This is a genomic window from Hymenobacter norwichensis DSM 15439 (assembly GCF_000420705.1).
GTDB lineage: Bacteria > Bacteroidota > Bacteroidia > Cytophagales > Hymenobacteraceae > Hymenobacter > Hymenobacter norwichensis.
The window spans coordinates 1-461373 of record NZ_ATVL01000009.1 but is presented as its reverse complement, the minus strand read 5'-3'; the positions used below and the strand labels follow the sequence as shown (position 1 = coordinate 461373).

The 461373-nt window shown below is 57.1% G+C and carries 329 protein-coding genes, 4 tRNA genes, 1 pseudogene and 2 riboswitches (1 of these 336 only partly in view); of the genes and pseudogenes, 166 read left to right on the top strand and 168 right to left on the bottom strand.

What is annotated here, in order from left to right:
- Together G536_RS28460 and G536_RS0116820 are read right to left on the bottom strand one after the other, a co-directional pair.
- Positions 1 to 649, bottom strand: partial view of a DEAD/DEAH box helicase gene (locus tag G536_RS28460; protein ID WP_022824770.1) — the start only. The gene continues 1283 nt to the left of window position 1, outside the view; the window shows 649 of its 1932 coding nt (coding positions 1-649); its start codon is at positions 647 to 649; its stop codon lies off the left edge, out of view.
- A 376-nt stretch (positions 650 to 1025) separates the two neighbouring features.
- Positions 1026 to 1217, bottom strand: coding sequence for a cold-shock protein (locus tag G536_RS0116820; protein WP_022824769.1), 192 nt, complete (start codon positions 1215 to 1217; stop codon positions 1026 to 1028).
- A gap of 244 nt (positions 1218 to 1461) precedes the next feature.
- Between G536_RS0116820 and G536_RS0116815 the strand changes: the two genes are divergently transcribed.
- Positions 1462 to 1872: an acyl-CoA thioesterase gene (locus G536_RS0116815; protein WP_022824768.1), complete on the top strand. Its 411-nt coding sequence runs from the start codon at positions 1462 to 1464 to the stop codon at positions 1870 to 1872.
- A gap of 855 nt (positions 1873 to 2727) precedes the next feature.
- A complete protein-coding gene (locus G536_RS30830; protein WP_022824767.1) occupies positions 2728 to 6348 on the top strand; it encodes a UvrD-helicase domain-containing protein in 3621 nt (1206 codons plus the stop codon).
- A gap of 144 nt (positions 6349 to 6492) precedes the next feature.
- Here G536_RS30830 and G536_RS30825 read toward each other — a convergent pair whose 3' ends face one another.
- Complete coding sequence (locus G536_RS30825) at positions 6493 to 7176, bottom strand: zinc ribbon domain-containing protein (protein ID WP_157530703.1); 684 nt, start codon at positions 7174 to 7176, stop codon at positions 6493 to 6495.
- Between the two features lie 170 nt (positions 7177 to 7346).
- Between G536_RS30825 and G536_RS0116800 the strand changes: the two genes are divergently transcribed.
- The 3 genes from G536_RS0116800 to G536_RS0116790 all read left to right on the top strand — a co-directional run bounded on the left by G536_RS0116800 (position 7347) and on the right by G536_RS0116790 (position 11592).
- Positions 7347 to 8603 (top strand): TCR/Tet family MFS transporter, encoded by a 1257-nt coding sequence (locus G536_RS0116800; protein ID WP_022824765.1) that lies wholly within the window; start codon positions 7347 to 7349, stop codon positions 8601 to 8603.
- A gap of 195 nt (positions 8604 to 8798) precedes the next feature.
- A complete protein-coding gene (locus G536_RS0116795) occupies positions 8799 to 9266 on the top strand; it encodes a (2Fe-2S)-binding protein (protein WP_022824764.1) in 468 nt (155 codons plus the stop codon).
- A 115-nt stretch (positions 9267 to 9381) separates the two neighbouring features.
- The gene (locus G536_RS0116790) at positions 9382 to 11592 is read left to right on the top strand and encodes a xanthine dehydrogenase family protein molybdopterin-binding subunit (RefSeq protein ID WP_022824763.1); all 2211 of its coding nucleotides are present in this window, start codon (positions 9382 to 9384) and stop codon (positions 11590 to 11592) included.
- Positions 11593 to 11664: 72 nt separating this feature from the next.
- Here G536_RS0116790 and G536_RS0116785 read toward each other — a convergent pair whose 3' ends face one another.
- From G536_RS0116785 to G536_RS0116770, 4 genes are all read right to left on the bottom strand, one after another.
- Complete coding sequence (locus G536_RS0116785) at positions 11665 to 12168, bottom strand: vitamin K epoxide reductase family protein (protein WP_022824762.1); 504 nt, start codon at positions 12166 to 12168, stop codon at positions 11665 to 11667.
- A gap of 88 nt (positions 12169 to 12256) precedes the next feature.
- On the bottom strand, positions 12257 to 13015 hold the full coding sequence (locus G536_RS0116780; protein ID WP_022824761.1) for a YwqG family protein: 759 nt from the start codon (positions 13013 to 13015) through the stop codon (positions 12257 to 12259).
- A 41-nt stretch (positions 13016 to 13056) separates the two neighbouring features.
- A complete protein-coding gene (locus G536_RS0116775; RefSeq protein ID WP_169515120.1) occupies positions 13057 to 13404 on the bottom strand; it encodes a hypothetical protein in 348 nt (115 codons plus the stop codon).
- A 52-nt stretch (positions 13405 to 13456) separates the two neighbouring features.
- On the bottom strand, positions 13457 to 14299 hold the full coding sequence (locus tag G536_RS0116770) for a hypothetical protein (protein ID WP_022824759.1): 843 nt from the start codon (positions 14297 to 14299) through the stop codon (positions 13457 to 13459).
- A 69-nt stretch (positions 14300 to 14368) separates the two neighbouring features.
- Here G536_RS0116770 and G536_RS28445 point away from each other — a divergent pair, with 69 nt between their 5' ends.
- The 6 genes from G536_RS28445 to G536_RS0116740 all read left to right on the top strand — a co-directional run bounded on the left by G536_RS28445 (position 14369) and on the right by G536_RS0116740 (position 21630).
- Positions 14369 to 17410, top strand: coding sequence for a PD-(D/E)XK nuclease family protein (locus tag G536_RS28445; RefSeq protein WP_022824758.1), 3042 nt, complete (start codon positions 14369 to 14371; stop codon positions 17408 to 17410).
- Between the two features lie 106 nt (positions 17411 to 17516).
- Positions 17517 to 17951 (top strand): nucleoside deaminase, encoded by a 435-nt coding sequence (locus G536_RS0116760; protein WP_022824757.1) that lies wholly within the window; start codon positions 17517 to 17519, stop codon positions 17949 to 17951.
- 96 nt (positions 17952 to 18047) lie between these two features.
- A complete protein-coding gene (locus G536_RS28440; RefSeq protein WP_022824756.1) occupies positions 18048 to 18353 on the top strand; it encodes a hypothetical protein in 306 nt (101 codons plus the stop codon).
- The gene (locus G536_RS0116750; protein WP_022824755.1) at positions 18350 to 18730 is read left to right on the top strand and encodes a hypothetical protein; all 381 of its coding nucleotides are present in this window, start codon (positions 18350 to 18352) and stop codon (positions 18728 to 18730) included. The genes G536_RS28440 and G536_RS0116750 overlap by 4 nt, the downstream gene beginning before the upstream one ends.
- Positions 18731 to 18843: 113 nt before the next feature.
- Positions 18844 to 19671: a mechanosensitive ion channel family protein gene (locus G536_RS28435; RefSeq protein ID WP_022824754.1), complete on the top strand. Its 828-nt coding sequence runs from the start codon at positions 18844 to 18846 to the stop codon at positions 19669 to 19671.
- Positions 19672 to 19851: 180 nt separating this feature from the next.
- Positions 19852 to 21630, top strand: coding sequence for a chloride channel protein (locus G536_RS0116740; protein ID WP_022824753.1), 1779 nt, complete (start codon positions 19852 to 19854; stop codon positions 21628 to 21630).
- Between the two features lie 88 nt (positions 21631 to 21718).
- On the opposite strand, the gene G536_RS0116735 is transcribed toward G536_RS0116740, so the two are convergent.
- Positions 21719 to 22909 carry a cation:proton antiporter gene (locus G536_RS0116735; RefSeq protein ID WP_026880298.1) on the bottom strand — a complete coding sequence of 397 codons (1191 nt, stop codon included), beginning with the start codon at positions 22907 to 22909 and terminating at the stop codon, positions 21719 to 21721.
- A gap of 190 nt (positions 22910 to 23099) precedes the next feature.
- Here G536_RS0116735 and G536_RS0116730 point away from each other — a divergent pair, with 190 nt between their 5' ends.
- Positions 23100 to 24323 (top strand): TIGR03862 family flavoprotein, encoded by a 1224-nt coding sequence (locus tag G536_RS0116730; protein WP_022824751.1) that lies wholly within the window; start codon positions 23100 to 23102, stop codon positions 24321 to 24323.
- 176 nt (positions 24324 to 24499) lie between these two features.
- A complete protein-coding gene (locus G536_RS0116725) occupies positions 24500 to 25534 on the top strand; it encodes a LacI family DNA-binding transcriptional regulator (RefSeq protein ID WP_022824750.1) in 1035 nt (344 codons plus the stop codon).
- Between the two features lie 112 nt (positions 25535 to 25646).
- Here the strand turns inward: G536_RS0116725 and G536_RS0116720 are convergent, their stop codons facing one another.
- Positions 25647 to 25904: a hypothetical protein gene (locus G536_RS0116720; RefSeq protein ID WP_157530699.1), complete on the bottom strand. Its 258-nt coding sequence runs from the start codon at positions 25902 to 25904 to the stop codon at positions 25647 to 25649.
- A 228-nt stretch (positions 25905 to 26132) separates the two neighbouring features.
- Here G536_RS0116720 and G536_RS30820 point away from each other — a divergent pair, with 228 nt between their 5' ends.
- Both G536_RS30820 and G536_RS0116710 read left to right on the top strand, forming a co-directional pair.
- Positions 26133 to 27584, top strand: a complete 1452-nt coding sequence (locus G536_RS30820) for a DNA integrity scanning protein DisA nucleotide-binding domain protein (RefSeq protein ID WP_022824748.1) — start codon at positions 26133 to 26135, stop codon at positions 27582 to 27584.
- 124 nt (positions 27585 to 27708) lie between these two features.
- Positions 27709 to 28194 carry a DUF4112 domain-containing protein gene (locus G536_RS0116710; RefSeq protein ID WP_026880297.1) on the top strand — a complete coding sequence of 162 codons (486 nt, stop codon included), beginning with the start codon at positions 27709 to 27711 and terminating at the stop codon, positions 28192 to 28194.
- A 90-nt stretch (positions 28195 to 28284) separates the two neighbouring features.
- Here the strand turns inward: G536_RS0116710 and G536_RS33100 are convergent, their stop codons facing one another.
- From G536_RS33100 to G536_RS0116675, 8 genes and pseudogenes are all read right to left on the bottom strand, one after another.
- Positions 28285 to 29061, bottom strand: coding sequence for a glycoside hydrolase family 16 protein (locus G536_RS33100; RefSeq protein WP_245575850.1), 777 nt, complete (start codon positions 29059 to 29061; stop codon positions 28285 to 28287).
- 414 nt (positions 29062 to 29475) lie between these two features.
- Positions 29476 to 30408, bottom strand: a pseudogene (locus G536_RS33095) (BNR repeat-containing protein); the annotation flags it as partial.
- 97 nt (positions 30409 to 30505) lie between these two features.
- Entirely contained in the window at positions 30506 to 31642 is a 1137-nt protein-coding gene (locus tag G536_RS0116700) for an acyltransferase family protein (protein ID WP_022824745.1), read from the bottom strand.
- 6 nt (positions 31643 to 31648) lie between these two features.
- Positions 31649 to 32092 carry a hypothetical protein gene (locus G536_RS32245; RefSeq protein WP_169515119.1) on the bottom strand — a complete coding sequence of 148 codons (444 nt, stop codon included), beginning with the start codon at positions 32090 to 32092 and terminating at the stop codon, positions 31649 to 31651.
- A gap of 270 nt (positions 32093 to 32362) precedes the next feature.
- Positions 32363 to 35518 carry a beta-galactosidase, LacZ type gene (gene lacZ, locus G536_RS0116690; protein WP_022824743.1) on the bottom strand — a complete coding sequence of 1052 codons (3156 nt, stop codon included), beginning with the start codon at positions 35516 to 35518 and terminating at the stop codon, positions 32363 to 32365.
- A 244-nt stretch (positions 35519 to 35762) separates the two neighbouring features.
- Positions 35763 to 36671, bottom strand: coding sequence for a glycoside hydrolase family 43 protein (locus G536_RS0116685; protein WP_245575847.1), 909 nt, complete (start codon positions 36669 to 36671; stop codon positions 35763 to 35765).
- A 271-nt stretch (positions 36672 to 36942) separates the two neighbouring features.
- Positions 36943 to 38193: a DUF2264 domain-containing protein gene (locus G536_RS0116680; RefSeq protein ID WP_022824741.1), complete on the bottom strand. Its 1251-nt coding sequence runs from the start codon at positions 38191 to 38193 to the stop codon at positions 36943 to 36945.
- A gap of 29 nt (positions 38194 to 38222) precedes the next feature.
- Positions 38223 to 39341 carry a glycoside hydrolase family 88/105 protein gene (locus G536_RS0116675; protein WP_022824740.1) on the bottom strand — a complete coding sequence of 373 codons (1119 nt, stop codon included), beginning with the start codon at positions 39339 to 39341 and terminating at the stop codon, positions 38223 to 38225.
- A gap of 311 nt (positions 39342 to 39652) precedes the next feature.
- On the opposite strand from G536_RS0116675, the gene G536_RS0116670 reads away from it, so the two are divergent.
- The 4 genes from G536_RS0116670 (at position 39653) to G536_RS0116655 (ending at position 42298) form a co-directional block, all read left to right on the top strand.
- Positions 39653 to 40072 (top strand): hypothetical protein, encoded by a 420-nt coding sequence (locus G536_RS0116670; RefSeq protein ID WP_022824739.1) that lies wholly within the window; start codon positions 39653 to 39655, stop codon positions 40070 to 40072.
- A 4-nt stretch (positions 40073 to 40076) separates the two neighbouring features.
- Complete coding sequence (locus tag G536_RS28420; RefSeq protein WP_022824738.1) at positions 40077 to 40760, top strand: SCO family protein; 684 nt, start codon at positions 40077 to 40079, stop codon at positions 40758 to 40760.
- Positions 40757 to 41194 carry a c-type cytochrome gene (locus G536_RS0116660; RefSeq protein WP_022824737.1) on the top strand — a complete coding sequence of 146 codons (438 nt, stop codon included), beginning with the start codon at positions 40757 to 40759 and terminating at the stop codon, positions 41192 to 41194. Before G536_RS28420 ends, G536_RS0116660 begins: the two co-directional genes overlap by 4 nt.
- A gap of 135 nt (positions 41195 to 41329) precedes the next feature.
- Positions 41330 to 42298 (top strand): enhanced serine sensitivity protein SseB C-terminal domain-containing protein, encoded by a 969-nt coding sequence (locus G536_RS0116655; protein ID WP_022824736.1) that lies wholly within the window; start codon positions 41330 to 41332, stop codon positions 42296 to 42298.
- A 131-nt stretch (positions 42299 to 42429) separates the two neighbouring features.
- Here G536_RS0116655 and G536_RS28415 read toward each other — a convergent pair whose 3' ends face one another.
- A complete protein-coding gene (locus tag G536_RS28415; RefSeq protein ID WP_022824735.1) occupies positions 42430 to 42960 on the bottom strand; it encodes a DUF2062 domain-containing protein in 531 nt (176 codons plus the stop codon).
- A 162-nt stretch (positions 42961 to 43122) separates the two neighbouring features.
- Between G536_RS28415 and G536_RS0116645 the strand changes: the two genes are divergently transcribed.
- Positions 43123 to 44043: a YihY/virulence factor BrkB family protein gene (locus G536_RS0116645; RefSeq protein ID WP_022824734.1), complete on the top strand. Its 921-nt coding sequence runs from the start codon at positions 43123 to 43125 to the stop codon at positions 44041 to 44043.
- 81 nt (positions 44044 to 44124) lie between these two features.
- On the opposite strand, the gene G536_RS0116640 is transcribed toward G536_RS0116645, so the two are convergent.
- Complete coding sequence (locus G536_RS0116640; protein WP_022824733.1) at positions 44125 to 44475, bottom strand: four-helix bundle copper-binding protein; 351 nt, start codon at positions 44473 to 44475, stop codon at positions 44125 to 44127.
- Positions 44476 to 44632: 157 nt separating this feature from the next.
- Here G536_RS0116640 and recQ point away from each other — a divergent pair, with 157 nt between their 5' ends.
- The 4 genes from recQ (at position 44633) to G536_RS28410 (ending at position 49487) form a co-directional block, all read left to right on the top strand.
- Positions 44633 to 46879 (top strand): DNA helicase RecQ, encoded by a 2247-nt coding sequence (gene recQ / locus G536_RS0116635; protein WP_022824732.1) that lies wholly within the window; start codon positions 44633 to 44635, stop codon positions 46877 to 46879.
- A 167-nt stretch (positions 46880 to 47046) separates the two neighbouring features.
- Positions 47047 to 47850, top strand: a complete 804-nt coding sequence (locus G536_RS0116630) for a LexA family transcriptional regulator (protein WP_022824731.1) — start codon at positions 47047 to 47049, stop codon at positions 47848 to 47850.
- Between the two features lie 188 nt (positions 47851 to 48038).
- Positions 48039 to 48758 carry a pirin family protein gene (locus G536_RS0116625; protein ID WP_022824730.1) on the top strand — a complete coding sequence of 240 codons (720 nt, stop codon included), beginning with the start codon at positions 48039 to 48041 and terminating at the stop codon, positions 48756 to 48758.
- 15 nt (positions 48759 to 48773) lie between these two features.
- A complete protein-coding gene (locus tag G536_RS28410) occupies positions 48774 to 49487 on the top strand; it encodes a GAF domain-containing protein (RefSeq protein ID WP_022824729.1) in 714 nt (237 codons plus the stop codon).
- A 413-nt stretch (positions 49488 to 49900) separates the two neighbouring features.
- On the opposite strand, the gene G536_RS0116615 is transcribed toward G536_RS28410, so the two are convergent.
- The 4 genes from G536_RS0116615 to G536_RS0116595 all read right to left on the bottom strand — a co-directional run bounded on the left by G536_RS0116615 (position 49901) and on the right by G536_RS0116595 (position 54893).
- Positions 49901 to 51754 carry a M2 family metallopeptidase gene (locus tag G536_RS0116615; RefSeq protein WP_022824728.1) on the bottom strand — a complete coding sequence of 618 codons (1854 nt, stop codon included), beginning with the start codon at positions 51752 to 51754 and terminating at the stop codon, positions 49901 to 49903.
- Between the two features lie 623 nt (positions 51755 to 52377).
- On the bottom strand, positions 52378 to 53316 hold the full coding sequence (locus G536_RS0116605) for a M90 family metallopeptidase (protein ID WP_022824726.1): 939 nt from the start codon (positions 53314 to 53316) through the stop codon (positions 52378 to 52380).
- A gap of 56 nt (positions 53317 to 53372) precedes the next feature.
- Positions 53373 to 53723 carry a low molecular weight protein tyrosine phosphatase family protein gene (locus G536_RS0116600; protein WP_022824725.1) on the bottom strand — a complete coding sequence of 117 codons (351 nt, stop codon included), beginning with the start codon at positions 53721 to 53723 and terminating at the stop codon, positions 53373 to 53375.
- A gap of 228 nt (positions 53724 to 53951) precedes the next feature.
- Positions 53952 to 54893, bottom strand: coding sequence for a sugar phosphate isomerase/epimerase family protein (locus G536_RS0116595; RefSeq protein WP_026880292.1), 942 nt, complete (start codon positions 54891 to 54893; stop codon positions 53952 to 53954).
- A gap of 311 nt (positions 54894 to 55204) precedes the next feature.
- On the opposite strand from G536_RS0116595, the gene G536_RS0116590 reads away from it, so the two are divergent.
- Together G536_RS0116590 and G536_RS0116585 are read left to right on the top strand one after the other, a co-directional pair.
- Complete coding sequence (locus G536_RS0116590; RefSeq protein WP_022824723.1) at positions 55205 to 56521, top strand: gluconate:H+ symporter; 1317 nt, start codon at positions 55205 to 55207, stop codon at positions 56519 to 56521.
- 101 nt (positions 56522 to 56622) lie between these two features.
- Positions 56623 to 57135 carry a gluconokinase gene (locus G536_RS0116585; protein ID WP_022824722.1) on the top strand — a complete coding sequence of 171 codons (513 nt, stop codon included), beginning with the start codon at positions 56623 to 56625 and terminating at the stop codon, positions 57133 to 57135.
- Positions 57136 to 57142: 7 nt separating this feature from the next.
- Here the strand turns inward: G536_RS0116585 and G536_RS28405 are convergent, their stop codons facing one another.
- A complete protein-coding gene (locus G536_RS28405; protein WP_022824721.1) occupies positions 57143 to 57673 on the bottom strand; it encodes a CAP domain-containing protein in 531 nt (176 codons plus the stop codon).
- Between the two features lie 249 nt (positions 57674 to 57922).
- Between G536_RS28405 and G536_RS0116575 the strand changes: the two genes are divergently transcribed.
- The 4 genes from G536_RS0116575 to G536_RS0116560 all read left to right on the top strand — a co-directional run bounded on the left by G536_RS0116575 (position 57923) and on the right by G536_RS0116560 (position 60719).
- On the top strand, positions 57923 to 58543 hold the full coding sequence (locus G536_RS0116575) for a TetR/AcrR family transcriptional regulator (RefSeq protein WP_022824720.1): 621 nt from the start codon (positions 57923 to 57925) through the stop codon (positions 58541 to 58543).
- Between the two features lie 199 nt (positions 58544 to 58742).
- Positions 58743 to 59783 carry an LLM class flavin-dependent oxidoreductase gene (locus tag G536_RS0116570; RefSeq protein ID WP_022824719.1) on the top strand — a complete coding sequence of 347 codons (1041 nt, stop codon included), beginning with the start codon at positions 58743 to 58745 and terminating at the stop codon, positions 59781 to 59783.
- Positions 59784 to 59969: 186 nt separating this feature from the next.
- Positions 59970 to 60248, top strand: coding sequence for a phosphopantetheine-binding protein (locus G536_RS0116565; RefSeq protein WP_022824718.1), 279 nt, complete (start codon positions 59970 to 59972; stop codon positions 60246 to 60248).
- 42 nt (positions 60249 to 60290) lie between these two features.
- Positions 60291 to 60719 (top strand): biotin/lipoyl attachment domain-containing protein, encoded by a 429-nt coding sequence (locus G536_RS0116560; RefSeq protein ID WP_157530695.1) that lies wholly within the window; start codon positions 60291 to 60293, stop codon positions 60717 to 60719.
- Between the two features lie 175 nt (positions 60720 to 60894).
- Here G536_RS0116560 and G536_RS0116555 read toward each other — a convergent pair whose 3' ends face one another.
- Positions 60895 to 62277, bottom strand: a complete 1383-nt coding sequence (locus G536_RS0116555; protein ID WP_022824716.1) for a DEAD/DEAH box helicase — start codon at positions 62275 to 62277, stop codon at positions 60895 to 60897.
- 312 nt (positions 62278 to 62589) lie between these two features.
- Here G536_RS0116555 and G536_RS0116550 point away from each other — a divergent pair, with 312 nt between their 5' ends.
- Positions 62590 to 63084 carry a hypothetical protein gene (locus tag G536_RS0116550; RefSeq protein ID WP_022824715.1) on the top strand — a complete coding sequence of 165 codons (495 nt, stop codon included), beginning with the start codon at positions 62590 to 62592 and terminating at the stop codon, positions 63082 to 63084.
- A gap of 19 nt (positions 63085 to 63103) precedes the next feature.
- Here G536_RS0116550 and G536_RS0116545 read toward each other — a convergent pair whose 3' ends face one another.
- Positions 63104 to 64288, bottom strand: coding sequence for a THUMP domain-containing class I SAM-dependent RNA methyltransferase (locus G536_RS0116545; RefSeq protein WP_022824714.1), 1185 nt, complete (start codon positions 64286 to 64288; stop codon positions 63104 to 63106).
- Positions 64289 to 64458: 170 nt separating this feature from the next.
- On the opposite strand from G536_RS0116545, the gene G536_RS0116540 reads away from it, so the two are divergent.
- The 4 genes from G536_RS0116540 (at position 64459) to murB (ending at position 70137) form a co-directional block, all read left to right on the top strand.
- A complete protein-coding gene (locus tag G536_RS0116540) occupies positions 64459 to 65484 on the top strand; it encodes a hypothetical protein (RefSeq protein ID WP_157530693.1) in 1026 nt (341 codons plus the stop codon).
- Between the two features lie 399 nt (positions 65485 to 65883).
- Complete coding sequence (locus tag G536_RS0116535) at positions 65884 to 67287, top strand: thrombospondin type-1 domain-containing protein (protein WP_022824712.1); 1404 nt, start codon at positions 65884 to 65886, stop codon at positions 67285 to 67287.
- 294 nt (positions 67288 to 67581) lie between these two features.
- Positions 67582 to 69003: a sugar MFS transporter gene (locus G536_RS0116530; protein ID WP_026880288.1), complete on the top strand. Its 1422-nt coding sequence runs from the start codon at positions 67582 to 67584 to the stop codon at positions 69001 to 69003.
- A gap of 120 nt (positions 69004 to 69123) precedes the next feature.
- A complete protein-coding gene (murB, locus tag G536_RS0116525) occupies positions 69124 to 70137 on the top strand; it encodes a UDP-N-acetylmuramate dehydrogenase (RefSeq protein WP_033370372.1) in 1014 nt (337 codons plus the stop codon).
- 170 nt (positions 70138 to 70307) lie between these two features.
- On the opposite strand, the gene G536_RS0116520 is transcribed toward murB, so the two are convergent.
- The 6 genes from G536_RS0116520 to G536_RS32900 all read right to left on the bottom strand — a co-directional run bounded on the left by G536_RS0116520 (position 70308) and on the right by G536_RS32900 (position 77104).
- Complete coding sequence (locus G536_RS0116520; RefSeq protein WP_022824711.1) at positions 70308 to 70697, bottom strand: hypothetical protein; 390 nt, start codon at positions 70695 to 70697, stop codon at positions 70308 to 70310.
- Between the two features lie 204 nt (positions 70698 to 70901).
- Positions 70902 to 71858 carry a 23S rRNA (adenine(1618)-N(6))-methyltransferase RlmF gene (gene rlmF, locus G536_RS28400; protein WP_022824710.1) on the bottom strand — a complete coding sequence of 319 codons (957 nt, stop codon included), beginning with the start codon at positions 71856 to 71858 and terminating at the stop codon, positions 70902 to 70904.
- A gap of 41 nt (positions 71859 to 71899) precedes the next feature.
- Positions 71900 to 72544, bottom strand: coding sequence for a Pr6Pr family membrane protein (locus G536_RS28395; RefSeq protein WP_071837742.1), 645 nt, complete (start codon positions 72542 to 72544; stop codon positions 71900 to 71902).
- A 142-nt stretch (positions 72545 to 72686) separates the two neighbouring features.
- Positions 72687 to 75104 (bottom strand): endonuclease MutS2, encoded by a 2418-nt coding sequence (locus G536_RS0116505; protein WP_022824708.1) that lies wholly within the window; start codon positions 75102 to 75104, stop codon positions 72687 to 72689.
- A gap of 136 nt (positions 75105 to 75240) precedes the next feature.
- Positions 75241 to 75999, bottom strand: a complete 759-nt coding sequence (locus tag G536_RS0116500) for a TIGR02757 family protein (RefSeq protein WP_022824707.1) — start codon at positions 75997 to 75999, stop codon at positions 75241 to 75243.
- A 127-nt stretch (positions 76000 to 76126) separates the two neighbouring features.
- A complete protein-coding gene (locus G536_RS32900) occupies positions 76127 to 77104 on the bottom strand; it encodes a LysM peptidoglycan-binding domain-containing protein (RefSeq protein ID WP_022824706.1) in 978 nt (325 codons plus the stop codon).
- Between the two features lie 211 nt (positions 77105 to 77315).
- On the opposite strand from G536_RS32900, the gene kdsB reads away from it, so the two are divergent.
- Positions 77316 to 78065, top strand: a complete 750-nt coding sequence (gene kdsB / locus G536_RS0116490) for a 3-deoxy-manno-octulosonate cytidylyltransferase (protein ID WP_022824705.1) — start codon at positions 77316 to 77318, stop codon at positions 78063 to 78065.
- A gap of 2 nt (positions 78066 to 78067) precedes the next feature.
- Here kdsB and G536_RS0116485 read toward each other — a convergent pair whose 3' ends face one another.
- Positions 78068 to 78412 carry a translation initiation factor gene (locus G536_RS0116485; RefSeq protein ID WP_022824704.1) on the bottom strand — a complete coding sequence of 115 codons (345 nt, stop codon included), beginning with the start codon at positions 78410 to 78412 and terminating at the stop codon, positions 78068 to 78070.
- 117 nt (positions 78413 to 78529) lie between these two features.
- Positions 78530 to 79486, bottom strand: a complete 957-nt coding sequence (locus G536_RS28385; protein WP_084708664.1) for a diacylglycerol/lipid kinase family protein — start codon at positions 79484 to 79486, stop codon at positions 78530 to 78532.
- Positions 79487 to 79664: 178 nt separating this feature from the next.
- Here G536_RS28385 and G536_RS0116475 point away from each other — a divergent pair, with 178 nt between their 5' ends.
- The gene (locus G536_RS0116475; RefSeq protein ID WP_022824703.1) at positions 79665 to 80285 is read left to right on the top strand and encodes a thiamine phosphate synthase; all 621 of its coding nucleotides are present in this window, start codon (positions 79665 to 79667) and stop codon (positions 80283 to 80285) included.
- Here the strand turns inward: G536_RS0116475 and moeB are convergent.
- From moeB to gap, 8 genes are all read right to left on the bottom strand, one after another.
- Positions 80271 to 81326, bottom strand: coding sequence for a molybdopterin-synthase adenylyltransferase MoeB (moeB, locus tag G536_RS0116470; RefSeq protein WP_022824702.1), 1056 nt, complete (start codon positions 81324 to 81326; stop codon positions 80271 to 80273). The genes G536_RS0116475 and moeB overlap by 15 nt on opposite strands.
- Before the next feature lie 96 nt (positions 81327 to 81422).
- Entirely contained in the window at positions 81423 to 82541 is a 1119-nt protein-coding gene (gene thiH, locus G536_RS0116465; protein WP_022824701.1) for a 2-iminoacetate synthase ThiH, read from the bottom strand.
- Between the two features lies 1 nt (position 82542).
- Positions 82543 to 83316, bottom strand: coding sequence for a thiazole synthase (locus G536_RS0116460; protein ID WP_022824700.1), 774 nt, complete (start codon positions 83314 to 83316; stop codon positions 82543 to 82545).
- Complete coding sequence (locus tag G536_RS0116455; protein WP_033370370.1) at positions 83313 to 83933, bottom strand: thiamine phosphate synthase; 621 nt, start codon at positions 83931 to 83933, stop codon at positions 83313 to 83315. The genes G536_RS0116460 and G536_RS0116455 overlap by 4 nt, the downstream gene beginning before the upstream one ends.
- Entirely contained in the window at positions 83926 to 84693 is a 768-nt protein-coding gene (locus G536_RS31565; protein WP_033370369.1) for a hydroxymethylpyrimidine/phosphomethylpyrimidine kinase, read from the bottom strand. Before G536_RS31565 ends, G536_RS0116455 begins: the two co-directional genes overlap by 8 nt.
- Before the next feature lie 74 nt (positions 84694 to 84767).
- Positions 84768 to 86642, bottom strand: coding sequence for a phosphomethylpyrimidine synthase ThiC (gene thiC, locus G536_RS0116445; RefSeq protein WP_022824699.1), 1875 nt, complete (start codon positions 86640 to 86642; stop codon positions 84768 to 84770).
- 30 nt (positions 86643 to 86672) lie between these two features.
- Entirely contained in the window at positions 86673 to 86876 is a 204-nt protein-coding gene (gene thiS / locus G536_RS0116440; protein WP_022824698.1) for a sulfur carrier protein ThiS, read from the bottom strand.
- Positions 86877 to 86956: 80 nt separating this feature from the next.
- A riboswitch (TPP riboswitch) is annotated at positions 86957 to 87053 on the bottom strand.
- A gap of 224 nt (positions 87054 to 87277) precedes the next feature.
- On the bottom strand, positions 87278 to 88285 hold the full coding sequence (gap, locus tag G536_RS0116435; protein WP_022824697.1) for a type I glyceraldehyde-3-phosphate dehydrogenase: 1008 nt from the start codon (positions 88283 to 88285) through the stop codon (positions 87278 to 87280).
- A 248-nt stretch (positions 88286 to 88533) separates the two neighbouring features.
- Between gap and G536_RS0116430 the strand changes: the two genes are divergently transcribed.
- From G536_RS0116430 to G536_RS0116415, 4 genes are all read left to right on the top strand, one after another.
- Positions 88534 to 88605 (top strand) — tRNA-Glu (locus G536_RS0116430).
- Between the two features lie 104 nt (positions 88606 to 88709).
- Entirely contained in the window at positions 88710 to 89303 is a 594-nt protein-coding gene (locus tag G536_RS0116425) for a Crp/Fnr family transcriptional regulator (protein ID WP_022824696.1), read from the top strand.
- Between the two features lie 70 nt (positions 89304 to 89373).
- A complete protein-coding gene (locus G536_RS0116420; protein ID WP_022824695.1) occupies positions 89374 to 89739 on the top strand; it encodes a DUF4260 domain-containing protein in 366 nt (121 codons plus the stop codon).
- A 151-nt stretch (positions 89740 to 89890) separates the two neighbouring features.
- Entirely contained in the window at positions 89891 to 92065 is a 2175-nt protein-coding gene (locus G536_RS0116415) for a bifunctional alpha,alpha-trehalose-phosphate synthase (UDP-forming)/trehalose-phosphatase (RefSeq protein WP_022824694.1), read from the top strand.
- A gap of 90 nt (positions 92066 to 92155) precedes the next feature.
- Here the strand turns inward: G536_RS0116415 and G536_RS0116410 are convergent, their stop codons facing one another.
- A complete protein-coding gene (locus G536_RS0116410; RefSeq protein ID WP_022824693.1) occupies positions 92156 to 93940 on the bottom strand; it encodes a glycoside hydrolase family 15 protein in 1785 nt (594 codons plus the stop codon).
- Positions 93941 to 94150: 210 nt separating this feature from the next.
- Between G536_RS0116410 and G536_RS28380 the strand changes: the two genes are divergently transcribed.
- Together G536_RS28380 and G536_RS0116400 are read left to right on the top strand one after the other, a co-directional pair.
- Positions 94151 to 94876 (top strand): TVP38/TMEM64 family protein, encoded by a 726-nt coding sequence (locus tag G536_RS28380; RefSeq protein WP_051166997.1) that lies wholly within the window; start codon positions 94151 to 94153, stop codon positions 94874 to 94876.
- A gap of 66 nt (positions 94877 to 94942) precedes the next feature.
- Positions 94943 to 95014, top strand: a tRNA-Glu gene (locus G536_RS0116400).
- Between the two features lie 296 nt (positions 95015 to 95310).
- Here the strand turns inward: G536_RS0116400 and G536_RS0116395 are convergent.
- The 3 genes from G536_RS0116395 to G536_RS0116385 all read right to left on the bottom strand — a co-directional run bounded on the left by G536_RS0116395 (position 95311) and on the right by G536_RS0116385 (position 97163).
- Entirely contained in the window at positions 95311 to 95766 is a 456-nt protein-coding gene (locus G536_RS0116395; protein ID WP_022824691.1) for a hypothetical protein, read from the bottom strand.
- A gap of 391 nt (positions 95767 to 96157) precedes the next feature.
- On the bottom strand, positions 96158 to 96730 hold the full coding sequence (locus G536_RS28375) for a hypothetical protein (RefSeq protein ID WP_022824690.1): 573 nt from the start codon (positions 96728 to 96730) through the stop codon (positions 96158 to 96160).
- A gap of 169 nt (positions 96731 to 96899) precedes the next feature.
- Positions 96900 to 97163, bottom strand: coding sequence for a barstar family protein (locus G536_RS0116385; RefSeq protein ID WP_022824689.1), 264 nt, complete (start codon positions 97161 to 97163; stop codon positions 96900 to 96902).
- Between the two features lie 156 nt (positions 97164 to 97319).
- Between G536_RS0116385 and G536_RS0116380 the strand changes: the two genes are divergently transcribed.
- From G536_RS0116380 to G536_RS0116370, 3 genes are all read left to right on the top strand, one after another.
- Positions 97320 to 97949 (top strand): DUF1801 domain-containing protein, encoded by a 630-nt coding sequence (locus tag G536_RS0116380; RefSeq protein ID WP_022824688.1) that lies wholly within the window; start codon positions 97320 to 97322, stop codon positions 97947 to 97949.
- A 186-nt stretch (positions 97950 to 98135) separates the two neighbouring features.
- Complete coding sequence (locus G536_RS0116375; protein ID WP_022824687.1) at positions 98136 to 98765, top strand: hypothetical protein; 630 nt, start codon at positions 98136 to 98138, stop codon at positions 98763 to 98765.
- A gap of 281 nt (positions 98766 to 99046) precedes the next feature.
- Complete coding sequence (locus G536_RS0116370; protein WP_169515118.1) at positions 99047 to 101098, top strand: hypothetical protein; 2052 nt, start codon at positions 99047 to 99049, stop codon at positions 101096 to 101098.
- Between the two features lie 165 nt (positions 101099 to 101263).
- Here the strand turns inward: G536_RS0116370 and G536_RS28370 are convergent, their stop codons facing one another.
- The 5 genes from G536_RS28370 to G536_RS0116345 form a co-directional block, all read right to left on the bottom strand.
- The gene (locus G536_RS28370) at positions 101264 to 101626 is read right to left on the bottom strand and encodes a hypothetical protein (protein ID WP_022824685.1); all 363 of its coding nucleotides are present in this window, start codon (positions 101624 to 101626) and stop codon (positions 101264 to 101266) included.
- Positions 101627 to 101838: 212 nt separating this feature from the next.
- Positions 101839 to 103416: a cyclic nucleotide-binding domain-containing protein gene (locus G536_RS31835; RefSeq protein WP_169515117.1), complete on the bottom strand. Its 1578-nt coding sequence runs from the start codon at positions 103414 to 103416 to the stop codon at positions 101839 to 101841.
- A 77-nt stretch (positions 103417 to 103493) separates the two neighbouring features.
- Positions 103494 to 104420, bottom strand: a complete 927-nt coding sequence (locus tag G536_RS0116355) for a YitT family protein (RefSeq protein WP_022824683.1) — start codon at positions 104418 to 104420, stop codon at positions 103494 to 103496.
- A 319-nt stretch (positions 104421 to 104739) separates the two neighbouring features.
- Positions 104740 to 107172: a mechanosensitive ion channel domain-containing protein gene (locus tag G536_RS0116350; RefSeq protein WP_022824682.1), complete on the bottom strand. Its 2433-nt coding sequence runs from the start codon at positions 107170 to 107172 to the stop codon at positions 104740 to 104742.
- Between the two features lie 153 nt (positions 107173 to 107325).
- Complete coding sequence (locus G536_RS0116345; RefSeq protein ID WP_026880280.1) at positions 107326 to 107856, bottom strand: hypothetical protein; 531 nt, start codon at positions 107854 to 107856, stop codon at positions 107326 to 107328.
- A gap of 214 nt (positions 107857 to 108070) precedes the next feature.
- Between G536_RS0116345 and G536_RS0116340 the strand changes: the two genes are divergently transcribed.
- Positions 108071 to 108361 (top strand): hypothetical protein, encoded by a 291-nt coding sequence (locus tag G536_RS0116340; protein WP_022824680.1) that lies wholly within the window; start codon positions 108071 to 108073, stop codon positions 108359 to 108361.
- A gap of 65 nt (positions 108362 to 108426) precedes the next feature.
- Here the strand turns inward: G536_RS0116340 and G536_RS30810 are convergent, their stop codons facing one another.
- The 3 genes from G536_RS30810 to G536_RS28350 all read right to left on the bottom strand — a co-directional run bounded on the left by G536_RS30810 (position 108427) and on the right by G536_RS28350 (position 115690).
- Complete coding sequence (locus tag G536_RS30810) at positions 108427 to 110337, bottom strand: T9SS type B sorting domain-containing protein (protein WP_022824679.1); 1911 nt, start codon at positions 110335 to 110337, stop codon at positions 108427 to 108429.
- A 96-nt stretch (positions 110338 to 110433) separates the two neighbouring features.
- Positions 110434 to 112422, bottom strand: coding sequence for a sensor histidine kinase (locus G536_RS30805; RefSeq protein ID WP_022824678.1), 1989 nt, complete (start codon positions 112420 to 112422; stop codon positions 110434 to 110436).
- Positions 112423 to 112648: 226 nt separating this feature from the next.
- Positions 112649 to 115690 carry a CheR family methyltransferase gene (locus G536_RS28350; RefSeq protein ID WP_084708663.1) on the bottom strand — a complete coding sequence of 1014 codons (3042 nt, stop codon included), beginning with the start codon at positions 115688 to 115690 and terminating at the stop codon, positions 112649 to 112651.
- 227 nt (positions 115691 to 115917) lie between these two features.
- Here G536_RS28350 and G536_RS0116320 point away from each other — a divergent pair, with 227 nt between their 5' ends.
- The 4 genes from G536_RS0116320 (at position 115918) to G536_RS28345 (ending at position 119111) form a co-directional block, all read left to right on the top strand.
- On the top strand, positions 115918 to 116925 hold the full coding sequence (locus G536_RS0116320) for a chemotaxis protein CheB (protein WP_022824676.1): 1008 nt from the start codon (positions 115918 to 115920) through the stop codon (positions 116923 to 116925).
- A 989-nt stretch (positions 116926 to 117914) separates the two neighbouring features.
- Positions 117915 to 118364: a hypothetical protein gene (locus G536_RS0116315; protein ID WP_022824675.1), complete on the top strand. Its 450-nt coding sequence runs from the start codon at positions 117915 to 117917 to the stop codon at positions 118362 to 118364.
- Positions 118365 to 118558: 194 nt separating this feature from the next.
- On the top strand, positions 118559 to 118816 hold the full coding sequence (locus G536_RS0116310; RefSeq protein WP_022824674.1) for an STAS domain-containing protein: 258 nt from the start codon (positions 118559 to 118561) through the stop codon (positions 118814 to 118816).
- A gap of 58 nt (positions 118817 to 118874) precedes the next feature.
- Positions 118875 to 119111: a KGG domain-containing protein gene (locus G536_RS28345; protein ID WP_022824673.1), complete on the top strand. Its 237-nt coding sequence runs from the start codon at positions 118875 to 118877 to the stop codon at positions 119109 to 119111.
- A 148-nt stretch (positions 119112 to 119259) separates the two neighbouring features.
- Here the strand turns inward: G536_RS28345 and G536_RS0116300 are convergent, their stop codons facing one another.
- From G536_RS0116300 to G536_RS0116290, 3 genes are all read right to left on the bottom strand, one after another.
- Complete coding sequence (locus G536_RS0116300; RefSeq protein WP_022824672.1) at positions 119260 to 120702, bottom strand: TolC family protein; 1443 nt, start codon at positions 120700 to 120702, stop codon at positions 119260 to 119262.
- Positions 120695 to 123883, bottom strand: coding sequence for an efflux RND transporter permease subunit (locus G536_RS0116295; RefSeq protein WP_022824671.1), 3189 nt, complete (start codon positions 123881 to 123883; stop codon positions 120695 to 120697). Before G536_RS0116295 ends, G536_RS0116300 begins: the two co-directional genes overlap by 8 nt.
- Positions 123884 to 123976: 93 nt before the next feature.
- The gene (locus G536_RS0116290) at positions 123977 to 125062 is read right to left on the bottom strand and encodes an efflux RND transporter periplasmic adaptor subunit (RefSeq protein ID WP_026880279.1); all 1086 of its coding nucleotides are present in this window, start codon (positions 125060 to 125062) and stop codon (positions 123977 to 123979) included.
- A gap of 682 nt (positions 125063 to 125744) precedes the next feature.
- Between G536_RS0116290 and G536_RS0116285 the strand changes: the two genes are divergently transcribed.
- Entirely contained in the window at positions 125745 to 126659 is a 915-nt protein-coding gene (locus G536_RS0116285) for a bestrophin family protein (protein WP_022824669.1), read from the top strand.
- 122 nt (positions 126660 to 126781) lie between these two features.
- Here the strand turns inward: G536_RS0116285 and G536_RS32240 are convergent, their stop codons facing one another.
- Positions 126782 to 129343: a glucuronyl esterase domain-containing protein gene (locus G536_RS32240; protein ID WP_157530691.1), complete on the bottom strand. Its 2562-nt coding sequence runs from the start codon at positions 129341 to 129343 to the stop codon at positions 126782 to 126784.
- A 698-nt stretch (positions 129344 to 130041) separates the two neighbouring features.
- Here G536_RS32240 and G536_RS28335 point away from each other — a divergent pair.
- Positions 130042 to 131733, top strand: coding sequence for an MFS transporter (locus tag G536_RS28335; RefSeq protein ID WP_022824667.1), 1692 nt, complete (start codon positions 130042 to 130044; stop codon positions 131731 to 131733).
- 158 nt (positions 131734 to 131891) lie between these two features.
- On the opposite strand, the gene G536_RS0116270 is transcribed toward G536_RS28335, so the two are convergent.
- A complete protein-coding gene (locus G536_RS0116270; protein ID WP_022824666.1) occupies positions 131892 to 132737 on the bottom strand; it encodes an SDR family oxidoreductase in 846 nt (281 codons plus the stop codon).
- Between the two features lie 79 nt (positions 132738 to 132816).
- Here G536_RS0116270 and G536_RS0116265 point away from each other — a divergent pair, with 79 nt between their 5' ends.
- From G536_RS0116265 to mutM, 5 genes are all read left to right on the top strand, one after another.
- The gene (locus G536_RS0116265; RefSeq protein ID WP_022824665.1) at positions 132817 to 133227 is read left to right on the top strand and encodes a winged helix-turn-helix transcriptional regulator; all 411 of its coding nucleotides are present in this window, start codon (positions 132817 to 132819) and stop codon (positions 133225 to 133227) included.
- 235 nt (positions 133228 to 133462) lie between these two features.
- Positions 133463 to 135238, top strand: coding sequence for an ABC transporter ATP-binding protein (locus tag G536_RS0116260; protein ID WP_022824664.1), 1776 nt, complete (start codon positions 133463 to 133465; stop codon positions 135236 to 135238).
- A 149-nt stretch (positions 135239 to 135387) separates the two neighbouring features.
- Complete coding sequence (locus G536_RS28330; protein WP_022824663.1) at positions 135388 to 136308, top strand: M48 family metalloprotease; 921 nt, start codon at positions 135388 to 135390, stop codon at positions 136306 to 136308.
- A gap of 121 nt (positions 136309 to 136429) precedes the next feature.
- Positions 136430 to 137329, top strand: a complete 900-nt coding sequence (locus G536_RS0116250; protein WP_022824662.1) for a PhzF family phenazine biosynthesis protein — start codon at positions 136430 to 136432, stop codon at positions 137327 to 137329.
- 100 nt (positions 137330 to 137429) lie between these two features.
- Complete coding sequence (gene mutM / locus G536_RS0116245) at positions 137430 to 138260, top strand: DNA-formamidopyrimidine glycosylase (protein ID WP_022824661.1); 831 nt, start codon at positions 137430 to 137432, stop codon at positions 138258 to 138260.
- Here mutM and G536_RS0116240 read toward each other — a convergent pair.
- The 5 genes from G536_RS0116240 to G536_RS0116215 form a co-directional block, all read right to left on the bottom strand.
- Positions 138257 to 138556, bottom strand: coding sequence for a hypothetical protein (locus G536_RS0116240; RefSeq protein WP_022824660.1), 300 nt, complete (start codon positions 138554 to 138556; stop codon positions 138257 to 138259). The two genes, mutM and G536_RS0116240, sit on opposite strands and share 4 nt — an antisense overlap.
- 447 nt (positions 138557 to 139003) lie before the next feature.
- Positions 139004 to 140410, bottom strand: coding sequence for a radical SAM protein (locus G536_RS0116230; protein ID WP_026880277.1), 1407 nt, complete (start codon positions 140408 to 140410; stop codon positions 139004 to 139006).
- Positions 140411 to 140431: 21 nt separating this feature from the next.
- A complete protein-coding gene (locus G536_RS28325) occupies positions 140432 to 141040 on the bottom strand; it encodes a hypothetical protein (protein ID WP_157530689.1) in 609 nt (202 codons plus the stop codon).
- A gap of 11 nt (positions 141041 to 141051) precedes the next feature.
- Positions 141052 to 141804 (bottom strand): prolipoprotein diacylglyceryl transferase family protein, encoded by a 753-nt coding sequence (locus G536_RS0116220; protein ID WP_026880276.1) that lies wholly within the window; start codon positions 141802 to 141804, stop codon positions 141052 to 141054.
- Positions 141805 to 142110: 306 nt separating this feature from the next.
- Positions 142111 to 143130: an SDR family NAD(P)-dependent oxidoreductase gene (locus tag G536_RS0116215; RefSeq protein WP_022824657.1), complete on the bottom strand. Its 1020-nt coding sequence runs from the start codon at positions 143128 to 143130 to the stop codon at positions 142111 to 142113.
- A 294-nt stretch (positions 143131 to 143424) separates the two neighbouring features.
- On the opposite strand from G536_RS0116215, the gene G536_RS30795 reads away from it, so the two are divergent.
- Positions 143425 to 143925 (top strand): hypothetical protein, encoded by a 501-nt coding sequence (locus G536_RS30795; protein WP_022824656.1) that lies wholly within the window; start codon positions 143425 to 143427, stop codon positions 143923 to 143925.
- 171 nt (positions 143926 to 144096) lie between these two features.
- Here G536_RS30795 and G536_RS30015 read toward each other — a convergent pair whose 3' ends face one another.
- Positions 144097 to 144864 carry a sulfite exporter TauE/SafE family protein gene (locus G536_RS30015; RefSeq protein ID WP_022824655.1) on the bottom strand — a complete coding sequence of 256 codons (768 nt, stop codon included), beginning with the start codon at positions 144862 to 144864 and terminating at the stop codon, positions 144097 to 144099.
- Positions 144865 to 145024: 160 nt separating this feature from the next.
- Between G536_RS30015 and G536_RS0116200 the strand changes: the two genes are divergently transcribed.
- From G536_RS0116200 to ureG, 13 genes are all read left to right on the top strand, one after another.
- A complete protein-coding gene (locus tag G536_RS0116200) occupies positions 145025 to 146587 on the top strand; it encodes an MDR family MFS transporter (RefSeq protein WP_022824654.1) in 1563 nt (520 codons plus the stop codon).
- Between the two features lie 384 nt (positions 146588 to 146971).
- Positions 146972 to 149602, top strand: coding sequence for a T9SS-dependent M36 family metallopeptidase (locus G536_RS28315; RefSeq protein ID WP_084708661.1), 2631 nt, complete (start codon positions 146972 to 146974; stop codon positions 149600 to 149602).
- A 247-nt stretch (positions 149603 to 149849) separates the two neighbouring features.
- On the top strand, positions 149850 to 150902 hold the full coding sequence (locus G536_RS0116190) for an LLM class flavin-dependent oxidoreductase (protein WP_033370448.1): 1053 nt from the start codon (positions 149850 to 149852) through the stop codon (positions 150900 to 150902).
- A gap of 273 nt (positions 150903 to 151175) precedes the next feature.
- Positions 151176 to 153635 carry a TonB-dependent receptor gene (locus tag G536_RS0116185; protein WP_022824651.1) on the top strand — a complete coding sequence of 820 codons (2460 nt, stop codon included), beginning with the start codon at positions 151176 to 151178 and terminating at the stop codon, positions 153633 to 153635.
- Between the two features lie 189 nt (positions 153636 to 153824).
- Positions 153825 to 155126: a PepSY-associated TM helix domain-containing protein gene (locus G536_RS0116180; RefSeq protein WP_022824650.1), complete on the top strand. Its 1302-nt coding sequence runs from the start codon at positions 153825 to 153827 to the stop codon at positions 155124 to 155126.
- A gap of 108 nt (positions 155127 to 155234) precedes the next feature.
- On the top strand, positions 155235 to 156248 hold the full coding sequence (locus tag G536_RS0116175; protein ID WP_022824649.1) for a bile acid:sodium symporter family protein: 1014 nt from the start codon (positions 155235 to 155237) through the stop codon (positions 156246 to 156248).
- A 298-nt stretch (positions 156249 to 156546) separates the two neighbouring features.
- Positions 156547 to 156993: an ankyrin repeat domain-containing protein gene (locus G536_RS28310; RefSeq protein ID WP_022824648.1), complete on the top strand. Its 447-nt coding sequence runs from the start codon at positions 156547 to 156549 to the stop codon at positions 156991 to 156993.
- A 248-nt stretch (positions 156994 to 157241) separates the two neighbouring features.
- Entirely contained in the window at positions 157242 to 157841 is a 600-nt protein-coding gene (locus tag G536_RS0116165) for an urease accessory protein (protein ID WP_022824647.1), read from the top strand.
- 151 nt (positions 157842 to 157992) lie between these two features.
- On the top strand, positions 157993 to 158730 hold the full coding sequence (locus tag G536_RS0116160; RefSeq protein WP_022824646.1) for an urease subunit beta: 738 nt from the start codon (positions 157993 to 157995) through the stop codon (positions 158728 to 158730).
- Positions 158690 to 159310, top strand: coding sequence for a hypothetical protein (locus tag G536_RS0116155; RefSeq protein WP_157530685.1), 621 nt, complete (start codon positions 158690 to 158692; stop codon positions 159308 to 159310). The genes G536_RS0116160 and G536_RS0116155 overlap by 41 nt, the downstream gene beginning before the upstream one ends.
- A gap of 3 nt (positions 159311 to 159313) precedes the next feature.
- Positions 159314 to 161029, top strand: a complete 1716-nt coding sequence (gene ureC / locus G536_RS0116150; RefSeq protein WP_022824644.1) for an urease subunit alpha — start codon at positions 159314 to 159316, stop codon at positions 161027 to 161029.
- Positions 161030 to 161052: 23 nt separating this feature from the next.
- Complete coding sequence (locus G536_RS0116145; protein ID WP_022824643.1) at positions 161053 to 161724, top strand: urease accessory protein UreF; 672 nt, start codon at positions 161053 to 161055, stop codon at positions 161722 to 161724.
- Between the two features lie 171 nt (positions 161725 to 161895).
- Complete coding sequence (ureG, locus tag G536_RS28305) at positions 161896 to 162651, top strand: urease accessory protein UreG (protein ID WP_051167022.1); 756 nt, start codon at positions 161896 to 161898, stop codon at positions 162649 to 162651.
- Between the two features lie 27 nt (positions 162652 to 162678).
- Here ureG and G536_RS0116135 read toward each other — a convergent pair whose 3' ends face one another.
- Complete coding sequence (locus G536_RS0116135; protein ID WP_084708660.1) at positions 162679 to 163542, bottom strand: urease accessory protein UreD; 864 nt, start codon at positions 163540 to 163542, stop codon at positions 162679 to 162681.
- Positions 163543 to 163736: 194 nt separating this feature from the next.
- Here G536_RS0116135 and G536_RS30790 point away from each other — a divergent pair, with 194 nt between their 5' ends.
- From G536_RS30790 to G536_RS0116120, 3 genes are all read left to right on the top strand, one after another.
- Positions 163737 to 164660 carry a helix-turn-helix domain-containing protein gene (locus G536_RS30790; RefSeq protein ID WP_022824640.1) on the top strand — a complete coding sequence of 308 codons (924 nt, stop codon included), beginning with the start codon at positions 163737 to 163739 and terminating at the stop codon, positions 164658 to 164660.
- 126 nt (positions 164661 to 164786) lie between these two features.
- Positions 164787 to 165248, top strand: coding sequence for a hypothetical protein (locus G536_RS0116125; protein ID WP_022824639.1), 462 nt, complete (start codon positions 164787 to 164789; stop codon positions 165246 to 165248).
- A gap of 8 nt (positions 165249 to 165256) precedes the next feature.
- Entirely contained in the window at positions 165257 to 165571 is a 315-nt protein-coding gene (locus G536_RS0116120) for a DUF3817 domain-containing protein (RefSeq protein ID WP_022824638.1), read from the top strand.
- Between the two features lie 154 nt (positions 165572 to 165725).
- On the opposite strand, the gene G536_RS0116115 is transcribed toward G536_RS0116120, so the two are convergent.
- Positions 165726 to 166436, bottom strand: coding sequence for a dienelactone hydrolase family protein (locus G536_RS0116115; RefSeq protein ID WP_022824637.1), 711 nt, complete (start codon positions 166434 to 166436; stop codon positions 165726 to 165728).
- 52 nt (positions 166437 to 166488) lie between these two features.
- Positions 166489 to 169176 (bottom strand): MGH1-like glycoside hydrolase domain-containing protein, encoded by a 2688-nt coding sequence (locus G536_RS28295; protein ID WP_022824636.1) that lies wholly within the window; start codon positions 169174 to 169176, stop codon positions 166489 to 166491.
- Positions 169177 to 169388: 212 nt separating this feature from the next.
- Between G536_RS28295 and G536_RS0116105 the strand changes: the two genes are divergently transcribed.
- Entirely contained in the window at positions 169389 to 169937 is a 549-nt protein-coding gene (locus G536_RS0116105; protein ID WP_022824635.1) for a hypothetical protein, read from the top strand.
- 39 nt (positions 169938 to 169976) lie between these two features.
- On the opposite strand, the gene G536_RS0116100 is transcribed toward G536_RS0116105, so the two are convergent.
- The 4 genes from G536_RS0116100 to G536_RS0116085 form a co-directional block, all read right to left on the bottom strand.
- Positions 169977 to 172436 (bottom strand): M1 family metallopeptidase, encoded by a 2460-nt coding sequence (locus tag G536_RS0116100; RefSeq protein ID WP_022824634.1) that lies wholly within the window; start codon positions 172434 to 172436, stop codon positions 169977 to 169979.
- Between the two features lie 325 nt (positions 172437 to 172761).
- A complete protein-coding gene (locus G536_RS0116095; protein WP_022824633.1) occupies positions 172762 to 178662 on the bottom strand; it encodes an Ig-like domain-containing protein in 5901 nt (1966 codons plus the stop codon).
- 613 nt (positions 178663 to 179275) lie between these two features.
- Positions 179276 to 180112 (bottom strand): 4,5-DOPA-extradiol-dioxygenase, encoded by an 837-nt coding sequence (gene ygiD / locus G536_RS0116090; protein WP_051167021.1) that lies wholly within the window; start codon positions 180110 to 180112, stop codon positions 179276 to 179278.
- A gap of 640 nt (positions 180113 to 180752) precedes the next feature.
- The gene (locus G536_RS0116085; RefSeq protein ID WP_022824631.1) at positions 180753 to 182276 is read right to left on the bottom strand and encodes a hypothetical protein; all 1524 of its coding nucleotides are present in this window, start codon (positions 182274 to 182276) and stop codon (positions 180753 to 180755) included.
- A 935-nt stretch (positions 182277 to 183211) separates the two neighbouring features.
- Between G536_RS0116085 and G536_RS0116080 the strand changes: the two genes are divergently transcribed.
- From G536_RS0116080 to G536_RS0116020, 13 genes are all read left to right on the top strand, one after another.
- A complete protein-coding gene (locus G536_RS0116080) occupies positions 183212 to 184207 on the top strand; it encodes a lipase family protein (protein ID WP_084708659.1) in 996 nt (331 codons plus the stop codon).
- 527 nt (positions 184208 to 184734) lie between these two features.
- A complete protein-coding gene (locus G536_RS30785) occupies positions 184735 to 185388 on the top strand; it encodes a glycosyl hydrolase 108 family protein (protein WP_022824629.1) in 654 nt (217 codons plus the stop codon).
- A gap of 52 nt (positions 185389 to 185440) precedes the next feature.
- The gene (locus tag G536_RS0116070; RefSeq protein ID WP_022824628.1) at positions 185441 to 186874 is read left to right on the top strand and encodes a hypothetical protein; all 1434 of its coding nucleotides are present in this window, start codon (positions 185441 to 185443) and stop codon (positions 186872 to 186874) included.
- A gap of 273 nt (positions 186875 to 187147) precedes the next feature.
- Positions 187148 to 187879: a thiamine pyrophosphate-binding protein gene (locus G536_RS0116065; RefSeq protein WP_026880270.1), complete on the top strand. Its 732-nt coding sequence runs from the start codon at positions 187148 to 187150 to the stop codon at positions 187877 to 187879.
- Between the two features lie 119 nt (positions 187880 to 187998).
- The gene (locus G536_RS0116060) at positions 187999 to 188754 is read left to right on the top strand and encodes a hypothetical protein (protein ID WP_026880269.1); all 756 of its coding nucleotides are present in this window, start codon (positions 187999 to 188001) and stop codon (positions 188752 to 188754) included.
- Between the two features lie 55 nt (positions 188755 to 188809).
- A complete protein-coding gene (locus G536_RS0116055) occupies positions 188810 to 189475 on the top strand; it encodes a hypothetical protein (protein ID WP_157530683.1) in 666 nt (221 codons plus the stop codon).
- The gene (locus tag G536_RS0116050) at positions 189454 to 190263 is read left to right on the top strand and encodes a sensor histidine kinase (protein ID WP_022824626.1); all 810 of its coding nucleotides are present in this window, start codon (positions 189454 to 189456) and stop codon (positions 190261 to 190263) included. Before G536_RS0116055 ends, G536_RS0116050 begins: the two co-directional genes overlap by 22 nt.
- Positions 190260 to 190928 carry a response regulator transcription factor gene (locus G536_RS0116045; protein ID WP_022824625.1) on the top strand — a complete coding sequence of 223 codons (669 nt, stop codon included), beginning with the start codon at positions 190260 to 190262 and terminating at the stop codon, positions 190926 to 190928. Before G536_RS0116050 ends, G536_RS0116045 begins: the two co-directional genes overlap by 4 nt.
- A 414-nt stretch (positions 190929 to 191342) precedes the next feature.
- Positions 191343 to 191876: a phage tail protein gene (locus tag G536_RS0116040; protein WP_022824624.1), complete on the top strand. Its 534-nt coding sequence runs from the start codon at positions 191343 to 191345 to the stop codon at positions 191874 to 191876.
- Between the two features lie 36 nt (positions 191877 to 191912).
- Positions 191913 to 192467: a phage tail protein gene (locus tag G536_RS0116035; RefSeq protein WP_022824623.1), complete on the top strand. Its 555-nt coding sequence runs from the start codon at positions 191913 to 191915 to the stop codon at positions 192465 to 192467.
- Positions 192468 to 192509: 42 nt separating this feature from the next.
- Positions 192510 to 193046, top strand: coding sequence for a phage tail protein (locus G536_RS0116030; protein WP_022824622.1), 537 nt, complete (start codon positions 192510 to 192512; stop codon positions 193044 to 193046).
- 117 nt (positions 193047 to 193163) lie between these two features.
- Complete coding sequence (locus G536_RS30780) at positions 193164 to 194120, top strand: methionyl-tRNA formyltransferase (protein ID WP_022824621.1); 957 nt, start codon at positions 193164 to 193166, stop codon at positions 194118 to 194120.
- Between the two features lie 72 nt (positions 194121 to 194192).
- Positions 194193 to 199556, top strand: a complete 5364-nt coding sequence (locus G536_RS0116020) for a LamG-like jellyroll fold domain-containing protein (RefSeq protein ID WP_022824620.1) — start codon at positions 194193 to 194195, stop codon at positions 199554 to 199556.
- Positions 199557 to 199989: 433 nt separating this feature from the next.
- Here the strand turns inward: G536_RS0116020 and G536_RS0116015 are convergent, their stop codons facing one another.
- Positions 199990 to 202818: an alpha/beta hydrolase family protein gene (locus tag G536_RS0116015; protein WP_022824619.1), complete on the bottom strand. Its 2829-nt coding sequence runs from the start codon at positions 202816 to 202818 to the stop codon at positions 199990 to 199992.
- A gap of 788 nt (positions 202819 to 203606) precedes the next feature.
- Between G536_RS0116015 and G536_RS0116010 the strand changes: the two genes are divergently transcribed.
- The 3 genes from G536_RS0116010 (at position 203607) to G536_RS0116000 (ending at position 207612) form a co-directional block, all read left to right on the top strand.
- Positions 203607 to 204497 (top strand): formylglycine-generating enzyme family protein, encoded by an 891-nt coding sequence (locus tag G536_RS0116010; protein WP_022824618.1) that lies wholly within the window; start codon positions 203607 to 203609, stop codon positions 204495 to 204497.
- Positions 204498 to 204537: 40 nt separating this feature from the next.
- A complete protein-coding gene (locus tag G536_RS28280; RefSeq protein ID WP_084708657.1) occupies positions 204538 to 206022 on the top strand; it encodes an arylsulfatase in 1485 nt (494 codons plus the stop codon).
- Positions 206023 to 206184: 162 nt separating this feature from the next.
- A complete protein-coding gene (locus G536_RS0116000) occupies positions 206185 to 207612 on the top strand; it encodes a glycoside hydrolase family 28 protein (RefSeq protein WP_026880267.1) in 1428 nt (475 codons plus the stop codon).
- 71 nt (positions 207613 to 207683) lie between these two features.
- On the opposite strand, the gene G536_RS0115995 is transcribed toward G536_RS0116000, so the two are convergent.
- The gene (locus tag G536_RS0115995; RefSeq protein WP_157530681.1) at positions 207684 to 208220 is read right to left on the bottom strand and encodes a hypothetical protein; all 537 of its coding nucleotides are present in this window, start codon (positions 208218 to 208220) and stop codon (positions 207684 to 207686) included.
- A gap of 899 nt (positions 208221 to 209119) precedes the next feature.
- On the opposite strand from G536_RS0115995, the gene G536_RS0115990 reads away from it, so the two are divergent.
- Positions 209120 to 213496, top strand: a complete 4377-nt coding sequence (locus G536_RS0115990; protein WP_026880266.1) for a DUF7619 domain-containing protein — start codon at positions 209120 to 209122, stop codon at positions 213494 to 213496.
- A 307-nt stretch (positions 213497 to 213803) separates the two neighbouring features.
- On the opposite strand, the gene rnk is transcribed toward G536_RS0115990, so the two are convergent.
- The 14 genes from rnk to dnaB all read right to left on the bottom strand — a co-directional run bounded on the left by rnk (position 213804) and on the right by dnaB (position 232755).
- Positions 213804 to 214226 carry a nucleoside diphosphate kinase regulator gene (rnk, locus tag G536_RS0115980; RefSeq protein WP_026880265.1) on the bottom strand — a complete coding sequence of 141 codons (423 nt, stop codon included), beginning with the start codon at positions 214224 to 214226 and terminating at the stop codon, positions 213804 to 213806.
- A gap of 176 nt (positions 214227 to 214402) precedes the next feature.
- Positions 214403 to 215845: an efflux transporter outer membrane subunit gene (locus tag G536_RS0115975; RefSeq protein WP_033370367.1), complete on the bottom strand. Its 1443-nt coding sequence runs from the start codon at positions 215843 to 215845 to the stop codon at positions 214403 to 214405.
- A gap of 55 nt (positions 215846 to 215900) precedes the next feature.
- A complete protein-coding gene (locus G536_RS28275) occupies positions 215901 to 219095 on the bottom strand; it encodes an efflux RND transporter permease subunit (protein WP_033370366.1) in 3195 nt (1064 codons plus the stop codon).
- 115 nt (positions 219096 to 219210) lie between these two features.
- Positions 219211 to 220407, bottom strand: a complete 1197-nt coding sequence (locus tag G536_RS0115965; protein ID WP_022824611.1) for an efflux RND transporter periplasmic adaptor subunit — start codon at positions 220405 to 220407, stop codon at positions 219211 to 219213.
- A 26-nt stretch (positions 220408 to 220433) separates the two neighbouring features.
- On the bottom strand, positions 220434 to 220694 hold the full coding sequence (locus G536_RS0115960) for a hypothetical protein (RefSeq protein ID WP_022824610.1): 261 nt from the start codon (positions 220692 to 220694) through the stop codon (positions 220434 to 220436).
- Between the two features lie 182 nt (positions 220695 to 220876).
- Positions 220877 to 222256: a sensor histidine kinase gene (locus G536_RS0115955; RefSeq protein ID WP_022824609.1), complete on the bottom strand. Its 1380-nt coding sequence runs from the start codon at positions 222254 to 222256 to the stop codon at positions 220877 to 220879.
- A 12-nt stretch (positions 222257 to 222268) separates the two neighbouring features.
- Positions 222269 to 222943, bottom strand: coding sequence for a response regulator transcription factor (locus tag G536_RS0115950; RefSeq protein WP_022824608.1), 675 nt, complete (start codon positions 222941 to 222943; stop codon positions 222269 to 222271).
- A gap of 162 nt (positions 222944 to 223105) precedes the next feature.
- A complete protein-coding gene (locus tag G536_RS0115945; protein WP_022824607.1) occupies positions 223106 to 225379 on the bottom strand; it encodes a xanthine dehydrogenase family protein molybdopterin-binding subunit in 2274 nt (757 codons plus the stop codon).
- Positions 225376 to 226404, bottom strand: a complete 1029-nt coding sequence (locus tag G536_RS0115940) for an FAD binding domain-containing protein (RefSeq protein WP_022824606.1) — start codon at positions 226402 to 226404, stop codon at positions 225376 to 225378. Before G536_RS0115940 ends, G536_RS0115945 begins: the two co-directional genes overlap by 4 nt.
- A gap of 90 nt (positions 226405 to 226494) precedes the next feature.
- Positions 226495 to 227025, bottom strand: coding sequence for a (2Fe-2S)-binding protein (locus G536_RS0115935; RefSeq protein ID WP_022824605.1), 531 nt, complete (start codon positions 227023 to 227025; stop codon positions 226495 to 226497).
- A 289-nt stretch (positions 227026 to 227314) separates the two neighbouring features.
- The gene (locus G536_RS0115930) at positions 227315 to 227896 is read right to left on the bottom strand and encodes a Crp/Fnr family transcriptional regulator (protein ID WP_022824604.1); all 582 of its coding nucleotides are present in this window, start codon (positions 227894 to 227896) and stop codon (positions 227315 to 227317) included.
- Positions 227897 to 227979: 83 nt separating this feature from the next.
- Positions 227980 to 230607, bottom strand: a complete 2628-nt coding sequence (locus G536_RS0115925) for a TonB-dependent receptor (RefSeq protein ID WP_022824603.1) — start codon at positions 230605 to 230607, stop codon at positions 227980 to 227982.
- A 95-nt stretch (positions 230608 to 230702) separates the two neighbouring features.
- Positions 230703 to 231059 (bottom strand): winged helix-turn-helix domain-containing protein, encoded by a 357-nt coding sequence (locus tag G536_RS0115920; RefSeq protein WP_071837754.1) that lies wholly within the window; start codon positions 231057 to 231059, stop codon positions 230703 to 230705.
- An 88-nt stretch (positions 231060 to 231147) separates the two neighbouring features.
- Positions 231148 to 232755, bottom strand: coding sequence for a replicative DNA helicase (dnaB, locus tag G536_RS28270; RefSeq protein ID WP_033370437.1), 1608 nt, complete (start codon positions 232753 to 232755; stop codon positions 231148 to 231150).
- Between the two features lie 346 nt (positions 232756 to 233101).
- On the opposite strand from dnaB, the gene G536_RS0115910 reads away from it, so the two are divergent.
- Together G536_RS0115910 and G536_RS0115905 are read left to right on the top strand one after the other, a co-directional pair.
- Entirely contained in the window at positions 233102 to 234490 is a 1389-nt protein-coding gene (locus tag G536_RS0115910) for a UDP-N-acetylmuramate--L-alanine ligase (protein WP_022824600.1), read from the top strand.
- Between the two features lie 94 nt (positions 234491 to 234584).
- A complete protein-coding gene (locus G536_RS0115905; RefSeq protein WP_033370436.1) occupies positions 234585 to 235283 on the top strand; it encodes an alpha/beta fold hydrolase in 699 nt (232 codons plus the stop codon).
- 170 nt (positions 235284 to 235453) lie between these two features.
- Here the strand turns inward: G536_RS0115905 and G536_RS0115895 are convergent, their stop codons facing one another.
- Together G536_RS0115895 and G536_RS0115890 are read right to left on the bottom strand one after the other, a co-directional pair.
- Positions 235454 to 236017 (bottom strand): hypothetical protein, encoded by a 564-nt coding sequence (locus G536_RS0115895; protein ID WP_157530679.1) that lies wholly within the window; start codon positions 236015 to 236017, stop codon positions 235454 to 235456.
- A 26-nt stretch (positions 236018 to 236043) separates the two neighbouring features.
- Positions 236044 to 236835, bottom strand: coding sequence for a M48 family metallopeptidase (locus G536_RS0115890; RefSeq protein WP_022824596.1), 792 nt, complete (start codon positions 236833 to 236835; stop codon positions 236044 to 236046).
- A gap of 297 nt (positions 236836 to 237132) precedes the next feature.
- Between G536_RS0115890 and G536_RS0115885 the strand changes: the two genes are divergently transcribed.
- The 9 genes from G536_RS0115885 to G536_RS0115845 all read left to right on the top strand — a co-directional run bounded on the left by G536_RS0115885 (position 237133) and on the right by G536_RS0115845 (position 250591).
- Entirely contained in the window at positions 237133 to 237747 is a 615-nt protein-coding gene (locus G536_RS0115885) for a fumarylacetoacetate hydrolase family protein (RefSeq protein WP_022824595.1), read from the top strand.
- Positions 237748 to 237975: 228 nt separating this feature from the next.
- Positions 237976 to 239979 carry a M23 family metallopeptidase gene (locus G536_RS28265; RefSeq protein ID WP_084708655.1) on the top strand — a complete coding sequence of 668 codons (2004 nt, stop codon included), beginning with the start codon at positions 237976 to 237978 and terminating at the stop codon, positions 239977 to 239979.
- 87 nt (positions 239980 to 240066) lie between these two features.
- On the top strand, positions 240067 to 242400 hold the full coding sequence (locus G536_RS0115875) for a S9 family peptidase (protein WP_022824593.1): 2334 nt from the start codon (positions 240067 to 240069) through the stop codon (positions 242398 to 242400).
- 114 nt (positions 242401 to 242514) lie between these two features.
- Positions 242515 to 243090: a lipocalin family protein gene (locus G536_RS28260; RefSeq protein ID WP_022824592.1), complete on the top strand. Its 576-nt coding sequence runs from the start codon at positions 242515 to 242517 to the stop codon at positions 243088 to 243090.
- 585 nt (positions 243091 to 243675) lie between these two features.
- Entirely contained in the window at positions 243676 to 246768 is a 3093-nt protein-coding gene (locus G536_RS0115865; protein WP_022824591.1) for a T9SS C-terminal target domain-containing protein, read from the top strand.
- A 41-nt stretch (positions 246769 to 246809) separates the two neighbouring features.
- Positions 246810 to 247781: a PorP/SprF family type IX secretion system membrane protein gene (locus G536_RS0115860; RefSeq protein ID WP_022824590.1), complete on the top strand. Its 972-nt coding sequence runs from the start codon at positions 246810 to 246812 to the stop codon at positions 247779 to 247781.
- A 96-nt stretch (positions 247782 to 247877) separates the two neighbouring features.
- On the top strand, positions 247878 to 248327 hold the full coding sequence (gene bcp, locus G536_RS0115855) for a thioredoxin-dependent thiol peroxidase (protein WP_022824589.1): 450 nt from the start codon (positions 247878 to 247880) through the stop codon (positions 248325 to 248327).
- 138 nt (positions 248328 to 248465) lie between these two features.
- Entirely contained in the window at positions 248466 to 249869 is a 1404-nt protein-coding gene (locus tag G536_RS0115850; protein ID WP_033370365.1) for a vWA domain-containing protein, read from the top strand.
- Positions 249866 to 250591, top strand: coding sequence for a phytanoyl-CoA dioxygenase family protein (locus G536_RS0115845; RefSeq protein WP_022824587.1), 726 nt, complete (start codon positions 249866 to 249868; stop codon positions 250589 to 250591). Before G536_RS0115850 ends, G536_RS0115845 begins: the two co-directional genes overlap by 4 nt.
- Positions 250592 to 250749: 158 nt before the next feature.
- Here G536_RS0115845 and G536_RS0115840 read toward each other — a convergent pair whose 3' ends face one another.
- Positions 250750 to 251400: a zinc ribbon domain-containing protein gene (locus G536_RS0115840; RefSeq protein WP_157530677.1), complete on the bottom strand. Its 651-nt coding sequence runs from the start codon at positions 251398 to 251400 to the stop codon at positions 250750 to 250752.
- A gap of 124 nt (positions 251401 to 251524) precedes the next feature.
- Positions 251525 to 253813, bottom strand: a complete 2289-nt coding sequence (locus G536_RS0115835; protein WP_022824586.1) for a DUF5060 domain-containing protein — start codon at positions 253811 to 253813, stop codon at positions 251525 to 251527.
- 168 nt (positions 253814 to 253981) lie between these two features.
- Here G536_RS0115835 and G536_RS30775 point away from each other — a divergent pair, with 168 nt between their 5' ends.
- A complete protein-coding gene (locus tag G536_RS30775; protein WP_169515116.1) occupies positions 253982 to 254704 on the top strand; it encodes a DUF481 domain-containing protein in 723 nt (240 codons plus the stop codon).
- 6 nt (positions 254705 to 254710) lie between these two features.
- On the opposite strand, the gene G536_RS28250 is transcribed toward G536_RS30775, so the two are convergent.
- Positions 254711 to 255517, bottom strand: a complete 807-nt coding sequence (locus G536_RS28250; RefSeq protein WP_022824584.1) for a hypothetical protein — start codon at positions 255515 to 255517, stop codon at positions 254711 to 254713.
- Between the two features lie 156 nt (positions 255518 to 255673).
- Between G536_RS28250 and G536_RS0115820 the strand changes: the two genes are divergently transcribed.
- The 4 genes from G536_RS0115820 to G536_RS0115805 all read left to right on the top strand — a co-directional run bounded on the left by G536_RS0115820 (position 255674) and on the right by G536_RS0115805 (position 258585).
- Positions 255674 to 256216, top strand: coding sequence for an RNA polymerase sigma factor (locus G536_RS0115820; protein WP_022824583.1), 543 nt, complete (start codon positions 255674 to 255676; stop codon positions 256214 to 256216).
- A gap of 104 nt (positions 256217 to 256320) precedes the next feature.
- Positions 256321 to 256773, top strand: a complete 453-nt coding sequence (locus tag G536_RS0115815; protein WP_022824582.1) for a hypothetical protein — start codon at positions 256321 to 256323, stop codon at positions 256771 to 256773.
- A gap of 31 nt (positions 256774 to 256804) precedes the next feature.
- Positions 256805 to 257281, top strand: a complete 477-nt coding sequence (locus tag G536_RS0115810) for a Spy/CpxP family protein refolding chaperone (protein WP_022824581.1) — start codon at positions 256805 to 256807, stop codon at positions 257279 to 257281.
- Positions 257282 to 257391: 110 nt separating this feature from the next.
- On the top strand, positions 257392 to 258585 hold the full coding sequence (locus tag G536_RS0115805) for an aspartate aminotransferase family protein (RefSeq protein ID WP_026880252.1): 1194 nt from the start codon (positions 257392 to 257394) through the stop codon (positions 258583 to 258585).
- Positions 258586 to 258679: 94 nt separating this feature from the next.
- Here G536_RS0115805 and G536_RS0115800 read toward each other — a convergent pair whose 3' ends face one another.
- Positions 258680 to 259117: a tellurite resistance TerB family protein gene (locus G536_RS0115800; RefSeq protein WP_026880251.1), complete on the bottom strand. Its 438-nt coding sequence runs from the start codon at positions 259115 to 259117 to the stop codon at positions 258680 to 258682.
- Positions 259118 to 259382: 265 nt separating this feature from the next.
- Here G536_RS0115800 and pfkA point away from each other — a divergent pair, with 265 nt between their 5' ends.
- Positions 259383 to 260354 (top strand): 6-phosphofructokinase, encoded by a 972-nt coding sequence (gene pfkA / locus G536_RS0115795; protein ID WP_026880250.1) that lies wholly within the window; start codon positions 259383 to 259385, stop codon positions 260352 to 260354.
- A 116-nt stretch (positions 260355 to 260470) separates the two neighbouring features.
- Complete coding sequence (locus tag G536_RS0115790) at positions 260471 to 261091, top strand: hypothetical protein (RefSeq protein WP_157530675.1); 621 nt, start codon at positions 260471 to 260473, stop codon at positions 261089 to 261091.
- An 8-nt stretch (positions 261092 to 261099) separates the two neighbouring features.
- On the opposite strand, the gene miaA is transcribed toward G536_RS0115790, so the two are convergent.
- Together miaA and G536_RS0115780 are read right to left on the bottom strand one after the other, a co-directional pair.
- The gene (miaA, locus tag G536_RS28245) at positions 261100 to 262017 is read right to left on the bottom strand and encodes a tRNA (adenosine(37)-N6)-dimethylallyltransferase MiaA (protein ID WP_425402140.1); all 918 of its coding nucleotides are present in this window, start codon (positions 262015 to 262017) and stop codon (positions 261100 to 261102) included.
- Between the two features lie 69 nt (positions 262018 to 262086).
- Entirely contained in the window at positions 262087 to 263217 is a 1131-nt protein-coding gene (locus G536_RS0115780) for a glycosyltransferase (protein ID WP_026880249.1), read from the bottom strand.
- Between the two features lie 138 nt (positions 263218 to 263355).
- Here G536_RS0115780 and G536_RS0115775 point away from each other — a divergent pair, with 138 nt between their 5' ends.
- The 3 genes from G536_RS0115775 (at position 263356) to G536_RS0115765 (ending at position 268720) form a co-directional block, all read left to right on the top strand.
- The gene (locus G536_RS0115775; RefSeq protein ID WP_022824574.1) at positions 263356 to 267402 is read left to right on the top strand and encodes a PAS domain S-box protein; all 4047 of its coding nucleotides are present in this window, start codon (positions 263356 to 263358) and stop codon (positions 267400 to 267402) included.
- A gap of 73 nt (positions 267403 to 267475) precedes the next feature.
- Complete coding sequence (locus G536_RS0115770) at positions 267476 to 267853, top strand: response regulator (protein WP_022824573.1); 378 nt, start codon at positions 267476 to 267478, stop codon at positions 267851 to 267853.
- A gap of 99 nt (positions 267854 to 267952) precedes the next feature.
- Positions 267953 to 268720, top strand: coding sequence for an MBL fold metallo-hydrolase (locus G536_RS0115765; protein WP_022824572.1), 768 nt, complete (start codon positions 267953 to 267955; stop codon positions 268718 to 268720).
- A gap of 12 nt (positions 268721 to 268732) precedes the next feature.
- On the opposite strand, the gene G536_RS0115760 is transcribed toward G536_RS0115765, so the two are convergent.
- A complete protein-coding gene (locus G536_RS0115760; protein WP_022824571.1) occupies positions 268733 to 269212 on the bottom strand; it encodes a hypothetical protein in 480 nt (159 codons plus the stop codon).
- A 136-nt stretch (positions 269213 to 269348) separates the two neighbouring features.
- On the opposite strand from G536_RS0115760, the gene G536_RS0115755 reads away from it, so the two are divergent.
- Positions 269349 to 270935, top strand: coding sequence for an NFACT RNA binding domain-containing protein (locus G536_RS0115755; RefSeq protein ID WP_022824570.1), 1587 nt, complete (start codon positions 269349 to 269351; stop codon positions 270933 to 270935).
- An 82-nt stretch (positions 270936 to 271017) separates the two neighbouring features.
- On the opposite strand, the gene G536_RS0115750 is transcribed toward G536_RS0115755, so the two are convergent.
- Positions 271018 to 271099: transfer RNA gene (locus G536_RS0115750), tRNA-Leu, on the bottom strand.
- A gap of 266 nt (positions 271100 to 271365) precedes the next feature.
- Here G536_RS0115750 and G536_RS28240 point away from each other — a divergent pair.
- A complete protein-coding gene (locus G536_RS28240; RefSeq protein WP_022824569.1) occupies positions 271366 to 271842 on the top strand; it encodes a low affinity iron permease family protein in 477 nt (158 codons plus the stop codon).
- Between the two features lie 78 nt (positions 271843 to 271920).
- Here the strand turns inward: G536_RS28240 and G536_RS28235 are convergent, their stop codons facing one another.
- Entirely contained in the window at positions 271921 to 272610 is a 690-nt protein-coding gene (locus G536_RS28235; RefSeq protein WP_022824568.1) for a Dps family protein, read from the bottom strand.
- A gap of 126 nt (positions 272611 to 272736) precedes the next feature.
- Here G536_RS28235 and G536_RS0115735 point away from each other — a divergent pair, with 126 nt between their 5' ends.
- The 3 genes from G536_RS0115735 to G536_RS31825 all read left to right on the top strand — a co-directional run bounded on the left by G536_RS0115735 (position 272737) and on the right by G536_RS31825 (position 275579).
- A complete protein-coding gene (locus G536_RS0115735; RefSeq protein WP_022824567.1) occupies positions 272737 to 273438 on the top strand; it encodes a VIT1/CCC1 transporter family protein in 702 nt (233 codons plus the stop codon).
- 92 nt (positions 273439 to 273530) lie between these two features.
- The gene (locus G536_RS0115730) at positions 273531 to 274067 is read left to right on the top strand and encodes an MOSC domain-containing protein (RefSeq protein ID WP_033370363.1); all 537 of its coding nucleotides are present in this window, start codon (positions 273531 to 273533) and stop codon (positions 274065 to 274067) included.
- Between the two features lie 141 nt (positions 274068 to 274208).
- The gene (locus G536_RS31825; RefSeq protein ID WP_157530672.1) at positions 274209 to 275579 is read left to right on the top strand and encodes a T9SS type A sorting domain-containing protein; all 1371 of its coding nucleotides are present in this window, start codon (positions 274209 to 274211) and stop codon (positions 275577 to 275579) included.
- A gap of 49 nt (positions 275580 to 275628) precedes the next feature.
- Here G536_RS31825 and G536_RS0115725 read toward each other — a convergent pair whose 3' ends face one another.
- From G536_RS0115725 to G536_RS32230, 5 genes are all read right to left on the bottom strand, one after another.
- A complete protein-coding gene (locus G536_RS0115725; RefSeq protein WP_051166988.1) occupies positions 275629 to 276426 on the bottom strand; it encodes a DUF2490 domain-containing protein in 798 nt (265 codons plus the stop codon).
- Between the two features lie 324 nt (positions 276427 to 276750).
- Entirely contained in the window at positions 276751 to 278154 is a 1404-nt protein-coding gene (locus tag G536_RS0115720) for an RtcB family protein (protein ID WP_022824565.1), read from the bottom strand.
- Positions 278155 to 279615: 1461 nt separating this feature from the next.
- Positions 279616 to 281142 carry a TROVE domain-containing protein gene (locus G536_RS0115710; protein ID WP_022824564.1) on the bottom strand — a complete coding sequence of 509 codons (1527 nt, stop codon included), beginning with the start codon at positions 281140 to 281142 and terminating at the stop codon, positions 279616 to 279618.
- A 64-nt stretch (positions 281143 to 281206) separates the two neighbouring features.
- Entirely contained in the window at positions 281207 to 282577 is a 1371-nt protein-coding gene (locus G536_RS0115705) for a PcfJ domain-containing protein (protein ID WP_084708650.1), read from the bottom strand.
- A gap of 136 nt (positions 282578 to 282713) precedes the next feature.
- Positions 282714 to 282796, bottom strand: a tRNA-Tyr gene (locus G536_RS32230).
- Between the two features lie 1098 nt (positions 282797 to 283894).
- On the opposite strand from G536_RS32230, the gene G536_RS0115700 reads away from it, so the two are divergent.
- Both G536_RS0115700 and G536_RS0115695 read left to right on the top strand, forming a co-directional pair.
- Positions 283895 to 284797, top strand: coding sequence for a histone deacetylase family protein (locus G536_RS0115700; RefSeq protein ID WP_022824562.1), 903 nt, complete (start codon positions 283895 to 283897; stop codon positions 284795 to 284797).
- A 52-nt stretch (positions 284798 to 284849) separates the two neighbouring features.
- Entirely contained in the window at positions 284850 to 285872 is a 1023-nt protein-coding gene (locus G536_RS0115695; RefSeq protein WP_022824561.1) for a J domain-containing protein, read from the top strand.
- Between the two features lie 151 nt (positions 285873 to 286023).
- Here G536_RS0115695 and G536_RS0115690 read toward each other — a convergent pair whose 3' ends face one another.
- The 8 genes from G536_RS0115690 to G536_RS0115655 all read right to left on the bottom strand — a co-directional run bounded on the left by G536_RS0115690 (position 286024) and on the right by G536_RS0115655 (position 298576).
- Positions 286024 to 287028, bottom strand: a complete 1005-nt coding sequence (locus G536_RS0115690) for a pectinesterase family protein (RefSeq protein WP_245575846.1) — start codon at positions 287026 to 287028, stop codon at positions 286024 to 286026.
- Complete coding sequence (locus G536_RS0115685; protein WP_022824559.1) at positions 287028 to 287978, bottom strand: pectinesterase family protein; 951 nt, start codon at positions 287976 to 287978, stop codon at positions 287028 to 287030. Before G536_RS0115685 ends, G536_RS0115690 begins: the two co-directional genes overlap by 1 nt.
- Positions 287975 to 288799, bottom strand: coding sequence for a rhamnogalacturonan acetylesterase (locus G536_RS28230; protein ID WP_022824558.1), 825 nt, complete (start codon positions 288797 to 288799; stop codon positions 287975 to 287977). The genes G536_RS0115685 and G536_RS28230 overlap by 4 nt, the downstream gene beginning before the upstream one ends.
- 206 nt (positions 288800 to 289005) lie before the next feature.
- A complete protein-coding gene (locus G536_RS28225; protein WP_033370426.1) occupies positions 289006 to 289791 on the bottom strand; it encodes a rhamnogalacturonan acetylesterase in 786 nt (261 codons plus the stop codon).
- A 36-nt stretch (positions 289792 to 289827) separates the two neighbouring features.
- Positions 289828 to 290760, bottom strand: coding sequence for an alpha/beta hydrolase (locus G536_RS0115670; protein ID WP_022824556.1), 933 nt, complete (start codon positions 290758 to 290760; stop codon positions 289828 to 289830).
- Positions 290761 to 290787: 27 nt separating this feature from the next.
- Positions 290788 to 293256: a glycoside hydrolase family 95 protein gene (locus tag G536_RS0115665; protein WP_022824555.1), complete on the bottom strand. Its 2469-nt coding sequence runs from the start codon at positions 293254 to 293256 to the stop codon at positions 290788 to 290790.
- A gap of 178 nt (positions 293257 to 293434) precedes the next feature.
- On the bottom strand, positions 293435 to 295267 hold the full coding sequence (locus G536_RS0115660) for a RagB/SusD family nutrient uptake outer membrane protein (protein WP_022824554.1): 1833 nt from the start codon (positions 295265 to 295267) through the stop codon (positions 293435 to 293437).
- A 21-nt stretch (positions 295268 to 295288) separates the two neighbouring features.
- Entirely contained in the window at positions 295289 to 298576 is a 3288-nt protein-coding gene (locus G536_RS0115655) for a SusC/RagA family TonB-linked outer membrane protein (protein WP_026880245.1), read from the bottom strand.
- 684 nt (positions 298577 to 299260) lie between these two features.
- On the opposite strand from G536_RS0115655, the gene G536_RS0115650 reads away from it, so the two are divergent.
- From G536_RS0115650 to G536_RS0115635, 4 genes are all read left to right on the top strand, one after another.
- Positions 299261 to 300937 (top strand): glycoside hydrolase family 43 protein, encoded by a 1677-nt coding sequence (locus G536_RS0115650; RefSeq protein WP_084708686.1) that lies wholly within the window; start codon positions 299261 to 299263, stop codon positions 300935 to 300937.
- A gap of 76 nt (positions 300938 to 301013) precedes the next feature.
- The gene (locus G536_RS0115645) at positions 301014 to 302060 is read left to right on the top strand and encodes an N-acetylmuramoyl-L-alanine amidase family protein (RefSeq protein WP_022824551.1); all 1047 of its coding nucleotides are present in this window, start codon (positions 301014 to 301016) and stop codon (positions 302058 to 302060) included.
- A gap of 87 nt (positions 302061 to 302147) precedes the next feature.
- Positions 302148 to 302924: an NIPSNAP family protein gene (locus G536_RS0115640; protein ID WP_022824550.1), complete on the top strand. Its 777-nt coding sequence runs from the start codon at positions 302148 to 302150 to the stop codon at positions 302922 to 302924.
- A 106-nt stretch (positions 302925 to 303030) separates the two neighbouring features.
- A complete protein-coding gene (locus G536_RS0115635; protein ID WP_022824549.1) occupies positions 303031 to 306423 on the top strand; it encodes a DEAD/DEAH box helicase in 3393 nt (1130 codons plus the stop codon).
- Between the two features lie 36 nt (positions 306424 to 306459).
- Here G536_RS0115635 and G536_RS0115630 read toward each other — a convergent pair whose 3' ends face one another.
- Positions 306460 to 307038 (bottom strand): class I SAM-dependent methyltransferase, encoded by a 579-nt coding sequence (locus tag G536_RS0115630; protein WP_022824548.1) that lies wholly within the window; start codon positions 307036 to 307038, stop codon positions 306460 to 306462.
- A gap of 343 nt (positions 307039 to 307381) precedes the next feature.
- Between G536_RS0115630 and G536_RS0115625 the strand changes: the two genes are divergently transcribed.
- Together G536_RS0115625 and G536_RS0115620 are read left to right on the top strand one after the other, a co-directional pair.
- Positions 307382 to 308611, top strand: a complete 1230-nt coding sequence (locus G536_RS0115625; protein ID WP_169515115.1) for a T9SS type A sorting domain-containing protein — start codon at positions 307382 to 307384, stop codon at positions 308609 to 308611.
- A gap of 226 nt (positions 308612 to 308837) precedes the next feature.
- Complete coding sequence (locus tag G536_RS0115620) at positions 308838 to 310376, top strand: SulP family inorganic anion transporter (RefSeq protein ID WP_022824546.1); 1539 nt, start codon at positions 308838 to 308840, stop codon at positions 310374 to 310376.
- A 128-nt stretch (positions 310377 to 310504) separates the two neighbouring features.
- On the opposite strand, the gene G536_RS0115615 is transcribed toward G536_RS0115620, so the two are convergent.
- From G536_RS0115615 to uvrA, 3 genes are all read right to left on the bottom strand, one after another.
- Positions 310505 to 311701 (bottom strand): sensor histidine kinase, encoded by a 1197-nt coding sequence (locus G536_RS0115615; protein ID WP_022824545.1) that lies wholly within the window; start codon positions 311699 to 311701, stop codon positions 310505 to 310507.
- Between the two features lie 6 nt (positions 311702 to 311707).
- Entirely contained in the window at positions 311708 to 312520 is an 813-nt protein-coding gene (locus G536_RS0115610; RefSeq protein WP_022824544.1) for an alpha/beta fold hydrolase, read from the bottom strand.
- A gap of 220 nt (positions 312521 to 312740) precedes the next feature.
- Positions 312741 to 315287, bottom strand: a complete 2547-nt coding sequence (gene uvrA, locus G536_RS0115605; protein ID WP_022824543.1) for an excinuclease ABC subunit UvrA — start codon at positions 315285 to 315287, stop codon at positions 312741 to 312743.
- Positions 315288 to 315564: 277 nt separating this feature from the next.
- Between uvrA and G536_RS0115595 the strand changes: the two genes are divergently transcribed.
- The 4 genes from G536_RS0115595 to G536_RS28215 all read left to right on the top strand — a co-directional run bounded on the left by G536_RS0115595 (position 315565) and on the right by G536_RS28215 (position 318465).
- Positions 315565 to 315897 (top strand): hypothetical protein, encoded by a 333-nt coding sequence (locus G536_RS0115595; RefSeq protein WP_022824541.1) that lies wholly within the window; start codon positions 315565 to 315567, stop codon positions 315895 to 315897.
- Between the two features lie 118 nt (positions 315898 to 316015).
- A complete protein-coding gene (locus tag G536_RS0115590) occupies positions 316016 to 316477 on the top strand; it encodes a hypothetical protein (protein ID WP_022824540.1) in 462 nt (153 codons plus the stop codon).
- A 273-nt stretch (positions 316478 to 316750) separates the two neighbouring features.
- Positions 316751 to 317602 (top strand): phosphatase PAP2 family protein, encoded by an 852-nt coding sequence (locus G536_RS30770; RefSeq protein ID WP_022824539.1) that lies wholly within the window; start codon positions 316751 to 316753, stop codon positions 317600 to 317602.
- Between the two features lie 35 nt (positions 317603 to 317637).
- Positions 317638 to 318465, top strand: coding sequence for a phosphatase PAP2 family protein (locus tag G536_RS28215; protein ID WP_022824538.1), 828 nt, complete (start codon positions 317638 to 317640; stop codon positions 318463 to 318465).
- Between the two features lie 140 nt (positions 318466 to 318605).
- Here the strand turns inward: G536_RS28215 and G536_RS0115575 are convergent, their stop codons facing one another.
- The 3 genes from G536_RS0115575 to G536_RS0115565 form a co-directional block, all read right to left on the bottom strand.
- Positions 318606 to 319535 (bottom strand): hypothetical protein, encoded by a 930-nt coding sequence (locus G536_RS0115575; RefSeq protein WP_169515114.1) that lies wholly within the window; start codon positions 319533 to 319535, stop codon positions 318606 to 318608.
- A 302-nt stretch (positions 319536 to 319837) separates the two neighbouring features.
- The gene (gene msrB, locus G536_RS0115570) at positions 319838 to 320290 is read right to left on the bottom strand and encodes a peptide-methionine (R)-S-oxide reductase MsrB (protein WP_022824536.1); all 453 of its coding nucleotides are present in this window, start codon (positions 320288 to 320290) and stop codon (positions 319838 to 319840) included.
- Between the two features lie 3 nt (positions 320291 to 320293).
- Entirely contained in the window at positions 320294 to 320626 is a 333-nt protein-coding gene (locus G536_RS0115565) for a hypothetical protein (RefSeq protein WP_022824535.1), read from the bottom strand.
- A gap of 114 nt (positions 320627 to 320740) precedes the next feature.
- On the opposite strand from G536_RS0115565, the gene G536_RS0115560 reads away from it, so the two are divergent.
- The 3 genes from G536_RS0115560 to G536_RS0115545 all read left to right on the top strand — a co-directional run bounded on the left by G536_RS0115560 (position 320741) and on the right by G536_RS0115545 (position 325126).
- Positions 320741 to 321619: an SDR family oxidoreductase gene (locus tag G536_RS0115560; protein WP_022824534.1), complete on the top strand. Its 879-nt coding sequence runs from the start codon at positions 320741 to 320743 to the stop codon at positions 321617 to 321619.
- A 460-nt stretch (positions 321620 to 322079) separates the two neighbouring features.
- Positions 322080 to 323189: an LruC domain-containing protein gene (locus tag G536_RS0115550; RefSeq protein WP_169515113.1), complete on the top strand. Its 1110-nt coding sequence runs from the start codon at positions 322080 to 322082 to the stop codon at positions 323187 to 323189.
- 608 nt (positions 323190 to 323797) lie between these two features.
- The gene (locus tag G536_RS0115545; protein ID WP_084708646.1) at positions 323798 to 325126 is read left to right on the top strand and encodes an LruC domain-containing protein; all 1329 of its coding nucleotides are present in this window, start codon (positions 323798 to 323800) and stop codon (positions 325124 to 325126) included.
- A gap of 119 nt (positions 325127 to 325245) precedes the next feature.
- Here G536_RS0115545 and G536_RS0115540 read toward each other — a convergent pair whose 3' ends face one another.
- Positions 325246 to 325788 carry a YfiT family bacillithiol transferase gene (locus G536_RS0115540; protein WP_022824530.1) on the bottom strand — a complete coding sequence of 181 codons (543 nt, stop codon included), beginning with the start codon at positions 325786 to 325788 and terminating at the stop codon, positions 325246 to 325248.
- Between the two features lie 206 nt (positions 325789 to 325994).
- On the opposite strand from G536_RS0115540, the gene G536_RS0115535 reads away from it, so the two are divergent.
- The 4 genes from G536_RS0115535 (at position 325995) to G536_RS0115520 (ending at position 331944) form a co-directional block, all read left to right on the top strand.
- The gene (locus tag G536_RS0115535) at positions 325995 to 327824 is read left to right on the top strand and encodes a serine hydrolase domain-containing protein (RefSeq protein WP_022824529.1); all 1830 of its coding nucleotides are present in this window, start codon (positions 325995 to 325997) and stop codon (positions 327822 to 327824) included.
- A 167-nt stretch (positions 327825 to 327991) separates the two neighbouring features.
- A complete protein-coding gene (locus G536_RS0115530; protein WP_022824528.1) occupies positions 327992 to 329389 on the top strand; it encodes a TolB-like translocation protein in 1398 nt (465 codons plus the stop codon).
- A gap of 342 nt (positions 329390 to 329731) precedes the next feature.
- Positions 329732 to 330961, top strand: coding sequence for a multidrug effflux MFS transporter (locus G536_RS0115525; RefSeq protein ID WP_022824527.1), 1230 nt, complete (start codon positions 329732 to 329734; stop codon positions 330959 to 330961).
- A 101-nt stretch (positions 330962 to 331062) separates the two neighbouring features.
- Entirely contained in the window at positions 331063 to 331944 is an 882-nt protein-coding gene (locus G536_RS0115520; RefSeq protein WP_022824526.1) for a 3-keto-disaccharide hydrolase, read from the top strand.
- An 87-nt stretch (positions 331945 to 332031) separates the two neighbouring features.
- Here G536_RS0115520 and G536_RS0115515 read toward each other — a convergent pair whose 3' ends face one another.
- Entirely contained in the window at positions 332032 to 333351 is a 1320-nt protein-coding gene (locus tag G536_RS0115515) for a leucine-rich repeat-containing protein kinase family protein (RefSeq protein WP_022824525.1), read from the bottom strand.
- A gap of 330 nt (positions 333352 to 333681) precedes the next feature.
- Here G536_RS0115515 and G536_RS28210 point away from each other — a divergent pair, with 330 nt between their 5' ends.
- On the top strand, positions 333682 to 335916 hold the full coding sequence (locus tag G536_RS28210) for a M3 family metallopeptidase (protein ID WP_022824524.1): 2235 nt from the start codon (positions 333682 to 333684) through the stop codon (positions 335914 to 335916).
- Positions 335917 to 336118: 202 nt separating this feature from the next.
- Here G536_RS28210 and G536_RS0115505 read toward each other — a convergent pair whose 3' ends face one another.
- Positions 336119 to 336811 carry an HAD family hydrolase gene (locus G536_RS0115505; RefSeq protein ID WP_026880237.1) on the bottom strand — a complete coding sequence of 231 codons (693 nt, stop codon included), beginning with the start codon at positions 336809 to 336811 and terminating at the stop codon, positions 336119 to 336121.
- A gap of 102 nt (positions 336812 to 336913) precedes the next feature.
- Between G536_RS0115505 and G536_RS0115500 the strand changes: the two genes are divergently transcribed.
- Entirely contained in the window at positions 336914 to 337543 is a 630-nt protein-coding gene (locus G536_RS0115500; protein WP_022824522.1) for a chloramphenicol acetyltransferase, read from the top strand.
- 139 nt (positions 337544 to 337682) lie between these two features.
- Here the strand turns inward: G536_RS0115500 and G536_RS0115495 are convergent, their stop codons facing one another.
- The 5 genes from G536_RS0115495 to G536_RS0115475 all read right to left on the bottom strand — a co-directional run bounded on the left by G536_RS0115495 (position 337683) and on the right by G536_RS0115475 (position 343764).
- The gene (locus G536_RS0115495) at positions 337683 to 338069 is read right to left on the bottom strand and encodes a DUF3037 domain-containing protein (RefSeq protein ID WP_022824521.1); all 387 of its coding nucleotides are present in this window, start codon (positions 338067 to 338069) and stop codon (positions 337683 to 337685) included.
- The gene (locus G536_RS0115490) at positions 338047 to 338844 is read right to left on the bottom strand and encodes a HipA family kinase (RefSeq protein ID WP_022824520.1); all 798 of its coding nucleotides are present in this window, start codon (positions 338842 to 338844) and stop codon (positions 338047 to 338049) included. Before G536_RS0115490 ends, G536_RS0115495 begins: the two co-directional genes overlap by 23 nt.
- Positions 338845 to 339042: 198 nt before the next feature.
- Complete coding sequence (locus G536_RS0115485) at positions 339043 to 340629, bottom strand: N-acyl-D-amino-acid deacylase family protein (RefSeq protein ID WP_022824519.1); 1587 nt, start codon at positions 340627 to 340629, stop codon at positions 339043 to 339045.
- A gap of 214 nt (positions 340630 to 340843) precedes the next feature.
- Entirely contained in the window at positions 340844 to 342460 is a 1617-nt protein-coding gene (locus G536_RS0115480) for a protein adenylyltransferase SelO (protein WP_022824518.1), read from the bottom strand.
- Positions 342461 to 342720: 260 nt separating this feature from the next.
- Positions 342721 to 343764, bottom strand: coding sequence for an SMP-30/gluconolactonase/LRE family protein (locus G536_RS0115475; protein WP_245575845.1), 1044 nt, complete (start codon positions 343762 to 343764; stop codon positions 342721 to 342723).
- A 238-nt stretch (positions 343765 to 344002) separates the two neighbouring features.
- Between G536_RS0115475 and G536_RS0115470 the strand changes: the two genes are divergently transcribed.
- From G536_RS0115470 to G536_RS0115455, 4 genes are all read left to right on the top strand, one after another.
- Positions 344003 to 345019 carry an SMP-30/gluconolactonase/LRE family protein gene (locus G536_RS0115470; protein ID WP_022824516.1) on the top strand — a complete coding sequence of 339 codons (1017 nt, stop codon included), beginning with the start codon at positions 344003 to 344005 and terminating at the stop codon, positions 345017 to 345019.
- Positions 345020 to 345152: 133 nt separating this feature from the next.
- Positions 345153 to 348119 carry a PAS domain-containing protein gene (locus G536_RS0115465; RefSeq protein ID WP_022824515.1) on the top strand — a complete coding sequence of 989 codons (2967 nt, stop codon included), beginning with the start codon at positions 345153 to 345155 and terminating at the stop codon, positions 348117 to 348119.
- An 87-nt stretch (positions 348120 to 348206) separates the two neighbouring features.
- The gene (locus G536_RS0115460; RefSeq protein ID WP_084708645.1) at positions 348207 to 349322 is read left to right on the top strand and encodes a PKD domain-containing protein; all 1116 of its coding nucleotides are present in this window, start codon (positions 348207 to 348209) and stop codon (positions 349320 to 349322) included.
- Between the two features lie 80 nt (positions 349323 to 349402).
- Positions 349403 to 350005 carry a DUF4468 domain-containing protein gene (locus G536_RS0115455; protein WP_022824513.1) on the top strand — a complete coding sequence of 201 codons (603 nt, stop codon included), beginning with the start codon at positions 349403 to 349405 and terminating at the stop codon, positions 350003 to 350005.
- A 357-nt stretch (positions 350006 to 350362) separates the two neighbouring features.
- On the opposite strand, the gene G536_RS28205 is transcribed toward G536_RS0115455, so the two are convergent.
- From G536_RS28205 to G536_RS28190, 9 genes are all read right to left on the bottom strand, one after another.
- Positions 350363 to 352480, bottom strand: a complete 2118-nt coding sequence (locus G536_RS28205; RefSeq protein ID WP_211223339.1) for a DUF2264 domain-containing protein — start codon at positions 352478 to 352480, stop codon at positions 350363 to 350365.
- A gap of 84 nt (positions 352481 to 352564) precedes the next feature.
- The gene (locus G536_RS28200; RefSeq protein ID WP_022824511.1) at positions 352565 to 354445 is read right to left on the bottom strand and encodes a glycoside hydrolase family 35 protein; all 1881 of its coding nucleotides are present in this window, start codon (positions 354443 to 354445) and stop codon (positions 352565 to 352567) included.
- A gap of 6 nt (positions 354446 to 354451) precedes the next feature.
- Positions 354452 to 355483, bottom strand: a complete 1032-nt coding sequence (locus tag G536_RS0115440) for a glycoside hydrolase family 43 protein (protein WP_022824510.1) — start codon at positions 355481 to 355483, stop codon at positions 354452 to 354454.
- A 60-nt stretch (positions 355484 to 355543) separates the two neighbouring features.
- A complete protein-coding gene (locus G536_RS0115435; RefSeq protein ID WP_245575843.1) occupies positions 355544 to 357082 on the bottom strand; it encodes a RagB/SusD family nutrient uptake outer membrane protein in 1539 nt (512 codons plus the stop codon).
- A 68-nt stretch (positions 357083 to 357150) separates the two neighbouring features.
- Positions 357151 to 360240: a SusC/RagA family TonB-linked outer membrane protein gene (locus G536_RS28195; protein ID WP_022824508.1), complete on the bottom strand. Its 3090-nt coding sequence runs from the start codon at positions 360238 to 360240 to the stop codon at positions 357151 to 357153.
- A gap of 402 nt (positions 360241 to 360642) precedes the next feature.
- Positions 360643 to 362382: a RagB/SusD family nutrient uptake outer membrane protein gene (locus G536_RS0115425; RefSeq protein WP_026880233.1), complete on the bottom strand. Its 1740-nt coding sequence runs from the start codon at positions 362380 to 362382 to the stop codon at positions 360643 to 360645.
- Positions 362383 to 362402: 20 nt separating this feature from the next.
- Positions 362403 to 365528, bottom strand: coding sequence for a SusC/RagA family TonB-linked outer membrane protein (locus G536_RS0115420; protein ID WP_026880232.1), 3126 nt, complete (start codon positions 365526 to 365528; stop codon positions 362403 to 362405).
- A gap of 49 nt (positions 365529 to 365577) precedes the next feature.
- On the bottom strand, positions 365578 to 367257 hold the full coding sequence (locus G536_RS0115415) for a RagB/SusD family nutrient uptake outer membrane protein (RefSeq protein ID WP_022824505.1): 1680 nt from the start codon (positions 367255 to 367257) through the stop codon (positions 365578 to 365580).
- Positions 367258 to 367278: 21 nt separating this feature from the next.
- Positions 367279 to 370299 carry a SusC/RagA family TonB-linked outer membrane protein gene (locus G536_RS28190; RefSeq protein ID WP_169515112.1) on the bottom strand — a complete coding sequence of 1007 codons (3021 nt, stop codon included), beginning with the start codon at positions 370297 to 370299 and terminating at the stop codon, positions 367279 to 367281.
- A 445-nt stretch (positions 370300 to 370744) separates the two neighbouring features.
- Between G536_RS28190 and G536_RS0115405 the strand changes: the two genes are divergently transcribed.
- From G536_RS0115405 to G536_RS0115395, 3 genes are all read left to right on the top strand, one after another.
- Positions 370745 to 374971, top strand: a complete 4227-nt coding sequence (locus G536_RS0115405; protein WP_022824503.1) for a hybrid sensor histidine kinase/response regulator transcription factor — start codon at positions 370745 to 370747, stop codon at positions 374969 to 374971.
- A 397-nt stretch (positions 374972 to 375368) separates the two neighbouring features.
- Positions 375369 to 375617, top strand: a complete 249-nt coding sequence (locus tag G536_RS0115400; protein WP_022824502.1) for a hypothetical protein — start codon at positions 375369 to 375371, stop codon at positions 375615 to 375617.
- A 163-nt stretch (positions 375618 to 375780) separates the two neighbouring features.
- Entirely contained in the window at positions 375781 to 376665 is an 885-nt protein-coding gene (locus G536_RS0115395; RefSeq protein ID WP_022824501.1) for an EamA family transporter, read from the top strand.
- A 79-nt stretch (positions 376666 to 376744) separates the two neighbouring features.
- Here the strand turns inward: G536_RS0115395 and G536_RS0115390 are convergent, their stop codons facing one another.
- From G536_RS0115390 to G536_RS28175, 5 genes are all read right to left on the bottom strand, one after another.
- Entirely contained in the window at positions 376745 to 378301 is a 1557-nt protein-coding gene (locus G536_RS0115390; RefSeq protein ID WP_022824500.1) for a glycoside hydrolase, read from the bottom strand.
- A gap of 255 nt (positions 378302 to 378556) precedes the next feature.
- Positions 378557 to 380071 carry an RICIN domain-containing protein gene (locus tag G536_RS28185; protein ID WP_169515111.1) on the bottom strand — a complete coding sequence of 505 codons (1515 nt, stop codon included), beginning with the start codon at positions 380069 to 380071 and terminating at the stop codon, positions 378557 to 378559.
- A 93-nt stretch (positions 380072 to 380164) separates the two neighbouring features.
- Positions 380165 to 381709: a RagB/SusD family nutrient uptake outer membrane protein gene (locus G536_RS0115380; protein WP_022824498.1), complete on the bottom strand. Its 1545-nt coding sequence runs from the start codon at positions 381707 to 381709 to the stop codon at positions 380165 to 380167.
- Between the two features lie 103 nt (positions 381710 to 381812).
- Positions 381813 to 384932, bottom strand: a complete 3120-nt coding sequence (locus G536_RS28180; protein ID WP_084708643.1) for a SusC/RagA family TonB-linked outer membrane protein — start codon at positions 384930 to 384932, stop codon at positions 381813 to 381815.
- 283 nt (positions 384933 to 385215) lie between these two features.
- Positions 385216 to 387093, bottom strand: coding sequence for a glycoside hydrolase family 35 protein (locus tag G536_RS28175; RefSeq protein ID WP_071837751.1), 1878 nt, complete (start codon positions 387091 to 387093; stop codon positions 385216 to 385218).
- A gap of 347 nt (positions 387094 to 387440) precedes the next feature.
- Between G536_RS28175 and G536_RS28170 the strand changes: the two genes are divergently transcribed.
- Together G536_RS28170 and G536_RS31540 are read left to right on the top strand one after the other, a co-directional pair.
- Positions 387441 to 391715: a hybrid sensor histidine kinase/response regulator transcription factor gene (locus tag G536_RS28170; RefSeq protein ID WP_022824495.1), complete on the top strand. Its 4275-nt coding sequence runs from the start codon at positions 387441 to 387443 to the stop codon at positions 391713 to 391715.
- Between the two features lie 391 nt (positions 391716 to 392106).
- On the top strand, positions 392107 to 393021 hold the full coding sequence (locus G536_RS31540) for a glycosyltransferase family 2 protein (RefSeq protein WP_084708642.1): 915 nt from the start codon (positions 392107 to 392109) through the stop codon (positions 393019 to 393021).
- Positions 393022 to 393311: 290 nt separating this feature from the next.
- On the opposite strand, the gene G536_RS32225 is transcribed toward G536_RS31540, so the two are convergent.
- Positions 393312 to 393524 carry a hypothetical protein gene (locus G536_RS32225; RefSeq protein WP_157530663.1) on the bottom strand — a complete coding sequence of 71 codons (213 nt, stop codon included), beginning with the start codon at positions 393522 to 393524 and terminating at the stop codon, positions 393312 to 393314.
- Positions 393525 to 394549: 1025 nt separating this feature from the next.
- On the opposite strand from G536_RS32225, the gene G536_RS28165 reads away from it, so the two are divergent.
- Entirely contained in the window at positions 394550 to 396421 is a 1872-nt protein-coding gene (locus G536_RS28165) for an endo-1,4-beta-xylanase (protein ID WP_169515110.1), read from the top strand.
- 125 nt (positions 396422 to 396546) lie between these two features.
- On the opposite strand, the gene G536_RS28160 is transcribed toward G536_RS28165, so the two are convergent.
- From G536_RS28160 to uxuA, 9 genes are all read right to left on the bottom strand, one after another.
- Positions 396547 to 399129: a glycosyl hydrolase 115 family protein gene (locus tag G536_RS28160; protein ID WP_022824492.1), complete on the bottom strand. Its 2583-nt coding sequence runs from the start codon at positions 399127 to 399129 to the stop codon at positions 396547 to 396549.
- Positions 399130 to 399210: 81 nt separating this feature from the next.
- Positions 399211 to 400305 carry an endo-1,4-beta-xylanase gene (locus G536_RS0115345; RefSeq protein ID WP_022824491.1) on the bottom strand — a complete coding sequence of 365 codons (1095 nt, stop codon included), beginning with the start codon at positions 400303 to 400305 and terminating at the stop codon, positions 399211 to 399213.
- Between the two features lie 87 nt (positions 400306 to 400392).
- Positions 400393 to 402081, bottom strand: a complete 1689-nt coding sequence (locus G536_RS0115340) for a sodium/sugar symporter (RefSeq protein WP_022824490.1) — start codon at positions 402079 to 402081, stop codon at positions 400393 to 400395.
- Between the two features lie 193 nt (positions 402082 to 402274).
- Positions 402275 to 404227: a sialate O-acetylesterase gene (locus G536_RS0115335; protein ID WP_022824489.1), complete on the bottom strand. Its 1953-nt coding sequence runs from the start codon at positions 404225 to 404227 to the stop codon at positions 402275 to 402277.
- A gap of 351 nt (positions 404228 to 404578) precedes the next feature.
- Positions 404579 to 406378, bottom strand: coding sequence for a RagB/SusD family nutrient uptake outer membrane protein (locus G536_RS0115330; protein WP_245575842.1), 1800 nt, complete (start codon positions 406376 to 406378; stop codon positions 404579 to 404581).
- A gap of 165 nt (positions 406379 to 406543) precedes the next feature.
- Positions 406544 to 409681 (bottom strand): SusC/RagA family TonB-linked outer membrane protein, encoded by a 3138-nt coding sequence (locus G536_RS0115325; protein WP_084708681.1) that lies wholly within the window; start codon positions 409679 to 409681, stop codon positions 406544 to 406546.
- A gap of 37 nt (positions 409682 to 409718) precedes the next feature.
- On the bottom strand, positions 409719 to 410531 hold the full coding sequence (locus G536_RS0115320; protein ID WP_051166986.1) for an SDR family NAD(P)-dependent oxidoreductase: 813 nt from the start codon (positions 410529 to 410531) through the stop codon (positions 409719 to 409721).
- 23 nt (positions 410532 to 410554) lie between these two features.
- On the bottom strand, positions 410555 to 412651 hold the full coding sequence (locus G536_RS0115315; protein WP_022824485.1) for an alpha-glucuronidase family glycosyl hydrolase: 2097 nt from the start codon (positions 412649 to 412651) through the stop codon (positions 410555 to 410557).
- A 39-nt stretch (positions 412652 to 412690) separates the two neighbouring features.
- Positions 412691 to 413947 carry a mannonate dehydratase gene (gene uxuA / locus G536_RS28155; RefSeq protein ID WP_245575841.1) on the bottom strand — a complete coding sequence of 419 codons (1257 nt, stop codon included), beginning with the start codon at positions 413945 to 413947 and terminating at the stop codon, positions 412691 to 412693.
- A gap of 337 nt (positions 413948 to 414284) precedes the next feature.
- Here uxuA and G536_RS28150 point away from each other — a divergent pair, with 337 nt between their 5' ends.
- A complete protein-coding gene (locus tag G536_RS28150; protein ID WP_033370398.1) occupies positions 414285 to 415463 on the top strand; it encodes a LacI family DNA-binding transcriptional regulator in 1179 nt (392 codons plus the stop codon).
- Positions 415464 to 415569: 106 nt separating this feature from the next.
- Here G536_RS28150 and G536_RS0115300 read toward each other — a convergent pair whose 3' ends face one another.
- The 4 genes from G536_RS0115300 to G536_RS0115285 form a co-directional block, all read right to left on the bottom strand.
- Positions 415570 to 416676 carry a glycoside hydrolase family 43 protein gene (locus tag G536_RS0115300; protein WP_051166985.1) on the bottom strand — a complete coding sequence of 369 codons (1107 nt, stop codon included), beginning with the start codon at positions 416674 to 416676 and terminating at the stop codon, positions 415570 to 415572.
- 740 nt (positions 416677 to 417416) lie between these two features.
- Entirely contained in the window at positions 417417 to 418604 is a 1188-nt protein-coding gene (locus G536_RS0115295) for a PLP-dependent cysteine synthase family protein (protein WP_022824481.1), read from the bottom strand.
- Positions 418605 to 418744: 140 nt separating this feature from the next.
- Positions 418745 to 418859: riboswitch (SAM riboswitch) on the bottom strand.
- 119 nt (positions 418860 to 418978) lie between these two features.
- Positions 418979 to 421993, bottom strand: a complete 3015-nt coding sequence (locus tag G536_RS28145; protein WP_084708641.1) for a glycoside hydrolase family 2 protein — start codon at positions 421991 to 421993, stop codon at positions 418979 to 418981.
- 190 nt (positions 421994 to 422183) lie between these two features.
- Positions 422184 to 422984 carry an SDR family NAD(P)-dependent oxidoreductase gene (locus tag G536_RS0115285; protein WP_022824479.1) on the bottom strand — a complete coding sequence of 267 codons (801 nt, stop codon included), beginning with the start codon at positions 422982 to 422984 and terminating at the stop codon, positions 422184 to 422186.
- Positions 422985 to 423365: 381 nt separating this feature from the next.
- Between G536_RS0115285 and G536_RS0115280 the strand changes: the two genes are divergently transcribed.
- From G536_RS0115280 to G536_RS0115270, 3 genes are all read left to right on the top strand, one after another.
- The gene (locus tag G536_RS0115280; protein ID WP_022824478.1) at positions 423366 to 423644 is read left to right on the top strand and encodes a hypothetical protein; all 279 of its coding nucleotides are present in this window, start codon (positions 423366 to 423368) and stop codon (positions 423642 to 423644) included.
- A gap of 204 nt (positions 423645 to 423848) precedes the next feature.
- Positions 423849 to 424817 (top strand): helix-turn-helix transcriptional regulator, encoded by a 969-nt coding sequence (locus G536_RS0115275; protein WP_026880224.1) that lies wholly within the window; start codon positions 423849 to 423851, stop codon positions 424815 to 424817.
- Between the two features lie 111 nt (positions 424818 to 424928).
- Positions 424929 to 425450, top strand: coding sequence for a DinB family protein (locus tag G536_RS0115270; RefSeq protein WP_022824476.1), 522 nt, complete (start codon positions 424929 to 424931; stop codon positions 425448 to 425450).
- A 198-nt stretch (positions 425451 to 425648) separates the two neighbouring features.
- Here G536_RS0115270 and G536_RS0115265 read toward each other — a convergent pair whose 3' ends face one another.
- On the bottom strand, positions 425649 to 426203 hold the full coding sequence (locus tag G536_RS0115265; RefSeq protein WP_022824475.1) for a TIGR02594 family protein: 555 nt from the start codon (positions 426201 to 426203) through the stop codon (positions 425649 to 425651).
- Positions 426204 to 426476: 273 nt separating this feature from the next.
- Between G536_RS0115265 and G536_RS0115260 the strand changes: the two genes are divergently transcribed.
- Positions 426477 to 427784 (top strand): flavin monoamine oxidase family protein, encoded by a 1308-nt coding sequence (locus tag G536_RS0115260; protein ID WP_022824474.1) that lies wholly within the window; start codon positions 426477 to 426479, stop codon positions 427782 to 427784.
- Between the two features lie 485 nt (positions 427785 to 428269).
- On the opposite strand, the gene G536_RS28140 is transcribed toward G536_RS0115260, so the two are convergent.
- From G536_RS28140 to G536_RS0115240, 4 genes are all read right to left on the bottom strand, one after another.
- Positions 428270 to 428974 (bottom strand): PD-(D/E)XK nuclease-like domain-containing protein, encoded by a 705-nt coding sequence (locus tag G536_RS28140; RefSeq protein WP_157530661.1) that lies wholly within the window; start codon positions 428972 to 428974, stop codon positions 428270 to 428272.
- 226 nt (positions 428975 to 429200) lie between these two features.
- Positions 429201 to 429836: a cyclase family protein gene (locus G536_RS0115250; protein ID WP_022824472.1), complete on the bottom strand. Its 636-nt coding sequence runs from the start codon at positions 429834 to 429836 to the stop codon at positions 429201 to 429203.
- A 114-nt stretch (positions 429837 to 429950) separates the two neighbouring features.
- Positions 429951 to 432590, bottom strand: a complete 2640-nt coding sequence (locus G536_RS0115245; RefSeq protein WP_022824471.1) for an MGH1-like glycoside hydrolase domain-containing protein — start codon at positions 432588 to 432590, stop codon at positions 429951 to 429953.
- 104 nt (positions 432591 to 432694) lie between these two features.
- Positions 432695 to 433513 (bottom strand): SDR family oxidoreductase, encoded by an 819-nt coding sequence (locus G536_RS0115240; protein ID WP_022824470.1) that lies wholly within the window; start codon positions 433511 to 433513, stop codon positions 432695 to 432697.
- Positions 433514 to 433743: 230 nt separating this feature from the next.
- Between G536_RS0115240 and G536_RS0115235 the strand changes: the two genes are divergently transcribed.
- Positions 433744 to 435768, top strand: a complete 2025-nt coding sequence (locus tag G536_RS0115235; protein ID WP_026880222.1) for a M13 family metallopeptidase — start codon at positions 433744 to 433746, stop codon at positions 435766 to 435768.
- A gap of 187 nt (positions 435769 to 435955) precedes the next feature.
- Here the strand turns inward: G536_RS0115235 and G536_RS0115230 are convergent, their stop codons facing one another.
- Positions 435956 to 436984 (bottom strand): LacI family DNA-binding transcriptional regulator, encoded by a 1029-nt coding sequence (locus G536_RS0115230; protein ID WP_022824468.1) that lies wholly within the window; start codon positions 436982 to 436984, stop codon positions 435956 to 435958.
- Positions 436985 to 437201: 217 nt separating this feature from the next.
- Here G536_RS0115230 and G536_RS0115225 point away from each other — a divergent pair, with 217 nt between their 5' ends.
- Positions 437202 to 438539 carry a rhamnogalacturonan acetylesterase gene (locus G536_RS0115225; RefSeq protein WP_022824467.1) on the top strand — a complete coding sequence of 446 codons (1338 nt, stop codon included), beginning with the start codon at positions 437202 to 437204 and terminating at the stop codon, positions 438537 to 438539.
- A gap of 39 nt (positions 438540 to 438578) precedes the next feature.
- Entirely contained in the window at positions 438579 to 439949 is a 1371-nt protein-coding gene (locus G536_RS0115220; protein WP_022824466.1) for a glycoside hydrolase family 88/105 protein, read from the top strand.
- 183 nt (positions 439950 to 440132) lie between these two features.
- On the opposite strand, the gene G536_RS0115215 is transcribed toward G536_RS0115220, so the two are convergent.
- From G536_RS0115215 to rhaT, 4 genes are all read right to left on the bottom strand, one after another.
- Complete coding sequence (locus G536_RS0115215) at positions 440133 to 440939, bottom strand: rhamnogalacturonan acetylesterase (RefSeq protein WP_022824465.1); 807 nt, start codon at positions 440937 to 440939, stop codon at positions 440133 to 440135.
- An 80-nt stretch (positions 440940 to 441019) separates the two neighbouring features.
- Positions 441020 to 441787 carry a rhamnogalacturonan acetylesterase gene (locus G536_RS0115210; RefSeq protein ID WP_022824464.1) on the bottom strand — a complete coding sequence of 256 codons (768 nt, stop codon included), beginning with the start codon at positions 441785 to 441787 and terminating at the stop codon, positions 441020 to 441022.
- Positions 441788 to 441879: 92 nt separating this feature from the next.
- A complete protein-coding gene (locus G536_RS28135) occupies positions 441880 to 443934 on the bottom strand; it encodes a rhamnogalacturonan lyase (protein ID WP_071837737.1) in 2055 nt (684 codons plus the stop codon).
- A gap of 146 nt (positions 443935 to 444080) precedes the next feature.
- On the bottom strand, positions 444081 to 445199 hold the full coding sequence (rhaT, locus tag G536_RS28130; RefSeq protein WP_022824462.1) for an L-rhamnose/proton symporter RhaT: 1119 nt from the start codon (positions 445197 to 445199) through the stop codon (positions 444081 to 444083).
- Positions 445200 to 445437: 238 nt separating this feature from the next.
- Between rhaT and G536_RS0115195 the strand changes: the two genes are divergently transcribed.
- The 7 genes from G536_RS0115195 (at position 445438) to G536_RS0115165 (ending at position 454870) form a co-directional block, all read left to right on the top strand.
- Positions 445438 to 447546 carry a bifunctional rhamnulose-1-phosphate aldolase/short-chain dehydrogenase gene (locus G536_RS0115195; RefSeq protein WP_022824461.1) on the top strand — a complete coding sequence of 703 codons (2109 nt, stop codon included), beginning with the start codon at positions 445438 to 445440 and terminating at the stop codon, positions 447544 to 447546.
- Positions 447547 to 448023: 477 nt separating this feature from the next.
- On the top strand, positions 448024 to 449115 hold the full coding sequence (locus tag G536_RS0115190) for a GntR family transcriptional regulator (RefSeq protein ID WP_022824460.1): 1092 nt from the start codon (positions 448024 to 448026) through the stop codon (positions 449113 to 449115).
- 195 nt (positions 449116 to 449310) lie between these two features.
- Positions 449311 to 450591: a sugar isomerase gene (locus G536_RS0115185; RefSeq protein WP_022824459.1), complete on the top strand. Its 1281-nt coding sequence runs from the start codon at positions 449311 to 449313 to the stop codon at positions 450589 to 450591.
- Positions 450592 to 450603: 12 nt separating this feature from the next.
- Positions 450604 to 451941: an FGGY-family carbohydrate kinase gene (locus tag G536_RS0115180; protein WP_022824458.1), complete on the top strand. Its 1338-nt coding sequence runs from the start codon at positions 450604 to 450606 to the stop codon at positions 451939 to 451941.
- A gap of 149 nt (positions 451942 to 452090) precedes the next feature.
- The gene (locus G536_RS0115175) at positions 452091 to 452831 is read left to right on the top strand and encodes a (Fe-S)-binding protein (protein WP_022824457.1); all 741 of its coding nucleotides are present in this window, start codon (positions 452091 to 452093) and stop codon (positions 452829 to 452831) included.
- Entirely contained in the window at positions 452828 to 454195 is a 1368-nt protein-coding gene (locus tag G536_RS0115170; RefSeq protein WP_022824456.1) for a lactate utilization protein B, read from the top strand. The genes G536_RS0115175 and G536_RS0115170 overlap by 4 nt, the downstream gene beginning before the upstream one ends.
- A 108-nt stretch (positions 454196 to 454303) precedes the next feature.
- Positions 454304 to 454870 carry a LutC/YkgG family protein gene (locus G536_RS0115165; protein WP_026880219.1) on the top strand — a complete coding sequence of 189 codons (567 nt, stop codon included), beginning with the start codon at positions 454304 to 454306 and terminating at the stop codon, positions 454868 to 454870.
- A gap of 830 nt (positions 454871 to 455700) precedes the next feature.
- Here G536_RS0115165 and rhaM read toward each other — a convergent pair.
- The 3 genes from rhaM to G536_RS0115150 form a co-directional block, all read right to left on the bottom strand.
- On the bottom strand, positions 455701 to 456015 hold the full coding sequence (gene rhaM, locus G536_RS0115160) for an L-rhamnose mutarotase (RefSeq protein ID WP_022824454.1): 315 nt from the start codon (positions 456013 to 456015) through the stop codon (positions 455701 to 455703).
- A 56-nt stretch (positions 456016 to 456071) separates the two neighbouring features.
- Positions 456072 to 458936: a glycosyl hydrolase gene (locus tag G536_RS0115155; RefSeq protein ID WP_022824453.1), complete on the bottom strand. Its 2865-nt coding sequence runs from the start codon at positions 458934 to 458936 to the stop codon at positions 456072 to 456074.
- A 243-nt stretch (positions 458937 to 459179) separates the two neighbouring features.
- Positions 459180 to 460238, bottom strand: a complete 1059-nt coding sequence (locus tag G536_RS0115150; protein ID WP_245575848.1) for a glycoside hydrolase family 88/105 protein — start codon at positions 460236 to 460238, stop codon at positions 459180 to 459182.
- A 370-nt stretch (positions 460239 to 460608) separates the two neighbouring features.
- On the opposite strand from G536_RS0115150, the gene G536_RS0115140 reads away from it, so the two are divergent.
- Positions 460609 to 461363, top strand: a protein-coding gene (locus G536_RS0115140) for an IS5 family transposase (RefSeq protein ID WP_425402139.1) whose coding sequence is annotated in 2 segments (ribosomal slippage) — positions 460609 to 460939 and positions 460939 to 461363 — 756 coding nt in all. Because the reading frame shifts where the segments join, the coding sequence is not laid out codon by codon here.
- Positions 461364 to 461373: the final 10 nt, after the last annotated feature.

The window sequence follows — 461373 nt, the reverse complement described above, 5'->3', positions numbered from 1 at the left end:
CCGTCATTTCCTGATGGTTCACCTTCACGATCTGCGGATCCTTCTGGTAGCGCTTGGTCATGTCCATGATCGGCTTGCTCATGGTAGCCGAGAAGAATACCGTCTGGCGCTCTTCAGGCATTTTCTTGAGCACCGTCTCGATGTCGTCACGGAAGCCCATGTCGAGCATTTCGTCAGCCTCATCAAGGATGATCATTTTGCAATGCTCCAACTTCAGCGTACCACGCTCAATGTGGTCCATTACGCGGCCGGGCGTACCAATTACGATCTGCACACCACGCTCTAGGGCGCGGAACTGCCGGTCATAGGAGCTACCGCCGTAGATCGGCACAACGGCCAGACCACGCTTGTACTTGCCGAGTTTCTGGATTTCACCGGAAACCTGCACCGCTAGTTCGCGGGTTGGGCACAATACCAACACCTGCACTTCACGCGAGTTGGTATCAATGTTTTCAATAGCCGGAATGCTGAAAGCGGCCGTTTTGCCGGTTCCCGTCTGGGCCTGGCCAATTACGTCACGGCCTTCGAGCAGTACGGGGATGGCAGCTGCCTGAATTGGAGAGGCTTCTTCGTAACCTACTTCCGTAATGGCACGCTGCATTTCTTCCGACAGCGACAACGCTTCGAATCTTACTTTTTCTTTTTCCATTTTCTTGGTTGATGGAGGGGAGACACTACGCTCTGAAAACAGCGAATCCAGCGACGCTCTTCTCCCACTCTCTCACAACGACAAGTGACGGAAGCAACGGACGGAAGACAAAGCCGGCCAACAATTTTTAACTTAGGCAGCTACAAGCTGCGCGGAACGAGGCCGTTCTCAAATGCGGCTGCAAAGGTAGGGATAATTCTACGCAATAGCTATACTACAGTTGCTGTTTTAATAGAATACTGCTTTATCTGTGGCTGTAATCCTATTCTAGCAACTAGCTACTCAACTCCGACTGGTTGGGGCAGCTTGCATAGGGCACAAAAAAAGCAGGCTCTTTGGAGCCTGCTTTTCAATCGTATCCGGAAGGCGGATTGGACTAAGCCAACTTTACTTTCACAGCGTTCAGACCCTTGCGGCCTTGAGCAATTTCGAACTGAACCTTGTCGTTGTCACGGATTTCGTCGATCAACTCGGTAACGTGAACGAAGATGTCTTCGCCAGTCTCGTCCACTTTGATGAAACCAAAACCTTTGGTCTCATTGAAAAATTTTACAGTTCCTGTCTGCATGGTACTTTTGTGATGGATGTTTTCTAAGAAAAGCGGTACTCAACTCCGCTTTCCCTTCCTTACGAAAGTACTCAACTGGACAGCGTAAACCTCTTTTTCTTAAACTGCCTCAAAGATAGAAGAAGTTTCCAACTTCATAGCGCCATGACACAATATTATATTGTGAACAGGAAATAGGGTCGAGCTTCAGGAGGTGGGGGTTTGTGCGTTCCTTTGTCCCCGTTCTCTGCTTCTCTCCTACGCTATGCAAACGCCTGCCTTCCGCTTCTCGCGCCTCATCACGGTGCAGCCCCACGACATTGACGAGCTTGACCACGCTAACAACGTGCAGTACGTGCAGTGGGTGCAGGACACGGCCGCCGCACACTGGCACACCGCCTACCCTCCCAGTGAAGGTCACTCCTATATATGGGTGGTACTAGAGCACCGCATCCGCTACCACCACCCGGCCCTCCTCGGCGACGAACTACGCTGCACTACCTGGATTGGTGACGTGCGCGGCGCCCAAAGTCAGCGCTTTGTGCGCATCGAGCGGGCCGCCGACAACAAGCTGCTTTGCGAAGCCGAAACCCAGTGGGTCTTTCTTGACTCGCAAACCAAGCGCCCCGCCCGCGTGACGCCGGATATGGTGGCGCGGCTGTGGGGGCCGGTATAGGCTACTTAGACTTAGGAGACCCAATTGTCAATCCATCGTACTAAATGCCAACGATTATTTTGCTTCTGAGCAAAGATTATATTTCCTGATTCTGCCCTCATACCACCTCTGAATTCATAATAGAAACAGGCCTCCTGCCCATCAGCACTTACAATAGGTTCTGATATTGCGAACGAACCACTAAGCTCTTGGCTAGGCTGGAGCTTTATTGCTGGCTGATGAGTGTAATCAGGATATTTCCTATCAGATGCAGCTTGTACTTGGTAGCAGCCAGTGTTTACTAGTTCCTTAACTGTAACGTCTGCACTACGCATACTATCCATTAGAGCACAATAGAGTAGCTTCTAGCGGCGAATTAACCGAAAGTGACCTAGCTTGTTACTCCGGTCGGAGGGCAGGTTACCATGATGAACAGAATTAACTGCAAGCTTAAGATTTCGCCGATTAGTAGTATCTAAACTGCTTTTACACAACTCATTATCTGCTAATAGAACTTGCTGTTTCTTATTGACTTCACGATGTCTCAAGTAGGTGCGCCAAAGTTTGTTTTCATCTGCTGTATCATATAGCGTTCTACTTTCTCCTTTTCTATCTAGGTAATCTTGAAACGATTCGTAGCAATAATTACTACCAAGTAGTTCTAATAGCACATGGTCTACTATTTCTGTTTTCTTATTTGAATACGTATTCTGAATAAACCGGAATTCTATCGGTTTAGGATCAGTACATGAGTAAAGAAAAGCGGTGATGAAGACAAGTGTTATAGTTCTAGGTTGGCTCATATAGCTAAAGTATATATCAAGTATAATTTTCACCTAATTACAAATTTGAGTTTATCTCTCATTTGATTCAAAAATGCCCGCCACTTTCCGCATCTACTCTTCTTCTGCCGGTTCTGGCAAAACGTACCAGCTTACTAAGGAGTACCTGAAGCTGGCGCTGGGCGACGAAGATCCGGTGTATTTTAAGCGCATCCTGGCCATTACCTTCACCAACGATGCGGCGGGGGAAATGAAGGGGCGCATAATTGAGGCGCTACGTCGGTTTTCGTACCCCGCAGCCGGTGAAACGGATATGCTGCTGGCGGAAGTAGCAGCGGAGCTAACCGAAGAAGGTAAGATGCCGCACTTTGCCACTACTTCCGAAGACCAGCAGCAGGAAATCCGGCGGCGGGCGCAGATTACGTTTCGGCTGGTGCTGTACCACTACGCCGACTTTGCAGTGAGTACCATCGACTCGTTTGTGCAGCGCATTGTCACGGCATTTACGCGGGAACTGGGCTTACCTGCCACATTTGAGGTGGAGCTGGACACCGAGGCTGTGCTGCAAACTGCTGTGGCCGCGCTGCTGGAGAAAGTGAACCGCGACCCGAATTCCAAGCTACTGGCGCGCACCTTGAGCGAATATGCGTTGAGCCGCGCCGACGAAGGCAAAAGCTGGAACAACCTGGCCGGTGAGTTGGTGGAGTTCGGTGGCTTCCTCTTCAACGAAACCGTGCACGAAGCTGTGGCGCAGCTCCAGACCCTGACGCTTCAAGATTTTCGGCGGCTGCACGAAACGCTCCGTAAGCGGCGCGAGCAGATTGAGGGCGAGTTTCGGGCGGTGGGTGAGCAGGCAACGGCGGCACTGGCCACAGCCGGCGTCACAGAAACCGACCTGTACCAGGGCCGGAGCGGAATTTTCGGGTACGTCACGAAATGGGATGAGCGCCTGCTGCCCGAAAAAGAACCTAACAGCTACGTGCGCGCCACGGTGGAGCAGGATAAATGGTACAGCGGCAAGGTGAAAACTGCCGCCGACCGCCAGCGCGTGGATGAGGCCAAAGCGGCTTTGCTGACGGCCTACGAGCAATTCGAGGGGCTGCGTGCCACCGTATTGCCCGACTATTTGCTGCTGGCTGCCATGCAGCCTTACCTGTTTCATGCTTCGCTGCTCAGCGAGATGAACAAGATTGTAGAGCAGGTAAGCCGGGAGCGGAACATCGTGCTGATCAGTGAGTTCAACCGGCGCATTGCTAGCATTGTGCTCACCGAGCCGGTACCGTTTCTGTACGAGCGGCTGGGCGAGCGGTACAATCACCTGCTCATCGACGAGTTTCAGGACACCTCGGTGCTGCAATGGAACAACCTGCTGCCGTTGGTAGAAAACGCCGTGGCCACCGACAACCTCAGCTTGGCCGTAGGCGACGCCAAGCAGGCCATTTACCGCTGGCGGGGCGGCGAGATGGAGCAGATTCTGCGCCTGCACCAAGGCCAGACTGACGCACTGGTTAACCGCGCTACCAACCCCGAAATGCAGGAGCTGCTGCGGGAACGGTACATCACCCTCGACCAAACGCTGGAGCCAGTTTCGCTGAATGTGAACTACCGCTCGGCCGCGGAAATCGTGGGTTTCAATAACAGCTTCTTCAACCACATCCGGGAGCAGCACGCTTCGTTTCCGCTGGTGCAGGACTTGTTTGGCGCAGAGTTTCAGCAAACAGTGCCAGGGGGAGCCGTGCCCACTAGCTTCAACGATTCACCTCCCCTCTTAGCCTCTTCAAAGGGAGACGAGGAATTAACTGTCGATACCGATGCTAGTTACACAGCTGAGGATTTCGATTTTACCAGAGCTACGGACTTTGATACAGAGCTAGAACCCCAAGCAATACCTTCTTTCACTCCACGAGAGAGGCAACTTGGAAGCAAAGCCGGTCATGTGGAAATCCTGTTCACACAGGACGATGCGCCAGCTCGGCTTTATGACGCTGACGACGGTACGTACGACGACGCGCTGCTGCCCGGCTACCCCGTCGGGGCCAGCCTCGACTACGATGAAAGCACCCTGTACCTCACTCTAGCGCTGGTGGAGCAGGCTTTGCGCGATGGATTTCAGCTGCGCGACATTGCTGTGCTTAGCCGGCGGCGGCGGGGCAGCCGACTAGTGGCCAAGTTCTTGAAGGAGCGCGGCTACGATATTATTTCCGCCGATTCGCTGTCGTTGGAGTTTGCGGAGGTGGTGAACTTGCTGGTGGCTATTTTCCGGGTGTTCAACCAACCCGCCGACACGCTAGCGCGGGCCGAGGCGCTGCTCCTGCTCGATAAAGTGGTGCGCAAGCTGGCCCCTACCCCCGACCGCGCCCGCCACATTGCCACGCTAGCCAACGCCGAACACGCTGGAGACTTCTACGACGAGTTCCGGATGCTGGGCTTCGATTTGCGGGAGCACGAGACCGGCAACCTTGGCCTCTATGAACTTACGGAGCGGCTGATTGGCTTGTTCGGGCTACTGGGCCGCAACGGCGAAAGTGAGTACCTGTTCCGCTTCCTGGATTTGACGCTGGAATACAGCCTACGCTTCGGCAACAACCTCAACAACTTCCTCACTTACTGGGACCAACGCAAGAGCGCGCTCAGCATCAACGCCCCTGCCGGTCGCGACGCCATTACCATTACCACCGTGCACAAGGCTAAGGGCCTAGCCTACGGTGTGGTGATTGTGCCGTTTGCCGATTGGAGCTTGGAGCCGTTTCGGGCGACTTTGTTGTGGGGCCGGCTGGCAGAAGACGACAAGCCGGTGGCCGAAATGCCCCCCATTGCCGTGGTGCCACTCACCAAGGCCCTCACCCGCACCGCTTTAGCCAACCAATACACCGAGGAGCGCGAAAAGACCTTTCTGGAAGGCCTGAACATGCTGTACGTGGCCTTCACCCGGCCGCGCCACCGCCTCTATATCATCACGAAGCGCCCCGAAACCAGCCGCAAAACTAGTACCACCGATACGGATGCGGCCGATACTCCGGGCGGAGCCGCCCGCAACGTGGCCGAGTTGCTGCATAGCTACCTGCGGCAGCAGAACCGCTGGCAGGACGAGCAGGTATCGTTTGTGCTGTCGGAGGGTGGCGTTGCGCCGGCATCCTCTCACAATCAGCCTGCTACTACCAACAATTTCTACCTCTCGAACCTGGAAACGGCACCCTGGGAAGAACGGCTGCGGTTGCGGCGGCACGCCAATACGGTGTTCGATTTCGATGAGCAGGAACGGCTGGGCGAGTGGAACCGCAAGTTGCACTACGGCCTGCGCCGCCTAGAGTTGGCCACCGACGTGGAGCGCGTGGCCCGGCAGCTGGTAGCCGAAGGCCTCATCAGCAGCAAGGAGCGCCCCGCCTTGCAGGACCGCCTGCATGCCGTGGTGCAGCACCCGCAGTTGGCGCATTATTTTAGCACCCAGGTGTCAGTGGAAACGGAGCGCGAGATATTGGTAGGCGGCGTGAAGCGGCGCGACTACAAGCCCGATCGGGTGGTATTCGGGGCCACGGCCCTGACTTCGGGCCGGTCGGGAACCCGCGTTACGCTGATTGATTTCAAGGTGCCGCCACCGCAGCCGCAGCACCGACGGCCATTGTTGCAATATGCGCAGCTGTTCCGGCAGCTCGGCTACGAGCAGGTGGAGTGCGTGCTCTACTACTTCGGCAATGAGGAAGTGCAGGTGTTCTAACAGCGAAAACAGACCTCAACGCCGCTGTTAGGCTTAGTACTGGCGTTGAATGATACTGGTGCCCTCCCCTCATGAGCAAAGGCAGTCTTAATGAAAGGGGCTTACTATCAGCGTATCATGCCGTACGCCCCTCTCATAGCTCGTTTACTCCAACTCCAGGGGTTTGAACATGCCTTGGCCGGTGGTAGCGTAGTGCCACTGAAGTTTCGCCACTGCGTTGGTAGGGACGGCAGTAGACAGGGAGTCGCGCAGGGCCAGGGCAGCGGAGGCGTCCGATAACTCTCCCCGAAGCACATTTGTTGTCTTGTAGTACACGCTGTCGGTGGTCACCTTCGTGACTTGCACCAGCCCGTAGCTGCGGCCATCATCGTTTGCTTTGAACTTGTAGCGGGCACCTACTGCCACTTGCTCGTCGCGAAAGGCATTTTCGGCGGTGCCGGTGGAAGCGGCAGCACTGGCGGCGGAAGACGACTCGCTGTCAGCATTACGCGGGGCGATTTTGACTATCACGAAGATCAACACAATAGCTACGCCGAGGAGTATCAACAGGGCAAAATTGGTAAGCGGAATGCGGGCTTGCGCCTGAATAGCTTGTACAGGACCTTGGTAAGCAGCAGGCATTTCGCGGGCCGTTAGGGTCTGCTTGCAGTGCTGGCACACGGTTACGCTGGTTTTTCCTATCGGGAAAGCCGGAATCCAAAACAGATGGAAGTAGCGCGAAATAACGGTGCTGGTGAGAGAAGTAGTTGTGCCACAGTGCACACAGGCAAGGCCGGGCAATGGTACAGTAGTGACACGCGTGTTACCGATTCCGAAGAATAACAGCATAAAGAGTTTGTTATAAAGCTCACCTCGGTTCAAGGGGAGCGGGTTTCAATAAAAATCAAGCAACTGAGCGGCAAGGAGCCACTAAATAGGTAATTATTTTTGAAGCACCACCATACGCGCAACTCGCTGCGCTGAAGCCGGTACCTTTAGGATTCCCTTCCTCACGATATATGCTAGCACCCCAAACTGGCTCGGCGCGCAAGCCTGCGCTCATCTTTATCTTTATTACGCTGCTGCTCGACGTTATCGGGTTTGGCATCATCATTCCGGTGCTGCCCAAGCTGATTACGCACCTCACAGGCGAGCCACTCAGCACGGCAGCGCGCTACGGCGGCTGGATGAGCTTCGCGTTTGCGGGCATGCAGTTCCTGTTTTCGCCGGTGCTCGGCAACCTCTCCGACAAGTACGGGCGGCGGCCGGTGCTGCTGGTCGCCCTCTTCGGTTTCGGCCTCGATTACCTGTTCCTGGCCTTTGCGCCGAGCATCGGGTGGCTGTTTGTGGGCCGCATGATTGCGGGCATCACCGGCGCCAGTTTCACCACGGCTGGCGCCTACATTGCCGATATCAGCACGCCCGAAGACCGGGCCAAGAACTTCGGGATGATTGGGGCGGCGTTTGGTTTGGGCTTCATTATCGGGCCGGTAATTGGGGGTACGCTGGGGCAGTTTGGGCCGAATGTTCCTTTTCTGGTGGCAGCGGGCCTGACGCTGCTCAACTGGCTTTACGGCTTCTTCGTGCTACCCGAATCCTTAGCCAAAGAAAACCGGCGGCCCTTTGAACTGCGGCGGGCTAACCCCATCGGCTCGTTGAATTTGTTGCGCCGCTACCCCGTGATTTTAGGGCTGGTGGGCTCCCTAACGTTGGTGTACGTGGCGGCGCATGCCACCCAAAGCACCTGGTCGTATTACACGATGTATAAGTTTCACTGGAATGAGGCTTGGGTGGGCTATTCGTTGGGGGTCGTTGGGTTGCTGACTGCGCTGGTGCAGGGCGTACTCATCCGCTACCTCAACCCGAAGCTGGGCGCTGCCCGGTCGGTGTTTATTGGGCTGGGGTTCTATGCCATTGGTTTCCTGTTGTTTTCGTTTGCGCCGACGGGCTGGTTTATGTTTGCCTTCCTGATACCCTACTGCCTGGGCGGCATTGCGGGCCCGGCGTTGCAGGGAATTATGTCGGGGCAGGTGCCGCCCAATGAACAGGGCGAGTTGCAAGGGGCACTAGCCAGCCTCGTTAGCCTCACGGCCATTGTGGGGCCTCCTTTGATGACCAATCTATTCTCTTACTTCACCAGCGCTGGTGCTCCCATACAATTTCCGGGTGCACCCTTCCTGACTGGCGCCGTACTCACCGTCGGGAGCTTGTTGCTGGCTATGCGTTCCTTGAGCAGCTACCAAGCGCCGGTTGAGGCAACGGCTACCACAGAGTAGATCTTGCTTAGTGGATGCCCCACTGCGTAACGCGCAACTACTTACGTACTAACCCACTGCAAGCAACGTTAGCGCGGAGTTACAGCTTCGCGCTTCGCTGACCAATGTCACTGGCTTGGTGCAATAAGTCGGCAACCCGATGCACGGCTGAGCTTCTTGTGCATCCTTTTAACTCAACTGGCAGTACGCTTTTATATGGATGCCAATTTGACTTTGCTGGTAAACGGGAAGCAGCACACGCTCCGCCTCGACCCGGCCACGCCCCTGCTGTACGTGCTACGTAACGACTTGGCACTGAACGGCCCTAAGTTCGGGTGCGGCTTGCAGCAATGCGGGGCCTGCATGGTACTGCTCGATGATGTGGCTTGGCCGAGCTGCCAACTGCCCGTGCACCAAGTAACGGGCGGCGTGGCCATTACCACCCTCGAAGGCCTGGCTGCTCCTGATGGAACGCTGCATCCAGTACAGGCCGCTTTCGTGCAGGAGCAGGCCGCGCAGTGCGGCTATTGCCTGAATGGCATGGTGATTTCGGCGGTGTCGTTGCTGCGGCAGTACCCGAAGCCCGATGAGGCGGCCATTCGCAATGGGCTGTTTCGGGTGCTATGCCGGTGCAGCGTACAGGCCCGCGCCATCAAGGCCGTGCAGCGCGCCGCTGGCGTATAGCGCCGGCTGCCACTTGACCCGCCGCCAGCCCAAGTTTCTGCACTCCAGATTCCATCTATCAGTAAGCTTGTTCTCAGCAGCAACCCGCCCGGCGGGAGCCTAGCCCTACCTATTTATGTCCCACCACTCCGCTCCCACTGCTTCGCGCCGCGACTTTCTGAAAGGCGTTGGCTGCCTGACTGTTGGGTTTGTTATGTTTGGCGCTGGTCCGCTGGCGGCAGCGTCGGCGGGGCCAGAACTACCGGGCAGCTTGCAGGACAATCCGCGCATCAATGCCTGGCTGGAAGTGCTGGCCGATGGCCGGGTGCGGGTGCTGACCGGCAAGATTGAAATCGGGCAGGGCATCCGCACGGCGGTAGCGCAAATAGCCGCCGAAGAGCTGGATATGCCCTTGGAGCGCGTGGAGGTGGTACTGGCCGAAACCGGCCGCACCCCCGACGAACGGTACACCGCCGGCAGTGCATCCATCGAGCAAAGCGCCATGTCGGTGCGCTACGCGGCGGCGGCGGCCCGCCAGAAGCTGCTGATACTGGCCGCGGCCCAGTTCAGAACCACGCCCGGCCGGCTAACGCTCCGCGACGGGGCCGTGCACGCCTCCAGTGGCCGCCAGCTTAGCTTCGCCCAACTCCTTGGCGGCCAGCAGCTCACCGATGAAGTTCGCCTCCCGCTTCCACTCAAACCCAAAGCCAACTACCGCTACGTAGGGCGCTCAATACCGCGCGACGACATCGAGCGGATGGTGCGGGCCGAATCATATTATGTGCAGGATTTGCGTTTTCCGGGCATGGTGCACGCCCGCATCCTGCGCCCACCCAGCTACGAGGGGCGGCTAGCCAGCTTCGATACCAAGGCTTTACAAAAAGCGGTGCCGGGCGTGCTGCAAGTGGTAATTGATGGCAGTTTTGTGGGACTGCTGGCCGAGCGGGAGTACGATGCCAAGCTGGCCCAGGACTACGGCCGGCTGCACGCCCGCTGGTCGGGGGGCCGGAAACTCCCGGCCGATAAGCCGCTGGCCGAGCACCTACGGAGCCTGCCCGCCGTGGAAAAGCGCACCACCGATAAAGGCAACGTAGACGCGCTGGCCACCGATGCCACGCTGCGCGCCAGCTACTTCAAGCCCTACCTCATGCACGGCTCCATCGGGCCGAGTTGCGCGGTAGCCTTGTTTGCAAAGGACACGCTGCACGTCTGGACTCACAGCCAGGGCGTATATCCGTTGCGCGATTCGCTGGCTAAGCTCCTGAAAATCAACCCCGACAATGTGCACGTGAAAGGCGTACCCGGCTCGGGCTGCTACGGCCACAACGGCGCCGACGACGTAGCCGCCGATGCCGCGCTGCTGGCCCGCGCCGTGCCCGGCCGCCACGTGCGGGTGCAGTGGAGCCGCGAAGACGAGCACGCCTGGGAGCCCTACGGCAGCGCCATGTTGTTTGATATGGCCGCCCGCCTCGACCCCAAAACCGGCCAGATTACGCATTGGCAACACGAGCTATGGTCGGATACGCACAGCACCCGCCCCGCTGGCTCGCCCGAAAAGCTGCTGGCCGCGCAGTACCTCGCCGAGCCGCTCCTCCCGAAACCCGAAGACGACTTCAGCGGCGGCATCTACCGCAACTCCGAGCCGTACTACGACTTCCCGGCCGTGCGCGTAGACACGCACTACGTGCAGGGGCCGTTGCGCGTATCGGCGTTGCGCAGCCTGGGCGCGTTCGGCAATGTGTTTGCCCTCGAATGCTTTATGGAAGAACTGGCCGTGAAGTCCGGTCAGGACCCCTACGAATTTCGCCTGCGCCACCTCACCGACGAGCGAGCCAAAGCGGTAATCCGCAAGGTGCGCGACATGGTGCGCACCGAGAAGCTGGCTCCGCGCGAAGGCCTGGGCGTGGCTTTTGCCCGCTACAAGAACAAGGCCGCCTACTGCGCTGTGGTAGCCAAAGTGGCCATAGCCCCCGAGGAGGATGGCGCCACCGTGCGGGTACGGAAAATCTGGTCGGCTATTGACGCTGGCGAAGTCATCAACCCCGACGGCCTCCGCAACCAGACCGAAGGCGGCCTTATTCAGGCAGCCAGCTGGACCCTCAACGAGGAAGTGCTTTTCAACGCCCAGCAAGTCACGACCCGGCAGTGGGAGCAGTACCCCATCTTCCGCTTCGATGAGGTGCCGCTGGTGGAAGTAGCCGTGCTAGACCGTCCTACTGAGCTGCCTCTTGGGGCAGGCGAAGCGGCCCAGGGTCCCACTGCCGCAGCCCTCGCCAACGCGGTATTCCACGCCTGCGGCAAGCGGGTTCGGCAACTTCCTATTCGGCCAGAAAAGCTGTTAGCTTAGGATAAAATTACAAAACCTCGTCATGCTTCGGTTAGCGCCTCTGCATGACGAGGTCTTTTCCTTGTGGGATTTCTACTTTTTACCTAGCAGTTGTTTGGCCCCCTTCACTGCTTCCGGCACGGCCAGCGCCAGCGACGCTATAGAAGCTACCGTAGCAACTTGGCAGTAAAAGCATAATGCTTTGTTTTCCTTCCATTCCTCTCGGCCCAGAAATAAGGTATTGGCGGTGTCGAACAGGGTTTTGAGGCCCATAGCTACCGGCAGAAAGGGCTGTTGTGAGGCCCGGCGGATGCCGCCGGCCCCGGCCAGGCAGGCGGTGAGGCCATAGGTTACCATCATCGGCAGGGCATCAGGGGTGTCGAGGCGCTTGTAGCCGTAGTCGGAGGCGTCTACTTTGTCGGAATCGAAGGGGCCGACGGGTGGGTCGGGCAGGTGCTTGATGATGCCGGTCTGGTAGAGGCTCACAATCTGGCCGGCGGCCACCCCCAGGATGGAGAGGCCGATAATCCAGCGGCGGCGGGTGAGGTCGGCACTCTTGCCGTTGCGGAGTTCGTAGCTAAGTTGCGTGGGATTCATGGAAGCCGTTTTTGCAGTGAAAGACTGCCAAAGGGTACGGCAACGGCTGCGGTCTAGTTAAGGAGGAGCTTCCCAAGCACAACGCACCTCAGCAACAGTCCCAATAGAAATAGGCCTCCTCAAAACGGCCCTCTTTCAATGCTTGCTCATCAATGAAGAAATGCGCTACTCCTGAATCTCCGAACATAATTTCTTCGTCGATGTCGATTTGCAACAACTGCACGTCAGGGGATGATTGCGAATCGATTCCCCGTGGGTCCTCCTGCGTGAAAGCTGCATAACCGCCTAATTTGTGGCCGTCGGCATCCAAGAACTGTTGAAACAATTCTTGCTCGACTTCATTCAATGTTTCGGAGTACTCGTAGCTATCCATCCCATCGAATTCCAACTCAAATCGGTGGTCTTGAGTGGCACCATATTCAATGGCCCGCTCAAACGTCAGTTGATGTTCATAGTTGATGGGGCTATCCTCATAATGGTTGGGTGGCAGAAAGCTGTAATCCTCGCAAATTTCCGTTTCTAGCTGTTCAGGTTTGATATAAAGCACTTTCGATTGGTCCATATTGTACCAATCGTGAGCTGCCACATAGAACTGAAGTAGCCCTAACGCGGGCAGCATACCATTAGTAGGCAACTCCCGCAAGTTGATCTGCGCCAACAGCAACATCGGCTGCCCGGCTTCATCAACCGGATAAGGTATAGCCAGCGGCAAATACGGTAGCCCCCGAAACTTGCTGTCGGCTGAAACAGGCCGGTCGGCAGCCAGTGGGGCAGCCTTAATTTTGATACTCTCTAACTTGTATTGCTCTAGCTGAGCGGCATAAGGGGCCAGAAAATCTGGAATCATAATGGAAGTTATTTGGGGTTGAAATCAAGTATAGCGCTTCCTTACTGCGTTGCCAGCTTCCGGTAGCGCAACCGCTCTGGGTGGTTTTGGTCGGCGTAGAATTCCATCTTACTCCCCTCCACATCTAGCTGAAAGCGCACCTCTTGGGACGTCTGGGGCGGTTTAAAGCGGGCCATCTGCTGGAAGAGCACTTCGCGCGTGGCAGCGGGGTTACGCTTATAAATCAGCCGCAGCCCCCGCTCGTAATCCAGCAGATAATATGTCTGACATTTCGGCACATAGATGCGCGGCACGTAATTGCCGAGCAGGTCCATTGCGCCATTATAGCGAAATGAGGCCAGCTTGGTACCGTGCATAGTGGTAAGGAAGGCATTGGGTACCCGTTTCATTTGCGGCGGCTCTATAAAATCCATCGACTGAAGTGAACTATCGGCTGCGTACTCATAGTGGTGCTCTCCATAGGCATAAATAGTGAGTAGGGTGCTGTCGTTGAGGAAGCGGGCCAATGCTAGTTTGGCTTTGGGTTTCAGCAGCGACAAAGGCGCTTTGCCAGGGCGGAGCAATTTGCCGCAGGTTAGCAACGCCTGCCCATTGGGTGCCGGACAAGGGATACAATCCGCGCTGCCGTACCCACCCGCATTGCCGTACGACAACTCCCGAACCTGACCGCGCAGGTCGAGTATTAGCGAGTATTAGGAACAGGTAGTTGCCCACGTCGCTCTGCGGAATGCTTACGCTTTGCCAGAACGCTAGCCCGCCAAGGTGCGGATAGTAGCCCAGAAAGACTGGTATTTCGGGTTCGGCCACTACGGCTATGTCGGGTCCTACTAAGGAGTAAAAGTTTGCTTTGCGAAACTCCCGGCGGAACACGCGCCGCCCGTCAGTAGCTTCGCTTAGCGTGATGCTGTATACTCCCTCCGGCCCCCGTACCCGCTGGTTGCGCACGAAGTTATTGTCCGCAGCAAAGGCTTCGCCGACAATACCAGAAGTTACGGCCGTGAGCATGTGCGCTGAGTCGGCAGTGGCGCGCAAACGCAAATGATACAGCTGGCCGTCTATTCGTAGCGTGGTATCAGCTACCGCTGTTCGTAGTAGCAGCTGGCTGATGTCGGTGGTATCTACCGCTGGCTTAGGCAGTGGGGCTAGGGGTTGCGCGGTAGTATCGGCCGGTACGGGCGGCGCAGTAGCGGTTTCGGCGGCAGGTGAGCTTTGGTTGCACGAAATCAGGCCCCAGTGTAACACACTGAATAGAATGGCACTTGCGCAGGCCTTCAAGATGTTCATAGAAACAACCACCCGATTTCCGACGCTTGCACGCCTTTTCTGGGTGGCTGCAAGGTATCTTTACTTTCCATGAATTCGCAAGTCCTCTCCCCCGCCGCCCCGCCTACCACCGTTACCAACTCGTTTCTCTCGCAGGCCGCTCACGATTTAGTGAGCCGCTATTTGCCGGAGGAATTGTCGGATTTGGTGGTGGTGGTGCCCACGCGGCGGGCGGTGGTGTACCTCAAGAACGAGTTGGCCATGGCCACCAGCGCCGGTGAGGCCCTGTGGAGCCCCCGTGTGGCGGCCATGGAAGACTATATGGTGGAGCTGGCCGGCGTGCAGGTGGAAGAGCCGATTGCGCTGCAACTGCTGCTGTTCGACATTCTTAAAGGCATCGACGCAGACCTAGATTTCGACCGGTTTGTAGGCTGGTCGGGGCTGCTGCTCCAGGACTTCTCCAACCTCGACCAAAACCTGGCGCCCGCCAATAAGGTGTTCGAATACCTCTCGCAGGCCAAAGCCTTGGAGCGGTGGGAACTGGACGACGCACCCTCGCCGCAGTCGATAACTGGGGCTTATTTCAAATTCTGGGACGACCTCACGAAGGTGTACCGCCGCTTGCGCCGCCGCATGATAGAGGACCGGGTGGCATATCCGGGGTTGGCCTATCGGTTGGCTGCCGAGCGCATGAGTGAGCAAGTGAAAAACGGCACTATGCCCGCTAAACACGTTTTTCTGGGCCTCGGCTACCTCTCGAAGGCTGAGTTTACGCTGATTGACGTGCTGCACCGGGCCGGTCGGGCCGAAGTACGCTTCGATGCCGACCTGTTCTACCTCGACTTCGACTCGCCGAACCGCGCCGGCCAGCACCTGAAAAACTACCTGAAACGCTGGGCTCCGCCCGAATTCGGCGACTTTGGCGCGCCCACCGACCTGTTGCGCAACCTGCCGCGGCATGTGCGCTTCGTAGGCGTGGCCAATGCCAGCATGCAGGGTAAAGTGGCCGGGCAGCTACTGGCCGAAGCCCGCACTCAGTACCCCAACAGCACCGTGGCCGTGGTGCTGCCCGACGAAACCCTGCTGCTGCCCGTGCTGCACGGCCTCCCGCCCGATGCCGTGCCCGACTACAACGTGACCATGGGCCTCAGCTTCCAAAGCACGCCTCTGTTCAACCTCGTAGATTTACTGTTTGAGGTGCACCTGACCGGTATCCGGGAGGGCACCGCTGAAACGGGCTACGGCGTGCCGCGCTACCACCACCTGGCCGTGACCAAGTTGCTAAGCCACCCGTTTCTACGCCGCTACCAGCAGTGGCTCGACAAACAGCCCACCAAGAAATACCACGGCCTGCTGGATGGAGTGTGCCGCGAAATCGTGAAGCGCAACGCCGTGCTGCTGCCCGCTACCGAGCTACTGGACATCGGCAAGCACCACCCGCTGATTGAGGCGCTGTTCCGAACCTGGGACACCTGCGACGATATTATCGACGCCTGCTACGTGCTGATTGACTTGCTGAAACAGGTCTATACCGAGCAGCATTCTGCCATCGAGGCCGAGTATCTGTACCTGTTTTTCACCTTGGTGAAACGACTGGATTCGGTGTTCGACTGCCGGGAGCAGCGGCTGTCGGTACGCTCGTTCCGGCGGTTCCTGTACGAGCAGATGACCCGCACCCGCCTGCCGTTCTCGGGGGAGCCCATTGCCGATGTGCAGGTGATGGGTTTGCTGGAAACTCGCGCCCTTGACTTCGACCACATCATCCTGCTCAGCTGCAACGAGAACGTACTGCCGGCTCCCAAGCGCCACACGTCCTTGTTCCCCTACGACGTGCTGACCGAGTTCCGCATGCCCACCTACGCCGACCACGAAGCCGCCACCTCCTACCAGTTCTGGCGCCTGCTCCAGCGTGCCCGCCGCGTAGACCTGGTACACGTGCTACCTGGCGCCGAGGGCACTCGCACCGGCGAACGAAGCCGCTTTCTATTGCAACTCCAAAACGATTTGGTGCCTCAGAACCCGGCCTTAGTGCTAGAGGATCTGACGGCTGTTACCGTTTCTAATCATCCCGATTTCCCAGCGCAAGCCCCCCCTGTTTCCAGCGCCCCACTAGCCAGCCAACCACCTCACGGCTCAGCCGACGCAGTGGAAGAAATGGCGCACGAAATCACCAACGACCTTACCCTGGAAAAGGATCTGGGCATGCTGGCAGCTTTGCGCGAAGTGCTGGTAAAGGGCCTCTCCCCGACTGGCCTGAACGAATACCTGAACTGCTCCCTGAAGTTCTATTTCAACCGCATTGCCCGTTTCCGCGAAGCCGATGAGGTGGAAGAGGCACTGGGCGCAGATGGCTTCGGGACGGTGGTACACGAGGTACTGGAGAAACTGCTGGCTCCGTTCCAACGCAACCGGCAACCTCTCACTGAAGCAGCCATTCCGGCCCTGATTCAGGCGGCGCCGGCGCTGGTGGCCAAAGCCCTGCGCAAAGAGGAAGACGAGCGACATGCCCGCGCCGACGAGGGCCTCAACCACGTACTCGGCCAGGTAGCCAGCCAGTTGGTACGCCGCTACTTCGAGAGCCTGCTCACCCAGCCCAACGCCCTACCCCTCCTGATTCAAAGCATCGAGGAAGCCCTGCAAGCTACCGTATACGTGGCACTGCCGAGCGGCGAGAAGCTACCCGTCAGCCTCATCGGTTTCGCCGACCGGGTGGACCAGCTGCCCGACGGGCGCCTGCGGGTAGTGGACTACAAAACGGGCCTCGTGCACGCCCACGAGCTGAAGCTGCAAAAGCGCAACGAAACGCCCGCCGAAGCCGCCGACCGCCTCATCCGCGACGATACTTCAGCTGCCGACAAAGTGCGTCAGCTTTGGCTCTACCGCTTCATGTTGGAGCAGGGCGGCCGCCCCGCTGCCGATGCGGCCATCATTTCGTTGCGCAACATTCCGGCCGGTCCGATGTCTGCTGATATGTCATTTCTCACTGCTGATGGCCAGAGCTTTATGGCGCGCAGTGAGGAGCTACTTGGCCAGTTGGTCAACCGCATCCTCGACCCCACCGAGTTCATCCGTAAGACCGATGACCTGGAAAAGTGTCAATATTGCCCCTACCGCGGCATTTGTGCGCGGTAATTGTTGATGGTTGGGAGTTGCTTGTCGCACGCACATCCGGCAATTAACTCTCAACCCTAACAAGCAGCAATTCAACAATCAACTCCCACCTATCAACAACCAGAACATGGACGAATTTATGCAGGCTGCTATAGCCGAGGCGCGGCAAGGACGCAAGGAAGGCGGCATTCCGATTGGCTCGGTGCTGATGCGCGACAATGAAATTGTGAGCCGCGGACACAACAAGCGGGTGCAGGAGTTGGACCCCATTGCCCACGGCGAAATGGATGCCCTGCGCAACGCCGGCCGCCAGCGCACCTACCGGGACACGGTGCTCTATACTACGCTCATGCCCTGCTACATGTGCGCTGGAACCATCGTGCAGTTCAAAATTCCGAAGGTAGTGGTGGGGGAAGCGCGCACGTTCGGCGAGTCCAAGGAGTTTCTGGAAAGCCACGGCGTGGAAGTCGTGATTCTGGATTCCGAGGAGTGCGTGGAGATGATGCGCGAGTTCATCGAAGCCGAGCCCACGCTCTGGAACGAGGATATTATGGAGCTCTGAGTGAGGTTACTTGTTAGTTGCTGCTTGTTATTTGGTTTGGCTATCAATTAACAAGCAGCAACTGATAACCAACAACACACGACGTACCTTTGCCTTATGGAACAAGCCCCCCTCACCGCCTCCAAAAAGTGTCCGCACTGCGGGTTCTGGAGCCGCTGGCAACAGCGCGCCGACGACCGGTGTGAGCGGTGCGGCCTGTACCTGGACGCGCCCCGCATGCGCAGTGAGCGGGAGCGCGAAGCCCTGGCCAACGAGCCGCTACCCTCGTTCATGCGCATCGAAATCAAGCCCGACGACAGCCCCACCATGCGCTTCTTTAAACGCATTATTCAAGGTGGGCAACTGGTATTTGGGGCACTAGTGTCGTTTGTAGTGTGGTTTCTGACGCTGCTAGCCGGATGAAATGGCCGCGTGAACTGCGGCATCCGCTATTTCTGGCGGGCACAGTACTCTACATGCTAGTGGCCGCTCAGAAATACGGAGGGCCACGGTTCAACCAGTGGCTGCTGCCGGACTTGGTGCGCTTTCATCTGGCCGATTTGCTGGCGCTACCGCTGGAACTGACGCTGATGCTCTACTTCATGCGGCGCTGGTACTTCCGCCGCCCCAGCTTCGTGCTGCCTACCAGCTGGATTGTCAGCACCTGGGCGGTTTTCGCTGTGTGGTTCGAAGCAATTCTGCCCCTTTTTGACCGCCGCGCCACCGCCGACCCGCTCGATGTAGTGGCCTACGGGGTGGGGGGCATCATTTTCTGGCGCTGGCTGAATCAGCCGGCTTAGCGCCGCCATTATTGCCTGCAATGGAACCCGACGGGCTACATATTGCGTAAAACCCTGTTTTGCTCCGGCGGCGCTTTGCCACGGGGCTGTTGGTTTTACCGCAATGCCCTTCTATGCTTCGTGATTTGCACCGTGTTCTGAGTGCGTATTGGCAGCAGTTTTTGTACGTCCTGCCGAAACTAGCGCTGGCCCTTGTTTTACTACTGGCCGCCGTTTTCATTGCCAACCGCCTCAGCCGAGTACTAGGCACCCGGCTACGCAAACGCGCCCACGACCCGCTGCTGGCCGATTTCCTAACCGGTATCAGCCGCTGGGTGTTTCTGCTACTGGGCTTGCTGCTGGCTATGCAAGTGGTGGGCCTCTCGGGCGTCGTGACGGGGATGCTGGGTGCGGCGGGGCTGTCGGCTTTCGTGGTGGGTTTTGCCTTCAAGGATATTGCCGAGAACTTCCTGGCCGGCGTCATTCTGGCCTTCAACCGCCCCTTCCACCTCGACGACACTGTGCAGATCCGGGACCAGACCGGCCACGTGGAAGCCCTCAACCTACGCACCACCGTTATCCGCACCTTCGATGGCAAGCACGTATTCCTTCCCAACTCCATAGTACTTAAGGAGCCACTCATCAATTTCACCCGTAGCGGCGACCTGCGGCAAGATTTTCTGATTTCAGTGGATTATGGGCCCGAGGGACGCTATGAGCAGGTGCGGGATTTGGCAATGGATTTTCTGCGCACCCAACCCGAGGTGCAACAGCAGGCACCGCGGGCACCGTACTTGGTGCTGGAAAAATCGGGGGCTACCACCGCAGATATTCGCGTGTATTTCTGGTCGTCGTCGGAGGAATACCGCCGGGGCGCCCTCGAAACCAAGAGCGAGCTGATGCAACGCATCAAAAACCTGCTCATCGATAAAAGCTATTCCCCTCCCAGCCTGACACAATAGGATCGGTAGTGAGCTAGTGAATGGGTGGGGTTTGATGTCCAGCTTGCGCCATTTGCGTAGAAGAGCGGCAAACGCACCTGTCCCTGTCTCACTCTCTCACTACTTTTCAGTATTATGCGTTGATAGTACGCAAGTTGGCAGTTGGGTTGGCCGGTTTGTTTTCACATTTGCCCTACGGGTATGGCCAAAAATATTGTTCACCGGCTGCTTAGTCCGCTGTTGCTATGGCGCTTACGCCACATCAACAACCGAGTCTACCTGATACTGGTGAGCATTCTGGTGGGTCTGATGGCGGGCCTGACAGCTGTATTGCTGAAAGGCTCGGTACACGGCGCACAGGAATTTCTGTACTCTTGGGTGCCAGAAGAAAAGCGAGTATTTGCGCTTTTTCTCTATCCCATCATCGGCATTGCGCTGTCGGTGCTATTTACCCGCTATTTCCTGGATGGTAACCTAAGCCGGGGGTTGGGACCGGTCATTTATAATATTGCCCGGCAAAGCAGCATCGTGCCGCGCAGCAAGCTGTATTCGCAGGTGGTTACCTCATTTCTGACCGTGTCATTTGGTGGCTCGGCGGGGTTGGAGGCTCCCATTTCTGTAACGGGCGCGGCGCAGGGCTCCAACTTGGCCCGATTGCTACGGGTGGGCCCGCGTGAGCGACGCCTACTAGTAGGTTGCGGGGCGGCGGCGGGCGTGGCGGCCATCTTCAACTCGCCTATTGCGGGCGTGCTGTTTGCGGTGGAAGTAGTACTAGGCGAGCTGTCGGCCCCGTTTTTCATTCCGCTGCTGATTTCGGCGGCTACAGCTACGGTGGTGTCAAAGGCACTATTTGCGGGGCAACCATTCGTGCTCATCACCACCAGTTGGCCCGTTGATGCGGTACCATTCTACGTGATGCTGGGCTTGTGCACGGCCATGCTGTCGGTTTATATGATTCGGGTGTACTTCGCCTCCGAAAAGTTCTTTGAGCGGTGGCCGGGTGCTTTCCGACGGGTGATGCTGGGCGGTTTGGCGCTGGGCGTGCTGGTATTTCTGTTTCCACCACTCTACGGCGAAGGCTACAACATTGTGCAGTCGTTGCTGGCAGGCAAGGGCCAAGAACTAATCAACGGCTCCATTTTCGCGGTGTACCGCGACGAAAACGTGTGGATTCTGCTGGCCGTGGCCACGGCTAGTATGCTACTCAAGGTATTTGCTACTACTATTACGGTGGGCGCGGGTGGCAACGGGGGCATGTTTGGCTCGTCGTTGTTTGCGGGCGCGCTGCTGGGCTTCGTGTTTGCGCGGCTTATCAATATGAGCGGTTTGACCACGGTACCGGAAGTGCATTTTATTGTGCTGGGCATGGCGGGCGTGCTGGCCGGCGTGGTGCACGCGCCCCTCACGGCCATCTTCCTAATTGCTGAAATTACCGGCGGCTACGCCCTGTTCGTGCCATTGATGCTGGTCACGAGCAGTTCCTACGTTATTACCCGCTACTTCGAGCCGTACTCGGTGTACACCCGCAAGCTAGTGCAGCGCGGCGTGTATATGCACAAAGACAGGGACCGGGGCCTATTGGCACAAATGGACGTTCCGCACCTCACCCAGACCGATTTCGTGGCCGTGCACCCCGACGACACTCTCGGCGACTTGGTGCAAACCTTTCGCCACGCCAGCCGCAATATTTTCCCGGTAACCGACCAAGACGGGCAACTGGTAGGCGTCGTCACCTTAGACACGGTGCGCGACGCGCTGTTTGACGACGAGCACTACACCACCACCCGCGTCCGGGATTTGATGACCGAGCCGCCCGCCACCGTCAACACCGACGATTCCCTACTTGACACCTTGCGCTGCATGGAGCAGCTCGGCGTCCCGGCCCTCCCTGTCGTCGACCACGGGCACTACGTGGGCTTCCTGCTGAAATCCACCATCTTGGCTGGCTACCGCAAGCAGCTGCTCAAGGAAATGGAATGAGGTGAGATTGTGAGTTTCATGTTCTATCAATACGAATCCGGGCAAGCAGAATATAAAACTCACTATTTCACCAGTTCATCTCTCGCCACTAATACTCCCCTATTTCCGGTTCGCGGTTGGCTAGTTGTAGGCCAATCATCATTAGAATGCCGGTGAGTAGAATCACAACGAACAGGATATTTTCGCCGATTTCACCGATGTGGTGCCGGTCAGGAATGCTATAAAACAGCAGTACCGTGATGAGGCCTTTGGGCGCAATGAACAGCTCCGGCACTAGGTCGGTGCGGGCGATGTAGCGCAGGTACAGGTAACGAATGGCGGTGAGAATACCCACAATGAGCAGGCCCTGCAACAGCAACGTACCGCTCATTAGGCTGCTGAGCGTGATACTGAAGCCGAAAAGCAGGAAAAAGAACGTCCGAATCAGGAATGCTGATTCGGCAGTGATGCTCTTGAGTGGGTGCAACTCTGCAGCCAGTTGCTCGGGATGCAGCCAGCGTTGCAGCCGGGGGCCGCGTAAAATCAGGTCGGCATTGTTCACGGCCAGCCCGAACACCAGCACCAACACCAACGACGAGAGGTGCAGCTTTTTGGCCAGGCTATAAAGCAGAATTAGAAAGGCCAGAATCAGGAAAAACTTGACGTGCAGCCGAATCCGGCCCAGCAGAAAAGCCAATGCCGCCGTACTCATCACCGCCACAATAGCCACGGCCACCACGTCGCGTGAGAAGGTTACCACCGATATGCCCTGCGCGAAGTTGTCCTGCAAGGCAAAATTGAAGAGCATGATGCCCAAAATATCGGAAAATGTACTTTCGTACACGATAAACTCCTGCTTTTCCCCCATCAGATTGGCCACGCTGGGAATGGCAATGGCCGAGCTGATAACCGATAGCGGCACGGCATTCACCAGGCAGGTTTGAAACGACGCGCCCACGTAGGCTTGCAGCACCAGCGCAATAGCTACTGCCTGCACGACCAGCATCAGGGCCGCCGCTAGAAACGAACGGCGAATGAGCGGGGCCTTCTCGCGGGTGAGCTTGAGGTCGAGGGCGCCTTCCAACACAATCATAATCAGCCCGATGATGCCGAAAATTTCCAGCACTACTTGCGGCACCCCGAAGGTAAAGTCGAAGTAATCAGCGGTTTGGCGCAGGGCAATACCCGTAAGCAGCAGCATCAGCACCGAAGGGACGCGCGTGGCGCGGGCCGCCAAATCAAACAGATACGATAAGATAACGGCCACGCTAAGGCCGATAAGGATGGAGTAGGAACCCATGCAGAAGGAGCGGCCGGTGGCGGCCGGCTTAATAAACGCTTCAAGTATACGATGCTGCTGGGTTCTGCGCCGAAAAGCCCACTGCACCGGGGACGCCCGGCTGGCAGTCCAACCGGCTTAGGCAGTGCCGCACTGCGGTTTATCGTAAGTTTACGCAGTTTTATTTTCCGGATTAGCTGCTGGGTATTCGATGGCGCTGCCTTCATCTGTTGCAATTATTGGGGGTGGCCCGGCTGGGCTGCTGGCGGCGCAGCGCCTGGCCGAAGCAGGCTACCGCGTGACGGTGTATGAGGCGCAGGCCACTGTGGGCCGCAAGTTTCTGGTGGCCGGGCACGGCGGCTTCAACCTCACCAACGCCGAAGATGCCACCTCGTTTAGTGCCCGCTATGGGCAGCAACAGGGTATTTTCCAGGAATTCCTGCGTCACTTCTCGCCTCATGAGCTGCGGGAATGGGCGGCGTCGCTGGGCATCCATACGTTTGTGGGCACCAGCAACCGGGTGTTTCCGTTAGCTGTGCACAAGCCCGCCGACCTGCTGCGGGCCTGGCTGAGCCGCCTGCAAGAGTTGGGCGTCAGGCTCCGGACGCGCCACCGCTGGTTGGGCTTTGTGGGGGCCACCAGCCTGCTTGTGCGCGACGAAACCACCGACCAGGAGCTGGAAATCAGTTCCGATGCTACCGTGCTGGCTTTGGGCGGCGCCAGTTGGGCGAAAACCGGCTCCGATGGTAACTGGGTGTCGGCCTTTGAAGCTGTTGGGGTGAAATGTGTGCCGTTTGCACCCAGCAACTGCGGGGCGGAAGTGGCATGGTCTGCCTTCTTTCAAACCAAAGTGGGCCGGATGCCCCTCAAAAACATTGCTTTGCACTGTGGCACGGAGTGGGTGCGGGGCGAAGTCATGCTCACTGAATACGGCCTGGAAGGAACGCCCGTGTATGCCCTCACGCCGGCACTACGCGCCGCCCTCTCGGCTGGTACGCCGGCCCTGCTCCACCTCGACCTCAAGCCCGACCTTTCCGACGAGCAACTACTAACCAAGCTACAAAAGCCCCGTGCCGGCCGCTCCCTCCCCGATTTTCTGCGGCAGCAGCTCCGGCTCGGCGCCCCAGTACCCACGCTGCTGCGCGAAGTAGCGCCCCCCGAAGCCACTGCCACTCCTCCAGCCCTAGCCCAACTGCTGCGGCGCGTGCCACTGCCCATACAAGGCCTGCGCCCGCTCGATGAGGCCATTAGTAGTGCCGGCGGCGTGGCCTGGCCGGAGCTGAATAAGCATCTGATGCTACGGCGGCGCCCCGGCACCTTCGTGGCCGGCGAAATGCTGGATTGGGAAGCTCCTACAGGCGGCTATTTGTTGCAGGGTTGCTTCAGTACCGGAGCTTGGGCAGCCCAGGGTGTGGCGCAGTGGCTTCGAAAATAAGACCCCCAAAATTCAACGGGTTTGTCTTCAGTTATTGCCTTTTTATCTGGATACCCTTTCAGTTTATCTATTATCTGACCTTTACTTAACCATAATCGTTACATTTCGGTATAAAATCACACCTAGTAGCTTCAGCAATTATCAAAGCTACTTTCCGTCCTTAGGCTGCCTGCTGCATGGCCCTTTTGAAACGCACCTCCCTTGCCGATATAGCCGAGCAATTGGGTATATCTACGTCTACGGTATCAAGAGCTTTGTCTGACCATGTTGGCATCAGTGAGGCCACCAAAGAACGGGTGCGGCAAGCAGCCCAGCAGCTCAGCTACCGCCCCAACTTGCTGGCGGCGGCTTTGCGCAAAGGCCACAGCCAAACGTTGGGCGTAATTGTGCCGCATATCAGGGGATACTTCTTCCCGGCCGTTATGAACGGCATTGAAAACGTAGCCAGCCAGGCCGGCTTCAACGTGATGATGTGCCAGTCCAATGAGGATGTGCGGCGCGAGCAGCAGAACATTGATACGCTGCTGGCCGCGCAGGTGGAAGGCATTCTGGTTTCTTTATCGGCCACCACGCACAACGAACTGCAACATTTCGAGCAGGTGCGCCAGCAGGGTACGCCGCTGGTATTTTTCGATAGAGCTGCTGATCTGGCCGACAGCTCAGCCGTGGTACTCGACGATTTTCAGGGAGCGTACCAGGCCGTGGCGCACCTCATCGAGCAGGGCTGCCAACACATTGCCCACTTTGCCGGGCCGCAACACCTCAATACCAGCCGTAACCGCTACCTAGGCTACCAGGAAGCGCTGCGGGCCCACGGCCTACCCGCCAACGACGACCTAGTATACTCGCTGCCCGCCATGACGCACGAGGACGGCCGACAAGGAATGGAACAATTTCTAAATCAGCACAAACCCCTCGATGCGCTGTTCGGCGCTTACGCCATTCCAACGGTGGGCGCGCTGGAAGTGCTGCATGAGCGGGGCCTGCGGGTACCCCAAGACGTGGCGCTGGCCTGCTTCAGCAACGAGCCATTCACCAACATGACCCACCCGCGCCTGACAGTAGTGAACCAGCGGGCCGAGCAGATGGGCGAAACGGCGGTGCGGCTTTTGCTCCAGTTGCTCAAACGCGGCCCTAGCTACACGCCTCCTCCTCTAGTGCTCAAGCCCGAGTTAATTGTACGGGCCTCTTCGCTGCACAAAGGCTGGTAAGTGCAGTAATAAACAGTTGGCTTTACAAATTTAAACGCTGAAAATCAACACTTTAGCAGATAATACTAGGGCCGCCTTTATAAACGGCCGAGCTACATGCAGCGGCAGCCAGCTAGTGTCGCACCTCTGCGGCTTCGGCGGCGGCCAGTATTTCCTTGGCTTCTTCCAGCAGCCGCTCACCTTGGTCGAGGTAGCGGCGCGCAATAAGGGTGAATAGTACCAGAAACGACAGAATGGGTAGCACCCAGCCTAGCATGAACCAAACCCAGAACGAGCGGCCGTAACTGGCAGCACAATAGCCCGTAAGCAGCGGCAGCACCGAGAAGGCTACCAAAAAACCGAATCCGGAAAGTAGAAGGTAGAATTGCATAAGCGGCGGGGCTACTTCATCTAAGATAGGCTTTTTGGGCGCATTCCGCAAGCCTAACCACAACCCCGATTCCTTCATAACCACATCTGCCTCCGAAAGTTGAACACTGAAGCCTGGAATCTTGCCTGAGGGTGCCTACCCTGATGCATGTTTTTTCGTACTCACTGTTGTAGCCTCTCGTTTTAGCCTCTCTCCGCTCCGTCCTTGCCGAATTCCCAGCTCCCTTCTATGTGGGACCACCAAAGCTTGTTTCGCGTGTCGGCCCAATTGTTTGCCGACGGCGTTTTCAATCTGCTCGACCGTAATTTAAAGCCCGAAGTGTTTTTGCTGGGGCTGGCCTCGGCTCGCGAAACCGACGAGCCGCAGGCTGTGGTAGTGGAACCTGCCACCTTGCGCTATTCTCCCACTGATTTCGCCGGAGTGAAATCCCTGGCAGCTGCCTTGGAGCCCGACGGCCCTCGTGACGTGGTGTATCATTTGCACCGCGACGACCATGACCGGTACGAAAAGCTACGCTGGTACGGCCTACTTCAGCAAGCCACCCAACAAACTCTCACCCAGCTCTGCCAGGTGCGGTCAGAAGGGCGGGTAAGCTTCTGCTCGCTGCCTATTAGCCTGTATGGCTACTTAGTGGTGGTGGTGCTCCAGCTCTCTCGCGAAACCTATGAGGCCTACTACACCCTGCCCCCGCTCAGCACCAGCAACCGGCCGACGTCGTTGGTGAATGCTACGGTGCAGGAATTTTTGCAGGATTGCAGCCGGGCCCTGCGCGAATCAGATACCGACGACGACCGGCCCGTACTCGACCGGGACTACAACGAGGTGCTGCGCGCCGCGGGTCGTAGCTTTATGCTACGGGCCGCGGCCGGCACGCACGGGCTCTATGACGCCTGCAACGGCGTGGCCGCTCTGCGCCACGAGGGCGACGAAGGCATCGGCACGATGCTGGTAGCCCGGCGCCACCACCCGGCCATCGTGCCGGTTCTCACCCTCGACAGCCCTATTCCGCTGCGTGACCACCGCCGGGTGCGCAAGCTGCTGGAATTGAGCGAAGATCGCACTGCCCTGGTTTCTGACGCCACTGATGTATTCGGGCTGGGCTACCTGGTGGCCCCCGACGATCAGGCCTACGAGCCGATTTTCACGGTGCACTTCACCCGGCACTATAGTTGGGAGCTAACCCACGACAACCAGGTGATGATGAAAGTGGTATCGAATACGCCCCGGTTGCCGCAGGGCCGCGTAGATGCCGCCAACTTCGCCAAAGCCGTTCAGCGCGTGTTTCCCTACCTAGACCAGTCCACCACCGAGTACCTGTGGGAGCTGACCCAAAGTGCTACTACGCAGCCCACAGGCACTATTCTGGTGATTTCGGAAGGGGCGGCGCAGGAAGCGGCCCGCCTTACGCGCCAGAGTTTTCGAGTAGCCCCGCGCTTGATGACGCCCTCGGTATTACGCCTGGCTACCAACATCGACGGGGCGGTGCTCATCGAACCCAACGGTACCTGCCACGCCATCGGGGCCATCCTCGACGGCTTGGCCACTGCCAAAGGCGACTCGTCTCGCGGCTCGCGCTACAACTCGGCGTTACGTTACGTGGAAAGCAGCCAGTATCCTTGCCTGGTGGTAGTTGTCAGCGAAGACGGCCTGATTGACCTGCTTCCGCCAGGAATTAAATAGTAGCCACTTTGCTGTTTACCTGGCCAAATGACTGTTACGTCTGAAACAACGTAGAGGACATCAGAGCATCTGCCTGCGCCTTCACATGCTGCAAACAGGCATCAACCCACCAATAATCAGCACAATGCCTACCGTCGATACTGATGACCGCCTGCGCTGGGTGGAAAGCGTTTCCCGCCTCATGGACAGCCAGTTCCGGGTGCCCGGCACTACTTGGCGCTTTGGCCTCGACCCCATCATGGGCTTGGTGCCTATCGTGGGCGGCATTCCGTCGTTGGCAGTTTCGGGCGTGCTGATTCTGACCATGATGCGCCACGGCGCTAGCGGCAACGTGGTGGTGCGCATGGTGCTCAACGTGTTGCTCGACACCATCATCGGAGCCATTCCCATCATCGGCAACGTCTTCGATTTCGCCTATAAAGCCAACGACAAAAACGTACGCCTACTGCGCCGCCACTACGCCGAAGGACGCTACCAAGGCAGCGGCAAGAGCCTACTGGCGGGCGCATTGCTAGGGCTGCTGCTCGTTTTCGGCCTGCTGATTTGGGGACTCTGGACTGCGGGCGTCTGGCTTTGGCACCTGGCCGAAGCACAGCAATGGATTTCGTAAAAACCTAATGAATAGCTATTAAACGGTGTAGAGACGCGTCACATCTCTACACCGCTCTGAATACGCCTATATCTCTGGTCCAACAAGGCGCTACCGCTGATACACGCGCACGTAATCCACTTCGTAGCGGTTGGGGAAGGCGGTATCGTTGAGGGGGCCGCCGTTGTCGCCGCCCAGGGCTAGGTTGAGCAGTAGGTAGTGGGGTTGCATCATGGGGTTGATGCCGGTGCCATCCTGGTTTATGGTATTAGTAAGCAGCGTTTCGTTTAGGAGCTGGTCGTCTACGTACAGGCGGATGGCTTGGGCATCCCAGTCCATGCGCCAGACATGAAACTGGCTGGCCCAGTCGGCCGAGAAGTCGGTTACGGGCTTGGTTTCGCTGTCCCATTTGGCAGTGTAGCGCTTGGCGGTGCCGGAGGCCACGTTAGCTAGAATCTTGCCTTTGTAGAACTCCATAATGTCAATTTCGCCGTTGGCTGGCCACTCGCCGGCCACACCCAGCGTCCAGAAGGCTGGCCACAAACCTGAACTGGTATTGATGCGCCCACGCATCTCGAAGCGGCCGTACTGCCAGGCGTGCAAGCCGTTGGTGTTGAGGCTGGAAGACGTGTACTCGATGGTGGGGCGGCTGGTTTTCCAGGTGGTGTTACCGGTCTGATAGTTGGGGTTAGGGCGCTGCTCCTTGCGGGCTTCAATCACCAGCAGACCATTTTCACAGCGGGCATTGTCGGGCTGATACCATTGCAACTCATTGTTGCGCTGGAAGCCGTTTTCAAACTTCCAGTTCTTGGGGTCAGGGCGGCCGTCGGTGTTGAACTCATCAGCCCACAACAGCTTCCAGCCGGCGGGTGCGCTGCTTGGCGGCACTGTTGCGGGCGAAGCCTCAGCTGCCGCGCTGGGTGCGGGCTGGGCTCCTGGCTTCCATTCCAAGATGTATACCGGTTGGGCGGGCAGCTTTTCCAGCTTTTCCCCGTCGCCCTGGCCGGTGCGCTGCACGAATAGGTGGAGCTGGCCGTTTTTCTGCCACTGCTCGGTGTCGTAACTCGGCTCCCAGTTGCCCACCGATGAGCTATTGAGGTCCATCAGCGCCCACTTATTGCCCTTCAAATCCGAGCACTGCGCCACCGACACCCGGTCCTGGCGCTCCACGTCCCGGAACAGCAGGTAGGCGGCAGTTTTGCCTTTCTGAGTAGCTACTAGCAGTTGCGGCCGCGAAATCGGAATCTTCTTGGTACCGGCCCCACTCAAACTGAACGGCGTGGTCCGCTGCCCGATTTGCGCGGTTTTCCATTCTTTACCAACCAAATAAATAAGCTGATACTGCGGCACCTGCGTACCCTGCGGCCGCCAGTAGGTAGCAATGTAGGGTGTGCCCACGGCATCGGTAGTGATGGATGTTTGGTTGATTAACTCACTGTTCTGTGGGATGCGCGCGGCGTATTCGGCAGTAGCTTCGGTGATGGGCAGCTGGTAGGTTTCGCCAGTGCTCTTCCGCCAAGTTTTGCCGCCATCCAAGGAGCGGGCGTAGGCCATGTCGTGGTTTGAGGCCACGTCCGGCGACTCCCGCCACACCCACGATATATGAATGGCGCCTTTCCGGTCGATGCAGGCCTGCCAGTAGGCGTTGCGCTTGCCTTCGCCATCAATAAGCACACTGTGCAGGCGAGTCCAGGTTTGAGTTTTAGGCGCGTAGCGGTTCAGCACCATGTTGCCGTTGCCGGAGCTACCGTCGCGGTACACAAACAGCAGGTCGCCATTGGGGAAGCGGTGAAACTCGGGGTAGGTCACGTTCTTTTCCTGCTGGCCGGTCATGGGCAGCAGTTCGGTCAGCTCCAGGCCGCCGGGCTGGGTGCTGCGGCAGTAGCGCAGGGGGTTGCCGTGGTGGTCGAAGGACAGGTGCAAATAGCCACGTCCGTCCACCATTAAGCTGATAACGTTGTGCGCATCCTGCACTTTGCCTTTGTACTTGGTTTGCTGCACTTGCCACAGCCCGGCTGGCAGCTTGCGCTTGGCCAGCACCACGTACCCGAGCGAATCGTAATAGGCGGTGTACTGCTCGCGTTTGTGGGTCACGACGGAGTTCTTGCGGAACACGGCCCCGTTCACGTTGTTGCGGGCCCAGCCCAGGCCCACGGGGGTTTGAGCAGCAGCCGGTTCGGAGAGCAGCGCCGCACCGCTCAGCAGCAGTGCCAACAGCCAAAAGGAATACTTCATAGGGGGTTTAAGGCCGACGTCAGGGCAAAAGAAATGAGGCAGTTGCGAAGAGATGAAGCACTAGAGCGCCTTACCGAGGAAAGTTTACCGCCGGCTATTACCGCGCCAGAAGCCGACTTTTCAGCCACCGCCGAACAGGCTCGTCGTAGAGTTTCAGGCTAACATAAGCCAACAGCACAATGGCGCCAAAGGTCAGCAAGGCCACGGGCCACACCTGAGCTAAAGGGCGGTGGCCGTTGCTTACCCAGGCGGTATAGGTGTAAATGAGAGGGTAATGCGTGATGTAGATGGGGTAGGAAATAGCCCCCACAAACCTGCACAGCTGCGCACCGCGTCCGGATACTTGCCCACTAGCACCTAACCATACCACCACCGGAAATACCAGCAGAATACTTGCCCCATCGTAGAGGCCGTTCAGCCACAACTGCTCGGTGCCCCCTACCCGCGGGAAGGCCAGCACCACGGTCAGCAGCAAGCTGCCCCACCAGAAAGCGTGTTTGATGCGGCCCGGCTTACTCACGCGCGCCAGCAGCAACCCGGCAAAAAACGGGTACGTCACCCGTGTGAAGCCCACCCGTAGCTGCTCCACGTTCAACGACCAGCCCCCTATCATGTCGCCGGCGGGGTTCGTAACGGCATAGTGCAGCAGCACCGCGCCAGCCAGCACAACCAGTGCAGTCAGGGCTCGGTTGGAGAATTTGCGTACCCACAGCGCGTACAGCAGGTTGGCAATGTATTCGTAAAACAACGACCAGCCCGGCCCATTGAGCGGGTGCATTTCCTGCCAACCCCGAAGATCCATCGACAAAGGCAGCGGCAGCAGCGTGGCCCCAATAGCCATAACTAGCAGCGTCTTCCAAATGGGCACCTCACTGATATGAGGCCACAGCACGGAATCCTGAAAATAGAAGCACGCGGCCCCGATTATCATACCCAGTACCACCAATGGTTGCAGCCGCACCAGCCGAATTGTAAAGAATTCTTTCAGAGTCAGGCGGTTCCACCGGTCGTCGTAGGCGTAGCTGATAACGTAGCCCGAAAGCATGAAAAAGAAATCGACTGCCAAATAGCCATGGTTGATCAGCTGGTCGAGGTGGCTGGTGGCGTGCGCCTCGCACAAATGAAAGGCTACCACCAACAGCGCCGCCACTCCCCGCAGCCCATCCAGAATGGCGTAGTGCGGCTTGGTGCTCAGCGTGACGGGGGTAGCCTTGGCAACTTGCATATTCATCATACCAACCTAATGCGCTGCCAGTCCACGGATGTAAATCGTACCCGGCGGGTCTTGCCGAAGTGCCCCTGGTTTAGCGGGCCTGACATTAATGGCAACGGTAGTAACAGCTGACTCAGTGGTCCGCATCAGGTTGATTTCGCCAATAGCATCCAGCGCAATGCGGAGGTTGGCATCGGCTACGGGCATAGCGTTTATGGTGTAGCGCACCGGCCCCGACACACCCAAGTCTTTCCCAATAGCAGCCAGTGTACGGCTCTTGACTTTGATTTTCTGCTTGGGCGTGATGTCGATAATGCCGTACGTCACCAACTCACGCCACTGCGCGGGAGCATTGTGGCTTTTGTACACCATTACCTTCTTGATTTCCGCCGGCTGAATGCCATCTGGGGCAATAACCACCTCAGAATTTAGGAGAAAAAGTGGTTGGGGCCGGGGCACAGCAACTTGCATTACTGTAGCCGGAGGTGCGGGCAGTTTGGCGGCCCTAGCGGCGGGCGGCTGTATGATCACTGGCGTCCGAAGCTGTACTTGCGGCATCCGAGGGGTCAGTGGAGGCTCGGGTGCGGTTCGTTGGGCGATGCTTAGCTGGCTGGTGCCGCAGTACAGCACCAGAGCCAATAGCATCTTACGAAGTAGGCGCTTGCTTATCATAAAGCTTTCTTGTCAGGCGGCAGGATGTGCCCAAAGAACTGCTTTTTCTGTTTAGCAACAGACTTGGTTTTAGGGCTGCGGCTGCTTGGCGTCCACCAGGCGCAAGGTGTAGCTATACTTGTACTGCTTGTCGAGGAGGCGGTACTGCTCGTGGGGCAGGGCGCCCCAGCTGTTGTCGCCGCCCACGCCGCGCTGTTTCAGGTCCACTTGCAGCGTTACGGAACCGCGCATTTTTACGTCGGTGGGGTGCTGCTGCTTTTTGCTGAGGCCGGGGTCGAGGTCCTCGGTGCGGAACGGCAAGGCGCTAAAGCAAATGGGCTGGCCGGTACCTTCTACGCGTAGGCCCAGGCCCTCGGCGTTGGTGAGCGTCAGCCAGCGTACATCGGTACGGTAGCCGTTTTCCTGGGGCCGGATGTAGTTGCGCGTGAACTGCCCGTTCACCGAATCCTGGTAGGTACCCAGCAGAGCCGCCGTGCTACGGTCGGAGTAGTTTTCCCAGGGGCCGCGGCCGTAGTACTGCATGCGGTTGAAGGAACGCGGCAGATCTAGCCGCATCCCGAAGCGGGGCATTTCGGGCAGGGTTTTGCCGGTCAAGTCGATGGCGGCCGTGACTTGCACCGCCCCGTCGTTGCCGATGAGGTAGTCGATGGTGTAGGGCGCGTCGATGTCGGTCAGGCGGTATTCCACTTTGATGGGCAGTCCCGCCGCCGACTGCTCCCCTACCGTTACTTTTTGCACGCGGCGGGCGGCGTGGGCCGTGCGCCACGCTCCCAGGTTCTGGGGCATGCCGCTGCCGAAGTCGTTGTCGGTGGGGGCGCGCCAGAAGTACGGCTCGGGGTAGCCGCCCATCACCCACTGGTTGCGCAGGCGGTAATCGGTGAAGCGGCCTTGCTTGGTGTTGAACTCACCGCGTACGTCGCCCGCCGAAAACGTCAGCTTGTCGCCTTCCCGCTTCACGTCCAGCTTACCAGTTGGGGTCGAAGTAGCGGTGAAGTAGCTAGCCGCCGGCGTCAGCACAAATTGCTCTCGTGCTACCTCGTGGCCGGCGGGCACCAGCGGCGCGGCCGTTTTCGTGACGGCAAACACGTTGAGCACGTATTCGGCCCCGCTGGGCATGGCCGGCAGTGGCAGCTTCACTTCCTTCTGCTGCCGGGCCGCCAGATTACCCACTGGCATCACTCCCGACTTTGTCACGGTGCCATTGCGTAGGAGCTCCCAGCGGAAGGTGTACTTGTCCAGGCTATTGAAAGAGAAGCCGTTGACTACCGTTACGCGGCCCGTGGCGGGTTGAGCTGCCGTGAAACGAATATCCTGGTACACCTTTTTCACTTCCCACAACCCAGGGTGCGGGGTGCGGTCGGCGGCAATCAGGCCGTTGGCGCAGAAGTTCTCATCGTTTTGCAAGAAATAGCCGCCCAAGTCGCCGCCGTACGCGAAGAACGGCCGGCCATCGGTGGTTTGGGTTTGCAGGCCCTGGTCCACCCAGTCCCAGATGAAGCCCCCCTGCATATGCGGCTTGCTCCGAATTAAATCCCAGTATTCCTGGAAGTTACCGTTGCTGTTGCCCATGGCGTGCGAATACTCGCACATGATGTAGGGGCGCTTTTTGTCGGTGGCCTCGGCGTACCGCTTCATCGAACCCATGCCAGGGTACATCGGGCACACAATATCCGTATTCACGTCTTCGCCAGCCTGCTCGAACTGTACGGGGCGGCTCGGGTCACGCTGCTTCAGCCAGGTGTAGGCATCATGAAACACGGGGCCGTTGCCGCACTCGTTGCCGAGGCTCCAGATGATAACCGAAGGGTGGTTTTTGTCGCGCTCCACGGCCCGCTCAATGCGGTCCATATGAGCCGGGGCCCACTCGGGCAAGTAGGCCGGGTGCTTGCTCTTGTCGAACCCGCCTTGCAACTCTGCACCATAGCCGTGGGTTTCGATGTTGGCCTCATCCACGAGGTAGAAACCCAGCTCGTCGCAGAGCTGATACCACCGCTCGTCGTTGGGGTAGTGGCTGGTGCGCACCGCGTTGATGTTGAACTGCTTCATCAGCTCCAGGTCGCGGCGCATGCCAGCTTCGGTTACTACGCGGCCGGTGGTAGGCTCCAACTCGTGGCGGTTCACGCCGTGCACTTCTACGGGCACACCGTTCACCATCAGCTGCGCATCCTTGATTTCCACTTTACGAAAGCCAATCCGGCAACTGGTAACGGCCAACTCCTTGCCCTGGGCATCAGCTAGGGTGAGGCGGCACTGATACAGGTTAGGAGTTTCAGCGGACCACTTGCGTACGTTTTTCACGGTGCCGCTCACTTTCACGGTTTGCAGACCGGCGGCGGGCACGGTAGCCACGGCTTGCTGCTGGCGCAGCACGGTTTTGCCGGCGGCATCCAGCACTTCCACCGTGAGGCGGGCAGGCGAACCGGTCGTGCTAGCAAAGTTGCGCAGGGTCACATCGGCCGAGAACTGGCCGTTTTTGTACGTGGGGTCGAGGTCGGCGTGGGCGAAAAAGTCCCAGATGGTTTCTTTGGGCAAGCTGTAGAGGTACACGTCCCGGTCGAGGCCGGAGAGGCGCCAGAAGTCCTGGTCTTCCAGATACGAGCCGTCGTGCCAGCGGAATACCTGCACGGCCAGCGTGTTGTCGCCGGGCTTCAGGTGCTGCGTAATATCAAATTCGGCGGGTGACTTGGCTACTTTGCTCATCCCCACCCGCTGCCCGTTTACGAATACCACCGCGTAGCCGGAAATTGAGCCGAAGTTCAGCATCACCTCGCGCCCGGCCCAGGTGGCGGGCACCGTAAACGTGCGCCGGTAGCTGCCCACCGGGTTGTCGCGCCCATCAATGAACGGCTGGTTTCTGGGGAAAGGGTAAGTAACGTTGGTGTAGATGGGCGTCCCGAATCCCTGCACTTCCCAGCTCGAAGGCACGGCAATGGTTTTCCAGCTGGCGTCGTTGAAGGTGGGCGACTGGAAATCCAAGGGTCGCTCGGCGGGGCGGGGTACGTAGTTGAACTTCCAGGAACCGTTGAGCGACTGGTAGTAGGGCGAGCGGCTGTAGATGTTGGTGGCAGCGTCGGCGGCATTGGCATACACCATGAAGCTGGCGTGCGCCTTCTCTTTGTTGTGCTCGAATACCCGCGGGTTTTCCCATTCGTTGGGCGTGGATTGGGCACCGGCCAGGCGGCTGGCTAGCAGCAGAGAGGCAGTCAGGAAGCGAGAAACGTGCATGAAACGGGTGGGTAAGAGGGCAGATTCGATACCAGCAAACCTAACGACACGCGTAGTGGCAGGCAGGGTGCATTTCCAGTGATTGAGGGGTGTATTTTCGTCGTTGCCGGTAAAAAAAGGCCCCGCTCCCACCATACTCTTTGTTTTCAGTGATTCTGAAAAAGCTGAATTGCCGACTGGCATAACACCAATCGGCTCCATGCAAACTATCATGGTCAAGAAGTCATGAGACCATCATGCTGATTTACTTAGCTGCCGTGTCCTTTTTGGCCTGTAGTTGGGCTAGCTCCTTTTTGGTGATGCGCAGCACCGTGCCGTGGCGGGTACCTTTCGGGAACTGCACCCGGTCGGATACGTCGGTCCAGTGCTCCAGGTCGGCGGAGCTTACGGCGCCGTATTTGTGCTCGGTGTACTTGTCGAAATACACCAGCCACTCCCCGGCCAGTTGAATAGCCGTTGGGCCTTCAGCCCAGTACTTGCCGGTAATGGGTGCCGAAGGAGGACCGTACGGACCGGTGAGTTGGTCGGCGAAGGCCACACGCAGGTTTTTCTGTACCGGCTCCTTGGTTTCGTCTTTCAGAAACATCACGAAACGCTTACCAGCGGGCTGCACGGTAGCATCAATTACGTTGAAGCCTTGGTCGTAGAGCACCTTGGAAGGCGCGTAGGTTTTGAAATCCTTGGTGGTGGTGTAGTAGATGCGGTGGTTGTTGCCGCCTTCCACCGTGGTTTCGCCCTGCGCAAACCGACCCGGAATGGTGGTGGCCCAGTAAATCATGTACTGGTCCTTGCGGGCATCGTAGGTGATTTCCGGGGCCCAGCAGTTCTTGGCCGTGGGCTCGGGCTCCATCACCGGAATGTTCTGCTGCGCGCTCCAATTCACCAAATCCTTGGAGCTGGCGTAGCCAATGCCCCGCTCGTGCCAGCTCGTAGTCCAGACCATATGGAATAGCCCATCCTTGCCCCGGATGATGCAGGGGTCGCGCATGAGCTTGTCGTTGGAAACGGTGGGTTGCAGAAACGACTGGTCGTTGTTGAGGGCGGTCCACTGGTAGCCGTCGGGGCTGGTGGCCAGGTGCAGCCCGTCTTGCCCGTTGTTCTTGAAGTAGGCAAACAGCAGGACTTCGTTCTTTTTCAGCGGTTTCTGGGCCATGCCCGCTACAGAAGCAAGCAACAGCACCGCGGCATTAAGCAACCTAAAATACATCATCCGATAAGCGAAAGGAAAGAGAATCAACTAAACCGTGGAGGAAAGTAAGGTGTTTTCAACAAAGAAAGCCCGTCATGCAGAGGCGGAGCCGAAGCATCTCGCGTGCTGACACTGGATTACTATTGCAACGAAACGAGCAAGATGCTTCGGCTCCGCCTCTGCATGACGGGCTTTCTTTGCTGTGGTTTTTACAATCGTCAACTGTTCGCAACTCCTACGAAGCATGGTCAGTCTTCACGTTTTGGCCGGACCAGATTTGGCGGGCGGTCCAGTCTTGGGTGGGGCTGGTCCAGAAGGCATCTGTTGGGGGCAAACCCAGCGGCAGAAACGCGGTGGTACACAGGTACAGGCTCCCGGTGGAAATGTAACCCTCCCCGATGCTCGGCTGGTGGCCACACAGCCCAATCTGTAACCAGCCCTTAGCGTCGAAAGTACCCTTGGGCTCCATCGTGCGGCGGATAACGGCGGTAAGGGCACTGCGAACCTGCCCGACCGGCAACTCGGGTGGCAGCTGCTGCTGCAACGTCACCTGCGCCAGGTGCTGAAACGCCCCGCACCGGTATGCCAACGACCGGCCAAAGGCGGCAAACGACCCATCGGGCGCAATCAGGCGCTCCTGCACGGCGGCGTAGCGCCGGGCGCGGGTGCGCAGGGTTTCCAAGAGCTGCTTTTGCTCTTTGCCAGCGTCTACCAGCGTACCTACCACATCGAGCAGCATAGGTTGAATGACGTAGCTATTGTAGTAGTCCCAGTGGAAATCGGGGCCGTCGCCGTAGGTGCCGTCGCCTTTGTACCAGATTTGGTGTTGCTTGATGGCGTAATCCATGCGCATCAGGTCGCCGGAGCCGGTGAACTTGAGCAGTGCGGCTTCAATGATACCACTGAACAACAGCCAGTTGCTGTACACCGGCTTGATAACCCGGCTGCTTTGCAGGGCCTGCACCAGTTGAGTTTGAGTGGCCGCTGGCAGCTCAGCCCACAGCTGGGTGGGCGCCCGCAACAGGCTGTGCGCCAAGAAGGCAGCATCCACAACCGGCTGCCCCCCGTCGGTGAAATTCAGGAAGTCCGGTGATTTGGGGTCTACGGCGTGGCCGATGGCCTGGCGGGCCAGCTGAGCGTACCGTTTCTGTAAGATTTGCTCGGCGGCGGTGGTACCGGGGGCTTCCAGCCAGGGAGCCAGCCCCGCCAGCGTGCGCCCCAGCGCCTCCAAGTGCGACACTTTGCGGCGGCCTTCCTGCTGGCCAGGCGCAGACTCAATGGGCATCAATGCCTTCAGCTGGCCCTGCGCGCCGGCCGCCAGCACGGGCTCCACCACCCGCAGCAGCGTGGTCAGCCAGTACTCCCGGTCCGACTGCTTAACTGGGGGCGGCAAAGTGGGCGCGTGGCCCACGGCCCAGACGGGAGCCGGTAACGCCAGCGCCGAAAGGCCGGTGGCGGCTTGGGCTACAAAGGAGCGTCGTTTCATACTATATATCTGATTGCGTGACAGCGCTGCTACTTCAACTTGATTACCTCGGAGCCCGCTAGCAGAAACGCGCCGGTGCCGTACACCTCCCAGCTTTCCGCCGAAAAGTCGCGGCGCGGGTCGGCACCAATGGGCTGCACCCACCCTACCCGGCCTTCCGGCGACACACACTTATTGAGGCCAATCCAGGCTTTCTGCACCGCAGGCAGGTAGGTGGCTTTGTCGAGGATACCTTGGTTGATGCCCCAGGCCAGGGCGTAGCAGTCGAAGCCCGAGCCCGAAGCCTCACCGCCCGGATACGCGGCCGGGTCGAGCAGGCTGGAGCGCCACAGGCCGTCGGGCTGCTGAAGCTGGATGAGGCGCGCACTCATTTCCTTGAACAACTCCAGGTAGAAGCTGCGCGTGGGATGGTTTGGGCGCAGTTCCTGCAATACCTGCACCAAGCCACCCATCACCCAGCCATTGCCCCGGCTCCAGAAAATCTGCTGGCCGTTGCTTTCCTTTTTGCCTTCGCCCGCGGCATTCCAGAGGTAGCTGGCATCGCGCGAAAACAGGTGCTGCTGATGGTTGAACAGGCGGCGGTAGGTTTGCTGATACAGCGTGTCGCTGAGGGTAAGGTACTCCGGCTTGTTTTCAATCAAACCCAGCTTCACGAGCACCGGCGGCCCCATAAACAGGGCGTCGCACCACCACCAGGCAATGCCATGATTCTGCACTTCCTTACCGGGCACGGTCCTGAATTTCTCTACTACATCTAGCGTCGGCTGTATCATGCGCCGGTCTTTTTTGAGGCGGTACAGGTTCAGGTAGGTCTGGCAGATAACGATGTCGTCGGCGTGGTCGTAGCGTTGGTCGGGCTGCCACTGGGTGCGGTTGCCCATAGCCATGAGCGAGTCCAGAATCAACTGGGACTTGGTGGTTTCGTAGGCCGCAAACACGCCGGAGTAGAAGGCTCCGTTGGTCCAGTCGGTGATTTTGTGCTTGGGGTGCGCCAGTTGCCACTTGGTGGCGCTCAACAGCTGCTTCTTGATGTACTTCGGCTTGAAAACTGCCTGGTCGGCCTTAGATAATGATTGGGCTTCAGCGGTACCGGAGCAGCCAAGGGCCAGCAGTAGGCCGCCGGCCAGCCAACGAAAGGAGATGCGCATAACGGAACGGGTGGGAAAGGAGGGTAAGCGGATAGGAGCAGTAGTAACTTGACTTGCTCTCCAACAAAGAAGTCTGCGGCCAAGCTGCCGCAAGTATAGGGGCTTACACGTGAAAGTCAGAGGTATATTCTCACGGAATGAGGGGGCATATTCGTCCGGTCCTGTTGGCGTTAAGAGAAAGGCCTCTTTGCCAGATGTGCTGGCTACAGCCTCTGCCACTCCCAAACGGCAACAGTTGCTAGGGTATCAATCTGAGGGCAATTTCACCCTCAGCCAAGGCCAGCCGGCAACCAGGCCCTACCTTTGCGGCCGTGAAAAAGCTCCCCTACCTGTTGCTTGTCCTTTTGCTAGCCAGCCTGCCCGCCTGCCTTTCTTTACAAAGCGACGAGCAGAAAGCCGAAGCGGCAGAAAAAGCCATGCTGGCCCGCCACGACGAGCTGATGGCTCAAATGGACCAGCTCACCATTCTGCGCCAGCAGATTCAGAAAACGCCCGGCCCCGATACCGTGGCCGCCGGCCGCCGCCGCCGCACCCTGCTCTCGGCTGATGCCGCCATGATGGACTGGATGCACCGCTACCACAAGCCCGCCGACACTGTAGCCCTAGACCAGCGCCTCAGCTACTTCGCCAGCCAACAGAAAAAAATCGATTCGGTGGCCGGCTTGTTTCGCACTAGTCTCGACTCGGCGCGGTTATTCGTACAGACCGTTGGCACTACTTCCACTCAATAACGCAATGGCTCATTTCTTTTTTCGCGTACCCGTTCTGTTTGTAAGCTTGCTGCTCACCGCTGGGCTGGGCCTGTTTGGTTGCTCCGAAACCACTCCCTCTCAAGAAGAACGCCTGTCGATTCTGGGGTTGAAGCGCACCGCCCCTACCAGCCCCTCTGATACTCTGCCCGACCCGATTCCTAGCTTCACGCTGACCAACCAGGAAGGCAAAACAATTAACAACCAGACCTTTGCCGGCAAGGTCTACGTCACCGACTTCTTTTTTGCCACCTGCCCCAGCATCTGCCCTAAAATGCAGAGCGAGCTGCTGCGCGTGTATGAGGCTTACAAGGACAACCCCAATGTGCTGTTCTTGAGCCACACCATCGACCCGGCCCACGACTCTATTCCGGTGCTGCGCGACTATGCCGAGCGGCTGGGCATCAAGGACGCCTCGCGCTGGCACTTTGCTACCGCGCCGCACGACACTATCTTCAACCTAGCCCGCGCTTACATGACAGGCGCGCAAGTGGACAGAACGGTGCAAGGTGGCTTCGCGCACAGCGGCACCTTCGCCCTGATCGACTCCAAGCGGCGGGTGCGCGGCATCTACGACGGGATGGAAAAAAGCCAGGTGGATTTGCTCATTCATGAGTTGCCAATCTTGCTGAAAGAGGAAGCCGAAGCCAAGCAAACCGCCGCCAAATGAGTTGGCTGCCTTCTTTGCTGCGGGCCAGCGCCGCGGCCGCGGCCAGTGGGCTGCTGGCTATCAGTGTCGGCGGCTGCTTTTCCAACAAGCAGAACGAAGGAGCCAAGCTCTACCAAACCCACTGTTCTAGCTGCCACGGTGAACAGGGCGAAGGCCTACGTCGCCTCATCCCACCCGTTGCCGCTTCCGACTACCTGGTAAAGCACCGCAACGAGCTGCCCTGCCTGATTCGCCAGGGCCTCAATGGCCCCATTGTAGTCAATGGTATCGAGTACAACCAGGTGATGCCCGGCCACAAAACCGACCTCACCGACGCCGACATTGCCAACCTGCTGAACTTCGTGCAACAAAGCTGGGGCAACCACAACCCACCTTACACCGTGCGGGAAATATCGGAGTTGCTAGCGCCCTGCAACGGCAGCATCATCCGGTAAGTGGTGAAGTAGTGAGGTTGACGTTCTGCTGGCCTGAATTGCGCAGCCTGAACGTTAACCTCACAATTTCACCACTTCACAATTTCACCGTCTCACTTACCTTAGTTAGCTTGCACCTTCACTTTTCGTATTCCTATGGGTCTGTTTGATTTCCTGAAAAAGAAGCCTGAAACACCGGAAACCACACCGGCTGCTCCTAACGCTGCACCTACTTCTACTCCTGCTTCCGCTGCTCCTGCTGGCCCCCGCTACAAGGGCTCCAATTATACCTTGCCGGTCGAGGAAACTGCTCCCCCAATGCCGGCTATGCCGCTCATTCCGGAGCCAGCCTACGGGCAGCCTCCCATGCCGAACTTCCCTTTCCCGCCAAGCAATATTCTGGAAGAGTTGCTGATGCGCGCCGTTAATGAGCCCAATGTACGGCCTGCTTTCTATCAGGCATTGTTGCACGAGCCGCTGATGGCCGTAACGCTGCCAAAAGAAGGCGAAGCAGGCGGCGAGATTGAAATAACGCCTGGTATGGAAATTCAGCTGCAAGTTCTCAACGACGGCAAGATTCCACTGTTCACGGCACCGGAGCGCATTTTTGAAGGTGGCATGCCCGCCGACAGCGTGGCGTTTATCCGAGTGCGCGGCCTCGACCTGCTTCAGATGGTACAGGCCACCGACTGCGTGCTGAACCCCTTCTCCCCCGCTGGCAAGCTCCTGACCTCACAGGAGATACAGGAGCTGCTGGCCAGCGACCTAACCACCCCGCCCGCCGAGGGTGCCGACCAGGTGCCCGTACAGCTAGGCCCACCCGCCGAAGCTCCAACTGCGCTACTGGACGCCCTGAGTGAATTCTGCGCCGAGCACGTATTCGTGGAAAAAGCATTTCTAGCCGAAATGCGTATTGAAAACAGTCCTGAATTGCCTCGCTTGCTGCTGGCCTTCCAGACCGAAGAACAGCAGGCCGAATTCCTGCAAGAGCTGGGGCCGGTTATTGAAGGCAAAATTGAAGGCTACCAGTTCGTAGACATGATGGTGCTCAATCCTGCTTCCGAGGAGCCTATCAACCAGTATTTCGAGCAGCAAGAGCCATTCTATCAGCGAGCAACCGCTTAGCGGAGTATTCCACTCAGTGGCTACAAACAACAAGCCCTTAACTCCAGTGAGGAGTTAAGGGCTTGTTGTTTGTACCGGATTTGAGGTTTGCAGGAAAGACGTGCTTCCATATTTCTCACTTACTGACTATGCTACTCAGTAACTACTCCCTGCCGGGCTAATAGCCGCCGAAACAGGGGACGCAGCCCGAAGTTCAGTAGCAGCGCCAGCGGCACGGAAGCTACGGCCCAAATCAGCAGTGCCCCCAGGCCGGCGTGCCACAGTAAATGGAGCGCCTCTTGCCAATCAGTGGCAAACAGGTGCTTGAGTTTCTCAAGGGTTAGTTCGGGCCCTTCGTTGCTGCCTATGAGCTTGGCACCCAGCTTCATCAGCGGGATAATCAGCAGCAACTGCACCGGGCTCATCAGGTGGCTGACAAGCAGCAAAGCCGCAACATTGAGGCGTAACCGCACCGCCGTAGCCGTGCCAAGCAAGGTGGTGATGCCCAGTATCGGCACCAAGCCAAACACTACGCCCAGGGCCACTGTCAAGGAAAGTTGCTTTGGCGTAAGGCCTTGGCGAAGAATAGTAAGCACCGGCTCGACTACACGCCGACGCCACCAGCTAGGCGGGGTGACAGGATCTACGGGCGGTGCAGGAACGGGAGCAGGTGAAGTCGACACAGGTAAGTGCTACAAACAGCGGTGGATACGGCGCGAGGGCGCTATCTTCGCAGCCTGTTTTCAATCTAGAGTTTCGTTGCGCGCACCACCTATGCGGCGCTGGCCGTTAGGCCTCATCCAACAAAGTACTACATCTACGCAAGGCTGACCACAAAAGTACACGTGCCGCACCCAACCCGTCGCCGGATTTTCCTGGACACTCTGATTTTACTGCGCCGGGCTGCCCGCGAGCTAACCGCCAACGACCCACTCCGACTAGGTGCGGCTACGGCGTTTTTCACCACGTTTGCGTTACCCCCCATCGTGCTCATCCTGATTCAGGTGCTCGGGGCCGTATACCCAACCTCAACGGTGCGGGCATTGCTATTGGCCAAGCTCTCGGGATTGTTGGGCACTTCGGCGGCCGAGTTGGTGGAGCAGATTCTGCGCAACGTAACCAATGTGCAGCGCAGCCCACTGGTTACATGGCTGGGCTTTGCGTTTCTATTGTTCATTGCTACCACGCTGTTCGTGGTTATTCAGCACTCCCTCAACCAGCTCTGGCAGATTCGGCCGCGGCGTAGTGGGGGGCGCTTCGATAAAGCACTACACGAGCGGGCTCGTTCCTTGGGCGTACTGGTAGCTACGGGCCTTTTATCTCTGCTGACTTTCCTAACCGACGCCGCCATTGCCTTTGTGGCCGACTACGTGCGCGACTTTGACAGCAACGTGGGCTACTACCTATTTCTGTTTTTCAGCCAGCTTACCTCCATTCTGATTCTGGCAGCGTGGTTTGGCGTTACGTTCCGCAACCTGAGCAGCGCGAAAGTGCCGTGGCGGGCCGTGGTGCGTGGCGCGGCCCTCACCGCCGTCCTCATCGACTTGGGCGAGTTTGTGCTAGGCCGGCTGCTGGTACCCAGCAACTTGGGGCCTATTTATGGAGCAGCTTCCAGCGTGGTACTGGTGCTGCTGTTCGTGTTCTACTCGGCCATGATTTTTTATTTCGGCGCCTGTTTCACCAAGGCCTACGCCCATTATAAGGGCATCGATATCAAGCCCAAGAAATCCGCCGTGCGCTACCGGTTGGTTGATATCGAAGACTAGCTTCGGCAAGCAAGCAAGTAACTGAACAAGTCGTTTTTGAAGGCTGTGCCAGATAAACGACTTGCTCAGCTACTTCAGTGCTCAGTTACTCTCTAAGTGGGCCTTACAGGCTTCCAAACAAGCTTTGCAGGCGGCGGCACACAGTTGGCAATGAGTGTCGTTGTGCTTGGCGCATTCGTTGTGGCAGAGCTGACATAGCTCAATACACTCACGCATGATGTGCTTGGCGTGGGGCGAGTTACGGGCTACGAAGCGGGCCGTCAGGGCGCAGATGTCGGCGCAGTCCCGGTCGAGGAGCACGCAGCCAACCATGTGCTTAACGTGCTCTTCGTGCAGGCAGGCGGTAGCACAGTTTTCGCAGGCAGCCACGCAGGCATTCAGCGCGTCGAGTACGGTTTGGTTTTGAGTTGCGGAAGGCGTGGGCTGAGTCATAGCTAGAAAAGTTAAGGTGAACAGTAAAATCTACGTGGTTGTACGCGGGCCAAGCCTATATAGTCGTGCTTGATTTCACTTAAATAGTGCACCTTTTCTGCCGGGTGGTGTTTACATTCAGCTTTCAAGTCCTTCTTTAGCATCGTATTTTTACCGAATGTTATTTGCTGCCGAACCCCTCGCTCCTACGCTCGAATCTGCTCGTCGCGTCCTCAAGAAATACTATGGTTATGATACCTTCCGGCCCATGCAGGAAGACATCATCCAGAGCATCCTGAGCGGGCGCGACACGGTGGTGCTCATGCCCACAGGCGGTGGTAAATCAGTGTGTTTTCAGGTGCCGGCCGTGGTATCGGAGGGCGTGTGTGTGGTCGTTTCGCCGCTTATTGCCCTAATGAAGGACCAGGTGGAAGCGCTGAAAGCCAACGGCATATCGGCCGAATACATCAATAGCAGCGTGAGCCAGAGTGAGCAGAATGCCATTTGCTCGGACTGCGCCAACGGCTACCTGAAGCTGCTGTACGTATCGCCGGAGAAGCTGCTTTCCCAGGGCTTCATTCAGTTTTTGCAGCGGCTACGGGTGAGCATGTTCGCCATTGATGAGGCGCACTGTATTTCGTCGTGGGGTCACGATTTCCGGCCCGAGTACACCCAACTGCGCGTGTTGCGGGAGCAGTTTCCCAACACGCCCATTATTGCCCTAACTGCCACCGCCGACCGCCTCACCCAGCGCGACATTCAGCAGCAGCTGCGCCTGCACGACCCACAGGTATTCCTGTCCAGTTTCGACCGGCCTAACCTCAACCTGATTGTGCGTCCCGGCCAGGACCGCGTAGGCGGCATCCTCGACTTTATTGAGCGCCACCCCGGCGAATCGGGCATCGTGTATTGTCTCTCGCGCAAGCAGTGCGAAACCCTCACTCAGAAGCTACAGGCCAAGGGCTTGAAAGCCGGTTTCTACCACGCCGGCATAACGCCCAATCAGCGGGCGGCCGTGCAGGAAGGCTTCTTGAAAGATGATTTACAGGTGATTGTGGCCACCATTGCCTTCGGCATGGGCATCGACAAGAGCAACGTGCGATGGGTGATGCACTACAATCTGCCCAAGAACATCGAAGGCTACTACCAGGAAATTGGCCGCGGGGGCAGAGACGGTTCGCCGGCTACGGCCGTGCTGTTCTACAGCTTCGCCGACGTGTTGCAGCTGCGCGAGATGTTAACCAAAGAGAATCCGCAGCTTACCCAGCTCAACCTCACCAAGCTGGAGCGCATGCAGCAGTTTGCCGAGGCCGCCAGCTGCCGCCGCAAGATTCTGCTCAACTACTTCGGCGAAACCCTCACCCAGGACTGCGGCAACTGCGACATCTGCCGCAACCCACCCACCACTTTCGACGGCTCTTTGATTGCCCAGAAAGCCTTGTCGGCGGTGGTGCGTATGCGTGAGCGGGCCAGCATCGGCCTGCTGATTGACGTGCTGCGCGGCATGCGCAACCAGGCCGTGCTTAGCGGCGGCTACGACCAAATTAAAACCTACGGCGCCGGCTCCGACCTCCCCTACCTCGACTGGTACAGCTACGTGCACCAGATGCTCAATGACGGCCTCTTGTACATTGCCTACGAGGAAGGCTACGCGCTGAAAATCACAGAGCTAGGCCGCGACGTATTGCAAGGGCAGCGTACACTGGCACTCAAGAAGTTTCAGCCCGCCGAGAAAGCCGAGAAGCCTAAGCGGGGCCGCAAGGCTGCGGTTTCCACTACCGCACCTGTCTCGCCGGAAGTACGGCTATTCGAGGCCCTGCGCAACCTGCGCAAGCGCATTGCCGACGAGCAGAACGTGCCGCCGTACGTTATCTTCACCGATGCCACGCTCCAGGAAATGGCCAACGAACGGCCGGTTTCGCGCGTGGCCATGCTGGGTATTTCCGGGGTAGGCATGAAGAAGTTCGAGAACTTCGGGGAAGTGTTCATTAAAGAAATCCTGGCCCACGGCGGCAACCCCGCCGCCCTCGATGACACCGACGACCTTCCTGATAGTTTCGACCCCGATGATGCCGGCCCCGCCCCAATGTCCCGCAAGCGCGAGCCCAAAACCGAAGCCGGCAGCACTATGGACACTTCCTTTCAGTTGCATCGCATGGGCCTTAGCGTAGAGGCCATTGCCGAGCGGCGTGGCCTAACAGTATCCACGGTGCAAACCCACCTTACCAACGTGTACGCCAAAGGTGGTGACCTTCGTATTGCCGACTTCTTGACTCCGAGCGACTTAGCCGAAATCCAAACCGCGCAGGCCCAGCTTGGCAACAGCCCTATGCTCCGTGATTTGTTCGACCACCTGCGCGAGAAGTACGACTACTTCAAGTTACGCCTAGCTTCCCTGTACTTCAAGAAGCTACGCGGGGAATAACTTCACCCCTGACTTCTCGCTTTTGGGGCTAGGGCTGGCTACTGAGCACCGAAAATAATTAGCAAAAATTTTCAGCTAATTGAATTAGTATTCTCGTAACGGGGTTCGTACTTTCACGAGCCGGTAACTATCTACCGTTGAAGCCTTTTTTTCGGCTCCCCTGCACCATGATTAATACGAATCTTAAATTCTGGCGGCGCGAACTGGCCCTTACGCAGGCCCAGATGGCCGAAAAACTTGGCATCAAACGCTCTTTGGTAGGCGCTTACGAAGAAGGCCGCGCCGAGCCTAAGCTGACTACTCTGGTTAACATGGCACGCCTGTTCGGCATTACGCTGGACGCATTGGTAACCACCGACTTTAGCAAAAAGAAGAATGCCAAAGCGGCTCTGCTTCAGCTTCAGCCCGCTACCACTGAGCCCACCCGGCCCGGCAGCGGTAATGGGCTGCGCATACTGGCTCTCACGGTCGATAAAGAACAAAACGAGAACATTGAGTTGGTACCCCAGAAAGCAGCAGCTGGCTACCTCAATGGCTACGCCGATCCGGAGTATTTGGAGGAGCTGCCAAAGTTCCGCCTGCCCATGTTGGGTACTGGTGGTACCTACCGCGCCTTCGAAATCAGTGGTGACTCCATGCTGCCCATTGCCAGTGGTACCGTTATTGTGGGACGCTACGTGGACGACTGGATGACGCTGAAAGATGGTACGCCCTGCATCGTGGTGAGTTCCAAGGAGGGCATCGTGTTCAAGCGGGTGTTCAACCGGCTTAAGCAGGGCGCTATGCTGGCCTTGCACTCCGATAACCCATTGTACTCGCCCTATGAAATCGACGTGGAGGATGTAGTGGAAATTTGGGAAGCTAAAGCTTATATCAGCAGCACCTTCCCTATTGCTGACCTCTCGCTGAACCGCTTGGCTAGCATCGTGCTGGACTTGCAGCAGCAGGTTTCCACCATGAAGAAGGCGTAACCTGCCTTCCGGCGCGGGCCGGATGCTTTATGTCTTTATCTCTAGAAAGCCCACTTGGTCCAGCGCTAAGTGGGCTTTTATATTATTGGCTCATCCGGCCTCGATTGATTTAGGCAAAGCGCTGCTTGCACTAACTTCCGGCCGCTCCGCTGCGTAAGCCAAACACTCAACTCCAACTGCGACTTGCTATGATCAACATAATTCCAGCCCCCGACCGTCACCATGCTGCCCCGGTAGCTTGGCTCAACAGCTACTTCCTGTTCAGCTTTGCCGACTATTACGATCCGCAAAACGTGCAGTTTGGCCCGTTGCGTGTGTTCAACGACGATACCGTGCAGGGGCAGTCGGGCTTTCCGCAGCACCCACACTCGGAAATGGAAATTGTGACCTTGGTGCTGGAGGGTGAACTGTATCATGAAGATACCATGGGCAATAAGGCGACCATCAAGCAAGGCGACGTGCAGCGCATGACGGCCGGCACCGGCTTGGCCCACACCGAGCAAAACCGCACCGATAAAGCCGTACACCTCTACCAGCTGTGGTTTCTGGCGAACCAGAAAGGTTTGGCCCCGAGCTACGAGCAGATGGACCTCAACTTCCTGGATTCGAAAAACGAGCTAGTACCGCTAGTATCGGGGCAGAAAGTGCTGGAAAACGTGGTATATGTGAATTCCAATACCACTATTTATTGGTGTAACTTGCGGGAAGATAAAACGGTTACGTTCCGGACCTTTCCCATCCGCAACACCTTCATTTACGTAAAGGAAGGTACCCTCTACCTCAATGGTATCGACCTGGGGCCCAACGACCAGGTGCGCGCTACCGACGAGCATGTGCTGGAAATCCGAGCTTCCAAGGACGCTCAATTCATCCTCATTGACTTACCCGCCAACGAGGCCAACTATTAACTGCCCGGCACTCACTTGACCGCCTTCCCTAATTCTCTGATTCCTGCAAATGAGGCTACGCGGTTGCGTACCCTACATCTTTACCAGATAGTAAATACCACTCCCGAACCCATTTTCGACGATTACGTGGCGTGGGCGGCGCAGTTATTCAATACCCCGATTTCGTTGATTTCGTTTGTGGACGAGGACCACGTATACTTCAAGGCCGTGGCTGGGGTTGAAGGTGTGCCGGGGCTTCCGCGCACGGAAAGTATGTGCTCGGCTGCCATTCTACCCGATGTGCCGGTAGTAACCTCTGATTACAAGACATCGAGCTGTGAATTGATTAAGCCCGACGTAGCACAAGCTATGGGCCTGAATTTCTATGCCGGAGCGGCTTTGCGTATGCCCGATGGGTCGCGCATTGGCATGATGGCCGTTATCGGGCGCGAAGCACGGGGCCTTTCGACCAACGAAACAACTGTGTTGAAGCAGCTAGCTGATTTAGTAAGCGAAACCGTTGAGTTGCGCTTCAATTACCTTAACACGCAGCAACCCCAAGCTTGGGAAAGCGCACAAGCCGAACTAGCGGAAACGCTTGAAGACAATACCACCCTGGCCCGCTACCTCACCAACCGTAACCAAGGCCTTAACCTCGATGACGACGAAACGCAGGAGTTGGTTTTGCGCCGCCTCAATGGAGTTGACAAGGTGTTGAAGCGAAGGATGAGTGAGGCTACAGCTAACTAGTTTTTATAAAAGCGCCTTCCTAAAAGTTGAAAAGCCAGACTGCGTAGTCTGGCTTTTCAACTTTTAGGAAGGCTTACTCACATTGCGCTTCATCATGAGAATCTATAGCTCTACAATGCGTATTTCCTGATTTATGGACATAAGAAAATCTATTAATGACTTGAATTTACGGCTGTTTCGTAAGCTGCCGTACCGTTATCACAAAAGTAGAATCCATCGGATTCAATAGAGATAAAGACTGGTGGCCAATTAGTGCTTAATCTGCTGTTACTGTCTACTCGATCAGCATCAGATAATGCCACCTCCAAAACCGAAGTAGCAGTTTCTGTTATTACAAAGTGCTGACGAAGTAATTGTAGAGCCTGTTCTTGGTCAGTAATAGAAGCACATATTTTATACTCATAGCCCATACTCTACATCGTGTACTTGCGGCCTTTGTTCTGCTCTTTCAGGTAGGCCATTAGCGGCTGGAAATACTCGACCATGGCGCGGGCCGAAAGGTCTTCGCCGGTTTTCTCCTTGAGCACAGCACGCCAGTCTTTGCTGGCACCGGGACGCATGATGTCGGCTAGGAACGTGCCCACTTCTTTGCTACCGTAGTAGTTTGTGGCGTGGGGGTCTTGCTTGAGGATTTTCTTGGCAATGTGGTCGTGCAATTGGAACAGGATGACATACGACAGCGCATAGTCGTAGTACTGCGCGGGGTCGTCGTTGATGTGGGTTTTGGTGGCGGGGTCGAGGTACTGCTCGCCGCGCGTGGTAGGCGGCACGATGCCCTGGTACCTTTTGGCTAGCTCCCACCATTTGGCGTTGAGTTGGTCGGCGGGCAACTTGTCGGCATAGAAGCTGTTTTCCCACTCGCTCATCACGCCCGAAGCAAACGGGATGAAGGTGGCGTAGTTGAGGGCTTCTTTGAGCAGCGTCTGGGTTTCGTTGGTTTGGGTTTTGGCGTCTACTAGGTTCAGGCCGGTCAAGAATGGCTTTTGGGTGGCGGCCAAGCCCATAAGGCTGCCCATGGCTTCATGGTAGGCGCGGTTGGCGCCGCCGCGCAATAGCACCGGCACCTCAGGGTTGGTATAAGTGAGGTAGTAGTAGATGTGGCCCAGTTCGTGGTGGGTGGTTTCGTACCACTCGGTGTTGCCTTCCACACTCATCAGGCTGCGCACGTCCTGGTCGAGGTTCATGTGCCAGGCTGAAGCATGGTTGTTCTTTTTGTACGTCGCGCCTTTGGGCAGCGGGTAGAGGCTGCTTTTTTCGTAGAATACCGGCGGCAACGCCGGAAAACCGAGGCTCTGATAGAACCGCTCAGCCTGCTTCACCTGCCACTCCGCGCCTTTCTTGGCCAGCACCGGGTCGAGGTTGAGGCCCTTCACTTCCACCATAGCGCTCCAATCCTGACCCCAGCGGTTGGGCAACCAGTGAGCGGGCAGGTAGTCGGGCACCTGCTTCTGATTGTACTTCTTGGCTAGCTCGTAGCGGGCGTAGGTATGCAACTCGCGGTAGAGTGGGCGAAGCTCGTCGTTGAGCTTGCGCACCAACGTCATCATTTCCTCCCGGCTCATGCCGTAGTCGGAAGCCTGATAGGTGAAGTAATCTGAGTAGCCGAGGGCCTGTACGGTTTGGTTGCGTAAGTCGCGCAGGTTCAGCAGACCATCTTTGAGCGTGGGGCCGATGGCCTTGCTGGCTTCCCACACCTGCTGGCGCCTGGCAGGGTTCTTTTCTTTACGCAGCAGTTCGTCGAGGTCGTTGGTGGTGACGGACTTACCGGCATACTTATAGTCGTAGCCGTAGAGTTTCTCGGTTTGCGCGGCTTCAGCGGCAATGCGGCGTTTCACCACATCAGCCACCGTTTGGGGGTTGTTGGCAGCGGCATAGAGGGCGGTTTGTAGCTGCTTGATTTGCAGTTCCGTGAGGTCAGCTTTGTGTTCGAGCAGCCCTTTGATGGTCACTATATTCTCGGTGCTGCCTGTGAAGGCCGCCATCCGGCCGTTGGCGCGGGCCGTGTTGCCAGCATTGCTGGTATCGCCGGCTACAATGTGCGTGTTGGAGCGCCATTCCGCCTCACTCGACTGGGTGTAGAGGCGCTGGTACTCGTTGGAGTAGTTGATCAGAAACTCCTCGGCCTGCGCGCGGTAGTCCGGCGGGGCGGGCGGGGTTGAGGCAGTGGTTTCGGGCGTAGCCGGGGCCGTAGTGACCGGCGTTTTAGTTGTAGGTGCGCAGGCTGCCAGCGTGGCAGCCGTTAGTAGAGGCAGGAAGGTTTTCTTCATGTCAACAAAGCTAGAAATACCATCGAAATAGAGCTTGACAAACTCAGGACGGCTACTTGCTATACAATAGTTAATTTAATTTGTCGGTGATATATAGCATTCAATCCAAAATATCTAATACTGACCTTTGCTGCAAAGTTTATCAAATGGCTTCTCCTATCAGTAGGAGCAGGCTTTCTACTACTGATAGCATATATGGAAATACACAGTGCTTATATTTCTATAGCTTTCACTCAATCCCGGCTACGAGGCACTTGGCTATCAAAAGACGGTGATCCAAAAAAGTATGGCAGGCTTGAATTACTTATTACACAAGACTCTGTCTATTATGGCGATAATGTCTTCGGTGATGGGCACAATAAGCCGTACTATAGGATAAAATCAGATTCTGTCCTTTCTCCCTTTACAGAAGACAACTGTAAACTTGGCGCATCAATGCAAGTCAGAAATGACTCCTTGTTTTTGATCTACCCCAAAAGGCAATACAACCAGTCTTGGCTTATTAGAAAGGCAAACGCTAGCAGGTTCGATCTGCAAGGAGATTCATATACAATGACTTTTATCAAAGTAGCTGATAATAAGATAGCTGACCACTTGTAAAGCAGCCAGCTATCTTATTTACTTCACGCCCCCTGCTGCAACAAGTGGCACTCCTTGTACTTCTTGCCGCTACCACACGGACACGGGTCATTGCGGCCGAACTTGCGGCGGCTGCGCAGAGTTTTCAGCCACTCGCGCGGGTCCACGGCAAGGCGTAGGAAACGCTTCTTCGGGTTTTGGCGGAAAGCGCGCAGTAGCAACTTGTACAGTTCAGGGTGATGCTCTTGTAGTTTCTCCGGCTTCTCGAAGAAATACTCGGTTACGACAGCGAAAAACTCGGCTTCGTTGGTAGCGGCGTAATCGTTGATTTCCGAATCACCGGCCCGGATGGCGGCTATTTCGCGTTCCATTACCTCGGCCCAGGGCTTGAGCAGCTTCGGCGGCAGCGTGGCGGCGGGCACTCCATCAATAGTACCGTCGGCGGCATCGAGCAGGTGCGCAAACTCATGGATGCCCACATTCTGGCGGTCCAGCGCGTCGCGGAAGCCTTGTTCCAGCGAGGCTTTGGAGAGGTGCATATAGCGCGAAGTCTGGAAGTTGCGGACGCTCCCAAGCAAAGTACCAGCCAGCGGAGCCGTTTCCTGGTGGGGGTCCTGTTGCTCTTGCCAAGCATCGGGCACCACCAGCACCTCGCTCAGGTTGCCATATTCCCAATCGGGAAAGCCGAAAACCGGAATAACGGCCGAAGCAGCCACCAGCAACCGGGTGGTATCGTCTACCTCGGTTTGCACGCCGGTAATGCGGGTTTGGGCTAGAAACACCTGAATCCGCTTCTCGAAGCGCTGCTTGTCGTTGGCCGTGAGCGACAAGTAGAACGCTACCCGCTCCGCTAGAATCTGCCGCCAGGTGGCCGGAAAATCCTCCGCTAAGGCCGCGGCCTTCTGGCGCGACTCGCGGGTGATGTAACGGTAGAACACGAAAACAACGGCCGCCACAAAAGCGGCAAAAAGCCAGTATTGCATGGCCCCTAAACGGTCTATCGGGCGTTTGGTTGTTGCTAGAAGTGATGAAGCCTGCGCTACAATTCACTTAAATGTTCCGCTAGCCGTTCCCGCAGTAACTCTTGCAGCACGGCATCCAGAAACTGGAACTTGTCGGGGATGCGAAGGTTGATGATGGGCTTGCCGGCCAACGCTTCTGGAAATTTCTGTTGCAGAATATCGGCATGCTTGCGCTCCATCACCAACACCACATCGGCCCAACCTAAGTGGCCGGCCGTTACGCGTACTCGCGCCCCCGGCTCAGTGCCGGCCGAACGGGCTTCATAGGTTGGGTGGTTGTCGAAAAGCAGCTCGGCAGTGAGGCTGCGCCAGCGGTTTTGGCTACAGATGAAGAGCAGTTGCGTGGCGTCGGCAGGGATACTGGGCAAAGGCTGAGGAATAATATGAGGGGCTCGATTTACGCGCTTTGTTAGGCTGAGTGGCAGTCACTGAGTAAACAGTTAGGTAGCTGAACGTCATTCCGAGCTTGGCGAGGAATCTCGCGTGCTGAGGTTGGGTTAGTAATCCTGCGTCAGCACGCGAGATGCTTCGGCTCCGCCTCTGCATGACGGTGCTAGAAGTTGGGGCGACGGCCACTTACTTGGCGATGGATGCGCTTATCCTATCGTTTTAGCCACTCGCTCCAGGAGTGCCTTGGTTTTCTTGATGCCTTCTTCTTCGCTTAGCTTTTCGCCTTCGTACTCGATGCCGACGTAGCCCTTGAAGCCGGAGGCCTTAATCATACCAAACATTTTGTTGTAATCCGTTTCCAGGCAGTTACCGGCCGCGTCAAAATCGAGCGTTTTCGCGCTGACGCCCTTGGCTACCGGCATCCATTCTTGCACGGCCTTGTACTTGTCGTACTCTTCCAGGCAGTTGCCACGGTATAAGTCGCCAGTATCGCGCCGGATGCAGAAGTTGCCGAAATCCGGCAGAATGCCCACGTTGCGGCGGCCAGCCTTCTTGATGGTAGCCAGCAGCCACTCGCCATTGGAACTGTAGCTGCCGTGGTTTTCCACTATCACGTTCAGGTTGGCTTTCTGCGCATACTCGCCCAGCTTGCTTAGGCTGTCGGCGGCAGCTTTTTGCACCTCTTCCGCCGAGCCTTTGCCAAAGGCATTCACCCGGATGGAAGCGCAACCCAAGTAGTGCGCAGCATCCACCCATTGGTAGTGGTTTTCAATGGTTTTCACTCGTTCCGCAGCATCGGGGGCACCTAGGTCGCCTTCCCCGTCAATCATAATCAGGTGGTTTTTCACGCCGTTGTCGTGGCAGCGCAGCATCAGCTCACTGAGGTACTTCTGGTCTTTGGCTTTGTCCTTGAAAAACTGATTGACATACTCGACCGCCCCGATACCGTACTGTTTGCGGGCAATTACCGGAAAATCAAGGTTACTGATTTCATTGCTGAACAAGGCTTTGTGCAGTGACCATTCAGCCAGCGAGATTTCAAAGAACGGCTTGGCCGCCATTTCCCCGGCCAGCAGCCCCGGCGCAACACTAGCCGCAGCCGTGAAGGCTACCGCATTTTTAAGAAAACAACGACGGGAAACAGACATACGGTGGGAGATTAGAAAGTGAAGAAACAGGCGTGTCGGCGCGCAGGAACAGCACCGGGCGGGCGTGAGCTTGTGTAACGTACTACCGTCAGGCAGTGCGGGTAGCGTGTCAGGCAGCTACGCACCAGCTTGCGCGCTGACGCTGACGTGCTATCCCGCCCCGAATCAAGGTATCAGTTTTTCATTTATCCCGCCTATGTTTACGCCCACGGGCGAGGCGGCATCTATCGGCAGCAAGTACGCGCGTTCTGTTTCAACCCAACGATACCGTTGTTGGGCTACCTGCTACGCTTTCTTCTGTCCTTCAAGCTATGCCCCTCCTTCTGGTTTTAGCGGCGGTATTACTGCTGCTGCTGCTGATTATCGTCTTCAAGCTCAACGCTTTTCTAGCTTTGGTAACGGTGGCTATTGCGCTAGGGCTGGCCGAGGGCATGCCCGCCAAAGTGGTGCTCAGCTCCATCCAAACCGGTATCGGCAGCATGCTCGGCTCGATAGTTATGATTCTGGGTTTCGGGGCGATGCTGGGCAGTTTGCTCATTGAAAGCGGGGCGGTGCAGCGGGTTACGTACCGGCTCATTGCCACCTTTGGTATCAAGCACATTCAGTGGGCCGTGATGCTTACCGGCTTTCTGGTGGGCTTGCCGATGTACTACATGGCCGGGTTCGTGCTCCTGATTCCGCTGGTGTTTGCGGTGGCGGCGTCCACGCGCCTGCCGCTGCTGTACGTGGGGCTGCCGCTGGTAGCGTCGCTGTCCGTGACGCACGGCTACCTTCCGCCCCACCCCGGCCCCACGGCCATTGCGGTGCTCTTCAAGGCCGATGTTTCCCTCACGCTGCTCTACGGGCTGGTCATTGCGGTACCCGCCGTCATCATTGCCGGGCCGGTTTTTTCGCGGTTCGTGAAGCGCTACAACCCCACTCCACCGCCCGGCCTGGTGCTGCCCAAAGAGTTTACTGATGCCGAAATGCCCGGTTTCGGCATCAGCCTGCTCACCGTGCTGACGCCGGTGCTGCTGATGGCCGTTGGGGTAGTGGCCTCCCTGACCTTGCCGGCTGGCTCACCGGCTCGGCAGGTTATCGAGTTTATCAGTGACCCCAACATAGCCATGCTGCTGTCGGTGGTGGTAGCCGTTCTGACGCTGGGCGTCAGGCGGGGCAAGAGCATGAAGGAAGTTATGGATTCCGTGTCGGGCTCCGTGGCGGGCATAGCCATGATTCTGCTCATCATTGGCGGCGGCGGAGCGCTCAAGCAGGTGCTAGTGGATAGCGGCGTGGGCACGTACATCGTAGCGCAGTTCAACAACTTGCACCTGTCGCCGCTGCTGATGGCGTGGCTGATTGCGGCCATTCTACGCATCTGCATCGGGTCATCGACGGTGGCCGCGCTTACGGCGGGCGGCGTGATGCTGCCCCTCATCGGCACCACTGCCGTCAAGCCGGAGCTGATGGTGCTGGCCGTGGGCGCCGGCAGCTTGGTGTGCTCCCACGTCAACGACTCTGGTTTCTGGGTGTTCAAGGAGTATTTTAACCTGACCATCCCGCAGACCCTGGCCACCTGGACGGTGATGGAAACGCTGGTTTCGGTGGTGGGCTTGGTGGGCGTATTGCTGCTGAATGCGGTGGTGTAATCGGGGTGCCGTTGCGCTTTGTGAGGCCTTATGCTACCCTTGAGCTGTAAATTATTCGTACACTGCTTCCAACAACCAGTTTCAAGAGCAACCAACGACTTATGAAGGATACCGTTTTCATTGTGATGGGCGTGTCGGGCAGCGGCAAAACTACCATTGGCCGTCTGTTGGCCGAAAAACTGGCACTAGCCTTTCACGATGCCGACGATTTCCACTCGGCAGCCAACATTGAAAAGATGGGTGCCGGCATTCCCCTCACTGACGCCGACCGCAAAGACTGGCTGGCCGCCATGGCCGACGCCATTACCAAGTGGGAAAAATCCGGCGGGGCCGTGCTGGCCTGCTCGGCACTAAAAGAAAAATATCGCCAAACCCTGCAAGGCGGCGCCCGCCACCCGCTGCAATGGGTGTATCTGGATGGCTCGCGGGAGCTGCTGCACGACCGGCTGGAAGCCCGCGAAGGCCACTACATGGGGGCTAGCATGCTCGATTCGCAGCTGGATACCCTGGAAGAACCGGCTTATGGCATCCACGTTGAACTCCAGAAAAACCAAACGCCTGATGACGTAGTGCAGGAGATTATGCACTCTTATCAGTCGGCCGCTTCCAAATAAGGCCGCGTCAGATACAGAAGACCATCGAGTTTTGCAGCTCGTCGCCATCATACAGGGTAGCCATGCCCACCTTTGTGGCATTTGGGTCGAGCAAGGCGGCTTGATGCTTGGGCGAAGTCTTGTAGGCCCGCAGAATCTGCGCTTCGATGCCGGTTAAATTGGCCGGACGCAGCCCCCGAAAACGCACGCAGTTCTCGTAGCCGTAACTAACGAATCCGTTGGCGTGCTCAAACGCGTGGCCTACTGCTGCCAGACGCTGGCGCGGGGTTGCATACTGCGGATTGTAGTGACCATGCGTGCGGTGCGTGAGGTTGTAGGTGGCTTGCAGGCGCGCCGCTAGGCAGGCCGTTTTGCTTAGCACCAATGGGGGCAGTCCGGCTTGCTGGCGGTAGAGGTTCAGGTGGCGCAACAAGGTGGGAGTGGTATCAACTTCGGCCCAGGAAGAAGGACTAGGAACGGTTGCGGCAAACGACCTGGGAGCAGCAACGTGGTGGAGGGAGGTTAAGCAAAGCAACAGCCCGGCCAAGACCGATTTCATGCGGAAAGAGCAAAAATAAATGGGAAGGGAAACGGCCGACGCCCCATGGTTGGCGGCGCCCCAAGCAGAACGCAAAACCCTAGAAAATTAGTCTGTAGCCCGGCACTACATTATTTGCAAGCACGCCCTGCTGGCACAGCTAGCAGGTGCCTCAGCAGGACGGTCATTTGAACATATGCTCGCAACACAGGAGGAACTTTTCGACCGAAATTTATTTTTAGTCGAAAAAGCAGTATCTTTGCCTTACCAATGAGCTATACCACTTCCACTCTGCCGGCCCCAGCAACCAAAGAGGATGCCCTCCGTGAAAACGTGATTGTGGCAGCGCAGCGCTTGTTTCAGCACTACGGCCTGGCCAAAGTGACGCTGGAAGACATTGCTAAGGCCATCGGCAAAGGCAAAAGCACGCTCTACTATTACTACAAGAGCAAGGAGGAAATCTTCACGGCCGTAATGGACCGTGAGATTGGGGAGGTCATGGTAGAAATGGCCAAGGCCGTGGAAGCCGCCACTACCGCCGAAGAAAAGCTGTGCGTATTCTCCCTAACCAAGCTACGCGCCCTGCGCAAAAAGCTGGCCCTGTACGGCATTGTTTGCAAGGAAGTGAACAGCCAAGCTGAATTCACGTGTGCCATGCGGCAGAGCTACATGAAGCGCGAGAGTGTGCTGCTCAGGGGCATTCTTCGCTTCGGCATCGAAACGGGTGAGCTGGGCCGGTTGAGCCCCACCGATGTAGATGCGCTGGTGTTTGTGATGCTCAGCGGTTTGCACGGGATGGAGCTGGAAATGATGGGTAACAACAACTTCGATATGTTGGAGCCAGCCGTTGGTATTCTAACCCGTTCCTTAATTCACGGGCTAAAAAGCTAATTTTTGCTGTTTTCTCGACTGATTTACCTTTTCAGTCCATTAGTTGCAAACAATACCACTTGTGCATTGTAGATATCCTTCCTACCTAGATTTTTCGACCGAAAAACCAAACCGGTCCATAAGACGCCAGTTCAGTACATAACCCGCAAGCGCGTGCAACCTGCCGCTGCTGCCGTGAACCATCCTTACGCCCTCAACCATGACACCAGATACTTCTTCGGTCGCTTTTTCCGTGTTGGACTTGGCCGCCGTTGCCCAAGGCAACACCCCGAATACCACCTTCCGCAACAGCTTGGAGCTGGCCCAACACGTTGAACGCCTCGGCTATACCCGCTTCTGGCTTTCCGAGCACCACAATATGATAGGCGTGGCCAGCTCGGCACCCACCATTCTGATGGGCTACATTGCGGGCGGTACTTCCACCCTACGGGTAGGCTCGGGCGGCATTATGCTGCCCAACCACACGCCGCTGGTAGTGGCTGAGCAGGTGGGCACCCTGGCCTCCCTCTACCCCGGCCGCATCGACCTGGGGCTGGGCCGCGCCCCCGGCTCCGACCAACTAACCGCCCAAGCCATTCGGGGTGGGCGCTTTGGCGGCGTGCAGGATTTCCCACAAGACATTCAGCAACTCCAGACCTACTTCTCCGCCACCAACAGCACCAGCAAGGTACGCGCTATTCCCGGCGAAGGCCTCGACGTTCCGATCTACGTGCTGGGTTCTAGCACCGACAGCGCCTATCTGGCCGCGGCCTTGGGCCTCCCCTACGCCTTCGCTAGCCACTTCGCACCCGCCCAGCTGCTGGCCGCCCTGAAGATATACCGCCAGAATTTCCGGCCGTCGGCCGTGCTGGCACAGCCGTACGTCATCACCTGCGTGAACGTAATAGCTGCCGACACCGACGCCCAGGCCGAGTACCTTTCTACCTCGCTGAAGCAGTTTATGATGAGCGTGGTAACTGGCCGACCAACTCAAATGCCCCCACCAGTGGATTCGATGCACACCATTTGGGGCCCAATGGAGCAGCAGGCAGTGGAACAGATGCTGGCGTACTCTTTCATTGGTGGAAAGGCCACGCTGCAAGCTGATTTGCAAGAGTTTATCGACCTCACGCAAACCAACGAAATCATGGCCATTTCCAATATCTTCAGCCATGAGGAGCGGCTGCACTCCTACCAGTTGCTGGCCGAAACGCTGCAAGAAGTAACGCGGCAGCCAGTGGCATCCTTAGTTGCGCATTAGTTCCAGTAAAATAGAAACCGTATACAAATGTATATACATTTAATGTACGTACATTTTTATGCGTATTACTGGTAGCCACACTTGGTAGTACCCGCTCCCGCCCAGCCGAGGATTACTGCAACCAAGAGTCTACAAACAAGGCCGAGCCATTTAGCTTGTGTGACCTCCCTATTTTTTCCTCACCCCATGTTGTCCCAACCTTACCTTCTCGATGCTCCTGCTGGGCTAGCCCAAAAAGTTCGGCGCATTATCAGTCAACGCAAGCACATCAACCCGCGGCGCCTGCGCTTTGCCGCAACGCTCGGCGAGTTGAATTTCGACCAGCTCGACGTCGTTGATATTATTCTGGAGCTGGAGCGCCGCTTCCACCTCACCATCCCCGACGAGGTACCTCTGCGCACCGTCGGCGACTTTGTTTCCTGCGTGGCTGCCCGGCACAGTGGCAGCCAACGGCCCGTTGCCTAACCGGCTACAACCGCAGGGTTGCCCTGCAATTTCACCAGCATCATGCCCTTCAAACACGGAGTATTCAACTCCCTGATAGTCAGCACCGCCATGTTTTCTCTGACTGCCACCCAATCCCTTTCCGAGAGCAGCGCTACGCCCGCTCTGTCTCCTTACCCAACCATCACGGCTACCCCTCCGCCCGCCCCAACCCCAGCAGACCAGTCTGGCATCGTACGCCCTATTATGGCGGGGGTTAAAGGCCACGTTCTTCAACTGTTTTTCACGCCGGGCCAGCACGTACAGGCCGGGCAGTTGCTGGCCAAAGTCAGTGAAGAAACTGCGGGTTCTTCTCGCTATATCATCTCCTTTGTGGTAGCCCCCACCGACGGCTTTATGGCCGAAACCCACCTGCAAAACGGCGACTTCCACCACGCCCACACCGTGCTAGCCTCCCTGCGCAGCGACAAACCCAAACTCCCGTCGGAATAGCCACAACTCTACACACCACTGGTAAGCAAGTAGTTGCGCCACGCTTTCAGCTATAACCCACACATTGGTAGCTGAAAGCAGCTTTCGACATCACGGTAGTAAGCAGTGGTAACGCAAACGCGGGGAGACGCATACAGTATGCATCTCCCCGCGTTTGCGTTACCACTGTTTGTCGTTACTCTACCAACGACACGCGTACTTTCTTGCCTTTCACCTTGGCCCCGAGCAGGCGCTGCAACACGTCGGGGGCCATTTGGCGCGGCACGGCCACGTAACTGTAGTAATCGAACACCTCGATGTGGCCGACTTGCTCACGCGTGACGCCGCCCACATTCACGAAGGCACCTACTAAGTCGTGGGCACTTACTTTGTCTTTCTTGCCAGCCGTGACGTGAATGGTGACGTTTTCAGGCTTGGGCGCTTTGGGTGCGGCAGGCGGCAGCTTGGGCGCCTTCATGTCGCGCCACTCGATGCTGGCGGCTACTGGCCACTTCTGCACGTGGTCTTTCTCTTTGGGAGTAGCCAGCAAGTGCGCCGTACCCTCGGCACCAGCGCGGGCGGTGCGGCCGGCGCGGTGCTGGAAGCTGTCGGCTTTGTCGGGGGCATCGTACTGCACTACGGTATCGAGCAGGGTCACGTCGAGGCCGCGGGCGGCTACGTCGGTGGCTACCAGCACTTGGCTGGAACCGTTGCGTAGCTTGAGTAGGGCTTTGTCGCGCTCAGGCTGGGGCATTTTGCCGTGCAGCACTTCGGCGGCTACCTCGCGGCCTTGCAGGAAACGCACCAGTTCGGTGCACTTGTCGCGGGTGTTGCAGAAGATGAGGGCGCGGCCGGTTTCGGGCTGGCGCAGCAGGTGCAGCAGGGCCGCTGGCTTCAGCTCAATCGGGCCGAGGTGGCCAATCAGCTTCAGGTTTTCGGGCAGCCGGTCCTCGTCCTGACCCAAATTGATAACGCGCGGCCGGGTTAGGTTCTTCCGAATCAGGTCCAGCACCTTATCTGACATCGTGGCCGAGAACAGTAACGTCTGGCGGCGGCGCGGCAGGCGCTTCACAATCTCCACCAGCTCGTCCTGGAAACCTAGTTCCAGCAGCTTATCGGCCTCATCAAGCACCAACGTTTTCAGCTGGTTCGGGATGATGGTGCGCCGCTCAAAGTGGTCGAGTAAGCGGCCTGGCGTGGCTACCACCACGTGCGGGGCCTGCTGCAAGGAGGCGGTTTCCTCGCGGAAGGCGTGGCCGCCGTAGAACGCCGCTACCCGCAGATTGGGCAGGTATTTACCAAGTTTCTTGAGGGCGTCGCGCACCTGCAAGGCCAGTTCGCGGGCGGGCACTAGCACAATCATCTGCACGGCGTCGTTCTTCACGTCCACCTGTTGCAGCAGCGCCAAGCCGTAAGCAGCGGTTTTGCCGGAGCCGGTGGGAGCCTGGCCCGCTACGTCCTGCCCATCGAGCGTGAGGGGCAGCACCTGCTCCTGCACGGGCGTAGGTGTGATGAACTGGAGTTCTTCCAGGGCTTGCAGAAGGGCTGGCGCGAGGCCAAGGTCAGCGAAAGAGGGCATGAAACAGAGAATTAGCCTGCAAAGGTACGAGGAAGCACCTCACCCTTTAGCCTACAGTGAAAAGAGAAGTACTGTTGCATGGCAATAGCAACTGCTCTGTTATTCGGCAGGGACAGAACCTTGGTAAATCTGAGGGATGAATAGTATTAATAAATATTAATATTTATGTGTTTTAATTGATATTTAATCATTAATATTTGCTAACAATTCACCAACCAGGCAGGGGTTAGTGTGTGAGGACATAGAGGAATTGCCACTGCTTGTCAGATAAATAGCCACATGAAAACTCGCTTTTTTAGGTTCACTCCTTCTATGCTCCTTGCTTTAGGCCTCTGCATTGCCTACTGCACCTCTAACCCATCGGCCACAACTCATGTAGCGGCCCAGACAGTTGGTGCGCTGGGCCGCACTCCTCCAGACCATCCTGGCGGCAAGCGTCATACCAACCCAGGTGATAAGGCCGCGCTCAAAAATCTAACCAAGAACTATGCGGACATCCATTTTCCTGGTACCAAGCTACCCACTTACGAAGACCCTAAGCTATACTACCTCAACCGGGAAGTTATCGACTCGATTCTAAAGCAACCGGGTTGTATCGGGTTGCGCATCTACCCAGCATATGCCAGCAAGACCCCTCCTTACAAGCCGCGGTTCATCATAGTAGGAGTGGAAAAAGGCCCAGGAGCTTCGGGCAAGCTCAAGGACATGGATGGCACATACGTTAAAACAAATATGGTTCAGCGGCAATGCACGGTAGTAGAAACCGATGATAGGTGCCCTGATAACTGCGACGGCACTTCTTTTTAGCTCCACTACACCTCACATACTACTCCACTGATTTGGCCCGGCGGCTGCCCTGGTACAGCTCATATTTCAGCAGGCGGCAATCAATGGGGCCGTTGAAGAGTGGAATGCGGCGCGAGGCTTTGAGGCCCACCCGCTTGGCTGCTTCCAGGTTGCCGGTGAAGATGTAGGCATCGTAGCCCGGAAAGCCGGATTTGAGCGTGTCGCCGATGGTTTTGTAGAGGGCATCCATCTCCGTTTCCTCCCCGATTCGCTCACCATAGGGCGGGTTCATCATCACGATACCAGGCTCGCCTTTGGGCGCGGCGGCGTCCTTCACGTCGCGCACGGCGAGGCGCACGAAATCCTCCAGGCCCGCCGCCGATACGTTTTCGCGAGCCAAGTCGATGTACTCGGGCGAAATATCCGACCCGACGATGAGGGCCTGGGGCTCATCGAGGCGGGCTTGCTCGGCGTCGAGGCGCACGGAATCCCACAGGGCTTGGTCGAAATCGGGCCAGTTCTCGAAGCTAAACTTGCCTTGGTGGTAGAGGCCGGGCGCAATCCGCTGGCTGATGAGGGCGGCTTCGGTGAGGATGGTGCCCGAGCCACACATGGGGTCCACGAGGGTTTTGCGGCCGTCCCAATCGGCGAGCAGCAGGATGCCAGCGGCCAAGATTTCGTTGAGCGGGGCCACGTTGGTTTGCTGGCGATAGCCGCGCCGGTGCAGCGACTCGCCGCTGGAATCGAGGCTCAGTACCACCTCATTCTCAATCATGTGCAGGTGCAGCCGGATATCGGGATTCTTCACGTCCACGCTGGGCCGCTCACCGGTGCGGTTCCGGAACTGGTCTACAATGGCATCTTTGGTGAGCTGGGCCACGAACAGGGAGTGCTCCAGATTGGACCGGTTCACGACGGCCGTAATGGCAAACGTCTGGTCGGGGCGGATGTAGTCGGCCCAGTTGATGCGGCCGGTTTCGCGGTAGAGCGTTTTCTCGTCGGGGGCGTAGAAGCCAGCGAAGGGCCGCAGGATGCGGATGGCGGTGCGGCACCAGAGGTTGGCTTCGTAGCAGAGCTGCATGTCGCCGCTGAACTCCACGGCCCGCTGGCCCACTTTTTCGATGGTGGCCCCGAGGTCGTGCAGCTCTTCGGCCAGCACTTCTTCCAGGCCAAACTGGGTGGTGGCGGTCATGTAGAACGGGGCGGAGCGGCGAGAGTGAGCCATGCGGGGGCAGTAGTGAGGTGAAGCCGCAAAGGTCGGCAGAACTTCCGGGAAGCCGGCTCTGCTGTGGGGAGCAGGCTTCGTTGCCAGGTGAAAGTTCACGCAAGCACCCCGGCGGCCACAACCTAGCCACCCGCAAGGCCGTGTTAAGCTACTCCTCCCTATTCGTCGTTATGCCCCGCAGCTCTTTTCTCTTCGACCCCAACAAAAATTCCCTGTTCTACCTGATTCTGTTCCTGAGTTTGATAGTACTTGGACTGACCGCTGCAGACGCGGTGAGTGGACACTATTCAATTATTGGCAGCGTCGCTTCGTTTCTGGGCTTGTTCGTGGCTTTCCAAAGCTGGAAAGCCGCCGACGACGCCTCCCGTAACGCCGATAAGGCGCTGCACCAGATGCAGAAAATGGCGCAGGAAACCCGCCACCTGGTGGAGAGAAGCAACGCGGTGGAAGAGCAGATCAAGAGTGCCGTTACCACCATCAGCGACGCCACTCGGGAGTTGTACAAGGGCTTTCAGCCCATTATGATGGAAGTGCGGAAGTTTCTGGTTGAAGCCGAAAACAGCGAATATCTGGCAATAATGACCGATTCGGCCGCTATTGGCACGTTTTACGCCCGCCACCACCAGCCGCCCCTCAACCAACGGGAGCTGAGTGCCCTCACCAACCAGATCCACGACCTGTTGCTGGAGCGCGCCCGCGACGCCCGGGAGTTCTACCTGGCCACCCTGGCCGCCGACGAAACGCCCGAAGCTTTCCCGCCTACCCAAGACCAGAATGGCCTGTTTCATCACTACGTGCAGGGCGTATGGCAGCAGTTTCACCCCGAGGCGCCCATCACGGCCGAAACCTGGGACGAGCACCGCGCACAACACCTGGCCACGCTTCATCAGCTGCAAGAAACCTTTGCAAGCCTCTCCGAGCACCGTGAGCAAAAAGCAGCTGGTCTGCCGCTGCACCGTACGTTGCCCGTACTCCCGCTGCAACTTTTCATTCGCTTCAACGCCGAGAGCCACGAGCCATTTCGGGCCCTGGTCGTGTTCCTGGGCCAGTATAACCTCGACCGGGTAGCCGACGCCCGCGCCATGCAAACCACCGACCCGGAACTGGTCCGCACCTTCATTAGCATGTTCGAGAGCCTCACCAGCCTCGACGACGCCCCCGCATATCAGGCGCTGCGCAAGCAGTTTCCGCTGTAAATCAAAGCAACAACACGCACACAAACTACTCTGGTTACTCTACTTTTTATCCTGCCAGTCCACTACGTACGAGTGTGGCAGTAGTGCAGAACGGAGCGGCGCGAGTGGGCCAAGCGGGGCAGTAGTGAGGTGAAGCCGCAAAGGTCGGGAATGTTGGCGGGCTATGCGTAGGTAACTTCTTTCGCCCCGGTAGTAGCGCCAAAAAAATAATATTTAATATATATAATTTATTATCTTGCTGCCGCTGGTAGTTGCGGCAATCCGGCTACCATTGGCATGCTTCCCGAAGGTTTGTTGCGCACATAGCGCCGCTTCCCGAAGCTCACGAGCACGCTGACCTTCGGGAATACAAATGTTGGTGGCAATTTTGCAAAAGCCACTTTGATAACATAGCAACTCATGAAAAAGATAATTTTGATTTTCGCAATCTTATTTCAAGTAACAATTGCATTTGGACAAAATAGCAAAGACTGGGGCCCATGGACAACTTGCGCTTGTTTTAAGGGTTTGCAATTTAGAATTCGTGTACTGAGTGATAAACCTTCAAAATATGGAGTATCAAGATATATTCAATTTAGAAACAATTACAATAAGAGAATTGCTTTCAGTTATGTGGCAAAAAGTACTATCGAGGAAATTAGAGAGTACGCTTCGGTAAACGGAGGGCAGTATAGAAATGAAATGAAGCCAAATACAACAGACGATGGTCTGATGTGGGTTTCTGTCAAGAATCCCGATGCGCTGAGAGTTATGGTGGGGTATGTGAGGTTTTTAGATGAAAATGAGGTAGATGGTTCAGGCCCTTTCCGAGGATGTGATGATAGAACGTTAGATGTTTGCGGACTTTGCAAAATAAAGCCAAAATACAACTGTGACAATTTTGATAAAACAAAAACGGTTACCAAACAGCCACTAAACGAACAAAACAATAACAGGACTGTTGAAGAATTAGAAAATATTATTGTTAATAATTTAAAACAAAATCTTATGTCTGGCAGTTTTTATGATTTTATTAAATCAGATAACTCTACTATATTTAAGTTTATGGTACAAAATCTCCCTAATAAAGGTTGGGGTCAAATGGAGCCACACAATTTATATGTCCATATTGATGATAGCGAAGATGTTATATATACAGGGTACTTGTTTGGAGAAAAGTTTATAAACTTAAAACCAGAAAAAAGAAACAGCCAAGGAAAATACCTGTTGTTTTTTGCAGATAGGGATAAATCACTAAACCCTGGTCTTTTCTTATATGACTTTGGTGCAAATGATGAAAATTTCATTGCGCTTCAAAATGCAATTAATGAATTAAATGCATTTTACAAGCAAAGCGGACATTCGCAAACCAGCCGTGTAGTTAGCAGCAATGTGCAAAAGGAGGGAGGCGCAATACAAAGTGAAAAGTCCGATTTTAAAAGCAGTAATACTGTTAGCAATAAACCTTTAAAGACAGAAATATCTGATGAAGAAGGACAAAAGATAATTTCATCAACGGCTAATAAGGATTTATCTGTGGCAGCCGTCAATCTTACCAACATTTTTTCTTCTCTTGGGTATAAGCATATTAAAACAGCATCAGGTATTGACCATGTTAACCCTAATACCGTTACGATTAAGTTTGAAGATGATTTTACAATACATCTAGTTACTGATAATAGCACTAATGGAGACAGTTTTATTTTATACGTTTGGGGCAATAGGGATAAATTATTTGAACAACTCAAACCAATCTTACCTTACATTAAATTGTCTACAGATTCTAATTATATTTATATCTATGGACATAAGATTATAAAATAAAACTGCCACCAACATTGGGTTTTGTGCAAGTTGGGCAGACGGAATAACAATGAGCTTTTGTAATTCTGTTCAGCTATTGTTCGGGCAGGACGTACATTGCTGAACTTTTGTACTTAACTTCAACCTTATATTTTCAAGCGGCAGTGGTTCTGGGCAGACGGAATTCTAATACCCAACCTGCACAAAGCCCTGCCCGTTAGCGGCAACCATACATACTAATAAAACAGCCATAACAATTCTCCCTCTTAGCTGGCCCAAAGGCCAGCTTTTCTTTTTCCTGCCTATTTTGCCGGTATGGCTACTCCTCTAACCACCTCCCCTCCCCCCGCTACCACCGCTCCGGCCCGCAGCTACGCGCTGCCCATGGTGGCCATGACGGCCCTGTTCTTCCTGTTCGGGGCGGTTACTAACTTCAACGATGTGCTCATGCCCTACCTCAAGGACGTGTGCCAACTCACGGACTTGCAGTCGTCGGCGGTGCAATCGGCGTTTTTCGGGGCGTACTTCCTGATGTCGCTGCCGGCGGGCTGGGTGCTGAAGCGGCTGGGGTATCAGCGCGGCATTGTGGCGGGGCTGCTCATTATGGCGGTGGGGGCGCTGCTGTTCGTGCCGGCCGCCAACACTCGGGAGTTCGGGCTGTTCCTGACGGCGCTGGCGGTGCTGGGCGCGGGTATTACGCTGCTGCAAGTGGCCGCCAACCCCTACGTGAGCGTGCTGGGGCCAGCCCGGTCGGCGGCGGCGCGGGTGAGCATTGTGGGCGTGGCCAACAACTTCGGGGGCGCGTTGTCGCCGCTGGTGGGCGGGCTGGTGCTGTTTGGCGGCTCGGTGGCCCTCAAGGCCCGGCTGGCGGCGCTGCCATTGGCCCAGCGGCTCGGCGAAGAATCGCAGCTGGTGAAGGCGCCGTATTTGGGGCTGGCGGCGTTTCTGGTGGTGCTGGCGGGGCTGTTCTTTTTCGTGGTGAAGCTGCCGGAAATCGAGAGCCTGCCCGTGGAGGAAGAAACCCGCGGCGCAGAGTGGGACGAGGAAGGCCACCTGCGAATCGTGCGCCGCACCAGCGCCCTACAATTCCCCCACCTAGCACTCGGCATCGTGGCTATTTTCGTGTACGTGGGCGTGGAAGTTGGGCTGGGCTCGTTCCTCATTCGCTACGGCGAAGCCCAGGGGATTCAGCAGCTTTCCGCCTTCACCCAAAGCTTGGTGCGCGGCCTGAACGTGGCTACCAACTACGCCATTACGCTGTTCGGGCAAAGCCCCGCCCCTATTGATACTTCGGCGGGCTTCACGAAAGCCGTGGGTGCGGTGCTGGTGTCATCGTACTGGTTTGGGTCGTTGGTGGGGCGCGTCATCGGGATTCCGCTGCTGCTCAAGTTCCACAACCGGGCTTTGCTTGTAGCAGTGTGCGCGGCTGGCGTAACGCTGGTGGGCGCTTCCATCCTAAGCAGCGGCGAAACGGCGCTGTGGCTGATTGTACTGTGCGGCCTGATGAACTCCATTATGTGGCCGGTTATCTTCCCGCTGGCTATTACCGGCCTCGGGCGCTTCACCAAGCAAGGCTCGTCGTACCTGGTCATGGCCATTGTGGGCGGCGCCATCATCCCGCCGCTCATGGGCTGGCTGGCAACCCACGGCGGCGGGCTCCGGGTGGCTTTCACCGTGCCTATGTTGTGCTACGCATATCTGTTGTATTACTCGCTGAGCGGTTACCGGGTGCGGTAGTCTTTATTTAAGCTGCTGGCTAATGGCTGGTGGCTTTGCCTGGCAATCCCTCTTTCAACAAAACCAACAGCCAATAGCCTTTTTCTAGGGGTAAGGTTCCGTGTGGCTTATCTTTGCCGTATGCTCGAACACAACGTTTCTCTTCGCCCTTACCACACTTTTGGCATTGAAGTTAAAGCCCGGCTATTCGCCCGCTTCCAGTCGGTAGACGAGTTGCGGGCGCTGCTGGCGCTGCCCGAAGTGCAGCAGGCTGAGCAGTTGATTCTGGGCAGTGGCTCCAACCTATTGTTCACCAAAGACTTCGACGGCGTGGTGCTGAAAAACGAAATCCGGGGGCTGGAAATCATCAGCCAGGATGAGGATACGGCGCTGGTGCGGGCCGGGGCCGGCGAGAGTTGGCACGGCATGGTGCAGTACGCGCTAGACCAGGATTTGAGCGGCATTGAGAACCTGTCGTTGATACCGGGTACGGTGGGCGCGGCGCCGTTGCAGAACATTGGGGCCTATGGAGCGGAGCTGAAAGACACGTTTGAGGAACTGGAGGCGCTGGAAACGGCTACCGGCCGGCTGCGCACGTTTTCGATGGAAGAGTGCGGGTTTGGCTACCGCGAAAGTGTGTTCAAAGGCCCACTCAAAAACCAGTACATCGTGACTAGCGTGGTGCTGCGGTTGCACCGCCGAGCCCAGCCCAACGTTAGCTACGGCGCCATCCAAACCACCCTGCAAGACCTCGGCATTGAGGGCGACCCGACGCCGCGCCATGTGAGCGAGGCCGTGGTGCACATCCGGCGCAGCAAACTCCCCGACCCTGCCGAAATCGGCAACGCGGGCTCGTTCTTCAAAAATCCGGAAGTCTCGCAGCATAAGTTCGACGAGCTGAAAGCTCAATACCCCGAGGTGCCCGGCTACCCCGTACCCGGCGGCGTGAAAGTGCCCGCCGCCTGGCTGATCGAGCAAAGCGGCTGGAAAGGCCACCGCCGCGGCCCCCACGGCGTGCACGACCGGCAGGCGCTGGTGCTCGTCAACCACGGCGGCGCGCAAGGCCAGGACATCCGGGATTTAGCCTATGAAATCATTGCCTCGGTGCGCGAAAAGTTCGGTATTGAGCTCCACCCCGAGGTGAACATTATGTAGAAGTGCATTCTGGCGGGGTTTCTTCTCAGCCAGAGCGAAATAAGCCTACAGAAAAGCGCCACGCCCGTTTCCAATGGGGTGGCGCTTTTTGGCTTCTAGCCTAATCTTCCTTAACAGATTTTCAACTTATTAGTCGGTAGCAATACCGTTGAAAAGCTGGGTAAGAAGAACTACGGAATCATATAACTAATAGTGTTAAACATATCGTGGCCGGTGATAGTACGGGTGGCAACTGGAACGCCATCGAGCTTGATGGTGCAGGTAAGCGTTGCGGGGTCTTCGTCGCTGATGAAGAAGGCACCTACACTGACCACATCGAGGTGTTTCATGGTGCGCTTAAATGAGTAGGTTTTGGGCAACTGCACCTTCTTCTCCGTAACCACCCCACCATTGGCAATGCGGTAATCTACCTGCACCTCCGCTGAGTTGAGCGCTGAAACCTCGTACTCCACTGCGTATTCTTTGGCTTCTGGCTCCGGAGCGGGGTCGTTTTCAGTGGATTTTACGCAACTGCCCAACAGCAAAGGGGCTACCAACAGGGCGAGAAAATACTTTTTCATTGGACGGGATAATAAGCGGGAAAGGATAGGAAAGTAGGATCCCGCCCGAGTAGTTGCAGCAATGCGCACAGCTACCCGACCGGGCATAGCAAAGTGATCCGGCTAGCAGAAATAGTTGTATCGAGGATAAAATAACTTCAAGCCTCCGCCAACCCGCCCAAACAGAACCGGCAGCCCTATACAAAGTGGGCAGGAACGGGTGCGCTACTCGCTCCTGGGTGGCACGGGAGCTTCGCGCGGCTGCCACCGCCGCGCCCGCCACGCCTGTTGCTGCGCCTCGTCTTGGAACGTCCAAGCGACCAGGCGGCTCACTTTCTGGCCCTGGCTCATCGGGATGGTTTGCACATCGAGGGCGCCGGCTTGCTTGAGGAAATGGTAGGCGCTAGGCAGGGTTTCCTTTTTCGAGATAAGCGACGTGAACCACAGCACCCGCGAGGCCAGTGGCACGCTTTGTTCTACCATGAGGCGCACGAAAGCCTCTTCGCCCCCTTCGTACCACAACTCGGTGTTTTTGCCCCCAAAGTTTGGCGAAGGCTCAAGTACCTGATTGTGCCCAAGGTTGCGGTTTTTGCGCTGGTTGCTGGCCGCTGCTTCCGCCGCCGAAGCATGAAACGGCGGGTTGCACACCGTCAGGTCGAACTCTTCCCGCGGCTTCACAATCCCCTCGAAAATATCGGTAGCGTGGGGTTGCAGCCGCAGGTCGATGCGGCCGGTTAGTGGCGGGTTGGCGGCCACCATGTGCTTGGCCACCCGAATAGCTACCGGGTCGATATCGGCTCCTACAAAGCGCCAGTTGTATTCCTGCGTTCCGATGATGGGGTACACGCAGTTCGCGCCCACCCCAATATCAAGCACATGCACGGCTTTTCCCCGGGGTGCTACTCCGCCGTTTACCGTGGCCAGCAGGTCGGCGGCGTAGTGGATGTAGTCGGCGCGGCCCGGAACGGGCGGGCACAGGTAGCCGGCCGGAATATCCCAGTGTTGCACGCCGTAGAACTGCTTCAGCAGCGCCTTATTGAGGGCCTTCACGGCGGCCGGATCGGCGAAATCTACGGTTTCTTCGCCGGTGGGCGTATGCGTCAGAAAGGACGTTAGCTCGGGGTTGGCCGCGGTAAGCAGCGGGAAATCGTAGCGGGTGGCGAAGCGGTTGCGTGGGTGCAAGAGGGAGGAAAAAAGAAGTGAGAGTGGTAACTGATCTACTATTACGCCGAAGCTGCCCCTTTACGATGACGCCAATTCGCTACCGAAGCCAGCAGCAGAGACAGGCCCAGAATTACCAGCAGCACCAGTAAACTGTTCACCAGCACCTGCTGATACCCTAGCGCCCCTGCATCCACGAACGGATAGGGGTAGAAGTGCGCCACCATGCCATGCAGCAGGGTGTAAGCCAGGTAGGCGGCCGGGTATAGCAGCCAGTAAGGCAACGTGCGTACCGGCACTGGTTTGGTTGAGATAAACCAAAGCCAGTAGCCCAGCGTGTACAAAGGTACGAGCCCGTGAATGATGTTGTCGGCCACCCGCCCCCATTCGTTTAACGGCACCAGGCCGCGTAGCACCGTTTGGTACACCACCCCAACCACCAAAATGTACACGGTAACAGCCGTACCAACTTCTGGCCGCGCTCCAAATTGCCCCAATCGTGAGGATGGGGCCAGGGCACACACCAAAAAATACACCGTTACCAGCAAGTTGGTAAGAATGGTGAAGTAGCTGAAAAAGCGGATTATCGTTTCTATTGCCGGCAACTGCCGCGCAGTAAATGCCAGATAAAACTGCAAGGCTATACCCGTTACCCCCAGCAAAGCCCCAGCTAAAGCCGACACCGCAACTCTATCCAACCTACTCATACGCAAACTTTTAAGGTGCGTGGCAAGCTAAGCAGTCTTTAAAGCAAGTGAATCCGAGGGCTACAAACAAAGCGGCTCCTCCATCTGCCGAAGCAGAATGGAGGAGCCGCTACCATGGTCATTTTATAGATTATTGGATGCGTTACTTCAGTATTGCCACCGTCGCGCCGTCGCCGCCCCGGTCGGCGTGCTCGTCGGCGACGCTGGCTACTTGGCGGGTGCGGTGCAGGTAGTCGCGCACCACTTGGCGGAGTACGCCGTTGCCGCGGCCGTGCAGAAACTTGATTTCCGGCACGCCCAGCATCACGGCATCATCCACGTAGGCCATTATCTTGTTGAGGGCATCTTCGGCCCGCTCGCCGCGCAAATCCAGCGTGGGGTTGAAGTTCGACATCTTGCCAGTGGTGTCGAAGCCCGAATACTGGGCCGGGGCTTTGCGGGCCGCTTCCTTCTCCCGCTCCCGAATTTCGGTGCGCGTCAGCTTTTCCAGCTGGTTGACCTTGACGATGGTTTTCATGCCGCCAAAGCTCACCTCGGCCGTTTTGCCTTTCACGCTCATTAGCTCGCCGTAGCCTTCCTGCCCAATCAGCGCCACTTTGTCGCCGAGTTTCAGGGAGCCAGCTTCGGCTAGTTCGCGGGTACCTTTCGGCTTCGGCGGCTCGATTTGCAGCTTCTCGCGCACAAACGTATCCAGCTTGCCGCGGGCTTCCTTGGTGCGTTCCTTGTCGGCTTGGCCCAACCGGATTTCCTGGATAGTGGCCTCAATCTGCTGGTTGGTGTCCTTGAGCAGCGCTTTGGCTTTCTGCTTGGCGTCGCGCAGCACGTCGAGCGTGGTTTCGTCGAGGTACTTCTTGAGGTCCTGGTACTCTTGAGCGGCTTTTTTGAGGCGGCGCTCCTGCTTCGCAGCTTCGGCGGTACGGGCTTCGAGGTCGGTTTTTTCCTTCTCCAAGCCTTCCAGCAGCCGGTCGTAGCGGATTTTGTCTTTACCAACCAGTTGGGTGGCGCGCTCCACAATCTGCTTGGGCAGACCGATTTTGCGGGCAATTTCGATGGCAAACGATGAGCCCGGCTTGCCCACTTCCAGGCGGTAGAGCGGCTGCAACTGCTCGGGGTCGTAGCGCATGGCCCCGTTCACGATGCCGGGCGTGCGCTCGGCGTAATTCTTGAGGTTGGTGTAGTGCGTGGTTACCACCCCGAAGCTGCGGGCCCGGTTCAGCTGTTCCAAAATGGCTTCGGCAATGGCTCCGCCCAAGCTCGGCTCGGTACCCGTCCCGAATTCGTCAATCAGAATCAGGCTGCGTTTGTTGGCCAAAGTCACGAACTGCTTCATGCTGAGCAGGTGCGAGGAATACGTACTCAGGTCGTTTTCCAAGCTCTGCTCGTCGCCGATATCGAGGAAGATGTCGTCGAACATACCGGCCTCGGAATTCTCACCGGCCGGAATCAGCAGACCGCATTGCAGCATGTACTGCACCAGCCCTACCGTCTTCATAGCCACCGACTTACCCCCGGCATTCGGCCCCGAAATCAGCAGAATGCGCTGCTCGTAGTTCAGCTCCACATCGAGCGGCACCACTTTGCGCGGGTCGTCTTTGGCGTGCTTCTGAAACGTGAGGTACAGCAACGGGTGCCGCACCTGTTTCCAGCGCACCAGCGGCCGGGCGCTAAGCACCGGCAAGGTAGCTTCCAGCTGTAACGCCAGCCGCGCCTTGGCCCGGATGAAATCCAGCAGCCCCAGGTACTGATACGCTTTGCGCAAGTCCGGAATGTGCGGGCGCAGTTGATCCGTCAGGGCCGTCAGAATCCGAATCAGCTCACGCTGGTAGGCGTTTTCCAGGTCCTTGATGTCGTTGTTCAGCTCGAATACCGCTTCCGGCTCGATGTAGACCGTCTGGCCCGACGCGGATTCATCGTGAATCAGGCCTTTTACGCGGCGCTTGTGCTCGGCAATAATGGGCAGTACCAAACGGCCACCCCGGATGGTGGGCTCGGCGTCGCCGGGTATCCAGCCCTCGTTTTTGGCGTGACGCAGGATACCGGCAATCTGCTTGCGCAGCTGCACCTGACGGGCAATCAACTCCTGCCGAATCTGGCTCAGCAGCGGTGAGGCGTTGTCGCGCACGGCGCCTTCGTCGTCCACTACCTTATCGAGGGCAGCCAGCAGGTTGCGGTCCACTTGCACGCCAATGCCCAGCAGGCGCAACGTGGGATACATTTCCTCTTCGGCCTGGGTGAAGAAGTTCAGCGCCTGCCGGATGGTGCGCAAGCTCATCTTCACGGCGAAGAAAGCAGCCACATCCAGGTAAGCGCCGGGCAGGCTAGCCCGCACCAGTTGCGAGTTTACGTCGTGGTAGTGCTGGCTCGGAAAATCGGCGCCGCTGTGCAGCAGGCCGCGGAATTCGTCTGTTTGAAGCAGGAGCTTTTCCAACTGGTCGTGCTTGGTCTGGAAGCTCATCTTGGCCACAAACTGGCGGCCCAACGCACTCAGACACATCGAATCCAGCATTTCGCGCAGCTGCGCGAAGCCAATTTTTTGCTCGAAATTATTAGGAAGAATCAAATCAGGTAGTCGGTAATGGGTAGTTGGTACTCGGGTTGGAATGTAAATATAAACAGTCTGGGAGGCGAGAAAGATTCAGCGGAGTTAATAAATGATGTTGCTTTATAACCGTTGTTCCAGTCATTCAGACCTACCACTACATCTCGCCTTCCACGCCCAGCCCAAACAGCGCGAAGTCGTACTTCACAGGGTCCTGGGGGTCGAAGGTGCGCAGGTGGGCGGTGAGGTCCTCGGCGGCCAGCCAGTCCACTTGCTTGCGGTCCAGTAGGCCCAGGCGGCGGGCCACGCGCTCCACGTGCACGTCGCAAGGACAAATTAACTCACTCATCGGCAGACGGTTCCACAGGCCAAAGTCCACGCCTTGGTCGTCTTTGCGGACCATCCAGCGCAGGTACATGTTCACGCGCTTGCACGCCGAGCCGCGGGCCGGGGTAGCCACGTGCTTGCGGGTGCGCTGCGGGGCATCTTCGAGGCTGAAGAACAGGTTGTGAAAGTTTTCCAGCCGCTCTTTTTGGGTGCTGCCCAGCAGAAAACCGTCCTCCAGCGTGTCGTGGCCGGAATAAAACCAGCGGAGCCAGTGCACGAAATACAGCAGGTCGGTGTCGCAGAAGGTGCGGTGGCAGAAGCCCAGCAAGCGCTTTAGGTCCTCGTCTTGGTGCTGGGTAATGAACTGGTAAGGCGCGTCGTCCATGCGGCGCATCAGCTCATGGCACTTGCTGATGATGGTGGGCCGCCGCCCCCAAGCCAGCAGGGCCGCAAACAGCCCGCTGATTTCCACGTCCTGCCGGAGCGTGAAGCGGTGCGGAATCTGGATGGGGTCGTTGAGAATAAACGCCGGCTGGTTGTAGCGGATATAATTTTCCTCTAGTACAGTCCGGACTTGGGCTTGATTCATGGTTTCAGAAACATTTGACCGTCATGCAGAGGCGCAGCCGATGCATCTCGCGGGCTGATGTAGCAGGTTACTACACTAGCGAGATGCTTCGGCTGCGCCTCTGCATGACGACCGTTTTTATTCTCGTTTACGGTACGTAGCTGGTTTCCACCCGGAAGCGGGCGTCGGGGGTGGCCAGGCGCTGCACGGCGCGGGGCGAGAGGCGCACCAGGATATTGTTGTTTTCGCCAGTGTTGGGCAGCACGCCGATTACGCGCACGTACACCGACTGGCCGTTCATGATGTTGCGTACTTGCATGATGGTACCCACGGTGGCCGTTTTATGCAGCGCCAAGTACTTATCGGTGCTGCTGTTTGGGATGCTGGTAGCCAAGCCGCTTTCCGTTACCCGGCGCACGATTTCACTGGCCCGTTCGGGGGCCCGCTCCTCTTCCTTGGCGGGTTCTGGGGCCGGAACGGCAGCTTCCTGTGGCTTCTCTACGGGCTCGGGGCGGGGGGCGGTACGCACTGGCGCCGGAGTAGGCGCGGGCTGCGTTGGGGCCGGTGTGGCAGCTACTACTGGTTCCCGCGTAGCAGGGGCAGCAGGTGTTTCGCGGCGGGCAGGCGGGGTACCAGCCGCCACAATCATGGTCTGGCCGAGGCGGACGTTGTAGCTAGTGGATACCCCGTTGAGCTGGGCTAGAGCCTGGGGCGTGGTGCCATACTGGCGAGCAATGGAAAACAACGTCTGGCCAGCCACTACTTTGTGCAGGCGGTTGCCGCGGGCATCGGTGGGCAGGCGGCTGGCGGCGCTGGACGTAGCCGCGGCTTTGGGAGCGGTGGGCGTGTTCATCACGGCCCGCTGGCGCGGCACTAGCACAATTTGGCCGGTGGTGAGGGCACCTTTCTGGCCGGCATTGGCCTCCACGATTTGGTCAACGGGCACTTTGTAGCGGCGCGACAAGCCGTAGAGCGTTTCGCCGGGCGCCACGCGGTGCTTGATGAGGACTTTATTGTTGCGGTACTCCACCCCGATTGAGTCGGGAGGAGCTACGAAGCGCGGAGCGGCCAGAGCCGAGAAACCAGAGAAAACAAGCGCAACGGATAGCAACGAGAATCGGAACATAAGAGGAAACGGGCCGCAGCCAATGGAAAGCAAAAAACCAGATAAGCACCGCAGTAAACGCAGTGGGTAAGACCTGCCTGCACAAAGTCTGCCGAAAGTTACGGATTCAGGCGTTGCGGTGAGTGGAAAATAGGACTGCGGAAGTTTTTTATTGCTTGTTTTGTTGCCGGTTTCCTGTGGATTCCCCTCTCACCTACGCTCCCCGTCCCGCATGCTCGCCATTGGCATTATTCCCGCCCGCTATAGTTCCACCCGCTTGCCCGGCAAGCCGCTCGTCGATTTAGGCGGCAAATCCATGATTCAGCGCGTGGTGGAACAGGCCCGCCAATCCAGTCTGAGTCGCGTGGTGGTAGCCACCGACGACGAGCGAATTCAGCAGCACGTACTTGGCTTTGGCGGTGAAGCCGTGCTTACGTCGTCCGACCACCCAAGCGGCACCGACCGGGTGCGGGAGGCCTACGAGCAGCTAGGCGTACAAGCCAACTGCATCATCAACATCCAAGGCGACGAGCCGTTCATTCACCCCGCGCAGATTGACGCACTGGTGGCCCTCTTCGACCGCGCCGACCCGCCCCAACTGGCTACGCTGGTGAAGGCCGTGGTGAGCGACGAAGAACTGTTCAGCCCCCACTTGCCCAAAGTAGTGCTCGACACGCAGGGCTACGCCATGTATTTCAGCCGCCACCCCCTGCCCTATCAGCGCCAGTTCCCCTCGGCCGACTGGCTGCTGCACCACCGCTACCTGCGCCACATCGGCCTCTACGCCTACCGCCCCGACGTGCTGCGCGAAATCACGCAGCTGGCTCCCTCGCCGCTGGAGCTTTCCGAGAGCTTGGAGCAACTCCGGTGGCTGGAAAACGGCTACCGCATCCTCACCGCCGAAACCGAACTGGCCACCCTCGGCATCGACACGCCCGAGGATGTGGAGCGGGCATTAATGCAGTTGAAGGTTATAAACTGACTTCAGCCGCCGGCTTTCTTGGCTTTATATTTCTGTTCGAGCAGCACGGCTAGCACTTTGTCGCGGAAGTCGCCCTGAATGAGGATTTCGCCGTCTTTGGCGTTGCCGCCCACGCCGCACTTGGTTTTTAGCAGCTTGCCGAGAGCCTGCAAGTCCGCATCCTGCCCTACGAAGCCGGTAACGAGCGTTACTTGCTTGCCGCCACGGGCTTTCTTATCGAGTTGGACGCGCAGGTTTTGCTGCTGCGGGGGCAGCGTGGAGGCTTCCTGCTCGCCGTTGTTCTGGTATTTAAAATCGGGGTTAGTGGAGTACACCACGCCTTCCCGGCGGTTTTTATCGGCTTTCATGCGGTGATTTAGTGATTTAGTGACTGAGTGATTCAGTGATTCAGTGAATTTGACGTTCCAATAGCCAAAGCTAACAGAACGTCAAATTCACTGAATCACTCAGTCACTAAATCACCGTTATACCGCCACTTCTAGGGCCAGCGGCTCTAGGCGGGCTTCGAAGGCGGTGGCGTCTTCCACGTAGTCGCCATCAATATGGAAGCCGAGCGGGGTAGTTGACTGCACCAGAATATGTTGGGAGGTATGGTACACGGCCTGGCCCGAGGTGGCGAGGGTGCCTAGCGCCAGCCCTACCCCCACCCGCACCGCGCGGGTCAATGAGAGGCCATCAATGAGACATACATCCAATAAGCCATCCTGAATATCGGCGCGGGGAGCAATGTAGGCGTTGTTGCCGTACTGGGCAGCATTAGCAAAGGCCAGCACGTAGCAATGGGTGTCGAATAGTTCCTGGCCTTGTAGGGTCACTTGTACCGGCACGGGCCGGAAGCGGCGGTACTCGCGTAGCGCCACTTTCACGTAGGTACTCAGGCCGCGGGTGCCCGCTTTGGCGAACATCTTACTTACGTGCGCATCGAAGCCCAGCCCGGCCGTGCAGAAGAACGGCCGCCCGTTGAGGTAGCCCACATCAATGCGCTGGAAGGTAGGGGCGCACACTCGGCGCACGGCGCCTGGCACATCCAGCGGCAGCTTCAGGTGCCGGGCCAAGCCGTTGCCGGAGCCGCGCGGCACCACTCCCAGAGCTGCTGCCGTGCCTAGCAAGCCCCGCGCTACTTCGTTTACCGTGCCATCACCGCCCACCGCCACTACCACCCGAAACCCGTCGGCGGCCGCCTGCTGGGCCAGTTGCTCGGCGTGGCCGGCATACTCGGTCGGCCACACTACGAAGTCGGCACCAGCGGCGGTAGCGTAGCGCGTGAGCAGAGCGGGCACGTCCTGCGTGCGGTTGGTGCCGGATGTTGGGTTCAGGATAAAGCAGATGCGCACCGATGAAGAGAGTAACGGAGTGACTGGGTAGCTGCGCAAAGGTACGGCGTGCGGTACCACGAAGCGGTGCTTCGTTTCTGGCGGCATGAGCACTACGCTAATTCGACTTCGTAAGTATAGCAGGGCTTCAACAAGGCTGGATACTAGTCCTCCTATACCCAGTATTCAGCTGCTTGAAACTTTGTGTGGCTAGGCCGTGCGTTATGGCGCCGCACTTAGAGCAGCGTTACTTTAGCGCCGTGCTTACTTTACGCTGCGTTGCGTTATGCCGTTTACTCTCCTGGTTATCACCCAGCCTAAACAAGTAGCCACCGAGCCCAACTTGCTGGTTCGCCTGTTCGAGCACGGCTTGGCGGTGGCGCACTTGCGCAAGCCAGGCTGGACTATGGCGGAAATGGAGAGCTACTTGCAGCTGATTCCGCTGCAGTATCATGCGCGGCTGGTGGTGCATAGCCACTACGAGTTGGCCATGCGCTACAACCTAAAGGGTATTCATCTGACCGAGAAAAGCCGGCTGCAACCCCAAACGCCGGCCTTGCTACGCAAGCTATGGGGCCGGAGCGTTTCCACCTCGTTCCATAGCTTGGCCGAGGTGGCACGGCACCGCCGTCGTTACCAGTACGTTTTTCTGAGTCCCATCTTCGACAGCACCAGCAAAGCCGACTACCGCAGCAACTTCCGCTTGGAGGCGGTGCAACAAGCCATAAAGCAATGGCAATGCCGCGGCGGCTACGTCCCGCAAGTAGTAGCGCTTGGGGGCATAATGCCTGCCAACATTGCCCAAGTGCAGCAGGCTGACTTTGCCGGGGCGGCCGTGCTGGGCGGCATCTGGCAGCAACCCGACCCAGTAGCGGCGTTTCGCCAGCTACAATCAGAAATCCGCTAGCCCGTTTCGCAGCGAATACACCACCGGAAACCCCTGCTCCTGTAGCAAGCGCGCCGCCTGCCGGCTCCGACCGCCCGACTGGCAATGCACCACAATTGGCACGGTCGGCGCCAACGTATCCAAGTGCTGCGTCAGTTCGCCCAGCGGCAACAACCGTCCGCCAATGTTGTATTGCGCGTATTCGTGCGGCTCGCGCACATCCAGGAGCTGCAGTTGCTCACCGGCGGCTAGCTTCTGCTTCAAATCGGCGGCGGTGATTTCCTGGATACCTGTACCGCACAGTACCTCGTAGTCAACCAGTTGCTTGAGTTGCTGGTTAGCAGGTTGGGCTTCGAATTCGAAGCTCTCGAAGCTCAGATTTAGGCTATTCATCACCAGCAGCTTACCCGATGCCACTTCGCCTAAACCCAGCAGGATTTTCAGGGTTTCGTTGGCTTGGAGCGTCCCGATGATGCCGGGCAACACGCCCAGCACGCCGCTATCCGCGCAGTTGGGCATTTCGTCGGGGGCGGGAGGCTCGGGGTAGAGGCATCGGTACGTGGGGCCGCCCTGGTAGTTGAAGACGCTGAGCTGGCCCTCGAACCGGAAGATGGCGCCAAATACCAGCGGCTTGCCCAGCAGCACGCACGCATCATTGACGAGGTAACGAGTAGCGAAATTGTCGGAACAGTCTACTACCACGTCGTACGCGGGCAAGATATCCAGCGCGTTGGCGGCGGTTAGGCGCACGGCCTGGGCATGAAAGGCAACGTGCGGGTTCAAAGCCGCTAGCTTTTGCCGGGCCACGTCCACTTTGCGCTGGCCCACGTCGGCGGTGGCATAAAGCACTTGGCGCTGCAAGTTGCTTTCGGCTACGGTATCGGCATCAAGCAACCCGATGGTGCCCACGCCGGCCGCCGTCAGGTATTGGAGCACAGGGCAGCCTAGGCCGCCGCAACCCACCACCAGCACCGAGGCCTGGGCTAGCTTCTGCTGGCCGGACAGCCCAATTTCGGGCAGCGTGATGTGCCGGGAGTAGCGGTTTTGTTGGGCGCTGGTCATTAGTGAGTACAGTAGTAATTCATAAGCAGTTAGTAGCGGGAACCGACGCGAATAGTAGACAAGGAGCCACTTGCAAAAAGTCCAACTACTTGCTACTCATACCCTACTACTCAAAGCGTGGTCCCAATCTTTCCAGACCGGCTCGTAGCCCTGGCGGCGGAGCATAGCGGCAATGGCGGCAGGGCTGCGCTCATCGGAAATTTCAAACTGCTCCAACGACTCCGGCTCCACCACGTAGCCGCCGGGGTTGGTTTTGGAGCCGGCACTCATCGAGGTAATGCCCAGCCGGACGATATTGTCTCGGAACGTGGGCGTTTCGCGGGTGGAAATCGACAGCTCCACTTCCTCGTTCAGCAACCGATAGGCGCAAATCAGCTGCACCAGTTCCCGGTCCGACATTTCCACTTTGGGTTGCAGTAGCCCTTCGGCTGGCCGCAGCCGTGGAAACGACAAGCTGTACTTGGTTTGCCAGTACGTCTTCTCCAAGTAGCTGAGGTGCAAGGCCGTAAAGAAACTATCAGTCCGCCAGTCTTCCAGCCCGAACAGCACGCCCAGGCCCATCTTGTGGATCCCGGCGCGGCCCAGCCGGTCGGGGGTATCAAGGCGGTACTGGAAGTTGGATTTCTTGCCTTTAGGGTGGTGCTTTTTGTAGTCTTCCTGATGATAGGTTTCCTGATACACCAGCACTGTGTTCAGCCCTTCCGGAATCAGCAGCTCGTAGTCGGTCTGGCTGAGCGGCTGTACTTCCATAGATAGATGCGCGAAGTGGGGCCGTAGCGTGCGGAGCGCATTGCGCAGGTACTCAACGCCTACCATCTGGTTCGCCTCCCCCGTCACGAGCAGCACGTGCTCGTAGCCCCACTCCTTCAGCACGGCCGCCTCCCGCAGAATTTCCACGCTGCTGAGGGTGCGCCGCCGGATGTTGTTGTCGAGGCTAAAGCCACAGTACGTGCAGATATTCTGGCACTCATTGGACAGATACAGCGGCACGTAGAGCTGCACCGTATTACCGAACCGCTTTAGCGTGAGCTGGTTGCTGAGTTGGGCCATCTGCTCCAGGTAAGGCGCGGCGGCCGGCGAAATCAGGGCCTTGAAATCTTCCAGCGTGCGTTTAGGCGCGCGCAAGGCCTGCTCCACGTCGGCGGTAGTTTTGGCGTAGATACTGCGCTTGGTGTCGTCCCAGGGGTGGGCCTCGAAAATGGGTTGGAAGCTCATATCAGTCCAGAAAAGCGGTGAGCGGACTACTGGCCACGGCCTGTACCAGCGGCGCTGCCAGCCGAGCCTCATAAGCCATGCGGCCGGCTTCCACGGCCAGCCGAAACGCCTGCGCCATAGCCACCGGCTGCCCGGATACCGCAATAGCCGTGTTGACGAGTACGGCATCGGCACCCAGTTCCATGGCCGCCGCCGCGTGAGAAGGCGCCCCCAGCCCGGCATCCACCACCACTGGCACCCTGCTCTGCCCGATGATGATTTCCAGAAATTCCTTGGTGAGTAACCCCTGATTAGTGCCAATGGGCGCGCCCAGCGGCATGACGGCCGCCACCCCCACTTCCTCCAGCCGCTTGCACAGCACCGGGTCGGCATGAACGTAAGGCAGGACCACAAAGCCAAGCTTCACCAGTTCCTCGGCCGCTTTCAGCGTTTCTACGGGGTCAGGCAGCAGATACTTGGGGTCAGGGTGGATTTCCAGCTTCAGCCAGTTGGTTTCCAGCGCTTCGCGCGCCAGCTGGGCCGCAAAAACCGCCTCTTTGGCCGTCCGCACGCCCGAAGTGTTGGGTAATAGTTGGAACTGCGGGTGGCTGAGGTAGCTGAGCAAGTCATCATCGGCATCGGTAACATCAACACGCTTCAGCGCCACCGTCACCAACTCCGAGCCCGAAGCCAGCAGGGCGTCTTCCATCAGGGCCGCGGAGCTGAATTTGCCGGTGCCCGTGAAGAGGCGGGAGGAAAACTGCCGGTCGGCAATAACGAGTGGTTCCGTAATCATACGAGCGTGTTTTGCGGGTGCAACTGGTTCAGGAAAAGCGTGGCTTCGGCGGCTGGGTCGGGGGCGTTTGAAATGGCACCCGACACTGCCACGCCGTGCAGACCGGCCGCTAACAGCTCCGGCAAATCAGCCCTCAGAATACCGCCAATGGCAATAACTGGGACGGTCAGGCCAGCCGCACACATTTGATGCAGAATGGCTTGATAGCCTGCCATCCCCAAAATCGGGCTCAGATTCTGCTTGGTGGTAGTGAAGCGGAACGGTCCCAGCCCGATATAATCGACACCTGCGGCGGCCAGTTGCTGCACATCCTCGAAGGTATTAGCAGTACCCCCAATAATAGGCCCCGGCCCAAGGATAGCACGGGCTTCGGCGGGTGGCATATCCTGTTTGCCCAAGTGCACCCCGTCAGCCCCGATAGTATAAGCCAGTTGGGGGTTGTCGTTGATAATCAACTTGGCACCGTAGCGCCGGCAGACTTGCTGCGTCACGCGGGCCAGTTCTTCCCACTCATCGGGCGGCACGTTTTTCACCCGTAGCTGCACCCAGCGCACACCGCCAGCACAAGCTTGTTCCGCTTGCTGTGGAGAAGCCGCAATAAAATGTAGTTTACTCATGTCCATGGCATTGCGAAGAAATGAAATGATAGCCTAGCAGCGTTGGGTTGCTGGCCAGCACCTTGGTAGTATAGATTTTGCCAGCACGACAGGCTTCCACCAACGACGCGCCCCACGCCAGATGCGCCAGCACTGCCGCCGACAACACGCAACCGCTGCCGTGCTTCTCGCCGTGTGGCAATCGGAGGGCAGAAAAAGGGTACTGCTCGCCGTTCAGGAAAAGCACATCTGTGGCCAGAGCGCCCTCGTCGTGGCCGCCTTTGAGCAGCACCGGGCAGAAAACACTAACCGCCGCGGCAGCTTCCTCGGCGCTGGCCGCCGGCCACAGGCGCAACATCTCGGGCCGGTTGGGCGTGAGTAGCGCCAACGACGAGCACACCACCTCCACCAGTTCCCGCGGCGGCCCCGCATGAAACTCGTAGCCCGCGCTGGCTTTCAGCACCGGGTCCCATACAATGTGCACCTGCGGATTCTGGACCCGCAGCCACGCCAGTAGCTCCGGCAGCTGTGCTATGCTTTCCAGCAACCCAATCTTCACGTAGTCGATGGAAAACTGAGCGAACAGCAGTTGGGCCTGCTCCTGAATGTCGGCGGCGGAAACCCAGCTTACCCGCTCAAATTGCACGTCGTTTTGCACCGTCAGGGCCGTGCACACGCCCAGCCCGTACACCTCGTTGGCCTCCAGCGTCTTGCAATCGGCGAGCAAGCCGGCCCCGCCGCTAGGGTCGAAGCCGGCAATACTGAGGGCGTATGGGCGCATAAGAATTGCGAGTTGCCAGTTAGCAGTGTTTAGGCTCGCCAGAACAAGCTGACAACCCGCAACCGACAACTGATTTACAGATAGATTTCACTGCCTTTCGCCACGAACTCGCGGGCTTTTTCCGCCAAGCCTTTCGCTAGGGCTTCTTCGTTGGCTGCTACCTCCTGCTGGGCTGCGAAGTCGCGTACTTCCTGCGTGATTTTCATCGAGCAGAAATGCGGGCCGCACATCGAGCAGAAGTGCGCCACCTTGGCTCCCTCGGCGGGCAGGGTTTCGTCGTGGTACTCGCGGGCGGTGTCAGGGTCCAAACTGAGGTTGAACTGGTCTTCCCACCGGAACTCGAACCGGGCCTTGCTCAGAGCATTGTCGCGGTACTGGGCTCCTGGGTGGCCTTTAGCCAAATCGGCAGCGTGAGCGGCAATTTTGTAGGCAATGACGCCGTCTTTCACGTCCTGTTTATTGGGCAAACCCAGGTGTTCCTTAGGCGTCACGTAGCAGAGCATGGCCGTACCGAACCACCCAATCATGGCCGCGCCAATGGCCGAGGTGATGTGGTCGTAGCCGGGGGCAATGTCGGTGGTGAGCGGGCCGAGCGTGTAGAACGGCGCCTCGTGGCACTCCTTCAACTGCTTGTCCATGTTGGCCTTAATCAGGTGCATGGGCACGTGGCCGGGGCCTTCAATCATCACCTGCACATCGTGGGCCCAGGCAATTTTGGTTAGCTCGCCCAGCGTTTCCAGCTCGGCAAATTGCGCTTCATCGTTGGCGTCGGCAATGGAGCCAGGCCGCAGACCGTCGCCCAGCGAGAAGGCCACATCATAGGCCTTCATGATTTCGCAGATTTCCTCGAAGTGCGTGTACAGGAAGTTTTCCTGGTGGTGAGCCAAGCACCATTTCGCCATAATCGAGCCCCCACGTGACACAATGCCGGTCACGCGCTTGGCGGTCATGGGGATGTACGGCAGACGCACGCCGGCATGGATGGTGAAGTAGTCCACGCCCTGCTCGGCCTGCTCGATGAGCGTGTCGCGGAACAGCTCCCAGGTCAGGTCTTCGGCCTTCCCGTTCACTTTTTCCAGCGCCTGATAAATGGGCACCGTGCCCACCGGCACCGGGCAGTTGCGGATAATCCATTCGCGGGTTTCGTGGATGTTCTTACCCGTGCTCAAATCCATCAGCGTATCGCCACCCCAGCGGCAGCTCCATACGGCCTTGTCTACCTCTTCCTCGATGCTAGACGTCACGGCCGAGTTGCCGATGTTGGTGTTAATTTTTACCAGAAAGTTGCGCCCGATAATCATGGGCTCACTTTCCGGGTGGTTGATGTTAGAGGGAATCACGGCCCGCCCCGCGGCCACCTCGTCGCGCACAAACTCGGGAGTGATATAGCCCTGCGGCGTATTGGCCCCGAAACTATGCCCCTGATGCTGGGCGCGTAGGGCATCGTCGGCGGCCAGTTGGTCGATCCGCTGGTTTTCCCGAATGGCGATATACTCCATTTCGGGCGTGATAATGCCCTGCCGGGCGTAGTGCAGCTGGCTCACATTCTGGCCCGACTTGGCGCGCAACGGTGCCGCAATGTGCTCGAAGCGGAGGTGGTTGAGGCTGGCATCGGCGGCCCGTTGCTGGCCGTAGCTAGAGGTAGTGCCAGCTAGCTGCTCCACGTCGCCACGCTGCAAAATCCACTCCTCCCGCAGGCGCGGCAGCCCTTTTTTCAGGTCGATGGCCACTTGCGGGTCGGTGTACGGGCCGCTGGTGTCGTACACCGTCACGGGTGGGTTCTGCTCGGTAGGATTCGTGAAGTCGAACTTGCGCTGGGTGTCGGCCAGCACAATTTCGCGCATGGCCACCTGGATGTTGTGGAGTTGGCCGGGCACGTAAATCTTGCGCGAGCCGGTCAGGGGCGCGCGTTCCACCAGCGTCTGCTGGGGGGCATGGTCTTTTTTCATCGGGAAAGGAAAAAGGAAGGAACACGCGGGCTAGCCGCCCTGAGTAGCGCGGATGATGGTGAGTCGATCGTTGGGTTGGAGGGCGTAGCCGGGCCACTCTGAGCGGGGCACTACGGTGCCATTAACAGCCACGGCCACACCGCGCGGGCTGGCAAAGCTCAGCTCCGTCAGGGCTTCGGCAATAGTGCGGGCAGCGGGGGCTTCCTGCGGTGTATTGTTTACATAGTAGATCATGCAACTAGTAGCTAGTTGGTTGAAAATCAAACTATAAACAATAGTAGGCGCGCATCTTGAGCACGCACAGGCGCACCCACAGACACTCTGGTACTTTTCCCTTCGCAGGTATCAGCCTGATCAGGTTCAAAGGGTATCATCTCAGTCCTGGCCAGCAGGACACCCCTAAAGTTTACGGCGCTAACCTAGCGCAAAGCACCGGAAGCGCCAAACATAAAATTCCGGCCTCTCTTCTCGAAGCCGGATGTCAGCCCCTCGAAAAAAGTTGTTCTATCTACTCTAAACGCCACGTACCGAGGCAACTGGTACCCGCTCGCCAGTGCATGGTTCTTACGATTCAAGCAATAAAAAAGGGGTTCCCACTGGTGGGAACCCCTTTTTTATTGCTTAAGAATGACAGCTTAGCCGTTCATTTTCTCGCCGAGCTTCTGAATCAGGTCGGCGGTGCGGGTGCTATAGCCGGTTTCGTTGTCGTACCAGCCCACCACTTTCACCAACGAGCCGTTGGCTGAAGTCAGTTGCGAATCGAATACGCACGAAGACGGATTGCCCACGATGTCGATGCTTACCAACGGGTCGGTGCTGTACTCCAGAATGCCTTTCAGCGGGCCATCAGCAGCAGCTTTCATGGCCTCGTTGATTTGCTCTTTGGTTACTTCCTTCTTCAGGATTACCGTCAGGTCGGTGGTAGAACCGTCCGGAATAGGCACGCGCATGGCAATACCATCGAGCTTACCCTTCAACTGGGGCAGCACCAGCCCTACGGCTTTGGCGGCACCCGTGCTGGTTGGGATGATGCTATAAGCGGCAGCGCGGGCCCGGCGCAGGTCCTTGTGCGGTGCATCTTGCAGGTTCTGGTCGGAGGTGTAGGCGTGCACCGTGGTGATGTAGCCTTTCTCAATACCGAAAGCGTCGTCCAGTACCTTGGCCATGGGGGCCAGGCAGTTGGTGGTGCAGCTTGCGTTGCTGAGGATGGTTTCTTCGCCCGTCAGGATGTCCTCGTTCACGCCGAGTACCACTGTGGGGATGTTGCCAGTAGCAGGAGCCGAAATAACCACTTTCTTGGCACCAGCCGTCAGGTGCTGGCCAGCACCGGCTTCGTCCACGAAGCGGCCCGTCGATTCCAGCACTACGTCAACGCCCATGTCGCCCCAGGGCAGCAGCTTGGGGTCGCGCTCAGCCAGAGCGTGAATGCGCTGGCCATTTACGGTCAGGCTCTCTTCGTCGTAGGCTACGGTGCCTTTGAAGCGGCCGTGTACCGAGTCGAACTTGAGCAGGTGGGCCAGCGTCTTGTTGTCAGTTAGGTCGTTGATAGCCACAACTTCCACGTTGTCGCGCTCCAACAGCGCTTTGAACGTCAGACGGCCAATCCGGCCGAAACCGTTGATGGCGACTTTGATTTTAGCCATATTAGTAAGGGGAATGGGGAGTTTAACGGCCTGTGTAGGCCGGGTGAAAAACACGGAGCGAAGGTACAGGGCTCAAGGTACTTCGCCAAATCACTACGCAGTCTATGATATATTCAACGAAAAGGAATTTTTTTTCATTGATTATCAGCTGGTTTAGATGCTGTCTTAACTTTTTTTCAACTGCGTGCTTGCCTGTAAGAGGCAAACATCTATCTTTGCACCACCAAAACAGAAAAGGCCGTTTATCTGGTCCGTTCGTCTAGGGGTTAGGACAGTAGATTTTCATTCTACCAACAGGGGTTCGATTCCCCTACGGACTACTAGCCTTCTGCTTTGGCTTTGCATTGAAACCCGCTTATCAGACAGATAAGCGGGTTTTTTGTTTGCCTAGATGTCATAAACCGCTGAGCACCTATCTTGCGGCATGCATCCCTTGCGAGCTTATATCCATCGTTTTGTGGCACTTACCGATGTGGAGTGGGCACCATTGGCAGAGGCCTTGCAGACGCGCCTACTATCCCGGCGTGAACTGTTTGTAACTCAGCAGCAGCCCAGTAGTGAATTAGCGTTGGTGCTTTCGGGGGCCTGCCGCCTGTATTACACAAGCGCGGACGGCGAAGAGAAAACCACGTATTTCTTTTTCGAGAACCATTTGATGGGTTCTTATCAAAGCTGCCTTACGGGGCAGCCAAGTGCCTTCAGCATTCAGGCCCTTGCTCCCACTCAGGTGCTTGTCTTCCCATACGTGCTGCTCCGTAGCCTCTACGATGTATACCCGGTATATGAGCGGTTTGGCCGGCTACTAGCCGAATATCACTTGCTAGGCACCGATGCTCGGCTGGCGGAATTGCTGTTGCTTAGCCCTGAGCAACGCTACCGCGCCCTGCTGCAAAGCCATAAAACCAAGATTCTGGAACGAATACCGCAGCACTACATTGCCTCCTACCTAGGGGTTACGGCCGTGTCGCTGAGCCGCATTCGGGCGCGACTACTAGAAAACGACGCCCGTATTTCTTAGCGTTTGTTAACGTTTTCTGCTCGCTTGGGCTCAGACCTTTGAAGTGTACTCTACAAGCACTTCAAGCGTCATGAAAAACCTACTGAAACTAGAAGAGGCCGCCGAACTAGTGGTTGCCGTTGTTGTCTTCTCCCAACTGCCTTATGCATGGTGGTGGCTGCCGGCCTTGTTTCTGGCACCGGACCTAAGTATGCTGGGCTACTTGGCGGGTCCGCGTATCGGATCTGTAGCGTATAATCTGGTGCATCACAAAGCACTGGCCTTGGTAGTACTCCTGCTAGGTTGGTGGCAGCAACAGCCGTTGGTACTATTGGCTGGTACTATCCTCTTATTTCACGCAGCCTTCGACCGGCTTATGGGGTACGGTCTGAAGTATTCTTCAGGCTTCAAACACACGCATTTGGACACCCTCGGGCAGCAAGTAGCAAAAGCTTGATTTTTAATTACTTCCCAGCTCGGCCTTATTGCTGCCAACCTCGACTACACCGCCCGCGCACGGGTAGTGAAGTTCGAAAGCATCAGAAAAAATAATGTCTATACCCTGTCTTCTTTCGTAAACCCTAGGGTCTACTACTCGAAAACAGCTTATGTCTCGAACGATTATTGTCTCCAACCGACTTCCCACCAAAATAATACGCACCGAAAACACGCTTACGTTTCAGCCTAGCGAAGGGGGCCTGGCCACCGGTTTAGGCTCCATCTACCGCCAAGATGGTAACGTGTGGGTGGGCTGGCCTGGCTTGTTTGTGGAAAGTGAGGCCGAAGAGGAGCACGTCCGGCAGGAATTGGAAGCTGATAGCATGGCACCCGTTTTCCTGACCGAAGCGGAAATCCACGACTTTTACGAGGGATTCAGCAACTCTACGCTCTGGCCTACCTTCCACTATTTCACCCAGTTTGCCACCTATGAGCAAAGCCACTGGGAGGCCTACGTGGCCGTAAACGAGAAATTTTGCCAGGCCGTGCTGGAAATGGCTGGCCCCGACGACACCATCTGGGTGCACGATTACCAGCTGCTGCTACTGCCCGAAATGCTACGCCGCGCCCGCCCCGAATGCACCATTGGCTTCTTCCTGCACATTCCGTTCCCCTCGCACGAGCTGATTCGGGTGTTGCCTTGGCGCAACGAGTTGTTGCAAGGCATGCTCGGAGCCGACCTAATTGGCTTCCACACCTACGGCTACATGCGGCATTTCTTGAGTGCTGTTTCGCAACTGTTGGGCCTGAATTCGCAGAACGGACAACTTCAGACCCCCACCCGGACCGTGCTAGTTGATGCCTTCCCAATGGGTATCGACTACGACCGGTATGTTCAGGCAGCAGCTTCAGAAGCGGCTTTGTCGCACGAAGCAGAGTACCGTGAAGCGTTGCGCAGCACGCGCGTTATTCTTTCCATCGACCGGCTCGACTACACCAAGGGTATTGCCCAACGGCTACGGGCATTTGAGGTGCTGCTCCAACGCTACCCGGAGTGGGCCGAGCGCGTGAGCTTAATTATGGTGGTGGTGCCTTCCCGCGACCAAGTGGCACAATACGCCGCGCTTAAAGAAGAAATTGACGAAATAGTGGGCCGCATTAATGCGCAGTACCGCACCATTTATTGGACCCCGATCCACTACTTCTACCGTTCATTCCCGCTGGAAGAATTGGCGGCCCTCTACCGCATTGCGGAAGTAGCCCTAGTGACACCCATGCGCGACGGCATGAACTTGGTAGCCAAAGAGTTTGTTGCCAGCAAAGCCGACCAGCGGGGCGTACTTATCTTGAGTGAGCGGGCTGGTGCGGCGCGCGAGTTGTCGGATGCTCTCATCATCAACCCCACCGACACCGGCCAGCTAGCTGAAGCCATGCACGACGCGCTGGTGATGCCTGAAGACGAGCAGATGCAGCGCATGGCCGCCATGCAAGCGCTGGTGCAGCAATACAATGTATTTTCCTGGACTAAGCTGTTCATGGACAGACTGGCCTACGCCAAAATCAAGCAACTAACACTGGCTACCGAAACCCTGGATGCCAGCACAACTACGCAGCTTGTCACAGAGTATCAGGCGGCCGAACGGCGCCTCTTGCTGCTTGATTATGACGGTACACTAGCGGGCTTCAATACCAATCCGCAACGCGCCCGCCCCGACGAAGAGATGCTGCTGCTTTTACAGCGGCTGGCCGAAAACCCCAAAAACCGGGTGGTGGTTATCAGTGGCCGCGACCGGACTACTCTACAGAACTGGCTGGGCCATTTGCCCCTCGATTTCATTGCCGAGCACGGCGTGTGGCTACGGCGGGCGGGCGAAGACTGGACGATGTTTCAGCCGCTGCGCAACGACTGGAAAACCGAAATCAGGCCCATCGTTGAGCTGTACGTTAGCCGCACGGCTGGTTCCTTTATCGAGGATAAGGAGTACTCCTTGGTGTGGCACTACCGCCGCGCCGATGCCGAACTGAGTGCCATGCGGGCCCGGGAGTTGGTGAGTCACCTAACTTTTCTGACTTCTAACACCGATTTGCAGGTAATGGAAGGCAATAAGGTTATCGAAATCAAGAATGCGGGCATCAATAAAGGCACCGCCGCAGCCCGCTGGGTAGCCGAGTACGAGCCCGACTTTATTGTAGCCATTGGCGACGACCGAACTGATGAGGACACGTTTGGCGCCATGCCCGACACTGCCTACACCGTGAAAGTTGGTAGTGCGCCCCGCTCCCTGGCCCGCTTCCACGTACGCGGCACCAACGACGTGCGCCAGTTGCTCCGCAAGCTTTTATAAGTCGGCCTGTCAGCTATAAAACAAAAAAGGCCCGCATCAGTTGATGCGGGCCTTTTTTATGCGAATACGCCAATGCCGTTGCCGTACCTATTACACGAAGTTTGGGCGGTCCAGCTTTTTGGCAATACGGTAAGCGGCGTTAACCAAACCTACGTGGCTGTAGGCCTGCGGGAAGTTGCCCCACTGCGAGCCAGTTTTGGCGTCCACGTCCTCCGAAAGCAAGCCCAGGTGGTTGGTGTACGTGATGAGCTTCTCGAACTCCCGAATGGCATCGTCGAGGCGTCCGACGCAGGCCAGGGTTTCCACGTACCAAAAAGAACAGATCAGGAACGTAGTTTCGGGCGTGCCAAAGTCGTCGGCGTGGCGGTAGCGGTAGAACAGACCTTCGGGCGTCATCAGGTCTTTCTCTAAGGCCTCCAGATGGCGATGGGCCCGCTCACTGGTAGGGTCGAGGTACCCCATCATGATGAGCTGCAAGGTGCTGGCATCAAGGTGTGGCGAGCCGATGGCGTTGGCATAAGCCTGGTGCTCTTCACTGAAGCACCGTTCAATCCGCTCTTCGGCCTGCTTCATCAGGTCAGTAGCCAGAGCTTCCATATCGGCGTTGCCGAGGGAATGCGCCACCTTACGCGCGGCGTTGCTGCCGGCCCAGTGGAACAGATAGGTGTAGCAATGGTACTGCGCAATGTGCCGGAACTCCCACAAACCGGCATCGGGCTGGTCCATGGTGGTCTGAATCATGTGCAGGGCCTCGTACACCAGCTTACTGGGGTTGGTCCGCTCGGGGTCAATGAAGCGGCAGTCTACGTAGAGCGGCAGCAGCGCCACTAACACCTGCCCGTACACGTCGTTCTGGATGTGGGTGTAGGCGTCGTTGCCGATGCGCACCGGCTGGTTGCCGAGGTAGCCTTTCAGCGGCAGCTCGATTTCGGTGAGTTCCGACGCTCCGCTAATGCCATAGAGCGGCTGATACTTGCCTACCACTTTCGTGGAAATATTGGCGATATAGTGGAAATACCGCTCCATCTCCTCGAAGTGGCCAATGTTGTTGAAGGCGGTGAGGGTGTAGTACGTGTCGCGCATCCAGCAGAAGCGGTAGTCCCAGTTGCGGGTGCTGCCGGGGGCCTCGGGCAAGCTAGTAGTGCTAGCCGCAATGATAGCGCCCGTGTCTTCGTACTGGTGCATTTTCAGGGCCAGCGCCGACCGGATAACGGCGTTCTGGTGAAAGTTGCTGATGCTGGTGCTTTTCACCCACTTGCGCCAGTAGTCTTTGGTGCTGCGCAAAAACCGCTCAGCGGTGCTTTCCAGCGCTGCTTCCAGCGGCGCACCATAGGTGAGCACCAGGTAGCGCGGCTGGTTCAGCACGAAATCCTCGTCTTCCAGAATGTAGGTCAGCGGAATATCGGTAGTGAGGCGAATTTCCTCGTCGAGACCCAGGTAGGCAATGTGGTTGGAACTGCGGCGGCGCGTGAGCTGCTTCTGGCCGTACTCGCCCACCGGGTTGCAGGTCACGCGCACGCGCGGCGTCCCGCTGATTGGCTCCAGCTTCCGGATAATCATCAGCGGCTTGTAGTACCGCTCGTGCTGCTCGAAGCGCGGCGCAAAGTCCGTAACGCGGTAGCGCCCGTCCTCGTTCTCGATTTCGGTGCATAGCACGTTGGTATTGGTTTGGTAGTACTGGTGCGTCTCGAAAGTGCTTCCTGCGGCGGGCCGGACACTGAACTCGCCACCTTTCTCGGTATCGAGCAGGTCGCCGAACACGAAGCTGCTATCAAAGCGCGGCCAGCAAAGCCAAGCCACAGAGGTATCCTTGCGAATAAGGGCGAGGTAGGCGCAGTTGCCAATCAGGCCCATGTCGTAAGTGTGCTTAATCATCAGGGAGAGAAGTTTGGTGAGGCGGTGAGATAGTGAACTAGTGAGTTTGCTGTTCAGTCTGCGTGAATGGCGCGCTAAACTCACTAGTTCACCATCTCCCCATTTCACCTCTAGTACCCGCTCCGGGCGGTTGGGGTTGCCGTAGCTTTCCTGATAGTAGCTACGTAGAGGATTGTTTTCCATTGCACGCCTTCGTTTTCTTCCTGCCTTATGTCAACTTCTGCTGTTCCCGCTGGTTCACGTTCGTCTGCTAAGCGTCAGGCTAGCCATTTGCCGCTGTACCTGTCCTTGGGATTGATAGGGGCGCTGATAGCTGCTTATTTTCTGTGGCCCGCTTTTCAAACCACTGCACAAGAGGGCTTTGCGGTATTGAAAAGTGGTGAGCAGGAGCGTATTGCCGCCTGGATGCACCAATTCGGCTACTGGGGTCCGGTGGTAGTAGTGCTGCTGATGGTGGTGCAGATGTTTCTGTTCGTGGTGAATGTGGTGGCCCTGATTCTGGTGGCGGTATTGGCCTACGGGCCGTGGTGGGGCTCCCTAGTGGCATTGATTGGCATTATCGTTGCCTCCACGGTGGGCTATTGGCTGGGGCATGCCCTTGGCGAATCATTTGTGCGCAAGGTGCTGGGCGAGAAATCCGAGCGGAAAGTGTTGGGCATTGTGCAGTGCTACGGGGTGTGGGCCGTGGTTATTGCCCGCCTCTCCCCCGCCCTCTCCGACGATGCCATCAGCTTTGTGGCGGGAGCGGCCCGCATGGGCTATTGGAAATTTATGGGGGCTACCGTGGCGGGCACCATTCCGCTTATTGCCCTGCTGGCCTACCTCGGCGAAGAAAGCAACCGCCTGAAAACCGGCCTTCTATGGGTTTCTGGCGTGAGCCTGCTCCTGTTTGGTGGGTATGTCTGGTGGAACCAGCACCGACAAAAAGATCAGTAAATCATTGGCAGGAACTTGCAGAGTAACTTTTTAGTGCCTTATCTTTGCAGCACCAAAACGGAAAACGGTCCGTTCGTCTAGGGGTTAGGACAGTAGATTTTCATTCTACCAACAGGGGTTCGATTCCCCTACGGACTACTTACTTGAAGGCCACAAACTTTCAACGCCAAATAAAAAAGCCTCTCTACATAGCGTAGAGAGGCTTTTTTATTTGGCGTTGAAATCAATAAATTCAGCCGGTGGCGCGCGAAAAACAGTTGCTCTTTCTTCGTTGTTTGGAAGTGGCTCCAAAAAAGCGTCTTGCGCAGCCTAGAATAGACAAGCGCGAAAAGCCTAAGAGGCTGGCGGAAGGCGATAAGAAAAGTACCGAACCCTTAGCAAGGCTTACAACCCGGTGAACTGTTACTTCGCTAGAGCCAAGCATAGTTGTACAACTATGCGGCTTGTAACTCGGCCTCGTAATAACAATCCCAGTAGCCATTGTCGAGCCGATACACGTTAACCCGGTGTAATAAGCCGGTGCGCGGATGCCGCTCCTTTACTTGCCCACGCCAAATCACTTTCCCTACCTGCCTGGCGGGAGCTGGCTGCACCGGCTGCCCAATGGCGTAGGTGAAACCTAAAACAATCCCACAGTTACCTGAATCAGCGACATCTTTCGATGCCGCAGCAGTATAAATATCTGGTGAGGTTACGTTGGCCACACGGCACGGCTCCTCATGCCACGCTAACAGCTCGCCACAAGCAGAACAGGTAGGCGCCGCTACGTCATCAAAAGAAGCAGAATCCGCTTCATTGCCTGAGTACTCGAAGGTTTCTGCGTCTCCGGTTTGCTCGGTTGCGCTTACTTCAAGTACAATTGTTTTCGAGGTTTTCTTTGCGGTAGACATACGTAATGCACTGAATGAGTAAGCTAAAATATGTAGCACTAGCTGCTTTAGCAACTAATTGTGTTAGACATACGCAAGCATAGCAGCACCCCAAAACGGTATTAATCAACTAGGTGGCGCAAAAATCGGCTTCTATCTCTACTACCAAATGCAACTAGTTGCTACTGAAGTCGAGTATGTGTGCTACAAGTGCTTTGAGAAGGCCATGGGCCCCAGGCTAACAGGCTGCGCGCCCAAACAAGCTGCGAAATAGCGCTACCGCAACAATAAAGACTTCAGTTAGTAGGTACGTTGCCGCTGGCAAGGGCCTCGCACACCCTGAGTGAAAAGCGAAAACCCAGCTTTAGGGTGGAGCTCAATAGCAGGCCGCTAGATAAATGTTAAAGCGGCACTAGTCTTTATAAATGTCAAACTTGGCCAACGGCACCCGGCCAAAGTTTTTGGCGGTGGTAGCTGTGGTGGTGCCGTGCTCGGGGTCGAGGGCGTGAAACCGCTCACTACCGTCGCGGTGCAGCAGCCAGGTGCGAGTAGCAGCATCGTAGCGGAAGGTGATGTAGCGCGTCCAACGCTGAGCACTACCGCCGTAATGCTCCACTGTGAAATAGCCATTTTTGATGGCTAACCCCATAAACGGGTCCCCCATCATACCCCCACAGTCCACACAGTACACGGCGTTGTCGGAACGGGCTGCCAAGGTATAGGTACCGCCTGCGCCCCCCACAAACAGCAGCAAAGGGCGCTTGGTGGGGTGTTCTATTACATCAGAAGTTTGCTTTTCGTTGGGCTTGTTCAGCACCACTACCCAATCGGGGGAGGCGTCACGGTTTAGGTCGCCCCGCTCGGCGGCCAGCACCACATAGCCGGCGGGCAAAGCCCGGCGGATGGCCGCCGGCAGCACAGGGGCAGGAGGTGCTTGAAGTGAGGCAACCAGGGACAGTACACTCAGGCAATAGGAAAGCAGCATAGCAAAAATTGAAATAAAGCAACATTACCAAACGAAGTCAGGCCACCAAGCTTGCCTAAGCCGCGTGCTGCTACTCGGCATGATCTGCCTTACGGATAGTACCACGCAAGATATTTGCCCACAGCGCGAACTACGGCTCAGACCATGCCGCACAGTATCCACATGCTAGCTACCCTAGCATAATGCGTTTACCCGGCCGCTCGGCTTCATAGTCTTGGATTACCTGCCGTAAAATACCCATATCCTTCGGGCAGGCTTGGGCAAACTCCTGCCAATTAACTAAAACCAACTGCGGGGGCAGCTCAACAATAGCAATAATAGCATCCCAGAAGGCATCCCAGCTCGGGCCATACCATTCAGGGAAGCCCAGCTGGGTTTTAAAGAAGGCATGCAGATCAGCCTTGCTGGTAATACCGCTCAAATCCAGAATCATGCGACAAAGTAGCAAGGATATAGCGCATACCGCCGAGTGAAGCAACTTACACCCCACCTACAAGCCCGCTAAGAGCAGTTGAAAATACCATAGCACCTGTCTATCTTGCTGTGGCAGTGCTTATAGCGCCGTCTCGTTCACTAAGTAGCCTCGTCTATGATGAACCCACAACTTGCGCCCTACTTTGCCGAGGGCTGTGGGCGTTGCGCCTTAGTTGGCACGCCTGCTTGCACCGTACTGAAGTGGACGCCAGTGCTGGTACAGCTCCGACAGCTTGTTCTGGCCTGCGGGCTAACGGAGGAGTTGAAATGGAATATGCCGTGTTATACATTTCGGAAAAAGAACATCGTTCTGCTCCACGCCTTCAAAAACTATTGTGCCCTCAACTTTTTCAAGGGGGCACTGCTACAGGATGCGGCCGGCCTGTTGGTACGACAAACCGAAAACGTACAAGGTGTGCGCCAGATTAGGTTCACGACTACAGCGCAAGTAGCGGCGCAGGAGGACTTAGTGAAAGCCTACATCTACGAGGCGCTAGAAATAGAGAAGCTTGGCCTCACCATACCCTCAGCGCAAGCCAAAGAACTTTTGCTTCCGGCAGAGTTGCAACACAAGTTGCGGGCATTCCCGCCGTTGCAAGCTGCATTTGCGGCCTTGACTCCGGGGCGTCAGAGAGGATACGCCCTGTATTTCTCGGAGCCGAAACAGACTGCAACACGGCTAGCAAGGGTGGAAAAATACGTGCAGCATATTCTTCAGGGCAAAGGCTTGCATGATGCTAAATGACGGACAGACCACCCAACCACGTCTAGTACTACGCCGTTTTACTTAGCTCTAGTCTTTGACCAGCTACCAGAGAAAAAGCTGTTAGAGCAGTAGAAGCCGTATAAAGTGCTACTTAGTTTATACTCACTATAGTCTTGCTGTGCTGCCGAGGCTGTTTCTTTCTCATTTGTCTTCGTATTTGCCTCAATGAAACACACCACCCACACCTTTAAAACCGTTGCCACCAAAGGCGGCAAGCAGTACGTAGAGGTAAAGGACCGCCTCCTGTACCTAGCTCACCACTTCGAGGGCGAATACGGTATCGAAACCGACTACCGTTACTTCGCTTCCCGCAAGATGTGGGTGGTAAAAGCCACCCTTACCCTCACCCAGAGCGGGGTTACCAGCACCTATACCGGCCTTGCGCAAGAGCTGGAAACCGAGAAATACGGCGCCGTGAATAACACCAGCGCCTTGGAAAACGCTGAAACCAGCGCCGTAGGAAGAGCTTTGGCTATGGCCGGCATCGGTATTGAATCGGGTATTGCGAGTGCCGATGAAGTGCGCAAAGCTGAAAGCCGCGCCGAACGAAACAAATCAACCAGAACTGAGCCCGAAGCTATACCGCAGGCTGCGGCTGCCCCAGAAGCTACTGCCGCCACTACCCAACAAAAGGCAGAAATTACCCGCTTATTAACCCATGAGGCTTTCACGGAAAAGCAACGGGTAGCCGCGCTAGCCACCTTGCCTACCATGCCGGAAGCCGCCGCCGCGCAGGCCATTCTAACAATGAAAGGCCGCATTACCGAACACGAAAACAAAACGCAAACTCAATAATTATGCTATTGGCAGCCCGTCCCTTTGGGCTCAGTTGCTTAGCCGAATAAGAAAAGTGCATTCTTTACCCAGTACAACTCCCTAGGTACTACCTTTGCGCTACTCGAGTGGCCGGTATTTGGTGTAGCCGGTACTGTTTCTGCGTGTCCTCTGACGTTGTTTGCTCTGTGCGCTTTTCTTCAAGCTTCCGTTTTCAACTATATTTTGCAGTACTACTGCTAGGCTTCACATTAACCAGCTTTCAAGCGGAAGCGCAGATTGGGCCCGTGCTACGTGAGTTAGTGCTGCGTACTGACACCACTTTCTACCAGCTTACCCGCAACACCGTAGCCGTACAGGGCGAACAACACCTGTATTTCTACTATCGACAGGAAGACGAAACGGCTGAACTGGAAGTATACCCGCTGAACTTCCAGGCCAGCCGGCCCGTGCGCATTGTGCGGTCTGCCGATTTTCTGCTGCTTGACTCGCTCACGCCTGTGCCGAACAAGCCGTTTTATCGGGCCAAAATCAAGTTCAAAGAGCTAACTGCCACCCGATTCCTGCGCCTAACGTTCAGCCAGCCCGCCGACTCGGCGGGAGGTGTGCCACTTACCCAAACTATTAACCTGCTGCCTATTACGCGCACCACCCTGGAGCTGCGCCCCGGCGATACTGAGCTGTTTGTAGGCGAAGAAAAGGTATTCGAACTCAGTAGCAACAACCTCAAAAACATCCGTACCACCGCTGATTGGACCAAGGGCCGCGACATCGACTACCGCATTACGCAGGAAAAAGGTGGCCTGCGCCTGCACGTGTTGCCCAATGCGCTGGGTACCCGCCTGCTCACGGTACAGGTCCAAACCGAACGGCCCTTCCTTACTGATAACAACCGCCGGGTCAGCTACTCGCTGCCGCCCATTCGGCAGGAATTCTCCGTGAAGGCGTCGCGGCTGCGGTTTTTGAGCGTCGATAAAAAGGAAATTACCATTGATGAACTCTCGCGGCGCAAGGGCGTGGAGCTAATTCTTGACAATGGCCGCACCTTCGATTTGAAGCGCACCTACCGAATTGAGGAGCAAGAAGAAGCAGGCGGCACTCTGATTGCCGAACTGTTTACGCGCCAGTACCTTACCAACGACCGGGTGCTGTGCTGGCTGCGCGTGTACAATACGCACCGCCAAACCGACAGCTACCTCTACATCAAGGAAAACGACCAAGCCAAGTACATCACCAACTTCAACATCTCGCCCAAAACTACCATCAATGCTGTGAGTGTGCGGCATCGGGGTGGCGATTGGGTGAGCAGTACCAATGTGAACCCCGGCGAAACGGTGGATGTGCGGCTGGAAGGCGAGTCGTTGGCGCGGGCCCGTTTCCACTTCGAGGATGTGCAAATTATTCCGTCCGATTCCAGCATCCGGACCGATGCCGCTGTGGTCTACCGCGTGCAGGTGCCTATTACGGTTGACAAGCGGCGCATTACCATCTTCAACAACGGGCAGCCCACGGGACAAAGCCTGGCGGTACGAGAGTTTCAGCGCCCTCATCCACTTGATTTTGTGAGCGTAACGTTTGGCGAATCGCCGCGGCCCATTACGCGTTTCAACGGCCCCGTACTCTACGACCGGACAGTGAGCGACGTGGTGTTCAACTTCAATACGGCCGGTATTGATTCGGATAAGCAACTCTATGGTAAGCAGTACCTGAGCTTCGATATTCGCACGCAAAATGCGCGGGGTGAACTGATTGAAATGCGCACCGTGGACAACATTGTAGTGTGCCCAGACGAGAATTCGGTGCGAGCAGCTTTCTATCAAGACAAGCAGTGCCAAGTAGGCAACATTAGCCTCAACAGCCTGCTCTCAGCCCGCAAAACTTACGCCCTCGATGACTGGAGCACCATTATCATTACAGTGCGGCACAACCAAGCGCAGTACCAGGAAGCGGGTTTCACGCAGAAGTTGGAACTAGTGCTTCAGCGCCGCGTGAAATTCGACATCGACATCAGCTTCCCCGGCGGCTTGCTTACCAAGTACAAAGGCGAATCGAGTTTCACTTCATTTGGGGGTATTTCGCTGGCCACGCTGGCGCAGTTCAGCTTTTATCACCCCACTAAAATCAACAAACTGCGCCCTTATAAGGTGGGTGCGGGCTTTGTGGCCCTGAATGCCTTCAACCTCAGCCAGGACGCCAACGTGAACCGTGACTTAGGCATTGTGGTCCTGGGCTCAGTTTATCCTACCCGCTCTGATGCCAAACTTACATTTCCACTTTACCTTGGCGGGGGCTACCTCATGAACAAAAAGTCGTTGTTCTTCCTGTTTGGGCCAGGCATTGGCATTAGGCTATAGCACAATCCACATAAAGCATTGAAGCGCAACAGCCTACAGCTCCCGCTGTGGGCTGTTTGCGTTACTTAGCGACGCTATTATCGGGTACAAAAAAACGACCTGCGCACAAGTGCGCAGGTCGTTTGGACTTAGCAGCTACATTAGGTAGCGGTGAAGCGTTACAGATTAGCGGGTGGTAGTTCCGCTAGTCGTGCCTGATGTAGTACCAGTGGTACCCGTGGTGGTGGTGCCAGTCGTAGTGGTACCGTTGGTAGTGCTGGTACCAGTAGTAGTTGTGCTCGAGGTAGTGCCAGTGGTTGTACCATCGGTAGTACCCGACGTGGTAGTACCTACTGTGGTGCCAGTAGTGGTAGAGCCACTGGTAGTAGCATCCATCGTGCCGGTAGTAGTAGTGCCTGTGTCAGTGCCCGATGTAGAGCTGGCAGGGGTGTCGGTGCTAGTGCTGGTGCATGCTGAAAGGGCAACGCCGGCACTGAAAAGAAGAGCAGCTACACGAATGGTCCAGGCAGAATTCTTGGTCTGTTTCATAGGGTCAGATGGTATTGGTGAATCGGCGCACGACGGTCGTGGCCTAAGGATCGTGGAGCCTTTTACGCCTATATTCTCATAAGGATGGAAAAATGTGTTTGAATAAATACTTAATTATTCAAGTTACTACGTATAAACACGTAGCTAATAATTATACTATATTACCCTGGATCAACTTGTAACAGCATAAACAATAGACACTTACACTAAATTCAGGAAGCTAACAGCTGCGCCTCTTCATTTTGCCGTCGTAGCCGCTGGCACAGTGCCTTTATAAGAGGATGAAGAACTTTGGGGTGTGTTGCTAGTACGTTATAGAACTCTTCCTGATCGAGCCGTAACGCTACTGTATGGGTGCGGGCAATAGCCGTAGCTGAGCGAGGTTCGGCATCAAGCAGCGCCAACTCACCGAAAAAATCTCCTGGGCCAAACGAAGCCAATACTTGGAAACCGTCGAAAATATCCACCGTTCCCTGCTTCAGTATATACAAAGAAGACTCCAGTGCACCTTTCGCAAAAATTTCCTGCTGCGGCTGAAATACCACTTCCCTAACTGCCGACACGATGTCGGCCAGCACATTTTCTGGTGTTTCGCTGAAAAGTGGCGTTGCTTTGAGCAACAATACCCGCTCCCGCGCTGATACTTCAGCCGCTAACGGATCTAATGTTGCGGCCAGTAGCGCAGCCACATCGGGGTGGTCGAGGAGCAGTTGGTCGTAAGCGGCGGGGCGCTGTACAGGCAAGCGGCCCAGCACCTCCCACGCCCCTTCCCGAATCAACTGATTGGAGTGCAACAGAGCTGGATACAACAGCGCCACAGTAGCTGGCGCCGGATGCCATTGCCGCAGTGCCACGTGAATAGTCCAGGTGGAAAACGCCTCAGTGCCACGCCGCAGGATTAAGGTTTGCACGGTTTCGGTAGGCACAAATGGCCCCAGCAGATTATCAAATACCTGCGCTTGGTGCCGTATGTGGTTCCCGCCAAGTAGTGCATACACGCCTTGGTAGAGCGGGCGCGGCAGTAGGTTCTCAAGCGCCGCCCATTGGCTGGCAGGCCACTCAGAGGCAAAATGCGCCACGCTGCGTTGCACCTCAAGAATGGGGTTGGGGTCGTAGAGTTGCAGCAATAGCCCAAACACCCGTTGCAGGCTCCGGTGCAGCTCGTAGTGTAAGGCCTGCTGCAAGTCGGTAGTGGCATCGGGCAGGCTGTGCAGTAGCTGCTGAGCTAGGCGCATTTCTTCTTCCATCACGCGCTGAAACAATGGAGCATCGGCTGGCACAACAGAAAAACTGCTTAGTGCCCGCAGAGCTGCTGCCCGCCCCGGCAAGTTTCGGCCACGTATTACCGCAAGCAGAGCCTGCCGGGCGGCGGGGCCGCTCAGCCGGGCGCATACCTGCGCAAGGCGCTCGGCCAATACTTCATCCGTTACCGCCAGCAGGTGCTCTTTCAGAACAGGCAGTACCGCTTCACCGAGTACAACTAAGTTGTTGGTAGCGGTAAGGCTCGTTTCCTTATGATGAAGCGTAGTAATAAGCTGCGCAAGTACAGCAGGGCCGGGTAGTTCCGGCGCAGTACCAGCCGGCCGCAACTCGTTGCTTTGCCCAACACTAACGGGCGTTGGCATCATTGCTTCCGGCACTGAATTAGCATGGGCCTGCCTACTGCGACCCAAGTGCCAAAGCCAGAGCAGACCACCAATTACCAGCACGCCAGCCCCAGCCAGTAGGCCCCACCACGGAACCCCCAGCATACCGTATACAGCGGACCATCCTGCCGTTATCTTGTTCATAGATACCAGTGGAAAAATAAGAAGTAGGCGGCCGCGCATAGCTTCAAACAGAGCGAACGAGCAGCGCGCAGGCAAGACTAGTGCAGGGCCCGTTTCTTGATGAGGCCGCCCTTCATGTCGGTGATACTTTGGGTGAACACAAAGGCGTTAGGGTCAATCTTGCGCACTTCATCGGTCAGATTTACCACTTCCAGCCGGGTGATGATGGTGAACACTGCCTCTATTTTCAGGTGCTGATGCCCGTGTGAGCCGTACCCCTGCGTGCATTCATACACGGTAGCGCCACGGTGGAGCTTATCGGTTATCAACTGCCGGATTTCGGTGCTGTGGAAGGAAATGATGGTCAGGCCGGTGTACTCCTCAATGCCGACCAGAATGAAATCAACAGTCTTGGCGGCCGATAAATACGCCAGAATAGAGTACAGCGCCGTTTCGATGGACAGCAGCCAAGCCGCTACTCCAAAAATCATGATATTGATAATCAAGACTATATCCCCGATAGAAGCTGGCATTTTGCGGCTCAGGTACACAGCTAAGATTTCAGTACCATCAAGCACGCCACCGCCCCGCATAGTCAGGCCCATACCAGCTCCCAGAAAGAAGCCCCCAAACACCGCAATCAGCAGCTTGTCGTGGGTGAGGGGCGGAAAGGAAACCACTAGCAAGGCCCCCGCCAGCGCCAGGATGGTGAGCAGAGTTTTGAGAGCAAACTTGCGTCCCAGCTGGTAATATCCCAGCACAATAAACGGGATGTTAATAATCAGAATCAGCGCCGATAACGACAGGCCGGTGAGCTGGCTAATCATGAGCGCAATGCCAGTTACGCCCCCATCAATAAACTCGTTGGGCAGCAGAAACCCCTTGAGCCCGAGCGAGGCGGCAAACACGCCGGCCGTTAGCAATACTCCTTGCAACGCCATCTGGAGAAGCTCTCGCCGGGTGTAGGCGGCCATCGTGGCGGCGGCCCTGGCGGTCCAGTACTTCAGTGCAACACGATTTTCCATAGCCCGACCCGAAAAATAGCAAACGCCCCTACTCCGCCAGCATGAATAGTTGCCCTCTACCGGCGTAACTCATTCTTTCAGCGGCCACTTACCTACTTGCACGGCACTTCCTGAACCTCCAAGTACGCGGTGCTGCGGCCCTGCTCCGCACACCCTGGCTCTTACCGCCAAATAGTACTAGATGGATAATATTAATGATTTATTTATATCAACAAACAACAATATATAAGAAAGCGCCCCGTACTTCTGCAAGCACGGGGCGTTTCGAGGCACCAGTAGCGGCGCGGCTTTTGTTTGCAGGCAAGCGGGCCGCTCGTATTTATATCATGGTGATGCCTTCCTGTGTGAAGCGGCGGTGAATACCCGCTAGTACTTCGCTTTTCAGTACCTGCTCCTGCCGGATATTGTTGATCCAGAACAGCACTTTTAGGTCGTACACTTGCCCGTTTACGCCGCTCAACAGAATCTCTGGGGGCAGCTTGTGCAGCGTATTGGGGTTTTCCAGCACCTCGTCGCTGATGAGCTGCTTGGCCTTATCGAGGTCGGTATCAAGGTTTAACTTCAGTCCCAGCTCCACCCGAATGTGGTTGTTGCTCAGCGTCCAGTTGATAACGTGGCCGGAAAGCAGGTCGCCGTTGGGCACGATGATTTCCGAGCCGGACAACGAAATCAGCTTGCTGGCCCGGATGCCGATATCCTTTACGCGCCCGGTTTTGCCGGTCACCTCAATGAAGTCGCCCACCTGAAACGGCCGCTCAAAAATCAGGATAATGCCCGATACCAGGTTGTTGATGATGTTTTGCAGGCCCAGCCCCACGCCCACGCCCAAGGCACCCACCACAATGGTAATCTTGTCGAGGGGCAAGCCCGAGGCCATGGTAGCCAGCAAGAAGCCCACCGCCAGCACCACCAGCCGGATAGCCACCAGCCAGGAGCCTTTGCGGTCGGGGTCGGCATTGAATTCGTCGTCGGTTTCGCCAAAGAAGTACCCTACGTAGCGCTGTAACAGCACCGCGAGGTAGATAATAGCAAAGAACAGCACGATATTGGCCACGCTGAACGTGATGCTGCCCAAGTGGTGGGGCATCGTTAGGACGTATTCGAGGAAACGGAAAATCGGCTGAAAGATGCTCAGGTTGGCCGTAAAGCTCATCAGCCACAGCGTGCACACCACCACCGACAGCACCACCCGCAGCCCCTGCTCGATTTTCTGAAAGTTGAAGCGGGCCGCTGCCCCGCCCGCCAAGCGGCTGCGCTGCATCTGCAAGTGAAACGCCTCGGTCAGTAGCCGCACAAACGCCGACAACCCGATAATCTGAGTGAGGCCCAAAATGGCACTGCTGCTGAATACTTTGGCAATACTTACCCGCCCGGTGAAATTGCAGAGGGCCGCCAGCACGTTCAGCCCGATAAACAGCACCACTACCGGCGGCACAAACGCGGCCAGCTTCAAGCCACCGGTGTGCAGCTGGCGTCGTAAGGCCAGTCCCAGCGCCACGGCCAGCAGGTTGAGGGCAAACATGGCCCAGCGCATACCCATGCCCGGCTCATTGGCAGCGTACACGAACGTGAGACCCAGAAACAGCCCTACTATTCCCATCCAGTACCAGAAATGCCGCCGGGCCCAGCTCCGGGCCAGCAGCACGCTCAACGACACTAGTAGCAGCAGTTCCAGCAGGTCGGTGTAAGCGGCGGGCGGGTTCAGGTCGAAGAAGGGCGCCACGCTGAACACCACTACCAGCGTACCGGCAACCGGCACTGGCCGCAGATAGCGGAAAGGCTGCTCCTCGGGCGCAGGAGCCGCTGCGGCCTGGTTTACCATCCGGAAATTGCGGAACACCCACACGAAGAACACCAGCCCTACTACCAGCATCCAGGCCCCGAAGTGCCAGTTTGTGGTGAAATAATAGCGTAGCAGCCGCTGCTGGCTGGCATACGACTCGCGCACAAGCTGACCGGCGGCAGCTGGCGGGGCCTCTACATCTGCCGTTCGCCACAATGGCGCATTAACGGGGTCAAGCGTGCGGCGGGTGAAGCGGCGCGACTGTTCCCGCACCTCATCCTGTAGTTCCAGTGCCTGAATATAGCCGTCGGACACACGGGTTTGCAGCTGCGTGACGGTCTGGTGGTTGCGGGCCAGCAGCAGGCGGGCCCGCTGCTGCTTGCGCTTCAGCCGCTGGGTGCTGCGGCCCAGCGCCGTGGTGGTATCGGCTGGGGCCGGAATGGCGTGCGTGGCCAGCGAGTCGAGCTGGAACTGCATCTGCGTGAGGCGCTTGCCCTGGGCAGCTAGCTCAGTGCGCCACCCGCCCAGCTGTTCCTGCATGTCGGCCAACAGAATCTGGAACATGCGCAGCTGCTTGGGGTTGATGACCTTGCGGTACTGCGTCAGATTTTGCCGGATAGTTTTCAGGTTGGCTTCCACCTCCGGCAACTCCTCGGCCAGGTCGTTGGTGTCGGCCCCACGCCGGGCTCCACCGCTGATGCGGCCTAGCACTAGGTAGGCCTGCTCCACGCGCTGGGCTGCGTCCTGCTCGGTAACCGGCGCCACTTTTTCGGTGAGTATGGCCGCCGTTTGCACCGAATCCTGCGCCTGAGCGGCGGCTGGCAGCAGCAGTGCGGCCACCAAAGTGCAGCGCCAAAGCCAACCACTAAATAACGAGTTACGGAAAGCTACCCGAAAGCTAACGGAGTGGCCAGGGCTGCCGGAAAGCTGGGGGGCAGGAGCGGTACTATTGGTAAGCGCTTGCAACATGAAAAAAGCTACTGGTTCAACTTCACGGCTGGGTCTGGCGGACGCCACTGCCAAGCGCTGAGCGTCCGCCCGACCCAGCCGTGTTGTGCCCCAAAGGTAATCACGGGCCCGGCAGCAGCTTCCGGCGCTACCCAACTGCTAGTCCCACTTTTCCTACATTCCAGTGCTGGTGGGCAGTGGCTGCCGGATTTTGAGGGCCTGCTTTAGCTCCTGCTCTTTCAGCTTTTTGCAAGTCAGCAGAATCAGCGCGTCGTTGCTCATGGAATTTTCGTCGTAGCTCATGTGTACCCGCTTGCCACTCCACGCATAGCGTTGTGTGAAACCACTGCGCTGCACGCCCGGCCCAGCCTGCTGCTGCAACTCGGCCAATGCGGCCCGGCTGTTTTTCATGCCGTGCGTTTTAATCATTACTACGGCTAGCCGGCCTTGGTAGAAGCCATAGGTAATGTCGGAGGCCTCGCCGGCCCCTAGCTTTTTCTGTTCGCCAGTACGCCGATAATAGCGGGTCTGACCGGCTTTTTCAGCTAAGGCCAAGTCGCGGAAGGCACTGGTATCGGCCTCGAAACGCGCCCCCCGAAAGCCGTAGGTTTCGTCGAGGGCTTGAATGCCAGGTTTAGTGTTTTGCGCCTGCAACGTGGCTATCGGCAAGGCAAGAGTACAAATAAGAGCAGGAAAAAACTTCATAAAGCAAGTAATAGGCCCATACGATGCCCTAACTAAGAGTGGCTGGTGGGCAAGATAAATCACGTAGTTTGTAACCGAACACAAAGCCAGCTAAAGTGTAAATAATCAGGGCAATAGTACCTCGCCTTTCAATATTTTAGCTTTTAAAATACAACTAGGCACATCCATTTACTACTCTTTTTAGTATATTTAGGCATACACTAAAAAGAGTAGCATGGATTCCAATGTTCGTTTTCTGCTGGCCGCTCGGCTGGTTAACAGTAGTGCCGATCCGCTGGTATTCGAGTTTCAGCGCGACTTATTTAACGATCATCCTGCTCACGTGAGCATTAGTCGGTTGGGCTGGCAGGCGCTCAGTCCTTCGCAAGCCATTGGCTATATCACCGACCGGTATCTGCTAGAGAATCCCGAAGAAGAGGAGCGCGTGGGGCGGGTTCTGATTACGCACTGCATCAATCAGGCGCTGGGGCTCCCTAATCCGTATCCTGGCCGGCCTGTTGAATAGCTACTTAAGCCGATGTGTTAGGGATAAGCCGGCCGGCAGTACAAACCATCAACGGCCCCGGTAACTTATTGCACCACTTCCACCCAGCCCTTATAGCGGCGGCCGTTGGAAAAGGTGATAAGATAGTAATAGGTACCAGCCGCACCTACCCCACCCCACCGGAATGCGCGCTCCGCGGATTGGAACACCTCCCGCCCCCAGCGCGAGTAGATTCTGATACCAGCAAATCGAGCGTCGCAATAATCAGGAGGTAAGCTGGGGATGGTGAATACATCGTTCTTGTTGTCGCCGTTGGGCGTGATGATGTTAGGTGGGGCAAAAGCCACTGTATCAACGGGAGGGCCTACCACAAACCGCACGGGCAGCAGCCGGGGCACGGTGGGACAGTCGGCCGTTTCGCGCAGTTGAAACTGTACGGTCAGCTCGTCGCCCAGCTGCGCGGCCTCACAGGTGGGTAGCCACCGGAACGTGCCGGTAGCTTGGCCAGAGCCATTTTCGGCGTTGAATTCCATGCCAGCGGCTGCCAGATCGAAGCCTTGCGCGGTAGCACTTAGCACCAGCGGATTACGGTCGGTATCATTCCCCAGAAGTTGAGCGGTGTAGAGGCTACCAAGCGGCACCTTTACCAGCACAGCCGCGGCCGGGTCAGTGGTAGGGAATGTGGTGGTAAGTGTGGGCGAGGCGTTGGAGGTGGGGCGGGCCGTGAAGGCCAGGCGCACAGTGTCGAGTTTGGGCAGGCTGCACCCGTTATCGGCTACCAGCACATCCAGCAGCCAAACTTGCCCGTTGGAATTCAAACAAGGTGAAAAGCACACGGTTGCCTGCAAGGTATCGGGGCTACCGGCAGCCCGCACCGAGCCAATGGCCGTACCTCCCACCGTGGGCACCGGGCCGCTGAAGTTCACTGGCCGCACCGATAAAGTAAGCCGAGAGTTGGGGTCGGAGTCGGTGAAACGCACCCGAACGCAGGGGTTTTGGCCGGGCGCAATTCGTAGGGTATCGAGGCCGGGGCGGTAGGCACGGGAACTGCTGCCGGTATACACCTGGGCGCTGGGAGCGGTATTGGGCGTGCAGCTCAACACGTATAGCTGGAAGTCGCGGCGCGTTTCCCCTATTTTCACGCCTTGCCGGTACTCTTCGCACCGAATCCCGAACACAAACAAGCCCACTCGGGTAGGCCGAACGGTTAGGCGGCCGGTGCGGGCGTCAATGCCGATGGTAGGACTGCCTGGTATCTGCTGCTGCTCGCTGAGCCCAGCCGCCCAGTTCACTAGCCCATACGGCCCAGCCTGCGTAACGGCCTGGTTACCTTGCGGCGCAGTCAGTGGGGTTATCATGCTGTAAGCCAAGGAGTCTCCGTCGCTATCCTGGCCGCCAAAGTCATAATAGAACAACTCATTTATACAAGCGTAGTCGCCGAGGGGCGGAAAGATGCGGGGCGTGGAGTCGCGGAAGGGCTGGCCGTTGCGCACCACCGCCGGAAACTCCAGGTAGAACGTCTGGCCCGTAGTAAGCGAATTGGTGATGTTGCTGATGCCATTGTTGCGGCAGCACCGCTCGGCCGCCACATAATAGCCGCCAGCCGCAGCATACTGGTTGGCATCCAGCGTGACGTCGCGGCTGTACACCAGCTTGCGGGTGCTCAGAGAGGGCTGGGTGCAGGCTGGATTGGTGTAGTTGACGAACGTATTGCTAACCAGCGGCAACATTAGGTCCTGCATGCGCTGGTTGGTGGCCTTGGTGAAAATAGCTGCCCGAATCTGTTGATCCAACGCGTTGGGGCTGCCATTAATGGCGTCGAAATACAAGTTTAGTACCAGCGTGTAGGTACTACCCGACTTGTATTGCAGCTCCATTTCACCACCTACAATGTGGGTGGCGCGGGTGGTGGGTACCAGCAGCAGCCACACACCTATCAGCACCAGCAGCGGCCGCCACCGGCCTGCCAAAAGCAACTTGACACCTACCATCTTCATAGCAGAACCAGGAATACGTAGCGAGCAAAAGCGCCTCAGCCTGAGCGGCTTCGCGTCAGATGAAAGGTAGGTATATTGTGGCGTATCCGGTGCGGGTTATTTCACTGGCAGTTCGATGCTGATGATGGTGCCTTGGCCGGAGCGGGAGTTGATGGTAAGCGCGCCCCCCAGCAACCCTACCCGGTTGCGCAACCCCGGCAACCCGATACCTTGCCGAGGCGCAAAGCTGGGGTCGGCCTCGAACCCTTGGCCGTTGTCTTCCACCAAAACCGCCAGCTTATCGTCTTCACGCACCAGATGGATATAGGCTTCCTGGGCTTGCGCGTGCTTGATGATGTTGCTGAGTAGCTCCTGCACAATGCGGTACACGGCCACTTGCATCAGCTTGGGTAGCGGCTCCTCCAGGCCCGTCAGGTGGAGGTGCACCGCTATGCTACGGCGCGGAATCCGACGAATCAGCTCTTCCAGCGCGTATGCCAACCCGAAATCTTCCAGAATACCGGGGGTTAGCTCAAAGGAAATAGTACGCGTCATCCGAATGGCTTCATCGAGTAAGGCGTGTACTTCACCGCGAGGACTGCCGGCCGCTTGGTTGGTGAGGTGCAGTTTGGTGGCATAAAGCAACTGCCCGACCCCGTTGTGCAAGGCTTCGGCAATGCGCTTGCGTTCAGCTTCTTCGGTATTCAGAATGGCCGACAGTACCTCCTGCTGCTGACTTAGGTGCAAGCGGGTGGTTTCTTCTATCAAGCGGTTGCGCTCCGTAATGTCCCGGATTACGATCAGTATCCCGTTTATTTCGTCGTGCTGTTCGCCCCGCAGCGGTATTACGTAGGCGTCGTATTGGCCAGGGCGCGTCACAAACGGGATGCCGCGGTGCACCAGCCGCTCTCCGTTGCGCAGTACTTGCTCGAACTGATAGCGTCGCTCCGCCGTGTCGAGGTTCGGAAAAACAGTGAATATCTGACGGCCTAGCACGTCCGTTTCGCGCAGGCCTGAATACAACTCCGCTTCGCGGTTCCAGGCCGTAACGCACCCTTCGCGGTTCAGGGCCACAATACCGTCAACGCTGTTGTCGAGCAAGTTCTCTGTGAAGTCCTTTTCGGCGCGCAATTGCTCGCGCGCCGCCCGTTGCGTTGAGATGTCGCGCCACACGGCGTACACCAGCACTTCCTCTCCTACTGCAATGTAGGTGAGCACCACTTCCAGCCAGAGGCTTTGCCCCTTCAATGTATACCGGAACCACTCGAAGCGGTGGCTGCCCTGGCTACGCAATAGGGCGTAGTGGTGCTGAATCATGTCGACGGAACGCCCACCACCGGGCTGATACTCGGGCACCAGAAAGCTGATTTTCTGACTTACTAGCTCGTGCTTGGCCGTGGCTTCCAGCAGCCGCATAGCGGCTGCGTTGCAATCCACAATCTGCATGCCCCGCACTAAAACTATTGCATCAGGACTTTGCTCGAAAAGCTGCCGAAAACGGGCTTCACTCACAGCCAGCGCCTCCATGGTGGTGTGGCGGGTGGTGGTATCGAGCAGGGCAATACGGCAGCTAACGGTATCATCAACCGGCGATACCGCCCGGTTGCCTTCCAGTTGCGCGTAGAAGATAGTCCCGTTTTCGCGCATCATGCACAACTCACAGGTTTGGCGCTCGTCGGCGTTCAGCAGGGCCGCCAGAAACTTGGCAAATTTCAGCCGCTGGGCTTCCACTACAAACAAGGCTAACCGCCGACGGAGCAATTGCTGCCGCACCGCGCCTAGTAGCTGCGCTGCGCTTAAGTTCAGTTGCACAATACTACCTTTCTCGTCTAGCGTTAGGTACCCTACCGGCGCAAAATCGTAGAGATTTGTGTACTCGACGCGGGCGGCTTCCGCTTCGGCCTGAGCTACTAGCAGCTCCTCATACTGCATTTCCAGCTCAATCTGATGGGTTTGCAGCTCCTGCACCAAGCGCTGCATGGCGTCGGGGGCAGCTTCGTCGGTGGCGCGCGTAATCAGCTCCCGCCGCCGCTCGGCCCGCTCGCGCAATGCCCGTAGCGCTTCGTGGGCAGCAGGCAGATGGTCCTCGGGTTGGGAGTTAGTCATAAACGGGAGTAGCAACTAGTGAGGTGTGCTGGCTATCTGTACTATACATATGGGCGGCAAGCGGCGGCTTGCCTAGTAAAGCAGCCGCACCTCTGTAATGGAAGTGCGGCTGGCCATATTGGCTACTAGATACATTGCACAACCGGCCACAGCAACCTCAGCAGGAAACAGAATGCACCTAGCCTCTTACAACAGCTTGCTTATCAACCCAATACAAAGCACCCTCTTATACTGGCAGCAATTCCACGGTTTGCACTCCCAAAAGTAAGTGCCCCGTACGGTTGCCTTCGCTGAGCAAGCGCCGGCCATACAGCGTCACTTTCCGCTCGCCCAGTTCAGGAAGCGCCATGTTTAGCTGAACGTCATCGAAGAACGCTATTTCGGTGTTCAGCAGCTCGTACAGCCGGGTGAACAAGTCGGGCTGCTTCCAGGCGCCGTTGCTGATGGTAGCCAGCAACTGCCCACGCACGGTACTAAGTTGCACTCCGAAGGTGGCAGCAAACGCCGAACTCACGGTTAGCACGCGCAGGTCCTCATCCAGCACCAGCAAAGGCTCCCGTACCGTTTCCACAATACTTTCGGCAAAACGGCGGCTGGCTTGCAGCTGAGTTTCCAGGTGCTTGAGGCTGGTAACATCGGCGAAGGTGATAACCGCGCCGCTGATGTAGTTATCAAGGGTGCGGTAAGGCAAGATGCGCACGGCATACCAGTCGCCGCCGGTGGTTTGGATGTTGGTTTCCACGCCCACCAGCCGCTCCAGCACCTGGTCCACATCGGCTACTAGCCGCTCGTAACGCAAGTTGTTGGCGAAGTGCGTGAGCGGCCGGCCCACATCGGTAGGCAGCAGCGAGATGATGCGCCCTACCGATGGTGTAAAGCGCTTGATTACCATTTCGTTGTCAACGAAAATGGTGGCTATGTCCGTGGCATCGAGCAGGTTCTTCATGTCGTTGGCGGCCTGGCTCAGCTCCTCGGTTTTGTGCTGGTACTGCATGTTGAGGGTCATCAGTTCCTCGTTGAGGCTCTGCATTTCCTCTTTGTTGGTCATGGCCTCCTCGTTGGTGCTTTGCAGCTCCTCGTTGGCACTTTGCAGCTCTTCGTTGGTGCTTTTAAGCTCCTCCACGCTGCTTTCCATTTCCTCGATGGTGGTTTGGAGGCGGTGGCGGGTGTATTGCAGCTCTTTTTCCAACGACAGCACCTGCCCGTCGCGGCTCAGTTCGGCATCGAGCTTGCCCTGCCGCACCCGGCGCGGCGTTACGGTGTCTTCGAACACCACCAGCAGCAGGCCGGCCAACAGTTCGGGCTCAGGCAGATACTTCACGGTGAGGCGCAGCAACTGAATACCAGTTTCGGTTTTCACCTTCACATTTTCGCTCACCACGGTTTGCTGTTGCTGAATGGCCCGGTGCACGGCGTCGCTGATTTCAAAGTGCAGCTCTTCGCGGGCCATGTCGAAGATGTTGAGCCCGCTTAAGCCAGGAGCAGGTTCCAGGTACTTGCCGGTGCGTCCATTCACGTACAGAATGTCGCCTTTGGGAGTAATTACCACGGCCGGTGGCGCATAAGACGCCAGCATCAACCGTTGAATAAGAGCGGCAAACGTATTGTCGCGGCGAGGAACGGCGGATGGGGTCATGCTATTGATGGAATGAGGCGCCGGCGCTTGCGAGTGGGCCAAAGAAATTGGGAAATGGGTCAGGCGGGTAACCTGCGTAGGCGCATCAATGGCCCGGGAAATCTTCCACTTCAGATCCAACGGTGTAAAAAGGTCCTGGAAGCCAGTCAGGTTTTCGGAAGGTCCCAGGAAAAGCAGCCCGCCCGGCACGAGGGCATAGTGAAAAATAGGCAGCAAGTTTTTTTGCAGCTCACTGGACAAGTAAATCAGCAGATTGCGGCAGCACAGCAGGTCGAGACGAGTGAAGGGCGCATCTTTGCTGATGTTGTGGAGAGCAAACACCATACAGTCGCGCACGTTTTTGCGAATCTGGTAGCCGCCATCCACTTTCTTGAAAAAGCGCTGTAGCCGCTCGGCACTCACGTCGGCCACTATATTTTCGGGGTAGAAGCCAGCCCGGGCCACGTCGATGCCTTCGGGGTTGATGTCGGTGGCAAAGAGCTGAAACGTAAGGTTGCGGTTGGGCTCAGCATCAAAGCACTCCAGCAGCGTCATGGCCAGGGAATAGGCCTCTTCGCCGGTGGAGCAGCCAGGAGCCCACACCCGAATGGTGCTGCCCGCCTCCTTAGTGGGAAGTAGCTGAAGCAAATGCCGCTTAAGCAGCACGTAGGCTTCTGGGTCGCGGAAGAACTTGGTGACGCCAATCAACAGTTCTCTAAACAGCTGGTCTACTTCCGCCGGATTCTCCTGGAGGTAGCGCACATAATGCGTGAACTCCTTGATTTGGTGACCGTTCATGCGCCGCTCGATGCGCCGAAATACGGTATTGCGCTTGTAGAACGAGAAGTCGTGCCCGGTTTGGTTACGAATCAGGATGAAGATTTTTTGCAGGGCGTGGGCCGGCATTGTCGGCTGGGCTTGGGCTGGTGCCACCCGCCGCTGCCGCCGGTGAATGGGCTGCTGCACATAATCAAGCAACTGCGGCACCATGGCGGCGGGAGGCAGCACAAAATCCACAAATTCGGTGGCAATGGCGGCGCGGGGCATGCCATCGTAGTCGGCCGTTTCAGGGTCCTGCACCATCACCATTCCAAAGTTTTCCATCACCATCTTCAGCCCAATACTGCCATCCGACCCCATGCCCGAGAGTATAACGCACACGGCTCGTTCGCGGGCATCTTTGGCCAGGCTTTGTAGAAAATGGTCGATGGGCAGGCGGCGGCCCGGTGGTTGGGTAGGCTCGAACAGATGCAGCGTACCATGCAGCAACGACATATCCTTGCCCGGCGGAATTACATACACGTGGTTGGGCCGCACCCGCATACCATCCGTTACTTCCAACACCGGAACAGAGGTGAAGCGCTGCAATACTTGCTGTAGCTCGGCATGTTGGCCTGCCATCTGGTGTGTTACCACTACGTAGGCAATGCCGCTAACAGCAGGCACTGCACGCAAAAACTGTTCGAGCGAACTCAAGGAGCCTGCTGAACCACCTAACCCAACTACCGGAAAATTGAGTGGGTTGCGCGTTAGATTGAAGCCTACCCGGTCGGGACCGGGTATTATTTCCACCCCAGCCTCGGCGGAGTTAGTTGCACTACTAGTAGATACACTATCGGGGAGTGACCCACGCCTTACGGCACCTTTTTTCATGAGGAAACAAACAGCCAATAAAAGGCTATAAAGGAAAATCTGAAAATCATGTTACTGTCAAAAGTAAACAGAAAGCCCAAGCTCCTGCCGTTTTGAAAGTTGCTGCTCTGCCAAAAAAATCAAGTACAATGGCTAGACCAACTTTCTTTTGAGTACGTACTTTATGTAGACTCATAAAAGACGGCTTCGCGCGACTCCGCCTTTCGCAATTATTTTCATTTCCCTGAGTGAAACCAACCTATATCATTGCCATCGGAACTTCGGCGGGGGGTATGCCAGCTCTTGTTGAGCTGGTTTCCCAGTTGCCTGCTACCCTGCCAGCGGCTGTGCTGGTAGTACAGCATTTAGCTCCCGATTCGTCGGGCGAGCATTTAGTATCTCGCTTGAACATGCATACTCGGTTGCGCTGCCACCTGGCAGCCCACGGCGACACCATTCAAGCAGGCCACCTCTACTTAGCCCCCGCCGACCGACACTTGCTGGTGCACGACGGCCGGATGCTAGTTACGCGGGGCCCCCGCGAAAACAACTACCGGCCAGCCGTAGATGCCTTGTTCCGGTCGGTGGCTGTGAGCCACGGCTCAGCCGTTATTGGTGTAATACTCACTGGCATGCTTCATGATGGTACTGCTGGTTTCGACTTTATTAAGCGGTGCGGCGGCAGAGCCGTGGTGCAGACACCCGCCGATGCCGAGTTTCCGAGCATGCCTTACACGGCCATGCGCAACGTAGCTGTAGATTACGTAGTGCCGCTTTCGGATATGGGAGCTCTTTTGCAGGAGCTAACCAGCCAAGCGCTACCATCACCAATTTCTATCCCAGACGACTTAAAATCGGAGGCCGCCATTGCGGAAAGAGTTGTGGGAACCACCGAAGAAGCTGACCGCCTAGGCGAACGAGTGCCTATGACCTGCCCCGACTGCGGTGGGGCTCTCTGGAAGCTGGAACACGGCAATGTACTTCGTTTCCGCTGCCACACCGGCCACGCCTTCACCGCCGACGCTCTCTTTGAGAGTTCCAAGCACGCGTTGGAAGAAACACTGTGGGTGGCACTGCGCATGATGGAAGAACGCAAAAACCTGCTAAGTACCATGGCCATCCGGGGCGAGGGCCTATGGTCGGTGCAGCAAGAAGAGCGCCTCGAAGAAATCAAGGCCCACATCAATAGGCTGCGGGAATTTCTACTCAACGGTTCAACGGGAGCCACCACAGCCTCGGAGCAAGAGCAGCAATAGCTTGCACTTGCTCTGAAGCTTGTTACGCTCAGGCACGCTACACACCCGTTATTGCACCTGAGCAACTAACTCAGTATATATACTTATTCTATAATTACTAGCCTATACGTATTGCTAAATACTGCTTTATACCGAGTTGCCCTCGGGTAGTAAGAGGCATCTTGCATGACGAAGGGTGGGGTTAATGGAGGCGTCGTATTTCGTTTTGGATAGTGCGTGTCTTTTGATTTCTGCGCTGCTAGCCAAAATCTTTTAATCCTCTGCCTTTAGTCATGCCACGCCTTACTGCTTTGCAGCTCCAGGAGATAGGCTTTGCGCCCTGCTCGCAACCACCGTACAGTTGGCAATATGCTGGTGATGTGTATGTTCGACACTTGCCCACTGGCCCTGTATATGTGCTGTGCGTAGCAGATTCTGATGAGGTGGAGGTACTTGTTGGGGACTGGATGACTCCTTTGGAATATTATTACTGGCCCACTACCGACCCACAAAGATTGGCGGCACTACTTAGTTTGCCGCGCCTTTAGGTAGCGCACTGGCTCGGGTGCTGCTCTTGCTTTTGGTGGTGAGCACTCCCAGAATACCTCTTTTGTATTCGGCCGTTTAGCTGGCCGCTATACTGCGGTGCTACTTACGTAACCGGCGTTGGGTTTATCTCATTTTACAGCTAAGCTACGCAGCTTACACGGAGGAATACTGAATTCTACTGAGTTGAAATTACGTGCTTCTCCCGGCGCTTTTTCAGTGGAAATTCAGCGTTCCTGCCGTTTGTAAGTTCGTTAAAGGAGGGAGTTGGCTATGGTCTGAAGGTGCGGTTGGAGTGGCAGTGATTCTGCTGCAACAGAGGCCAGCTAGTGGCAGCAGAAAAGGGCTTCCATAAAGCACTTCGCCTTTCCGCCTTCCAGTCAGTGAGTTCAGCTTAGGACCTGTTGCCCATTTCTTGGGCAGCACTTGTTGCTGTTTGATTTCTCTCCCTCAACCTGCTAGCAATGGCGTCTCTGCAATTTGTTCTTTGGAAGTCAGCTGGAAGTACATCGGACCAGCATCTGGCTATTTACAACCAGAACCTACTTGGTGCTGAGCGGGCCACTCCATCAGCGGCGCTGGTGCATTGGGTGCTACCGCAGCAGCACCAGCGGCGGCTAGGCAAACAAAGCCACTCCTTCCTGATAGAATCCGTTGAGCTGCCACTTGCGGAGCAAGTGCTTGACACTGGGCAATGCACGCTGGTGCGCGGCACGCTGCCAATTCCTAATGGCTTGGAACGGCTGCACATGTGCTTTGAAGGCGCTAGCCTGCGTGGCCACTATTCCTTATTGCGCTTGCAAGCTCACAGCACTCGCTGGCTGTTTGGCCTTGTGCAGTACATGCCCAATAGGTTTGCACGAGGCTCATTCGTGGCGCCTTTGTGGCCTACCACGCAAAACAAGCTGGTATAAATTCCAGCCCGCTGGCATTACTACGTAGCAGTAATTTGGTCATTATTACGCAGTTAAATCAAAGCAGGCATCTCTATTTTTGAGTTACAGCTTTTCTATGGCTGCCCCTTCATTCGTCTGCCCAGCTTCTGATTTCACTTATGCCAGCTACATATAGCCTTCCTGGCCCGCTCCCTAGGGTATATTCTGTAGACTTGAACCATACAGATTCTGTGCAGTTGGCCCAGTTGCTCCACCAAGCTAATCCGCGGCGGCGCCCGCAATTTCTTATCAACTGCCAACACCTAACCTGCCTACAGACACAGGGCGTGAGCTACCTAGTGTCGCAGTTGCTCCTAACCAAGCACGCCGGAGCCGACATTCTGCTCTACAACGTGAATGCTGTACTGGGCAGTGCCCTGCGCCTGCTACATCTGCAGCAAGTCTTCCAAGTTCTTCCGCCTATTATCTAGAGCTACTGTTCTCTTTCTCCCAACTTTTTTCCTTTCCACAACCCATTCTTTCTATTGTATGGCTACTTCCTCCCAACGTGCCGCTACTGACCGCACTGCTCTTGCCACTAAAACCGGTAACCCCCGCGGCTTTGCTGCCATGGACCCGGCCACTCAGCGCCGCATTGCCAGCGAAGGCGGCAAAGCCTCACACCAGAGCGGCCGGGGCCACCAGTGGACCACCGAACAAGCCCGCGAAGCTGGTCGCAAGGGTGGCCAGGCCAGCCGTAGTAACCGCAAAGGTGCCGTTAGCTAGGCCACTGTTACTTTCTCGGTTGGGTGTACTCTTCCATATATTACCCAACTAGACAGACATTTCTGCTAGCACTGATTTTTTTCAACAGAAAGGGCCGCCAGTAGCTACTGGCGGCCCTTTCTGTAGTCTATATTTTCTTACGGAAAGCTTAGTTCCACCCACCCCCCAGGGCCCGGTACACGTTTACCATGGCGTTGAGCTGCTGGGTTTTAGTTTCGATGAGGTCGAACTTGGATTCCAGAGCATCGCGCTGGGTGAACAGTACCTCCGTGTATTCGGCGCGGGCCGAGCTGAAGAGGCTGTTGGCAATGGTAGTGGACTGGTTGAGGGCCTGCACTTCTTTGGCTTTCTCATCGTAGCTTTTGGCCAGGTTGCTGATGTTGGCCAATTCGTTGGCTACTTCCACGTAGGCGTTGAGCACGGTCCGTTCATACTGGTAGGCCGCCTGGGTTTGCACGGCGTTGGCACTACCATACACCGCCTTAATGGCGTTGCGGTTCACCAGCGGCGCCACCAAATCACCGGCCAAGGAGTACAGCATGGACTCAGGAGAGGTGAACACCAAACCGGGTTTGAAGGCTTCGAACCCGACGCCCCCTGTGATGCGCAACGACGGGTAGAAGCTGGCCCGGGCCACCTGCACATCCAGCTTGGCAGCAGCTAGCTGCTGCTCAGCCTGCCGGATATCGGGGCGGTTTTGCAGCAACTGCGACGGCACTCCTGCTTGCATCACCGTTGGTACCAAGTCGTTGAACGTAGCATCGTTGCGGGTAATGGGCTGCGGATACCGACCCACCAAAAAGTTGATGCGGTTTTCGGTTTCGACGATGCGCTGCTGAATGTTGTACTGAATACTACGGGTGTTATGCACCTGGGCCTCGAAGCGCTGCACGGCCAGTTCCGTCACCCTCGCCGACTCCTTCTGAAGTTTCACCAAGCGCAAGGCATTGGTTTGAATCTCGATGTTTTGCTGCACGATCAGCAGCTGATTGTCCAGGGCCAGCAGCTCGTAGTACGAGTTGGCTATTTCGGCAATCAGGTTGGTTACCGTGAAGTTCCGGCCTTCTACGGTGGATAGGTAGCGTAGCGCCGCCGACTTGCGGGCGTTGCGCAGCTTGTGCCAGATATCCACTTCCCAACTAGCAAAGGCGCCAATCTGGAAGTTCTGCAACGGGTCGGGGTTACGTTTGTCGTCTTTGATGTTGACGGCTTCTTCCGTGGCTCCGCGAAGCGTGTACCGCGCCGCCTTCTCGGATTCGGCCTTCACGCCCAGCCCCACAAACGGCAGGTACTCGCCCTTGCGAATCTGCACTTCGTTGCGGGCAATCTGGATTTCCTGCAAGGCAATGTTCAGCTCCTGGTTGTTGCGCAGCGCGGTGTCAATCAGGGCCGTCAGGTTGGGGTCGGTGAAAAACTCTTTCCAGCGGGCCGGGGCCAGATTGGCATCGGGCGTGGCATTGGGGGCGGTGGAGTAGCTGGCGGGCACACTGCGGTTCACGGCTTTTTCGGCCAGCTTGGGGGTGGCGCAGCCGGCTACCGCCAGCGTTAAGCTGGCGGCGCTGAGGTACTGATAAAGGCGTTTCTTAAGCATGAGCTTCTAATTCTTCAACTATAACGTGCGGCTCGAACTCCGACAGTGGGTGTTCGTTTTCATCCCCAATCAGCTTGCGGCCCGCCGACAGCGTGCCGAAGATGTAGTACAGGCCGGGGACCAGCACCACCCCGAAAATGGTACCGAACAGCATACCCCCGAGGGCCGAGGTACCGATGGTACGGTTGCCGATGGCCCCAGCCCCGTGGGCTAACACCAGCGGAATCAAACCGGCAATGAAGGCGAAGGAGGTCATCAGAATCGGGCGGAAACGCACCTTAGCTCCTTCAATGGCCGCGTCGCGCACCGACATACCTTCCTCGTGCTTCTGCACCGCAAATTCCACAATCAGCACGGCGTTCTTACCCAGCAAACCTACCAGCATGACCAGGCCCACCTGGGCGTAGATGTTGTTGGCCAGGCCCATCGTTTTGATGAGCAGGAACGAGCCGAACACCCCGGCCGGCAGCGAGAAGATAACGGCCAGCGGCAGCAGGAAGCTCTCATACTGGGCGGCCAGCACCAAGTACACGAAGGCCAGCACCACCAGGAAGATGTAGATAGCCTCGTTGCCGCGGCTCACCTCGTCTTTCGACAAGCCGCCCCAGTCGATGTCGTAGCCGCGGGGCAAGGTTTTGGCAGCCACTTCCTGCACCGCTTTAATGGCCTCGCCCGAGCTGAAGCCAGCGGCGGCGTCGCCGCGGATAGAGGCCGTGGGATACATATTGTAGCGGTTGATTTCGTTGGCGCCCTGGCCCTTCACAATCTTCATGAAGGCCGAAAGCGGCACCATTTCACCCTTGTCGTTTTTCACCCACAAATCCAGGATGTCCTTGGGCAGCCGGCGGTACTCGGGCGAGGCCTGCACGAACACCTTGAAGAAGCGCTGGTACTTGATGAAGCCCAGCTCGTAGGTGGAGCCCACCATCACACTCAGCGTGTTCATGGCGTTGCCAATGGTCACGCCTTTCTGCATGGCCAGCTGGTTGTCAATCTGCAGCTCGTATTGCGGATAGTTGGCCGAGAAGAAGGTGAACAGGCCGGCTAGTTCCTTGCGCTTTTTCAGCTCGGCCATAAATTCCTCGTTCACTTTTTCCAGCGCTTTGTAGTCGCCGGTGCTGGTCTTATCGAGCAATTGGAGCTGGAAACCACCCGCGGCGCCGTAGCCGGGTACTGCCGGCGGCTCGAAGAATTCGATGGTCGCGCCCGGAATTTCCTGGGCTTTCTTCTCTAGTCCTTCCACTATTTCGTGCACCGACTCTTTGCGCTCCGACCACGGCTTGAGGCTAATCAGCAAGGTACCGGCGTTGGAACCACGGCCCTCGGTGAGCACCTCATACCCGGCCAGCGACGAAACACTTTCGATGCCGGGCACTTTCTCGGCCAGCTTCGAGAGCTGTTGCGAGAGGGCGTTGGTGCGTTCCAGCGTGGAGCCGGGCGGGGTTTGAATGATGGCGTAGAGCATGCCCTGGTCTTCGGCCGGAATGAAACCCGACGGCAGCGTGGAGGAGATGCCGAAGATGCCCACCCCAAAACCAGCCAGAATCAGGAAGGTCAGTACGCGGCGGTCCACCACTTTTTCCAGCAGGTTGGTGTAGCGGCCGGTCAGGCGCTCAAACCCACGGTTAAACCAGTCGATAAACCGGTTGATGGGCGTTTTCTTGCGGGGCTGGCCGTGGTTGTTCTTCAGAATCATGGCGCACAGCACCGGCGTCAGCGTCAGGGCCACGATACCGGAAATGACGATACTGGAGGCCATCGTAATAGAGAACTGGCGGTAGAAAATACCCACCGGACCGCTCATGAAGGCCACCGGCACGAATACCGCCGTCATCAGAATGGTAATGGCAATGATGGCACCACTGATTTCGCCTACTACCTCGCGCACCGCGCCGTAGGGCGAAAGGTGCTTCTCTTCCATCTTGGCGTGCACTGCTTCCACTACCACAATGGCGTCATCGACCACAATACCGATGGCCAGCACCAGCGCAAAGAGCGTTATCATGTTGATGGTCATGCCGAAAGCCTGCATGGCAATGAACGCGCCTACCAGTGACACCGGCACTGCAATAATCGGGATGAGCGTGGAGCGCCAGTCGCCGAGGAACAGGAATACCACCAGAGCCACCAGCAGGAAGGCGTCGCGCAGGGTGTGGATTACGTTTTCGGTGGAGGCGTCGAGGAAGTTCGATACGTCGTAGCTGATTTTGTAGTCCATGCCGGGCGGCATGGTTTTCTTCAGCTCCTCCAGCTTGGATTTCACGCTCTTAATTACGTCCGAAGCGTTGGAGCCGTAGGTTTGCTTCAGCATAATGGCCGCCGAGGGGTAGCCGTCGAGGTTGGAGTAGATGTCGTAGAATTCCGAGCCCAGCTCCACGTTGGCTACGTCTTTGAGGCGCAGCGTTTCGCCGTTGGAGTTGGCCTTGATGATAACGTTCTTATACTCCTCCACGTCGTTGAAGCGGCCCTTGTAGGTCAGCACGTATTCCAGCGCTGAGGCCTCTTTGCCGTCGGAGCGGCCGATGCGGCCCGGTGAGCCGATAACGCTCTGGTCGTTGAGGGCCCCCATCACATCATCTACGGACAGATTATAGGCGCGCATGCGGTCCGGCTTTAGCCATACGCGCATGGCGTACTGGCGGCTACCTAGGATGCTGGCCCGCCCGATACCATCGATTCGCTGAATTTCAGGCAGCATGTTCACCCCGGCGTAGTTGAACAAGTACCGCATGTCGGTATTCTTGTCCTTGCTGTAGAGGTTCACATACATCAGCATGTTGGGCACCACGCGGTTTACCACCACGCCTTCGCGCTGCACCAGCACCGGCAAGCGGTTCAGAATCTGCGCAATACGGGTGTTTACGTTTACTACCGCCTGCTCGGGGTCGGTACCCAGGTTGAACACAATCTGGATGTTGGCTTCCCCGGCCGATACAGCATCGGAGGTCATGTACTTCATGCCGGGCACACCATTGATGGCCTGCTCCAGCGGAATCAACACCGACTCGGTGAGTACCTTGGCGCTGGCGCCCGGATACGCCGTGCTTACCATTACCATCGGTGGCGAAATTTCCGGGAACTGGGAGTTCGGCAGGGTTTTGATGGCCAGAACACCCAGGAACATGATTACCACCGATATAACGATGGCAAACACGGGGCGACGAAGGAATTTACTGAACATGGATTTTAGCTGTTAGCTGTTGGCTACTAGCTGTTAGCGCTTAGCAGTTAGCAACATCACGCGCTAACGGCCAGCAGCTAACAGCTAATAGCTTTATTCAGAGTAGGTTTTCAGGTGGGCGACAACCGACTTCGGCTCCTGGTAAGCGTACCTGATTTTGTCGCCGTCCTTCACCTTGCGGATACCTTCAAGCAGGATTTTATCGGTGCTGGCTAGGCCGCTGGACACCACGTAGAGGTCGGGCATTTCTGAGGCCACCGTAATTTCTTTTTGGTGCACCCGCTTCTTGTCGTCTACCACATATACGAACTTCTTTTCCAGCACCTCGAAGGTGGCTTTCTGCGGGATGATGAGGGCGTGCCTAAGCGGAACCGTCATCAGGATACTGCCGGTTTCGCCGTTGCGCAGCAGGCCTTTAGGGTTCGGAAAAGTGGCCCGAAAAGCAATGTTGCCGGTTTCGTTATTGAAGTCAGCCTCAATGGTTTGCACCACGCCGGGCTGGTTGAATACCTCGTTGTTGGCCATCATTAAGCGCACGGGCTGGTTGCTGGCTTGGGCGTGTGATTTGTAGGCGAGGTACTCGGCCTCGGGCACGTTGAAGTACACCCACATCTTGCTGTTATCAGACAGCGTGGTCAGCAGGTCGCCTTCATCCACCAAGCTACCCAGCCGGGCCTGGAAGTGGTCCATGATGCCGCTGAAAGGTGCCTTGATGGTGGTGAATTGCAGGTGGGTTTGAGCAAGGCCAACTTCGGCGTTGGCTTTGTCGAACTTAGCCTGGGCCAACGCCAGTTCGTTTTTCGACACCACATTGTTGTCGGCCAGCTTCTTGGTGTTCTGGTATTCCAGCCCCACGTAGTTGGCCTCGGCCTGCGACTTTTTCAGCTCGGCCTGATAAATCAGGGGCATGATTTGGAACATCAGCTGGCCTTGCTTCACAGATTGCCCCTCGTCCACATAAATCTTCTGGAGGTAGCCTTTCTCCAGGGCCCGCATCTCGATGTGCTGGATGGAGTGAATTTGGGCCACGTACTCCTTGGTGATGGTGGTGTCCTTAGCCAGCGGACTGGTAACCAGCAGCTTGATTTTTTCTTCCTTCTCTTTTTCCTTCTTCGAGCAGCTTGTACCGGAGTACAACACAGCCAAGCTCATCAGCACGAGCACAAACGGTCTTTTCATTTTCATGAGGGCCTTCCTGGTAATTCTAAGGGATAATAGTGGCGGAATGAGAGGCAATACTTACTGGCTGCCTCTTGACTGACAGGCAGTTGAGGGCTGCCAGCAGCAGGATTGCCAACCTGGCGTGGGTAGCGCAGAAAGAGTAGCTGAAATGGGGTGCATTGCTTGTGTCTTATAAGTAAGTGACACAAAGCACCGGCCCGGACATGAAGACGGTATGAAGGAAAACTTCATGTAGAAGCAATTCACAGCCCTTTCTAGGCTGGCCGTAACCCCACAGTAGCCGGGCCGGCGGCGGGGTTACGTACTGCTTAAGTGCAATCGGTTGCTATGCCCGTACGGTCTGGTTTGGGCACTTTTTTCGGGCGGCGCGGGCGCCGCTAACTGGCATCGGGTGACAGTTGAACTGCTCTGCTTGCTGCTCTATATAGCCCGAAACCCGGAAAAAATTGCTTTTAACGTCGTTATAATTCCGTCTTAATATCACTTTAATAGCCGCGCCGTTGCTTTGTATGACAGCCTGAGAGGCAAGTGGCTGAAATCATGAACTGGCTCATTGCCAGCACCTCCCGATTTCTGGTTGCCTTCTCATTTGCTGTGCCACACCGCGCAAATGCCTTGCCCGGTGGGTTGCACAAGCAGCCATCCTCATTCATCGCACCCGCTCTACCACACTTGACCTATGTTGTTGAAAACAAAAATCCCTCTTTCCTACGTGTTTGGGAAGATTAAATGGGAAATAATATTCGTCTTTATATATGCTTCCATCATTGCGCTGGAAGACCGGTTTCTGCACATCATGGAAGTGTCGTTGCCGCTGAGCGTACCCATGGTACTAGGCACGATTCTGTCGTTGCTGCTGGCCTTCAAGTCCAATCAGGCCTACGACCGGTGGTGGGAGGCGCGCATTGCCTGGGGCGCCATCGTGAACGACTCCCGCTCCCTGATTCGGCAGGTGCTGTGCTTCACCGAGCCGCCTTATGACTCTTCCGACGCCCGCACTTGGGTGCAGCGGCTCACCAACCGGCAGATTGCCTGGACCTACAGCGTGGGCATGTCGTTGCGCAAGCAAATGGACCTCGATAAAATCCGCCGCTACCTCACACCCGAGGAAGTTGACTTCGTGGCCAAGCACGACAATGTGCCCAACGCTCTGCTTCTGCTGCACGGCCAAGATTTGCGCTACGCGTTGCGGGAAGGCTGGCTGAATCCGTATCAGCAGGTGGAAATGGAAGGCATCCTGACCAAGCTCACCGACTCGATGGGCCGCTGTGAGCGAATCAAGAACACGGTGTTCCCGGCTACTTACACGCTGTACATTCACTTCTGCTTGTTCTTCTTTGTCATGCTGCTGCCGTTTGCACTGCTGGAAGTATTTGGCGTGCTGGAAGTGCTGATGGTGGTAGCCATTTCGTCGGCTTTTTTCCTGATTGAAAAAATGGCTATTCACTTGCAGGACCCCTTCGAGTGCAAGCCCACCGATACCCCAATGACGGCCATTGCCCAAACCATCGAAACCAACCTCAAGCAGATGATTGGCGAGAAGCCGCCAGTACGCGTACCGGTTCCTGAAGAAGGGACCTTTTACGTGCTGTAACTGCTTCTAGCAGCTAGCAGAACGGTGTAAAGACGCACCACTTGGCACTTCGCAAAAACAAAGCAGCCCCGACTTTACTAAGAAGCCGGGGCTGTTTTATTGAGTGGCTATGTAGCCGGCACTTATTTCACTACTAGCAGGCGGGTGGTTTTGGTGCCGCTGGGGGTGCGGAGCTGGCAGGTGTACACGCCGCCCGGCAGCGCGCGGCTGTCGAGGGTGGCGCTGTACTGGCCGCCGGCTTCCACTGGTCCATCGTAGAGGGTGGCTACCAAGCGGCCCAGGGTGTTGTACACCAGCACCTGCGCGGCACCGGCTTTCAGCGCCTTGAAGCTGATAGTAGCCTGCTCGGTGGCCGGGTTCGGGAAGGCCTGCAACTCGCCGGCCGGGCCGCTGCTTACGGTGTTGCTAGCCAAGCCACCCAACGACGACAAGCAGCTGGCGTCGCCGGTTACCAGTACGGTTACGGTTTTGCTGGCCGAGTTGCCGGCGTTGTCCACGCAGGTCAGCGTCACCTCGTTCGGGCCAATGTTGGCACAGGTAAAGGTGCTCGGGCTGATGGTCATGGAAGCAATACCACAGTCGTCGGTGCTGCCGTAGTCTACGTCACTAGCTTCAATCTTGCGCGTGCCATTCATCAGGCTTACCTGAAAGCCCGCCGCCATAATGGTAGGCGCCGTATTGTCCACGAGCATCACGGTTACGGTTTCGCTGGTGGAATTACCGGCGTTGTCGGTGACGGTGAGAGTAACCTGGTTGGGGCCCATATTGGCGCAGGTGAACGTCGTCTTATCCAGCGTCATGGAGGCCACGCCGCTGCAATTGTCGTAGCTGCCCCAGTCCACATCGGCGGCCTCAATGGTGCGGGTGCCGTTTCGTTCAATAGCCATCATAAATCCCGCAGCTTTAATAACTGGCGGCGTGGTATCGGCCTCAGTGGTAGCCCCACCTAGCCCGGTAATGGTGGCGTTGGAAGTGGTAACCAGCAGCTTATCGAGCTGGGCACCGTCTTCGCGGTAGCCGATGGTGAGTGTATGCGGGCCAACACTCAGGTTAGAACTAGTGAGCCGCGTCCATTGCCAGCCCGAAGTAGTCAGGCCGTTGATTGTTGCGAAGGCGCCGTTGTCAATCTTCACCCAGTAGCTGTCATCGTTGGCAGTAGGGCAATTAAGGCGGGCCACAAAGTTGTAGGTAGCGGCGCTATCCACGTTGAACGAGAAAGTCACTTGGCCGCTGGGGCCGGGAGCGGCGGCCGTGCTGTTCAAGCCATTCACTACTAGGTAGCTGCCATTGGTGGCAGTTGGGTCGGCTACGGTTTGCCAGTCGGAGCCCACGGCGGCGCAACCTGCTTCCAGCCAGATTCTTTTGCCGAGCGGCTCGGCGGGTAGCACCGGATTGTTGGTGCCCCACCATTGGTACCAACGCTGGTAATTCACTAAGGGGTATGGGTTGACGGTAATGTCAGTATTGACGTTGGTATTGCCCAGCATAAATTTGTCTACAAAGGCTTCTACTGCCGGCAATTGGGTGCCGGGAATGGCGCAGTGCCCGTGCCCGCCATCAATATAAAAGCCGAACCGGTCCCCTACCCCAAACGTCTTCCACACCTCATGCGCCGCCCGCGCCGACACGTAGGCCGCAGGGTTGGCTAGCCATTCGAAATCAGTGTTGCCGGTTACCAGCAAGGCCCGGGGCGCAATCATAGCCATCAGCTCGTGGTGGTCGTGAGGCAGTTTGGCCACGTTGCTGCCGGCAAACTGCTGCATATCGTCTTTGAACCAGCGGTAATCCGTGGCCCCCAGTTTTTCCACAGCCCCCAAGGTTTCGGAAACGCGCCAAGCCGGCGCGCCGCCCCCACCCGATTCCTGGGCAATGGTCAGGGCAATCCGCTCGTCGAAGGCGCCGGAAAACAAAGCCATCTTACCGGCGTACGAGCAGCCCGTCACGCCCAGGTGGGTTAGGTCGATGGGTAGGCTGGCCTGCACCAGCTCCAGGCCGTCGATGATGCGGCTCACGCCCCAGGCCCAGGCGCTGTATTGCCCGGCGTTGGTGAGGTTCTGGTCGGGATACAAGCGGTAGTAAGGGTCCGTCGGCTGTGGGTTACTATACGTGGTTACCTGATTGTGGCTGAACGTGATACGGGCAATATTGCGGTTGGTAAACACCGAAGCCGGCACGCTGCCCGAGGGGCTGTTCATGCCAATAATAGCCGGAAACCGCCCGCTACCGGTTGGCAGCGAAACCTGTGACGTCAGCGTAAGGGTCTGGCCATTTTCGGTTACGTTGACAGTGAGCACGCCGGCTGCGTAGCTAGCCGTGATATTCTGCGGGCGAGCAGGCTTGCGGCCTATCTCATAGTTCTCGATTTCAGCCTTGATTTCGTTGCGCCGGCATTCCCAGTCGGTGAAACTAGTGGAGCGTCCCCGGCCATCCGACCACATAAACGGGTCGGGCAGCGGCTCCACAACGGGCAGTTGGTTGAAGGAAGGCAACGGTGGAGTTGCGCAAGTAGCGCTGCCCGTGTTTTCGGCGGAGTAAACCAGCGGCAGACTCTGCGCTTGTACGCCTAGGCTAGTGCAGCCAAGCAGACAAGCCGCCACAATGCGCCGGACTTTGAGCGGACCAGATGCAGTAGCTGCTAGCGAAGTAAAGATTCTATCAGAAAGTGAGAGAAATGATGTTTTCATACTGTGGTGGGTTAAATGAACGGAAGGCACAAATTCAGGATACTATTGGCATAGGCAGCGGCGGAAATAAGGGTGGACGGATAAAGCAGCTCGTTTCAACTAGGAGCGGCAAAAGCAGCACAAACTACGGTTGAGCTACCCCTTGCAATCGATTACGAGGGAAGTACAATTGTGAGAAACCAAGCTAGCACAGGCCTACCAAAGCTTAAAAATCAGGTTTTTACCCTGATATGCGGTGTATTACCTGAAGATAGAGAGTACCCCAAGCGGCACTAACCAATTCAGCAGGCAGATACAAACTGTATTGACCGGAATCGTTTTCGAAAACGATTGCAGGTTCATAGATGCCCGAATATTATTTTTCGCTAACAAAGCATTCCTTCACGGCGCTTTCCGCATCTGCGCTCGAATAAGCCCTGATATATAATTCAAATAATACAATTATATAAACTACTATTCTAGTGCTTAATCCGCCCTTCCGTTAACCTGCTTCACTTGGCAAATAATCCTGACTACTACTGCGACTTGTGCTTGAAATAGCTAATTGGGGCGGCCTGCGCTGGCACCAGCTCATCACATTTGGCATGAGCAAGCAATTTGGTTACTAACGGGCTACACCCATGTGCGTATTGCAGAGCAGCATCAACCAAAACGATGCCTCCACACGTAAGCAGTGCGTTTCCGCTTCTGCTGTTTTTATGTCTGCTTCTGTTGCCCCGGCGGCCCCCTCTGCCTCTTCTCTGGCGCCCCTCAAGATTCCGTTTTTCCGGATGTTGTGGATTGCTTCATTCGTTTCCAACATCGGTACTTGGATGCAGAATGTGGGGGCCGTGGGGCTCATGACCGAGCTGACGCCTTCGCCAGTGCTGGTGGCGCTGCTTCAAACGGCATCGGCGCTGCCAGTATTTCTGCTAAGCCTACCCGCCGGTGCCCTCGCCGACCTGGTGGACCGGCGCCGGATGCTGATGCTCACCCAAACCTGGATGGCTGCCGTGGCGCTCGTGCTGGCCACGCTTACGCTGTTGGGTTTCACTACACCCTGGTTGCTGCTACTGCTTACGTTTCTGCTGGGGCTAGGCGGGGCCCTTAACAACCCGGTGTGGCAGACCGTCACGCCCGAACTGGTGCCCCGTGCGCAGCTGCCGCAGGCACTGGCCCTGAACAGCGTGAGTTTCAACTTAGCCCGCTCCTTCGGGCCGGCACTGGGCGGACTGCTGATTGGCAGCTTTTCGGCGGGAGCGGCTTTTCTCCTGAACGGGCTGTCGTTTCTGGCTACTATCTACATGGTGTGGCGCTGGAAACGGGAGCCGCAGGTAACCTCTACATTGGCAGGGGAACGGGTATTTGCGGCCATCCGGGGTGGTATCCGCTACGCCCGGTTTGCCCCCCCGGTGCAGCGTATTTTGGTGCGCGGGGTGTGCTTCACATTTGGAGCCAGCGCGCTGTTTGCTTTGATGCCGGCGGTAGTAGCGCGGCGCCTAGCTTTGCCAACTTCGTTTTACTCAGTGCTGCTCTCGTGCATGGGCGCGGGGGCGGTGCTGGGGGCCGTACTATTACCCCACCTCAACCGCCGCCTCACCATCAATTGGCGCGTTACGGTGGCTACACTCTCGTTTGCGGTGGGGCTGTTGGGGCTGGCTTTCGCCGACAACAAGATGCTGCTTTCGGCGCTGCTGGTATTGGTGGGTATGGCTTGGATGCTGGTGCTCAACTCGTTTAGCGTGGGTGTACAGACGGTGGTACCGCGTTGGGTGCAGGCCCGTACTATTAGCCTGTATTTACTTACCATTCAGGGCGGTATGGCGCTGGGCAGCGTGGTATGGGGGTCGGTGGCCAGCCGCTGGGAGTTGCCGGTAGCTCTAACCGGGGCGGCCATCTGGCTAGGGCTTAGCACGCTGCTGGCTTTCCGGTACTCACTTAGCAACAGCACCGAGGCCCTGGACTTCACGCCCGCCCGCTCCCGCCCTGACCTATTGCTGGACCAGGAACCCGCCCCCGATGCCGGCCCCATCATCATCACAACCACCTACCACATCAGCCCCGCCGACCGGCCCGCCTTTGCTGCCATTATGGATGAGCTCAGCCGCATCCGGCGCCGCGAAGGGGCTATCCGGGTGGGTTTGTACGCCGATTTGGCCGAACCGACGCGGCTAGTGGAATACTTCATGGTGGAATCTTGGGAGGAATATGAGCAGCTCCATGACCGGGGCGTGAGCCGCGAAGAGGCTGACATCAAAACCCTGGCCCGCCAGCTCCACCAAGGCCCCGACAGGCCCGTAGTGGCGCGCCTGCTGTCGGAACACGCCCCCGCTGAGCTAGCTGCCCGTACCCCTATGGTGCCCGGCAGCACCCGCCTGGTAGCCAGCACCGCCGGCGAAACGCCCGCGTAGCATCAGTCGGTTCGCAACAACCTATACCTAACAAAGGCCGTCATTCCTCGGCAAGCTCGGAATGATGGCCTTTGTTAGATCGTGAAGCCCCACCCGCAACGCTTCGGTGCGGGTGGGGCTTCACGACCTAGCTTGAACTTGGCACTACTTCTCGCGGCTTACTTCAGCGCGGCGGCAACGGCCGTAGCCAGCGGCGTGGTAGGGCGGCCAATCAGCTTCGAGAGTTGGCGGCTGTCGTCGAACAACGCACCCTCGGCGGCGTTGGCGTCCCAGCCGGCTAGGCCGTGCGCAAATCCTTCTGGAATACCGAAACCGGTCAGGGCGGCGGCGTAATCGGCTACGGGCAGGTCTTTGTATGGAATGTCTTTGCCGGCTTGCCGCGAAATTTCAGCAGCCAGCTCCGTCAGGGTGTATGACTCATCGCCGGCCAGCTCGTAGGTTTTGTTTTCGTGGCCTTCGCCAGTGAGCACGGCCACAGCGGCATCGGCAAAATCGGCGCGGGTAGCCGACGAAATCCGGCCGTCTTTGGCGCTGCCGATGAATGCCCCACCCGCCACGGCACCGTGTATCGAGCCGGTGTAGTTCTCAGTGTACCAGCCGTTGCGCAGCAGCGTGTACGCCACGCCCGACGCTTTTACGTCGGCCTCGGTGGCGCGGTGCTCATCGGCCAAACTGAGCGGCGAACTGTCGGCGTGTAGCACGCTGGTATAGACAATGTGCTGCACGCCAGCCTTTTTGGCAGCCTCAATAACGTTGCGGTGCTGGGTGGCCCGCTGCCCTACTTCGCTGGAAGAAATCAGCAGCAGCTTGTTTACGCCGACCAGCGCAGTTTCCAGAGTGGCGGACTGATTGTAATCGGCTTCGCGGACTTCCACACCTAGGTCGGTGGCTTTAGCTGGGGTGCGAACCAGCCCGACTATCTGGTCGGCGGGCACTTGGGCTTTCAGCTTTTCAATTACGAGGCGGCCCAGCTGGCCCGTGGCACCGGTGATGGCAATTTTCATGATTTCGTTGGTTAGATGAGTGACCCGACAAAAGTATGTGCTATACTTACATAAAGTAAGTACGTACAAAAAGGTAAGTATGAAAAAAGTTGAATTATCTTCGACAAACGAGGCTGTTACCCTCTCCGACAAGCTGCGGCGCGGTGATTTATTGTCGGCGGCCTGCCCTTCCCGCACCGTCATGAAACACATTACCAGCCGCTGGGGCGTACTGGTCCTCATGGTGTTAGATGGTGAAACCCACCGGTTCAGTGAGCTACGCCGCCTAATTGATGGCGTGAGTGAGCGGATGCTGGCCCAGACGCTGCAATGGCTGGAAGCCGACGGCCTGGTGCGCCGTGTGGCCTACGAAGTGGTGCCGCCCCATGTGGAGTACAGCCTTACGCCCCTGGGCCAACAAGCCGCCCACAAAGTGCGTGACCTAGCCGATTGGGTGGAAAGCAGCATCCCGGAAGTGATGCAGTACTGGAATAAAGCCTCAGCTAGCTAGGATACGTGAGTATCCCCTTACACGGCCGTCATGCAGAGATGTAGCCGAAGCATAAGGCTCTTTTGTGTAACTGACTACTTAGCGCATAGTAAGTAGATGAATCCTGACCGCCAGAGCTGCGGCTATTCTATGCCCTGATTTAGTTTTCGGCTGACCTTAGTGGTAAACAGGGGGCGTGTCATAGTGAAAACTTTACGGCGCACTCCGCGCTTTCTGTACGAACCTCTCTCCTATCATGAAGCTACTCTATAGCTACCTGCGCCACTATTGGGGCCTGCTGGTACTGGCGCTGCTACTGGCTGCCATCAACCAGATTTTTTCCCTGCTCGACCCCTACATCCTGCGCAAAATCATCGACCAGTTCGTGACGCCAGCGGTGCGCGAGGCTCAGCACCCCACGTTCTGGCAGTTCATTACCGGCGGCGCCGGCCTCCTCATTTTGCAAGCGCTAGGCGTGGCCATGGTGTCGCGCATTGCCAAAAATTTCCAGGACTACTACACCAACGTCATCACCCAGCGGCTGGGCGCGCAGCTCTACTCCGATGGGCTGCGGCACTCCCTGGAACTACCGTATCAGGTGTTTGAGGATCAGCGTTCCGGCGAAACGCTGGGCAAGCTCCAGAAGGTGCGCACCGACGTGGAAAAGCTGATTCAGAGCTTCGTAAATATCCTGTTTATTTCCTTGGTGGGTATCATCTTCGTGACCTGGTACGCCATCAGCGTGTACTGGCCCATTGCGGTAGTATACTTCCTCACCATCCCGATTCTGGGTACGCTGAGCTTGTTTTTGAGCAAGCGCATCAAGGTGATTCAGAAGACGATTGTGGCCGAAACCACGGCGCTGGCCGGCTCTACCACCGAAAGTTTGCGCAACATCGAGCTAATTAAGAGCCTCGGGCTGGCCCAACAGGAAACCAAGCGCCTGAACACCACCACCAACAAGATTCTGAAGCTGGAACTGAAAAAGGTGCGCTACCTCCGCTCCCTGTCGTTTGTGCAGGGCACCTTTGTCAACCTGATGCGCAACATTATCCTGATGATGCTGCTGTTTCTGGTGGTGCAGCGCATTATCAGCGTCGGCGAGTTCTTCTCGTTCTTTATCTACTCGTTCGCCATTTTCGGGCCGTTGCAGGAAATGGGTACCATCATCAACGTGTACCGCGAAACCGAGGCTTCGTTGGCCAACTACCAGCAGATTCTCGACACGCCCAAGGAAGTGAAGCCTGCGCATCCGCAGGTGATCCGGCAGATTGAAACCCTGGCCTTTGCCGACGTGCATTTCAAACACCTATCGGCCAGTAGCGCTGCTTTGGATGGCATCACCTTCGATACCAAGCTGGGCGAAACCATTGCCTTCGTGGGGCCGTCGGGCTCGGGCAAAACTACGCTGGTGAAGCTACTGGTGGGCCTCTATCCGCCTGCCACTGGCCAGATTCTCTACAACAGCATTTCGGGTACTGACATCGACTTGGACACCCTGCGTGAGCAAATCGGCTTTGTCACTCAGGACACTCAGCTGTTTGCGGGCACCATTCGCGAGAACCTGCGTTTTGTGGCTCCCAACGCTACCGACGAGCAGTGCCTGCAAGCCCTGCGCCAAGCAGCCGCCGACTCCCTACTAGCCCGCGCCCCCCAGGGCTTGGATACGGTGATTGGCGAAGGCGGCGTGAAGGTGTCGGGCGGTGAAAAACAGCGTTTGAGCATTGCCCGAGCCTTGTTGCGCCATCCCACGTTGCTAGTGTTCGATGAAGCTACATCGGCGCTGGACTCTCTTACCGAGGAAGAAATCAGCCAGACGGTGCGGGAGCTTTCCGGCTCGCGCCAGCACATCACCATCCTCATTGCGCACCGCCTAAGCACCGTGCTGCATGCCGATAAAATATTCGTACTGGAGCGCGGCCACATTGCCGAGCAGGGTCGCCACGACGAGCTATTGGCGCAAAAAGGGCTTTACTACGCCATGTGGCGCCAGCAAATCGGCGAACGGCAACCAGTCTTGGCTGTTAGCTAATGGCTGATAGCTGTTAGCTTTTCCAGAACGTCGGCTAAGAGCTAATAGCCATCAGCTAACAGCTAAAACAAGGGCACTAAAAACTGGCTAGCTGCGTTAATATGGCATGATTCCTGAATTCCCAGGTATCACACCTCACAGCCACCTACATGACGTTTCAGCCTCGGTTTTTCCGCCATTTCGCCGGCTCTTTGCTGGCCGCGTGGCTGCTTCTGGCCGGTTCGGTCAGTGCTCAATCTTCTTCTGCTACACAGCGCGACGTACTGCGCGAAATCACCGATGTAGTCGGCCTCAAGCCTCGTTTCGAGCTGCAAGCCACTACCTCGGTGCAAAATGCTGCTGCTGTGGTGTACAGCGGCAAACGCTTCTTGCTTTATAACCCCAGCTTCGTGGCCGAGGTGAACCGCGCCGGCCGTACCGACTGGGCGGGCATCAGCATTCTGGCCCACGAAATGGGACACCACCTCAACGGCCACACCCTGAAAGCCGGCGGCTCCAACCCCACCGATGAGCTGGAAGCCGACGAGTTTTCGGGTTTTGTGCTGCGCAAAATGGGCGCTAGTTTGGCGCAGGCGCAAGCTGGTATGGCCGTCGTTTCCGATGAGCAGGCTTCGCCTACGCACCCCGGCCGCAGCACCCGCTTAAAGGCTATCAGCGAAGGGTGGCAGCGGGCCAGCCAGCAGATTGTAGCCAGCAACCGCGCTACGGCTCCTTCGGCCGCGCCAGCTATTGTAGCAGCCCGCCCCGCCGTAGCGGCCCCCAGCCGTGCCACTACCGGAGCCGGGGCCCCGGTGATTATGGCCAGCAATGGGCAAATGAGTTTGGTGGGCAAAATCACCTTCCGTAGCAAGCCGAATCAGCCGTTTTACCTCACCAACCGCCTCAGTGTCATTCGCCTGGACCATAACGAGCACACGGCCGAAGTGGTGGGCCGTATCACCCGCTCCAACAACGAGGATTTCCCCTATTTCCTGGTTGACGACCAGAACAACCGCTTAGTTATCGATGCCGATGGCGACATATTCGACAGCTACGGCCGCCAAGTAGCCAAGCTCTCCGACCCATCGTAATCTGTCTTCACATACCAAAAAGCCGCTTCCTGTATAGGAAGTGGCTTTTTTATTGAGCTTGTTGCAAGCCAGCAAGTGGTGAGCTGCGGGGTATCTTTGCTCTGAACTACCTCTTTTTGGCATGGCTACTTTTCCTTTTCTACTGGTTGACGCTTTCACTGAAACTGCGTTGGGCGGCAACCCGTGCGCGGTAGTGCTTGATGCCGACACGCTAACTGACACGCAGATGCAGCAACTGGCACGCGAGTTCAACCAGTCGGAAACAGCCTTTGTGAGCAGTTCCGCCGAGGTGGAGTTTGGGGTGCGCTACTTCACGCCGGCCGAGGAAATTCCGCTGGCCGGGCACCCTACCATTGCCACCGTCACGGCTCTGATTCATACGGGGCGTTTGCCGCTTACCGAACCCCGGACCACCCTGCACCTGGCCTTGCGCGATGGTCCCATTCGGATTGACGTGGATGCGCCAAGCGCGCCGGACGGGCTGCCGCAGGTGCTCATGACCCAGCGTCAACCCGTGTTTGGGCAGATACACGACCCTGCTGTGGTAGCGCCCTTGTTTAACCTCACCCCCGACGACGTAATGCCCGGTGCCCCTATCCAAACTGTGAGCACCGGCACTCCGCAGCTGATGCTGCTTTTGCGCGACCAGGAAGCTCTACGCCGGGCTACCCCACCCGAGCCAACCGCCTATGCCCGCTACCGCGCCACTTCCGATTTTTTTAGCCCGCACCTTTTCTGTTTGGGAGGCGCTACACCTATTGGCCACACCTTCGCCCGGCATTTTGGCACGCCTCCTGATATTACAGAAGACCCCGTTACGGGTTCGGCTACCGGCGGTATGGCGGCGTACCTGTGGCGCTACGCCTACCTCGCTCAGCCCGATTTCATAGCCGAGCAGGGTCACTGGCTGGGCCGGCCGGGCGCCGTGGCAGTGCACGTAGCTGGCCCACGTGAGGCCATTGAGTTTGTGCGCATTGGTGGCACGGGCGTGGTAGTGGTGGAAGGCCGACTGACGGTGTAAAATACCGCTCATTGCCGTAGCACCCTGCATTTCACTGCAACTCTACGGGCCCTATAGCTGTTGAAGAGCTGAACTGTATTGTACCTACTGCCTCCTGCCCGTGCCCGAGCTACCCGAAGTTGAAACCTACCGTCGCTTCCTCAACGATGTTATTCTGCACCAGACGATTACGGCCTTTGAAGTAAAAGACGCCAAAGTTCTTGTCACCGACGAAGACACGCTGCATAAGGCGCTGGTGGGCCAGCGCGTAACCAGCACCCGCCGCCTCGGCAAAAACTGCTTTCTGGAACTCGACAATGGCCAGGTGCTGGCCCTCCACTTCGGCATGACCGGCGACGTAGGCGCCTACCGCGACGAGCCCGACGCGCCCCGTTTCACCCGCGTGGCCTTCCACCTCGAAGACGGCCTACGCGTAGCCTTCATCGACCCACGCAAGTTTGGGCGCATCCGGCTGGTGGAAAGCGTAGCGCAGTACCAGAAAGCCAAGAAGCTCGGCCCCGACGCGCTAGACGTCACGGCCGAACATCTGCAAGCTGTGCTGGGCACCAAGAAATCCATGATTAAGCCGCTGCTTCTCGACCAAGGCGTTACGGCGGGCCTTGGCAACTGGATTGTGGATGAGGTGCTGTTTCAGGCCAAAATCCATCCGGAGCGCCGGGCACACACGCTGCTACCCAAGGACTTCAAGGCGCTACACGCGGCTATTCAATTGGTGCTCACTACTGCTATTCAGCAGGAAGCTACCTACCGCAACTTCCCCGTCTCGTTCCTGATTCACGCCCGCGAGTGGGACGACTCCGCCACACCCGGCACCGACGCCCACACCTTCTGCCCCCGCCACCCCAAAACCCTGATTGAGAAAGGTTACGTAGGCGGCCGGGCCACCTACCACTGCCCCAAGTGCCAGCCTGCTCCGGCTGAGGCCGATTAGCGCATGCTACCTAGGCTGCCCCCCAGCATAAACATACCACTACACGCTCCGAAACCGATAATCAGTACCAATAAGGCGCTTAAAAAGTAAGGAGCGGCGCTCTGGTTAGTAGACGAGCCCTTAAACAAGTAGACCACTCCGACAATCAGATTTATGGCTGCCTGCAAACAGTAGCCGAAGGCAAACAGAAAAATGCTGCCACTATCGGTAACGGGTGCCAGCAGCCCTAGTACTACCGCCGCCAGTAGCAGGCCCAAGAGGTTGTTGCGGATGATGTGTTGAGCGGGCTTTTCCATTGGCAGCAGGTTATCAATCTCAATCAGTACTTGTTAACGTTGGCCGCACATACTCCAGCCTATCAGCAAGATAACCAAGACCACTAGAACGAAGAGCAAACAGCCGTTCAGCTTAGGCGGCTCACTTGGCGGCGGTAGTGGTTTCTGCATGAGAAGGAATAGGGCGCACGAAACTTCATTATTATCCTGCCAAGCTGCACAACCCAAACCCGATTAGTGACACAACAAGCAGGCTGACCGTAAATGCAAAACGAGTTTTATCTCTGGAAGCCATTAGGGCACCCAAAGAATTCAGAAACAGTAGTACTCCTATTCCCTTAGCCATCGGTATGGCAAATAGCATTGCTTCGTCGAAGCTTCTGGCCACCGGGGACTGAGAGCGGCAATAGATTGTCCAGCCTACTAGAAGTATCAGATCAATCCCTGTAATTATTCCCAACGGGCTCTTCATACGATACCCGTCCGCTCAGCGCGCAGTTCTTCTAGCCGCGCTAATTTCTCGGCGTCGCGGTAGAAGATGTTCATAGTTTCGAAGGGGATGATTTTCAGGTCTTTGCTCACAATGTGCACGCAGGACTTCTTCACGGCCCGCACGTCGAAATTGTGGGCATCCATGAATTGCAAGATGATGATGCGGAACAGGTTGTCGTAGCCCAAGTTGGGGGCCGACACCTGGGGCAGGCAGCACAGTAGCTGGTTGATTTCCGGCACTACAGTATCCACTGTGTTGGCGGTACTGAATAGCTTGAGCATGTGCTGGCGCAGGCGCGGGTCCCGCTCATACACAATGGTATTGCCGCCGCTTTGCAGCAGCTCGGCGGGGTCTACGTAGCGGGTGAGCGGGAATACTTCGCCGTCGAGCTTGAGGGCGTAGGCCATAGCCAGCGCATCGGGGTTGCAGGGCACGGGCAGCAGGTCGGCGGCCGTGAACACCGGGCTTTGGTCGATGATGCCCTGGCGCACTTCGGTGAGCGAGAAGGAGTCGGTTTCGGGGTTGAAGTTGTCGAGGCGGCCGGCGGCCTGGGTGGGCTGAAACGTTACGCCGCGTACGCACCGCTGCTGGAGGGCGTAATCGATGATGTCGCCCATTTCATCGTCGTTGAGGCCCTTTTGCAGGGTCACGACCAGCGTGGTGCTGAGGTTGTACTTGTTGAGGTTGGTTATGGCCTGCTGGCGCACCTCGCGCAGGTCGCGGCCGCGCATGGTCAGCAGCACGTTTTCGCGGAACGAGTCGAATTGCAAGTACACCTCGAACGCACCCGAGTAGGTGGCCAGCCGCGCCACGAAGGCTTCGTCTTTGGCCAGGCGCACGCCGTTGGTGTTCACCATCAGGTGCTTGATGGGTTTGCGCTTGCACATATCCAGAATCTCCCAGAACTGTGGGTGCAGCGTGGGCTCGCCGCCGGAAATCTGCACCACGTCGGGCTCACCTTCGTTGGCTACCACCAAGTCCACCATGGCTTCCACTTCTTCCAGGGTGCGGTGCCGGCCGTGGGTGGGGCTGCTTTCGGCGTAGCAGGTGGGGCAGGTCAGGTTGCAGCGGTCGGTTATTTCCACCACCGTGAGGCAACTGTGCTGCTCGTGGTCGGTGCAGAGGCCGCAGTCGTAGGGGCAGCCGTAGTGGGTAGCCATGTTGAAGCGGCGCGGTGTTTCGCTGGGCTTCACGTAGTTGCGGATGCTCTTGTAATACTCGATGTCGGTAGCAATGCGCACCTTTTGGCGGCCGTGCTCGGGGCAGCGCTTGAGCATGTACACGTTGCCGTCTTCGAAAACGATTTTGGCCTCAATGCGGCGCAAGCATTCCGGGCAGAGGCTCAGCGTGAAATCGTAGTAGGTATAGGGCCGTTCGGGCATGGGATCAGAAGAAAATAGAGACTATTTATTTACTAGTTTTTCAATGGCCTTGATAATAGCATCACGATTTTTAGCAGCCTTTATGAAGCCAGGAAGTCGTTCAACCATCGTCGTATATCTTGTTGTTTGTCTTTCTCTCAATTTTGCTTCAACATACTCTTTAATATCCTGAAGGTGTCGCCTATTGTATGCCCAAAGTAGATTTCCTTTTACTTCCATCTGTAGCCACAAGGGCAAATTGAAGATAGGGTCATTCACATTGCTCACACTTTTATACTGAATTTGGTATTGCTCATTACGAGGTTGAAATTCCTGTAATGCACTACAATTTGGACAACCAATATTGATTCTATCTTTTTTCTCTTTCAGCTCAGGAATAGTGAAATTTATTGCTACTCCACAATCATTACAGTATTTCTTAATTAAAACCCGGTAGCGAATTAAGTTTTTAACATGCTCCACGTGTGAGCAGTTAGCACAACTTAGTTTTCCATTACTATGCGTGTAGGTATTGTCACGCGTCACAAAAGCTGCATGTTGACACTTAGGACATGCAACAATAAACTCTGTCATGTAAGACTGGCGTACCGTAGCCAAGCCATTATATCTCAAATGATCCTTGTTTTCCATAAACTCAGAACTCAATTAATCATTTGCGTTTTGGTGCTGCTCCACATCCAAACATAATACCCCAGCCCCAACACGCAAGCCCACTGAATAGCCGTGAGGCCCAGCCCCGGCAGCGGCGGCGTGGGCTTGATGAATTCCACCAGCAACCGGAACAGCAGGTACGCCGCCAGAAACAGCTGAAACCGGCGGCCATTGGGGAGTGGGCGGCGCCGTTCGAGGAGCCACAGCAGCAGTGCCAGCGCCGCCAGAAACAGAATTTCGTAAAGATTGGTGGGGTGGCGTCGGATACCGTCGCCGAAGTTGATGGCCCAGGGTAGCGTGGTAGCGGTGCCGAAGGTACCGTCTTCGAGGCCACTGAGGTGGCAGCCGAGCCGCCCGATACTGAGGCCCAGCAGCAACGGAAAAACCATCAGGTCGCCACTGCTGGCCGTTACGCCCAGGCGCTTCTTGGTTAGCTCCACCCCTACCAGGCCACCCAGAAAGCCTCCGACGATGGTTTTGTTGGTGAAATAGTACGGCCAGCCGCCGGGCGGATTCGCCAGCAGCTCGGGGTGTTCTAGCAAGCCCAGCAGTCGGGAGCCCAGCAAGGCCCCGGCAGCGGCTCCCACGAAAATCCAGAGACGGTGCTCATCGGAAATCGGGTCGGGGGTGCGGGCGCGTAGGCGCTGGTAGTACCGGTAGCCCAGGGTATAGGCCAGCACCTCGCACAGAAGATGCACCGGCAGAAAAAGCGGCCCTAGCGTAAGATGGACGGGATAGGACACGGTTGGATTTTCGTTATTGGTTCTTCGTTTTTCGGTGCCCAGGGTAGGTGGACGGTAAATGTAAAAAAGAACGTCATGCAGAGCGGAGCGAAGCATCTCGCGTGCTGATGTGAGGTTAGTAATCCGACATCAGCACGCGAGATGCTTCGCTACGCTCTGCATGACGTTCTTTTTGCTATTCGCTACAAAAAGTCTACCGTCCGCACCCCAAGCAGCAAAAGCCAAACGCCCCCACGAGCTGCCAAGAAAAGCAGAACGCGGAGGCGTTGCAAACGAACAACAGAAAACCAACAACGAAAAACGAGCTTACACTTGGTTGTTCTTCTTTTCGGCTTTGCGGGTGAGCGTGGTAATCCAGGATTGGGTAACGGCCGATTCGCTTTCGTGGCCGTAGCGGCGGGCGTCGCCTTCCTTGCCGGTGGGGGCTGGCAGCGTGCGATTCACCCAGCTCAGCAGGTCGGCGGTGGTGCCGGGTGCCAAGCCATGAAAGGCCGACAAGAGCTTGGCCGGCAGCCCTATAATGATTTCGGCGTCGCCGCGGCGGCTGGCGTTCCAAATCTGGCGGGCCGCCGACTCAGCGCTGACCGTGAAGGCCGGCAATGAGTCGGCAATGGTGAACCAAGCGTATTCCTTGAGGTGCTGCCCTTTGATGATGGCATTGCGCGGGCTACCGGTACGCAGCAAGCCAGGGCACACCGTAGTCACCTGAATACCATACTGCAACAGCTCGGAGCGAAAGCCTTCGGAAAGGCCTACCAACGCAAACTTACTGGCCGAATACGGAGCTAAGTGAGGCACGGCTACCTTACCGCCCACCGAGGCAATGTTGATGATACGGCCTTCCCGGCGGCGGCGCATATCGGGCAGCACAGCTTGCATGGCGTGTAGCGGCGCCCAGAAGTGCGTATCCATTGATTCTTCGTACTCACGCAGTTCCATGTGGTCGAGGGGGCCGCCGGTGATAATGCCGGCGTTGTTGACCAGCACATCAATTGGGCCTAGTTTTTCCTGCACCTCGGCCACCAGTGTACGCACGTCGGCGGGCTCCATCAAGTTGCGAGACAGAGCCAGCACTTCGGCGGCGCCGCTAGCTAGCTCCTGCCGGGCGCGCTCCAGTTCGTCGGTGTCGCGGGCGCAGATTGCCACTTTGGCACCCTCGGCCACGGCCTGGCGGGCTAAAATCAGGCCCAGGCCACGTGAGCCGCCCGTAATGAGCACCACGCGACCTTCCAGGTTGTAGGAGCCGCGGCGGTTGCTCCAGAGCGTAGCGGCAGCTAGCAGGGCGCCGGCGCCGGCCACAGCCAGCCAATTATTTCGGTTTTTCATTGCAGTAGAAGTTGCTGATGTTCAGTTGCCAGACTGCCTACGCGCTTTCGGGCAACACAGGCAGAGACAGTTGCTGATTAGATACTTGTTGCGGCCGGAAGAGGTTGGGGTTGGGTGGCAACCAAGTTTCCGTTTATGGCCCGCAATACATCGACAGCAGGAAACCAGAAGTGGTCTGTTGGTCGTTATGCGCGCAGCTTTCACGAATTGGCATCATATTTACAAGCCGGTTTCTCTGCTCGCTTTCTTGCCTTGGCAAAGGCGCAGTATTTTCGGCTACTTCACTTTCTGCATATGAAAACCCCTCTCTTGGCGGCGCTGCTTTTGCTGGCTGCCCCTACCCTTCTGCTGGCCCAAACCACCACCGCCAAGGTGAAAACGAAAACGCCGGTCGGCCCTACTACCAAAACCAAGACCACCCTGCCGGCTACCACCGCGCCGGCCCCGCCGAAAGTCACCCCACCCGAGGCGCAAGTGGAAGCCCGCGCCAACGCCCTCACCAGCAACATGCAGAAAGCCTTGGCTCTGAGTTCGGAGCAGGTAGAGAAAGTGCGCCAAATCAACCTGGTGAGTGTGCGCGGCGTGGAATCGGCCCGCCTCACCTACCGCCAGGACGTACGCAAGATGGCCGCCATCATCGACGACATCGGGCAGGCCCGCCTGGCCACCTTGAAAAATGTGCTAACGCCCACCCAGTTCGATAGATACCAGCGCAAGCGCGAAGAGAAAATGGGCGTCCCCAGCTCCCAAGGCAGCCAGGGCAACCCTGTTCCAGGCTTACCGGGGGGTGAGTAACGGAGTGAGTTAGCGCTTCACACTCATAGTAGCTACAAAACGCCTGTCATTCTGAGCTTGCGAAGGACCTTATCACGTAACAACAGATTGCTCTGGCGTGGTAAGGTCCTTCGCAAGCTCAGGATGACAGGCGTTGTTTGTTTATAGCCTAGAACTCACTATTTCACCGTTTCACCGAAACGTCTCCCAGGCCAGCTTGATGATGATGCCGCTGACAACCACCAGGAACAGGATGCGGACGAAGCCGGTGCCTTTTTTGAGGGCGTAGTTGGCGCCCAGCGTGGAGCCGAGGATGTTGCTGGCGGCCATCGGCAGGGCCACTATCCAGAGCACTTGGCCAGTGTAAGCGAAATAAGCCAGTCCGGCCAGGTTGGTGGCTACGTTTACGAGCTTGGCTGAGGCCGAGGCCGTTAGGAAGTCGTAGCCGAACAGCCCCACGAACATGAACAGCAAGAAGCTGCCCGTGCCGGGACCGAAAAACCCGTCGTAGAAGCCGATAATGGCGCCCATGATGATGGCCACCCACACTTCGCGGCGGGGGGTGAGGCGCGGGGCATGAATGCTACCTAAGTCTTTGCGCCAGAATGTGTAAAGGGCAATAACCACCAGCAGCCCCAGCACCATGGGGCGCAGCAGCTCAGGCGGAAACAAGCTGATAACCCGCGCCCCCAGAAACGCAAAGCCCCCTGCTACTACGGCCGCCGTGCCTACGGAGCGCCACTGCATGGGTACCTGCCCCGCATAGCGCCGCAGCGCCGCCGCCGTACCCATCAACGACGAGGCTTTGCCGGTACCAAAAATGGTGGGCACCGGCACGCCCTTAAGTAGCAGCAGCATGGTTGGCAGCTGAATCAGGCCGCCGCCGCCCACCATCGAATCAATAAAGCCCGCCGCAAAGGCCACCACACACAAGGCGGCAATAGTAGTAACTGTAATCACAGCGGCGAAAGTAATCGGTTGTCAGTTGTCAGTTGCGAGTTATCAGTTGCCAGTTGTCAAAGCCGTGTTAATACTTTGGTTACCGCCAACTCGTAACCGGCAACCGACAACTCACAACTGACAACTCCCACCTGCGTACAGTCAGGCTCATTCCCTGCTCATGACTGAAAACCTTACCCAGCGGCAAAAGATGCTCACGTTTGCCGGTATCCTGCTGGCTATGTTTCTGGGTTCCCTCGACCAAACCATTGTAAGCACAGCCCTACCGCGCATTGTAGCCGATTTGCACGGCCTCGACCGATTTACCTGGGTGGCTACGGCCTACCTGGTGGCTAGCACGGCACTAGTACCCATTTATGGCAAGCTGGCTGATATGTACTCGCGCCGCCGGATTGAGGTGGTAGCCGTCAGCGTGTTTCTGGTGGGCTCGATGCTGTGCGGGCTGGCCGGCGAGTTTGGCCCTCTGCCCTTGCTCGGCGACGGTATGACCCAGCTGATTGTGTTTCGGGCGGTGCAGGGCTTTGGCGGCGCGGGCCTGTTTGCCATGGCCTTTATCATCATTGCCGACTTGTTTCCGCCCGCCGAGCGGGGCAAATACCAGGGTTTTGTAGGAGCAGTATTTGGCACGTCGTCGGTGCTGGGGCCGTTCCTGGGGGGCTTCCTCACCGACCAGGGCACCAACCTGATTCCGGGGGTGGCGGGCTGGCGGCTGGTGTTTTATGTGAACCTACCATTAGGACTGCTGGCGCTTTGGTTTATTGTCACCCAGATGCCTGCCCTCCGGCCCCGCACCACGCCCAAGCCACTCGATGTACTATCCATTGTGCTGCTGCTACTAGGTTTGATTCCGCTGGTGGTGGGCTTGCAGCTCAACAAAGCCGAGTACGGCTGGACCTCGCCGGTTACGCTGGGCCTACTGGCCGTAGCGGTGGTAGCACTGGTACTGTTCGTGCGTCGCAGCCTGCGTTCCGACAACCCAATTCTGGATTTCAGCTTGTTTGGCAACCCGGTTTTCCGGTCGGCCAATGCGGCGCTGTTTCTGCTGGGCGGGGCGTTTCTAGGCATTATCATCTTCGAGCCGCTGTTCATGGTGAACGTACTAGGCACCACGGCTACTAAAGCCGGCATCAGCCTGATTCCGCTGTCGATGGGGGTGGTAACGGGCTCGTTGCTGGCGGGCCAGATGGTGTCGCGCTTCGGGCACTACAAGCGCTGGATGCTAGGCGGGCTGGTGGTGTTACTAGGTGGGCTGTCGTTGTTGGCCACCATGCCTGTAACCGTTAGTTACGGGCAGGTGCTGTCGTATTTACTGCTGTGCGGTCTGGGTTTGGGGCCTACTATGCCGCTCTATACACTAGCCATCCAGAACGCCATCGAGCCGCACCTGATGGGCCAGGCTACCTCGGCCAGCCAGTTTTTCCGGCAGATTGGCGGTGCTATTACGGCTTCCGTTCTGGGCACCGTTCTTACCCTCACGCTGGCGGGCAGCTTACCAGCGGCGGCAGTATCTGGCGATGCCGCGCCGCCCGTTGTGGCAGAGGGTCCGGCCATACCGGCGGCATCCAGCCAAGTCACTCCCGAACTTAAAGCCGCCTTTTCGAAGGCCATTTCGCGTATCTACTTCCTCAACATCTTCCTAGTAGCCGGCGGCCTCCTCATCACGCTGTTCGTGCCGGAGTTGCCCTTGCGCAAAAGCAACGAGGGCACGCCCCCAGTGGAGTAGCCTGTTACTATTCTCTCTGTTAGTAACGGCAACTGAGCGAATACTTACGTCGGCGGACTGGAATGGGCTAGCTGCCAGCATTGGTTTGTTGGCTGCCAATAATCCGCACTAGCTCAACAGTACTTATACTAGATATCAGCCACCTAAAAACAGTCGTAATTCATTGTTGTACTTTGCTTATTTTATGTACTATTTATCATTATATTAAACTTATGATAAATTACAAGGCTTTTTATTAAAATATAGTCAATTTATTGCAAATAACCTATATACATAATTAGGGGATAAATTTAGCTCTTTGATTGTTTATAATGGTGAAGCAGTAGGTTTAGAGAGTGGCTGCCTGACAGCAGCTAATCCACTCTTTTCATCCTACTACCTTCTATGAAAACATCTTTTACGCCCACTATTTGTCGTCCTTTACTTGTGGCTGCCCTGCTGGCTCTGCCCGGCCTGGCAGCGGCCCAAACTACCCCGCTCAGCACGGCGTTGCAGCAGTTGAGCAGCCGTTCCTCGAAGCTCGGCCTCACGGAAGCCGACGTGCTGAATCCGGCCGTTACCAACTCCTATACCGATGCCGATGCCGGCGTGACGCACGTGTATCTGCGGCAGCGCTACCAGGGCCTGGAAGTGTACGGCACCGAATCCGACCTGCATCTGGACCGCAACCAGAAGGTGGTCAGCTTACACAGCGCCTTCATTGCTAACGTGGCCAATGCTGGTCGGGCTGCCGCTACCACGCCTACCTTGACGCCTGTGCAGGCCGTAGCTGCCGCCGCCCGCGTCCTGAATCTGCCTGCTCCTGGCAGCCTCAACGTAGTGAAGGACGGCACACCTGCGGAGGGCCTCACTTTCTCGGAAGGGGGCATTTCACTGGACCCAATTCCAGTTAAGCTCATGTACCAAGCCCGCCCCAGCGGCGAGTTGGTGCTGGTCTGGGACGTAACCATTGCGCCCAAAGCCGGCGACCATTACTGGAACGTGCGCGTTGATGCCCGCACCGGCCAGCTAGTGGACAAAGATGACCTCACTGTTCCTGAGCCTGTCGATTTTCAGGAACTAACGCACCGTGCCTTATCGTCGCCGGCTTGGCCTCAGTCGCAGGCTACCCCTGCCGGCACCACGTCCGTACCCAACAGCTACAACGTGTACCCTATTACCGTTGAGAGCCCTATTTATGGGAACCGGCAACTGGTAGTGAATCCCGCTGATGCTATTTACTCGCCCTTTGGCTGGCACGATACCAACGGCGTGGCCGGAGCGGAATTTACTATCACCCGCGGCAACAATGTGCATGCCTACGAGGACCGCGCCAGCCGCAACGGCAACCCCATCGGCTACAGCCCCGACGGTGGCCCCGACCTGAGCTTCGACTTTCCGTTCGACCAAACGGCGGCGCCCCAGGTTTATCAGGACGCGGCCATTACCAACCTGTTCTACTGGAACAACCTCATGCACGACGTAATGGCCTATAAAGGCTTCAACGAAGTGAGCGGCAACTTCCAGGTAAAGAACTACTCCAACACCGGCCTCGGCAACGACGATGTGCGCGCCGAAGCCCAGGATGGCGGCGGCGTTAACAATGCCAACTTCTCGACGCCCGCAGACGGTGCACGGCCCCGCATGCAAATGTATCTGTGGCCCGGCGGGGTAGGCAGCATCACGGCGCCGGCTACCATTGCCGGCCCCTTGCAGATGCGCGGCACCGCGTACGGCCGCACGCTTACTGCGGCGGGCCCTATCAGGGGCAATGTAGTGCTAGCCAACGATGGCTCTGCCAACCCGCCGCGGGCGTGTAATCCGTTGCTGAATGCGGCGGCCATCAATGGCAATATTGCCTTGGTCTATCGGGGGGGCACTTGCTCTACACCCACTAAAATCCGGAATGCGCAAAACGCCGGCGCCCGGTTGGTACTGATTTCAGACAGCATTCCCAATACTGCTATTGCCAACTATGGCGGTGCCACTGATACCGTAGGGATTCGCATCCCATCGGTGGCTATTTCCAAAGCCGATGGCGATAAAATCAGGGGAGCTCTGACCTCGGGCGTTACGGTTACAGTGAGCGTAAACGGCATTATCCGCGACGGTGATTTCGACAACGGAGTAATTGCGCACGAATACGGGCACGGCATCAGTAACCGCCTCACCGGCGGGCCCGCCGTGGCCAACTGCCTCAACAACGCCGAACAAATGGGCGAAGGCTGGAGCGACTTTTTCGGCTTGTGGATGACCACCAAGCCCGGCGACCAGGGGTTCACGCCCCGGGGCATCGGCAACTACGTAACCGGTGCCGCCATTGATGGCTATGGCATCCGTCCGCAACGCTACTCGACCGATTTTGCCATCAACAACCAAACCTACGCTATGATTGGCGTAGCGCCTTACACGGCCGTGCACGCCGTGGGCTCGGTGTGGGCCGCTACGCTCTGGGATTTGAACTGGAAACTAGTGGACCGCTACGGCTACAACCGCAACCTGAAAGCCGCCACCGGCGGCAACAATATCGCGCTGAAACTGGTGCTGGATGGCCTGAAGCTTCAGACCTGCCGGCCTGGCTTCCTTGATGGTCGCGACGCCATTCTGCGTGCAGACTCCATCTACAACAACAAAGCCAACACCTACATGATCTGGCAGGTGTTTGCTCGCCGCGGCATGGGCATTGATGCCGAGCAGGGTTCCAGCAACAGCCTCACCGACCAAGTAGCCGGCTACCTGATTCCGACCCGCGTACTGGCCAACCAGCCCCAACAGGAGCGCGACCAGCTGCTGGACCTCTACCCCAACCCCGCCAGCAACGACCTGACCGTACGTCTGCCGGTCAGCAGCAAGTCGCCGGTGCAGGTAACGGTGCTGACGGTGCTGGGCAAAACCGTGCAAACCCAAGCCGTGCGCTCCACCGAGTTGCAGCAGGGCTTGCACCTGAACACGGCCAGCCTGCCTGCCGGCCTGTACATCGTGCAGCTGCGCTCCGATGCCGGCTCCTTCACCAAGAAGGTTCTAATTCAGCACTAGGCTAGCTATGTTGACTAGTTGAACGGCGTTATTCAACGCTAATTGAAACCCCGGTGGGCTGATGTCTACCGGGGTTTTATTTTGTCAGGCAGGGCTTCATTTCGAACCGGGGAATGAATGACAGGGCGTAACGAGTAGCCTAAGAGCCGCTGTAGCGAGGCCAGCAAACCACTTTTCAGCTTATGCTGTTGTAGCAGTTACCGTGCACCATTCGGTTACGGTATTCACTGGCTTAACCTCTGGCATCATGTCCACTACTAATAGATTGCACCTGAGCGTCCTCGACCAGTCGCCGATACGGCAGGGCGGCTCGGCCCGGCAGGCCCTACATGAAACCATAGAACTTGCCCGTTTGGCCGACCGGCTGGGCTATACCCGCTACTGGGTTTCAGAACACCACAACACCGGCACCCTGGCCGGCTCCGCACCGGAAGTGCTGCTGGCCCGGCTGGGCGCCGAAACCACCCGCATTCGGCTGGGCTCGGGCGGCGTGATGCTGCCGCACTACTCGGCCCTGAAAGTGGCGGAGAACTTCCGCCTGCTCGAAGCCCTCTACCCCGGCCGCATCGACCTGGGCATTGGCCGCGCCCCCGGCACCGACCGGATTACGGCCCACGCCCTCAATCCGCACAACGCCTTTCGCGACGAAGACTTTGCCGAGCAACTCATGGATTTGCGCGCCTTCCTGCGCGACGACGTGGTACCCGATACCATTCATGCCAAGGTGAAGGCGGCCCCGTTTGTAGATACCGTGCCGGAGCTGTGGCTATTAAGTTCGAGCGGGCAGAGCGGCTTGTTTGCAGCGCATGTGGGGGCGGCGTTTTCGTTTGCTCATTTCATCAACCCCAACAATGGCCCGGCCATGGTGAAACTCTACAAAGAGCGGTTCAAACCCTCGCCGGAGCTAGCCGCGCCGCAAGCCAACGTGGCCATTTTCGTGCTTTGCGCCGATACCCAGGCCAAGGCTACGGAATTAGCCGATGCACTAGCCTTGCAGATGCTGAAGCTGGAAACCGGCGACCGAACTCCAATGGGCCCCACCGACGCTGTACTTCGCTACCAGCAGCACTTAGAGCCCGACCTACTTGCCCGCCTCGACTACCACCGCACCCGCATGGTTTCCGGTACTCCCGAGCAGGTGCGCGAGCAGCTGGAAAAACTGGCTGCTGACTATGGCGTGGACGAAGTAACGGCCGTCACCATCACCTATGACTTTCAGGACCGGCTACGGTCTTACGAACTGCTGGCCGAGGTATTTGAGCTGAATCCGGTGGCGCAAATGCTAGCACAGGCTGTATAGAGCAGCGCTACATTGAAAAGAGCACAAGAGGTCTGGAGCGTATGCTTCAGACCTCTTGTGCTTTAGAGCATAATCCTTATTCAGATTAAATTTAATTAACCTGCTGTTTTGAATTCTTCTAAATAGAAGCGTGCTTTGCATTGTTTTTAATCAGTCTAAACAAGCCAAGTGCTTCGGTTTATGCCCCGACCTTCTCTACTCCTACTTCTTTCGCTACCTATAAGCAGCTTTCTACAAGCTGCACCAGTACCCGTACTAGCTGGTTCATCCTTTGTGCTTGCTGCAACTGGCGCCGATGATGTAGCGAAGCGCGGCTGGCTGACCGGCCAGGTAAAGGATGCCGCTGGCAAGCCAGTGGAAGGAGTTTCAGTAGCTTTGAAGGGCACCTCCTATGGCGCCACCACCACCGCCGACGGTAGCTTCCGGCTCACGGCCCAGTCGGGTTCTTATGAGCTAGTAGTGAGCAGCATCGGCTACGTGACGCAGGAAATACCTGTAACCGTAACCGGCGGCGAAATCACCACGGTGCCCACCTTCGCGCTGGCCGTTAGCAACCAGAACCTGGCGGAGGTAACCGTAACGAGCGCTAAGTCGCTGAACCAGCGGGCAGTGAGCGTGGGCAAGATGCCCGTTGCTACGCTTGATTTGCCGCAAAGCGCCGTAACCGTGGAGCGGGAGGTACTGGAGCAGCAGCAGGTGTTGCGCCTTTCCGATGCCCTGGTGAACGTGAGCGGCTTGTACGTAACCAGCACCACCGGCGGCACGCAGGAAGAACTGGGCAGCCGCGGCTTTGCATACGGCTCGAACAACACCTTCAAAAATGGCGTCCGGTTCAACAACGGCGTGATGCCCGAAGCTAGCTCCCTGGAGCGCATGGAAGTACTGAAAGGCAGCGCGGCCATTCTGTATGGCAACGTAGCGGCCGGCGGCGTGCTGAATCTGGTTACCAAGAAGCCCCAGTTCGAGCAGGGCGGCTCGGTGGGGTTGCGGGTAGGCAGCTTCGGTTTATGGAAGCCAACCGTGGACGTGTACGGCGCAGTTGGCAACAGCGAGAAAGTAGCTTTCCGGCTAAACGGCACCTACGAAAACGCCAAAAGCTTCCGCGACGAGGTGAAATCCAACCGCGTGTATGTGAACCCGTCGTTGCTGTTCGAGCTAACCCCGAAAACCACCCTGATTCTGGAAGGCGACTACCTGCGCGACAACCGCACCCCCGACTTCGGCGTGGGCGCCATCGACTACAACATTCTGGAATCCAGAACTCGGTTCCTGAACGTACCCGGCGCCAACAACGCCACCCAGCAAACCAGCGCCACCGCCACCCTCAGCAGCCGCCTCAACGACAAATGGCAGATTCGGGCCGTGGGTGCCTTCCAGCGCTACGACAACGAGCAGCGCACCGGCAACCGCCCTTCCACCATTCGCAACGGCACTGTTACCAAGAACAACATCGTCTACCCTCGCCCTCAGATTTACGGCAACTTTGGCCGTACGCTAAGCCGCACCGAAACCGCTGAGAACTACTACCTTGCTCAGCTAGACCTGACAGGGCAATTTCGCACGGGCTTCTTAAGCCACACAGTATTGATTGGTGCCGATGCCGACCAATACAACACTCAACTTTTATCATATACAGCACAAGCATATGACTCTATCAACGTGTTCGACCAGGGTCGGGTATTAAATCAGCCAGCCAACCGAGTAAGCGGCTTCGATGCACTCTACCGTGCTACCCGTACACTAAGTAACACTCGCCGGGCCGGCTTCTACGTGCAGGATTTGATGAGCATTTCCGAGAAAGTGAAACTGCTGGCCGGTGTCCGCTGGAGCTACCAAGAAACCCCCAGCGACGTGTACACATTTGCTCCGCCTACAGCTACTGACCAAACCCTTCGCGTAACGCAGCAGAACCGCCGCTACGACAATGCCTTTTCGCCTCGCTTGGGCCTAGTGTATCAGCCTATTAAAACCACTTCGGTATTCGCCTCCTATTCCAACTCGTTCACTCCGCAGGGCAACACCGTCACCAACAACCAGGGCGGGGCATTACCTCCTTCTATCATCGACCAGCTCGAAGTTGGTATCAAAAACGACTTGTTTAAAGGTGCTTTGTCGGCTAACGTGACGGCCTACCGCATTGTGAATAGCAACCAGGCGCAGGTTATTCAGCAGTTCATTAACAACGACCCAACTCAACTCAATCCTACTTACAATTCCAATTTCCCCAGTGCTCAAGAGCTTGCTGGTGAGGTAACCAGCAAAGGTGTGGAAGTGGACGTGCAAAGCAAGCCAATGATGGGCTGGACATTTATCACGGGCTACAGCTATAATCACACGGCGTATACCAAGAGCAATATCTATGAAAACGGCAGCCGCCTGCGCTACAACCCTGCGCACACAGCTAACCTGAGCTTGTTCTACAACTTTAGCAACTCGTTCAGCGACAACAGCTTCCTGCGCGGCTTGAATGCCGGGGTTACTGCTTACTACGTCGGCGACAAGCTGGCTGGCCGCAATACCCGCCTTACTGTAGCCAACGATGCCTTCCGGCTGATCAGCATCCCCAACTACACGCTCTTCGATGCCTCCCTGGGCTACACCTACGAGCGGTTTTCGGTGCGGGTAAAACTGGCCAACATTCTGGATGAGCTGAGCTACAACCTGCACGACGACAACAGCGTGAACCCCATTGCACCCCGTAACTTTGCCGCCACGGCCAGCTACCGCTTTTAACTGATTGGTAATTGTTGCACATTGATTGGTAACGCCTTACAGAAACAATCAATCAACTATTGTCAAGCATCGACTAATGAGGTGAGTGAAGAAACCCCGGAAAGAGCCAGCTGCACCTGGTTACCTTCCGGGGTTTTTGCCCAAGCTTGCCGAATGCATTGCTACTCGTCTTTTTATCTATCGTAACGCATGAAAATCCTCTTCCGCCGCATTCACTTGTACCTCGGGCTAGCTTCCGGGCTGCTCATTCTCGTGGTGTGTTTCACAGGTGGGATTCTGGTTTTTGAAAAAGAGCTGGAACAGGCCTGGCACCCGGAGCGCTACTTTGTGACGACGGCCACCACGTCGCGCCTATCCTTGGCCCAGCTCACCGATGCCGTAAAAACCGCCAAGCCCAAAGGCAAAATCAGCAGCTTCAAAGTCTACTCCGACCCTGCGCGCACCATGGAGGTGAACCTGGCCGGCGAAGACAAGGGCGGTAAAGGCGGCCCCGGCGGCAAGGCAGGCCAGCCGGAACAGCGGACTGAAGCCCCTGGAGCAGACGCCCGTGGTCAGCAGCGCGGCGGCCCTGACCAGGCCGAAGCCCGTGGTATAGCGGGTGGTAAAGGCGAGAGAGGCGGACCAGGGGGCAAAGGTGGTCCCGGCGGCAAAGGCCGCAACGTGGGTCCGCGCCTCTTCGTGAACCCCTACACCGGGGCGGTTATCGACGAAATCAACCCGCGCGAAACGTTCTTTCACTTCATGGAGGAAATTCACCGGGGCCTAGTGGCCGGGCGCACCGGCAAGCTCATTATGGGCATCAACTCCATCGTATTTCTGTTCATTCTGGGTACCGGCATCGTGTTGTGGTGGCCCACAGCCCGCAAGAATCTTACGCAGCGCCTGAAAGTGAAATGGGGCAGCAGCTGGAAACGCCTCAACCACGATTTTCACATCGTGCTGGGGTTCTACACGTCTATCTTCCTGCTGATTATGGCCCTGACAGGCGTAGGTATGTCTTTTGATTGGGTGGGCAACACCATCAACACCCTCACCAACTCGCCCAAGCAGCGGCCCGAGCCCCCCACGTCTACTGTCCCAACTGCTGGCGGCGTAACCTTTGGGGCTGATGCCGCTTTGCAAGCCGCGCAACGCCAGATTCCGGCGGCCGTCAGCTACTCGGTGCAGGTGCCCAAGGAGCCGACCGGCAGCATTCAGGTGGGTATGCTCCGCCCCGATGCCCTCACCGAGCGTGCTACCGACGACGTGTATTTCGACCAGTATTCGGGTCAGGTGCTGCGCCAAACCACCTATGGGCAGCAACCGGTGGGGCAGCGCATCCGGGGGCTGTTCAAGCCAGTGCACACCGGCGCTATTTTCGGCTGGCCTACTAAGGTGCTGGCCTTTGTGATTGTGGTGCTGGGCTTTACGTTTCCCATTACCGGCACCATCCTGTGGTGGAACCGTACCAATAAGGCTAAAAAGAAGCCCCGTAAACTGGTAGCCGCGTAGTTCGCCTGAACCCGGACTTACCTATACCGTATTTTCAAGAAGCGTCAGGCTATTGCGGCCTGACGCTTTTCTTTTGTCTTTTTGCCTACTCACTCCCTGCTCATTCTTATGTCTACCACGTCCGAAAACCGTATCGTAGCCTTCCTGCGCAACACCGGCCTGCTCGACTGGTTTCTGCTGGGTTTGGCGGGGGCCGTGCTACTGGCTTACCTGCTGCCCGACTTGGGGAGCAAGGCCAGCCCCATCCCCTGGAAAGTGGTAACGACGGGCGGCGTGGCGTTGATTTTCTTCTTTTATGGCCTGCGGCTAAACCTGGATAAGATGAAGGCTGGGCTGCGCAACTGGCGGTTGCACACGGTAGTACAGCTTGTCACGTTTGTGGCGTTTCCGTTGCTGGCGCTGCTGGTGCGGCCGTTTTTCGGCAGTGAAAAAGCTGATTTGCTGTGGCAGAGCATCTTCTTTCTCTGTACGCTGCCTAGTACGGTGTCCACGTCGGTGGTGATGGTGGGCATTGCGGGTGGCAACCTGCCCGCGGCCATCTTCAACGCCAGCATCAGCAGCTTGCTCGGCATTTTCCTCACTCCTATTTGGACCAGCCTGATTCTGAACACCGGCACTGGCGGCGGCCGCCTCTGGCACCTAGCCCTCGACCTAACGTGGCAGGTGGTGCTGCCCGTAGTGGCGGGGGTGCTACTCAACCGTCGCTTCGGAGGCTTCGCGGACAAGCACAAGCAAAAGCTGCGCGTTTTCGACCAAATTATCATCCTCTGCATTGTCTTTACTTCATTCTGCGAGTCGTTTGCCGAAGGCATTTTCCGCAGCTACGTACCCACCGATATAATATTGCTGGGCCTGGGCATGGTAGCGCTGTACTTCGTGATTTTCGGGCTGGTGTGGGGGTTGAGTCGGGTGCTGGGTTTTTCGCGCGAAGACCGAATTGTGGCGCTGTTTTGCGGCTCTAAAAAATCGTTGGTGCACGGCAGCGTGATGGCCAGCCTGCTGTTTCCGGCCACTGCCGCTACCGGGGCTCTGCTATTGCCGCTGATGCTTTACCACGCGCTGCAAATTATTCTGGCCAGCGTAATGGCCCAGCGGATGGGCCGCCAAGTAGCTTTGGCCTAGGCTGCGGTGACAGGGCCAATTGGTTGCCGCCCGTATAAATTCAGTGGCTTCTGTTTCGCGCAGTCTTTCTTGTTTTCTGCTTTACAGACGGCAAGAAGGGCTGCGCCATGGTGGCGGCAATGTGCCATCCGTGATGCTGAGCCAACCATATAAAATAAGATGAAACCAACTTACACCCGTATTTCGGATAGTTGGGCGAAGTGCAACCTTTCTGGCCCCGTATGGCGCAAATAGTGTTTTATCTAGTCAATATGTTATATTTGAGATTATTCTTTTGCACAAAAGCCCGTTTCATGGCATGAAAAAACTTATTCTGTCTTTTGTTTTATTTTTAGGCTACACGTCCCTTGTCCTGGCCCAAACTCCCACTCAAAAAGTGTACGCTGCAGTAGTGAAAAACCAACCGGCAGAAGTGGCCGCCCTGCTCAAAGCTGGCGCCGACCCCAACGCCCCGGTGGAAATGATGCCCGGTTTCCCCACCAGCTTCCTGATTCTAGCCGCCGGCCAAAGTCGCACCGAAATCGTGAAGGTGCTACTCCAGAACAAGGCCTTAGTTAATAAGCCCGACAGCTTCAACGCCACTGCTCTGATGGCTGCTGCCAGCGAAGGAAACGCCGAGCTAGTTACCCTGCTGCTAGCCGCCGGTGCCGACCCCAAGCTCAAAGACAAAGACGGCAAAGACGCTTTGGCCAGTGCCAAGGAAAGCGGCAACGCCGACGTAGTGAAGCTTCTCCAGGGGAAATGAGTTGTTAGTTGCGGATTAGCAGTCATGAGTTAACTGAAAACTCATAACTGCTAATCCGCAACTAACAACCGGCAGCTGAAAGCAGCCCAACCGCAATGTTGGGCTGCTTTTGCGTTTTATTGGGGCTGAGCGCTTAACTTGCCCAACCCCGCTCTGGCACGTAGCGCACTACCTCCGCCGCGTTGTCACCCCCGCCCCACCCCGGATTCTCTGCCCAATACAGCCAGCTACCTTTAGCCTGCTTCTGCATGGAGAACCTTTTGCCCTTAGTGTTTGCCTCCGTAGCCGGTGCGGGCCATGCTTTTGAACCGGACCATCTGCTGGCCGTCAGCAGCATGGTTTCCCGGCGCGACAGCACGGCGCTGGCCATGAAGGACGGCCTCTATTGGGGCCTGGGCCACACCACCATGATTGCGCTGGTGGGCTCCGTGATTCTGCTAAGCCGGGCCACGTTCCTGCAATCCGGCTACTTCGAGGCAGCGGTGGGGCTGATGCTTATCGTCATGGGCCTGAGCCGGTTGGCGGGCAAGGAACCGCTGGGCTTCAAAATCAAAGCCACCTCCGAGCACCGCGTCGCCTACACTGTGGGCCTCATCCATGGCTTGGCGGGCAGCGGCGCGCTAGTCCTGCTGGTGATGAGCGAAATTAGCAGCCCGCTGCTGGGTGTGCTGTACCTGCTGGTATTTGGGGTGGGGTCAATCCTGGGTATGTTTGGCGTGGCGGGTTTGCTGAGCATTCCTTACACCCCCCGCATGCGCCTGAGTGGCCGAATCCGGCTGGTTACCGGCGTGGTATCGTCGGTGGCCTGCATAGCGTACGGCGGCTGGATGATTTACGTGAATGTGTAATATGCAGAGGCTAAGTCAGAACGTCATGCAGAGGCGGCGCCGAAGCATCCCGCTTGAATTGTTGAATTGCTCCTGAGTCAGCATGCGAGATGCTTCGGCGCCGCCTCTGCATGACGTTCTCTTTTGTTATTCCTCTCCTGATTATTAAACCATGCACCTTTCGCCCAAAGACCTTGACAAGTTGGTGCTGCACCAAGCCGGCTTCGTGGCCCAGAAGCGCTACGCCCGCGGCCTGCTCCTCAACTACCCCGAAGCCGTAGCTCTCATTGCCACGCAACTGCTAGAGTTTATCCGCGACGGGGAGCGAGTGGCCGTGCTTATGGACAAAGGCAAGCAACTGCTGGGCCTCTCCGACGTGCTGCCCGGCGTAGCCGACATGATTGCCGAAGTACAGGTAGAAGGCACCTTCCCCGACGGCACCAAGCTCGTTACGGTACACCACCCCATCTGCCGCGAAACCGGCGACCCCACCCTGGCCCTCTACGCCTCCGGCCTCACCCGCACCGCCGAGAAGCTGATTATCGACAACGTGCTGCACCCCAACCCCGGCGAGTACCTGCTGGCTTCGGCAGACATTACCCTGAACGCCGACCGCGTCACCGTGGAGCTGGACGTGACCAACATGGGCGACCGGCCGGTGCAAGTCGGCTCGCACTATCCGTTCTTCGAAACCAACGCCGCCCTGCAATTCGACCGGGCGCTGGCTTACGGGTTCCGCCTCAACATCCCCGCCGGCACGGCCGTCCGCTTCGAGCCCGGCGAGCGGAAACGGGTGACGCTGGTAGCCCTGGCCGGCGAGCGTATCGTGTACGGCGGCAACGGCTGGATTGATGGGAAGCTAGATGAAGATGGAAAAAGAAGCGGTGCCTTGGATAGACTCCCTACTTAGTTTAGATCGTCAATATCTACTTGCACTCATTATCACTATGGGAAATTTGATTAGAAAGGCAGGAGACCTTGTTAATAAGGCAAGTGATACACTCATCAGCTTGGTGGCAGGCTCTTGTATCGTAGCTGCTATTCTAGTTGCTGCCATTATTTGCTTGCCATTGCTGCCATTCATTTTAATCTGGTCGCATTTCTCTAACAAGAGATTCCAAAAGGAATACAACCTGTATTTGCAGCAGATGAATGGTGTATGTTTTTTCTTCTATAATAACCGCAAAAGCAGCGTCGCGTTTGCCCGTGAAATGCTTGCTCCTAAACTGGCTCCTGCGGTCAGAAGAACTTTGGTAGAGGGTAAGCGAATTGTTACCGGAGATGACCTCAGCTTCCTTTCAACTATGCTTACTGGCGTCAAAGACCGGAAAGGCTTCCCATATCTGATAAAAGTTGTGGATGGTCAGGTACTGGACTGCTCAATCAACCAACAATTTTACAACACGATGGCTGGGAATAAGCCGCTAGAGCCACTTCTAGCTCAAATCAATTCTTTCTATACATCTACTGCTCGAGCTTCCAACGACTAACTTATGTCCCTTCCCATCAACCGGCAGGCGTACGCCGATATGTACGGCCCCACCACCGGCGACAAAGTGCGCCTCGGCGACACGGATTTGCTGATTGAAGTCGAGCAGGACTACACGGTGTATGGCGAGGAATGCAAGTTCGGGGGTGGCAAGGTGCTGCGCGACGGCATGGGCCAGGCCGCCGGCATTGCGCAGGCCGACGCGCTGGATTTACTGATTACCAACGCCCTAGTCGTGGACTACACCGGCATCTACAAGGCCGATATTGGTATCAAGCACGGGCGGATAGCTGGCATCGGCAAGGCGGGCAACCCACACATTATGCCCGGCGTGACGCCCGGCATGGTAGTGGGCGTGACTACCGAAGTTATTGCCGGCGAAGGCCAGATTCTGACGGCGGGGGCCATTGATTGCCACATTCACTTCATCAGTCCGCAGCAGATACCGGAGGCACTGGCCTCGGGCATTACCACGATGGTGGGCGGCGGTACAGGTCCGGCAGCCGGCACTACGGCTACCACCTGCACACCGGGCGCGTTCTACCTGGAAATGATGATGCGCGCCACCGAGGCGTATCCGCTGAACTTCGGCTTCCTGGGCAAAGGCAACACCTCCCGCCCCGAAGGTTTGATTGAGCAGGTGGAAGCCGGCGCGCTGGGCTTCAAGTTGCACGAAGACTGGGGCACCACGCCCGCCGCCATCGACCAGTGCCTCAGTATTGCCGAGCAGTACGATGTGCAGGTGTGCATCCATACTGACACACTCAACGAAAGCGGCTTTGTGGAAACCAGCACTGCCGCTTTCAAGGGCCGCACCATCCACGCCTACCACACCGAGGGCGCCGGCGGCGGCCACGCCCCCGACATCATCAAGATTTGCGGCGAGCCGAACGTCATTCCCTCGTCCACCAACCCCACCCGGCCCTTCACGGTCAACACCATTGATGAGCATCTGGACATGCTCATGGTGTGCCACCACCTCGACCGGAACATCCCCGAGGACGTGGCCTTTGCCGAAAGCCGCATCCGGGGCGAAACCATTGCCGCCGAGGATATTCTGCACGACATGGGCGCGCTCAGCATCATCAGCTCCGATTCGCAGGCTATGGGCCGGGTAGGCGAAGTGCTGACCCGCACCTGGCAAACCGCCCACAAAATGGCCCAGCAGCGCGGCCCCCTCCCCGAAGACGCCGGCCGCGGCCACCACAATTTTCGGGTGAAGCGCTACGTGGCCAAGTACACCATCAACCCCGCCCGCGCCCACGGTTTCGCCGACGAAGTAGGTTCCATAGAGCTAGACAAGCTTGCCGATTTGGTGCTCTGGAAGCCGCAGTTTTTCGGCGCCCGCCCCGAGATGATTATCAAGGGCGGCGTGATTGTGCAGTCCCAAATGGGCGACGCCAACGCCTCCATCCCAACGCCGCAGCCAGCCTTCTCGCGGCCCATGTTTGGCTCCCTAGGTTCAGCCATCGGCCCGACGTCAATGGTGTTTGTCTCGCAGGCCTCGGTGGCGCACGTGCAGGCAAAATATGGCCTGACCAAGCAGGTAATAGCGGTGAAAGGTTGCCGCACCGTGGCTAAGAAAGACATGGCGCTTAACGACTACCTACCCAATATCGAAGTGGACCCGGAAACCTACCGCGTAACCGTGGACGGCGTGCACATCACCTGCGAACCAGCCACCAAGCTGCCGCTGGCGCAGTTGTATAACTTATTTTAACGGGAGGCTTCCTTTCAGAATCTATGCAATTCGTTCGGCTGCTGCACCTTGTGGATTCCGCCTTGCCGACTGGCTCGTTTGCCTACTCGTATGGGTTGGAGAGCAGCTTCACCTTCGGTCTGGTGAAAACGCCTGCCGATTTTCGGCAGCAGCTGTATGCGTATTTGCAGCAGGCGGCCAGCTTGGAACTCCCATTTATCCACTCCTGCTTTACGCTGCCGGAGCTGGGCCAGGACCTGCGGCAACTAGCCGAAGAATACGATGCGCAGCTGCTGGTACCGGCGCTGCATCGGGCTAGTATTACGCAGGGCAAAACATGGCTGAAGCTGCTAACGTCCTTCTACCCGGCAGCCCAACTACCGGAAATAAGCGCGTGGTTCACAGCCCAGGGGCTTCCGTTGCATTTCACTGTCAGCTTTACACTGGCGCTGAAACGGGCTGGTTTCGCGCTACCCGATTTGCAGGCCGTGTATCTGCACATGGCCCTGCGCGACCAGCTTAGTGCGGCCATCCGGCTCGGTTTCCTAGGGCCGTTGGAAGGCCACCGCCTCCAGCACGATTTCTATGCGGTGTTCGAGCATTTACTGGCCGAGCACGGCAGCAAGCACTACCAAGAAGCAACCCGTTCGGCCTTCCTACTAGATACCGCTCAGCTATTGCATGAAGATATTTACTCGAAGCTCTTTCAAAACTGATTATATGCTAGTGAGTTAGAACGTCATGCAGAGCGCCGCGAAGCATCTCGCCTGCTGACACCAGGGCTAGTACTGCTACATCAGCAGGCGAGATGCTTCGCGGCGCTCTGCATGACGGGCAACTCTAAGCAACAATTTCACCTTTTAAAAACCCAAGACTTCCTCTTCATTATGGCTTTTGCTGATAAACTTGCCCTGCTGCTCCACGGTCACACGCACGAGGTAATGGAGTCGCCGGGCGACTTTGCCGAGCGGGAAACGCGCCGGCTGCCCTCCTACCGCAACTTCCGCAAGCGCGCTTTCACGGTGGGCATTGGCGGGCCGGTGGGCACAGGCAAAACGGCGCTGCTCAAGGCGCTATGTGAGCGGCTGCGCAATGAGTTCGAGCTGGGCGTGGTCACCAACGACATCTTCACCCGCGAAGACGCCGAATTTCTGATTAGGAACAGTGCCCTGAGTGCCGACCGGATTGTGGGCGTGGAAACCGGCGGGTGCCCGCACGCGGCTATCCGGGAAGATATTTCGGTGAACATGGACGCGCTGGAAGACCTGATGGTGCGCTTCCCGACCCTGGATTTGCTGTTCGTGGAAAGCGGCGGCGACAACCTAGCTGCCCACTTCAGCCGCGAGCTAGTGGACTATTCCATCTACGTCATCGACGTATCCGGGGGCGACAAAATCCCGCGCAAAGGTGGCCCCGGCATCACCCAATCGGACCTGCTGGTCATCAACAAAATCGACCTCAAGGACCTGATTCGGGCTGACCTCGGCGTGATGGAACGTGACTCGAAACGGATGCGCGGCGAAGGCCCCTTCCTGTTCGCCCGCGCCCTCGACGGCTTTGGCCTCGACGAAATCATCAACCACATTCACGCCGCCAAAGCCCGTGCTTTTGCTTCTGTAAGCGAAGACCGGCGGCCTCGCTAGGAAGATCTACTTCCTGGCTGCATATCGTCAGTACTTGCGGGCCAGGGGATTATAGTTGAAAAAGGCTCCTTCGGCTAGCCCTGCCAGCAGGTGGGCGCACAGCGGCTGCAAGGCCTGGCGGCTGGGCGCACTGGCCCGGAGCACGTACACGCCCGGCCGGGCCTGGGCCACGGCTACCAGGCAGTCGTAGCCGCTCAAGTCGAATTGCGGGGTGTCAGGCAGAGGCAGCCGAAGCTGTTCGAGCAGCGCGGCCAAGCGAGTGAAACGCGGGTCAGTGGGGTTGCCCACTAGGTACAGCGAGAAGTTGGTTTGATAGGTCCCAAAGTTGGCTGGCGACGTAGCAATATGCTCGGTTGGGCAGAAGCTGAACCGATCCAGCAGCACCAGACGGCCTTCGCGGCGCACTTGCAACTCCGAGAAAAACGAGTGAAACTCGAACTTCTCCCCGATATCCATGCGGCCCGAATGCAGCCAGTCCACCACCACCAGCAGCGAATTGGCAGCCAGGTTCCAGTGCTGAAGCTGGCGGTAGCGGCTGCCGGCCTGCGGTACCACGGGGTCGGGAAAAACCACGGCCAGCGCATCGTCGGTTAGCTCACCAACCACCTGCTGCTCCGCCACCTGCCCGTCAATTGATTTGAAAATTTTGGTATTCGACTGCGAACTGACAAACAGCCGTGTGCCCGCGCCCCCTTTGATGCGCAGCCGGATAGAATCGCCGGCTACCATGCCGCCGCCGTAGCTGGACAGCACTACGTGGCACGAACTGTTGGGCGCGGCAGGGTTTAGTAGCTTGAGGGGCTGCAAGTTGCGGCAAGTAACCAGCCGGTTGCGGCCTTGTACCTGCGCCACTTCCAGCTCGCTCCAATCCATATCAATAGCAGAGGGCATTCGGCAGGGGTTAGGCTGCAATATAGCGCCGAGTGGTAGCTACCCCACTTTTGGCGCACTGCTTCGGCAAGCTTGTTGGTGCGCCGCTTGCGTTGCTGAACAGTATGGCTAAAGTATAGCGGCCGGCTACCCGTCCCTATCAAGGAACTTACTGCCGACGCAGATGAAACTAGCAGTCGACTCTTGTCAATTCTATGCCATCCTCGCCTTCCAAGCCCATCGTCACTTATCATACCAGCAGCTTCCTGGAGCAGTTTATGCAGGATCCAGCAGCCTTCAAAAAGCTGCGCATGGAGGGTTCAGAGTGGTTTTTTATTGTGGCTATAGAGCAAATGTACCAGGAGTTCAGGCAAGCTATTCCACCTTCGCGCGCCACGGCACATAGCCTGCTCTACCTCACATCGGGAGTGGCGCGCATGCGCATCGGCAACGAGCAGTACACCATCCGGCAGCATGAGCTCCTGCTAGTACGAGCTGGGCAGCTCTATTCTTTTGAGCCTGGCGACGAGAATACCGGTTTCCTAATCCACTTCCGCCACGATATGCTGCTGGCTAAGCTCAACGCCACCGATGTCCCGCTGGCCTTCGAGTTTCTGGAGTTTTGGGGCCGACCCTTCATTGCACTTGATGCTGAGACGGCCGGCTTTGTGGAAGGCGTGCTGCAACGCCTACTAGCCGAGTACAACGCCCGCGAATTACAGTATCCCGATATTCTGCGGGCTTACCTGCTGGCACTGCTGCACGAGCTGAACCGGGCCTACATGGCTGCTCCCGTGGCACCACAATCCACAGCGCTGGTTATCACCAATCGGTTCAAGCAGCTGGTTACCAATTCTTTGCAATCAGCCTATTCTATTAGCAACTATGCCAGCTTGCTGCACATCACGCCCAACCACCTCACCAAATCGGTGCGCAGCGTCACGGGCAAGTCGCCAATGAAATGGCTGGAGGAGAGCATGGTGCTGGAAGCCAAGGTGCTGCTTTTCCAAAGTTCACTGTCGGTGAGCGAAATAGCCAGCGAAGTAGGGGTAGCTGACTCGTCGTATTTCAGCCGGCTGTTCAAGAAGCATACCGGCGTGTCGCCGCTGGCTTTTCGCAGAATGAGTGAAAAGTCCTGATTTCGGCTTTTCCTGTGCTAACGGCAGCTGGCAGCCAACCCGACCTTTGTGGCTTCTGCGTGGCCAGCCCCATGTTTTAGCGGGCGGCTACTTCGGTTTTGCTACTTATTTACTGGCTGCTTCGCTGTGTATTCCACTTTGTTGTTTCTGCATTCCTTGGGCCGCTGGGCGGTACTGGGTGGGCTGGTGTACGGAATTATTCGGGCCTACCGAGGCTGGCTCGGCAATCAGCCGTTTACCTCGCTCGACAACACCGTTCGGCACTCGGTTGCTACGGTTGCGCACGTGCAGCTGATGCTGGGCTACGCACTGTATTTTGTGACCCCATTGCTGCAAACGTTTCATTTGCGAGACACTGAGCACGACCCCGGCACCTTGTTTTTCGGCTTCCAGCACGTCGTGGTCATGACGGTGGCTGTTGTGGTTCTGACTATTGGCTCGGCGCGGGCCAAACGCCAGCCAAGCAGCGCCGCGCAATTCCGCACAATGGCGCTGTGGTTTACGGCCGCGCTGCTACTGATTTTTCTGGCTATTCCGTGGCCCTTTTCGCCCCTTCCCAACCGCCCGTATTTCCGTTTTCCCTTTTAAGCTCACTGATGTTGAAATCCCCTATTGGCCGCCTCCGGCTGCTTGGCCTGCTGGAAGGCCTTTCCCTCTTATTACTGGTTGGTGTGGCCGTTCCGCTCAAGTATTTATCCCACGACCCGAGCCTGGTTCGGGCGATAGGACCCGTGCACGGCTTGCTGTTTCTGCTCTTCGTGCTGAATACGTTGCGCGTAGGCGTTGAGTATCACTGGCGCTTCGCAACAACTACCTGGAAAGTGTTGCTTGCCTGTGTTGTGCCGTTTGGCACGTTCTACGTCGACCGCAAAATCCTGGCCCCAATGCAGAGAAACGAAACAGGCTCTTAATACTCAAAGCCAGAAATAAATTTACAAACACTTATTAAACAATAGCTTGCATAAAAAAGCCGCAGTATGCTAATGCCGCTCAGTGGTAACGGTACTAGCATCCTGCGGCTTTTCAGCAGCACGGATTTCGGGCGGCGTTATCTATGCAAGCAGTTTATTGCCCCAGCTTTTCGCGGAAGAAGGCCAGTGTCAGGGCCCAGGCTTCGGCGGCGGCTTGGGGGTGGTAGCTGGGCCGCTCGTCGCAATGAAAACCGTGGTCGGCGTAGGAAATAACGGTGTTGATGTAGGGCTTGCCGGCGGCATCTACGGCTTCGGTTACTTCCGCAATATGCGCCTTACTGATGTGCTGGTCGAGGCCGCCCCAGAAGAACAAGTGCGGCGCGTGTAGGTCGGCGGCGCGGTCTTTCAGCAGGTGCGTGCCCCCACCGTAATATGACACGGCCGCCGCCAGCGGCAGCACGGCATTGGCCAGAAACGACACCCGCCCGCCCAGGCAAAACCCGATGCTCCCGATTTTGTCGGCTATTACCTGGTTTTGCGCCTGCAACCAAGCGTGAGCGGCCTGCAAATCGGCGGTCAGGCCTTCGGGCGTAATGGCCTGAAAGTGTGGTGCAGCACTGGCAAAGTCGTTGTAAGGAATTTCCAGACCCGGCGCAGCAGTGCGGTGAAACAACTCAGGAGCTATAACCACGTAACCGGCCGCTGCCAGCCGGTCGGCTACGTTGCGGATGTGGCCATTTACACCAAAAGCTTCCTGCAACAAAATGATGCCAGGCCGCGGGCTAGGCGCGGTGGGGAAAGCAGTGTAGGCTTGCAGGCTGGTGCCATCGGGGGCGTGCAGCGCAACGGCGTGGGGGTAGCTCATAGAACTGGTTTGCTGATGATTAGAAGTTGAGTATTGAAAACCAGCACCGTCTTTACGTGGCACTTGCTTCCTGAGAAGCGGGCACCGCCACGTTTTGTTGCGCAACGGAGCCCTCGACGGCGGCTTCGGCCTGCTGCAAAAGACGCACAATTAGGCCGGTCCAGCCGGTTTGGTGGTTGGCACCTAGGCCGTACCCATTGTCGCCGTTGAAATACTCGTGAAACAGCAGGTTGTTCTGGAAATGAGGGTCGGTTTGCAGCAGCTCGTAGTTGCCGAAGGCCGCCCGCCGCCCATCCGCATCTTTGAGCAGCAGCCCCGCTAGGCGCTGAGCCAGAGCATCGGCCACCTGCTTGAGGTTGAGCTGCTTACCGGAGCCCGTAGGATATTCTACCAGCAGCGAATCGCCGTAGTAGAAGTGAAATTTCTGCAACGACTCGATAATGAGGTAGTTGATGGGAAACCAGATGGGCCCGCGCCAGTTGGAATTGCCCCCAAACATGCTCGATTCGGCCTCGCCGGGCACGTAGCTCACCGAGAAGTCGTCTTCTTCGGTGCTGAACACATACGGGTGCTCCAGGTGGTAGCGCGACATGCCCCGGATACCGTGCCCGGCCAAGAACTCAGTTTCGTCGAGCATGCGCGTGAGGATGCGGGTGAGGCGCTGGCGACGCAGCAGCCCCACCATGTGACGGGTGTTGCGGCCGGGCTCTTCCCAGCGGGCCACCAGTTGCGCCAGATAAGGCCGGTTAGACAGCAGCCAAGTGGCACGGGCCGTAAACTCGGGCAGGCTGTCCAGCACGTCCTGCTCCACCACTTCCACCGCAAATAGCGGAATCAGGCCCACAATGGAGCGCACTTTGAGCTTGGTACGCACCCCGTCGGGGGTGTGCAGCACATCGTAGTAGAAGCCGTCTTCTTCGTCCCAGAGGTTGAACTGGCCGTCGCCGCCGCGGGTCATGGCATCGGCAATGTAGAGGAAGTGCTCGAAGAACTTGCTGGCCATCTCCTGATACACCGGGTTTGTTTGGGCCAATTCCATGGCCATGCGCATCATGTTCAAAGCAAACATGGCCATCCAGCTGGTACCATCGCTCTGCTCGATGAAGCCCCCGGTGGGCAGCGGCGCGCTTCTATCAAACACCCCAATATTGTCGAGGCCCAGGAAACCGCCCTCGAAGATATTCCGCTCACTCTTGTCTTTGCGGTTCACCCACCAGGCAAAGTTCAGAGCCAACTTATGAAACATGGCTTCCAGAAAAACCCGGTCGGCGGTGCCGGTGCGCTTTTTATCCATCTGGTACACGCGCCAGGTAGCCCAGGCGTGCACCGGCGGGTTCACGTCGGAGAAATTCCACTCGTAGGCCGGCAGCTGGCCGTTGGGGTGCATGTACCAGTCGCGGGTGAAGAGGCGCAGCTGCTGCTTGGCAAACTCCGAGTCGATCATGGCCAGCGGCAGGCAGTGGAAGGCTGAATCCCAAGCCGCGTACCACGGGTATTCCCATTTGTCGGGCATCGAGATGATGTCGGCATTGTGGAGGTGGCGCCAGTTGCTGTTGCGGCCCGCCCGGCGGCGCGGCGAGGCCATATTGCCCTTCGGGTCGCCATCAAGCCAGCGGGCCACATCGTAGTAGTAGAACTGCTTGCTCCAGAGCATGCCGGCAAAGGCTTGGCGCTGCACGTTGCGGGCGTCGGGGTCGGTCAGGTTTTCCTGGAGGCAGTCGTAGAACTCATCGGCTTCGAGGCGGCGCGTGGCGAATACCTGGTCGAAATCGTAGAACGGCGCTTCCAGCCCACCGGCATTCAGGCGCAGGCGCACTACCCGCGGCACATTCGGCGACACCCGAAGCTTGTAGTGGGCAGCGGCTTTGGTGCCCTGCTGGTTGGCATTGAGGGCAGCGGTACGACCCGCCACCACGTAGTCGTTGATGCCATCTTTGTAGGTAGCCGGGCCGTGGGGCAGCTCGCCGTGGAGCTTGGGGTTGGTGTCGTTTTCGCAGAACAACAGGTCTGGCTGCTGGTCGCAGTAGAGCTGGTAGCTACCCAGCTTTTCGTGCTCAATGCCCACCGTAGCCGGCCCAGTTTCGCGCATGGCCGGCCGATAGTCATCGTGGCCCCAACTCCAGGTGTTGCGGAACCAGAGCTGCGGCAGCAGGTGCAGCTTGGCCGTGCGGGGGCCGCGGTTGTGCACCGTTATCTGCACCAGCAGGTCGTCGGGGCCGGCTTTGGCGTATTCCACTACCACATCGAAGTAGCGGCTGTCGTTGAAGATTTCAGTATCAAGCAACTCAAACTCCGGGTCCTGGCGCGTACGGCTGGCGTTTTCCGCTACCAGCTCTTCGTATGGAAATTCTCCCTGCGGATACTTATACAGCATCTTCATGTAGGAGTGCGTGGGCGTGCTGTCGAGGTAGTAGTACAGCTCTTTCACGTCCTCGCCCCGGTTGCCTTGGCCGTTGGTTAGCCCAAACAGGCGCTCTTTGATGATGTGGTCCCGGCCGTTCCACATACCCACCGAGAAGCACAACAGCTGCTGGTCGTCGGAGAGGCCGGCAATGCCTTCCTCGCCCCAGCGGTAGGCGTAGCTGCGGGCCATGTCGTGGGTGATGTAGTCCCAAGCGTTGCCGTCCGAGCTGTAGTCTTCGCGGACGGTGCCCCACTGGCGCTCGGTGAGGTAGGGCCCAAACTGTTTCCAGGCAATTTTCTGCGTGTTGGCTTCTTCTAGGCGTAGTTGTTCCTGCATGATACAAGGTGGCTGCTCGGCGCAAAGGTACGGCACACGCCACGGAGCGGCCGGCGGCCAGCTATGGGCAGCGGAGCAGACAGCAGTAGATGCGGGGGAAGGCAGGGCCGTTCGGTTGCGCCGAATGAAGTTCTGCCGTACTGGTTTTTCAGCGGCAGGGTTGCTACAGTGGCGGTTGGCACTATCTTAACCTCTATAGTTAACGTGCTACAATGTCCTTCTTGCTCCGATTAAAGTCCTGGCAACTATTTACCCTAATTGCATTACCACTTGTAATACAAGCACTTATTGAAGCTACTACCACAAATCAAGTCGAATTGCCGCAATTTTACCAGGTCTGTTTCACAACATGCCTGGTTTTACTAATGGGGATGGTCTTTGGTTGGCTATGGGTAATTGGCAGTGCGCTTGCTCGGCTGCTATCCGATGCCTTTTCATTGCCAGTTTACTCGCTGAAGCTGGCTATTACATTACCATGCATCTATATTTTACTCCTTCAGGTAGAGGATATGAGCGAGCTTCTTGACGTTTCATTTACTCTATCTCTTGAATTTATTATTCCTGCTCACCTGATTTCGATGGCGGGCATTTTCTATAGTCTCTACTTTGCTGCGCGGGCTTTAAAAAGCGTGGAATTGCAACGTTCCGTTAGCTTCAACGACTTTCGCCGCGAATTTTTTCTACTCTGGTTCTTTCCCGTTGGCATTTGGCTAATCCAGCCGCGTATTAATCGATTATTCGCACTGAGCCGAGCCAACTAATAATCGGTTTCTCACCAAAACGGTATTTCTACTTCCCTCCTACTTGGCCGCCTGAATCTCCGCTACGGCCTGGTCAACCAGCGTGGTGGTGTGCGCGGCAGTTGGGCGGGTAGCGTGCTGTTGCTGCACCTGCCGCAGCAGTGCAATCAACCGGTCGGCATCAAGGTAGGGCTTGTAGCGCACGGTCAGGTCTTTGATGCGGGTGATGCCTTCGGTCAGGGACGTGGGGTCGTTGAGGCGGCCCAGGAGTTCCGCTACCCCGGACAGCATCTCTAAACGGCCATTTGGGTCGGCAGCATCGTATTTCGCCCGCACCAGCGGCCACTGCGCGAGGCTGCCGGCGCGGCCGTACACGTGCACCATCGCCACACTTAGGGCCCCTTTGTTATCGGCCTCGAAAGCAGTAGTGCGGGCCAGCGCCTGCTGGGCATCTAGTGGCAACAGCCCCTGGAGCGCCGCCCCTTGTACTCGGTACGACTTGCTGCTCAACGCCTGCTCAAACAGCTTAACGTAGCGCTTTTCCTTGAGCGTGCCCAAGCCCTTAAGAGCGACAGCTCGCACCGACAATGCCGCATCAGTAGCGGCCAGCCGGGCCAGGATAGGCGCGGCGGCGGTGCGCAGGACGGGGTTTTGAAGGTCGAGCAGTTCAACAGCCATTTCGCGCAGGGCGGGTGAGGCATCGGTGAGGCCGGCTACCAGAATTTGCCGGGCCAGTGGGTCGGGCAGCTGGGTTTTGGCGGCGCTCAGCGCCTCGCGCCGGTCGAGATACAGCGGGGCGTGGCGGTACTGGTAGGCGTAGGCGGCCAAGGGCTTATTGTCCTGTTTCTGCCATACCAGCGTCTTTTCGGCGTCCACGTTCACCAGGTCGGGCTGGCCGGACAGCGGCATCCGGAAGGTTTGGGTGGCTTCGGTCATCATCACGCGCTGGCGCCGGGGCTGGCCGTTCACGTAGTAATCTATGGCCAGCGGCAACTGGAAAGGTACGCCGGCCTGGCTCTGCTTCACCGTAACGGTCTGCACCTTCGCTGCGGCGTCCCAGGCGTAGTTGATGGTCACGACGGGGTGGCCGGCACGGTAGTACCACTGGTTGAAAAACCAGCTTAGGTCCTGGCCCGATACGTCTTCCAACGCCAGCCGCAGTTGGTGGGGCTCCCCTACCCCAAATGCTTGCCGGGTCAGATACTGCCGCAGGCCAGCAAAAAACACGTCGCTGCCTAGATAGGTGCGCAGCATGTTCAGGATGCTGCCGCCTTTCTGATAGGTCACGTTATCAAACATATCCTCCTTGTCGGCGTAGTGGTAGCGCGCCAGCTGCTTGTCGTAGTTGCCGGGGCTGCGCAGATAATTGCGCAGGCTCCGGTCGGCTTGGGCGGCGCCGGCATCAGGGCCGTAGGCGTGCTCTGCCCACAGCACCTCGCTGAAATTGGCAAACGACTCGTTCACGGTCAGGTTGCTCCAGCTTTCGGCCGTTACGTAGTCGCCAAACCAGTGGTGAAACAGTTCGTGAGCCACTTCGCGCTCCACCAACATGTAGTCCCAGTCCAATATTTCGCGGGCCGTACCTTGGGCATGCGGGCCGAACAAAGAGGCCGTGGTATTCTCCATGGCGCCGGCTACGTAGTCGCGCACCACCACCTGAGCGTACTTGTTCCAAGGATATTCCACCCCGAGCCGCTGCGAAAAGAACTCCAGCATGGCGGGCGTCTTGCCGAAAATTGCCTGCGCCTGCCCGGCATATTGGGGCTCTAGGTAGTAGCTAACTTCCTTGCCGCGCCAGGTTTCCTTGTGGATTTTGAAGTCACCCACAGCCATCATAAACAGATAGGGAGCGTGCGGCAATTCCATCTTCCAGATATCGGTGCGCAGGCCAGCCCCGGCGGACTTCTGACTGACTAGGGCGCCATTGCTGAGCGTGACGTACTTGGCTGGCACCGTCATGCTGATTTCCGAAGTCATCTTCTGGTTGGGCTTGTCAATAGTCGGGAACCAGGCCGAGTTAGATTCCGACTCGCCTTGGGTCCAGATTTGCACCGGCTTGCCCGCCACAGCACTGTCGGGATTAATGAAGTACAATCCCTTGGCTTCCCCAATAGCATCACTGCCTTTCAGCTTTAGTTCGTCGGGCTTGGCCGTGTACTCGATATAGATGGTGTACGCCGTACCCGGCGTTACCGTTTTGCCCAGGTTAACACGCAGGTTGCTTTGGTCATAGGCGTATTTGAGGGGCACTTGCTGCTCGCCGTTCATCAAGACTACGCGCTTGATGTTCATACCTTTGGCATCGAGTTGCAACGAATCGGTGGGGTAGCCGTGGGGCTTGAGCGTCACCCATTCCTGGCCATAGAGGTAGCGCTTGGCATAGTCGAAGCGCACGTCCAGCCTGGTATGCACCAAGTCGTTGATTTTACGAGGAGTGGCACGGTAGCTGGTGGCCGGCGTTTGGGCCACGACCGATGTGGCGCCGATCAGGCAACAGGTAAGCAGGAGGATATTGCGCATAGCAGAAGCAAGGTATGGTTACCTGCTTCCTGCCAGATGGCAACACACTAGAAACAGTTGCCTTACCAAGCTGCCTAGAACATAAATAACACTCCCCAACGTCTAGCTCTCCCACCGCGGCGCAGCCTAATCATCTCGCGTACTGATGTATGATTCTGATTCTCGTTGCAACATCAACACGCGAGGACGCTTTGTTGCGCTCTGCATGACGTTCGACAGTAGCTACTGTGTACATAGCTCACTTTAGTATAGAAGCTAAACCCCAGAAACAAAAAAGCCGCCACCCGAATGGGTGGCGGCTTTTTTTAGTTGCAGCCGAAGCTACTTAGTTTTTCACGAAGCGGCGAGTTTGCTGTACGCCGTTTTCACCGGTTACTTTCAGTAGATAGGCGCCTTGCGGCAGCTTCGATACATCCAGCGTAGCGTCCAGGGTGCTGTTTAGCACTTTGGTTAGGACCAGCGCACCGGTAGTCGAGTACACCGTTACTTGGCCCTTTTGCACGGCGGCCGTTAGCGTGAGGTGCAGCACATCGGTGGCGGGGTTAGGGTAGAGCGTCAGCTCTGGTGCGACCGTGCTCTGCCCGAAGCGTACCACCTGCACCGGCGTGTAGTTAACAGTGCCGTCCAGGTCTACCTGCTTGAGGCGGTAGTAGAGCGTGCTGGCAACAGCAGCGGCTTTTACATCAATGAAGCTATACTGCTGCCGGGTGGCGCTGTTGCCATGGCCAGCTACCGTACCCACTTTCTGGAAGCTGCGGCCATCGGCGGTGCGCTCCACCTCGAAGCCAGCGTTGTTTTTCTCGGTGGCCGTAGCCCAGGTCAGCAAGGCATCATTGCCTTTGGCCACGGCCTCGAAGCTGGATAAGGTAACCGGCAACGGCCGGGCCCCAATAGTAAACGTAACCGGCTGGGTGGTTACGCCGCCAAACTCGTCGGTGGTGGCCACGGTTACGGTGTAGGTGCCAGAAGCCAGCAGTAAGCGGTTGGCAACGGTTACGAGGCCAGTGTTAGCATTGAGGATGGTACCAGCCGGCAAGGCATTGCTACCCGAGGCCAGCGCCGCCGAGCGGATACCGTTGTCGGTGACTTCAGTTGCCGCATTGTACTCGCCGCCGTTGGCATCGAAGGCGCTAGTTAGCACGTCGCCGTTCTGGTATGGCACCGCGCCGCCTTTCACCGGACCAGCCGTGAACAAGGCTATGTTGTCTTGCCCAACTGGCAGCACGTAGGCAGTAACCCCCGAAGTAGCCGGCGTGGCCGAGTTATCGGTAGCCGTATAAGTGAAGTAGGCATTGCCCACGAAGTTCTGACCGTTGGTGTTGAGCGGGTCAGCGGGGTTGCTGTAGGGCCGGAAGTAAAGCTTATCAGCATCGGTAGCGGTAATCACCTGCCCGGCGGTTACGGCCGCGAAGCTTGCGCCATCGGTGCTGAAATACAGCGTACCCTGGGTAGTACTCGGCACCGATGCTAACGTGAACGAGGCAACAGAGCCATCGGCATCCCGGGCGCTCAGCGGCGACAGGCGCAGGTACGAGTCGGCGGTGTTGCCATCGGGGGCCGTGAGGCTATTTACGGTGGTGTTGGCCACCGGTGCCAAATTAGCCAGATTGGTAGTGTAGGTCTGGGTGTCGTCGGTGGTGCTTTGCGTCGAGTTGGTGGTTACGGTACCAGTTACGGGATACGAGGCCATACCAGCCGGGGCCGGGAACGTCACGGTATAGGCAGCCGAAGCGGCCTGACCGGCTTCCAGCGTACCAATAGCCGGGAACGTAACAGCGCCCGTAGCCGGCACGTAGGTTCCGCCACCCGACACGCTCACCGTGGCAGGATTGAGGTTGGCAGGAATCTGAGCTGAAAATACCACACCCTGTGCCGCCGAAGGGCCGTCGTTGAGGGCGCGCAGCAGGTAGGTAACCGGCTGGCCGGCTACCACCGAACCCGTCAGCACCGAGGCTTGGGTGCTTGGGCCCCGCACAACGGAGCGCAGGTTCAGCGCCGGCGTTATCGTCACGCTCGATACGTTGGTGTTGTTGGCAGGCGTACCATCACTGTTGTCTGAATTCACGCTGGCTACTGCCGTCAGCGGCCCAGTACCAGGGGCTGCTACCATCACCGTATTAGTGAGGGCATTGGCACTACCTACGCCCTGCAAGGCATACTGCCAGCTTACGATACCGGAAGCCGGGTCGTAGGTACCGCCGTTGGAAACCGTGACCGAACCAGCAGCCAACTGGGCTGGTAAGGCCACCCGCTGCACCACGGTGGTAGCCGCTGCCGGGCCGCTGTTGGTGGTCGTAACGGTGAACGTAACGGGCTGGCCAGGTACTTGGCTGGTGGTGTTGGCCTGCACAGTGGTAGCCATATCCACGATGACCGCGCCGGAGCGTGATACGCTAGTAGTAGCCGTAGAAGCGTTGTTGGTGCGGTTCAGGTCGTTGGTACCAGTGGTTACACTAGCTACCGCCGTGGCCGTAATGGCGGCTACGTCGGGGGCGTTGAAGGTGATAGTGCTGCTAGAGGTACCGCTGGCGCCTACTGGCACGTTGGTTTGGGCAGGCAGCGTCACGAGGCCGGTAGCGGCGTCATAGGCATTGGCAACCACTACGCCGGCCGCGTCACGCACCACTACATTCGTCAGGTTTACGGGCAAATACACGCTGGTTGATACGCTGCCGGCCACCGAGGTGCCCACGTTGCGCACATCCACTGAGTATACCACCGGCGTTCCGTTCACGGCCGTAGCCGGCCCGGAAATGCGGGCTACTACATCCGAGGCAGCAGTAGTAGCTACCGAAATGGTGCTGCTGTTGTTGGCTGGGGTGTTGTCGGCCGAGGTGGTAGTGGCGTAGCCAACCGCTGGGAACGAAGTGCCAGGAGCATCAAACGACACCATATTGGTCACCGACTGGCCGGGCGCCAGCGAGCTAATCACCGGATAGGCCAGCAGGGCCTGGTTAGGCTGCACATCCAGAGTACCTACCGAATTCGGCAGGATGTTGCTGGTATAGGTTAGGTTGGCTACGGCCGGTGGCATACGCACAAACTGCTGCACGTTAGCGGCCGGCATCAGGCCTTTGTTGATGGTGGTAATGGTGTACGTCACGCGCTGGCCGGCCGTAACGGTGGCCGGACCAGCCACTGTTGTTACTACATCGGCAGTAGGGTTGATGGTTACCATACTAGCCATTCCGTTGTCGGCCGTTACAGGGTCGGGGGTGGCCGTAACGGCGCTGGCGTGCAGCAGCAGCGGTCCGAAACCCGGCGCAGGCATCTGTACCGAGTTGACAACGGTAGCGCCGCTGGCCAAGCTCACCGGAGTGCTCCAGCTAACTACACCAGTGGCGGGGTCGTAGGTACCGCCGTTGGAAATGGTTAGGGTGGCAGGGTTCAAATCGGCAGGCAGCGACAAGCGCGGCTGCACGGCAGTAGCGGTGCCGGGGCCAGCATTGCTTGTGGTCAGATTCAGGGTCAGGGGCGCGGCGGCGGCCACGCTAGTTACGTTGCTGCCGTTGCTGGTTGTGGTGAGCGTGGAGTACACGTTAGCTGCCGTACCAGTGGCGGCATTCAGCACGGTGGAAGCCGTAGCGCTATTGTTGGCAGTTGACGACTCTCCCGCCAGGGCCGGCACTGTGGCCGAAGCCGTAACGGTACCCGCCGCTGCTACTATCAGGCTGATGGTATTGTTGCGGCTCTGGCCGGCCGGAATATCCTGGGCCGGGAACGTTACGATGGTGGTGTTGGCATTGCTGTCGTAAGTGGCGGTACCCATGTTAGAGATGAATAGCCCCTTGTGGTTGCCCGCCAGCGACACCGTTTGAACCACGCCGGTGGCGGCAGCCGGGCCGGCATTGCGGGTAACTACGCTGAAGGCGAAGGGCGTGCCCGCCCCGGCCGTGGCCGGGCTGCTGATGGTGGTGCTCAGGTCGAAGGCCGAACTGACATTTACCGTTACAACGGCCGTATTATCGGCCGTGCTCAGATCGGCGGTGCCGGCGGCCACAGCGGCCGTACCGGTGAAGGGGCCGTTGCCAGGCGCGCTGAACGTGACGCTGTTCGTAACGCTGCTGTTGCCGGCCAGCGAAGCTACCGTTGGGAAGGTTACCAAGCCCGTAGCCACATCGTAGCTGCCACCGTTTGAGAAAACAAGTGCGCCATTGGTGCCAGGGCCGGTCAGGCCGGCAGGTAGCTGCACGGTTGGGGCCACGCCGTCGGCGGCGGTGGTGCCGTTGTTGGTGGTTTGCACCGTGAAGGTCACCGGCTGGCCGGCGGCTACGGTGGCATTGTTAGCAGGAGCTGTTACGTTCACAACCAGGTCGGCGGTGGGCATCTGCACGGTTACTACCAGGCTGGCAGGGTTAGTGGGCGCTCCGCTGCCATCCAGCGCAACATACGAGGTTACAGCGGTGCCTATGAAGCCCGGTACGGGCGTGAACGTGACAACCCCTGTGCTAGGGTTTACAGCAAACGTGCCCTGATTGGCAATAGTGCGGGAGTTTTGCGTTCCAGCTTGCGTTGGATCAATATCAATAGAACTAGTGTTGAACGAGTTATTGCTGTCAGTGTCGATGTCATTGGCTAGCACGCTTACGACAGCTGGCACGTTGCGGGCAGTGGTGGCGGCATCGGCAATAGCCGTAGGGGCCAGATTGCAAGAGCCAAAGTACACGTCGTCCACGGCCAGGTCGTTGCCGCCGATGGCCGTGCTTACGTTCCGGATTTCCAGCACCGCCTGGGTGTTGTTGCCAGAAAACCAGATGTCGGAAAACGAAAACCAGGTATCCGGTGAGCGTTCCGCCTTGATAGTACCCGACACCGATTCGCCGTTGATAACAAAGCCCATTTCTGGAATACCGTCCCCGGTGGCTGGGGCAGGTGGCGGTAGCAGGTTGTTGAAGAAGGCCGAGAAGGTGTAGTAGCGGTTCGGCTGTACAGTCACCGTCTGCGAGTAGAAGGTACGGATGGCCGATGCGCCGTTTACAATCAGGAATTTGTCGTTGGTAACACCCGCCGTGTGGCCCGTGCCCTGAAAATTGGGGTGGTAAGTGGTGGCGTTGGAGCCGACCGTATAGGTTCCTTCCGGATACACGCCGGAATTGGTATTGCCGTTATAGGCGGTGGCTACGTAGCGGTAGGTGGTAGCAAAACCGGTATTGCCCGCGTTGAAATCGGCGTTGGCTATGAGGTTGGAACCCGAAGCCGAAGTACAAGCCGTGTTGGTGCTGTACACACGCAGGTTAACGGTGGCCGTACCGGAGCACTGGGAAGTGTTGCCAGTTGAGGAGTTGCACACGCGGTACGTGAAGCTGTCGGGGCCGGTGTAGTTGGTATTCGGCGAGTAGCGGTAAGTGCCGTCGGGGTTGAAGGTTACGCTGCCGTTGGCCGGGCTGGTAAGCAACGTCGCCGTGAAGGGATTCTGCTCCTCGTCGTAGTCATTGAGCACCACGTTGCCATTCACGGTGGTGTTGAGCGGCACATCGCGCGAGTCGTTTTTGGCTACCGGCTGTACTTTGCACCACGTCATTTGGCTGATGCCAATGGCTTGCTGCGCGGGGTTGGCGTTTGTAGTGCCGTTGCTATATGTAAGCACCAACTGGGTAATGGCCACTGGAAAGCTGACCGTTACCAAGCCTGTAGTGCTGCTAGTGTTGCTGATATCGGACAGGCCGGTTACCGTGTTGCCCGCTATAGTTTGGTAAGTTGTGTTGTAGGTGAAGCTGTTGGCCGGCAGGCTCACGAGGTTACCATTCACATCATACCCATCCAGCCGCACCTCATCAACAAAGCCCGGCGTAGTTCCTGCAGCCCGGTCGATGTCCTGTAGCGTAATAGTGTAGTTATACAGCGGCCGGCTGAAGGCCAAAGTGACCGAAGCGCTTTTGGCGGCACTGGAGCTATAGTCGGCAAACCATTCCAGGGTGTTGTAGTCCAGTTGCCGGCTTTCATCCCCCAGCCCCAGCAAGGTGCCGTACTGCCGCACCTGCAGGTAGCTGGCCGGAGAACTGGCCGCCGTGGTATAGCTGCCGGGCGTAACGTCGGTGAGGGTGCCGCCAATGTTGCTGCCCAGCGGATTATCCAGATTGGGGGCCGTGGTTATGTCCCAGTCTTCGCCGTTGCGGCTCCCGAGGTCTAGCGTGGTTGTGGCACCCGCCGGGCACTGCGCCTGCCCCGTGTGGGTGAGGCCGAGCCATCCCAACAGCAGTAGCGAAAAGCGTAAGGTTGTTTTCATAAGAGTAATAAATCGGAGAATTAGAACCTTGAATAACAGCTGCTCCTCACTCCCTTATCGAAACGGCTTCTTTCTCCCCGAATCAGACATCCTGCTCACCAATAATCCTGTGAACGGGAATTAAGGTCTTTGATTTTCACCTGCTACTCCATCACGAAGATAATTTCACGCTTTTCCATAATCTTATTTTCATTCTATTATTCTCAAAATAGAGCACCTATTCTCAATATAGTTTTCCTGCACTCGCAAATACCCAAATTTGGAAAATTATAGTGATACTAAGTGTAGCCAATCCATCTTTTTTTATAACTATTCTTCTTAACCACGAAAATCAATAAAGAGATTGAAAAAAGAATACATTGCATTACACATCAATGCTTTATGGATAAAATAAACACATAATTACTTATTACCTGAACAGTAGATTAACTTAAATCTTCATTATCATGATAACTACGCTACAATATAATAGCACTATTCTCCAAGCTCTATTAAGCTACACATAGGCGCATAAGCTTACCCAACTGGAGTCATATTTATAACTAAACCTACTGACACAAAAAAACACCGACCCATGCGGGCCGGTGTCGTCCAATTTTTTGTTCTATAAAGCCTACTCCCCTATTACAAACGTACGCATACTCATTCCGCCGAAACTAACTTCCTCATAGGCATGGCGAATGGCGTCGTTGGGCTCTGCTAGGGCTAAGCTATAGAGCATGGGAATGTAGTGGTCGGGGGTGGGTACGGCTAGGGGGCCGCTGGCACCGGCTTGCTGATAGTGGGCCAGAGCTAGTAAGTCGCGCTGGTCGATTTTTGCTTTGGCCCACTCATCGAACTCCTGCGCCCAGGCATAGGGCGTAGCATCATCAGCCATGAATTTGGGCATGCTCTGGCGCAGGTTGTGCACGATATTACCGCTACCCAGAATCAGTACGCCCCGGCGGCGCAGAAACTGTAGCTGCCGGGCCAGCTCGGCATGGAAGGTCATGGGCTGGTGGTAGTCGATGCTGAGTTGGAACACCGGAATATCGGCCTCCGGGAAGATGTGGTGCAGCACCGTCCAGGTACCGTGGTCGAGACCCCACTCGTCGGTGGGGTGCGCGTCGGGCAAGGCGGCCAGCACCTCCTGGGCTACATCGGGCGCGCCGGGCGCGGGGTACTGCATGTCGAACAGCTCCTGCGGGAAGCCACCGAAGTCGTGGATGGTTTCGGGCCGCTCATTTACGGCCACGAAGGTACCACGCGTAAGCCAGTGCGCCGATACTACCAGCACTGCCCGCGGCGGTTGGCGGTTGCGAATATCTCTCCCTAACTGGTGCAGGGTTTGGGTGAACGGGTTATCGGCCAGCGCATTCATCGGGGAGCCGTGACCCACGAAGAGCACCGGCATTTTGATGGTCTTTTGGAAGCTGCTGGCGGTTTTATGGAGGTCTTGCAGAGAGTTCATAGGAAAGGCAAATGGCAGCACCGCCAGGGTTTTCAAGAACTCTTTACGGTGCATGAGGTTGGTGGTTTTTACTCAACAAAAGTACCTCTGCCCAAGGCGCGTGACCTTGATGTAGGATAAGAAATGGAAAGCGAACCAGCTCTTCATCTGCGCTTCTGGTCGATATAGCTAAAAGGCATGGACTATCTGCTACCGATTGAAGCTAGTAATGGAGTAGATAGTTGCTTGCCCAACGTTGCTGCACTCTCCGTCGAACCTTGAGACTTGAACGAATAGCAGCAATTTCGCCAATGCCACGGTGCCCAACTACCGCCCAGCAAACCCACCGAAAGGCAGAGTATACAACCACACGAGCAGGCAATATTTCTTACGCATCGAAAAAAGACAAGGAGGGAAAACCGCGGCCTGAGGCCCGCCCCCGCAGGCGCCAGGCAAATCAACCCTATTTTGAAGATGCAGTGCAGCCCAATCTGCATGGACTCAAGCCTAAACTCACTGCACTGGGGTATATATTGATCAGCAACGAGGCCGGCGTGTATTTTTTACGAGGCACCGGCACCGGCACCAGCAAAAAACAACAGCCCGGTCGGACACATGTCCGACCGGGCTGTTGGCACTTAATCTCTGGTCCGTCTAATGTCTAAACCGCAGGCCACTCCATTTCAGCTCCTACCAAAAAGGCAACCTGACCCAGCGTGGGCACGGGCGTTGAAGTAGCAGGTGGCGACATGGTCACGGTGATAGTGCCGGCCGTAGAGTCCTGGCTAAGCTTAGCTTGGTAGTATGATTGTGAACCACCAGCTAACGGAACCCCTAGGAACGATACGCCCCACGAAGACTGCTCCTGAAACACCTGCTGAAACGATGAGAAGTCGGTGCTCGTGTACGTCATTTCGAAGGTCGGCAGCTGACTGATAATTAAGCTGGATACGGTACCAAACGAACCGTCCGCACCGAAGTCATAGGGAGTTGGAATCGTGAATTGGTAGCCACCCACTTTGGGGTCAAAATTGACGGCCTGCTTGATAACAGAAGGCAGCCACCAGCCCGAGGCCGAGGAGATGTCGTAGGTGGCGGGCGTCGGGGTCACCTTCGTTACGCCATTGAAAGTCATCTTTACAACACAGTTTTCAGTTTGCTGGCTGAAGGAGAACATATTGTAGGAAGCACTAGCGTTGCCGCTGATACCAAACCAGCCGATAGAGCCACTACCGCCTAAACCACCATCGGCATGTACCTGCACGGTGTTCTGGTCGATTTTGCTCACGTTCATCGTTACCGAGAAGCTCGCCCCGCCGCTCGTTGGATACAAGGCATTCTGAATAGTAGCAATAGGCTCGGCAATATTAATTGTAGGTACAATGGTAACCACACCGCTGCTACCAGCCGCCTGCATCCAGCCTTGGGTGGCCGTAGCTGGAGCCGGCTGTAGGTTTTTGCGCAGGTTGGCTAATTGGTTATTGCGTGAGAGCACCGACGATTGAATGCCGGACACCTCGCTGGTGTTGGCTAGATAGGTCATCAGGTCATTAACGACGGTATCCGAGTCGAGTGGCATATTGGGCAGCAGAGAAATGGCGTCTAAGCTACTGCGCAGGGCGCCTAGCGTCAGGCCAGCAGCCCCCCACAACACCACTTGGCTTGTGATATACGCCATCTTGGCAGCTAACGTGTTGGCGTTAGCCGAAGCCGGAATAGGTCCAGCAAAAGTGATCCAGTCATTATAGAGCGTGTTGGCCACAGCCGCGTTTTTGTTTACCGCGTCGTTAAGGCTGGCTTCATCCTGGGCCGAAAGCTGGTAGGTGATTCCCGCTACCACGTTGTAGTACGCCGTGGTCAATTCGTTGCCAGCGGCTTGCACGTAGCCCCCCTCCTTGTTGTAGCTGAACACGTTGTTGAGCCACTGGTAAGTACTTAGATTGAACACACCCATATTATTCCAGAACCAGGGAAAATCGCCTAGGGCGGCCTCATCCACCGGCACCATGTTCTTGATGCCTAGGTTGTTGACAACTGTGTCTTGAGCCTGCGTGTTGAGTTCTTGGAAGAACGTATTCTGGATGGGCGCCATCGTGCCACCGGCCTCTACTGATTTGATGGAGTAAGCAGGATTGGGTTGGGTAGCTACAGTTGGCTGGCTTGGTTGAAGAACTTGAGTTTCCATAGTGGACTGTTGGGTAGAAGAATAGCATGTGCCTACTTTGGTGGGGCTGTTCGGCTTGTGCCCATCAATTGTGTCCTTGCGCTTCGGCCCGGTTGGGCTTGTGCCTCAGCCAATTGATATGACAAACCTACCGCCTAGCCTTGGCCTACTTACAGGTAGAAATGCGCGATTTGAAAATTGGGTATTTCTACTTGCTACCCAGCTGCAGCCCCCAATTGGTGCCTTAGGTAGGCCTTGGTGCTTCACCTAAGGCCATTCTCGTTCCACTGCTTCCTTTCCACAATAGGGGCCGGACACCCAAGCAGTGCCATGCCAGGTAGCTTGCTGATAAATGGATGGAACAATATGCATGTACCGCTGCACAGTACGAGAACTGCCCGTATTCCGCAACAGTGACCGAGCCTGACAACCTATGCAGGTAGATTTCTTCAGCGGATTACCCGAGCGCTGATTCACTTAGGCCCAGCAGTGCAGAGGGGCAATGAGAAGTAAATTTTGCCACCCACATTTGATGTTACCAGTTGTTTCCAGCACCATAGGTGTTATAGTCAGGCACTAACCTAACATGAAAAATTATCAATCAGAAAGACCTCGAAATCCATAGGTGAGTGGTGTTTTCACACTAGCGCTTGTGCCTATATGCTACATCAGAGTAGCTGTGGATGCCAAGAAGACAAGGAAACTGAAGCAAGGTAAATTTTTGTAAAACACGGGTTTATACGTGGTTTTTACTGCCTGACAGGTCTTTCTTTTGCAGTAAACAAATCCTAAGCGCTTGTGGGACAGCTAACGGGTTCTACTTCCCGCACCAACCAGGAAATGTATTGCCTTATTGTAAATTTTATATTTCTCTCTAATTCCTGAACTCCTGCGCCATCACGGCAAGCGGATGCTTTAAAGCCTATTCGTTTCCCTATTCCTTATCCACCATCTCTATGACAACAACAACCGATAGTCTGGTTGCCTCGCTAGAAGCGTCGCTTCCAACAGCGCTTACTCTCCAGCAACTGTCTCTGGCGCTGGCCCAGGGAGTGATGGCGGCCTATGATGCTTACAACAACGGCTCTAACAACACGCCTGTGTTGCTGGGTTACCAGATGCTCACTCCTATTTACGTCTGGGAAAGTGACCCTAACATTAGCCCCTTCGCGAGATTGGCGGAAGCCGATGCTGCCGCCCGTACCAAGAAGCAGGCGGCCGCTTACTGCTCGCCACCGCCCACTACCGGTGAGCCGTCGTTTGGCAAGCAACTATTTGGCTTCTCGGCAGTAGCCAACGACTTGTCGCATAATATAGTGGTGTTGCGCGGCACTGTAACACTCGAAGAAGCTGGCTATGACTTGCTGGGGTGGGACCACAACACACCGTGCTTGCTGCCAAGCAGTGGGGCCGGCACGCAGCACCCGTATGGCAATGTCAACTCGGCCCTTTACGACTTCTACACTCGTAGCGACGCCGGCTTGGTTACTTCCCTGGCGGCCTCCTTCCAAGCAGCAGTACGGGCTATTGCCCAGGCTAACCCCGATGCCCCATGGTATGTGGCAGCCCACAGCCTAGGCGGACCACTAGCGACGCTGGGCGCCTTAGATGCGTACTTAAGTGGTAGCTATACAGGCAGTAGTAAGCAACCCGTGGTAATCACCTTCGGTGGCCTGCACCTAGGCGACCAGGCTTTTGCCACTGCTTACCAGGCAGAGTTGCCATTGGGTTTACGCTTCGCTAATCTGTGCGACTTTGTGCCCAGCATGGTTTCCCTGGCTCCCAACACACCCAACGACCCGTATGTGCACGTTGGCGTTCCTGCCACGTTTGTGTGGCAAACGTGGGACGATTGGGGAAATCACTCGATGGAGTGTATCTATTTGCAAATGGTACAAAGCCTGATGTATTGGGAGTTGCTGAAGTTTGGCCCCCGCACATACCCACAATAGAGGCATATCAGCTTAATCTGTGGAGTATACCTGGCTAAGTGAAAGAGCCACAGAGCATAGCGGCTTTCCTCGGTTGTAAAGCTAGGCAAAACAGGCAGCACACGACAGCACACAAATACGATGCTCCCTTAAGTACGGAGCGGCCCACCATATAACTCTAGGACAGGCACCGCAAGTGTTAAGCCCAAGCAAAGCATTGTTTAGGTATTGGTGCGCCCTATTCTACCAGCCTCAACGCTTTAGAGGAAAAAATACACTTGTTGGCATAGCTGGCCCGCACCAGAACGGAACGTGTAAAAAACGTTGCCCTCCTTGTGTTAGGCAACTACTTATGAGCAAGCCTCCCAACAACGCTTCACCTGCAATAACGACTGCACTCATCGACTAGCACAGTAGGCCTAGCTGGCACGGAAGCATCGCGGGGTTGCCGGCTGTGCTTACCTCACTACTACGTGTAAGCTGGCCAATGCCGACTACACTCTAATAACCTGTTCATCTGCTTCATTTTCACCTAATTACTTTCTGTCATGGCTGATTTCGCTGCCTACTTTCCCTTGCTACTACTCAATGAGGGCGGCTACGTATTTGACCCACACGACCCAGGTGGCGAAACCTGGCGCGGCATTTCCCGGGTGTTCAATCCGCATTGGCCCGGCTGGCCTGTACTAGATGCTTATAAAACTAAGCCCGACTGGCCCGCCAACTGCCAAGTAGCCCCACGCAACAAACTGGCTACGGATATATTAGAAAAAGATGCCACCCTAGCCACTCTGGTACGGTCGTTTTACCAAGCTCAGTACTGGGACAATTTGCACTTAAGCAACATCAACAGCCAGTGCGTTGCCAGCCAACTCTGCGACATTGGGGTTAACAGTGGCGTTAGTCGGGTTGGTCATCTGGCGCAATACGTACTGGCTTCGTCGTTTGGCTGGCAAGGCGTTATCGACGGGCAAATTGGCCCAGCTACGCTAACAGCCATCAACGCGGCACCGGCCGAGGCTTATTACGAGGCACTTGTTGCCGTTCGGCGCGCTTTTTACCAGTACCGGGCAGGCCATTCCGTAGCCCCACCTGCGTTGGTAAGCATGCTGCAAAGCGTGCACCTAGCACCCGAGGCAGCCATGCAGCGCTACCTGCCAGCCTGGTTGGGGCGAGTGACTGCCATTCCATACGCGGCGTAAAGGCGCCCTACTTCTGCCCGAGTCTCTTTAGCCAGCACTATCTACCCCTTACATGTTCCTTTGCCTATCTGCTTACGGCCGGCACTTGATAGTGCTGGCGGCACTACTATTATCCCACGGTGTGGTCTGGGCACAGCAGCCGGTTATTCAGCGCATCTATGTGACGGATACCCCCACGCAGGATTCGGTTTTTCAGCTCGGCAACACGATTGCCTTGGAAGTTACGGGCCTCAACCGCTGGCTTAAATTGCAGGAGACGCTGTTGATTACTCAAGGATTCGACCCGCAGCAGGCCCACAGCAAGGCGCGCAATTTGGTGTTATACATTGATGATGCACCCCTGCTGAACATGCCGCCACTGGCGCTATACATCGACGAGTCGGGCGCCGATAAGGTGCTGACAGCTGCTGCTCTGCGCTCGGCTCAAAAATTGGCAGCCAACCCCGACTCGGCTGCTACAGCGGCGCTCATCCCTAAGCTGACAGTTCTGCTGGATGAGTACCCGGTAGGTGTACCCGATAAAATAGTATTTAAGCTGGAGCGCAACGTTGGAAATTATCGGTATTGGGATGTAGTATATCAGTCGCCCTGGGACTACTCTTACACCGGCAAAATTGGGTTGGGCTACGAAGACCGGATATTTACCCAACTGCACCCCAACCATGTGGGCAGTACTATTCGCATCAAGCTAATTGAGCCCGTTACCCTTTGGATTGCTCTTCTGGGTTCGTTGGGCCTAGGCATTGGCTTGCTGACCCTAGGGGCCCGCTCGTGGCTGCTGCGCGTTACTCTGCCACGCGAGAGCAACACGGCATCTATGCCCACACTAGCGAAAGTCAACCCGCCCTTCAACTTAGGCAAAGTACAAATGGCATGGTGGACGTTTATCATCCTAGGCAGTTTTCTGGTTATCTATTGTGTGTCGGGAGAGATGCCGGATATTTCCACTACCTCGCTGGCGCTGCTGGGCATCAGCGGTGGAACGGCGGCAGTGAACGGGCTTATCCGGCGCGACCCGCCCCCGGCCGAGTCCGCAACCGGCCCGTGGCTAACTAGCCGGGGCTGGCTCACCGACATTCTTTCGGATGCGTATGGCTTGAGCATGAACCGGCTACAACAAGTAGTGATTTCGCTGCTGATGGGGTATTTCTTCGTGCGGACAGTGTACAATAGCGTGGCCATGCCGGTATGGACTGATAACCAGATATTGCTACTGGCTGTGAGCAGCGCCACCTACCTTGGCCTAGAATGGCAGAATAACCGCACCCGGGATGCTACCCCAGCAGTTGGTGCTGGTAGCTCGGCTCCCGTGTCTAACCCAGCCTCAGTGGTTTTTGCCGCCCCAGTTATAGCGGCCGTACCCGCAGCAGCAGTTCCTCCCGCTGCCAGCAGCCCAATACCCGATGAGTCAACCGCCACCACAGATACCTCAACTGATGCTGTGCTTACTACCACTATAACTGGGGCGGCCATGCCGATGGCTTAGCCGTTCGAAATGATACTTATCCACCATTCGTCAGGCCCGGCCGGCAGTTCTTTTCTCATTCGCTTAGCTATGCAGTTCACCGTGCTAGAACAGAAATAAGACGAGAAAATCAAGTAGTGACTGGTGAAAGGAAAGCAGGAAAACCACGTAGAAATACGGGGTAGCTTATTCGCGTAATTCTACGCGCAAAAACAGCTTTTCTGGCCGGTTACTTTGCTGAGCAAATAAGTTGATAACGCTCTCTGTTCGGCGGCTAAGCTGCCCCTTCCGCGTATGCTGCCCTCGCCTACTCTCCGCTGGACCCGCGACTACCTATTTGATATTCTGCGTGAGCTAGCCATTCACCATCTTTTTGGGGTGCCCGGCACCAACGAAATTCCCTTGATTGACGGGACGTACTACCCAGAAAATGACGTCACGTACATCGAATGCCTACACGAGAATATTGCCATAGGTGCGGCAATGGGCATGGCCCACCTAACGGGCCTGCCGGGGGTGGTGATACTGCACATTACGCCCGGAATTGCGCATAGCATCGGCAACTTGTTTAACGCAGCTCGGTCGCGCGTACCGCTGGTAGTTATTTGTTGCCAGCAGCAAACTGCACTAGTGACACAGGAGCCACTACTAGCCTCTAACCTAGTCGACCTGGCCCGGCAGTACACCAAGTGGGCGCATGAGATACGCACTCCCGAGGAAATGCCGCTGGTACTCCAACGGGCTTTCAAGGAAGCAATGGCGCCACCCACTGGTCCGGTCTTCGTGGCTATTCCATGGGAATTTACGATGCGCAGTATCGGCCCAAACGACCATGTAACGGGCGTTACGCGCATTTCGCCGCACTTCACCGGCGACCCGCAAGCCCAGAACCCGCTGGTGGTAGTAGGCGACGCGGCCGGCTACGCCGATGCGTGGCCCAAACTTCAGGAATTGGCCGAGTTGCTGGGGGCGCCTGTGCTTCAGCAGAGCTTCCGGTTTCGCCAACAACCAGCTTTCACTCAATGACCCATCAGCTGTTTGGTAGTTCAGTTATTCAACATAGCAATGCCTATCCAGAAGCAAAGTATTGCTAGCTAATGCGTTCTTTCAGAAGATTTAATTTCCACTTCCTCCACACATTCTTTATGGCCGACAACAACACGCTTCCTCCTGCAGTCATTAGCTCAGATGATTTCGAGCAGTACACCAATAATTGGGTGCAATTGATAACCCAAGGCGACGCGGCGCTGACAGCCCTGAATGAAAGCTTCGCGGCGAAGGATGGCAGCCGCGGGCAGTACCTGAGCATGCCAGCCGACTGGGTACGGTGGCTGATATCAACGGTGGGCTGCACCCAGGTGAAGGTCCGGTTCCTACTCACTAAAGACAGGCAGTTCAACTTAACTTTCTATGCGACTGACGCCCAAAACAGCCGGGTATCGGCCTACTACTTGCTCAGCCTTGAGAGTACGGAATTAGGTAATCTGATGGCCGCCATGTATGGCCAGAACTCATCAAGCAGCGACGACCCCAAGATTTCGAGTGGCAACGATGGAACAGGAAGCGTGCAGATACCGCATGGCGTAGCCGGCGACTGGGTGAAAAACTGGCAAGAGGCCGACAAGCTGACGCCCAATATGTTCGCGACTACCTATGGCTTCTTGCGGGGCTACAACTTTCAGCGGGGCGATTTGATGAACAACTTATTCAACATCGATCCGGCAGAGCGGCAGCAGCTGCGAGTTGATTTCGGCCTGCATAAATATTATGCCGCTTACGATAATAATAACCCTCAGCCCACCTATACATTTGGGCTAGTGCTGCGGCTGGTCAACCCTGACGCCAAGACCTCCGACACCCCATTCTACGACATGTCGACCCCGGTGCCGCCCGGTTACTAGCCCTACTTAGTTTAGGGCAGCCAGTCCTTACTTAGTTTTAAACACCTTACTGCCTGTGCATGATATTTTACAACTGACTATACCGCAGCTACTGATGCGCCTCACGCCCTTGCCGATGCTAATAGCTGGAATTATCGGTTTGGTGCGCTTCCGTCAGCTTTCGCCTAGCCTGCGCTACCTCGCCGTCGGCCTCAATGGCTTTTTGCTGCCGCTGAACCTAACCGGGCTGGTTTTCCTGTTTCTGCACCGAAACAACCTGTTTCTGATGCCCATCTACACCATTGGGGAACTGTGGATTCTGGTTTTGGTATACAGGCAAGAGTTACGCTCTCCTGCCTTTACGCGCTTGGTGCCGTGGCTTATAGGCGCTTTTACTTGCTACGCAGTGCTTGATACCGAGTTGGCTCGGCCAGACTTCACCCAGTTTCGGCCGAGCCAACAGATACTTCAAAGCTTTATTGTGCTGATACTAGTGGGGCTCTATTTTCGGAAAGTAATCAGTGAGCTATGGATCGTTAGCTTGGTTAAAGAACCGATGTTCTGGATATCGGCAGGCTTGCTCATCTACTTTTTAGGCTACTTACAGATTGCGCTTTTCAGCAATTACTTGCTCCAGTATTCCCGGACGCTTAACATGAACGTTTGGGCCGTACATTCGCTGCTGTTCATCGTGCTCTATATGTGTTACTGCCGGGCGTTATGGCTTCCCCTTCAGAAGTAAGCTTTGGCCAGTTACTCTACAGCGGTATTGCCTTTATGCTGCTAGCGGGGGGGGCGTTGCTAAGCTTCCTCATTGCCTATCAGCGGCGGGTGTTGCAGCAGCAACTCCAGCTTCAACAAGTAGAGACGCAATACCAATTACAATTACTAACCGCCACCGTGGAGGCTCAGGAAGGAGAGCGGGAACGTATCGGCCAAGATCTGCACGATAGCCTGGGCTCGGCGTTGGCCACTGCAAAGCTGCTGGTGAACCGGTTAAGCAATGGGCCAGTAATTGAGAGTCAAAAGTCTTCGCTAACGCTGCTAGAACAAGCCATGACCACCATGGTGCAAGACGTCCGTACCATTTCTCACAATCTGTACCCGGCCATACTCGCCCGGTTTGGTTTAGCAGAAGCTATTTACAACCTAGTAGACACATGCAATGAAGCTGAAAAGCTGCCGGTTGAGCTGACCATACATTACAATCAGTCGCTGGACTTGGCGCAGGAACTCGCGCTGTACCGCATCTGCCAGGAACTGCTGACAAATGCGTTAAAGCACGCCGAAGGGGCTACGGTTCTGCTAATTGACTTGCAGCAAACCGACTCGCACCTTACCCTGACGGTGGAGGACGATGGGTGTGGCTTTGCCTCCCCCCTGACCCGCCACCCAGCTGGCCCTGGGGCGGGCTTGCGCAGCATTGCAGCCCGTGTGCAATTATTGCGCGGAGAGCTGCACTATCCCCGAAACAAGGAACGCGGCAGCTGCACTATCATTAAGATACCAATTAGTCACGCAACTCTATGACTACTCCACTAGCTGGCATACACGTAGCGCTACTCGACGACCATCCCCTATTTCGACAGGGATTGTGCCATCTGTTGCAAGACCTGCCCTACGTAGAAACGATAACCGAAACAGCTAATTTGCCAGAGCTATTGGTGGTGTGCCGCCAACGGCTACCCGACGTGCTACTGCTCGATTTGCAGATGCCTGAGCACGATGGTGGAGAAGTCGCGCAGGTGCTCCTTAAAGAGTTTCCTGAGTTGAAGATTATTGTGCTATCGATGTTTGCCGCCGATAAGTACATCACGCAAATGATGAAACTGGGGGCTCGTAGCTACTTGCCCAAAGATGCTAGCCAATCAGAGATAATTCACGCCATCAGTGAGGTTCTGACGACGGGCTACTACCTCACGGCCCGCATCTCGCGGGCTGTCACGCGGGGCATTCAGGAGCCCACCCGAAAACGCTCCTCCTCGCTATTTGACCCTATCTATTTCACTCCCCGCGAAAAAGAGGTACTACGGCTAATGTGCCAAGGACTAACCAACTTGAATATTGCCGAAAAACTCTTCATTAGCAGCCGTACAGTGGAGGGATACCGGCAGCGGTTACTGGAAAAGACCGAAAGTTCTAATACAGCCAGTTTGATTGTGTATGCTGTGAAAAACGGGTTTATTGAAACCTGACGCATGCATGTGAGAAGGAGCAGGAGAAGAGCATTGAAAGTACGAGTGAATGAAACCAGACAGGACATGCGCTTTTAATTCTAAGCGCGACAATTAAGCTACCCAATACCTATTGCGAGAAATTGCTCAGGCCAAGAGCCTCGGCAACATAAAGTCCACTAGAATACCAATCAGCAGCAAGTCATCTGCCAGGCCTTAACCAGCAAACAGGTCAGAACCATCTACTCGAAGAGTTAATTATCGAGGGTGCGTGCTTTCTGGCCTAGCCGTCTACCTCAAACTTCCTTATGTGTTCCGGCCGCAGCGGGCAATACGATGCTAGCGCCTAGTGCGGTAACAGCTTTGCCACTAAAGAGCTGTGCGCCTACAGAGCCGCAGCGGCAATTATTATTCATTCTTTAACCCCAATTCATCATGGATCCATTCTTGGGCGAAATCCGCCTGATGCCGTACTACTTCGCGCCTGCTAATTGGCTGCCCTGCGACGGCCGGTTGTTACCAGTCCGTCAGAATACGGCCCTTTTTTCGTTGCTAGGCGCTCTGTACGGTGGCGACGGGCAAAACAGTTTTGCTTTACCCGACCTTCGTGGCCGCGCCATTGTAGGCATGGGCCAGGGAGCGGGGCTACAATCCTACAGCCAGGGCGAGCAAACCGGGACGGAAAGCGTAACGCTACAGGCCGTACAACTGGCCCAACACAGCCATACGCTAGCGGCATCGGTACCGGTAACTAGCGCTACGGGCACCACTGGCTCGCCGCAGGGGGGCGTCTACGCCTCCACGTCGTCGGAGCAATACGGGTTTTCGGGCACGAACGGCAACATGGCCAACCTGCTTACTGGCACCACCGTGCCGGCCGGTGGCAACCAAGCCCACGAGAACCGCATGCCGTTTCTGGCCCTCAACTACTGCATTGCTACGCAGGGCATATACCCGCCGCGCCAGTAAGCTCTGGTTTCCATTCACCTTCTCAAGCTCTCAAGCATGTCTACTCCATACGTCGGCGAGATTCGCACCGTCGGCTTCAACTTCGCGCCGCAAGGCTGGGCTTTCTGCAACGGACAGAGCTTGTCAATCTCTGAAAATCCGGCACTTTACTCTCTAATAGGCACTAGTTACGGTGGCGACGGGCAATCCAATTTCAACCTACCCAACCTACAAAGTCGCTTGGGGGTAGGCAGCCAAGGCCAAATGCCGGCACCGGGCCTAACAACCTATGCACTAGGGCAGCAGGCCGGGGCTGATTCCGTGACGCTCAATACCTTACAGATACCACCTCACCAGCACCCGTTTTCCGCTACGCTGGCAGCGGCGTCTGGGGGCACTCCCACCAACGACCCCAAGGGCGCTTACCCAGGGGCAGGACCAAGCACGGCCTACGCCGGGTCGGGGGGCGCCAACCAATACCTAGATGTGAGTGCTCTAACTGGCTTGGCGCAGCCAAACCCCGGCAGTCAGGCGCACTCCAATATCCAGCCCGTGCTGGCACTGAACTACATCATCTGCCTAGAGGGCAATTATCCGCCGCGGCAGGATTAGGCCCTCTGTCTATTCTTTCACCTCTCTTTTGCTAGTGTTACTATGGACGAACCATACCTCGGCGAAATTCGCCCTATATCCTTTCCATACGCGCCCAAAGGCTGGGCTTTCTGCAACGGCCAGTTGCTGGCCATCAACGGCAACCAAGCGTTATTTACGCTGCTAGGCACCACGTTCGGCGGCAACGGCCAAACCACGTTCGGCCTGCCCGATTTGCGGAGCCGGGTACCCGTGGGTGCGGGTCAGTTGTCGGGCGGCTCATCCTATACTCAGGGCCAGATGGGCGGCTCGGAATCGGTAGCGCTCAGCCTTGACCAAATTCCGACGCACATGCACGCCATTACCGGCACGCTGCAAACGGCGCCCGAGGCGGAAGAAACCAGTCCAGTAAACGGATTCCCGGCCAAAGGTGGCGCCGCCGAATACAGCACTGGGCCAGGAAATACCAATTTGCTGTCGGGGCCTCTTGCGGGCAGTACCGGCACAACGGGTGCTGGGCAAGCCCACGAAAACCGCATGCCGGTGCAGGCTATCAACTATGTTATTGCGCTGCAAGGCATTTTCCCTTCGCGGCCCTAAAGCACTGGTTGGGTGGCCATCTGTTGCGGCCGGCTCGGCATTGGCGGCAGTAGATGGTTACGCGGGTTTTAAGTCAACACGCGAGAGTTTCTATCCTTATAGTTTATCGTTACCAGCATGCGCATAGCCGTTATTATTAGCAGCTTTTTGGGGTGGCCTCTGTTGCAGAACCTGCTCACACAAGGTGTAGTAGCTGGGGTAGCCGTGCCCGCCAACGGCCGCGACGAAGCGGAGCAGCTACACCAGTGGCTGGTGCAGGCCGGTGCGCCCCCGCGCCGCTTGGCGCGCGCCGGCCTAACACTTGACCTAACGGCTTGGCTGGCGGATTTGCGCCCTACGGCTGTGCTGGTGCTCACCTTTCCATGGCGCATTCCGGCGGAAGTGCTGCGTATGCCGCCGCAGGGCTTTATCAATGCGCATTTTGCGGCTTTGCCTGGTTATCGCGGGCCGGAGCCTACGTTTTGGCAACTCCGCAATGGCGAAGCCGCCGGCGCCGTGACCATGCACCGTATGGAAGTGGACTTTGATACCGGCCCTATTCTGGCGGCCACGCCCGTTTCCATTGGCCCGCATGATACCCACGGCCTGCACCGCGCCCAACTGGCGTTGGCAGCAGTGCACACGGGCCGGCAATTGCTAGATGCCCTGCGTACGGGCACCCCTGGCCAACCGCAGGATGAAGCCGTGGCCCGCTACTGGCCTCGCCCTACTCTGCCTGACCTGTGCATCAACTGGCAGGAACCCGCCGAGCCAATAGCCCGACTAGTGCGCGCCACCAACCCCTGGAACCGAGGCGCCCTGGCGGCTTTGCGCGGGCAACCGCTACGCATACTTAGTGCCACGCCGCGCCCCGAAACTGTGGCGGCGCCCCCCGGAACGGTAGTGCTGGCCGTGCCCGGCCAGGCCTTGCTGGTGGCCTGCGGCCTAAGTCAGGTCATTCAACTCGACATGGTAGCCCTCGACGAAGGCTATTTCACGGGAGAGCAACTGGTTGGCTTAGGCATACAGCCTGGAGAAGTACTGGGTACGCTGCCGCTCCCGGTGGCCAGTACGCCACAGCTACAGCCGAGTTAATTGCAGATATATATATCTATTAATAAGACACATAGCTTAATAAGCACCTATAACCATTTTTCAGCAGCTGCTATGAAATTTAAACTGCTACTCGTATGGCTGCTCCTACTCAGCACCGTAGAAGCCAAAACCCAAAATCTGCTTCGGCAAGAGTCGTTTGAGACGGACGGAGAGAATTCCCGGTACACCTCTACTACGTACACCACCGGATTGACTGGCAGTACCAACCAGTATTTCCTTCGGGCTTCCAACAATACCCTCTCCACTCCTAATCCGGTAGTGGGTTTCTACCCCGCCAACGGAATAACTGGCGGCGCGCTGGACGGCCAGTTCTATTGGGCGGGTGAAGGCGTGCGGGGACCGGCCAACAACAACCTTCGGAGTGCTGGTACGGTCACGCTAAGCCCGATATCAGTAGCTGGCAATAGCAACTTGCAGGTGCATGTCGCCTTATATGTTGGGCAGCGCTCCAACCCCAGTATCAACTGGGAGAACGACGACAAAATAGAAATTCAAGTGCAGCTCGACGGTGGGGGCTGGAACACGGTGGGCCGCTTTGTGGGCGACAACGCCAACCCAGGCACTGGCGGGGCCATGCGACAAGATCTGAACCTGAACGGCGTTTCGTCTGATGAACTCGGTAATAATTCCGTCCTGACGCAAACGATGACCAACTTCACCTTTCTGGTGTCGGGTACAGGCTCGTCGCTCGCTGTGCGGGTGGTGGCAGACCAGAACGGGCTAAGTGAGGAATTTGCCTTCGACAACATCCGGGTGTTTGGAAACCCGAGCGGCAGTGCGGCGCCAGTACTGTCCAACATCGAAGGCACCGCGCTGAACTATGCGGAAGGCGCTCCGGCTACCCAGGTTACCAACACCCTCACCGTCACCGACGCGGACAATACCACCCTGAGCGGTGCTACCGTGAACATTCTAAATTTCGATGCCACGGAGGATATTCTGCTGTTCACCAACCAGAACGGCATTACGGGCAGCTTCGCTACTGCAACGGGTACCCTAACGCTAACGGGCACTGCTTCGCTGGCTGCCTACCAGGCGGCCTTGCGCTCGGTGCGCTACCAGAACACCGATGCAGTAAATGCCACGGACGGCATCCGAACCATTCGGTTTTCGGTGACAGATGCCTCCTCTACGGGTAGCAACGTGGTGGCGCGGGGTATTGTGGTTACGTCTAGCCTTGATGCGGCGGCTCCGCTGCCTTACCTCGACGACCTGACCAACGACGGCGAAGGCACCCGCTACAGAAGCAACAGCTTTGCGGGCAACAACGGGGCGGCCTTCTTCCGCACCAACATCCCGAATACCAACGCCAACGGCCCCTGGTACGCCAACGGCGCTTCGGTTACGAATTTCACCAACATCAGCAACGGCTACTACTGGTACGCGGCAGGCACCGGCAACCCCGTCAACCCGGCGCCGGTGAACGTTGGCACCTTCATAACCAAACAGGTGAATACGGTCGGTTACACAAACGTACGCTTCAAGATCCTGCTAGGCGCCACCCTCAATGCCTGGGACCTCAGCGACTACTCCAAGTTCTACTACCGCATCAACGGGGGCAGCTGGGTGATTTTTGCCTCGTTCCGCGGCACTCAACCAGTGTCCACTAGCAGCGGCAGTATGTCGCAGGATGTAGACCCCACCAACCTGACCAACCCACCCACAGGCACGGCCCTGACTCCAGCCCTAACTCAGTTCGACTTCCCGCTGCCCGCTACTGTGAACGGCCAGCAGGTAGATTTCATGCTGGAAATCCTCAACGACGAGGCCACGAATAATGGTGAAACCTTTGTTTTTGATAAGATTGAAGTGACGGGCACGCAAATGATGCCCCCAACGGTGACAACGGCGGCAACTACTTCCATCACAACCACCAGCGCGGTGTTGGGTGGCAACGTAACCGCCGACGGAGGGGTGGCGGTCAGCTCCCGCGGCGTGGTATATAGCAGCAGCAACTCCACTCCTACCGTGGGCGGAGCCGGGGTAATGGCAGATGCCAATGGCTCTGGCTTGGGTTCGTTCTCAAAAACTATCAGCGGCCTGACACCCGGCGTCGTGTATTACGTGCGCGCCTACGCCGTCAACCCGGTAGGCACCAGTTACGGCAGTGTAATAAGCTTCACGACCACGCCCACCGCGCCCGTGGTGACTACGCCCGCCAATGGCAGCATCACCAACGACAACACGCCCACTTACTCGGGCACCAGCCTCGCTAACAGCACTATTACCGTGTACGTGCGGCCTAATGGCGGCAGTTTCGCGCCTGTTGGCACAACGGTGGCAAGCTCGTCGGGCACTTGGAGCTTCACGCAGCCTACGGCGCTACCTACCGGCTCAACGGCGGTGTATGCTACAGCGGTGGTGAGCGGCTCGGCGGCTAGTGCCCAGAGCAGCACCAACACCTTTACGATTGACACGGTGATACCCACCGCCACTATCACGCGCCAGATTCCGGCGGCTATCATCACCAACGTCACGTCGCTGACCTTCCGCGTTACATTCAGTGAATCTGTGAGCGGGGTGAGTGCCAGCAGCTTTGTGCTGGCCACCACCGGCACGGCCACGGGCACTATTGCCAGCGTATCGCCCGTGAGCAGCACCACCTTCGACGTGGTAGTAAATAGCGTGAGCGGCAACGGTACTTTGGGCTTGAATCTGAAAGCTACTGCTTCGGGCGTGACGGACTTAGCCGGTAACGCCCCGGCTGGTGTCACGGGCCCCACTTACACCATCGACCAGACGCCTCCCACGGCAGTCATTAGCAGCTCAGCCGGCCCTAACAACAGCACCACCACCACAACCCCCATTCCGTTCACGGTGACTTTTTCGGAAAATGTAACGGGGTTTGCAGCAAGCAGCGTGACCATAAGCAACGGCAGCCTAACGCCGGGCAGTTTTACGGCCGTTAGCGGCACTACTTACACCTTCACCGTGACGCCTACTACCCCCGGCGTAGTAACAACCGTAACCATAGCGGTGGGCGTGGCGCAGGACAATGCCGGCAACAACAACACGGCTGCCGGGCCATTTTTAATCACCTATTTCCCACCCTCCACATCTGCGCCAGTAGTCTTTACCCCAGCCAACGGCAGCACTATCAACACTGCCACCCCAGTGTACACGGGTACAGCTACCATTGGCAGCACTGTAACTGTGTATGTAGATGGAGCCAGTATTGGCACCACTTCCACCGACGCGGCCGGCAACTGGAGTTACACGCAACCTTCGCCCCTGCTCAACGGCTCGTACCAGGTACATGCCACAGCCCAGCTCAGTGGCCAAGCCATGAGCGTCATCAGCAACACCAACCGCTTTACGGTAGCACTGGCCGCCTCCTACACCAGCAGCACAGCCACGCAGGCCAGCACAGCCCGCGTAGCGGCGGGCAGTACCAACCAAGTGCTACTGCAAGTGGCCGTTACCATTGGTGGCGGTACTGGCTCGCCGCTAAGTGCCCAGTCATTTTCGTTCACCACCAATGGTAGCACGGCACCAGCAGATATCAATGCAGCTCGTCTGTTCTTCACCGGTACCAGCAATACCTTCGCTACCACCACCCTATTCGGTGGCGCCATTACGAATCCGAACGGTAGCTTCACCATCACCGGCAACCAGCAGCTGACTGCGGGCACCAACTACTTCTGGCTGGCGTACGACGTGGCTCCCAATGCTCCGAATGGCAACCTACTCGACGCTACCTTTACCAGCCTGACCGTTGGAAGCATTGCCCGAACCCCGCTCGTGACCAACCCAGCGGGGAGCCGTGAGATATTTCGAACGGACCGCGTGGCAGGTACGGCCCTGCGCTTTGTGGGAGGCAATACGGCCGGCGCCATCAACTTCAGCGCCGATGCTACCAACCCGGCCCCCATTCTGGGGCCACAGTACACGCAGGCTGTTTGGTTGAAACCCGCCACTGGCACCGGCAACACCACGTATTACGTGCTGGGCAATGGCACCGGCAACACAGCAGCGCCTTACATGTTCGTGACGGGTAACGGCCGCTTGGGAGTGGGCTTTGGCACGGGTAGCGGGACAGTAAGCCAACAAACCGGACCCAATACCATAGCAGCGGGTGAGTGGAGCCATGTGGCAGCTACGTACAACGGCAGCGCGCTGATAGCATATCTCAATGGAGTGGCTGTCATCAACCTGCCTATCAACAGTGCGGTGGCCGCCACCCGCGTCAACTTCCTTGGCAACGTAGCCGTGTCAGGCAGTAATAACTTCCCCGGCGACATCGACGAAGTAAGCCAATGGAGCCGGGCACTAAGCCAAACGGAAGTGCGGCTATTGCGCCACCTCACGCTGCGAGGCACAGAATCCGGGCTATTATCGTACCTCCAGTTCAACGACCAAGGCACTACCACAACCGACGTGGTTAGGGGCACGGTGGGCACGCTTACCGGCAGTACTACCCGCGTGAGCAGCACTGCACCCGTTAGCCTGGGTACGAGCAATGCGCAAACGGTAGTGGGCACCGGCACCTACGGCTTCTCGGGTACCAATGTGGCTATCAACTTCTCTTCTACTGGCGGTGCCCCTTATGAAGTAGTGGTCAGCCGCCTCAGTGGCCCGCCGCTGGGTACCCAGCCCAGTACGGCCGGCTTGCAGCGGACGTTCAACCAAGCGTACTGGATTGTCAACCGGTATAGTAGCAGCGACTTCACGGCCACCGTCACGTACACCCTTACGCCCGCAGATATTAGTCCTGCCGATGCTGCTACGCCCGCTAACCTGAAGCTCTTCAAGCGCGGCAGCAACAGCGACACCGCATTCGAGCCCCCTATTTCGGCAGTCAGCGCCAGCGCTACTAATGGCACCGTTACGTTTCCCGTTACCTCGTTTAGCCAAACGGTTATTGGCACGCTCGGCTCTTCGCCTCTGCCCGTAGAGTTAGTGAGCTTCACAGCCCAAGCGCAAGGCCCCGATGCCCTGCTCCGCTGGATAACGGCCCAAGAGAAAAACAGTGCCTATTTCGAAGTGGAAAGTAGCACCGATGGGCGCATGTTCCGCGCCTTGCACCGCGTAGCTGGCCAGGGCACTAGCTCGGCACGTCACCAGTACGAATGGGTTGATAAGGCAGTGGCGCGCTACCAAGCACCGCTTATCTATTACCGCCTGCGCCAAGTAGACCTGGATGGTACTGTGGCCTATTCGCCCGTGCAGACGGTGAAGCGAGAAGCAGCAAAGCCTTACCTGATGCTGGTCCCGAACCCCACCCACGGCCTGTCGAAGCTGACCGGCGCCACACCCGGAGCACAGGTTCAGGTACTGGATGCCGTCGGGCGCTTGGTCGTAGCGACAAGTGCAGATACAACGGGTACAGCGGTATTGGTGCTACCAATGGGGCAGCCAACGGGGGTGTACATAGTACGCACCGGCACGCAAACGCTTCGCTTGGCGGTGAACTAATGATGTATTTGTCGGGAGATAACCAAGTTCGGAGACTTCGCGCCCACCGACATCCGGCGTAGTCTGCTACGCTACTAGGGCGTGGTGCACATTCCCGGCACCAAAAGCCGCTAGAACTATAGAGCAAAAAGTGGCCGCTGTAGAGAGGCAAATGGAAAGAATAAGTGGTATGTTAATCCGAAAAACTTGGAATCAACGACCCAAGAAAGAAGCGAAAAGGCATACCAAAAACTACTATATATCTCGAGTAACAATCAAGACTGAACCTCTATTACCACTTTCCCAAAGCGGCGAGTATCACTAGGCATGTCCTATCCCGATAGTCTTTGTTAAATAAGACCTATCTGTGCTACCAATCGTAGGCAAATAGCAAGGGCCGGAGCAGCTAACTGCTCCGGCCCTTGCCGTTGTTTCGCCGGGGTAAAGCCCGCTTCTACATCCCGTTGCCTTTGGAGAGGTCCAGGCCCCAATTACGGCCTTTCTCTACGGCGGGCACTCCTTTCTCCAGCCATACTGGAGCGGGGGCACCTTTCAGGTAATGGTCGAAGAATTGCAGTTCCCGAATGGAAATGTCTTTGCGGTTTTCGCGCTTTACTAGGTTGTGGGCCTCCCCGTTGTACTGCAGCAACCACACAGGCTTACCCAAGCGGCGCAGGTCGGTGAACATTTCAATGCCCTGATACCACGGCACAGCGCCGTCGGCATCGTTCGACATGATAACCACCGGCGTTTGCACCTTGGGCAACGCAAACAGCGGCGAGTTGCGGATGTAGAGCTCGGGCTTTTCCCAGAGAGTGCCGCCGATGCGGCTCTGGGTGCGCTCGTACTGGAACTGCCGGCTCTGGCCCGATTCCCAGCGGATACCACCATAGGCCGACGTCATGTTCACGACGGGAGCTCCGGCCCACGCGGCGGCGTACATGTTGGTTTGGGTGATGAGGTAGGCTACCTGGTATCCGCCCCAGCTCTGGCCCTGAATGCCAATGTGCGCCCCGTCCACCCAGTTGTTTTTCTTCAATGCTTCCACACCAGAGTTGATGAATTCCACGGCCGACGGGCCCGGCTCGCCAATGGTGTAGCTGATATCGGGCGTGAACACCAAGTAGCCGTTGCTGGCGAACATGGCAATATCGAGCCGCGAAGGAGTGGGCGCGGGCGCTTGGTAGCGGTAGATGCCTTCCGACACCTTCTCGTAGAAGTACGCCACCATAGGGTACTTCTTGTTGGGGTCGAAGTCTTCGGGTTTGTAGAGGACGCCGGTGGCCTTATAGCCCTTGGGAGTGGTCCAGTGCACCAGTTCGGCGGTGAACCAGTTGTAGTCCTGTTGCTGGGCGTTGATGGCGCTGAGCTTCGTTTCTTTTTTCAAGTCCGTACTCACGTACACGTCGGCCGGCTGGCTTACGCCAGACTTGGTATACACCAAGTTTTTGGCATCCTTGGCCTGTAGCAACGCGGAGTAACCCATGGGTGCCATTACAACGAGTTCGGGGGCTTTGGTGCTAGCTAGGGCCTTTTTATAGAAGCCCCATTCTTTGCTATCATCGTGCTGTACTTGCAGCCACAAGGTCTCGTTGGGCTCGATAAACTTCTGCTCCTCCACGGGCATCCGGTAGCGGAAGCGCAGCTTATTTTTGCGGCCCAGGCCATTGGTGAAGTTGGTGGCCGTGCCCGTCTTGGGGTCAACTTTCCACATGTCGTACCGGTCGTAGAGCAATACGGCCGCATCGTTCTTGGCCCAGGCCGCCAAGCCGTAGGCTTCCGGGTCGGTGGGCGAGTCGTTTTCCTCATCCGCGAAGGACACCCCGGTTTTACCGGTCAGGTTGGTGGTTTTGCGGGTGGCTACGGCAAAGGAAAACCAATTTTGGGTGGCGTGGTCGTACCACACGGCATAGTCGCCATTAGGAGAAATCTGAAAGCGGCTTTTGGCAGCCTTGGGGTTGATGGCAATGCGGTTGCCGGTTAGGGTGGATACCAAAAACGCTTGTTTCAGGGTGCTACCCTGCCACTGCATTGAGATGCGCTTGGCCGTGTCGGTTACGGCCAGCACGTACTCAGCATTGGTATTGTCGGCCATGTACGAGTCGCGCAGGTACTCGTCTTCCAACTGCACGAATTGGTTGCCCCGCTTGGGGTAGATGACGGCCAGGTAGTTGCGCTGCAAATCCTTCTTCAGATTTTTCAGCTGCATGGGTTGCAGGTAGTCGTCCTTGTAGTTCCAGATGTCGAGCTTGGCGTGTTCAAAATCGACCAGCGTGGTATCCTGCGGAATGGGGTCGGGGGCGGTGCCGAAAAAAAGCTTGTCGCCGTTCTTGCTGAACAGCACTTTTCCGAATCCGCTCGGCGACCAGCCCGCCTTCAAGCCTTTGGCCCCGGGCTGTAGCAACGCGGTAGCACTGTCGGCCAAGAAGTTGGCATAATAGAGCGTAAAGGGCTTTGCCAGGGCTTTTTCGGGGTGCTTCTCGGCCGTGAAGGCCAACTGCTTGCCGGCGTCGTCGAAGGCCAAGTTCTTATACACGCCTTTGCCGGCGCTCATCCGCTTAGGCGTGGCCGCACCCAGGTCGTACACGAACAGGCCTGATTGCACCGTTTTATTGTTCTTGGGCGCGGAAACCGCAAACGCCGTCCGGTTGCCCAGCTTACTAACTTGGTAATCGGTTACGGCCGCAAACTCGCGCAAAGCGCCGTTTTGCAGGTTCAACACCGAGAGGGTACCGGCTTCCTTCTTGGCATTAAGCAGGTTGTCGGTAATTTTCTTGAGCGTGTCGGTCGGGGCTTTTTTCGCCGCTTCCTTCACCTGGGCCTGCATGGTCAGGAAAGCTACCACTGAGGCTTTCTCCGCCAGTTGAAAGGACTTGACGTTGGCGTACCGGGTGAGCTTTCCGGTTTCCAGGGCAAAAACCCCCAGGGAGTCCTTGGGCATTTCCTCGGGCTTTTTCTTCTTGATTTTAGCCTGCCGGACGTCCTTGAACAACGGCTTGATGGCAAACACCACGAACCGGGAATCAGCGGTAAACAGGGCTGAATCGCCGCGGGCTACCTGCCCTACGGTGCGGTTGCCACTGGTTTTGATGTAGAGGGTGCCGTCGCCTTGCTGAGGCTTCACTTGGTACAGCACATACTTGCCGTTGTTGCTGATTTTCTGGCTGGTCACGCTTTCCCATCGGTCATACACCGTGTGGTCGAGCGGCTTTTTGGCGGGCTGCTGGGCTAGTGCCGGCGGCAGGTAGGCCAGGCCAGCGAAGAGAAGTAGGAGTTTACGCATTGGAATTGTGGTTATTCCCAAATGTACAAACCCTGTTGGTCTACACTAGCAGGCCCGGATCCAAGTAATGGTAGTTTGAGGTGGTAGAGTTACACAAATAGGGTGAGGACTCTGCATCTCGTAGGTTCTAAAGGCTGACCCGCTTTGCTACTAACTCCGTAACAAAAACGATGAAAGTGAATGCAAGAAGTAAAGCCAGAATATTCCTGAGAAAGGCTAAAACGCTCTTCTACCTAAAGTGGGCCAGCAAGTTTTAGCAAGCGCGGATACCCGTTTCATGGTGCAGACTGAATTTAAGATCCTAGCTCACAGCTCAAAGTCTACAAAATGCTCCCCGGAAGTGAATTTCGTGCATGAAACCGTTGGACCTAGCTGAATGGATTTTCTCGATTAAGCTCAAGGCTTTGAAAGCAGCACTGTATTTTGCACCGTCTGTAAGGCGCCGCTCCGTTCTTTTTGTAGGCATGGTTGAAGAGAAGTATGCCTTACTATCAAGCTGGCCGGACTCTACCGTCTCCTATACATAACACTGCAACTGGTATAGTTTTCTTCACCCTATGGAGGTTCTTCTTAGGCAGCTGGCAGCCTTCTGGCGGCCTTTTCCGGCAGACAAGCTGTGGAGGTTGCTTTCCCTACTGGGAGCAGTGTTGTTTTTCTCCTGTCAGCCTTCCTCCGAGCAAGTAGCCGGACTCCCTCCTGTTTCTGAGGTTGGTAACTTGAAGCACGTGTCATCTGACAAGAACGTACTGACCCAAGCTAAAAGAGGAAGTCACATTTCCCCTACAGGCATGGTGCACATACCCGGCGGCAGCTTCCTGATGGGCTCAGACGATCCGCAGTTTGCTGATGCTTCGCCGCGGCATAAGGTTACACTCCCCCCCTTTTACTTGGATGAGCACGAGGTAACCAATGCTGCATTTGCGGCTTTCGTGCGGGCCACGCACTATGTAACGGTAGCTGAGCGCAAGCCCGACCCCCGCGAGTTCCCGGGTGTGCCTGCGTCGGAACTGGTTGCCGGCTCGGCTGTTTTCGCGAAGCCAGCTCACCAAGTATCCTTGGCAAAATCTGGGCAGTGGTGGCAGTACGTGGCCGGAGCCAACTGGCGGCACCCGACGGGGCCGGGCAGTAGCCTGACGGGCCATGAGCATGATCCCGTGGTGCAAGTCTGCTATGAAGATGCCCAGGCTTATGCCCAATGGGCTAACAAGCGGCTACCTACCGAAGCAGAGTGGGAATTCGCCGCCCGTGCTGGCCAGCCGGCGGCGCCCTACTACTGGGGCAAGGAACTGACACCCAAAGGGCAGTGGATGGCCAATCTGTTTCAAGGCGATTTTCCGGCGGGCAACACCCGCGCAGACGGTTTCGAGGGGGTGGCTCCTGTGAAGTCGTTTCCGCCTAATGCCTGGGGGCTTTACGACATGGAAGGCAACGTGTGGGAGTGGTGCAGCGACTATTATCGGCCCGACTATTACCAAGTCAGCCCCGCTAGCAACCCCGCCGGCCCACCCGATAGCCACGACCCCGAGGAGCCCGGACTGGTAAAGCGCGTGCAGCGTGGCGGGTCGTTTCTGTGCAGCGACCAGTATTGCCGACGTTACCAAGCGGGCAGCCGAGGCAAAGGCGAAGTGAAAAGCGCCGCCAATAATCTGGGCTTCCGTTGCGTGAAAGAAGTGGAATAAAGCACAACTTGGTAGCAAGTACGTATTTGCTTTGGAATCTATGCTACCACGAACAACCTACCGACTTCCTAGAAAAGCAGTGCGCTTGCTGGTGTTGGTGCTAAGCATGGGGGGCTGCCTCGCGTTTGCCCAACTAAACCGGCCCGCCAAACGCCCGCCAAACATCATTTTCATTGTGGCCGATGACCTGGGCTACGGCGACGTCAGCTGCTACGGGCAACAACGCTTCCAAACCCCGAACATCGACCGGCTTGCCACCGAAGGCATGAAGTTTACGCAGGGCTACGCGGGCACGGCGGTCTGCTCGCCCTCCCGCTCGTCGTTTTTCACTGGCCAGCACACCGGCCATACGCCCGTGCGCGGCAACCTCGCCGTGAAGCCGGAAGGGCAGTACCCGTTGCCCGATTCCAGCGTTATCATTCCGCAACTCTTAAAGCAGGCTGGCTACGTCACCGGGTGCTTCGGCAAGTGGGGCCTGGGCGGGCCAGGTACCAGCGGCGACCCAGTCAACAAAGGATTTGATGAGTTTTTCGGCTACAACAGTCAAACCCTGGCGCACAATTATTACCCCTACCACCTCTGGCACAACCGCGAGAAGGTGCTGCTGCCAGAAAACCGCGGGGGCCGCTCGGTTACCTACGCCCCGGAGCTGATTCAGCAACGACTCCTGGCCTTTATCGAGCAGCACCAAGCGCAGCCCTTTGCCGTCTTCATGACCACCGTTATTCCGCACGCCGAACTTGTCGCGCCCCCAGCCTACATGCAAAAAACCATCGGCCGCTACGGCCCGGAAAAGCCGTACCAGGGCCCCGACACCAGCGCAGCAACTTTCACCAAGGCCGGAGCTTATCTTTCACAGCCGTACCCGCGGGCCGCTGTGGTGGCTACCATGCAGGTGCTCGACGACCAAGTGGGGCAGATTATGCAGAAGCTCAAGCAGCTGCATCTAGACGAGAATACTCTGGTTGTTTTCACATCGGACAACGGCCCTTCTCCTGAAGGGGGCAAAGAACTGGCGTACTTCAACAGCAGCGGCGGGCTGCGCGGGGCCAAACGAGACTTGTACGAGGGTGGCATTCGGGTGCCTTTTATTGTTCGCTGGCCCGGCCAGGTGAAAGCGGGCACGGTAACCTCACAACTAGCTGCTTTCTGGGATTTCCTCCCCACGTTTACAGACGTTGCTGGTCTGAAAACTCCGGCGGGTATCGATGGCCTCTCGCTACTGCCTACCCTAACCGGCCGGGGCAAGCAACCCCAGCACCCGTATTTGTACTGGGAGTTTTATGAGCAGGGCGGCAGTGTGGCCGCGCGCTGGGGAAAGTGGAAAGCGGTGCGCTTGAACATAGCCACAGCACCAAACGGCCCCATTGAACTATACGACTTAACTGCCGACCCCACCGAAAAGCACGATGTAGGGCCGCAGCACCCAGAGATTATCAGCCGCTTCGCACAAATCTTCACGAAAGAGCACATACCGTCGCCGGTGTTTCAGTTCCAGCTTAAAAAAGCAACAGCCAGCGAATAAGCCTAGCCAGCGCTGGGGCTAGGGCCCAGACGGCTAGCTGGTGTCCACGCGCTGAGGTTTGTGTTTTCGCTACAGGTGGGTGCGGGCAGGTAGAAGCCTTTGGGGTGTACATCTTTACTCACCCTCCCGTCTTACCTAGCGCCACCAGCTGGCTTCTATTACATGAAACTTCTATCTGTTCACTTATTGCTGGTGTTAGTGCTGGCGGCCAGTTCCTTCCGGTTCAGTGCCTCACCGGTTACCGAACCGGACCCCGCGTGGGTGAAACAAGTAGGGGCGCACTCACGGCCGACGAGCCACGCGCTTTTCTCTGCCACCAAGTACGGAGCGGTGGGCGACGGAGTGACCCTCAACACGCAGGCGTTGCAAAAAGCCATTGATGCCGCCGCCCGGAAAGGCGGCATCGTGACACTAGCACCCGGCCGCTATCTGACAGGCTCCTTATTCCTGAAAAAAGGGGTGGAGCTACACCTGGCTAAGGGCGTGACGCTGCTTGGCAGCCAAAACCTCAACGACTACCCCGAGATAATGACCCGGGTAGCCGGCATTGAAATGAAATGGCCGGCCGCTCTGCTCAACGTGCTCGACCAAGACAACGTGGCCATCACCGGCGAAGGCACCGTAGATGGGCAAGGCCAGCCTTTTTGGGATAAATATTGGGCCTTGCGCAAAGAATACGAAGCGAAAGGCCTGCGCTGGATAGTGGATTACGATGCCCAGCGCCCGCGCCTGTTGCTGGTATCCAATGCGAGCAACGTGACCTTACAAGGCCTGACCTTGCAGCGCTCGGGCTTCTGGACGGTGCACGTATTGTATTCGAAAAACGTAACCGTGGACGGCATTGTAGTGCGCAACAACCTCGGTGGCCACGGCCCCAGTACCGACGGTATCGACATCGACTCCAGCGCCTACGTGCTGGTGCAGAACTGCGACATTGACTGCAACGACGATAATTTCTGCTTGAAAGCCGGCCGTGACGCCGATGGCCTGCGCGTGAACCGGCCCTGCGAATATGTGCTCATTCAGCACTGCGTGGCGGGTGCCGGCGGCGGGCTGCTAACCTGCGGTTCCGAAACGTCGGGCAGCATCCGGCACATCATTGCCCGGCACTTGCGGGCCAAAGGAACCAAAAACGGTATCCAACTGAAGTCGGCCACCAACCGGGGCGGCACCGTGGAGGATATTCTGGTGGAGGATATTGAGCTGGATGCCGTGCGCGTGCCCCTGACTATCACCATGAACTGGAACCCCGCTTACAGCTACTCGGAGCTACCTGTCGGCTACACCCAGGCCACCCTGCCGGCCCACTGGAAAGCTATGCTGACCCCAGTGGCCGCCGAAAAAGGCCTGCCGCACTTCCGCAACGTGCGCATTTCCAATTTACAAGCTATTGGCGCCCAAACCGCTATATCGGCCAGCGGCGTGGCCACTTCCCTGCTCGACGACTTCCGCCTTACCAATGTGCACATCAGCGCCATAAAGGCGGGCGCCATCGATTTTGCTCAGAACTGGCAGTTTACGAATGTCAAGGTTGAGACTCCGGACAATATGCCGGTAGCCGTGAAAAACAGCGTGGGCGTGCGGCTATAAGTAGGAACCAACGAAGGGGCACCGGACGAATCGTGTTAGTCCCGTGTTGAGTTTACTGCTAAGCCGTGGCTTCATCCGAGCCTCGGCCCAGGTAGTAGCTTGCCCAATAGCCTGCGCCCAACATCAGCAGCAACAGCCCCTGACTGAGCCAGCGCCAGCAGAAGCAGGCCGATAACAATGGCTGCCCAACTGAACCATAGCAACACTCGCGCCGCTTGGGTAAGAAAAAACGGCTGGCGCCTTACTGGTCCCGCTGAGCCGCGCCGGATGAGCCGCTTAGCTATTGCATCCAGGCGCACAGTGCCAGTTAGGTCGTCGGGATGAGTATTGGGTTGATCGGCTAGGTGCAGCACTCGGCCGTCGGTTAGCTCTAGGCGCAGGTGGTACTGCGCAAACGCCCGAAACTTGAGCAGTTGCAGCCAATAGCGGTAAGCCTTGATGCTGGCTACCGGAATGGTTTCGACTAGGTGGCCTTGCGCATGGCTAGGGCCGAGGGGCTCTAAGTGGAGGGCATCGTCGGGGCCACTGGTGAGCAACAGGGGGCGGTTGCGGCGGGCTACCCGGCGCCAGGTCAGCAGCAACAGTACCACGCCCAGCAACCCCGCCACAGTAGCCCGCTGAGGCCTTCAGAACCGCCAGCGGCAACAGCAGCAACCCCAGCCCGAACATACCCCTCGTCCAGATACCAAGCGGATCAAGCACCACCCGGCTGCGCAGAATTACGCGGGCAGCTTTGGAAGGAATTTGGGCAGAAGGCATCTAGCTGAAAGAATAAGGCAACAGAACTACCAGGATTTCCATCACGGACGATTCCCTTTGACCTCACGCTCTTTCCGTGGATGTTCGTAAGCCTTGGGTTTGAAGTTGATAAGCTGGCCTGCGTTGGCGCGCTTCTGCATTCTACCGTGTAACGGTAGGCAAGGTTGCTACCTCGACAATGCGGGCCAGAAAGATCATGCATAAGTCGATCCGACGCGACCGAGGCTAATGGAGTGGCGTCGTATCCCGGATGCCTCAGATGCTTCATATAAAACTTCTTGACGCAAGCCTTTTTATCCGTGTCCAGAGCGTGGTAGCGCATTCCTATTGCGGCATACTACAATGTGCCTTTTTCAGCGTAGTGGGCACTGCGACTGTGGCAGCACGCTAATAATAGCAGCCCTTTTTGCGTGCAGGGAGCAATCATACATGACATATAAAATAAGGCTTACCCTTGGCCTCTAGAAAGCAACGATACTACTGTCTATGCACCCCTAATTTTATGTAGAAATTGCTAAAGCACAGTATCTCTACACCCGTAGAATATATATAGATACGAGAGAATAAATTCAGCCAAGAATCACGAAGTGCATAGGGTAAATTATACATTTGCTAGAATCTTCATCACCAGATACTAGCTGTTTTTCACTAGTACATATCCCTGAAATCGATGCGTATATTTTTACTGTTTCTTTTTCTGTGCTGTTCTGTAGTTGGGTTCGCTCAAAGCGGTTATCGACTAGATAAAATGATGGGGACCCCAGTTTATGGGCCCCGCGATATTGCCGTTGACCGAGCCAAGAATATCTATTTAGCTGATCGTGGTGCCATCAATAAGCTGGATTCTACTGGCCGTTATCTGACTACGTTTAATATTACGCCAGCTTCTAACCCGCTGGCCAGCGTCCAAACCATTGGAGTGGACGGAGCTGGCAATATATATGCCTGTAGCTACAACAGCAGCAGCAATGACTTTGTCCGCAAATACGGTCCTGATGGACGCTTGCTGCTACAGTTTGGCTCGTTGGGTACGGGACCTGGGCAGTTTCGGGAGGTGCACGGGATGTATGTGGATGCGCCGGGCAATATCTACGTGGTTGATTACACCAACCAGCGGATGCAAAGCTTTACCAGCCAGGGCATTCTGCGCTTTGCGTACCAGATGCCCAACCCTACTTCCAACCCACGCCTAATTGATGTAGATGTAGACGCAACTGGAAATATCTATCTACTTGAGGAAGCTTTTGTTGTGACCAAGCTTAATGCCGCCGGGCAGTTGATAGCACGTATTCCATTGGCGGGCACATGGGCTTCGTATCAGCGGACAAGCGCCTTGCTTGTGGATGGTGCCGGCAACTTGCTCGTGTCTGGCTCGCAGCTTAATCTTATGAAATTCAGTGCTACGGGAGCGTACTTAGGTAGCGGTACTGCCAGCAACGCAAACCAGTTTACTAGCAGTACCTGGACCCCGCTAGCGCGCGACGCAGCGGGCAATGTATACGCTACTGTTTTCACTCACCAGATATTTTCGGATTGTGTGTACAAGCTGAGTCCAACAGGAGTTCAGCTACAGCGCTGGGGCAACCAGACTTCCTTGAGCGACATGCGCCAAGATGAAGCGGGCAATGTTTACGTGCTCGATAATAACACCAACCAGGTACGTAAGTACAATCCAGCCGGGCAGTTGGCACTTACGTTTGGGGGCTCAGGCACTGGCAACGGGCAATTCAGCCGGGAGTTGGCAGGCTTGGCTTTTGATGCGCTCAACAACATCTATGTGCTGGAAACAACTGATCTGTCTTCCAGTATCCAGAAATTTGATGCTCGAGGACAATTCCTGGCGCGGTTTCAAAATTTCGGTACTGGCACTGGCTACCAGCGCTTCTCTGGCTTAGCGGTAGATGCTGCTGGTACAATGTTCGTATCAGATTACTACGGCGGCTGCGTGCGCAAGATCAGTCCGCAGGGCATATTTTTGAATACAATAGGGACTAGAGGTACCAGTGCCGGCCAGCTCTTTGTGCCCAAGGCGGTAGCCGTAGACCTGCGCGGCAACGTGTACGCCGCCGACTACGATGGCCGCCGAGTACAGAAATTCAGTGCTACCGGACAAATACTGCAACAGTATGGCCCGTCACCTAACCCCAACTCCAGCGTAACTGTGTGCGAGGTAGACTTGGATGTAGATGGGCAAGGCAGAGTATACGTGGTGAGTACTGTCCACCCCGGCATCATCTTCGCGGCTAATGGTAGTTCTCAGATGCCCATGCCCACGGGCAGCAGCCGCGTGTCGGTGAACCGGCGGGCGACTAAGCTACTGACCATGAGTGCGAAAAACGACTTGATTCAATTCTACGTTTCCGCGTCGCAGCCCCCGGAAAACTTTATTACGGGGCAAATCTTTCACGACGCCAACAATAATTGTAGCCCCGACGCGCCAGAACTGCTCCTGGCTGGGTTGGTGGTAGTAGCTGAGCCCGGCAATTACTACGGCGTAACAGATGAAACGGGCAGTTTCGTTATTTCAGTTGATACAGGCCGCTACACGGTACGGCAACTACTGCCCGAAAATGAAGTTGGCCGGACGATTCAACAATCGTGTGCTACTAACCCACCGATTATGTTTCGAGGGTATGGTAGTAGCATTGGCAGCGTAAATTTTGGCAATCAAGTAAGCACGGCCCCTTTCCTGCGGGTGAACGTGGCATCCAACCGCCGCCGCCGCTGCTTCCGCAATATCACAACGGTAGCCTACGCCAACGCGGGATACGCCCCCGCCACCACTGCGGTGGTGACAGTAGCCTTCCCCCCTGAGGTCGTGCTGCTTTCGGCCAGCGCTCCTTACACACAGAATGCGCTGGGCCAGTACGTTTTTGCGGTAGGAACCGTGCCCCCTAATACGGCAGGCAGCTTGGTTATTCAGGATTCGGTGGTATGCGGTAATCCCAGCCTGCGAGGCCTGACAGTCTGCACCCGTGCCTGGATTACACCAAGTAACACCTATCCGCCACCGCCCACTTGGTCGCGCGCTTCGGTGCAGGTACTGGGTTATGCGCAGCCGGGCAACCAGGCGCGGTTTGTGATCCGCAATACAGGTGCCGGCAGCATGAGCGACAGTCTAGCCTTACGCGTGTATCAAAACAGCCAGCTGGCGCTACAGCACCCATACGCGTTGGCAGCCGGCGACAGCCTAGTGCTGCGCATTCCGGCCACTCAACCCGTTGTGCGGGTGGAGGCCGAGCAGCCCGTAGGCCACCCAACGCAACGAGTGGCCAGTGCCACGGTGGAAGTACGCGGGTTGGCAACACCAGGCCAGCCCAGCCCTACCCTGCCCGCCTTGCCGTACCATCCTCCTAGCCCAGAAACGGCGGAAGACTGCCAGCCGATTCTTGACTCATATGACCCCAATGACAAACAGGTACACCCCGTCGGCGTAACCGCTCAACACTACACGCCCACTGGCGTGCCGCTGCATTACCGGGTCCGCTTTCAGAACACCGGCAACGACGATGCTTACCGGGTGGAGGTAGTGGACACGCTAGCTGCCGATCTGGACCCACGCACGTTGCGGGTAGAAGCCGCCTCGCACCCGTACCGGATGAGTGTATCGGGCCGCGGCCGGTTGATCGTATCGTTCACTTTCGACAACATCAATCTACCGCCCAGCGTGCGCAACGACGCAGGTAGCAATGGCTTTGTGCAATTCAGTATACAGCCCAAGGCGAGCCTGCCACCCCGGGCGCAGGTGGATAATTACGCCGACATTTTCTTCGACTACAATCCACCCATTCGCACCAACTCCACTATCAACCGGCTTTACGATATGCCATTGGTGGTAATCCCTGCTGTAGCGTTGAACTACTCAGACATTGTGGTTTCGCCAACTATCACCCGGGTTGCCCCAGCGCAAGGCCGCGTTGGTACAATGGTTACGGTGATTGGGCAACGCTTTTCTCCTACAACCGCCGCAAACCAGGTTCGCTTCAATGGCGTACTAGCTCCCGCCCTTACCGCCACCGCCACCACCCTTACTGTGCGTGTACCAACCGGGGCTACTACCGGTAGCCTGCAAGTGGCAACGGCCGATGGGACAGCTCGTAGCGTGAATTTCACAGTATATCAGGCTCCCACGCTAACTTCTATAGCTCCAACTGAAGGGTTAGAGGGCACGCTGGTAACGCTCACGGGCACTCATTTTTCTGCTGTTGCCGCTGAGGATACGGTTTGGTTTAACGGGCTACCCGCAACAGTGCGGCAAGCTACCGCCACCGCGCTGCAAGTGGTGGTGCCAGCGGGTGCTACGTCAGGCAAAATTCAACTCAAGACCTTGGGTGGTGGGACAGTGAGTGCGCAGGATTTCACAGTCTGGTATCCTCCTACGATTACCGACTTTCGTCCGGCCCGTGGCAAAGTGGGAGATATCCTTACGGTGATGGGGCGCAACTTCGCACCACCTTCCCGCACAACGGTAGCTCTGGGGGCCGGAAGCGCAGCGGTATTGCAAACAACGGAAACCAGCTTGCAGGCCCGCGTTTTGGCGGATGCTCAAACCGGCCGGCTACAGGTAGTAACCCCGGGCGGAACGGCCCAGTCGGCCACCAATTTCACTTTCTTACCGCCGCCCACTGTGGTTTCCTTTTCTCCAACTAGGGGGAGCGTTGGTGAAATCCTGACCATAGCAGGCACGAATTTTCTAGTGGATAGCCAGCCCGATAGCCTCTACATTGGAAACGTGCGAGCAGCTGTTTTAAGCGCTACAACTACTAGCGCAGTGGTGCGGGTGCCCCGAGGCGCCCAGCCAGGCCCCGTGACAGTAGCAGGCATCGGTGGGCGAAGCGAAAGCAGCCAACTATTTCAGTTGGTTGATCTGTTACCAGAAGACGCTATCCGAGTATATCCAAACCCAGCTCATGGCGCAGCAGTTCTGGAATGGCAGCACGCCGATTTTACGCTTGAACAGGTGCAGGCATACAGTGCACTCGGGCAGCTACTAGTTACTGCTGACCTTCGCCACCAGACAGAACCCCGTTTACAGTTAACGTTTGCGGGTAATCCTACAGGGTTATGCCTGCTTGTAATCCATACCTCGCGTGGAACAGTGACCAAAAAAATTGCCTTGTATTAGCAGTGTACGATAACCTTATTCCATAATCTAGAGGGGGGATTGTAGACGCGAGATTCTTATCAAGAAAGGTATTAACCTAGAACTGGCCGACATTCACTGGCAATACAGCTCTCTGAACCAGCATCTTCCATGCAAAGGGTAATTTTAGGCTTGTAGAACCTTTTGCTTCAGCACGGAGCAAGCGTAGACCACCTGAATAAGTACCAAGAACCTCAAGAGAAATGCTCGAAGCAACATCTTGGTCGGGCGGGCCATCACGCCCTGAGTGGTTTGAAGTGGAGATATAAAGTTGACTATCGTTGTGGCTTTAGCTTACCCAGTCGCCGGCGGCCTCGGGTTGGTGCAGAATGGCTTCCACCCAGTAGTTGGCCTGGCCCTCGGGGGAGGGCCACCAGACTTGGTCACCGAGGCGGGCGCCGAGTACGGCTACGGCCACCGGGCTAAGGATGGAAATGCGGTGGCGGGCCGGGTCGGCAGCCGATGGGTACACCAGCGTAATTTCCAACTCATCGAGGCTGTGCAGGTCCCGCAGTTTGATGCGCGAGTTCATGGTCACCACATCAGGCAGAATATCATAGGAATCAACCAGATGAGCACGGGTAAGCTCTCGTTCCAGCGTTGCTACCAGGTCGGCTGCTGTTTCCGGATGTGGCTGGCGCACCAGTTCCATTAACCGCGTGTAGTCCAGGCGAGTTACGTAGATGGCAGATGGCGAATAGCTAGTTTTCATTGGTTTGCGAACTAACAGATCAGTGTACATAGCATTGGCAGTTAGAAGGTTAAGATTATATAAGCGTGGCAATCACTCTTCCCTTAAGCGAAGCCAGCTCACCCAGAAAGTAGCCGATCCGCAAGTCCCTCACGGCTAGGTGCTGGCCGAGTGGGTAGCAAACCAGCAACCATCGACTACTGCCAGCCCCCTCCTAGCGCCCGGTACAGCCCCACGCTTTGCTGCAACTGCGCCTGCCGCGACTCGGCCAAACTCAGCTCCGCTTCGAGTACGCTGCGTTGGGCCGTAATTACCTCCAGATACGTGGCGTAGCCTGCCACAAACAGCTTATTGGACGTAGCCACTGCCTTGTTGAGCAGCTCCACTTCCTGCTGGCGGGCTGCCGAGGCGGCGCGGTAGTTTTCCAGCCCTTGCAGGCCGTTCACCACTTCCCGGAAGCCAGTTTGCAACGACTGCTGGTAGCGGTAGTATGCCTCGTAGCTGCCGGCCGTGGCCAACCGAAAATCAGCCTTGAACTGGGCACGGTTGAGTAGCGGCCCAGTGAGGCCGGCCAGCGCGCCGTACGCCAACGAGGTGGGGTCGAACAGGGTAGCGGTGCGGTAGGAATTGAAGCCCAAGTAGGGCGTAAGCGTAAGGGCAGGCAGGAAAGCAGCACGGGCCGCGTCTACGTCGGCGCGGCTGGCTTGCAGTTCCAGCTCGGCCTGGCGCACGTCGGGGCGGCGCAGCAGGGCGGTGGCGGGCACCCCGGCACGCAGGCGCTCGGGCAGTACCTGCTGGGGCAGTGGCTGCCCGCGGGTGATGGTACGCGGATAGCGCCCCAGTAGTTGGTTGAGGCCAGTTTCCGCTTCGGTTATGCGCTGCCGGGCTTCGTGGGCCAAGCTTTCGGTGCGGGCTACCTGGGCCGCAAACTGCTGCACGGCCAGCTCAGTGGCGCGGCCGGCCAGCTTCTGAATGCGCATCAGCTTGAGCGCTTCCTGCTGGAAAGCAATATTGCGGTCCAGCACGGCCAGTTGGTTATCGGCCGTGAGTAGCTCGTAGTAGAGGCGGGCCACCTCGGCTACCACGTTGGTCGTGACGAGGTAGCGGCCTTGCTCTGAGGCCAGCACGCGCAGGTAGGCAGCTCGGCGGCGCTGCTTCAACTTACCCCAGATGTCGATTTCCCAGGAGCTGCGCAGCCCCACGAAAAACTCCGGCGTAACCGGGCCCGGGATGCGCTGCTGCCCATCGATATTCGGCGAGAGGTTGGTGTCGAAGTTACCCACGCCGTTCAGGGTGTAGCGCCCGAACCGGTCGCCGCTGGCTGAGGCAGCGGCAGACACAGTAGGCAGCAAGGCACCGCGCCGCACCAGGTATTGCGCCCGGGCAGTTTCTACGCGCTGCATGGCTATTTGCAAGTCCAGGTTCTGATGCAGGGCCGTGTCGATGAGAGCGGTTAGGGCGGGGTCCTGGAAAAACTGCCGCCACGGCTGGGCCCCGGCGTGGAGAGTATCGGTGGTTGTGCCTTGCGGGGTGAAGGCGGCCGGCAGCGGCGTGCTGGCCGTTGGCTCGGCAGGAGCCGCTACCCGGCAGCCGGTGGCCAACAAAGCGGAAGCAGCTAACAAAAAGGAAATCAGACGCATAAACAAAGGTGAATTTCAGTTAACAAGGGAGCGGACGTGGGCAGCCAGGGCCAGCCTAATGCGCCACCAGCTGCCGTTCTTCCCGCACCTCTTTCACTTCCGGTGCTTCTTCCAACTCGTTGTCGTCCAAGTTTTTTACTTTCTCGAAGGAAGCAAACAGCACGTACAGCCCCGGAATGAGCACCATACCGAACAGCGTACCGATGAGCATGCCGCCCGCCGCCGCCGTCCCGATGGAGCGGTTGCCTAAGGCACCGGCCCCGCTGGCAATTACCAGCGGCACCAAGCCCGCAATAAAGGCGAAGGAGGTCATCAGAATGGGCCGCAAACGTGACACCGCCCCTTCCACGGCCGCAGTAAGTACCGAAGCACCCGCCCGGCGCCGCTGCTCGGCAAACTCAATGATGAGGATGGCGTTCTTACCCAGCAAACCCACCAGCATAACTAGCGCCACCTGGGCGTAGATGTTGTTCTCTAGGCCCAGCAGCTTGAGGCTCAGGAAGGCGCCAAAGATGCCGGTAGGCAAGCTCAGCAGCACCGGCAGCGGCAGCAGCAAGCTTTCGTACTGGGCGGCCAGCAGCAGATACACGAAGATGAGTACCACCCCGAACACGTACAGGGCCTGGTCGCCGCTCAAAATTTGCTCGCGGGTCATGCCGCTCCATTCGTAGGCATAGCCGCGCGGCAGCTCCTTGGCGGCTACCCGCTCAATGGCCGAAATAGCGTCGCCGGAGCTGTAGCCGGGGGCCGAGTCGCCGTTGAGCATGGCCGAGGTGTACATGTTGTAGCGCGTAAGCTGGTCGGGGCCGAACACGCGCTCCAGCTTCACAAACGTGGAGAATGGCACCATCTCGCCCCGGTCGTTTTTCACGTGCAGCGCCAGCAGATCCTCGGGGCGGCTGCGGTACTCGGGGCCGGCTTGCACCATCACCTTATACATCTGCCCAAAGCGGATGAAGTTGGAAGCGTAGTAGCTACCCATCAGGGTTTGCAGGGTGCTCATGGCCGCGTCCACGGTCACGCCTTTCTTGGCCGCCATATCCTGGTCCACGTGAATGAGGTACTGCGGGAAGTTGGGGTCGAAGGAGGTGAAGGCCCCGCCGATGGCCGGGTCTTGGCGTAGCGCGGCGAGGAAAGTTTGCGACACAGCAGCGGTTTTTTGCAAGTCGCCGGTGCCTGACTTGTCCAGCAAGCGCAACTCGAAGCCGCTGCTGTTACCGAAACCCGGTACCGTGGGCGGCGGCAGAAACTGAATATCGGCGTCGCTGATGCCCTTGGTTTTCTCTTCCAGCTCGGCAATGAATTCGGTTACCGACTGCTCACGCTGGTCCCAGGCTTTGAGGTTGATCATGCCCATGCCGTAGCTGGAGCCAGCCACCTCGTTCACCAAGCTATAGCCCGCCAGCGTACTCACCGACTCAACTGGGCCCAGCTTACTGGCAATGCGCTGCACCTCATCAAGTACGGCTTCGGTACGCTCCACGGTGGCCCCGGCGGGCGTGGTTACGTTCACGTATACCATGCCCTGGTCTTCGGTCGGGATAAAGCCCGACGGCAGTATCTTGTTTACGCCCCAGGTGGCCGCGCAGAAGCCCACCAGCACCAGCAGCGTTACCATGCGGCGCCCGGCAATGGCCCGCAACAGGCCCTGGTAGCGGCCCGCCAGCGCATCATACCGCTTGTTGAAGCCAGCAAAAAATCGGTTCATTAATCCCTTGGGCTGTTCGCCTTCCGCTACCGGCGTGTGCTTGAGCAGCAGCGCGCACAAAGCCGGCGTGAGGGTCACGGCGTTGACGCCGGAAATAACAATGGCAATAGCCAGCGTGAGCGAAAACTGCCGGTAGAACACGCCTACCGGGCCATCCATGAAGGAAACCGGAATAAACACAGCCGACATTACCAGGGTAATGGCAATCAGCGAGGAGCTGATTTCACCCATGGCCTCGAAGGTGGCAGCGCGGGCCGGCAAGTGCTTTTCCTGCATCTTGGCGTGCACGGCTTCCACTACCACAATGGCGTTATCGACCACAATACCAATGGCTAGCACCAGCGCAAACAGCGTGAGCAGATTGATACTAAAGCCCAGCGTCTGCATGAAAAACAGCGTACCCACCAGTGCCACCGGCACAGCCAGCGCCGGAATCAAAGTGGAGCGCCAGTCTTGCAAAAACAGGTACACAATCACGAATACCAGCAAGAAGGCCTCTACCAGAGTGCGCAATACTTCGTGAATACTGGCGTCAAGAAAGCGCGACACGTCGTAGGCAATGCTGTACTTCATGCCAGGCGGGAACGAGGTTTCCTGCAACTCGGCCATGCGGGTTTTCACGTTGGCAATAACGTCGGAGGCGTTGGAGCCGGGGCGCTGCTTGAGCATGATGGCTGCCGAGGGCCGACCATCGGTTTTGGAAGCCATGCTGTAGGTGAGCGAGCCAAACTCCACGTCGGCCACTTCGCGCAGGCGCAGTACCGAGCCGTCGGCGTTGGCCCGCACCACGATGTTGCGGTACTCCTCCGGCTCGAAAAACTTGCCGGTGTAGCGCAGCACGTACTGCATGGACTGCGCCTTGTCGGCACCCGAACTTTCGCCCGACTTACCGGGGGCGGCTTCCACGTTCTGGGCCCGAATGGCGGCTACAATTTCGTCGGTACCCACGTCGTAGGCGGCCATCCGGTCGGGCTTCACCCACACCCGCATGGAGTACTCGCGCGAGCCCATAATTTCAGCAAAGCCCACGCCATCAATGCGCTTGAGTTCTTGCAACACATTGATATCGGCGAAGTTGTAGATGAACTTCTCCCCTACCGCCTTATCGTCGCTGGTCACGTTGAGGTAAAGCAGCATGGAGTTCACCTCTTTCTCAGTGGTCACGCCAGCCTTGATAACCTCTTCGGGCAGCTCATCGAGAATGGTAGTTACGCGGTTCTGCACGCCCACGGCAGCCAGGTCGGGGTCAGTGCCTACCTTAAAGAACACCGTAATCAGCGTCACGCCGTTGTTGGAGCTTACCGAGTTCATGTAGGTCATGCCCGGCACCCCGTTGATGGCGCGCTCCAGCGGCGTGGCCACGGCCTTGGCGCACACCTCGGCGTTGGCGCCGGTGTACTTGGCCGTTACGGTCACGGAAGGCGGCACAATGTCGGGGAACTGGGTGATGGGCAGTGTGAACAGCGCCAGCCCGCCCAGCAACACCAGAAACACCGAAATTACCAGCGAGAGAATTGGCCGGCGGATGAATATATTGAACATGGGAGTTGATTAGCTGATAGCCAATAGCGTTTAGCTATCAGCTTTTTAATGGAAACACAAGCCGGCAAACTTGCTTCGGATGATGCGGCAATGACCGGGAGCTAGCAGCTAAACGCTATTGGCGAACAGCTACCAAAGAATCTGAGGCCACCGGCCGAGGGTTGATGCGCTGCCCATCTCGGAGGCTGGCGGCACCTTCATACACCACCCGCTCGCCGGGTTTCAGCCCCTGCTTTATCACGTAGAAGTCGCCGGTACGGGTTTGGGGCACGAAGTTGCGCATGTGCACCACGCCCTGCGGGTCCACCACGTACACGTAGTTTTTATCTTGAATCTCGAACACCGACTTCTGCGGCAGCAACAGGGCACTGGGCAGCGTGGTAGTCAGCCGGATGCGGCCCGACGCGCCGTGCTTGAGCATGCGCTGCGGATTGGCAAAGCGGGCCCGGAAAGCCAAGGAGCCGGTGTTGGGGTTGAACTCACTTTCGGTGGTTTCGATGCGGCCGGCCAGCGGATACGCCGAACCATCGGCCAGCGTGAGGCGCACCGAGTCGGAGTGGCGGTCGGGGTGCTGCTGCCGGGCCTTCACGTATTGCAGGTACTCGCCCTCACCCACGTTGAAATAGGCGTATACCTCGTGTAAATCCGACACAGTGGTGAGCAGCATGCCTTGTTCTACAATGCTACCCCGCTTGAGCGGAATCCTATCAATAATGCCGTCGAACGGAGCCCGCACTAGGGTGTAGCTGAGGCTGAGGCGGGCGGCGGCTTCGCCGGCCCGCGCCTGGGCCACGCGGGCTTCGGCGTCTTTCACTTTACTGGTAGTTAGGGCCAGTTCGGTTTTGGCAATAATGTTCTCGTCTACCAGCAGGCGCACCCGGTCGCGCTCTAGCCGGGCGGCGCCGGCCTGGGCCTGGGCACCGGCCAGGGCCGCTTGGGCCTGGCTTAGCTGGTTTTGGTAGGCACTGCTATTAAGCTGAAACAAGGGCTGTCCCTTCTTCACGGGCCGGCCTTCATCCACAAAAATCTGCTCGATAAATCCCGCTACCTGGGCCCGCACCTCCACGTTGCGCACCGCCTGCACGTCGGCCACGTAGTCGTGAAACAGCTCCTGCTCGGTGGTTTTGAGCGTTACCACGGGCAAGACTTCCGGGACGTCGGCCTTTTCCGGCGCTTTGCCATCCACGGAGCATGAGCTTAGGCAGGCGGTTAGAGCGGCGAACATAGCGCCGCCCCACAGCCACTGCCGTAGCGCGGCCGCCGGATGGGGTGATACAGTTTGCAGGGCAGTTTCCAAAGGGGTCTGGTTCATTATGACAAGAGGGAGAGAGTAGCGGATTATTGGGCGGTGAGGGCCATGCCAGCTGTTGGCTTGCGCGTCAACACCAGCAAACTATCTTGCTGTTGCTGGCAGTCGGCCAGCTGGCGTTGCGTCTGGTGTAGGTCGGCGGTGGTGGCGGTCAGCTCGGCGCTTACGTCGTCGGGCCAGTCTTCAAACCGCACGGCCAGCAGCAGCCCATTCAGCCCCAGCGACAATGCCAGCGCTCCGCCAAGCAGAAACGACAGGAACTTGAGGGAGCGGGATTCTAAGTAGGTCATTACAGTCGGGCAGCCGAAGCCACATGGAACGTGTTACAAAGGACCTACCCCGACATTAGAATGAGATGAGAAGCGTATGAGAAAACATGAGAGCCCGCTTAAAGAGGTGATTACCTCCCTAAGCGGGCTCTCCTATTTATTTGTGTGCCCCTCTCTAGCTGGGAGCTAATGCCGGCGCCCGGTTAGAGGGGCGTGGCCGGCAGCCACACCGTGGCCGTGGTGCCCTGCCCCGGCACCGAGGTAATTTCCAGTCGGCCACCGTGGCGTTGCACCACCCGCTGGGTTAGGGGCAAACCCAGGCCGTAGCCGGGGCGGCCCAGAGCACCTGTGGCCCGATACAAGGGCTCATAAATCTGCTGAAGCTCCTCAGTCGAGAGACCAGGACCGGCATCCTGCACGCGCACCCGTAGCGTATGCGGGTTGGCATAGGCTAGCTCGGTCCGTACCGGGCCGGGTGAGTATTTACCGGCGTTATCGAGCAGGTTGAGGATGGCCGTGGTGAGCAGCTCGGCGTTGCCAGGCAGCGTGAATAGGTCACCCTCCGTTTCAACAGGGAAATCACCAATGGACAGCTTCCACTCCCGGCCGGGGTAGTTGGCACGGGCAAATTCCAGCGCCTGGTTCAGGCACTCATCCAGCCGAACCGGCGCAAAAGTTGGCAAGGCACCATCGGCTTTGGCCAGATTAAGCAAGCCGGTGGTAAGGGCACTTAAGTGGCGAGCCGCTTGTAGGCCCTGAGCCATACTTTGGCGAGCTTCGGCCAAAGTAGTATCATACTCCAGCGCGGTTTCCAGGGTACCGGCCAGCGTGGTGAGCGGGGTACGCAGCTCGTGCGAAGCGTGCGACAAAAAGCTGCGCTGCACTTCAAACGCCTGCTCCAGCCCAGCCAGCATGTTGTTGATAACCAGACTAAGCTGGGCCAGCTCGTCGCGGCCGTTGCCTTCAGAGAGGCGCCGCCCCAGGTTGGTGGCCGAAATCCGGCGGGCCTGCCGAATGATGCGCGCAATGGGGCGTAGCGCCGAACCGGCAAAAAACCAGCCAGCCACAATGGCAATGGCCAGCGCTCCAATGTTGCCGAGCAGCAGTAGCAACCCCAGCTGCCGCTGCTGCGCCCACCCCACCCGGTCCTCGGCCGATACAAAGATGCGGTAGTAGCCGTGCGGCGGGTGTGCAAACGACAAGCCGATGGTTTCGCGGTGGCCCTGCCGGGGGTAGATGGTTTGCTGGCCGGGCGCCAGCGCAGCCAGGCGGGCACGGTTTACTGTCTGGTTGATGTGGTCATTGCTGCTGTAGCGCAGGGTATTGTCGGGGCCGTAGATACTGATTTGCTCGCGGGCCAGAATAAGCAGGTCGTCGCGGCGCAAAGAGCCTAGCATGCCCTTTTCCAGCTTGTGGGTGCGCACCAGCAGGCGCCCCGCCAACGTGGCGCTGTTGGCCAGGCGGTGCGCGAAACGCTGGGTGCGGGCGTTAGCGTGAAAGAAGTAGATGAAGGTTGAAAAGCTGAGCTGGATGCCGAGTACCAGCAGCGTAAAGCGCAGCATTAGCTTGTTGCGAATCAGCATATCGGGTTGGTATTACTGCTCGCGCATGACGTAGCCCATGCCCACCACGGTATGAATGAGCTTGGGTTCGAAGCCTTTATCCACCTTCTTGCGCAGGTAGCCAATGTATACGTCGATGATGTTGGTGGTGGTGTCGAAATCCACTTCCCACACCCGCTCAGCAATATCCACGCGCGACACAATACGGCCCTGATTTAGCAGCAGATGCTCCAGCAACGAATACTCGCGGGTGGTGAGGTCGATGCGCTGCCCGGCCCGGCTCACGATTTTCGAGTCCAGGTTCAGCTCTAGGTCGGCGAGGCGCAGCAGCTGGGGGGCACCGGTTTCGGCGTAGCGCTTGGTTAGGGCCCGGGCCCGTAGCAGCAATTCCCGGAAGGCAAACGGCTTGCCCAAGTAGTCGTCGGCTCCGGCTTCAAAACCCAATTCCTTGTCGGCAAGGCTGTCGAGGGCGGTGAGCATCAGCACCGGCACGCGGTGGCGGTTCGCCCGGATAAGGCGGCACAGCTCCACTCCATTGAGGTAAGGCAGGTTCACGTCCAGAATCACTAGGTCGTAGGGTTGCTGCTGGTATAATGACCAGCCCGAGTTGCCGTCGTAGGCCACGGTCAGCTCGTAGCCCTCGTGCTCAAATCCTTTTTTGATAAAGGAAGCCAACTGAGGCTCGTCTTCCACCAACAAAACTTTCATACTTGAATGTGAATGTGCGTGGGGTTCTTACTAAGGAGGGCAAAAGTACGCAACAGCCCACAACACGCACGGGTGCCAGCCTAACCCCACCTTACTACTACACTAAAACGCCCCGAAACCAGCAGGTTCCGGGGCGTTTTGCATTTAATGGCAAGCAGATGCTTACAGCAGTTTATCCATGTAGATGGGCAATTCCCGCACGCGCTTGCCGGTGGCGTGGTACACGGCGTTGGTAATGGCGGCGGCTACGCCGAGCATTCCCACTTCACCAATGCCTTTCACACCGAGCGGGTTCACCTTGTCGTCTTCCTCTTCCACAAACACCACGTCGATGTCGTGGATGTCGGCGTTGACGGGAACGTGGTATTCGGCGTAGTTGTGGTTCATGTAACGGCCGAAGGTGTGGTCCATTACGGTTTCCTCCATCAGAGCCATGCTAATACCCCACACCACCGAACCGAGAACCTGGCTGCGGGCGGTTTTGGTGTTGAGGATGCGGCCAGCAGCCACGGCGTTTACCACGCGGGTTACGTGCACGGTACCTAGGTCCTCATCCACCTTCACTTCCACAAACACGGCGTTGTGCGAGTGCATGGAATAAGGCTGCTGCTTGATCATGTTGGGCATAGCCGACGATTCCACTTCCAGCTTTTCTTCGCCGCTGGCTGGCAGAATGTCCCGAATTACCACAGCCTCGCTGGGGTTGGTATTCAAGCGAATCTGGCCGTCGGCGAAGTGTACGTCGTCGATGCTAGCGCCTTTGAGGGGCGAGCCTTTCATCTTTTGGGCCAGCTTGAGCAGCTTCTCCCCTACTTCCGTGCACACGTTTTTCACGGCAGAGCCAACCGACGCCGCAGTCCAAGAACCGCCTTGGAGTGGCGCTTCCGGCATATTGGTATCACCGAGCTTGAAGGTTACGGCTTCGAGGGGCAAGCCCAGGGTTTCGGCCGCAATCTGGGTCATGATGGTGTAGGTACCGGTGCCGTTTTCGCCGGCGGCGCTGAGTACTTCCAGCTTCCCATCGGCGGTGAAAATGGCTTTGGCGGCAGCTTTCTGCATGGAAGCATCCCACACGCCGCCGGCCATACCCCAGCCAATCAGCTGGTTTCCTTCGCGCATGGAGCGTGGCTCGGGGGTGCGCTTGTCCCAGCCGAATTTGGCGGCACCTTCGTGGTAGCACTCCCGCAGCTTTTTGCTGGAGAAGGGCTTCTTCATGTTCTGGTCTTGCTCGGCGTAGTTGCGGATGCGGAAGTCCAGCGGGTCAAGGCCAGCGGCGTAGGCCATTTCATCCATGGCTACTTCCAGCGCAAACGAGCCGGTTGCGGCACCAGGGGCACGCATGTCCAGAGGGGTATACACGTCGAGTTCGGCTACCTGATAGCCCAGGTTCACGTTTTCGCACTGATAGAGCATACCCGACCAGTTCACCACGTTTTCGGTGTACTCCTCAAACTTCGAGGTTTCGTGCAGCGCGTGATGGTGCAAGGCGGCCAGCGTGCCGTCGGGGTTGGTGCCCATTTTCAGGTATTGCAGCGTGTGAGGCCGGTGGCCGAAGCTGAACATCTGCTGGCGTGTGAGCGACACGCGCACCGATTGTTTCAGCTCCAAGGCCGCCAGCACCGCCAGAAACACCTGATATTGTGGCCGCAGCCCCGAGCCGAAGCCGCCGCCCATGTAGTGGTTCACCACCCGCGCCTCGTCTTTGCTCAGCCCGAAAATTTTGGTGATGTACTGCTGCACGTTGTACACGCCCTGCGTTTTATCGTAGGCCGTGATTTTGCCATCCTGGTGATACTCCACGGTGGTGGCAAACATCTCCATGGGGTTGTGATGCTGCGCGCCGTGAATGTACTCACCTTCAATGCGGTGCGTGGCGTTTTTGAGGGCGTCGTTGGGGTTGCCGCGTGGCGGCGGCGGCGGCATGAAGCCGGTTTTGCCGCTGCCGGGCTTGTGCCCTTCGTCGCGCTTTAGGTCAATGTTAGTATCGAACTTCTCTTGCTCGTACTCAATCTCCAGCACCGACGCGGCGTAGCGGGCCACCTCAAAGGAATCGGCTACTACCAGCGCCACGGGCTGCATATTGAACTTGATTTCGGCGTCGTGTAGGGGGCGGAACGGCGAGCCGCCGGGGGCCACATCATCTTTGTAGTTGCGGTCGAACCAGGCCAGGGACGGGACGTTCTCGTGCGAGAAAATCTGCACCACGCCCTCCAACGCCAGCACCGGTGCCGAATTGATTTTGGTGATGCGCCCCTTGGTAATCGGGCTGGTGACAACGTAGCCGTACAGCAGGCCGGGCACGTTGAACTCGGCCGAGTATTTGGCGGTACCGGTTACTTTGGCAGGGCCTTCTACGCGGCTCGTGGGTTTCCCGATGTAGCTGGTATTGGAAGTACCGGCCTCCACAAGGCGCGGCGTAGTGGTTAGGTCACTCATGGGTTGGAATTTAAAAACGCGTTGGCGTCGAGCGGCTGATTCATTTCGGTGGCTTGCTTGAGGGCCCGCACAATGGCGCGCTTGGCAAGCTCAATCTTGAAGTTGTTAGAGCCGTAGCCCTGCGCATCGCGCAGCAACGCGGTAGCTGCTTCTCGGAAATTATCTTCAGTGGCCGTTACGCCGCGCAGGGTTTCTTCTACCGCAATTACGCGCCACGGCTTATGCGCCACGCCGCCCAAGGCAATGCGCGCTTCCTTGATAACGTTGCCTTCCAGCTCCAGCCCTACCGCCACCGATACCACGGCAAAGGCGTAGCTGGTCCGGTCGCGCAGCTTCAGATAGGTGAAGTTCTTCTCGAAGCCTTTGGCCGGCAAGTCCAGCGCGGTAATCAACTCACCGGTTTCCAGTGTATTGTCGCGCTCGGGCTGGTCGCCGGGCAGGCGGTGGAAATCGGCAAACGGAATGGTCCGCTCGCCGTGGGGGCCGCTTACGCGCACGGTGGCTTCCAGCGCGGCCAGCGCCACGGCCATATCCGAAGGATAGGTGGCAATGCAATGCTCACTGGCGCCTAAAATGGCGTGAATCCGGTTGAAGCCGTTGAGAGCCGAGCAGCCCGAGCCGGGCTCCCGCTTGTTGCAGGGCGTGGCGAGGTCGTAGAAGTAATAGCAGCGGGTGCGCTGCATCAGGTTGCCGCCATTGGTAGCCATATTGCGCAGCTGCGGCGAGGCGCCGGCCAGAATCGTTTGGCTCAGCAGCGGGTAGCGCTTCTCCACTTCCGGGTGCCAGGCAGTGTCGGCGTTGGTGGCTAGGGCACCCAAGCGCAAGCCGCCTTCCGGGTTGTCTTCGATGGTAGCTAAGTCTGCCAGCTTATTGAGGCCGATGAGGCGCGTGGGACGTTCCACGTTTTCCTTCATCAAATCCAGCAGATTGGTGCCACCCGCCACAAAAGCGGCTTTGGTATTGGTAGACTTTTCGCGCACCGCCGCATCTACGGCCGTTGCGTTGGTATAAGTGAAACTGTTCATGGTGTCAGTATTTTGTATTGAGTATCAAGTATTAAGACAAAGTGTATAGTAAGACAACAGCAAGTATTCTGTCTCACTACTCTATACTTACTACTTGCTACTCTGCTTGTCCACCACTTCTTTCACGGCGGCCAGAATGCCCACGTAGGCACCGCAACGGCAGATATTGCCGCTCATCAGCTCCCGGATTTCGTCTTCGGTGTGGGCGCGGCCTTCGTTGATGAGGCCCTGGGCCGAGCAAATCTGGCCCGGCGTGCAGTACCCGCACTGAAAGGCATCGTGGTCGATGAAGGCTTGCTGCAAGGGGCTCAGGTTTTCTGGCTGCCCCAGCCCTTCGATGGTGGTGATTTCGTTGCCTTCCTGCATTACAGCCAGCGTGAGGCAGCTGTTGATGCGCTTACCGTTCACGAGCACCGTGCAGGAACCGCACTGCCCATGGTCGCAGCCCTTTTTGGTACCGGTGAGGTCGGCGTATTCGCGCAGAGCGTCGAGCAGCGTGGTCCAAGGCGCAAGTTGCATGTGGCGCTGCACCCCGTTGATGGTGAGCGTGACGCTACCCGCCGACGGCGGTGCCGGCAACGAAGTAGCCCCGCCCGAAGTGTTGGTCGGTTGCTGTATCATAGAGAGGGAATGGGGAGTTGATGGATAGAGAAGCCTGCCGGGCTGACCCAGCAGCTTAACAGTATCCATGCTTACGCCTGCCGAGCTTGTTGCGTTACCGATTCCCCAATATTTACACTATTTATAATCCTATATTAGATTTCACTCACCTGAATAGCCTAACCTCGCTCCTTTTGACAGATTAGCTATATTAATTCTAAATAAGCCCTATTTCGCAGCAAGCTCGACCATAGGTTTCGTCTAACTTGCGTTATATTCTCCTGAACACAGCGCAAAAGCCAGCAGCACCCTACCGCCGGGCTAGCTCCCCCCGAATTCGGCTCAAGGACTCGGGCGTGATGCCCAGGTACGCGGCCACATGGCGCAAGGGCAGCCGTTGGGCCAGCGTAGGATACAGATGCAGGAAATCCTGGTACCGCACTTCGGCCGGCTCACTCAGCACCCCAATCAGCCGCCGCTGCATGGCTACCAGGCTGTTCTGGAGCAGTTGGTAGAACAGCGTCTGGAACTCCGGCCCGAATTTCTGGAAGTACGTGTACAGCTCGCCGCTAAACAGCAGCACCTCGGAGTCCTCCAGGGCATCAATGGAAAACAGCGCCGGCTCGTGGCGCACCAGGCTATGCTGGTCGGAAATCCACCAGTTTTCGGGCGCGAATTGCAGGATGTGCTCTTTCTGCCGGTCGTCCGTCACGAAACTGCGCAAACAGCCCCGCACCACAAACGCCCCGTATCGGCTGGCTTCCCCCTGCCGGATTAACACCTCGTGCCGGGCCAGGTGGCGCGGCGTGAACAGCCGCTCCAGTTCCGAAAGCTGGGCTTCCGTGAGAGGCAGCTTGCCTTGAAAGTACGTACGCAGAGCTTCAATAGGCATAATCGATATGATCAGAACTACTACAAGATATGTATGCCTTCCCAACTTCCTGTAAGGTTTTATCGACCTATCCCCTCCTGAACCTACAGCCCGTAGGTCACCTGCAAATAGTATAGGCCGCCAATACTGGGGCCGCCTAGGTAGCTCACATAGTAGTCGTTGAGCAGGTTGCTGGCACCTAGCTTGAAGCGCAGATTGGGGGCGGGTATGGTGTAGCTAAGTTGGGCGTCGAGGGTGTGGTAGGCGGGCACGTAGCCGTTCACTAGGAAGGTTTGGGAGTAGTAGCGCGCCTGCCAGCGGTAGTTCAGCCCGAAGCCGAAATTCCTGTATGCCTTTTCGTTGCCCGCACTCAGGTTGTAGGCCCAGCGCGGCGTGTTGAACCCGTCTTCTAGTCCGTCGCCGGATTCGGTGCGGTCGAGGCGGGTGTAGGTGACGCTGGCGCCGGCTAGGTAACCGCCGGCCACGTCGTAGCGCAGGCCTAGGGAGCCGCCGTAGTTGTACACCTGGCTTTGCGAGTTGGTCCAGAGGCGGTAGCGGGCTTGACCAGTGCGGGCGTTCAGGGCGGTGGCAATGGTGTTGAGGTCGGTGCCGAGGTTGAGGGGCTGGCCGGTACTGGTTTGGGGCACGTAGGCTTCCACCTGCGCAATAAAGTCGCGGTAGGTGTTGTAGTAGAAATCCACATCGGCCAGCAGCCGGCCATCGGGCAGCAGCGCCGCCTTGTACCCTACTTCCAACGACTTGATGTGCTCCGGCTTGAGGTAAGTGTACGGCGTTTTCACCAGCTGATTCTGGTTGTTGGCAATGGCCTGCGCCAGGGTTTGGCCGTTGGTGTTTCGGTCGCGCGTTACGGCCGTGTTGAAGGCATCAATGGAGCTGCGCAAATAGCTATTCTCAAACACTCCATCCGACATCACCCGGAGCCCGCCAATCCGCTTCACCTGCCCACTGTTCACGTTGGAAAAGCCTTCAAACAAGCTCGGAAACCGGTAGCCGCTCTGGTAGCTCACCCGGAAATTGTGCTGCCGCGTGGGCGAGTACACCGCCGTAAAGCGCGGGTTAAACCGCATGCTGAAGTAGTCGTTTTTGTCAGCGCGGAGCGTGGCCGTGAGTCGGATTCGCTCGTCGAGCAGCCGGGCGCCAGCTTGCACGAAGCCGCCGGTTTTGCTGTAGGTGAGATTGTCGCGGAGCGGGTCTTTGCCGCTTTCAGGATTGATGAAGTAGTTACCGTCGGGCTGGATGATGTAGGTGCGGTGGTCGGCGCCGGCCAGCAGGTCGAGCGTGGCGGGCCAGACGGTGCCGTTGCGGCGCAATGCTTCGGCAATGTTCACCTGGCCTTCGGCGTGCACCAAATCGGCCTTCACCCGCAAAGCTGCCCCGGCGTCCCAGTTGTTGATGCCAGCCAGTTCCTCAAGGCGCTGCTCGAACTCGGGGGTGCCGGGCTGCAAGCGGCCAGCATCGGCAGCGGCGCGGGCCGTGGCGTGGGCTTGCGCTACGGTCTGGCCGTTGGCGGTGGCGGTATTCCAGGCGGCGGTGTACTCCTGGTTCCAGAGGGCATCGGGCTTGTAGCTGCGGTCCAGGTTTTCGGCCGCGGAGCGCAGGTTGTAGCTCTTGCCGGTGTTTTCGGTGGTGAGGTAGGCGCGGGCTTGCACCACCGGCGTGGTCAGCTGCACGGCGTGCTGCTGGAGGTGGTAGTCTTCTAGCCGAAACCGGTTGGAGCGTTGGTACACGTTGTCGAGCACGGTGCCGCGGTAGGTGTAGGCCAGTTCGGCGCTAGCACCCAGCTTGTAGTGCAACGCCGCATCGTACTTGATGGTTTGCAGGTGGTAGTCCACTACATCTTGCTCGTTGTAGCCAGTGCGGGCCACTGAGTAACTCTTGCCGCCCAGCGTGAGCGTGCTCCGGTTCGATGACTCATTGCCGTAGCGGTTCACCGGGTCACGCGCGGGGTTGTCCGCGCCGAACAGGCCGGTGGTGGCGTTGCCATTGGGGTTCAGCTCGGTCTGGTCGTTGGCAATCCAGTCGTAGCCGCGCAGGTAGGTGCCGTTCACCTTGAAGGCCAGCTTGGGCGTCAGCACTTTGGCGTAGCGCACACTAGTTTCCGAGAATAGCTTCACGTTGCTGTTGGGGTCGCCCACATGGTTGACGCCGGTTTTTTGCTGTACGCTCAGCCCCTCACTCCGAAACGGGTTGCGGGTACTGAAATTGGCTAGTCCGTTGATGGCGTTCAGCCCGTAGAGCGCAGCCGCCGTACCTGGCACAATTTCCACCGTACTAATGTCCAGGTCACTCGGCCCTAACACGTTGCCAATCGGCCCGCCAATATGGGGCGCTTGGTTGTCGATACCATCTACGAGCTGCGCAAACCGCACGTTGGTGGTATTGGTGAAGCCCCGGGCATTTATCACCTTGAAGCTCAGACTAGGCGTAATCACCTGTACGCCTTTTAGGTGCTCAATGGCATCAAAAAACGAAGGCGCCGGCGTAAGCCGCAGCTGCCGCGCGTTCAGCTTCTCCACTGTCACCGGCGACTGCAAAAAGCTCTCCTCTACCTTGGAGGCAGCCACCACCACCTCCCCTAGCGCTACTTTCTGGCGCGTAGTATCGGCAGGCAGTTGGGTGCGTGCTGGCTTCTGCGCTAGCGCTAGCATGGGCTTCGAAAGCAACGGCAACAAGATGAATAGCAGCCTGGCGCGGTAGGTAGAGTTGGTCATGCAAGTCGTTATATTCTTTCAAATATAACGTTGGGACCTGCAAATTGTTAGCACTTGCTTTTTAGTGGCCTTCCCTCTCGAGGCCCGCGTGTGCTTTACAGCAGCCGTGCCTCCTCGGCGCGCAAAAACGCCTGAAACCGTTCTTGCAGCGCTTGAAACTCCTGGATCATCTGCTGCCCTTCGGCAGTTACTTCGGCTCCCCCACCCCGCTTGCCTCCGGCCTGCGTGCTCACCAGCGGCCTCCCCGACTGCGCGTTCAACGAACTCACCAAGTCCCAAGCCCGCTTATATGACATGCCCATCTGCTGCGCTGCCTTGGAAATCGAGCCCTGCGCCTGGATCTGGGTCAGTAGCTCCAGCCGCCCAATGCCCATATACCGGTCGTCGTTGGTTTCCACCCACAAGCGGCCGTTGAGGCGAAAGTTCAGGCCGGGGCGTAACAGGTGTTTCATGCGGGGCAAGTTGGTGCGGCAATGTTTGATTTCGAAGTAAAACAAAAAAGCGCCAGACGTTGCCATCTGACGCTTTCAAAACTAAACCTTAAAACGGCGGCGGACCGTCGTCGAAGTTGCTGCGGGGGAAGGGCTGGGCGGGCGGCGGAGCGTCGTTGTTGATGCGGGAGCCGAGCCGGATGGTGTTGGGGGCGAAGGCCGAGGGGTCTTCATCGAAGGTGCTGCTAGGGAAGGCCCCGGTATTGAAGCTGCCCGCGTCGCCGAAGCCCCCCGCGCCGTCAAGGTCAGCAAACTTGGTGAACTTACCGATGAACTTGAGCTGCACGGTTTCGAGGGAACCATTCCGGTGTTTAGCAATGATAACCTCGCCGGTACCCTGGGTGGGGTTGCCCATTTCGTCCTCCGTAATCTTATAGTATTCAGGCCGGTACAAGAAGATAACCATGTCGGCATCCTGCTCGATAGAACCCGATTCCCGAAGGTCACTCAGCTGTGGCTTCTTGTCGCCGCCGCGGGTTTCCACCGAGCGAGAAAGCTGCGACAGGGCCAAGACCGGCACGTTCAATTCTTTGGCAATACCTTTAAGCGCCCGCGAAATACTGGCAATTTCCTGTTCGCGGTTGCCACCGCCCTTGCCGTCGGTGTTGCCAGTCATCAGCTGCAAGTAGTCGATGATAATCATCGAAATATCGTGGTGCGCTTTCAGGCGGCGGCACTTGGTACGCAGTTCCCGAATACTCAGGCCCGGCGTATCATCAATGTAGATGGGCGCCGACGACAAAGCCGAAATTTTGTGGTTGAGTTGAGCCCACTCGTAGTCGGCTAGGTTACCCTTCTTGATCTTCTCGGAATCCAGCTCAGCCTCCGCCGAAATCAAACGGTTCACGAGCTGCAACGACGACATTTCCAGCGAGAAGATGGCTACCGGCTTCTTGAATTCCACCGCTGCATTGCGCATCGCCGACACTACGAAAGCGGTTTTACCCATGCCGGGCCGGGCCGCAATAATAACCAGGTCAGAGGGTTGCCAGCCGCTGGTTACCCGGTCCAGGGCCGAGAAGCCAGATGGTACGCCGGTGAGGCCATCCTTTTGGTTTTTCTTTTCTTCCAGCTCCTTGATGGCCTTGCCCATCAGGCTGCGCATGTCGTCGAAGTTCTTACGAATGTTCGATTCAGATACTTCAAAAAGGGCCTGCTCAGTGTTATCAAGCAGGTTGAATACGTCGGTGGTATCCTCGAAAGCGTCGCGCTGAATGGTACTGGCAATGTTGATCAGCTCCCGCTTGATGGCGTTTTCGGTGATGATACGGGCGTGGTACTCCACGTTGGCCGCCGAGTTGACCTTGAACGTGAGGTTGGCCACGTAGTGCGCCCCACCGGCGGCTTCCAGCTCGCCCATCTCCCGCAGCTCGTGCGTAACCGTCAGAATGTCAATCGGCTCCGACTTATCGAACAGGTTGAGGATGGCTTTGAAGATGCGTTGGTGCCCGTCTTTGTAGAAACTGCGTTCCTTGAGAATGTCGATTACAGTGGTGAGGGCGTCTTTTTCGAGCATAAGCGCGCCCAGTACTGCTGCTTCCAGCTCCAGCGCCTGGGGCGGCAGCTTACCGGCCGGGCCACCCGCTGGAACCACCGCCGGGCGGCTGTTCCAAGCGGCTTTGGCGCGCGAGGCCGATAATTTTAAACGGTCATCCATCCGGTCATTCATCACGTGGGTCAGTACTACAAGGTAAGCAGGTTCGAGCAGTTTTCGGTAGGCGCTACTTAAGGGTTGCGCTTCTTTATAACTCCACTTCTCACCCAATATTTTTCAAAGGGGCACAAAGCTAACGGCTGCGCCCTACAATCCGGAAGCGTGCCGAAAGGTTTCTTTTGGTTGGTCGTTGGCGGTGGATTGTTGATTGGTGGTGGGCGAATAAAAATTGATATTCAGCAATCCGCACACCAACAATTAGCCATTACCAGTCACCAATCGGCCGCTACCAATCAACAATCAGCGCATCAATGTACCTTTGCCGCCCGCTTTCCTTCCTCCTGCCTGAATGACTGTTTCCCTAACTTCCTCCTTACAGCGCCTCCACCTGATTGCCGTCGGGGGAAGCATTATGCACAACCTAGCGTTGGCCCTGCACCAGCGCGGCGCCCAGGTCACGGGCTCCGACGACGAAATATTCGAGCCCGCCAAAAGCCGCTTGCAGGCGGCCGAGCTGCTACCGGCGCAGGAAGGCTGGTTTCCTGAAAAAATCAGCGCCGACCTCGACGCTGTGATTGTGGGCATGCATGCTCGCCCCGATAATCCCGAGCTGCTACGGGCGCAGGAGCTCGGGCTACGGGTGTACTCATTTCCAGAGTTCATCTACGAGGCATCTAAGGACAAGCAGCGGGTGGTAATCGGCGGCTCACATGGCAAAACCAGTATTACCTCCCTGATTCTGCACGTGTTGCGCTACCAAGGTCGCAAGTTCGATTACGCAGTAGGGGCCCAGTTGGAGGGGTTTGATTTAATGGTGCAACTCACCGAGGATGCGCCCATTATCATCATCGAGGGCGACGAGTATCTGTCTTCCCCCATCGACCGGCGGCCGAAATTCCACTTGTACCAGCACCATATCGGGGTAATTTCCGGTATCAGCTGGGACCATATCAACGTGTTTCCAAACGAGGAAATATACCGGGAGCAGTTCAAGATTTTTGCGGAGATGACGCCTAAAGCCGGCACCCTCATCTACGACCAGGACGACGAGCAGGTGCAACTTGTAACGGTACCCAGCCACCCCGATGTGCACTACATCGGCTATGGCCCGCATGAACACGTTATCAAGGATGGCAAAACGTTTTTGCTGAATAAGAAAGACGAGAAAGTGCCAGTACAGGTGTTTGGCGAACATAACCTACGCAATATTTCGGCGGCTAAGGAGGTGTGCAAGCAGCTAGGCATCAAGGCTAAGTCGTTTTATGAGGCGCTGGCTACGTTTAAAGGCGCGGCGCGGCGGCTGGAAAAGGTGGCCGAAGGAACGGGCTCGGTGGTGTATAAGGACTTTGCTCATGCTCCTAGCAAGCTGAAAGCCACCGCTACTGCCTTCAAGAAGCAGTTTCCGAAGCGGCGGCTGGTGGCTTGCTTGGAGCTGCACACGTTCAGCAGCCTCAACCCAGCCTTTCTACCCCAGTACGCTCACACCTTTGATGCACCCGATGTGGCGGTAGTGTATTTCAACCCGCAGGTGCTGGAACACAAGCGTTTGGCCCCGCTAGCCCCCGAGCAGGTAGCGCAGGCGTTTGGCCGCTCCGATTTGCAGGTGTTCACCGACAGCAAGCAGCTAGCAGATTTTTTACAGCAGCAGAACTGGCAGAACGCTAACCTATTGATGATGTCGTCGGGTACGTTTGATGGCCTGGACCTGAAGCAGTTAGCCCAAGAAGTGGTGCAATAGCGCTTATTCCTTAGTGCCTAGTGCGTAGTATTTAGGTTGTTCTAGCAACAGTTTGCAAGCACGACCTAAGCACTACGTACTGAAAACCAATTATATGAAACAACATTTGCTTTTGCTGCATGGCGCGCTGGCAACGGAAGCCCAGCTGAAGCCGCTGGCGCGTGAGTTGTCGGCGTTTTACCACGTGCATACGTTTTCATTCAGCGGGCACGCGGGCCAGCCGCTAAATACCGCCACGTTTTCGATGCCAAACTTTGCGCAGCAGGTGACGCAATACATTGAAACGCAAAGTCTAACGGCGGTACACTTGTTTGGCTACAGCATGGGCGGCTATGCGGCCTTGGTAGCAGCGCTGGCGCTACCTACTATTATCCGAAGCGTTACTACGCTGGGCACTAAGCTCGACTGGTCGCCGGCCACGGCCGCGCTGGAAAACCGCTTTCTGGACCCCGATAAAATGCGAGAGAAAGTCCCTGAGTTTGCCGCGCACCTAGAGCAGCTGCACACCCCTACTCCCCTACCCGACTTGCTAACCGCTATTGCTGCTATGTTGCGCGGTCTTGGCTCCCGGCCGCTACTCACCACCGAGAACCTGGCCACGCTCAATACACCCGTACAGATTATGGTAGGCGAGCTAGACAAAACCACTGGCGTAGATGCTGCCCGCCGCTTCGCCGACCATATGCCCCATGCCACCTTCGAGATACTGATGAACACGCCGCACCCATTGGAACGCGTCAATCCAGACTTACTGGTGAGCCGAATTGCCCGTTTCATTGAAACGGCGGCTTAAGTTTTAACTTCCAACCAATAAAAAAGCCCGCCTTCTGGCGGGCTTTTTCTACTTTTCAGGGTCAGGCGCTTTCGGAACTGGCTCGGGTTTCGGGCGCCGCCGGTCGGTGGTGAGCAGCAAGGCCAGGGCCGTGAGCGAAAGGCGCATAATCCATTTACGACTCAGCATAACTAACGCGAAAACAAAGTATTACCTTCCTGAATGCGTAGGTCGCAACTGCTGCCGCCGGTGTTTTCCTCGCAGGTTGTCCCTACAATGTCGTTGTTCTCGAAATTGAAGAAGCAGAACGTGCAGCCCACCCCCGTAATAACGTAGCGTGAGGCGTTGGACCGCAACGAAAGCTCCTTATCAGAAACCAGAGTCAGGGGTACGGCCATACCCCGGAACATGCCGTTGCGCAACCCCAACCCTACCAGGTAGTACGAAGCCGGGTCTTTGGGGTCGCCCTGCACTTTGCGCACCATTGTTTTGTCGATGGTGGTGCCGTCGCCGAACTGCCTATTAAAGGCCAGCGCTAGCTGCTCGCGGGGCACCAAGTATTTGATGAGGCCCTTCTCACCCACCGAAGCCACTACCTTGCTGACTGCTTCCTGTTTGCGGCTGCTCATGTCGCTCTTATCGGGCGAAGTGAATTCGGGAATACCTTTTTTGGAAGTCTCACAGGCTGATAAGCCCGTAACCACTAACGCAATAGCCAGTACCAGGCGTGAGCAGGAACGCAGAGAAGTCATCATGCCGAAAGGTAGCACGCGCAGCCGAGTTATGGCTTATAGTATTTGCGCGCTTCCGGTAATTCGCGCTGAATTGCCGCTACCCGCGTACCGTTGGAAGGGTGAGTTGAAAGAAATTCCGGTGGTGAGGCAGCATTTTCGCGAGCGTCCATGCGCTGCCAGAAATCCACGGCCTTATCAGGGTTATAGCCCGCCATAGCCATAAAAATTAGGCCCAGGTGGTCAGCCTCCGACTCCTGGCTGCGGCCGTATTTCAATAGTCCTAGCTGTGAGCCTAAGCCTACGGCCTGCAAAAACACGTTCTGGCTGAGCGTTGGCGTCTGCCCCACAGCAGTTGACACTACGCCACCCACCGTTTGCGCGGCCTGCTGCTGGCTGGCTCGCTCCGAGCTGTGCCGGGCTACAGCGTGCGCAATTTCGTGGCCCATAACTACGGCCAGGCCGGTTTCGTCTTGGGTGATAGGCAGAATGCCAGTGTACACAGCCACTTTGCCGCCAGGCATGCACCAGGCGTTTTCCTGCTTGTCGTCAATGAGGTTGAACTCCCAGGCATAACCTTCCAGCTGGCTGGATTGGTTTTGCTGGCGGAAGTAGGTTTCCACGGCCTGCTGAATCCGCTGGCCCACGCGCTTCACCATAGCAGCCTGCGCACCACTACTAATTACTTTGCTGGAAGCCAGTACTTTCTGGTACTCAGTAACCGCCATAGCATTCATCTCGGCATCGGAAACCAAGCTGAGCTGGCGGCGGCCGGTAATCGGAACAGTAGTGCAGCCGGCGGCCACTAGCAAGCAGCTGGCTAAGGCAAATTTTTTAAGCATGGCGAAGAAACTTTGGAGAGAAAAGTATGGGAGCGGAAAGCGGATTGAAGCAAGCAAACAGAGCCGGCTACTACAGCCCCTACCTATACGATAAGAGGTAGGAAAAATGTTTGGGGCCACCTTTTTCAACAGCCGATATGCGTGCTTTCCGGTAATTTTTCATTTCCGGGCCGCGAATTAAGCGCTAATTTTGGCTATCCTGCCAGCCCGTTAGGGCCTCGATCCTCCGCAAGCAGTGCGCCTCTGGCCGCCCATCTCCAACTTATTTACCCGGTCCCCAGCCGCTACGCCTTCCTCATGAAAATCCTCTGCATCGGCCGCAACTACGCCGACCATATTGCCGAACTGCAAAACGAGACGCCCGACGCGCCCGTCATTTTCTCCAAGCCCGATACGGCTTTGCTCCAGCGTAATCAGCCGTTTTTCTACCCCGATTTCTCGCAGGACATCCACCACGAAATCGAGTTGGTGCTGCGCATCTGCAAGAATGGCAAGAACATCGAGCCCAAGTTTGCCCACACCTATTATGATGCCATCGGCTTGGGTATCGACTTCACGGCCCGCGACTTGCAAAGCAAGCTCAAAGGCAAAGGCTTGCCCTGGGAACTAGCTAAAGGCTTCGACGGCTCGGCCCCGCTCGGCGAAACGTTCAAACCCGTCACCGACTTCCCCGACCTCAAGGACATCAACTTCCGGCTGGAAGTGAACGGCGAGGTGCGCCAGCAGGGCAACTCCAGTTTGATGATGCACGACTTTAGTGCCATCATCAGCTACATTTCCAAGTTCATCACCCTGAAAATGGGCGACTTAATCTTTACAGGCACCCCGAGTGGCGTAGGCCCCGTGAAGATTGGCGACCAGCTCACGGGCTACATAGGCGACGAAAAAATGCTGGACTTAGCCGTCAAGTAATCGTCTGAACTATGCTTGGCCACTTAGCCGCTTTGTTTTTTTGAGTTAGCGAGACGCAGTTTTTGCGGTATTCATCGTTGGCCTGTGGTATGGTGGCAGTTTAGCAAAGCTACTTCTGGCGCCCAACTGTTTTTTTCTTTCTTGTAAATACCAGCGAATCAACCTCGACGGCAACGGCACTATGCTGGTTTCCGCCCTGGTTTTCGTTGTAGTTGATTGATTTTGCGAATGCCCGATGTGTTGAATGCGCCCTCAAGGCGGCTGTTGAGTGTGGCCCTGCTTCCGCTGTTATTATTGGTTTTGGGGTTGCAGCCGGCTTCCTGCGGCGGCCAAGAAACCGACTCGCTCAGCCAAAACCCGCCACCACCCGCCGGCCCGCGGCCCGCAGTGCCTGATGGCTACTTCCTGTTTCCCATCAAGCCTGGTAAGCCCAACTTCCTGACTGGTAGCATGGGCGAGCTGCGCCCCAACCACTTCCACGGCGGCCTCGACATCAAGACCGATGGCCGGGTGGATTTGCCGGTGTACGCGGCCGCCGACGGCTACGTGTCGCGGCTCAAGCAAAGCAGCTACGGCTACGGCAACGTGCTCTACATCACCCACCCCAACGGGCTAACCACGGTGTACGGCCACCTCAACCACTTCAAAGGAGCCCCAGCCGACGAGTTGCTACGCCAGCAATACGCCAAGCAGACCTATGAACTAGAGCTGTTTTTCGACAAGAACCAGTTTCCGGTGAAGCGTGGCGACGTGGTGGCCTTATCGGGCAATACCGGCGGCTCGGCGGGGCCGCACTTGCACTGGGAAGTGCGCGACGCCAAAGACAACCAACTGAACCCCTTGCAGTTCGGGGGCTTCCCCGAAATTCAGGACCATGTGGCGCCGCAGTTGCAGGCGTTTGCGGTGGAAGCCTTGGGTATTGAAGCGCGGGTGTTGGGCAAGTTCGGCAAGTCGGTATTCGTGCCGAAAGCCCCTGCGCTGCCCAACGGCGGTGGCAACGTGTGGGCCGATACCATTCCGGCTTTCGGCACGGTAGGTTTTCTGGTGCAGGCCTTCGACCGGTTTGATGGGGCCTGGAACAAGAACGGGCTGCAACGGGTGGAAGTGCGCGTAAACGGCACGCCCATTTACAAGCACGTAGTAGATGATATTCCGTTTCCCGAAGGCTCGCGCCAAATCAACCGCCACACCGATTACGAATGGCGCTTCACCCAAGGGCGGCTGTTTGAAAAGCTGTTCGTGGACGACGGCAACGACCTGACTATGTACACCACCGGCCCCGGAAAAGGCCGCTTACAGGTAGAAGATGGCAAACTGTACGCCGTGGAAGTTCTGCTGGCCGACTCGTACGGCAACACCACGCCGCTGCGGTTTGTGCTGCGCGGGCAACAGCCGGTGTACACCAAAACCCGCTCGGCGCTTGTGAAAAAGCCCGATTTGCGCTACGAAATCAGCCGCAACCTGCTGGTAGCCACCGCCGCCGACACTGATACGGCTGCCACTAGCGGCCCATTGACGCTGTTCAAAGGCAACCGCCGCCTCACGCTGCGGCCTAGCTACACCGTACTTAGCGCAGCTACCTACCTCTACGACCTGCGCGCCGGCCTTCCCGACTCCATGCAGTTTGGTGGCATCACCAAGCGCTTCGACCGGCAGGCACTCATCCCCTCGGGCCGCGATTTCACCTTCACCACCAGCCATTTACAGCTCAACTTCGGCCGCGCAACGCTGTTCGATACGCTGTATGTGCAAACCGGCTATAAGGCAGGTATCTGGACCGTGCACCTGCCCCGCACGCCGCTGTATCAGCCCCTGCGCCTGACGCTGAAGCCCGAAACTGAAGTAGCCGATCAAGCCCGTACCGCTATTTACAGCGTGACGGCCAACGGCGGCCGCGCTTACGTGGGCGGCAAATGGGACGGCAACGCTATTTCGGCCCCTATCAAAGCCTTCGGGCAGTTCAAGCTGTACACCGACGTGACGCCTCCCTCGGCACGGCTGCTACGCAAAGGCCCAGCCGGAGTGGCGTTCAAGGTTGGAGATGATATGTCGGGGCTGGCCAGCTACAAGCTGGAGGTGAACGGCCAGTTTCATCTGCTGCGCTTCGAGCACAAAAACGCCCTGCTCTTCTCGGAGTCAACCGACAAGGTTGGGCCTCCGTTGCGCGGCCCTGCTACCCTCTACCTGCGCGACCAGGCGGGCAACGAGGCAGCTATTCATGTGGTGCTGTAAGGCGGATTCACCCGCTGAATATAGTGGCGTAATTCGTAATATCGTCCACGCAACTCTTTGACTTTTAGCCGGCTCTTCGCCACTTCTATGTACAAGTTCTCACTGGCCTTTGCTGTGGCGGCCTCCCTCGTTTCGGTGGCTACGGCCCAGCAGCAGCCCATTCTTACAGCTCAGGATTACGCCCGGGCCGAGCAATTCATGGGTTACAACACCCAGACGCTGGTTGATGGCAGTGCCGGTCAGCCGCACTGGCTGAATAATGACCGGTTTTGGTACCGCGTCATGACGGCCAAGGGCAGCGAGTTTGTGCTGGTGGACCCGGCCCGCAAAATCCGCACCGCCGCTTTCGACCACAGCCGGCTGGCTACGGCCCTCTCGACGGCCAGTGGCAAAACCTACGAGGCCAGCCGGCTCCCGTTTCGCAGCTTCATGTTTTCGCCCGATGAGAAGGTGATTTTCTTTGAGGCTAACGGCAAGAACTGGCAGTACAACCTGGCCAGCAATCAGGTAACGCCTGACAGCACGCCCGCGCCGGCCGCTAACCCCAACGCCGGCAACGAAATCACGTCGCCCAATGGGCAACTGGCGGCCTACATTCAAGAGTATAACCTATGGGTGCGCAACACTAGCACCAACCAGAAAACCCAACTCACCACCGACGGGGTACTGAACTACGGCTACGCAACCGACAACGCCGGTTGGAAATCCAGCAACCGGCCTGTGCTACGCTGGTCGCCCGACTCGCGTAAGATTGCCACGTTCCGGCAAGACCAGCGCGCCGTGGGCGACATGTACCTGGTCAGCACCAACATCGGCCACCCCACCCTGAAAGCGTGGAAATATCCGCTGCCCGGCGACAAGGACATTGCCATGATAGAGCGGGTGATTGTGGAAGTGAACAAACCGAAAGTGGTGCGCCTGCAAACCCCACCCGACCCGCACCGCGGCACGCTCTCCGACGATATTTCCAGCAGCGGCACCTTTGATGATGTGGACTGGAGTCCCGATGCCAACCAACTAGCTTTCGTATCAACGTCGCGCGACCATAAAAAGGAGCAGCTACGCATTGCCGACGCCACTACTGGTGCTGTGCGGGACGTGTTTTCGGAGACGGTAGCTACGCAGTACGAGTCGGGCCAAGACGCTATCAACTGGCGCTACCTGCCCAAAACAAAGGAGGTTATCTGGTACTCAGAGCGCGACAACTGGGGCCACCTCTATCTATATGATGCCGGCAGCGGCAAGGTAAAAAACCAGATTACTAAGGGTAATTTCGTGGTAACGCAGCTGCTGGAAGTGGACGAGCAAAAGCGCCAACTGTACTTTCTGGCGGGCGGGCGTGAGCAAGGCAATCCGTATTTCAGCCGCCTGTACCGGATTGGCATGGATGGCAAGAACCTGAAGCTCCTCACCCCGGAAGCCGGCAACCACCAAGTAATGCTGGCCCCCTCGGGCCGCTATTTTCTCGATAATTACTCGCAGCCCGACCGGCCTGGCGCTACTGTGTTGCGCTCCATGGATGGTAAGCTAGTATCGACGCTAGAGAAAACCGACATTTCGCGCCTCACCGCCTCTGGCTGGAAGGCCCCTACCTCCATTACGGTGAAAGCCGCCGACGGCCAGACGGATCTTTACGGCTTGCTGTTTACGCCTACCACGCTCGACCCTACTCGCAAGTACCCAATTATCAACTACATCTATCCAGGTCCGCAGGGCGGTGGTGTGGGCAGCTGGTCGTTTTCGGCGGCGCGCGGCGACCATCAGGCTCTAGCCGAACTGGGGTTTGTGGTAGTGGTGATTGAAGGCAGCTGTAACCCGCTCCGCTCCAAGAGCTACCACGATGCCTGCTACGGCAACATGGCCGAGAATACGCTTTCCGATCAGGTGAGCGGCATGCGGCAACTAGCTCAGAAATATCCTTACATCGACCTGGAGCGGGCTGGTATCTGGGGGCACTCGGGCGGCGGCTACGCCACGGCGGCGGCCATGTTCCGCTACCCCGATTTCTTTAAAGTGGGCATTTCCGAATCAGGCAACCACGAAAACCGCAACTACGAGGACGACTGGGCTGAGCGCTACATCGGCCTGCTGCAAACCAACCCCGACGGCACCACCAACTACGATAATCAGGCCAACGCCACCTTCGCTAAAAACCTGAAAGGCAAGCTAATGCTGGCCCACGGCCTAATGGATAACAACGTGCCGCCCTACAATACATTTCTGGTGGTAGAAGCCCTTACCAAGGCCAATAAGAGCTACGACCTAGTAGTATTCCCGAATGCTACGCACGGTTTTGGGGCTTACTCGCCCTACATGACGCGCCGCCGCTGGGACTATTTCGTACAGCACCTGGCTGGGGCCCATCCGCCCCACGACTACGAGATGAAACCTAAGGCGGACCCGCGTAATTCCATGCAGTAAGCACGAAACAAGGAGGAGCTTGCTCTACGCGGTATCGGGGCCGGAGGACGTGTGATATTTACATCCTCTGGCCCCGATACCGCGTAGAGCAAGCTCCTCCTTACTTTTTCTGCTATGCCCAACGTCATTAAAACTCGTAAGCCTGTTTTGTTTGCTACGGCCGTGGCCGCAGTAGCTACCTGCGTAGCTGCCTACGGCTATCTGCGCCGCAAGCTTTATGCGCCATTGGCCACAGTGCCGCATGTCAACCTGCATAAGTATAGCGGCCTATGGTACGAAGTTGCCCGGCTGCCCATTCGCTACGAGAAAGGCTGCCAGCACGTAACGGCCAAATACAAACTCCGCCCCGATGGTAAGGTGAGCGTGCTCAACACCTGCCATCAAGAAGGAATCGACGGGCCAGTTGAAACTGCCAAGGGCGTGGCCCGCGCCTTGGACAGTACCAACGCCAAGTTGAAAGTCAGCTTTTTCTGGCCCTTCGAAGGTGACTATTGGATTCTTGACCTTGATGAATCCGATTATCGTTACGCGCTAGTAGGCACTCCGAGCCGCGAAAACCTATGGATTCTGAGTCGTACCCCGCACCTAGAGCGCACCTTGCGCGATATGCTAGTGGGCAAAGCACACGAATTAGGCTTCCCAATTGAGAAGCTGTTGTTCACTCCTCAGCCCATAGCTGACAAGCCATAAGGGCTTCTGCGCATATTTCTATTTCCAATATTCCCGGCAGCAAGAGCTTATGGCTTTAGCAGCTAAATAATCTGATGGACTTTATTTACGACATTTCATTCCAGCCTAAATACTACCTAAATCAGGGTCTCGCTCATTTACACAATCATCAGTATTTACTCTTGAGCAAGGGACTATACTCTAAATTATACTTTTCATTTACTTATAATTATTAAAAGCTATTCTTAGATCAATTACATGAAAAGCCAATATGGAGAATACAGTATAACGAAACCATTATTCACCGCTCTATATCTCTTATTTTATTGCATTTGCCAAGAAATCATAAGTACGTAACTTTACGTGCACTGGCGTCGGCAACATTGCCTTTTACCTTGATTACTTCGCAGGCACTGTGTATCTCATCAGTATATTCTGCCTTTTCATGCTATGACTATACTTCTATCAGGCAAGATAAAGTCCTCTTTATCCATTGCGTTGATTTTTGCCTTATATCCCACTCATAGCAATGCGCGCCAGTGGTGTATGAAGCTTTCATGCTTGCTTTTGCTTTGGAGCAGCTTGCTTGCATTTAGTGGTGCGGTCGTGGCGCAGTCCAATCGGTTTGTAACCCGTGACGACTTCAACCAGGTGCAAAAGAACACGGCTAAGTCGGGGAACGTCATACTTAATGATAGCAACCCCGATAATCTGCCTAACGCAGCCTTTGTAGTTACGCTTGGCAGCGGACCTGCTAACGGCATACTTACCAATTTCAATGCCGATGGTAGCTACGTATATACGCCCAACCCGGGTTACCTGGGCTCCGACAGCTTCACGTACAGCATCTGCCAACTTGGTTCCTTACCTGCCTGCTCCAACACCTCAACCGTGAACCTGAACGTGTATGACCCTAACGTGGTATGCACCCGTGGCACCGGCCAGAACTTGTTGCGTAATCCCAGCTTCACGCAGGGCAACACTGGCTTTTCTACTAGCTACAATTTCGTTGCCACTCCCACTGCCAACCCAAGCCTTTATCAGGAGGGCACTTACGCAGTTGGCAGTAATTCCACTACTTATCATAACAACTTTATTGGGACGGGCCGAACAGGGCCAACTGATATGTTTATGATGGTGAACGGGGCGGCGGCTCTGGAAGGCGTGTATTCGCAAACCATAACTGTGCTACCCAACAGGTATTATTCGTTTTCCGCGTATGCGGCCAGTCTCAACAACGGTATTCCGGCGCAGCTAGGGCTAGTAGTGGATGGCAAATCCACGTCGGTGGTGACTACGCTACCCACCACGCCAGGGCAGTACGTGCAGTTTTCAGACCTCTACTTCTCAGGACCTGGCCCAGCGGGCGGCTTTCCGATAACTATTGAAATCCGGGACGTCAATAAAGTAGCCGTTGGCAACGATTTTGGCCTTGATGACGTGTATTTCGGCTCGTGTAGCTCATTTTTGCTAGCCGACACCAAAAACACCCCAGCGGTACCCGATATAGCGGTACCAGCCGCCATAATTCCACTAAGTGCCACCATCAACGTAGGCGGTAGTGTGGGAGTCACAGTGGCTTCGTTCGTGGTGCAAAGCCTACCCGCTACCGGCGTTTTACGCTATAATGGTGCGCCAGTAGCTATAAATCAAATTATTCCAGTGGCTAGCGTTGGCAGCCTGAACAGCGGTGGCAACCTCACTTACACGCCCGTGGGCGGTTGCGCAGGTACTACCACCTCCTTTACTTACACCGCCCTCGACAGCGACGGTACCGGCTCCGACAATATAGCAACCTATACTATTCCAGTAACTCCTATTGCTGCTCCGGTCATCCGCATGCCGGTAAGCGGCCCGGTTTGCCCCGGCACGCAAATTCCGTTGAGCGCTGGCATTCGGCAAAGCTTTCGGCCTGGCTTTCTATTCACTTGGTACAATGGCACTACCGTAGTCAACGGAGCCGGTAGCATACTCAATGACAGCATATTTGTAGCTTCTGTTCCGGGTACATACACAGTAAAAGTTCAGTGGGCCAGCTGCTCGGTTACCTCCAGCGCCGTAACATTGACAGTTCTTCCCCTCCTTGCGGCAGGCACTATTGGCTCTAGCCAGACGGTTTGTGCAAACACTCCTGCGGCTACGTTAACTAGCACTGCTGCGGCAAGCGGGGGCACGGGCAACTACGCTTATCAGTGGGAATCATCTGTAAATAATGTTACCTGGGCATCCATTGCTGGGGCAACAGGTGCCAACTACACGCCAGGAAACTTAGCTACCACCACCTATTTCCGGCGGCAGGTCACGTCTGGCACTGGCTCATGTGCTACCGCCTATGCTAACCCCATAGTGCTAACCATATTGCCAGCACTAACCCCCGGCAGCATCAGCGGCGACCAAACCATCTGCGCGGCCTCATCTCCTGTGGCATTTACTAGTGTGGCCAGCGCCAATGGAGGCAGCGGTACTTTACTTTATCAGTGGGAGTCATCAATTGATAACATCACTTGGAATGACATTGCGGGTGCAACGCTCATAACCTATGCTCCAGGGCCTCTTGCCACCACCACGTATTTTCGGCGGCGTGCTGATTCTACTATGGGTACCTGTCAGGCGGCATTCTCGAACCCAATAGTGGTGCGCGTACAGACCCCGTTGACGGTGGGTGTAGCACTATCGGCACCACCGGCCCAATGCGCTGGTACGGTCCTCACCTTTGCTCCTACCTCCACTAATGCCGGCCCGGTGCCAACTTACAAATGGTTTGTAAATAATACCCCAGTAGCCTCTACCGCTACCTACACCAGCAGCACCCTAGCCAACGGCGACCAGGTTCGGGTGGAAATAACCCCAACGGTCGGGTTCTGTGCCACGGGCATAGCCACAGCCACAGCCATTGTTGAGCTTACCCCTTCTCTGCTACCAAACCTTACCATCCAGAGTCAGCAAGAGTTACCTGTTTGCCCTGGCACAGCCCTAACTTTTTTAGTGGCTCAGGCGACGAACATGGGGTTGGCGCCACAGTACCAGTGGCTGGTAGATGGCGTTGAGGTAGCTGGGGCTACGGGCGCTACCTTTACTAGCAGCACCCTGCGCAATGATCAACAAGTGACGCTTAAACTGCGCACCACCACCAACTGCAACCAGCCAGCTACCACTATTTCTAATCTGGTAAGAATTGAAATCAGCCAGTTAGTAAAAGTAAATGCTGGGCCAAACAAGGAAATCGAGGAAGGCCAGGAAGTGGTGCTGGAAGGCTCTATCGATTTGAATTACCCGGTCACTTGGAGTCCGGCGCAAGGTTTGACCTTCGTGAACGGCAACCGCCTCCGCCCCATTGCAGCTCCCACTATTACCACAGTATATACGCTGTCGGCAGGGCCAGCTGGCTGCCAAGACGTAAGCCAGGTAACAGTGAAGGTAAAGCAACGCCCACTCATCCGTATTCCTAACGCCTTCAGCCCAAATGGCGACGGCCAGGACGACACTTGGGAAATAGACCGGATTGGTGATTTCACTGGCAATGCCGTGACGGTGTTCAACCGCTGGGGCAACCAAGTATTTAAGACCACTAACTATAGCCGTACCAACGAGTGGAACGGCCATATTAATGGGCAACCAGCTCCATTAGGCACTTATTACTATGTCATTACGCTGGGAAGCGGACGCACCTATAGCGGCTCACTTACGGTAGTGTACTAACAGCCCCTCTTTTCTTTGTATCGTTGGTAGCAGGGTTTTACATGAAAAAATTTATACAGCAGCTGGTTCTTATTGGGGCGCTGGCCGCATTTGCGAACCGGCCAGCCCAGGCGCAACAGCAAGCGCAATACAGCCAATACATGAACAACAATTACATCCTTAACCCAGCCGTAGCAGGTACCGAGGATGTAGTGGACATCAAGCTCAGCTACCGTACGCAATGGACCGGGTTGGAAGGCGCCCCCAAAACCTACTATGCCAGCGCCCACTCATCACTGGGCCGACAGCAGAAATCCAAGCAAAACATGCACGGCTGGCGGCGAGGATTCCATGCATTGGGCACCATTTTATATAACGATGTAACTGGTCCTACCAGCCGGGCCGGTGTGTATGGTTCCTACGCCTATAACATTGCCCTGACCCGTACCATGCGGGCTGCATTGGGCTTGTCGGCTGGAATGCAGCAATTCGCCATCGACGGTCAGCAGTTGCGGTTTCACGACCCCAACAACCACCCAGGCAGCCAAGTGGCACGAGTGCCAGACGCCACAGTGGGCTTGTGGGTATATAGCCCAAATTTCTATGCGGGTGTCTCGGCTGCACAATTATTTGGCAACCAGTTGGACTTCTCCTATGCCCAAGTTAATCGTCTGGCTCCCGCTAACTCCTTGAAACGACACTACTTCGTTACGGGGGGCCTGCGGTTACCGCTCAGTTCCAACTGGGTGTTGGTACCATCGGTGCTGGTGAAGTCGGTGCAGCCGGCGCCTGTCTCCATTGACTTGAATGCCAAGCTGAAATACCGTGACCTGATCTGGGTGGGTGGCTCACTTCGGGCGTTTGACGCGGCAGTAGCCTTGGTAGGACTTAACCTCAACGAGAACACTAGTTTGAGCTATTCCTACGATGCTGGTACCTCGAAGCTGGCTGGCTACCACTGGGGCAGCCATGAAGTGCTGCTGGGATTGCGGCTGAAAAAAACGCAGGTGGTTTGCCCGCAGCGGTTTTGGTAGGCTACGTCTAGCTTCGTGCTGTTGGGTTACAGGCTTTGGCACTCCACAGCGGATAACATTTAACTTCGCGTCAGTCACAACGTCCTTAACCTTCCTATGCCACTCCCCCAAACCGGCGACATTGCCCCCAATTTCACTGCCCAGGATCAAAACGGTACCACTCATACCCTCGCCGATTATCGCGGCCGTCGAGTGGCCTTGTACTTCTACCCCAAAGACGACACTTCCGGCTGCACTGCTCAGGCCTGCGACCTGCGCGACAATTACCAAAGCCTACTAGCAGCCGGCGTTCAAGTGCTAGGCGTGAGTATTGACAGCGAAAAGTCGCACCAAAAATTTGCTACCAAGTACGACCTGCCTTTTCCATTGCTTGTCGATGAAGACAAAAAGATAGTGCAGGATTACGGTGTGTGGCAGGAAAAATCGATGTACGGCCGCAAATACATGGGAACTATGCGCTACACCTTCCTGATTGATGCGGACGGTAAAATCGAGCGGGTAATTACCAAAGTCGATACTAAAAACCACGCGTCTCAGTTACTGTAATTCGCTGGTTTGCTATAGCCGCAGCCATACATACAAAGTACTAATTGCTATTCGTTGTAGGCTTAGTTTGAATTCAACCAACGTATTAAGTGGCACTTCTGCTTTAATAGTAGACTTGCCACAGGAGCCTTGTTATCTATGCGTCGTCTGGTGGTGGTTTTGTGTTGGATTGTTGGGTTGGCTGTTGGCATGGCCGCGCCAGGGTACGCCCAAAACGTAGCTCCCGAGAAGCCCCGCGTTACCCGGATCCTATTCTTGCTAGATGCCTCCGGTTCGATGCTAGCTCCTTGGGAAGGCCAAGCTCGCATGGATGTAGCTAAAAGCCTGTTGGCCAAGATGGTGGACTCGCTGAATGCCTACCCGAATCTAGAATTGGGGCTGCGTGCTTATGGCCATTTGCACGATAAATCGGAAAACAACTGCGAAGATTCCAAGCTGGAAGTGCCCTTCGCACCAAAAAACGCAGCGGCTATTAAAAACCGGCTGAAAACCATTGTGCCGCAGGGTAACACGCCCATTACGTACTCCTTGCTACAATCAGCCGGCGACTTTCCCACCGATAAAACTGCCCGTAACGTTCTGATTCTGATAACTGACGGGCTGGAATCATGCAAAGGCGACCCGTGCGCTACTTCGGTGGCGTTGCAGCGTAAGCGGGTGTTTCTGAAGCCGTTTGTTATTGGAATCGGGGCTGAGCGGGAATTTGGCAAGCAGCTAGAATGCCTGGGCCATTACTACAATGCGGCCGATGTGAAGACGTTCCGCACGATTCTTAACGACGTAGTAGCCCAGACGCTGGCCAAGACCACCGTGGCCATCAACCTGACCGACGAAGCAGGCAAGCCCGTGGAATCCAACGTGAACATGACGTTCATCAATAACATCACCGCGCAGCCCGAGTACAATTATGTACACTACCGCGACGCCCAAGGCAAGCCCGACGCCCTCGATATCGATGCGCTACAGAGCTACGACCTAGTTATCAATACGGTACCACCAGTACGGCAAGAGAACCTGCAAATCAGGCCCGGTAAAAACAACATATTAACTTACAAGACACCACAAGGCACACTGTGGCTACAAAGCCCGAACCTGACGGCTAATCCGTATGGTACAGTGCAGGCTGTTATCCGGCAGGCGGGTAAAGACAATACTTTGCTGGCGTTGCCGTTTGGAGCACGGCAGAAACTACTGGCCGGTAACTACGAGGTGGAACTGCTGACGCTGCCGCGCCAAATCCGGCGCATTACCGTCAAACAGGGCCAGGAAACCACAGTTACATACCCCGCTCCCGGTATGCTCAATATCATTTCCGACCTGAAAGGCTACGGCAGCGTCTACCGCCTCAACGACGACGAAAGCCAGACGTGGGTCTATAATCTGCCCGACGGAAGCAGCAGTAAAGTGAACGTTGCGATGCAGCCAGGAGCGTACCGGCTGATATTCCGTACCAAAAACGCCATCGGCAGCAAATTCACCGATGTGCGCAACTTCACCATCCGGAGCGGGCAAACTAGTTCCGTTAGCATCTTCGGAAAATGAGCCATGTGATGCGGCAGGCGGTACAAGAACTGCAAGAAAACGGTTTTGCTACCCTGACCAGCATTTTTTCCATATCAGAAATAGCGGCCATCTTGAGCACGGTAGAAGCGGCCGACACCACCTCCGTTAACTTCCGGCGCAGCCAGGATGTATTTGCTATTCGCAACCTATTAGGAGAAATTCCGGCGCTACGAGAACAGCTATTGACTCCGACCATGCGTCAATTGCTGGCAGCGCTTTTTCCTGATGCTACGCCGCACCTAACAAAAGCTATTTATTTCGATAAACCAGCCGGCTCTAATTGGTTGGTGGCTTGGCATCAGGACGTAATGATAGCCGTAAATCGTCGGCTGAACTTACCTGGCTATGGTCCCTGGACAACCAAGCAAGGCGAAGTGGCCGTGCTGCCGCCGCGCCAGATTTTAGAAAGCATCATCACCGTTCGGCTGCACCTCGATGATTGTGATGCCAGCAATGGCGCGCTGAAAGTAGTACCCGGCTCCCACCGGCATGGTGTAATTGCCAACAACGATTTGCTGGCTCATACTTCCCGTCGCGTAACCTGCCCGGTACTAGCTGGCGGCGCCATGCTGATGCAGCCCCTTACGCTGCATGCCTCTAACCGCAGCACCAGTGCCCGACCACGCCGCGTGATTCATTTAGAATTCAGTACCGCTGAATTACCGGTAGAGCTGGAATGGCGCGAGCGAGCAAAAGTGTAGCCCGCCACTTAGAAAATGCTCGTCACACTCAGGCCGACAGAGTAGCCGCCGAAGAAACATCGGTACTCTTTCAATATCTCTGTCAAATCAAGTAGAAAGAAAAAAGCCCCAGCTGTCAGTTGACAGCCAGGGACTTTGTTTTTCTATTTAGTTTGGCGCTATTGTTTGCTGCCACATCCTCCGCAAAAGCGCTGGTCTGGTTTCAACGCTGCGCCGCAATCAGCACAAAATTTCTCCTTGGCCTGGTCTGTTGCGTTGGGTGTACCGCACGAGGGGCAGAATTTTTGGCCGTCGGCTAGTTTAGTTTGGCAGTTCTGACACTGTACCAGCCCCCCAGTATTAAGGAAATCCAGCCCCTTGGTGTAATCCTGCTCGCGTGTTTTCGTGCGGATTTGCTCACTGGCAGCCTGGCGCTGTTGCGCCGAAAGCTCTTCATGCTCGTCGGGGGCGCAACTTTCGCAAAGGCTGGCGCTGTGGTTCCAGCATACATCAGGACATACCCAGTGGCCGCAACGGGTGCACTGTTTGAAATAGGTTTTACCTTCCTGCACTGCTTTTTCTAGAGCAGCATCATGCGCTTTGCCACCAATGGCGCGCTGCACATGGTAGGCGGCGTTGCCGGCATCATAAAAGCTGCCGCCGAATAAACTGCCTGCAGCGCGCATTAACTCCCCAGCAATACCAATGCTGTTGGGGTGAAACCGCGACATGTGCCCATTTCGGCATTTATCACAATAAAACTTGAACTGAAAGCCTTTGTCAGTTGATAAGTCGTCGTGGTTGGCGACAAACTGAATCATGTTGCTCATAGTTGGATTGGTGGAAAGTGACGCCTAAAAGTAGTGTATCTGAATATTAAATTGGCATTCTAGGCTCGCCCCGATACTTTCTTGACTACTACTTGAAGCATATGGCTCTCTTCCTGCCTGAACCTCACCTTTTCCGAGGCGCTGACCGAACCGGCTGCTTGGTGGCAGGCTTGCGCACGGGCGTCTTTGCTTTCGCCGGGGCCTTAGGAGCTATTGTTTTCGGTGCAACTGTTGGTGGTGCTGATTCTGGTAGCCAGATGGCTTTGAAACCATAATCTGGCGCATACGGCCCTTTATCGAGAGGGCGAAGGGGTGGCACCGTAAAAGTTAGCTTACCATCAGCAGCGCGGACCTCAGTGGTAAATTCCTTGATGATACCGCCCTGCTCGTCTTTACCGTCGCGGGTGAGGTCGTAGAATGGATAGGTGCTATAAAACTCCAGCCGATAACGGCCAGCACGCTTCATATTCAGAATTGTTACCTGCTTGCCAATAAGAGCTGGCACACTGTCGCGGGTAGTAGGCTGATTGTCGTTGAGGTCGGCACATTCGGCCACGCTAGACGGACCCGACGAATGAGGTAGTTTATACCAGTAATTGTGGCGGTTGTGCACCCACCCTACCACCCGGGCCGGGCCGCGCAATGCAAACACTTCCAAGGCTGCATCGGAAGTGGTGGCGCCGGAAGGCAGCAGGTCGGGGTCGTCAGCAGCCTCTTTGCTAACTGCCCATACTGGAACACAGTTGCCAGGCGTAGTAGGTGTATGCTTGGCATCTTTAGGCCCTACCACGCCGGGACATTGGCTGGCTATTGGCTCGTAGGGCTGACTGAAAATAGAGTCACCGGCCAGAAACTTCTGCAAAGGGCGCAAGTAATGATACTGCCCCCCGTAGCACAACCCAAACACCTGATTGGCCCACCAATACAGCGCCGCCCCCCCAGATCCGTTGAGCGACGACGACCATAAGGTGTTATGCAGTTCGTTGAGGTCGTGGAAGAGTAGCCCCGGCGGATACCGCTTGGCCGTGAAATTAGATACGCCCGACCAGCACGCATTTTGTACGAGCCCAAACTCGGCCAGTTGATACGGCTTGCCTGGAAACAGCTTGGCGGCGCGCCGGGCCAGAAAGGCTCGCTGGTGCTCCACGTTCAAATCAGAGCTATAAAAATGGTCTTGCACAAAATCAACTTGTGGCGAGGTATAGAGCGCCACAGCCGTGTCTTGCTGGGGATATAAACCACTGAAACTATGAGCTGTACTAATTGTATAGAGATGATGCGGCGCAAAGCTGCGGGCATGGCCAATCATTTCGTCGGTCCAGCGGCGTATGTTGCGCGGGTTGTCACCATCCCAATACTGGCGGTCTTTCGTACCGCCGCCGAAGCCATCAACCTCCCCCATTAGCTCGGCCGCAAACAACGCCGGTGAGTAGCCCCAGCGAGCCATAATATACCGAATGCGCTGCCGGAGCAGTTGCCGGCTCACCGAATCGGTGAAGAATGATTCGGGGCCTGTATCATTAGCCATCAGCTTGCGGTAGGGGTGCTGCGGCCAGGCCCGGCCAAACTCGTCGGAATTAAATAACTCGTCGGGAGTCATGAGGGTAAGCTGCACATACACTTTGCGTTGCGCAGCATATTCCAGCAACTCATCTAAGTCATAGGCCCGGTTTTGGCGCACATCGTAGCGGCCAGCGGGGCCGTCCGGACCCTCGATACCAAAGTGGGCATGCGTCATCAGAATCCTGACGAAGTTGCCGCCGCTGTCGGCAATGCGGCTAATGCCTACTCGCGCATCTCGGTAAGGCAGGCGGTTGTAATCGGTGAGCACCCACGTACCGGTGACGTTCATACCCAGCGGAAAAAACAGGCGCCCATCGGCAAAGGCAAAATTGCGGCCATTGCGGTGCTTACCTACGTGGCCCGGATTGGTGGAAGTAGCCACATCTACGAAGGTGCGAGGCCCAAACACCGCGGAATCGTTGTGGTTCACCACTATGCGGTAGCTCCAGCGCCCAGCCGTAGGCGGCGCAAACCGCACCCGCCAAGGCAGCCGGGTGGCCACGCGGGCTAGGTATTTAGGGTTTTCCGGACAGGTGGTGCAGTATAGGCAGGTATCGGTGGCACTGGCGCGCGGAAAAGGTAGGCATGTTGTGCAGCGCTTGAAATCCTGGTACCAGAAGCCCGGCACCCGGTACACGCTGTCCTGCGGCGACACAAACTCGGCCCACACCGTAATTTCGGCGGGGTCGTAGGGGTTGCGGAGGGGTGGGGTGTCCAGGGCCAGGCCCAACTCCAGCTTCTGGTAGCGGGCCGGAGCGGTGGTACCTAGCTGGCGAACCTCCCGAATCTGGAGGGCCCAGGCAGCAGGCAGTAGCAGTAAAGAGAATAGTAGTACGAGCAGAAAACGCATAGAGGGCAATACCTGAATTAGTGCTAAACAACGCAGAAATCAACCACGCAGATAACATTATGATAAACCAAACTTCTTTTTTTACTGGTTTCCGGTGGTTTTAAGGTGTTACTCAGGCGCTTCCCGATTTGCGTTACTAGTTTTGAGCTTCAACTTCCAATACTTGATTTGCGTTTCTCTTTCTTACTTGCTGCGTTTTTATTGCTGACCACCTGCGCGCAGGCCCAGCGCCCCGACACCACTATCATTCGCTACGCCGGGCAGCTGACGGGCCAGTACACCTCGGGCGGCGTCAACCGTACCTTACTCTCAACCACCCATTCGGTTACGTTTTTGCGGGGGCTACACTTTGGGGCACCGCTGAACGGCAGCTTTTCCTACGGCCGGCAAGACGATCTGCTCAAAGAGCGGGAGTTTCTGTTCAATGCCACGCCCTACTACTGGCTGGGCCACTTCCGGGCCTACGGCATCGGGGGCTACGAGCGAAGCAACCTGCGCGGCATCGACAACCGGATTCAACTGGGACTTGGGCCGGGTTGGGCTTTCTACACCGACTCATTGGGGCGGGAAGTATCAGCCAGCAACCTGTTTATTCGAGAAGCTACTTACTTTCAGGATGGCAGCCAGCGCATTGTGTCGCGCAGTTCGTTGCGGGTGAAGCTGGTGTATTCTAAGGGCGTGTTTTCGCTGAATTCCACCACGTTCTACCAGCCCAACATGCGCGACTTCAACGATTACCGCGTTAATCAGCTGGCTACACTGGCCTTGCGCTTTACGGCGCGCTTCGCCATTACGGCCAATTATACCTACACCTTCGAGAGCCGCGTACTGGAAGGCAAACCCACCGACAACACCAACCTGACGGTAGGCGTGGCGTTCAGTACCAAGTAGAGGAGATTATTTCCACCACGTAGCCTTTTCCTGTTGCCGGGCAGCGGCGTTGTTTTCCAACCATGCTTGCTGGTACGATTGCCAACCCCGTACTCCATACTTGCCGGCCGGACTAAATTCTGCTGCTCCCTGATCAAGGTCGCCATCATTAGGAATCCGAAAGTCGCCCCAGTTACACCGCTTCGTACGCTTGGTTCTATAAGACTGCCAGCTGCCAACACATTGGTTGTTAGCGAAATGATCGGAGTAGGCATTGATATCGTTGTACTGCATTTTGTCCTTACGGTCTAGATACCAGTTAGTGCGTAGGATACCTTTGAATACGCCGGCATTCTGCTGATCAACTGGCTCTTTTAGCTCATATTCGGCTAACAGCATCCCCATCTTCACTGCCGGTATGGGTACCCCATCCAGGCCTTTAGGTAACGTCTTGCTCTCCCGAACATGCAACAGTCGGAACGTTCCTTTAAAGGGCAATATATTCTCTCCTACCTTCGATTTGCCGGTTATTAGGTAATGTCCTGGCCGTTGTACGTCGGGCCGTACTGTAAGCAGCTTAATACGCAGCCGCTGATAGTCGTCACCAATAAAGCCTAATACACTTTCATCACTGTTTTTCATACCGCCTTTTCCGGTTTTCAGCCAGAGTGGCGAAAAATTATAGCGTTGGTAGCGGCCAAGCATCTCGGCAGAGTTGAATACCTTATCAGTTAAAACGGTCCGGCTATATTCCTCACTTTCGGACGGCAACTGCATACTACTAACAAGCAGTGTTAATACAGCTGCTACTTCTTTTAAACCGATAAACAGCATAACAGGACTTTTATTTGATGCTGAGCTAAGATAGCTCAGTCACTATAATACAGCGCGAATAACAGAAAAACACCGCTTTTCCAGCCCGTCATTAAACCCAGTGGCTCTGCTTACCTCTAACTCAACAAATACGCCGCTTTAACCTTTTTTGCCTGCTTGGAAGACCAGGACATCCTTGCCAAGTTCCGTGAGCCGGCTGCGCGCAACGTAGCCTTCAACCAGTTGGTGCGCAAGTACCAAACCAAGGTGTACTGGCACGTGCGCAAGATGGTAATCGACCACGATGATGCCGACGACCTCACCCAGGACGTGTTTGTGAAGGTATGGAAGCACTTAGAGAATTTCCGGCAAGATGCCTCGCTTTACACCTGGATTTACCGCATTGCCACCAACGAGTGCCTGAGCTTTCTGGCCAGCAAGCGGCGCAAGTTTCTGCTGCCCCTCAACGACGTGGGGGCCGAGCTGGCCGCCAAAGTGGAGGCCGACCCCAGCCTAGCCGGCGACGAAATCGAGTTGCGCCTCCAAAAAGCCATCCTCACCCTTCCTGATAAGCAGCGCTTGGTGTTCAACCTGCGCTACTACGACGAAATGCCCTACGAGCAGATGGCCGAAGTAACTGGTACCAGCGTGGGCGCCCTCAAAGCCTCCTATCACCACGCCGCCAAGAAGATTGAACTCTACATCAACGGTACCGATTGAAGGCCCTGCTCCCTACTTCATTTGCAAAACCGACCAAACCCACTTCCCTCCGAAAAAATCTGTGATTCATTAAACCCTTCGGTCCGGATTCCTTCTAAAGCACTATGAAAACTCCTTTTCGTCTGGATGAGCACCCGCGCCGGTCCCAGCCGTTGGCACCGCCTCCAGACCACTATTTCAACCAACTGCCGTTGCGCGTGATGCAGCGGGTACAAACTCCTGTGCCTGCGCCGGGGTTTAGTTGGCTAAAGGCGCTGTCGGCACCGCTGCGCACGGCTTTGGCTACCAGCGTGGTGCTGGGTGCCTTTGCTGGCTCGTTCTGGCTGAGCGAATCCGGGCAAGTGCCTGCCACTACCGGCCCAGCTGATACCTTGGCTACCGTGCCCCACCACGAGCTAGTAGAATACCTACTAACCAGTGAGCAACGCTTAAATATCAACGACTTAGCTGAGCTGCCTGCTGTGGAACGGGTGTTGCCCGAAACCTACCTGCAAGCCTCCCCCGACGAACTACAGGCGGCTCTTGACGCGCAGCCCACTGAGGACACCTATCTGTAATTTTTCACACACCGACTTTTACCTGCCTTCCATGAAATTTCTGTTTCGTAGCTTGTTGCTGCTGTGCCTGTTAGCCACAGTTCCCGCCGTGGCGCAGCCGGGCGCGGGTGGCCACCAGGGCCGCATGAGCCAGCTTGAAAATGCCAAGATTGCCTATATCACCGAGAAGATTTCGTTGACTCAGGACCAGGCCCAACGCTTCTGGCCCGTCTACAACGAATTCACGGCCAAGCGCCGCGACCTGAACCGCCGCACGCGCGAAGCTCGCCCCAACGACCCCGACGCCTTAACCGAAGCCCAGGTTAGAGAGGGCCTCACTCAGATGGTTAGCCTCCGCCAGCAGGAAGTGAATCTGGACAAGGAATACCTCGACAAGTTTCAGAAGGTGCTTAGCATCCGGCAGGTGGCCCGGCTCTACCAAGCCGAGCGGCAGTTCACCAAAGAGGTAATCAGGCGGGTAGCCGACCGCCGCGGGGGGCCACCATCCGGCCCCGGTGGCTCCGACTAGTACAAAAGGCTGCTTCGGCAGCCTTTTTTATTGCTTACCTATTCTTTCCCTGCTACTGTGGGTTGGCCGTGGGGTACGGCGGCCTACGCGGGCGGGCGTATCTTTGCGGCATGCTTACCCCTCGCCAGCTTTTCCTGCGCTACCAGGCGCAAACTTCCGACTTCCCGCTTTTGCTTGAAATTGAGCGGGCCGAAGGCGTTTATATGTACGGTCCCGAAGGCCAGCGCTACCTCGACCTAATTTCTGGCATTGGCGTCAGCAACGTTGGGCACCGGCACCCACGCGTCATCCAAGCCATTCAGAACCAGCTTGATAAATACCTGCACCTGATGGTGTATGGCGAATTGGTGCAGGCCCCACCCGCCCAACTTGCCCACGCGCTGCACAAAACCCTGCCCACCCACCTCGACAGCGTATATTTTACCAACTCCGGCACCGAGGCCATTGAAGGCGCGCTCAAACTCGCCAAGCGCCACACCGGCCGTACCGGCTTGGTATCGTGCCTGAACGCCTACCACGGTTCCACCCATGGTGCCCTCAGCATCACCGGCTCCGAAGGTTTCAAGAACAGCTACCGACCATTGCTCCCCGACGTGCACCACATTCGCTACAACGAGCCTGCTGATTTTAGCCTCATTGACGAGCATACGGCAGCCGTGGTAATTGAAACGGTGCAAGGCGAAGCGGGCGTGCGGGTATCGGAGCCGGGCTACTTGCCGGCTTTGCGCCAGCGCTGCCAGGAAGTAGGAGCCCTATTAATCCTCGACGAAATTCAGTGCGGATTCGGGCGTACGGGTACTTTCTGGGCCTTCGAGCAGTTTGGGGTGCAGCCCGATATTTTGGTGTGCGCTAAAGGCATGGGCGGTGGCATGCCGATTGGGGCCTTCATTTCCAGTCAGGAAATCATGAGCGGTTTCAAAACCAACCCTATTCTGGGCCACTGCACCACATTTGGCGGCCATCCGGTGTCGTGCGCGGCATCATTGGCTACGCTGCAAGCCATTCAGCAGGAAAACCTGTTGGCGGGAGTTGCCGAAAAGGCGGCGCGTTTCCGGCGGCAGCTGGTGCATCCGGCCATCCGGGCCATTCGGGGCTGCGGCTTACTGATGGCCGTAGAGTTCGAGTCGTTCGAGGTACTCAAACCAATTATCGACCGGGCGCTTTTCCACGAAGGCATCCTCACCGACTGGTTTCTATTCTGCGACAACTCGTTGCGCCTAGCTCCGCCGCTCATCATCGCCGACGATGAAATAGATGCGGCCTGTGCCGCCCTACTTCGGGCCATTGCGTTTGTGTGCAACTGAACAGCCCCTAACAGCCAGCCCCCGCCCGGAGCGGCACATAGCGCTTTTCCGGCGGGGGCTGGCTTAGAGCAATAAAAAGTTAGTAGCTAAGCTACTAGCCGCAGGTTTTTCTTAAAAACGCCTGGATATCGGCCTTGATGTCTTCGCGGTCCAAGCCGTCTTTCACGCCCTGGGAAATATTTTTGACCAACAGCCCCACAATATCTTTTCGGAAACCCAGCTTCCCGGCCATGATGGTGCAGAAATCCATTTCGCTGTCGTCCACAATACCGTCGGCCAGCATCATGTCCACCATATCAAATATCTGATCGAACCGTTCGGAATCGTTGTCGGGCACTACCAGCTGGCTCAGGCTGCTACTGGCCACAATGGAGCGTACCTGGTCGGCCCGGATACCGTTGCGCTTGCCAACGGTTACAATAAAGCTCATTTCCCGCTCGTCTAGATGCCCATCGGCCTTGGCCAGGGCCGCCAGATTCTGAATGTGGCTTTTCACTTTCCGAGTCTGCTCATTCTCAAAAAAACCGAACATAGGGGGGATTGTAGTAAGGAGCGGAAAAAAGAACAAGAGCAACTTTACCGCTTCAAAATTCAAGCGGGGCAGGGAAGATAAACGTCGGCGAGTTGGTTTGCAACTGATCTGCTTACGCAATTAATACAAAATAGTCTCATTTCAGCTAGGAAACTTAACACTACTCTGCAGGAAACGCAGCAACAGTTTGCTAACGATTTCTCACCTTTGCCCGTTCGGCAGCCCGGCTATTGTAGCGGGCGCATTCTGAAGCATAAGAGTTATGATGAAACGCATTGCAGTTTTCACCAGCGGCGGCGACTCGCCGGGTATGAACGCCTGCATCCGGGCCGTGGTCCGTACGGCAGTTTACCACGGCATTGAAGTGTACGGTATCATGCGCGGCTACAGCGGCATGATTAAAGGCGAGTTTGTGCGGCTGGATTCGGCCTCCGTGGCCAACACCATCCAGAAAGGAGGCACCATTCTTAAGTCGGCGCGCAGCCAGAAGTTTCAAACCAAGGAAGGCCGCCAACAGGCTTTCGACCAACTGGTTAACAACGGAATCGAGGGCTTGGTAGCCATTGGCGGTAATGGTACGTTTACTGGCGCCACCATCTTCGAGCAGGAGTTTGGCATCCCGACCGTGGGCGCCCCCGGCACCATCGACAACGACCTGTATGGCACCGATTACACCATCGGCTACGACACGGCCGTGAACACCGCCCTAGAGGCCATCGATAAGATCCGGGATACGGCCGACTCGCACGACCGGTGCTTTTTTGTGGAGGTAATGGGGCGCGACTCAGGCTACATTGCCATTCCGTGCGCCATTGGTGGCGGGGCTGAAATTGTGATGGTACCGGAAACTCAAATGTCAACTGAGTCGGTAATCGAGACCTTGCAGTCAAGCTGGCAGCGTTCCAAAACTTCGTTTATTGTAATTGTGGCCGAAGGCGAAGTAGAAGGCAACGCCCAGATTGTAGCCCAGCGCGTGAAAGAAGCTATTCCGCAACTGGATACTCGCGTAACGGTTATCGGGCACATTCAGCGGGGCGGTTCTCCCTCAGCCGCCGACCGGATGCTGGCTTCGCAAATTGGTATTGCCGCTGTGGAAGGCTTGCTCAACGGCATGCGCAACGTAATGGCCGGCATCGTAAACCGCCAGTTGGTGTATACGCCCTTCAACGACACAATCAATAAGAAGAAGCTAATCAACCAGAGCTTCATGCGCATGGTAGAAATTTTGAGCGTGTAGGCTTCGTGAAATAAAGAAGGGTCGGCAACCAACTATTGTAGTGGTTGCCGACCCTTTTTCGTGCCCTTCCTCATACGGGGCATTCACTTCTCTCCTACTCTATCAATACTACATTTATGCGTTGCTCCGTACTCTGCCTGACTGCTGCTTTGGTCCTGCTGGCCTCGAATCTGGCCTCCGCGCAGGCTACCTCTTCTGTTCCTACCCACCGCCCGGCCCTAGTGCGCCTGGGCTTGGGCAGCAGCCTCAACGGCTCCGGCGACTACGGTGTAACTAAACTGCACGTAGAATACGCCCCAGCATTCGGCCGGCATCTGCGGTTAGGCTCCCGGCTGGCCTTACTAAGTGGCTCTGACTTATATGAGTTCGGCCGAGGCTACACCGCACTACAATCCTACCGAGCGGTGAATGTAGAGCAAGAGGTGTACTGGCTTCCGTTTGGAGTAAATAAGGCAGTGGAGTTCAGCGTGGGCGTCGGCGCTTTTGGTGGCTACGGCAGCCAGAAAGGGGTTGCAGGCGGTGGGCTCAGGGCAAATGACAGTACTGGCGAACTGGAACTGAATTATACACCGCTGAACGAACGGGGTTTTCATGGAGGATATATTGCTTCTCTAAACCTCGATGTGGCACTGAATCAGGAGCGTACCTGGCGAGTAGGCGGCCGAGTAGCGCTCCAGAACGATACTCGCGCCAACGTGTTGCCAGGCGCTCAATTAGTATTCAGTCGGGCCCTATAAGCCACCAGCTAGTCCAGTTCCAGCCACTGATACTCGGTGTCGCGGCGGAGCCAGGTGAGTTGGCGCTTGGCGTAGCGGCGGGTGTTGCGCTTGAGTAGGCGCACGGCTTCCGCCCAGTCGTACTGCCCATTGAGGTAACCGAAGATTTCCTGATAACCCACGGTTTGCAGGGCGTTGTGGTGCTGATAGGCAAACAAGGATTTCACTTCAGCCAGCAAGCCCGCTTCCAGCATCTGGTCTACCCGCTGGTCGATGCGTTGGTAGAGGATTTCCCGCTCCCGAGTCAGGGCCAGCTTCAGTACCCGAAATGGCCGACTGGCCGCCGTACGCCCAGTATGGAAGCTGGAAAACGGCTGCCCCGTGGCGCGGCACACTTCCACAGCCCGCAACACCCGTTGCGGGTTCTGCTTATCAATACGGCCGTAAGCTACGGGGTCAAGGCGCGCTAGCTCTGCTACCAGCGGCTCCAAGCCATACTCGGCTAATTCCTGTTGCAGCACGGTGCGCAGTTCCGGGTCGGTGGCAGGCAGCTCATCCAAGCCATCAGTAACTGCTTGCAGGTAAAGTCCCGAGCCGCCGGTAAGCACCACTACTTGGTGTTGTTGAAACAGTGTATCGAGCAAGGCCAAGCAATCCACTTCGTAGCGGCCGGCGTTGTAGTCCTCGATTATGCTGTGCGAATCGATGAAGTGGTGCGGCACGCCCTGCATTTCCGCCGGCGTGGGTTTGGCCGTACCGATACTCATTTCCCGGAAAAACTGCCGCGAGTCGGCCGATACCACTTCCGTCTGGAAATGCTGGGCTAATTGCACGCAAAGCGCCGTTTTGCCCACGGCCGTCGGGCCCGCCACCACAAGTAGCATTGGTTGAGTAGGCTGCTTGGCCAACTCCGCTTCCAGTAAAGCAAGGAGATAAGAAGGTAACAAAGGCTTAAACGAAGTGTGAGGGCGACAAAATTACTACTGTTGCGGAGGCAGGAGCGAGTTCCCGCAGGATCACGCCTTTTTGCTTCCAGTTACCTGTTCATACAATGCCAGCAGGTGCTGTTCCTCGTGCTGCCAGCTCACTTGTTGGCGGGCTCGGCGGCAGTTTTCGGCGAGTTGCTGGTAGCGAGCGGGGTCGTCGCGGAGCAGGCGGTTGAGGGTAGCAGCAAGCGTGGCGGGCGTTAGGTCGGGCACCATTTCGGCCACTTCGTACTGGTCGTTGAGGGCGCGGTATTCGGGGAAATCTACTACCACCTGTGGAATACCGGCGTGCAGGTAGTCAAAGAACTTGTTGGCCAACGAGTAGTAATAGCTCAGCCCCTGGTTTTCGAGCAGCATGATACCCACAGCCGCGTGGCGCGTCACTTCGCGCAACTCGTCGGGCAACACAAACCCACGGAATTCCACCTGCCCGCTAGCCAGTAGCCCCAGCGCCGCCGCCTGAGCCCGTAAGGTTTCCGACAAGTCGCCTTCTCCGCACAGCACCAACCGACCCGCTACCTGTGGCATGGCGTCCAGTAGGGCTTCCAGGCCGCGCCCAGCATTCAATGCGCCCTGATATAGAATATAGCTGCCAGCCGGAGCTGCCTTTGGGGCGGGGGGTAGTTCTGCTTCCGTAAGGCGACTGATGTTGCGAATCACCTCGAACGGCCGGTGGTACCGCTGCTCGAACACCTGTGCCAGCGCGGGCCCCACCGTGTACGCCAGTTGGGCCCGCGGCACAATAAAAGCTTCCACCCGCCGCCATAAACGCTGCACCGCCGGCCGGGCCACCACTTCGGGTACTTCCGTAAATAATTCGTGCGCGTCGTACACAAACGGCTGCCCACCCAGCCGGGCCCGCAGCCACACCGGCAGCGCCGTATCCAAGTCGATGGCGCACCACGCCGCAGCCCGCTGCGGCAGCAGGTAAAGCAACAGGCGCAAATTAAACTCCAAGTAAAATAGCTTGCCGCGCTGAAACCAACAGCGCAAGCGGTGCTGTTGATACGGTTGCGGCGTAAGTGGCCGCGAGTTTTCCCACTGCCGTCCCACCAGCCACACTTCGTACCCAGCCTTAGCCAAGCTACCACAAATACGCTGCATGCGCTGGTCGTAATTGAGGTCGGTAGTGACGGTAAACAGCAAACGAGGAGCAGCCATACAGTGATCCGCGAGTCCTTCAGAAAACATCTGCAGGACGCAAACCGCGGCGGTTCGGGATATTTTCGTCAAATTTAGGGGTTAAACCTGACCCCGGTGGGGGTACGTGTTTGCTCCTGTTTCAGCCCCTTGTTTCTGATGCCTCATTCTGCTGCCTCGCTGTCCACTGCTGCCGTGGCCCCGCCGACAGATTTTTACCGTGCCCTGTTTGAAGATGCCTACGATGCCCAGTTGCTGTACAACGAGCAGGGTGTTCTGGTTGACTCCAACAAGGCCCTCCTAAATCTGCTTGGCGTGAGCCGCACCGATTTGCAGACCAACGGCCTGATGGCCTTGACGATACCTTCACCGTCCGGTGGTGAGTGGAGCAGCGAAGCCACCTTACGCGAGGCCATTCGGCACACGGCCCGTACTGGCACCGATGCCTCGCAGCCCTGGCAGGCCCGCCGGCCTAATCAGCGCAATCTTACGGCCCAACTTATCCTGCGTCGCCTAACGTTTCCTAATGGGCTAGTACGGGTTCAGTTGCTTGTCCGCGAGTCAGTTCCGGCCGTTCAAGTGCCAGAACTTGAGGTGCAGCAGCTTGTTCTTGACCGTACCCAGGAACAAGTGCGTGATTTATTGTCGCGCACCACGCTCAGCTATGTCCTCCTCAATCGGCTAGGGGATATTGTTGATGTCAATGATTTCTTTCTAGAGTTCACAGGCTACAACCGCGAGGAAATAATTGGCAAGTCATATCACGCCACGTTTTCACCGCCCGCCGAGCGCGACGTACGGCTCCAATCGTATCTGACGTGCGTTCAGGACGAGCGGCTACAGGAGTTCTATGAACGGTCGTTGCTCACCAAAAACGGACAGGCCCGCATGGTGTACTGGCATGCCGAATTTGCGCGCGATGCTGCTGGAGCCGTTACCGGCATGTTTGTGGTGGGCCGCGACTTCACTGAGCGCCACGTGGCCGCGCGCGCCCTCACCGACAACCGCAACCGCCTCCAAGACTTCCTCGACAATGCCCACGACCTCATCCAGAACCTGAGCATCGACAACCGGCTACTGTTCGTGAACAAGGCCTGGAAGGAAAAACTCGGCTACGAAGACGAGGACTTGCCCAACCTCACCCTTTCTGATGTGGTGCACCCTTATTACAAGGCCAAGCTGCTCTACCAGCTGCGCAACCTGTACAAGGGCGAGAAAGTTAATAAGCTGGAAACCGTATTCCTTACCAAAACCGGTAAGCCGGTGCACCTCATCGGCTCTATTTCCTGCTCTTGGCAAGACAATGAGCCGGTAAGCACCCGCGCCATTCTGCACGACATCACCGACCGTATCAAGGCCGAGCGTTTGCAGAAGGTGTACTATAGCATTGCTAATCTGGCCATTAGCTCTAAAGACTTGCACTCTTTGTACGGTGCTATTCACCGGGAGCTGAGCAAGATCATTGAAACCAACAACTTCTATATTGCCCTTTGCGACGAGGCCCGTACGCAGTTGCAATTCGCGTATTACGTTGATCAGAATACACCTGGTGAGGTAGCAGCTGCCTCGCGGCCGTTTTCGTCGGGCATGTCGGAGTACATCATCCGGACCGGCCGGCCGCAGTACTTGCTACGCCACGAGTTGGAAGAGCTTATTACCAGCGGCACTATTACGGCCTACGGGCTGATGCCGGAGGTGATGCTGTGCTCGCCACTGAGCATTGGCGAGCGGATTATTGGGGTAATTGCCGTTCAGGACTACCACAAGGCCGATGCCTACGCCCCCACCGACCTAGAGATTCTGCACTTTATTTCCAACCAAGTGGCGCTGGCCATTGAGCGCAAGCGCAACGAAGTACAGATTCAGAAGCAGAACGCCCGTCTGAACGCCATTTTCGAAAGCGGCTCGCACTTGATGTGGTCTGTAGATACCCATTCGCGCCTTACGTCGTTCAACCGCAACTACGCGGCCTACTTCCTGCGCCGCAACGGTGTGTACCCGGCCCCCAACGTGAACCTGTTCCAGGGCGACCTGGCCATGATGGAGGAGGATGCTCGTGAGCTGTTCGTGGAGAATTACCGCTTGGCCTTCCAAGGCCAAGCTCAACGCTTCGAGGTACGCCTGCGCGACGTCCGCAGCGCCGACTCGTGGCGCGAAATCTTCCTTAACCCCATTTATTTGGATGACGGCTCGTTCGAGGAAATTTCGGGTATCGCCCACGACATTACCGACAAAAAACGCTCTCAGTTGGAGCTAGCCGCGCAGGAAGAGAAGTTCCGGGCCATTTTCGAGTCGTTCCAGGATGTGTACTATCGCACCGACGACCGAGGCATCCTAACGCTGGTTAGCCCTTCGGTGGAAGACGTGTTGGGTTATGAGCCTAACGAGGTAATAGGCACGCCTATCTCCAACTATTACATCTACTCCGAGGAGAGGGACAGCTTACTACACTCCATTCAAATTGACGGCGACGCCCGCAACTTCCCAATTGCCATGCGCCATAAGCAGGGCCATTCCGTTAGTATGCTAGTGAATGCCCGCCTGGTAAGTGGTGGTATCACTGGGACTGAAGGCATTGCGCGTGATATTACTACCTTCAACCAAATGCAGATTGATCTGCGCCGGGCCAAGGAAGAGGCAGAGTCGGCGCTGGAAGCTAAAACGCTGTTTTTGGCCAATATGAGCCATGAGTTGCGGACGCCGATGAACGGCATCATTGGCATGATTGACTTGTTGCACCAGACTGTGAATAGCGAGGAGCAGGAAGAATACGTAGATACGTTGCGCAAGTCCAGCGACGCACTGTTGGCCATTCTCAACGATATTCTCGACCTCTCTAAGATTCAGGCCGGCAAGCTCCAGCTCAACGAGGAGGGCATGGACCTGCACTACACGCTGGAGAAGATTCATTCGCTCTTCGCCAACCGGGCTCAGCAGAAGCGCCTCAATTTCACCTATCATATTGCCCCTAATACCCCGCGCTTCATTGTGACGGACGAAACCCGGCTGCTTCAGATTCTGAGCAACCTCACGTCCAACGCCATCAAGTTCACGTCGCAGGGTACGGTCAGCATTATTGTATCTACGGACCGGCGCGAGGGCGACGAGTACCGCCTGCGCATTGCGGTGCAGGACTCGGGCATTGGCATCTCCCTAGAAAACGCCAAGCTGCTGTTCACCAATTTCACTCAGCTTGATACCACGCCTACCAAAGCATTCGGCGGCACAGGTTTGGGCTTGGCCATCAGCAAGCAACTAGCTGAATTGCTGGGCGGTGAAATTGGAGTGCTTTCCAACGAAGGCGACGGTAGCACGTTCTGGTTTACCATCCGTTGTACCACGGCCTACAACGAAACCGAGATTGTGCAAGAGCGGTTGGCCTCGCGCGAGCGGGCTCCCGACATCTCCCGCTTCGACACCTCACCGCGCGTGCTGCTCGTTGATGACAACCCTATTAACCTGAAAGTAGCCATCCGGTTGCTTGATAAGCTGGGGTGCGAAGTGGCGGTGGCCGACAACGGGTTCGAGGCTATCAGCAAGGCTACGGCACCCGGCGCCGAGTTCGACCTGATTTTCATGGACATTCAGATGCCGGAAATGGATGGCGTGGCGGCCATGCAGGAAATCCGGCGCCGTATGGGAACCGGGTGTCCGCCTGTGGTGGCCATGACGGCGTATTCGATGAAGGAAGATGCTGAGCGTTTTGTGCGCGAAGGCATGGACGACTACGTTTCGAAGCCGGTGAAAAGCCAAGACTTGCACTCTGTGCTGCGGCGCTGGGTAACGGCTGGGCCCGCCATGAGCCGTAGTACTCCCGCCACCACCGAAGTAGTGGAAGCCACACCGGCCGCTACGCCGGAAGTACCTTTCATCGACCCAGAGGTAATTGAGCAGCTCCGCCAACTAGGCGGCGCTGAGTTTGCCGCGCAGCTCTACGAAGACTTTGAAGTGGAAGCCGGTCAATTATTTGTTGATGCCCAAACCTTAGTGGATAATGGGCAGTACGAACAGATTTTACCACATTTGCACCAACTAAAAGGAACTGGCTTTACTTTAGGCCTGACTTTGCTGGCCGAATGCGCGAAAGAGTTGGAGCACGACCTGAAAAAAGGAGTTACCAGCAATGTTGTGCAGGATTTCCAGAAGTTGATTGATTACTTCACCCAGTTTAAAGCCCTCTACCCCGGTCTGACGAGTGCCAAATAAGTTTCGGCCGGCGGTGTACCACCCAACCTAGCTTTCTTAACCCGAACTCCTAAATCTTTACTTTCTCTCTTCCATGAGCGACGCGAAAACAATACTAATTGCCGAAGACAGCTCCGTTATTCTGAATTTGACTAAGAAAATTCTAGAGCTCCAGAAATACCGTATCGTGTCAGCTAAGAACGGAGGGGAAGTTCTCAAGCAAGTGGAAAGCCAGCCCATCGACTGCGTGCTGATGGACATCAACATTCCGGTGAAAGATGGCATGGAATGCACCCGCGAAATTCGGGCGCACCAAGACGAGCGGATTTCTAAAATTCCAATTATTGCCATCACTGGCAACGCCAACAATTACTCGATGGAGCAGTTCCGCGAAGCAGGCGTAACCGACTACCTGCCTAAGCCCCTCGACTTCGACGCCTTGGTGCGTGTAGTGAAGCAGTATGTAGGATAGTTAAGCCGCTATTAGCTGGTAGCTGTTGGCCGTTAGCTTCGTTAGAAGCATCATTTCTGGTTAGCTAGCAGCTAACAGCTAACAGCTAACAGCTTTAAAATGACAATTACCTTCTTAGGCACGGGCACGTCGCAGGGCGTGCCCGTGATTGGGTGCCATTGCGCCGTGTGCCGCTCCCTGGACTACCGCGACAAGCGGCTGCGGGTATCGGTGCACCTAGCGACGCAGGGCAAGAGCATCATTATCGATTCGGGGCCAGATTTTCGGCAGCAGGTGCTGCGCGAGGGAATTGAGCAGTTAGATGCGTTGGTGTTCACGCACGAGCACAAAGACCACACGGCCGGCATGGATGACATCCGGGCCTACAATTTCAAGCAGCAGCAGGACATGCCCGTGTACGCCGAGCCCCGTGTGCTGGAGCAGCTGAAACGGGAATACGCCTACATTTTTGCCGAGCACAAGTACCCCGGCGTTCCGCAGGTACAAACCATTCCTATTCTGGATGATACCACTGCCTTCGACGTACAGGGGGTGCCGTTCCAACCGATTCGGGCGCTGCACTACAAGCTGCCCGTTTTAGGCTTTCGAGTGGGTGGCTTCACCTACGTAACGGATGCTAATTACCTAGGGCCAGAAGCTTTGGAGCAAATGCGTGGTTCAGAAATCATTGTGCTTAATGCTTTGCGCCATGAGCCGCACATTTCGCACTTCTCACTGAAGGAAGCCGTAGCCGTGCTGGAAGACTTAGCACCACGCCGCGCCTACCTCACGCACATCAGCCACTTGCTAGGCCGCCACCGCGAGGTAGAGGCCACCCTGCCCGACTTTATCCGGCTGGCATATGACGGGCTACGGGTGGAAGTGTAAAACAGGGCATCGTTACTGCCCATTTGTAGTCGGCTTGATGATACGCAGTGCTACTGAAATATCTTTCTTCTGTGGTGAATCAGTGTTTGGAGCAACGTCCCATATGATGTACTGCAACACATAGCGCTGGCCATTGGCCCGAATGCTGGTTGTATCTAGTAGAGTGGCGCCAGATACTACCCGTGGATTAGATGTCAGCTTCATTTCTTGTGCCTGTCCTTGCGCATCCTGTATACTCAGCGTCGGCCACACAAAATCAGCTGTGAAGCAGTTTGCGTTCCTGGGGCAAAAGGCATATCTGAAGTCTGTTGCTTTTACAGTCAACTCTGTTTGCAAGCCCGAGCTTATATTGGCTTGCTGCCGATAGTTGAGCCTAAACTCCTGATTGAAGCCGGTAGTAATTGTTGCCGGCACAGCATCGTTTTCTTTTTCGCCGTTTGTGCAAGCTCCTAAGCTCATGAGTGCGGCAGTAATGAGCAGATGACTTTTCATAGCATTCCATTATATGGTGTGGCAAAAGCACTCATATTATCCAGAGATGGAATAATGCCTGACGGTTGCAAGGACTACCTTTATTCCCTGTCGCAACCTTAGTTACAGCGGAAGGTCTTTCATTTTCTTTTAGAATATGCACAATAATTACTACTTCCTTCGCCAGCTGGCTCCGGCTCTCACACAGCAACTAGCTGGTTACAAAGTGGTAACGTGCTTTTCGCAGGAGAAAGACGAGCTAGTTATTGGGCTAACAAATGGTGCGGCGGACTTTTGGCTACGAGCGCAGCTGTCGGCCACGTTTACGGTGCTGGCCTTGCCTGAAACCTTTCACCGGGCCCGTGCTAACTCGGTGGATTTGCTACCGGACTTGCTGGGTCAGGAAGTAACGGAAGTTAGCGCCATGCCCAATGACCGGGTGCTCCAGTTTCGGTTCCAGAGTGGCGCTACTTTGCTGTTTAAGCTGTATGGCCCCCGCCCGAATGCCATTTTTCGGCTAACTGATACTGCACCCGCTGAGCTGTTTCATCAGCGCTACACTGCTGACGCGGCTATTCAATCGTGGCCCCTATCCTCCAACACCTTTCCGGAAAATAAGGAGCAAGGGGGAGAACATGCTACGAACCCACTCAAGCGTTACCCTGCCCTTTCCGACTTACCAGCCCGCTACCTACGAGCCCACGGCTACGACCCTGCGCCGCTGGATAGAAAAGAGCAATTGATACGAGAAGTGCTGCACCACCTAGAGCATCCCACGGCATTCTATCTAGTTACAGTGGATGGGCGTACCCGCCTAAGTTTGCTGCCGATAGGTGATACGGAGCGCACTCTACCACTCGACGCTATTGCGGCCTTACGTACGTTTGTGCCGCTGACGCTAAGCCGCCAAGCCTACGAAACCGAGTTGCGCCAGGTGCGGCAAGTGCTTGAGCGCCGTGCTGAGGAAGCTACCATCAGTGCCAGCATGGCCCGTACTCGTTTGCACGCACTGGAACACACAGCTGGTTACCGCCAAACGGCCGACCTCATTATGGCGCACCTCACCCAAATTCCGGCGGGGGCTGCCAGCGTAGAAGTGGTGGACTTCTACCAAGACAATGCGGTACGTACCATCAAGCTCAAGCCGACCGAAACGCCCCAACGCACCGCCCAAAACCTATACCGCAAAGCCAAAAACCAGCAGATTGAAACCCGCCAGTTAGCCGAGCGCATTGAGCGCCGTGAAACGGAAGCTATGTGGTGCCTGGAACGTTTGGAAGAACTAGACGCTTTGTCGCCTGATCTGAAGAGCCTTCGCGCCTGGCGCAAGCAGCACCAACTGGAACCCGAAACCAAAGCCAAAACCGCGCAGGAACTGCCATTCAAAGTATTTGAAGACGGCGGGTTCACGATTCTGGTGGGCCGCAATGCCCAGAACAACGACTTGCTCACGCAGCGCTACGCGCACAAAGATGATTTGTGGTTGCATGCCAAGGACGTGAGCGGCTCCCATGTGGTTATCCGGCACCGAGCGGGCCAGCCAGTACCGGAACCCGTGATAGAACGAGCGGCTCAACTGGCAGCTTGGTACTCCCGCCGCCAGAACGATTCGCTATGCCCCGTTACCGTAACGCCCAAAAAGTTTGTGCGAAAGCCCAAAGGCGCGCTGCCTGGCCAAGTATTGGTAGAGCGTGAAAAAGTGGTGCTGGTAGTGCCCGCTAATCCTTTCGAGCGAGTTGCCTAGCAGCTAAAGAGCATCTAGCCAAGCAGAATAAAAGCAAAGAGCCCAATTTCGATGTATCGAAATTGGGCTCTTTGTGTTGGAGTGCGCGCGGGGAGATTCGAACTCCCACACCCGAAGGCACCACCCCCTCAAGATGGCGTGTCTACCAGTTTCACCACGTGCGCAGAGACGGCAAGCACTCCTTATTGGGTAAAGAAAAGCAGAAGCTTTTCGCTTTACTGAGGCGGTAAAGCGAGGGCAAAAGTAGGCACTCCAACCGGCTGGTGCAAGTGTGGAACAGTATTTTTTGCATCCTCAAGCCACTATTAGTGGCTCATGTTACCGTTGTGTGCTCACTCTCAAGCAAAACCGCCTCACGTAAATTTCAGAATCAGACTTGTCCTTTACCCAACTTACATCTAAAAGAGCACACTTTCATTCACTACCTCTTATGTCCATCTCCCTCCCTACTGAGTCGTCCCGTTCCAACTTATTCGCTCGGTTTGCCGCCCAAGTCACGGCGTGGTCGGGCTCGACGCTGGCTTTCTGCGCGGCGCTGGGTACGGTCCTGCTTTGGGCGCTGACGGGGCCCATGTTCCATTACTCTGAAACCTGGCAGCTCGTCATCAACACTGGTACCACTATCGTCACCTTCCTGATGGTATTCCTGATCCAACGGGCCCAAAACAAGGATTCGTTGGTACTACACCTTAAACTCAACGAGTTAATTGCCGCTCACAAAGGAGCCAGCAACCGCCTCATCAATGCCCAAGATTTTTCGGAACAGGAAATCCACTTGCTGCACCGCTACTTTGATGTGCTAGCAGAAAAGGCGCGGCAGGATCGGGACTTGGGCCGCACCCATAGTGTGGAGGAAGCCGAGGAAAACCACGTTATCAAGCAGCAGGCACACCGTAATCCACTCTAACGCACACTATCCGTATTAAAAAACAGCCCCACCTTCTCGCAAGAAAGTGGGGCTGAAAATCGTATGGTTTCTGGAGTTCTACTCGGCGCGAACCAAAGGCGTGTCTACCACATGCTCCGACACGAACCATACTTGCAGTTCGTTGGTGCGCATTACGTCGCTTACTACCACGTCGTTGGTGCCGTCGTCGCCAGAATCATCGGCTTGTTTGGCGTAGTCGTGGCAGTTCTTGAGGATAATCTGGTGAGCTTCCAGCAAGCGCGACACCTGCACGGGAGCTTCTTCCCGGTCACGAGGTGGGCGTGGGATGCTGGTCAACTCGGCTACGTCATGAGCCATAGCTACGGCCACACCGCCTAGGATCTGGATTCGCTCAGCAATAGTGTCTACTAAGCCGCTCTGCTCTTCGTAGTGCTTATCGTAGAGTAAGTGCAACTGATAGAAAGTTGGGCCTACTACCTGCCAATGATGCTTCTTGTACAGATCGCGCAACGTAATGGTATCGGCCAATAGTTGGTTGAGGTTGTTTACGCTCTCTTGGCGGGCTTCAGTCTTCAGGCCGATGGGCAGACGCTGCGACACCGTGCCGTACTTCTGCAATGGTGCGGGCGCATCAAACTGCTGGTTCATAACGGGCTGCACGCTGGGCGTACCTTGGCCATTTGCCGAAGCCTGACCGTTGGAGGATGCTGTCTTTTTACTGGCAGCGGGCGATTTTGGGGCAGCTGCTGCGGGAGCAGGAGTATTTTTGGCGGGTGCTTTGGCCATGATCCTAGAGGAAGTGAAAGTATGCGGAGGAATGGGCCGCCCGGTTGTTTATATATAACCAAACAGCTTAGCCATAGTACGCATAAGTACGTCGCAGGTTAACATCCAGCCCCTATTTACTTGCTCATGCAACATACCCATCCACACCCCGAGGACCACCTGACCAGCTCAGCGATGCTACAGGATATAGTTATTGGCCTGTCCGATGGGCTGACGGTGCCATTTGCGCTGGCGGCGGGCCTAAGCGGCGCGGTTAGTTCCTCCAATCTGGTCATTACGGCGGGGCTGGCCGAAATTGTGGCCGGCTCCATTGCCATGGGGCTGGGCGGCTACCTGGCCGGCCGCACCGAGGTGGAGCATTATGAGGCCGAACTAGCTCGCGAATACCAGGAAGTGCGCGACGTACCGCACGTAGAGCGAGCCGAAGTAGAAGAGTTACTGGCGGAAATTGGCCTCTCGGAAACCACCCGCAAGCTAGCCGTAGCCGAGCTCACCGCCGACCCCGACCAATGGGTGCGGTTCATGATGAAGTACGAATTGGGCCTTGAACAGCCCGATCCCAAGCAAGCCCCCAAAAGTGCAGCCACCATCAGTATAGCCTACGCCCTAGGTGGACTGATTCCCCTAAGTGCCTATTTTCTCACATCAACTCCCGAGCAGGGTCTACTCTGGTCGGCGGTTATTACGCTGGTGTGTTTGCTGCTGTTCGGCTACCTGAAAAGCCGCCTTACAGGCCAGCCCCCAGTTTGGGGCGCCTTAAAGATGGCCGGTACGGGGGCACTGGCCGCGGCGGCAGCATTTTTGGTGGCCCGGCTGATTTCAGAATAAGTATAGAGCGAAACGCGTCACCAAGTACGGCGCGTCTTCGTTGTTACGCTGTTTGTCCGTTCACATTCTCTGCCACTCTATTTCTTACTCCGATGCCTTTCCCTTTCTTTGGCGACGATAAATCAACCATTGCTACTCTCCTCAGCACGCTCCCACAAACTGGCCGCTTGGAGTGGATTGGTCTGCGCCCGGCCCGGCGGGAGGCACTGCTATCCGTACCCGAAGCCATCATGGAAACCGACCGGCACCTGCAAGGCGACCATGCTCGGCCCAAAACCGGCGGCAAGCGCCAAATAACCCTGATTCAGCACGAGCACCTGGTAGCCGTAGCGGGCTACCTGGGGCTGGATACCCCCGTTGACCCAGCCCGCCTACGCCGCAATTTGGTGGTAAGTGGCCTGAACCTACTGGCCCTCAAGAACCGGCAGGTGCGCATCGGCGAGGATGTACTGCTGGAAATTACCGGCGAGTGCCACCCCTGCTCCCGCATGGAAGAAGAACTGGGGGCCGGCGGCTACAACGCCATGCGCGGCCACGGTGGTCTTACGGCCCGGATCCTGCAAGGCGGCACTATCCGCGTCGGCGACGCGGTGGTAGTAAGTGTAAGTGGTGAGGTAGCGAAAAAGTGAGCAGTTGTCGTAGATGAGTAGTGTACCAGCAAAGCAGTCCTGCTTCCTGGTGATTATTATCCAGTCTATATGCCTATTGAAAATATATAAGAAATTCATTTTACTGTCTATCTTGTTTAGACATCTATAAATCACATTAAATTGAAACACTATCTATTTCTAATTACAATTGCATGCTTTACGGTTGTCGCCGAAGTATTACCTGTATATGGTCAGTCGCCTTGGGTAGCCCCCCAGAATGGTCTCAGCCTATCTGGAGGCACTTTTTTTAGCACAAGGCTTACAAGCCCACAACCCAATATAGTTGCTGGTAGAACTAGTTATAATTTAGGACAAGGTTCTTCAGGTAGCCAAGCATTTATAACCACTGACAACGGCCAAACTTGGCAACAACAATTTGTAGCAGGTACCATCAGGGGAACAAATGGACTTGGGACGATAGGCACCTATTTGGTTGATATGTTTGTGCTGGACGGTCAACACATGTGGCTGCTGTCCAGTGATGCTAGCACAAACTCATTAAGTCTTTTGCGCACCACCACAGGCCTTACTGGATTAGTTGCGCTGCCCAACCCATTACCTGCCTCGTTCACTCATATCCACTTTTTCAACCCGAACATAGGGCTTGCCTTGGCAAGTGCACCTTTGAGAATTTTTAGGACAACTGATGGGGGAAGCTCTTGGAACGTGCTAGCCAACGTAACACTCACAGGCTCTCCTCTTATCAGATCTACTTTCACCACATTACAAGGGGCGCTAAACACGGTTTGGGTATTCACTGACAATGCCATGTTACGCACTACCGATGCTGGCCTAACATGGACTGCTGCCGTCACTCCCGGCAGTTTTCTGACAGTAGCGTTTGAGAATACATTACAAGGGCTTGGCTACACATATACCAATAGTCCTGCGGGTGCTCAGGAATTATTTCGTACCGCAGATGGGGGCCTAACTTGGGCCCGCGCAACATACAGTGGCCGGCCTGTGCTTACTTCTATCGCAGCAGTGCCAGGCCAGCCTGGCACTTACATGAGCGTTGGCTCTACTTTAACTGTGTCTCCATTCCAGTATGTTGGCACTACCTCTATCACACGTGACGGAGGTAGCACTTGGCAAAACTTATCTACCGATGCTATTGAGTTTGATCAGATAATAGTGAGCAGCGCCTCCCAAATCTGGGCTGGTACTGCTCGCAGCAACCCTACTCCCTTTGTATCGCCGCTCTTACGCTATACCGGCACTATATTATCTGTAAAAAACTCAGTTACTCCAACACCAGCCCTGCTTGTTTATCCCAATCCAAGCACGGGCCTAGTACAGTTAGCCGGCTCCCTAACAGGAAAAGAAACGGCACGCGTGTATGATGCATCTGGCCAGCTTTGCAAGCAAGAATTTGTCTCTGATGCACAACGCACACTGGACCTATCGGCGCAAGCACCGGGGCTATATCTGCTGAAGCTAACCGCCCCCAACGGAACGGTAAGAACTCAGCGCCTCAGCAAGCTTCCCTAGTTCCTTTTCGGTTTTGTAGCTAAGTTGATACGTTTAAATCAATAACCGCTTAATCCTGCTGCGACGGAAGTTTCTCAACGGCCGGCAGCGTGGTGGAGGGCCGGATGATGCGGTAGGTGAAGGCCATGACGATGTTGTTTTTGGCCGCGGTGTTTTGCAGAACAAACTGTCCCTGCCGAGCCGTATAGTTGTAATTGGCCTGGTTCACGTAGCCAAGCTGCACCGCTATGTGTGAGCTTGCCTGGTACCCAATGCCCCCGTACACGCGGTTACGCTCAAACACGGGGCCTTTGGGGTTCAGGAATATTTCGTCGTAGGCGGCCAAGAATAGGGTGCCGGCAGTGATAGTTTTCTTGTTGAGGGGCAGAAAGGCATTGAGACGGTAGCGGAACCGCTGCCGGAAGCCGGTGCTGTCGTCGCGGAAGTTGAACCAACGCTGCTCGATACGGTAGCGGTGCTCCAGCTTCAGCCGCTTCGAGTACTGTGTTAGAGTGATTTGCTCCCAAAGTCGTCTTTCGGTGTTTAGCGGCGGCGCATCTAGGTCGCGGTAGTCGGAGGTGGAATAGCGCCCACCGGCTATGGTCACCGTGAAATTGGGGTCGATGTCGTAGCTACCGCCCACCTTCAGCTCGTTGTAGAAATACTGTTTGAACAGGCCGTTGGTTCGCGCCTGCACTTCGGCAAAACCGCCAAACTTGTGGGTGGCATTGCCGGGTAGCTGCACCGTACCAATAAACCAGGTTCCCCAGGGCTGCACGGGGTTGGCGGGCGTCTGCGCCAAGGCTTTGGTGCCGGTAGTAGCCAGCAGTGCCACCGCAGCGCATCCGACGGAGCAGAAATTTTTCATTCGATACAGGTCGTTGATTGAAAAGGACAGCAGCTAACTAGCTCGCCGACCATTCGGCCGGGTTACCATCACCCGAGTAGCAACGCTTCTAGGCGAATGTTATCTATTTATTACCACAAATATATCGGCGGAACTAGCTGCGCCGACTACTGCTGCATGTTTCGTGCAGCGCCTGCCTTCCAATGAGATTTACAGCACTCGTTTACAAGGTGCATTGGCTAGCTTATCAAAGACTCTTAGCAAGCTCAGCTTGCACTAATGGCTAACTCAAAAAGCCTGCCCTAAGAAAGTTAGAGCAGGCTTTTCATCAAACACCTAACCAGCCTACGCGCCGCCTTCCATCCGCACGATACGTGGCTTGAAAGAGCCGAGCACATCCACCAATTCGGTTTGGCTGGCCATAACGGCCCGAATGTCCTTGTAGGCTTGGGGTGCTTCGTCGAGGCCACCGCCAATCAGCTCGATGTCGTGCTGCTTGAGGTAGCGTTTCACTTCGGCTTCGCCTAGTTCCTGCTTGGCCCGCGTCCGGGACATAGCCCGGCCGGCCCCGTGCGAAGCCGATGCTAACGAGGCCGCATTGCCCCGCCCACGCACAATGAAACCAGGCGCCGTCATCGAGCCGGGGATGATACCGAGCACACCTTCCCCAGCGGGCGTAGCGCCCTTGCGGTGCACAATTACCTCCCGGCCATCAAGTAGGCGCTCTTTCCAAGCGAAGTTGTGGTGGTTTTCCACTTTCGCCAGAGGCCGCTCCCCAAGGGCTTTGGCCAGGCGCTGATGAATCTGATGGTGGCAGGCCGAGGCGTAGTCACCGGCCAGGTTCATGGCCGCCCAATATTCTTGGCCGGCTTCGCTGTCGAGCGAAAGCCAGGCCAGGTGCTGCGCTTCGGCGGGCAGTTGGCACACGTCTTTGGCGAGCTTGGTGTAGTGGTTGGCCACGCTGGCACCCAAGCCCCGCGAGCCGGAGTGCGACAAAAGTCCCAGGTACTCCCCTACCGGCACGCCCAACTCGTTGGCGGGGTCAGTGATGTCGACGATGCCCCACTCCACGAAGTGGTTGCCGCCGCCCGACGTACCGATTTGCTCGGCCGCCGTGGCTTGCTTGTTGCGCAGAAACCCGATGTCCGTAAATTCGGCACGGTCGAGCACGGCGTGGTCGAGTTTCTGGCCGCGCTGGAAGCCCTGCTTGTTGCCGAAGCGGGTGTTGTCGAGGAGGAGTTTGCGCAGTTCCTGTACCCGCTGCTCCAAGTGCTTGGGCGGCAGGGCAAACACCGACAGCGCCATGCGGCACCCAATGTCCACGCCCACAGCGTAAGGAATAACAGCGTTATCGGTGGCCAGCACGCCCCCAATGGGCAGGCCGTAGCCGTGGTGAGCATCGGGCATGAGGGCGCCAGCAACGGTTACGGGCAGTTTCATGGCCGTTTCCATTTGGTGAATAGCGCCTTGCTCGATGTATTCGGATCCAAATACCGCGTATTCTTTGCGCTCGGCGAGGGCAATATGGCGGCTAGGCGGCGGCAGCAATGCGGCGGCCGTGTGGCTCCAATCTAGGTCAGTCAGGAAATCATTGGGGGTAGTGAGAAGGCGCTGCAACAGCGCCAGTTGGTCGGTTTGTGAGAGTTTTTTGAGGTGCTTGCGCTGCAATTGTGCCAGCGCCAGCCCAATGGCCCGACCTTCCGGGAAGCCAAGCTGCCGAAGGTCGTTGCCGCGTAAAAGATTGCCCATATAGATGGTTGTTGATTGTTTATTGATGATTATCGAAAGGCAACTTCGCTTGCTTGTAAAAGCATGAAAGCCTTTCAAATGACAGATATTTCTTCTCTGAACTCTGGAGCAACAGACGGTCCGCGCAACGGGGCCATGGGGCCGATGTAACAGATCGGAGTAGCGCGCACCTACGGCATCCGCAGCCAAGAAGCAAGCTGGGGAGGGTGAAAAACGGATAGCCGCTTGAGTTTTTCAGACGAAGTAAGGCTACCCTACGACACCTCCCTTTTCCTCCCATCACTGACAGGGCAACAGGCGCGAAGCCTTCTACTATGTGCTCTAACCACTGAGCTACTGCCTTTCGGCAGGTGGGACTTGAACCCACGACCCCATAGCCCCAAGCGAAGTATGGCTTCGCTACGGCACCTGTCAGGTTCAACTTATGTACGGGGCAACAAGCGCCAAGTCTCCTGATAACCTGCTCTGCCAGTTGAGCTACAGCGCCACCCGAGAGCAGTGCCAGCAGGATTCGAACCTGCAACCTGGGCAATGGAAATGCGAAGTATGGCCCGGCTACGGCACCCGTACAAGGCAATAAATAGTGGGGTAAAATGCGGCGGGCGACTTTGTTGGATTGGTGCTTTTAGCCTCTCAGCCACTCCTTGCAAGCAAAGAGGCAGGATTCGAACCTGCGGAGCCCATGAGGCTCAACAATTGAAGGAACGCCTACCTACGACACCCACTACGGTGACACGATTTTCAACAACTTTCAAACGGGGCAACGGGCGCTAGCCACTCGGTCTTGCCCTATCAGTTTCCGGCGTTGTGCCAGCTGGCACCACTTCGGGAATCGAACCCGCGACAAGACCTATCTGATGGCGAAGTAAGGCTAACTTACGGCACCCGGTTGAAGGTCAACAAGAAAAACTGCCGGGGTAAAATGCGCGAAGCGGCGGCCGAAGCCTTTCTGCTCTACCAGACTGAGCTACAGGACCTACGCCTGCGAGGCGCGGACCTGATACGATTCGAACGTACGACCCGAAGGAATGCTCTGCAACGACACCCGGCAGGGTGATTTCGCAGCTGGGTCCACCAACTCCGGGGCAACAGGCGGCTGGCGTATTGTCCACGGCCGAAGCTGTGGATGGGACTCGAACCCGGCAAACAACCCGAAGACTGTTTGCTTCACCAGCGAAGTAACGCCCGCCTACGGCACCCGAAGTGGTGGCTCAGCTGTTTGGAACGGCAAGCCGAAGCCATATGCCTCGGCTAGCTGCCGTTCCGGCGGGCGGCTACCACGTTGGTAAGCCGCCAACCCAATTATAATAACGCAAGATTTAACATGATTATTGAGCGTTTTATGAAAAAAATGTTGCCATTGATTTCTGTTGAGGTTGGCTTAGGAGAAATTCCGGGCAGTAACCCGGGAGTGGCGGCAGCTTCTATGGCGTCGGATACCACTCCCGGGGCCGCATGATGTTAAAACTCGATGGCCTGTATTTCAGTAAGAGAGGAGCCGCTGTTGTCAAGGGCTTCGAGCACGCTGAATACTTTATCGGACCAGCCAGCAATCAAGGCTACTCCGTTTTCGGCGCGAACGTCGAGTGGAGCGTTGCCGTGGCCGGCTAGGTCGAAGAGGTACAGGCGGGCCTGGGGCGCTACGGTGCGGCGATATTCCGCCCATTCCTGGGCTAGGGTTCCGCCGTCGCCGTTGCTGTTCCAGAGCTGCACATCGGTGAAGAGCATCACTTTATCCACTACCTCCTGGCGCTGGCGCAAGTCGCGCACCACCAGGTGGCCGTTGGTGCTATAGCCGACCTCGCCTTCGCGGCGGTAGAACTCGTCTACATTGCGGAGAACTGGGCCGCGGGGCATGCTGATGCGCTTCCAGGTGTCGCCGAACATGCCGGCCGTAACGTGCTGGCAGCGGCTCTGGAGCAACATTCCCAGCACCAAGCTCACATCGTAGAGCAGCACTTTGCTGCGCGGCGAGATGGGCGTTTGCATGGAGCTAGACACGTCGCAGGCCACTACCACGCGGGTTTCGGGGCCGAAGCCGCGCAGGTTGGCGGCGCTGTGCGTAATGGCATCTTCCAGAGCCGTAAGCACTGCCGATACGTGGCCGTTCTGCAAGACTTTCACTTCGCGGTAAGCAGCCAGGTAGCGGAACGGCAGCTGCTTGCTACGCGCCACCGCCGTGCGGTCGGCCAGCACCGTGCACACCTCCACCACTGCCTCCGCCGACACGCCGGCTTCGAGGATGTTGCGCAGGTTGCGCAGCAAGGCCATGTAGCCCAGCTTGCCGCTGGCAATCAGCGTTTCCCACTTCTCCCGGAAAGCCGCCGTACGCTCCGCCGGCGTGGCGTAAGCAGCCTGCCCCAGCGCCGACAACTCGGTTTCCCAGGTGTAGGGCGTGGGCAAGGTGCCAGCCACCAGCTGATCGAAGAGCACTTGCTGCGCCTCATTGCGGGGCGTAGGGTGCACCAGGAACAGGGCGTCGCGCAGCCGAACTGCGCCGGCCCGGTCGTACTTGGCCAGCTGATAACCGTCGAAACGGTTGAAGCTGACGGCCAAGCCTTTCTGGAGCTGCTTGGAGAGGCGGTTCAGGATTTTCACCCCAGTCCGTTGGTTCACTTGGGCGTAGCAGGCCAGCAACTCCGTAATTTCGTCGGGGCGCTGCACGATGCGGGCCACTAGGCGGCTCACCAGGTTGTCGCCGCGGTGCAGGCGGGCTAGTTCTACGGCCAGCACCAAAGGCACCGAGCGTAAGTACATCTGCTCACGAGCGTACACGGCCACCTGGGCCACAAACGTGGGGTCGTTGCGGGCTACCAGGTCCCGCAGGCGGGCCAGCCGCGTGTCGGCTTGCTCATAGAACTGGTCGCTGAGGGCGGCGGTAGCCACGGCGGCGTACAGTTCCAATTGCGGCGTGAGCGTGAAGGCAGCTGCGCCCTCGTGGTTCACAGTATCGGGTTGAGCTTTGCGGAAAGTAAGGTTGAAGCGCATGGTTGATTGCTTTATTGATGATTGTTTACTACTTGATTGCTAATACCTTAAATAGGTATTTCGCTTAGATGTATTTCGATAAGGTCAGACGAGCATCGGTAGCCCAGCGCGTTACCCAAAACCGTTCATCATCGGCCATTGAGCGGTTATAGTTGCCACGAGCTTGCACGATCATATAGTTGTAATTGACTTCCAGTGTCAGCATGCGGACTCCATCAACGGTTAAGGAGAAAATGCCGCAGTTGCCTTTCACACACGACTGGATATAGGATGCCACGCAGTGATGCATAGCCTGCCCTTCCGCCACCAGCAGCCCAAAAACGTTGATTTGGGTGATGCGTACCCGGTCCTTGGCTCCGCCTACAAAATTGGGGATGTCCAAACCGGTCCAGTTGGTAGTTGCCGAGTACCCGGAGCCAACGTAGCGGCGGGTTTGGGCCAAGCTACGGTGCCACTGCTCCGTTTGAGCGAGGACAGACGCCATACTGCGGCCTTTGAGCGAGAAATTGGGTTGAGCCGGTTCCGGCGCAATCCCAACGCTGCGCTTCTGATGAATCCAGTCGCAGACCGGACCGAAGTGCCGCGGATCGACCATGGGCGTCGCCACGAATAGGTCCACCACTCCCAGCCAGAAACTATCGTCGGGCGTGATTTCCCGGCCCAACCGTGATTCGAGCACGGTGCCAACCCAATCCAGCGCACCACGGGCGGCCAACTGAGCGTAGCGAATGGCTTCGAGCAGGGTGCAGCCGGCGGGTGCCAGCCGCATTTCGTGCTCTAGTTTTTTGGTCAGCGGCACGGGCAAGCCCGGAAAGCTGCGTAAGGAATTACCACCACCCACGTACACCGTCAGCAACGGAATGCTGACGCCGTTTTGCAGTAAGTCGCCTTCCAGCCAAGCATTTATCAGCCAGCCCGGCACGTCGCCGTACTGGTCGAAGAGGTGGCGTACCAGGCTTTCCATCTGCCGATACACGTTTTTGCTTTTCGGCTGCCAGTCCGCTAGGTCGCGGAGGCGGCGTGGGTAGTAGCTGGCCAGCGCCCCCACGGCCTTACCAACTTCGGGGCGCAACAGCAGCTCGGTACGCTTGGCCGCTAGGTTCAGCAGGAACTGTTGGATGCGTTTTTGCTCGGCCAGTTTGCGCCCTTCCACGCAGTGCTGGTAAAGCAGCCCCAGCTCCGACCGGCCACCCACTTCCTGGTATAGTTCGCGGGCGGTTGAGAAAGAGAAAATATAGGCTATCTGCCGCGTTTGAGCCCATTTTCGCCAGTCGGGGCGCTGGGTGAGAGCAGCAGTAGCTTGCTTGGCGCAGAGAGCTTGCGCCGACAACAGTTTGTTACGATTCGACATCGTGTAGTGCCCCGATTTATAGGCTGGGGCCAACCAGGATTGCGGTATTGGATAGGGTGTAAGGCGGCGGGCACAGTGGCGCATAGCTCCAGCAGCGGCCTGAGCGACATAGCTGTGCTGGCGGGTTTGCTGGTATCGGGCCGCAAGGGTTGATAGATGAATTGCATGGGTGGGGGAAATGAAAAAGATGAGAAAATAGAATAGTAATAGGCAATAAAAGTGGGAAGTGATGGAGTTGAACCACCCGAGCTTCTCAGCAACTGGGTTACAGCCAGTCCCGCTACCCCTACGGTATAACTTCCCTTATTATTTAATAAATACTACGCATTTATAATACAGCAACTACGCAAATTAGTTGACTATTCTATTTAATAAATAGGCATACTTTTTCGGCAACAGATAAATTAATTTTATCTGCATAATGAATATAAAAAACGCCCGACTTCTTGGGAGAAGCCGGGCGTTTTTCACGGATACGTCACGAGGAATTTACCTACGCGAATCGTTCAACGAAAAATCCCGGCCATACCAATCCCACGCGCGGCTATTACGCCGTTTGCTGAGTGGTTGATAGTGGAGGCTATCTGCTGGCAGATACATGGCCGAAGGATATAAGAGGCTTAAAAACAAGCCACCCGAACCTTCTGGGTTCGGGTGGCGGAAGTGTCAGAGGAAGTCTGCTACTACTTAGCTACACCGAACCGGGCATGAACCTGATGGCTCTATACCGTCTTTCTTGCTGATGTAATTGAAGTGGCGTAGCATGGTTTGTTGTGTTTAGTGTGACAAATATGGGAGGAGTTTTTGTATTCACCAAAATACGTTCAAAAATATTTTAATTATTTTTTTATTTAGAATAATCAAAGCACTGTAATCCATTTGAAAACAAAGAATACGCAACAATAATTAATTCGGTTATCCGTTCACTAATGATAGTATTGAGGAATCGGAGCGAGTGTGCAGTATTCGGCTGGCACCGTCCATACTTCGGGAATATTATTTGCCTTTTCTTCTGGATTTGATTGCCGTGACTTTGGCCCGAACCAAACCGCTAAGTGGCCTTCGGGAACAGTTGCAACTACCTCGTCCGTGTTAACCCCGACAACGACGCCAAGAGAACCATTTAGTTCGATAAAGTCGCCAAGTCGTACCTTTTGTATGTCCATAGGGTGCAAACATCACAATAGGTAACCTGTAAAACTAGTACCGCAACATCACCACGCGAGATGCTTCGCTGCGCTCTGCATGAGGGCCTATTTAGCTACAGGTCACTATAAACTGTTTACTATACACACAGCATAGGTGAGTATGGAACGGGCTTTCTACTGTTAATCCGCTGGCGCCTCCGCTCAGCAATGATTGTTTTGCGTACAGTGCCCCGTATCCACTCAAGTTGCCTGCATGCCCCGCCTTGCCACTTCCGAACGTTACAGCATCAGCTTGCCGAACGGCCACCGCTTCCCGATTGCCAAGTACGAGTTGATTCGGGAGCAGCTGTTGTGGCAAGGTATCGCACCGGCCGAGGATTTCTACGACCCAGGGCTGGCCAGTGAAGACGATATCCTGCGCGTGCATTCCGCCGAGTACTGGCATAAGGTGCGCGACTTGCACCTGTCGGCGGCCGAGGTGCGGCGGTTGGGGTTGCCGCAAAGTCCGGAGTTGGTGCGCCGCTCTTTGAGCAGCGTGGCGGGCACGGTACAGTCAGCGCAGCAGGCTCTGCTGAGCGGAATCGGAATGAGTCTGGCTGGCGGTACGCATCACGCATTTCGGGACCGGGGCGAGGGTTTTTGCGTGCTCAACGACATTGCGGTGGCCGCTATGCACCTACTCCACCACGGGCTGGCCCGCCAGATTCTGGTGGTGGACCTCGATGTGCACCAGGGCGACGGCACAGCCAGTATTTTCCGGGAGGAGCCGCGCGTATTCACGTTTTCGATGCACGCCGGCGCCAATTACCCGTTGCGCAAAGAGCAGTCCGACCGGGACGTGGCGCTGGAGTTGGGTACCGACGATGCCACCTACCTTGGTATCCTGCAAGCCAACTTGCCGGAGTTGCTGGCTCAGGTGCAGCCCGATTTCATCTTCTTTCAGGCCGGCGTAGACGTGCTGGCAACCGACAAGCTCGGCAAACTGGCCCTCACGCCCGAAGGCTGCCGTCAGCGCGACGAATACATATTACGCCTATGCCACGAGCATCACTTGCCAGTGGCCGTGAGCATGGGCGGCGGCTACTCCGAGCGGCTCTCCGACATTGTAGATGCGCATTGCAACACGTTTCGGGTGGCGTATGAGGTGTTTGGATGAAGCCGCGTGCTAGGCCAAACCTGTTCAACTGGCGGCCCGTTACCTTTGCCCAATGAATCTGCACAACCCCGCTACCGATTTACCCGCTGCCAACTCTCTGCCCATTCCGGCCCCGGCCGAAGCGGCGGGCACTCCGGCGCAACAGGCGTTTAGGGAGGCGGTGCAGCAGGTGGAGGGCTTGCGGCAGCGGCTGCGCGAGTTGCAAGTGGAGCAGGCCGAGGCCCGGCGGCGCTATTGGCAGCAGGTGGGGCCGGGCGCGCGCGCGGTGGTAGAGGCCCGGCGGGCGTTGTTTGCCCCACTGGAAGAGGCCCTGCTCCTACCCTATTTCAACCGCCAGGAGGAGCGCCAAATCACCGACTTCATTGTGGGTAATGCCCACGGCCTGCACAATCGGTTCGGGGAAGACACGGCGGACATCGTGCTGAAATACGCCCCCAGCCGCCGCGCCGCCGCCGAAGCGGAAGCCATTCCTAGCGAGGAAAAGCCCGCCGAATTTGTACCCGACCTCACTTCCGATGTGCCCCCGCACGAGCAAGCGGCGGCGCATGCCCGTACCCGACGCAAAACCAAAGCCCAAAAGGCGCAGGAACTAGCCGAGAAAGCAGCCCGCGAAGAGCAGCAGAAGCTGCTATCCAACACCAAAACCCTCTACCGCCAACTGGCCCGCACCCATCACCCCGACCTGGAGCGCGACCCGGAAACCCAGGCTCACAAAACGGCCCTGATGCAGCGCATCACCGAGGCCTACGAAGCCAACGACCTCTACACGCTGCTCCAGTTGCTCTCCGAATCGGGCCCCGCCGCCAGCGCCGACGATGATGTACTGACCCGCTACACGCAGGCCCTGCACCAACAGCAAGTGGAGCTAAAGCAACAGCTCAACGAACTGAAATACGGCGAAAACGGCTTCAGCGGTAGCACCGGCAAAAAGCGGGAAATCGAGCTGCGCGAGCTAAAGCGCCATCTGCGCGCCGAAGCGGAATATCTGGAACACATTTTCCGCCTGATTCAAGAGCCCACAGGCTTGCGCGAGGTACTGCGCGAACTATCTGCCGCCGGCCACGACACGGTATAGCTCTAGAAATCTATTTGCGCTGAGTTGACAGCAGAATATAAAGGCCGTCATGCAGAGCGCAGCGAAGCATCTCGCGTGGCGTCGTTGCTAAACAAACTACAACGATTCGAGCGAGATGCTTCGCTGCGCTCTGCATGACGGCCTGTTTGGGCTACTTAGTCGGATTCCAGTTGCCGAACACCGTGCTGAGCGTGTATTGCTTCACTTCTTTGGCCGTCAGTTGCCGCGACCAAGCCACGCGGCCTTTGGGGTTTGCGCCCGGCCCGGTTGATTGATACTCGGCGTAATAGGCGGTTTTTTCGTTGTCGGGTTGGCTCCAGTTGTTCCAGCCTTCAGGCCGGATGTGGGCGCCCATTTCGGTGTTGATGAACACGGTGCGGGCGTGCGGGCGCCACGGCCGGCCTAGGTATACCTTCTTGGCTTCGGGGGCGGCGGTTAGCTGGCAGTTCAGGAACACCAAACCAAACGACTGCCGGGGCGTGGTGGAAGCCGCCGTGATGTAAGAGTCGCTTTTGCTGAAGATGGTGCAATAGTCGAAGACGGCCGTGCTGGCCCCGAAGATGAAGTCGGTGGTGCCTTCGATGTAGCAATTCTGGTAGTACTGCCGGCTGTTTTCGATGGCCAGAAACAGCGTATCCTGGTTGCCCAGCATGCGGCAGTTGCGGAACGCAGCCCGGTCGCCTTCCACGTGCAACGCCACCGCCTGCCCCACCCGACCGGCCGAGTTTTCGAAGGTGATATTCTCGGCTGAAAAGTCGTTGCCCTGCACGCGCACCGTAGACGAAGTATAGGTGCTGTGCTTCTCGGCGTCGCCGGAATAGTCGCCGTAGGTGATGACCACGCCGTCGCGGCTTTCGCCTACCAGCGCAATATTGGTTTTCTGGGAGGGTATCACCAGCTTTTCGCGGTAGGTGCCGTTTTTGATGAAGATGGTGGCGCGCACCTGCATGAAGTCGCGCACGGCCATGACGGCTTCCTGGATGGTGCGGTAGTCGCCGGAGCCGTCGGGCGCTACCACTAGGCGCACGGTTTGGTTGAAGGAAGGCGGAGCAGCCGGCTTAGCCGAAGCCGGCGCAGGGGCGGTGGTTTGCGCGTATAGGGCAGGCGTCGCCAACATCAGGCTACCCGCCAGCAGAAGTTTTCGGGAAAGCATCATTAGTCTTGGGTGGGGTTCCAGTGCCGGAGCACGGTATCGAGGGTGTAGAGTTTCACTTCCTGCTCGGTGAGCTGATGAGCCCAGGGCACGCGCTGCTTGGGTTGGGCACCCTTGCCGCGGTTGTCGTACTCGGCGTAGTAGGCGGTTTGCTTGTTGCTGCCCTTGCCCCAATGGTCCCAGCCGGCCGGGTTGATGTGGGGGCCCAACTCGCAATGCAGAAACACGGTTTTGGCGTAGGGCCGCCAGGGCCGGCCCAGATAGAAACTGCTCGCTGGGGCGTCGCCGATGATTTTACAGCGGTTGAACACGTAGCCGAAACGGGTGCTGTCGGGGGTGGAAGCGGCCGTGACGTAGCCGTTCTGCTTGCAAAAAATGGTGCAGTTCTCGAACCAAGCCGTGCTGCTACCGAAGATGAAATCCACGGTGCCTTCGATGTAGCAATCCTGATAATACTGGCGGCTGCCGTAGCCGTAGGTGTACAGCGTGTCCTGAAAACCCAGAAACCGGCAGTTCTTGAATCGCGCTTTGTCGCCGGCTACCCACATGGCCACTGCCTGCCCTACTGGCCCGGAGGAGTTCTGAAAGGTGAGATTTTCGGCCGAAAAATCTCCGCCGTAGATGTAGATGCTCGACGAGCCCGAGGTGCCTTTGTCTTCCCCGAAGATGTTCTTTTTGGTGTTGTAATCGTCGTAGGTGAGTACCGTTTTGGTGAGGTCCTCGCCGATGAGGTGCACCAGGTTTTTGGAACCGGCCAGCACCAGCTTCTCCTTGTACACGCCTTTCTTGATGAAAATGGTGGTGACTTTCTTGCGAAAATCGGGCACGGCGTTGAAGGCTTCCTGCACGGTGCGGTAGGTGCCGCTGCCATCCTGGGCCACCACGAAGTCGTAGGCGAAGGCCGGCCGGATGAGTAGCCATAGCAAACAGAAAAGGGAAAGAACGTGCTTCATGGGGTAGTCGGTTGGGCATCTTTGGTAGTAGTCGGCGGCACGGCGTTTTTGGCGGTGGGCTTGGCCAGGCGCTCGGAGAGAATGGGTAGCTTCTGCGCCACTACCTCCCGCACCACCAGTTGCGCCATCTTGCGGGCGCCCAGCTCACTGAAATGGGTGTTGTCGTTCTTGCCGTAGGGATAGTTCGGATGGTCGCCGGGGGCGAGTTGCAGGAACAGCAACTTGCTGTTCTCCTCGCCGAATTGTTGCACCAACTCCCGGCTTGACTTGTCGAGGTCAATCAGCGGCACTTTGTACGCTTTGGCTATTTCAATAGTCGCCGCCGAGTAGGCTATGTGCGTTTCCTCTTGCTGGCCGTTCTTGAAGCGCCGGCGCGTGACGGGCGTAATCAGCACCGGCATGGCCTTTTTGCTGCGCGTCTCGGTCACGAACTTGACAAGGTTCTTGCGAAAATCGGCGGGCGAGGTGTAGCGGTCCGGGTAGTTTTCGGCCTCGTCGTTGTGCCCGAATTGAATCATGACGTAATCCTGCGGCTGCAAGGCATCCACGATGGGCTGCCAGCGGTTTTCGGCCAGAAACGTGCGCGTGCTGCGGCCGTTCTGGGCGCGGTTGTCCACGCGTACGGCGGCGGTGTCGAAGAACGTAGCCAGCGGCATGCCCCAGCCGGTTTCAGGAAACACCTGCCCCACTTTCTGGGCAATGGTAGAGTCGCCGACAAGGTAGAGCGTGGTCTTTTTGGGCGGGGCCGGCGCCGTGAAAGCGGCCAATAGCACAAGCAGAGCCATCCACAGGCTGGGTTTCGTAGGGATGGGTATTTTCATAGAACTAGGCAGAGTAAATACCAGAGAAGAACCTATTTAGAAAGCCATTTAGAACTCACCAGCCCGTCATGCAGAGCGCAGCGAAGCATCTCGCCTGCTGACGTTGCAATAGTAATCCTGAGTCAGCACGCGAGATGCTTCGGCTCCGCCTCTGCATGACGTTCTTTTTGTCATTTAAACACTCAGTGACAACGGACAACATGAGGTTAGCGGGCTTGTGGATCAACGGTTTTAGCGGCGGCGCGCTTTACAATGCGGTTGGCTAGCTCCAGCTTGAGGTTGCGAATGTCAGCCAGCACGATTTCGGCCATTTTGCGGGCGCCCAACTCGTTGAAATGGGTGTTGTCGTCCTTGCCGTCGGGGTAGTTGGGATGTTCACCGGGCACAAGCTGGTTGAAGAGCAGCTTGGAATTCTCGACGCCCATCTGCTGCAACAGCGCCTGGCTTTCCCGGTCGAAATCGATGAGGGCTACCTGCTGCTCCTGCGCGGTTTTGCGCATGATTTCCGAGTACACGTCGTGGGTGCCTTCCACCTTGCCCGCGGCATCGAACTTGCGGCGCGCAACGGGCGTGAGCAGTACCGGCGTGGCTTTTTTGGCGCGAGTTTCAGTGATGAAGCGGATCAGGTAGTTCTTGTAATCCGCTTCGGGGGTGTAGCTGCGCTTAGTGGGCACCTCGTCGTTGTGCCCGAACTGAATGAACACGTAGTCGCCTTCCTTGAGCGCGCTGGCTACCGGCTGCCAGCGGTTTTCGGCCACAAAACTTTTGGTGCTGCGGCCGTTCTGGGCGCGGTTGTCCACGGTCACGGTTTCGTCGAAAAAGTACGCAAACGGCATCCCCCACCCCGTTTCCGGATAATTCTTCACCTCCTTTATCGACATGGTGGAGTCGCCGATAAGGTAAATGGTGATTTTGGCAGGCGGAACACTGAAGGCCATCAGGCACAAGACGCTCAAGGCGGTGGCAATTCTCAGTAGGTGCTTGTTTATCATAATAGCGTTGAGCAAAAGAAGGGCAAACGGCCCATGTTACTTCTTTTCGGTGATAAAGCCCATTTCCAGCAGCCACGCCTCACATAGCGTGGTCCACTGGTTGGCCGAGCCGGGGTTGTTGCGCACCGCAATGGCGTGCGCGCCCTGCGGAAAAATGTGCAGCGTGCCCGGCACCTTGTGCTCGACCAGGGCTTGGTAGAACAGCAAGCTGTTGCGCTGATTCACTGCGGGGTCGTTGTAGGCGTGGACCAGAAACGTAGGCGGCGTGGCCTCCGATACGTGCAGCTCGTTGGAGAACTTCTCTACCAGCTCCGGCGGCGCATTCTCGCCCAGCAGCGTGTTGCGGCTGCCTACGTGCGCATACTGCCCCAGCGTAATAACCGGCGACACCAGCACCATGAAGTTGGGTGCGAAAGCCAGCTTATCCAGCTCGTCGCCAATGGCCGATACATCTTCCTGATGTGTGCCGAGCGTGGACGCCAGGTGCACGCCCGCCGACGCGCCCATAATGCCAATGCGGTTCGGGTCGAGCTGCCACTTGGTGGCGTTGGCCCGAATCAGGCGCATGGCGCGTTGGGCATCCTGTTCCGGCCCGATGCTGCGCTCCTTGAGGTCGGGCGAGTTGGGCAAGCGGTAATTGAGCACAAAAGCCGTAATACCGAGCGTGTTCAACCATTTAGCCAACTGCGTGCCGCCCACCAAATACGTGAGCTTCTGGTAGCCACCGGACGGGCAGATCAATACGGCGCAACCTTTATTTTCCTCTTTCGAGGTGTAGAAGGCGTACATACCCGGCGTGCCTACCTGCGTAATCCGCTCGTTCTCGATTTTGTCTTCCAGCTTCAGGCCCTTGGAATTAGGCATCTTCTTCTTAGGCCACAGCGGAATAAACTCCTGGGCCTGCACCCGAACCTGGCACAAAATCCAAAGTAACAGTAAGCTGAAGCCTAGGCGAAACGGTCGGGACAAAGCAAATAGGGTAAAGTGAGAAAAATACTACTGAGCCCGCAGGGCATAGACCTTGCCAGCCTGCGTCGGCAAATCATACACGAAAGAAGGAGGTAGGGTCGGCTTTCTGGCATTTGATTTCTCTGAAACCAGTGGGAGCTTTACCGGCATGACCTGGTAGAAGGGGTTGGAATTTTCACCCTGCGCCACTGTCAGCGAATTGCCTGCTACTTTCAGGGGGCTGTGTACCCGCACGCGGCAGTTGCCTCCTAAGCGCGAGGTGATTTGCACCCGTGTGACCTTGCCTTTGTCCCAGGCGAGGTCTACCACGTAGCCGCCCCGTGCCACAAGGCCTTTTACCTCGCCCGTTGGCCAAGCATCGGGTAGAGCAGGCAGCAAGTCGATGACGCCGTCGTAGCTCTGCATGAATAGTTCAGCCAAACCCGCCGTGCAGCCAAAGTTGCCGTCGATCTGGAAAGGGGGGTGGGCGTCGAGCAGGTTGGGGTAGGTGCCGCCGCCAGTGGCTTCGTTTACTTTTACTACGTCGCCCGAGATCAAACGCAACTGGTTGGAAAGTAACTTGTAGGCGTGGTTGCCGTCGAGCATGCGCGCCCAGAAATTCACCTTCCACCCCATCGACCAACCCGTGGAGATGTCGCCGCGTTGCGTGAGTGTTACGCGGGCGGCTTCAAACAATTCTGGCGTGCGGTAGGGCGAAATCTGGCCGCTCGGAAACAGGCCGTAGAGGTGCGAAATATGCCGGTGCGTACTCTTGGGGTTGTCCCAGTCTTGCAGCCACTCCTGCAACTGCCCATGCTGCCCAATTTGCATGGGTGGCAGGCGCTTGATCATAGTACTGAGCGTGTCGGCAAAAGCTTGATCGGTGTTCAGGATAGCAGCGGCACGCAGGGCGTTGGAAAACACATCAAACACGAGCTGATTGTCCATGGTTGTGCCCGCCGTGATGCCCACACCACTCTGGTAGGAGTTTTCCGGCGACATCGACGGCGCTACCACCAGCCACTTATGGCTAGGTTCCTCCTGCAAGGCATCTACGTAGAATAGGGCCGCGCCTTTCAGCACGGGATAATACTCCCGCAGAAAGGCTTGGTCGCCAGTGAAGAGATAGTGCTGCCATAGGTGCTGGGTGAGCCAGGCGCCGCCCATAGGCCACATGCCGTAAAAGCCCCCATCCACGTTGCCGGTAATGCGCCACAAATCGGTGTTGTGGTGCATGTTCCAGCCGCGCGCGTGGTACACCACGGCGGCGCTTTCCTTGCCTGTTTCGGCCAGGTCCTTGAGCATGCTGAACAGCGGCTGGTGCAACTCCGACAGGTTCGTTACCTCGGCCGGCCAGTAGTTCATCTCAGTGTTGATGTTGACAGTATACTTGCTGTCCCACGGCGGCGCGAGTTTGTCGTTCCACTTGCCTTGTAAGTTGGCGGCCTGGGTGCCAGGCTGCGAGCTAGAAATCAGCAGATAGCGGCCATATTGAAAATATAGCTCGGCCAGTGCAGGGTCTTGGCTGGTGGCAAATGCTGCTAAGCGCGCATTCGTGGGCTTTTGCACCGCATCGGTACCACCTAAGTTCAGCGAAACCCGGTCGAAGTAACGCCGATAGTAGGCTACGTGCTCGGCTTTGGCCTTTGGGTAGGCTTTGGCCAGGGCCGCCGGTAAGTAAGAAGCCGCCTTGGTCGCCTCATCGCCGCCCAAATCTTTGTAGCTCTTGAAGTTGGTACCTATAGAAATGTAGACCGTGGCCGCGTTGGCACCGGTAATTTGTAGGGTACTGTCCGTGGCGGTTACGCTGCCACCCTCTACTTTGGGCACGACATGGGCCTGAAACCGGACCTTGCCCACCTTGTTGTCGGTGCTGCCGCTGACCCCGGCCAGCACCAGTTTGGTGGGCTCCGTTTGAACTCGATGATTCAGCTGCGGGCTGTTCAGGCCCAGCCGGCACGTAATACGGCCCGGCTTGCTGGCCGTCAGGCGCACCACAAGCACCTGATCGGGTAGCGAGGCGAATATTTCGCGCGTGTAGGTGACCCCCTTTACCTGGTACGAAACCTTGGCAACGGCCTGCTCAATGTCCAGGTCGCGGTAGTAGTTGGTGGCTGCTTCGTGGCCAGGGAAGGTTAGCAGCAAGTTGCCCAAGGTTTGGTAGGGCATGCCATAGTTGTTGTTGGACGCAGCCTGGCGCGGAAACGTCTTGTTCGACAAGTCCTGGGCTTCCTGGTATTTGCCAGCAAAGAGCAGCTTGCGGATTTCCTGAATGCCCTCGTATACGCCGGGTACCACATTGTTGCCTGGTTCACCGGCCCACACGGTTTCTTCATTAAGTTGCAGCCGTTCCCGGCCGGGTCCACCAAATACCATAGCACCCAGGCGGCCGTTGCCAATGGGCAGCGCCTCGTTCCAGTTGGTTGCTGGCTGGTTGTACCACAGCTTCAATGGGGTAGGAGTTGGCTTACCAGCGGCGGCCGGTACGGCGGCCACCAACAACCAAAAGAGCAGCAAGGTAGATGCCCGATCAAACAAACAGTGTCTTCTCATCAGTGAGCGTTGGAACAGCTAGAAAATTGTCTGTCAGTAAAAAAACGGGGGCAGCCCCGTAGAATGCCGTCTGCATCTTACGAAACTGCCCCGAACGGTACTCCGGATTCCCACGGCCATTGCACACCGTTCTGTTTTTCACTTAGTAACCGAAATTCTGCTTCAGATTGGGATTGGTATCCACTACGGTTTGCGGGAAAGCCAGCAGCTCATCCCCCGAGTTAGGCACGTAGTTGGCGGCCAGCAGGTCGATGAAGGTGGAAGTCCCCGTTAAGGACTGCCGCCAGTTGAAACGGGTAGCTACGGTAGTGGTACCCGGAACTGTGTAAGTGCTGGCGGTAAGGGTGGTTGGCCGGTAAAGCGAACGGGCGTAGCGCAGTTGGTCGTTCACAGCGTAGCCGTACACATACAGCGGAACAGTAGCCCCGATGCCCACGCCGTTCTTCATATCGGTAAGGATGGCTTTGGCTTCAGTGATTTTAGCACCCAGCAGGTTCCACCGAATCAGGTCGTACTTTCGGATTCCTTCCCCGCCAAACTCCAGCAAACGCTCTTTCACCAGGGCGTTGAAGAAAGTGGCTTTGGCACCTACCTGAGCGGTGGGCAAGGCCACGTAGCGGGCAGCCGGATAGGCCCGGCGGCGCACTTCCTCCAGCGCCTGCACCGGCGTAGCGCCACCATACGCCACGCTTGGGCCAGCCAGTTCGTTCTGCGCTTCCGCAAACATCAAGAGCACATCGGCAAAGCGGATAATCGGCCAGTTGAAGCCCAGCGTCTGCGACGAACCTGGGAGCAGCGGCACGCGCCAGTCGCGGCGGAATTTGCCGTCGCGCAGGGCGTTGAGCGTGGTGCTGGTTTGGGTGTTAGGTGTGGCCGCTACGGTTTGGTAGAGCGTCACGGTTACGTCGCGGCGGGTATCCACCGAGTCGAAGGCGTAGAAGTAGTTGGGGTTGATGGTGTACGAGCCGCCACCCTGTCCCCAGCGTGAGGCCACATCCAGGCGTGGACCGTTGTTGTAGCCCAGCTTGCTGTCGGAAGCCGCTGAGCCGGAGCCCATAGCCACTTCCAGCATGATTTCGCCGTACTGGGTGTCGAAGCGTAGCTCGTTGATGTTGCGCCACACGGCCTCGTAGCTGGGGTTGAGCGTGTGCTGGCTGCGGTTGCGCAACAGCGTGTCGCACTCGGCCCGGGCCATAGTGTAGTAATTGAGATAGTCGGTGGGGCGCTCCATCTGGCCGGTGCGAGCATTGGCGCGCCAGCCGCCGCGGGCCAGCGCAATCCGAGCCCGCATGGCCTTGGCCGCGCCCTTCGTGAACCGCTCGTAGGCGTTGGCATCCGACTCCCGACGCCACGGCAGCAGCCGCGAGGCCAGCGCCAAGTCGTCCAGAATCTGGTCGTAGATAACGTTGCGGTCGGTTTGCGGCAGGTTCAGGTCGGCGTAAGCTGAGGAAGGCTCGAACTGGGCCGGCACGTCGCCCCAGTTGCGCACGATTTCCATGTAGTACAGCGCCCGCAAGGCCAGCACTTCGCCGTGCATGCGGCGCAGGGCTTTTTGGTCGGCGGCGCTACCGGTTTTGTAGAGCTCCATCTGCGGAATATTCTTGATGCAGATGTTGGCCCGCTCCACCCCCTGGTACAGCGTAGTGAAAGGCGCAATCAGCTCGGTGGTACCCGGCGTTACGCGGTAGCGGTTGATGTCGCGGCTGCCCCCATCGGCGGCTCCGGCGCGGTTCTGGCCCTCATCAGTGTCGGAAGGGTAGCCAGTGGAGAGGCGTACGCCGTAGCCATTGTCGCCGGAAAGCGGGTCGTAGGCCCCAATTACGGCGCTGTTGACGTTGGCCACGCTGCTAAACACGTCGTCGGAAATGTAGGCCGAATCGGGGTTTACGTCGAGGTAGTCTTTGCAGGAATAAGTGGCCGTGAGCGTAGCCAGGATGGCGGCAGCCAGCGCCGGCCGGAAAAATGAGCGTTTCATATTGGATAGCGGGTGGGAATTTTAGAGGGAAAGGTTCAGGCCAACCAACAAGGCCCGGCTGCGCGGATACGCTGCGTAGTCAACGCCTGGCGTGAGCGGGGTGCCGCGGCGGGTGTTCACCTCGGGGTCGTAGCCCGAGTAGTTGGTGAACGTGTACAGGTTGTTGGCTGTCACGTAGAAGCGCACCGTGTTGAGCTTGATGCGTTGCGTAACCGCCTTCGGAATAGTGTACCCGATGGTGATGTTGTTGATGCGCAGGAACGAGCCGTCCTCAATGGCCCACGAGTGCAGCAAATAGCGGCCCCGGGTGGGGCGCCAGATTTTGGCGTTTTCGTTGAGCGCGGCCAACGCCGTTGGCTCCGTCACCACGTTGCCTTCCGCGTTGATGTTGGTCCACCGGTCGCGCATGATGCCCAGCACGTTCTGGTTAGCGTTGTAGCCGCTGGTGAAGTCAATCTTGTTGGCGTTGTAGATGTCGTTGCCGTACACGAAGTTCACAAACACGCTGGCATCGAAGCCTTTGTAAGTGAACTGCTGGTTCAGGCCGCCCGTGAACTTGGGGTTGGCGTTGCCAATAACAGTCCGGTCGTTGGTGTCCACCACCCCGTCGCCGTTCAAATCCTTGAACTTGATGGCACCAGGCGTGGGCTGAATCACGCCGGCCACCGAAGTACCGGTATTATCGGCTACCACCCCGTTGTTGCTGGCCACGTCTGATTTCAGCACGTAATTCCAGGTGCCATCGGCGGCCTGCGTGGCGTTAAAGTCATTAACGGTATAAAAGCCATTGCGGCCATTATCAAAGTCGGTTACATAGCCGTACATCAAGCCCACGGCGCGTCCTGGCGTCACGTAGTAGTCGGTGCCGGTATCAGAGGTCCAGCCGGAGTTGATGCCGGGCAGGTAGGGCTGGCCGCCTAAGCTTTCCACTTGGTTGCGGTTGAACGACATATTGTAGTTGGCCGTCCAGGTGAAATCGGGCGTTTGCATAACCGTGCCGCTGAGTTGCAGCTCAATCCCGCGGTTCGAGGTTTCGCCAATGTTGCGCAGCTGCGTATTGTAGCCCGAGGTAACGGGTACGGGCTGGGGCAGAAGCAGGTCATAGGTGGTGTTGTAGTAGGCATCGGCCGTGAGCTGGAACCGGTTGTTGAGCATGCTCAAATCCAGTCCCAAGTTGCGCGACTGAGTGGTTTCCCACTTCAAATAGATGTTGGCCAGCGCATTGGTTGCCAAACCGGGGGTGCGGCCACCTTCCAGCGCGTATTCCACGCCATTCGATATAAAGGTTTCGCGAAACCGGTTGTTATCAATGCGGTTGTTGCCGGCCAAACCATAGCTCAGGCGCAGCTTCAGGTCCGACACTATAGTCAGCGGCTCCATAAACTTCTCGCGCGAGAGGCGCCACGCCACGGCTACCGCCGGGAAGTAGCCCACACGCCGGCCGGGCGCAAACTTCGAGGAGCCATCCACCCGCATGGTTCCCGTGAACAGGTACCGGTCGTTGTAGGAGTAGTTCACCCGCGTGAAGCCTGACAGAATGCGGTTGGGGTCTTCGTTGGTGGTGGGTGAGGGTTGAATGAAGCTAGAAGGTGCCTGGGCCTGGTTGAAGTTGGCCAGCGCCTTTTCCGGCGCAATGTCGGTGGGCAGGTAGAACGCCGAAATGTTCAGCGAGTTGTTCAGCGTTTGGTATACTTCGTGGCCCAGCAGCGCATCAAAAGAGTGCTTGCCTTTGGTAGGCATCTTGTAGCTCAGCACGTTGGAGTTGTTGAGCGTCAACTGAGTACCCGTATTGATACCCGCTGTAGGCTGGTTGCCATTCTGGCGCGCCACGCTTGTCACCTTGCTATTAAACGACTCAGCGCGGGTAACACGGTAGTCCACCCCAAACGTGGAACGAAGACTCAGGCTTTTGGTGAAGTTGAAGTTGGCGTAGGCGCTGGAGTTGGCCAGCCGCTGCTTATCGCGCCGGTACTCCGAGTTAGCCAGCACAATCGGGTTGATCAGGCCGGTGTTGCCGCCGCTCAGGATGTAGTATTCCTCGTCTTCCTGCGTAGGGTCGAGCACGATGCCCGTGCCTAAGTTTTCGGTGAAGGGCCGGTACTGCACCGTGTTGCGCAGCCGCGACGAGCTGGACAAACCGCCGCTGGCCGTGCCCGCGCCTTCTATCACCTGGTCGTTGAGGCGCACGTTGAAGCCGATGCGCAGCTTGTCGGTGGCTTTGTTGTCGAGGCGGAAGTTGAGAAGCTTGCGCTGGAAATCAGAAGCCAGCTGAATGCCCTGCTCGCGGTTGGTGGTTAAGCTCAGCGAGTAGGTCGTGCCTTTGCCCCCGCCCGACACCGTGAGGTTGTGGGTTTGCTGGAAGGCTTCGCGGCCAAACACCTCGTCCTGCCAATCGGTGAAAGGCGACTGCCGGGCCAGCGCCAGCGTGTCGCTGGTGTAGTTGCGCGAGCCATAGGCGCCGCGGAAGTTGGCCAGATCGGCGCTACTGCGGGCGGCCCGCTCGTATTGCAGGTCGATAAACTCGCCGGGCCGGAGCACGTCCAGCTTTTTCACCAGCTGCCGCACCCCGGCAAAGCCGTTGTAGGTAATAGCCGTGCGGCCTTCAATCCCGTTTTTGGTGGTGATGATTACGACGCCGTTGGCGCCGCGGGCCCCGTAGATGGCAGTGGCAGCGGCGTCCTTCAGCACATCCACCGACTGAATATCCTGGGGCGAAATAACCGACAGCGCGTTTTCCAGCTGCACGCCATCCACCACGTACAGCGGCGAGTTGTCTTGGGTGATAGAGCCGCCGCCCCGCACCCGAATACGCACGTCGGCGCCTGGCGTACCTTCCGAGGAAGTGAGTTGCACACCCGCCAGCCGGCCGGTCAAGGCTTCTGCCGCCGAGTTGACGGGTATATCCTTGATCTGCTGGGCGTTAATCGACGAAACTGCCTGGGTCAAATCCTCCCGCCGCACCGGCTGAAACCCGATAACCACTACGTCATCGAGGGTTTTGTTGTCGGGCGCCATCTTCACCTGGATGCTGGTCTGACCCTTATCCACTGCCACGTCCTGCGAGATGAAGCCGATGGAGCTGATACGCAGCACCACGTCGCCGGTGGTGCTGGCGGGTAGCGTCAAACTGAAGCGGCCGTCGGCATCAGTGCTGGCTCCTAGGGTGGTACCTTTTACCACCACCGTAGCGCCAGGCAAAGACTCACTACGCTCCGTTGAGGTAATGGTACCCTGAATGGTGCGCGCCTGCTGCGCCTGCACAGCCGTACTGCAAAGGGGTAGCCCCAGCAGGAGTAAACGTTTTTTCATTGCGTTAGATAGGAATGGTGGGAAATTTTGGCGGAGAGGTCGAGCAGATAGCGGCCGGGCACTAGTGGCACGCTACCACCGCTGCCTGTTTACAGGAGGGCTAGCTGGGTGTAATTTCGGCGGCCTGTTTCTGGCGAAAGCAACCAAAAATGGCTGCCGGAACTTGAAAATCAGAAAGCCGGAATACAGTAAGCAAGCAGTGCTAGCTGGCTTGTTGTGACGCACGAACATAGCGGAATATGAAGGAAAGATTAATAATACTCTTCTATGAATCAAGGATAACCCGGAATTTAGTACCGGGAACGTTTCCGGGAACGTTCCCATGCTATATCAGCAAGTAAGTAAGCCCTTGCTGTTCCTAGTTTTTCCCTGCAAAAACTATCTTTCTTTCAACATGAAAGAAGTGACTTGCAGCGTCAACAAGGGGCTAAATTTGCATTACAAGCTTCATTACCTGTTACTTACTACACTATCCACATCGGGTCTGTTACTTTGAGCAACGCAGGGTATTTTCTCTATCAGGCTTACACCTATTCAGTACCTCTTTCACTCGGCCACCTGCGGTTTTTCCTTGGTTTAGTTGAATGCACAAATAGTACATATCAGGAAAGTAGTCTTACTTTACCGTCGAAATGCACTACTTCTTTGCTTTCGATATCCCCTTACTTTTATTGCATGCAGCCTATGTGGTCAGCCCGTATTGTTCGGCAGATAAGCACTATACCCCGATGGTCTTGGCAGATATTAGCCTCAGCACTGCTCTTTGGCAACGCCCCAGCAACAGCGCAAACGCCCACGGCCTTATCGAAGGTGTGGGTGCCAGACCTGGGCAATGGAACCTACAAAAACCCAGTACTCTACGCCGATTACTCCGACCCCGACGTCGTGCGAGTGGGCTCCGACTTCTACCTAACTTCGTCGAGCTTCAATGCCGTGCCGGGCTTGCAGATTCTGCATTCCAAAGACCTAGTAAACTGGACCATCATCGGCTCGGTGTTCAAGCAGCAGCCCCCGCTGGCGCGCTACCAGCAGGTGCAGCACGGCAACGGCGTGTGGGCGCCGGCCATCCGCTACCACAACAAGGAATTCTACATCTACTACCCCGACCCAGACCTGGGTATCTTCGTTACGAAGGCCAAAAATCCAGCGGGGCCGTGGTCTACGCCAGTATGCGTCAAGCAGGCGACTGGCTGGATTGACCCCTGCCCGCTGTGGGACGAAAATGGCAGAGCTTATCTGGTACACGGTTTTGCGGGCAGCCGGGCCGGCATCAAAACCATTCTGGCCGTGAGCCCCATGGCCTCCGACGGCCTGAGTTTGACCGGCGACGATGCGCTGGTGTTTGACGGGCACGCAGCGCACCCCACGCTGGAAGGCCCCAAGTTCTACAAGCGCAACGGCTACTACTACATTTTTGCGCCGGCCGGCGGCGTGCCTACGGGCTGGCAGCTGGTGCTCCGCTCGAAGAATGTGTATGGGCCTTACGAAGAGAAAATTGTGATGGACCAGGGCAAAACGCCCATCAACGGGCCGCACCAGGGCGCGTGGGTGGACACTGATACCGGCGAAGACTGGTTTCTGCACTTTCAGGATCAGGGCCCTTACGGCCGGGTAGTGCACTTGCAGCCGATGAAGTGGCAGAACGACTGGCCCGTGATTGGCGAAGACCCTGATGGCGACGGCAAAGGCCAGCCGGTGCTCACCTACCGCAAGCCCCGCGTGAAGGCCAAAGCCCAGCCCCTGGCTACGCCTCTCACCTCCGACGAGTTTTCGGGTACCGCACTGGGCCCGCAGTGGCAGTGGCATGCTAATCCGCAGGATTATTGGGCCTACCAGAACGGCCCCCAAGGCTACCTGCGCATGTACTCGGTGCTGCTGCCCGACAACTTCAAGAACTACTGGCAGGTACCCAATCTGCTGCTGCAAAAGCTGCCCGCCGACGTATTTACGGCTACCACCAAGCTCACTTTCAGCCCACGGATAGAAGGCGAAAAAGTAGGATTGATGATGATGGGCCTCGACTACGCCTACCTCTCACTCAGCAATGTAGGCGGCAAGCTGCAACTCAGCCAGACGGTTTGCCAGAATGCCGACAAGCTGGCGCCCGAAACCACCACGGCTCCGGTGGAAGTGCCGGTTGCCCAGGCCAAGCAGCCCCTTTATCTGCGCGTAGCCGTGAAGCCAGGCGCCAAATGCCAGTTCAGCTACAGCCTCGACGGACAGACCTTTCAGCCATTGGGCACCGAGTTTCAGGCGCGGGAAGGCAAGTGGATTGGTGCCAAAGTCGGTTTGTTCTGCTCACGCACCAGCAAGTTCAACGATGCCGGCAACGCCGATATTGACTGGTTCCACATCGAGTAGCTTGGGCAGACTTGCGCTTTTTTTGTACTCTTGCCGTATAGAATAGCTTTTTGCACTTCCCTACTCGCTGCTGCTTTTGCGTACTGCCGTCCTCTCCCTGCTGCTCTTTCTGGTTTCTGTTCTTGCATTCAGCCAAGCCATATACCGGCGAGTAGTAGCGCGGCGCGGCGACAATACCTACACGCTTTTGCGCCGCCATGGCTTGGCGCCGGCCACCTACCAACGGGCCTTTCTGGCGTTGAACCGGGCGACTTTGGGCAAAAACAAAACCCTGGTGGCCGGCCGCCGATATCAGTTGCCGCCACTGATGCGCCGCCCCGTGGCGGCCGTGCGCCCCATCAAGCCGCGCACCACGGGCAAGGTGGCCGCTGCCGTACCCAAGAAAGTGGTATTGCCCCTGACTAGCTTCTTCGGCAAAAACTATGGGGCCGTGCCTTCCGATGGGCTGCTGCGCGGGGCGGTGTTCTACCTGTCCTCGGGCCACGGCGGCCCCGACCCCGGCGCCATGGGCAAGTATGGCAGCCACATCTTGGCCGAGGACGAGTACGCCTACGATGTGACGCTACGGCTGGCGCGGGTGCTCTACATGCATGGGGCGCTAGTGTACCTCATCATCCGGGACCCCAACGACGGTATCCGCGACCAAGCCGTACTGCTGCCTGATTACGACGAAGTAACCTATCCCAGCCAGCCGATTCCGCGCAACCAGCTGGCCCGATTGCGGCAGCGCATCAATGCCGTGAATGCGCTGTACCCAAGACATAAAGGCGCGTATCAGCGCTTTCTGGGGCTGCACGTGGACAGCCGCAGCGAAGGCAAGAACATCGACGTGTTCTTCTACCACAACTCCAACAGCGCGGTTGGCAAACGGCTGGCCCAGAACATCCACAAGATGTTTACGGCCCGCTACAAGCGGGCCCAGCCCAACCGGCCGTACTCCGGCACGGTGTCGGTGCGCAATAGTTTGTACGTGGTGCGCAACAGCCGGGCCCCGGCCGTGTTTATGGAGCTGGGCAACATCCGTAACGCCAAAGACCAGCGCCGCTTCCTGCTACCCGACAACCGGCAAGCCATGGCCAACTGGATGTACGAGGGCATTCTGGCTGATTATCGGAGTCGGTAAGGGTAGCTGTGGCCGGCGCTTTCCCGTATTGCAGATGCTACCAGCCAACCCCATCCTATGAAGCCTCAACCCACACTGCGCAGGTCCTTGAAAGCCCACCTATTCTTCCTGCTTGCCCTGGTGCTGCTAACCGTGCCGGCCCGCCTAGCTCAGGCCGCCGACCGGGAACTGTATCAGCTCAGGATTTACCACTTGAACAACAAGCAGCAGGAAGACCGGGTAGACAACTTTTTGCGCGACACCTACCTGCCCGCCCTGCACAAGCTGGGCATTCAGAAAGTGGGGGTATTCAAGCCCATCGGCAACGATACAGCCGCCGACCGCCGCATTATGGTGCTGGTGCCTTTTAAGTCTTACGGCCAGCTTTCCACTGTAACGGACCAGTTGGAGCAAGACAAAAGCTTCGAGCGTGCCACTCAGTACTGGACGGCCGCCTACAACAACCCGCCGTATGCCCGCCTGGAAGTAGTTCAGATCCAGGCTATGGATGACAAGCTCCGGCTGCAAGAGCCGCCGCTGAAAGGCCCGCGGGCCGAGCGGGTGTACGAGTTGCGCAGCTACGAAAGCCCAACCGAAAAAATCCATCTCAACAAGGTCCAGATGTTTGTGCAAGGCAACGAAATCGGGCTCTTCAAGCGCCTGGGGTTCAACGCCGTGTTCTATGGTCGGGTGCTGGCGGGCAGCCACATGCCCAACCTGATGTACCTGACTACTTTTGAAAATCAGGCCGCCCGCGACGCTCATTGGAAGGCCTTCGGCGCAGACCCGGAGTGGAAGAAGCTGTCGGCCATGCCGGAGTATCAAAACAATGTTTCCAAAAACGAGCAGCAGTTTCTGTACCCGGCCACTTACTCTGATTATTAGCAGGTTATACTGCCGCCGGTCTAGCCTTGTGCGCATTGTGTAAGGCAGCCGGGTTTCGCCTAGTGCAGCATTTGGCGCTACCTTGCCGGCACGCAAGTAGTCGAGCATGCCGCACACCCCGGATACCCTTTCTTTCGAGCCAGAAAATGACCCGCAGCCCCAGCCTTACTTGCTGGCTGGCGCTACTATTGCGGCGCTGAGCAGTGCAGATGTTCTACAGCACAGCGCCGCGCAGTTTGTGGCCCCGACTCGGACGCTGACTGCTATCCAGCCCGACATCATTACGCTGAGCTACGGCCGGTTTACCAGCTCCATACCCGCACCGGGGGAGAGTGAGTTTCCGACGGTAATGGTGGAACAGTTGGTTCAGGGTGTACTGTTGACCTGCCCTTGTTCGGCGCTTAAAACCAGCTTGTGCGCGCATCAGACGCAGGTGTTGCTCGACATTTTAAGGCGGCCGGAACTACGCTTATTCTTCGATGCCCGGCAGCGGCGGGAGTTGCTGCAAGCCACCGCCCGCGAATATGGCTTAGAAGATGCCCCCAACCTAGATGACTATTTCGAACTGACGTATGCCCGGCCTTCGGTGCTGGTGACACCGCGGCAGGCCGGGTTGTTTGCCCTCACGGCCACCGCCAAGCAGGAGCTGGTTGGGCAGCTGGCACCACAGCGGCGCCCCGCAGCTTCGGACTCTGAAAACCAGCACATTATCGTCTTCAGCAAGCACAAGTACTACGGTCACCTCACGGTGCAACTGGCCGAAGCCACTCGCACGACCACCGGCAAACTCAAGAACCCAATAACACCGCTCAACCCGCTGGATACCATCTGGCAACTCGATGACGCGGCCGAGTTGAAGTTCTATACCGGCGTGGCCCGCTTCCAAAACAACTACGACGATACCCGCTCCGCCGCGTCGGTGGAGGCGTTGCGGGCCATCCTGCACAACCCAGCCGGCCTGCCCTACTTCGCCCACTTGCCGGCCGTGTCCGACAAGCTGACGGCGGCGTCACTCAAGCTGCTCACGGTGCGCACCGCCCCTACCGATTTGCGGCTGCAAGTGAACCTGAAGGGCGAGTTCTATGAAGTGGCCGGCCACCTGCTGCTCCACGACCAGCCCGTGGAACTGAAGACCCTGACAGTGCGCTACGAGTATTTTGTGGCGGCCAACGAGGCCCTGTATTTGATTGAGGACCTGGAAGTATGGCGGGTTATCGAGTTTTTCAAGCAGCGCAACAACACCCTGCTAATTCACCAAAGCAAGTTCGAGGAGTTCCGGCAAGATGTGCTGGCCAACCTGGAAAACCGCATCCTGGTCAGTTACTCATACGCCCGGCCAGCTACCACCCAGCAGCTTATCAGCAGCGGCTACAGCCAGCCCCCGGAGCGGCTGCTGTACCTCTCCGATGCCGGCCAGCAAGTGGAGCTGTTGCCGGTGATGCGCTACGGTCCGCAGGAAGTCTCGATTCTGAGCAGGCGGCAGCTGCTGGGCACCGACGAGCTAGGCCGCACGTTTGCGCTGGAGCGGGACGAAACGGCGGAGCTACAGTTTCTGGGGGCGTTGTTGCGCCAGCGGCCCGAGTTTCAAGAGCAGTTGCGGCAAGACTACCTGTACGTACCGAAAACGCAGTTTCTGGACGAAGAATGGTTTTTGGCGGCGTTTGAGGATTGGCAGCAGGAGCAGATTACCGTACTGGGTTTCAACCAGCTCAAGAACAACACGTTGAATTCCAACCGGGCGCGTATTTCGGTGCGCGTAACCGGCGAAACCAACTGGTTTGACACCCAACTGCGGGTGCGGTTTGGCAAGCAGCAGGCTTCGTTGTGGCAGGTGCACCAGGCCATCCGCAACAAGAGCCGGTACGTGCGCCTCGACGACGGCACGCGCGGGATTCTGCCCCAGGAATGGCTCGACAAGTTCACCCGCTACTTCGCGGCGGGCACGTTGGTTGACGACAAAATCCGCACGCCGAGCGTCAGCTTTACCACCATTCAGGAGCTCTACGACTCCGAAGCGTTGGCCGCCAGCGCCCAGGCGCGCCTGGCCGCTTACCAAGCCGCCGTAGCCGATTTCACCGGTATTGCGCCGGTAGCCCCGCCGCCTGAGTTGCGCGCTACCCTGCGCGACTACCAGCAGCAGGGCGTAAACTGGCTGAATTTCCTCGACTCGTTCAACTTCGGCGGCTGTCTGGCCGATGATATGGGCCTCGGCAAGACCGTGCAGATATTAGCGTTTCTCCTGTTGCAGCGCGCCAAAGGCTACTCCGCTGCTAATCTGGTAGTCGTCCCGACTTCGCTGGTGTTCAACTGGCAGGCCGAGGTGCAGAAATTTGCGCCCACCCTGCGCGTGCACGTGCTGCACGGCACCGCCCGCCGCCTAATTGCCCACGAGTATGACGGCTTCGACATCGTGCTGACCACTTACAGTACCATGGTTGCCGACATTCGGCATCTTAAGGAATACGCTTTCAACTACGTGATTCTGGACGAGTCGCAGGCCATTAAAAATCCGGATTCGCAGCGCTACAAGGCGGCTTGCCTGCTGCAAGCCCGCAACCGGGTGGCACTCACGGGTACGCCGGTGGAGAACAACACGTTCGATTTGTACGGGCAGCTGTCCTTTGCCTGCCCCGGCTTATTAGGTAGCCGGCAGCACTTCACCGACATCTTCGGCAGCCCCATCGACAAGTTCAAGGACGAGAAAAAGGCGCGGGCCTTGCAACGCAAAATCAGCCCGTTTGTGCTCCGCCGCACCAAAGCCCAGGTGGCCCGCGAGCTGCCCGCCAAAACCGAGATGGTGCTCTACTGCGAAATGGGCGCCGAGCAGCGCCAAGTGTACGAGGCTTGCCGCAAAGAATTCCACGATATGCTGCTGGGTTTGCGCGACGACCTGCCCGGCAAGGACAGCATGCACATCCTGCAAGGCCTCACCAAGCTGCGCCAGATCTGCAACTCCCCCGCCCTACTCCCCGATCAGGAAAGCTACGGCCAGCAATCTGCCAAGCTGGAAGCGCTGCTGGAAGAAATTCGCAGCCGGGCGCCACAGCACAAAATCTTGGTTTTCTCGCAGTTCGTGACCATGCTCGACCTAGTTCGGGAAGAGTTGCAAGCCGCCGATATCACCTTCGAGTACCTGACCGGCCAAACCAGAAACCGCGCGGCAGTTGTCAACCGGTTTCAGCAAGACGACACGGTGCGGGTGTTTCTGGTCAGCCTCAAAGCAGGCGGCACCGGCCTCAACCTCACTGAAGCCGACTACGTGTACCTCGTGGACCCGTGGTGGAACCCCGCCGTGGAAAACCAGGCCATCGACCGGAGCCACCGCATCGGCCAAACCAAAAACGTGGTAGCCGTCCGTCTCATCTGCCCCGATACTATTGAGGAGAAAATCATGAAGCTCCAAGAAGCCAAGCGCGAACTGGCGCAGGACCTCGTCAAAACCGACGCCACCCTCATCAAGTCCCTAACGCAGCAAGAGTTGCTGGCGCTGCTGAGCTAATCGGACACAATTCGTAGCGCGAAACAGATTTTCGCGCTACTCTTCTTTCTCGCCTATCGGCTCATATACTAGCACATAGGCGGGCGGCAGGTTCAGCAGTACGTGGGCCTCACTGAGCTGGCGGAAGAATCGGTTGAATAGCTTTTTGTTTTGCAGGGAATACTGAAAGAGAATCAGTTTGCCAGTGGGTTGCAGTGGGTGCTGGGTGTGCTCCAGAATCCGCCAGCCCAGCCGCCGCGGTAACGACGAGAACGGCAGCCCGCACACCACATAATCCACTCGTTCAACCTCAAATTTCCGCAAGTACTGCTCCGTTTCATCGGCGGAACCATGCACGATGTGTACGTTGGGCTGGCCAGTGTAGCGCTGCCGTAGCAACTGAGCAAATCGGCGGTTTACTTCTATCAGTACCAGCACGGTTTCTGGCCGGCGGCGCTGCATCAAAATGTCGGTGAAAACTCCCGTGCCGGGGCCGTATTCTACGATGCAGCCAGCTTCATTGAAGTCTATGGACTCCGTCACCTTGTCGGTTAGCTCGCGGGAGCTAGATATCAGGGAGCCGACCGTGGCCGGGTTACGAAAAAATTCTCCGACGAAGGACGAGAGGGGTAGCATGGGTGGTAGCGGCTAACGGAAATGCCTTGAGGCAGTCGATTCCGGCTGCTTCTACGGCTATTTTACCTCTTGGATATTGCCGAGCTACCTAGTGTATTCAGCTTCTTAGGCCTTACTAAACTGGTCTGTAATTTCTTTGCAAATCAATTCAAAACCCTTGCGTTATATCTAATAAACACTATAATATTTATAATTTAAAAACAGCACATTACGCAGTAAAGCAAGACTCTTTCCACCTAAATAAAAGGTGTATCTGACGCAACGATTCGGCGTGCTTGCCTGTCATGCCCACGTAATGTGGAACAGGTGTTCCGCCGCGCCATTTTTCTTCTACCAACCTGCTATGAAACACCTTGTCTTTCTTGGTTGCCTCGGCAGCCTATTGTTGGGGCTGGTTTCGCTCACGCAGGCCCAGACGCCCCCTTTCAGCATCACGCAGGCTACTTTTCCGGCTTACCCAAACGTGCTGGAGCGTTACCTACCCGTGCACCGCAGCCAGTTGTCTTCGTTTGCGCTGCCTCAACTAGGTGCCAATCAGCTTTGGGACTACGGCTACCTCGTAGCCGATTCGACGGTGCTGGAAAACACGTACCAGGCACCGGCCGCCACCAATCCATTCCCGACGGCCACCCGCAGCTACACAATTGCCCAGCAAACCACGCAGCAATACGCCGTGGCGGTGTACGGCCTGTGGGCCAGCTTTGCGGGGCAGCAATACGAGGCTATTACGCCCGCCGGTCTGCAACGCGTAGGCTACACTCTCCAGCCACAGCAGTGGCGCATCCGCAGCACCGATACCACCGCCAACGATGTACTGCGCCTCCCTGCCCAAACAGTAGCTTACCAGGGCAGTGCTTACCGGTTGCAGTTCCCAGTAAGCGGCATCAAAACGGCGGCGTACCGAGCCGAGGTGCATTTGCAAGCCACCGTGCGGCAACTGAACCTTAGTGCGGCACCGGTTCGGCTGGTGCGCTCTTTCACCCAGCTCGATTCGGTGGCGGGCTTTGGCACGTTGCGGCTGCCGGCGCCGGCGGGTGGGCAGGCGTCGTTTCCGGCCATTCTGGTTCGCACCATTCTGCGCGAAACCGACAGCTTATACCTGGGCCAGCAACCGGCGCCTGCTTTGCTGCTTCGCACCTTGGGCATGCAGCAGGGCCAGGGGCGCGACATTCTGCAAACCGTTTTTTACCGCGAAAACTCGTCGCAGCCCGCTTTGCAGTTCTACCACGGCAGTTCGTTCCAGACGGTGCGGACGTTTTTTGGCCTCTGGTTTTCTGCTGAGCCCAGCCTCAATTCCATTGTGGCCAGCTCCCGCGGCAGCCAGCCATTGGCAGGCTCATTGCGCGCCTACCCCAACCCGGTGGTAAGCGGCGAGTTTACGGTGGAACTGGCTGGCAGCGCACAGCCGTTGCAGCTCATCGTGCGCGACTTAGTGGGCCGACAGCTTGCCCGTGCCGCCACCTTGCCCGGCCACGCCACCACGGCCCTGCGTGGCCTGCCCGCGGGCGTTTACCTCGTAGAAGCCACCGCGCCGGACGGACAGCGTGGCACCATGCGGCTACAGGTGCAATAGCTACGCCGTAGTGCTGCTTGCAGCCTCACTCACTGTAGTTCGTACTTCCATCCGGGCTACAGTGGGTGCTTTTAGGAGCTGGCTGCCTACCTTTGCAACTGCTTATGCTCCTTTTCACTGCTTCTATTTTCAAGCTTACCCCACCCTGAGGACCGGCTCATTTGCCTATTGCCGCTGCTTCCTGCCGGAAGTGTGCGGCTTTTCTTTTGCCTTCACTCAGTGTGTTATGTTTCAAGTTCTGCCGTATCTGGCGCAGTATAAAATCAACGTTAAAAATGAAATTCTGGCCGGCCTGACTACGGCGCTGGCTTTGGTGCCAGAGGTAGTAGCCTTCGCCTTACTAGCCCACATTAGCCCGCTGGTGGGCATCGGCTCGGCCTTTATCATCTGCCTTATCACCAGCGTTTTTGGGGGAAGACCCGGCATGATTTCGGGTGCAGCCGGTTCGGTAGCGGTGGTCATTGTGAGCTTGGTGATGCAGCATGGCGTGGAATACTTGTTTGCAGCCGTGGCCCTGATGGGTATCATTCAGGTGCTGATTGGGCTGCTGCGCTTCGGCAAGTTTATCCGGCTGGTGCCGCAGCCGGTGGTGTACGGCTTTGTGAACGGACTGGCTGTCATCATTTTTATGGCCCAGCTAGAGCAGTTCAAGGTGCGCGACGCAACCGGCATGGAGCACTGGTTGACCGGCACGCCGCTGCTGCTCATGCTGGGGCTGGTGGCCCTCACGATGGCCATTGTGTATTTTCTGCCCAAGCTGACTAAGGCAGTGCCGGCTTCGCTCACAGCCATCGTGGTGGTGTCGGCGCTGGTAATTCTGGGCGGGCTCGAAACCAAATCAGTCGGCGATATTGCCTCCATTGCGGGCGGGCTGCCACAGTTTCATGTGCCGCAGGTGCCGCTGGCGTGGCACACCCTGGCCGTGGTGTTTCCCTACGCTGTTATCATGGCGCTGGTAGGCCTCACTGAAAGCCTACTGACGCTCACGGTAGTAGATGAAATGACTGATACCCGCGGGCACGGCAACCAGGACTGCGTGGCGCAGGGCTTGGCCAATATCACCTCGGGCTTGTTTGGCGGCATGGGCGGCTGCGCGATGATCGGCCAAACGATGGTCAACCTGGAATCGAGGGGACGCGGGCGGCTGTCGGGGGTGGTAGCGGCCCTGGCGCTGGCGCTGTTTGTGGTAGCCGGTTCGGGACTGATTGAGCGGCTGCCGCTGGCGGCCTTGGTGGGCGTGATGTTTATGGTGGTGATTGGCACGTTTGAGTGGGCCAGTTTGCGTATTCTGCGCCGCATGCCCTTCACCGACGTGCTGGTGATGCTGCTCGTGACGCTGGTAACGGCCGTATCGCAGAACCTGGCGCTGGCTGTGCTGCTGGGTGTGGTGGTATCGGCGCTGGCCTTTGCCTGGGAGAATGCCAAGCGTATCCGGGCCCGCAAGTACCTGGATGCCGCCGGCACCAAACACTACGAAATTTATGGGCCGCTCTTCTTCGGCTCGGTGCAGGCCTTCACCGATAAGTTCGACGTGCAAACCGACCCCACCAACGTGGTAGTGGATTTCCAGGAAAGCCGCGTGGCTGATATGTCGGGCATTGATGCGCTGCACAAACTCACCGAGCGGTACCAGCGCGTGGGCAAAACGCTGCACCTTCGCCACCTCAGCCCCGACTGCCGCCAACTTCTGCAAAACGCTGGCGCCCTCATCGAAGTCAACATCCTCGAAGACCCCGAGTACCGCGTTGCCACCGACGCAGGCTAGTTGGCTTGGAACCCAGACGGCGTAGAGACGAAGCAGTTGACTGTGCCAAATTTCAATTCACGTCTCGGCGTTGCGGACATTGTTTAACGCGTCCTGCTAGCCTTTCGCTTATTGTTTAAGCTACCGTATCAATGCGCTTTAGGCAAGTAGATACGAAACGTGGTGCCCCGCCCTACTCTGCTTTCCACTTCCACCCGCCCGCCTGCCTGGTGTACCAGCCTATTGACTAAATACAGTCCCATGCCCGAGCCCGCCACGTCGGGGTGAAACCGGCGGAACAGTTGGAACAGCTCCGGCCCGTGGCGCTCTAGGTTGATGCCACGGCCGTTGTCCTCCACGCTCAATACGGGCACGTTATCTACCAGCGCCGTACTTACTTGGATATGCGCCGGCCGGCCGTGGTCAGCGTATTTGAGGGAATTGCTGAGCAGGTTGAACAGCATACTGTGCAAGCTGGGCCGGGCCATTTGCAGCGTCGGGACGGCCCCAAAATCCAGGGTGAACGTGGCCGATGCGGTACCAGGCTGGAGGCTCTGGATGATTTCCTCGGTGATTGGCTGGAGGGCTACGGCTTCATTGGGCACCTGCTCTAGTTCGCGCTGCTGCTGTACTACCGCCGTTAGCCCCCCAATAGTATCGAGAATCTGCTGCAAAGCCTCCTCGAACATCACGACCATACGGCCGGCGGCCGGGTCGTGGAAGGTGGCACTGCGCTTAAGTTCGGTGAACAGCCCCGCCATGTTGTCGATGGGCTGGCGCAGGTCGTGGGAGGCGGTGTACACGAAGCTGTCTAGGTCGGCATTGATGCGGGTAAGCTGCTCGTTTTTGCGTTGCAGTTGCTTGTTGGCAAGGGCCAGCTGTTCGCGCTGCTCTTCGGCCTTCAGTTTGGCACGCAGCAGTTCGGCCTCGTACTTGTGGCGCTCGGTGATGTCGAACAAGGTGGCCCGCACGACTAGCGGTTGGTTGTCTGCGTCGCGTAGCAGAGTGCAGCTCATCAGCACGGGCAGCGTAGTTTTGTCTTTACGCCGCAGCAGGTAGCTGATTTCACGCACCTGGCCTTGCAGCAGCAGTAAAGGCACACAGTGGGTTTCGTAGTGCAGCCGCCCGCCGATGGTGAACAGGTCTTGCAGCGCCATGTGTGCCACTAGTTCCGGGCGCGAGTACCCCAGCCAGCCGAGTAAAGTTTGGTTGACTTTGATAAGCGTGCCATCAGGCAGACAGGAGCAGTAGCCGCAGGGAGCGTGCTCGTAGAATTCATCGAGGTTTTCCGCTGTTAGGCGTAGGTCCAGCTCAGGTAGTTGCTCATCGTCGGCGGCATCACTCATGGCTGTTCAGGGCTGTAGTGTGGGCGTGGAACGAAGAAAATTCTGGATGGCGGCCCGCGTAGCTTGCGGCATGCTCAAGTGCGGGCAATGGCCTGAGGTATCCAGCACAACGAGCGTGCTATCCGGCAGGTGCCGGTGCATGTAGGTACCCACGGCCGCTGGCGCAATTACATCGTGGGCACACTGTATAATCAGGCTGGGAGTGTGAACCAACGGCAAATCAGCCCGGTTATCACCCAGAAACGTAACGCGGGCAAAGTGCTGAGCAATAGCCGGGTCGGTGCTGCAAAAGCTGCTGTTGAGCTCGGCAGCCAGCTCGGGCCGGTCGGAGTGGCTCATGACAATGGGAGCAAAAGCGCCCGACCACCCGAGGTAGTTGTTACCCATGTCTTCGAGCAACTCGTTGATGTCGGCGGGCTCGAAGCCTCCGGTATAGTTCACGTCGTTGAGGTAGCGTGGCGAGGGCGACACCAATACCAACTGGGCCACCCGGTCGGGCTCTTCAATGGCGGCCAGCATGGCAATAACGGCCCCTACCGAATGCCCTACCAACACCACATCGTGCAGGTGTAGGGCGCGCAGCACGGCCAGTACGTCCTCAGCGTGGGCATCCAGCGAGCTGTAGTGAGTTGGGTCGTAAGCGGCCAAGTCGGAGCGGCCGGCACCCACCAAATCGAGCAGCACCACGCGGTAGTCGGCAGCGAAGTCGGGTGCTATCAGTTGCCACATCTGCTGATTGCACCCGAAGCCATGAACGAACACCATGGCCTGGCTTCCAGCTCCCGAGACGGTGACGTTGTTACGCTTCAAAACATCCATAGCACCTTAACCAGCAACGACTACCAGCAACAACCAGCAGAACAAGCTCTACATTACCGAAATGCTAAGGTAGCGCTTACCACGTACTACGCGCCGTTGTGCCGACTAATCTTTGGCTACACACCCACGTTTTTAGTTCGTTTCGCCTAGCTCTACACTGGCACGTCGCCTTGCTACCGGCTCGCTCGCGCCACCCGGCATGATTACTACTATCCTCCTACTACTTGCCCTTTAGAAACCGCCGCAAATGCGGAGCGGTACGGCTGCCTTTTACGTGGGCTACCTCGTCGGGCGTACCGGCCACTACCACCTGGCCGCCTTCGTCGCCGGCGCCGGGGCCCATGTCCAGCACGTAGTCGGAGTGCGCAACTACACGCATGTCGTGCTCCACTACGATGACAGTGTTGCCAGCTTCTACGAGGCCATTTAGTTGGGTCAGGAGCTTTTCCACGTCGGAGGGGTGCAGGCCGGTGGTGGGTTCATCGAGGACGTAGAGCGAGTTGCCGCGCTGAGCCCGTTGCAGCTCGGTGGCCAGCTTAATGCGCTGGGCCTCCCCACCCGACAGCTCGGTGGCAGGCTGCCCGAGACGCAGATAGCCGAGCCCTACTTCGCGCAGCACCGTGAGGGCACGGTGCACCAGCGGCTCGTCACTAAAGAACTCCCAGGCAGCATCCACGGTCAGGCCGAGCACCTCGGCAATGTTCTTGTCGCGGTACGTGACTTCCAGGGTTTTGGCGTTGTAGCGGGCACCGTGGCAGACCGGACAGGGCGCGTACACACTAGGCAGAAACAGCAGCTCCACCATCACGAAACCTTCCCCCTGGCAGTTTTCGCAGCGGCCTTTGGCAACGTTGAACGAGAACCGGCCGGCGTCGTAGCGGTGCTTTTTAGCCTCGGGCGTAGCCGCGAACAGCTTACGTACGTGGTCGAAGAGGCCGGTATAGGTGGCCATATTGGAACGCGGTGTGCGGCCAATTGGCTTTTGATCGACGCGCACCAGCCGCTTGATGTGCTCCATGCCCGCCACAATGTGGCCACCGGTTTCGGGGGCGGCGGCTTGTTCTAGCGGGTCGGCGCCTTCTTCCTCTTCGGCAGCTACTTCCAGGCCCAATTGCTCAGCTACCAGCTCTACCAGCACTTGGCTCACGAGGCTAGACTTGCCCGACCCCGAAACGCCCGTAACAGTGGTGAATACGCCCAGTGGGAACTGCACATCCAGGTTTTGCAGGTTGTTGCGCGTGACGCCGGCCAGTTGCAGCCAGCCGCTCGGCGTGCGGGGTTCCCGCGCTTCCTCGGCAGTTGTGGCAAACAGGTAGCGGCGTGTTTGGGACGCGGCCACGTCGGTGAGGCCGGCGGGCGGGCCGCTGTATAGGATTTCGCCACCCTGCTCCCCAGCGGCGGGTCCTACGTCCACCAGCCAATCGGCCTGGCGCACTACATCCAGGTTGTGCTCCACCACGAACAGCGAGTTGCCGGCCTGTTTCAGCGCGGCCAGCGCCGACAGCAACGCTTCAGTATCGGAAGGGTGCAGGCCGGCAGAAGGCTCATCCAACACGTACACCACCCCAAACAGATTGGAATACAACTGAGTAGCCAGCCGAAGCCGTTGCAGCTCCCCCGGCGACAACGTGGGCGTGCTGCGCTCCAACGATAAGTAACCCAGCCCCAAATCCAGTAAAACTTCCAGCCGGGCGCACAAATCGGTGGCAATGCGCTGGGCGACGATGGCCTGCTCGGGGTGGTCGGCGTCGTGTTGCTGGCGGCCGGTAGTGGCAGTATCGGCGTAGGGTTTCAGCAGAGCGGCCACCCGTTTCAGGGGCTGCTGCGAGAAGTCGGCAATGTCGAGGCCGGCAAACTTCACCGACAACGACTCGGGCCGCAAGCGCTTACCGTGGCACAGCGGGCACTCAGTGCTGAGCATGTATTGCAAGGCCCGCTTCTTCATCAGCGGGCTTTGGGTGGTAGCGAAGGTGTGCAGCACGTGCCGCTTCACGCCCGTGAAGGTGCCCATGTAATTGGGCGGCTCCTTGCGCTTGAGGGCCCGCTTGGTTTCCTCGGGCGAGTAGCCGGGGTACACAGGCACCACCGGCTGCTCGTCGGTGAACAGAATCCAGTTGCGGTCCTGCTGGGGTAAGTCGCGCCAGGGCGTGTCTACGTCGTAGCCCAGGGTCACGAGGATGTCGCGCTGATTTTGGCCGCCCCAAGCTTGCGGCCAGGCGGCAATGGCCCGCTCCCGGATGGTGAGCGAGGGGTCGGGCACCATGGTTTGCTCGGTTACTTCGTAGGTGCGGCCCAGGCCGTGGCAGTTCGGGCAGGCACCCTCGGGCGTGTTCGGCGAAAAGGCTTCGGCGTAGATGATGCCCTGCCCCGCCGGGTACTCCCCGGCCCGCGAGTACAGCATGCGCACTAGGTTGGAGAGCGTGGTGACCGAACCCACCGACGAGCGGGTGGTAGGCGTGCCGCGCTGCTGCTGCAAGGCCACGGCCGGTGGCAAGCCCTCAATGGCGTCCACCTCGGGCACCGACATCTGGTGAAACAGCCGCCGCGCGTACGGCGACACCGATTCTAGGTAGCGCCGCTGGGCCTCGGCGTACAGCGTGCCAAACGCCAGGCTGGACTTGCCGGAACCCGATACGCCGGTAAATACCACCAGCGCATCACGCGGAATTTCAACGTCAATATTCTTCAGGTTATGCTCCCGCGCCCCACGGACGCGCACAAAACCAGTGAAATTTTCTTGGGGAGCGGGGTGCGAATTTTTCGCCATTGGGAAAGCAGATCGGGTAAGTAGCTGCCGTGCTATACGCAAGCAGGCGCAATGTTGCCAAGTACCTTTTCAAGGCGGAATGAAACCTCAACAGCTAGTTATGGTATTCTGTACTTACATTTTTTCGGTGCTGGGTAAGGGCACTACGTCCACGATGCAGCTGCCGGCGGTGGTGTAGCGCCTGGCCCTACGGCCGAGCTTTCATGTCTTTTAACGTAGCGTTCAGACGGTTTTAATGTTGAGGGCGGTCCTTTGCACCGTATTCAACACCAACCGCATGCCCACGCCTTCCCGCTTTTCCCTTCTTAACTGGCTGCTGGCGGGCATCATGGGCTTGTCGTTGGCGCTCAATGCCTACCTGCTCATGCCCCACTACTCCACCCCCGGTAGCCGGTGGCTGGTAGGCATTGCCGACGATATGTGGGATGATGACGACGAGGACGAGGATGAGGACACCGACAACGCCCGAGAGTCGTGGGTGGCGCTGGCCGACGAGCTGCAACGAACCCGCACGCAGCTCGCCCACTACCGCGACAGTTGCCAGACGCAGGGCAGCCCAACTGCGCCTGCCACGGCGGCCCCCTTCACCACCGACCCCTCCGCCCCCTAAACCTGCTTTTCCTGCCTGTAGAGCCTGTTTCACTGGCTTACTGGCTTGTCGTTCCGTGGCCTCACCTGCCGCTATACCCCCCGAAAACAAACTTTTTCACTTATTACCCAACACCCGTATGAAACTCTCAAGACACCTGCTGCTGCTGCCCGGTTTGTTGCTACTCGCCTGTAACAAAGACGATTCCGATGACGTGAAGCCCAACGATGTGCCGGAAGTGGTGAAGACCAGCTTCGCTACCCGTTTCACTACGGTTACCAACCTGGAATGGGAGAAAAAAGGCGACGACTACGAGGCGGATTTCGACGTGAATACCGTGGATTACAAAGCGCTGCTGAATCCAAGCGGCACGGTTCTGAAGTACAAGTACGACATCCTGGCCACTGAGCTACCCGCCGCCGTGCAAGCCACCATCAACCAGAAGTACGCCGGCATGCGCATCGACGAAGCCGAGAAACTGTTCCAAGGCACCGAAACGAATCCGCTTTATCAAGTGGACCTCGACAGCAACGGCCAAGACAAGGACGTGGTATTCTCGGCCGATGGCCAGGAAGTAACCACGCCTGCTTACTGGGACTAATGTTTAGTCGCTCTGCTTACAACCAAATGCCTGGAAATCAACTTCCAGGCATTTGTTGTACCCGGCAGTGTGGCTCACGCGCATAGCCTTTTTTACAGTCTGAATTGCGGCGCGGAAGCCACCTGAAATCCATGTTGTGTTACAACAGCCAACGCCACCAAATAAACAACTTATATCCAACTTCCTTACTCGAGCATGAGCCCTCACGAAGGACCGGCAATAAATAGCAGAGCAAAGCAGCCGCTGAGCGGAGTGCGACGATGGTCCCGCCGAGTGCTTGCAGCCACCAGTTGGGTGGCCCTACTGCTTGGCGGCCCGGCCAGTATTGCCCAGCAGGCACCACCGGCCGCTCCCACGCGCCTCGACTCGTTGCTGGCCCGCGGGCGGGTGGTGTACGGCACGGCCAGGGGGCAGGTGGAGCGGTTCCGGCGGCTACCCACGGTGCAGCGGCTGGCCCTACCGGCCCTGCTGATTGGCTCCGGGGCGCTGCTGCGGCACGAAGTGGAGGTATTCGACCTGGAAATAGAAGCCGATGAATCGGTGCGGGCCGGTGCGCGGGAGCACCTGTCGTGGGTGCGCACCCACGTAGACGACCAGCTACGGCACGTGCCGGCCTATGCCACGCTGGGGCTGAGTTTGGCGGGCGTGAAGGGGCAGCACGGCACCGTGGAGCAAGCAGTACTGTTCGGGCTGATTTACCACCTCAACAACGGCCTGACCAGCAACCTGAAGCGGCTCACCAGGGTGGAGCGCCCCTACGGCAACGATTTTTCCTCGTTTCCGAGCAGCCACACCAGCGCGGCCTTTGCCGCCGCCCGCTTCATGCACAAAGAGTACGGCAGCCAGAGCGTTTGGTACAGCGTGGGCGCGTATTCGGTGGCCACGGCCACCGGGGCGCTGCGCATCGCCAAAGACAACCACTGGTTGTCGGATGTGCTGGCTGGGGCGGGCGTGGGGGTGCTATCTACGGAGCTGGTGTACTGGGCCTACCCGAACCTGCGCCGCACGGCTACCTCGCTGTGGCACCGCTCCGGCAACCACCCCGATGCCCGCACGGCCACGCTGCTGATGCCGTTCTACAACCAGGGTGCATTGGGCGCAACCGTTGTCCTGAGCTTCCGCTGATTCGCTTTTTCTCGCCGTTTTTCCGCTTCCTTCTTATGCGTTCTTATTTGCTTCAACGGGTTGTTACGCTGCTGTTGTTTACCGGATCTTTCGGGCCAGTCTACGCTCAGGTGCCCACCAACCCCACCCCGCCACCCGTCGATACGGATACGTTACGCAAGTTTGAAAACCCCGACGGCGTACCCATCAGGGCGCCGCAGCCGTGGTACAAGGGCAAGCTGGTGAAGGCCACCATCATCCCGGCCATCATGATTGGCTACGGCATCAGTACCATCAACAACAACGGCTTCTACAGCAGCTACGACGCCCGCCGCGACATCCGCAAGGAGTTTCCCAACTTCCGCACCCGCGTAGACGACATCCTGATTTTCGCACCCTACATGGAGCTAGGAGCCGTGGCGTTGGCCGGCGTGGAGTCGCGCAACGACCGGCTGAACACGCTGCTTCTCATCGGCAAGGCCGAGGGCATCATGCTGGCCAGCGTGTTCCTGACCAAGCGCCTCACCAGCGTAGCCCGCCCCGACGGCTCCGATGAGTTGTCGTTTCCGTCGGGCCACACGGCGCAGGCGTTTCTGGCGGCCAGCATTGTGCACGCCGAGCTGCGCGACAAAAGCCAGTGGTATGGGGTGGGCGCCTACGGCATTGCGACCAGCGTAGCGGCCCTGCGCATGCTCAACAACAAGCACTGGCAAAGCGACGTGGTAGCCGGGGCGGGCTTCGGTATTTTGTCGGCGCACCTGGCCTACCTCTCCCACCGCAACCGTTGGGGCCATAAGCCTCGCCTGCTGGAAGGCACCAGCTTCTCGCCAATGTATTACCAAGGCGCCGCCGGCCTCACCTTCACCTGGCGGCCTACGAAGTAGCGCACCGCTGCCACCTCGCAAAGCCCCGTATTCCCAAGTTTGGCTAGAAAATACGGGGCTGGATTACGTTTCAGACACTCTGCTCATCGGCATACAGCGTGCTGGAGCCCAATGGGCCGGTGAAACGCCCAGCGAGGTAATTATTCTTCTCCTTCGGTACTTTTCTCCGTCCGTTGCGGGCCTCCCCCAAACATAATAGCAAGCGTTTTGGCCCCTATCAGGTTGAGGTCTTTGGCATAGTCCAGAACCTGGCCGGTGGTTTTAATTTGCAGGTTTTGGGTGGTAACGGGCTTGACCTGCACGCTCACAAACTCATAGAGCAGCTTGTGCTTACGCTCCTTGTCGAAATACACGACCAGTTTGGTGATGCCTTGCTTTTCCTTGACGTAGACGGGATGAGCAAAATTCAACATCTGGGGTATCTGGGCGGAAGTCCACACATCGAGAGCCACTGGTTTTTCCGACATCCCACCGGGTCCCGGAGCAGAGTCATTCGCTACGCCAGGCTTGAGCGTATAAGTCGTTTTCGTGCTTGGATACCCTGCCACCGATGCCGTTTCGGTGGTCGGTTTCATGGTGTAGTCCACGTCGGTGACGGATATCGTTTGCCACGTGTTTTTAACGGTAGCGGCATCGTACGTGTAGGCAACGTTATCAGCTCGGCCCTGCGCCGCCAGCAGCAGCAAGCCGCTGTTTTTAGTTGCGTTGAAATAGTTTTCGAGGTGGTATGTCAGGGCATCGGTGCTGGCACGGGCTTCCTGGTTGCGGTAGTAGATGGTGCCTTTGCGCGGAAGCATCATGGCGCCCATGGTCATGGCGGGCGGACTCTTCTCGGCCGCGGCCTGCATCTGCTGCTGCTCGGCCGGCGACATAGCCCCGATAATGCGTTGCATCTGTTGCTGCACGTCGCCTTTCGCTGGGTCCAGTTGGCTCAGGACTTTATCGAAGGGGTTGCCGGGCAATGAAACCCGAGTGGTAATGACGCCTTCCGTAAATGCTGCCAGCGCGGGAGTTGCCACTGGCGAACCAGGCGGGTAATTGGCCGCAGCCATCAAAGCAGTGAGCGGCAACAATAACCAAGCAAAACGTCGGCGACTGGCGTGCATAAGCGGCAGAAAAGAAAGTGGGTGGAAAATCAGCTTCTACACCGCAGCCTAACTATACACTGAGGTAGAACCGGTGTAAAGCTAGGACAATATCAATCACCCTATGTGCATGGCTCAGCACTACTAAGCGCAGGACTCTATTTGCTTCTGCTGCCGCTTATCTGCCGCCATGCACCCGGTACGAAGCAGGAAGGAACCCAATCAACCAAGCCGCGCCATGCGTCAGCTACTATAGGCTATGGCACTTATTATTTGTTTCTCAGCCCCTACGCTTGGTATTCCACCCGGCTCAAGCTCTCGGAATTGATGCAGTAGCGCAAGCCGCTAGGTGCCGGGCCGTCGGGGAAAACGTGGCCCAGGTGACCGGCGCACACGTTGCACCGCACTTCCATGCGCTGCATGTGGTGGCTGTCGTCGAAGAGGTAACGGATGGCATTGCGAGCCAAGGGTTGCGTGAAGCTAGGCCAGCCCGATATTGCGTGGTACTTGGTGCCGGAATCGAAAAGCGCATTGCCGCAACCGGCGCAGACGTACAGGCCCGGCTCGTAGGAGCGGCAGTAGGCGTTGCGGTACGGCGGCTCGGTGTGCTGCTGGCGCAACACCCGAAACTGCGCTGGCGTAAGTTGGGCGGCCCATTCCTCCTCTGTCAGGTTCACGCGCCGCACTGGCTCGGGGTTGCCGTACTTGGCGTACGTAAGCACATCAATCCAGCGGAGCATACCTTACGGGTTCATGAGCAGATAAAGCAGGTTGTGGTACACAATGCCTTGCTCACCGTCGTGAATACCGTCGAGGCCGGCGTCTTCCATCAGGTCTTCTACTTCGGTATAGTCATCGAGAAACTCTTGCTCGACTTCGTCGGGCTGGCCGTCTTCGACCAGTGTGTGCGTGAGGTAGCGGCGGCGCGTTTCCAGCGTGATAAACAGCTTGCGGCGGCGCGTTTGGGCCACCAGCAGCGCGGGGTGTTCCTCAATGTCGCCGTCGGGCGTGTGAATGTAGACAACGGTTTTTTCCGCGTCGGGGGTGTGCAGCAGAAACGTGGCGGGGTCTATCATGGTGCAGTATACGGCAGCGGCGGCAACTAACAACAACTTTCCGGCCTTCTCTGACTTTGTGCCTGGTTTTGCGTATCCAAGCAGGAAACTACTCCTTTTCACTACCACCAAGCTATGAATACCGAACAAAACGAACCACGCCCAACCAATAGCGAAATCAACCCCAAACCAACTTCTTACCCTACCAGCGAGGAAAGCATGGACAAGCAGCCCGACTGGGATATGTCGAGCTATCAGGCGGCCAACAAGCTGAAAGGCAAAGTGGCCCTGATTACCGGCGGCGACTCTGGCATTGGGCGGGCCGTAGCGCTGGCTTTTGCCATGGAAGGTGCCGATGTAGCCATTATCTATCAAACCAACGCCGAAGACGCCGCCGTAGTGGGCCGTGCCGTAGAGGCCCAGGGCCGCAAGTTCCTAGCCATTCAGTGCGACGTCCGCTCGTCGGATGCTTGCCGCGCCGCCGTGGTGCGCACCAACGAAGAGTTGGGCGGCTTGAACGTGCTGGTTAACAATGCTGCCTATCAAATGGGCTATGAGCACTTCGAGAGCATTCCCGAAGAAAACATTCACCGCACCTTCGATACCAACATCAAAGGCTACCTGTTCATGGCCCAAGCAGCCATTCCGTTTTTGAAAGAAGGTGACGCCATCATCAACACGGGCAGCATTGTAGGCCTCGTTGGCAATGCCCACCAGATTGACTACGCCTGCACCAAGGGCGCCATTCACACCTTCACCAAAAGCTTGGCTGCCTACCTGGGCGAAAAGAAAATCCGGGTGAATGCTGTGCTACCCGGCCCCATCTGGACGCCACTTATTCCGGGAACCATGCTTAAAGAAGACCTCAAGAAGTTCGGCGACGCCACCATGCTGGGCCGCCCCGGCCAGCCGGAGGAGTTGGCTCCTGCTTATGTGTACTTCGCCTCTCAAGATGGCAGCTATTCTACGGGTAGCCTGTTGGAAGTAACTGGTGGTATGCCCAAAGGCAGCTAAACCGCTTTAGCCCTCACCAGGGAAACGCCCTTCTTGCCATTTGGCAGGAAGGGCGTTTTGCGTCAGGCTCAGCCGGCTAGCTCTACAACACCAGCATTTCATACCCACCAGCAGAAATCATGTATCTGACTATCAATTATATATAATTTATTAAATTTAAACTAACGTATTTTATTTTGCTCTTTATTAATAATTATTTATATTTATTATATAAATCATTCTATGCTTTTACAAGCATAACCGTTCTCTTTTTTCCAAAAAACCCACAAAAATTTCACCTATGGCTGCGCACTGGTTACCCAACAAATTCAAAACATTGCTCTCTGCTTTGTGCATCTCCTTGGCATTCCAAAGCTGTAACAAAGAGGCTGAGTCAGTACTACCAAGCCAAGCTAACTCAGCCGAGGCCATGGTAGCTCCGGCTAGCTGCACGTCGGTTTGCCTAGTAGCTGGGCGCACTATGTACACTGGTACCGTGGACGTGGCATTAGATGCCAACTTCCTGTACGTGACGTATAATATCACGGCCCCGAACGTTTATCTGCTGGAAACCCACCTGGATATTTTCGATAACATTGATGCCTTCCGAAACGCCAAGAAGATAAGCGGCGGCGGAGCCATTCCTGGCAAGTTTGCCTACAAAGCCTCGTTCACCGCAGGTGCCCGCAAAACCTCTTACACAGCTACCATTCCGCGTTCAGTGGTTGATGCTACTGGCACGGATGACTGTTTTTACATTGCTTCGCATGCGGCCCTTTCCAACGGCGAAACTGCCTGGGGCGGCCTTTGTAATGAGTCTGGCAATGGTGTGACACTGAACAGCGCCAACCAGTTTCCGGGAGCCAACTGGGGCACTTATTTCGAGTTCTGCAAGAGCCGTTGCAACGGCCCTGTTGACTTCACCTATGCTTGGGAAGATTTGCGTAATACAGGCAACGACGCTGATTACAACGACTTAGTTATCAAGTCGGGCATCATTAAAACCAGCAACATGATGCAGATCGAGTTTACGGCTGCAGCTCGCGGTGCTGGCTATGATCACGCCTTTAAATTCAACATTGCCAAAACAGGTATTCCGCTAGGAGCAGCAGGCATCTTTGGGGCCGCTAACGTGCAGGATATGGGAACTTACTTTACAGTGACCGTATTCCCGAGCACGAAAATGGCTCTACCTAGCGCAGGGGCATCAGGCTTTGCCAATACGGTATCTTCGGAACCTTGCGTTGCGCCTACTACCCGTCAGGTAACCATTGCCATCGACGGCTCCTTCCCATACATTGCCGCCCGTCCTTACGAGCCCTTCATTTCGGTGTACACCTCCGGTACCGCCAATGGCGCCTCTAGCTACGACTTGAACGTGTACGGCGTAGCAACGTCTCCCGACACTTGGACCGACACCGATAACAAAATATATCCGAACGGCATCCTAATTCCGGCCGACTGGAAATGGCCACTGGAAAACGTGCGCATCACAACCGCCTACCCCAACTTCAGAAGCATTTCGGATGGGTTCAACCCAAGCTGGGCTAATACGCCCCCCGTTATGGGCACGTTTAGTTCCTGCAACTAGAGTATTCCCAACCCGCCACTGAGCTGTCTAGCAGCCAAGAGCATAAAAAAAGCCTCCCGAAACGATGTTTCGGGAGGCTTTTTTTATGCTCTTGGCTGCTCTCTGTGACGCTCTACTTAACTCATAAGTTGTTGCCAAGGTGGAATATGTGTGCGCTACAAGTTGCGGTCGGTTACCGTCTGCCACAGACGGTTAAAACAAGGGCAGGTTAACCGATCAGCATGCCATCTATCGTATGGCTGTCCTAATGACAATTCAACCTATCTAAGCATTGCAAAAGAGTACTTCTAATTGCACTATTCAATGTATAAGCTCGTCTTTAATTTAATTGTAATTTATTGATATTCAATCACATAATTTATAATAGTCTAATGAAAAACGTGTTTTCGATGCAAGTGAACTTCAATTAGAATATGTCAATAAAAGGAAAAATTTTAATCTTATTACAATAATTATAAATTATATTATAAAATATCTTAATCATATAGTTATCAAGTTATTATAGATTTTTATTTAAAATAATTTCAATTTATTTTTTTAATATATAAACATCAAATTACATTTGCTCTACAAATCGTTCTATAAAAGACAGGCTTTAGTCAAAGCTTATGTCTTTCATTAACACACCTAACCCAACAAAACCCAAAATCATCATGAAGAACTGGTTACTCCGTTCGGTGAAAGCTGTTGTTACAGCTTCGCTTCTCTCACTCACTTTTCAAAGTTGCACAAAAGAAGTAGACGACGTAAATCCTAAGCTGAGCGCTAGCACGTCTTCTACCGATTCTTACGCTACGCTACCAGCAACTTGCAAATCAGTTTGCTTGGTGAATAGTCAGCGCCAGTACATTGGTACGGTAGATGCCGCCCTCGACAACAACTACCTCTACGTTACCTACAAAATCACCAAGCCCAACGTTTATCTGCTTGAAACCAACCTGGACGTGTTCCGGGATTGTGCTCAGCTCGTTAGAAGCTGGAAAATTGGTCTTTTTGGCATTATGCCCGACCGTTTTGCCTACCAGGCTTGCTTCCGTGCCACTGACCGCCGCACCACCTTCACCGCCCGGATTCCCCGCTCAGCCGTGGATTGCCTGAACATCGACTTGGTTTCCATTGCAGCCAATGCTGAACTCACCAACTGCGGTGTAGCCTGGGGCACTGAGTGCGACGGCACCAGCAACTGTGTGTCCATCAATAGCGCTACCCGTTTCCCTGGCCTGAACGGCGGCAGCTTCTTCCAACTCAACAAAACCGAGTGCTCGGCTCCTATCGACTTCACGTACGCTTGGGAAGATTTGCGTAACGCTGGTAATGACGCCGACTACAATGATTTAGTTATCAAGTCGAACGTAACCAAGCGCGCTGCTACTATGGACATCACCTTTACAGCTTCGGCTCGCGGTGCTGGCTACGACCATGCTTTCAAATTCAACCTGCCTAAAACCGGCGTAACCAGCATTACCGGTGCAGCCGACGTACAGGACAACGGTACTTTCTACACGGTAACGGTATTCCCGAGCACTAAGACTGCCCTACCGACCAGTGGTACTTCCGGTTTTGCTAATACTGTAGCTTCAGAGTTGTGCGTGACGCCAGCTACCCGCACTGTTACGGTCAACATCAACAGCACCTTCCGCTATAATGCGGCCCGTCCGTATGAGCCCTTCATTTCGGTGTACATCTCCGGTACTGCTAGCGGCACCCCTACTTACGACTTAGGCATTTATGACTTGGCCGCCAACACCGGTGACACTTGGACCGATACCGATGGCAAAGTATATCCGAACGGCATCTTGATTCCGGCCGATTGGAAGTGGCCCCTGGAAAACGTGCGTATCTCTACTGTTTACCCCACTTTCACCAGCCTGCCAAACTTCACGCCTACCTGGGCCAACACAGCACCTGCCGCTGGCTCGTTCAGCACCTGCGACTAACTTAGCCTTCGGGTAGCCACGGCATACCCCCGATTACTACTTGCAGCCCTTCGAAACGATGTTTCGGAGGGCTATTTTTTTGATGCTAATCGTTCCTATCTGTTATCTGTATGATGCTGTTAGTCTGCACGGCTGAGCAGGTTGATATGAGCCAAGTGGTGGCGGCCGTGCCAACTGTATTGCACCAGCGCTTGGTCGAGGGTGTAATCCTGCTGGTAGAGCGGGTGATGGAATGTGCGCTGCCACTTCTCGTCGGTTAGATGCCAGAGCAACGTCACCCAGCGCGTGTGCAACGCCTCCAGCAGTGCCAACGACACCGTAACGGGCGTGGCAGCCACATCGGGTAATTCCACCCAGGCATTCATATCGAAGGGCCGGATGGTGGGGTGGTCTTCGGTGAGAGCTAAGCGGTAGCGCAGATAGAAGTTTAAGTGCACATCGGCTACGTGGTGCAGCACCTGGCGGCCGGTCCAGCCGCCGGGGCGGTAGGTATTTTCCAGTCGTACTCCGCCGGCCTGGCGGGCAGCAGCCGTGAGCTGGGCGGGTAGTGCCGCCAGTTGCTCGATGTACACGACCCGCTCAGCGGGAGTAAGCGGCTTGTCTGGCAGTGTGGGCCGCCCGATGGGGTATTGCAAGTCGAGGTCAGGCAGATTGTTTTTCATGGCCGCAAACTATGAAAACGGCTGGAGTAGCAACGCCAGAACCCAGCGTTGAAACCCACAAAACTCTTTAGCCCAACCTGCTGATCAGTCCCGAACTATATATAGCAATGAAACCTATATATTCCAGCCATCTAATCTTTCTCTATCCTAACTTCCCGCTGCTTATCGTGAAAAAGTCACTCTTGCTTCTAACGCTGCTAATAGTCTTGGTCCTTCCTACTATCCATGCCCAGCACCAGCCCGTTACCACCGTTCCGCAGCTCACCGATTCCATTCAGCGCATCATGGCCAAGGAGCACATGCCGGGCGTATTGCTCACACTGGTAGCGCACGATTCGGTGCTGTTTGAGGGCGGGCTGGGGCTGGCCGATGTAGAGAACAAGCAGCCCGTAACGGCGCACACGCTGTTTCGGGTGGGCTCGGTTACCAAGATGTTTGTGGCCGTGGGCCTGCTGCAACTGGTGGAGCAGGGCAAGCTGCACCTCAACGACGAAGTACACAAGCTGGCTCCGGAAATCACCATCGATAACCCCTGGGAGGCCACCAACCCCGTGCGCGTGGTGCACCTATTAGAGCACACCGCCGGCTTCGACGACATGCACCTTAACCACGTGTACAACACCACCGCCACCGACCCGCGCGGCGCGGCGGTCGTGCAGGTATTTCGCCGGGAGCTACGCTGCCGCTGGCGGCCGGGGGAACGGATGTCGTACTCTAACCCTGGCTATCTGCTGGCCGGCTACCTGCTGGAAAAGCTGAGCAGCCAACCATACGAGCAGTACTTGGCGCAACACCTGTTGCGCCCCTTAGGCATGCCCGACGCCACCGCCGACCTACGCCCCGCTACCAACCCCAAGCTAGCCCGCGGTTACGCCTACGACAATGGCCGCTACCGCCGCCTCACGCTGTTACCCATCTACGCCGGCCCGGCCGGCTCGATGAGTGCCTCGGCCGCCGACCTTACCCGCTGGGTGCAATTCTTCCTCCATGATTTCCGAACGCCCGATGGCACCCAGTTGCTTCAACCCGCCTCCCTGCGCGAAATGGAAACGGCCCACAGTCCCCTTGAAGCGCGGGCTGGTCTGCTTTCCGGCTACGGTCTTGCCAACCAAGTGATGAACTGGAAAGGCAAAGCCTCGTTTCGGGGGCACGGGGGCGGTATTGATGGATTCCGGTCCACGGTGGCGTACAACCGGGAGTTGGGCGTGGGCTACGCGCTGTCCAACAACGGCGACCAAGGCACCAGCAGCATCGACAAGGTGGTGCGGGAGTTTCTGCTGCGCCAAGCGCCTACCCCCACTCCGGCCCCGGTTGTGGCGCTGGATGCAGCGGCCGTAGCTCCTTACCTCGGCCACTACGAAGACGCTGCGCCGCGCAACCAGCTTTTCGGCCTTAGCGACTACCTGCTCGGCGACCAGCACCTCACTCAACACGGGCAGTTTCTGCTGTTGCAGCCGCTCGTTGGCAAGCCCGATACGCTACTCCCCACCGGTCCGCTTACGTTCCGGCACCCCGCCCAGCGGCAAGCTACCATCGTCCTCACCCACGACCAGGACAACCGCCGCGCCCTTATCACTGCCGGCGGCTACTCGCTGGAAGCCAGCAATACGTGGTGGTGGCTGCGGCCCGCTATATTCGGCCTTAGTCTACTATTGATTGTTACGGCCAGCGTAGCCGGGCTGATCTGGCTGATTTTTGCGCTTCGCCGCCAAACGCCCCGCGCCCAGGTGCTGCCCCGGTTGCTGCCGCTGCTGGCTACCGCTGTTTTGGTGGTTACTGTGGTGGCTTTCGTTGGGCTGGCTGACCAGGTCTGGGACAGTGGCCACTTCAACTTCAAAACAGTGCTTCTCGGGGTCGGACCGGCACTTTTTGGCTTGCTTATCCTGGCTGGGCTGGTACTCACGGTGCGGCACTTCCGCGGGTTTCGGAGCCGCGTGGTGGCGTGGTACCTGCTGCTTACCTATGGCGCCCTGGGCTGGTTGTCCGTGGCACTGGCTACCTATGGTTGGATGAGTTTGCAGTTTTGGTCGGTATAGAGAAATACTTAGTCTCTGTACTTCGTGGGTGGTTGAATCGCAGCTTCATCCTGAGTGAAGACCGATGAAACAGCCAGCCTCGCAGGAGGGTGCAGGATGGAAGCGGCGGGTGTAATGGTGTCTTTGGATATTCCATAGAATACGCACGCCTCTTCCCTATCCCACCCATGAAAACAACCTTCCCGCTGCTGCTCGCGGCACTGACTACTGCTTTGCTCGCCGCCCCCGCGCAGGCCCAGATTGGCCGCCGGTTTCCCTCGGAGCGCAAAGTGGTGAAGGACCCGGTAACCGGCACCATACTCACTTTCCTAACCAGCACCCCGGCCGGCGACTCAAAAATCTACCAGACCCACATCCAATGGACTTCCGATGGGCAGTGGCTGATTTTCCGCTCGGGCCGGGTGCCCGGCGAGGCTATGGCGGTGCACGAGAAAACCGGCGAGATGGTGCAGGTGACGGAAGGCGGCTACACCGGCATGCTCAACATTGCGCGCAAGTCGATGAAGCTCTACTTCATGCGCAACCTCAGCAAAGACGTGAAGCCCGACGTACCCCACAGCGTGCAGATAATTGAGGTGGACTTGGCCCGGTTGTTTGCTGACAGCAAGGCCGGCAAGATGCAGCCCGCCAGCACGTACCAGCGGGTGTGCGGCACCACCGCTCCCGAACTGGGCGCTGGCGGCGACATGGCGCTCGACGCCAACGAGGACGTGGTGTACTTCCGCGAAGGCAAAACCGAAGCCGCCAAGCATTTAGCCCCCGACACCAAGATTACCGACTCGTTCGGACCGCGTAAAATGGGTGCGGGGCCGGCCGGGCTAGCCAGCATGAACGTGCGCACTGGCGCGGTGAAACACGTGGTGTCGGTGCCATTCCAGATTGGGCACGTGCAAACCAACCCCTGGATGCCCGGCGAAATCGTGTTCTGCTGGGAAACCGGCGGGAAGTCGCCGCAACGGACCTGGACGGTGCTGGCCGACGGCTCCGGCCTGCGCCCGCTCTACCCCGAGGCCGACTTTGAATGGGTGACGCACGAAGCTGTTATTGGGCCCGATGAGGTAGCCATTGCCATCATGGGCCACCGCAAAGTCAACTTCACCAAGAGCACCACCGGCCCTGCTACCGCCAGCAACGCTACCGCCACCACCCCCGACCAAGTGAACCCCGGCCAGGAAGTGGGCTGGGGCGAGGCTGGCACCCGCGAAAAGCCAACTGGCCTGGGCATCGTGAACCTACGTACCCGCGAGATGACCATTGCCGGCCAGACACCCAGGGGCAGTGGCCTCTGGCACGTACACGGCTCCTCGGATGGCCGCTGGGTGGTCGGCGACGACTTCTCGCGCAGTTTGTACCTGATTGACCGGCACACCCGCGAGATGCTGCTACTCTCCACCGGCCACAAAACCACCGCCGCCGACCACCCTCACCCCACCTTCAGCCCCGACGGCACCCGCATCCAGATTCAATCTGCCATGCTTTCCGCCGACAACCGCGCCATGAACATCTGTATTGTACCCGTGCCGGAGGCCTGGCTGAAACGCAAGTACCCCGAGCCCGCCAAATAGCTCCTCCTCTGCCTTCTGAAACCGCCCCGGCCGCTTCGCGTGGTTGGGGCGGCTTGTATATGTGCCCTGAGGAACAGCCTGCCCACCGAAAAGCAACGCACCTCTCGATTTATAGAAAACTCAACAGGAACCTGCGGCTCGACATTCCGTACCTTTGCGGGCCCGTACCGCAGCCGCTCCAACTGGGAGTTCAGCGCAATCCTCACCTCTCCCACCCATCATTGCCAGCTACTTCTATGCTGCCTGTTTTTCGGGCAGTGGCTGGGTGGCACCTTGTATCGTTTTTTTCAGTGCCTTAAGGCGCTTGTGTCCCTGGCAAAAGCTAGGTTTTCAGTTAACTCCATGTCCAAGCAGAAGTACTTTTTCCTAATCCTCATTCTGGGCAGCCTCACGGCGCTCGGCCCGTTTTCCATTGATATGTACCTGCCGGGCTTTCCGGCCATTGCCAAAGACCTGAACACGACGGCGGCCAAAGTGGCGCTTTCCCTGTCGAGTTTCTTCATCGGAATTTCCGCAGGCCAGCTCCTGTATGGTCCTCTATTAGACCGGTTCGGCCGCAAAAAGCCGCTGTATGCCGGACTGGTGCTGTATATAGCCGCCTCCGCGGGCTGCGCCGCCATTCACACTATTGATGGATTGATTGCGCTCCGCTTCGTGCAGGCCGTTGGTAGCTGCGCGGCGGGCGTGGCCTCGGTGGCCATGGTACGCGACCTGTTTCCGGTGAAAGACAGCGCCAAGGTGTTTGCCCTCCTGATGCTGGTAGTTGGCCTTTCCCCCATGGTGGCTCCCACAGTGGGCAGCTACTTCACGGAAGCTTTCGGCTGGCCGAGCGTGTTCCTGACCTTGGGTGTAATGGGTGCCCTCATGCTGGTTGCCTGCGTGCTCTGGCTGCCCGACACCTACACGCCCGACACCTCCCTGTCGCTCAAGCCGCTCCCGATTCTCACCAATTTCTGGTCGGTGCTGCGCGAGCCGCAGTTCTACACCTACACGTTTGCGGGCGCCATGGCCTTCTGCGGCCTGTTCGCCTACGTGGCCGATTCGCCGCTGGTGTTCATGGACATCTTCAAGGTGAGCACCAAAACCTACGGCTGGATTTTCGCCTTCCTATCTATTGGACTCATCGGTTCCAGCCAAGTGAACAGCTACTTATTACAGCGTTTCCAGAGTGAGCAGCTGGTGTTTTGGGCGCTGGTCTGCCAGGTACTCACGGCGCTGGTATTTTTGCTGCTCACCTTCAACGGCTGGATTGGCCTCGGCGGGACCATTGCGCTGCTGTTCGTGTTTCTGTGCTGCCTGGGGTTCAGCAGCCCCAACACTTCGGCCCTATCGTTGGCCCCGTTCACGCGCAACGCGGGTAGCGCCTCGGCGCTACTAGGCGCTATCCGGATGAGCATGGGCGCCCTGGCTTCCATGGGCGTGAGCGTGTTCAGCAACCACACCGCCGTACCGATGGTAGCCATTATGACGGCCACCTCAGTACTAGCGTTGCTGATTTTAGTGCTGGGCCGCCAGACCATCAAGGAGCAAGTAGACGTGCCGGTCGGCCAGCTCGCCGAGCCGGTACATTAGCCGGCAGTCAGTAAAACAGGAGCGTTGAGTGGGCAAACGGCAACGGTGGCGGCGCGGTATTGTGAAATCAGTAGCTTTGGTTTCCTACGCACTCTTTTTCTATGAAAACCGTTACTCTGCTGGCGCTAGCTACCACGCTGCTGTTCTCTTCCACCTCGTCTAAAGCCCCCGACGGCTGGGAGCCGCTGCTCGATAAAACCCTGAGTAAGTGGCGCAACTACGAAAGCTACCGCCACCTCGACGGCTACAAAGGCCAACAACCCACCGACGCCCAAGGCAAGCCCCTGGCCCCCATCGGCTACGATAAAAACGAGGCGAATGTGTTTTCGGTGGTCATGCAGGACGGCGAGCCAGTGCTGCGCATCAGCGGCGAGATATACGGCTGCGCGTTCACCAAACAAGACTACAGCAACTACCGCCTCAAGCTGAAAGTGAAGTGGGGCACTAAAAAGTGGATACCCCGCCTAAACGAGCCCCTCGACAGCGGCATCCTCTACAACAGCCAGGGCGAGGCCGGGGTAGACTACTGGCGCAGCTGGATGCTCAGCCAGGAGTTTCAGGTGTCGGAATACGCCGCCGGCAATGCTATGGGCGACTTCTGGTGCATCGCCAATTCCTCGGCCGATATCCGGGCAACCAAAGCGCCAGGGCAAGCAGCTTTCAAGTACGACCCCAAAGCCACTCCGGTGAAAATGGGCAACGGCGGCGCAAATTTCTGCCAAGCCACCGCCAACTATGAGGTGCCCAACGGCCAATGGAACGAGTTGGAGCTCATCAACGTGAACGGCAAAAGCGTGCACATCGTGAACGGCCACGTGGTTCTGGCCGTAGACAACTCGCGCTACGTGGTCAACGGCCAGCCGCAGCCCCTCACGCACGGCAAAATTCAGCTTCAAAGCGAGGCCGCCGAAGTGTTCTACAAAGGCATCCTAATCAAGCCTATTGATAGCATGCCAACCGAATACGCGCAGTATTTCAAGTAGACCGACATCAGCACGCGAGATGCTTCGGCGCCGCCTCTGCATGACGTTCATTTTACCTACTATCAATATAAACCGAAGCCGGCGTTACTACAAGCTGGCTAGCACCTTCAGAATCTCGCTAAACAACGGCCGCTTGGCTACTACCGGCTGTTCGCACTGTTGCTGCAAGTTGCGGAGCGCTTGTACGGTAGCCGAAGTAGTGGGCGCGGCGCAGTGCATCAGTAGGTCGTCGAGTAGGCAGGCAAAGGCGCGTACTTCCAGGCGTTGCAGAGCCAAGGCGGTTTCTGGGTCGTCGGGGTTGAAGAAACAGGCGGCCCCGAAGTCGCCGAGCAGGCACTCGCCGGTGGTGGTATAAAGGATGTTGTGGGCGTACAGGTCGCCGTGCATGATGCGGTGGGCGTGCAGGTGCTGCGCTACGCTGGCCATGCTGCGGGCAATGCGCAGTACCACATCCAGCGAAAAACTGGTGGTAGCCGCGTATACGTCGCGGGTGCAGGAGGCGAGGCTGGGCGGACCGGCCAAGTTGCCAAACTCCGGCGCGATTAGGTCCAGTACCAGCCCTTCCGCCCCGGTTGGGTGCCCGCTGATGCGGCCTTCTACCCCAATCAGGTTGGGATGCTGGCCGGCGCTGAGGCAGGCTGCCATTTCGCTGGCGGGCAGTCCGTCGCTGGTGCGGGCGCCTTTGAACAGCTTCACGGCTACTGGCAACGCCGGCGCGTCGGGCCGCTCCCACTGCGCCCGGTAAATCACGCCCGAGGCGCCTTCGCCCAATTGCTGCTGCACGGTTAGCTGGTCCCAGGCAATGGTACGGGCGGGCGTAGCGGCTACGGCGGCCACTTCGTCGGGGTCGCTGAACAGGTTGCCGGCGTACGCCAGCCACGCCAGCCGCGGCATGGTCAGCAGCCACGCGGGCAGTTCGGTGAGCTGGTTATCGGCAATGCGCAGCAGTTCCAGCTTGGTGCAGTTGGCCAGGGTTTCGGGCAGGTGGCGGAGCTGGTTGCCGGCCAGCATCAGCTTCTGCATCTGCGCGCAGTTACCTAGCTCAGCGGGCACTTCGCTCAACTGGTTGTCGGTGAGAATCAGCCAGCGCAGGGCCGGCGATAAGGCAGCGGCCGGCAGCGTGTGAATCTGGTTGGCCTTGAAGCCTACCATGCTCAGTTGCGGGCATTGGCCGAGCACCTCGGGCACGGCAGTAAAGTGGTTGTCGGAGCAGAACAGCACGCGCAGCTTGTGCAACCGGGGCAAATCGGCGGGCAAGGCGGAAAGCGCGTTGCCCGACAGGTTAAGGACTTCCAGCGAATCAGCTAGGTCGAAGATTTCCAGGGGAAACTCGGTCAGGCCGCAGGATAAGTCGAGGCGTTGGATGCCGGCCAGTTGCCCGGTGCGGAGTTGGTTAAGCGTGTGCATGCGGCAAAGGTAGGCGCGGCAACGCCGAAAGAGGCGGTTGTATATCTATAAGACTTGTTCCTGAATAATTAAGAGTCGAAGAAAACTTGTGTCATGCTGAGCTTGTCGAAGCATCTCACGGGCTGACATTGAGTTAGTAATCCAGTGTCAGCCCGCGAGATGCTTCGACAAGCTCAGCATGACGTTCTTTTTTACACGAATTTGCATTTAGGAGCAAGTCTACAGTCTGAAAGAGCAGCCAGCTGTGGCCCCCACCCCCAGTCCTCAGTCCAACGAAAACCACGCAGGCTGTTATCTTCATGTTTGCATTTGTCTCATTTTCCTTTGTGCATGGCTTACTTTTCTCCTGCTGCTGGCCGAACGTTTCTGGCCTCTACCCTGCTCACGCTTAGCTTCACTGCCTACATGAATCCCACGTCCAGCCTGGCCCAAGCGGCCCCTGGCACCACCATAGCCACTCCTGCCAATCCCCTCCTTGCCCCTTGGGCCGGCCCGTACGGCGGCTTTCCGGCCTTCGACAAGGTGCAGGTCAACCAGTTCAAGCCAGCTTTGGAAGCGGCTATGGCTGAGAACCTGAAGGAAATTCAGGCCATTGCCAGCAACCCGCAGCCTGCCACCTTCGAGAACACCATTGCCGCCCTGGAACGGGCCGGCAACACGCTGGAGCAGGTCCAGACCGTGTATGGCATCTGGTCAGGCTCATTGAGCAGCCCCGAGATGCAGGCCATCCAGCGTGAAATGGCCCCGCGCATGGCGGCCTTCGGCGACCAGATAACCCAGAACACCGCCTTGTTCAAGCGCATCGAAACGGTGTACAACTCGCCCGATAAGCAGAAGCTGACGCCTGAGCAACAGCGCCTCACCTACGTGCGCTACAACGCTTTCGTGCGGGCCGGGGCCAAGCTTGATGCCACCGCCAAAAAGCGCCTGTCGGCCATCAATCAGCAGCTGGCGGGCCTGTTCACCAAGTTCAGCCAGAACGTGTTGGCCGATGAAACCGACTCGGTGCTGGTGCTGAAAACGTCCGCCGACCTCGGCGGCTTATCGGCCGGGCTGCGCGACGATGCGGCCAGCGCGGCCACTACTCGCAAGATTACGGCGCCCGGCGTCATCACCAACACCCGCTCCAGCATCGAGCCGTTCCTGACCTACTCCGACCAGCGCAACCTGCGCGAGAAGGCGTGGCGCATGTTCTACAACCGCGGCGACAACGGCGGCGCCCACGACAACAACGCCCTGATTACCGAGATTCTGCAACTGCGCGCCGAGCGGGCCAAGCTGCTGGGCTACAAAACCCACGCCCATTTGCGCCTCGACAACACCATGGCCAAAACGCCCGAAGCCGCCATGCAGCTCATGGAGCAGGTGTGGGCGCCGGCCGTGGCCCGCGTGAAAGAGGAAGTGGCCGACATGCAGGCCCTGGCCAAAAAGGAAGGCGCGCCTGCCGACTTCAAAATTGAGCCCTGGGACTACCGCTACTACGCCGAAAAAGTGCGCAAAGCCCGCTACGACCTCGACCAGAACGAGGTGCAGCAGTATTTGCAGCTCGACAAAATGCGCGAAGGCATGTTCTGGGTGGCCGGCGAGCTGTTCAACTTCACCTTCGTGCCCGTGACCGATGTGCCCGTGTACCATCCCGACGTGAAGGTGTGGGAGGTGAAAGACAAAACCAGCGGCAAGCACGTGGGCCTGTGGTATTTCGACCCGTACGCGCGGCCCGGCAAACGCTCCGGCGCCTGGATGAACGCCTACCGCAACCAGGAACGCATGGGCGGCAAGGAAGTCACGACCATTGTATCCAACAACTCCAACTTCGTGAAAGGCAAAGACGGTGCCCCCACCCTGATTTCCTGGACCGATGCCACCACCTTGTTCCACGAGTTCGGCCACGCCCTGCACGGCCTCTCGTCCAACGTGACCTACCCCACCCTCTCGGGCACCAGCGTGGTGCGCGACTACGTGGAATTCCCGTCGCAGGTGCTGGAAAACTGGCTGCCCACGCCGCAGGTGTTGCAGCGCTTTGCCTTGCACTACCAAACCGGCAAGCCCATTCCGCAAGCCCTCGTCGACCGCATCGAAAAGGCATCCACCTTTAATCAAGGCTTCGAGACCACCGAGTTTCTGGCCAGTGCCCTCATCGACATGAAGCTGCACCTGGCCGGCGACCAGAAGATTGACGCCGACAAATTCGAGCGCGAAACGCTAGCCCAGCTAGGCATGCCGAGCGAGATTGTAATGCGCCACCGCACGCCGCAGTTCAGCCACGTTTTCTCGTCTGATGGCTACTCGGCTGGCTACTACAGCTACCTGTGGTCGGTGGTGCTGGCTTCTGATGCGTACGGCGCCTTCACCGAAGCCGGCGGCCCTTACGACAAAGCCGTGGGCCAGCGCCTGACCAAGTACATCTTCTCGGTCGGCAACACCGTGGACCCCGCCGACGCCTACCGCAGCTTCCGCGGCCGCGACCCGAAAATCGACGCGTTGATGCGCGAGCGGGGCTTCCCAATGCCAGGTGCAAAGGCCACCAAACCGCCGGTTAAGAAGCCGGCCAGCAAGAAAAGCTAAGCGCTACGTTCGAGTAGCCAATTACCTTTAAAACAAGAGCAGCCTCCGTAATCGAGGCTGCTCTTGTTTTAAAGTGTTAGACCGTCATGCAGAGGCGGAGCCGAAGCATCTCGCGTGCTGATGATAGGTTACTACTTAAACGATTTGAGCGAGATGCTTCGGCTGCGCCTCTGCATGACCGTTTATGGTATTGATATACTTCTTACAAGTATCGCAGCACCTCATTCAGCGAGGCCACTTGGTGAAACGACACGCCGGCCAGTTCTTCTTCGGGTACTTGCTCGTAAATCCAGGTGGTGTAGAACGGGACGTGGATGGCTTGGGCGCCCAGCTTGGCCACGGGCAGAATGTCGGATTTCAGCGAGTTGCCAATCATCACAAACGCTTCGGGGGGCACTTGGTAGCGGGCCAGGATGCGGCGGTAGGCGGCTTCGTTTTTCTCGCTCACAATTTCCACGTACTCGAAATAGTCACCGAGGCCGGAGCGCGCCAGTTTGCTTTCCTGGTCGAACAGGTCGCCTTTGGTGAGCAGCATCAGGGGCACGCCACGGTCTTTCAGCTCGCTGAGCACTGCTTCCACGTGCGGCAGTGGCTCGATGGTGAAGCTGAGCAGGCGCTTGCCGCAGTCGAGGATTTGCTGGATTTCGGTGCCCGTCACGCGGCCATCGGTCAGCTGAATCACGGTTTCAATCATGCACAGCATGAACGATTTGGCCCCGTAGCCGAACAAGTGCATGTTCTGGCGGTGCGTCTGGTTGAACGCCGCCGACAGCGTTTCGGCATCGGCGTAGTGGCTGAGCAACTCGGAAAGGTCGGCTTCGGCCTGGTCGAAGTGGGGTTGATTGGGCCAGAGCGTATCGTCGGCGTCGAAGGCAATGAGCTGGGGAGTGGGCATATGCTGTGTAGGCGAAATCAGGGCGCACGCAGCGGCGCCAGTTGGCAACGGCTGCTGCGCGCACACGAAACAGAGCCAGCAAAGTTACCGAACTTGCGTTCCATGAAACAGCAAATCGACCTTACGACGTGGCCCCGCCAGGAGCATTTTACCTTCTTTTCCGCCTTCGACGAGCCGTTTTTTGGTTTGGTAACCGAGGTGGATTGCACTAAGGCTCAGGCGGAATCCAAGCGGCTGGGCGTCTCGTTTTTCCTGTATTACCTGCACTGCGCGCTGCAAGCCGCCAACGAGGTGGAGGCGTTCCGCTACCGCATCGAGCAGGGCCAAGTGTTCCTCTACGACCGGATTCACGCCTCCGCCACCATCGGCCGCCCCGACCACACCTTCAGCTTCTCCTTCATCGAACAGCAGGATAACCTACCCGATTTTATAGCTGGGGCCAACGCGGAAATCGAGGCGGTGCAGCAAGCCACCGGCCTGCGCCTCAACGACCAAACTGGCCGGCCCGATGTCATCCATTTCTCGGCTATTCCGTGGGTGCGCTTCACCGGCCTCACCCACGCCCGCAGCTTCCAGCACCCGGATAGCTCTCCCAAGATTTCAGTCGGCCAAACCTACCAAGACGGCGCCACCCTGCGCATGCCGGTATCCGTCAACCTGCACCACGGCCTCGGCGACGGGTATCACGTGGGCTTGTTTCTGCAGGCCTTCCAGCGCCGACTTAACGGGTAACAGAGCATAATATCAACTCAACTGACCGTCATGCAGAGGCGCAGCCGAAGCATCTCGCCTGCTGACGTTGCCAAACTGAATTTAACGATTCGAGCGAGATGCTTCGCTGCGCTCTGCATGACGGTCTAGTATTGGTTTGCTAACAGCAAACCAGTTCCATATACAGCCGGTCCAGGGTGTCAGTGGGGTCCTGGCAGAGGCCGGGGTGTACGGGGGAGGTTTGCACGACGGTGCTGCGGGTGGCGGTTAGCCAGCGGAAACGGGAAGCCACGGGCAGTTGGCCAATGGTGCCGCCCTCTTTGCGGCCGGCGCAAATCCGCTCGAAGGCCCGCAGCCGCTCGTGCAGTTCCAGCAGGTCCAGGCCGGGGGCGAAGACTTGTAAACGCGCGGCGTTTAGCTCGAACTTCGTTTGCAGGAACCCCTTGCTGGCGCAGTACAAAATGACGCCGACGTTCAGAAACTCTTCGCGCTCTACCTTGGGCATGACGCGAATCACGGCATACTCAAATAAGTGCTTTTCTGGCATCCTGCGCGGCATTAACAAAGATTTCAGACGCCGCAAGACGGGTCTCTAGAAACTGAACGTACACCTGCCGATGCTCTTCGGCCGTGGCAAAAGGTGAGTCGCCGGTCAGCCACTCATCGGGAATCAGGGCCACGATTTCCCGGATGCGCGCCGGCGTGAGGATGGCGCGGTATTCGGCATCTACAGTGGCCAATTCACTGGCTTGGGGCAGCAACACATGGTCCTTTACCTGCGCAAACGGGCGCCGGGCCTGCTCGGCCACATCGGGCCAGGCGTGGTGGAAATAGAAGGCCGCGCCGTGGTCAATCAGCCACAGTTCCTTGTGCCACATCAGCATGTTGGTGTTGCGCGCCGTGCGGTCTACGTTGGTAATCAGGCAGTCCAGCCACACGATTTGCGAGGCCAGCCGGGGCTCGACGGTGGTAACTAACGCATCGAAGGTAATGGCGCCGGACAGGTAATGCAGCGCCAGATTCAGGCCTTCACTGGCTCGCAACAAATCCTGGATTTCTTCGTCGGGCTCGGTACGGCCGAAGGCTTCATCGAGGGTGATAAACACGATTTCCGGTATCCGGAGGCCCAATGCTCGCGCCAGTTCGCCGGCCAGCAGCTCGGCAATTAGGGCCTTGGCACCTTGCCCGGCACCCCGAAATTTGAGCACGTACAGAAAACCATCCTCGGCCTCTACCAGCCCCGGCAACGAGCCGCCCTCACGCAACGGTTTCACATACCGCGTCACCTCCACGGTGCGCAGCTCAGGTGGACTATAGTTCATAGCGCGAAATTCAACATTTATTTTTCTTACGCCTGTTAATGGCTCAGTAACTACAAAACTGCTCGTTCCTCATAAAAGGACGGTCATGCAGAGGCGTAGCCGAAGCATCTCGCGTGCTGACATTGCATAAGCAAACACAAGAATTCGAGCGAGATGCTTCGGCTGCGCCTCTGCATGACCGGTAGTGGCAGTTCCTTATTACCGGCGGCCTGGCCCGTAGAGCACCTGGCCGGCGCGGCGCTTGGTGTGTTGGCCGTTGCGCACGGTAAGTTGGCCGTTGACCAACACGTAGCGCATGCCCACGCTGTACTGGTGCGGCTGGGTGAAGGTGGACCGCTCGGCTACTTCCTTGGGGTCGAATACGACGAGGTCGGCGGCGAGGCCGGGGCGCAGCAGGCCCCGGTCGGTGAGGCCGAAGGTTTGGGCAGGCAGTGAGGTCATGCGGCGCACCGCTTCTTCGAGGCTGATAACGTGCAGCTCCCGCACGTAGTGGCCCAGCACGCGTGCATTGGAACCGTAGCCGCGCGGGTGCGGCACGCCCTCCTGCCACACCCGGATGCTGGCGTCGGAAGCCACCATGTTGAAGGGGTAGCGCATAATCTGCTGCACGTCAGGCTCGCTCATGCCATGGAACACCATGCCGGCATCGTGCTGCAACACCAAATCCAGGATGGTAGCGGCTTCGGCGCGGGCGTTGTGCGGACGCCCCCGACGCTGGTTGATGGCTTCGATGCTGAGGCCGTTGTAGCTCGGGTCGGGTGGGAAGCTGGCGACTACGGCGTAGCTGAAGTGGCGCAGTTTCCGCTTGCGCAGGCGCGCCACCAGAAAAGTTTCCACTGCCTTGCGCACCGCCGGGCGGGCCAGCCGAACCCGCAACGAGTCGCGGCCGTCGGCTTGCACGTTGTCGGGGAGCAGGGTGCTGAGGGACGTGGAGCTAGCGGTGTAGGGGTACTGGTCGATGGTGACTTCCTGGCCGTTTTGGCGGGCAGTTTCTATCAGGTTCAGCAGGTCGGCGGCGTGTCCCCAGTTGGCCTGGCCGCCCAGCTTGAGGTGCGAAATTTCCACGGGCAAGCCGGCTTCCCGCCCGACCAACAAGGCCTCCTGAATGGCCTGCCGCACACTGTCGCTCTCGTTGCGCATGTGGGTGGCGTAGAGGCCTTGGTAGCGCGCCGCCACCCGTGCCAAGCGCACCAGCTCGGGCGTGCGGGTGTAGGTGCCAGGCACGTAAATCAGCCCCGACGACATCCCCACGGCCCCGGCCTGCATGGCTTGCTCCACCAGCGTTTCCATCTGGCCTAGCTCTGCTTCCGTAGGCATGCGGTTGGCGCGGCCCATCACCGCCTTGCGTACGGTGCCGTGGCCCACCAGCGAGGCCACATTTACCGATAAGTGCAGACTATCGAGGAAGGCGAAGTAGCGGCGCAAATCGGGCCGGGAGGAGCCGCAGTTGCCGGTAATAACCGTGGTTACGCCGTCGTAGATGAAGTTATCGGCGGTAGGCTGCTTGACTTCATCGTCTTCGATGTGGGTATGCACGTCGATGAAGCCGGGCGCTACTATAAGGCCACGGGCATTGAGCACAGTATCGGCGGGGTAGTCTTTAGGCAGCCTTCCCACGGCAAGGATTTTACCGGCCTGCACGGCTACATCGGCGTAAAACCAGGCGTTGCCAGTTCCATCCAGCACCCGGCCGTTGCGGATCAGCAGGTCGGCGCGGGGCTGCTGGGCCAGGGCAGGATTGGAAAGCAGCGCGACGGTTAGGAACAGTAGAATTGCGCGCCACATAGCTGGGAGTAATAGGTATTTGGCTGGAAGATAAACGCCCTCTAATAAAATCCAGTGCCAAGCCATTTGACATGCAGAGCGCAGCGAAGCATCTTGCATACTGACAATGGATTACTACTCCACTATCAGCACGCGAGATGCTTCGCTGCGCTCTGCATGACGGGCAATTACAAATTACACAAAGCCTCACAAGACCTTACGGCACTCACCACCATTACGAGCTGCACGAAAGCGTGGCGCAACCGGGCTTGTCACTCGCCCAGGCGGGACGCTTGGCTGCCAGGTCGTCGTGCTCGGGCTGCTCGGCGTAAGGAGTTTTCAGTACGTCCATCAGTCGGTTCAGCACTGATAGGTCACCGGCTTCGGCGGCTTCAATGGCTTGCTGGGCGAGGTAGTTGCGCAGCACGTACTTCGGGTTCACGCTAAGCATGCCTTCTCGCACCGCTTCGGCGCTGGCGGTTTCCTGGCGGAGGCGGGTGGCGTAGCGGCCGAACCAGTGCTGCAAGGCCTCCTGCTCGGTGCCCAATTCAGGATAGGAAGCTGCGCTCCACAGCTCGTCGAACAACGGCTGCGCGGGTTGGTCAGTGGAACTCAGCAGACAATACGCAGCGTGCGAAAGCTGACGGAAGAATATCGTCATATCCACCTGAGTTTCGGCCAGGGCATCGGTCAGGCTGTCGATGAGGGCGCGGTCTTCTTCGGAGTTGCCGCTTGTCAGGCCCAGCTTGGCCAGCATCATCTGGTGCTGGGTTTCGGCCAAGGTGGTGCGGTACACGTCCAGGCCCTTGTTCAGCTCCTGCACGTTGGTGGTGATAAGCGGCGTGAGGGTCCGGGCCAGTTGGAACAGGTTCCAGAGAGCCACATTAATTTGCTGCCCGAAGGCGTAGCGGCGGCTGCCGAAGTCGGTGGTGTTGGGGGTCCAGTCGGGGTCGTAGGGTTCCAGCCAGCCGTAGGGGCCGTAGTCGATGGTGAGGCCCAGGATGGACATGTTGTCGGTGTTCATCACGCCATGCACGAAGCCTACGCTCATCCAATGCGCCACCATCACGGCCGTGCGGCGGCTTACTTCCTCGAACCAGCGCAAATACACCTCCGGCCCCGGCTCGCCTAGCTCCGGGTAATAATGCCGGATTACGTAGTCGGCGAGGGTGCGGAGGTTATCGATTTCGCCGAGGGAAGTCAGGATCTGGAAGCTGCCGAACCGAACAAACGTGGGGGCTACGCGCGCCACAATGGCGCCGGGCTCGGGCCGGGCGTTGCCGTTGTAGAACATGTCCCGCACCACTTCGTCGCCGGTGGCTACCAGACTCAAGGCCCGGGTGGTGGGCACGCCCAGGTAGTGCATGGCTTCCGAGCACAGAAACTCCCGCAACGAGGACCGCAACACGGCCCGACCATCGGCCCGGCGTGAGTACGGCGTAGGCCCCGCTCCTTTCAGCTGGATTTCCCAGTTGGTGCCGTCGGTGGCTTGCACTTCGCCTAATGAAATAGCGCGCCCATCGCCCAACTGCCCGGCCCAATTACCGAACTGGTGGCCGCCGTAACGGGCCGCAAACGGCTTCATCGTTTCCGTCACGAGGTTGCCGGCTAGCGCATCCACGGCCGGCCCGCGCTCCGGTGGGCGGCTCAGGCCTAGGTAAGCGGCCAGGTCGTCGGCCCAGGCCAGCAGGTGCGGGTCGTGCACGGGCGTTGGGTCGATGCGGGAATAGTGGTAGCCGGGTACCTGGCGCGGCAGCTTGTTGGGCGCTACTTCGCCGTGCAGCTCGTCTACCAGGGAATTATGAAACGTGACCTGATCGACAGGTGCTATAGATAGGGTCGTGGACGACATAAGCAAGCAATTTGAATGTACAGAGCTATTAAACCGGTGGTAGGCCGAGTCAGTTCAGCGCATTATCGGCAAAAGCAGTTCCTGTTCAGGTTCTAAAGCAAGGATAGGAAATAGAAAGCACGTCATGCAGAGCGCAGCGAAGCATCTCGCGTCCTGACATTGCATGAGTAAACCCAACGGCACCACGCGAGATGCTTCGCTGCGCTCTGCATGACATGCTTTATGACAGTTTTTTGGCTGACGTGCGCTATTCTACACTTCTACTTCAACTTCACCCGGTACAGCCGGAACGGGTACTGCACTCGGTCTTGGCCGTTGTTCCACTTGGGGGTCCGCTCGATTTGGGCGGCGGTGAGGTAGAGGTAGTTGTCGGGGCCGAGGCCGAACGAGTCGGGCCAGAGTAGGCGGTTATCTTTCACTACGGTTTCGAGGCGGCCGGCGGGCGTGACGCGGCGCACGGCGTGGTTGGGCGAATCGGTGAGGTAGACGTTGCCGGCGGCATCGGCAATCATGCCGTGCGAGATGCCCGTTTCGCCCACTTCCTCCACCCGGGTCGCCACTTCGGTGGGCGTGAGGGCCGCATTGCGCAGGGTTTCGGCAGGAATACGGTAGAGCTTGGTTTGGTTGATGGCGCGGTAGTACAGGTACTGGAAGTCGTGGGTGAGGGCAATGCCGTTGACGTTGCTGCTGAACGGTTTGCCGGTTTTGTCCTTCACTTCCTTGCCATCAATGCGCAGCACGAAGCCCGGCGCCGCCGCCGTAGACTTGTGGCCTTGCAGCACGAGGCGGCTTTTGCCAGTGCGCAAATCCAGCACCACTAGCCCGGCTAGCTTCGGGTCGGAGAGGTAGGCTACTTGGTTGCGCGTATCCACTCGCACATCGTTGAGGCCCGACCGTTCGCGCGGCAAGTCCTCGAACCGATAGATGCGCTCCACTTTGTTGGTGGCCAGGTTGACTTTCAGCAGCTTGATACCGGCAATAACCGGGGCTTCGTCGCCGGGGTTTGCGGGGTCGAGCACCCACAGGGCGTTGGTTTGGTCCACGAACAGGGCCTGTACATTTACGAAGCGGCTGGCGGCGCGGGTTGAGTCCCATTGGTTCCACTCGGCGTTGGGGTACGGCAGGCGCTTGCCGCTTACTATTTCAGCCAGGCCAAAATCGTAGTCGGTGGGGTGCTTGGGAAACGTGACGAAGATGCGCCCCTGCTGCGACACGGCCACGCCAATGGGCTGGTGCCGCCCGAATTCGGCCACTTCTTCTAAAGGTGTTTCCGAGGTTTGGGCAGCGGCAGTAAGTGAGGTCAAGGCGAGCAGGAAAAAGTAGAGCAGGCATTTCACAAGGAGCAGGTAAGGAGTAAGTAGCGCACAGCTTTTACTGCGCGTATCGGTGCTGACACGTAAACCTTTACAACGATGACGTGCAACGGTACGCGCACAGGCTTCGCGCTACCTTCCTACGGCCCGTTTTCGTCAGGGTTGACGGTTCAAGTTGCAACCTTCCTTCTCGCCCTTGGGTAGACCCTACAGCCACACCCCACCCGTTATGCGTCTGCTGTTTCTTTGCCTGCTTGCCTTTGCAAGCATTTTCACTGCCTCGGCCCAATCTCCTACCACCCACTTCACCACCACCGGCCGCATCATTCGGAAGGCACTGGCCCTCGACCAGCTCTTGGCTCCTGATGCACAGATTGAAATTGTGGCGGCCGGCATCGGGCACGCCGAAGGCCCGGTGTGGGTGCCCGACAGCAGCATGCTGCTTTTCACCGACGCGCCTACCCGCACCGTGTACCGCTGGAAGGCTACCGGCGGCCTGAGCAAGTTTCTGGAACACACCGGCTACTCCGGCCGCATGCCCTACGGCAAAGAGCCCGGCTCCAACGGCCTCGCGCTGGACGGCCGCGGCAACCTCCTGATTTGTGACCACGGCGACCGGCGGCTGGCCTCACTCCCACTCGCCGGCAAATTCGGCAAGCGTACCCTCACCGACAACTTCCAGGGCAAGCGCTACAACAGCCCCAACGACGTAGTGATTAACCCCAAAACTCGTCACATCTACTTCACCGACCCGCCTTACGGCCTGCCCCAGCAAGCCCTGGACAATAGCCGCGAGTTACCCACCGGCACCGTGTACCGCCTCGCCCCCAACGGCAAAATCACCCAGGAAATCAATAACCTGACCACCGCCAACGGCCTCGCCTTCAGCCCCGACAACCGCACGCTCTACGTGTCGCAATCCGACTCACTGAAGCCCGTTATTATGGCCTACGACGTGCGGCCGAACGGCCAACTAAGCAAAGGCCGCGTGTTTTTTGACATGAGCCAGCTAGAGCGCCCCCGCTTCAAGGAGGTGCCCGACGGGTTGAGAACTGACCGCAACGGCAACGTGTGGGCTTCGGGTTTCGGCGGCATCGTGGTGGTGTCGGCGCAGGGGCAGCATTTGGGCACAATTGATACTGGCGAGGTGGTGGCTAACTGCGCTTTCGGCGACGATGGCCACACGCTCTACATTGCCTCGGGCAGCTTTTTGTGCCGGGTCAAGACGCTGGTATCGGGTTTCTAATTACAAGTTGGCAGACCATTCAGCTACAGTAGAGCTTACCGCACCCGTATAAAAGTTAACCTTTCTCGTTTTTCGCAAGTACGCTATTGCGTGGCAAGGTGTCCCTAGCTTTGCACAGAACAGCCTATTATCTATGTCAACTACCGCCTTACCGGATTATCAACAGGTGTTTCGGGTGCTGCCCGGCAACCACTTGCTGCTGGCCCCGCAAGGCAAGGTGCTGGATTGTTCGGCGGGCTTCACTCTGCTGGCGGGTTTGCCGCTCCCGGAAATTGTAGGGGGCAACGGCTGGGACGCATGGCCTGCCGCCACCGAAGACATAGTTACTGCGCTAGCGCAGGTACGACGCACCCGGCAACCCGCCACACTTCTGCTAGAGCGGCAACACCTAACGTTTACGCCCGTGCTGGGTGAAGGCAACGGACTGCGGTACATCATGCAGTCCATTGAAAATCTGTCTGCTACTTCCTCCCCCTCCGAAACCAACCCGCCGCCACCTGCCCTACCCGACTCGATGCTGCATCGAACCCTGGCTGATGCCAGCACCCAACGAGTCTGGCTGCACAGCTTGTTTATGCAGGTGCCAGCCGCCATTGCCGTGCTGCAAGGCCCAAAGCACATTGTTACTCTGGCCAACGATGCCTATCAGCAATTGGTAGGCACGCGGCAATTAGTAGGAAAAACCATCCGGGAAGGGCTACCCGAACTGGAAGGACAGCTTTTCTTTGAGCTGCTCGACCAAGTGTACCGCACCGGTGAAAGCTACTTCGGGCACGAAATGGTGGCCTATCTGGACCGTGAAAACAACGACCAGCCGACGGCTTACTATTTCAACTTCATTTACCAGGCTATCCGCAACGCCACCAATGAGGTGGAAGGCGTCCTCGTTTTTGCCTTCGACGTTACGGCATCGGTAATGGGCCGTAGGCAACTAGAGCAAAGCGAAAGTGAATTGCAGGCAGCCAACGAAGAGCTAGCTACACTCAACGAGGAATTACAAGCCGCCAACGAGGAATTTCTGACCAATAATGCCGAACTGATAAGCACTCAGCAGCAGCTACAAATGCTCAACCAGCAGTTGGAAGCGCGGGTTCAGCGGCGCACCCAAGCACAGGCACTGGCGCAGCAAGAAGTGGAGCGGCAACGGGCGCGCCTAGAGCTGTTTTTTATGCAGGTACCGGCGGCTATCTGCATTTTCGATGGCCCCGATTTTGTATTCGAGCTAACCAATCCCGCCTACCAGCAGATATTTCCGGGGCGCCCGATGTTGGGCAAGCCGTTGCTGGAAGTTATGCCCACCATCAAGGGCTATCCGGCTTGGCGTACCTTACATGAGGTGTACGAAACAGGCATTACCCACGAGGAAAAGAGCGTTCCGATTCCGATTGCCCGCACCGCTGGCGGCCCACTGGAAGAAGCTTATTTCAACTACACCCAGCAAGCTCGCTTCGATGCGCAAGGCCAGATTGACGGCGTGCTGGTGTTTGCTTATGAAGTAACCGAGCAGATTAGAGCCCGCCAACAAGAGCAGCGCACGGCCCGCGCCTTCGAAACCATGACCAACGCCATTCCGCATCAGGTGTGGACTGGCACCGCCAGCGGCGACATGGACTACTACAACCAGCAGTGGTATGACTACACGGGCAGCACCTTCGAGCAGACGGCCGGCCAAGGCTGGCAGCAGTTCTGCCACCCCGACGACCTGCCCCAGCAACAGCAGCAGTGGCACCAAGCGCTGCGCACTGGTCAGCCGTATCAGGCCGAAGCTCGGTTGCGTGACCAGGAAGGCAATTTCCGCTGGTTTCTGATTCGGGCCCAGCCGTTCCGCAACGAGCAGGGAGTAATTACCAAGTGGTTTGGCTCCAACACGGATGTCCACGAGCAGAAGCACCTGGAGCAGAAGCTGGTAGAGAGCGAAGAGTACTTCCGCCTGATGGCCGACCGGGTGCCCATTATGCTGTGGGTAACGGTGTCTGATGGGCAATGCCTCTATCTCAACAAACAATGGTACGATTACACTGGCCAGCAGGAAGCAGAGGCCCTGGGTTTTGGCTGGACTGATGCTATCCACCCCGACGAGGCGGTGCAAGCTGGGGCCGCCTTCCGGGCTGCCAACGCCAACCAAACACCTTATAGCGCCGTTTTTCGCTTGAAAACCAAGGCTGGCACTTACCGCTGGGTGGTGGATGCCGGCCTGCCCAAGTTCAATAGTAGCGGCGAGTTTGAAGGTTTTGTGGGCTCAGTAGTGGACATTCATGAACGCAAAATGGCCGAGCATGCGCTGCGCCTAGCCAGCCAGAAACTCGCCAACACCAATAAGGAGCTGCGCGCCGCCAACCAGCAAAGCCAGCAGGCCAACCTCGACCTGGCCGCAACCAACGAGCAGCTCACCCGCATCAACCAAGACCTCGACAATTTTGTGTACACCGCCTCCCACGATTTGCGGCAGCCGGTGAATAACCTGGCGGGGGTGTTCGAGGAGCTGAAGCGCAGTGCCACCTTCCACGACCCTGAGGCCGAGCAGCTTATTGAGATGTTTGAAGGCGCGCTCCATCAAATTCATAGTACCATTCAGGAGTTGGCCGAGGTGGTGCACGTGGAGCGACGCAACGAGCAGTTTACGCCCGAAGCCGTGGAATTGCTACCGCTCACCAACGGTGTTATCCAAAGCATTCAGAGCCAGGCAACAGCCGCACACGCCGAGTTTCAGCTGGATTTCAGTGCGGCGCCTACCATTCGGTTTGCACGCCTCAACTTGCAAAGCATCCTCTACAATCTGCTCAGCAATGCCCTCAAATACGCCCACCCTGACCGACCGCCGGTGGTGCGCGTAACCACCGAGCGACAACCCAACGGTACTCATGTGCTGCTGGTGCAAGACAACGGCCTGGGCCTGGATTTGGCGCGCTACGGCAACGACCTGTTCAAAATGTTCCGCCGGTTTCATGACCACGTAAGCGGCTCCGGCATGGGCTTGTACCTCGTCAACCGCATTGTGCAGCAAGCCGGGGGCCGCATTGAGGTAAATAGCACGCTGGGCGTGGGCACCACGTTTCGCATCTATCCAAAGCGTAATGGAGCAGCGGAGCAAGTTGGCTAGTGGCGCAGAAATTCTGGTACGGCAGCTTAAATTCCAAGTTCTTTGCCTTGCCCTGAGGCCTACTATTACCAACTACCTGCTGCCCACATGCCTGCTTCGCACCCTCTCTGCCGTCTGATTAGTATAGCGCGTGGTTGGCTTGGCCTGCTTGTGAGCGTGCTACTGGTACTGCCACTGGCTTGCCTTGCGCAGGAAGACCGGGGCTATAAAGTGTATCAGTTTCCGGCCAATATGATTCCGCGCATCGATGGGCAGGCCGATGACTGGGCTAGCTTCCCGAGCGAGTACGTGGTGGGCACCGACCAACTCTGGGACGACTCCAAGCACTACCCCGCGCCCGACCCTGCCAACCTCGACGTGAAGGTGCGCGTGGCGTGGGTGAAAGGCCTGAATCGGCTGTATTTCCTTTACGAAGCCTACGACAACTATTGGGATTTTTCACTGCCGGGCTTACACAACGACACGTTTGAGTTGGTAGTGGACGGCGACTTATCGGGGGGGCCACTCATTGCCGAGCAACACCCCAACCAGGAGTTGCCCCTGATGGAGCGGTATTTCGCATTTCACGGCGTACACGCCCAGAACTACCACATCTTCACGCCGGCGGTGGGCAAAGACTGGTGCTTGGCCTGGGGCAGCCAGCCCTGGATCAAGCAGTTGCCTTACGCCAATATTGCTTACTCCTACCAGTTCAAGCCGGGCGAGCCGGGCAAGCTGACAGCCGAATTCTGGATTACGCCCTTCGATTACGCTGGCGCCGAAGGCCCAGCGCGCGCCGTAGAATCGGTGCTCAACGACTTCAAGAAAATCGGGCTAACCTGGGCCGTTATCGATTATGACGATGTGAAAGATGAAACCAAAAAGGGCTTTTGGAATCTATCGAAACAGCACAAGATGTACGGTAACTCCAGCCTTGGCACTGTGTTTACGCTTATGCCGCTGGAAGCTAAATACCAGCCCAAATTGGCGGCGCAATGGTCGTTTCTGATAACCGATATGGCCAAGCGCCAAGTGACGTTCCGAGACGAAAGCCTGGGCAGCATCAAGAAGTGGCATTGGGACTTCGGCGACGGTACCACCTCCGCCGAGCCCAGCCCGGTACACCGCTACAAAGAGGCCGGCAAGTACATTGTGGTGCTCACTGTGGATGGCCCAGCCGGTAGCGCCCGTATGGCCAAAGTGTGGGACGTGGCCGTCAAATAGGGTCAATCAGTTTCTGCATTTATTGAAGGATATTCAGATAGGATGTACTTTTTCGTTTGCCCGTTGTAGATTTGGGGGCTATGAAAACCCTCATTCTTTCTCTCTGCCTGGTAGGCAGCGGTATGGTTCAGGCAAAGCAGGCCACTGCTCAAAGCTCGTTGGCCGCCGCCAACACCAGCAAACAAGTCACTAAAGAAGGCGTGGTGCAGGTGCCAGGTGTATCGCGCGCGGCCTTGCAGGACCGGGCTAAAGCGTGGTTTGCCGACCGATTTATTGACGCCGGCAACCCGCTCATGCTCACCGACACCGATAACGGCTTCTTGATAGGTAAAGGCTCGACCCGCGTGAAATGGGGCCCCGCCGACATGAGCCGCAGCCACCGCGTATGGTTTATGCTAAGGTTGGAAGCGCAGGACGGCCGCTACCGGTATCAACTTCAGGATTTGCCCAATCAGCGAGATACCACCACCACAACTCAGGCCGCAGTTATTGAGCCGGAGGTTCCAGTTGCGGCTACTGCTGCGCCGGCCAGCCGGCCACCGGTAGCTAGTGCAGCCCGCAAAGGCAAAACCCAGCCCACTAAGCCCGCCAAACCCTACGATGCCGCCGTGCAGGAGCAGCTGGCGGAAATTGTGAAGTCCCTGACCGACGCCCTCACCACCACCACTGCCCAAGATTGGTAAGGTCTGGTTTATCTAGGAGGAGAAATTTTTTCCTGCGGTTTCTTGAAAACATATCAGGCTAACTGATAGCAGTACTTGCATACAAAATAGTTGAAAGCCCGTGGGGCCCCAGGAGATATATCTCCTGGGGCCCCACGGGCTTTCAACAAGCACTAAAAACTACGAACGTGCGGTGTCAGCTACTGGCCGGCAAGGTTCCCACTCCTCTCCGACCGTCACTCCCGAAGGAGCGCAGCACTTCCTTTTTCACCTAACCTGGCACCGTTTCGCCTCCCATTTCAACAGGCAAACAACCCAGGTTTAAACACTGCGGCCGACACCGCACGTTGCGTAGTTTATTTTTTATTGAAGAATTAACTATTTGAATGTCAGGGTCTTTTTGTTGCCATTAGTCATTTCTACTAGCACACCCGTAGCACCAGTGGGCGTTAGCTTTTTCACCGGCAGCAGCTCTTTGGTGGTCCAGTCGGTGCCGGATTTCTTCCAGAGCATGAGCGTGCCATACAATGTAGGCTGGTTGGGGGCCACGCTGCCCGCCGCATTGAGAATAGTGCTGCCGGGCTTTACGGGGTTCAAGCCGTTGGTATCTAGCGTTTCCAGGCTCTGCCAGCCGCTGAACGAAACCAAAGCCAGTTGGTAAGTGCCGTTGTCGATGATGCGGACTTCGTGGCCTTTCACTTTGCGAGTGGTTCGCTTGACAGTACCCGTCAGGTTGGGCAATGCGTAGTGACCCAGGCGCACGGCAGCAGCTTCGGTGCTGGTGTTCTGGTCGAGGCGCAGGATGCCGTTGGGCAAGGGCATATCGGCCAGGTGCAGGCTGATGTTTTTGTTGGTTTCCAGCACTGCGTCGCGGTAGTACACGCCGTCCTCGAACCGCTTGAAGGTGTATAGGCGCAGCGGCTCCCACTGGTTTTGCTTGTTTTTGAACACGTAGTTCATAGCCACCTCCCCGTTGGGGCCGTCGGCTTGCCACGGAAAGGCGCTGTTGTAGCTGAGGCGGTTGTAGTTTTCGTCGTGGCGGTATGGGTCGCTGAAGGGCTGGTGGGGGGCGGTGCGCAGCTCGGCCGCACCCGTGTTTGGGTAGTTGGTTACCAGCAGATTAGGGCCGGCTTGAAACTTGTTGAACACTGTACCCGGCGCCAGTTCTTTCGCCCAGGGGCCTTCGTTTTCGGTGGCGGTCCAGAACGGGCTGTCGGCTGGGGTCAGCAACCCCAGAAACGCCTTGCTCATCCAATATACGCTACCCCGGCAGCTATAAGGCTGCACGGCCGGCTCGAAGGACCCGTAGAATCCCAGCGTGGGCACGTTGTCTTCCAAGAAATCCGGGTTTTCCAGGAATTGCAGCATGGCTCCCGAGGCAATGCGCCGCATCCAGCCGAAGTTGGTGGCCGCGTCGGGCTGAAACCCCATCAGTGGGAAGGGCACCACCGCCGCAAACCGGTAGGTGATGCTGCGGCCCCACATAATCATCTGGCCATCACGCCCAAACATGCGGGGATACTCGTCTTTAAGTGGCGCGAAGTTGGCGGTGAGCTGTTGGGCTATCTGGGGGTAGTGCTGGCGGCCGTAGTACTCGCTCCACAGGCGGCCATACATCTGAAACGCCCACATGCTGTAGTAGTCGAACGAAGGCGCATCATCATACCAGCCCGCCCCGCGGTAGTGCGTCAATTGCTTTTGCAGGTACTCTTCCAGCAGCTTTTCATTAACTGAGTAGCCCTGGCTCTTGAAAAAACTCAGGATGAAGATGTTGAAGTAGCGCCAGTTCTGAGGCACCGTCGGGCCGTCGCCGTAGCTGAGCATGGTGGCTGCCAATGCATCCTTAGTGGCCTTTGGCAACGGGTTCCACAGGATTTCGGGGGCCGCAAATAACGCTACGGCCAGCCCACCAAACTCCACTAGGTTCTGGCTGGGGCCGCCATTGGCCGCCCGGGGCTTGATGTAGGCCGGGCTGGCTGGGTTAACCAGTTGGGTGAGCTGATGCCGGTAGTAGTCGGCCACTTTCACGTTGTTCAGCTCCAGCGCGGGGTTTTCCTTGAGCAGTGGCGCGGCCATAAACAGCGTACGGCACAAGCCTTCCAGCTTTTCGGTGGGTACCTGGCCAGGGTCGCGGGGGTAGCTTTTGCCGGGCTCCTTCGGAAACTGCATCGGGTCATCGAGGGTCCGAACGTAGCTGAACGCGCCTCGCAGCAGATATTGCGCCGCCTCCTGCCAGTGCTTACGCGTCATGCCCGTGAAGGGGCTCAGCGTTTTGTCGGGCTGAGTGACGGCAAACAGCGGCAGCTTGGTAATGGCTGGCGCTACCTTGGTATCGAAGAAAGCCGGCGTCGTGGGTTGCCCTTGCACCTGCGCGCTACCAGCCAGCAGAGCACTTAGCAGCAACACCTTAGCTGAACTGCGCGCACCGGAGCCCTCACGCTCGGCACGACGAGTGTAACTAGGAAAAGCAAAATGAAAGCGGGTGGAAAGTAGCACGAGGTAGTACGCAGGAAACAGGGCGAGGAATGAGTCGCTGCTGGGAGGTGACGCTCCCCGCAGGTGGATCAGGCATTTGTAGGTTTAGTTGGTGCGCCGGGCTTCGCCGTCGGCTTTCACCACGTCGAGAATCGGTTTTTCCAAGCCTACTAGCTTGTCTTGCTGCGGCTTAAGGATTTCCAGCACTACCACTTCGTTGGTGCCTTTTTTCAGCCACTCGGCGGGAACGTATAGGGTTTGCTGAGGACCAACTTCCCAGTAGCGGCCTAGGTTATGGCCGTTCAGCCACACCACGCCTTTGCCCCACTGGCTCATATCAAAATAGGTGTCGGCGGGGGTGGCTACCGTGAAGGAGCCGCGCCGTAGCACCGGACCGTTGGCAGTAGCAACAGCTTTGCCGGCGGGCGCCTTGCCTACTTTGCTGATGTCGTTGAATGGCAGGCGGAAGTGCTGCCAGTTCTTCACCTCAGTGCCCGCAAAACTAACCTGCTCGGTGATGCCTTTGCGGTTCTGATTGAGGAACGGCCCGAAGTTCAAGCGACCCAGGTTTTCCACCAGAATATCCAGCGTGACAGTGCCCTTCGGCAGCGTGATTTCCGTTTTATCCTGCTCCAGGCGGCGGTCCAGGGTAGCTACGCGCTGGCCGTTTATCAGCACCACGGCGTAGTCGCGCAGATCTTTGAGCTGGAGCGTGCCGGTGCGGCCACCGGGCAGCGTGGTCCGGTAGAGCACGTAGCCGTAATCTTGGTTCAGGTCTTCAAACGTCTGGGGCTGCGCGCTAACTATGGCCTTGGGCAGCACGCTCAGCAGGTTCGTAGCAGCCGCCATATTGATAACCGGCGTGCGCATGGTGGGCTTGGCAGCGGGTACGGCCGGCAGCTTGGTACCAGCCGGCAGGTACTTTTCAATCACGCTGCGGAACGACAGAAACTTGGGCGTGGCATTGCCGGCTTCGTCTAGCGGCGCGTCGTAGTCGTAGCTGCTGGTTTGGGGCTCGTAGCGGGTGCCCTCGCCTTTGTAGTTGGCCCCGTTCATGAAGCCGCGGGTAGTGCCCCCGTGGAACATATACATATTAATAGACATGCCCGCCCGCAGCACCGAATCGAGGCGGGGCGTGTACTTGGAGGCCGGTACCGTGTGGTGCGGCGTGCCCCACCAGTCAAACCAAGCCGGGTACCACTCGGCAATGTAGTACGGGCCTTTGCCTTCGTGGTAGGTGCGCACCAGCTGCTTCACTTTGCGCGGGTCATCCCAACCATTCACGGCGGGCAGCAAGCCGGGCAGGTGGCCTTCCTTCACTTTCTCACCGGGGTCACAAGTGTAGAGCAGCCCGTCGAAGCCGGCGTCCACAAACATCTTACGGTTGAGGGCCAGATAGTCTTTGTCGCTGGCGTAGAAGCCGTATTCGTTTTCCACCTGTACCATCAGCACCGGCCCGCCGTGGTTGACTTGCAACGGCGCCAGCTGCTGGGCCACGGCCTTCAGGTAGAGGCCATACGCAGCTAGGTACTTGGGGTCTTTGCTACGGACTACCAGGCTCTTATCCTTCTGCAACCAGTACGGGTAACCACCAAATTCCCATTCTGCACACACGTACGGGCTAGGCCGGAGCACCACCCACAAGCCTTCTTCCTGCGCAATCTTCACGAAGGCGGCAATGTCGTTGTTGCCGCTGAAATCGTACTTGCCCTGCTCCGGCTCGTGCACGTTCCAGAACACATAGGTCCCGATGGTGTTCAGGCCCATGGCTTTGGCCATTTTCATGCGGTGCCGCCACGCCTCGCGCGGAATGCGCGGGTAGTGCAGCTCGCCCGAAATCATCTGAAACGGTTTGCCATCGAGCAGAAAATTTTCGTCGCCGAGGGCGAAGGTGTGTTTGGGGGCAACGGGTTTGGTTTGGGCCTGCGTGGCCGGGGCCAGCCCCAGGCTAGCGAGTAGCAGGGCGCCTACAACGTGCTTATACATAACGAGCTATAGCTGTTTGGTGGATACCTTCGTGAAGAACCCCAAGTCCCACTGGTCCATCCAATCGATGGTAGGCTGGCCGGCCTTGAACTGGATTGGCAGCCACAAATAGCGGCTGTCCTTTAGGTCTTTGGGGTTCCATTTATCGGCCATGAAGATAAAGGCGTCTTTCTTACCCGGCACCGGCAGCACGTACGTTGACTGCCCGCCGTAGGTGAGCTTGGCGTTTGGGCCGGTCATGGGGTCACCCACTAACGTCCAGGGGCCGAACAGCTTATCGGCCACGTGCAGGGTGGCTTGGTTGGGCGCCCAACCGGTGCAGCCGCTGGTGATGAGGTAGTATTTGCCACCGGTTTTGAACAAGGCCGGGGCCTCGCGGTGGTTGGCAAACAGCAGCGTGTCCTGGGTGGTAGCCGTCAGATAATCAGGCGAAAGCTGAGCTAGGCGCAAATCGTAATTTTCCCTTGACGAGTAGATGTGGTACGCTGCCCCATCGTCGTCCACGTACAGGCCCATGTCGCGCGACATGTTGCCGTTGGGCCGGAAGCTGCTCACGTATTTGAAGGGACCGGTGGGCTTGTCGGCCACGGCCACGCCGGCGCGGGCGGCGCTGTAGCCTTTGCCCTTTAGCTCCAGGTGAAACCACATCACGTACTTGCCAGTCTTCTTGTTGAAGACAACCTTGGGCCGCTCCATCAGGCAGCCAGCCGCAATATCGTGCTGCGGGTCGGTGGAGGGTGTGAGGGCCACGCCTTCGTACTTCCAGTTGTAGAGGTCTTTAGAAGAGTATACGTTCACGCCTTCTTCTTCGTGCTGGGCGCGCTTCTCGCCGTACCAGTAATACGTCTTGCCCACCAGCAGGACCCCGCCGCCGTGGGCGTTGATGACGTTACCCTCGGTGTCGTACCAGAGTTGGCCGGGCCGAAAGCCCGCCGCCGTTGTTGCAGCAACCGACGACGGGCCTTGGGCCATGGCAACCGGGGCACTCACCACCCCCAGACATAGCCCAAGCAAGGCCGGAAATACATATTTCATCATTTAATACAAGGTATTTGGCAGGGGCCACTACTGCTAGGTAGCGGCCTGCTATCTAGCAGATTAATAGCCAGTATTTTGAGTTAAAACAGCGCCGCTGTTCAGATCGATGCTGGTTTGCGGGATGGGCAACAACTGGTGCTTGGTGGCTAAGCCCGTAACCGAAGCGCCGTTCAGGCGCTGGGTGCGGGAGATGAGCGTACCTGTGCGCACCAGCGTGATGCGGCGCTGCTCTTCCCCAATCAATTCGCGGGCGCGCTCATCCAGAATGAAGTCCAGCGTGATGTCGCTGGCCGATACCTGCGCAGCCTGGGCACGGGTGCGCAGCACGTTGATGCTGGCAGCGGCCCCGGTAGTGTTACCCTGCTTGAGCTGCGCCTCGGCTAGCAGTAGGTAAGTTTCACCCAAGCGCATCATGGTCAGGTCCTTGATGGTACCGAAGCCGAAGGTGTCGGCCGGGTCGAACTGGTTCCACTTGGTGGTGTAAGGCGTGATGTTGTAGATGGTATCCGAACCCACCAGGCCCGTTACGCGCCGGCCAAATAACGCGGTTTGGGCAGGGTCGTTGTAATAAAAGCGCCGCTTGAGGTTGTACTTGGAGTTGCGCATGTCCTGCGTGGAATACAGGCGATAATCCACCCAGTTGCTGAGGCGCAGACGGCCTAGCCCCCGGCCACCGAGCGAATCGGCGAGGGCCATGCCCCGGATGTTGTAGTAAGCGGGCACCCACATACGGCGCTGCTGGGCGCTGGTAGTGCCGCCCGGTACTAATAGCTGCTGCTCAATACCCCAAATCAGTTCGGTGTTGCCTTGGCTACGGCGCTGGTTGCCAATGATGAACATATCAGCAAAATAGTCGCCGGGCGACGAGGCGCGCACCCCATAGCGGGCCCGAATCAGGCTGTATTGTCCGCTGCTGATAACGGCTTGCAACAGCGTTTCGGCCAAAGCCGGCTGGTTGGCGCGCAAATACACTTCGCCGAGCAACTGCTGAGCCGCACCCCGCGTGATACGACCGGAAATAGCCTGGCTAGCTGGCAGCATGCTCGGAATAGCGGTGGTCAGATCATTGATGATGAAAATATTAACCTCTGCCACCGGGGTACGAGTAAAATCGGTGCGCGGCGAAGAAATAGCCTGCTCAATTAAGGGTACGTCGCCCCACAGGGTGGCCAGGAAGTTGTAGGCGTACGCCCGGTAGAAGCGCGCTTCGCCGCTAATGCGGTTTTTATACCCCTGCCGCAACGTGGCCGGGGCCGTTTCTGCGGCCTGAATAATCTGGTTGGCGTTGTTGATAGTACGATACGCCCAACTCCACATCACATCTGAGGCCCGGTCTTGCGAGTTGAGCAGCGTGTAGTTGTAATACGGTATTTCCGCGCCCTGCACCTGGCCGGGAATGGCTACGTCGGTGCCAAGCTGCATCATGCCCAGCAAGCCTTGCTCGTCGGAGCGGGTGTACTGCTCGCGCACCACCGATTGCAAACCGCCCATGGCGGCTTCAAAGCCCAGCGAATCGACGAGCACCGTTTGAGGCGTGTAGAGCGAGGGCGGATTTTCATCTAGGAAATCCTCTTTACAGGAGCTAATCAGCTGGGACATACCCAGCAAAACCGTACATGCTAATGCAAAACGTTTCATATTCAGAATGCTAGATCAGGTGGGAAGGGTTAGCGCAAACCGATGTTGAGGCCGAACACGAACGTCCGCACAGTGGGGAAGTTCGGGTTGGAGCCCGCCGCGCCGCTATTGACGCTGGTGGTAGGGCTAAAGTTGGTGGACGAGGTAAGCAGACTAACCGGGTTGTCAATGTTGCCAGTACCGTTGCCGAGGGTATAGGTCTGCTCCGGGTCCCAGCCCACCCACTTGGTCCAGGTGTAGAGGTTGCGCCCACTTACATACACGGATAAGGTACCCAACTTGAGCTTTTCGACTAGTGGAGCCGGAAAAGCGTAGTTCAGGGTTACATCCTGAAGGCGCGTGAAGCTGCCGTTGGTAGGAAAACCGTAGCCGCGGGGGTTGATATAGCTCAGGCCAGGGCGGTCTTGGCTCTGGTTTTGGGGCGTCCAGTAGCCGACCTCACGCGGCACATTCAGGCGGCCGCCTAGGTCCAGGAAGTTCAGATTGTTGTTGTTCTTGAGCACTCCCTGTACCGTCCGAATGAATACCCGTAAACTGAACCCTTTGTAGGTGAAGGTATTGGTGATACCGCCCTGCCATTTAGGAAAAGTCGTGCCGAGGTATTTGCGGTCAACACTCGTGATTTGACCGTCGCCGTTGAGGTCTTCAAACTTCAGGTCGCCGGGCTTGGCGCCGGCATCCTTGCCGGTGGGGTCTTCGCCCTGCTGCCACACGCCGGTTTTCACGTAATCATACACAGCCCCCAGCGAGCGGCCAATGAAAAGGCGGTTACCGATATCATCGGCGCTGGTGTAGCCTAGGCTCAGCAGCTTGTTGCGGTTGCCAGAGGCGTTCAGCGTCGTTTCCCACGTGAAATCAGGAGTCTGAATGTTGGCCGTGGTCAAGCTCAGTTCTATGCCTTGGTTACGCACCGAGCCCACGTTGTCGAGAATGGTGCCATAGCCCGAGATAATCGGAATCTGACGGTTCAGCAGCAGGTCTTCGGTTTTGGCATTATAGTATTCTACGGTACCAGTCAGGCGGTTTTTGAGGAGGCCAAAGTCCACGGCGTAGTTGGCGCTAGTGGTTTGCTCCCACTTCAGCCGCGAGTTGCCGATGCGGTCAGCCCGCAGGCCCGTGGCCGCCACCCCACCGTAGGCGTATTGCAGCAGCGCATTGCCCGTAATGGTCTGGTAAGGGTTGATGCCTTCGTTGCCGGTAGTACCATATGAAAAGCGCAGCTTCAGCAGGTTTACTGTCTGCTGATCTCTCAGAAAGGCCTCGTTGGCCACGTTCCAGCCCAAGGCAATAGAGGGGAAAGTAGCGTACTTACTGGCATCAGCTCCGAACACCGACGAGCCGTCGCGCCGAGCCGTCACAGTGAGCAGGTAGCGGCTGTCGTAGTTGTAGTTGATGCGGCCCATCTGTGATACCAGGGTACGCCGGTCGCTGAACGAGCTGATAACGGGTGCATTAGAGCCCGAGCCAATGCTATTGAAGCCGATTCGGTCGTTGATAAAGCCCGTGGCCGTTTCACTGGTTGTGAAATAGCGGTTTTCTTGGGCGCTATAGAGGGCCGTTACGTCGAAGCGATGCTTGCCGATGGTTTTGTTGTAGAACAGCAGGTTTTCCACCGTGTAGTTCTGGCGCTCATCGTTGACGAGCTGGGCGGTGCCGCGCAAATCACCAAACGGCCGGCCGTTGTAGTTGGCAAAGCGACCAGGCCGGTACGAATAAGTGGCGTTTACCCGGTATTTCAGGCCTTGTACAAAGGTGGGTTCCACCTCGGCGTAGGCGGTGCCCGTGAGCTGGTTTACACGGTCCTCGCGCTGGGTGGTTAAGCCCAGCAAGGCGTTTTTAACTAGCTGCTCGGGCGGCTGGGGGAAGATAGTGTAGGTGCCATCGGGGTTGAACGGCGTGGCATACGGACTGAGCACCTGCGCCAGACTTAGGTCGGCGCGGCCGCCATTGTCGTTGGACGTGGAGTAGAACGAGGAAGTACCGATGCGCAGCCAAGGCGTTAGGTTAGCATCGATATTGGAGCGCAAGCTGATCCGCTGAAACTGGTAGCCCTTGATAATCCCCTTCTGCTTGAAATAGTCGCCCGACACGAAGTACTTCACGTCTTCGGTACCCCCCGAAATGGAGGCGTTGTGGTCCTGAATCGAGCCTTGCTGTTTAATTAGGTCCATCCAATCGGTGGTACGGCCGGCATTGTAGTTGTCCAGCTCCCCGGTGTTGGGCACCGGCGTGAGGTTGATGCCGCGCTGACGGGTGAACTCCTGCCATTTCTCGGAAAACGCCGGCCCGTCGAGTGGGTGCAGGTTGTTGACCATGTACTCGGGGCCGCCGTAGCCGTTATAGCGAATCTGGGGCTTGCCGGTTTTGCCGCGTTTCGTGGTTACCAGAATTACGCCGTTGGAGCCCCGCGTACCGTAGATGGCCGTCGAGGAGGCGTCTTTCAAAATCTCAATCGAAGCAATGTCGTTGGGGTTGATGTCGTTGAGATTGCCCGGAAACGGCACCCCATCTACTACTAAATACGGGTTGGTACCGGCCGTAATGGAGCGCACCCCCCGAATCTGAATGTTGGGCTGGCTGCCTGGCACGCTAGATGGCGCCGTAATCTGCACGCCTGCTACGGCCCCTTGCAACGCCTGCGCCACGTTGGAAACCGGAATTTTTTCCAAGCGGTCCGTTGGTACTGAGGCTACCGAGCCCGTTACGTCAGAGCGTTTCTGGGTACCGTAGCCCACTACCACCACTTCGCTTAGAGCCTGCGCATTGGTTTTGAGCTGCACCGTAAACGAGGTACGTTCCCCAATGGCTACTTCTTGCGCCAGATAGCCCACCGACGAAATTACCAGCGTGCCATTGGCATTGGTTTCGGGTACTACCAACGTGAACCGACCATCAGCATCGGTGCCCGTGCCAATGGTGGTGCCTTTTACCACTACCGTCACGCCGGGCAACCCTGCTCCGTTCTCATCCTTAACCTGGCCTGTAATGGTTACGTCGGCTAGTGGAGCAGCGGTAGAAATGGCAGGTTTGGTGGTCGAAATGTTACCGTGGGTGGGAGCCGCCAAGGCCGCCTGCAAAGGCACCAGCGTTCCGCAGAGAAGTAAAGGTTTCAATTGCATACCAAAATGGCGGGCGCCAGCAAATGTGGGAAGATGAGGTTGAGGGGCTCAGATAGGACGGAAAAAAGCAACATGTTGGCAACTCATTGAAGCCACTTTAACTTTATTCTGCTCTTGTCTCAAAACTAGCCCTTTACCAATTGCTGCACAGGCTCCGTTTTCGGCAAAACAGGGGGCCATTTTCGCCTGAAGGTTTGCATCACTGGCTCTTAGCTAGCCGTTAGCAACTTTTCCGCTGCTTCCCCACTTGGCGATACTATTCATATAGTGTAAGTCCTCACTAACCCCAATTCTTCTTGCTGGGTTAAGGCCACCAGCACACAAAAGAGCCACCTCCCCTTGCAGGTATAGTGGCTCTTTGATTTCCTGCCAAGCCAGTTCCAACCGGGCTGGTATCCCTAGTTAGTAGCCGGGGTTTTGCAGCATGGCTGGCATCTTCCGAATCTCGCTGTCGGTGATGGGCATCAGGTACTGGTTGGGCCGGAACACGTGCTGCCGCACCGAGTTGGTGACGGTATACGTGTAGGTGAAGTTCGGCGAAGTACCGCCGCGCGTAATCTGCATGCGCTTATTGAAACCGTTGTTCACAGCTACCGCAATTTTCCAGCGCCGAATGTCATTCCAGCGATGGTCTTCGTTGGCCAGCTCCACGCGGCGCTCATTCTGAATCACGGCCCGCATCTGCGCTACAGTCATGTTGGGCGTAAGACCATACATGCCGTTGGTGCCGGCATCAATACCGGCGCGGCTGCGGATTTCCTTTAGTTTGTCGTAGGCCAGGGCGGTTTGGCCGGTTTCGTTGATGGCTTCGGCGTAGCTAAGCAGCACTTCGGCGTAGCGCAGCAAAGGCCAGCCTCGCTCGGTGTTGCCAGGGCTATTGGCAGCCAGAGTTTCGTCACACATTTTGCGGCTGTAGTAGCCGGTGCGCTGCCCGGCGGCCGTAAACCCGTCGGTCGGCGCCCCATCATACGTCAATACTTCCGCCTGCTGCCCCGACGATTGCAGGAAGTACCGCGACGTGTTGAAGATGATGCTGTACCCGAAGCGGGGGTCCCGGTTCACATACGGATTGCGCGGGTCGTAGCCGGAGGTAGGGTCGGTGATGGCCTTGCCGTTCTTCATCGGGAAGGCATCCACCAGGTTCTGGGTGGGCATGGAGTTGGATTGCCCCGACCGACTGGCGGGCAGATAGAAAATCTCGAACTCCTTATTCGCTCCCCGATTCACGGCAAAAATGTACTCCGGATTCACGCGGCGCAGAAACACTTGGTAAAAGCCGTTGCCGGGCCGGGTGGCGTCGGTGTGCAGCGAGTACTGCCGGGAGTTGATAACGGCCAGCGCCGCATCGGCGGCCCGCTGCCAGTGGGTGGTGCTGGTGGTAGGGTAGCTGACAATAGCGGCCAGCGCCGGGTCGGTGGTTTCGGCGCCGCCGTTGAAGAGCGGGCTGGCCGCGTACAGCAGCACCCGCGCCTTGAGGGCCAGGGCCGCGCCGCGGGTGGCCCGGCCGTAGTCCTGCTCGGAGTAGCCCGCCACGGTAGGCAGCACCGCCGCCACGGCGTCCAGCTCGCTCACCACGTAGTCTACGCAGTCGGCGTAGGAACTGCGCGGGTAGTCGGGAAAGTCGCTGATTTCAAACACCTTGTCCCCAATCAGGGGTACACCGCCGTAGTTGATGAGCAGGTGATGATAGTACCAGGCCCGTAGAAAGCGCGCCTCAGCAGCCACCCGCTGCTGGGTTGGGGCAGAAAGCGGCGTGGTAGGTAGCTTTTCCAGAAACAGGTTGGTACGGCGGATGTTGGCGTACGGAATGTTCCAGATATCAGCAATCAGACCGTTGGACTGGAACGCCAGGGGACTCACGGAGCCGTTGTAGAGCATTACGGCCACTTGGAAAGCCCCGCTGTAGGAATATTCGGCGTCGTCGGTAGCTTGCTCGCTATTGCCGTGGCTGTTCCAGCGGCCTTTGTCGAAGCTGTAGCCAGAACTGCTGTAGATGCGCGACAGGAAGCCCATGGTCCGGATGCTGTCGGTAAACACAGTTTCCTCGCTCAGGGCATTGGTTTTGGGCTCCAGGAAGTCGTCGGAGTCTTTGCACGAGGCAGCAGCCAAGCCGACGAGCAAGTAAGGGAATATCTTTTTCATGGATGGGAAGCCAGAAGTCATTAGAAAGTGGCGCTAACGCCCAGGTTCAGCACGCGCTGCGGCGGATAGGCTACTCGGTCATTACCAAGCGAGATTTCAGGGTCCACCTCGTAGCGCTTAGTTAGCTGCGTAAACGTCAGCAGGTTGGAGCCGTTGGCGTACACCCGCATCTGCGGAATACCCAGGCGTTGCGTGAAGCTGGCCGGCAAGTCCCAGTTGATTTGGGCGTTGCGCATGCGCAGGAAGTCGTTGGGAATCTGCCAGAACGTGGAAGAGTACACGTCGGCGTCGCTGAGGCCGGCCAGCAGCGTGAGACGCGGATACTGCGCCGCGTCGCCTAGCTCGGGGGTCCAGGCCTTGGTGTGAACCTCCGTCAGATTAGAAGCAAACGCCTTGATACCTTCCCGAATCAGGCGGGTGCTGCCGCCGTGCACTCCCTGAAACAACGCACTGAGGGTAATACCTTTATAGCGCACGTTGAAGTCGAAGCCATACACGTTGGTGGGTAGGTTAGGCAAGCCCACCACGGCCCGGTCGAACTCGTTGATAACTCCGTCGCCGTTCAGGTCCTTGTACTTCAGGTCGCCGGGGCGGGCCGGAACGGGCGTGGTAGGGCTGCTGTCGATATCCTGCTGGTCGCGGTAGAACCCGATGGACTCATACAGCAGTTCCTGTCCGATAGATTTGCCGGTAAAGCGCTGGTATTCATATTGTTGCTGGGGCTCGTCGCGGAATAGCACCTTGTTTTTGGCAATGGAATACTGCCCGTGTACCCCTACCATCCAGTCGGCAGTAAGCTGCTTCTTGAAGGCCAGTTCATATTCGATGCCGCGGTTATTCACCCGGCCCAGGTTCACGGGCGGCAGCGCCTGCCCGAAGATGGCTGAAATAGTGCCCCGGTTGGTCAGGATGTCGTACCGCTCGTTGTTGAAGTAGTTGACGTTGCCGGTAACCGCGCTATTGAACAGCCCGAATTCCACGGCTACGTCCAGTTTCCGCTCCTTCTCCCAAGTTACGTTTTCGTTGGCCAGCCGCCCTTCCTCAATGCCGCCGTAGTTGTTGCTGGAGTAGCCCAGGTTCACGCCGCCGGCGGTGTTGTAGGTTTGCTGGTAGTAGTAGCTGAAGCCCGAGCCCAGCGCATCGTTGCCCACAATGCCGTAGGAGCCCCGGAATTTCAGGAAGTCAACGGCCTTGATGTGGTTTTTGTAGAACCCTTCTTCCGACAGCACCCACCCGCCCGATATGGCTGGGAATACGCCGTAGCGGTTGTTCTTGGTGAAGCGCGTCGAGCCGTTGTAGCCGGCATTCAATTGGAGCAGGTACTTCTGCGCGTAATCGTAGCCGAAGCGGCCCGAGTAGCCCCGGAAGTTGTTGGGAATGTAGTTGTACACCACGTCGCCGGAGGCTACGGATACCGAGTTGCGGTTCAGCAAACCCAGGCCCGTTACGTGGTGCTTACCGAAGGTCCGGTCGTAGTTCAGAATGCCCTGCACGTTGAGCACGCGGCGGGTGCTACCGGCGCCGTAGCTTAGGAAAAAACGCCGCACCCGGTACACGTTGGGGTCGCGCGGGCGGTAGGCCGTGGGGTCGTCTTCGGGCTTGGTTGGGTCGTAGATGAACGAGGGAAACTCGCTCCGGTTCATGCCGCGGCCGTAGGCGTAGTCGCTGGTGTAGGCCACCCGGCCCGTTACCTGCAAGCCTTTGGTGAGGAAGTCCAACTTCTGCTTCACCGACACAATCCCGTTGATGTTGTTGGAATTGGTGCGGCTGTAGCCGTAGTTGGTAAGGCGGCCGACTACGTTGTTGGCGTTGTAGCCGGTCTGGTCAATCTGCCACTGGCTGAAGCCGTACGAGCCGTCAGGGTTGTAAATCGGGTAGGCAAACGGCGACAGCGCTAAGAAGCTGCTGTACTCGTAGAAAATGTCCTGCTTGCCCTGGATGTTAGCAAAAACCGGGTCGTTGGTTTGCGCGAAGTTGCCGTACAAATCCACCCGCACATCGGTGGACTTGGTGACGCTGATGTCCAGGTTCGAGCGGTAGTTGTAGCGCTGGTGGAAGAAATTGTTGTTGACCCCCTGCCCTTTGCCGAAATCCTTCAGCAGCCCGTTTTGATAGAGGTAGCCCGCCGATACAAAGTACTTCACCCGGTCGGTGCCGCCCGAGAGGTCGAGGTTGGCGCGGTACTGCTGGCTGAACTCCCGAAACAGCACCTTGCGCCAGTTCACGTTGGGGTGGCCGTAGGGGTCTTCGCCGGTCTTGAACAAGCGCAAATCCTCTTCTGAGAAGCGCGGTTTGAAGTTGGGGTTGGGGTTGGCGGCGTTGTCGTTGATTTGGGCCTGGGTGTAGAGTGAGGCGCTCTGGTAGGCATCCAGGTACTTGGGCAGCGTGGTGGGCTGCTGATTGGCGCTTTCCAGCCGGACACTCACTTTGGGCGGCCCGCTCTGCCCGCGGCGGGTGGTTACCACCATTACGCCGTTGGCGCCACGTACCCCGTAAATAGCCGTAGTAGAAGCATCTTTGAGAATGGTCAAGCTCTCGATTTCGTTGGGGTCGAGGCGCGAGAACTGCTCGTAAGTGTACTCAATATCATCGACGATGATAAGCGGCTGGTTGTTGCCGTTGTAGGAGCTTTGGCCCCGGATGTAGAACGCCGCTCCATCCTGGCCGGGCCTCCCCGAAGTTTGCTGCGAAAAGAAGCCCGGCATCCGGCCCACAATCGAGTTCTGGAGGCTGGCCGTAGGATTCTCCCGGATTTCGCGCCCGCTCACCGAGCTGGCCGAACCCGTAGACGTAATCTTCTTCTGCTCGCCGAAGCCCACTACCATTACCTCGTTGAGCTTCTGCTCACTGGAGCGCAACGACACGTTGATGGCAGTTTGGCCACCCACAGGCACTTCCTTCGACTCGTAGCCGATGAAGCTAAACACCAGCACGCCGGTTTTGCCACGTAGCGTGAGCTGGTAGCGGCCCTCGGCATCGGTGGAAGCGCCATTGGCAGGTGTGCCTTTTTCGATGACGGTAACGCCCGGCAGCAGCAGCTTGCCATCCGACACCACGCCCCGCACCACCTGGCCCTGCGCCTGCGCCACGGGGCCCATCAGCAGAGACGCGCCGCAGGCGGCCATAGTTAGTACTATTTTATGCATATAGATTCCAAGAAAAAGCGGTGGGAAATAGGCAGAAGTGCTAGCACTCCTACCAGCCGGGGTTTTGGGTGAGGTTGCGGTTTTTGGTGGTTTCGTCGTACGGGATGGGCATGTAGTACAGGTTCGACCGGAACGTCATGGTGCTCACCTGCTGGCGGTTGTAGGTCAGGGCGGTACCGTTGCGCACGATTTGCACCCCGAAAAGCGGCCCATTCAGAGCGGTTTCGCCAATCTTCCAGCGGCGTACGTCCCAGAAGCGGTGCTCTTCAAACGCCAGCTCAATGCGTCGCTCGTTCCGAATCAGCTCCCGCGCCTCGGCCTGCGTGATGCCCGCCTTGATGCCGTAGCGGCTGTTGGTGCCCGCCGTAATACCGGCTCGGCGGCGCAGGTCAATCAGCTGGGTTACCGCGTTTTCAGTGCGCCCCACCTCATTCAGCGCCTCGGCGTAGGTGAGCAGCGTTTCGGCGTACCGGAAAAGCGGGAAGTTGTGGCTCTGGTTGGTGTAGGTGGTATTGTTGCTGAAGTCGGCCATGAACTTGCGCAGGTAGTAGCCAGTGCGGGTTTGCACGGCGCTGCCCGCCGGCCGGTCGCGGCCCCCATCAAAGGTTTCCACGCTGCGGTTCAGCCAGCGCGAGCCGTTGGCAAACACCGTCAAAGCCAGGCGCGGGTCGCGGTTGGCGTAGGGCGTGGCGGCGTTGTAGTCGGTTCCGGTTTCAGTGATGGACCGGCCGGTGAGGGTCGGGAAGGCATCCACTAGGTTCTGGGTGGGGCTGGTGAGGCCCTGGCTGGCGGTAGGTGCGCCGTAGCCAATGGGCGCGTTCAGGCTCTCGATGTTGGTGCTGTTGCCCGACTGCTTGGCCAGAATGATTTCGGTGTTCTTCTTGACGGTGAAAACGTTGTTGAACGAACTCTGAAGGGCGTAGTAGTTGAGGGCGCGCAGTTCCTCGCAGGCCGCCACCACGCTCTGCCAGCGGGTAGCATCGGCGGTGGGCAGCCCATTAAGCGGTGAGCCATTGGTGGCCCCGCCGTTGTAAAGCGGACTAGCGGCATACAATAGCACTCTGGCTTTCAACGCCATAGCTGCGCCGCGCGGAATCCGACCCCAGTCGCTGTCGGCAATGGGTTCCACCCGCAGCAAACCCTTGATGGCGTCGCACTCACTCACAATGTAGTCGAGCACCTCGGCGTAAGTGTTGCGCGGCAGCTCCAGGTCGTCGTCCACCGTCAGAATTCGGTCACCAATCAGCGGCACGCCGCCGTAGCGCTTCAGCAACTCAAACCACAGCATGGCCCGGATAAAGCGCACTTCGGCTTTCCAATATTGCAGGTTGATGGCCGTGGTGGGCACCTTGTCTATGTTGGCGAGGAAGATGTTGACGCGCCGTACGCCGGCGTAGCTGTTGGCCCAGTACGGATCGGGGTTGTTGATGGAGCTGACGCTGCCGTTGGTGTAGAACTCCACCGGCCGGTTGATGCGCGAGGGTACTGCGTCGCCGGCGCCGGCATCCAGAAAGTCGCCGTTGCCGCTGCCAATGCGGTTGAAGCCGCCAGGAATGTAATTGTAAACGTCGTTGAGGAAGAAAATAGCCAGCGTGGCGTTGCGGTCCTTCTCGTCCCACACCAAATCTTCCCGGATATAATCGCGGGGCTCGGTTTCCACCCGCTCACAGGCAGTAGTAGCCCAGGCCAGCCCAATGGCCAGCGCGCTGATGCGTAGGTTATGCTTCATGATTCAGAAAGAAGGGCGGGCTTAGAGTTGCAGGTTCAACCCCAGGTTGAACAGACGCTGCTGCGGGTAAGCGCCGTTGAAAGATTCCGGGTCAATCCGGTCGATGGAGCTGAAAGTCAGCAGGTTGGTGCCGCTGGCAAACACGCGAAGTCCTTGTACCCGGAAGCGCTTGGTTAGCGTCAGCGGCACCGTGTACCCGATTTCCACGTTCTTGAGGCGGGCGTAATTGCCGGAGCGCATCCAGTAAGAAGATGTAGCGTAGTTGTTGACCTGGTTGCCGATACCCAGGCGCGGATAGCTGGCGCCGGAATTATCGGGGGTCCAGCGGTCTAGGTGCTGCTCGAAGGCCTGGCCGAAGCCGCCGCTCAGGAAAGCATATTCGCTGGGGCCTTGCAGGTACCGGTTGCGGTTCAAGAGGCCTTGCAACAGCACTGAGGCGTCAAATCCTTTCCAGCGGGCACCCAGCGTAGCGCCCAGCGGTATCCGGGGCTTGGTGCTGCCGATGGGGGCCTCATCGAGTTGGTTGATAACTCCGTCGCCGTTCAGGTCTTTGTACTTGATGTCGCCGGGCTGGGGCACGTAGCCTTGCAGCGTGGCGCTGCCGTTGATTTCCTCCTGGGTTTTGAACAGCCCTTCGGCTATGTAGCCAAAGCTCTGCCCTACCCGTTGCCCGGTGCGCTGCATCCACGGATAGTCGCGGGTTACTTCGTCCATGTACAGCACCTCGCTGCCCTGCAAGCTCAGGTTAGCGGCCAGATAGTAGCTGAAGTTGCCGGCGGTTTTCTGGTAGTTCAGCTGGAAATCCCAGCCGCTGAACAGGTTACGCCCAATATTCTCGGTGGGGTAGGTATTGCCGAGGATGGTGGTATTGCGCCCGCGCTGCATGAGCAGGTCATAGTACGTGGCGCGGTAGTACTCCACCGTGAAGCCTAGGTGGCTGTTGAACAGCGCGCCCTGCACGCCCAAGTTCAGCTTGCGGGCTTTTTCGGGCCGGATGTTAGGGTTGGCCAGCGGCTGCTCGGTAATAGAGGTGTTGTTGCCGGCGCTGGTACCGATGACGGCATTCGGCGAATCAAAGTAGGTTTGGAAGTAGCGGAAGTAGCCGGGGTTGTCGTTGGCCGTCAGGCCGTACGAACCGAACAGCTTCAGCTGCGATAACCACGGCTGGCTCTGCATGAACTCCTCGCGGTGCAGGTTCCAGGCGGCGCCCACGGCAGGCAGAAACGTGTAGAGCGTGCGGCCGTCGTCGGGGTAGCGGTTCGAGCCGTTCAGGCCGAAGGCACCTTCCAGCACGTATTTCTCCTGGTAGTTGTACGCCACCCGTCCCGAAACCCCGGTGATGGTGTAGGGCAGGTCGGAGTTGCTGACCGAGTTGTTACGGTTGCCCAGCACCACGGCGCTGATGCCGTGCGCCCCAAACGTATGGTCGTAGCCCAAAGTAGCTTCCACATAATCGGTGCGGCCCTGATACTCAATAGACGAGGAATTGGTTTGGTCGCTGTTCACGCCAAACTGCTGGTAGGTGCTGCCCGTAGGCTGGAACACCGCAAAGCTCTTGGTGCGGAACAGGTTCTCGGACAGCGTGGCGTAGTACGAGCCGATACCCCGAATCCAGAGGCCGGGCGTTATTTCATCGAGAGTGCGCTTGAGGTGGAAGTCGGCCAGCATGTCGCGCTTGTAGTTCTGCTGGTAGCCCGAACCCACAGCCAAGCCCCACAAGTTGTTCTGGTACTGCTGGTTGCCGCCGTACCGCCCGTCGTCGTTGAACACCGGGTAGGCGTTGGCGGGGGTATTGAAGATGGTGTTCAGGATGGAGCTGGTGCCGAAGCCGGGTTCGTTGCCGTTCAGAATCCGGCCAAGCAGCCCCACCCCGCCCGAGAGCTTGGAATTGAGTTGTAGCTCCACGTTGGAGCGCAGCGTGTACGACTTGAAGTAGTTGGTGGTGTTGTACTTGTTGATGTCGCTCTCCTTGAGCAAACCCGACTGATTGAGATGCTCCAGCGACACGAAGTACTGCGAGAAGTCGTTGCCGCCGGTGGCGCTGAAGGTATAGCGGTCCAGCCGCGACGACTTTTTCAGGATCTGGTCGCGCCAGTTCACATTGGGATGCCCGATGGGGTCGGAACCGTCCTGATAGGCTTGCAGGTCGGCATCGGTATAGGCCGGGGCTTGGCCGTCGTTGCGGCGGGCTTCGTTGTTGAGCAGGGCGTAGTTATAAGCATCAAGGCCCTTAGGCAAACTAAGCGGCTGTTGCAGCGCACTTTGCGCTGTAAATGAGATGCGCGGCACACTCGGTGTACCCCGGCGCGTAGTCACTACCAAGGCCCCGTTCGAAGCCTTCACGCCCAGCATGGCCGTACTCAGCGCATCCTTCAGCACCGTCACCGACTCGATTTCCTCTAGGTCGAACACCGTGAGCTGGCGTGGAATCCCGTCGATGATAACCAGCGGAACATCATTACCGCGCAACGATACGCTTGCCCCATCGGCGCCGGGCTGGCCAGAGGCTTGGAAAGTAGCCAACCCGGCCACGCGCCCTTGTAACGCACTCTGAAACGAGGTAACCGGCAGCTTTTGCAGGTCGTTGTAGTAAATCGTTTGGGTGGAGGCCGCTGTCAGGTCGGGGCGAGTTTGCAGGCTGTTCAGCAAGCGCACCGGCTTGAGGCGGGCCACCGCCGGGTGCTTGGTGCTAAGCATCACCACTGGGTCACGGTCGTCGGCTACGCTGTACTCGCGCACCACGCTGCCAAAGGCGCGCAGCTCCAGCAGGTCGCCGGGCTCGGCCGTGAGTTTGGCAATGCCGCCCCGGTCGGTAACCACAGTAGCACTGGTGCGGCGGTTGAAAACGGTGACACCGGGCAGCGGCTCTTGATTTTCATCAATTACCAGTGGCCGCAACAGCTTGGAGGTAGCCGTATCGGCGGGCACTACAGAGCTAGCCGAATCCGCAGGCACGGTGGGCGTTTGGGCGTGAGCTAGCTGGGCGGCAGTAAGAGGCAACGAGGTGAGAGCCCCGTAGAAGAGTAAACGTTTTACTCCCATAGATGGAACATTAGCATGCCGGCCTGCGCCGGGCATGGGTGGGAAATGAAGGAAAAGCGGACAACCTTAACTGCGCCGGACTGGCCCCGCAGGCCGTGCTGCTGAGCGGGCTTTGCCAAGACGCCAATTGACAAGTAGCGGCTTTCTTTTATGTAGTTAAGCGAGGGTAAAAGTAGCGGTTAAGCACCCCAAGCAACAGGGGCAGATCAACCAAAAAGGGGGGACAAATTGATTGTTCAGTTGTTCGGTAGTCTTTGTTTGTCGGTGGTAGCAGCAGAATGTTTGGCAGCCCATTACATTCGTCGCAAACAGTGTAAAAACCGGATTTTCAATAACTTTTTTACGGTTTATCACCCCACCCTACTGTAATTCCGCTTAGCTTTATTCCCCACAATCTCCCTCGTCTGTGCGAGTTCAGCCCTTCACTAAGTGTCTACTCACTCTTTTGTTGCTTTTGCATTTAGGCAACCACTTTGGTTGGACGCAAAATGTAGCCCCCAGTGAGTTTCGGTTCGAGCACCTGACCGTTGACCAGGGCCTTTCGCACAGCGACGCTATGGCGGTGGCGCAGGACCAGGCGGGCTTTATTTGGGTGGGCACCAACCACGGGCTGGACCGCTACGACGGCTACAGTCTCAAGCAGTATTCGCTGCCCATTAATCGGCGCAATGGCATCTCGGCCAACCGCATCAAGGTGCTGCATGTGGCCCCCGGTGGGCGGTTGTGGGTAGGTACTGAGCGGGCGGGCCTTAGCCTTTACGATGCCACCGCCGACCAGTTGCTGAACTTCGATGAAGACCAGGTTCCGGCCCGATTCCGGCTGCTTATGCGGCGTATGGCGCAAATTACCGTGTCTTCCATCACATCGGATAAGCAAGGCCGGCTGTGGGTGGGCACCTATATGGAGGGGCTCTTCCGGCTGACTTTCAATAAGCAAGGTGAGCTAACCGACTTGCGCCAGTATGCAGCTCCAACAGAACACTCCCAGGACAACTACCGGATCAGCCACGTGGTAGTGGATGCCGAAGGTAAAATATGGGTGGGCACGTACAACCACGGCCTGTGGGTTATTCGCCCGGAAAACCCAGACCTGGCACTGGAGCCTACGGGCATAACCGAGGTCATCCGGGCCCTCCACCTCGACCTGCACAACGACCTGTGGATAGGTACCAACAGCCAGGTGTTCTGGGTGAGCAACGCCAACCGGCGCACGGTGCGCGAGTTGGCCGCCCACCCACAGACGCAGTCCTATCCGCAGCTCCAATCGTTGCTCATGGATTCGTTTGGCCGGCTGTGGGTGGGCACTATCTACGGGCTGTACGTATGGGAAGCCGGCACCGTAACCGGCGCGGCCCCACCCCTACGGGCAACCTCACCTACCCTGCTGCTGCCCAAAGATGGAGAGCCATTCACCATCAATTCCGAACGGATTCACCAGATTTTCGAAGACCGGAATCAGGTGGTTTGGCTGTGCGCCTCGGCCGGCGGCCTGAACAAGGTGAACCTGCGCCAGAAGCCGTTTGGGCAGCTCCGGCGGCAGCTACAGGGGCAGGCCACACGCTCCAACAACTACGTTAACGCCCTCTATGTAGAGGAAGGCCGCAACATGCTCTGGTTGGCAACCCGCAACGGCGTTTCCGGCTATGATCTTGCCCGCAAAACCTACCGCAATTACCTCAACCAAACAAAGGGCGGCCACACGCGCGGCGTAGATGTGGCTACCATTTTCCAGACCAGTAACGGCACGCTCTGGTTTGGCACCCGGGGCTATGGCCTTCGGAGTTTATCGCCCAATGGCCCACGGGACAAGCTCACTACCTACGATAAGCTACCACACGGCCCCGATTTAAGCTCCACCAGCGTGGAAAGTATAGCAGAAGACCGGTACGGCTCCTTATGGGTGGCTACGTTTACTGCCGGGTTGCTGCATTTCAGCGCGGAAGGCAAGTTCCTGGCGGCGTACCAAACGGGCAGCAGCAGTTTGCCTACCAACAACTTCACCACCCTGCTCTACGACAAGCGGCAGGACATACTATGGGCTAGCACCACCGACGCGGGCCTGCTCAAGCTGCGCGTCACCCCCAATTCGTTGCAGTTGCTCAAGCAGTTTCAGTACACGCCCAGCGCCAAGGATGGCCTGCGTGTCAACTATGTATGGCCGCTACTGCTCGACCGGCAAGGCACGCTCTGGATTGGCACGATTGGGGGCGGCCTGCACAAGCTCACAACCAACGCCCAGGGACAGGAAGTAATACAAAGCTACCGGAAATGGCTGCCGGAGAGCGACGTAGAAAGTATGCTCGCCGATGATGAGGGCCACCTCTGGATTGGGGGTACTGGCCTCTACCGTTTCACGCCCAACACCCGCCATTACCTGCGCTATGATGTTACGGACGGGCTTCAGAGCAACGCTTTTAAGATTGGGGCTGCCGCCCGTGCGCAGGATGGCACGCTCTATTTTGGCGGCATCAATGGCATCAGTTACTTCCAGCCGCATGCCATTCAGCCTAACCCGCTTCCGCCGGTGGTGCAGATCACGGGGCTGCGCATTGCCAATCAGCTCGTAACCGTAGGAAAAGAACTGAACGGTCGAGTAGTACTGACGCAGCCGCTTTCCAAGCCGCAAACGGTAGTTATCAAAGCTTCTGAAAATGACTTCGCGGTGGAATTTGTGGGGTTGAATTACGCCAACCCGCAGAAAAACCGGTACGCGTATCGGCTGCTCGGCTACAACAAAGGGTGGGTATATCCGGCCCCCGGCCAGCGGACGGCCAGTTTCGGCAACCTACCCGCCGGGCACTACACGCTACAAGTGAAAGCCAGCAACGGGGAGGGTGTCTGGTCGAAGAAGACAGCTACTATGCAGTTTGATGTGCGGGCGCCCTGGTGGAAAACCGGGTGGGCTTATTTACTGTATGCTTTGGCGGCAGTAGGCGCAGTGGCGTTATACCGGCGCTTCGAAATGGCGCAGCAGCAGCTGAAAAACCGGCTGGTACTAGAGCAGTTTCAGGCCGAAAAAGAGAAAGAGCTGACCGACCTCAAGCTGGGCTTCTTCACCAACGTCAGCCATGAGTTGCGCACCCCGCTTACCCTCATTCTGGGGCCGATGGAGGAAATTGTGCGCAGTGGCGGGGCCGTAGCCGACCTGCGCACCAGGGTGCAGCTCATGCACAAGCAAGCCCGCAAGCTGCTGGATTTGGTGAACCAACTGCTGGACTTTCGCAAGGTGGAGTCCGGCAACGTGCCACTGCGGGCCAGCTATGGCAATGCCACTCGTTTCTTAACCGAAATCTACTCCTTCTTTCAGCTGAAAGCGCAAGAACGGGAAGTGGATTACCGGTTGGAATTACCCGATGACGCCATGCTGTTGTACTTCGACCGAAGCAAGCTGGAAATTATTCTCACTAACCTGCTGGCCAACGCCTTCAAGTACACCCGCACCAAAGGCCGAGTGGAGCTATTGGCTGCGGTAGTGGGCAGCCCAAGCCACGACGCAGTATATAGTAGTGGCAGGCTCACGGGCAATTACTTGAGAATCAACGTTACGGACACTGGAGTTGGTATTAAAGCCAGCGAGCTAGAGCACATCTTTGACCCCTATTACCAGGCTTCGCATACCAACACCCTGCGCATGACGGGCACGGGCATTGGGTTGTCTTTGGCCAAACAGTTTGCTGAGCGGCACGGTGGCTTGCTCACGGTGACCAGCACTCAGGGCATAGGTACCATCTTCGAGTTGCGGCTGCCATTTGGACAAAAACACCTGCGCCCCGAAGACATCCAGGAGGAAGACGATACCTTCTTACTCGCCGCTTCCGACGACCAGCCGCTGCACCAACTAGAGGCCGATTTGCTCGCCCTGCCCGAAGCGCCGGCAGTGCCCGCCGGTCCGCCGCGCTTGTTGGTAGTGGAAGACAACGACGAGGTCCGTCAATATCTGCAACAGCTGTTTGAGGCCGACTACGAGGTAATAACCGCCGAAGACGGCCTGCTGGGCTGGGAACAGACCCTGGCTCAATTACCCGACCTCATCATTTCGGATGTGATGATGCCGCGCAGCGACGGGTTGGAATTGTGTCAGAAAATCAGGCAGCACCCCAAAACGGCGCATATCCCGGTGCTACTCCTGACGGCCCGTACCGCCGAAACCTACGAGTTGGAAGGACTGGACATGGGCGCCGACGATTACGTAAGCAAGCCCTTCAACCCCACGCTGTTGCTTGCCAAAGTGGCCGCGCTGCTACGCAACCGGCGCAAGCTGCACGAGTTCTACCAGCGGCAGATTCTGCTGGAACCTACCGAAATAGTGGTGGCCGACGCCGACCGGCAGTTCCTGGAAACGGCCATGAGCGTAGTGGAACGTCACCTCGACGACTCAGAATTCAGTGTACAGGTGCTGGTAAAGGAAATGGCCATGAGCCAGTCGGTATTCTACCGCCGTATCAAAAGCATCACGGGCCAAACTGCAGTGGAGTTTATCCGGGATGTGCGCATGAAACGAGCGGCGCAGTTGCTAGCCAACACGCAGTTGCGGGTATCGGAAGTAGCATTTCAGGTGGGTATTGAGGATGCCAAGTACTTCCGCAAAGCTTTCCAGAAAATCTACACCCTCTCCCCTTCTGAATACGCCAAGCAACATCGGCAGCGCCAGGCGGCTGCTTCCGCTCAATAAGGCAATCCAACCAGCGCGCAGAATCAACACGCCCTGTTTCCTACCAAAAACAAGCAAGGCAGTACACGCACACTACATTCTAGGAAGCTCCGACTTGATAGCCAGAGCTTCTTGCCTTTACTGCTTGCAGGAAAAAAATCGGGCGGCGCGATGAGCAAAGTGAGGTGCCGCTACACTTCACTGGAAAGTCGTGGCAGACAGCAACTATTACTCATCAAAGAGTTTATATAACATAATCATACCTTAATCATAAAATACAACTAAGTGTCTAGCTTTGCAGCGCATGGCTGATGGCCGTACGCTGCACTATTGCCCGTTTTCTATCCACTAAGTGGAGTATCCAGCTAGATGCTACAGCAAAGTATCTGACTGCTGCTTTGCACACCCTTTTGCTCTTATGGTACTTGATTACACTCATTTCCAGGCCTTGCCAGACAGCCAGCAGGACCGCTACGTGCAGGAGCATGGCAAGTTTAGGGCGCACCGCTGGCACGAGAATTACAGCATCGAACTCTACGACTTAGGCTCGTTTTATTGTGAGCAGTGGCTAGAGCAAGAGTGCGTGCACCCACCCCGGTATCAGGCTTTTCCTTCTGAAGCTTGCCTGGAATCCTATGCTCAGCCGCTGGCGCTGGCGTGTTACTAAGCACGTAGATACTGGCGGCCCGCCGCTTTCAACCAAGTGAGGTACTGATGGGCAGTTTGCTTATCGAGGGCCAGCCTCCCACAAACCTCACGTTAGCACTTACCTTCGTGCTGCCCCTTTTCCGGTGTTGCTCGTTGCAGCATATGGAGTGCGGTCTGCATTCATGAATACTCCGCGTTTTTCGCTGCCGCCGCTACTGGCCGTTTTGCTATCTATTGTAAGCGTGCAGGGCGGTGCGGCCATTGCCAAAGGCCTATTTCCGGTGTTGGGCGCAGCCGGCACTACCAGCCTACGCATTGGTTTATCGGCGCTGGTGCTGGCAGTGGTGGTGCGCCCGCAGCTAAGCAAGTTGCAGCCGACCCAATGGCGCGCGGTGGTGCCCTACGGCTTGGCACTAGGCCTCATGAACTTCCTGTTCTATTGCGCGCTAGTGCGGGTACCGCTGGGCCTGGCCGTCACCCTGGAGTTTGTTGGCCCATTGAGCCTCGCACTGGTGGGTTCCCGTCGTTGGCTCGACCTGATTTGGGTGGTACTGGCCGGCGCGGGCATTGCCCTTATTGCGCCGTGGGGCGGAAATGGCCTCGACTTACTGGGGGCAGGTTTCGCGCTGGCGGCCGGCGGGTGCTGGGCCGTGTATATTGTACTGGGCCAACGCACCGCCGCCGTGCTACCAGGCCAGCAAGCCGTAGCCATCGGAATGCTGTTTGCCACGCTACCGGTGTTGCCTTTTGGTTTGGCCAGCGGAAGCTTTCTGGCTCTGACGCCGCACTTGCTGCTATTGGCTGCGCTGTTGGCGCTGTTTTCCAGTGTGTTGCCTTTCTCGCTGGAAATGCAAGCCCTGAAAACCATGCCTACCCGCACCTTCAGTATTCTGATGAGCCTAGAGCCCGTTGCAGCTGCTGTATCGGGGTGGCTATTACTCAATGAGCAATTAACGCTCGGCCAGTGGCTAGCCGTAGCGTGCATAGTGGTAGCCAGCGCCGGCGCTACGCTGACTACGGCCGCGCCAAGTGCTCACGCGACGGAAAACAAAGCAGTTGAAAGCTGAAGTGCCCGCTACCACAATCAGCTTCGGCAAAAAGCAACTGCAACAGCAGGCACCACAAAGTGTTCTTTCTATGCTACTTTCAGCGCAACTCGCTCACCACTGTTGTGATGCTGCGCGGCGCTAGGTGTAGCACCTGGCCAGCGGGCACGGGTGCGCCGGGTTGTAGGTCGGTAGTAGCCGAGGTAGTATAGGGCTGGCCGGCGCCCAGGCGGCGGCCACTGAGTTCCAGCCGCAGGTCGGCGGGCATGGCTGCATCGTTTACTACCACCGTGATAAGCTGCTTGTTGTTCGGGCTCCGGTACGCAGAAACCAACAATTGGCTGGCGCTGGCCGAATCAGCTAGGGCGGCGGCTACCCGCACGGCACCGGGCCGGATGTAGCGGCTGTAGTTGCCCAGTGCCCACAGCATTTTACTGGCTTGGAAGGTGCCGTCGGTTTTGTTCTTGTCGATATAAATCAGGCCGTCCTTATAGTTGTAGGGCGACACCGCCAGCCACCACTGCCAGGCCGCCGCGTTGGCCACGGCTAAGTCGGCGTGAATCACGCGGGCCAGATACAGAGCTGGCGTGATGCTAAGGTCGCGGGGATTGCCGTTGATTTCGCCGGCATTGTCGCCCAGGATGCAGTATTCCGACTGCCAGAAGGTAAGCTTGTTCACGGCCGCTACGCGGGCGGCTAGCTGCCGGCGCACAGCCACCGCCTGTGGCGCGGGCGAGGTAGTGAAGTAGCTGTGCCCGGCCAGTACGGGCGCCACCTGCGGCGTATTGCCCAGGTAGGTGGGCGCGGTTTTGTCGCCGAAGAAAGCGGCCAGTTGGTTGCCCCGGTTGGGCTTGTCGCCCATGGTCAGCAGGTAGTCGAGCTTGCCGGCTTCGGTAATTAGGATTTTGGACGGCAGCCGTTCCGCCACCAGGGCAGAGCTTAGGGCTTTCACTACGCCCGCCATTTCCTCGTTGCGAAACGGGCTTCCCTCCTGCCCACCGTCGCTCCAGTCCCACTGCGGCTCGTTGATGGGGCTCACGTAATCGAAGGTGATACCGGTGGTTTGCTTCACGCCCGCTACCACCTTAGCCATGTAGGTGCCCAGCGCCGCATAGTTGGTGGGCGCAATATTGGTTTCGGCCTTGGTGGCGTAGGCTTTGCCATTGACGGTGAGCTGCACGGGCGGACTGTTCAGGAACCCCAGAAACTGCTTGACACCTCGCTGTTGAGCCGCCTTCAGAAACCATTGCTGCCCGGCCTGATGGCTCCAGTCGTAGCTCCCATCGGGCTTCAGAAACGATTCGGCGCGACGCCACTCGTCCTTGATGCCGCTGGCCTCGCCCTGCTCGGCGCTACCGGCCCCGATGTTGAATCGCCACTGCGAGAGGCCAATACCTTTCGGCTGGCCGTTGGGGCCGCTTTCTTGGCTGAACAGCAAATCGGCAATGGCGTCCTTTTTAGCCGCGGGCCAGTTGCCCACAAACTGACACGACCACGCATCCGACGCACCGAAGTTGGCAATGGTCTGGTAGGTTTTCTTGGCGTCGATGCGCACCGTAACCACGGCCGGCACCTGGCTATAAGCTGCCCCGGAGGCGAGGCTTAACACAAGGACGGCCAGCGGCGTTGCGGCTTTTAGCTTAGAAGGGAAAGACATCGGAAAACGTTAAAAAAGGCGGCCCAGCTACCCCGCCAATGAAGGTAGATAGCCGGACCAAGTTGTGTAACATAAATTTAGAAGGGCGTCATTCCGAGCTCGTCGAGGAATCTCGCGTGCTGACGCCGAAGCAGTAATCCTGACGGTAGCACGCGAGATTCCTCGCCAAGCTCGGAATGACGCCCTTTTGAGTTGTTACGAGCTGTTTAGTGCTCATATTCTGAAAAGACTGTTACGAAACAATAAACCAGCCACTTACTGCTGCCACACCAGCCACTGCTGGTTGGGGCCATTATTGCCGGTGTACTGAATAATGTTGGCCCCAGCCGCGGTTGAGCTGCCGTTTACGTCCAGCACTTGGCTGCTGCTACGGTTCGTGACTTTGTAGTAGCCATCGGTGCCAGCCGTGAACTGCCACTGCTGGCTATTACTCCCGTTATCAATGCTCTGCACGATGTTGGCGGCAGGCATAGGTGAGCCGCCATTCACGTCGAGGGCGAGGTTGCTGTTGCGGTTCAGCAGCTTGTAGTAGCCGCCACTGGTGGCCTGCATCTTCCACTGCTGGTTGGTGGCGCCGTTTTGGTACCACTGGATAATGTTGGTCCCGGCCGTGGTGGAGGCGCTGTTCACGTCCGCCACGAAGCCACTGTTGCGGTTGATGAGCCGGTAGTTGGCCGTGGGGTAAAACGTATCAGTGCCACCCGTGACGGCCGCGCCCCAGGCAAACTGCACGCGCCCCAGTCCGGAGACATTACTGATAGACGTATTGCGGCCGTCAAATTGCAGCAAACTGTAGGAGTCGCCGCTACGGAGGCCGGGCCAGTACACGCTGGCAATGCCCTGCTGCCGGCATAAGTTGGTGATACCCAGCAGATACGACTTCTTCACGTCGCCATCAATAGCGCTGTTGAAGTCCACGCCCGTCGTCAGGAACGCGCCGTACTCGGTGAGTACGGCCCGGCTGCCGTAGCTGCCCAGGTTGTCGGCAAAGGCCTTCTCCCAACTGGCCGCCGTGTTAGTGGGGTTGTTGTAGAAGAAGTCGTAGATGTGAATGGACAGCAAACAGCCGGTGAACCGACTATCGGCGCCCATGCCTTTGATGTCCTGCGCGTAACCGGTGCCATCGAGCAGTACGCGGCCCCGTGGCACGGCGGGGTAGCGGCTCAGCCAGTCGGCGTAGAGGCTGGCCAAGTTCGTTTGGGAGTAGCCGTGCGGCTCGTTGAATACCTCGAAGTACACGTTGGCGTTGCTGCCGTATTTGGCCACCACCGTCTGCCACATCAGAAAAAACTGGGTGTTATCGTCCACTAGCCCATTGCGCGACGAATTGCCTTCCCAACAGGCCAGTATCACCTTCATGCCTTTGCTCAGCGTCTTGTCGATGGCGCCGGTGTAGGCGGTCCAGCTGCTGCCCAGCACTGTGGTCGGGTTGATGGGCAGGCGTACTGTATTGGCGTTGGTGCGGCTCTGGAAGCCGTTGATGATGGTTTCAGTCTTGGTTTGCACGGTGGCGTACGAGTCGCCGGCGGCCAGGCCCGAGAGCACCAAAGCGTCGTCCACAAAATTGTCGCGCGGGTCGGCCCAGTTCAGGCCGGCAATGCCCGCGGCCCCTACCCCGGCCACGGGGGTGGGCACCACTACCGGGTCTACCACCGGGTCGGGGTCAACAGACGAATCGTCTTTGGAGCAGCTACCCAGCGTAGCGGCCAGCAGCAACACGGCGCCACCGAAACGCGGCAGCAGGCGGGAGAAATTCTTTGTGAGCATCATGAGCGGGAAAGGAAGTAGCGGAAGAACCGAAAACCAAATGCCCCATGCGCCGCCCATAAACGGGTAGCACATGGGGCATCATGTAGCATTCACTTAGTAACCAGGGTTCTGCGTGACGTTGCCGCCCGAAAGCTGAATCTGGCTGGTTGGAATCGGGAACAGGTTGTTCTTATCCGAAATCTGGTCCTTCACCTTGCCCCGGTCATAGGGGTCGGTGCTGGTGAGTTGCGAGGCGTTGAAGGCCGTCATGACCGCAACCAAGCGCTTCTGGCGCACCAGGTCGTAGTAACGGTGGCCTTCCATGGCCAGCTCCAAGCGACGCTCCAACCAAATGTGGTTCAGCAAAGCCGTGCCGGTGGAAGTGCGCGGCAACACGGTGCCGGGCTGCAAGCGGTTGGCGCGGGCCCGCACCAGGTTCAACGACGACAATGCTTTGCCTTCCTGACCCAAGCGGAACGAGGCTTCGGAGTGGATCAGCAACAAATCGGCGTAGCGCATTTCGATGCGGTTAAGCGGCGCGTGCTCCCGCTCGTTGGCGGGGCGGTCGGCTAGCGGCAGGAACATCTTACGGCTCATGCGACCCGACTCGTTTTCAGCGGGCTTGGTGTCGTAATTCGAGTAGTCGAAGCTGGCGGTGCGGGCACCTACGTTGTCACCTTGCTTGATGATGGTCCAGCGGCGGCGCGGGTCGTTTTCCTGAACGAAGGCTTGCTCCAAGTTGCTGGTCGGCGTGTTGAAGCCCCAGCCGCCATCGGCACGGCTGCGCATCACCACCGTGAGGGCCGAGCCAAGGTTGAAGGCTTGGTCGGGGCTGTAGTTCAACTCGAAAATCGACTCCGAGCCGTTGGGGTTGTTCACGTTCCAGATGTTGCTGAACTCGCCGTTCAGGTTGTACTGGTTGGAAGCCATTACCGCTTCGGCGGCCTGCTGAGCCTGCTGCCACTGCTCGGTGTAGAGGTAGGCTTTGGCCAAATAGGCGTTGGCGGAACCTTTGGTAGCACGACCCAGGTCAACGGTAGCGCGGGCGCTTTTCTCGGGCAGCGCGGCGGCGGCTTCCTGCAAGTCCGTTACAATTTGGGCGTACACCTCGGCGGCCGAAGCGCGCTTCAGTGCTAAGGCGTCGCTTGGGGCCAACGGCGTGAGTACCAGCGGCACCCCACCGTAGCCTTTCACCAGCTCGAAGTAGTTGTAGGCCCGGATGAACTTCACTTCACCCAGCAATTGGGCTTTCAGCGTGCCATCAATTGGTGCCTTATCAATGCCCACCAAAGCAGCGTTGCAGTTGCCAATCGACTGGTAGATGTGCACGTAGCGGTTGTCGAACCACTCGTTGTTGGGCAGCCAGAAGAAGCGGGCGAAGTCGCCGAACTCGCGCTGGTCACCGGCAATGGCGTTGCCCTTCCAGGCGTCGTCCGAGCCGGCGTCGCCGAACATGCGGGTGCGGTCAATCTTCCACCAGTCGTCCTGGTCGGCGGTGGCGTAGCAGCCCATTACGGCAGCTTTGCACTCCTCGGCGTTGGAGTAGTAGTTGTTTACATTCTGCTGGCCCTGTGGGGGCTCGTTTAGGAAGTCGTCGCAGCTTTGCAGGCTTACTCCCAGGCCCATAACCAGGGCCAGTGTGATGCGAATATGTTTCATGATAGGGGTCGGGGGAATTATTGGCTTTTAGCTGACAGCTGCTAGCTGTTGGCTTTTTCGTGTAACCATAGCTACTAGCTAGCAGCCAGTAGCTAACAGCTAGTTAGAAGGCGACGTTAGCACCTACCAGGAAGGTGCGGGCCGTGGGGTAGTTGCCGAGGTCAACGCCCCGGTTCAGTGCCGACGAACCGTCGGTGTACGAGCGGCCATTGCCGATTTCGGGGTCAACCCCGCTGTACTTGGTGATGGTAGCCAGGTTCTGGGCACTCACGTAGAGGCGCAGGCTGCCCATGTGCATGGCCGTGGCAATGTTCTTCGAGAAGGTGTAGCCCAACTGTAGGTTCCGCAACCGAGCGTACGAGCCATTCTCCACGTAGAAGTTCGAGAAACGGGTCAGGTTCTGGTTGTTGTCGTTGGCCACAATGCGGGGCACGTCGTTGGAAGTGCCTTCGCCGCTCCAGGCTTTGCCTTCCAGACCCGAGATTTTGTTGTAGTTGTAGCTACCCGAGTACCACCAGCCTTTGTTGGCATTCACCACGTCGTTGCCGAGGCTGCCTACCAGCGAAGCCAGCAAATCGAAGCCCTTATAGCCCAGGTTCAGGTTCACCCCGAAAGAGAGGTCGGGCATGGGGTTGCCGATGTACTTCTGGTCTTTCTCGTTGATTACACCGTCGCCGTCAAGGTCAGAAAAGCGGAAGTCACCGGGCTTGGCGTTGGGCTGAATCAGGGCGCCAGTGGCCGACTTGTAGTTGTCGATTTCGCCTTGGTTCTGGAAGATACCGGTGTTTTCGTAGCCGTAGAACGCACCTACGTAGCCACCTTCCTCGGTTTTGGAAGGCCGGCCGAAGATGGGCGTGTTGCCCGAATACAGGGCCTGTCCGTTGGCCAGCTTATCAATTTTGCTGATGGCACGGGTGGCGTTTACGCTCAGGCCGTAGGTGAAGTCACCCTTGGTTTCGGCGTAGCCCACCGTGAAGTCCAGGCCGTTGGTTTTCATGCTACCCACGTTGGTTACGGGGCTGTTGTAGCCATACGCCGCGTGGCCCGGCAGCGCCTGGAACATCAGCATGTCGTAGGTGTTGCGGCGGAACACGTCGAAGGTGGCCGTGAGGCGGTTTTGCAGGAAGCCCAAATCCAGGCCCAAATCGTAGTCTTCTACGGTTTCCCACTTCACGTTCGGGTTCGGTACGTTGCTCTGTACGGCACCCAGTTGCAGGGCCCGGTCGGGGCCGGTGGCGTAGTATACCTTGCCAATCGTGCCGGTGTAGGCGCTGTTGGTCAGGCTGGTGATGTTCTGGTTGCCCACCCGGCCCCAGCTACCCCGAATCTTGAAGAAATCAACGGCGCTCAGGTCTTGCACAAAGCTTTCCTCCGATACCAACCAGCCCGCCGACACCGACGGGAACGTGCCCCAACGGTTGTTGGTCGGGAACACCGAAGCGCCGTCGCGGCGGATGCTGGCGCCCAGCAGGTACTTGCCCTTGAAGTCGTAATTGACGCGCCCAATCAGCGAGGCAATGGTGTTGGTGTAGGTGTTGCCGCCGATGGCGAAGCCGGAAGTGGCCGCATCCGGGTAGCGCAAGCTTGGGTCGTTGCTCGGAATAGCCTGGCCCGACGTAGACTCGGTGTTGGTCTGGAACCGCTCCAGCGTCACGGCTGCCAGCGCCGACACGTTATGGTCGCCAAACGCGTGGATATAGTTGAGCGTGTTGGTGTTGTTCCAGTTGATTTCGATGTTGTGCTCCCGGCGCACCGAATTCACTTGGTTCCGCTCGTTGGCATCAATGGTGTAGAACGGGGAGAACTGGTTGCGGCGGTACACGTTGTTGTTGGAACCGAAGCGCGTTTCCAGAATCAGGCCGGGCACGAATTCGTAGTTGGCGTAGATGTTGCCCACCAGGAAGTACTGCTTGCGCTTGTCGTCGTTGCGCTCCACGGTAGCCAGCGGGTTGCCCACGTCAGTCGGCGAGGCGCCGTAGTAGTCGTAGGGGTTGCCGGAGGTGCCGGGCAGGCGGGCCGGCGTGATTGGGTCGTCGTTGAAGGCGTCGCGGAACAGCGAGCCGCTGTTGAGGTATTTCTGGTCGGTGGCGGAGATGTTGAAGTCCTCACCCACTTTCAGATTCTTAGCCGCCTGGTATTCGGTTTTGATGCGCAGCGAAATCCGGTCGAAGTCGGAGCCTTGTACCAAACCCCGCTCCTTGAAGTAGCTCAAGCCGGTGGAGTACACCACTTTGTCGCTGCCACCCGAAAGGCCTACCGAGTAGTTTTGGGTGATGCCGCGCTGGGCAATTTCCTTCCACCAATCAGTGGTTTCAGTGTACGAATCCGGGTTCTGATACACCACGGGGCGGCCCGAGTTGGTAGCCGCCAGGTTCATGATGCGGGCGTACTCATTGGCCGACGCCATGTTTGGAATCTTGGTGGGGTTCGATACGCCATACGTAGCATCGAAGGTCAAGCGAGGCTCGCCTTTCACACCCGCCTTAGTCGTAATCAGAATCACGCCGTTAGCGGCCCGCGACCCGTAGATAGCCGCCGAAGCTGCATCCTTGAGCACACTTAGGCTGGCAATATCCTTGGGGTTCAGATAGTTGATATTCGCCACTGGCAACCCATCTACCACGTACAGCGGGCTGTTGCCGTTGATGGTCGAAATACCACGAATCAGGATTTGGGGAGCCGAGCCCGGCTCGGAGCCGGCGCCCAACACCGTCACACCCGAGGCTTTGCCTTGCAGCGCGCCGCCCAGGTCACTGGTGGTAATCTTGGAAATCTCCTCTCCCTGCACCGTGGTAATGGCGTTGGTGAGGGTGCGTTTCTCCTGGCTACCGTAGCCTACTACTACCGCCTCGTCGAGTTGCTGGGAGTTGAGAGCCAGCCGCACCGAGAAGGTGGTTTGGCTGCCTACTACCACTTCCTGCCGCACGTAGCCAATAGAGGAAATAACGAGCGTGGCGGCTTCGGTACCGTCCGGAACCGTGAGCGTGAAGCGGCCGGAACCGTCGGTGGCGGTGCCAATAGTTGTGCCTTTCAGCACCACCGTTACGCCCGGTAAGCCCGCTCCTTTTTCATCGAGAATGGTACCGGAAATAGGCGTGGCCACTGCTTCGGACCGAAGAGAAACTCCCGAGCCAGCGCCCGAAACAGACGGCGGGGAAGCAAGTGCAGCGGCGGCCGATAACGGCAGCAGGGCTCCGCACAGAAGTAGAGATTTTGCTTGCATGAGCAAGGGAATTACAGCCGACCGATGCCGGCTTAGGTGGGAAAATTAACTGGAGCGCGAAGAGCAGACAAGCCTGTTAACAGGCATTCCCGATTGGGAATCAGGGCGTGATAGGATGATGTAAAAGTACCGGCTTGCAGTTGGTGCCAAGGACCTAGTTTTCGGCAAAAAAGGGAAACAAATCTGCCAATAGTGACTTTATTACACCGCCTGCAACAACTGCTTACATTTAACTATCAATCAGTTACTTGAAAAGCAGCAAACTCGCCGGTAGCAGCAGTGCTTAAGGTCGCAACTCACTGAGGATAGGGTGCGCCAAAGTGGCCAGAGTGTTTTGCTGCGGCTTGATGAGCTCCAACACCGTCACTGTATTGGCGCCTTTCTTCAGCCACTCGGCCGGCACGTACAGCGTCTGCTGCGGCCCGATTGCCCAGTAGCGGCCCAGGTTGTGGCCGTTCACCCACACCACCCCTTTACCCCAGGCGCGCATGTCGAGGTAGGTGTCGGTGGGGGTGGCTACTGTGAAATTGGTGGAGCGCAACACCGGGCCACTGCTGGCCGTGATAACCGGAACGGCGGGCTTGGTCAGGCTTGGGGCACCGTCGAACGGGAGGCTATACATGCGCCAGCCGGCCAGCTCCGTTCCGTCGAGGGTCACGCTTTTCGTGATACCTTTAGTGTTCTGAAGTAAGTACTCACCGAAGTTGATTCGGCCCATGTTTTCCACCAGGATATCGAGCTGCACCTGGCCGGCGGGAAGGGTCAACTTCAGATTGTCCTGCCGGAGACGCCGGTCGAGGGTGCCTACGCGCTTACCGTTCACGAGCACCACAGCATAGTCGCGCACGTCGTTAATCTTCAAAGTTTTAGTGCCGCCGCCCGCAATGGTAGTACGGTATAGTACAAAGCCATAGGCTTGCTTCAGCGCTTCAAACGTGAGCGGCTTGGCATTGGAAACGGCAGCCGGCAGCCGGTCGAGCAGATTGGCCGTGCTTGTGAACTTCATCACTGGCAGTACCGTGCTGGGTTTGGCCGCGGGCACAACGGGCAGCTTGGTCCCGGCGGGCAGGTATTTCTCGATAACTCCGCGGAAGGCCAGAAACTTGGGCGTGGCGTTGCCGGCTTCGTCGAGCGGCGCATCGTAGTCGTAACTACTGACCTGAGGCTCGTAGTTGGAGGTGTCGCCTTTATAGTTGGCGCCGTTCATAAAGTCGCGGGTGCTGCCGCCATGGAACATATACATATTAATAGACATGCCCGCCCGCAGCACCGAATCGAGGCCGGGGGTGTATTGGGAAGCGGGTACGGTGTGGTGCTTGGTGCCCCACCAGTCGAACCAGGCCGGATACCACTCGGCCACGTAGTAAGGACCCTGGCCGTTGTGGTTGGCGTGCACCAGTTGCCGGATCTGGCTGGGTTTGTCGGTGCCGTTTACGGCTGGTAGTAGGCCGGGCAGGTGGCCGGCCGCCACGTCCTTAACCGGGTCGCAGGTGTAAAGCAGACCATCGAAACCCGCCGATTCAAACAGCTTCTTGTTGAGGGCCAAATAGTCTTTATCGGAACCGTAGGAGCCGTATTCGTTTTCCACCTGCACCATCAAAATCGGGCCGCCGTGGCTAACCTGCAAGGGTGCAAGCTGCTTGCCCACGGCTTCGAGGTAGCGCGTGTAGGCCGCCACGTACTGTGGTTCCTGGCTGCGCACTTTCAAGCCGGGCACGTTCTGGAGCCAGTACGGGTAGCCACCAAATTCCCACTCAGCGCACACGTAGGGGCTCGGCCGTAGCACCACCCACAGGCCTTCTTCCTGGGCCATTTTCACGAAAGCGGCCACATCATGGTTGCCGCTGAAATCGTACTTGCCAGGCTGGGGCTCGTGCACGTTCCAGAATACGTAGGTACCCACCGTGTTGAGGCCCATGGCTTTAGCCATTTTCAGGCGGGCCCGCCAGGCTTCGCGCGGAATGCGTGGGTAATGCAGCTCGCCCGAAATCATCTGAAGCGGCTTGCCGTCGAGCAAAAACTGGTTGGGGCCGAGCGTAAAGGTGTGCGTTTGAGACTTGGCTGGTTTCTGAGGGCCGCGGCCTTCGGCCAGAGTGGCAGTGGCTACGCCGGCTCCGAAGAGCAACAGGGTTAAACGCTTCGAAAAGCTGGAACCTTTCATAATCGGGTGGGGAATTGAAAGCCGGGGCCGAGCCAGCCGGCTGAATGGGAAATGCGCCATACTGCTAAGGCGCGAGAAGTAGTCGGCGCTACATTATGCTTGGCAAAATTACCAGTGGAAACAGCTACAGTAGGGGCTGCTTTTTCGGCAAAAAGCACTTCAATTCACAGCAAAACCATTCTGAGTCCAAGCTTGCTACCTCTACCTGTGGCGCTTACCCGAACTTGTTCTATCTTTAATTTGCGCATTCCCTCCCGTTGGTGCTGCCGTATCAGGCGGCTCGTTTCAACTCGAAAAATGCGCGGGTCTGCCGTCCTCGCTCACGGGGCCGGTATCTTTGCTGTAACATGAAAGTGCTTTCAACTTTTCACTACCGGTGGCTGCTGCTTGGCCTGCTATTCGTGCTGGCCGCGCAACCCGTTTTGGCCCAAGACACTCCGCCGGACGAGTTCCGATTCGAGCATATCACCGTGGACCAGGGCCTCTCGCACTCTGATGCCATGTGCATCACCCAAGACCACAACGGCTTCATTTGGGTGGGCACCAACCGAGGCCTCAACCGCTACGACGGCTACCATCTCAAGCAGTACGCGCTGCCCATCAACGCCCACAATGGGCAGTCGGGCAACCGCATTGCTACTTTGCTCACGACTCCGAACGGGCAACTGTGGGCCGGGGCCGAAAGCTCGGGCATCAGCCGCTACGATGCTGCCCACGACATGTTCGTAGCACTGGACGCGCGGGCAATACCGGCTCCTTACCGCGCCCTGGCCACCCAGCTAGCGCAAAGCGACGTGAAAGCCCTCACCACCGATGCGCAAGGCCGCCTCTGGATTGGCACTTCGCAGGACGGCATTTTCGTGCTGAGCTTCGATAAAACCAACCAACCAGTGGCTTTGCGCCAGCTGCCCGCCACGGCGGGCGGGCGGCCTGACTTACTCAATATCACCAGCTTGGCTATTGACGCCGACCACAACGCCTGGGTGGGCACGTTGCGGGCGGGTTTGGTGGTAGTGCGCAGCCAGGAGCCCCACCTGCCTGTGGAAGCTACCGGGCAGAGCCTACCCGTTACTACCCTGCACCTCGACCGCCGCGGCGACTTGTGGGTGGGCACTGAGCGGCAGGTGTTCTGGGTGTCGGCGGCCAACCGGCGCACTGGCCACGAGCTGATGGCCCATCCCCTACCCAACCGCTACCCCCGCATCCAAACCCTGCGCCTTGATTCGTTCGGGCGGTTGTGGGCAGGCACATTGTACGGGCTATACATCTGGGAAGCAGGCGCGGTAACCGGCAAAACCCCGCCTCTCCAAACCGCCCGCCCCACTCTCATTCTACCCCGCGACGGCGAAAACCACAACCTCAACTCCGAGCGGGTACAGGAGATTTTCGAGGGGCGCGACCAACTGATGTGGCTGTGTGCTTCGGCGGGCGGCCTCAACAAGGTGGATTTGCGGCAGCGCGCTTTCGGGCAGCTCCGGCACCAGCTCACTGGCAAGCCGGCCCTTTCCAACGCCAACAACTATATCAACGCTATTTATAAGGAAGAAGCCACGAATACCCTGTGGCTGGGCTCGCGCAACGGCGTTTCAGCCTACGACTTGGGCCGCCATACTTACCGCAACTACCTGAACCAGCAGTCGGATACGGTGCGGGGGATTGATGTAGCTACCATCTACGGAGCTACGGATGGCAGCCTGTGGTTTGGCACCCGCGACAATGGCTTGGTAGCGTTGCGGCGCTCTGGTGGCCGCGAAAAACTGACTACTTATCGCCTGCTACCGGGCGGCATCGACCTGACCACCACTAGCATTGAGCACATAACGCAAGACCACCAGGGTACGCTTTGGGTAGCTACATTTTCCAGGGGCCTGTTCCGCTTCACGCTGGAGGGGCGCCTGCTGGCTCATTACGAGGCCGGCACCGGCGGCCTGCCTTCCAGCCGGTTCACTTATCTGCTCTATGATGCGCAACGTGACGTGCTGTGGGCCAGCACCCGCAACGCGGGCCTGCTCAAGCTGCGCATCACGCCGGATTCGCTGCAACTGCTCAACCAGTTTTCGTATCGCTCGGAGCCAGCTAAGCGCCTGCGTGTGAACTACGTGTGGCCGCTACTACTCGGCAAAGGCGGCGACTTGTGGATTGGTACCATCGGTGGGGGGCTACACCAACTCACCACCGATACGCAGGGCCGCGAAACTATCCGGCGCTTTGCCAGTTACCTACCCGAAAGTGACGTAGAAAGTTTGCTTTCCGATGTGGCCGGCAACCTTTGGATTGGGGGCACTGGCCTCTACCGCTTCACACCCAGCACCCGCCGCTACCTACGCTACGACGTGGCCGACGGCCTGCAAAGCAACGCCTTCAAGATTGGAGCCGCTGCCCGCAGCACTGATGGTACGCTATATTTTGGGGGTATCAACGGCATCACTTACTTTCAGCCTTGGGCTATTCAGGCCAACCCCACCCCACCAGTCGTGCAGCTTACCGGCCTGCGGGTGATGAACCAGCCGGTGGCGGTGGGCCAGCCGTTTAATGGGCGTATCCTGCTGCCCCAGGCCCTCTCCCAGCCCCAGACCGTTACCATCCGCGCCGAGGAAAACGACTTTTCGGTGGAATTTGTGGCCCTCAACTATACCAATCCACAGAAAGACCACTATGCCTACCGGTTGCTTGGCTACAACCAAGACTGGGTACGCCCTGGCCCTGGCCAACGCACGGCCAGCTTTGCCAACCTACCGTCAGGCCGCTACACGTTGGAAGTAAAGGCTGATAACGGCGAAGGCAAATGGTCGCGCCAGCCAGCGGTTATGCATTTTGAAGTACTGGCACCTTGGTATAAAACCGGGTGGGCCTACCTGCTATATGGCATAGCTGCGCTGGGGGCAGTGGCCCTTTATCGGCGAGTGGAAATGACCCAACAGGGCCTACGCAACAAGCTGGCGCTGGAACACTTCCAGGTGGAAAAAGAGAAGGAACTGACCAATTTGAAGCTAGGCTTTTTCACCAACGTCAGCCATGAGCTACGCACGCCACTCACCCTGATTTTGGGACCGATGGAGGAAATTGTGCGCAGTGCTGGGCCTGTAACCGACCTGCGCGACAAGGTAGTGCTCATGCACAAACAGACGCGTAAGCTTTTTGACTTAGTGAACCAATTGCTGGACTTTCGCAAGGTGGAATCGGGCAATGTGCCGCTGCGCGCCAGTTACGGCAACGCGGTAAGTTTCCTGACCGAGACGTTTTCGGTATTCCAGCAAAAAGCCGCCGAGCGCCACATAGATTATTTCCTTGATGTGCCTGCCGAGCCCATTGGCTTGTACTTCGACCAGAGCAAGTTGGAAATCATTGTTACCAATTTGCTAGCCAATGCCTTCAAGTATACCTCCGAAGACGGCCGGATTACACTAGCGGCCACAGTGGTAGGCAACCCCGGTAGCGACGCCGTATTTAGTGCCGGCCATCTTACTGGCAACTATCTGGAAATAAGCATTCTGGACACCGGCACAGGTATTAAGGCCGACGAGTTGGCCCACATCTTCGACCCCTACTACCAAGCGTCACACACCGACACCCTACGCATGACGGGTACCGGCATCGGACTCTCTTTGGTAAAGCAGTTCATGGAACGTCATGGAGGCACGGTCTACGTGGAGAGCGAAATAGGTACCGGTACCACGTTCAGGCTGCGGCTGCCATTTGGGCAGGCGCACCTACTACCTAGTGACTTGTTGCCCGAAACCGAACAGACTAAGGCGCAAGACCTTGTAAATCAGTTACTCCCGGTTTCCTTGGCGCTTTCTAACGAGCCAGTTACCCTTAATTATCGCCCTCGCCTGTTGGTAGTTGAAGACAACGACGAGGTGTGCCAGTATCTGCAACAGTTGTTTTCACCGGACTATGAAGTGCTAGCGGCTGCCGATGGCTTGGAAGGATGGAATGCTGTGCTAACCCATACTCCCGCGTTAGTTATCAGCGACGTGATGATGCCTCGTAGCGACGGATTGGAACTGTGCCGCCGCCTCAAGCAAGATCCGCGCACGGCACATATTCCGGTGCTACTGCTCACGGCCCGGACTGCTGCTTTGCACGAAGTAGAAGGCTTCGAGATTGGGGCCGACGACTACGTGAGCAAGCCCTTCAACCCGCTTGTACTGCAAGCCAAAGTGGCCGCTTTGCTGCGCAATAGACTACAATTGCGCGAATACTATCAGCGCCAGATTCTACTGGAGCCCACCGAAATAGTAATTGCCGATGCTGACCGTACTTTCTTGGAGCAAGCCATGCACATTGTCGAGCAGCACCTCACCGACCCAGCCTTTAGCGTACTGGTTTTGGCTGATTCATTGTGCATGAGCCAATCGGTGATGTACCGCCGTATCAAGAGCATCACGGGCCAAACCACTGTGGAGTTTATCCGGGATGTGCGCATGAAGCGCGCGGCCCAATTATTAGCTCAGCCGCACATGCGAGTGTCGGATGTTGCGTTTCTAGTAGGGGTTGAAAACGTGAAGTATTTTCGCAAGACCTTTCAGAAAATATACGGTATTGCTCCCTCAGAATATGCTCGGCAACACCGTCCTGCCCACGAAGCAGCCCCACTCCTTGACGAGCCGCTGGACTAGAAAGGTATATACCAGTAAATCTGGCTACTGCTTGCTCTATACTAAATAAAGGAGCAGCAATAAACAGTCAACTCTTCGCACTGCAACTAATTTAAACTTAACAGTCTTCGTTACATCGCCTCTAAAGTGCAGTTTTCAAGAACTACATGGGACTAATTTTAAGACGAAGCTTGTGTGGTGAATAAAAAACTTAGTCCATGGCAATACAAATCAACAATAACTTCAGATCATAAGCTTATAATGGAATTGAAGTTGTTTATTGCAATATATTTTAAAGTTAAAATATAGATATATGCCTTTACATTTGGATAGTAATACACCTCGTATTCCTACCTTGCCTCCAGTCATTGCGCCGTACAAGGGCAATCTGCCACGCCCTCTGTGGTCAGTGATGATTCCCACCTACAATTGCTCTGTTTTTCTACGAGAAGCTATTCTGAGCGTACTCGCTCAAGATCCTGGGGCCGACTTAATGCAGATACAGGTAGTTGACGATGCTAGTACTGATGAAGATGTAGAGGCGTTAGTTCAACATCTTGGCAATGGCCGAGTGGAATATTACCGGCAAGTGAATAACGTGGGTAGCCTTCGTAATTTCGAAACTTGTATTAATCGATCACGCGGCCATTTAATTCATTTATTACATGGTAACGACCGGGTTTTACCAGGATTTTATGAAAAGCTAGCGCATATTTTTCAGCAATACCCTGAGGCTGGTGCCACCTTTTGTCATTATGCAGCAATTGATGAGACTGGTGCACGATACCCATATTCATTCCTATCGCCAGAAGCTCAAAAACCAGGAATATTATCGAATTGGCTTTTGCGTATTGCTGAGCGCCAGCGCACTCAGTATGCATCGGTAGCGGTACGCAGAGAAGTGTATGAGAAACTGGGCAGTTTTTATGGTACCACTTACGGAGAAGATTGGGAAATGTGGGTACGTATTGCGGCACATTACCCAATAGGCTACCATCCCGATGTTCTCGCTGAATATCGAGGCCATACTAATTCCATCAGCTGGAAAAAAAGTATATCCGGTCAGATTATTCCAGACTTAGTTCACGTAATGACGCGTATTCAGCAGCATATTCCGGTTGAACACAGAAGTCGAATACTAGCACTATCAAAGAAGCATTACGCTCATGCAGGCATTGGCGGTGCATATGCCACACTAATTGCAAGTGGCGATTGGGAGTTAGCTAACAACCAGATTCAGCAGGCTTTAAGACTAAGCAAACATCCTTCAATTTATTATCATCTACTAAAGTTTTATATAAAACGCATAATAAAATTCAAGCTCTGATAGAAATAGCATTCTAGTTGCTCATCACCACACGTTTTAGGAGCAATTATTCCTAATTGTTCAAATTACTTTGCAAGTAATTATTTGTCGTATTAGTAGCGTTGTTATTATATTATTTTACAGGATAGAACCTAAATTATACTATCTACTTTTATCTGCGACGCATACTAGCTGAGTATTTCATGCGTAAGATGCACATTAGATAACGGAATTTGTAATTTTATATACACGCAAAAGCCCCAACCATCAGGAAGGGGCAAAGCTGCGATAAATTCAAGCAATAAAGAGGATTAGCGCACTGAAAATCCTTTTTCTTCCCAAGCCTTAACATTTTGCGTACGGACAAAGCGGGTTTCGATATGACCCCAAGCATCTTGCTTGTACATCACCGTTTTGCCTTCTTCCCGGCTATGCAGGGCAACTAATTGTTCGGCGTGGGAAACAGGAGCCACGACAGCTTCGGCAGCTTTGCGGGCACGGGGACGTTTAGAGGGTGTTGACATCTGCAGTTAACCGCTGAGCAATAGAAAGAGTTCGATTTATTAGCATATAATACAGGTTTGTCATGCTGGGTGTGTGGCAGCAATTCGTATTATATTAGCAATATACCTTGTTTATATAAACCTCTACCTTCTCAAATAAAACATATTACAAGCTGAGTACTTTTATCTAAGTAATCAAAATTACTATTACTTGTTTTCAAAGTTTAATCATACATTTGACTTTATCAAACGGCTTTAAAGGGCTAAAAACACATAGTTTTTCAGATTTATTACAATTTTTTATTCAATTTGTACGAAGTTGGGAAAAATTGTAATACTGTATAGCCGATTAATGCTAATTTTTGTATTTAATCGATATTACTAATGCGTAAAAATTCTACTCGACAAAACAACAATCCTCCTGCTCGGCCCCTTGCCGTGAAGAGTACAGAAGAGCAGTTTATGGCTTACTTTCAGGAAAAGCTTCAAGGAGTATACTGCCCTATCCATGGCAGTATACCCGAAATTAAGTTGATTCCGGAGCCAGGTGGTTATTCTGTGGACCTGCTGAATGATTGTTGTTCTACCTTCACAACACTATGCGCCAAGAAAATTCAGTGAGGCATTCCGATTGGGAGTGAAGTTGGGCTATATAGACAGTAAGCCGTGGCACTGTGGCTTTACAGCGCAATTTGCAGGCATAAAAAGATATAGCTAAACCTATCTGCGCAAGCTTACTGGCTTTACCATGATATGCCTTGCGTAGATAGGTTCGGTCGGCCACTACCTGAGTATCATCTTGTATGTCATTATTACATATTAAATCGTGAGTGTGCACTTACTACTTGCGTCTTAAAAGCATCTAGTATAAAATTTGGGGTTTCAGTCGTCTGGCATCTACCACAATCGATACCGACTAACTATCACAAACGCTTGTGTATATTCATTGTCAGTGCAGAGTTAATCAAGTTTTCGTAGCGAACAGGTGATGAATAGCTTTAGTGTATTCTACCTTCTTTTTCCCACCAAAACCCTTGATTATGCTTTTGAAAAAGCTACGCTTTTTACTGGTTCCCTGCTCTCTACTGGCGCTGAGCCTTCAGGCGCAAAACACGCCAGTGGTACAGCAGGCGGAAACCGGGACACTCGGTGCTGATTGGACTAACCCCACTCAAACCGGCGTACAGTATGTAACAGTAGTGCCTACGGCCACCATCAACGCTCAGAACCCTGGCACGGCGGCTCGTATCATCACCTATTCCGTCACATTTCCGGGCCCCGGCAGCTACGATTTATACGCCCGGATACGCGTAGGTGCCAACGGTGCAAATGACGACAGTTTCTACTACGGCAACGGGTTCGGTACCAAGCTCCCTGCCGACGACACTAATTGGATTACTGTTAACCAACTAAGTGGTGTGGGCTATACCAGTACGACTGAAGTGGTAGCCGGAGCCGGCGGCGGACAGCAGCAAGTATGGAAATGGTTGAACTTGTCGGCTTTCAACGGCGGCGAAGCACCGATCAGCTTCACCGTGGCGGCGGGCACCCTCACCCAAACATTCCAAATTGGAGCCCGCGAAGATGGCCTCGATATCGATAAGTTTGTGTTTGGCACTACCGGGCTGTATTTCACGGTGGCTAATTTGGATGCCGGCGCCCAGGGCTCCAGCACGCCGCCTACCGTGTTTACGCCCAGCGGCTTACCGATGGCTAATGGCAAACCCAAGTTTCTGGGTGGCGTGTACAGCAATCCGCAGAAACCCTTCTTCAACAACTACTTCAACCAGGTGACGCCCGAAAATGCGGGCAAATGGGGCAGCGTGGAGAGTACCCGCAATGTGATGAACTGGACCGAACTGGATTCAGCGTATGCGCTGGCCCAGCGTAAAGGCTACCCGTTCAAGATGCACACCTTGATTTGGGGCGCCCAGCAGCCTATCTGGATTGAGAACCTGCCAGCTTCAGAGCAGCTCATGGAAATCAACGAGTGGTTTGCGGCCGTTGCCCTGCGCTATCCTAACATCGCGCAAATTGAAGTAGTGAACGAGCCCACCAACGACCTGCCTCTCAACGGCTCGACCGGTAATAATGGCCCCAATACGCCGGGCAGCGGCGCTGGTAATTACTACAATGCCCTGGGCGGCGCCGGCACTACCGGCTGGGACTGGGTGATTACCTCGTTTCAGCTGGCGCGGCAGTACTTCCCCAACACGCAATTGATGATCAATGACTATGGGGTTGCAAGCTCTACCACTAACGCACAACGCTACCTAACCATTGTAAACTTGCTGGTAGCCCGCAACTTGGTTGATGGTGTGGGCATACAAGGCCACGCTTTTGAAACCCGGAACGTGTCCGCCGCTAACCTAGCTACCAACCTTTCTTTGCTTGCCACCGCAGGCAAGCCACTCTATATTACTGAGTTGGATATCGATGGTGTAAATTCAGCTACGCCGCCTGTACTCGACGATGCCGTGCAGCTGGCTGAGTATCAGCGCATTTTTCCGACGCTGTGGGAGCACCCATCGGTGCGCGGCATTACACTGTGGGGGTACCGGCCCGGCCACTGGCGCACAACCCAGGGTGCTTACCTCGCCAACGGCGACAATACAGAACGCTCGGCGCTGGTGTGGTTGAAGAACTACGTACGGACTACCGTGCTTTCTGCTAAAGGCCAGCAGAATGCTAATCTTACGCTGCACCCAAACCCAGCAGCTGACGGCCACTTTCTGGTGCAGGGCGGCCAGAAGATTCAGGTCATCAAGGTGTTCGACCTGAATGGCCGCCTACTGCAAGTAGTATCGGTAGCCAATCAGCCGGTGGCAGAGGTCAACCTGAACCTGGCATCGGGCATGTATCTGGTACAAGTAGTTGAAGCGCAAGGCGTCACTTCACGCAAGCTGATTGTGGAATAACAATCAACTCATACGCCCAACAAAAGAAGGCCCGCACTATGGTAGTGCGGGCCTTCTTTTGTTGGGTGTGGAGGCAAGGAAGAAGTAGTACTGCTTCTAAGAAAGCAACTAAACTAGTCAGTTACTCAACGTTGCCCTAGGCTCCCTTTTGCTTGAGAAGACTTGGGTGATGTGGAGGTACCCCCGGGAGTTGCGGGTGGGCCGAGGTAGCTGGGTTTCATACCGCCAAAGTCAACTACTATTTTTTCCAGCACCACGCCGGGGTCAATGCGCCAGAACTTCAATGTATGCTCACCGGGCTTAGCAATGGTGTGCTTGGTTTCTTTGATCATTATGCTTTCAGCTACTGCTTTTTCCCAGGGGCGGTTGCCGTTATCAGCCACCAAACCGGTATGCAGATTAACAATTTGCGGCGCCTCATCATCAATGGACACAGCGTAGCGGAGGCCTTGGACTCCAATGAAATCCAAGGTGGGAGCCAGGTAAGCCCGTACGCTTGCAGAACCAGCTTGGGTGGCGGTGATACGATATTCTAGGTGTGGGCTGGTGCCACCAGGTGTAGCGGTTGGCACAGCCGTAACCGGAAATGTAGTAACAGCTCCTGCGGTACGGCCGAGGTCGGGCAGACGCTGCCAAGTGATAGAGCCCGCATTCACCGCTTGCGTGTACTGCTCCGCATCAATCGAAACGAACTGGTTGCCGTAGTCTGCCGCTTGCACTTCAGGTTTCGCCTGTTCCGTGATTTTGTCGGCGGTCAGCGTCACTACTTCGGGCATTTTATCCACGGGCGGCTGCTGCCAGTAGGTGTAGCCGATGTGGGTTTGGTCCATCATGTGGTTCCACTTTCCACCCGCCAGGGCGTGGTAGCGATTCTTTATTTCGGTGTCTTTGGCAAACAGGGCTTTGGCTTTCTCAGCTAGGGCGTTAGCCGTAGAATAGCCGGCTTTTGCGGCCTCCCGGTTCTGCGCTACCGTGTAATACAACTCGTTGAGGTTAGCACAAGCCTGTACCGGATGCAGCACCAACTGGTAATAGGCGTCGCGGGCGGCGGCGGGCAACTTCTGGTTGATGGCTTCGGCGCGGGTTAGGAGCGTGTTGTACTCAGCCACTATGGTGGCCCACTCGCCGGTAGCCAGGCTGTAGGTGTTGGCGTCGAGCAGCTCGGGCTTGCGGCGGGCGTTGTACTTGGCGTACTTGGCCAAGATGTCGGCAATAGTGGTGGCATGCTGGTCGCCGAACTGCTGGGCGGCCCACTGCCGGGTGTAGGTGGCCACCTGCTCGGCCTTAATCTTGTCGGGGTTCCAGGCGTAATCGAGAAAGAAGCTGATCGGTACCTCCATGGGCTTCAGGTCCCCCACATTCACAATCCAGATTTGGTTGGCACCGTACTCGTGGGCCAGGTGCATCTGCTCCCAGATGCGCGGCAGCGGATTAGTATTGAGCCACTTGTAGTTGCGAGGCCCGCCCACGTAGTCGAAGTGGTAGTAGATGCCATAACCGCCGGCGCGGGGCTTCTCCCCTGCTTTTGGCAGCTTGCGCAGGTTACCCCAGTTGTCGTCGCAGAGCAGCAGCGTTACGTCGTCGGGCACGCGCATGCCCTTGTCGTAGTAATCCTGCACTTCCTTGTAGAGGGCCCAGAGCTGCGGAGTTTGCGTGGCAGGCTTGCCGGTTTCTTCAGCCAGAATCCGGCGCTGGTCGGCCACAATCTTTTCCAGTAAGGCAATGTTGCTACCCTCGCTCATCGGCTCGTCGCCGTCGCCGCGCATACCCACCGTTACGATGCTTTCCTTGGTACCCATGTTCTTGATACCCTGCCGCCAGAAGTCTTGGAGCGTTTTCTCGTTGGTTTGGTAGTTCCAGGCGCCGCTGCCGAAGCGCTTCCACTCCTGCTGGGACCGAACCATAGGCTCGTGGTGCGACGTACCCATCACCACGCCGTATTCGTCGGCTAGCACCGGGCTTTGCTTGTCGTCGTCGTTGAAGGCGTTGCCCCACATGGCGGGCCAGAGGTAATTGCCCTTCAGGCGCAGAATCAACTCGAAGACGTGCACATACATTTTGGAGTTGATGCCGCCAAATTTCTCTTTGGCCCACCCGCTCAGGGCTGGCGCTTCGTCGTTGAGGAAAATGCCCCGGTACTTCACCTGCGGCTCGCCCTGGGTATGGCGGCCGGCGGCCACGTACAGCGCACTTTGTGGCTTGGTGGGTACATCGGCCCACCAATACCAAGGAGATACACCCATCTGCTGCGACAAATCGTAAATGCCGAAAATGGTGCCACGCTTGTCGCTGCCAGCAATAACCAGCGCCCGTTCTACGCCTGGCAGCGGCTTTTCCACCACTTGCAGCACGAAGGTTTCCCACTTACCGGCCAAGCCGGCAACATTCAGTTTCCCAGCTTTTACCAACCCATCAATCAGGGGGCTTTTGCCTAGCGTACCAATCAGCACCACTTCCTTGCCGGCCGGAGCTTTGTCGGTGGTCAGGGTTGGCGTGAGCTTGGTGACGCGGTTGACGTCGGCCTGCAAATCCGTGGCGGCCCGCAGTACGCCCGGCCAATCCTGGGCGCTGGCGTACAGGGGTGCGGCTTTGCCACCTGCGGCCAACTGAAAGCTACCCTTGCTTTGCTTGCCCGAAACGTACACTTCGGAGCCCGGCACAGTGGGGCCAGCCCAGGCCGGAAGAGCGGCTAGCAAGACAGCTACCATAATCAGCAGTTGACGAAACCTGATAATAGAAGCGCGGTGAGTGACACTAAACATGATAGGCAGCATGAGGAAGAGAATAAGTTAGAACTTCACAACTTCCCAGAAAGCCTTTTTAGGCTTCTGGTTCTGGTCAAAAAGTAGTGGGTAGTTTTTGCGGCCCGGTACAGGGTACGTATCCAGCCAACTGTATTTATCGGACACGTTCCAGAAGGTGACACCGGTCAGTACGTTCTTGTAGTCACGGAAGACGCGGAAGAACATCCTGTATTGCTCGGCCTGCTTCTGCTCTAGCTCCGGCGTGTAGGCATCCGACTCGTCGGGGCGACGGGCCCGCCGCTCTTTTTCCCAAGGGTAAATGGATACGTCGAGTTCGGTAATCTGCACCTTGAGGCCCAGCGAGGCATACTGCTCAATGGCTTTGCGCAGTTCGGCTTCCGTGGGTTCCTGCAACGACCAGTGCCCCTGCAACCCCACTGCATCAATGGGCACTTTGGCGTCTTTCAACTGCTTGAGCAGCCGGTACACTCGCTCCCGTTTCTCGGGCCGCTCGGTGTTGTAGTCATTGTAAAACAACACAGCCTGCGGATCGGCTTCGTGGGCATATTCGAAGGCTTTGGCAATAAATTCGTCGCCGCAGATCTGGTACCATTCCGAATTGCGCAGGAATTCGGTGGGGTTGTCGGAAATGGCCTCGTTGACCACATCCCAAGCATAAATCTTGCCTTTGTAGCGCTTCACCACGGTATCAATATGGCTTTTGAGGCGCTTAAACAACACGTCTTTACTGACCGTTGTGCCGTCGGCATTCTTAAACAGCCACCTAGGAGTTTGCTCGTGCCACAGCAGATTATGGCCGCGTACTCGGAGCTTGTTGTCCTGCGCAAACTGCACAATGTCGTCGGCATCCTTCCAGGAGTAGCGGTTTTCCTCGGGGTGAATGGGGCCCATCTTCATGGCGTTTTCGGGCGTCACGCTGTTGAACTGCTGCTTGATTAGCTCGGCTTCGGAGCCTTGCAGTTGAGCCCGACCCACGGCCACACCCACCGGGAAATAGCGCTTATAATAGTCTTTGAGACCCTTTTCGGGTGCGGGCTTTTCGCTGGTCAGCAGGCCTGTACTGGCTGTAAGCAGGGTGGCCACTGCTAGCTGGGAGAAGGTAAAACGGGGCATTTTCATAGAATCAGAAACGGCATGAGGGCAAGCTACCACCTCCTTGCAACGGGCGGCAACTTGCCCTCACGAGCGAAATAGCTGAGCGGATGTTTACCAATAGATGGTGTAGAGCACCGTGAGCAGCACCATGATGGTGATAGAACCGATAGCAAAGCCACGGGTAGTTTTGAACATGCTGCTGTCCACTTCCAGGCCGTTGGTTTTTACGCCTCGGCTAGTTTCCAGTAGGCTAATTAGCACCATCATGATGATACAGAAGACAAACACGAAGCCCATCCGGTCGAGGAAAGGGATTTCGTAGACGCCGGCCGCGTTGGGCACGGCAAACCCGAATGGTGCCAGGAAGGAGAGGTTGGCGAAGGTGGGCAGGAACTTAAGCAGCACCGAGAGCAAGAAACCGCCGATGGTGGCAAACAGGGCCGCCGTAGAGGTGGTTTTCTTCCAAAAGAAGCCCAGAATGAACATGGCAAAAATGCCTGGCGACACGAAACCCGTGTATTCCTGAATGTACTGGAAACCGCCTTTTTTGTCGATTCCCAGGTGCGGCGCAATCAGTACGCCCAGAATCATGGCCACTACCACGGCAATCTTGCCCACGTTCACCAGCTTCTTCTCCGAAGCCTCGGGGTTGAGTACTTTCTTGTAGATGTCGAGGGTGAAGATGGTAGCAATGGAGTTGGCCTTACCAGCCAGCGAGGCTACCACGGCCGCCGTGAGGGCCGCAAATGACAACCCTTTCAGGCCCACCGGCAAGATGTTGAGCAACACCGGATACGCACGGTCCGGGTTTAGGTCGGCTCCCGAGCCAAACTCGGCGGCCCCAAACACATCGGCTTTGAAGAGCACGTAGGCGGCAATGCCGGGCAGCACCACAATCACCGGCATCAGCAGCTTGAGAAACGCGGCAAACAGCAGCCCGCCGCGGGCAGTAGGCAAGTCGGCGCCGAGGGCGCGCTGGGTGATGTACTGGTTGCAACCCCAATAGTTCAAGTTCACAATCCACATACCGCCCAGCAGCACCGTGAGGCCGGGTAGGTCTATGTAGTTCTCATTGTCGCGCTTGAAAATCATCTGGAAATGGTCCCCGGCTTGCTCGGTCATCAGGTTGAAGCCCGCTACCACGCCCGACTGGCCGTAGTGGTCGGCCACCATGTTCAGGGCCAAGTAAGTGGTAGCCAAACCGCCCAGAATCAGGAAGAACACCTGAATCACGTCGGTGAAGCCGATAACCTTCATACCGCCCAGCGTGATAATCACCGCGAAAATAGCTAGTGCATAGAGGCAGAACTCCAGGTTGAGGCCCGCAATGCTACTGATGGCAATGGCCCCGAGGTAGAGAATCGAGGTCAGGTTGACCACAATGTAGAGAGCCAACCAGAACACGGCCATAATCATGGCCACCGTGCCGTTGTAGCGCTGGTGCAGAAACTGCGGCATGGTGGCAATGTTGTTCTTCAGGTACACCGGAATGAAGAACACGGCCACAATAATGAGCGTAAGAGCCGCCATCCACTCGTAGGTGGCAATGGCCAAGCCCATCTTGAAGCCCGAGCCCGACATGCCCACAAACTGCTCAGCCGAGATATTGGAGGCAATCAGCGACGAGCCAATGGCCCACCACGTCAGGGAGCCTTCGGCCAGGAAGTAGTCTTTGGAGTCGCCTTCCAAGGTGCCATCGTGGCCGGTTTTGCGGCGGTAGATCCAGATGCCGTACCCCGATACAATCAGGAAATAAATGAAAAAGACGACGTAGTCTAGTGTGGAAAGTTGGTGCTGCATGAGAAGTTATAAGCCACCAAAACTGGCAACGGATACGAAAAAACGGAAGTACTATTTAGCAGCCACTGCGCGCAGCAATCAGCAGCTAGCTGGAAGTCACCATCTAAAGTCAAAGCGAAACAGAAGCTAGTTGCATGGTGCGGCAGCTCTATCTCAGATGCTGTTCTGAGGCAACCCCATTAGGGGCTACTGCTTAGCGCATGGCTACTTGCTCGGTGGTGAAGCCGGAAGCCGGCAGGCCTTCCTTGTTATAAAGATTGGCGCCTTCTGGGTTGTCGGCCCAGGCGTAGCGCACCACGGTCGGGTTCGGGACCTGGTCGTTCCACACCACCACTTTGTTGCCATCAATCCGAGCCTGCGCCCACACGAATTTCTTGTCTGGGCCAGCCACCGCAAAACCCTTTAGGGGTTCGCCACCTTTGGCTACCAAACCGCCGCCGGTGCTAGCAAAACTAAGCGTGGCTTTGTTGCCAGCCACCTGCATTGTCTGGTACAACGGCCCCGACGAAACCACTTTGCTGTCACCGTAGGCTACTTTCTGAGCCGCCAGCGCCAAGCGGTGGCCGGGGGTTTGTTTATCGAGGGGATGGATATCGTTCCACTCGCCGGCATCGGTAATGACGGCCATACCAGTGTAGGGTACGGTCAGGGTACGGCGCTGGGCGTCGCGCACGGCCGCCCAACCACTCTCGGTTGGCTCAGGCCTCACGGCCATGAAATTGGCGAGCTGTACGTACAGGAATGGCAGTTTGGGTTGCTGGAAATGGGCACGCCAATCGTTGATAAGGCTAGTCATCAAGGCTTGGTAGTCCTGTGCGTGGCCGGTATTGCTTTCCCCCTGATACCAGAGTACACCCTTGATGGCGTAAGGCAGCACCGGCGCAATCATGCCGTTGAAGAGGCCGCCGGGCTGGTACTGAAACGTGGTAGTGCCTGGCGTGGGCGACATGGTGGCGCCTAACTTATACTGCCAAGGGCCGCGCAAATCCAAGGTCTGGCCGCCGGCTATTAGCTGGTAGTTTTTCTCGGGCGTAAAGCCGCCGCGCCCACCGTTATTGATGAGGCGTACTACCACCACGTTTTTGCCCGCCTTCAGCACTCCCGGTTTCACCTCGTACTTGCGGGGCGGGTACTGGTAGCCAGTGGTGCCCACCAATTGCCCGTTGATGTAGGTGGAATCGGCATCCACCAGCGTACCCAGTTCTAGGCGAGCGGGCTGCCCTACCATAGCGGCCGGCACTTCCACTTCCTTCCGAAACCACATCACGCCATTTACCATGCCCATCGGCGTCTGGCTGGCCCAGTAGCCGGGCACGTTCATAGTAGCCCAGCTGCTGGCGTCGTGGTCGGGGGCCGACCATTTGTGCTGGCCGCGCGCTTCGCCTTGGTCGGCTTGGTAGAGCTGCTTGTACCAGTTGGCCACGGCCGCCCCTTCGCGCTGCCGGATGCCGGCTACCATAGCGCTGTCTTTGTACTTGGCGCCTTGCTGCTCATAGGTCGGGAACTGCTTTAAGGCGTCTGCGCTCAGCCAAGCTTCGGCTGGTGAGCCGCCCACGGCATCCTTTATCAACCCAACTGGCACTTGGTACTTGGCGTTGATTTCTTTAGCGAAAAAGTAGCCCACACCTGAAAACTGAAGCACGGTTTGCGGGTCGGCAGCAATCCACTTGCCGCCGGTTACGTCGGTGCGGGGCTTCTGGAAAGCGTAGCTCATGGGTACTTCGTACTGCCGAATGCGTGGGTTGGCAGCCTGAGCAATTACCTCAGGGTACTTGTCGCGCAGGCGGCTCATGGGGGTTTCCATGTTCGACTGTCCTGACAGCAGCCACACGTCGCCTACCAGTATATCTTTCACGCTCAGCTCATTGCTGGCTTTGATTTTCAGCTCATAAGGCCCACCTGCTTTCATAGCGGGTAACGACACGTGCCATTGCCCATCGGGGCCGGTAGTGGCCTGGTAGCTTTTACCTTGGAAGGCCACGCTTACCTTCTCCCCTTTCGCGGCCCAACCCCAGATGCGCACCGGCTGCTCACGCTGGAGGACCATCCCATTGCTCACTAAGCGTGGTAGGCGTACTTGGGCAGTAGCCTGCTGCGCGGCGACCATAGCCAGCAGCAGTGAAACCTTCAACGTATTGTTCATCATAAGATTATTAAAGCTAGTGAGCTGACTAAGCTGCTACATAGTACCCCCTCATAAATAAGCCGTGATTTCAGAGCGAAATCACGGCTTATTTCAACCGATCTACTAACAGGGGCACTTACTGCAGGCTGTTAGAGCTTTACATCACTTTATCTTCCTGCGAGCAGTTTCCTTCCAAAAAATTGCTGCGTAACGCGTGGCAAGTGTGTTAGTGCAACCGTAGTTATCAGTTTCGTCAGCAGGCGACGCTTCGTTTGTGCTTCTTCAAGGAAGATAATGCTTCAGAGAAAGACAGGGCGAAAAGATTAGCTGTGCGTAGTAAGTAGCTACTCCCTTCAGCCCTGTTTTGTCAGTCTATTGGTAGCGTGGGTTTTGATAATCAGCTTTTGCTTCTGCCGACATGTCCAAACGCTCCATCTGGAACTGCGGAATAGGGCGCAGATAGTGATACGGTTCGATGGTGCGCGTAACGGTTTGAGGGGTGTGGTCGCCGTAGTTAGTGCCCCCAATACGGTAGGTGCCAGCTAACTCATTCCATTTCTGCGTGCGCACCAGGTCAAACCACCGGTACCCTTCCGCATAGTATTCGCGCGAACGTTCGGCCAGGATGTAGTTGATGTCTATCGTGGTCGGCGTGGCCGCCACCATGGCCGCGCTGTTATCCTGCACCTTGGCCACGTTGCCGTTCTGGTCGAAACGCCACTTACCGGCCCGGGCCCGAATGACATTAATCAATTCCCGGGCGCTCTGACCCGATTTGGTAGTGGCTCCTTTTACGGCGGCTTCGGCCGCTACGAAGTACAGCTCCGAGAACTTGGCCACGTTAAACGGCCGCGTGCTGCCGGCATTCGGCTGCCCTAAGCCCGTCCCGTTGTCGGTACGATAGGGGCCGAGCTTCCAGAGACCGGGATACACAATCCGGCTGATTCCGCGCGGCGAAATCACATAATCGGCTCGGTTGGGTAGGGTACCGGCTCCTACATTGCTCGCGCCGGGTCCTGCAGGGTACGTAATAGCAGTAGCCGGTTCTGTGTCCAAGAAAGTCAGGATGGCACCACCTGGGGTCACCGGCAGGTTGTTGGCGTTGTACAAGGTGGCGTTCGTAACGCCTGCCTTGGGCCAGTTGCCACGGTACGTAGTGGTAAACGTACCATCGTAGCGCGAATCATTGGTTTTGTCAGCAAAGGTGTTCTCGACGGCGCCAATGGTCGGCGCCATCCGGTTCCACGGGCGGCCCAACGCCTGCGCGGCTTCCCGCTGCACCGAATTGACGCCCCCGGTGCCATTCGCATTGGTGTAGCTGCGGATGTTGGTATAGTTCCACGTCATCATCCAGCCGGCAAAGTTGTCCGGAGAACCACCACTACCAAAGCTGATGCTGCCGCCATTGTATAACTCGCTGGATTCGGTGTGGTCGGCAAACATCAGCATTTCCGAATTGCGGTCATTTGTGCCCACGTTGACATCGTAGTACGTTGGCTGCAAACGGAACGGACCGGGGTTATCAATACCAGCCGTGGCCACATCGTAGGCCTGCTGGTAATAATACCGCGCGTCACGACCGGCCGGATCGGTTCTAGGCGCTGCCGGATAGGTGGGAATATTGTTTGGGTTTTCCAGCCACCAAGCATAGGTCAGGTACGCTTTAGCCAGATAAAGGCGGGCCAGCGTTTTGGTGGCGCCTCCTACAACCCGTGGATTCGCCGGCAAATCCGTAATGGCTTGCAGCAAATCAGGAAAAACGGCTTTGGTATAGACCTCGGGCACCGTGTTGCGGACCGAGGTTCTGATAGGATTGATATTGAACTTCAACTCTCCCGAGCCCAAATCCAGGGGCACTCCGCCAAACGTTTGGACTAGCATGAAGTAATCGAAGGCGCGGAAGAATCTCGCCTCGGCAATCAACGCCGGCGAAACGGTGCCGACGGCGCTGGCACTCTCGATAATACCACTGGCCGTATTGATATTCGGAAAAGCCGCTCCCCACAACGCATCGGCCCGGCTGTTATTGGCGCTGAGCGGCGCTCGGCCGGAGAGGTCCATGGCCAGAAAGTTCTCATCGGCATCCCGGCCGTAGGTTGCCTCGTCGGTGCCGGTCAGCGTCGCATTATAGTAGTACGCATTGCCGTAGATGTTGCGCAAGTGCGCGTACATCGAGGTTAAGCCACCCGCAACCCCTCTTTCGGTTTGAAAGTAGCCGGGGGTGTAAAGGCCTCGGGGTTCTTCCTCCAAAAGATCCTTGCACCCAGCGGCAGACATAGAAATGACGGCCGCGCCAATAAAGAATTTTATGTTAAAGGCTTTCATGTTGATCTTTTCTTAAAAGGTGAGGTTGAGCCCGGCAATGAAGGCGCGGGTGGCCGGGGCGTTGGTGCCCAGCGTCAGGATGCGGCTCAGGCTGCCGGACAGGGGCACGGCCGCGTTTTGGTCGCCAAACGAGTTCGTCTCCGGGTCCATGCCCGATTCCTTCTTATAAGGCGAGAAGAAGACGAAGGGGTTCTGGGCCGTGGCGTACAGCCGCAGGCGGTTCACGCCGGCATTCTTCAGCCACGCCATATTGTTGAAATTATAGCCCAGTGAGATGGAGCGCACCTTCAGGTAGGAGGCATCAAAATAGCCCAGCGTCGAGCCGTACTTCGGGTTGTCGCCGCTGGCCAGGGAACCGGGCCGGGGATATTTGGCATCCGTATTTTCCGGCGTCCAGTAATCCACTTTTACGTTCCCGCGCCGACCATTCAGCAAGTTGAGGTAGCCCCCCGAACCGTAAATGGTACTGTTGAGCAGGCCGCCGCTTTGGAAGGCCCCCACGACGGACAAGTCAAAGCCTTTGTACGCCACCCGGGTGTTCAACCCGCCCAGGAAGTCGGGGTTTACGTCCAGAATCTGTCGGTCCGCGGTGCCAATGGGGCGGGTGGGGGTACCATCCGAGTTATAATCGCCGGTGTATTTCACCTTAATCATCCCAATCGTGGCATTAGGGTTGCCGGCAGATGGCTCCAGAATGGCTCTGTACGGGTCGTTTTCTTGCCACAGCCCGATTCTTTCGTAATCAAAGACTACGTTGATCGGTTTACCCACAAACCACCAGCTTCCTTCGTCCCGGTCTTGCTCCCCGGCCAGCGCCGTAATCTTGTTGCGGTTGGCATACAAGTTGAAGCCCGCTTCCCAGGTCCAGCCGTTGGCATTGTCTAAAATCAACCCGTTCAACGAAAGCTCTATGCCTTTGTTTTGCGTGGAGCCAATGTTGTTCGTGAAGCTACCCACCCCGCTGGTGGGAGGCAATGCCACCCCCAGCAGCAGGTCTTCGGTGTTGGTGACGTAGTACTCCACGGTACCCGAAAGCCGGTTTTTCAAGACCGCGAAATCCAACGCGTAGTTCCAGGTTTTAGAGTATTCCCAGCCCAGGGTAGGGTTGGGCGCCACACTCACAAACAGGCCCGTCTGGTAGCCGGTAGGGCCAAAATTGTAGGGGCGGGCGTCCAGGCGGCCCAGGGTGGAATAGGGGGCAACGGCCTGGTTTGACGTTATACCGTAGCCAACCCGCAGCTTCATCATGTTGACGGCCGAAACATTCTGCATGAATGATTCTTTGGCGATGTTCCAGCCGACCGAAACGGCCGGGTAGGTATTCCATTGATAGCCGGGGGCCAGCCGGGAGGAGGCGTCCGAACGGACCGTAGCGGAGAGCAGGTACCGGTCATCGTAGGAGTACATCACCCGGCCCATGTAAGACAACAGACCGGTTTTGGTATACTGCTGGTCGTTGGGGTTTACGATGATTTCGCCGGCCGCCCGGCCCAGATTATAGAACTGAAAGGCGTCGGCAGGAATATCCCGGGCATTAATCTGCGACCGATTGAACGTGTTGCTGGAGGCAGAATACAAGGCTAACGCATTGATATTATGCTTCCCGCCAAAGGTACGGTCGTAGGACAAGATGTTTTCAACGGTGTAGTCCGTGGTCAGCGAGTTGCTGGTGGATGCCGTAGAAGGATTCGTAGCGAGAGCCGAGTTGATGCCCTCTCCCGTATAGCTACCACCCTGGCCCGCCCGATAGTTTACACCCAGGTTGAGGCGGTATTTCAACCCATCGACTCCGGGCATACTGAATTCACCGAAGAGCGAGTTGTAGCTGGCAAAGTTTCTCGATTGACTCAGCCATCGGTCTGCATTATCTTCTACCACCTGCTTGGTAGCTACCCACTGCTCATCCAAGGGCATTCGGATGGTTCTTCTCAGCGTCCCATCCGCATTGTACGGACTGGCGATTGGGGAGGAAGTCAAGGCGCCATACACCCCCACGTTGGAGCCTTCCGTTAGGCTATAGGTATTGTTGGTAGTGAAGCCCAAGCGGACATATTTGCCAACGCCTTGGTCAAGCGAGCCACGAACAGAATAGCGGGTGTACTGCTGGGTAGGAATGACTCCTTCTTCCTGATAATACCCCGCGTTGAAATTGTACCGCCCGTTCTCCGTACCACCAGTTACCCCTACGTTGTGGTTGGATTGAATGCCGGTTCGGTACAATTGCTTCTGCCAATCGGTATCGACGTCATCGGATTCGTCTAGAGTGTTACTGTATAAGGGTTGCCCATTATTATACAAGCCCGTTGCTTTGCGAAGCGCCGCAAACTCTGGCCCGTTCATCATGGGGTAGGGGGAGAAAAGGGTTTTCGCGCCCACAAACCCATCGTAGGTTAGCTGGGCCTTTTGCCCTTTCTTACCCCCTTTGGTGGTTACCAGAACTACGCCATTGGCTCCCCGCGACCCGTAGATGGCCGTAGCCGAGGCATCTTTCAGAATGTCGACGCTCTGGATATCGTTGGGGTTGATGTCGCCGATGGAACCCGGGAAGGGAATCCCGTCCAGTACGATTAGGGGGTCGTTGGTGGCGTTAAGAGAGCGAGTTCCGCGTATCCGGATTTGGGTAGTGGCACCCGGCTGGGAGGAGGTTTGGGAAATTTGTACCCCCGGCAACCGGCCTTGCAGGGCCTGCGAGATGTTAGCCGTGGGTACTTCGCGCAAAGTCTCGCCACTGATGGAAGCCACCGAACCAGTTACTGCTTCGGCTCGCTGCGTACCGTACCCTACCACCACTACCTCGTCCAGGGCCTTGGTGTTGGTAGCCAGCGTAATGTTTACTGTAGTTCCAGAAACAACGGCCTCTTGGCTAACGAAACCAATAGCACTAAATACCAGCGTGCTCCCCACCGGGGCCGACAACGAAAACCCGCCGTCACCATTGGTGGAAACCCCGTTGGTAGTGCCCTTTACCAGCACGGTGACGCCCGGCAGGCCTTCGTTGCCTTCCGCGCTAACAACTCGACCAGAAATCGTTTGCGCAGCTTGCGCCATCGCTGGTGCGGCTGGTAAGAATAGGCTGGCGCTGGGCAGCCCCACAGCCGCAAAAAGCGGCAAGCTCAGGCCCAAGGCCGTGTTGCGTAATGGTGTGTACATAGTGTGTAGGAATTTTGAAATGAAGGTAAAGTCGAAATTAAAAGCCAATGGAATTGCCACCATCGACGGGCAAAGAAGCCCCGGTGATGTAGCGCGCAGCCTCGGAGGCCAAAAATACAGCGGCATGACCGATATCCTCGGGCTGACCGAACTTACCCATGGGCGTGCGGCGCATAGCTCGGTCGCGCCGGTCGGGGTCAGAGTTCATAGCGGTACGGCTCATCTCGGTTTCAATGAAGCCGGGCGCAATGGCATTCACCCGCACGTTGTGCTTGGAGAATTCTGAAGCCAGCACTTTCACCATGCCTTCCACCGCCGATTTAGAAGCTGCGTAAGCCACTACCCTATCGATACCATAATAGGCAGCCATCGACGAAATCATGAGAATCACGCCACTTTCACGCTCCACCATGCGCTTGGCACAGGCCCGTGTGAGGGCAAACACGGCGTTGAGGTTGGTGTGGATAATGCGGCTAAATTCTTGGTCGGTTACTTCGAGAGCAGGCTTTTTCATGTTTACCCCGGCATTATTGACCAGGATATCCAGAGGACCGTAGGTGGCCTCAATATGCTCAACTAAGCCATCCAGCTGGTCAAGTTCGCAAATGTCGTTGGTAAGGTAACGCACCGATTCACCAAGTTCAGCTACAGCACCCTGCAGCACCTCTTCGCGGCGACCAGTTATGACTACGGTTGCCCCAGCCGTAGACATGCAACGGGCAATTTCTAGCCCGATGCCCGTACCACCACCCGTTACGAGGGCCAGCTTGCCTTCCAAGGAAAATGGGTTCAACTGCTGCTGCTGACCGCTAGGTAAGGGAGGAGAAAGTAGGGAATTAGTGTGTGCCATAAGAAAAAGGAGTAAGCAAATGATTAGCGCAACTGATAGATGTCAACCAGTTCCTTGATGTCGGTGAGCGGCCGGGTTGGAGGAGGCAGCCCAGGTGGAAGAGGCTGTTTGGCGATAGATTGAAAATATAACACGCAGGCATCGCGCCACCACAGGGCTTCACGGTGCTGCACGCGCAGCCGAGCAGCCACATCGGTATATAATTCCGGGTCGAGGGACGGTTTGGCTTGCTCCCACTGCCGCTGCATCCAAAGCACCGAGTCGGCGCCGGTGTAGTAGCGGGTGGTAAGTTCGTTCCAGAGGGTACGGCCGGTGCTGAGTGGCTGCGTCCAGGGCACATGATGAAACCAGAGCAGGTAATTAACCGGACAGGTAGCCGGACTTGCCCACACCTGCTGAGCACCCGGTGAATACAAGGCCAAGGCATTAGAGCCGGTGGCAGTGCGGTCGAAACCTAGTCCTTCGGCATCAGCCTTGTGGTAGTACACAGCTGTCCAATCAGGGCGGGCACTTTTCGCTAGCCAAGGCTCAGGACCGTAGTGCAGATTCTGACCCATAATGTGATGCAGGCCCAGCGGCATGGTATAGCGCACGTATATATTGCGCGACTGATTGAGCACTTGCGTTACGGCGGCCACAGCGGTAGGCTCCCGCGTCAGGGTCATACGAGTCCATTCGTCGGCAATGGCTTCGGAACTGAGCGTGTGGTCCCAGGCAAGCCGTCCGTAGGAGTACCAGTTGGCCTGTCCTACGGGGTGGCCGGTCCAATTCCGGTCGGAGCCGATATTGGCCACGCCGGCAATGGCGCTAATGTTATGCTTGTCTAGGCTGCCATCTACCACCTTGGCCACCGTTGAGCCCTTGCCCTGCGCGTAAGTGTCTCCTTCCAGGCACTCTTTGATAAGCGGCCCCAGATACACAAGGTGGGTAGCAAAGCCCAGATACTCTTGGGTCAGTTGCACTTCCAGCACCAGAGGAGTGCGCGGCATAGCTCCAAACAGTGGATGAAATGGCTCCCGCGCCTGAAAATCAATCGGGCCGTTTTTCACTTGAACCAGCACCTTATCGGCAAACTGGCCATCAAGCGGTTTGAAGTCTTCGTAGGCTTGTTTGAACCGGTCGCCGCTGCCAGCTTTATACACGAAAGCGCGCCACATAACAATACCGTCGTGGCTGCCAAGGCTTTGGGCCAGCATGTTAGCCCCATCGGCGTGAGTGCGGCCGTAGTCCTGCGGGCCGGGCTCCCCTTCTGAGTTGGCCTTTACCAGAAAGCCCCCAAAGTCGGGAATAACCTTGTAGATTTCGTTGGTCCGGGCCACCCACCAAGCTTTCACTTTGGGGTCAAGCGGATCAGAAGTTGGCAAGCCACCAATAACCTTAGGCGCGGCCCAGAACACCGACAGATACACCCGCTGGCCGTAGGGCCGCAATACGCCGGCCACAGCGGCTACCTTTCGCACGTACTCGTCGGTGAGGTAGCGGGCACTGGCATTTACGTTGTTGAGCACCACGCCATTGATGCCTATAGAGGCGTTGGCCCGGGCATAATCCTGATAGCGCGGGTCGATTACCTCAGGCAACTCCTGCCACTTCCAGATACTGGAGCCTGCATATCCACGCTCTACTGTGCCGTTAGGGTTGTCCCAATGATTAAGCATCCGATACTGAATGCGGGGCTGGCTAGTTAGGGCCAGCTTGTTAGGCAGCTGACCGGTTTGCACGTGGCGTAGTAGCGCGAAGCAGCCGTAAAGCACCGCGGCTTCCGAGGGACCGGTAATTACTAGGCCGTTCTTTTCGGTAACTACTCGGTAGCCTTCTTTGCCTAGCGTGGGGTCGGCGGCCACCCGTAATTGGACGTAGCCCTTACCACCCGATGCCGCTACCGGCACCGGGCGGCCCAGCAAGCCTTGCAGCCCGAGTTGCAGCTCGTGCGCCGCTGTTTGCAGGGTAGCGTTGGAACCACCTACGGCAATGCCCCGCACCTGCTCTTGCCAGCTGGCGCGCAGCTTGGCATCTGCCAATTGGTCGTATTTCAACCACAAGCGGTAGCCATCGTCGGCGTAGCCCTGCAAATGGGTGCCAACGCAAAGCGAAACAAGCAGCAGAAAACGAAGTAGCATAAGGTGAGGAAGGCAGGGCAGCAAAGAAGAGCGGAGTATTTACACGAAGCGGGACACCGAACTATCGGCGAAGTGCCGCTCCGGCGGGTATTGCTTGACCTCTAGTAAGGCGCGGCGGATACCTAATTCCAACCCGCGCAGTTCAGCCAGCCCCCGGAGCCGACCGATGGCTGAGTAGCCAGGGTATGTGCGTTTCTGCAGGTCGTCAAGCATTTGATGGCCGTGGTCGGGGCGCATAGGTAGCTCGGGGTTACCGTTGCCGCTTTGGGCACGGCGTAGCTCCTCTTGCACCAGCGCTTTCACCACAGCATACATATCCACATCGCCAGTGAGGTGGTCGGCCTCATGGAAGTTGCGCGGGTTTTCTTCGCGCTTAGTGGCCCGCAGGTGTACAAAATGAATGCGGGAACCGAAACGCTGCACTATACCAGGTAAGTCGTTGTCGGGGCGGACGCCCAGGGAGCCAGTACAGAATGCGAGGCCATTTGCCGGCGAATCGTAAGCGGCTAGCAACCCTTGCAGATCGGCTTCCGTGCTTACTACGCGAGGCAAACCCAGCAACGGGTACGGCGGGTCGTCGGGGTGGATGCAGAGATTGACGCCTACCTCTTCGGCAACAGGCCCTACTTCACGCAGGAAATAGTAAAGATTTTCGCGTAATACATCGGCACTGATAGCTGCGTACTCATTCAGCAACGCTTGAAAGCCAGACAGCTCAAAAGCCTCTTCCGAACCTGGTAGCCCGAGCAGCACCGTATTGGTTAGTTCAGCTACTGCGGTTTCACTCATGCTTGTAAACTGCTCGCGGGCAGCCATTGCTACGGTGGGCTCATAGTCGGCCTCGGCCCCAGAGCGCTGCAAGATGCACAAGTCAAAAACAGCGAAATCCTGCCATACAAACCGTAAAGCCCGGGAGCCATCAGGCATTTCGTAGCTCAGATTGGTACGCGACCAATCCAGCACCGGCATAAAGTTGTAGCACACCGTACGGATTCCGCAAGCCGCTAGGTTACGCAACGACTCCTTATAGTTTTCTAGGTACTGTGCGCGAGTTGGCAGTCCTTTCTTGATGTCTTCGTGTACGGGCAGGCTTTCTACTACCGCCCAGTGCAAAGGAGAGGATTGCGCGTTGTCTGCTTCAACAAGTTGCTGGCGCCGCTGAATTTCCTCGACAGGCCACACCGCCCCTACTGGCAACTGATGGAGCGCCGTGACTACTCCCACACAACCAGCCTGCCGCAGTGCCAACAGAGGAGTTGGGTCGTTAGGGCCGAACCAGCGCATTGTATTCAGCATCGGGATTATTAAAAAAGCACAATTATTGATTTTCGACTGCAACAGGTTCGATACAAGACTCTAAAAACGTTTAATAAGCTGTTATCAGAGTTGTAGCGAGTGCTCACTCTCGAAGGTAAAGCAATAGAAAATATTTTCTAGCGACAAAAAACGCTCAGATGTATTGTTTTCTAAATTAAACTACCGGAATCGTTACCGAAAACGTTTTCGGTAGATAGCAATTAAATAGTTGCACTTAATTATTTTTTTGTTAGATTATCTTAGAATAATCGAACCGCCCCGTTACCTTCCCCTCCCACCCTCTTCTGTGGTGTTTGCCAATAATACCATTTTTTCTATGATCAAATGCCTGAAGTGCAACTCGGTTGGTGAAGTCATCAGAGCCGGGTTTATTCGGGGGCAGCAACGTTTCTTCTGCAAAGCCTGCCACTCTCATTTCACCGATCCTAAATCACAGCCCCTACCTGATCGAAAGATTCGCCAAACTACCATTAGCGACGTAGCTAAGGTATTGGGCGTAGCACCTTCCACTGTATCGAGGGCGCTGAACGGGCATTCTGATATCAACCTGAATACTCGGCAAGCTATTATAGAGGTAGCCCGGCAGCTCGACTACCAGCCTAATTTATTGGCGCAGAGCCTAAAGAGCAGTGAAAGCAATACCATTGGCGTAGTTATTCCCGACATTGAGCGACCATTTTTCGCCACGGCTGTTAGCGGGATTCAGCAAGTAGCGGCCGAGGCGGGCTACCGGGTTATCATCTGTCAGTCCAAGGAATCGTACGCCACGGAGGTCAGCAATGTGCAGGCCTTGATTGCCAGCCGGGTAGATGGGCTTCTCATCTGCCACTCGCGCGAAACCGAAAATTTCGACCATGTCAAGCAGCACGCCAGCCGGGGCATTCCCATTGTGCATTTTGATAGGGTATGCAACGAAATAAACAGCGCTCAGGTGGTACTCGACGACTGGGGTGGCGCATACGCCGTAACTGAGCATCTTATTCAGGAAGGCTGCCAGCGCATTGCTATTTTGGCCGGGCCCGAGTCGTTGCTGATTAGCAAACAGCGCATTGGAGGCTACCAGAATGCATTGCGCCACTACCATCAACTTATCCAGCCAGAGTATGTCGTTCACAGCGACTTCCAACCCAACTCGGCGGTGGCGGCACTGGATGCGTGGCTAGCACTACCACAACCGCCCGATGCCATTTTCGCCATCAACTACCGCAATGCCTTTGACCTCATACAGGCCCTCAAACAACGTGGCTTGCGCGTACCCCAGGACATGGCCGTGGCCGGTTTCGGCAATGAGTTTTTGGCGGCATTGGTAGAACCTAGTCTTACTACTATCAACCTGCACCCCTACCGCGTGGGCCAGCACGCGGCGCGCTTGTTTTTGGAGCAAGTACAGCAGCAAGATGCATTTCAGGCGCGCACATTTGTAGTTACCGGCGACCTGATTATCCGGCAATCTTCCCTGAAAGGAGCTGAAAGTTTCTTCCAGCTTGAGCTCTAGCAACATGCCCCGACAAATACAGCGCTACGGCTGTATTTGTCGGGGCATGTTGCTAGAGCCTCTTTGCTTAGCTTGGAACGTCAGAAGCCTTTTTTAAGCGCTATTCCTAGGGATTAATGAGTTCCAAGCCACCGTCGGGTTTACGCTTCAGCTCGGTTACTTTCACGTTGCGGAGCCAGGTTTTGCCCGATAGTTCGGTGTCGTGATAGAAGATGTACCATTTGCCATTCACTTCTACAATCGAGTGGTGCGTAGTCCAGCCTTCCACAGGGTTCATCAGCACGCCCTGGTACGTGAAAGGGCCGTACGGCGAGTCGCCGGTGGCATATACCAGCAGGTGCGTGTCGCCGGTGGAATAAGAGAAGTAGTATTTACCGTTGTATTTGTGCATCCAGCCGCCCTCAAAAAAGCGGTGCTGGTTGTCGCCCGATAGGAATGGCTTGCCATCCTGCCCCAGAATCTGCACTTCTTTCACAGGCTCGGCGAAGCTCAGCATGTCGTCGGAGAGGCGCGCCATCTTCGGGCCGAGGGCAGTTTCTTTGGGACCAGGCTCCTGCTCCTTCGGCTTGCTGCCATCGTATTTGCCGGTGCGCCAGCGTTGAAGCTGTCCGCCCCAGATACCACCCACATACATATACGACTTGCCATCAGTATCAGTAAATACGGCGGGGTCGATGCTCATGCTGCCGGCTATGGGCTTGGGCTCCGCCTTAAATGGGCCAGTGGGCGACTTGCTGGTGGCAACACCGATGCGGAAGATGTCCTGCTTATCCTTCACCGGAAAATACAGGTAATACGTGCCATTTTTGAAAGCAGCATCCGGCGCCCACAATTGCCGCCCAGCCCACGGAATATCCTTGGTATCCAGCGCTACGCCGTGGTCGGTTACCTTACCGCCTATACTATCCATGGAGAGAATATGGTAGTCGCGCATGGCGAAATGGTCGCCGTTGTCGTTTTCCGGCATCCCCGTTTCAATATCGTGCGACGGATACACGTAGATTTTGCCGTTGAACACGTGAGCCGAGGGGTCGGCCGTATAAATAGTGGAAATCAGCGGCTTAGCTAGATACTTTTTACCAGTGGATGTGGCACTATCCTTGGCCGTTGGCTCTTGGGCAGTGGCCTCAGTGGTTTCGGCGGGCTTGGCTTTATTGTCGCAGCTGCTAAGCAAAGCCAAAGAGGCTGCTAAGGCAGCAGATAGGACGGGCATCGACGATGCAGGGTGGATTTTGAACAACAAGGGGTGAAGGGTTAGAGTGGGAATCAGCTACTGACGTGACGGGCACAAGGCAGCGAAACAAGCTGAAAACAGGAATTACAATTGCTACATCGAGCTATGCGGCGCTTCGTTGCGGCTTTAGGTAACGTAGTTTCGGTGGATTTGTGGCCCTGGCAGTAGCGCCAAATATAGCCTTCGGCAAGACGCGGCAAACTGCTTCAACTGCATTATTCCCGCAGAAAAACTACTGAATCGATTGTGGTAGACAAAGTAAGTAACGACTCACCTTATCTAACCACCTATCTTTTCCACTAGAGGTATGGCAGCGTATAGCTGATGCAGCAGCGGTACTTAGTTTAAAGTAGTTGGCAACTATCAGCGCTTCTCTCGGACTGCTAAACGGATATCTACCACGCTGATGCGGAGGATTTCTCACCGCCCTTGCAACTGCCACCGAGCATCAGTGCCGTTAGCCACCAGCTGGTTAAGTAAGTGTCAGTGTCCCTGCGTACTTAATTATAATAACGTATGAAGGTAGTAGCGCCACAGCCCAGTCCTTCAGCGGCTACGTGCGCCACTACTGCATCTTGAGCGTCAGTATATATAGCTGCACTCAGCCCCCTATATATCACCGAAAAAATGGCAGGAATAGAAGCGGCAATTATGGTTCGGGTACCACATTTTGCGGTGCCGTTGCCGGTCAGAACATACTACCCGCCCATCAGCGCTGGCTACCGCGCCGCTAGCCGGCTGATAGGTTGGTAACGAGTAAACTCCACCTCGGGCGCCAGGTAACCGGCCCGTATGGGCTCTTCGCGCAGCAAATCGGTGCTCAGATACTTCTTGTTACTGTCGCAGAGCAACGTTACCACGGTAGCCTCAGGCCCCAGTTGCGCCGCCAGCCGGATGGCCCCGATGACGTTGGCTCCCGAGGAAATACCTACGGCCAAGCCGAGTTGGGTGGCCAGCTTCTGGGCCATCAGAATAGCGTCGCCGTCGTGGGCCTGCACCACTTCATCGAGCTTATCAAGGTGCAGCAGCGCCGGAATGAACTCGTCGGAAATACCTTGAATGCGGTGTGAACCCACTTTGTAGCCGGTAGTTAGCGTCGGCGACTCGGCCGGCTCCAGCGGATGGATGCGCACGGCTGAGTTCTGGGTGCGCAAATAGTTGCCGACGCCCATCACGGTGCCACCGGTGCCTACGCCCGCCACAAAAGCATCGGGGGTATGCCCGAGACGTTGAAGTTGCTGCCAGATTTCGGGGCCGGTGGTGCGGGCGTGGGCCTCCGCGTTGAGGTGGTTTTCAAACTGCCGGGGCAGAAACACGTCTGTCCGTGCCGCCGCCAGCTCCTCGGCCAGTTTGATGCTCCCCAGAAAGCCGCCTTCTGCTTTGCTTACTAGCGTAATGTCGGCGCCTAGGCTACGGATGATATTCACCCGCTCGGCGCTCAGCCAATCGGGCATCAGGATGCGGACCGGGTGGCCCAGGGCCCGCCCAATGGCGGCAAAGGCAATGCCGGTGTTGCCGCTGGTGGCTTCCACAATAGTGTCACCGGGCTTGATGGCACCGGTTTTGTAGGCTTTCTGCAAGATGTGCAGCGCCATCCGGTCTTTGAGGCTACCCGTGAGGTTGTAATGCTCGCACTTCACGTAGATGCGGCCGGGCTGGCCCTGGTAGCAATAGTGCAGTTCCAGCATGGGCGTGTTGCCCACCAAATGCCACAGGTGGTTGAACTTCTCGGTTAGCTCTTCTAACAAACAACAGCCAGCAGACTGCTTGTACGCATCGGCAACGCTGTTTTTGAAGGTAACGGGGCGGTTGGTAACTACGGCCGATACCTGCCGGGCAGCAGTGGACCGGCTACCAATGAGAAAGGAAGTGGAAACGGCACGAGGAGTGCAAGTGACAACGGTCATGACAGCAAGGAATAAGGTGAAAACACGAATTCCGCTACTTTACCCCGCAAGCACTCCATCAAGAACTCTTATCGAAAGGGCATAAAAAAGCCCTCCCGACAAGTCAGAAGAGCAGCATCCTGTTTCGATGAGCATCTTTCAACTTATCTTCTCCCAAACCAGCCGAAGCTGCCCTGGAACAGGATTTAGCACCTGGTATTACTACTGGTTGCTAAGGCATCATAGGGCCTGTCCCTCCGCCTTTCTTGATAAGTACTCCGGTGAAGGAGCGTGCCGTAAATGTAAGCACGAAAAGCAGTTGCGCAAGAAATCATTAAAAAATCGGCCCGCCAGCTTTCGGTTGAGGCCCGGCGGCCGGCGGGCAGACTACGCCGCTAAGGCCGCGCTTGGCCTGCTGCGGCTTCATACAGTTCCACTTCCACTAAACCCAACGTACCCACCGGGCCGGGCTTGTCGGTGACGGCGGTGGGCACTTTTTCGGGCACTAGCTCCTTGATATTGTAAGCGTCTTGACTGCGGCTTGTGCCGGTCAGCTCAATGCGCACCGCCTGGCCGGTCTGGGCCGGGAAGGTGGCCGTGAAGTACCCCAGGTTTCGTTCGGTATTACCCCGGAAAGCCTCCTTGCCATTTACCAGAATGCGAATCGGATAGATGCTGGAGCGCCAGCCGGTAAGCTTCATAGCTACTTCGCTGATGGCGGCAGGGCGGGCCAATTCATACTGAATCCAGGCGCCGGGCTGGCCTTTCTCGCTGATCCACTCCGACAGTTCGTTGTCGTCGTAGCTCAGGGCGGCGTTGGCGGCGTTGGAGCTGGCAGCCACTTTGCTGATGGCCACTGGTATTCGTGACACGGTGAAGGATGGCGTGGCGGGCGTGGGGCCCCGGCGTAGGTTACCCGGCAAGTCAACGCCGGGTAGTTGCTCAGCCAAACCATTTCTCTGTGGCGTAGCTTTCGATTTCAAGCTTACTTCAGCAGGTTTCAGGCCGGTGGCGGTGGCCGTTAGCTTGATAGTGCCCGCCTGCGGGGTGGTACGCACCAGCACCCGGTTCACACCACCTTCCACGGGCAGACTTTTGGCTAAAATATAGTTGTCGGGGCCCTGGGCGAGGCCGCCGCGCCACTCAGCAGGGCCGGCCAGCGTGAAGTTCACCATATCGAGGGCGGTGGGGCAGCGGCGGCCCTGAGCATCCACCACTTCCACCTGCACCAAGGCCAAGTCGGCGCCGTTGGCTTGCAGGCCGCTGGGACTGGTGTTGGCAGTGAGTTTGAGGGCCACGGGCGCGCCGGCGGTTTGGTGTTCGGCCTCACTCGTTTTTCGGCCCTGCGCATCGTAGCTGACGGCTTGGATAGTGCCTGGCTGCCACTGCACATCCTTAAACGTGTACAGAAAACGGTGGCTCGGCGCGCCGAATCTCAACGACTTGCCATTCAACAGCAACTCCACTTTCTCGCCGTTGGAAACCACAAACACGTCTTTCTTTACCCTGTCTTTGTAGTTCCAGTGACCCATGATGTGGGTGCGGGCCCGCTCGGAATCCACCCAGCCGTCCCACATGACCTGGTGGGCATAAAAACCGTCTTTGGCAATGCGCAGGGCGTCTACTTCACCGCTACGGCGGTAGTTTTCGGCGCCGCGGTAGTGGGTGTTGGTGTCACTGAACACGATGTTGACACCGCCCGAACTCACCCGCTTGCCAGTGCCGGGCCGCTCGTGCCAATAGTCGTACCAGCGCATCACGTTTTCACGGGCGTGGGCGTCTTGGTTGTGGTTGTACTCTGCGGCGCTGGCACCTTTGTAAAGCGGCCCCTCCCCTTCTTTGTGGTAGGGCGGCGAAAACTCGTCCCAGTACTTGCGCAATCCTTCGTCGCGGGAGTATTCCATGGCCCACATCGGGTGCTTGGCGCTCTTGTTGATGTAAAGCATTTCGCCGCCGTATTCGGCTTCGTCGATATCCAGCATTTCCCTAGAGCCAATGGCCCGGCCGCCGTGCGGGTCGTATTTGTCTCGAATGGCCTTTAGCTCCAGCATGTGCTCGGTGCTGATGCTTTCATTGCCCCCTTCATAAAACACCACGCTGGGGTTGTTGCGGTTGTAGATGATGGCCTCGCGCATCAGCGCGGTGCGCTGGGTCCAGCGCGGCCCGGTTACGTCCTTTTCGGCGTCGCCGGCGGGCATGGCTTGCAGCAGCCCCACCCGGTCGCAAGATTCTATATCCTGCTTCCAGGGCGTGACGTGCATCCAGCGGACCAGGTTGGCGTTGCTTTCCACCATCAGGCCGTTGCTGTAGTCGGAAAGCCAGGCCGGTACCGATAGGCCCACGGCGGGCCACTCGTTGCTGGTGCGCTGGGCGTAGCCGTGCATCTGAAGCACTCGGTCGTTGAGCTTCACCAGGCCGTTGCCGAACTCGGTTTTGCGGAATCCGGTGCGAGTGGTTACCACGTCGGTAGGCTTGCCGTTCACTTTCAGTACGGTGTGCACCGTGTAGAGGTAGCCGTAGCCCCAGCTCCAAAAATTCAGGCCACTGAGGCGGGCACTAGCCGAAACCACCTTGGTTTCGCCGGGCTGCAAGGTGGTGGCCGGGCCAGCGAAGGTTTTCACCGGCTTCCCGGCAGCGTCTTCTACCTGCACTTCATACTCGAAGGTACGGGCCTTAACGTCCTCGTTCACCACCTGCGCTTCGGCCGTAACGGTGGCTTCGCGGGCCGGAATGTTGAAATCCTGAGCGTACACGTACACGCCGGTGGTGCTAAGGCCGGCGTAAAGCGGCAGGGTTTGGTGCAGTGGCTCTACTACATGCAAATACACGTTTTTGGGGATGCCGCCGTAGTTAGCGTTGAAGTTGCGGTTACTCCACTGGTAGCTTTGGCCGCTCTTTTTCTCCTTATAATCCCAGTCGTTGTTGGTGCGCACAGCCAGCACGTTTTCCTGGCCGGCTGGCTTCAGGTACTTCGTGATGTCGAAGCCAAAGGCCATCACGCCGTTTTCGTGCTCACCTACCAACTGTCCGTTCACATACACCTGGCCGTGTTGGCGCACACCTTCAAACTCCACCAGCACTTTCTTGCTGGCCGCCGATTTGGGTAGCCGAAAGTGCTTGCGGTACCAAGCAATGCCCGTGCTCAGGTCTTTGATGTCTTTCCGAAACGCTTCATTCTCGTTCCAGGCCCAGGGCAGCGTTACCGGTTTCCAGCGCTTATCATCAAAGCCTACAGCCTCGGCCCCAGCCACTTCGCCCACATACACTTTCCAGGTGGGGTTGAAGTTGTACTTGTGGCGCGCACTGGCCGGTAGCGCGGCCTGGGTTTGGGGGCCGGCTGCAATAATCAGCAGCATTACGAGCAGTTCATAACGCCAGGCAGCGGCTATTGAGGAACAAGCTGGAAGCATAAGGAAGTGGTGGATTGGCAGGAACACCTCAAGGACGTGAACCTAATCAACGCCTCCCTCCTGTACTCTGCGGTTGCTCCCACCTACGGCCTCAAATACTACCGAATGCTTGAGCTTCTACCCACAAAAAAAGCCCCGACAACGGCCGGAGCTTCTTTCACGAAAACTGTTTTAAAGTCGACGGAACGTACTATTTGCTTTCGTCTACGGGTTTGCCTTGCTGATGCATGTTGGCGGCCACCAGGTTATCGGGAAGGACGTTGCTGACTGCTACTTGCACCTTGTTCTTGAAGCCGGACACCACTTTGTCTTTGCCGGCCAACAAAGCTTCGTAGCCGTCCTTAGCCACTTCGGCGGGGTCGGCTTTGCTACCTTCGGCCACTAGCTTCGACTGTGTCATGTCGGCTTTGTTGAAGAAGTCGGTATCCGTCACGCCGGGCAGCAGAGCCGTAATCAGCACGCCGCTGTCTTTCACTTCTTCGCGTACAGCTTCCGTAAACGACGTTACGAAGGCCTTGGTGCCGTGGTACACCGACTGTAACGGCCCTGGCAGCTCGCCACCGATACTGGACACTTGCAAAATCTTGCCAGCACCGCGGGCTATCATCTCCTTGAGATAGAGCTTGGTAAACGTCACGTAGGCCCCAATGTTAAGCTGAATAATGTCCAGCTCCCGGTTGATGTCGGTTTCCACAAATTCGCCGTACTGGCCTTGCCCGGCGTCGTTCACCAGGGCTTCAATTTGAATGCCTTTGGCTTTGATTTCGTCGTACACATCAAAGGGAGCCTGCCGCTGAAACAGGTCTTTGGCGATGGTTTCCACCTGCACACCGTATTGTTGCCGAAACTTGGCGGCGGCGCTGTCTAGCTCTTGCTGGTTGCGGGCTACCAGCACTAGGTTATAGTGGTCTTGGGCAAATAGTTTGGCCAGTTCATAGCCAATGCCGCTGGTACCGCCGGTAATGAGAGCATATTTCTGATTGTCTGCCATAGCTTGCAAAAGTTGGATTGTTTGATCAGTATTGGGTTTACGCCACCCGCAACGGCCTCGTTCTGAACAGTAGGCAGTAAAATATTGCAGCTTCAGCGTCTTTTGGGGCTTCATCAGCTACAGATGGTGCCACTATGTCTCCAACGAAACGTGGCTCCACCTGCTAGATCCAAGCCGTTAACCATTCGCTTCGCCTATAGCTAGCTGTGGATGATACGCCGGCATATATCTGGCACGAAAAACAGAACACAGGATTATCACATGAAAAATTCATACAAAACCATGAGGTATTCGCTGAGTATCGGTGCTATATTTCCGTTCGGAATCCTTGCAGCCGTTCCTGTTGCTCTTTGTTTCGCCTATCATACACTCCACACTTGCATGCTCACTTCTACTACCGCTTCTGTTTCCACTCATGCCGTTTCAGCGGGCCATCGCCTCGATTTTGAGATGCTGCCCGGCTACTTTGCTTACATCTACCGTCGGCAGCCGCAGCAAGCGTGGCAGTGCGTGGCTCGCAACGCGTGCAGCCCCTACTTTGACCATACCGCCGGTAGGGCCGGTTTGCAGCCTGAATACGTAGTGTGCTACTGCGACGCAGCCGGCACCGTCAAGGCGTCGCGCGCCGTATCTGCTACTCCCAATAGCTTCGCTGCCTAGCTTGGCCAACCGTCTAACTTAAGGCTGAAAACCGGCTGAAAACCAATGGAAAGCAGCCGCGCGCTGCGGTTTATGCCATAGGCGTTACTGTGGTGTGCTTGCACTTAGCCTTACTCCGGTAGCTACTCCACCTTGCCCAGCCACCAGCACGTAGCTGGGCAAGGAGAGGCCTACCTCGGCGCTAACCGTTATTTTGGCGGCGCTATGAATCGTTTCGACCGTATTACTGCCATTCTGGTACAGTTGCAAGCCCGCCGCGTGGTGAAGGGGCAAGAGCTATCGGAGCGGTTTGGCGTGAGCTTACGCACCATCTACCGCGACTTACGCACGCTGGAAGAAGCTGGCGTGCCGCTGTGCGGTGAGGCAGGCGTGGGCTATTCGCTGGCCGATGGCTACCGGTTGCCCCCGGTGATGTTCACCCGCGAAGAAGCCACAGCCCTTATCACTGCTGAAAAGCTGGCGATACAACTGACAGATGCCCACACCGCCGAGCTCAGCCGAAGCGCCATGGACAAGCTGCGCGCGGTCCTGCGCCGCCCCGACCGGGACTATGTGGAAGAACTGAGCCCGCGCATCACGATTCTCGCCAGCCGGCAGCCGCACTTGGCCATCCCGCTCACACCCAATACGCACCAACTATTGCTCTCGGGTATTGCCAACCACCAAGTAGTGGCGCTTGACTACCGGGCCGGCTACCACGGCGTGGCTTCCCGTCGCGACGTCGAGCCGATTGGTATCTATTTCGGGCAGTATTGGCATGTGGTAGCATTTTGCCGCCTGCGTCAGGAGTACCGCGACTTTCGCCTCGACCGGATTGCGCAGCTTCACCTCCGCGACGAGCAATTTCAGCCGCGGCCGGAAACGCTGCAATCGTACTGGCAGCAGTTGGCCGAGCAGCATCAGCACCAGCGGGTGGTGGTGCGGTTTGCGCCGGAAGCCATGCCGCACGTGGAGGAAAACAAACACTACTTCGGGTGGGCCCACGAGCAGCAGCTAGCTAGTGGCTGGGTGGAAATCACCTTCCTGACCGGCCGCCCCGACTACCTAGCCCGGTGGCTGATGCTATTTCCAGGCCAGATTACGGTGGTTTCGCCGGCTACTTTACATCAGCAAATTCGGGAGTTAGCGCGGGCTGCATACGAATGCTTTCAAAAGCAACAGCCTGCGGGGTAAAGGGCGGCAGGAGTTAGCAGAAATATTTCGAGGCTGGTGCTTTCTACTGACACAGGGCTGTCAGTAAGGCCCACTAGGTTTGGGTCATCATCAACCAAATCCTTTCCTGCTATGCTTACCGAAACCCTAGCTCCCCTGGCCCAAGCCCTGTTGCCTGAACTCGCCGACGAACTGCAAGCCACCCGGCGCGTGCTGGCGCGGGTTCCTGAAGCACAGCTCAATTGGCAGCCCCACCCCAAGTCGATGACACTGGGTGTGCTGGTTTCACACATCACCGACTTGATGGGCGGCATCGAAAACACGCTCCATACTACCAGTATTGATGTAGCGCAGTTTGCAAACGAAGCCGACGAGCTGACAACCACTCAGCAGCTACTCGACCGGCTCGATGCCCACAGCGCGGCAGCCCAAGCCGCAATTACCGCCGCCTCCCCCTCCGACTTCGAGCAGCTGTGGAGCCTTTGTAGCGGCGAGCAGGTGCTGTTGCGCCAAACCCGCGCCGAAATCATTCGGCACCTTATCAGCCACACGGTTCACCACCGCGGCCAGCTCAGCGTGTATCTGCGCCTACTCGACGTGCCCGTACCCTCCATTTACGGCCCCTCCGCCGACGAGCCTATGTTTGCGGGCTAAGCTAAAGGTCCAGTAAGTGGTGTTGCTCTACAACCTACGTACTAGCCGAACGCAATAGAATATATTGCGCGTCTCTATATCGTACTGAACTCAAGCACTGTAGCCCGCACTTTAGCTTATGCCTGAAGTTCGGGCTGCATTGTGCTTGACCCGCTAGAAATCATTGTTTGAATTATATATACAGGAGCTCCTGGTGGTTTAGGCTTCGTTGTGCGATAATGAGCCGGCGGCAGCCAGTTTGACCACCCGCACGTTGTCGGGTTGCAGGTTATAGGCGGGGCGACGGGCGGCATAGAGGCGGTTTTTGGCCATACGGGCCACGCACACACAGTCGCCTTGGTTGCCGCCGAGCACGTGGTAGGCGGTATCGTCTTCGCCCACGTACAAGCCCACATGGCCGGCGCGGCTACCGTCGGCAGTGCGCCGCACAAATACTAGCACGTCGCCGAGCATAGCCGTTTTGGTGAACACTCCGAACGTACCCCAATTCAGGGCCCATAGTGGGTCTTTCACCAGCTTTTTTTCGGCACGTTTGGCTACTAAGGCCATAAACAGGCCACACCACGGAATACTGTCGGCGACGTACATCTGGGCCACGTTTTTCTCGCCTGTTTCTTTGGCCCAACTCAGAATTACTGGGTTGTTGGCGGCACCGGTCTTTTCCACGGTGCCTAGCTCGGCCAAAGCTTCTTTTATCATGCGCGGACCGGCTTCGTTGGCCAACCACTGATATTGTTTGGGTAATGCTGCCATAAGGATAAGGGGTAGTGCGCGAAACCATATTCAGTTCGCGCCGGCCTGACACGTAGCACAAATGCTTGCAACAGTATAATATTATAAAAACTTAATATTTAAAGCAAGTTATTCACCCAGCTCTTTTTCTTGCGTGACCTAGCTAGGTCACGCCTCTTTTTTCAGCTGGCCAATACCTTTGTGCTTAGCTCTAATCATTTACTGCTCAACCACAAAGACATCTTCATAAGGAAAGCGCCTAACATTTAACCCCGGCTGCCGGTAGGTTAGGCAATGAGAGAAGTAGATGTGCTTGTAATTGGAGCCGGGGCCGCGGGTTTGCTGGCGGCTCGCACGCTGGCCCGCGCCGGCCGAACCGTAGCAGTTCTGGAAGCCCGTAACCGTTGCGGCGGCCGAATCCATACTTTCACCGACGCCGGCTTTTCGGCACCCACGGAGGGCGGGGCCGAGTTCCTGCACGGCGACGTACCCCTTACACGCAGCTTGCTGGCCGAAGCTGGCCGCACCAGTATCCCAACCACCGGCTCCACCTACCAAGTGGTGCAGGGCGAAACCCGCGAGTCGGAGGATTTCATTGAGAACCTGCCGGAACTGCTGGAAAAGCTGCATGCGCTGAGCGAGGATATTACTTTAGCTAATTTTCTTTCTCAGCACTTCGGCGCCGAACCCTATGCCCCGTTGCGTGAGCAAGTCACGCGCTTTGCCGAAGGCTACGATGCTGCCGATGCCACTCGGGCCAGCGCCTTCGCTTTGCGCGACGAGCTTAGCGGTGGCGGCTTCGACGATTCGCCGCACCCCGAGGGCACGTACAGTGAGCTAATCGACCAGCTAGCTACGCAGCTACAGCAAGCAGGCGGTCAGCTATACTTGGAAACGCCGGTGCAGGAAATCCGCTGGCAGCCGGGCCAAGCAGACGTGCAAACTGTGGATGGCCGCGTGTTTCGGGCGCAGCAAGTTGTTGTTACCGTACCACTAGGCGTCTGGCAGACCGCAGCAGATAGCGCCAGTTACCTGCACATCACGCCCGACCTGCCCGAGCACCGCGCCGCCGCCGCTCAACTGGGTTTTGGAGCAGTTATTAAAGTGCTGCTGGAATTCAAAACCGTTATCTGGCAGCAGCCTTCTACTGACCTCACCCAGCCAAAGCCCGACCTTAGCTTCCTGTTTTCGGATGCGCCTTTCCCCACGTGGTGGTCCCAGCTACCCGACCCGCGGCCGTTGCTTACGGGCTGGCTGGCCGGTCCTGCCGCCACCCGCCACCAGCACACTCCCAACGAAGTTGTTCTGACGCAGGCCTTGGCATCATTAGCCAGCTTATTAGGCACGAGTTCAGCGTATTTGCGCAGCCAGCTCCGGGCTCACCGCGTAATAAACTGGGCCGCCGACCCGTATGCGCTGGGAGCTTACGCCTACACTGCCGTAGGAGCCGCCGCCAACCGTACCACCTTAGCTACGCCGGTTGCCCAAACGCTATTTGTAGCCGGTGAAGGTGTGTATGATGGGCCCTACATCGGGACGGTGGAAGCGGCGCTGGTAAGCGGGGCTGAGGTGGCACAGCGGGTGCTGGAGTCACAGAAGTAGGTGCACCACGGCCGATAATGACTCGCGCAATTCGGTAAGCGGCAGCCTCAGTTGGGCACAAAAAAACAGGTGAAGAAGCTACGGCCGCCAAACCTGCTTCCCCACCTGCGCTGTTCTGGGCGCGTGGTGACCTGCTTTGCGGTAGGCCTCGCACCCTCAGCTGTTTTCGGCGGCAGCTATCTGATGGTAGCTGCCCGTGTACTCATGTAGTTTGGATAAGAGCATAAAAAAAGCCTTCCAGATGCATGGAAGGCTTTCAGAGGAAAATCGAGAGTTGATTTTTACTTTTCCAATGGTGCAACAGCCTTCCATGCCCAAGCCAAATTATTGGCCGAGTTATTCATAGAAATATTATTGCTGAAAAGACGCATTCGGATATTGGTTTTGCCGAGGTGTACGCAAGTATAGAAAACGGGTTTAGAAATTCCAAACGAATCAGCCCGTTATTTGCGCACAGCCGCGCAGCAAAAGTGGCTGCCGACAACCTATCCTTCGCCTTGTAATGAGTCGCGCACCTCCCGGATGGCCCCGGCTACGGCGCTGGGCACCAGCGTATCGGGGTGCAGCAACTTGAGCAGCCGCAGGTACTTGGCGCGGCCCTCAGCCAGCATGTGAGGCGGCACCTCGAACACGAACAAGCTGAACGGCTCCACTTTCTGCACCCCTACCAAAATGAACCGGTCGGCGTTGAGGGCATCGGAGTAGAACGCGGCTTGCCGGTCGTAGTCGTAGCCGCTACACTGCGCAATAAAGTGGTCTTGGTCGCGGGCCAGGGTGGTTTTAAAGTCGATGATGGTGTAGGGCTGGCCGGGCTGGTCCACGATGAGGTCGGCGCGGAGCTTACAGAGTGTGCCGGTAGTGGGCTCGGTGAAGATGCAACTGGGCTCGGGCGTACCAATTTCCAGCAGCGCATTCACTTCCGGATTTAGCTTCACGCCGTCCACCATCCACCAAATCAGGGTGTCGTTGATGCCCGGCAACCCCGGCTCATACAAGTCGGGTTCCAGCAGGGCCGTGTGAAAGGCGGTGCCCAGCCCGAGCGCCCCAAGCGAGGAAATGGGACGGGGCGGACGGCCGTATAGTGCGTCGCGCAGCCGCGATAAATCAGAGTTGGCAATGGCTGGGAGGGCCCGGTAATCGTCGTAGGGCACGCGCAACAATGCGGGCCGCGGAGTAGAGGAATCAGTCACGAGTAAACAACAGCGGAAGCCGCAAAAAGGCTCCGAAACAGGAGATAGGAAACGCGCTTGGCGTAGTTGATGATAATGCTTTTTCCTGAAAAAGTGGAAGCGCAAAGCACTCGGGTTTCGCTACAAACTGCACACCGCGCCTTATAGCCCTCATACTCAGGCAAGGCCATTTCCGAGCGACTACTAGCTACCTCAGATTTTCCAGCCCCGCCCCTATCTCCACTTGTTATTGCGGCCCAAAATCCTCCCGCTTACGGGCAATGACGCGGGCCGGGGCGCCATCGGCTCCCACAATTTTCAGGGGCAAACACACCATATCATATTGGCCTGGTTCCACGTTTTGCAGCGCCAGCCCTTCAATGATGCTGATGCCGGCCTTGAGCAGAATATTGTGCGTATCGGCGGGGCCGACCGACAAATAATCGACGCCAACGCAGGCCACTTCCTGCTCACGCAGCCACTCGGCAGCATCGGCACGTACGCGCACAAAATCGGGGTTGAAAGGTGCTTGCGCCCACTCCTGGTCGGAGTTGCGGGTTTTGAACAACAGCCGCGCACCGGGTTGTAACAGCAGGCCTTCCAACTCGGCGCGGGTGATGAACTTGGGGTCCTGAATTTCCACGACGTGCGCCAGGCCAATGAGCGTGTTGAGGTCTAGTGCGGCTACGTCGGCGCCGTCATCAAGAAAGTGTAGGGCGGCATCTACGTGGGTGGCGGTGTGCACGCTCATGCTTATTTCCGTCACGTTGGCAGCGTCGCCGCGCTGGATGCTGAGCGTTTTTTTGATGTGTACCGGGGCGTTATCGGGCCAGTAGGCCATGCCGTCGGAAATGGGTGTGGTAAGGTCGAGCCAGTCGGACATATTGTTCGTTTTTCGTTATCAGTTTTTTATTTTTCGACACTTGCGCTACCCCATTCGCTGATGATTTTCACATTGCTACGAACAACGAAAAACTAACAGCGAACAACGGACAACTCATTCTCCGAAGCGGGGCTGAAGCAGCTTGGCTACCAGGCCGGTCCAGCCGGTTTGGTGGCTGGCGCCGAGGCCTTTACCATTGTCGCCGTGGAAGTACTCATGAAACAGCAGATAGTCGCGGAAGTGAGGGTCTTGTTGCAACTGCTTGTCATCGCCAAAGGCTGGGCGGCGGCCGTTTTCGTCGCGTAGAAACAGCTTGGTCAGCCGGACAGTTAACGCTTGCGCAACGTCCAGAATAGTGCAAAACTGTCCTGAGCCGGTGGGGTACTCCACCTTGAAATCGGGCCCGTAGTAGTGGTAGAACCGTTGCAGGGCCTCTACTATCATGAAGTTGACGGGCAGCCAGATGGGGCCGCGCCAGTTGCTGTTGCCGCCAAACAAATCGGTACTGGATTCGCCGGGCTCATAGTCAACTCGCGCGTTAGTACCGCTAGCGTCCTCGAAAATATAGGGGTGGTCTTTGTGGTAGCGCGATACCGAGCGTACGCCATAGTCCGACAGAAACTCGGCCTCGTCGAGCATGCGGCGCAGCAGTTTTTTCATGCGGTGCCCGCGCAACAAGGACAGCAAATGGGTCTGGCCCTTGCCGGGCTCCTGCCAGCGTGATACCAGTGCCGCCAACTCAGGCCGGTTTTCCAGAAACCAGTTCATGCGACTCACAAACTGCGGCGCGCTTTGCAAGGCGTCGGTTTCCAGCACTTCCACCGCAAAAAGCGGAATCAGCCCCACCATGGACCGGATGCGCAACGGGGTGCGCTGGCCGTTCACGTTGAGCACGTCGTAGTAGAAGTCGTCTTCATCGTCCCACATATCCAGCTGTAGCTCAGCCACGTTGGCCATGGCATAGGCGATGTAGAGGAAGTGCTCGAAGAACTTGCTGGCCATGTCCTGGTATACCGGATTGTTGCGGGAAAGCTCCAAGGCAATGCGCATCATGTTCAAGGCAAACATGGCTACCCAGCTGGTACCATCGGCCTGTTCTATCTTCCCCCCGGTAGGAAGCGGGGCACTCCTATCAAACACCCCAATGTTGTCGAGGCCTAGGAAACCGCCCTCAAACACGTTGCGGCCATTCAAGTCCTTGCGGTTCACCCACCACGTGAAGTTGAGCAGTAGGCGGTGGAACATGGTTTGTAGAAACTCGGTATCGGCGGTACCGTGGCGCTTACGGTCCATCTGGTACACGCGCCAAGTGGCGTAGGCGTGCACCGGCGGGTTCACGTCGGAGAGTTTCCACTCGTAGGCCGGCAGCAGCCCGTTGGGGTGCATGTACCAGTCACGCGTCAGCAGCAAAAGTTGTTCTTTGGCAAAATGCGCGTCAACCAACGCCAGCGGCACGCAATGGAAAGCCAAATCCCAGGCCGCGTACCACGGGTACTCCCATTTGTCGGGCATCGAAATGATGTCCATGTTGTTGAGGTACACCCAGTCGGAGTTGCGGCCCTGCCAGCGCTGTTCAGGGGGCTTGGGCTGGGCTGGGTCGCCTTTCAGCCACTGCCACACGTCGTAGTAATAGAACTGCTTGCTCCAGAGCATGCCGGCCAGCGCCTGCCGCTGCACGTTGCGGGCGTCGGCATCGGGTAGGTCATGTTGCAAGTCGTGGTAGAACTCGTCGGCCTCCTGGCGGCGCAGCTTCATAATCTGCTCGAAGTCGGCAAACGGCTCAGCTAGTGTGGGTGAGGCCAGCCGCAGCCGCAGCACCCGGCTTTGGCCAGCGGGCACATGTAGCACGTAATGCGCGGCGGCTTTGGTGCCACACTGCTCCGGACTTACGGCCTCCTGGTTGCCCTGAATCAGGTAGTCGTTGATACCATCTTTGCAGTAAGGCTCGGGGTTGGGCTCCCCGTACAGCCGCTCGTGGTTGCTGGCGTTGTTGCAGAACAGCAGCTCCGGCATTTGCCCGTCTTGGGCTTCACAGAACAGCTTCAGGTCGGGCAGGCTGGCGTGGTCGATTTCGATGTGGCCATCGGGGCAGGCGCTGAGTTGGGGCTTGTAGCTGTTGTAGCCCCAGTCCCAAGTATTGCGGAACCACGCTTGCGGCAGCACGTGCAGCGGTGCATCCTGAGCGCCACGGTTGTGTACCGTAATTTGCAGCAGCAAATCCAGCGGGGCGGCCTTAGCGTAGTCCAGAAAGATATCGAAGTAGCGGTTGTCGTGGAATATTTGGGTGTCGCTCAGCTCAAATTCCGCCTTCTTACGCCCCCGGCGGGCGTTTTCCTGCACCAGCCACTCATACGGAAACGCGTGTTGCGGATACTTATACAGCATCTGCATGTAGGAGTGCGTGGGCGTGTTGTCGAGGTAGTAATACAGCTCCTTCACGTCCTCGCCGTGGTTGCCCTCGGGGCCGCTCAACCCGAATAGCCGCTCTTTCAGAATGGGGTCCTGGCCGTTCCAGAAGGCGGGCGCCAAACACAGTAGCTGCTTCTGGTCGCAGATGCCACCAATGGCCTCCTCGCCCCAACGATATGCGCGGCTGCGGGCCTGGTCGTGGGTGGTGTAGGTCCAGGGCTGGCCATCCGGGCTGTAATCTTCGCGCACCGTGCCCCACTGCCGGTCACTCACGTAGGGCCCGAATTGGTGCCACAGCGCTTCGCCAGCTTGAGCCGTTCGTTGTCGTTCCTGTTCTCGGGTCATCAGCCTGTTGATGTGGTGTGAAGTGTATGCTGGCAGAGAACCTGAGTAAAAAACGGTCAGCTAGTAGCTGTTAGCTAACCGCTTTTTACCCAGGCCCCGCTGCATCAACCATTGTCGGCGAAACCAGGATACAGGGTCATGCCGCCGTCGGCAAATAGGGTGATGCCCGTCACGTAGTCCGACTCGTCGGAGGCCAGCCACACGGCTACGCTACCGATGTCGGCAGGCTCCCCAATGCGGCCATAGGGAATGAGGGTGAGCAGGCTTTTTTCTTCTTCGGGCGTGTCGCGAGCTTCTAAGTTGATGGGCGTGGCAATGGCGCCGGGCCCGATGCTATTCACCCGAATTTTGTGGGGCGCCAGTTCCTGAGCCGTGGATTTCATCAGCTGCATGATGCCGCCCTTGCTGGTAGCGTAGTTGACGTGGCCAGCCCACGGAATGACTTCGTGCACGCTACTCATGCAGATAATCTTGCCGGTGGCTTTGGAAATTTCCGGCTGCGGGCCGCGCCGCACAAACTCGCGGGCGGCTTCACGGGCGCACAGAAACTGGCCTGTCAGGTTCACGTCTATTACTTTCTGCCACTGCTCCAGCGTCATATCCAGGAAGGGCGAATCCACCTGAATACCGGAGTTGTTGACGAGGATGTGCAGCGTACCGAACTCCTTGCGAATCTGGTCGAACATGGCCAGCACTTCGTCTTCCTTGCTCACGTCGGCCTTGATGGTAATGGCCTTACCGCCAGCTTTTTCAATCTCCTGGCGCACCTCTTCGGCTTCGTCGGCACTGTGCGCGTAATTGACGATAACCGTGGCGCCTTCCGCCGCCATGGCTTTGGCTACTCCAGCCCCGATTCCGGAGCTTCCGCCCGTGACCAGGGCTACTTGTTTCTGAAGGCGTTGCGAGGCAGCAGATGTTGTCATAGCAGTGAGGGTTGATTGGAATACCTCAAGACTAGATAAACGCGCTGTAGGTTACATGAAGTTTGGGTTGCGGCAGTTCTGCACGGGTGGAGTTACCAGCAATTGCGGCTTAGTAAGCTCAACCTTTGGCTGCTCTTTTTCTTAAGTTTTAATTTATATTTATATAATAATATTAAAATATAATCAGGTATATTTCCAAATCTCGCTTTTCTTTTAACCTATTGTCAATTGTGAAACAAACATTTATTCTTTCCACACTACTTACTCTAAGCTGCTCTACTCTAGCGCAAGCACAAGGCCCGTACCTCGACCAAACTACTATCGACCGGGCAGTGAAGCCCGGCGACGATTTTTACGCCTATGCCAACGGCGGCTGGTTGAAAGCCAATGAGATTCCGGCCTCTGAGGCTTCGTGGGGAAACTGGGCCATTCTTCAAAAGAAAACCCGACTTCAATTACAGGAGCTACTACAGGCAATTGCCGCCCAGAAAAACCAACCCGGCAGCGATGCGCAAAAGTTACAGGACCTGTATAACAGCGGCATGAATACGGCTGTCATCGACAAGCTAGGTGTGCAACCGGTGCAGGCCGATTTGCAACGCATCGACGCGATTAGCAGCCCGCAGGGAATAGCTACCGAAGTCACCACGCAGTACGCGGCCGGGCTGGTTGGAGGCACGGCTCCGCTGTTCAGGCTGGGGCATATTGCTGACCCGATTCGGAATGACGTCGAAATCATCACCCTGAGCCAGAGCGGCATGGGACTGCCTGATAAGTCGTACTACGCCGAGGCCAGCCCCAAAGCCGTAGCTACCCGGACCCAGTACGTGGTGTACCTCCAGCGGCTGCTGGAACTTTCGGGCACTCCCAAAGATGCGGCCCAGGCAAATGCCACGGCCGTTATGGCCCTGGAAACGCGCCTTGCCCTTGGGGCCCGAACCGCCACTGAGAACCGGAATATCCGGAAGCTGCTAAACTATTACACCCTCGACAAAGCGCAGAAGCAATTTCCGCTGCTCGGGTTCAATTCCATGTTCCAGCAGCTGAGCATTCCACCGGCCAAAATCATAGTGGCGCAACCCGAATTCTTCACTGGGCTCCACAAAGAGCTAACGGCTACGCCTCTTGCCACTTGGAAAGACTACCTGAAGGTGCGCCTGCTCAACAGTGCAGCTTCGGCACTGAGTATGCCTTTTGTTGAAGCCCAGTTTGCGTTCTACGTAACCACTCTCACAGGCCGCACGCAGATGCGGCCCCGGAGCGAGCAGATGGTGCTGGTAGCAGATGGGTTGCTGGGTGAAGTGTTGGGGAAAGCGTACGTGGAGAAATATTTCACGGCCGACGCCAAGAAGCGAATCGACGAGCTGGTGCAAAACGTGACTACCTCTTTCGCTGAGCGCATTCAAACCAACACCTGGATGACTGCCCCGACCAAGGAAAAGGCGCTGCAAAAGTTGAGCACCATTCGCAGAAAGATTGCCTATCCCGATAAATGGCGCGACTACTCTGCCCTCCAGATTGGCCCCGACTACTTCAGCAACATCAAAGCCGCTACCGTTTTCGCGTTTCGGGACGGCTTCAACCGGGTAGGTAAGCCGGTGAACCGCGCCCTGTGGAGCATGACGCCGTCTACGCTGAATGCATCTTATAACCCGCTCAACAATGAAATCATGTTTCCGGCGGGTATTCTGCTGCCGCCCTTCTTCGATCCGCAAGCCGATGATGCGGCCAACTACGGCGGCATTGCCACGGTCATCGGGCACGAAATCAGCCATGGCTTCGACGACCAGGGCAGCCAGTTCAACGAGCAAGGGCGCTACAAAAACTGGTGGACCTCGGCCGACAAGAAAAACTTCACGGCGCGGGGCGCAGCCTTGTCCAAGCAGTTCAGCCAATACGTGGCGCTCGATACGCTGCACGTCAACGGGAAACTTACCCTAGGCGAGAACATCGGCGACTTGTGCGGTGTGACGGTCGCCTACCAAGCCTTCAAGAAAACAGCGCAGGGCAAGGGAACCCAACTAATTGACGGCCTCACGCCCGACCAGCGTTTCTTTCTATCCTACGCCGCCATCTGGCGCATTAAAGCCAGGGACGAAAGCATGCGGACCCAAGTACTCACCGATCCTCACTCCCCCGCCCGGTTCCGGGTGAATGGGCCGCTCTCAAACATAGAGGCGTTTTACACGGCCTTCAACATCAAAGAAGGCGACAAGATGTGGCAGCCCGTAAGTGAGCGGGTAGCCATCTGGTAGCCAAGCCGCTCAGACGAATAGCCTGGTTAAACAAGTTAAATGGCAGTAGCGCGGGAGCCCAGAGCTTTCATGCTACTGCCATTTATAATAAGCACGGAGTGGTTTGTGGAAATGGGGTGGGTGTAGAGACGCCACACCTTGCATTTCTACACCCAACTCCGCGACCAGTATAACATACTCAGCCCTCCTACTGCCCGCGCTGCAACGACGACTCCCGCACGATGAAGGACGGCATCAGGATGATTTGCCGGGCGCTGGCCGGTTGCACTTCCTCGCTCATCATATCCAGCAGGAGGCGCACGGCGGCCTTGCCCACGGCAGCACATTGCTGGTCTACCGACGTTAGGGGCGGCTCCACTAGCATCGAGAGCTTCTCGCTGCTGTAGGTGGCCAGCGCGAGGTCGTCGGGGATGCGTAGGCCGTGCTCTTTGGCTACCTGCATGGCGCCAATGGCGGCGGTGTCTTTGGAGGCAAACACGGCGTCGGGGCGCGTATCCAGGGCTAGTAGCTTATGCATAGCCTCCCGACCTTCGGCAATGCTCATGTCGCAGAGATGCACCAGTTGCTCATCGAAGGTAATGCCGTGGGCAGTTAGCGCAGCGAGGTAGCCGCGGTGGCGGTGGCGGTACACGTTCAAATGCGGATCGGCGGTGATGTGCGCAATACGGGTGCAGCCCTGCTCGATGAGGTGGCTCACGGCTTGGTAGGCACCCTGGTAGTCGTCGAGGACGACGCTGCTGATGTTGGGCTCTTCCAGCACTCTATCAAAAAACACCAGCGGCACCTGCTGCTGCTGAGCGGCCTGGAAGTGGCGGAAATCGTGGGTGGTGTTGGCCAGGGATACCAGCACGCCTTCCACCTGCGAGTTCAGCAGCAGTTCCAGGTTGCGCTTTTCCTGCTTTTCGTCTTCGTTGGATTCGCAGATCATCACCCGGTAACCGGCCTTAGTGGCTTCGGTGGAAATGCTATGCACGGCTTCGGGGAAGAAGTGCCCAGTGATGTGCGGCACTAGCACGCCTAGCGTGCCGCTGCGGCCCTTGCGCAGGCCGGAAGCCAAGCGGTTGGGCTGAAAATTCATTTCCTTAACCAGCGTAGCCACCCGTTCCCGGGTTTCCTCGCTGATTTGTTTGTTGCCGGATAAAGCCCGCGAAATGGTAGAAACCGACAGGTTTAATGCCTTCGCCAAATCTTTCATGGAGGCCCGATGACTTGCCATAACGTGTAAGTAGAAAGGTGCTGCGAAGAGGTAAAAGTAAGAAGGCAAGCGGGGCAAATAGTGCTTTCCGAAACGAATTTACGCTTTTGGCGCAGTCAATTTCCTATTTGTACCCATACAAGGTACAGCTCGCCCCTGGTAGCGCCAGGCATGACAGTACAGGCAGGCGCCTTAGTGGAGGGCTGGTACTTTTAGAAGTATCACCTACCGTTCCTCCATGAAGCTCACCTTTTTTCCGAGTGCAGTTCTGCTGGGGCTGCTTTCCACTACCAGCGCCTGGGCTCAGACCGGCAAAACCAGCTACAGGTTTGATTTTGGGGCCGGTAGCGTGGCACCCGGCTACCGGCAGGTGCTGCCCTCGGCCACGTACACCGCCGAAAGAGGCTATGGTTTCGACTTCGGCACCACGGTTACGGCCTTAGAGCGCAAGAGCAAGGATGCGCTGAAAGGCGACTTCGTAACCAGCAGCAAGCCGTTCTATTTTTCGGTGGATTTGCCGGAAGGAAATTACAACGTAACCGTAACATTGGGCGACGCCAAAAAGGCCACTTCCACGATGGTAAAGGCGGAATCGCGCCGCTTGCTGCTGGAAAAGACCGACACCAAGCCCGGCGAGTTCATCACGAAAACCTTTACGGTAAACCTAAAAAGCCGCCGCATCAACGACACTCTGTCCGTGGGCCTCAAGCCGCGCGAAACAAGCAAACTAGACTGGGACGACAAGCTAACGCTGGAATTCAACGGCTCGAACACCTGCCTAAACGCGCTGGAAATAACGCCCGCTCCTGGCGCCGTCACGGTTTTTATGGCCGGCAACTCCACGGTGGTAAACCAGGAAGAAGAGCCTTGGGCTTCCTGGGGCCAGATGATTCCGCGCTTCTTCAAGCCGGGCGTGGCCATAGCCAACCACGCCGAATCGGGCTTGAGTTTGGGCAGCTTTTTGGGCTCCCGGCGCCTCACCAAAGTGCTGAGCGTGATGAAGCCCGGCGACTACCTGTTTGTGGAATTCGGGCACAACGACCAGAAAGAGAAAGGTCCCAACGACGGTGCCTACAAGTCCTACACCGAGCGGCTGCAACTCTTCGTGCGCGAAGTGAAGCAGAAAGGCGGCATCCCGGTTATCGTCACGTCCACGGCGCGCCGCAACTTTGATGAGGCCACCGGCAAAAACGTGAACAGCCTCGGCGACTACCCCGACGCCGCCCGCAAAGTAGCCCAACAGGAAGGCGTGGCCCTGATTGACTTGAATGCCATGACCACCACGCTCTACGAAACCCTGGGCGTGGAAGAGTCCAAGAAGGCGCTGGTGCACTACCCCGCCAACACTTACCCTGGCCAAGACAAGCCCTTGGCCGACAACACCCACTTCAACACCTACGGCGCCTACGAAATTGCGAAATGCGTGGTGGAAGGCATCAAAGCCAACAAGCTTGGGCTGGTGCGCTACCTCGAAACCGACGTACCCGCCTTCGACCCCGCCCACCCCGACGCCCCAACCAAGTGGCAGTGGGCGGAAAGCCCCCGCACCACCGTGGCAAAACCCGATGGAAATTAACTGGCCGCTACCCCTCTCCCACCCTACTTTGTTACCTGTATGAAACTCAGTGCCCCTGCTACCGTGAAGGCTGGTTTGCTTGGTCTGGCCTTGGCGGCAACCACCCCGCTGCTGGCCCAGAAAACCCCTGCCAAAACCAACGACACCACCACGCCGCTGCACCTCTTGCAGCCCGACTATCCGGTGCCGTACGGCAAAACCAAGCCCGAGGAAGTGAAGCAGGTGCTCGACCGGGTGTATGCCTACCTAAACGCCGCCACGCCCGCCGAACTGGTTGACAAAACAACCAATGCCACCGTCAGCACCCGCGCCAAGTTCAATCCCGAGGCCATCATCAAGCCCGGCGACTTCCGGCTGACCAGCTACGAGTGGGGCGTGACGTACTCGGGGATGCTGCTGGCGGGCGAGGTAACCGGCGACAAAAAGTACACCGACTACACCTTCAGCCGCCTGAAGTTTCTGTCGGACTTGGCACCTTACTACCGCGACTTTCAAACCACTAATCCGAAAGCACCAACCCCGATGCGGGGCTATCTGAATCCGCACGCGTTGGATGATGGCGGGGCCCTCACGGCGGCCATGATTAGAGCCCAGCGGGCCGGCCTCAATTCGCCCGAACTCCGCCCCCTCATTGATGGGTTTGTGAGCTACATCATGAACAAGGAGTTTCGGCTTTCGGATGGCACCCTGGCCCGCAACCGTCCCCAGCCCAACACGCTCTGGCTTGATGACATGTACATGAGTTTGCCAGCACTGGCTCAGATGGGCAAGCTAACGGGCGAGCAACGCTACTACGACGAAGTGGTGAAGCAGTACACGCAGTTTTCGCAGCGCATGTTCAACCAGCAGAAGGGGCTGTATATGCACGGCTGGGTGCAGGAAATGAGCGTGCACCCCGAGTTCCACTGGGCCCGCGCCAACGGCTGGGCCCTCATGACCACCGTGGATATCCTGGACGTGCTACCTGAAAACCACCCCGGCCGGCCGGCCATTCTGGCGCAGCTAAAAGCCCATGCCAAGGGTTTGGCCGCCTTGCAAGCTGGCAGCGGCTTCTGGCACCAACTCCTGGACCGCAACGATTCCTACCTCGAAACCTCCGCCACGGCCATCTACGCCTACGCCATTGCTCACGGCATCAACCAAGGCTGGCTCGATGCCAAAGCCTACGGCCCCATGGCGCTGCTGGCCTGGAATGCGGTGAGCACCAAGGTCAACAGCAAAGGCCAGGTGGAAGGCACCTGCGTAGGCACCGGCATGGGCTTCGACCCGGCATTTTACTACTACCGCCCCGTAAACGTGTACGCCGCCCACGGCTACGGCCCCGTAGTACTGGCCGGCGCCGAAATCATCCGGCTCCTGAAACTCCACCCCACCGAAATCAACGACAGCTCGGTGCAGCTCACCAAGTAAATATTGCTCTCACGCACAAGCAGTTGCCGGTCTGCTGGCTTTTTTGCCAGCAGACCGGTCGTTGTTAGAACCGCATAGCGAACTAGCAACGTACACCAACAGCAGCATACGGCAACCCGGCAGACCGCCAAAAAGTGGACAGACGGGCCAGCCTCCGCGAAGCACACCACAACCTGGAGTAAGCTACCTGCCCTTCACCATATACTTCGCCAGCGGATTCTTCTTGATGCCGCGCAGACCCTCGGCGACAGAAGCGGCGTTGAAGCGGGCCCCGGCTTCAATGGGGTGGGTGTGGTCGGTGGTGTTGAAGTAGGTACTGCGCACTTTGGCCTCGCCTTCCTGGTCGTATTTGTCGGCCACAATGCGGTTGAGGTCGATGAAGTAGGCGCCGCCTTGCTTGGCGGCCTCGGCGGCCCACTGCCCGTAGTCGGTGGCGGCGCGGTTGACTTTGCCGGCCGTCCAGGTGTTGCGCGGAATGGGCGAGCACACATACACGGTAGCACCTTTGGCCTTGGCTTCGGCAATGAACTGGCGCAGATACCAGCCGTAACTGTGCACCACTTCCTGCTGCTTTTTGATGGGGTTGTAGATTTCCTGGCTTTCCTCGCCGTTGCTTTTGATGGTGCCGCGGGCCCGCGCTGTATCGGCCAGCGGGCCGTTGTCGTTGTGGCCGAACTGCATAATCAGGAAGTCGCCGGGCTTGATGTTCACCTGTACCTTTTCCCAGAGGCCGTTGGTGCGGAACGTGCGGCTGCTGGTGCCACCGAGGGCATTGTTTACCACCGAAATGTGCGTGGTATCAAAGTATGCCGGCAAGAAATTACCCCAGCCCCACAAACCTCCGTCGCCTTTGCCTTTGCCGTTTTTCACCGTCGAGTCGCCAATCAGAAACAGTGTTGGCTTTCGAGCTGCACGGGGGCCACTGGCAAACGAGAACAGGCCTACTAGCAGCAGGCAGCTGTAAAAAACAATGAATTTGGTGCGTTGCATGCTGTTGGTTTACTTAACTGAATATAGAAGCAGAGTGTCGCACGAAAATCACAGGATTTCCACGCTACACTTCACGTCCTTCACTTCTTGGCGAGAAATTTATTGAGGGCTATTTTCTTGTTGGCCCGGACACCATCTACTACCGATTCGGCGTTGAGGCGGGCACCGGCTTCGTTGGTGTGGGTATGGTCGCCGGGGAAGAACTTCTTCACTTCGTCGGGGCCTAGCTTATCGTACTTATTGGCGGTGAGGCTGTTCAAGTCGATAAAAGCAACGCCTTCCTGCTGGGCTACCTCAGCGGCCCATTTGCCGAAGTCGTTGCCGGCGCGTTTCACTTTGCCGTCCTGCCACTCGTTGCGCGGAATCATAGAAGCTACCAGCGGCGTAGCACCTTTGGCCTTGGCTTCCCGAATGAATTTGCGCAGGTACCAACCGTAGGTGTGCACCGTTTCCTGGCGGCCATCGGGCCACACCAGCTCCTTGGTTTCTTCGCCGGTACCACGCAGCACACCGCGGCGGCCGGCCTTGGTGGTATCGGGCACGCTACCTTCGTTGTGGCCGAACTGCATAATCAGAAAATCACCAGGTTTCAAGGCGGCGTGTACCTTGTCCCAACGGCCCTCCGAAATAAAGGTGCGGGTACTGCGGCCCGCCATGGCGTTGTTGGATACGCCGATGCGGGTGGTATCAAGGTAGGCAGCAATGGCGCTGCCCCAGCCGGCCTGCGGGGCGTTGGTGTTGCGCACCGTGGAGTCGCCGATGAGGTAAAGCGTGGGCTTAACAGGCTTCATGAAGCCCACCAGCACACAGAGCAGGGCCAGCAGGACGACGTAGGTTTTGTTGGTCATAGGAGGATGTTGATGAGGAATATTGGTTGATTACTAGGAGCCAGCTAGCAGGTTGCTATTTGTTATCCACTCAGCAAGCCACAGTACGCTATTTACTTGCCAACTTTTACCGACTCGGTTTTCATGCCTTCGCCCAAGTAGAAACTAGGGTGTGGTGGTTGGTTGTAGCCCACGTTTTCGCGCGCCACGGCCACCCGATACGCGGGGTCCTGCATGAGCGTCACGAAGCGGTGTTTAGTGGGAATGGTAGTTGTGAAAATCATCAGCTCCTCGTTGTTAGCATTGCGCCAGACGACTTCCTCACGCCAGTCGCCAAACAGGTCGGCGCTAAGGCAGGGCGTGGCTTTGGTACCGTTGCAGGACGCCGCCCCGAGCAGCTTACCATCGAGCAGCGGCCAACTGGTGCCCGCCTGGTAGTCCCACTTGGAAATAGTAGTGCCATCCAGCAGTTCGCGCAGCAAGTCTCCGTCCCACCAAATACCGAAATTAACGGCGCGGGGAGCTGGCCCTATCCGCTCACCCTGGCAGGAAAGCAACCCCAGTTCCCCGTTGCTGGCCCACAATTCGGCCCCTGGGTAACGCGGGTCGATGTCGGCGGCCATGCCCCGGCCCACGTCGGTGCCGGGCAGCTTGGTTAAGAGCACTTTACCAGTTCGGGCGTTGTAGAGGGCGGCACCGGGGCCGTTTTCGTGGCCGGGCACTTCTTCCTCGTTTTCGTGTACGCCCCAGGCTTCCAGGTCGGGGGTGCTAGGGTCGAGGTTGCTGACGTGAAGGGCGTCGCCGTGGCGCAAGCCCGTACTGAACAAGCCCGTGCCGTTGTCATCCACCACCATCGAGCCATACACAATTTCGTCTTTGCCATCGAAGTCCACGTCGTTCACGCTGAGCCCGTGGTTGCCCATGCCTGAAAATGGGTTCTTGTCGTTTTGCGAGTCGAACACCCAGCGTTGTGTGAGCTTACCGTTGCGCCAGTCCCAGGCAGCAAGCACCGAGCGGCCGTAGTAGCCCCGGCACATTACGGCGCTGGGGTGTACGCCATCCAGGTACGCCACGGCAGCTAGCATCCGGTCGGCACGGTTGCCGTGGTTGTCGTTGCCGCCGTTGCCCCCAATGCCGCCCCACCCATCAAGCGGGTCGCGGCTGGATACGTACGGGGCCGAAGCCATAGCAGCGCCGGTCAGGCCGTTGAATACAGTAAAATACTCGGGGCCCGCCAGCACTCGGCCGTAGGTTTTGTCGCGGATACTCTGAACGGCACGCGCATCGGTGGGTACGGTGAGGCTGCGGTAATCTTTGCCAGCGTCGCCGATGACAGTGCCCCGGCCATCAACCGAGCCATCGGCCGTTTTGCAGGCCACTTCGGCCTTGCCGTCGCCATCAAAATCATACACCAGAAACTGTGTGTAGTGCGCCCCTGCTCGGATATTTCGGCCTAGGTTGATGCGCCAGAGCTGCGTGCCGTCGAGCTTGTAGGCATCAAGCAGCACTGGTCCCGTAATGCCGCTGGAACCATTGTCGCGGCTGTTGGACGGCTCCCACTTCAGCACAATTTCGTATTGCCCGTCGCCATCTAGGTCGGCCACTGAAGCGTCGTTGGCAGTGTAGGTATACTCGCTGGTTTCGGCAGTACCACTATTCACCGAGCCACCGGCTGGGCGCTTCAGCGGCACCCGCAGGTAGTTCTGTGCCCACACCGCCGCTTGCTCAGATGGCGCGGCCGGCGTGGCTATAGGCGTTCCTTTGGCGTTAACCAACTGCACCGAATACGTGTAGGCGGAAGTAGCGTCGGCGGTTTTATCCACCCAATTGGTGCTGGCGCTAATCGGCTGGCTGGTCAGTTTGGTAGCTTTACCGGCTTTCGTTTGGCGGTAGACGTGAAAAGCCGCGCCGGCTGGGTCCGTATTCAGCAGCCGCCAGCTTACAAACACGCCACCGCCCTCCTGTCGCACGGCCACTACACCCCGCCCGAGTTGTTCCAGTTGGGGCGACGTAGTAGCGGCTGGTGGTTGCCGTTGTGGTTCTACCCCGCGGGCAGTGGTGGCCGCTAATAAGCCACTACATACGGTCAGGCAAACCGCAAAACCCACCCTTACATCACTGAGCAGACGAATTGCTTTCCAGAACCGAAAACCATATTTTTCACCCATTGTAATTACGTTGCTGCTCAAGCAGTTTTTCTGGTTTCCAACCAATTAAAAGCATTTCGGGCAGTGCCTGAAAATCGAAATAGCCCAGTAGTATACCGGGCTATTTCAATTGATAAGTCTGCTGATACGTAGCAGCATCGGCTACCCTATCGGGCCACAGACGGCTCCACCAAAACCTGCGTTAGGGGCTTGGTATTACGGGTAGTAGCCGTAGCTTCCGTAGAGGTTTCTGAGCCCAGGTAATTGCCGTAGCCCACAATAACCGTGGACAACACCACCGTCAGGATGCCAAACGACACGGTACGCATGGTGGCCTTGTTGGCCCCGCGCCACTCGTGCAGGTAGATGCCCCACATCGAGCTGAAAGCAATGATAAACGCCATGTGCAGTGTCCAGCCCGAGAAGCGGTACACACCCAGCCGGGTGTCGCCCATGCCGTAGAAGAAAAACTGGAAGTACCACAGCGTGCCCGCCGTAGCGCAGAACAGGATGTTGCGTAGCGCCGGATACGAGGGGTTTAAGTAGTCGGTGTAGGTTTTGTTTTTCAGGTTGAGGTACAGGCACCACACCGCGTTGGTGGTGAGGCCGCCGAGCAGAATCACCACCAGAATGGCGTTGTTTTTATACAAGGGGTCGGCGCCTTGCTGCACGGCTAAGTCGGCAATCTTCTGGCCGGCTTCCAGCCCGAAGGCGAAGCAGGCACTCATGATACCCGAAAACACGGCCACCAGCAGGCCTTTTTTCAGGTCATACTCGGCAATCGACTCGCTTTTCTGCTCGGCCGTCAGGGACTTCTCCTTCATAATCCCGGCCCGGCTGCAAATCAGAATTCCAATTAGGCAGACCAGCAGCCCAAACAGCGTTACCTGCCCGGAGGTAGTACTCAATAGTTGCACGATCGTGCCGCCCCAGATGGGTGGTACCAACGTACCAACCAGCGCGCACAGTCCCATGATAACCGCCATGCCCAACGACAGCCCCAGGTAGCGCATACCCAGCCCGAAGGTCAGCCCCCCAAAGCCCCAAAGTACACCCCAGAAATACACCCAAAACAACGTCGAGCTATCCGTCTGGCTGAGTACGGTGGTCAGGTTGGGAATGGTGAGGAAGCCTAGCAGCCACGGCACCAGCAGCCACGATACGATGCCACCCACCAGCCAGTAGCTTTCCCAAGACCAGCCTTTCACCTTTTTGTAGGGTAGGTAGAAGCTGCCGGAGGCGAAGCCGCCCAACGCGTGAAAAATAACTCCCCAGATTACTGCCATAGTCGTACGATTTTCAACAAATCTGCTTTACCTATAGTCGTACACTGTCCTGTGCTCTCCTGAATTACTTCAGAAAAGCTTTCGGCTAGTGAAGACTTACTTTTAAACATGCGGCAAGGCTAATAATTATTTTACTGGCAAGCAGGAGAGTGCAGGAGGTTTAGCCTCGAACCAACCCGGTACTTTGCTGAAAAGTAATTATTTACTGTTTTCTGGCAAATTCATCAGAAGCACCACTATGGAAAAAACGCTCACCTTTCAGCACGTCAGCTACCTATGGGATGAGACGAAGGCGGCTGAACTCGCCGGCGACGAAGTAGCCCTTTTCCTCTACCGTTCCAACCTGCTTGGGGCCGACTTGCGGCTCACCAATTACGCCGGCGGTAATACCTCCTGCAAAATCACTGAAACCGACCCCGTTACTGGCGAGTCGGTACCCGTGATGTGGGTGAAGGGCTCGGGCGGCGACATTGGCACACTCACCAAAGCCGGCTGCGCCAACCTGTACGTGGACAAGCTCCACGCACTGAAGAACCGCTACCGCGGCCTGGAGCACGAAGATGAGATGGTAGGCTTGTTCGAGTACTGCCTCTTCGACCCCAAGTGCGCCACGCCTTCCATTGATACGCCGCTACATGGCCTGCTGCCCTTCAAGCACATCGACCACCTGCACCCCGATGCCCTGATTGCCATTGCCGCCAGCAAAGACGGTGAGCAAATCATGAAGGAAATCTGGGGCGACACGATGGGCTGGCTGCCGTGGCAGAAGCCGGGCTTCGACCTAGGCTTGCAGCTTGAGAAGATTGTAGCCGACAACCCCGGCCTGCGCGGCGTTATCCTGGGCGGACACGGCCTCTTCACCTGGGGCGACACCAGCTACGAGTCGTACATCAACACTCTGGAGGTGATTGAAATGGCGGCTACGTATCTGGAAGCCAACTACGGTAAAAAAGCCCCCGTTTTCGGTGGTGTGAAGCTGGAAAACGGCCCTGATGAAGCTACTCGCCGCCGCCTGGCTGCCGACGTAATGCCCGTGCTACGTGGCCTGGCCTCGGGCCACCGCCGCATGCTAGGCCACTACACCGACGACGCCCGCGTGCTGGAGTTTGTGAACTCGCACGACTTGGCCCGCCTGGCCCAGAAAGGCACTTCCTGCCCCGACCACTTCCTGCGCACTAAAATCCGCCCGCTCGTTCTCGACGAGGCTATCATGCGCCAGCCACTGGCTGCCGTGCAGGAATACTTGCAGGAGCAGTTTGCCGCCTACCGCCAGGACTACGCAGCATATTACGAGCGCAGCAAGCACCCCAACTCGCCGGCCATGCGTGATGCTAACCCGGTAATTATCCTGTGGCCCGGCGTGGGTATGTTCTCTTTCGCCAAAGACAAGCAGACCGCCCGCGTTGCCGCCGAGTTCTACACCAACGCCATCAACGTGATGAAAGGCGCTGAGGCGGTGAGCGAATACACTGGCCTGGCTGAGCAGGAAGCTTTCAACATTGAATATTGGTTGCTGGAAGAAGCTAAGCTTCAGCGTATGGCCCCGCCTAAAGCCCTGTCGGGCAAGGTGGCCTACGTGACGGGCGGCACCGGCGGCATCGGTAAAGCCATCTGCGAGGAGCTGCTGAAGTTCGGCGCCTGCGTGGTGGCCGTTGACCGCGACCGGCTGGAAGAAACCCAGGCTGACCTGCGCAAGCAATTCGGCAAGGACAGCGCCCTCACGGCCGCCATCAACGTGACCGATGCCGACAGCATTGCTGAGTCGTTGCGGGCCAGCGTGCTTCAGTTCGGTGGCGTTGACATCATCGTGAACTGCGCCGGCCTGAGCATCAGCAAGCCCCTGGCCGACACCACGCAAGCCGATTGGGACATCCTCAACGACGTGCTCGTGAAAGGCCAGTTCCTGGTAAGCCAGGCCGCCGTAACCATCCTACGTCAGCAAGCTCTCGGTGGCGACATCGTGAACATTGCCAGCAAAAACGGGCTGGTAGCCGGCCCCAATAACGTGGCTTATGGCACGGCCAAAGCCGCTCAACTGCACATGAGCCGCCTGCTGGCCGCTGAGCTGGGTGCCGACAAAATCCGCGTAAACACCGTCAACCCTGATGCCGTGTTGCGCGGCTCGAAAATCTGGGAAGGTGAGTGGGCTGCGGGTCGCGCTAAAGCCTATGGTATTTCGGTGGAAGAGCTGCCTGCTCACTACGCCAAGCGCACCTTGCTAGGCGAAGAGTTGCTCTCCGAAGACATTGCCAAAGCAGTCCGCGTATTCGTGGATGGCTCGTTGAGCAAATCAACGGGCAACGTGCTAAACGTGGACGGCGGCGTGGCCATGGCCTTCGTGCGCTAAGCACACCTAGTAGTCTCACTCGTTTAGTTCCAAGTGGTTCTTGCAGCCAGACTCGGGAATAAGCCGGCTGACGGTAAAAACTAATAGTAGAACCCAGCAAACTGATACGTTTTCAGTTTGCTGGGTTTTTTGTTGCCATTCTGTTTGCTCAACCAGCTAAACCGGACAGTATCTGGCAGCCAACCATCAATATTTTATCAATCCAATGTATTTTCCGGCAACGTTCCCGTTGATTTTTGCCGAGGAAAACTGGCCTTTTCACTGCTAAAACAAGTTCCTTTCAGTATTTTCAAGCATCTGATCCTCATTTTCACTGTCTGTTTGGAATGAACAAGGTCTTAAGGACCTAAGGCCAGCCAAGTAGTTTCTCACTTGCTTTCAGCTGAGTTACTTGTTGCTCTCATATTTATCCCTTCTGTTTTCTGTATGGAATAGCTGACTCCGCCGCTCAAAGTCCCACAAGCCCTTTCTTCCACCATGATTTATAAATCAGCTTCCCGCGACCGAAACCTCGGGGCCGGTTTAGTTGAGCACCGAGAAACATTGCTTAGCCCCAATTTCTACAAGCTTCAGCTGAAGCCCCTCGACAAAACCCCGAAGTACAAGCAGATTGTGCAATCGGTGATTACGGATATTGAGCGGGGACTACTGAAAAATGGTGACCAACTCCCTTCCATCAGCGAGTTGAGCGTGGAATACTATCTGGCCCGCGACACAGTGGAAAAAGCCTACCGAGAGTTGCGGGAACGAGGTTTTATCACGTCGGTGCAAGGCAAGGGCTACTACGTGCAGGCCAACGACAACACCAAGCTGAAGATTCTGCTGGTATTCAATAAGCTCAGTTCCTACAAGAAAATCATCTACTATGCCTTCCTGGAGGCCCTCGGCGAATCGGCTACCGTTGACCTCCAGATTCACCATTACAACGTGAATCTGTTTCAGGAAATCATCGAGAAAAGCCTGGGCAAGTACAACTACTACGTGGTGATGCCGCACTTCACGCTGGACACGCCCAAAGCTACCTACCAAAACATTCTGAACACCATTCCGTCGCAGGAGTTGGTGCTGCTCGACAAGGATATTCCGGACCTCAAGCACGACTGCCTGCGGGTGTTTCAGGACTTCGACAAGGACATTTTCGGGGCGCTGGAAAACACCGCCGACCTGCTGGAAAAGTACTCCCGCCTGGTGCTCATTCTGCCCTCCGATGCCAACCACCCCGAGGAGCTACCGTGGGGTTTTCGGTCGTTCTGTTTGTTGCACAACAAGACGTTTGCGGTAGTGGAAAACGCTATGAACGAGGTACTGCAAGTGGGTACCGCGTACGTTGTTATCCGGGAAACCGATTTGGTGGAACTGGTGAAGAAAATGCGCCAGACCAGCTACTTACTGGGCCGGGAAGTGGGCGTCATTTCGTTCAACGAAACCCCGCTGAAAGAGCTGCTGAACATGACGGTTATTACCACCGATTTCGAGGCTATGGGCCGCACGGCCGCTACCCTGCTGCTCGATAAGCAACGGGTGAAAGTCAAGAACCCCTTCTACACCATCCGCCGCGGTTCGCTCTAAATTCGCAACAGCCCCGGAGCGCCAGTAAACAGGCTAATCCCAGGAAAAAACACGACACACAGGAGAGTTCATAACAGTTTATGCAGGGTTGAAGCGCTACTTTGTTGTCTCAATCCTTGTCCCGCCACTACAGAATGAATCCGACTTCTCTGCTTTAGCACGACGAGTTGATTCACTCTTCATTACTTCTTCCCTATGCTTTCTGCATCCCGCATTCAAGACCTCAACCAGCCCCTACTGGAGGAGCATAAGCTCCAGTTCGACTTCCTGTCCGATGCGCTGAGCCGCCGCCAGCTAGACGCCAGCCAGGTAGTGCAGCAGCTCGTTGATTTTCAGGTGGCTATTCCGAGCTGGGCCTTGGGTACAGGCGGTACGCGGTTTGGGCGTTTCCCGCTGGGTGGCGAGCCGCGCAACCTGGAAGAGAAAATCAACGACGTGGGCTTGCTACACCAGCTCAACGGCTCGTCCAACTCCATTTCGCTGCACATTCCGTGGGATATTCCGCAGGACATTGCCGGTTTGCAGCAGCAGCTCAGCGAGCAGAAACTGGTGATTGACTCGGTGAACTCCAACACCTTCCAAGACCAGAAAGACCAGCATTACTCCTACAAGTTTGGCTCGCTGAGCAACACCGAAGAAGGTGCCCGCCAGCAGGCTATTCAGCACAACATCGACTGCATCCGGCACGGCCAATCTCTGAACGCCAAAACCCTGACGGTGTGGCTGGCCGATGGCTCGAACTTCCCTGGGCAGCAGCACTTGCGCCGCGCGTATTTGCGCACCCAAGAGTCATTGGCGGCTATCTACGAGGCCATGCCTTCCGACTGGAACATGCTGATTGAGTACAAGCCCTACGAGCCGAACTTCTACTCCACCGTTATTCCCGACTGGGGCACGTCGTACTCGCTGTGCCAGTCGCTGGGCCAGAACGCCAACGTGCTGGTGGATTTGGGCCACCACTTGCCGAACACCAACATCGAGCAGATTGTGGGCCGCTTGCAGCAGTTTGGCCGCTTGGGTGGCTTCCACTTCAACGGCTCGATGTACGGCGACGACGACCTGACCACCGGCAGCAGCAAGCCGTTCCAGCTATTCCTCATCTTCAACGAGCTGGTAGATGCTGCCCGCGACCAAGCGGTGAGCAACCCCACGGTGGCCTACATGATTGACGCCAGCCACAACGTGAAAGACCCGCTGGAAGATTTGTTGCAGTCCGTGGAAAACATCCTCAGCGCCTACGCCAAGGCGTTGCTAGTAGACCGCGCCGCCTTGTATGAGGCCCAGGAAAACAACGACGTGGTACGGGCCGAGGAAATCATGCGCGACGCCTTCCTGACCGACGTTCGGCCGCTGGTGGCCGAGGCGTATCAGCGGGCCGGCGGAGCACTTCGTCCGGTGGCTGCTTACCGCGCCGCGGGGGTCCGCGAGCAGCTGATTCAGCAGCGCGGCAAACTCAGCTTGTCCACCGGTTTGTAAGCCCTGCTCCTCATGGCCACGAAAAAGAAGAGTATCTACGCAGTATTTGACATTGGCAAGACCAACAAGAAGCTGATCCTGTTCGACGAGGACCGCCAAATCATTGACGAGCAGCAGCACGTGTGCACCGATGCCCTCGATGACGACGGGTTTGTGTGCGACCATCTGCCCCGCCTGACGCAGTGGGTGCAGGACCATTGGAAGGAGTTGCGCAACCACCCACACTACACCGTGAAGGGCGTCAACTTCACGGCCTACGGTGCCAGCTTCGTGCACCTCGATGCTGAGGGCCAGCCGGTGCTCCCGCTTTACAATTACCTCAAGCCGATGCCTGAGGAAATCAGCAAGAAGTTCTACGACATGCTAGCGCAGTCGCCGGAAGAACTGGCCGCCGAAACCTGCTCGCCGCAGATGGGCATGCTCAACTCGGGGATGCAGTTGTTTTGGTTGAAACACGCCAAGCCGGAGCAGTACGCCCGCATTCACACGTCGCTGCATTTGCCGCAGTACATGTCGTACTTAGTGTCGGGCGAGAAGTTCAGTGACTTCACCTCGGTGGGTTGCCACACCAACCTCTGGGACTTTGAGCAGGGACAATACCACGATTGGGTGCGCCGCGAGGGCATTGACGAGAAGCTAGCCCCGCTCACCAAAGACTCTATTGCCTCGGTGGTAGATGGTATTATGGTGGGCGTAGGCATGCACGACAGTTCGGCAGCCGTAATGCCCTACCTAGCTGAAACCGATGAGCCGTTCGTGCTGGTTTCTACCGGTACGTGGTCCGTCACCATCAATCCATTCAACAGCCAGCCGCTTACGCCGGAGCTACTGCGCCGGGACAGCCTAAGCTTCCTGACGCCCCGCGGCCAGCCTATGCGTGCCGCCCGCGTATTCCTGGGCCGGGAGCATGACTACCAGGTGCAGCGCATTGCCGCACACTTCCACGTCAAGCCTGATTTCTACCACTCGTTGGTATTGGCCCGTCCTTACGACGAAGCCTCAGCCAGCTTCAAGCCGGCGTGTATGGCTGGTACTGGCCCGTTCCCCAATGAGCCTGCCGCCGAGTGGGACATCACCGGTTTCCGCACGGCATCCGATGCGTATCAGCACCTTATGCACGGCCTGATCAACCTGCTACTAGAATCCATTCATTTGGTGTGGCAGGGCGAGAAAATCATCTACGTAGATGGTGGCTTTGCCCGCAACCCGCTGTTCATGCAAACGCTAAGCTGGAACTTCCCCAAAGCGGAAATCCGCACGCTGGAAGTCCCGCAGGCCACGGCCCTCGGCGCGCTGGTGCACTTGGAACAAGGCGAAGCTTGGAAAAAAACTCAATTGCTGTTCAACTAGTTGACAGTAAAATAAACAGAACGTCATGCTGAGCTTGCCGAAGCATCTAGCGTGCTGACGTCGGATTACTAACCCAACGTCAGCACGCGAGATGCTTCGGCAAGCTCAGCATGACGTTCTGCTGTCAACAAACAACCAACTACCAAAAGATGAAAGTCGCCTTATTCGTGCCGTGCTACGTCGACCAGTTTTACCCACAGGTGGGTATTGCGTCGTTGCAGCTCCTGGAGAAGCTGGGCGTACGCGCGGAGTTTCCGGCCGCGCAAACCTGCTGCGGCCAGCCGCTGGCCAACAGTGGCTGCGAACGGGATGCCCTGCCCATCTACCGGCACTACGTTGACACCTTCGCAGCATACGACTACGTGGTGGCCCCTTCCGGTAGCTGCGTGTACCACGTGCGCAAGCACTTCGACAAGCTGGAACAAACGTCTGATGTGCAGCACGTTCGCACCTCGGCTTACGACCTAATCGACTTTATCTACAACGTACTCGGCGTGAAGGAAATACCTGGCTCGTTTCCGCACCGGGTGGGGCTGCACCTGAGCTGCCACGGCCAGCGCGGCCTGCACCAAGCCAACGAATCGGAAATGACGCCGGTGCGCGACGGACAACTGCGGCAGCTATTGGGCTCTTTAGAGGGCATTGAGCTAACCCACTTGGACCGCAACGACGAATGCTGCGGCTTTGGCGGTACATTCTGCGTATCGGAAGCCGCCATTTCGGCGCGCATGGGTCAAGACCGGGTAGCCGACCACCTGCGCAACGGCACCAGCGTGCTTACCGGCGGCGACATGTCGTGTTTGATGCACTTGGAAGGCATTGTGCGGCGCGGCAAACTGCCGATGCGCGTAATGCACGCCGCCGAAATTCTTAACGGAACTATCTCATGAACCACGCCACCCGCGCCGCTAAGTTTATTGGGGATGCCGACCGTACCACTTGGCACGACGAAACGCTCTGGTTTGTGCGCACCAAGCGCGACAAAGCGGTGTACGCCGTGCCTGAGTTTCAGGACCTGCGCGAACTAGCTTCCCAAATCAAAAACCACACGCTCAGCAAGCTGGATTTCTACCTCGAACAATTCGAGGAGCAAGCCAAGCGCAACGGCGTGCACGTGCACTGGGCCGCCGATGCCGACGAGCACAACGCCATCATCCTCGACATCATCCGGCAGCACAACGCTACGCGCATCGTCAAGAGCAAATCGATGCTGACCGAGGAGTGCCACCTGAATCCGCATCTGATTGCCAACGGCATTGAAGTAGTGGACACCGACTTGGGGGAGCGAATCATTCAGTTGCGCGACGAGGCCCCGAGCCACTTGGTGCTGCCCGCCATTCACTTGAAAAAGGAGGATGTAGGCGAAACGTTCTTCCAGCACCTAGGCACCGCCAAAGGTGAAGTAGACCCACAGGTACTGACTGAAGCCGCCCGCCAGCATTTGCGGGCCCGGTTCCTGGCGGCGGAAGTAGCCATTTCGGGCGTCAACTTTGCGGTGGCCGAAACCGGCGGGATAGTTATTTGCACCAACGAAGGCAATGCGGACTTGGGCGTGAACCTGGCTCACGTGCATATTGCGGCCATGGGCATCGAGAAGTTGATTCCGCGCCTCTCCGACCTGTCGGTGTTTACGCGGCTGCTGGCGCGCAGTGCCACCGGGCAGCCCGTTACCACCTACACCTCGCACTACACCAAGCCCGCCGCCGACAAGGAGATGCACATTGTCATCGTGGACAATGGACGCACCAAGCAGCTCGGCCGGCCCGATTTCCGGGCGTCGCTGAAGTGCATCCGGTGCGGGGCGTGCATGAACACCTGCCCGGTATACCGCCGCAGCGGCGGCCACTCCTACGATGCCACCGTGCCGGGCCCGATTGGGTCCATCCTGTCGCCGAACATCGATATGAAGAAGCACAGCTCGTTGCCGTTTGCTTCCACGCTGTGCGGCTCCTGCTCCGATGTGTGCCCCGTCAAGATTGACATCCATACGCAGCTCTACAAGTGGCGGCAGGTGCTGGCCGAAGCCAACGAAATACCGGCCTCCAAGAAGTGGAGCATGAAGCTGATGGGTCGTTTCCTGACCAGCCCCCGCGCCCTCGGCATCGGTGGTAAGCTGGCCCGCCACGGCATTAAGTTTCTGCCCTACAGCCTCACCCACGCCCGCCACTTCAACGTGTGGGCCGTGGCCCGTGAGCTGCCGGAGCCGCCCAAGCAGAGCTTCCACGAATGGTACAAGCAACAACAGGTGAAATAGTGAGATGGTGGACTGGTGAGTTTGATGTTCACTCTGCACAAGTGGCGCAAACCGAACATCAAACTCACCAGTCCACCATTTCACCACTTCACAATTTCACTATCGCCCTTGAGTAGTTCACGCGAGAAAATTCTGGCCGCTGCCCGCGCCAACAAACCAGAGGAAACCCTGCTGCCCACCGTCCCTAGTTTTGAAGGCGATGCGTCGGCCGAACGGTTTACGGAAGTTCTGACCAGCATTGGGGGCCAAGTGATATGGCTGGAAGGGCCTGAGCAACTACAGCAGGTACTAACGCAGCTGTTTCCCGACTCCCGCATTTCGGCCTCTCCCCTTTTCCCCGGTACGCTCCCTGTTGATGCCCTCACGACCACCGAAGTGCTGGCCGATGTGGATTTGGCAGTGCTGCCCGGTGAAATCGGCGTGGCGGAAAACGGCGCTATCTGGCTGCCCGAAGCGAACATGATGCACCGCGCCCTGCCCACCATCACGCAGCATTTAGTGCTGGTGCTCGACCACAAGCGTATCGTGGCCACCATGCACCAAGCCTACGCGCAGCTACCCTCTACGGGCGGCTACGGCGCTTTCGTGGCCGGTCCTTCCAAAACGGCTGACATCGAGCAGTCGTTGGTGATTGGGGCGCACGGAGCGCGCAGCTTGATAGTGCTGCTGTATTAGGCGGCGTGAACAGCAAAATATAATGGGGCCTCATTCCAAGTTTGTCATGGAATGAGGCCCCATTATATTTTGCTGTTCACAAACCCTCAGCCGGGCGTTTAGCTAATACTCTAATTCGCGTTGTTCGATGAGTTACGCGAAACGGATTATGCTTTAGCACCCAACGCATACCAAAGAAGCTACCCCCAAACGGAAGTAGCTTCTCCAACTCACTTTTCTTCACTCTAAAAACTTGGTGCCGGCGCTGTTTTGCACGGCTGTTATTTTTTGGCTGTTGGCCTGATGTTGAGTGCTTTTGTAGTTGATACTATAGCTTTTTACAGCAGCACTTGCGTTTCAACTACGCTTAATATTCAGCGTTTTGCCGTTGTCAATGATGCTGTATGTATTGATTGAGAAAATGGGTTGCTGGAAGGGGTGGTTTTAGCGCCGGCTTGCTTGCCCAGACAGGGCCAACAACGGCGGTAGCGGATTGTGCTGGGTCCGTGAACGAGCTTAGCCAAGCAAGCAACAAAAACAGCAAGAGCGGTTCATTAGGCAATGGGTGCAGTCGGTCGGGAATGCAAATCTTCGGGCTACAACTTTCAACTTAACGCGTGGCAGGGTAGGGTAAGACGGATTCCCACGGCCGCAATGCCCGGTTCTGCCACGCGTCAGTTGAAAGAAACTTCACTCACATTCAAAGCTGCCAAAACTCCACTATACAACCCTCCCGCACCCTCCTGATATCTAAAAAAAAGTTAGTACTCACTATTTCGTTGACAAACAGAAGAGGCCCATGGCGCTAAGTGCCATGGGCCTCTTCTGTTATAATATGCTACTACTGCTTTCTACGCCTGATGAAACAGACGCTCCAACGGTTTCACCACCGGAGAGTTATCGGGGTTTGTTTCCATCAAATCGGCCATGTAGGCCCACCAACGTTGCATGATGGGTAGCGTCGGCAGCTGGTCGGCGGTGTGGTTGGGTGTGCGTTTCTGAACCGCGAACAGGGTGCCGCTAGCCGAATCGAGGTAGATGGAATAGTCGCGGATGCCGGCTACTTGCAGGGCCTCGGTCAGTTCCGGCCAGATTTCGTTGTGCCGACGCTCGTATTCAGCCACGTTGCCCGGCTTGAGTTGCATGGTGAAGGCTATTTCTTCCATTGCTTGGATATGGTTGACGGAATGGTTTCGTTGATTTCCTAAACGGTCAGGCTTTTCTACTGCACCTTGGCTGGTTGAGAAGCCGAAGCAGTAGGCGTCAGGGTAACAGGGCCTAGCAAACCCGATTCCTGTGGCGTCCATTTTTCGGCGGTGAACAAGCCCTGCTCGTTGCGGTTTTCCTTGAGCTTGGCGGCCACGTTCACGTTGTAGAATTTGCGGTACTCAACGTGGTTCTTGTCCATGTCGATGATGCGGTTGGCCATGCCGTTGCTGACCGTAACGGTCAGGCTGTTGGTTGCTTGCAGCTGCTCTTTCGGCACGAACACCTGGTACACCGGCCCGATGAGCGTGCCCAGTTCCTTGCCGTTGAGTTGCACGCGGGCACTCTGCGCTACACGGCCCAAATCGAGCAGGTAGCCAGCATTCGTACCCTGCGGGGTTGGGAAAGTAGTGGTATAGGTGGCCGTACCCGAGAATTTCTGCCCAGCCTCACCCGCTAGCGTGGTCCAGGAGTCCAGCTTGGTGGTCTTGATGGGTGCGGGCAAGGTTGGCCCACCCGACACGAACTGGACGTTCCAAGTGCCATTGATGGGCTGCGGTGCGCCGGCCGGTTTCACGTAAGCGTAAGCTGGGCCAGTGGCACCAGTTTCGTTGGTTTCCAGAATGCACGACTCGCCGGGGGCCAGCTGTACGTATACCTCTGGCATGCCGCCTGCGGCCGTGCGCGTAGAAGCCATGCCGAACTTTTCGGTCATGGGGTTGTAGAGCGCCACCGATTTGGCAGCAGTTTGCAGCGGCAGCCAGCCATTCATGGCCTTGTCGCCCCAGTTAGCTACAAAGTAGTAGTGACCCTTGGCGTGGCGGCGGCGCTCAAACTCCAGGCCGGTATCCACCATTTTCTCGCGCTTCAGGCCAGCTTGCGCAAGCAACTGGTCTACGTCTTTGCCCACTAGAATGCGGCCCTTACCCACCGTGGCTTGCTGTACGCCGGCTTGCTTACTGGCTGTCAGCTTGATTTGGGCCAGCAGTTTGCGGAAGGCACCGCGGCGGCTGTCGAGGCTGCCGAGGCCGGGCACGTCGGCGGGCAGCTTGTTCTCCATGACGATGGTGGCGCCGCCTTCGGCCAGTTTCACGAGTTGTTGCAAGGTGGGCAGCGGCATCAGGCTGGCATCGGGCACCAGGATGGTGCGGTAGCTGGTGCCACCGGTTTGCAGGGTGTTGCCCGCGGCTTTCACCCCCAGCAGCTGCTTGTCGGAAATATAGTCGAAGCCGTAGCCGCGCTTGAGCAGCACCTGGCTGGCGTCTTCTACAGGCAGGCCTTTGAAGCCGTGCTCGATGCCATCAAAGTGCTGCAACATCACCTTGCCGGGCCGCACGTAGGAGTCGTAGATGGGCAGGTACACCAGCACGTCGTTGGCGGGTTTGCCGGCTTGCATGAATGACTGGCAGCGGGCTACGTACTTGTTGAGCTGGCCGAAATCGGTCCAGAATGTGTTGTTGGGGTTGAAGTGCACGGCGGCGTAGAATATCCAGCCGGGCCACGCAGCGGCCTGCGGCGAATAGTTGGTGCCGTGGTAGAACGTGTGATTGACGCCGCCGAGCAGCATCCGGTCCATGGCCTTTTTCACGTCCGAGAGCTTGGACAGGAAATGGTCGTTTTCCCAAGTGGCCGACTCGGCTGAGGTGAGCGGCTTGCCCGTAACGTGCGCCGCCGACGAAGCAAACTTGATGCGCACCAAATTCTCTCCTTCCGTCTCCGGAATGTCGGTGGCGGCGTAAAGGTCCAGGATGTTGGCTGGCGAGCCGTGAGCCTGGTTGCGGATCAGCGCATCGTGGGTTTTGGCCCAGGTGGCCCAGGTTTTGGTGTAGTTTTCGAGCAGCAGCTCCGATATGGTTTCCCGGTAATCGGATAGCACACGCTTGTTTTCGTCGTCGGACGCCTTGCCGAACAGCGCGGGCAGGTGCTGACGCAAATCGTAGGAGCGGCGCTTCTGGAACTCGGCAAACAGCTGGGGCGTCCAGTTGCCCTCGCCCTGCGCGTCATCTACCTCATAGGAGTCGTTGAAGAAGGCGCGGATGGGCTTCACGTCGCGGCCTTTGAAGGCTTGGTCGAAGTGGCGCAGGTAGTTGTCGGTAGCAGTTTTCGAGAAGTGGTCGATTACGTCGCCTTCGCCGCCGGGGCCGGCGCGCTCCACCATCTTGCCGTGCCAGCCTTGGAACACGCCGTAGAGGGTCCAGTTGCCGGCCGGCGCAGTCCAGTTCAGCTTGCCATCAGCGGCTACTTTACTGGTCAAATCCAGCACCGCACCTTTATCAGAATACGCCATGAGCGTCTGCAACGGCAGCGGCTTCTCGAAGCGCACCTGGTCGAAGGCGCGGAGCTGCAAATCGGGATTCTTGGCAATCGGCTCGACTAGCTGCTTAATGTCAACCCGCGGGCCAATCATGCGCAGCAGCGGCTGCTGAATGAAGCGCACCGGCTCTTTCAGCTGCTCGCCGCCTTTCACCGAGTAGGTCTGAGAGGCCACGTACTTACAGGCGTCTTCCGACGTCACCCAGGGCCCACCAAAAGGCCAACCCGAAGCCTGCGCCATATCCACGCCCATGCCCAAGCGGCCCGCCTCGGTGAGCGTGTGCGTGAGCATATCCATCCACTTCGGTTCCAGGAAGTTGATGAACTGGTCTTCGGCACCCTTCACGCCGTAAATCGTGGTAATTTCCACGCCGCCTAAGCCGGCCTGCTGGTACTGAGTGAGCAGGCGCGTGAGGTCCGGCTTGTTCACGGCGCTGCCCTCCCACCACCAGCGCGTCCAGGGTTTGGTTTGCTGCGTGATTTCCGGCCACTTCGGCGCCTGCGCCTGAGCAGTGTTTTGGGTGAGGGCAGCGGCGAAAAGCAGGGAAAGCGCGAGGGGAGTTTTCATAAGTCAGAAAGGCAAGTGGGGTGCTTGTAAGCTAGAAAGCTAGTTTCCCGCCTTGTTGAAAGGAGGGGTGGCCGCAGGCCGGGGTGGTTTGCTAGAGCTAGAAGGTTAGGGCTAATTAGATTCTGGCGGGTCGTTCAACGATTTTACCACCCCTAACCCCTCCTCAAAAAAGGAGGGGAACTAGCTTTCCAGATCTAGTATCAGCAATGAGAGACGCAATAATTTGCGTCTCTCATTGCTGGTTTACTTCATCTTGTAAATTTCACTGCCGGCCAGCAGGAAGCAACCGAGGCCGTAGTCTTCGAAGTCGGGGGTGCTGGTGTAGCTGACGGGCTGGCCATCTTTGGGCTCTTTGCCGGTGCCTTGCACGTACCCCAACTTGCCGTCGGGGTGCACGCACTCCTTGGCCATGGCGTTCCAGGCTTTGGCAATGATGGGCTGGTACTGCTTGGCATCAAGCAGGCCGTTGTTAATGCCCCAGGCCATACCGTAGATAAACAACGACGTGCCGCTTACTTCTTTACCACCGAAATGCGTAGGGTCGTGCAGGCTGACATTCCAGTAGCCATCGGGGCGCTGGAGGGGCGGCAGGGCCTTGATCATGTTCATATACATCTGCTCGTATTCGGCGCGGTGGGGGGCGTCTTTGGGCATGATTTCGAGCACGCGCACCATAGCACCTACCACCCAGCCGTTGCCGCGGCCCCAATAGCAATCCTCGCCGTTGGGCTCCTTATAAGGCGGCACGAAATCTTTGTCGCGCCACCAGAGTTGGTCTTGCGGGTTGTAGAGGCCGTTGCCGCCGTGCACCGTTTTCGAGTAGTTGTAGATGCGGTACATCTTCTCGTAGTAGGCGGTGTCCTTGTACATCACGCCCAGTTTGGCGTACACGGGCATAGCCATTTGCAGGGCGTCAATCCACCACCAATCATCCACCTTCGGGCTGTTTACCATCAGGTCGATGCTGGCCTTGATGTCGCGGATGCGCTCGGGCTTGGGGTCTATTTCGTAGAGGGCAATGTAGGTTTGGCCCGCGCACTGGTTGTCGGCGTTGCGGGTGGAAACGCCGTTGTTCAGGCCCCATTGGTGCTTTTCGCCCCAATCCACGGCGTAGTCGTAGTATTGCTTCTGCTTGTCGATACCGTGGAGAGCCATTAGGCCTTCGTAGTACACGGCGCGGGTCCAGATGTGGCTAGGGCGCGCTTTGTTGGTTACGATTTCCTTGCCTGTATCCGGCCACTTCTTCATGAAATAGCTGTTGGTGAGGCGCATGGTTTTGAGCACGGCCTTTTTCTTCGGCATCTTCTGGGCCTGCGTGGCTACCGTAACTGAAGTGGTCAGCAGAGCCCCCAGCAACAAGGATTTCCAACGTGGATACTGGTTTATCAAACGGCTTGTCGGGATTTTCAGCATGGTGGAAGTGGGTGGATTAAAGAGCGCAGGCACGGTGGGTGGCTTGCGAATAACGGGTTGAAGGAAGGAAGGCTGCTTCCGTAAGCTGTCCTGTACTGTGCGGGTTGACCGTTAATTGCGTCAATGTCGCAATGCAGAGGCGGAGCATCTCGCGTGGCGTCGCTTGGTCTGGTCTGGCAACGTCAGCACGCGAGATGCTTCGGCTCCGCCTCTGCATGACGGACTAGGAGGTGTTAACAGTAGGTATTATGTTTGGGACATGGACTATTTGTTGACCGATGTGCAGTGGGCGCGGCTTGCGCCGCTGCTGCCAGGGCGAGTCGGCACCAAAGGTGGCCGCGGGCAGGACAACCGCCGGTTTGTGGAAGCGGTGCTGTGGCTAGCCCGTAACGGGTGCCGGTGGCGGGCCTTGCCGGCCGAATGGGGCAACTGGCACACCACGTACACGCGCTTCCAGCGCTGGACCGTTTCGGGCGTGTGGGCCCGGGTGCTGGCGGCCGTGCAACAGGACGACGCGTTGCACACGCTGCTGGTCGACTCGACTACCGTGCGGGCCCACCAGCACGCGAGCGGGGCGCGCAAAAAAACGGGCCGCAAGCCCTCGGACGCAGCCGCGGCGGCTTGACTACCAAACTGCACGTGGTGAGCGATGCCCGCGGCCGGCCCGTGCGCCTGGGCCTGACAGCCGGTCAGCGCCACGACGCTCCGCAGGCCTTGCCGCTGCTCGATGGGCTGGCCCCAGCCTACCTGCTTGCCGACCGGGGCTACGATTCCGACCCGCTCGTAGCCGCCCTGGCGGCCCGCGGCATACACGCCGTGATTCCGCCCCGGCGCAAGCGCCGCCACCCGCGGGCCTACGACGCGGCCCGCTACGCCCAACGCCATTCCGTGGAGCGACTCTTCAGCCGCCTCAAGCAGTTTCGGCGCGTAGCTACTCGGTATGACAAGTTGGATGCGCATTTTCTGGCCTTTGTTCATCTTGCCGCAATCGTCCTCTGGTTACGCGACTGTTAACACTCCCTAG

What these genes read in the sequence shown, in the direction of transcription:
- G536_RS0116020 (WP_022824620.1), top strand. Translation starts at nt 194,193, where the DNA reads ATGAAATTTAAACTGCTACTCGTATGGCTGCTCCTACTCAGCACCGTA.
- uxuA (WP_245575841.1), bottom strand. Translation starts at nt 413,947, where the DNA reads ATGCTGAATACAATGCGCTGGTTCGGCCCTAACGACCCAACTCCTCTG.
- G536_RS0115730 (WP_033370363.1), top strand. Translation starts at nt 273,531, where the DNA reads ATGCCTTTCCCTTTCTTTGGCGACGATAAATCAACCATTGCTACTCTC.
- G536_RS0115300 (WP_051166985.1), bottom strand. Translation starts at nt 416,676, where the DNA reads ATGCCCGTCCTATCTGCTGCCTTAGCAGCCTCTTTGGCTTTGCTTAGC.
- G536_RS32245 (WP_169515119.1), bottom strand. Translation starts at nt 32,092, where the DNA reads ATGCAAGTTGCTGTGCCCCGGCCCCAACCACTTTTTCTCCTAAATTCT.
- G536_RS0116295 (WP_022824671.1), bottom strand. Translation starts at nt 123,883, where the DNA reads ATGTTCAGTAAATTCCTTCGTCGCCCCGTGTTTGCCATCGTTATATCG.
- G536_RS0115440 (WP_022824510.1), bottom strand. Translation starts at nt 355,483, where the DNA reads ATGATGAAATATGTATTTCCGGCCTTGCTTGGGCTATGTCTGGGGGTG.
- G536_RS0115420 (WP_026880232.1), bottom strand. Translation starts at nt 365,528, where the DNA reads ATGCATAAAATAGTACTAACTATGGCCGCCTGCGGCGCGTCTCTGCTG.
- G536_RS0115815 (WP_022824582.1), top strand. Translation starts at nt 256,321, where the DNA reads ATGAAAACTCCTTTTCGTCTGGATGAGCACCCGCGCCGGTCCCAGCCG.
- G536_RS0115465 (WP_022824515.1), top strand. Translation starts at nt 345,153, where the DNA reads ATGTCAACTACCGCCTTACCGGATTATCAACAGGTGTTTCGGGTGCTG.
- G536_RS0115615 (WP_022824545.1), bottom strand. Translation starts at nt 311,701, where the DNA reads ATGAGTGATGCCGCCGACGATGAGCAACTACCTGAGCTGGACCTACGC.
- G536_RS0115260 (WP_022824474.1), top strand. Translation starts at nt 426,477, where the DNA reads ATGAGAGAAGTAGATGTGCTTGTAATTGGAGCCGGGGCCGCGGGTTTG.
- G536_RS0115540 (WP_022824530.1), bottom strand. Translation starts at nt 325,788, where the DNA reads ATGAAAAACAATCTGCCTGACCTCGACTTGCAATACCCCATCGGGCGG.
- G536_RS0115720 (WP_022824565.1), bottom strand. Translation starts at nt 278,154, where the DNA reads ATGGGCAATCTTTTACGCGGCAACGACCTTCGGCAGCTTGGCTTCCCG.
- G536_RS28200 (WP_022824511.1), bottom strand. Translation starts at nt 354,445, where the DNA reads ATGTATAAGCACGTTGTAGGCGCCCTGCTACTCGCTAGCCTGGGGCTG.
- G536_RS0116010 (WP_022824618.1), top strand. Translation starts at nt 203,607, where the DNA reads ATGGTGCACATACCCGGCGGCAGCTTCCTGATGGGCTCAGACGATCCG.
- G536_RS0116120 (WP_022824638.1), top strand. Translation starts at nt 165,257, where the DNA reads ATGTTGAAATCCCCTATTGGCCGCCTCCGGCTGCTTGGCCTGCTGGAA.
- G536_RS0116230 (WP_026880277.1), bottom strand. Translation starts at nt 140,410, where the DNA reads ATGCCCGAACGGCCCTATACCTACTACGATTTCACGCTGAGCCTCTGC.
- G536_RS0116590 (WP_022824723.1), top strand. Translation starts at nt 55,205, where the DNA reads ATGCCCCTCCTTCTGGTTTTAGCGGCGGTATTACTGCTGCTGCTGCTG.
- G536_RS31540 (WP_084708642.1), top strand. Translation starts at nt 392,107, where the DNA reads ATGATTCCCACCTACAATTGCTCTGTTTTTCTACGAGAAGCTATTCTG.
- G536_RS0115790 (WP_157530675.1), top strand. Translation starts at nt 260,471, where the DNA reads ATGCGTTGCTCCGTACTCTGCCTGACTGCTGCTTTGGTCCTGCTGGCC.
- G536_RS0115590 (WP_022824540.1), top strand. Translation starts at nt 316,016, where the DNA reads ATGAAACTCTCAAGACACCTGCTGCTGCTGCCCGGTTTGTTGCTACTC.
- G536_RS0115490 (WP_022824520.1), bottom strand. Translation starts at nt 338,844, where the DNA reads ATGAACTATAGTCCACCTGAGCTGCGCACCGTGGAGGTGACGCGGTAT.
- G536_RS0116485 (WP_022824704.1), bottom strand. Translation starts at nt 78,412, where the DNA reads ATGAAAGCCGATAAAAACCGCCGGGAAGGCGTGGTGTACTCCACTAAC.
- G536_RS0115630 (WP_022824548.1), bottom strand. Translation starts at nt 307,038, where the DNA reads ATGCTACCCCTCTCGTCCTTCGTCGGAGAATTTTTTCGTAACCCGGCC.
- G536_RS0116065 (WP_026880270.1), top strand. Translation starts at nt 187,148, where the DNA reads ATGCTGCCCTCGCCTACTCTCCGCTGGACCCGCGACTACCTATTTGAT.
- G536_RS0115215 (WP_022824465.1), bottom strand. Translation starts at nt 440,939, where the DNA reads ATGCAACGCACCAAATTCATTGTTTTTTACAGCTGCCTGCTGCTAGTA.
- G536_RS28435 (WP_022824754.1), top strand. Translation starts at nt 18,844, where the DNA reads ATGCTTCGTGATTTGCACCGTGTTCTGAGTGCGTATTGGCAGCAGTTT.
- G536_RS0116350 (WP_022824682.1), bottom strand. Translation starts at nt 107,172, where the DNA reads ATGTTGCAAGCGCTTACCAATAGTACCGCTCCTGCCCCCCAGCTTTCC.
- G536_RS0115180 (WP_022824458.1), top strand. Translation starts at nt 450,604, where the DNA reads ATGGCCACGAAAAAGAAGAGTATCTACGCAGTATTTGACATTGGCAAG.
- G536_RS0116640 (WP_022824733.1), bottom strand. Translation starts at nt 44,475, where the DNA reads ATGACTCAGCCCACGCCTTCCGCAACTCAAAACCAAACCGTACTCGAC.
- G536_RS28215 (WP_022824538.1), top strand. Translation starts at nt 317,638, where the DNA reads ATGCGTTCTTATTTGCTTCAACGGGTTGTTACGCTGCTGTTGTTTACC.
- G536_RS0116080 (WP_084708659.1), top strand. Translation starts at nt 183,212, where the DNA reads ATGACAACAACAACCGATAGTCTGGTTGCCTCGCTAGAAGCGTCGCTT.
- G536_RS28370 (WP_022824685.1), bottom strand. Translation starts at nt 101,626, where the DNA reads ATGAAACAGACCAAGAATTCTGCCTGGACCATTCGTGTAGCTGCTCTT.
- G536_RS0115625 (WP_169515115.1), top strand. Translation starts at nt 307,382, where the DNA reads ATGAAACACCTTGTCTTTCTTGGTTGCCTCGGCAGCCTATTGTTGGGG.
- G536_RS30810 (WP_022824679.1), bottom strand. Translation starts at nt 110,337, where the DNA reads ATGAAGATGGTAGGTGTCAAGTTGCTTTTGGCAGGCCGGTGGCGGCCG.
- G536_RS0116675 (WP_022824740.1), bottom strand. Translation starts at nt 39,341, where the DNA reads ATGCGCATCTCCTTTCGTTGGCTGGCCGGCGGCCTACTGCTGGCCCTT.
- G536_RS0116180 (WP_022824650.1), top strand. Translation starts at nt 153,825, where the DNA reads ATGAAAATCCTCTTCCGCCGCATTCACTTGTACCTCGGGCTAGCTTCC.
- G536_RS0115770 (WP_022824573.1), top strand. Translation starts at nt 267,476, where the DNA reads ATGAGCGACGCGAAAACAATACTAATTGCCGAAGACAGCTCCGTTATT.
- G536_RS28275 (WP_033370366.1), bottom strand. Translation starts at nt 219,095, where the DNA reads ATGTTCAATATATTCATCCGCCGGCCAATTCTCTCGCTGGTAATTTCG.
- G536_RS0115270 (WP_022824476.1), top strand. Translation starts at nt 424,929, where the DNA reads ATGCTTACCGAAACCCTAGCTCCCCTGGCCCAAGCCCTGTTGCCTGAA.
- G536_RS0115810 (WP_022824581.1), top strand. Translation starts at nt 256,805, where the DNA reads ATGAAATTTCTGTTTCGTAGCTTGTTGCTGCTGTGCCTGTTAGCCACA.
- G536_RS0115265 (WP_022824475.1), bottom strand. Translation starts at nt 426,203, where the DNA reads ATGGCAGCATTACCCAAACAATATCAGTGGTTGGCCAACGAAGCCGGT.
- G536_RS0116520 (WP_022824711.1), bottom strand. Translation starts at nt 70,697, where the DNA reads ATGAAAAAGTATTTTCTCGCCCTGTTGGTAGCCCCTTTGCTGTTGGGC.
- G536_RS28150 (WP_033370398.1), top strand. Translation starts at nt 414,285, where the DNA reads ATGATCAAATGCCTGAAGTGCAACTCGGTTGGTGAAGTCATCAGAGCC.
- G536_RS0115595 (WP_022824541.1), top strand. Translation starts at nt 315,565, where the DNA reads ATGCCCACGCCTTCCCGCTTTTCCCTTCTTAACTGGCTGCTGGCGGGC.
- G536_RS0116790 (WP_022824763.1), top strand. Translation starts at nt 9,382, where the DNA reads ATGTCCCACCACTCCGCTCCCACTGCTTCGCGCCGCGACTTTCTGAAA.
- G536_RS0115275 (WP_026880224.1), top strand. Translation starts at nt 423,849, where the DNA reads ATGAATCGTTTCGACCGTATTACTGCCATTCTGGTACAGTTGCAAGCC.
- G536_RS0115335 (WP_022824489.1), bottom strand. Translation starts at nt 404,227, where the DNA reads ATGATGAACAATACGTTGAAGGTTTCACTGCTGCTGGCTATGGTCGCC.
- G536_RS0115500 (WP_022824522.1), top strand. Translation starts at nt 336,914, where the DNA reads ATGAAACAGCAAATCGACCTTACGACGTGGCCCCGCCAGGAGCATTTT.
- G536_RS0115850 (WP_033370365.1), top strand. Translation starts at nt 248,466, where the DNA reads ATGCGTCGTCTGGTGGTGGTTTTGTGTTGGATTGTTGGGTTGGCTGTT.
- G536_RS0116560 (WP_157530695.1), top strand. Translation starts at nt 60,291, where the DNA reads ATGCCCTTCAAACACGGAGTATTCAACTCCCTGATAGTCAGCACCGCC.
- G536_RS0115775 (WP_022824574.1), top strand. Translation starts at nt 263,356, where the DNA reads ATGCCTCATTCTGCTGCCTCGCTGTCCACTGCTGCCGTGGCCCCGCCG.
- G536_RS31565 (WP_033370369.1), bottom strand. Translation starts at nt 84,693, where the DNA reads ATGCGCCCATACGCCCTCAGTATTGCCGGCTTCGACCCTAGCGGCGGG.
- G536_RS0116500 (WP_022824707.1), bottom strand. Translation starts at nt 75,999, where the DNA reads ATGAATCAAGCCCAAGTCCGGACTGTACTAGAGGAAAATTATATCCGC.
- G536_RS28250 (WP_022824584.1), bottom strand. Translation starts at nt 255,517, where the DNA reads ATGCTGTTTATCGGTTTAAAAGAAGTAGCAGCTGTATTAACACTGCTT.
- G536_RS28260 (WP_022824592.1), top strand. Translation starts at nt 242,515, where the DNA reads ATGCCCAACGTCATTAAAACTCGTAAGCCTGTTTTGTTTGCTACGGCC.
- G536_RS0116725 (WP_022824750.1), top strand. Translation starts at nt 24,500, where the DNA reads ATGGCCCTTTTGAAACGCACCTCCCTTGCCGATATAGCCGAGCAATTG.
- G536_RS28420 (WP_022824738.1), top strand. Translation starts at nt 40,077, where the DNA reads ATGGCTCATTTCTTTTTTCGCGTACCCGTTCTGTTTGTAAGCTTGCTG.
- G536_RS0115860 (WP_022824590.1), top strand. Translation starts at nt 246,810, where the DNA reads ATGAAAAAATTTATACAGCAGCTGGTTCTTATTGGGGCGCTGGCCGCA.
- G536_RS0115505 (WP_026880237.1), bottom strand. Translation starts at nt 336,811, where the DNA reads ATGCCCACTCCCCAGCTCATTGCCTTCGACGCCGACGATACGCTCTGG.
- G536_RS28235 (WP_022824568.1), bottom strand. Translation starts at nt 272,610, where the DNA reads ATGGCCAAAGCACCCGCCAAAAATACTCCTGCTCCCGCAGCAGCTGCC.
- G536_RS0116530 (WP_026880288.1), top strand. Translation starts at nt 67,582, where the DNA reads ATGGCTACTCCTCTAACCACCTCCCCTCCCCCCGCTACCACCGCTCCG.
- G536_RS28315 (WP_084708661.1), top strand. Translation starts at nt 146,972, where the DNA reads ATGAAAACATCTTTTACGCCCACTATTTGTCGTCCTTTACTTGTGGCT.
- G536_RS0116135 (WP_084708660.1), bottom strand. Translation starts at nt 163,542, where the DNA reads ATGCCCTCTGCTATTGATATGGATTGGAGCGAGCTGGAAGTGGCGCAG.
- G536_RS0116655 (WP_022824736.1), top strand. Translation starts at nt 41,330, where the DNA reads ATGGGTCTGTTTGATTTCCTGAAAAAGAAGCCTGAAACACCGGAAACC.
- G536_RS28375 (WP_022824690.1), bottom strand. Translation starts at nt 96,730, where the DNA reads ATGCTGCTTTCCTATTGCCTGAGTGTACTGTCCCTGGTTGCCTCACTT.
- G536_RS0116420 (WP_022824695.1), top strand. Translation starts at nt 89,374, where the DNA reads ATGAAAAACCTACTGAAACTAGAAGAGGCCGCCGAACTAGTGGTTGCC.
- G536_RS0115660 (WP_022824554.1), bottom strand. Translation starts at nt 295,267, where the DNA reads ATGAAACGCTCATTTTTCCGGCCGGCGCTGGCTGCCGCCATCCTGGCT.
- G536_RS28175 (WP_071837751.1), bottom strand. Translation starts at nt 387,093, where the DNA reads ATGAAAGGTTCCAGCTTTTCGAAGCGTTTAACCCTGTTGCTCTTCGGA.
- G536_RS0116565 (WP_022824718.1), top strand. Translation starts at nt 59,970, where the DNA reads ATGTTGTCCCAACCTTACCTTCTCGATGCTCCTGCTGGGCTAGCCCAA.
- gap (WP_022824697.1), bottom strand. Translation starts at nt 88,285, where the DNA reads ATGGCTAAAATCAAAGTCGCCATCAACGGTTTCGGCCGGATTGGCCGT.
- G536_RS0115210 (WP_022824464.1), bottom strand. Translation starts at nt 441,787, where the DNA reads ATGACCAACAAAACCTACGTCGTCCTGCTGGCCCTGCTCTGTGTGCTG.
- G536_RS0115185 (WP_022824459.1), top strand. Translation starts at nt 449,311, where the DNA reads ATGCTTTCTGCATCCCGCATTCAAGACCTCAACCAGCCCCTACTGGAG.
- moeB (WP_022824702.1), bottom strand. Translation starts at nt 81,326, where the DNA reads ATGACCAGCGCCCAACAAAACCGCTACTCCCGGCACATCACGCTGCCC.
- G536_RS30785 (WP_022824629.1), top strand. Translation starts at nt 184,735, where the DNA reads ATGGCTGATTTCGCTGCCTACTTTCCCTTGCTACTACTCAATGAGGGC.
- G536_RS28350 (WP_084708663.1), bottom strand. Translation starts at nt 115,690, where the DNA reads ATGAAAAAAGGTGCCGTAAGGCGTGGGTCACTCCCCGATAGTGTATCT.
- G536_RS0116240 (WP_022824660.1), bottom strand. Translation starts at nt 138,556, where the DNA reads ATGGAAAAGCCCGCTCAACACATCATCCGCAACAACCTCTTGGGCCTG.
- G536_RS28145 (WP_084708641.1), bottom strand. Translation starts at nt 421,993, where the DNA reads ATGCTTCCAGCTTGTTCCTCAATAGCCGCTGCCTGGCGTTATGAACTG.
- G536_RS0115845 (WP_022824587.1), top strand. Translation starts at nt 249,866, where the DNA reads ATGAGCCATGTGATGCGGCAGGCGGTACAAGAACTGCAAGAAAACGGT.
- thiC (WP_022824699.1), bottom strand. Translation starts at nt 86,642, where the DNA reads ATGAAAAAAGACCATGCCCCCCAGCAGACGCTGGTGGAACGCGCGCCC.
- G536_RS0116570 (WP_022824719.1), top strand. Translation starts at nt 58,743, where the DNA reads ATGACACCAGATACTTCTTCGGTCGCTTTTTCCGTGTTGGACTTGGCC.
- G536_RS0116045 (WP_022824625.1), top strand. Translation starts at nt 190,260, where the DNA reads ATGACTACTCCACTAGCTGGCATACACGTAGCGCTACTCGACGACCAT.
- G536_RS0115565 (WP_022824535.1), bottom strand. Translation starts at nt 320,626, where the DNA reads ATGATAGACCCCGCCACGTTTCTGCTGCACACCCCCGACGCGGAAAAA.
- G536_RS0115175 (WP_022824457.1), top strand. Translation starts at nt 452,091, where the DNA reads ATGAAAGTCGCCTTATTCGTGCCGTGCTACGTCGACCAGTTTTACCCA.
- rhaT (WP_022824462.1), bottom strand. Translation starts at nt 445,199, where the DNA reads ATGGCAGTAATCTGGGGAGTTATTTTTCACGCGTTGGGCGGCTTCGCC.
- rnk (WP_026880265.1), bottom strand. Translation starts at nt 214,226, where the DNA reads ATGAAAACTAGCTATTCGCCATCTGCCATCTACGTAACTCGCCTGGAC.
- G536_RS28265 (WP_084708655.1), top strand. Translation starts at nt 237,976, where the DNA reads ATGCCCGATGTGTTGAATGCGCCCTCAAGGCGGCTGTTGAGTGTGGCC.
- G536_RS0116550 (WP_022824715.1), top strand. Translation starts at nt 62,590, where the DNA reads ATGCTCCTTGCTTTAGGCCTCTGCATTGCCTACTGCACCTCTAACCCA.
- G536_RS0115280 (WP_022824478.1), top strand. Translation starts at nt 423,366, where the DNA reads ATGCTCACTTCTACTACCGCTTCTGTTTCCACTCATGCCGTTTCAGCG.
- G536_RS0115435 (WP_245575843.1), bottom strand. Translation starts at nt 357,082, where the DNA reads ATGTCCCAGCTGATTAGCTCCTGTAAAGAGGATTTCCTAGATGAAAAT.
- G536_RS28225 (WP_033370426.1), bottom strand. Translation starts at nt 289,791, where the DNA reads ATGATAAACAAGCACCTACTGAGAATTGCCACCGCCTTGAGCGTCTTG.
- G536_RS0115250 (WP_022824472.1), bottom strand. Translation starts at nt 429,836, where the DNA reads ATGTCCGACTGGCTCGACCTTACCACACCCATTTCCGACGGCATGGCC.
- G536_RS0115635 (WP_022824549.1), top strand. Translation starts at nt 303,031, where the DNA reads ATGCCGCACACCCCGGATACCCTTTCTTTCGAGCCAGAAAATGACCCG.
- G536_RS0115760 (WP_022824571.1), bottom strand. Translation starts at nt 269,212, where the DNA reads ATGAAAAGTCATCTGCTCATTACTGCCGCACTCATGAGCTTAGGAGCT.
- G536_RS32225 (WP_157530663.1), bottom strand. Translation starts at nt 393,524, where the DNA reads ATGTCAACACCCTCTAAACGTCCCCGTGCCCGCAAAGCTGCCGAAGCT.
- G536_RS28385 (WP_084708664.1), bottom strand. Translation starts at nt 79,486, where the DNA reads ATGCCGCCAGAAACGAAGCACCGCTTCGTGGTACCGCACGCCGTACCT.
- G536_RS0116545 (WP_022824714.1), bottom strand. Translation starts at nt 64,288, where the DNA reads ATGGCTCACTCTCGCCGCTCCGCCCCGTTCTACATGACCGCCACCACC.
- G536_RS0115455 (WP_022824513.1), top strand. Translation starts at nt 349,403, where the DNA reads ATGAAAACCCTCATTCTTTCTCTCTGCCTGGTAGGCAGCGGTATGGTT.
- G536_RS0116475 (WP_022824703.1), top strand. Translation starts at nt 79,665, where the DNA reads ATGCCGTTTACTCTCCTGGTTATCACCCAGCCTAAACAAGTAGCCACC.
- G536_RS0116085 (WP_022824631.1), bottom strand. Translation starts at nt 182,276, where the DNA reads ATGGAAACTCAAGTTCTTCAACCAAGCCAGCCAACTGTAGCTACCCAA.
- G536_RS0116070 (WP_022824628.1), top strand. Translation starts at nt 185,441, where the DNA reads ATGTTCCTTTGCCTATCTGCTTACGGCCGGCACTTGATAGTGCTGGCG.
- G536_RS0115340 (WP_022824490.1), bottom strand. Translation starts at nt 402,081, where the DNA reads ATGCAGCACCAACTTTCCACACTAGACTACGTCGTCTTTTTCATTTAT.
- G536_RS0116410 (WP_022824693.1), bottom strand. Translation starts at nt 93,940, where the DNA reads ATGATTAAGCACACTTACGACATGGGCCTGATTGGCAACTGCGCCTAC.
- G536_RS0115560 (WP_022824534.1), top strand. Translation starts at nt 320,741, where the DNA reads ATGAATACCGAACAAAACGAACCACGCCCAACCAATAGCGAAATCAAC.
- G536_RS0115330 (WP_245575842.1), bottom strand. Translation starts at nt 406,378, where the DNA reads ATGTACGCGCACTTGCGCAACATCTACGGCAATGCGTACTACTATAAT.
- G536_RS28195 (WP_022824508.1), bottom strand. Translation starts at nt 360,240, where the DNA reads ATGCAATTGAAACCTTTACTTCTCTGCGGAACGCTGGTGCCTTTGCAG.
- G536_RS0115520 (WP_022824526.1), top strand. Translation starts at nt 331,063, where the DNA reads ATGAAAACCGTTACTCTGCTGGCGCTAGCTACCACGCTGCTGTTCTCT.
- G536_RS28440 (WP_022824756.1), top strand. Translation starts at nt 18,048, where the DNA reads ATGGAACAAGCCCCCCTCACCGCCTCCAAAAAGTGTCCGCACTGCGGG.
- G536_RS0116535 (WP_022824712.1), top strand. Translation starts at nt 65,884, where the DNA reads ATGAAAAAGATAATTTTGATTTTCGCAATCTTATTTCAAGTAACAATT.
- G536_RS0116460 (WP_022824700.1), bottom strand. Translation starts at nt 83,316, where the DNA reads ATGATTACGGAACCACTCGTTATTGCCGACCGGCAGTTTTCCTCCCGC.
- G536_RS0116355 (WP_022824683.1), bottom strand. Translation starts at nt 104,420, where the DNA reads ATGGAAAATCGTGTTGCACTGAAGTACTGGACCGCCAGGGCCGCCGCC.
- G536_RS0116785 (WP_022824762.1), bottom strand. Translation starts at nt 12,168, where the DNA reads ATGAATCCCACGCAACTTAGCTACGAACTCCGCAACGGCAAGAGTGCC.
- G536_RS0115170 (WP_022824456.1), top strand. Translation starts at nt 452,828, where the DNA reads ATGAACCACGCCACCCGCGCCGCTAAGTTTATTGGGGATGCCGACCGT.
- G536_RS0116270 (WP_022824666.1), bottom strand. Translation starts at nt 132,737, where the DNA reads ATGAAAATTGCCATCACCGGTGCCACGGGCCAGCTGGGCCGCCTCGTA.
- G536_RS0116630 (WP_022824731.1), top strand. Translation starts at nt 47,047, where the DNA reads ATGATTAATACGAATCTTAAATTCTGGCGGCGCGAACTGGCCCTTACG.
- G536_RS0115910 (WP_022824600.1), top strand. Translation starts at nt 233,102, where the DNA reads ATGACTGTTTCCCTAACTTCCTCCTTACAGCGCCTCCACCTGATTGCC.
- ureC (WP_022824644.1), top strand. Translation starts at nt 159,314, where the DNA reads ATGTCCCTTCCCATCAACCGGCAGGCGTACGCCGATATGTACGGCCCC.
- G536_RS0116175 (WP_022824649.1), top strand. Translation starts at nt 155,235, where the DNA reads ATGTCTACCACGTCCGAAAACCGTATCGTAGCCTTCCTGCGCAACACC.
- G536_RS0116340 (WP_022824680.1), top strand. Translation starts at nt 108,071, where the DNA reads ATGGATTCCAATGTTCGTTTTCTGCTGGCCGCTCGGCTGGTTAACAGT.
- G536_RS0116000 (WP_026880267.1), top strand. Translation starts at nt 206,185, where the DNA reads ATGAAACTTCTATCTGTTCACTTATTGCTGGTGTTAGTGCTGGCGGCC.
- G536_RS0115945 (WP_022824607.1), bottom strand. Translation starts at nt 225,379, where the DNA reads ATGAGTGACCTAACCACTACGCCGCGCCTTGTGGAGGCCGGTACTTCC.
- G536_RS0115780 (WP_026880249.1), bottom strand. Translation starts at nt 263,217, where the DNA reads ATGGCTGCTCCTCGTTTGCTGTTTACCGTCACTACCGACCTCAATTAC.
- G536_RS0115225 (WP_022824467.1), top strand. Translation starts at nt 437,202, where the DNA reads ATGAAGCTCACCTTTTTTCCGAGTGCAGTTCTGCTGGGGCTGCTTTCC.
- G536_RS0115655 (WP_026880245.1), bottom strand. Translation starts at nt 298,576, where the DNA reads ATGAAAAAACGTTTACTCCTGCTGGGGCTACCCCTTTGCAGTACGGCT.
- pfkA (WP_026880250.1), top strand. Translation starts at nt 259,383, where the DNA reads ATGAAACGCATTGCAGTTTTCACCAGCGGCGGCGACTCGCCGGGTATG.
- G536_RS0115240 (WP_022824470.1), bottom strand. Translation starts at nt 433,513, where the DNA reads ATGACAACATCTGCTGCCTCGCAACGCCTTCAGAAACAAGTAGCCCTG.
- G536_RS0115650 (WP_084708686.1), top strand. Translation starts at nt 299,261, where the DNA reads ATGTGGTCAGCCCGTATTGTTCGGCAGATAAGCACTATACCCCGATGG.
- G536_RS28395 (WP_071837742.1), bottom strand. Translation starts at nt 72,544, where the DNA reads ATGAGTAGGTTGGATAGAGTTGCGGTGTCGGCTTTAGCTGGGGCTTTG.
- G536_RS0116190 (WP_033370448.1), top strand. Translation starts at nt 149,850, where the DNA reads ATGTCCACTACTAATAGATTGCACCTGAGCGTCCTCGACCAGTCGCCG.
- G536_RS0115425 (WP_026880233.1), bottom strand. Translation starts at nt 362,382, where the DNA reads ATGAAAAAGATATTCCCTTACTTGCTCGTCGGCTTGGCTGCTGCCTCG.
- G536_RS0115840 (WP_157530677.1), bottom strand. Translation starts at nt 251,400, where the DNA reads ATGAGCAACATGATTCAGTTTGTCGCCAACCACGACGACTTATCAACT.
- G536_RS0116780 (WP_022824761.1), bottom strand. Translation starts at nt 13,015, where the DNA reads ATGATTCCAGATTTTCTGGCCCCTTATGCCGCTCAGCTAGAGCAATAC.
- G536_RS0115155 (WP_022824453.1), bottom strand. Translation starts at nt 458,936, where the DNA reads ATGAAAACTCCCCTCGCGCTTTCCCTGCTTTTCGCCGCTGCCCTCACC.
- G536_RS0116395 (WP_022824691.1), bottom strand. Translation starts at nt 95,766, where the DNA reads ATGTCTACCGCAAAGAAAACCTCGAAAACAATTGTACTTGAAGTAAGC.
- G536_RS0116615 (WP_022824728.1), bottom strand. Translation starts at nt 51,754, where the DNA reads ATGAAGAAAACCTTCCTGCCTCTACTAACGGCTGCCACGCTGGCAGCC.
- G536_RS0115620 (WP_022824546.1), top strand. Translation starts at nt 308,838, where the DNA reads ATGTTTCAAGTTCTGCCGTATCTGGCGCAGTATAAAATCAACGTTAAA.
- G536_RS0115315 (WP_022824485.1), bottom strand. Translation starts at nt 412,651, where the DNA reads ATGCTACTTCGTTTTCTGCTGCTTGTTTCGCTTTGCGTTGGCACCCAT.
- G536_RS0116100 (WP_022824634.1), bottom strand. Translation starts at nt 172,436, where the DNA reads ATGCGCAATATCCTCCTGCTTACCTGTTGCCTGATCGGCGCCACATCG.
- G536_RS28295 (WP_022824636.1), bottom strand. Translation starts at nt 169,176, where the DNA reads ATGCAGGAACAACTACGCCTAGAAGAAGCCAACACGCAGAAAATTGCC.
- G536_RS0115935 (WP_022824605.1), bottom strand. Translation starts at nt 227,025, where the DNA reads ATGATACAGCAACCGACCAACACTTCGGGCGGGGCTACTTCGTTGCCG.
- G536_RS0115390 (WP_022824500.1), bottom strand. Translation starts at nt 378,301, where the DNA reads ATGTCTTTCCCTTCTAAGCTAAAAGCCGCAACGCCGCTGGCCGTCCTT.
- G536_RS0115950 (WP_022824608.1), bottom strand. Translation starts at nt 222,943, where the DNA reads ATGAAAGTTTTGTTGGTGGAAGACGAGCCTCAGTTGGCTTCCTTTATC.
- G536_RS0116800 (WP_022824765.1), top strand. Translation starts at nt 7,347, where the DNA reads ATGCTAGCACCCCAAACTGGCTCGGCGCGCAAGCCTGCGCTCATCTTT.
- G536_RS28445 (WP_022824758.1), top strand. Translation starts at nt 14,369, where the DNA reads ATGAATTCGCAAGTCCTCTCCCCCGCCGCCCCGCCTACCACCGTTACC.
- G536_RS0116415 (WP_022824694.1), top strand. Translation starts at nt 89,891, where the DNA reads ATGTCTCGAACGATTATTGTCTCCAACCGACTTCCCACCAAAATAATA.
- G536_RS0116215 (WP_022824657.1), bottom strand. Translation starts at nt 143,130, where the DNA reads ATGAAAAACCGAAATAATTGGCTGGCTGTGGCCGGCGCCGGCGCCCTG.
- G536_RS0116385 (WP_022824689.1), bottom strand. Translation starts at nt 97,163, where the DNA reads ATGATTCTGGATTTGAGCGGTATTACCAGCAAGGCTGATCTGCATGCC.
- G536_RS0116345 (WP_026880280.1), bottom strand. Translation starts at nt 107,856, where the DNA reads ATGAAGTTTTTTCCTGCTCTTATTTGTACTCTTGCCTTGCCGATAGCC.
- G536_RS28240 (WP_022824569.1), top strand. Translation starts at nt 271,366, where the DNA reads ATGTCCATCTCCCTCCCTACTGAGTCGTCCCGTTCCAACTTATTCGCT.
- G536_RS0116820 (WP_022824769.1), bottom strand. Translation starts at nt 1,217, where the DNA reads ATGCAGACAGGAACTGTAAAATTTTTCAATGAGACCAAAGGTTTTGGT.
- G536_RS0115495 (WP_022824521.1), bottom strand. Translation starts at nt 338,069, where the DNA reads ATGCCAGAAAAGCACTTATTTGAGTATGCCGTGATTCGCGTCATGCCC.
- G536_RS0115930 (WP_022824604.1), bottom strand. Translation starts at nt 227,896, where the DNA reads ATGCCTATTGAAGCTCTGCGTACGTACTTTCAAGGCAAGCTGCCTCTC.
- G536_RS0115220 (WP_022824466.1), top strand. Translation starts at nt 438,579, where the DNA reads ATGAAACTCAGTGCCCCTGCTACCGTGAAGGCTGGTTTGCTTGGTCTG.
- bcp (WP_022824589.1), top strand. Translation starts at nt 247,878, where the DNA reads ATGCCACTCCCCCAAACCGGCGACATTGCCCCCAATTTCACTGCCCAG.
- G536_RS0116300 (WP_022824672.1), bottom strand. Translation starts at nt 120,702, where the DNA reads ATGCTTAAGAAACGCCTTTATCAGTACCTCAGCGCCGCCAGCTTAACG.
- G536_RS0116260 (WP_022824664.1), top strand. Translation starts at nt 133,463, where the DNA reads ATGAAGCTACTCTATAGCTACCTGCGCCACTATTGGGGCCTGCTGGTA.
- G536_RS0115320 (WP_051166986.1), bottom strand. Translation starts at nt 410,531, where the DNA reads ATGGCACACACTAATTCCCTACTTTCTCCTCCCTTACCTAGCGGTCAG.
- G536_RS0115940 (WP_022824606.1), bottom strand. Translation starts at nt 226,404, where the DNA reads ATGAACAGTTTCACTTATACCAACGCAACGGCCGTAGATGCGGCGGTG.
- G536_RS0116540 (WP_157530693.1), top strand. Translation starts at nt 64,459, where the DNA reads ATGCCCCGCAGCTCTTTTCTCTTCGACCCCAACAAAAATTCCCTGTTC.
- G536_RS0116625 (WP_022824730.1), top strand. Translation starts at nt 48,039, where the DNA reads ATGATCAACATAATTCCAGCCCCCGACCGTCACCATGCTGCCCCGGTA.
- G536_RS0116375 (WP_022824687.1), top strand. Translation starts at nt 98,136, where the DNA reads ATGAAACACACCACCCACACCTTTAAAACCGTTGCCACCAAAGGCGGC.
- G536_RS28230 (WP_022824558.1), bottom strand. Translation starts at nt 288,799, where the DNA reads ATGAAAATACCCATCCCTACGAAACCCAGCCTGTGGATGGCTCTGCTT.
- G536_RS0116455 (WP_033370370.1), bottom strand. Translation starts at nt 83,933, where the DNA reads ATGAGTAAACTACATTTTATTGCGGCTTCTCCACAGCAAGCGGAACAA.
- G536_RS0115965 (WP_022824611.1), bottom strand. Translation starts at nt 220,407, where the DNA reads ATGAACCAGACCCCTTTGGAAACTGCCCTGCAAACTGTATCACCCCAT.
- G536_RS0115960 (WP_022824610.1), bottom strand. Translation starts at nt 220,694, where the DNA reads ATGACCTACTTAGAATCCCGCTCCCTCAAGTTCCTGTCGTTTCTGCTT.
- G536_RS0116660 (WP_022824737.1), top strand. Translation starts at nt 40,757, where the DNA reads ATGAGTTGGCTGCCTTCTTTGCTGCGGGCCAGCGCCGCGGCCGCGGCC.
- G536_RS0116795 (WP_022824764.1), top strand. Translation starts at nt 8,799, where the DNA reads ATGGATGCCAATTTGACTTTGCTGGTAAACGGGAAGCAGCACACGCTC.
- G536_RS0115485 (WP_022824519.1), bottom strand. Translation starts at nt 340,629, where the DNA reads ATGTGGCGCGCAATTCTACTGTTCCTAACCGTCGCGCTGCTTTCCAAT.
- G536_RS31835 (WP_169515117.1), bottom strand. Translation starts at nt 103,416, where the DNA reads ATGAACAAGATAACGGCAGGATGGTCCGCTGTATACGGTATGCTGGGG.
- G536_RS0116200 (WP_022824654.1), top strand. Translation starts at nt 145,025, where the DNA reads ATGACTGAAAACCTTACCCAGCGGCAAAAGATGCTCACGTTTGCCGGT.
- G536_RS0116105 (WP_022824635.1), top strand. Translation starts at nt 169,389, where the DNA reads ATGTCCTTCTTGCTCCGATTAAAGTCCTGGCAACTATTTACCCTAATT.
- G536_RS0116555 (WP_022824716.1), bottom strand. Translation starts at nt 62,277, where the DNA reads ATGCCCTCTTTCGCTGACCTTGGCCTCGCGCCAGCCCTTCTGCAAGCC.
- G536_RS0116730 (WP_022824751.1), top strand. Translation starts at nt 23,100, where the DNA reads ATGGCGCTGCCTTCATCTGTTGCAATTATTGGGGGTGGCCCGGCTGGG.
- G536_RS30805 (WP_022824678.1), bottom strand. Translation starts at nt 112,422, where the DNA reads ATGACTAACTCCCAACCCGAGGACCATCTGCCTGCTGCCCACGAAGCG.
- recQ (WP_022824732.1), top strand. Translation starts at nt 44,633, where the DNA reads ATGTTATTTGCTGCCGAACCCCTCGCTCCTACGCTCGAATCTGCTCGT.
- G536_RS0116115 (WP_022824637.1), bottom strand. Translation starts at nt 166,436, where the DNA reads ATGAGCTACCCCCACGCCGTTGCGCTGCACGCCCCCGATGGCACCAGC.
- G536_RS0116315 (WP_022824675.1), top strand. Translation starts at nt 117,915, where the DNA reads ATGGCGTCTCTGCAATTTGTTCTTTGGAAGTCAGCTGGAAGTACATCG.
- G536_RS0116165 (WP_022824647.1), top strand. Translation starts at nt 157,242, where the DNA reads ATGGAGAACCTTTTGCCCTTAGTGTTTGCCTCCGTAGCCGGTGCGGGC.
- G536_RS0116685 (WP_245575847.1), bottom strand. Translation starts at nt 36,671, where the DNA reads ATGGCCCAGAAACCGCTGAAAAAGAACGAAGTCCTGCTGTTTGCCTAC.
- G536_RS0115875 (WP_022824593.1), top strand. Translation starts at nt 240,067, where the DNA reads ATGTACAAGTTCTCACTGGCCTTTGCTGTGGCGGCCTCCCTCGTTTCG.
- G536_RS0115285 (WP_022824479.1), bottom strand. Translation starts at nt 422,984, where the DNA reads ATGGCAGACAATCAGAAATATGCTCTCATTACCGGCGGTACCAGCGGC.
- G536_RS0116015 (WP_022824619.1), bottom strand. Translation starts at nt 202,818, where the DNA reads ATGCGTAAACTCCTACTTCTCTTCGCTGGCCTGGCCTACCTGCCGCCG.
- G536_RS0115325 (WP_084708681.1), bottom strand. Translation starts at nt 409,681, where the DNA reads ATGTACACACCATTACGCAACACGGCCTTGGGCCTGAGCTTGCCGCTT.
- G536_RS0115905 (WP_033370436.1), top strand. Translation starts at nt 234,585, where the DNA reads ATGAAACAACATTTGCTTTTGCTGCATGGCGCGCTGGCAACGGAAGCC.
- G536_RS0115345 (WP_022824491.1), bottom strand. Translation starts at nt 400,305, where the DNA reads ATGAAAATGCCCCGTTTTACCTTCTCCCAGCTAGCAGTGGCCACCCTG.
- G536_RS32900 (WP_022824706.1), bottom strand. Translation starts at nt 77,104, where the DNA reads ATGTTCCGATTCTCGTTGCTATCCGTTGCGCTTGTTTTCTCTGGTTTC.
- G536_RS0115735 (WP_022824567.1), top strand. Translation starts at nt 272,737, where the DNA reads ATGCAACATACCCATCCACACCCCGAGGACCACCTGACCAGCTCAGCG.
- G536_RS0116735 (WP_026880298.1), bottom strand. Translation starts at nt 22,909, where the DNA reads ATGGGTTCCTACTCCATCCTTATCGGCCTTAGCGTGGCCGTTATCTTA.
- G536_RS28190 (WP_169515112.1), bottom strand. Translation starts at nt 370,299, where the DNA reads ATGGGAGTAAAACGTTTACTCTTCTACGGGGCTCTCACCTCGTTGCCT.
- G536_RS0115895 (WP_157530679.1), bottom strand. Translation starts at nt 236,017, where the DNA reads ATGATGACTTCTCTGCGTTCCTGCTCACGCCTGGTACTGGCTATTGCG.
- thiH (WP_022824701.1), bottom strand. Translation starts at nt 82,541, where the DNA reads ATGAGCTTCCAACCCATTTTCGAGGCCCACCCCTGGGACGACACCAAG.
- G536_RS0116380 (WP_022824688.1), top strand. Translation starts at nt 97,320, where the DNA reads ATGATGAACCCACAACTTGCGCCCTACTTTGCCGAGGGCTGTGGGCGT.
- G536_RS0115885 (WP_022824595.1), top strand. Translation starts at nt 237,133, where the DNA reads ATGAAAATCCTCTGCATCGGCCGCAACTACGCCGACCATATTGCCGAA.
- G536_RS0115835 (WP_022824586.1), bottom strand. Translation starts at nt 253,813, where the DNA reads ATGCGTTTTCTGCTCGTACTACTATTCTCTTTACTGCTACTGCCTGCT.
- G536_RS0116250 (WP_022824662.1), top strand. Translation starts at nt 136,430, where the DNA reads ATGGCTACTTTTCCTTTTCTACTGGTTGACGCTTTCACTGAAACTGCG.
- G536_RS0115400 (WP_022824502.1), top strand. Translation starts at nt 375,369, where the DNA reads ATGGTACTTGATTACACTCATTTCCAGGCCTTGCCAGACAGCCAGCAG.
- kdsB (WP_022824705.1), top strand. Translation starts at nt 77,316, where the DNA reads ATGCTCGCCATTGGCATTATTCCCGCCCGCTATAGTTCCACCCGCTTG.
- G536_RS0115245 (WP_022824471.1), bottom strand. Translation starts at nt 432,590, where the DNA reads ATGACCCGAGAACAGGAACGACAACGAACGGCTCAAGCTGGCGAAGCG.
- G536_RS0115470 (WP_022824516.1), top strand. Translation starts at nt 344,003, where the DNA reads ATGCGTCTGCTGTTTCTTTGCCTGCTTGCCTTTGCAAGCATTTTCACT.
- G536_RS0116290 (WP_026880279.1), bottom strand. Translation starts at nt 125,062, where the DNA reads ATGAAAAGACCGTTTGTGCTCGTGCTGATGAGCTTGGCTGTGTTGTAC.
- G536_RS0116060 (WP_026880269.1), top strand. Translation starts at nt 187,999, where the DNA reads ATGGCCGACAACAACACGCTTCCTCCTGCAGTCATTAGCTCAGATGAT.
- G536_RS0115380 (WP_022824498.1), bottom strand. Translation starts at nt 381,709, where the DNA reads ATGAAACATATTCGCATCACACTGGCCCTGGTTATGGGCCTGGGAGTA.
- G536_RS30830 (WP_022824767.1), top strand. Translation starts at nt 2,728, where the DNA reads ATGCCCGCCACTTTCCGCATCTACTCTTCTTCTGCCGGTTCTGGCAAA.
- G536_RS0116155 (WP_157530685.1), top strand. Translation starts at nt 158,690, where the DNA reads ATGGAAAAAGAAGCGGTGCCTTGGATAGACTCCCTACTTAGTTTAGAT.
- G536_RS28405 (WP_022824721.1), bottom strand. Translation starts at nt 57,673, where the DNA reads ATGAAATCGGTCTTGGCCGGGCTGTTGCTTTGCTTAACCTCCCTCCAC.
- G536_RS0116770 (WP_022824759.1), bottom strand. Translation starts at nt 14,299, where the DNA reads ATGAACATCTTGAAGGCCTGCGCAAGTGCCATTCTATTCAGTGTGTTA.
- G536_RS0116145 (WP_022824643.1), top strand. Translation starts at nt 161,053, where the DNA reads ATGCAATTCGTTCGGCTGCTGCACCTTGTGGATTCCGCCTTGCCGACT.
- G536_RS0115805 (WP_026880252.1), top strand. Translation starts at nt 257,392, where the DNA reads ATGCTTACCCCTCGCCAGCTTTTCCTGCGCTACCAGGCGCAAACTTCC.
- G536_RS0115415 (WP_022824505.1), bottom strand. Translation starts at nt 367,257, where the DNA reads ATGAAGCATAACCTACGCATCAGCGCGCTGGCCATTGGGCTGGCCTGG.
- ygiD (WP_051167021.1), bottom strand. Translation starts at nt 180,112, where the DNA reads ATGAACTCTCTGCAAGACCTCCATAAAACCGCCAGCAGCTTCCAAAAG.
- G536_RS0116815 (WP_022824768.1), top strand. Translation starts at nt 1,462, where the DNA reads ATGCAAACGCCTGCCTTCCGCTTCTCGCGCCTCATCACGGTGCAGCCC.
- G536_RS0116575 (WP_022824720.1), top strand. Translation starts at nt 57,923, where the DNA reads ATGAGCTATACCACTTCCACTCTGCCGGCCCCAGCAACCAAAGAGGAT.
- G536_RS0116040 (WP_022824624.1), top strand. Translation starts at nt 191,343, where the DNA reads ATGGATCCATTCTTGGGCGAAATCCGCCTGATGCCGTACTACTTCGCG.
- G536_RS0115925 (WP_022824603.1), bottom strand. Translation starts at nt 230,607, where the DNA reads ATGACCAACTCTACCTACCGCGCCAGGCTGCTATTCATCTTGTTGCCG.
- G536_RS28345 (WP_022824673.1), top strand. Translation starts at nt 118,875, where the DNA reads ATGGCTACTTCCTCCCAACGTGCCGCTACTGACCGCACTGCTCTTGCC.
- msrB (WP_022824536.1), bottom strand. Translation starts at nt 320,290, where the DNA reads ATGCTCCGCTGGATTGATGTGCTTACGTACGCCAAGTACGGCAACCCC.
- G536_RS0116585 (WP_022824722.1), top strand. Translation starts at nt 56,623, where the DNA reads ATGAAGGATACCGTTTTCATTGTGATGGGCGTGTCGGGCAGCGGCAAA.
- G536_RS0115295 (WP_022824481.1), bottom strand. Translation starts at nt 418,604, where the DNA reads ATGACCGTTGTCACTTGCACTCCTCGTGCCGTTTCCACTTCCTTTCTC.
- G536_RS0115515 (WP_022824525.1), bottom strand. Translation starts at nt 333,351, where the DNA reads ATGCACACGCTTAACCAACTCCGCACCGGGCAACTGGCCGGCATCCAA.
- G536_RS0116160 (WP_022824646.1), top strand. Translation starts at nt 157,993, where the DNA reads ATGCACCTTTCGCCCAAAGACCTTGACAAGTTGGTGCTGCACCAAGCC.
- G536_RS28180 (WP_084708643.1), bottom strand. Translation starts at nt 384,932, where the DNA reads ATGCAAGCAAAATCTCTACTTCTGTGCGGAGCCCTGCTGCCGTTATCG.
- G536_RS0115230 (WP_022824468.1), bottom strand. Translation starts at nt 436,984, where the DNA reads ATGGCAAGTCATCGGGCCTCCATGAAAGATTTGGCGAAGGCATTAAAC.
- G536_RS0115710 (WP_022824564.1), bottom strand. Translation starts at nt 281,142, where the DNA reads ATGCGCTTCAACCTTACTTTCCGCAAAGCTCAACCCGATACTGTGAAC.
- G536_RS0115195 (WP_022824461.1), top strand. Translation starts at nt 445,438, where the DNA reads ATGGAAAAAACGCTCACCTTTCAGCACGTCAGCTACCTATGGGATGAG.
- G536_RS0115190 (WP_022824460.1), top strand. Translation starts at nt 448,024, where the DNA reads ATGATTTATAAATCAGCTTCCCGCGACCGAAACCTCGGGGCCGGTTTA.
- G536_RS30795 (WP_022824656.1), top strand. Translation starts at nt 143,425, where the DNA reads ATGAAAACCCCTCTCTTGGCGGCGCTGCTTTTGCTGGCTGCCCCTACC.
- G536_RS0116605 (WP_022824726.1), bottom strand. Translation starts at nt 53,316, where the DNA reads ATGCAATACTGGCTTTTTGCCGCTTTTGTGGCGGCCGTTGTTTTCGTG.
- G536_RS28325 (WP_157530689.1), bottom strand. Translation starts at nt 141,040, where the DNA reads ATGGAAAACAAGGATCATTTGAGATATAATGGCTTGGCTACGGTACGC.
- G536_RS0116285 (WP_022824669.1), top strand. Translation starts at nt 125,745, where the DNA reads ATGTTGTTGAAAACAAAAATCCCTCTTTCCTACGTGTTTGGGAAGATT.
- G536_RS0115990 (WP_026880266.1), top strand. Translation starts at nt 209,120, where the DNA reads ATGATGGGGACCCCAGTTTATGGGCCCCGCGATATTGCCGTTGACCGA.
- G536_RS28185 (WP_169515111.1), bottom strand. Translation starts at nt 380,071, where the DNA reads ATGATGCTCACAAAGAATTTCTCCCGCCTGCTGCCGCGTTTCGGTGGC.
- G536_RS0115610 (WP_022824544.1), bottom strand. Translation starts at nt 312,520, where the DNA reads ATGGATGTTTTGAAGCGTAACAACGTCACCGTCTCGGGAGCTGGAAGC.
- G536_RS0116720 (WP_157530699.1), bottom strand. Translation starts at nt 25,904, where the DNA reads ATGCAATTCTACCTTCTACTTTCCGGATTCGGTTTTTTGGTAGCCTTC.
- G536_RS0116595 (WP_026880292.1), bottom strand. Translation starts at nt 54,893, where the DNA reads ATGTCTGTTTCCCGTCGTTGTTTTCTTAAAAATGCGGTAGCCTTCACG.
- G536_RS0116030 (WP_022824622.1), top strand. Translation starts at nt 192,510, where the DNA reads ATGGACGAACCATACCTCGGCGAAATTCGCCCTATATCCTTTCCATAC.
- G536_RS0116750 (WP_022824755.1), top strand. Translation starts at nt 18,350, where the DNA reads ATGAAATGGCCGCGTGAACTGCGGCATCCGCTATTTCTGGCGGGCACA.
- G536_RS0115695 (WP_022824561.1), top strand. Translation starts at nt 284,850, where the DNA reads ATGAATCTGCACAACCCCGCTACCGATTTACCCGCTGCCAACTCTCTG.
- G536_RS0115890 (WP_022824596.1), bottom strand. Translation starts at nt 236,835, where the DNA reads ATGCTTAAAAAATTTGCCTTAGCCAGCTGCTTGCTAGTGGCCGCCGGC.
- lacZ (WP_022824743.1), bottom strand. Translation starts at nt 35,518, where the DNA reads ATGCACGTTTCTCGCTTCCTGACTGCCTCTCTGCTGCTAGCCAGCCGC.
- uvrA (WP_022824543.1), bottom strand. Translation starts at nt 315,287, where the DNA reads ATGGCGAAAAATTCGCACCCCGCTCCCCAAGAAAATTTCACTGGTTTT.
- G536_RS0115480 (WP_022824518.1), bottom strand. Translation starts at nt 342,460, where the DNA reads ATGTCGTCCACGACCCTATCTATAGCACCTGTCGATCAGGTCACGTTT.
- G536_RS0116775 (WP_169515120.1), bottom strand. Translation starts at nt 13,404, where the DNA reads ATGAAACGGGTACCCAATGCCTTCCTTACCACTATGCACGGTACCAAG.
- G536_RS0115705 (WP_084708650.1), bottom strand. Translation starts at nt 282,577, where the DNA reads ATGCGCCACTGTGCCCGCCGCCTTACACCCTATCCAATACCGCAATCC.
- G536_RS0116760 (WP_022824757.1), top strand. Translation starts at nt 17,517, where the DNA reads ATGGACGAATTTATGCAGGCTGCTATAGCCGAGGCGCGGCAAGGACGC.
- G536_RS0115755 (WP_022824570.1), top strand. Translation starts at nt 269,349, where the DNA reads ATGCACAATAATTACTACTTCCTTCGCCAGCTGGCTCCGGCTCTCACA.
- ureG (WP_051167022.1), top strand. Translation starts at nt 161,896, where the DNA reads ATGGCTTTTGCTGATAAACTTGCCCTGCTGCTCCACGGTCACACGCAC.
- G536_RS0116700 (WP_022824745.1), bottom strand. Translation starts at nt 31,642, where the DNA reads ATGATGAATATGCAAGTTGCCAAGGCTACCCCCGTCACGCTGAGCACC.
- G536_RS0115530 (WP_022824528.1), top strand. Translation starts at nt 327,992, where the DNA reads ATGAAAACAACCTTCCCGCTGCTGCTCGCGGCACTGACTACTGCTTTG.
- G536_RS30820 (WP_022824748.1), top strand. Translation starts at nt 26,133, where the DNA reads ATGTGGGACCACCAAAGCTTGTTTCGCGTGTCGGCCCAATTGTTTGCC.
- G536_RS0116680 (WP_022824741.1), bottom strand. Translation starts at nt 38,193, where the DNA reads ATGAAACGACGCTCCTTTGTAGCCCAAGCCGCCACCGGCCTTTCGGCG.
- G536_RS32240 (WP_157530691.1), bottom strand. Translation starts at nt 129,343, where the DNA reads ATGAAAACATCATTTCTCTCACTTTCTGATAGAATCTTTACTTCGCTA.
- G536_RS0115545 (WP_084708646.1), top strand. Translation starts at nt 323,798, where the DNA reads ATGTCTTTCATTAACACACCTAACCCAACAAAACCCAAAATCATCATG.
- G536_RS28170 (WP_022824495.1), top strand. Translation starts at nt 387,441, where the DNA reads ATGAAAGTGCTTTCAACTTTTCACTACCGGTGGCTGCTGCTTGGCCTG.
- G536_RS28160 (WP_022824492.1), bottom strand. Translation starts at nt 399,129, where the DNA reads ATGGTAGCTGTCTTGCTAGCCGCTCTTCCGGCCTGGGCTGGCCCCACT.
- G536_RS0116095 (WP_022824633.1), bottom strand. Translation starts at nt 178,662, where the DNA reads ATGAAAACAACCTTACGCTTTTCGCTACTGCTGTTGGGATGGCTCGGC.
- G536_RS0115725 (WP_051166988.1), bottom strand. Translation starts at nt 276,426, where the DNA reads ATGAAAAATTTCTGCTCCGTCGGATGCGCTGCGGTGGCACTGCTGGCT.
- G536_RS0115690 (WP_245575846.1), bottom strand. Translation starts at nt 287,028, where the DNA reads ATGATGCTTTCCCGAAAACTTCTGCTGGCGGGTAGCCTGATGTTGGCG.
- G536_RS0115955 (WP_022824609.1), bottom strand. Translation starts at nt 222,256, where the DNA reads ATGCTGATTCGCAACAAGCTAATGCTGCGCTTTACGCTGCTGGTACTC.
- G536_RS28380 (WP_051166997.1), top strand. Translation starts at nt 94,151, where the DNA reads ATGTCAACTTCTGCTGTTCCCGCTGGTTCACGTTCGTCTGCTAAGCGT.
- thiS (WP_022824698.1), bottom strand. Translation starts at nt 86,876, where the DNA reads ATGATCTACTATGTAAACAATACACCGCAGGAAGCCCCCGCTGCCCGC.
- G536_RS30780 (WP_022824621.1), top strand. Translation starts at nt 193,164, where the DNA reads ATGCGCATAGCCGTTATTATTAGCAGCTTTTTGGGGTGGCCTCTGTTG.
- G536_RS30825 (WP_157530703.1), bottom strand. Translation starts at nt 7,176, where the DNA reads ATGCTGTTATTCTTCGGAATCGGTAACACGCGTGTCACTACTGTACCA.
- G536_RS30790 (WP_022824640.1), top strand. Translation starts at nt 163,737, where the DNA reads ATGCCATCCTCGCCTTCCAAGCCCATCGTCACTTATCATACCAGCAGC.
- murB (WP_033370372.1), top strand. Translation starts at nt 69,124, where the DNA reads ATGCTCGAACACAACGTTTCTCTTCGCCCTTACCACACTTTTGGCATT.
- rhaM (WP_022824454.1), bottom strand. Translation starts at nt 456,015, where the DNA reads ATGGAAGAAATAGCCTTCACCATGCAACTCAAGCCGGGCAACGTGGCT.
- dnaB (WP_033370437.1), bottom strand. Translation starts at nt 232,755, where the DNA reads ATGGATGACCGTTTAAAATTATCGGCCTCGCGCGCCAAAGCCGCTTGG.
- G536_RS28210 (WP_022824524.1), top strand. Translation starts at nt 333,682, where the DNA reads ATGGCTTACTTTTCTCCTGCTGCTGGCCGAACGTTTCTGGCCTCTACC.
- G536_RS0115525 (WP_022824527.1), top strand. Translation starts at nt 329,732, where the DNA reads ATGTCCAAGCAGAAGTACTTTTTCCTAATCCTCATTCTGGGCAGCCTC.
- G536_RS0115765 (WP_022824572.1), top strand. Translation starts at nt 267,953, where the DNA reads ATGACAATTACCTTCTTAGGCACGGGCACGTCGCAGGGCGTGCCCGTG.
- G536_RS28330 (WP_022824663.1), top strand. Translation starts at nt 135,388, where the DNA reads ATGACGTTTCAGCCTCGGTTTTTCCGCCATTTCGCCGGCTCTTTGCTG.
- G536_RS0116050 (WP_022824626.1), top strand. Translation starts at nt 189,454, where the DNA reads ATGGCTTCCCCTTCAGAAGTAAGCTTTGGCCAGTTACTCTACAGCGGT.
- G536_RS0115150 (WP_245575848.1), bottom strand. Translation starts at nt 460,238, where the DNA reads ATGCCGAAGAAAAAGGCCGTGCTCAAAACCATGCGCCTCACCAACAGC.
- G536_RS0116265 (WP_022824665.1), top strand. Translation starts at nt 132,817, where the DNA reads ATGAAAAAAGTTGAATTATCTTCGACAAACGAGGCTGTTACCCTCTCC.
- G536_RS0115800 (WP_026880251.1), bottom strand. Translation starts at nt 259,117, where the DNA reads ATGTTCGGTTTTTTTGAGAATGAGCAGACTCGGAAAGTGAAAAGCCAC.
- G536_RS0116740 (WP_022824753.1), top strand. Translation starts at nt 19,852, where the DNA reads ATGGCCAAAAATATTGTTCACCGGCTGCTTAGTCCGCTGTTGCTATGG.
- G536_RS0115700 (WP_022824562.1), top strand. Translation starts at nt 283,895, where the DNA reads ATGCCCCGCCTTGCCACTTCCGAACGTTACAGCATCAGCTTGCCGAAC.
- G536_RS28135 (WP_071837737.1), bottom strand. Translation starts at nt 443,934, where the DNA reads ATGGGTGAAAAATATGGTTTTCGGTTCTGGAAAGCAATTCGTCTGCTC.
- G536_RS28280 (WP_084708657.1), top strand. Translation starts at nt 204,538, where the DNA reads ATGCTACCACGAACAACCTACCGACTTCCTAGAAAAGCAGTGCGCTTG.
- G536_RS0116425 (WP_022824696.1), top strand. Translation starts at nt 88,710, where the DNA reads ATGCATCCCTTGCGAGCTTATATCCATCGTTTTGTGGCACTTACCGAT.
- G536_RS0115975 (WP_033370367.1), bottom strand. Translation starts at nt 215,845, where the DNA reads ATGCGTCTGATTTCCTTTTTGTTAGCTGCTTCCGCTTTGTTGGCCACC.
- G536_RS28335 (WP_022824667.1), top strand. Translation starts at nt 130,042, where the DNA reads ATGTCTGCTTCTGTTGCCCCGGCGGCCCCCTCTGCCTCTTCTCTGGCG.
- G536_RS0116710 (WP_026880297.1), top strand. Translation starts at nt 27,709, where the DNA reads ATGCCTACCGTCGATACTGATGACCGCCTGCGCTGGGTGGAAAGCGTT.
- G536_RS0116035 (WP_022824623.1), top strand. Translation starts at nt 191,913, where the DNA reads ATGTCTACTCCATACGTCGGCGAGATTCGCACCGTCGGCTTCAACTTC.
- G536_RS0115395 (WP_022824501.1), top strand. Translation starts at nt 375,781, where the DNA reads ATGAATACTCCGCGTTTTTCGCTGCCGCCGCTACTGGCCGTTTTGCTA.
- G536_RS28310 (WP_022824648.1), top strand. Translation starts at nt 156,547, where the DNA reads ATGAAAAAACTTATTCTGTCTTTTGTTTTATTTTTAGGCTACACGTCC.
- G536_RS0115920 (WP_071837754.1), bottom strand. Translation starts at nt 231,059, where the DNA reads ATGAAACACCTGTTACGCCCCGGCCTGAACTTTCGCCTCAACGGCCGC.
- G536_RS0115460 (WP_084708645.1), top strand. Translation starts at nt 348,207, where the DNA reads ATGCCTGCTTCGCACCCTCTCTGCCGTCTGATTAGTATAGCGCGTGGT.
- G536_RS0115685 (WP_022824559.1), bottom strand. Translation starts at nt 287,978, where the DNA reads ATGAAGCACGTTCTTTCCCTTTTCTGTTTGCTATGGCTACTCATCCGG.
- G536_RS0115550 (WP_169515113.1), top strand. Translation starts at nt 322,080, where the DNA reads ATGTACACTGGTACCGTGGACGTGGCATTAGATGCCAACTTCCTGTAC.